Origin of the sequence: Bradyrhizobium lablabi (assembly GCF_900141755.1) — a bacterium.
GTDB lineage: Bacteria > Pseudomonadota > Alphaproteobacteria > Rhizobiales > Xanthobacteraceae > Bradyrhizobium > Bradyrhizobium lablabi_A.
Map to the genome: position 1 here is coordinate 3,718,589 of NZ_LT670844.1, position 456,266 is coordinate 4,174,854.

General features: G+C 62.4%; 416 protein-coding genes, 5 tRNA genes and 5 pseudogenes (2 of these 426 running past the window's edge). 194 read left to right on the plus strand and 232 right to left on the minus strand.

The features are described 5' to 3' along the window. From prfA to B5526_RS17345, 3 genes are all read left to right on the plus strand, one after another. Window positions 1–905: the 3' portion of a peptide chain release factor 1 gene (prfA, locus tag B5526_RS17335; protein ID WP_079539876.1), read on the plus strand. Its footprint begins 181 nt before the window's first position; 905 of the gene's 1,086 nt are visible here — the last part of the coding sequence; its start codon lies beyond the left edge, outside the window; its stop codon occupies window positions 903–905. A 175-nt stretch (window positions 906–1,080) separates the two neighbouring features. After that, window positions 1,081–1,965, plus strand: coding sequence for a peptide chain release factor N(5)-glutamine methyltransferase (gene prmC / locus B5526_RS17340; RefSeq protein WP_079539879.1), 885 nt, complete (start codon window positions 1,081–1,083; stop codon window positions 1,963–1,965). A gap of 569 nt (window positions 1,966–2,534) precedes the next feature. Continuing rightward, window positions 2,535–3,266: a DUF4167 domain-containing protein gene (locus B5526_RS17345; RefSeq protein ID WP_079539881.1), complete on the plus strand. Its 732-nt coding sequence runs from the start codon at window positions 2,535–2,537 to the stop codon at window positions 3,264–3,266. 174 nt (window positions 3,267–3,440) lie between these two features. On the opposite strand, the gene B5526_RS17350 is transcribed toward B5526_RS17345, so the two are convergent. Continuing rightward, on the minus strand, window positions 3,441–4,187 hold the full coding sequence (locus B5526_RS17350; RefSeq protein ID WP_154071344.1) for a methyltransferase domain-containing protein: 747 nt from the start codon (window positions 4,185–4,187) through the stop codon (window positions 3,441–3,443). A 228-nt stretch (window positions 4,188–4,415) separates the two neighbouring features. Here B5526_RS17350 and gloB point away from each other — a divergent pair, with 228 nt between their 5' ends. After that, window positions 4,416–5,183 carry a hydroxyacylglutathione hydrolase gene (gene gloB / locus B5526_RS17355; protein WP_079539884.1) on the plus strand — a complete coding sequence of 256 codons (768 nt, stop codon included), beginning with the start codon at window positions 4,416–4,418 and terminating at the stop codon, window positions 5,181–5,183. Then, entirely contained in the window at window positions 5,183–5,617 is a 435-nt protein-coding gene (locus B5526_RS17360) for a cupin domain-containing protein (RefSeq protein WP_079539886.1), read from the plus strand. Before gloB ends, B5526_RS17360 begins: the two co-directional genes overlap by 1 nt. Window positions 5,618–5,731: 114 nt before the next feature. On the opposite strand, the gene yddG is transcribed toward B5526_RS17360, so the two are convergent. The 3 genes from yddG to B5526_RS17375 form a co-directional block, all read right to left on the minus strand. Next, a complete protein-coding gene (yddG, locus tag B5526_RS17365) occupies window positions 5,732–6,601 on the minus strand; it encodes an aromatic amino acid exporter YddG (protein WP_079539888.1) in 870 nt (289 codons plus the stop codon). Window positions 6,602–6,766: 165 nt separating this feature from the next. Beyond that, window positions 6,767–7,492: an acetoacetyl-CoA reductase gene (phbB, locus tag B5526_RS17370; RefSeq protein ID WP_079539890.1), complete on the minus strand. Its 726-nt coding sequence runs from the start codon at window positions 7,490–7,492 to the stop codon at window positions 6,767–6,769. 164 nt (window positions 7,493–7,656) lie between these two features. Continuing rightward, a complete protein-coding gene (locus B5526_RS17375; protein ID WP_079539893.1) occupies window positions 7,657–8,835 on the minus strand; it encodes an acetyl-CoA C-acetyltransferase in 1,179 nt (392 codons plus the stop codon). Between the two features lie 311 nt (window positions 8,836–9,146). Between B5526_RS17375 and phaR the strand changes: the two genes are divergently transcribed. Then, window positions 9,147–9,752, plus strand: coding sequence for a polyhydroxyalkanoate synthesis repressor PhaR (gene phaR / locus B5526_RS17380; protein WP_079539895.1), 606 nt, complete (start codon window positions 9,147–9,149; stop codon window positions 9,750–9,752). A gap of 128 nt (window positions 9,753–9,880) precedes the next feature. On the opposite strand, the gene B5526_RS17385 is transcribed toward phaR, so the two are convergent. Next, window positions 9,881–11,575, minus strand: a complete 1,695-nt coding sequence (locus tag B5526_RS17385) for a putative bifunctional diguanylate cyclase/phosphodiesterase (RefSeq protein WP_079545073.1) — start codon at window positions 11,573–11,575, stop codon at window positions 9,881–9,883. 305 nt (window positions 11,576–11,880) lie between these two features. Between B5526_RS17385 and B5526_RS17390 the strand changes: the two genes are divergently transcribed. Then, entirely contained in the window at window positions 11,881–12,171 is a 291-nt protein-coding gene (locus B5526_RS17390; protein WP_244562324.1) for a hypothetical protein, read from the plus strand. Between the two features lie 1,011 nt (window positions 12,172–13,182). On the opposite strand, the gene B5526_RS17395 is transcribed toward B5526_RS17390, so the two are convergent. From B5526_RS17395 to mtgA, 3 genes are all read right to left on the minus strand, one after another. Next, the gene (locus tag B5526_RS17395; RefSeq protein WP_079545075.1) at window positions 13,183–13,797 is read right to left on the minus strand and encodes a hypothetical protein; all 615 of its coding nucleotides are present in this window, start codon (window positions 13,795–13,797) and stop codon (window positions 13,183–13,185) included. A 147-nt stretch (window positions 13,798–13,944) separates the two neighbouring features. Further along, window positions 13,945–14,130 (minus strand): 50S ribosomal protein L32, encoded by a 186-nt coding sequence (gene rpmF, locus B5526_RS17400; RefSeq protein WP_027540899.1) that lies wholly within the window; start codon window positions 14,128–14,130, stop codon window positions 13,945–13,947. A 155-nt stretch (window positions 14,131–14,285) separates the two neighbouring features. After that, a complete protein-coding gene (gene mtgA / locus B5526_RS17405) occupies window positions 14,286–14,963 on the minus strand; it encodes a monofunctional biosynthetic peptidoglycan transglycosylase (RefSeq protein ID WP_079539897.1) in 678 nt (225 codons plus the stop codon). Between the two features lie 198 nt (window positions 14,964–15,161). Between mtgA and B5526_RS17410 the strand changes: the two genes are divergently transcribed. Together B5526_RS17410 and B5526_RS17415 are read left to right on the plus strand one after the other, a co-directional pair. Next, window positions 15,162–16,085, plus strand: a complete 924-nt coding sequence (locus tag B5526_RS17410; protein WP_079539899.1) for a polyprenyl synthetase family protein — start codon at window positions 15,162–15,164, stop codon at window positions 16,083–16,085. A gap of 8 nt (window positions 16,086–16,093) precedes the next feature. Then, window positions 16,094–16,789 (plus strand): DUF1345 domain-containing protein, encoded by a 696-nt coding sequence (locus tag B5526_RS17415; RefSeq protein ID WP_079539901.1) that lies wholly within the window; start codon window positions 16,094–16,096, stop codon window positions 16,787–16,789. A 252-nt stretch (window positions 16,790–17,041) separates the two neighbouring features. Here B5526_RS17415 and B5526_RS17420 read toward each other — a convergent pair whose 3' ends face one another. Then, entirely contained in the window at window positions 17,042–18,874 is a 1,833-nt protein-coding gene (locus B5526_RS17420; RefSeq protein WP_079539903.1) for a caspase family protein, read from the minus strand. 975 nt (window positions 18,875–19,849) lie between these two features. Here B5526_RS17420 and B5526_RS17425 point away from each other — a divergent pair. The 3 genes from B5526_RS17425 (at window position 19,850) to B5526_RS17435 (ending at window position 23,084) form a co-directional block, all read left to right on the plus strand. Further along, window positions 19,850–20,899 (plus strand): zinc-dependent alcohol dehydrogenase family protein, encoded by a 1,050-nt coding sequence (locus B5526_RS17425; RefSeq protein ID WP_079539905.1) that lies wholly within the window; start codon window positions 19,850–19,852, stop codon window positions 20,897–20,899. Window positions 20,900–21,042: 143 nt separating this feature from the next. Then, on the plus strand, window positions 21,043–21,417 hold the full coding sequence (locus B5526_RS17430; RefSeq protein WP_079539908.1) for a nuclear transport factor 2 family protein: 375 nt from the start codon (window positions 21,043–21,045) through the stop codon (window positions 21,415–21,417). Window positions 21,418–21,479: 62 nt separating this feature from the next. Continuing rightward, window positions 21,480–23,084: a Na+/H+ antiporter gene (locus B5526_RS17435; RefSeq protein ID WP_079539910.1), complete on the plus strand. Its 1,605-nt coding sequence runs from the start codon at window positions 21,480–21,482 to the stop codon at window positions 23,082–23,084. 110 nt (window positions 23,085–23,194) lie between these two features. Here the strand turns inward: B5526_RS17435 and B5526_RS17440 are convergent, their stop codons facing one another. The 5 genes from B5526_RS17440 to B5526_RS17460 form a co-directional block, all read right to left on the minus strand. Continuing rightward, window positions 23,195–24,532: a Rieske 2Fe-2S domain-containing protein gene (locus tag B5526_RS17440; protein WP_079539912.1), complete on the minus strand. Its 1,338-nt coding sequence runs from the start codon at window positions 24,530–24,532 to the stop codon at window positions 23,195–23,197. Between the two features lie 189 nt (window positions 24,533–24,721). Then, window positions 24,722–25,618, minus strand: a complete 897-nt coding sequence (locus B5526_RS17445) for a TauD/TfdA dioxygenase family protein (protein WP_079539914.1) — start codon at window positions 25,616–25,618, stop codon at window positions 24,722–24,724. A 96-nt stretch (window positions 25,619–25,714) separates the two neighbouring features. Continuing rightward, window positions 25,715–26,992 (minus strand): flavodoxin-dependent (E)-4-hydroxy-3-methylbut-2-enyl-diphosphate synthase, encoded by a 1,278-nt coding sequence (gene ispG / locus B5526_RS17450; protein WP_079539916.1) that lies wholly within the window; start codon window positions 26,990–26,992, stop codon window positions 25,715–25,717. 14 nt (window positions 26,993–27,006) lie between these two features. Next, window positions 27,007–27,963, minus strand: a complete 957-nt coding sequence (locus B5526_RS17455; RefSeq protein WP_079539918.1) for a DMT family transporter — start codon at window positions 27,961–27,963, stop codon at window positions 27,007–27,009. 31 nt (window positions 27,964–27,994) lie between these two features. Next, window positions 27,995–28,480 (minus strand): Fur family transcriptional regulator, encoded by a 486-nt coding sequence (locus B5526_RS17460; RefSeq protein ID WP_079539920.1) that lies wholly within the window; start codon window positions 28,478–28,480, stop codon window positions 27,995–27,997. Window positions 28,481–28,702: 222 nt separating this feature from the next. Here B5526_RS17460 and B5526_RS17465 point away from each other — a divergent pair, with 222 nt between their 5' ends. From B5526_RS17465 to B5526_RS17475, 3 genes are read left to right on the plus strand one after another with little or no spacing between them, the layout of a single operon-like run. Beyond that, window positions 28,703–29,185, plus strand: a complete 483-nt coding sequence (locus B5526_RS17465) for a MarR family winged helix-turn-helix transcriptional regulator (RefSeq protein WP_079539922.1) — start codon at window positions 28,703–28,705, stop codon at window positions 29,183–29,185. Continuing rightward, on the plus strand, window positions 29,178–30,347 hold the full coding sequence (locus B5526_RS17470) for an HlyD family secretion protein (RefSeq protein ID WP_079539924.1): 1,170 nt from the start codon (window positions 29,178–29,180) through the stop codon (window positions 30,345–30,347). Before B5526_RS17465 ends, B5526_RS17470 begins: the two co-directional genes overlap by 8 nt. Window positions 30,348–30,403: 56 nt before the next feature. Next, complete coding sequence (locus B5526_RS17475; RefSeq protein ID WP_079539927.1) at window positions 30,404–31,912, plus strand: MDR family MFS transporter; 1,509 nt, start codon at window positions 30,404–30,406, stop codon at window positions 31,910–31,912. A gap of 207 nt (window positions 31,913–32,119) precedes the next feature. On the opposite strand, the gene pcaG is transcribed toward B5526_RS17475, so the two are convergent. The 3 genes from pcaG to pcaF form a co-directional block, all read right to left on the minus strand. After that, complete coding sequence (gene pcaG / locus B5526_RS17480) at window positions 32,120–32,713, minus strand: protocatechuate 3,4-dioxygenase subunit alpha (RefSeq protein ID WP_079539929.1); 594 nt, start codon at window positions 32,711–32,713, stop codon at window positions 32,120–32,122. Continuing rightward, a complete protein-coding gene (gene pcaH, locus B5526_RS17485) occupies window positions 32,713–33,414 on the minus strand; it encodes a protocatechuate 3,4-dioxygenase subunit beta (RefSeq protein WP_079539931.1) in 702 nt (233 codons plus the stop codon). The genes pcaG and pcaH overlap by 1 nt, the downstream gene beginning before the upstream one ends. 109 nt (window positions 33,415–33,523) lie before the next feature. Beyond that, window positions 33,524–34,732 (minus strand): 3-oxoadipyl-CoA thiolase, encoded by a 1,209-nt coding sequence (gene pcaF, locus B5526_RS17490; RefSeq protein ID WP_079539934.1) that lies wholly within the window; start codon window positions 34,730–34,732, stop codon window positions 33,524–33,526. A 227-nt stretch (window positions 34,733–34,959) separates the two neighbouring features. Between pcaF and mutS the strand changes: the two genes are divergently transcribed. From mutS to B5526_RS17515, 4 genes are all read left to right on the plus strand, one after another. Then, window positions 34,960–37,722, plus strand: a complete 2,763-nt coding sequence (gene mutS, locus B5526_RS17500) for a DNA mismatch repair protein MutS (protein WP_079539938.1) — start codon at window positions 34,960–34,962, stop codon at window positions 37,720–37,722. A gap of 1,102 nt (window positions 37,723–38,824) precedes the next feature. After that, on the plus strand, window positions 38,825–40,903 hold the full coding sequence (locus tag B5526_RS17505; protein WP_079539940.1) for an FUSC family protein: 2,079 nt from the start codon (window positions 38,825–38,827) through the stop codon (window positions 40,901–40,903). Window positions 40,904–40,915: 12 nt separating this feature from the next. Further along, entirely contained in the window at window positions 40,916–41,131 is a 216-nt protein-coding gene (locus B5526_RS17510) for a DUF1656 domain-containing protein (protein ID WP_079539943.1), read from the plus strand. Between the two features lie 33 nt (window positions 41,132–41,164). Then, window positions 41,165–42,043: an efflux RND transporter periplasmic adaptor subunit gene (locus B5526_RS17515; protein ID WP_079539945.1), complete on the plus strand. Its 879-nt coding sequence runs from the start codon at window positions 41,165–41,167 to the stop codon at window positions 42,041–42,043. 189 nt (window positions 42,044–42,232) lie between these two features. Here B5526_RS17515 and coaA (B5526_RS17520) read toward each other — a convergent pair whose 3' ends face one another. From coaA (B5526_RS17520) to B5526_RS17535, 4 genes are all read right to left on the minus strand, one after another. Next, window positions 42,233–43,165, minus strand: coding sequence for a type I pantothenate kinase (gene coaA, locus B5526_RS17520; protein WP_079539947.1), 933 nt, complete (start codon window positions 43,163–43,165; stop codon window positions 42,233–42,235). A gap of 70 nt (window positions 43,166–43,235) precedes the next feature. Then, window positions 43,236–44,135 carry an NAD-dependent epimerase/dehydratase family protein gene (locus B5526_RS17525; protein WP_079539949.1) on the minus strand — a complete coding sequence of 300 codons (900 nt, stop codon included), beginning with the start codon at window positions 44,133–44,135 and terminating at the stop codon, window positions 43,236–43,238. 285 nt (window positions 44,136–44,420) lie between these two features. Further along, the gene (locus B5526_RS17530) at window positions 44,421–45,215 is read right to left on the minus strand and encodes a hypothetical protein (protein ID WP_079539951.1); all 795 of its coding nucleotides are present in this window, start codon (window positions 45,213–45,215) and stop codon (window positions 44,421–44,423) included. 335 nt (window positions 45,216–45,550) lie between these two features. After that, on the minus strand, window positions 45,551–46,060 hold the full coding sequence (locus B5526_RS17535; protein ID WP_079539953.1) for an OsmC family protein: 510 nt from the start codon (window positions 46,058–46,060) through the stop codon (window positions 45,551–45,553). 185 nt (window positions 46,061–46,245) lie between these two features. On the opposite strand from B5526_RS17535, the gene B5526_RS17540 reads away from it, so the two are divergent. Continuing rightward, complete coding sequence (locus B5526_RS17540) at window positions 46,246–49,032, plus strand: [protein-PII] uridylyltransferase (protein WP_079539955.1); 2,787 nt, start codon at window positions 46,246–46,248, stop codon at window positions 49,030–49,032. Window positions 49,033–49,284: 252 nt separating this feature from the next. On the opposite strand, the gene B5526_RS17545 is transcribed toward B5526_RS17540, so the two are convergent. From B5526_RS17545 to B5526_RS17565, 5 genes are all read right to left on the minus strand, one after another. Then, window positions 49,285–49,689, minus strand: coding sequence for a nuclear transport factor 2 family protein (locus B5526_RS17545; protein ID WP_172842063.1), 405 nt, complete (start codon window positions 49,687–49,689; stop codon window positions 49,285–49,287). Window positions 49,690–49,882: 193 nt separating this feature from the next. Then, the gene (locus B5526_RS17550) at window positions 49,883–50,434 is read right to left on the minus strand and encodes a methylated-DNA--[protein]-cysteine S-methyltransferase (protein ID WP_079539959.1); all 552 of its coding nucleotides are present in this window, start codon (window positions 50,432–50,434) and stop codon (window positions 49,883–49,885) included. Beyond that, window positions 50,415–51,914, minus strand: a complete 1,500-nt coding sequence (locus B5526_RS39595; RefSeq protein ID WP_079539961.1) for an AlkA N-terminal domain-containing protein — start codon at window positions 51,912–51,914, stop codon at window positions 50,415–50,417. Before B5526_RS39595 ends, B5526_RS17550 begins: the two co-directional genes overlap by 20 nt. Before the next feature lie 54 nt (window positions 51,915–51,968). Beyond that, window positions 51,969–52,445 carry a PaaI family thioesterase gene (locus tag B5526_RS17560; protein ID WP_079539964.1) on the minus strand — a complete coding sequence of 159 codons (477 nt, stop codon included), beginning with the start codon at window positions 52,443–52,445 and terminating at the stop codon, window positions 51,969–51,971. 89 nt (window positions 52,446–52,534) lie between these two features. After that, complete coding sequence (locus tag B5526_RS17565) at window positions 52,535–52,963, minus strand: DUF1330 domain-containing protein (protein ID WP_079539966.1); 429 nt, start codon at window positions 52,961–52,963, stop codon at window positions 52,535–52,537. A gap of 98 nt (window positions 52,964–53,061) precedes the next feature. Here B5526_RS17565 and B5526_RS17570 point away from each other — a divergent pair, with 98 nt between their 5' ends. The 3 genes from B5526_RS17570 to B5526_RS17580 all read left to right on the plus strand — a co-directional run bounded on the left by B5526_RS17570 (window position 53,062) and on the right by B5526_RS17580 (window position 56,311). After that, window positions 53,062–53,424, plus strand: a complete 363-nt coding sequence (locus tag B5526_RS17570; protein WP_079539968.1) for a DUF1304 domain-containing protein — start codon at window positions 53,062–53,064, stop codon at window positions 53,422–53,424. Between the two features lie 117 nt (window positions 53,425–53,541). Beyond that, on the plus strand, window positions 53,542–54,768 hold the full coding sequence (locus B5526_RS17575; protein ID WP_079539970.1) for an ABC transporter substrate-binding protein: 1,227 nt from the start codon (window positions 53,542–53,544) through the stop codon (window positions 54,766–54,768). Window positions 54,769–55,084: 316 nt separating this feature from the next. Then, window positions 55,085–56,311, plus strand: a complete 1,227-nt coding sequence (locus tag B5526_RS17580; RefSeq protein ID WP_079545076.1) for an ABC transporter substrate-binding protein — start codon at window positions 55,085–55,087, stop codon at window positions 56,309–56,311. A 156-nt stretch (window positions 56,312–56,467) separates the two neighbouring features. Here the strand turns inward: B5526_RS17580 and B5526_RS17585 are convergent. Then, window positions 56,468–57,589: pseudogene (locus B5526_RS17585) on the minus strand (IS4 family transposase); the annotation flags it as partial. A gap of 343 nt (window positions 57,590–57,932) precedes the next feature. Between B5526_RS17585 and B5526_RS17590 the strand changes: the two are divergent. Continuing rightward, window positions 57,933–60,125, plus strand: a complete 2,193-nt coding sequence (locus B5526_RS17590) for a transglycosylase domain-containing protein (protein ID WP_079539972.1) — start codon at window positions 57,933–57,935, stop codon at window positions 60,123–60,125. A 347-nt stretch (window positions 60,126–60,472) separates the two neighbouring features. Here B5526_RS17590 and minE read toward each other — a convergent pair whose 3' ends face one another. The 7 genes from minE to B5526_RS17630 all read right to left on the minus strand — a co-directional run bounded on the left by minE (window position 60,473) and on the right by B5526_RS17630 (window position 66,811). Then, window positions 60,473–60,751 (minus strand): cell division topological specificity factor MinE, encoded by a 279-nt coding sequence (gene minE / locus B5526_RS17600; RefSeq protein WP_079545077.1) that lies wholly within the window; start codon window positions 60,749–60,751, stop codon window positions 60,473–60,475. Then, complete coding sequence (gene minD / locus B5526_RS17605; protein ID WP_079539976.1) at window positions 60,751–61,566, minus strand: septum site-determining protein MinD; 816 nt, start codon at window positions 61,564–61,566, stop codon at window positions 60,751–60,753. Before minD ends, minE begins: the two co-directional genes overlap by 1 nt. Window positions 61,567–61,585: 19 nt before the next feature. Then, a complete protein-coding gene (gene minC / locus B5526_RS17610) occupies window positions 61,586–62,278 on the minus strand; it encodes a septum site-determining protein MinC (RefSeq protein ID WP_079539979.1) in 693 nt (230 codons plus the stop codon). A gap of 388 nt (window positions 62,279–62,666) precedes the next feature. Then, window positions 62,667–63,506, minus strand: coding sequence for a M48 family metallopeptidase (locus B5526_RS17615; RefSeq protein WP_079539981.1), 840 nt, complete (start codon window positions 63,504–63,506; stop codon window positions 62,667–62,669). A 239-nt stretch (window positions 63,507–63,745) separates the two neighbouring features. Beyond that, entirely contained in the window at window positions 63,746–65,074 is a 1,329-nt protein-coding gene (locus B5526_RS17620; RefSeq protein WP_079545078.1) for a polyhydroxyalkanoate depolymerase, read from the minus strand. A 127-nt stretch (window positions 65,075–65,201) separates the two neighbouring features. Continuing rightward, on the minus strand, window positions 65,202–66,020 hold the full coding sequence (locus B5526_RS17625; RefSeq protein ID WP_079539982.1) for an ABC transporter permease: 819 nt from the start codon (window positions 66,018–66,020) through the stop codon (window positions 65,202–65,204). After that, window positions 66,017–66,811 (minus strand): ABC transporter ATP-binding protein, encoded by a 795-nt coding sequence (locus B5526_RS17630; protein ID WP_079539984.1) that lies wholly within the window; start codon window positions 66,809–66,811, stop codon window positions 66,017–66,019. Before B5526_RS17630 ends, B5526_RS17625 begins: the two co-directional genes overlap by 4 nt. A 126-nt stretch (window positions 66,812–66,937) precedes the next feature. Here B5526_RS17630 and B5526_RS17635 point away from each other — a divergent pair, with 126 nt between their 5' ends. The 3 genes from B5526_RS17635 to B5526_RS17645 all read left to right on the plus strand — a co-directional run bounded on the left by B5526_RS17635 (window position 66,938) and on the right by B5526_RS17645 (window position 70,142). Then, window positions 66,938–68,263, plus strand: coding sequence for an ActS/PrrB/RegB family redox-sensitive histidine kinase (locus B5526_RS17635; protein ID WP_079539986.1), 1,326 nt, complete (start codon window positions 66,938–66,940; stop codon window positions 68,261–68,263). Between the two features lie 66 nt (window positions 68,264–68,329). Then, window positions 68,330–68,884, plus strand: a complete 555-nt coding sequence (locus B5526_RS17640) for an ActR/PrrA/RegA family redox response regulator transcription factor (RefSeq protein WP_079539988.1) — start codon at window positions 68,330–68,332, stop codon at window positions 68,882–68,884. A gap of 184 nt (window positions 68,885–69,068) precedes the next feature. Further along, the gene (locus tag B5526_RS17645; protein WP_079539990.1) at window positions 69,069–70,142 is read left to right on the plus strand and encodes a methyl-accepting chemotaxis protein; all 1,074 of its coding nucleotides are present in this window, start codon (window positions 69,069–69,071) and stop codon (window positions 70,140–70,142) included. 9 nt (window positions 70,143–70,151) lie between these two features. Here the strand turns inward: B5526_RS17645 and B5526_RS17650 are convergent, their stop codons facing one another. The 3 genes from B5526_RS17650 to B5526_RS17660 form a co-directional block, all read right to left on the minus strand. Next, window positions 70,152–70,640, minus strand: a complete 489-nt coding sequence (locus B5526_RS17650) for an MmcB family DNA repair protein (RefSeq protein ID WP_079539992.1) — start codon at window positions 70,638–70,640, stop codon at window positions 70,152–70,154. Window positions 70,641–70,707: 67 nt separating this feature from the next. Beyond that, entirely contained in the window at window positions 70,708–71,229 is a 522-nt protein-coding gene (locus B5526_RS17655; RefSeq protein WP_079539995.1) for a hypothetical protein, read from the minus strand. A 103-nt stretch (window positions 71,230–71,332) separates the two neighbouring features. Next, window positions 71,333–71,938: a phosphatase PAP2 family protein gene (locus tag B5526_RS17660; RefSeq protein ID WP_244562325.1), complete on the minus strand. Its 606-nt coding sequence runs from the start codon at window positions 71,936–71,938 to the stop codon at window positions 71,333–71,335. A gap of 110 nt (window positions 71,939–72,048) precedes the next feature. Here B5526_RS17660 and B5526_RS17665 point away from each other — a divergent pair, with 110 nt between their 5' ends. Continuing rightward, the gene (locus B5526_RS17665; protein WP_079539997.1) at window positions 72,049–72,717 is read left to right on the plus strand and encodes an MBL fold metallo-hydrolase; all 669 of its coding nucleotides are present in this window, start codon (window positions 72,049–72,051) and stop codon (window positions 72,715–72,717) included. A gap of 20 nt (window positions 72,718–72,737) precedes the next feature. Here B5526_RS17665 and B5526_RS17670 read toward each other — a convergent pair whose 3' ends face one another. Further along, a complete protein-coding gene (locus B5526_RS17670; protein ID WP_079539999.1) occupies window positions 72,738–73,115 on the minus strand; it encodes a winged helix-turn-helix transcriptional regulator in 378 nt (125 codons plus the stop codon). 133 nt (window positions 73,116–73,248) lie between these two features. Here B5526_RS17670 and B5526_RS17675 point away from each other — a divergent pair, with 133 nt between their 5' ends. Both B5526_RS17675 and B5526_RS17680 read left to right on the plus strand, forming a co-directional pair. Then, the gene (locus B5526_RS17675) at window positions 73,249–74,130 is read left to right on the plus strand and encodes an SDR family oxidoreductase (RefSeq protein WP_079540001.1); all 882 of its coding nucleotides are present in this window, start codon (window positions 73,249–73,251) and stop codon (window positions 74,128–74,130) included. A 12-nt stretch (window positions 74,131–74,142) separates the two neighbouring features. Further along, the gene (locus tag B5526_RS17680) at window positions 74,143–74,448 is read left to right on the plus strand and encodes a hypothetical protein (protein ID WP_079540003.1); all 306 of its coding nucleotides are present in this window, start codon (window positions 74,143–74,145) and stop codon (window positions 74,446–74,448) included. A gap of 125 nt (window positions 74,449–74,573) precedes the next feature. Here B5526_RS17680 and B5526_RS17685 read toward each other — a convergent pair whose 3' ends face one another. The 3 genes from B5526_RS17685 to B5526_RS17695 all read right to left on the minus strand — a co-directional run bounded on the left by B5526_RS17685 (window position 74,574) and on the right by B5526_RS17695 (window position 79,521). After that, window positions 74,574–76,583, minus strand: coding sequence for a hybrid sensor histidine kinase/response regulator (locus B5526_RS17685; protein ID WP_079540006.1), 2,010 nt, complete (start codon window positions 76,581–76,583; stop codon window positions 74,574–74,576). Window positions 76,584–76,760: 177 nt separating this feature from the next. Further along, window positions 76,761–77,987: an extracellular catalytic domain type 1 short-chain-length polyhydroxyalkanoate depolymerase gene (locus tag B5526_RS17690; RefSeq protein WP_079545080.1), complete on the minus strand. Its 1,227-nt coding sequence runs from the start codon at window positions 77,985–77,987 to the stop codon at window positions 76,761–76,763. A gap of 85 nt (window positions 77,988–78,072) precedes the next feature. Then, window positions 78,073–79,521 carry an MFS transporter gene (locus B5526_RS17695; protein WP_079540008.1) on the minus strand — a complete coding sequence of 483 codons (1,449 nt, stop codon included), beginning with the start codon at window positions 79,519–79,521 and terminating at the stop codon, window positions 78,073–78,075. Window positions 79,522–79,689: 168 nt separating this feature from the next. Between B5526_RS17695 and sthA the strand changes: the two genes are divergently transcribed. Further along, entirely contained in the window at window positions 79,690–81,081 is a 1,392-nt protein-coding gene (gene sthA, locus B5526_RS17700) for a Si-specific NAD(P)(+) transhydrogenase (protein WP_079540010.1), read from the plus strand. Window positions 81,082–81,181: 100 nt separating this feature from the next. Here sthA and B5526_RS17705 read toward each other — a convergent pair whose 3' ends face one another. The 3 genes from B5526_RS17705 to B5526_RS17715 form a co-directional block, all read right to left on the minus strand. Beyond that, on the minus strand, window positions 81,182–82,639 hold the full coding sequence (locus B5526_RS17705) for a glycosyltransferase (RefSeq protein ID WP_079540012.1): 1,458 nt from the start codon (window positions 82,637–82,639) through the stop codon (window positions 81,182–81,184). Window positions 82,640–82,706: 67 nt separating this feature from the next. Further along, the gene (locus B5526_RS17710; RefSeq protein ID WP_079540014.1) at window positions 82,707–84,326 is read right to left on the minus strand and encodes a hypothetical protein; all 1,620 of its coding nucleotides are present in this window, start codon (window positions 84,324–84,326) and stop codon (window positions 82,707–82,709) included. A gap of 5 nt (window positions 84,327–84,331) precedes the next feature. Continuing rightward, window positions 84,332–85,174 carry an FkbM family methyltransferase gene (locus B5526_RS17715; protein WP_079540016.1) on the minus strand — a complete coding sequence of 281 codons (843 nt, stop codon included), beginning with the start codon at window positions 85,172–85,174 and terminating at the stop codon, window positions 84,332–84,334. A gap of 220 nt (window positions 85,175–85,394) precedes the next feature. Here B5526_RS17715 and B5526_RS17720 point away from each other — a divergent pair, with 220 nt between their 5' ends. Continuing rightward, complete coding sequence (locus B5526_RS17720; RefSeq protein ID WP_172842064.1) at window positions 85,395–86,150, plus strand: FkbM family methyltransferase; 756 nt, start codon at window positions 85,395–85,397, stop codon at window positions 86,148–86,150. Window positions 86,151–86,169: 19 nt separating this feature from the next. Here the strand turns inward: B5526_RS17720 and B5526_RS17725 are convergent, their stop codons facing one another. The 5 genes from B5526_RS17725 to B5526_RS17745 all read right to left on the minus strand — a co-directional run bounded on the left by B5526_RS17725 (window position 86,170) and on the right by B5526_RS17745 (window position 90,712). Continuing rightward, window positions 86,170–86,613, minus strand: a complete 444-nt coding sequence (locus tag B5526_RS17725) for a hypothetical protein (RefSeq protein ID WP_154071346.1) — start codon at window positions 86,611–86,613, stop codon at window positions 86,170–86,172. A gap of 75 nt (window positions 86,614–86,688) precedes the next feature. Further along, the gene (locus B5526_RS17730; RefSeq protein WP_079540022.1) at window positions 86,689–87,624 is read right to left on the minus strand and encodes an NAD(P)H-dependent flavin oxidoreductase; all 936 of its coding nucleotides are present in this window, start codon (window positions 87,622–87,624) and stop codon (window positions 86,689–86,691) included. Window positions 87,625–87,779: 155 nt separating this feature from the next. Beyond that, window positions 87,780–88,511: a substrate-binding periplasmic protein gene (locus B5526_RS17735; protein WP_172842065.1), complete on the minus strand. Its 732-nt coding sequence runs from the start codon at window positions 88,509–88,511 to the stop codon at window positions 87,780–87,782. A gap of 55 nt (window positions 88,512–88,566) precedes the next feature. Beyond that, window positions 88,567–88,926, minus strand: a complete 360-nt coding sequence (locus B5526_RS17740; protein ID WP_079540026.1) for a c-type cytochrome — start codon at window positions 88,924–88,926, stop codon at window positions 88,567–88,569. A gap of 61 nt (window positions 88,927–88,987) precedes the next feature. Beyond that, window positions 88,988–90,712 (minus strand): pyrroloquinoline quinone-dependent dehydrogenase, encoded by a 1,725-nt coding sequence (locus B5526_RS17745; RefSeq protein WP_079540028.1) that lies wholly within the window; start codon window positions 90,710–90,712, stop codon window positions 88,988–88,990. 679 nt (window positions 90,713–91,391) lie between these two features. Between B5526_RS17745 and B5526_RS17755 the strand changes: the two genes are divergently transcribed. Beyond that, a complete protein-coding gene (locus tag B5526_RS17755; protein WP_079540032.1) occupies window positions 91,392–92,633 on the plus strand; it encodes an LLM class flavin-dependent oxidoreductase in 1,242 nt (413 codons plus the stop codon). A gap of 197 nt (window positions 92,634–92,830) precedes the next feature. Here B5526_RS17755 and B5526_RS17760 read toward each other — a convergent pair whose 3' ends face one another. Next, window positions 92,831–93,670, minus strand: a complete 840-nt coding sequence (locus B5526_RS17760; RefSeq protein WP_079540034.1) for a DUF4886 domain-containing protein — start codon at window positions 93,668–93,670, stop codon at window positions 92,831–92,833. A 215-nt stretch (window positions 93,671–93,885) separates the two neighbouring features. Between B5526_RS17760 and B5526_RS17765 the strand changes: the two genes are divergently transcribed. After that, window positions 93,886–95,262 carry a cytochrome P450 gene (locus B5526_RS17765; protein ID WP_079540036.1) on the plus strand — a complete coding sequence of 459 codons (1,377 nt, stop codon included), beginning with the start codon at window positions 93,886–93,888 and terminating at the stop codon, window positions 95,260–95,262. 12 nt (window positions 95,263–95,274) lie between these two features. Here the strand turns inward: B5526_RS17765 and B5526_RS17770 are convergent, their stop codons facing one another. The 3 genes from B5526_RS17770 to B5526_RS17780 form a co-directional block, all read right to left on the minus strand. Beyond that, the gene (locus B5526_RS17770; protein ID WP_079540038.1) at window positions 95,275–96,288 is read right to left on the minus strand and encodes an adenylate/guanylate cyclase domain-containing protein; all 1,014 of its coding nucleotides are present in this window, start codon (window positions 96,286–96,288) and stop codon (window positions 95,275–95,277) included. Window positions 96,289–96,473: 185 nt separating this feature from the next. After that, window positions 96,474–96,977: a cupin domain-containing protein gene (locus tag B5526_RS17775; RefSeq protein ID WP_079540041.1), complete on the minus strand. Its 504-nt coding sequence runs from the start codon at window positions 96,975–96,977 to the stop codon at window positions 96,474–96,476. A 172-nt stretch (window positions 96,978–97,149) separates the two neighbouring features. Further along, on the minus strand, window positions 97,150–97,992 hold the full coding sequence (locus tag B5526_RS17780; RefSeq protein WP_079540043.1) for an SDR family NAD(P)-dependent oxidoreductase: 843 nt from the start codon (window positions 97,990–97,992) through the stop codon (window positions 97,150–97,152). A gap of 223 nt (window positions 97,993–98,215) precedes the next feature. Here B5526_RS17780 and B5526_RS17785 point away from each other — a divergent pair, with 223 nt between their 5' ends. The 3 genes from B5526_RS17785 (at window position 98,216) to B5526_RS17795 (ending at window position 101,669) form a co-directional block, all read left to right on the plus strand. Continuing rightward, window positions 98,216–99,178, plus strand: a complete 963-nt coding sequence (locus B5526_RS17785) for a sensor histidine kinase (protein ID WP_079540045.1) — start codon at window positions 98,216–98,218, stop codon at window positions 99,176–99,178. A 270-nt stretch (window positions 99,179–99,448) separates the two neighbouring features. Further along, window positions 99,449–101,131, plus strand: coding sequence for a putative bifunctional diguanylate cyclase/phosphodiesterase (locus B5526_RS17790; RefSeq protein WP_433994652.1), 1,683 nt, complete (start codon window positions 99,449–99,451; stop codon window positions 101,129–101,131). A 133-nt stretch (window positions 101,132–101,264) separates the two neighbouring features. After that, window positions 101,265–101,669, plus strand: a complete 405-nt coding sequence (locus tag B5526_RS17795) for a YccF domain-containing protein (RefSeq protein WP_079540047.1) — start codon at window positions 101,265–101,267, stop codon at window positions 101,667–101,669. Here the strand turns inward: B5526_RS17795 and B5526_RS17800 are convergent. Continuing rightward, window positions 101,666–103,375, minus strand: coding sequence for a SulP family inorganic anion transporter (locus B5526_RS17800; protein ID WP_079540049.1), 1,710 nt, complete (start codon window positions 103,373–103,375; stop codon window positions 101,666–101,668). The genes B5526_RS17795 and B5526_RS17800 overlap by 4 nt on opposite strands. 249 nt (window positions 103,376–103,624) lie before the next feature. Between B5526_RS17800 and B5526_RS17805 the strand changes: the two genes are divergently transcribed. Further along, window positions 103,625–106,705, plus strand: a complete 3,081-nt coding sequence (locus B5526_RS17805; protein ID WP_244562326.1) for a bifunctional diguanylate cyclase/phosphodiesterase — start codon at window positions 103,625–103,627, stop codon at window positions 106,703–106,705. Window positions 106,706–106,870: 165 nt separating this feature from the next. After that, window positions 106,871–107,356, plus strand: coding sequence for a DUF2147 domain-containing protein (locus B5526_RS17810; protein WP_079540053.1), 486 nt, complete (start codon window positions 106,871–106,873; stop codon window positions 107,354–107,356). 167 nt (window positions 107,357–107,523) lie between these two features. Here B5526_RS17810 and B5526_RS17815 read toward each other — a convergent pair whose 3' ends face one another. Both B5526_RS17815 and B5526_RS17820 read right to left on the minus strand, forming a co-directional pair. Further along, window positions 107,524–108,603 carry an LLM class flavin-dependent oxidoreductase gene (locus B5526_RS17815; RefSeq protein ID WP_079540055.1) on the minus strand — a complete coding sequence of 360 codons (1,080 nt, stop codon included), beginning with the start codon at window positions 108,601–108,603 and terminating at the stop codon, window positions 107,524–107,526. Window positions 108,604–108,707: 104 nt separating this feature from the next. Continuing rightward, window positions 108,708–108,941 (minus strand): hypothetical protein, encoded by a 234-nt coding sequence (locus tag B5526_RS17820; RefSeq protein WP_079540057.1) that lies wholly within the window; start codon window positions 108,939–108,941, stop codon window positions 108,708–108,710. Window positions 108,942–109,056: 115 nt separating this feature from the next. Between B5526_RS17820 and B5526_RS17825 the strand changes: the two genes are divergently transcribed. Both B5526_RS17825 and B5526_RS17830 read left to right on the plus strand, forming a co-directional pair. Continuing rightward, window positions 109,057–109,133: transfer RNA gene (locus B5526_RS17825), tRNA-Arg, on the plus strand. 633 nt (window positions 109,134–109,766) lie between these two features. Further along, window positions 109,767–111,308: an ABC transporter substrate-binding protein gene (locus B5526_RS17830; protein WP_154071722.1), complete on the plus strand. Its 1,542-nt coding sequence runs from the start codon at window positions 109,767–109,769 to the stop codon at window positions 111,306–111,308. 143 nt (window positions 111,309–111,451) lie between these two features. Here B5526_RS17830 and B5526_RS37770 read toward each other — a convergent pair whose 3' ends face one another. The 4 genes from B5526_RS37770 to B5526_RS39030 all read right to left on the minus strand — a co-directional run bounded on the left by B5526_RS37770 (window position 111,452) and on the right by B5526_RS39030 (window position 119,348). Then, complete coding sequence (locus tag B5526_RS37770; RefSeq protein ID WP_154071347.1) at window positions 111,452–111,673, minus strand: hypothetical protein; 222 nt, start codon at window positions 111,671–111,673, stop codon at window positions 111,452–111,454. Between the two features lie 62 nt (window positions 111,674–111,735). Continuing rightward, on the minus strand, window positions 111,736–114,957 hold the full coding sequence (locus tag B5526_RS17835; protein ID WP_079540061.1) for a condensation domain-containing protein: 3,222 nt from the start codon (window positions 114,955–114,957) through the stop codon (window positions 111,736–111,738). Window positions 114,958–115,049: 92 nt separating this feature from the next. Then, window positions 115,050–118,385, minus strand: a complete 3,336-nt coding sequence (locus B5526_RS17840; protein WP_079540063.1) for an adenylate/guanylate cyclase domain-containing protein — start codon at window positions 118,383–118,385, stop codon at window positions 115,050–115,052. A 717-nt stretch (window positions 118,386–119,102) separates the two neighbouring features. Then, window positions 119,103–119,348: a putative quinol monooxygenase gene (locus B5526_RS39030; RefSeq protein ID WP_244562328.1), complete on the minus strand. Its 246-nt coding sequence runs from the start codon at window positions 119,346–119,348 to the stop codon at window positions 119,103–119,105. Between the two features lie 194 nt (window positions 119,349–119,542). Between B5526_RS39030 and B5526_RS17850 the strand changes: the two genes are divergently transcribed. Then, a complete protein-coding gene (locus B5526_RS17850) occupies window positions 119,543–119,743 on the plus strand; it encodes a hypothetical protein (RefSeq protein ID WP_079540065.1) in 201 nt (66 codons plus the stop codon). Window positions 119,744–119,749: 6 nt separating this feature from the next. Here the strand turns inward: B5526_RS17850 and B5526_RS17855 are convergent, their stop codons facing one another. The 3 genes from B5526_RS17855 to B5526_RS17865 all read right to left on the minus strand — a co-directional run bounded on the left by B5526_RS17855 (window position 119,750) and on the right by B5526_RS17865 (window position 122,803). After that, a complete protein-coding gene (locus B5526_RS17855) occupies window positions 119,750–120,109 on the minus strand; it encodes a DUF1428 domain-containing protein (RefSeq protein ID WP_079545082.1) in 360 nt (119 codons plus the stop codon). Window positions 120,110–120,211: 102 nt separating this feature from the next. After that, window positions 120,212–121,393, minus strand: a complete 1,182-nt coding sequence (locus tag B5526_RS17860; RefSeq protein ID WP_079540067.1) for an amidohydrolase/deacetylase family metallohydrolase — start codon at window positions 121,391–121,393, stop codon at window positions 120,212–120,214. 93 nt (window positions 121,394–121,486) lie between these two features. Further along, a complete protein-coding gene (locus B5526_RS17865; RefSeq protein ID WP_079540069.1) occupies window positions 121,487–122,803 on the minus strand; it encodes a tetratricopeptide repeat protein in 1,317 nt (438 codons plus the stop codon). Window positions 122,804–123,024: 221 nt separating this feature from the next. Here B5526_RS17865 and B5526_RS17870 point away from each other — a divergent pair, with 221 nt between their 5' ends. Next, window positions 123,025–123,525 (plus strand): hypothetical protein, encoded by a 501-nt coding sequence (locus B5526_RS17870; RefSeq protein ID WP_154071348.1) that lies wholly within the window; start codon window positions 123,025–123,027, stop codon window positions 123,523–123,525. A 257-nt stretch (window positions 123,526–123,782) separates the two neighbouring features. On the opposite strand, the gene B5526_RS17875 is transcribed toward B5526_RS17870, so the two are convergent. The 5 genes from B5526_RS17875 to B5526_RS17895 form a co-directional block, all read right to left on the minus strand. Next, window positions 123,783–124,496 (minus strand): DUF899 domain-containing protein, encoded by a 714-nt coding sequence (locus tag B5526_RS17875; RefSeq protein WP_079540073.1) that lies wholly within the window; start codon window positions 124,494–124,496, stop codon window positions 123,783–123,785. Between the two features lie 26 nt (window positions 124,497–124,522). Continuing rightward, a complete protein-coding gene (locus tag B5526_RS17880) occupies window positions 124,523–124,981 on the minus strand; it encodes an SRPBCC family protein (protein ID WP_154071349.1) in 459 nt (152 codons plus the stop codon). Next, window positions 124,864–125,310 carry an ArsR/SmtB family transcription factor gene (locus B5526_RS17885; protein WP_079540075.1) on the minus strand — a complete coding sequence of 149 codons (447 nt, stop codon included), beginning with the start codon at window positions 125,308–125,310 and terminating at the stop codon, window positions 124,864–124,866. The genes B5526_RS17880 and B5526_RS17885 overlap by 118 nt, the downstream gene beginning before the upstream one ends. Window positions 125,311–125,582: 272 nt before the next feature. Continuing rightward, a complete protein-coding gene (locus B5526_RS17890; protein ID WP_079540077.1) occupies window positions 125,583–125,837 on the minus strand; it encodes a DUF3551 domain-containing protein in 255 nt (84 codons plus the stop codon). An 80-nt stretch (window positions 125,838–125,917) separates the two neighbouring features. Beyond that, window positions 125,918–126,892, minus strand: a complete 975-nt coding sequence (locus B5526_RS17895; protein ID WP_079545083.1) for a Bug family tripartite tricarboxylate transporter substrate binding protein — start codon at window positions 126,890–126,892, stop codon at window positions 125,918–125,920. A gap of 154 nt (window positions 126,893–127,046) precedes the next feature. Between B5526_RS17895 and B5526_RS17900 the strand changes: the two genes are divergently transcribed. Together B5526_RS17900 and B5526_RS17905 are read left to right on the plus strand one after the other, a co-directional pair. After that, on the plus strand, window positions 127,047–127,463 hold the full coding sequence (locus B5526_RS17900) for a VOC family protein (RefSeq protein ID WP_079540079.1): 417 nt from the start codon (window positions 127,047–127,049) through the stop codon (window positions 127,461–127,463). Window positions 127,464–127,661: 198 nt separating this feature from the next. Then, a complete protein-coding gene (locus tag B5526_RS17905; protein ID WP_079540082.1) occupies window positions 127,662–129,248 on the plus strand; it encodes an AMP-binding protein in 1,587 nt (528 codons plus the stop codon). Window positions 129,249–129,264: 16 nt separating this feature from the next. Here the strand turns inward: B5526_RS17905 and B5526_RS17910 are convergent, their stop codons facing one another. Further along, on the minus strand, window positions 129,265–130,542 hold the full coding sequence (locus B5526_RS17910; protein ID WP_079540084.1) for a cytochrome P450: 1,278 nt from the start codon (window positions 130,540–130,542) through the stop codon (window positions 129,265–129,267). A gap of 152 nt (window positions 130,543–130,694) precedes the next feature. Beyond that, window positions 130,695–131,792, minus strand: a complete 1,098-nt coding sequence (locus B5526_RS17915) for an HD-GYP domain-containing protein (protein WP_079540087.1) — start codon at window positions 131,790–131,792, stop codon at window positions 130,695–130,697. A gap of 249 nt (window positions 131,793–132,041) precedes the next feature. On the opposite strand from B5526_RS17915, the gene B5526_RS17920 reads away from it, so the two are divergent. Then, window positions 132,042–132,944, plus strand: coding sequence for an alpha/beta fold hydrolase (locus B5526_RS17920; protein ID WP_079540089.1), 903 nt, complete (start codon window positions 132,042–132,044; stop codon window positions 132,942–132,944). A gap of 1,048 nt (window positions 132,945–133,992) precedes the next feature. On the opposite strand, the gene B5526_RS17925 is transcribed toward B5526_RS17920, so the two are convergent. After that, complete coding sequence (locus B5526_RS17925) at window positions 133,993–136,275, minus strand: xanthine dehydrogenase family protein molybdopterin-binding subunit (RefSeq protein WP_079540091.1); 2,283 nt, start codon at window positions 136,273–136,275, stop codon at window positions 133,993–133,995. Then, a complete protein-coding gene (locus B5526_RS17930) occupies window positions 136,272–136,760 on the minus strand; it encodes a (2Fe-2S)-binding protein (protein ID WP_079540093.1) in 489 nt (162 codons plus the stop codon). The genes B5526_RS17925 and B5526_RS17930 overlap by 4 nt, the downstream gene beginning before the upstream one ends. Window positions 136,761–137,093: 333 nt before the next feature. On the opposite strand from B5526_RS17930, the gene B5526_RS17935 reads away from it, so the two are divergent. From B5526_RS17935 to B5526_RS17945, 3 genes are all read left to right on the plus strand, one after another. After that, a complete protein-coding gene (locus B5526_RS17935; protein WP_079540095.1) occupies window positions 137,094–137,882 on the plus strand; it encodes an alpha/beta fold hydrolase in 789 nt (262 codons plus the stop codon). Continuing rightward, entirely contained in the window at window positions 137,879–138,226 is a 348-nt protein-coding gene (locus B5526_RS17940) for a hypothetical protein (RefSeq protein WP_079540097.1), read from the plus strand. Before B5526_RS17935 ends, B5526_RS17940 begins: the two co-directional genes overlap by 4 nt. Before the next feature lie 63 nt (window positions 138,227–138,289). Continuing rightward, complete coding sequence (locus B5526_RS17945) at window positions 138,290–138,964, plus strand: dienelactone hydrolase family protein (RefSeq protein ID WP_079540099.1); 675 nt, start codon at window positions 138,290–138,292, stop codon at window positions 138,962–138,964. A 119-nt stretch (window positions 138,965–139,083) separates the two neighbouring features. Here B5526_RS17945 and B5526_RS17950 read toward each other — a convergent pair whose 3' ends face one another. The 3 genes from B5526_RS17950 to B5526_RS17960 all read right to left on the minus strand — a co-directional run bounded on the left by B5526_RS17950 (window position 139,084) and on the right by B5526_RS17960 (window position 141,285). Then, complete coding sequence (locus B5526_RS17950; RefSeq protein WP_244562329.1) at window positions 139,084–139,857, minus strand: polysaccharide biosynthesis/export family protein; 774 nt, start codon at window positions 139,855–139,857, stop codon at window positions 139,084–139,086. Window positions 139,858–140,139: 282 nt separating this feature from the next. Further along, complete coding sequence (gene msrA / locus B5526_RS17955) at window positions 140,140–140,799, minus strand: peptide-methionine (S)-S-oxide reductase MsrA (RefSeq protein ID WP_079540103.1); 660 nt, start codon at window positions 140,797–140,799, stop codon at window positions 140,140–140,142. Between the two features lie 168 nt (window positions 140,800–140,967). After that, window positions 140,968–141,285, minus strand: coding sequence for a hypothetical protein (locus tag B5526_RS17960; protein WP_079540105.1), 318 nt, complete (start codon window positions 141,283–141,285; stop codon window positions 140,968–140,970). Between the two features lie 431 nt (window positions 141,286–141,716). Between B5526_RS17960 and rpsT the strand changes: the two genes are divergently transcribed. Next, on the plus strand, window positions 141,717–141,983 hold the full coding sequence (gene rpsT, locus B5526_RS17965) for a 30S ribosomal protein S20 (protein ID WP_079540108.1): 267 nt from the start codon (window positions 141,717–141,719) through the stop codon (window positions 141,981–141,983). Between the two features lie 277 nt (window positions 141,984–142,260). On the opposite strand, the gene B5526_RS37775 is transcribed toward rpsT, so the two are convergent. Then, window positions 142,261–142,605: a hypothetical protein gene (locus tag B5526_RS37775; protein WP_154071350.1), complete on the minus strand. Its 345-nt coding sequence runs from the start codon at window positions 142,603–142,605 to the stop codon at window positions 142,261–142,263. Window positions 142,606–143,230: 625 nt separating this feature from the next. Between B5526_RS37775 and dnaA the strand changes: the two genes are divergently transcribed. The 4 genes from dnaA (at window position 143,231) to B5526_RS17985 (ending at window position 148,298) form a co-directional block, all read left to right on the plus strand. Further along, a complete protein-coding gene (gene dnaA / locus B5526_RS17970; RefSeq protein WP_079540110.1) occupies window positions 143,231–144,661 on the plus strand; it encodes a chromosomal replication initiator protein DnaA in 1,431 nt (476 codons plus the stop codon). Window positions 144,662–145,020: 359 nt separating this feature from the next. After that, entirely contained in the window at window positions 145,021–146,139 is a 1,119-nt protein-coding gene (gene dnaN, locus B5526_RS17975) for a DNA polymerase III subunit beta (protein WP_079540112.1), read from the plus strand. A gap of 163 nt (window positions 146,140–146,302) precedes the next feature. After that, complete coding sequence (recF, locus tag B5526_RS17980; RefSeq protein ID WP_079540114.1) at window positions 146,303–147,439, plus strand: DNA replication/repair protein RecF; 1,137 nt, start codon at window positions 146,303–146,305, stop codon at window positions 147,437–147,439. Between the two features lie 130 nt (window positions 147,440–147,569). Further along, a complete protein-coding gene (locus B5526_RS17985; RefSeq protein ID WP_079540116.1) occupies window positions 147,570–148,298 on the plus strand; it encodes a hypothetical protein in 729 nt (242 codons plus the stop codon). A gap of 67 nt (window positions 148,299–148,365) precedes the next feature. Here B5526_RS17985 and B5526_RS17990 read toward each other — a convergent pair whose 3' ends face one another. Beyond that, window positions 148,366–150,258, minus strand: a complete 1,893-nt coding sequence (locus tag B5526_RS17990; RefSeq protein ID WP_172842066.1) for an acyltransferase family protein — start codon at window positions 150,256–150,258, stop codon at window positions 148,366–148,368. A gap of 321 nt (window positions 150,259–150,579) precedes the next feature. On the opposite strand from B5526_RS17990, the gene gyrB reads away from it, so the two are divergent. Beyond that, on the plus strand, window positions 150,580–153,021 hold the full coding sequence (gyrB, locus tag B5526_RS17995; RefSeq protein ID WP_079540120.1) for a DNA topoisomerase (ATP-hydrolyzing) subunit B: 2,442 nt from the start codon (window positions 150,580–150,582) through the stop codon (window positions 153,019–153,021). A 149-nt stretch (window positions 153,022–153,170) separates the two neighbouring features. On the opposite strand, the gene B5526_RS18000 is transcribed toward gyrB, so the two are convergent. From B5526_RS18000 to B5526_RS18010, 3 genes are all read right to left on the minus strand, one after another. After that, on the minus strand, window positions 153,171–153,440 hold the full coding sequence (locus B5526_RS18000; RefSeq protein ID WP_079540122.1) for a HepT-like ribonuclease domain-containing protein: 270 nt from the start codon (window positions 153,438–153,440) through the stop codon (window positions 153,171–153,173). Beyond that, on the minus strand, window positions 153,437–153,730 hold the full coding sequence (locus tag B5526_RS18005; protein WP_079540124.1) for a nucleotidyltransferase family protein: 294 nt from the start codon (window positions 153,728–153,730) through the stop codon (window positions 153,437–153,439). The genes B5526_RS18000 and B5526_RS18005 overlap by 4 nt, the downstream gene beginning before the upstream one ends. Window positions 153,731–153,972: 242 nt before the next feature. Then, entirely contained in the window at window positions 153,973–154,830 is an 858-nt protein-coding gene (locus tag B5526_RS18010) for a hypothetical protein (RefSeq protein WP_244562330.1), read from the minus strand. Between the two features lie 124 nt (window positions 154,831–154,954). Here B5526_RS18010 and B5526_RS18015 point away from each other — a divergent pair, with 124 nt between their 5' ends. From B5526_RS18015 to B5526_RS18025, 3 genes are all read left to right on the plus strand, one after another. Next, window positions 154,955–155,428: a DUF2867 domain-containing protein gene (locus B5526_RS18015; RefSeq protein WP_079540126.1), complete on the plus strand. Its 474-nt coding sequence runs from the start codon at window positions 154,955–154,957 to the stop codon at window positions 155,426–155,428. Window positions 155,429–155,512: 84 nt separating this feature from the next. Beyond that, window positions 155,513–156,169 (plus strand): 2-hydroxychromene-2-carboxylate isomerase, encoded by a 657-nt coding sequence (locus B5526_RS18020; RefSeq protein WP_079540129.1) that lies wholly within the window; start codon window positions 155,513–155,515, stop codon window positions 156,167–156,169. 51 nt (window positions 156,170–156,220) lie between these two features. After that, the gene (locus B5526_RS18025) at window positions 156,221–157,546 is read left to right on the plus strand and encodes an SMI1/KNR4 family protein (RefSeq protein ID WP_079540131.1); all 1,326 of its coding nucleotides are present in this window, start codon (window positions 156,221–156,223) and stop codon (window positions 157,544–157,546) included. Here B5526_RS18025 and B5526_RS18030 read toward each other — a convergent pair. Continuing rightward, complete coding sequence (locus tag B5526_RS18030; RefSeq protein ID WP_079540133.1) at window positions 157,543–158,637, minus strand: FUSC family protein; 1,095 nt, start codon at window positions 158,635–158,637, stop codon at window positions 157,543–157,545. The genes B5526_RS18025 and B5526_RS18030 overlap by 4 nt on opposite strands. Window positions 158,638–158,772: 135 nt before the next feature. Here B5526_RS18030 and B5526_RS18035 point away from each other — a divergent pair, with 135 nt between their 5' ends. Next, window positions 158,773–160,143: an MmgE/PrpD family protein gene (locus B5526_RS18035; protein WP_079540135.1), complete on the plus strand. Its 1,371-nt coding sequence runs from the start codon at window positions 158,773–158,775 to the stop codon at window positions 160,141–160,143. Window positions 160,144–160,153: 10 nt separating this feature from the next. Here B5526_RS18035 and B5526_RS18040 read toward each other — a convergent pair whose 3' ends face one another. The 6 genes from B5526_RS18040 to B5526_RS18065 form a co-directional block, all read right to left on the minus strand. Further along, window positions 160,154–161,071 (minus strand): 2-dehydropantoate 2-reductase, encoded by a 918-nt coding sequence (locus B5526_RS18040; RefSeq protein WP_079540137.1) that lies wholly within the window; start codon window positions 161,069–161,071, stop codon window positions 160,154–160,156. A 74-nt stretch (window positions 161,072–161,145) separates the two neighbouring features. Beyond that, window positions 161,146–162,015: an AraC family transcriptional regulator gene (locus tag B5526_RS18045; protein WP_079540139.1), complete on the minus strand. Its 870-nt coding sequence runs from the start codon at window positions 162,013–162,015 to the stop codon at window positions 161,146–161,148. 70 nt (window positions 162,016–162,085) lie between these two features. After that, a complete protein-coding gene (locus tag B5526_RS18050) occupies window positions 162,086–163,513 on the minus strand; it encodes a serine hydrolase domain-containing protein (RefSeq protein ID WP_079540141.1) in 1,428 nt (475 codons plus the stop codon). A 333-nt stretch (window positions 163,514–163,846) separates the two neighbouring features. Then, entirely contained in the window at window positions 163,847–164,908 is a 1,062-nt protein-coding gene (locus tag B5526_RS18055) for a helix-turn-helix domain-containing protein (RefSeq protein WP_079540143.1), read from the minus strand. A gap of 60 nt (window positions 164,909–164,968) precedes the next feature. Then, window positions 164,969–165,553: a GNAT family N-acetyltransferase gene (locus tag B5526_RS18060; protein WP_079545085.1), complete on the minus strand. Its 585-nt coding sequence runs from the start codon at window positions 165,551–165,553 to the stop codon at window positions 164,969–164,971. A 149-nt stretch (window positions 165,554–165,702) separates the two neighbouring features. Continuing rightward, window positions 165,703–166,593 (minus strand): DUF1963 domain-containing protein, encoded by an 891-nt coding sequence (locus tag B5526_RS18065; protein ID WP_079540145.1) that lies wholly within the window; start codon window positions 166,591–166,593, stop codon window positions 165,703–165,705. Between the two features lie 198 nt (window positions 166,594–166,791). Here B5526_RS18065 and B5526_RS18070 point away from each other — a divergent pair, with 198 nt between their 5' ends. The 5 genes from B5526_RS18070 to B5526_RS18090 all read left to right on the plus strand — a co-directional run bounded on the left by B5526_RS18070 (window position 166,792) and on the right by B5526_RS18090 (window position 173,275). Beyond that, complete coding sequence (locus tag B5526_RS18070; RefSeq protein ID WP_079540147.1) at window positions 166,792–167,709, plus strand: pirin family protein; 918 nt, start codon at window positions 166,792–166,794, stop codon at window positions 167,707–167,709. Window positions 167,710–167,774: 65 nt separating this feature from the next. Further along, window positions 167,775–168,725, plus strand: a complete 951-nt coding sequence (locus B5526_RS18075; RefSeq protein WP_079540149.1) for a phosphoribosylaminoimidazolesuccinocarboxamide synthase — start codon at window positions 167,775–167,777, stop codon at window positions 168,723–168,725. 144 nt (window positions 168,726–168,869) lie between these two features. Further along, on the plus strand, window positions 168,870–169,667 hold the full coding sequence (locus B5526_RS18080; RefSeq protein WP_079540152.1) for a crotonase/enoyl-CoA hydratase family protein: 798 nt from the start codon (window positions 168,870–168,872) through the stop codon (window positions 169,665–169,667). 146 nt (window positions 169,668–169,813) lie between these two features. After that, the gene (locus B5526_RS18085) at window positions 169,814–172,024 is read left to right on the plus strand and encodes an SLC26A/SulP transporter family protein (protein WP_079545086.1); all 2,211 of its coding nucleotides are present in this window, start codon (window positions 169,814–169,816) and stop codon (window positions 172,022–172,024) included. Between the two features lie 180 nt (window positions 172,025–172,204). Next, window positions 172,205–173,275, plus strand: a complete 1,071-nt coding sequence (locus tag B5526_RS18090) for an alpha/beta fold hydrolase (RefSeq protein ID WP_154071351.1) — start codon at window positions 172,205–172,207, stop codon at window positions 173,273–173,275. Window positions 173,276–173,424: 149 nt separating this feature from the next. On the opposite strand, the gene B5526_RS18095 is transcribed toward B5526_RS18090, so the two are convergent. Further along, entirely contained in the window at window positions 173,425–174,921 is a 1,497-nt protein-coding gene (locus B5526_RS18095; RefSeq protein ID WP_079540156.1) for an NAD-dependent succinate-semialdehyde dehydrogenase, read from the minus strand. Between the two features lie 240 nt (window positions 174,922–175,161). Next, a complete protein-coding gene (locus B5526_RS18100; RefSeq protein ID WP_079540158.1) occupies window positions 175,162–175,482 on the minus strand; it encodes a hypothetical protein in 321 nt (106 codons plus the stop codon). Window positions 175,483–175,833: 351 nt separating this feature from the next. Between B5526_RS18100 and B5526_RS18105 the strand changes: the two genes are divergently transcribed. Continuing rightward, complete coding sequence (locus B5526_RS18105; RefSeq protein ID WP_079540160.1) at window positions 175,834–177,024, plus strand: serine hydrolase domain-containing protein; 1,191 nt, start codon at window positions 175,834–175,836, stop codon at window positions 177,022–177,024. A 671-nt stretch (window positions 177,025–177,695) separates the two neighbouring features. On the opposite strand, the gene B5526_RS18110 is transcribed toward B5526_RS18105, so the two are convergent. The 6 genes from B5526_RS18110 to B5526_RS18135 all read right to left on the minus strand — a co-directional run bounded on the left by B5526_RS18110 (window position 177,696) and on the right by B5526_RS18135 (window position 185,954). Beyond that, window positions 177,696–181,112, minus strand: coding sequence for a DEAD/DEAH box helicase family protein (locus B5526_RS18110; RefSeq protein WP_079540162.1), 3,417 nt, complete (start codon window positions 181,110–181,112; stop codon window positions 177,696–177,698). A 15-nt stretch (window positions 181,113–181,127) separates the two neighbouring features. Beyond that, a complete protein-coding gene (locus B5526_RS18115) occupies window positions 181,128–181,454 on the minus strand; it encodes a transcriptional regulator (RefSeq protein WP_079540164.1) in 327 nt (108 codons plus the stop codon). Between the two features lie 2 nt (window positions 181,455–181,456). Next, complete coding sequence (locus tag B5526_RS18120) at window positions 181,457–181,798, minus strand: type II toxin-antitoxin system RelE/ParE family toxin (protein WP_154071352.1); 342 nt, start codon at window positions 181,796–181,798, stop codon at window positions 181,457–181,459. A 112-nt stretch (window positions 181,799–181,910) separates the two neighbouring features. After that, window positions 181,911–183,080 carry a restriction endonuclease subunit S gene (locus B5526_RS18125; protein WP_079540166.1) on the minus strand — a complete coding sequence of 390 codons (1,170 nt, stop codon included), beginning with the start codon at window positions 183,078–183,080 and terminating at the stop codon, window positions 181,911–181,913. Next, window positions 183,077–184,618, minus strand: coding sequence for a type I restriction-modification system subunit M (locus tag B5526_RS18130; protein WP_079540169.1), 1,542 nt, complete (start codon window positions 184,616–184,618; stop codon window positions 183,077–183,079). Before B5526_RS18130 ends, B5526_RS18125 begins: the two co-directional genes overlap by 4 nt. A gap of 334 nt (window positions 184,619–184,952) precedes the next feature. After that, complete coding sequence (locus B5526_RS18135) at window positions 184,953–185,954, minus strand: adenosine kinase (RefSeq protein WP_079540171.1); 1,002 nt, start codon at window positions 185,952–185,954, stop codon at window positions 184,953–184,955. Between the two features lie 218 nt (window positions 185,955–186,172). Between B5526_RS18135 and murJ the strand changes: the two genes are divergently transcribed. From murJ to trmB, 15 genes are all read left to right on the plus strand, one after another. Beyond that, window positions 186,173–187,732 (plus strand): murein biosynthesis integral membrane protein MurJ, encoded by a 1,560-nt coding sequence (murJ, locus tag B5526_RS18140; protein WP_079545088.1) that lies wholly within the window; start codon window positions 186,173–186,175, stop codon window positions 187,730–187,732. A 42-nt stretch (window positions 187,733–187,774) separates the two neighbouring features. Continuing rightward, window positions 187,775–188,827 carry a tryptophan--tRNA ligase gene (trpS, locus tag B5526_RS18145; protein ID WP_079540173.1) on the plus strand — a complete coding sequence of 351 codons (1,053 nt, stop codon included), beginning with the start codon at window positions 187,775–187,777 and terminating at the stop codon, window positions 188,825–188,827. A 167-nt stretch (window positions 188,828–188,994) separates the two neighbouring features. Beyond that, window positions 188,995–189,489: a universal stress protein gene (locus B5526_RS18150; protein WP_079545089.1), complete on the plus strand. Its 495-nt coding sequence runs from the start codon at window positions 188,995–188,997 to the stop codon at window positions 189,487–189,489. A gap of 222 nt (window positions 189,490–189,711) precedes the next feature. Beyond that, window positions 189,712–190,281, plus strand: coding sequence for a NifU family protein (locus tag B5526_RS18155; protein ID WP_079540175.1), 570 nt, complete (start codon window positions 189,712–189,714; stop codon window positions 190,279–190,281). 173 nt (window positions 190,282–190,454) lie between these two features. Further along, on the plus strand, window positions 190,455–191,153 hold the full coding sequence (tsaB, locus tag B5526_RS18160; RefSeq protein WP_079540177.1) for a tRNA (adenosine(37)-N6)-threonylcarbamoyltransferase complex dimerization subunit type 1 TsaB: 699 nt from the start codon (window positions 190,455–190,457) through the stop codon (window positions 191,151–191,153). Beyond that, window positions 191,150–191,635, plus strand: coding sequence for a ribosomal protein S18-alanine N-acetyltransferase (gene rimI / locus B5526_RS18165; RefSeq protein ID WP_079540179.1), 486 nt, complete (start codon window positions 191,150–191,152; stop codon window positions 191,633–191,635). The genes tsaB and rimI overlap by 4 nt, the downstream gene beginning before the upstream one ends. Window positions 191,636–191,681: 46 nt before the next feature. Beyond that, the gene (locus B5526_RS18170) at window positions 191,682–192,131 is read left to right on the plus strand and encodes a Fur family transcriptional regulator (protein ID WP_079540181.1); all 450 of its coding nucleotides are present in this window, start codon (window positions 191,682–191,684) and stop codon (window positions 192,129–192,131) included. Window positions 192,132–192,300: 169 nt separating this feature from the next. Then, the gene (gene miaB / locus B5526_RS18175; RefSeq protein WP_079540183.1) at window positions 192,301–193,719 is read left to right on the plus strand and encodes a tRNA (N6-isopentenyl adenosine(37)-C2)-methylthiotransferase MiaB; all 1,419 of its coding nucleotides are present in this window, start codon (window positions 192,301–192,303) and stop codon (window positions 193,717–193,719) included. 64 nt (window positions 193,720–193,783) lie between these two features. Continuing rightward, entirely contained in the window at window positions 193,784–194,779 is a 996-nt protein-coding gene (locus B5526_RS18180) for a PhoH family protein (protein ID WP_433994634.1), read from the plus strand. Window positions 194,780–194,844: 65 nt separating this feature from the next. Continuing rightward, complete coding sequence (ybeY, locus tag B5526_RS18185) at window positions 194,845–195,354, plus strand: rRNA maturation RNase YbeY (protein WP_079545090.1); 510 nt, start codon at window positions 194,845–194,847, stop codon at window positions 195,352–195,354. A gap of 1 nt (window position 195,355) precedes the next feature. Further along, a complete protein-coding gene (locus tag B5526_RS18190) occupies window positions 195,356–196,477 on the plus strand; it encodes a hemolysin family protein (RefSeq protein ID WP_079540188.1) in 1,122 nt (373 codons plus the stop codon). Next, window positions 196,474–198,087 (plus strand): apolipoprotein N-acyltransferase, encoded by a 1,614-nt coding sequence (gene lnt / locus B5526_RS18195; protein ID WP_079540190.1) that lies wholly within the window; start codon window positions 196,474–196,476, stop codon window positions 198,085–198,087. Before B5526_RS18190 ends, lnt begins: the two co-directional genes overlap by 4 nt. Window positions 198,088–198,334: 247 nt before the next feature. Then, on the plus strand, window positions 198,335–198,751 hold the full coding sequence (locus B5526_RS18200) for a helix-turn-helix domain-containing protein (RefSeq protein WP_079540192.1): 417 nt from the start codon (window positions 198,335–198,337) through the stop codon (window positions 198,749–198,751). Window positions 198,752–198,832: 81 nt separating this feature from the next. Beyond that, complete coding sequence (locus tag B5526_RS18205; protein ID WP_079540194.1) at window positions 198,833–199,963, plus strand: M20 family metallopeptidase; 1,131 nt, start codon at window positions 198,833–198,835, stop codon at window positions 199,961–199,963. Next, entirely contained in the window at window positions 199,960–200,700 is a 741-nt protein-coding gene (gene trmB / locus B5526_RS18210) for a tRNA (guanosine(46)-N7)-methyltransferase TrmB (RefSeq protein ID WP_079540196.1), read from the plus strand. Before B5526_RS18205 ends, trmB begins: the two co-directional genes overlap by 4 nt. Window positions 200,701–200,841: 141 nt before the next feature. Here trmB and B5526_RS18215 read toward each other — a convergent pair whose 3' ends face one another. Next, window positions 200,842–201,930 carry a DUF2336 domain-containing protein gene (locus tag B5526_RS18215; protein WP_079545091.1) on the minus strand — a complete coding sequence of 363 codons (1,089 nt, stop codon included), beginning with the start codon at window positions 201,928–201,930 and terminating at the stop codon, window positions 200,842–200,844. Window positions 201,931–202,258: 328 nt separating this feature from the next. Here B5526_RS18215 and rimP point away from each other — a divergent pair, with 328 nt between their 5' ends. From rimP to B5526_RS18260, 9 genes are all read left to right on the plus strand, one after another. Next, window positions 202,259–203,029, plus strand: a complete 771-nt coding sequence (gene rimP / locus B5526_RS18220; protein ID WP_079545092.1) for a ribosome maturation factor RimP — start codon at window positions 202,259–202,261, stop codon at window positions 203,027–203,029. A gap of 4 nt (window positions 203,030–203,033) precedes the next feature. Continuing rightward, the gene (gene nusA, locus B5526_RS18225) at window positions 203,034–204,647 is read left to right on the plus strand and encodes a transcription termination factor NusA (protein WP_079540198.1); all 1,614 of its coding nucleotides are present in this window, start codon (window positions 203,034–203,036) and stop codon (window positions 204,645–204,647) included. Between the two features lie 75 nt (window positions 204,648–204,722). Beyond that, a complete protein-coding gene (locus B5526_RS18230; protein WP_079540200.1) occupies window positions 204,723–205,412 on the plus strand; it encodes an RNA-binding protein in 690 nt (229 codons plus the stop codon). Window positions 205,413–205,471: 59 nt separating this feature from the next. After that, complete coding sequence (infB, locus tag B5526_RS18235) at window positions 205,472–208,090, plus strand: translation initiation factor IF-2 (protein ID WP_079540202.1); 2,619 nt, start codon at window positions 205,472–205,474, stop codon at window positions 208,088–208,090. Between the two features lie 183 nt (window positions 208,091–208,273). Further along, window positions 208,274–208,684 (plus strand): 30S ribosome-binding factor RbfA, encoded by a 411-nt coding sequence (rbfA, locus tag B5526_RS18240; protein WP_079540204.1) that lies wholly within the window; start codon window positions 208,274–208,276, stop codon window positions 208,682–208,684. After that, window positions 208,684–209,811 (plus strand): tRNA pseudouridine(55) synthase TruB, encoded by a 1,128-nt coding sequence (gene truB, locus B5526_RS18245; protein ID WP_079540206.1) that lies wholly within the window; start codon window positions 208,684–208,686, stop codon window positions 209,809–209,811. The genes rbfA and truB overlap by 1 nt, the downstream gene beginning before the upstream one ends. A 2-nt stretch (window positions 209,812–209,813) precedes the next feature. Continuing rightward, window positions 209,814–210,083 carry a 30S ribosomal protein S15 gene (gene rpsO, locus B5526_RS18250; RefSeq protein ID WP_079540211.1) on the plus strand — a complete coding sequence of 90 codons (270 nt, stop codon included), beginning with the start codon at window positions 209,814–209,816 and terminating at the stop codon, window positions 210,081–210,083. 299 nt (window positions 210,084–210,382) lie between these two features. Further along, complete coding sequence (gene pnp, locus B5526_RS18255; protein WP_079540213.1) at window positions 210,383–212,536, plus strand: polyribonucleotide nucleotidyltransferase; 2,154 nt, start codon at window positions 210,383–210,385, stop codon at window positions 212,534–212,536. Window positions 212,537–212,746: 210 nt separating this feature from the next. After that, window positions 212,747–213,484, plus strand: coding sequence for a superoxide dismutase (locus B5526_RS18260; protein ID WP_079540215.1), 738 nt, complete (start codon window positions 212,747–212,749; stop codon window positions 213,482–213,484). A 69-nt stretch (window positions 213,485–213,553) separates the two neighbouring features. On the opposite strand, the gene B5526_RS18265 is transcribed toward B5526_RS18260, so the two are convergent. Beyond that, window positions 213,554–214,225 (minus strand): aquaporin, encoded by a 672-nt coding sequence (locus B5526_RS18265; RefSeq protein WP_079540217.1) that lies wholly within the window; start codon window positions 214,223–214,225, stop codon window positions 213,554–213,556. 255 nt (window positions 214,226–214,480) lie between these two features. Between B5526_RS18265 and B5526_RS18270 the strand changes: the two genes are divergently transcribed. Beyond that, a complete protein-coding gene (locus B5526_RS18270; RefSeq protein ID WP_079540219.1) occupies window positions 214,481–214,945 on the plus strand; it encodes a GNAT family N-acetyltransferase in 465 nt (154 codons plus the stop codon). Then, window positions 214,942–215,538 (plus strand): glutathione S-transferase family protein, encoded by a 597-nt coding sequence (locus B5526_RS18275; protein WP_079540221.1) that lies wholly within the window; start codon window positions 214,942–214,944, stop codon window positions 215,536–215,538. The genes B5526_RS18270 and B5526_RS18275 overlap by 4 nt, the downstream gene beginning before the upstream one ends. 210 nt (window positions 215,539–215,748) lie before the next feature. Here the strand turns inward: B5526_RS18275 and fabI are convergent, their stop codons facing one another. The 3 genes from fabI to fabA all read right to left on the minus strand — a co-directional run bounded on the left by fabI (window position 215,749) and on the right by fabA (window position 218,606). Then, a complete protein-coding gene (gene fabI / locus B5526_RS18280) occupies window positions 215,749–216,555 on the minus strand; it encodes an enoyl-ACP reductase FabI (RefSeq protein WP_079540224.1) in 807 nt (268 codons plus the stop codon). A 196-nt stretch (window positions 216,556–216,751) separates the two neighbouring features. Next, window positions 216,752–217,975: a beta-ketoacyl-ACP synthase I gene (fabB, locus tag B5526_RS18285; protein ID WP_079540226.1), complete on the minus strand. Its 1,224-nt coding sequence runs from the start codon at window positions 217,973–217,975 to the stop codon at window positions 216,752–216,754. Window positions 217,976–218,075: 100 nt separating this feature from the next. Continuing rightward, window positions 218,076–218,606, minus strand: a complete 531-nt coding sequence (fabA, locus tag B5526_RS18290) for a 3-hydroxyacyl-[acyl-carrier-protein] dehydratase FabA (protein WP_079540228.1) — start codon at window positions 218,604–218,606, stop codon at window positions 218,076–218,078. Between the two features lie 338 nt (window positions 218,607–218,944). On the opposite strand from fabA, the gene irrA reads away from it, so the two are divergent. Continuing rightward, window positions 218,945–219,463: an iron response transcriptional regulator IrrA gene (gene irrA, locus B5526_RS18295; protein ID WP_283807626.1), complete on the plus strand. Its 519-nt coding sequence runs from the start codon at window positions 218,945–218,947 to the stop codon at window positions 219,461–219,463. Between the two features lie 171 nt (window positions 219,464–219,634). Here irrA and B5526_RS18300 read toward each other — a convergent pair whose 3' ends face one another. Further along, window positions 219,635–220,162, minus strand: coding sequence for an SH3 domain-containing protein (locus B5526_RS18300; RefSeq protein WP_079540230.1), 528 nt, complete (start codon window positions 220,160–220,162; stop codon window positions 219,635–219,637). 313 nt (window positions 220,163–220,475) lie between these two features. Here B5526_RS18300 and B5526_RS18305 point away from each other — a divergent pair, with 313 nt between their 5' ends. Then, on the plus strand, window positions 220,476–221,477 hold the full coding sequence (locus tag B5526_RS18305) for a 2-hydroxyacid dehydrogenase (protein WP_079540232.1): 1,002 nt from the start codon (window positions 220,476–220,478) through the stop codon (window positions 221,475–221,477). A 281-nt stretch (window positions 221,478–221,758) separates the two neighbouring features. Here the strand turns inward: B5526_RS18305 and B5526_RS18310 are convergent, their stop codons facing one another. Continuing rightward, window positions 221,759–222,559: a HesA/MoeB/ThiF family protein gene (locus B5526_RS18310; RefSeq protein WP_079540234.1), complete on the minus strand. Its 801-nt coding sequence runs from the start codon at window positions 222,557–222,559 to the stop codon at window positions 221,759–221,761. Window positions 222,560–222,740: 181 nt separating this feature from the next. Between B5526_RS18310 and B5526_RS18315 the strand changes: the two genes are divergently transcribed. Next, entirely contained in the window at window positions 222,741–224,108 is a 1,368-nt protein-coding gene (locus B5526_RS18315) for a serine protease (RefSeq protein WP_079540236.1), read from the plus strand. Between the two features lie 177 nt (window positions 224,109–224,285). Here B5526_RS18315 and B5526_RS18320 read toward each other — a convergent pair whose 3' ends face one another. From B5526_RS18320 to mutM, 5 genes are all read right to left on the minus strand, one after another. After that, window positions 224,286–225,527, minus strand: coding sequence for an amidohydrolase family protein (locus B5526_RS18320; RefSeq protein WP_079540238.1), 1,242 nt, complete (start codon window positions 225,525–225,527; stop codon window positions 224,286–224,288). Then, on the minus strand, window positions 225,524–225,883 hold the full coding sequence (locus B5526_RS18325) for a hypothetical protein (protein WP_079540240.1): 360 nt from the start codon (window positions 225,881–225,883) through the stop codon (window positions 225,524–225,526). Before B5526_RS18325 ends, B5526_RS18320 begins: the two co-directional genes overlap by 4 nt. Then, window positions 225,870–226,235, minus strand: coding sequence for a Rieske (2Fe-2S) protein (locus B5526_RS18330; RefSeq protein ID WP_079540242.1), 366 nt, complete (start codon window positions 226,233–226,235; stop codon window positions 225,870–225,872). Before B5526_RS18330 ends, B5526_RS18325 begins: the two co-directional genes overlap by 14 nt. 127 nt (window positions 226,236–226,362) lie before the next feature. Further along, the gene (ggt, locus tag B5526_RS18335; RefSeq protein ID WP_079540244.1) at window positions 226,363–228,039 is read right to left on the minus strand and encodes a gamma-glutamyltransferase; all 1,677 of its coding nucleotides are present in this window, start codon (window positions 228,037–228,039) and stop codon (window positions 226,363–226,365) included. Window positions 228,040–228,634: 595 nt separating this feature from the next. Continuing rightward, window positions 228,635–229,516, minus strand: coding sequence for a bifunctional DNA-formamidopyrimidine glycosylase/DNA-(apurinic or apyrimidinic site) lyase (gene mutM / locus B5526_RS18340; RefSeq protein ID WP_079540246.1), 882 nt, complete (start codon window positions 229,514–229,516; stop codon window positions 228,635–228,637). A gap of 94 nt (window positions 229,517–229,610) precedes the next feature. Between mutM and ubiE the strand changes: the two genes are divergently transcribed. From ubiE to trxA (B5526_RS18395), 11 genes and pseudogenes are all read left to right on the plus strand, one after another. Further along, window positions 229,611–230,372, plus strand: coding sequence for a bifunctional demethylmenaquinone methyltransferase/2-methoxy-6-polyprenyl-1,4-benzoquinol methylase UbiE (gene ubiE / locus B5526_RS18345; protein WP_079540248.1), 762 nt, complete (start codon window positions 229,611–229,613; stop codon window positions 230,370–230,372). Beyond that, window positions 230,369–231,943: a 2-polyprenylphenol 6-hydroxylase gene (gene ubiB, locus B5526_RS18350; protein ID WP_079540250.1), complete on the plus strand. Its 1,575-nt coding sequence runs from the start codon at window positions 230,369–230,371 to the stop codon at window positions 231,941–231,943. Before ubiE ends, ubiB begins: the two co-directional genes overlap by 4 nt. A 55-nt stretch (window positions 231,944–231,998) precedes the next feature. Then, entirely contained in the window at window positions 231,999–233,417 is a 1,419-nt protein-coding gene (gene coaBC, locus B5526_RS18355) for a bifunctional phosphopantothenoylcysteine decarboxylase/phosphopantothenate--cysteine ligase CoaBC (protein ID WP_079540252.1), read from the plus strand. Further along, window positions 233,414–233,872, plus strand: a complete 459-nt coding sequence (gene dut / locus B5526_RS18360; protein WP_079540254.1) for a dUTP diphosphatase — start codon at window positions 233,414–233,416, stop codon at window positions 233,870–233,872. The genes coaBC and dut overlap by 4 nt, the downstream gene beginning before the upstream one ends. Window positions 233,873–234,165: 293 nt before the next feature. Then, window positions 234,166–236,670 carry a sensor histidine kinase gene (locus B5526_RS18365; RefSeq protein ID WP_079540256.1) on the plus strand — a complete coding sequence of 835 codons (2,505 nt, stop codon included), beginning with the start codon at window positions 234,166–234,168 and terminating at the stop codon, window positions 236,668–236,670. Continuing rightward, window positions 236,667–238,190, plus strand: a complete 1,524-nt coding sequence (gene tsaE, locus B5526_RS18370; RefSeq protein WP_079540258.1) for a tRNA (adenosine(37)-N6)-threonylcarbamoyltransferase complex ATPase subunit type 1 TsaE — start codon at window positions 236,667–236,669, stop codon at window positions 238,188–238,190. The genes B5526_RS18365 and tsaE overlap by 4 nt, the downstream gene beginning before the upstream one ends. An 86-nt stretch (window positions 238,191–238,276) precedes the next feature. Then, entirely contained in the window at window positions 238,277–238,591 is a 315-nt protein-coding gene (locus tag B5526_RS18375) for a PilZ domain-containing protein (protein WP_172842207.1), read from the plus strand. A 127-nt stretch (window positions 238,592–238,718) separates the two neighbouring features. After that, window positions 238,719–239,441 carry a nucleotidyltransferase family protein gene (locus B5526_RS18380; protein ID WP_079540261.1) on the plus strand — a complete coding sequence of 241 codons (723 nt, stop codon included), beginning with the start codon at window positions 238,719–238,721 and terminating at the stop codon, window positions 239,439–239,441. Window positions 239,442–239,589: 148 nt separating this feature from the next. Then, window positions 239,590–242,736, plus strand: coding sequence for a double-strand break repair protein AddB (addB, locus tag B5526_RS18385; protein ID WP_079540263.1), 3,147 nt, complete (start codon window positions 239,590–239,592; stop codon window positions 242,734–242,736). Beyond that, a pseudogene (gene addA / locus B5526_RS18390) lies at window positions 242,730–246,258 on the plus strand (double-strand break repair helicase AddA). The gene addB and the pseudogene addA overlap by 7 nt, the downstream one beginning before the upstream one ends. 68 nt (window positions 246,259–246,326) lie before the next feature. Continuing rightward, complete coding sequence (trxA, locus tag B5526_RS18395) at window positions 246,327–246,647, plus strand: thioredoxin (RefSeq protein ID WP_079540267.1); 321 nt, start codon at window positions 246,327–246,329, stop codon at window positions 246,645–246,647. A gap of 245 nt (window positions 246,648–246,892) precedes the next feature. Here trxA (B5526_RS18395) and B5526_RS18400 read toward each other — a convergent pair whose 3' ends face one another. The 12 genes and pseudogenes from B5526_RS18400 to aroA all read right to left on the minus strand — a co-directional run bounded on the left by B5526_RS18400 (window position 246,893) and on the right by aroA (window position 259,394). Beyond that, window positions 246,893–247,633 (minus strand): metallophosphoesterase family protein, encoded by a 741-nt coding sequence (locus B5526_RS18400; protein ID WP_079540269.1) that lies wholly within the window; start codon window positions 247,631–247,633, stop codon window positions 246,893–246,895. Between the two features lie 4 nt (window positions 247,634–247,637). Next, window positions 247,638–248,981, minus strand: coding sequence for a bifunctional folylpolyglutamate synthase/dihydrofolate synthase (locus B5526_RS18405; RefSeq protein ID WP_079540271.1), 1,344 nt, complete (start codon window positions 248,979–248,981; stop codon window positions 247,638–247,640). Continuing rightward, window positions 248,978–249,919 (minus strand): acetyl-CoA carboxylase, carboxyltransferase subunit beta, encoded by a 942-nt coding sequence (gene accD, locus B5526_RS18410; protein WP_079540273.1) that lies wholly within the window; start codon window positions 249,917–249,919, stop codon window positions 248,978–248,980. Before accD ends, B5526_RS18405 begins: the two co-directional genes overlap by 4 nt. Window positions 249,920–250,021: 102 nt before the next feature. Continuing rightward, window positions 250,022–250,858 carry a tryptophan synthase subunit alpha gene (gene trpA / locus B5526_RS18415; protein ID WP_079540275.1) on the minus strand — a complete coding sequence of 279 codons (837 nt, stop codon included), beginning with the start codon at window positions 250,856–250,858 and terminating at the stop codon, window positions 250,022–250,024. Between the two features lie 205 nt (window positions 250,859–251,063). After that, window positions 251,064–252,278, minus strand: a complete 1,215-nt coding sequence (gene trpB, locus B5526_RS18420; RefSeq protein WP_079540277.1) for a tryptophan synthase subunit beta — start codon at window positions 252,276–252,278, stop codon at window positions 251,064–251,066. A gap of 178 nt (window positions 252,279–252,456) precedes the next feature. Beyond that, a pseudogene (locus B5526_RS18425) lies at window positions 252,457–253,107 on the minus strand (phosphoribosylanthranilate isomerase); the annotation flags it as partial. 64 nt (window positions 253,108–253,171) lie between these two features. Continuing rightward, window positions 253,172–253,564, minus strand: coding sequence for a lipopolysaccharide assembly protein LapA domain-containing protein (locus B5526_RS18430; protein ID WP_079545095.1), 393 nt, complete (start codon window positions 253,562–253,564; stop codon window positions 253,172–253,174). Between the two features lie 81 nt (window positions 253,565–253,645). Beyond that, a complete protein-coding gene (locus B5526_RS18435; RefSeq protein WP_079540281.1) occupies window positions 253,646–253,954 on the minus strand; it encodes an integration host factor subunit beta in 309 nt (102 codons plus the stop codon). Window positions 253,955–254,126: 172 nt separating this feature from the next. Further along, window positions 254,127–255,107, minus strand: coding sequence for a signal peptide peptidase SppA (gene sppA, locus B5526_RS18440; RefSeq protein ID WP_079540283.1), 981 nt, complete (start codon window positions 255,105–255,107; stop codon window positions 254,127–254,129). A 302-nt stretch (window positions 255,108–255,409) separates the two neighbouring features. Continuing rightward, entirely contained in the window at window positions 255,410–257,113 is a 1,704-nt protein-coding gene (rpsA, locus tag B5526_RS18445) for a 30S ribosomal protein S1 (RefSeq protein WP_079540285.1), read from the minus strand. A gap of 263 nt (window positions 257,114–257,376) precedes the next feature. After that, entirely contained in the window at window positions 257,377–258,015 is a 639-nt protein-coding gene (gene cmk / locus B5526_RS18450; protein ID WP_079540287.1) for a (d)CMP kinase, read from the minus strand. After that, on the minus strand, window positions 258,012–259,394 hold the full coding sequence (gene aroA, locus B5526_RS18455) for a 3-phosphoshikimate 1-carboxyvinyltransferase (protein ID WP_079540289.1): 1,383 nt from the start codon (window positions 259,392–259,394) through the stop codon (window positions 258,012–258,014). Before aroA ends, cmk begins: the two co-directional genes overlap by 4 nt. Window positions 259,395–259,506: 112 nt before the next feature. Between aroA and B5526_RS18460 the strand changes: the two genes are divergently transcribed. The 3 genes from B5526_RS18460 to B5526_RS18470 all read left to right on the plus strand — a co-directional run bounded on the left by B5526_RS18460 (window position 259,507) and on the right by B5526_RS18470 (window position 260,487). Then, on the plus strand, window positions 259,507–259,932 hold the full coding sequence (locus tag B5526_RS18460; RefSeq protein ID WP_079540291.1) for a TIGR02300 family protein: 426 nt from the start codon (window positions 259,507–259,509) through the stop codon (window positions 259,930–259,932). A gap of 80 nt (window positions 259,933–260,012) precedes the next feature. After that, a tRNA-Ala gene (locus B5526_RS18465) sits at window positions 260,013–260,088 on the plus strand. 159 nt (window positions 260,089–260,247) lie between these two features. Then, window positions 260,248–260,487, plus strand: coding sequence for a GIY-YIG nuclease family protein (locus B5526_RS18470; RefSeq protein ID WP_079540294.1), 240 nt, complete (start codon window positions 260,248–260,250; stop codon window positions 260,485–260,487). Window positions 260,488–260,507: 20 nt separating this feature from the next. Here B5526_RS18470 and B5526_RS18475 read toward each other — a convergent pair whose 3' ends face one another. Next, window positions 260,508–260,966, minus strand: a complete 459-nt coding sequence (locus B5526_RS18475) for a MarR family winged helix-turn-helix transcriptional regulator (RefSeq protein ID WP_079540296.1) — start codon at window positions 260,964–260,966, stop codon at window positions 260,508–260,510. A gap of 165 nt (window positions 260,967–261,131) precedes the next feature. Between B5526_RS18475 and B5526_RS18480 the strand changes: the two genes are divergently transcribed. The 8 genes from B5526_RS18480 (at window position 261,132) to B5526_RS18515 (ending at window position 268,506) form a co-directional block, all read left to right on the plus strand. Beyond that, a complete protein-coding gene (locus B5526_RS18480) occupies window positions 261,132–261,557 on the plus strand; it encodes an organic hydroperoxide resistance protein (RefSeq protein WP_079540298.1) in 426 nt (141 codons plus the stop codon). A gap of 196 nt (window positions 261,558–261,753) precedes the next feature. After that, on the plus strand, window positions 261,754–262,959 hold the full coding sequence (locus B5526_RS18485; RefSeq protein ID WP_079540301.1) for a CaiB/BaiF CoA transferase family protein: 1,206 nt from the start codon (window positions 261,754–261,756) through the stop codon (window positions 262,957–262,959). 193 nt (window positions 262,960–263,152) lie between these two features. Beyond that, window positions 263,153–264,466, plus strand: coding sequence for a sn-glycerol-3-phosphate ABC transporter substrate-binding protein UgpB (gene ugpB, locus B5526_RS18490; RefSeq protein ID WP_079540303.1), 1,314 nt, complete (start codon window positions 263,153–263,155; stop codon window positions 264,464–264,466). 56 nt (window positions 264,467–264,522) lie between these two features. Continuing rightward, window positions 264,523–265,404: a sn-glycerol-3-phosphate ABC transporter permease UgpA gene (gene ugpA, locus B5526_RS18495; RefSeq protein WP_079540305.1), complete on the plus strand. Its 882-nt coding sequence runs from the start codon at window positions 264,523–264,525 to the stop codon at window positions 265,402–265,404. A 5-nt stretch (window positions 265,405–265,409) separates the two neighbouring features. Continuing rightward, window positions 265,410–266,258: a sn-glycerol-3-phosphate ABC transporter permease UgpE gene (gene ugpE / locus B5526_RS18500; RefSeq protein WP_079540308.1), complete on the plus strand. Its 849-nt coding sequence runs from the start codon at window positions 265,410–265,412 to the stop codon at window positions 266,256–266,258. Window positions 266,259–266,408: 150 nt separating this feature from the next. After that, window positions 266,409–267,494 carry a sn-glycerol-3-phosphate import ATP-binding protein UgpC gene (locus tag B5526_RS18505; protein WP_079540310.1) on the plus strand — a complete coding sequence of 362 codons (1,086 nt, stop codon included), beginning with the start codon at window positions 266,409–266,411 and terminating at the stop codon, window positions 267,492–267,494. A 269-nt stretch (window positions 267,495–267,763) separates the two neighbouring features. Continuing rightward, window positions 267,764–268,189 (plus strand): Hsp20 family protein, encoded by a 426-nt coding sequence (locus B5526_RS18510; RefSeq protein ID WP_079540312.1) that lies wholly within the window; start codon window positions 267,764–267,766, stop codon window positions 268,187–268,189. Window positions 268,190–268,239: 50 nt separating this feature from the next. After that, on the plus strand, window positions 268,240–268,506 hold the full coding sequence (locus B5526_RS18515; RefSeq protein ID WP_079540314.1) for a DUF1150 family protein: 267 nt from the start codon (window positions 268,240–268,242) through the stop codon (window positions 268,504–268,506). Between the two features lie 570 nt (window positions 268,507–269,076). Here B5526_RS18515 and B5526_RS18525 read toward each other — a convergent pair. The 11 genes and pseudogenes from B5526_RS18525 to B5526_RS18575 form a co-directional block, all read right to left on the minus strand. After that, the gene (locus B5526_RS18525) at window positions 269,077–269,409 is read right to left on the minus strand and encodes a tautomerase family protein (RefSeq protein WP_244562000.1); all 333 of its coding nucleotides are present in this window, start codon (window positions 269,407–269,409) and stop codon (window positions 269,077–269,079) included. 60 nt (window positions 269,410–269,469) lie between these two features. Next, the gene (ptsN, locus tag B5526_RS18530; RefSeq protein ID WP_079540320.1) at window positions 269,470–269,931 is read right to left on the minus strand and encodes a PTS IIA-like nitrogen regulatory protein PtsN; all 462 of its coding nucleotides are present in this window, start codon (window positions 269,929–269,931) and stop codon (window positions 269,470–269,472) included. A 206-nt stretch (window positions 269,932–270,137) separates the two neighbouring features. Beyond that, window positions 270,138–270,755, minus strand: a complete 618-nt coding sequence (gene hpf / locus B5526_RS18535) for a ribosome hibernation-promoting factor, HPF/YfiA family (RefSeq protein ID WP_079540322.1) — start codon at window positions 270,753–270,755, stop codon at window positions 270,138–270,140. 60 nt (window positions 270,756–270,815) lie between these two features. Beyond that, a complete protein-coding gene (gene rpoN, locus B5526_RS18540; protein WP_079540324.1) occupies window positions 270,816–272,477 on the minus strand; it encodes an RNA polymerase factor sigma-54 in 1,662 nt (553 codons plus the stop codon). 138 nt (window positions 272,478–272,615) lie between these two features. Further along, complete coding sequence (gene lptB, locus B5526_RS18545; RefSeq protein ID WP_079540326.1) at window positions 272,616–273,632, minus strand: LPS export ABC transporter ATP-binding protein; 1,017 nt, start codon at window positions 273,630–273,632, stop codon at window positions 272,616–272,618. Between the two features lie 261 nt (window positions 273,633–273,893). After that, window positions 273,894–274,289, minus strand: a pseudogene (locus B5526_RS18550) (LptA/OstA family protein); the annotation flags it as partial. A 74-nt stretch (window positions 274,290–274,363) separates the two neighbouring features. Continuing rightward, the gene (locus B5526_RS18555) at window positions 274,364–275,074 is read right to left on the minus strand and encodes an LptA/OstA family protein (protein ID WP_244562001.1); all 711 of its coding nucleotides are present in this window, start codon (window positions 275,072–275,074) and stop codon (window positions 274,364–274,366) included. Between the two features lie 5 nt (window positions 275,075–275,079). Beyond that, window positions 275,080–275,835 carry an LPS export ABC transporter periplasmic protein LptC gene (gene lptC, locus B5526_RS18560; RefSeq protein WP_079540330.1) on the minus strand — a complete coding sequence of 252 codons (756 nt, stop codon included), beginning with the start codon at window positions 275,833–275,835 and terminating at the stop codon, window positions 275,080–275,082. A gap of 126 nt (window positions 275,836–275,961) precedes the next feature. Beyond that, window positions 275,962–276,576 (minus strand): ribonuclease D, encoded by a 615-nt coding sequence (locus tag B5526_RS18565; protein ID WP_079540332.1) that lies wholly within the window; start codon window positions 276,574–276,576, stop codon window positions 275,962–275,964. 113 nt (window positions 276,577–276,689) lie between these two features. After that, window positions 276,690–277,079 (minus strand): DUF4267 domain-containing protein, encoded by a 390-nt coding sequence (locus B5526_RS18570; RefSeq protein WP_079540335.1) that lies wholly within the window; start codon window positions 277,077–277,079, stop codon window positions 276,690–276,692. A gap of 65 nt (window positions 277,080–277,144) precedes the next feature. Further along, window positions 277,145–277,576, minus strand: a complete 432-nt coding sequence (locus tag B5526_RS18575) for an ester cyclase (RefSeq protein WP_079540338.1) — start codon at window positions 277,574–277,576, stop codon at window positions 277,145–277,147. 136 nt (window positions 277,577–277,712) lie between these two features. Here B5526_RS18575 and B5526_RS18580 point away from each other — a divergent pair, with 136 nt between their 5' ends. Continuing rightward, the gene (locus tag B5526_RS18580) at window positions 277,713–278,294 is read left to right on the plus strand and encodes a TetR/AcrR family transcriptional regulator (protein WP_079540340.1); all 582 of its coding nucleotides are present in this window, start codon (window positions 277,713–277,715) and stop codon (window positions 278,292–278,294) included. A 26-nt stretch (window positions 278,295–278,320) separates the two neighbouring features. On the opposite strand, the gene B5526_RS18585 is transcribed toward B5526_RS18580, so the two are convergent. After that, window positions 278,321–278,407 (minus strand) — tRNA-Leu (locus tag B5526_RS18585). Window positions 278,408–278,555: 148 nt separating this feature from the next. On the opposite strand from B5526_RS18585, the gene B5526_RS18590 reads away from it, so the two are divergent. Next, entirely contained in the window at window positions 278,556–279,524 is a 969-nt protein-coding gene (locus tag B5526_RS18590; protein ID WP_079540342.1) for a complex I NDUFA9 subunit family protein, read from the plus strand. Window positions 279,525–279,564: 40 nt separating this feature from the next. Here B5526_RS18590 and B5526_RS18595 read toward each other — a convergent pair whose 3' ends face one another. Next, window positions 279,565–280,371 carry an undecaprenyl-diphosphate phosphatase gene (locus B5526_RS18595; RefSeq protein WP_079545096.1) on the minus strand — a complete coding sequence of 269 codons (807 nt, stop codon included), beginning with the start codon at window positions 280,369–280,371 and terminating at the stop codon, window positions 279,565–279,567. Window positions 280,372–280,584: 213 nt separating this feature from the next. On the opposite strand from B5526_RS18595, the gene B5526_RS18600 reads away from it, so the two are divergent. The 3 genes from B5526_RS18600 to B5526_RS18610 all read left to right on the plus strand — a co-directional run bounded on the left by B5526_RS18600 (window position 280,585) and on the right by B5526_RS18610 (window position 283,375). Further along, a complete protein-coding gene (locus B5526_RS18600; RefSeq protein WP_079540344.1) occupies window positions 280,585–281,277 on the plus strand; it encodes a glutathione S-transferase family protein in 693 nt (230 codons plus the stop codon). Next, window positions 281,226–282,425 (plus strand): tRNA epoxyqueuosine(34) reductase QueG, encoded by a 1,200-nt coding sequence (gene queG, locus B5526_RS18605; RefSeq protein ID WP_079540346.1) that lies wholly within the window; start codon window positions 281,226–281,228, stop codon window positions 282,423–282,425. Before B5526_RS18600 ends, queG begins: the two co-directional genes overlap by 52 nt. A 152-nt stretch (window positions 282,426–282,577) precedes the next feature. Beyond that, window positions 282,578–283,375 carry an acyl-CoA thioesterase domain-containing protein gene (locus B5526_RS18610; RefSeq protein WP_079540348.1) on the plus strand — a complete coding sequence of 266 codons (798 nt, stop codon included), beginning with the start codon at window positions 282,578–282,580 and terminating at the stop codon, window positions 283,373–283,375. A 149-nt stretch (window positions 283,376–283,524) separates the two neighbouring features. On the opposite strand, the gene B5526_RS18615 is transcribed toward B5526_RS18610, so the two are convergent. Beyond that, window positions 283,525–284,313, minus strand: coding sequence for an alpha/beta hydrolase (locus tag B5526_RS18615; RefSeq protein ID WP_079540350.1), 789 nt, complete (start codon window positions 284,311–284,313; stop codon window positions 283,525–283,527). Between the two features lie 275 nt (window positions 284,314–284,588). Here B5526_RS18615 and infC point away from each other — a divergent pair, with 275 nt between their 5' ends. Further along, window positions 284,589–285,128: a translation initiation factor IF-3 gene (gene infC, locus B5526_RS18620; RefSeq protein ID WP_154071724.1), complete on the plus strand. Its 540-nt coding sequence runs from the start codon at window positions 284,589–284,591 to the stop codon at window positions 285,126–285,128. Window positions 285,129–285,261: 133 nt separating this feature from the next. Here the strand turns inward: infC and B5526_RS18625 are convergent, their stop codons facing one another. Next, the gene (locus B5526_RS18625) at window positions 285,262–285,696 is read right to left on the minus strand and encodes a hypothetical protein (protein WP_079540352.1); all 435 of its coding nucleotides are present in this window, start codon (window positions 285,694–285,696) and stop codon (window positions 285,262–285,264) included. Window positions 285,697–285,960: 264 nt separating this feature from the next. Between B5526_RS18625 and rpmI the strand changes: the two genes are divergently transcribed. Then, a complete protein-coding gene (gene rpmI, locus B5526_RS18630; protein WP_027563611.1) occupies window positions 285,961–286,161 on the plus strand; it encodes a 50S ribosomal protein L35 in 201 nt (66 codons plus the stop codon). Window positions 286,162–286,246: 85 nt separating this feature from the next. Beyond that, entirely contained in the window at window positions 286,247–286,606 is a 360-nt protein-coding gene (gene rplT / locus B5526_RS18635) for a 50S ribosomal protein L20 (RefSeq protein ID WP_029585523.1), read from the plus strand. 10 nt (window positions 286,607–286,616) lie between these two features. Here rplT and B5526_RS39600 read toward each other — a convergent pair whose 3' ends face one another. Further along, complete coding sequence (locus tag B5526_RS39600) at window positions 286,617–287,234, minus strand: hypothetical protein (protein WP_349642739.1); 618 nt, start codon at window positions 287,232–287,234, stop codon at window positions 286,617–286,619. A gap of 214 nt (window positions 287,235–287,448) precedes the next feature. Here B5526_RS39600 and pheS point away from each other — a divergent pair, with 214 nt between their 5' ends. The 4 genes from pheS (at window position 287,449) to B5526_RS18660 (ending at window position 292,347) form a co-directional block, all read left to right on the plus strand. Next, window positions 287,449–288,531, plus strand: coding sequence for a phenylalanine--tRNA ligase subunit alpha (gene pheS, locus B5526_RS18645; protein ID WP_079540354.1), 1,083 nt, complete (start codon window positions 287,449–287,451; stop codon window positions 288,529–288,531). A gap of 239 nt (window positions 288,532–288,770) precedes the next feature. Continuing rightward, window positions 288,771–289,175, plus strand: a complete 405-nt coding sequence (locus B5526_RS18650; protein WP_154071726.1) for an endonuclease domain-containing protein — start codon at window positions 288,771–288,773, stop codon at window positions 289,173–289,175. Beyond that, the gene (pheT, locus tag B5526_RS18655) at window positions 289,172–291,580 is read left to right on the plus strand and encodes a phenylalanine--tRNA ligase subunit beta (RefSeq protein WP_079540356.1); all 2,409 of its coding nucleotides are present in this window, start codon (window positions 289,172–289,174) and stop codon (window positions 291,578–291,580) included. The genes B5526_RS18650 and pheT overlap by 4 nt, the downstream gene beginning before the upstream one ends. Then, window positions 291,577–292,347 carry a sulfite exporter TauE/SafE family protein gene (locus B5526_RS18660; RefSeq protein ID WP_079540358.1) on the plus strand — a complete coding sequence of 257 codons (771 nt, stop codon included), beginning with the start codon at window positions 291,577–291,579 and terminating at the stop codon, window positions 292,345–292,347. The genes pheT and B5526_RS18660 overlap by 4 nt, the downstream gene beginning before the upstream one ends. Window positions 292,348–292,520: 173 nt before the next feature. Here the strand turns inward: B5526_RS18660 and B5526_RS18665 are convergent, their stop codons facing one another. Beyond that, window positions 292,521–293,930, minus strand: coding sequence for a flavin monoamine oxidase family protein (locus tag B5526_RS18665; protein ID WP_079540360.1), 1,410 nt, complete (start codon window positions 293,928–293,930; stop codon window positions 292,521–292,523). A 194-nt stretch (window positions 293,931–294,124) separates the two neighbouring features. Between B5526_RS18665 and B5526_RS18670 the strand changes: the two genes are divergently transcribed. After that, window positions 294,125–295,090 carry a YiiX/YebB-like N1pC/P60 family cysteine hydrolase gene (locus B5526_RS18670; protein WP_079540362.1) on the plus strand — a complete coding sequence of 322 codons (966 nt, stop codon included), beginning with the start codon at window positions 294,125–294,127 and terminating at the stop codon, window positions 295,088–295,090. On the opposite strand, the gene B5526_RS18675 is transcribed toward B5526_RS18670, so the two are convergent. Together B5526_RS18675 and B5526_RS18680 are read right to left on the minus strand one after the other, a co-directional pair. After that, window positions 295,065–296,012: a hydroxymethylglutaryl-CoA lyase gene (locus B5526_RS18675; RefSeq protein ID WP_079540364.1), complete on the minus strand. Its 948-nt coding sequence runs from the start codon at window positions 296,010–296,012 to the stop codon at window positions 295,065–295,067. The two genes, B5526_RS18670 and B5526_RS18675, sit on opposite strands and share 26 nt — an antisense overlap. Beyond that, window positions 296,009–297,187, minus strand: coding sequence for a CaiB/BaiF CoA transferase family protein (locus tag B5526_RS18680; RefSeq protein ID WP_079540366.1), 1,179 nt, complete (start codon window positions 297,185–297,187; stop codon window positions 296,009–296,011). Before B5526_RS18680 ends, B5526_RS18675 begins: the two co-directional genes overlap by 4 nt. Before the next feature lie 156 nt (window positions 297,188–297,343). On the opposite strand from B5526_RS18680, the gene B5526_RS18685 reads away from it, so the two are divergent. After that, entirely contained in the window at window positions 297,344–298,750 is a 1,407-nt protein-coding gene (locus B5526_RS18685) for an MFS transporter (RefSeq protein ID WP_079540368.1), read from the plus strand. Between the two features lie 106 nt (window positions 298,751–298,856). On the opposite strand, the gene B5526_RS18690 is transcribed toward B5526_RS18685, so the two are convergent. The 3 genes and pseudogenes from B5526_RS18690 to B5526_RS18700 all read right to left on the minus strand — a co-directional run bounded on the left by B5526_RS18690 (window position 298,857) and on the right by B5526_RS18700 (window position 300,530). After that, complete coding sequence (locus tag B5526_RS18690; RefSeq protein ID WP_079540370.1) at window positions 298,857–299,255, minus strand: hypothetical protein; 399 nt, start codon at window positions 299,253–299,255, stop codon at window positions 298,857–298,859. Window positions 299,256–299,382: 127 nt separating this feature from the next. Next, a pseudogene (locus B5526_RS18695) lies at window positions 299,383–299,904 on the minus strand (N-acetyltransferase family protein); the annotation flags it as partial. Between the two features lie 170 nt (window positions 299,905–300,074). Then, window positions 300,075–300,530, minus strand: coding sequence for an Lrp/AsnC family transcriptional regulator (locus B5526_RS18700; protein ID WP_079540374.1), 456 nt, complete (start codon window positions 300,528–300,530; stop codon window positions 300,075–300,077). Between the two features lie 153 nt (window positions 300,531–300,683). Between B5526_RS18700 and B5526_RS18705 the strand changes: the two genes are divergently transcribed. Together B5526_RS18705 and B5526_RS18710 are read left to right on the plus strand one after the other, a co-directional pair. Then, window positions 300,684–304,127 (plus strand): indolepyruvate ferredoxin oxidoreductase family protein, encoded by a 3,444-nt coding sequence (locus tag B5526_RS18705; protein WP_079540376.1) that lies wholly within the window; start codon window positions 300,684–300,686, stop codon window positions 304,125–304,127. 57 nt (window positions 304,128–304,184) lie between these two features. After that, entirely contained in the window at window positions 304,185–304,937 is a 753-nt protein-coding gene (locus B5526_RS18710; RefSeq protein WP_079540378.1) for a sulfate transporter family protein, read from the plus strand. A 140-nt stretch (window positions 304,938–305,077) separates the two neighbouring features. Here the strand turns inward: B5526_RS18710 and B5526_RS18715 are convergent, their stop codons facing one another. From B5526_RS18715 to nth, 3 genes are all read right to left on the minus strand, one after another. Further along, entirely contained in the window at window positions 305,078–306,715 is a 1,638-nt protein-coding gene (locus tag B5526_RS18715; protein ID WP_079540380.1) for an MFS transporter, read from the minus strand. Next, the gene (locus B5526_RS18720; protein ID WP_244562372.1) at window positions 306,702–307,778 is read right to left on the minus strand and encodes an HlyD family secretion protein; all 1,077 of its coding nucleotides are present in this window, start codon (window positions 307,776–307,778) and stop codon (window positions 306,702–306,704) included. Before B5526_RS18720 ends, B5526_RS18715 begins: the two co-directional genes overlap by 14 nt. 140 nt (window positions 307,779–307,918) lie before the next feature. After that, window positions 307,919–308,680 carry an endonuclease III gene (gene nth, locus B5526_RS18725; RefSeq protein ID WP_079540382.1) on the minus strand — a complete coding sequence of 254 codons (762 nt, stop codon included), beginning with the start codon at window positions 308,678–308,680 and terminating at the stop codon, window positions 307,919–307,921. Window positions 308,681–308,702: 22 nt separating this feature from the next. Between nth and B5526_RS18730 the strand changes: the two genes are divergently transcribed. Both B5526_RS18730 and B5526_RS18735 read left to right on the plus strand, forming a co-directional pair. Beyond that, window positions 308,703–309,224 (plus strand): DUF2244 domain-containing protein, encoded by a 522-nt coding sequence (locus B5526_RS18730; protein ID WP_079540384.1) that lies wholly within the window; start codon window positions 308,703–308,705, stop codon window positions 309,222–309,224. Between the two features lie 54 nt (window positions 309,225–309,278). Further along, window positions 309,279–310,175 carry a methylated-DNA--[protein]-cysteine S-methyltransferase gene (locus B5526_RS18735; RefSeq protein WP_079540386.1) on the plus strand — a complete coding sequence of 299 codons (897 nt, stop codon included), beginning with the start codon at window positions 309,279–309,281 and terminating at the stop codon, window positions 310,173–310,175. Window positions 310,176–310,275: 100 nt separating this feature from the next. On the opposite strand, the gene B5526_RS18740 is transcribed toward B5526_RS18735, so the two are convergent. The 9 genes from B5526_RS18740 to dnaK form a co-directional block, all read right to left on the minus strand. Next, entirely contained in the window at window positions 310,276–311,265 is a 990-nt protein-coding gene (locus B5526_RS18740; protein WP_079540388.1) for a hypothetical protein, read from the minus strand. Window positions 311,266–311,390: 125 nt separating this feature from the next. Beyond that, window positions 311,391–312,011: a 2,3-bisphosphoglycerate-dependent phosphoglycerate mutase gene (locus B5526_RS18745; RefSeq protein WP_079540390.1), complete on the minus strand. Its 621-nt coding sequence runs from the start codon at window positions 312,009–312,011 to the stop codon at window positions 311,391–311,393. A gap of 21 nt (window positions 312,012–312,032) precedes the next feature. After that, window positions 312,033–312,848 (minus strand): 4-hydroxy-tetrahydrodipicolinate reductase, encoded by an 816-nt coding sequence (gene dapB / locus B5526_RS18750; RefSeq protein ID WP_079540392.1) that lies wholly within the window; start codon window positions 312,846–312,848, stop codon window positions 312,033–312,035. 209 nt (window positions 312,849–313,057) lie between these two features. Beyond that, window positions 313,058–313,360, minus strand: coding sequence for a DUF1330 domain-containing protein (locus B5526_RS18755; protein WP_079540394.1), 303 nt, complete (start codon window positions 313,358–313,360; stop codon window positions 313,058–313,060). Between the two features lie 19 nt (window positions 313,361–313,379). Beyond that, window positions 313,380–314,090: an orotidine-5'-phosphate decarboxylase gene (gene pyrF, locus B5526_RS18760; RefSeq protein WP_079540396.1), complete on the minus strand. Its 711-nt coding sequence runs from the start codon at window positions 314,088–314,090 to the stop codon at window positions 313,380–313,382. A gap of 6 nt (window positions 314,091–314,096) precedes the next feature. Beyond that, window positions 314,097–314,675, minus strand: a complete 579-nt coding sequence (locus tag B5526_RS18765) for an NADPH-dependent FMN reductase (protein ID WP_079540398.1) — start codon at window positions 314,673–314,675, stop codon at window positions 314,097–314,099. A gap of 112 nt (window positions 314,676–314,787) precedes the next feature. After that, a complete protein-coding gene (locus B5526_RS18770; RefSeq protein WP_079540400.1) occupies window positions 314,788–315,390 on the minus strand; it encodes a class I SAM-dependent methyltransferase in 603 nt (200 codons plus the stop codon). A gap of 99 nt (window positions 315,391–315,489) precedes the next feature. Next, window positions 315,490–316,620, minus strand: coding sequence for a molecular chaperone DnaJ (gene dnaJ / locus B5526_RS18775; RefSeq protein ID WP_079540402.1), 1,131 nt, complete (start codon window positions 316,618–316,620; stop codon window positions 315,490–315,492). A gap of 144 nt (window positions 316,621–316,764) precedes the next feature. Beyond that, window positions 316,765–318,666: a molecular chaperone DnaK gene (gene dnaK / locus B5526_RS18780; RefSeq protein WP_079540404.1), complete on the minus strand. Its 1,902-nt coding sequence runs from the start codon at window positions 318,664–318,666 to the stop codon at window positions 316,765–316,767. A gap of 382 nt (window positions 318,667–319,048) precedes the next feature. Here dnaK and B5526_RS18785 point away from each other — a divergent pair, with 382 nt between their 5' ends. Further along, a complete protein-coding gene (locus B5526_RS18785; protein ID WP_079540406.1) occupies window positions 319,049–319,999 on the plus strand; it encodes a hypothetical protein in 951 nt (316 codons plus the stop codon). 34 nt (window positions 320,000–320,033) lie between these two features. Here B5526_RS18785 and grpE read toward each other — a convergent pair whose 3' ends face one another. Both grpE and hrcA read right to left on the minus strand, forming a co-directional pair. Then, window positions 320,034–320,654 (minus strand): nucleotide exchange factor GrpE, encoded by a 621-nt coding sequence (grpE, locus tag B5526_RS18790; protein WP_079540408.1) that lies wholly within the window; start codon window positions 320,652–320,654, stop codon window positions 320,034–320,036. A 96-nt stretch (window positions 320,655–320,750) separates the two neighbouring features. Next, complete coding sequence (gene hrcA, locus B5526_RS18795; protein ID WP_079540410.1) at window positions 320,751–321,839, minus strand: heat-inducible transcriptional repressor HrcA; 1,089 nt, start codon at window positions 321,837–321,839, stop codon at window positions 320,751–320,753. A 247-nt stretch (window positions 321,840–322,086) separates the two neighbouring features. On the opposite strand from hrcA, the gene rph reads away from it, so the two are divergent. Genes rph through hemW form a run of 3 tightly spaced genes read left to right on the plus strand, consistent with a single transcriptional unit; the run spans window position 322,087 to window position 324,622 of the window. After that, complete coding sequence (gene rph, locus B5526_RS18800) at window positions 322,087–322,800, plus strand: ribonuclease PH (protein ID WP_079540412.1); 714 nt, start codon at window positions 322,087–322,089, stop codon at window positions 322,798–322,800. Window positions 322,801–322,839: 39 nt separating this feature from the next. Then, window positions 322,840–323,475 (plus strand): RdgB/HAM1 family non-canonical purine NTP pyrophosphatase, encoded by a 636-nt coding sequence (rdgB, locus tag B5526_RS18805; protein WP_079540414.1) that lies wholly within the window; start codon window positions 322,840–322,842, stop codon window positions 323,473–323,475. Next, window positions 323,462–324,622: a radical SAM family heme chaperone HemW gene (hemW, locus tag B5526_RS18810; RefSeq protein ID WP_079540416.1), complete on the plus strand. Its 1,161-nt coding sequence runs from the start codon at window positions 323,462–323,464 to the stop codon at window positions 324,620–324,622. The genes rdgB and hemW overlap by 14 nt, the downstream gene beginning before the upstream one ends. A 12-nt stretch (window positions 324,623–324,634) precedes the next feature. Here hemW and B5526_RS18815 read toward each other — a convergent pair whose 3' ends face one another. Further along, the gene (locus B5526_RS18815) at window positions 324,635–325,861 is read right to left on the minus strand and encodes a penicillin-binding protein activator (RefSeq protein WP_079540418.1); all 1,227 of its coding nucleotides are present in this window, start codon (window positions 325,859–325,861) and stop codon (window positions 324,635–324,637) included. A gap of 292 nt (window positions 325,862–326,153) precedes the next feature. Between B5526_RS18815 and rsmI the strand changes: the two genes are divergently transcribed. The 8 genes from rsmI (at window position 326,154) to B5526_RS18855 (ending at window position 335,224) form a co-directional block, all read left to right on the plus strand. Next, window positions 326,154–327,122 (plus strand): 16S rRNA (cytidine(1402)-2'-O)-methyltransferase, encoded by a 969-nt coding sequence (gene rsmI, locus B5526_RS18820; protein ID WP_079540420.1) that lies wholly within the window; start codon window positions 326,154–326,156, stop codon window positions 327,120–327,122. After that, window positions 327,109–327,534 carry a YraN family protein gene (locus B5526_RS18825; protein ID WP_154071353.1) on the plus strand — a complete coding sequence of 142 codons (426 nt, stop codon included), beginning with the start codon at window positions 327,109–327,111 and terminating at the stop codon, window positions 327,532–327,534. Before rsmI ends, B5526_RS18825 begins: the two co-directional genes overlap by 14 nt. Before the next feature lie 37 nt (window positions 327,535–327,571). After that, window positions 327,572–328,519, plus strand: coding sequence for a glutathione synthase (gene gshB / locus B5526_RS18830; RefSeq protein ID WP_079540424.1), 948 nt, complete (start codon window positions 327,572–327,574; stop codon window positions 328,517–328,519). A gap of 159 nt (window positions 328,520–328,678) precedes the next feature. Continuing rightward, entirely contained in the window at window positions 328,679–329,650 is a 972-nt protein-coding gene (locus B5526_RS18835) for an MBL fold metallo-hydrolase (RefSeq protein WP_079545101.1), read from the plus strand. Window positions 329,651–329,844: 194 nt separating this feature from the next. Beyond that, the gene (locus B5526_RS18840) at window positions 329,845–330,591 is read left to right on the plus strand and encodes a hypothetical protein (RefSeq protein ID WP_079540426.1); all 747 of its coding nucleotides are present in this window, start codon (window positions 329,845–329,847) and stop codon (window positions 330,589–330,591) included. Between the two features lie 103 nt (window positions 330,592–330,694). Then, the gene (locus tag B5526_RS18845; protein ID WP_079540428.1) at window positions 330,695–332,233 is read left to right on the plus strand and encodes a YifB family Mg chelatase-like AAA ATPase; all 1,539 of its coding nucleotides are present in this window, start codon (window positions 330,695–330,697) and stop codon (window positions 332,231–332,233) included. 104 nt (window positions 332,234–332,337) lie between these two features. Continuing rightward, window positions 332,338–332,805 (plus strand): hypothetical protein, encoded by a 468-nt coding sequence (locus B5526_RS18850; RefSeq protein ID WP_079540430.1) that lies wholly within the window; start codon window positions 332,338–332,340, stop codon window positions 332,803–332,805. A 154-nt stretch (window positions 332,806–332,959) separates the two neighbouring features. Next, window positions 332,960–335,224 (plus strand): PAS domain-containing hybrid sensor histidine kinase/response regulator, encoded by a 2,265-nt coding sequence (locus tag B5526_RS18855; protein WP_079540433.1) that lies wholly within the window; start codon window positions 332,960–332,962, stop codon window positions 335,222–335,224. Window positions 335,225–335,364: 140 nt separating this feature from the next. Here the strand turns inward: B5526_RS18855 and coaA (B5526_RS18860) are convergent, their stop codons facing one another. The 7 genes from coaA (B5526_RS18860) to hisB all read right to left on the minus strand — a co-directional run bounded on the left by coaA (B5526_RS18860) (window position 335,365) and on the right by hisB (window position 340,352). Next, window positions 335,365–336,321, minus strand: coding sequence for a type I pantothenate kinase (gene coaA, locus B5526_RS18860; protein WP_079540435.1), 957 nt, complete (start codon window positions 336,319–336,321; stop codon window positions 335,365–335,367). Between the two features lie 97 nt (window positions 336,322–336,418). Continuing rightward, window positions 336,419–336,742 carry a phosphoribosyl-ATP diphosphatase gene (locus tag B5526_RS18865; protein ID WP_079540437.1) on the minus strand — a complete coding sequence of 108 codons (324 nt, stop codon included), beginning with the start codon at window positions 336,740–336,742 and terminating at the stop codon, window positions 336,419–336,421. A 75-nt stretch (window positions 336,743–336,817) separates the two neighbouring features. After that, window positions 336,818–337,594 carry an imidazole glycerol phosphate synthase subunit HisF gene (hisF, locus tag B5526_RS18870; protein WP_079540439.1) on the minus strand — a complete coding sequence of 259 codons (777 nt, stop codon included), beginning with the start codon at window positions 337,592–337,594 and terminating at the stop codon, window positions 336,818–336,820. A gap of 11 nt (window positions 337,595–337,605) precedes the next feature. After that, window positions 337,606–338,346, minus strand: a complete 741-nt coding sequence (gene hisA / locus B5526_RS18875) for a 1-(5-phosphoribosyl)-5-[(5-phosphoribosylamino)methylideneamino]imidazole-4-carboxamide isomerase (protein WP_079540441.1) — start codon at window positions 338,344–338,346, stop codon at window positions 337,606–337,608. Between the two features lie 205 nt (window positions 338,347–338,551). Beyond that, window positions 338,552–339,202 (minus strand): imidazole glycerol phosphate synthase subunit HisH, encoded by a 651-nt coding sequence (hisH, locus tag B5526_RS18880; RefSeq protein WP_079540443.1) that lies wholly within the window; start codon window positions 339,200–339,202, stop codon window positions 338,552–338,554. Continuing rightward, on the minus strand, window positions 339,199–339,732 hold the full coding sequence (locus B5526_RS18885; protein ID WP_079540445.1) for a DUF2628 domain-containing protein: 534 nt from the start codon (window positions 339,730–339,732) through the stop codon (window positions 339,199–339,201). The genes hisH and B5526_RS18885 overlap by 4 nt, the downstream gene beginning before the upstream one ends. Before the next feature lie 26 nt (window positions 339,733–339,758). Continuing rightward, window positions 339,759–340,352 (minus strand): imidazoleglycerol-phosphate dehydratase HisB, encoded by a 594-nt coding sequence (gene hisB / locus B5526_RS18890; protein ID WP_079540448.1) that lies wholly within the window; start codon window positions 340,350–340,352, stop codon window positions 339,759–339,761. Window positions 340,353–340,539: 187 nt separating this feature from the next. Here hisB and hslV point away from each other — a divergent pair, with 187 nt between their 5' ends. From hslV to B5526_RS18915, 5 genes are all read left to right on the plus strand, one after another. Beyond that, on the plus strand, window positions 340,540–341,100 hold the full coding sequence (gene hslV, locus B5526_RS18895; RefSeq protein WP_079540450.1) for an ATP-dependent protease subunit HslV: 561 nt from the start codon (window positions 340,540–340,542) through the stop codon (window positions 341,098–341,100). 3 nt (window positions 341,101–341,103) lie between these two features. Continuing rightward, the gene (locus tag B5526_RS18900; RefSeq protein WP_079540452.1) at window positions 341,104–341,589 is read left to right on the plus strand and encodes a GNAT family N-acetyltransferase; all 486 of its coding nucleotides are present in this window, start codon (window positions 341,104–341,106) and stop codon (window positions 341,587–341,589) included. Further along, entirely contained in the window at window positions 341,586–342,188 is a 603-nt protein-coding gene (locus tag B5526_RS18905) for a DUF2585 domain-containing protein (protein WP_079540454.1), read from the plus strand. Before B5526_RS18900 ends, B5526_RS18905 begins: the two co-directional genes overlap by 4 nt. 41 nt (window positions 342,189–342,229) lie before the next feature. Beyond that, a complete protein-coding gene (hslU, locus tag B5526_RS18910) occupies window positions 342,230–343,531 on the plus strand; it encodes an ATP-dependent protease ATPase subunit HslU (protein ID WP_079540456.1) in 1,302 nt (433 codons plus the stop codon). Between the two features lie 216 nt (window positions 343,532–343,747). Next, window positions 343,748–344,875 (plus strand): hypothetical protein, encoded by a 1,128-nt coding sequence (locus tag B5526_RS18915; protein WP_079540458.1) that lies wholly within the window; start codon window positions 343,748–343,750, stop codon window positions 344,873–344,875. A gap of 134 nt (window positions 344,876–345,009) precedes the next feature. On the opposite strand, the gene B5526_RS18920 is transcribed toward B5526_RS18915, so the two are convergent. The 3 genes from B5526_RS18920 to B5526_RS18930 are packed head-to-tail and all read right to left on the minus strand — an operon-like array spanning window position 345,010 to window position 347,913. After that, on the minus strand, window positions 345,010–345,600 hold the full coding sequence (locus B5526_RS18920) for a Smr/MutS family protein (protein ID WP_079540460.1): 591 nt from the start codon (window positions 345,598–345,600) through the stop codon (window positions 345,010–345,012). Then, the gene (mltA, locus tag B5526_RS18925) at window positions 345,597–347,225 is read right to left on the minus strand and encodes a murein transglycosylase A (RefSeq protein ID WP_244562002.1); all 1,629 of its coding nucleotides are present in this window, start codon (window positions 347,223–347,225) and stop codon (window positions 345,597–345,599) included. The genes B5526_RS18920 and mltA overlap by 4 nt, the downstream gene beginning before the upstream one ends. After that, window positions 347,203–347,913, minus strand: a complete 711-nt coding sequence (locus B5526_RS18930; protein ID WP_079540465.1) for a Tim44/TimA family putative adaptor protein — start codon at window positions 347,911–347,913, stop codon at window positions 347,203–347,205. Before B5526_RS18930 ends, mltA begins: the two co-directional genes overlap by 23 nt. Window positions 347,914–348,400: 487 nt before the next feature. On the opposite strand from B5526_RS18930, the gene secB reads away from it, so the two are divergent. Beyond that, window positions 348,401–348,892, plus strand: a complete 492-nt coding sequence (gene secB / locus B5526_RS18935) for a protein-export chaperone SecB (RefSeq protein ID WP_079540467.1) — start codon at window positions 348,401–348,403, stop codon at window positions 348,890–348,892. A gap of 19 nt (window positions 348,893–348,911) precedes the next feature. On the opposite strand, the gene dnaQ is transcribed toward secB, so the two are convergent. The 4 genes from dnaQ to B5526_RS18955 all read right to left on the minus strand — a co-directional run bounded on the left by dnaQ (window position 348,912) and on the right by B5526_RS18955 (window position 351,843). After that, the gene (gene dnaQ / locus B5526_RS18940) at window positions 348,912–349,610 is read right to left on the minus strand and encodes a DNA polymerase III subunit epsilon (RefSeq protein ID WP_079540469.1); all 699 of its coding nucleotides are present in this window, start codon (window positions 349,608–349,610) and stop codon (window positions 348,912–348,914) included. Between the two features lie 39 nt (window positions 349,611–349,649). Next, window positions 349,650–350,249: a dephospho-CoA kinase gene (gene coaE, locus B5526_RS18945; RefSeq protein ID WP_079545102.1), complete on the minus strand. Its 600-nt coding sequence runs from the start codon at window positions 350,247–350,249 to the stop codon at window positions 349,650–349,652. 152 nt (window positions 350,250–350,401) lie between these two features. Next, window positions 350,402–351,010, minus strand: coding sequence for a Maf family protein (locus B5526_RS18950; RefSeq protein WP_079540471.1), 609 nt, complete (start codon window positions 351,008–351,010; stop codon window positions 350,402–350,404). Beyond that, window positions 351,007–351,843 carry a pyruvate, water dikinase regulatory protein gene (locus tag B5526_RS18955; RefSeq protein ID WP_079540473.1) on the minus strand — a complete coding sequence of 279 codons (837 nt, stop codon included), beginning with the start codon at window positions 351,841–351,843 and terminating at the stop codon, window positions 351,007–351,009. Before B5526_RS18955 ends, B5526_RS18950 begins: the two co-directional genes overlap by 4 nt. A 441-nt stretch (window positions 351,844–352,284) precedes the next feature. On the opposite strand from B5526_RS18955, the gene hemJ reads away from it, so the two are divergent. The 7 genes from hemJ to B5526_RS18990 all read left to right on the plus strand — a co-directional run bounded on the left by hemJ (window position 352,285) and on the right by B5526_RS18990 (window position 360,899). Beyond that, a complete protein-coding gene (gene hemJ, locus B5526_RS18960) occupies window positions 352,285–352,707 on the plus strand; it encodes a protoporphyrinogen oxidase HemJ (RefSeq protein WP_079540476.1) in 423 nt (140 codons plus the stop codon). Window positions 352,708–352,967: 260 nt separating this feature from the next. Next, complete coding sequence (gene rho / locus B5526_RS18965) at window positions 352,968–354,233, plus strand: transcription termination factor Rho (RefSeq protein ID WP_079540478.1); 1,266 nt, start codon at window positions 352,968–352,970, stop codon at window positions 354,231–354,233. 339 nt (window positions 354,234–354,572) lie between these two features. Continuing rightward, on the plus strand, window positions 354,573–355,901 hold the full coding sequence (mnmE, locus tag B5526_RS18970) for a tRNA uridine-5-carboxymethylaminomethyl(34) synthesis GTPase MnmE (RefSeq protein ID WP_079540481.1): 1,329 nt from the start codon (window positions 354,573–354,575) through the stop codon (window positions 355,899–355,901). A 107-nt stretch (window positions 355,902–356,008) separates the two neighbouring features. After that, the gene (gene mnmG / locus B5526_RS18975) at window positions 356,009–357,901 is read left to right on the plus strand and encodes a tRNA uridine-5-carboxymethylaminomethyl(34) synthesis enzyme MnmG (RefSeq protein ID WP_079545103.1); all 1,893 of its coding nucleotides are present in this window, start codon (window positions 356,009–356,011) and stop codon (window positions 357,899–357,901) included. A 399-nt stretch (window positions 357,902–358,300) separates the two neighbouring features. Continuing rightward, window positions 358,301–358,999, plus strand: a complete 699-nt coding sequence (rsmG, locus tag B5526_RS18980; RefSeq protein WP_079540483.1) for a 16S rRNA (guanine(527)-N(7))-methyltransferase RsmG — start codon at window positions 358,301–358,303, stop codon at window positions 358,997–358,999. After that, entirely contained in the window at window positions 358,996–359,847 is an 852-nt protein-coding gene (locus tag B5526_RS18985; protein ID WP_079540485.1) for a ParA family protein, read from the plus strand. The genes rsmG and B5526_RS18985 overlap by 4 nt, the downstream gene beginning before the upstream one ends. Window positions 359,848–360,020: 173 nt before the next feature. Then, a complete protein-coding gene (locus B5526_RS18990; RefSeq protein WP_079540487.1) occupies window positions 360,021–360,899 on the plus strand; it encodes a ParB/RepB/Spo0J family partition protein in 879 nt (292 codons plus the stop codon). A gap of 214 nt (window positions 360,900–361,113) precedes the next feature. On the opposite strand, the gene holA is transcribed toward B5526_RS18990, so the two are convergent. From holA to leuS, 3 genes are all read right to left on the minus strand, one after another. Beyond that, window positions 361,114–362,142 (minus strand): DNA polymerase III subunit delta, encoded by a 1,029-nt coding sequence (holA, locus tag B5526_RS18995; protein ID WP_079540489.1) that lies wholly within the window; start codon window positions 362,140–362,142, stop codon window positions 361,114–361,116. A gap of 182 nt (window positions 362,143–362,324) precedes the next feature. Beyond that, window positions 362,325–362,876, minus strand: coding sequence for an LPS assembly lipoprotein LptE (gene lptE, locus B5526_RS19000; protein ID WP_079540491.1), 552 nt, complete (start codon window positions 362,874–362,876; stop codon window positions 362,325–362,327). Beyond that, window positions 362,863–365,535 (minus strand): leucine--tRNA ligase, encoded by a 2,673-nt coding sequence (leuS, locus tag B5526_RS19005; RefSeq protein ID WP_079540494.1) that lies wholly within the window; start codon window positions 365,533–365,535, stop codon window positions 362,863–362,865. The genes lptE and leuS overlap by 14 nt, the downstream gene beginning before the upstream one ends. Before the next feature lie 350 nt (window positions 365,536–365,885). Here leuS and B5526_RS19010 point away from each other — a divergent pair, with 350 nt between their 5' ends. Beyond that, window positions 365,886–366,872, plus strand: coding sequence for a GGDEF domain-containing protein (locus B5526_RS19010; RefSeq protein ID WP_079545104.1), 987 nt, complete (start codon window positions 365,886–365,888; stop codon window positions 366,870–366,872). Here the strand turns inward: B5526_RS19010 and B5526_RS19015 are convergent. Further along, window positions 366,869–368,560, minus strand: a complete 1,692-nt coding sequence (locus B5526_RS19015) for a diguanylate cyclase domain-containing protein (protein ID WP_079545105.1) — start codon at window positions 368,558–368,560, stop codon at window positions 366,869–366,871. The two genes, B5526_RS19010 and B5526_RS19015, sit on opposite strands and share 4 nt — an antisense overlap. A gap of 106 nt (window positions 368,561–368,666) precedes the next feature. Between B5526_RS19015 and B5526_RS19020 the strand changes: the two genes are divergently transcribed. Then, entirely contained in the window at window positions 368,667–369,356 is a 690-nt protein-coding gene (locus tag B5526_RS19020; RefSeq protein ID WP_079540496.1) for a YggS family pyridoxal phosphate-dependent enzyme, read from the plus strand. A 116-nt stretch (window positions 369,357–369,472) separates the two neighbouring features. Here the strand turns inward: B5526_RS19020 and B5526_RS19025 are convergent, their stop codons facing one another. Beyond that, on the minus strand, window positions 369,473–370,021 hold the full coding sequence (locus tag B5526_RS19025) for a L,D-transpeptidase family protein (RefSeq protein ID WP_079540498.1): 549 nt from the start codon (window positions 370,019–370,021) through the stop codon (window positions 369,473–369,475). Between the two features lie 252 nt (window positions 370,022–370,273). Between B5526_RS19025 and B5526_RS19030 the strand changes: the two genes are divergently transcribed. Next, window positions 370,274–370,960, plus strand: a complete 687-nt coding sequence (locus tag B5526_RS19030) for a response regulator transcription factor (RefSeq protein ID WP_024514994.1) — start codon at window positions 370,274–370,276, stop codon at window positions 370,958–370,960. A gap of 63 nt (window positions 370,961–371,023) precedes the next feature. Further along, window positions 371,024–371,467, plus strand: coding sequence for a cyclic nucleotide-binding domain-containing protein (locus B5526_RS19035; RefSeq protein WP_079540499.1), 444 nt, complete (start codon window positions 371,024–371,026; stop codon window positions 371,465–371,467). A 195-nt stretch (window positions 371,468–371,662) separates the two neighbouring features. On the opposite strand, the gene B5526_RS19040 is transcribed toward B5526_RS19035, so the two are convergent. From B5526_RS19040 to B5526_RS19055, 4 genes are all read right to left on the minus strand, one after another. Next, complete coding sequence (locus B5526_RS19040; protein WP_079540500.1) at window positions 371,663–372,478, minus strand: exodeoxyribonuclease III; 816 nt, start codon at window positions 372,476–372,478, stop codon at window positions 371,663–371,665. Window positions 372,479–372,681: 203 nt separating this feature from the next. Continuing rightward, entirely contained in the window at window positions 372,682–373,521 is an 840-nt protein-coding gene (locus B5526_RS19045) for an outer membrane lipoprotein carrier protein LolA (protein WP_079540501.1), read from the minus strand. A 139-nt stretch (window positions 373,522–373,660) separates the two neighbouring features. Beyond that, window positions 373,661–376,111, minus strand: coding sequence for a DNA translocase FtsK (locus B5526_RS19050; protein ID WP_079540502.1), 2,451 nt, complete (start codon window positions 376,109–376,111; stop codon window positions 373,661–373,663). 74 nt (window positions 376,112–376,185) lie between these two features. After that, on the minus strand, window positions 376,186–377,400 hold the full coding sequence (locus B5526_RS19055) for an aminotransferase class I/II-fold pyridoxal phosphate-dependent enzyme (protein ID WP_079545106.1): 1,215 nt from the start codon (window positions 377,398–377,400) through the stop codon (window positions 376,186–376,188). Window positions 377,401–377,568: 168 nt separating this feature from the next. Here B5526_RS19055 and B5526_RS19060 point away from each other — a divergent pair, with 168 nt between their 5' ends. Both B5526_RS19060 and B5526_RS19065 read left to right on the plus strand, forming a co-directional pair. Then, on the plus strand, window positions 377,569–377,805 hold the full coding sequence (locus B5526_RS19060; protein ID WP_079540503.1) for an AbrB/MazE/SpoVT family DNA-binding domain-containing protein: 237 nt from the start codon (window positions 377,569–377,571) through the stop codon (window positions 377,803–377,805). Continuing rightward, the gene (locus B5526_RS19065) at window positions 377,802–378,209 is read left to right on the plus strand and encodes a type II toxin-antitoxin system VapC family toxin (RefSeq protein ID WP_079540504.1); all 408 of its coding nucleotides are present in this window, start codon (window positions 377,802–377,804) and stop codon (window positions 378,207–378,209) included. Before B5526_RS19060 ends, B5526_RS19065 begins: the two co-directional genes overlap by 4 nt. Window positions 378,210–378,269: 60 nt before the next feature. On the opposite strand, the gene B5526_RS19070 is transcribed toward B5526_RS19065, so the two are convergent. Beyond that, entirely contained in the window at window positions 378,270–378,689 is a 420-nt protein-coding gene (locus B5526_RS19070; RefSeq protein WP_079540505.1) for a hypothetical protein, read from the minus strand. 384 nt (window positions 378,690–379,073) lie between these two features. On the opposite strand from B5526_RS19070, the gene B5526_RS19075 reads away from it, so the two are divergent. Next, window positions 379,074–379,859, plus strand: a complete 786-nt coding sequence (locus tag B5526_RS19075) for a GGDEF domain-containing protein (protein WP_154071354.1) — start codon at window positions 379,074–379,076, stop codon at window positions 379,857–379,859. A 46-nt stretch (window positions 379,860–379,905) separates the two neighbouring features. Here B5526_RS19075 and B5526_RS19080 read toward each other — a convergent pair whose 3' ends face one another. The 5 genes from B5526_RS19080 to B5526_RS19100 all read right to left on the minus strand — a co-directional run bounded on the left by B5526_RS19080 (window position 379,906) and on the right by B5526_RS19100 (window position 384,691). Further along, the gene (locus B5526_RS19080; protein WP_079540507.1) at window positions 379,906–380,751 is read right to left on the minus strand and encodes a DUF3658 domain-containing protein; all 846 of its coding nucleotides are present in this window, start codon (window positions 380,749–380,751) and stop codon (window positions 379,906–379,908) included. Between the two features lie 47 nt (window positions 380,752–380,798). Next, a complete protein-coding gene (locus tag B5526_RS19085) occupies window positions 380,799–381,209 on the minus strand; it encodes a GFA family protein (RefSeq protein ID WP_079540508.1) in 411 nt (136 codons plus the stop codon). Window positions 381,210–382,134: 925 nt separating this feature from the next. Further along, window positions 382,135–383,577 carry an ammonium transporter gene (locus tag B5526_RS19090; RefSeq protein WP_079540511.1) on the minus strand — a complete coding sequence of 481 codons (1,443 nt, stop codon included), beginning with the start codon at window positions 383,575–383,577 and terminating at the stop codon, window positions 382,135–382,137. 37 nt (window positions 383,578–383,614) lie between these two features. After that, on the minus strand, window positions 383,615–383,953 hold the full coding sequence (locus B5526_RS19095; RefSeq protein ID WP_008142813.1) for a P-II family nitrogen regulator: 339 nt from the start codon (window positions 383,951–383,953) through the stop codon (window positions 383,615–383,617). Between the two features lie 399 nt (window positions 383,954–384,352). After that, complete coding sequence (locus B5526_RS19100; RefSeq protein WP_079540513.1) at window positions 384,353–384,691, minus strand: P-II family nitrogen regulator; 339 nt, start codon at window positions 384,689–384,691, stop codon at window positions 384,353–384,355. 249 nt (window positions 384,692–384,940) lie between these two features. Between B5526_RS19100 and B5526_RS19105 the strand changes: the two genes are divergently transcribed. Further along, window positions 384,941–385,825, plus strand: coding sequence for a DUF4339 domain-containing protein (locus B5526_RS19105; RefSeq protein WP_079540515.1), 885 nt, complete (start codon window positions 384,941–384,943; stop codon window positions 385,823–385,825). Between the two features lie 26 nt (window positions 385,826–385,851). Here the strand turns inward: B5526_RS19105 and tesB are convergent, their stop codons facing one another. Beyond that, complete coding sequence (gene tesB / locus B5526_RS19110) at window positions 385,852–386,712, minus strand: acyl-CoA thioesterase II (protein WP_079540518.1); 861 nt, start codon at window positions 386,710–386,712, stop codon at window positions 385,852–385,854. A 195-nt stretch (window positions 386,713–386,907) separates the two neighbouring features. Between tesB and B5526_RS19115 the strand changes: the two genes are divergently transcribed. Continuing rightward, window positions 386,908–388,128 carry a ubiquinone biosynthesis hydroxylase gene (locus tag B5526_RS19115; protein WP_079540520.1) on the plus strand — a complete coding sequence of 407 codons (1,221 nt, stop codon included), beginning with the start codon at window positions 386,908–386,910 and terminating at the stop codon, window positions 388,126–388,128. 77 nt (window positions 388,129–388,205) lie between these two features. Here B5526_RS19115 and B5526_RS19120 read toward each other — a convergent pair whose 3' ends face one another. Both B5526_RS19120 and B5526_RS19125 read right to left on the minus strand, forming a co-directional pair. Next, entirely contained in the window at window positions 388,206–388,403 is a 198-nt protein-coding gene (locus B5526_RS19120; RefSeq protein ID WP_079540522.1) for a Trm112 family protein, read from the minus strand. A 68-nt stretch (window positions 388,404–388,471) separates the two neighbouring features. Next, a complete protein-coding gene (locus B5526_RS19125) occupies window positions 388,472–389,008 on the minus strand; it encodes a TetR/AcrR family transcriptional regulator (RefSeq protein ID WP_079540524.1) in 537 nt (178 codons plus the stop codon). 91 nt (window positions 389,009–389,099) lie between these two features. On the opposite strand from B5526_RS19125, the gene B5526_RS19130 reads away from it, so the two are divergent. Beyond that, window positions 389,100–389,450 (plus strand): hypothetical protein, encoded by a 351-nt coding sequence (locus B5526_RS19130; protein WP_079545107.1) that lies wholly within the window; start codon window positions 389,100–389,102, stop codon window positions 389,448–389,450. A gap of 15 nt (window positions 389,451–389,465) precedes the next feature. Here B5526_RS19130 and B5526_RS19135 read toward each other — a convergent pair whose 3' ends face one another. Further along, on the minus strand, window positions 389,466–390,812 hold the full coding sequence (locus B5526_RS19135; RefSeq protein WP_079540526.1) for a PQQ-dependent sugar dehydrogenase: 1,347 nt from the start codon (window positions 390,810–390,812) through the stop codon (window positions 389,466–389,468). A 153-nt stretch (window positions 390,813–390,965) separates the two neighbouring features. Here B5526_RS19135 and B5526_RS19140 point away from each other — a divergent pair, with 153 nt between their 5' ends. Further along, complete coding sequence (locus tag B5526_RS19140) at window positions 390,966–391,247, plus strand: FeoA family protein (protein ID WP_079540528.1); 282 nt, start codon at window positions 390,966–390,968, stop codon at window positions 391,245–391,247. Window positions 391,248–391,265: 18 nt separating this feature from the next. After that, on the plus strand, window positions 391,266–393,137 hold the full coding sequence (feoB, locus tag B5526_RS19145; RefSeq protein ID WP_079540530.1) for a ferrous iron transporter B: 1,872 nt from the start codon (window positions 391,266–391,268) through the stop codon (window positions 393,135–393,137). Window positions 393,138–393,163: 26 nt separating this feature from the next. On the opposite strand, the gene B5526_RS19150 is transcribed toward feoB, so the two are convergent. From B5526_RS19150 to hemP, 3 genes are all read right to left on the minus strand, one after another. Beyond that, the gene (locus B5526_RS19150) at window positions 393,164–393,619 is read right to left on the minus strand and encodes an FMN-binding protein (RefSeq protein ID WP_079545108.1); all 456 of its coding nucleotides are present in this window, start codon (window positions 393,617–393,619) and stop codon (window positions 393,164–393,166) included. Window positions 393,620–393,629: 10 nt separating this feature from the next. Beyond that, window positions 393,630–394,607 (minus strand): DUF6662 family protein, encoded by a 978-nt coding sequence (locus tag B5526_RS19155; RefSeq protein ID WP_197688356.1) that lies wholly within the window; start codon window positions 394,605–394,607, stop codon window positions 393,630–393,632. Between the two features lie 129 nt (window positions 394,608–394,736). Beyond that, window positions 394,737–394,916 (minus strand): hemin uptake protein HemP, encoded by a 180-nt coding sequence (hemP, locus tag B5526_RS39455; RefSeq protein WP_079540535.1) that lies wholly within the window; start codon window positions 394,914–394,916, stop codon window positions 394,737–394,739. A gap of 427 nt (window positions 394,917–395,343) precedes the next feature. Between hemP and B5526_RS19165 the strand changes: the two genes are divergently transcribed. The 4 genes from B5526_RS19165 to B5526_RS19180 all read left to right on the plus strand — a co-directional run bounded on the left by B5526_RS19165 (window position 395,344) and on the right by B5526_RS19180 (window position 398,763). Next, complete coding sequence (locus B5526_RS19165; RefSeq protein WP_079545109.1) at window positions 395,344–396,933, plus strand: hypothetical protein; 1,590 nt, start codon at window positions 395,344–395,346, stop codon at window positions 396,931–396,933. Between the two features lie 64 nt (window positions 396,934–396,997). Continuing rightward, complete coding sequence (locus B5526_RS19170; protein ID WP_079540537.1) at window positions 396,998–397,468, plus strand: FMN-binding protein; 471 nt, start codon at window positions 396,998–397,000, stop codon at window positions 397,466–397,468. After that, on the plus strand, window positions 397,449–398,354 hold the full coding sequence (locus B5526_RS19175; RefSeq protein WP_079540539.1) for an FAD:protein FMN transferase: 906 nt from the start codon (window positions 397,449–397,451) through the stop codon (window positions 398,352–398,354). The genes B5526_RS19170 and B5526_RS19175 overlap by 20 nt, the downstream gene beginning before the upstream one ends. Next, the gene (locus B5526_RS19180) at window positions 398,344–398,763 is read left to right on the plus strand and encodes a hypothetical protein (RefSeq protein WP_079540541.1); all 420 of its coding nucleotides are present in this window, start codon (window positions 398,344–398,346) and stop codon (window positions 398,761–398,763) included. Before B5526_RS19175 ends, B5526_RS19180 begins: the two co-directional genes overlap by 11 nt. A 17-nt stretch (window positions 398,764–398,780) precedes the next feature. Here the strand turns inward: B5526_RS19180 and B5526_RS19185 are convergent, their stop codons facing one another. Both B5526_RS19185 and trxA (B5526_RS19190) read right to left on the minus strand, forming a co-directional pair. After that, window positions 398,781–399,455, minus strand: coding sequence for an LON peptidase substrate-binding domain-containing protein (locus tag B5526_RS19185; protein WP_079540543.1), 675 nt, complete (start codon window positions 399,453–399,455; stop codon window positions 398,781–398,783). A 117-nt stretch (window positions 399,456–399,572) separates the two neighbouring features. Beyond that, complete coding sequence (trxA, locus tag B5526_RS19190; RefSeq protein ID WP_079540545.1) at window positions 399,573–400,496, minus strand: thioredoxin; 924 nt, start codon at window positions 400,494–400,496, stop codon at window positions 399,573–399,575. A 241-nt stretch (window positions 400,497–400,737) separates the two neighbouring features. Between trxA (B5526_RS19190) and B5526_RS19195 the strand changes: the two genes are divergently transcribed. Together B5526_RS19195 and B5526_RS19200 are read left to right on the plus strand one after the other, a co-directional pair. Then, complete coding sequence (locus B5526_RS19195; protein ID WP_244562003.1) at window positions 400,738–401,187, plus strand: SRPBCC family protein; 450 nt, start codon at window positions 400,738–400,740, stop codon at window positions 401,185–401,187. 160 nt (window positions 401,188–401,347) lie between these two features. Then, window positions 401,348–401,422: transfer RNA gene (locus tag B5526_RS19200), tRNA-Gly, on the plus strand. 166 nt (window positions 401,423–401,588) lie between these two features. On the opposite strand, the gene B5526_RS37780 is transcribed toward B5526_RS19200, so the two are convergent. Continuing rightward, window positions 401,589–401,996, minus strand: coding sequence for a hypothetical protein (locus B5526_RS37780; RefSeq protein ID WP_154071356.1), 408 nt, complete (start codon window positions 401,994–401,996; stop codon window positions 401,589–401,591). A 637-nt stretch (window positions 401,997–402,633) separates the two neighbouring features. Here B5526_RS37780 and B5526_RS19210 point away from each other — a divergent pair. Both B5526_RS19210 and B5526_RS19215 read left to right on the plus strand, forming a co-directional pair. Further along, on the plus strand, window positions 402,634–404,148 hold the full coding sequence (locus tag B5526_RS19210; RefSeq protein WP_154071357.1) for a hypothetical protein: 1,515 nt from the start codon (window positions 402,634–402,636) through the stop codon (window positions 404,146–404,148). Window positions 404,149–404,190: 42 nt separating this feature from the next. Then, on the plus strand, window positions 404,191–404,682 hold the full coding sequence (locus B5526_RS19215) for a hypothetical protein (RefSeq protein WP_079540553.1): 492 nt from the start codon (window positions 404,191–404,193) through the stop codon (window positions 404,680–404,682). Window positions 404,683–404,696: 14 nt separating this feature from the next. Here the strand turns inward: B5526_RS19215 and B5526_RS19220 are convergent, their stop codons facing one another. Together B5526_RS19220 and B5526_RS19225 are read right to left on the minus strand one after the other, a co-directional pair. Further along, window positions 404,697–406,736: a BTAD domain-containing putative transcriptional regulator gene (locus B5526_RS19220; protein ID WP_079540555.1), complete on the minus strand. Its 2,040-nt coding sequence runs from the start codon at window positions 406,734–406,736 to the stop codon at window positions 404,697–404,699. Window positions 406,737–406,830: 94 nt separating this feature from the next. Further along, the gene (locus B5526_RS19225; protein ID WP_172842067.1) at window positions 406,831–407,856 is read right to left on the minus strand and encodes a YcaO-like family protein; all 1,026 of its coding nucleotides are present in this window, start codon (window positions 407,854–407,856) and stop codon (window positions 406,831–406,833) included. An 892-nt stretch (window positions 407,857–408,748) separates the two neighbouring features. Between B5526_RS19225 and B5526_RS19230 the strand changes: the two genes are divergently transcribed. The 3 genes from B5526_RS19230 (at window position 408,749) to B5526_RS19240 (ending at window position 411,903) form a co-directional block, all read left to right on the plus strand. Beyond that, the gene (locus B5526_RS19230; protein WP_079540560.1) at window positions 408,749–409,477 is read left to right on the plus strand and encodes an adenylate/guanylate cyclase domain-containing protein; all 729 of its coding nucleotides are present in this window, start codon (window positions 408,749–408,751) and stop codon (window positions 409,475–409,477) included. 398 nt (window positions 409,478–409,875) lie between these two features. Further along, window positions 409,876–411,132 (plus strand): PQQ-dependent sugar dehydrogenase, encoded by a 1,257-nt coding sequence (locus tag B5526_RS19235; protein ID WP_079540562.1) that lies wholly within the window; start codon window positions 409,876–409,878, stop codon window positions 411,130–411,132. 189 nt (window positions 411,133–411,321) lie between these two features. Beyond that, complete coding sequence (locus tag B5526_RS19240) at window positions 411,322–411,903, plus strand: c-type cytochrome (protein WP_079545110.1); 582 nt, start codon at window positions 411,322–411,324, stop codon at window positions 411,901–411,903. A gap of 156 nt (window positions 411,904–412,059) precedes the next feature. On the opposite strand, the gene panE is transcribed toward B5526_RS19240, so the two are convergent. The 5 genes from panE to B5526_RS19265 form a co-directional block, all read right to left on the minus strand. Beyond that, on the minus strand, window positions 412,060–412,980 hold the full coding sequence (gene panE / locus B5526_RS19245) for a 2-dehydropantoate 2-reductase (RefSeq protein WP_079540564.1): 921 nt from the start codon (window positions 412,978–412,980) through the stop codon (window positions 412,060–412,062). 184 nt (window positions 412,981–413,164) lie between these two features. Next, a complete protein-coding gene (locus B5526_RS19250; protein ID WP_079540566.1) occupies window positions 413,165–413,902 on the minus strand; it encodes an SDR family oxidoreductase in 738 nt (245 codons plus the stop codon). Window positions 413,903–413,966: 64 nt separating this feature from the next. Continuing rightward, entirely contained in the window at window positions 413,967–414,578 is a 612-nt protein-coding gene (locus B5526_RS19255) for a 2-hydroxychromene-2-carboxylate isomerase (protein WP_079540569.1), read from the minus strand. A 103-nt stretch (window positions 414,579–414,681) separates the two neighbouring features. Beyond that, a complete protein-coding gene (locus tag B5526_RS19260) occupies window positions 414,682–416,031 on the minus strand; it encodes an MATE family efflux transporter (protein ID WP_244562004.1) in 1,350 nt (449 codons plus the stop codon). A 90-nt stretch (window positions 416,032–416,121) separates the two neighbouring features. Further along, window positions 416,122–416,730 (minus strand): DUF2239 family protein, encoded by a 609-nt coding sequence (locus B5526_RS19265; protein ID WP_079540574.1) that lies wholly within the window; start codon window positions 416,728–416,730, stop codon window positions 416,122–416,124. Window positions 416,731–416,892: 162 nt separating this feature from the next. Here B5526_RS19265 and B5526_RS19270 point away from each other — a divergent pair, with 162 nt between their 5' ends. After that, window positions 416,893–417,558 carry a glutathione S-transferase family protein gene (locus B5526_RS19270; RefSeq protein WP_079540576.1) on the plus strand — a complete coding sequence of 222 codons (666 nt, stop codon included), beginning with the start codon at window positions 416,893–416,895 and terminating at the stop codon, window positions 417,556–417,558. A gap of 135 nt (window positions 417,559–417,693) precedes the next feature. Here the strand turns inward: B5526_RS19270 and B5526_RS19275 are convergent, their stop codons facing one another. The 6 genes from B5526_RS19275 to B5526_RS19300 form a co-directional block, all read right to left on the minus strand. Further along, entirely contained in the window at window positions 417,694–418,923 is a 1,230-nt protein-coding gene (locus tag B5526_RS19275) for an argininosuccinate synthase (RefSeq protein ID WP_079540578.1), read from the minus strand. 74 nt (window positions 418,924–418,997) lie between these two features. Then, complete coding sequence (locus B5526_RS19280; protein WP_079540581.1) at window positions 418,998–419,774, minus strand: phosphatase PAP2 family protein; 777 nt, start codon at window positions 419,772–419,774, stop codon at window positions 418,998–419,000. A 71-nt stretch (window positions 419,775–419,845) separates the two neighbouring features. Then, window positions 419,846–420,361: a hypothetical protein gene (locus B5526_RS19285; protein ID WP_079540583.1), complete on the minus strand. Its 516-nt coding sequence runs from the start codon at window positions 420,359–420,361 to the stop codon at window positions 419,846–419,848. Between the two features lie 156 nt (window positions 420,362–420,517). Then, window positions 420,518–421,720: a 23S rRNA (adenine(2503)-C(2))-methyltransferase RlmN gene (gene rlmN, locus B5526_RS19290; RefSeq protein WP_154071729.1), complete on the minus strand. Its 1,203-nt coding sequence runs from the start codon at window positions 421,718–421,720 to the stop codon at window positions 420,518–420,520. A 167-nt stretch (window positions 421,721–421,887) separates the two neighbouring features. Next, window positions 421,888–422,508: an invasion associated locus B family protein gene (locus B5526_RS19295; RefSeq protein WP_079540587.1), complete on the minus strand. Its 621-nt coding sequence runs from the start codon at window positions 422,506–422,508 to the stop codon at window positions 421,888–421,890. 142 nt (window positions 422,509–422,650) lie between these two features. Continuing rightward, complete coding sequence (locus B5526_RS19300) at window positions 422,651–423,490, minus strand: SDR family oxidoreductase (protein WP_079540589.1); 840 nt, start codon at window positions 423,488–423,490, stop codon at window positions 422,651–422,653. 229 nt (window positions 423,491–423,719) lie between these two features. Between B5526_RS19300 and B5526_RS19305 the strand changes: the two genes are divergently transcribed. Continuing rightward, a complete protein-coding gene (locus B5526_RS19305; RefSeq protein ID WP_079540591.1) occupies window positions 423,720–424,694 on the plus strand; it encodes an NADPH:quinone oxidoreductase family protein in 975 nt (324 codons plus the stop codon). Between the two features lie 112 nt (window positions 424,695–424,806). Here B5526_RS19305 and B5526_RS19310 read toward each other — a convergent pair whose 3' ends face one another. The 5 genes from B5526_RS19310 to B5526_RS19330 form a co-directional block, all read right to left on the minus strand. Continuing rightward, entirely contained in the window at window positions 424,807–425,937 is a 1,131-nt protein-coding gene (locus B5526_RS19310; RefSeq protein ID WP_079540593.1) for an IS481 family transposase, read from the minus strand. Window positions 425,938–426,122: 185 nt separating this feature from the next. Continuing rightward, on the minus strand, window positions 426,123–426,641 hold the full coding sequence (locus B5526_RS19315; protein WP_079540595.1) for a hypothetical protein: 519 nt from the start codon (window positions 426,639–426,641) through the stop codon (window positions 426,123–426,125). A gap of 115 nt (window positions 426,642–426,756) precedes the next feature. Next, on the minus strand, window positions 426,757–427,941 hold the full coding sequence (locus B5526_RS19320) for an adenylate/guanylate cyclase domain-containing protein (RefSeq protein ID WP_079540597.1): 1,185 nt from the start codon (window positions 427,939–427,941) through the stop codon (window positions 426,757–426,759). 10 nt (window positions 427,942–427,951) lie between these two features. Next, the gene (locus tag B5526_RS19325) at window positions 427,952–428,326 is read right to left on the minus strand and encodes a YkvA family protein (protein WP_079540599.1); all 375 of its coding nucleotides are present in this window, start codon (window positions 428,324–428,326) and stop codon (window positions 427,952–427,954) included. A gap of 106 nt (window positions 428,327–428,432) precedes the next feature. Next, window positions 428,433–428,738: a 4a-hydroxytetrahydrobiopterin dehydratase gene (locus tag B5526_RS19330; RefSeq protein WP_079540601.1), complete on the minus strand. Its 306-nt coding sequence runs from the start codon at window positions 428,736–428,738 to the stop codon at window positions 428,433–428,435. Window positions 428,739–429,026: 288 nt separating this feature from the next. Between B5526_RS19330 and B5526_RS19335 the strand changes: the two genes are divergently transcribed. Both B5526_RS19335 and B5526_RS19340 read left to right on the plus strand, forming a co-directional pair. Then, on the plus strand, window positions 429,027–430,376 hold the full coding sequence (locus tag B5526_RS19335) for a TAXI family TRAP transporter solute-binding subunit (protein WP_433994653.1): 1,350 nt from the start codon (window positions 429,027–429,029) through the stop codon (window positions 430,374–430,376). A gap of 101 nt (window positions 430,377–430,477) precedes the next feature. Further along, window positions 430,478–432,064, plus strand: a complete 1,587-nt coding sequence (locus B5526_RS19340; RefSeq protein ID WP_079540605.1) for an alkaline phosphatase D family protein — start codon at window positions 430,478–430,480, stop codon at window positions 432,062–432,064. Between the two features lie 140 nt (window positions 432,065–432,204). Here B5526_RS19340 and B5526_RS19345 read toward each other — a convergent pair whose 3' ends face one another. Next, window positions 432,205–433,065, minus strand: a complete 861-nt coding sequence (locus B5526_RS19345; RefSeq protein WP_079540607.1) for a protein-L-isoaspartate O-methyltransferase family protein — start codon at window positions 433,063–433,065, stop codon at window positions 432,205–432,207. A 72-nt stretch (window positions 433,066–433,137) separates the two neighbouring features. After that, window positions 433,138–433,554 carry a response regulator gene (locus B5526_RS19350; protein ID WP_244562005.1) on the minus strand — a complete coding sequence of 139 codons (417 nt, stop codon included), beginning with the start codon at window positions 433,552–433,554 and terminating at the stop codon, window positions 433,138–433,140. 155 nt (window positions 433,555–433,709) lie between these two features. On the opposite strand from B5526_RS19350, the gene B5526_RS19355 reads away from it, so the two are divergent. The 4 genes from B5526_RS19355 to B5526_RS19370 all read left to right on the plus strand — a co-directional run bounded on the left by B5526_RS19355 (window position 433,710) and on the right by B5526_RS19370 (window position 438,831). After that, window positions 433,710–434,471 (plus strand): Crp/Fnr family transcriptional regulator, encoded by a 762-nt coding sequence (locus tag B5526_RS19355; RefSeq protein ID WP_079540609.1) that lies wholly within the window; start codon window positions 433,710–433,712, stop codon window positions 434,469–434,471. A gap of 130 nt (window positions 434,472–434,601) precedes the next feature. Continuing rightward, the gene (locus B5526_RS19360; RefSeq protein WP_154071359.1) at window positions 434,602–435,354 is read left to right on the plus strand and encodes a hypothetical protein; all 753 of its coding nucleotides are present in this window, start codon (window positions 434,602–434,604) and stop codon (window positions 435,352–435,354) included. 278 nt (window positions 435,355–435,632) lie between these two features. Beyond that, window positions 435,633–437,459: a translational GTPase TypA gene (typA, locus tag B5526_RS19365; RefSeq protein WP_079540613.1), complete on the plus strand. Its 1,827-nt coding sequence runs from the start codon at window positions 435,633–435,635 to the stop codon at window positions 437,457–437,459. A gap of 127 nt (window positions 437,460–437,586) precedes the next feature. Beyond that, a complete protein-coding gene (locus tag B5526_RS19370) occupies window positions 437,587–438,831 on the plus strand; it encodes a flavin monoamine oxidase family protein (RefSeq protein ID WP_079545112.1) in 1,245 nt (414 codons plus the stop codon). Between the two features lie 107 nt (window positions 438,832–438,938). Here the strand turns inward: B5526_RS19370 and B5526_RS19375 are convergent, their stop codons facing one another. Genes B5526_RS19375 through B5526_RS19390 form a run of 4 tightly spaced genes read right to left on the minus strand, consistent with a single transcriptional unit; the run spans window position 438,939 to window position 442,057 of the window. Continuing rightward, a complete protein-coding gene (locus B5526_RS19375) occupies window positions 438,939–439,364 on the minus strand; it encodes a thiol-disulfide oxidoreductase DCC family protein (RefSeq protein ID WP_079540615.1) in 426 nt (141 codons plus the stop codon). Further along, window positions 439,361–440,686, minus strand: coding sequence for an SDR family oxidoreductase (locus B5526_RS19380; protein ID WP_079540617.1), 1,326 nt, complete (start codon window positions 440,684–440,686; stop codon window positions 439,361–439,363). Before B5526_RS19380 ends, B5526_RS19375 begins: the two co-directional genes overlap by 4 nt. 7 nt (window positions 440,687–440,693) lie before the next feature. Continuing rightward, entirely contained in the window at window positions 440,694–441,161 is a 468-nt protein-coding gene (locus tag B5526_RS19385; protein WP_079540619.1) for a DUF2269 family protein, read from the minus strand. Then, window positions 441,158–442,057 (minus strand): alpha/beta hydrolase family protein, encoded by a 900-nt coding sequence (locus tag B5526_RS19390; protein WP_079540621.1) that lies wholly within the window; start codon window positions 442,055–442,057, stop codon window positions 441,158–441,160. Before B5526_RS19390 ends, B5526_RS19385 begins: the two co-directional genes overlap by 4 nt. A 280-nt stretch (window positions 442,058–442,337) precedes the next feature. Between B5526_RS19390 and B5526_RS19395 the strand changes: the two genes are divergently transcribed. After that, window positions 442,338–442,847 carry a GNAT family N-acetyltransferase gene (locus B5526_RS19395; protein WP_079540623.1) on the plus strand — a complete coding sequence of 170 codons (510 nt, stop codon included), beginning with the start codon at window positions 442,338–442,340 and terminating at the stop codon, window positions 442,845–442,847. A 111-nt stretch (window positions 442,848–442,958) separates the two neighbouring features. Beyond that, the gene (gene ppa, locus B5526_RS19400; RefSeq protein WP_079540625.1) at window positions 442,959–443,489 is read left to right on the plus strand and encodes an inorganic diphosphatase; all 531 of its coding nucleotides are present in this window, start codon (window positions 442,959–442,961) and stop codon (window positions 443,487–443,489) included. A gap of 175 nt (window positions 443,490–443,664) precedes the next feature. Here the strand turns inward: ppa and folD are convergent, their stop codons facing one another. Genes folD through B5526_RS19415 form a run of 3 tightly spaced genes read right to left on the minus strand, consistent with a single transcriptional unit; the run spans window position 443,665 to window position 445,192 of the window. After that, window positions 443,665–444,549, minus strand: coding sequence for a bifunctional methylenetetrahydrofolate dehydrogenase/methenyltetrahydrofolate cyclohydrolase FolD (folD, locus tag B5526_RS19405; RefSeq protein ID WP_079540627.1), 885 nt, complete (start codon window positions 444,547–444,549; stop codon window positions 443,665–443,667). Window position 444,550: 1 nt separating this feature from the next. Then, on the minus strand, window positions 444,551–444,871 hold the full coding sequence (locus B5526_RS19410) for a DUF167 domain-containing protein (protein ID WP_079545113.1): 321 nt from the start codon (window positions 444,869–444,871) through the stop codon (window positions 444,551–444,553). A gap of 30 nt (window positions 444,872–444,901) precedes the next feature. Beyond that, a complete protein-coding gene (locus B5526_RS19415) occupies window positions 444,902–445,192 on the minus strand; it encodes a YggT family protein (RefSeq protein ID WP_079540629.1) in 291 nt (96 codons plus the stop codon). Between the two features lie 193 nt (window positions 445,193–445,385). Between B5526_RS19415 and B5526_RS19420 the strand changes: the two genes are divergently transcribed. Continuing rightward, window positions 445,386–445,461 (plus strand) — tRNA-Ala (locus tag B5526_RS19420). Window positions 445,462–445,695: 234 nt separating this feature from the next. Here the strand turns inward: B5526_RS19420 and B5526_RS19425 are convergent. The 8 genes from B5526_RS19425 to B5526_RS19460 form a co-directional block, all read right to left on the minus strand. After that, window positions 445,696–446,508, minus strand: coding sequence for an enoyl-CoA hydratase (locus B5526_RS19425; protein WP_079540631.1), 813 nt, complete (start codon window positions 446,506–446,508; stop codon window positions 445,696–445,698). A gap of 45 nt (window positions 446,509–446,553) precedes the next feature. After that, a complete protein-coding gene (locus B5526_RS19430) occupies window positions 446,554–447,090 on the minus strand; it encodes a nuclear transport factor 2 family protein (RefSeq protein ID WP_079540633.1) in 537 nt (178 codons plus the stop codon). Window positions 447,091–447,181: 91 nt separating this feature from the next. Further along, a complete protein-coding gene (locus B5526_RS19435) occupies window positions 447,182–447,973 on the minus strand; it encodes a glutamine amidotransferase (RefSeq protein ID WP_079540635.1) in 792 nt (263 codons plus the stop codon). Window positions 447,974–448,102: 129 nt separating this feature from the next. Further along, window positions 448,103–448,882 (minus strand): SDR family NAD(P)-dependent oxidoreductase, encoded by a 780-nt coding sequence (locus B5526_RS19440; RefSeq protein WP_079540637.1) that lies wholly within the window; start codon window positions 448,880–448,882, stop codon window positions 448,103–448,105. 309 nt (window positions 448,883–449,191) lie between these two features. Further along, entirely contained in the window at window positions 449,192–449,671 is a 480-nt protein-coding gene (locus B5526_RS19445) for a TerB family tellurite resistance protein (protein ID WP_079545114.1), read from the minus strand. A 184-nt stretch (window positions 449,672–449,855) separates the two neighbouring features. Beyond that, a complete protein-coding gene (locus B5526_RS19450) occupies window positions 449,856–451,265 on the minus strand; it encodes an adenylate/guanylate cyclase domain-containing protein (RefSeq protein WP_079540639.1) in 1,410 nt (469 codons plus the stop codon). Window positions 451,266–451,521: 256 nt separating this feature from the next. Further along, window positions 451,522–452,898 carry a cytochrome P450 gene (locus B5526_RS19455; RefSeq protein WP_079540641.1) on the minus strand — a complete coding sequence of 459 codons (1,377 nt, stop codon included), beginning with the start codon at window positions 452,896–452,898 and terminating at the stop codon, window positions 451,522–451,524. Window positions 452,899–452,988: 90 nt separating this feature from the next. Beyond that, complete coding sequence (locus tag B5526_RS19460; protein WP_079540643.1) at window positions 452,989–454,374, minus strand: hydrolase; 1,386 nt, start codon at window positions 454,372–454,374, stop codon at window positions 452,989–452,991. Window positions 454,375–454,524: 150 nt separating this feature from the next. On the opposite strand from B5526_RS19460, the gene B5526_RS19465 reads away from it, so the two are divergent. Further along, window positions 454,525–456,213, plus strand: a complete 1,689-nt coding sequence (locus B5526_RS19465) for an MFS transporter (RefSeq protein WP_079540645.1) — start codon at window positions 454,525–454,527, stop codon at window positions 456,211–456,213. Between the two features lie 25 nt (window positions 456,214–456,238). On the opposite strand, the gene B5526_RS19470 is transcribed toward B5526_RS19465, so the two are convergent. Beyond that, window positions 456,239–456,266, minus strand: partial view of a hypothetical protein gene (locus tag B5526_RS19470; protein ID WP_079545115.1) — the 3' portion only. Its footprint extends 185 nt past the window's final position; only the last 28 of its 213 coding nucleotides appear in the window; the start codon falls outside the window, past its right edge; its stop codon occupies window positions 456,239–456,241.

The following is a 456,266-nucleotide window of genomic DNA, read 5'->3' on the forward strand; positions in this document are numbered from 1 at the left end:
GCATCGACACCCTAATATCGGACCCCGCGACCGAACCGGAGATGCGCGGCATGGCGGAAGCCGAGCGCGAGACACTCGCCGCAAAAAGCCTCGAGCTCGCCCAGAAAATCCGCGTCGCGCTGCTCCCCAAGGACGCCATGGACGACCGCAACGTGGTCCTGGAAATCCGCGCCGGCACTGGTGGCGACGAGGCCTCGCTGTTCGCCGGCGATCTGTTCCGGATGTATGAGCGCTTTGCGGCCTTGCAGGGCTGGAAGGTCGAGGTGATCTCGGCCAGCGAAGGCACCGTGGGCGGCTATAAGGAAATCATCGCCGAGGTGCAGGGCCGCGGCGCGTTCGCAAAACTGAAATTCGAATCCGGCGTGCACCGGGTGCAACGCGTGCCCGACACCGAGACGCAGGGCCGCATTCACACTTCGGCGGCAACGGTTGCGGTATTGCCGGAAGTCGAAGACGTTGACGTCGACATCAAGAATGACGATTTGCGGATCGAGACCATGCGCGCGCAGGGCGCGGGCGGCCAGCACGTCAACAAGACCGAATCAGCGATTCGCATCACCCATATCCCGACCGGCATCGTGGTGATGATGCAGGACAGCCGCTCCCAGCACAAAAACCGGGCGTCGGCGATGAACATCCTGCGCTCGCGCATCTATGATGCCGAACGCCAGCGCGTCGACGCCGCGCGCTCGGCCGACCGCCGTGAAAAGGTCGGCTCCGGCGACCGAAGCGAGCGCATCCGCACCTATAATTTTCCGCAAGGCCGCGTCACCGACCACCGCATCAACCTCACGCTTTATAAATTGCCGCAAGTGATGGCGGGCGAAGCCCTGGGCGAGTTGATCGACGCGCTGACCACCGAGCATCAAGCCGCCCAACTCGCCGCTCAAGGTGCGGCGGCGTGAGGACCGCCCCCTTGTCGTCCCTGCGAAAGCAGGGACCCATAACCACCGGCCCCTGTTGTTACGAGAAGCGCCAACCACGACCGCCCAAATCGATAGGTCACGGCGTATGGGTCCCTGCTTTCGCAGGGACGACACTGAAATTGTTGTGGCGCCTCGCCAATCATGAGGATGCCTCGTGACCGAATCGTTCGCCGGGCAAACGATCGAAACTGCGCGGCGTTCGCTCGCCGCGCGCTTCAAGTCCAGCGGAATTGATTCGGCCGAACTCGAGGCTCGAATGCTGGTCGGCGCGGTGCTCGGTCTCGATCTCACCGCCATGATCACATCAGCGAATCGGCTTCTCTCATCGGACGAGGCCACGAGGCTGGAAAACTTCGCAGTCCGCCGTCTTGCAGGCGAACCGGTCGCGCGCATTCTCGGCAACAAGGAGTTCTGGGGCCTATCCCTAAAACTGTCGCCCGCGACGCTGGTGCCGCGGCCAGATACGGAGACGGTCGTCGAACTCGCGCTGGAAATGTTGCGCACCGCGTCTGATCCGAATCGGGCACTGCGCATCGCCGACATCGGCACCGGCTCCGGCGCAATTTTGCTGGCGCTGCTGTCGGAATTGCCGGACGCATTTGGCGTCGGCACCGACATCTCGGAGGCCGCGCTGCGGACCGCCCGCGCCAACGCGGCTTGCTTAGGGCTCGCATCGCGCGCGTATTTTGTCGCCTGCGACTACGCGGCGGCGCTCTCGGGCAATTTCGATCTGATCGTGTCGAACCCGCCCTATATCCGCACCGCGGAAATGGTCGCTCTTGCCACCGAAGTCCGCGATCACGATCCGCGCCGCGCGCTCGACGGCGGCGCCGACGGGCTTGACGCCTATCGCGCGCTGATCCCGCAAAGCGTACAGCTTCTTGCGCCCGGAGGTGCACTTGCCTTGGAGGCGGGACAGGGCCAAAGCGGGCCGATTGAAGATTTGATGACGGCGGCAGGGTTAACCCGGGAGGGACCTCCGAAAGCCGATCTGGCGGGCATCCGGCGGGCGGTCGCGGGCCGAAAAAAGCCCCCATAAAGCCCGATTGGGGTGCAAAAAAACCTCTTGGAATATTGCCCGGGAGCGACTACCTTCCGCTCACAACATCGGTCCAGGGTTGCTGGCCCCGTAGATACCCCGTAGAAAATACGCCATACACAATATGGCTGTAGAGATTACGGGGGGAGGCCAGAGTTCTCAGAGCGAGAGCCCGCCCGAGTGAAAGGTTCCAGAACGCAGGTCTTCTTGAGCGCGATGGCTGAGAGTGCTGCGCCGCTTCCGACCGCAAAGCGAACGAAAGCCTGAAATTGCGCTTGAAAGATCACGCGAAAAACCTGTGCTTGTTTTGGCAGGCGGAATGATTTGATGCAGCCAGCGATCTCTGCTGGACTGTTGGGGAGCCGGTCTTTGTTGACTGCGGCGTATTGCGAATTCTGTGTGGGATTGAACTGCACTGCGACCAGGTGCGCGTGAGGCGTGCCCGGATCGGACCATGCGTGACAACGATAATCCGAGGCTGACAATCGAAGGCTAGGGACTTCACCCAAGGCTACCACTCACGGCTAACACCCAAAGCTGTAACTTCAGGGCTGGAATAAAGGCGAGACATGAGAAACGGTCAGAACAACAACAAGCGGATGCGTAACCGGAACAACAATAACAACAACAATAACAACCGACGCGGTCAGAACCCGATGACCCGGGTGTTCGAGTCCAACGGACCCGATATCAAGATCCGCGGCACCGCATCCCACGTCGCGGAAAAATATGTGCAGCTGGCGCGCGATGCGCGCTCCTCCGGCGATCCGGTCGCGGCCGAGAATTACTACCAGCACGCCGAGCACTATTTCCGCCTGATCGCCGCCGCTCAGGAGCAGTTCCGTCAGAACCAGCCGCAGCCGCGCACCGAGAATGAGATGGCCGCGGAGGACGGCGACGAAGAGGGCGAGAGTTTTTCGCATTTCGGCCAGGAGCCCGGCTTCGTCCCGGTACAGCCGCAGCCCTTCGTGCCGCGCGACAACGGCCAGCGCGATCATCAGCGCGAGGGCCAACCCTACCAGCCGCGCGAGCAGCAGCATCAGCCGCGCGAGCATCGCCCGCAACCGCAGTTTCAACCGCAGCCGCAACCGCAGCCGACGATCGCGGACAATGGCAGCGTCGACCGCCTGCCGTCGTTCATCACCGGACCGCAGCCGCAGATCAATGGCGGCCAGGGCGGTTTCGAAGGCAATGGCGGCGAGCGTTTTCCGCGCCGCCGCCGCCGGCCGCACGGCCCGCGCCCCGACAACGTGGCCGCGCCTGCAACCCCTGGCGACGATTTCAATCCGGGGAATGAGTAGCCGAACGAGTCGGCATACTCTCCACGAGTCGTCCCCGCGAAAGCGGGGACCCATAACCAAAATCGTTTGTTGGCGCAGAAACCGTTAGCCAGCGTGCCAAAAGCATGGCCGCGGCGTATGGGTCCCTGCTTGCGCAGGGACGACCAAAATCCCCGCTTTCGCGGGACGACGAGATCATAACTCGTCCCGCCGCTGCAGTGACGACGGCACCAGCACCGGCTCCAGCGCCGGAATCAGCCGCGTGCGTTCGCGCTTGGCGGGGATTGCGCGATAGACCTGCTTGGTGGCTTCCACGATATGAACGCCGGCGAACGGCAGCGACAGCGCCGCGCCGACACGCTCCCAGGCCATCGCCGAGCGCAGGAACCAGCCGCCGGCGACCGGCGGCATGAACAGCGCTTCGCCCCATGCGGTCGGCGTGAACCAGGTCTGCCGCAGCAATTGCGTGATCTGCGAGCGCGAATAGGGCCGGCCGTGGCCGAACGGGGTGTTGTCGGTGCGCGTCCACACCCCGCGCCGGTTCGGGATGACGGCCATCACCCGCCCCGACGGCGCCAGCACCCGCCACACCTCGCGCAACAGCCCTTCCGGATCGTCGCACATTTCCAGCGCGTGGATCAGCAGGATGCGGTCGACCGCGGCATCCGGCAGCGGCAGTGAAAATTCATCGACCAGCGTTGCCAGCGTCGGCCGCGCGGTCGGCCATTTCAACACGCCCTGCGCCGCCGGCATGAAGGCGATACAGCGCTCGCTATCCTCCCGGAACAGCCCGAGATAGGGCGTGGGATAGCCGATGCCGAGCACCCGCTGGCCCTCGGCGTTCGGCCAGCGCGCATGGATGCCGCGATTGATCAGCCGCCGCGCGACGACGCCCAGGCGCCGCGAATAGAAATCGCGGAGATCGATGACATCGATGGTCATGGGCTTAATCTAACATGCCGGCCGGTTTCCATGCGCCCCCAATATCGCATTGCCGTCGCAGCGTTAACGCCATATTTCTTCCCTATATGAGGCCGTACAGCGCTCTCGCCGGGCGCGTATTCCGCAAAAAGTGGGTACCGGTTTTGCCTGGCAATCAAGTTTACGCAGATTGCGTAGACTTATCTGCGGTAGAATACGCGCAAGCAAAAGATCATCCACGGAGATACCATGGCCGCCGAAATCCGCCTGTTCCCCTGCCTCACCGATAATTTCGGCTATCTCATTCACGACCCCGCGACCAAGGCGACCGCCTCGATCGACGCGCCGGAGGCCGGCCCGGTTCAGAAGGCGCTGGAGCGCGAGGGCTGGACGCTGACCGATATCCTGATCACCCATCACCATCACGACCATGTCGGCGGCGTTGCCGAGCTCAAGCAGAAATATGGTGCACGCGTGGTCGCCCCCCACGACAAATCGGCCAGGATCGCCAATGTCGATCAGCGCGTCGGCCAGGGCGACGTCGTCAAGGTCGGCGGCCTGCTGGCGCGGGTCCTGGAAACTCCCGGCCATACGCTCGACCATGTCTCTTACGTGTTCGACAACGACAAGGCGCTGTTTGCCGCCGACACGCTGTTCTCGATCGGATGCGGGCGGGTGTTCGAGGGCAATTATCCGATGATGTGGGATTCGCTTCTGAAGCTGCGGGCGCTGCCGGATGATTTTAAACTTTATTGCGGCCATGAATATACCGCGGCCAACGTCAAATTTGCGCTCACGATCGAGCCGGATAATCCGGCTTTGAAGGCGCGCGCTGAGGAAGTGAAGCGTTTGCGCAGCGAGAACAAGCCGACCATTCCGACGTTGCTCGGCGACGAGAAAAAGGCAAACGTGTTCCTGCGCGCCGACGAGCCGTCGGTCGCCGCCGGCGTGCGGATGAAAGGCGCAAGTGCCGTCGAAGTGTTCGCCGAAATACGCGAACGCAAGAACAAATCCTGATGGTCTTGCCACCCTCCGCCGCCGACATCATCGCGCGGCTCGAATTAAAGCCGCATCCCGAAGGCGGGCATTTTCGCGAAACGTTTCGTGATCCCCGCACCGATCAAAACGGACGATCCGCATCCACCGCGATCTATTTCCTTTTGGCGCGCGGCGAGCGCTCGCACTGGCATCGCATCGACGCGGTGGAAGTCTGGCATTATTACGCGGGCAGTTCGTTGACCTTGCAGATCGCCGATGGCAGCGGTCAGCGCGCGATCAAGCTCGGCCCCGATCTGGTTGCCGGCGAAATGCCGCAGGCGATCGTGCCCGCGCACGCGTGGCAGGCCGCCGAGAGCACAGGCGACTGGACGCTGGTCGGATGCACGGTGGCGCCCGGTTTTGATTTTGCGGCGTTTGAATTGGCGCCAAAGGACTGGGAGCCTGCGAGTTAACTTAACGCCCGTCATTCCGGGATGCGCCTCTTGGCGCAGGCCCGGAATCCATAACCCCCAATCGTGGTTATAGATTCCGGGCTCGCTCGCTTTGTTCGCGCCCCGGAATGACGGTCAGCGTTTCCAGATCATATCCTTCGCCGCAATCAGCCCGCCGCCGGCGATCAGCACCGCCGCGATCGCAATGTTCGCGCTCGCTTTGGCAAAGCCCGCCAGAATCAGAAACGCGGTCGAGAGCAGCGGGGTCGCGTAGGACGCAGCCCCCAGCACGCGGATATCGCCGCGCTTCACCCCGATATCCCAGGCGTAGAATGCAGCACCTACGGGTCCGATGCCGAGCGCGATGATCGCCAGCCCTTGCGTTGGCGTATCGGGCCAGACCGTGTCCTCGACCGCGCAATGCACCAGCGCCGCGAGCAAGGCGGTTGCCAGGCAAAAGCCCGCGACCGCGTCGGTCGGCACCGACTTCAATCGGCGCGACATCACCGAATAGGTTGCCCACACGAAGGCCGCTATGAACGCCGCGATCAAGCCCGGCACCTGGCCCGCCGCGAAGCCGCCGCCGATGTTACCTGCCAACAGCAGCACCGTGCCGGCGAGGCCCAATAGCGCGCCGACGATGTGGTGCGGCTTGAGCCGCTCGCCGGGTAACAGCGACGAAAACAGCACGATCAAGAGCGGCCACAGATAATTCAACAAACCGGCTTCCGCCGGCGGCGCGAAGCGCAGCGCCAGAAAAAACAGCGCGTGATAGCCGAACAGGCCGCCGACCCCGACGATCCAGGCGGTGGGCTGCTGCCGCAGCGCGGCGAAGGCGCCGGGCCGCCCGATCCATGTCAGAAATCCCGTCAGCGCGCCGATCGCAAACGTCATCGCCGCCAATTGGAACGCGGGAATTTTGCCGGTCGCCACCGTGAGCACCGAAAGCAGCGACCACATCAGGATCGCCGTCAGTCCGATCAGGGTTGCGGTGCGAGGGGACATCTTGCTTGGCACAGGTGAAGTAACTTGCCGTCATGGCCGGGCTTGTCCCGGCCATCCACGTCTTGCTTGTGGCGACGTCGGTAAGGACGTGGATGCCCGGGACAAGCCCGGGCATGACGACGAATCAGAGCCAATGCGAGTCGCAACGGCGACGAGGCACGACGATCACACCTGATACTGCCCGCCATTCACCGTCAGCGTCGATCCCGTGATGAACCCGGCGTCGTCGGCGGCGAGGAACACGACCGCGCGCGCAATCTCTTCCGGCTCGCCGAGGCGATTGACCGGGATCAGCGGCAGGATACTTTTCTCCAGCACATCCTTCGGCACCGCCTGCACCATCTCGGTGTTGATATAGCCCGGGCAGATCACGTTCACGGTGACGCCGCCCTTGGCATTTTCCAGCGCGAGAGCCTTGGTGAAGCCGATGTCGCCGGCTTTCGCCGCCGAATAATTGACCTGGCCGAACTGGCCCTTCTGGCCGTTGATCGAGGAGATGTTGATGACGCGGCCGAACTTTCGGGCGCGCATGCCCTCGATCACCTGGCGGGTCATGTTGAACAGTGAGCCGAGATTGGTGTTGATCACCGCGTTCCACTGTTCCAGCGTCATCTTGTGGAAGGCGGTATCCTTGGTGATGCCGGCATTGTTGACGAGGACGTCGACCGGGCCGAGATCGGCCTCGACCTTTTTGACGCCGTCGGCGCAGGCGTCGAACGAACTGACGTCCCATTTGTAAACGGGGATACCGGTCTCGGCCTTGAATTTTTCCGCTGCCGCGTCGTTGCCGGCATAGCTCGCCGCGACCTTGTAGCCGGCATTCTTCAGAGCCTTGCTGATCGCAGCCCCAATGCCCCGCGTACCCCCCGTCACCAATGCAACACGTGCCATGTCGAATCCTTCCCTAGGGCTTTTACGCTTTTTATGTAGCTTCGAATAAAGCGGGCCGCTTGAGCAACATCAAGAACAAAACGCCCGGCACAGCCGGGCGTTTCTTTATCATCGATAAGTTCTGCGGTTGCGAGATGATCTTTTCATCAGGTAACGCCGCACGATTAGTCGCGTGCAATGCACATCGCAATTCCCATCCCGCCGCCGATGCACAGCGTGGCGAGGCCCTTCTTGGCGTCGCGCTTCTGCATTTCGTGCAGCAGGGTCACCAGCACCCGCGCGCCGGAGGCCCCGACCGGGTGGCCGATCGCGATCGCGCCGCCATTGACGTTGACCTTGGAGGTATCCCAGCCGAGGTCCTTGTTGACCGCGCAGGCCTGCGCCGCGAAGGCTTCATTGGCCTCGATCAAATCGAGGTCGCCGATGCTCCAGCCGGCTTTCTTCAGCGCGGCGCGGGAAGCCGGGATCGGCCCGGTGCCCATGATCTTGGGATCGACGCCGGCCTGGCCCCACGACACGATGCGGGCCAAGACCTTCTTGCCTTCCTTGGCCGCCTGCTTGGCGGTCATCAGCACCACGGCGGCAGCGCCGTCATTGATGCCCGACGCCGAGCCGGCGGTGACGGTGCCGTCCTTCTCGAAGGCCGGCTTGAGCTTGGCCATGGCGTCGAGCGTCGCGCCATGGCGCGGATATTCGTCGTCGGCCACGACGATGTCGCCCTTGCGGGTCTTGATGGTGACCGGGACGATCTCGTCCTTGAACTTGCCGGCCTTCTGGGCGGCCTCGGCCTTGTTCTGCGAGGCGACCGCGAACTCGTCCTGCTGCGCGCGCGTGATCTGATATTGCCGCGCAACATTCTCGGCGGTGTTGCCCATGTGGTAGCCGTTGAAGGCGTCCCACAGACCGTCCTTGATCATGGTGTCGATGAACTCCACCGGGCCCATCTTGACGCCGCCGCGCAGATATTGGGCGTGCGGGGCCATGCTCATGGATTCCTGGCCGCCGGCGACGACGATCTCGGAATCGCCGTTGAGCAGCGCCTGATAGCCGAGCGCTACCGTGCGCAGGCCTGATCCGCAGAGCTGGTTGACGCCCCAGGCCGGGCTTTCCACCGGGATGCCGGCGGCGATCGAGGCCTGGCGGGCCGGGTTCTGGCCCTGCGCCGCGGTCAGGATCTGGCCCATGATGACCTCGGAGACACGGCCGGGCTCGACGCCCGCGCGCTCCAGGGCCGCCTTGATGGCGACGGCGCCGAGGTCGTGCGCCGGCATGGTGGCGAACGCGCCGTTGAAACTGCCGACCGGGGTGCGGGCGGCGCTGACGATGACGACATCGTCTGACATGGACATCTCCTGAGGTTGAAGTTCTTGATTCTCGACGGCGGGCGGCCGGATGGCGGGCCTGTCTCTCAGGTGCCATCCTGTTAAGCCGAGCATCAAGTGTCAATCGGCCAGAGGGCGGAAATGCGCCGCGGCGCATTCAAAATAACGTCCTTGGCAGTTTCATGAGCAGTGCCTATGCTTTGGAATTAACCGTGCCGCACAAAATGGTGGCGGAACCTTATTGAAAATGCTTACTTTGTTGCGTTGCGTTGCTCGTTAGCCCCTCGGTTGTACCGTCGGGTTCCTTGTCCTCGGTGTGCATGTGTGAGCCCATGGCAAAATCAGACCAACCCACCACGATCAAGAAATACGCGAACCGGCGGCTCTATAATACCGGCACCAGTACCTATGTGACGCTTGAGGATCTCGCGGCGATGGTGAAGGACGGCGAGGACTTCCTCGTCTATGACGCCAAGACCGGCGACGACATTACGCGTTCGGTGCTGGCGCAGATCATCTTCGAACAGGAAAACAAGGCCGGCCAGAATCTGCTGCCGACCACTTTCCTTAGGCAGTTGATCCGCTTCTACGGCGACAGCATGCAGATGGTGGTGCCGAAATATCTCGAGCAATCGATCGACACGCTGACGCGCGAGCAGGAGAAATTCCGCAAGCAATTGACCAACACGTTCTCCGGCACGCCATTCGCGCCGCTGGAAGAACATGTCCGCCGCAACATGGAATTGTTCCAGCAGACCTTCTCGATGTTCAAGCCGTTCGTGCCGCCGCGCGCCGGAAACGCTGTCACCACCACTGAGCCGGAAAAGATCCCCGAGCCGGCGCCGGAAGAAGACAACATCGACGACCTTCGCCGCCAGATGAAGGAAATGCAGGACCGCCTCGAGCGGATGTCGAAAGAGCCGAAGAAGGACGAGTGAGTTGTTGTCGTCCCTGCGAAAGCAGGGACCCATAACCACCGGCGTTAGTTGTTACCAAAGCCGTCTACCCCATTGCCCAAATCGATAGGCCGCGGCGTATGGGTCCCTGCTTTCGCAGGGACGACGAGCTAGCTCGCCGCCGGCAACACGGCTTCGGCTGCCGCGCCCCACGGCCGCTCCGAGGATGCAAGCCCGATCAGGCGGCCCTGGATGTAATCGCAGCCCCAGTCGCGCAGCAGACCAGCGGATTCCTCGTCCTGCACCCATTCGGCGACCGTCTTGATCTGCAGCCGCCGCGCCAGATCGATCAGCGTCTGCACGAAGGCGCGGTCATCCGCCGAGCGCGCGATGTTCTGCACGAAGGCGCCATCGATTTTCACGATATCGACGCCAAGCTTGCGCAAATTGCGGAACGAGGTGTAACCGGCGCCGAAATCGTCGATCGCGATCCGGCTGCCGAAATTTTTCAATCGCGTGACGAAGCCGCGCAAATCGTCGATATCCTGGATCGCCACGGTCTCGGTGATCTCGACGATCAGCCGCTCGGCGACGCCCGGATGCGCGCTCATCAGCGATTCGATCGACGACCACCAATCCGGATCCATCGTGGTCTCCGGTGAAATGTTGAGGGAAAGCTGCACGTTCGGCGCGTTCGCAAGCTCAGCCACCACAAGCTCGAGCACCCGGTGATCGACGAGCCTGATCAGGCCGAGTTTTTCCGCAACAGGGACGATGTCCGGCGCCAGCAGAACCTGGCCGTCGTCCTGCTCCATGCGGATCAGGCACTCGTAGAACGCGGTACTGCGCGAGCTTGCTTCCACCACCGGCTCGAACGCCATCACGATGCGGCGCTCGTTGAGCGCGGTGACGATCTCGTCGGTGACGCGGATATTGACGCGGCGCTGGGCGTCGCGCTCGACATTCGGGCGCCACAGCGAAAACGAGCCGGCGCGGCGGCGCTTTGCGCTATCGAGCGTTTCATGGGCGCGGTTGATCGCTTCATCCGCGCTGCGCGCGAAGCGCGGCATGCTGACCGCACCGATCGAGGCGGTCACCGAGACCGGTCCGGATTTGGTCGGCACCACCTCGTCGCGAATGCCGGCCAGGAACCGCTCGGCGGCGACATTGATATCGTCCACCGTACAGTTCTTCAGGATCAGCCCGAATTTGTTGCCGGAGAAGCGCCCGAGCACGTCGCCGCCGCGCAGGCGGCCGCGGATCCGTTGCGCCACCTCGGAAATCACCGCGTCCGCGACATCGAAGCCGAACGCGTCGTTGATCCGCGCCAGATGATCGATGCCGATCAGCATGAAGGCGCAGGTCGAGCGGAAGCGGCTGGTCTCCTCGATCGCTTCAGCCAGCGACGCGACCAGATGGGTGCGGTTAAGCTCGCCGGTCAAGGGATCGTGCCGCGACAGTTTCAAGAGCTGCTCGTCGCGGGCGCGGCGTTCGTTGTTGATGCGGACGATGCCTTGCGCGCGCACAGGCCTCCCGTCGGGGCCTGCGAACCAGCAGCCGGTTTCCTCGATCCAGAGTACGGGCACAGAGGTCGAGGTCCGCACGCCATATTCGATGCGGTAGGGCGCGCCCCCGCCGCGTTGGGAGGGCTGCGATTGAACAAGCGCGTCGGTCCGGATCGAGCGCTCCGGCTCGATCAATTTTGCAAACTCCGCGCCGGTTTGCAGCGAGGAAGCCGGGATATCGGAAAACACCGCATTGGCGTGGGTGCTCCAGGTGATCGCGTCAGTCGCGATGTCCCACACGAACGCCGCCTGGCCGAGCGAAGCCAGGATGGTCGAAGCTTTGGGCAGAGCGGCTGTCAAGATCGCCTCGTTTCGGGACACGGCCGGGTGATTCGGTCTTTAAGGATAGTGCCTGTTTTGCCCGGAACCAGCGCGTATTCCGCAAAAGTGGCCACCGGTTTTGCGATCAGAATACGCGCAAACGATTAAGGGAGAACATTTTCCGTAGGAAAATGCTCTCCACGAAGTTGATTAATATTCTGCAAACCATGTTGATCGCGCGGGCGGGAACGAAACGGGGAGGATCGGCATAGCTCTTGCGAGGATGGAATCGAAGCGGGCGCGACGTCCCAAAACGCGACAGTTCAGCCGGATTTCGATTTGCGATGCCAGACACCGATCGACCAGGCACGATAGAGGACAGCGTCCTCGCGGATGCCAAGCCTCCTTGCGTCGCGCTGATGCCGATGGCGGAGCCGGCACCATGGACCCGAACCGCTCGGCTCTGGCGGTCCCGGCCCGATTCGATCTTCATCACCCATTTGATCGCGACCGCCGAGCAGGTCCCGCAGACGCGCAATCTGCGGCGGGCGACGCCGGCCGACGCGCAGACCGCCTACGGCGCGACCCAGCAGCCGATCCGGCGCGCCGGTATCCGGACGCGGCAAATCATCTGATTTTCTAGTGCGGGGGCTTCATCCTTCGAGACGCGGCCAAGAGGCCGCTCCTCAGGATGAGGCCTTCGAGACGCGGCCAAGAGGCCGCTCCTCAGGATGAGGCCTTCGAGACGCGGCCAAGAGGCCGCTCCTCAGGATGAGGCCTTCGAGACGCGGCCAAGAGGCCGCTCCTCAGGATGAGGCCTTCGAGACGCGGCCAAGAGGCCGCTCCTCAGGATGAGGTCTTCGAGACGCGGCCAAGAGGCCGCTCCTCAGGATGAGGTCTTCGAGACGCGGCCAAGAGGCCGCTCCTCAGGATGAGGCCTTCGAGACGCGGCCAAGAGGCCGCTCCTCAGGATGAGGTCTTCGAGACGCGGCCAAGAGGCCGCTCCTCAGGATGAGGTCTTCGAGACGCGGCCAAGAGGCCGCTCCTCAGGATGAGGCCTTCGAGACGCGGCCAAGAGGCCGCTCCTCAGGATGAGGCCTTCGAGACGCGGCCAAGAGGCCGCTCCTCAGGATGAGGCCTTCGAGACGCGGCCAAGAGGCCGCTCCTCAGGATGAGGCCTTCGAGACGCGGCCAAGAGGCCGCTCCTCAGGATGAGGCCTTCGAGACGCGGCCAAGAGGCCGCTCCTCAGGATGAGGTCTTCGAGACGCGGCCAAGAGGCCGCTCCTCAGGATGAGGCCTTCGAGACGCGGCCAAGAGGCCGCTCCTCAGGATGAGGTCTTCGAGACGCGGCCAAGAGGCCGCTCCTCAGGATGAGGTCTTCGAGACGCGGCCAAGAGGCCGCTCCTCAGGATGAGGTCTTCGAGACGCGGCCAAGAGGCCGCTCCTCAGGATGAGGTCTTCGAGACGCGGCCAAGAGGCCGCTCCTCAGGATGAGGTCTTCGAGACGCGGCCAAGAGGCCGCTCCTCAGGATGAGGCCTTCGAGACGCGGCCAAGAGGCCGCTCCTCAGGATGAGGCCTTCGAGACCCTCATGGTGAGGAGCGCGGCAGAGCCGCGCGTCTCGAACCACGAGGCCACGGCTGTTGCTAGCGCGGCGGCGTGTCCGGTGCGGACGGCGCGCCGTTGCCGGGCTGCAACTCCGGAGAGGCGACCACCGGCGAGGGCGCGGCGGATGCGGCGTCCGCAGGAGTAACTTTCGGCTGGATGGGTTCGACCGGCGCGGGTGCAGGCGCCGGAGCCGCCACCGGAGCCGATGGCTTCGGCACCGGCTCGAACTGAGGCTCGGGCGCCTCCATCGGCACCCTTGCCGCGCGCCCGGAGACCGCCGGTGCCATGCCGCGCCGCGCGCGCAACGTGATGCCGGAGAGGAAATCCGCCATCGCCAGCAATGCCAGCAGGAAATAGGTCGAGGTGCCGAACCGCGGCCACAGCACAAACTCCGCCGCCGCAGCCCCGAATATGATCAGCGACAACAGATGGTCGGTGAGAAATTTCGCGCCGGGACGCGCGCCCTTGATGATTTCGAACAACAGCAACACGATGCCGAGCGCCAGCAGCATGTCGGACAATGTCACCGGCCATTCGGTGCCCGACATCAAGGTCAGCTTCAGCACCGGATCGGCCAATGAGACGCTGGGCATCAAAAAGACGATGATGTTGTAGATCGCGAGCGGGATCAGAAGCAGCGGGAAACCGACCATGGACATCGGCGAGGCCTTCTTTTTCAAGCAAGAACCAAGGCGCTTTTAGACGGCCCCTTGGTTACACCGCAGGAAGCCGTCTTACCTCACTCGTTGGCCGAATTCAGGCAGGCATTGCCGATCGTGCCTTTCGGCCTCGTATCCCGCTCAGGATTCCTTCTTGGCCTTCAGGACCTGACGGCCCTTGTACATGCCGGTCTTCAGATCGAGGTGATGCGGGCGGCGCAATTCGCCGGAATCCTTGTCCTCGGCATAGGTCGGCTTCTTCAAGGCGTCTGCCGAGCGGCGCATGCCACGCCGCGACGGCGATGTTTTTCTTCTGGGAACGGCCATAACAGGTCCTCTAGGGGTGTTTCGGTAAGGCATCGTCCGAAAATGGACGGCGGACGCGCTTTTGGCGCGGGCTCTGATGCCGATAAGGCCGCGCTTATAGAGGATGGACACTCGCAAAGCTAGGGTGGCCGGCGCCCAAAACGGCCCAAATTGGCTCAAAAAGCGCGATTTTCACTCCAGCACCGTTGCAATTCGGAAGCCTGCGCCCGCGCCATATAGGTTCCGGCCAGACGCCGCACCCCGGGGCCGGGATTGCGGGCGCTGCGCTTGACCGGATTGGGCAGGATGGCCGCCAGCAGCGCCGCCTCGCGCGGCGACAGCGCGGACGCCGGATGCCCGAACGCGTAGGTCGCGCCGGATTGGGCGCCGAACTGGCCGGAGGGGCCAAGCTCGGCGATATTGAGATAGATTTCGAGGATCCGCGGCTTCGGCAACACCCGGTCGATCCACAGCGCCAGCGGCAGCTCGAGCGCTTTGCGGACCACGCTGCGGCCCGGCCACAGAAACAGGTTTTTCGCCACCTGCTGGGTGATGGTCGAGCCGCCCCGCCTCACCTCGCCCTCCTCCGCATCGTCGATCACCTCGTGCAGCGCATCCCAGTCGATGCCGTGATGGCTGCAGAATTTGGCGTCCTCGGCTGCGACCACCGAGCGCGGCAGCGACGGCGACATCGCCGCAAGATCGATCCATTGCCGCGACACGGAAGCACCCGTCAGCGTGCGCCAGGCCATCAGGGCCGAGACCGGATGGCCGGTGCGATAGAACGGTGTCAGGAGATAGGGCACCAGCAGCGCGACCAGCAAAATCAGCAGCAACGTTCGGACAATGCGCAAATGATTATTTCTGGTTTTGGAAAACCGCCGATGGGGTCGATGAAAGGGCCGGGCCTAAAATGACGTGTTCATCATAATTCCTTACTTTTCCAGCGCTTTTAAGGCGCCGTGATCCCCCTCACGCAATTGACGAAGCCGGTGCCATAAAGGATTGTCCGGCCAAATTGGCCTCTCCAATTTGCCGTGGAGCTTTGTTTGATGACTGCGACTGCATTAACCGATTTTACCAAGCGGCTGGACCAGACCGCGGAGGATACCGAGGCGCTGTTGGGCCGGCTGTTATCCGACGCATTGCTGCCGGACGAGATCGCGCGGCCGAAGCGGCTGATGGACGCCATGCGTTATTCGAGCCTCAACGGCGGAAAACGGCTGCGGCCGTTTCTGGTGGTGGAAAGCTCGGCCGTGTTCGGCGTGCCGCGCCAGGCCGCACTTCTAGCCGGTGCCGCGCTCGAATGCATCCACTGCTATTCGCTGGTGCATGACGATTTGCCGGCGATGGACAACAGCGATTTGCGCCGCGGCCGCCCCACGCTGCACAAGCAGACCGACGACGCCACCGCGATCCTCGCCGGCGATGGGTTATTGACGCTCGCTTTCGACATCATCACGCGAGACGAGATCCACGAAAACCCGACCGTACGGCTTCTCCTGACCCGCGCGCTGGCGCGGGCCTCGGGCATTGGCGGCATGGTCGGCGGCCAGATGCTGGATCTTGCCGGAGAGGGCCGGTTCGGCGACCGCGAGCCGGTCGACGTCGCCCGGCTGCAGCAGATGAAGACCGGCGCGCTGTTGCGCTTTGGCTGCATCGCCGGCGCGATCCTCGGTCAATCCACGAAAGAACAATATCAGGCGCTCGACGATTACGGCCGCGCGCTCGGCGAAGCCTTCCAGATCGCCGATGATTTGCTCGACGTCGAGGGCGATGCTACCGCGCTCGGCAAGAACACCGGCCAGGACGCAGTGCTGGGCAAAACCACGTTTGTCACTCAACTAGGAATCGAGGGCGCCAAACAGCGTGTCCGTGATCTCCTCGGCAAAGCGGATTCCGCGCTTTCGATCTTCGGCGCCAAGGGCGAGGTGCTGCGGGCGGCCGCGCGGTTTGTCGCCGACCGCAAGAATTGAAGACGCCGATGCCGATAGCGGACAAGGAGACCCCCGACCGTCGCCTTGTCCGCTTCCGGAAAATGTCCAAGCCGCTGCGCTTGATCTATGCGCGGCCGCGCACGTTCATAGCGATGGTGACGGGGTTTGCGGCGTTCTTCGTGCTGCCGGAGGCCTCGCTGCGCCTGGTGACGCGGCTTTTGATCGCCTGGGACATCTTCGTCGCGCTGTATCTGGCTCTGGTCTATTTCATGATGTATCGCAGCGGGCTGCGGCTTATCCGGCGCAACGCGGTGCTGCAGGACGACGGCCGCTTCCTGATCCCGGTGATGACCGTGCTCGGCGCGTTCGCCAGTATCGCCGCGATCGTGTTCGAGCTCGCCGGCACCCATCGCAGCGCGCCGGGACTGTTGCTCGCGACCGGCACCATCGCGCTGTCCTGGGGCGCCGTGCACACGGCCTTCGCGCTGCATTACGCCCATGATTATTACCGCGGCGCCAAGCCCGGCGGCCTGCAGTTTCCGAGTGGCGACGTCCAGGATCACGCCGACTACTGGGATTTTGTGTATTTCTCGTTCGTGATCGGCATGACCGCGCAGGTCTCCGACGTCGGCATCACCGACAAGACCATCCGCCGCACCGCCACCGTGCACGGCATCATCTCGTTTGTCTTCAATACCGCGCTAGTGGCGCTGATGGTGAATATCGCCGCGAGTGCGATTTGATTTTCGTGCTGACGCCCCAGCCGTCATTGCGAGCCAACGGGTCGGCGCGAAGCGCCGCCCGATGACAGGCTCCGCGAAGCAATCCATTTTCACCGCTCGAACGAAGCTGGATTGCTTCGTCGCTTCGCTCCTCGCAATGACGTTGAGAGAGCTGAGCCACCATCGCGGGGACGTCATTCCGGGGCGATGCGAAGCATCGAACCCGGAATCTCGAGATTCCGGGTTCACGCTTCGCGTGCCCCGGAATGACAGCTATCTGCAAATCTGCACATTGCCGCCGCCGCCTTCATACGGCCCGCCCTGCGCGGTCGTTCGGTATTCGAGGTGACATCCCCGGTCGACCGGACGGCAGCCGCCGCGGTCGCACACGATCTGGCCGGAGGACGCCTGCGATCGGGCCGCGCCGGCTTGTGGCTTCGGCCGCTCCCGCGCCGCGCGATCGGGGCGATCGTTGGAATCGCGGCTCGCAACCGGCGTCTTGGCGCGCCGCTTCTCGCATTCATTGTCGTCATTGAGGAACGAGCCATCGGCGCAGACGATCTTGCTGCAATGGTCGCCGTCGGCCCTAAAGCCGTGATCGCAAACCAGTGGGCAGACCCGCGCTGGCTTTAGCTTGATCGCGTCGAGCGCGTCCGTGGAAGCGACTTTCACGTCGAATTTGGTGCCGGCGTAGCGGTTGAACAGGCTCAGCGAACGCTGCGACGCCGCGTTCCATTGGCCGTCGGTCTCGCTGGTGAGGCAGCCCACGCGGCGGAGCTCCGCCTGCACCGATTTTGTCACGTCGGGCTGCGATGGAGTCAGGGATGCGAGGTTGGTCGCTTTCTCATCCGGGGCCTTCTGAGCAGCCGCAGGCGGAGCAGATGTGGTCCTGTCGGCGGGAGCGTTATCTGCGACAACAGCCGTGCCGGGAGCCTTGTCGGCGCGCTTGCGCTCGGCATCGGCGGCCTGCTCCACCGCGGCCTGTTTTGCCTTCTCGGCGGCAATCCGGGCCTGCTCGGCGGCCTTGGCGTCGGCGTCGGCCTTCGCCTGCTGCGATGCCTGCGCGCCCGCTGCGGCAAGCCGCGCCCGCTCCTGCTCGGCCAGTCGCGCCTTTTCGATCGCCGCCGCATGCGCTTCCTCGGCGGCAATCTTGTCGAGCTGGATCTTGGCAAGGTTCGCGTAAAAGCCGTCCGGATGCTGGGCGAGGAAGGCGTTCATCGCGTCCATGTTGCCGATCTGCAGCGCCAGCTCGTAATCGCGGCGAACCTCCGCCTGCGGACTAAGCGCCGGTGCGGCGGGCGCAGCGGCAGATGGCAAGATCTTGGCCGGCACCAGCGGCACGTCGTTGCCGCCGAGCGAGCCATAGACAAACGGCTCCTGCCGGTTGCCGGTCACCTTCAGCACGTCGTCGCGGACGAAGCCAAACGCCTTGCGCACATCGAGCCCCGGCGTCGTGATGTGTTTTGCCAGTGCGATGGTGAATGGGCTGTTCTTCGCATCGCCATCCATTGCGGTCGAACCGGCCTTGGCGGAATAGGCGATCAGCGTGTTCGGACTGGTCGGCTCGATTTGCGCAAGACCGCGTCCGATCGAACGCAAGGCCACGGTCTTCTTCATGCTCTTGGCAAACGGATTGTCGCGGCAGGCGTCGAGGATGACGAGCCGAAGCTGTTTTGCGGGTTCGGCGGCCACCAGGATGCGATCCAGCGACAAGGCCTCGTCGAAAACATCGGTGTCGCGCTCGAGCTTTGCGTCCACCGGAATCAGATAATTGGTGCCGTCGACCTCCATGCCGTGGCCGGCATAATAGATCACCGCGATATCGGCATCGCGCGCGCTGTCGGCAAAGTCGCGCAGCGCGCGGCGCATCTCGAGCGCCGGCATATCGTGGCGGGAATCGACGACATCGAAACCGGCCTCCTTCAGCGTCGCCGCGATCAGGGCGCCGTCATTGGCCGGATTGGAAAGCTGCGGCACGTTCTGGTAGGCGGAATTCGCCAGCACCAGCGCCACCCGCTTCTCGGCGTGCGCCGGCTCGCACAACAGCAACAGCGCCGCGGCAAGCAAAAATCCCGGCCATTTTAGAAATCCAGGCGATTTCATCATGACGCCTCCGGAACTACGAGCCGTTTTAGCACAGGAGCATGCTTACCAGAAGTCTGCGGCCGGCCCTTGTGAGGCAGATCACGAAAGCGGGCCGAGTTCGGCGGGCAGGGGATAAAACTTCTCTCTCGCTAGTCGCGTGCGCGCGCCAAGGGTTCGGACTTTTGCAATCACGTTTTTTGCGATCGGCCGCCAAATCGTAGGGTGGGTTAGCGTCCGCCGTAGCTCGAAGAGCGAAGGCGGAAGCGTAACCCACCATCTCTCCGCCACGTCGGCGGAGCGGCGGGTTACGCTACGCTAACCCGCCCTACAAATCTGCCCGACGGGCAAATCAGCAAAAACCTGTCCAGCCCCCTTCGCAAAAATATTCTGCTTCGCGTCTGACCCAAATCACTTCTAAAACTATCACCGTCTCGTCCCACTCGAGGGGCGCTTCGCGGTCGTCACGAACGCGGGATGGGATGCGGTGGACGCTGATAGTGCCATTGACGAACGGCACGAAGGCGGACGGCGAAGTCGTGTGGTCCTGACACCCCGACGCTGGTGTCAAGTTCGCGGAAGATACTTCCGCGGATGACGGTGGCAAAAGAGCCCGGTCGCCGGGGAGAGCACGAAATAAGCCGTAAACCACCGTGCAGGGAAGGCCGGATTGCCTCCGCTGAACCTGTATGCTCGTGTGCGTTTTCTATCTGCATTTTGCACGCGAGACCGCGGGTGCAGCGCGCACCCGGCTTTCCCTGCGCCCTCTACTTTCCAGGAGGGTGAAAGATAGCGCAAACCTCGGGCGCATCGCGCCGCGAGATCGCTTTTTGCCGTCATTGCGAGCTTCCCCTTCGCGACGCAGAAAGCTGGATTGCTTCGTCGCTTCGCTCCTCGCAATGACGGTGCGCAAAAAATCGCATGCGTTTCCCCTTTGCCAACCGCGCATTTTGCGATCAAATTCTCCTCCCACCAACAAGAACAAAACGGGAGGAAACCATGCGCGGGATTGTTTTCACGGGCGAACGTGGACTGGAGCTGATGCGGTTCGACGATCCAACGCCCGATGCCCATGATGTGGTGATCGAGATGAAGGCGTCGGGGATGTGCGGCAGCGATTTGCATCAATATCGCCGGCCCAAGGGGCAGGCGCGCGCGACCGGCATTCCCGTGCCCGAGGGCCCTGTGATCGCCGGGCATGAGCCGTGCGGCGTGGTGGTCGCGGTCGGCACCGCGGTCGATGCCAAGGAAGCACGGGTCGGCCAGCGCGTGATGGTGCATCATTATCAGGGCTGCACCCAGTGCAACCATTGCCGCGCCGGCTGGCAACAGCTCTGCCAGGAGGTGCCCGTAAAAGTCTATGGCAACAATGCCCATGGCGGGCATGCGAATTATCTCAAGGTGCCCGCCAACACACTGGTGCCGCTGCCCGACGAACTTTCATTCAGCGCGGGCGCGGCGATCGCCTGCGGTTCCGGCACCGCCTATAGCGCGCTGCGAAGGATGAATCTTTCCGGCAACGACACCATCGCGATTTTCGGCCAGGGGCCGGTGGGACTGGCGGCCACGCAATATGCCAAGGCGATGGGCGCCAAAGTGATCGCGCTCGACATCAGCCCGCAGCGACTGGAGCGCGCAAAAGCATTCGGCGCCGATCATGTAATAAATCCCGGCTCGAACGATCCGGTCGCCGCCATCAAGGATCTCACCCACGGCCGCTACGCTGATTTGACGCTCGACACCTCGAGCAATCCGGACGCGCGAGTGAATGCCATACGCTCGACAAAAGTGTGGGGTACGATGTGTTTTGTCGGCGAAGGCGGCGAGGTCCATATCGACGTCAGCCCGCATTTGTTGCGAAGACAATTGACCCTGGTGGCGTCGTGGACGTTTTCCAATATCATCCAGGCCGACTGCGCGCGGTTCTCGGTCGAGCGCGGCATCGACGTCGACAAACTGTTCACGCATCGCTGGACCCTCGACCAGGCGGAGGAAGCCTATCAACTGTTCGACAAGCAGGTCGACGGCAAGGGCGTGTTTTTGATGTGATCACTTCCCTCATCCTGAGGAGCGCGCCTTGCGCGCGTCTCGAAGGATGGCCACGGGTTCCACTCTGGCCTCATGGTTCGAGACGCGCGAAGACGCGCTCCTCACCATGAGGGGCTAAATTTACGCAAGCAGGAGACAACAACATGAATCCCGATCGTTCCACCGTCGAAGCCGTCGTCCAACACTACTTCGACGCGCTCTACGAAGGCGACGCCGACAAGTTAGGCGCCATCTTCCACCCCTCCGCCGATCTGCGCTGGCTGGAGAAAGGCGAATTGCAAGTCCTCACCGTGCCGGATTGGGTCGGTCGCGTGCGCAAACGCGCCTCCGCCAAGGCCGAGGGCAAGCCGCGCGAGGATTTTGTCGTCACCATCGACCGCTCCGATGAGTCCACCGCCTTCATCAAAGTGCGCTGCCAATTGCCGCCGCGCTATTTTACCGACTATCTGGTGGCGATGAAGCTCAAAGACGGCTGGCAGATCGTCTCGAAATCGTACCGCTACGATTTGCGCGAGTGAGGGGCGCGATATTGACCTCCCCTCGCTTCCGCGCGAATTGAGGGGCGGAGGTTTTCAAAACCGTGGAAGCCGAGTTCCAGATCTTTGTCATTCTGCTCGCGGTGCTGGCGGGCACCGCGCTGGTGGCGCGGCGGACCAATATCGCGCCGGCGATCCTCTTGCTGCTCGCCGGCACCGTGCTCGCCTTCGTGCCGGGCATGCCGTCGCTGGAGCTGCCGCCGGAACTGGTGCTCCTGGTGGTGCTGCCGCCCTTGATCTATTCGGCCAGCGTCGCCATGAGCTGGCGCGAGTTCAGATATAATCTGCGCCCGATCATCCTGCTCTCGGTCGGCTGCGTGATTTTCACCGCGTTCGCGGTCGCGGCCGCGACGCATTATCTGATCGGATTGCCCTGGAGCATTGGTTTTTTGCTGGGCGCCATCGTCTCGCCGCCCGACGTGGTGGCGCCGCTCGCGATCGCCAGGAAACTCGGACTGCCGCGCCGCATCCTGGTCGTGCTCGAGGGCGAGGGGCTCGCCAACGACGCCACCGCGCTGATCCTCTATCGCTTCGCGGTGATCGCGATTTCGACCGGGACGTTCTCGCTGACCAAGGCAACCGGCACGTTCCTCGTCATCGTCATCGGCGAGGTCTTGTTCGGCGCGGCGGTGGGCTGGATATCGTTGCGGGCGCGGCACCGCGCGCGGGATCCGCAGATCGAGATCACGCTGTCGCTGATCACGCCCTATGTCGCCTATTGGGTGCCCGAGCATCTCGGCGGTTCCGGCGTCATCTCCACCGTCGCCTGCGGCCTCTATATGAGCTGGAACGGGCCGCTCTGGATCTCTTCGGCGACAAGATTGCAGGGCATCTTCTTCTGGGACCTCGTGATCTATCTGATCGAGGGCATGTTGTTCCTGCTGACGGGATTCCAGATGCGGTCGCTGTTCGAGAGATCGAAAGCGTTTCCGCTGGACGACATCCTCACAGCGACCGCGCTGGTCGCAGTGATGATCATCATCGCGCGCTTCGCCTGGGTCTTTCCCGCTACCTATCTGCCGCGGCTGATCAGCAGCGTGCGCGAACGCGATCCGCCGCCGCCGTGGCAATGGACGTTCATAGTGGCCTTCACCGGGGTCCGCGGCGCCGTCTCGCTGGCGGCGGCACTGGCGCTGCCGTTCGCACTGCCGGACGGCGAGAGTTTTCCCTACCGCGACCTGATCCTGTTCGTCTCGTTCGGCGTTATTTTTATCACGCTAGTCGGACTGGGACTTGGGCTGCCGCCGGTGGTGCGCTGGCTCGGCGTCGCCCAAGCCGGCCGCGCCGAACATCTGGCTGAGCATGAGCAGGAAATCGCGGCGCGCCGCGAGGCGCTAGGCTCTGCGCTCAAATCGCTCGAGGCCATCACCGACGACCGCGAATTGTCCGACGAGGTGGTAAAGCTGTTGCGCGCGCGGCACGAGGTCCGCGTCAATCAGTTGCCCGATTCGCTCGATCCCGACGCGCGCGAGGTCTCGGCGATGGGAATGGAGCTGACACGCGAACTGATCGCTGCCGAGCGGAAATTCATTCACGTGCTATTGCGCGACGGCAAGATCACCGACGAGGTCAGGCGCCGGATCGAACGCGATCTCGATTTGGAGGAAGCAAGTCTTGCCAATCGGGATTTACGGAGGCTGCCGTTGTGAAGGTGCCTCTTCCGTCATTGCGAGGAGCAAAGCGACGAAACAATCCATCTACCGTCATCCCGAGAGGTGAGATGGATTGCTTCGCTGCGCTCGCAATGACGGGGAGACACCTACTCCGCTGCCGCGATCCGCGGCCGCCCGACAAACCCCGTCGCGTCGCCAAAGCGTTCCACCATCACCGCCGGCAGGTCCTTCGCTTTATTCGTCACGCAGGCCCCCGAGCGCACGGCATAGCGGTCCTGATGCGAAAGATGCGGCGGCGCCAGCCCCTGCTGCAGCGCGCGAGCCGCTTCCATCACCAGTTTGCGAAAATGCATGATTCCCAAATCGGTGGGGCCGAGATGCTCGCGGGTGCGGTCGGCGATCGGGCCCTGGCTGTCCTGCACCGCGGCATCCTGTTCGGAGACGCCCTTGATGCCGGTGTAGCTTTTTGTCTTCTGCAATTTGCGATCGATCAGATAATCGTTCGATTTGTTGCGCAGCGGCAAATAATTCTCATCGACCTCCGAGATCACGCCGTTGCCGCTGTCATACGCCTCGCGCTCGGCTTGCGTCAGCGGCCGCTCCGGATTCCAGGCATAGGTGTAGATCCAGCAATTGGTGTCGGTCACCGGCACAAAACTTTGGCCAAAGATATTCTCGCCCGGCATCGCACTCGGCGCATAGGAATGCACCGGCATCAGAAATTGCGCGATCCGCCAGTAGATGTTGTCGCTGCCGGTGAGCCGGCCGCCCGCGATCGTGAGCCCCGCGTCATGCGGATTAATCTTGATCACCGGGCGCGGGTCCTCGGCGATCCAGCGCATGTGATCGGTATTCATGCGCGCGAGTGGACTGATGAAGTGCCGCTTGATGTCGAGGATTTCGTTCTCTTCTTTCTCGAACGAGAGATGCGCAAAGGTAAAATGCGCGGTGTCGATCGAGCCTTCCATGGCCTGCACCCAGTTGCAGTCCTGCCACTTCTTGGAAACGTAGCGGTGCGAGGCCGGCACCAGCGCCATTTCCAGATCGGGCAAATCGGGCATCGCGTCGGCCGGGCCCATATAGGCCCAGATCATGTCGCCCCATTCGCGCACCGGATAGGATTTGATGCGGATCAGGTCTTTCGCGTTGAGGTCGGGGTACGACGTCGGCATGTCGACGCAAGCGCCCTCGGTGTCGAATTTCCAGCCGTGATAGGCGCAGCGGATGCCGCATTCCTCATTGCGGCCGAGCCAGAGATTGGCGCCGCGATGCGGACAATATTGATCGATGACGCCGACGACGCCTCTAGAGTCGCGGAAGGCGAGCAGTTCCTCGCCCATCACCACTATCTTCTTCGGCGGCCCGTCGGCTTCCGGCAATTCCTCCGACAGCAACACCGGCAGCCAGAAGCGCCGCAGCAACTCGCCCATCGGCGTCCCCGCACCGCTCTCGGTCAGGAATTTGTTGTCTTCTGCGCGGAGCATGGGCGTTCCTCCGAAGTTTTGTTGTTGGTTTTCGCACAGATTGACGCAGCCCAAGCGGCGCGTCAACGCAGGTCTGTAGGGTGGGTTAGCCGACCCGTGCGCCCCAGCTCCACGAGCGAAGGTGCAAGGCGCAACCCACCACTTTTCGCGGGAATGGTGGGTTACGCTGCGCTAACCCACCCTACAAAATCACACCGGCCGTTCGCCCTTGACCGTCACCCGCGTGCCGGCGCGGGTATGGGGCCAGTAGTCCCACAGCGCGCGGTGCTGGGCGCAGCGGTTGTCCCAGAACGCGATGGCGTTCTCGCTCCAGCGGAAGCGGCACTGGAACAGCGGATTTTCCGCGTGCTTGTAGAGATAATTCAGGATCGCATCGCTCTCGTCGCGCGGGATGCCGCTGATGTGGCGGGTAAAGCCGCTGTTGACATAGAGCGCCTTCTTGCCCGTCACCGGATGCGTGCGTACCACCGGATGCTCGGCGCGCGGATAAGACGGCCGGTCGGCGACGCCGTAATTGGCGTAAAGCCCGCGATAGATCGGCTCGCCGTCATGCAGCGCCGTGAGTCCGTCGAGATAGGCCTTCATCCGATCCGACAGCGACTCATAGGCGGCATACATGTTGGCGAACAGCGTATCGCCGCCGCTCGGCGGGCATTGCTTGATGTGCAGGATCGAGCCCATCGGCGGCTCGAGGTCGCAGGAGACGTCCGAATGCCAGCCCTCGCCGTTGACGCGCGGCGAATCCTTATCCGCATAGATCTTCATCAGCGCCGGATCGTCGCCCTCATGGGGCGCCGCGGGATGGATGTGCAATTCGCCGAATTTTCGTCCGAAGGCGAGATGTTGTTGTGGCGTGATGTGCTGATCGCGGAAGAAGATCACGAGATTTTCGGCGAGCGCGCGGTGGATCTCGTCGATCTGGCGGTTGGAGCGCGCATCCTCGGAGACGAGTTTGCCGATATCGACGCCCGATATCTCCGCGCCGATGACGGGGGTGAGTTTTTCGACGCCGATGGTCTCGTAGGGTTCGCTCTCGTCGGCGGTGTGCCGATAGCGCGGTCCCTGCTTGCTGGCCAGCGAGCTCATCCGATTCCTCCCGAAAGCTTGGCAGCCATCGTAGCGCGGATGGGTCCCCGGGTCACGCCTTCTCCCCGCATTCGCGGAGACGACGCATGGAGAGATCTATTCCGCCGCCGTTGGCTTGGCGCCGGTGCCGTAGCGCTGCTCAATGTAATCGATCACCAGCGCCTTGAAGTCGGCGGCAATCGTCGGTCCGCGGAGCGTGCGGAATTTCTGACCGTCGACAAAGACAGGCGCTGCAGGGGTTTCGCCGGTGCCGGGCAGCGAAATGCCGATATTGGCATGCTTGGATTCGCCGGGGCCGTTGACGATGCAGCCCATCACCGCAACGTTGAGCGCCTCTACCCCTGGATATTGCGTCTTCCAGCTCGGCATCTCGTCGCGGATGAAATCCTGGATCGAGCGCGCCAGTTCCTGGAACGTGGTCGAGGTGGTGCGGCCGCAGCCGGGGCAGGCCGCGACCAGCGGCACGAAGGTGCGGAAGCCCATGGTCTGCAGCAGTTCCTGCGCGACCTGCACTTCCAGCGTGCGATCGCCGCCGGGCTCCGGCGTGAGCGAAATCCGGATGGTATCGCCGATGCCGTCCTGCAGGAGAATGCCGAGCGCGGCGGACGAGGCCACGATGCCCTTCGATCCCATGCCGGCCTCGGTGAGGCCGAGGTGGATCGCATAGTCGGCGCGCCGCGCCAGCTCCTGATAGACCGCGATCAGATCCTGCACGGCGGAGACTTTTGCCGAGAGAATGATGCGGCTCTTCGGCATGCCGAGTTCCTCGGCGCGCTTGGCCGACAACAGCGCCGACTGCACCATCGCCTCCCGCGTGACCGCCCGCGCATCGAGCGGATCGGGCGACTTGGCGTTGTCTTCCATCAGTCTTGTGAGCAGTTCCTGGTCGAGCGAACCCCAATTGGCGCCGATCCGCACCGGCTTGTTGTTCTTGTTCGCGATCTCGATGATGTCGGCGAATTGCGTGTCGCGCTTGTTCTTGAAACCGACATTGCCCGGGTTGATGCGGTATTTGTCGAGCGCCTCCGCGCAGGCCGGATATTCGGCCAAGAGCTTGTGGCCGATATAATGGAAATCGCCGATCAGCGGCGTGGTGATGCCGCGCTTGCGCAGGCCGTCGCGGATGTGGGGGACAGCTGCCGCCGCCTCGTCGCGATCGACCGTGATCCGCACCAGTTCGGAGCCGGCGCGCGCAAGGGCTGCGACCTGCGCCACAGTCCCTTCGACATCGGCGGTGTCGGTGTTGGTCATCGACTGCACCACGATCGGCGCGCCGCCGCCGACGGTGACATTGCCGACCATGACTTGGGTGGTTTTGCGCCGGGCGCTGGGGCCGGCGACGTCGTCTTCCGGTGGCTTGATTGGCTTGTTCATGGGGGTCTCAAATATCAGGTTTTGGTGACAGTCAGCAATGGATCAGTGGGAACCGGGACCACCGGGGATGGGCGATTGACGAGGTAAAGCCCTGATATCACGAGTAGCGCTGCGGCGCCGAAGGCCAGGGTCAGGGTCTCATGGAGGATGAAATAGCTAGCCACGACGCCAAACAAAGGGGTGATGAAGGTAAAAGCCGACAATTTGCTGGCGGAATAGCGCTGTACCAGCGTGAACCACAGCAAAAAGGTCAATCCGACTACCCAAACCGCCTGATAGATCATCAGCGACACCGCCAAGGGGCCTGGAACGCGGGTCAGGGTTTCGCCGGAAAGCCATGCCGCGAGGCCCAGGATCGGGATCGACATCGCGACCTGGTATCCCAGCGCCTTTTCGGGGGGCGCCCTGCGCAGTGCCGTGCCCTTTGCGATCAGCGTCGTCGCCGCCCACAGCGCGCCGCCGCCGACAATCAACAGGTCGCCCAACAGCACGTTGGCGTCCACATTGGCCTGCGGCACCCCGATCGCGAGCGCGACGCCCGCAAAACTCAGCGCCAGCCCGCCCCATTGCGACGCCCGCATTCGTTCGCCGAGGAATTGATAGGAGCCGAGCGCCACGAAGAACGGCGCGACGTAAAGAAACACCACCGCGCGCGACGCCGAGGTCAACAGCAGGCCGCGATAGATCAATACGAATTCGACGCCGAACAGCACCCCCGCGAACAGGCCGGCGCCAAGCGTGCCGTCGCGCACAAATATCGTCGCGCCGCGGAGCCGGGCGATCAAGAGCAGCACCGGCAGCGCGCAGACGGAGCGAATCGTCGCCTGCAGCATCGGCGGAATATCGGGGAGGACGAGCTTGACCGCGATCTGGTTAAAGCCCCAGCTGAGGCAAAGCATCAGCATCAGCGCAATGGCGCCCAGGCTGAGCGGGCGCCCGGCCGAACTGATCCGCATTTCTTTTGATGACATGAACCCTCGTAGCCGGCTTAACGCCGTGTTGTTATTTCTGGCAATGGGAGCAGGTGCCTGTGATCTCGACCACAGACAATTTCGGCGCAAATCCCGTTGCTCGGGCGGCCGCGTTGAGGCTTTGCGCCACGGGGGCGGCCGGAATCTCGCCGACCGAGCCGCAGGCGTCGCAAATCAGGAACGCCACCATGGCGGCTGTGTCATGATCATGGGCGCAGGCGAGATAGGCGTTGCGGCTTTCGATGCGGTGCACGAGGCCGTTTTCCATCAGGAAATCCAGCGCCCGGTAGACCGTGATCGGCGCCGGCCGCGGCATCGATTTCGCAAGCTCGTCGATTACCTCATAGGCGCCGAGCGGGCGGTGGCTCGACAACAGCGCCTGCAACACCTGGCGGCGGATCGGCGTGAATTTCTGCGCCCGCAGCTTGCAGACCCGCTCGGCATGATCGAGCGCGTCCGCGGCGCAGCGGCCGTGATCGTGGTCAGGTGCAGGGAATGTCGGCTTTGCCAGGGTCATCCTTGCAATCATGTAACGCGCCGGACCCGGTCCGTCGAATCCGGGGCAAAAATTTGCAGCGCAGCATTGTTAGCATTTTGGCGAGCAATCCGAAATCCCGGCCGATTTCGGAGAATCTCGGCGCCAAGCCATGTTTAGTCCGCGGGTCTGCCTCCCATTAGCCTGGCATGAAAAATTAATAAGCTAGCTTATTATATCGAAGGCTTATGGAGGCGCCCCCCGATGTCCCGCGGTTCCGTGGATATGAACTTCCTGTTTACGCTTGGCGAATTGCAGCGGCTGGTGCGCGCCTATGCCGACAAGCAGGCGGCGCGCTACGGCATCACCCGCGCGCAATGGGCGGTGCTGGCGAAAGTGGAACGCAGCGAGGGCATGAAGCAGACGGAACTCGCGGAACTGATGGAAATGCAGCCGATCACGCTGACGCGGCTGATCGACAAGCTCTGCGACAATGGCTGGATCGAACGCCGCGGCGACGAGAGCGACCGCCGCGTCAACCGCCTCTATCTGCGCAAGGCGGCGCGGCCGCTGCTCGGCAAGCTGAGCGGGCTGCGTTCTGAACTGACGGCGACCGCGCTCGAAGGCATTAATCCCGCCGACGCCCACCGCCTGCTCGCCCAACTCGAGGTCATCAAGGAAAACGTGCGAAACGCGATACAAAATGCGCCGGCCGAACCGGCGAAGAAGGAACAGCGCTATGGCTGATCCGGTCCTGAAATTCCCGGCCGAGCAGAAGGGCAATCCGTCCTCAAAACCGCGGACCAAACTTGCCGCGGAGCCGCGCCGCCGCTTGATGGCCGGCATGCGGCGCTACCGCCGCATGCTGCTGCTGGTGGTATTGCCGCTGGTCGCCGTGATTGCCGGATTGACCTTCTATCTCAATGGCGGGCGCTACGTGACCACCGACGATGCCTATGTCGGCGCGCAAAAAGTCCTGATCACGCCGGATATTTCGGGCAAGATCGAAAAGGTCGTGGTGAAGGAAGGCCAGCAGGTCAACGAAGGCGACGTGCTGTTCGAGATCGATCCGGTGCCGTTTCGGCTTGCGGTGGCGCAGGCCAAGGCCACCCTCGATCAGGCCCATACCAGCTATGACAATCTGAAGGCCAACGTAAAAATCTACGGCGACATGCTCGTGCTGGCACAGCAGGGCGTCGATCTGAAGCAGCGCGACGTCGACCGCAAGTCAGCGCTCGTCAAGAGCAATTTCGGCTCGCAGCTCGACCTCGACAATGCGGCGACCGCGCTTGTCACCGCGAGCGCGCAGGCGCAGTTCCTCAAGCAGCAGCTTTCGTCCTCGAAAACCCAATTGCTCGGCGATCCCGATTTGCCGCTCGAGCAATTCCCGCCCTATGCCCAGGCCAAGGCGGCGCTTGAGCAGGCCGAGCGCAATCTCGATCACACCGTGATGCGCGCGCCGATGGCCGGGATCGCGACCCAGGTCGAGCAGATCCAGCTCGGCCGTTTCGTCGCCGCGGGAACGCCGGTATTCTCCGTGATCGACACCTCGAAGCCGTGGGTCGACGCCAATCCGAAGGAGTCCGACTTCACCTATGTCGCGGTCGGGCAGCCCGTCACCATCGACGTCGATGCCTTCCCGAACCATGTCTTCAAGGGCACCGTCGGCTCGCTCTCCCCGGGCACCGGCGCGCAATTCGCGATCCTGCCGGCGCAGAACGCCACCGGCAATTTTGTCAAAGTGGTGCAGCGGGTGCCGGTGCGAATCTATTTCGACAGCAACGACAAATACGTGAAGAAGCTGAAGGCCGGCATGAGCGCCTATACCACGATCGATACCGGCCACCGCCGTTCGCTCGCTTCCCTGCTCGGCTTCACGCCGGCCGCGGCGGCAAAGGACGAGGACTAGACGTCGTGAGCACGGCCGCAGCGGCGCCGATTGCCGTTCCGGGCCTGCGCCGGAACATGGTGACGATCTGCGCCATGACCGCGACCATCATGCAGGCGCTGGACACCACCATCGCCAATGTCGCGCTGCCTTATATGCAGGGCACGTTGTCGGCCTCGCAGGACCAGATCAACTGGGTCTTGACCTCCTACATCGTCGCGGCCGCCATTATGACCGCGCCTGTGGGGTGGATCGCCAATCGTTTTGGGCGCAAGCGGATTTTTATCATTTGCTCCGGCGGGTTTACCATCGCTTCCGTGCTCTGCGGGCTGGCGCAGGACATCAACCAGATGGTGCTGTTTCGCCTGCTGCAGGGCATGTTCGGCGCGGCGCTGGTGCCGTTGTCGCAGGCGGTGATGCTCGACTCCTATGCGCTGCACGAGCGCGCCAAGGCGATGTCGATCTGGGGCATGGGCGTGATGATGGGCCCGATCATGGGGCCCTCGCTCGGCGCCTGGCTGACCGAGACCTATTCCTGGCACTGGGTGTTTTTTGTCAACCTCCCGTTCGGCATCTTCACCGTGCTTGGCTTGCTCGTGTTCATGGACGAGACCCGAAAGGATCTCACCATGCGTTTCGATTGGTTCGGCTTTGCGGCGCTCGCGGTCGGCATCGGGTCCTTGCAGATCGCGCTCGACCGCGGCGAGCAGCTCGGCTGGCTGGAATCCAACGAGATCATCGGCGAATTCATCGTCTCGGCCGCAGGTTTCTATTATTTCTTCGCCCATTCGCTCACGACCTCAAAGCCGTTCATCCAGTTCGCGATCTTCAAGGACCGGAATTTTGTCGGTGGCTGCGTGTTCATGGCGGTGATGGGGCTGGTGCTGTTCTCGACCATGGCGGTGTCCTCGCCATTCCTGCAGAACGTGATCGGCTATCCCATCATCACCGCCGGCCTGTTGCTGGCGACGCGCGGCTGCGGCACGTTTGTCGCGATGATGCTGGTCGGGCGATTGATGCGCTATATCGAAGCGCGCACGCTGATCGCCGGCGGCCTGGGCCTGACCTGCTTTTCGCTGTTTTACATGACCGCCTGGACCGATCAGACCAGCGTGCCGGAGATCGTGGTCGTCTCTATCGCGCAAGGGTTCGGGTTCGGCCTGGTGTTCGTGCCGCTGAGCACGGTCGCGTTCCTGACGCTGCCTAATCATCTGCGCACCGACGGCACCTCGATGCTGACCCTGATGCGTAACGTTGCCTCCTCCATCGGGATTTCGGTCGTTATCGCGCAGCTGACTGAAGGCTCGCGGCGGGTCTATGCGGTGCTGTCGGAGCATATCAACCCGTTCAATCATGCGATGCAGATGCCCGACGTGCGCGGCATGATCGACATGAACACCGACGCCGGCCGCGCGCTGGCGGACGTGATGGTCGGTTTGCAGGCGCAGATCATCGCCTTCTCGCAGGACTACCAGATGGTGATGATGTTTACGCTGTGCGTGATCCCCTTGGCAATCATGATCGGCTCGACCAAGGCCGCGCTGCGCAAGCAGGCGCAGGCGACAGAGCATGCGGTGATGGAGTAGCGGGTTGCGGTGCTCTTAACCTCTCCCCGCTCTGCGCGGGGAGAGGTCGAAGCCGAAGCGCAGCGAAGGCATCGGGTGAGGGGCGAGGCACGCTATCAGACGCAGTCTTCTGACCCTAGTGAACTTGGCAGCAGCGTGCCTCGCCCCTCACCCGGATCGCAAGGGCGATCCGACCTCTCCCCGTGAAGAACGGGGAGAGGTTGAAACTCAAATATCGAAAAACACCGTTTCGTTGTCGCCCTGCAGGCGGATGTTGAGACGATAGACCGCGTTGGCGTTGCCGGGTTCACGCGACGCGATCAGGGTAGCGCGGCGATCAGCGGGGACCAGCGCCAGCACGGGATCGGCGGCGTTGGCCGCCTCGCCGTCGAAATAAATCCGCGTATAGAGATGCATCAGCATGCCGCGGCCGAACACCGCGAGCAGGATGTGCGGCGCCTGCGGCTTGCCGTCGGGATCGGGCACCGAGCCGGGTTTGATGGTGTCGAAGGCGTAGTCGCCGTTTCCGTCGGTGCCGCAGCGGCCAAAACCCCGGAATTTCGAATTCGGCAGCGCGCGTTTGTCCTGCGGATCGGCAAAACGGCCCTGCGAATCGGCCTGCCAGATCTCCAGCATGGCATCCGGCACCGGCTGGCCGTCGCCGTCGAACACCCTGCCCTCGACCCGGATGCGTTCGCCCGAGGCGTCGGGGGTGATCAGGTTATTGGTGAAGGCGTCGTTCCAGTCGTATTTGCCGTCCGGCGTCAGCCCATATTTGAAAAACGGTCCGACGGTCTGCGACGGCGTAATCCCTTTTTGCACTACTTGGTCTCCATTGGCGTGGCGCTATGGCCGCGCAGCACGATGTTGAAGCGGTAGCACAGCGCCCATTCCGGCTGGGTGTTTTCCAGATCGAACGAGGACACCATCCGCAGCCGCGCCTTCTCGTCCGGCACCGAATTGAAGATCGGATCAAATTCGAACAAGGGATCGCCCGGGAAATACATCTGCGTTACCAGCCGTGTGATGAAAGCATGGCCGAACACCGAGAAATGAATGTGGGCCGGGCGCCAGGCATTGTGATGATTTCCCCAGGGATAGGCGCCGGGTTTTACCGTCACGAATTTGTAGTAGCCCTCGCTATCGGATTGGGTGCGGCCGGCGCCGGTAAAATTCGGATCGAGCGGCGCCGGATGCTGGTCGCGGACGTGGATATAGCGGCCGCACGCATTGGCCTGCCAGATCTCGAGGAGCGTGTTCGGCACGCCGCGGCCATCTTCGTCGAGCACATGGCCGTGCACGATGATGCGCTCGCCGAGCGGCTCACCTTTGTGCTGGGTGGTGAGATCGTTGTCGTTCTCGCGCACCGTCTCGTGGCCGTAGACCGGTCCGGTCAATTCCGACAGCGTGTGGCGCATCGGGATCAGCGGCTTTTGCGGCGCGCGTTTTATCGAGCTCTTGTAGCCGGGTGACAAAAACGCCGGATTCGCTGCGTTACTGGCGACGGGATAAACAAGGGTCATGGCAATATCCTTACCTCGCCCGGAACCGGGCCGGGCAGCGTCTCCACCCGATCATTATAGTATATAACTAATCCGGAAAAGCCCTGCGGGCGGTTCCGGAGGCGAACATTCAGTTCAGCTTCTCGATCGCCATCGCGACGCCCTGGCCGACGCCGACGCACATCGTCGCCAGCGCGCGTTTTCCGCCGCGCTTCTCCATGCCGTGCACCGCGGTCATCGCGAGCCGGGCGCCGCTCATGCCGAGCGGATGGCCGAGCGCGATGGCGCCGCCATGCGGGTTGACGAAATCGGCATCGTCCTTGACGCCGAGTTGGCGAAGGCAGGCGATGCCCTGCGAAGCAAAGGCCTCATTGAGCTCGATCAAATCGAAATCGCTGATCTTGAAACCCAGCCGCTCCATCAATTTGCGCGTCGCCGGCACCGGCCCGATGCCCATGATGCGCGGCGGCACCGCGGCCGAGGCAAGGCCCAGAATCCGCGCCCGCGGGGTAAGACCGTGCCGCTTCACCGCGGCCTCGGAGGCGAGGATCATCGCGGCGGCGCCGTCATTGACGCCGGAGGCATTGCCGGCCGTCACCGTGCCGGGATTGCGCACGATTGGTTTTAATTTCGACAGGCCCTCGAGGGTGGTTTCGGGGCGGGGATGCTCGTCCTTGTCGACCGTAACGGGTCCGGCCTTGCCGCCGGGCGCCGAGACCGGCGTTATCTCGTCGGCAAAATAACCGGCGGCGATCGCCGCGCCCGCGCGCTGCTGCGAGCGGATCGCGAACGCATCCTGATCAGCGCGCGACACCTGAAACTCCTCGGCGACATTCTCGCCGGTCTCGGGCATCGCATCGACACCATATTGCGCCTTCATCAGCGGATTGATGAAGCGCCAGCCAATGGTGGTATCGAAAATCTCGGCGGAGCGCGAAAACGCCTCGCCCGCCTTGCCCATCACGAACGGCGCGCGCGTCATCGATTCAACCCCGCCGGCAATGGCAAAATCGATCTCGCCGGCGCGGATCGCGCGCCCCGCAGCGCCGACCGCGTCAAGTCCGGAGGCACAGAGGCGGTTGAGCGTCTGGCCGGGAACCGTCTCCGGCAGACCCGCCAGCAACAGCGCCATCCGCGCCACGTTGCGGTTGTCCTCGCCGGCCTGGTTGGCGCAGCCGAAAAAAACCTCGTCGACCGCCGACCAGTCGAGCTTGGGATGGCGCGCCATCAGCGCCTTGATCGGGGCCGCCGCCAGGTCGTCGGCGCGGACTTTGGCGAGCGAGCCGCCGAAGCGGCCGATCGGGGTTCTGACGGCATCGCAAATGAAGACATCGCCCATTGAAACTCTCCCTGAAAGCCGCGTTCCCGCGCTGAATGACCAGATTGATGGCGAGTTTTAGGAGCGCGTCGGCGGCAGGTCAATTGATCGCGGCGCATCCGGCCGCGCATTCGCGTGAGGTCGGTTATGCCCTGGTGTTGTGCAGGGGCCGCGAGAACGTGGAAAACGGGCGCGGCGGCGGCAAAGCGATAGGACCGGGCGCGAAAATTTTGTAGTTTGCGCGCGCGATGACGATCCCGCAATCCTTCCCCCCATCTACCGACGAGGCGCCCGCGGCCGAGATGCCCGCGCGCGTCACGCCGATGATGGAACAGTACCTCGAAATAAAAGCCGCCAATCCCGGCCTGCTGCTGTTCTATCGGATGGGCGATTTTTACGAGCTGTTCTTCGAGGATGCCGAGATTGCCTCCAAGGCGCTCGGCATCGTGCTGACCAAGCGCGGCAAGCATCAGGGCATGGATATCCCGATGTGCGGCGTGCCGGTGGAACGCTCCGATGACTATCTGCATCGCCTGATCGAGGCAGGGCATCGCGTCGCAGTCTGCGAACAGACCGAGGACCCGGCAGCGGCGCGCGCCCGCGGCAACAAGAGCGTGGTGCGCCGCGACGTGGTGCGGCTGGTGACGCCGGGCACGCTGACCGAAGACACGCTGCTCGATGCGCGGGCCAATAATTATCTGCTGGCGATCGCGAGGGCGCGGGCATCGTCCGGCGGCGACCGCATCGGGCTGGCCTGGATCGATATCTCCACCTCCGAATTCATCGTTACGGAATGTGCGACCGGCGAACTCGCGGCGACGCTGTCGCGCATCAATCCCAATGAGGCCATCGTCACTGACGCGCTGTACGGCGATGCTGATTTGGGGCCGCTGCTGCGCGAATTGCCGGCGGTGACGCCTTTGACCCGCGATGTCTTTGACAGCGCCACCGCCGAACGACGGCTGTGCGATTATTTTGCCGTGGCCACCATGGACGGCCTCAGCGCGATGTCGCGATTGGAGGCGACTGCCGCGGCGGCGGCCGTCACCTATATCGACCGCACGCAGGTCGGAAAACGTCCGCCGCTGTCGCCGCCGTCGCGGGAAGCCAGCGGCACCACCATGGCGATCGACCCGGCGACCCGCGCCAATCTCGAACTGACGCGGACGCTTGCCGGCGAACGGCACGGCTCGCTGCTCGATGCCATCGACTGCACCGTGACGCCTGCCGGCTCGCGGCTTCTCGCGCAACGGCTGGCCGCGCCGCTCACCGACAGCGCGGGAATCGCGCGGCGGCTGGATGCGATCGCAGCCTTCGTGGCCGATAGCGCCGTGCGCGACGATATCAGGGCCACGCTGCGGGCTGCGCCCGACATGTCGCGCGCGCTGGCGCGCTTGTCGGTCGGGCGCGGCGGCCCGCGCGACCTCGCAGGTCTTCGCGACGGCATTTTTGCGGCCGATGCCGCGCTGGCGCAGCTTCAGCGCCTTGACGATCCACCGGCCGAGATCGCCGCGGTGATGGACGCGCTGCGCCGTCCCCCGCGCGATCTGGCGCGCGAATTCGAGCGCGCGCTCGCCGAACAGCTTCCCCTGATCAAGCGCGACGGTGGTTTTGTTCGTGAAGGCTATGAGCCAGCGCTCGACGAAACCCGCAATCTGCGCGACGCCTCGCGCCTGGTCGTAGCCTCCATGCAGGCGCGCTACGCCGACGCGACCTCCATCAAAGGCCTGAAAATCCGGCACAACAATGTGCTCGGCTATTTCGTCGAGGTGACCGCGCAGCACGGCGACAAATTGATGGCGCCGCCCTTGAACGCGACCTTCATCCATCGCCAGACGCTGGCCGGCCAGGTCCGATTCACCACTGCCGAACTCGGCGAGATCGAAGCCAAGATTGCCAACGCCGGCGACCGCGCGCTTGGGCTCGAGCTCGAAATCTTCGAGCGGCTGTGCGCGCTTGCTATCGTCGCGAGCGAAGATCTGCGCGCCGCAGCCCACGCGTTTGCCATTCTCGACGTCGCGACCGCGCTGGCAAAACTCGCCGTCGACGACAATTACGTGCGGCCCGAGGTGGACACCTCGCTCGGCTTTGCCATCGAAGCCGGCCGACATCCGGTGGTCGAGCAGGCGCTGAAGCGCGACGGCCAGCCGTTCATTGCCAATGCCTGCAATCTGTCGCCGGTACCCCCACCCTACCCTCCCCCGCAAGCGGGGGAGGGTAGGGTGGGGGCCGGCCAGATATGGCTGATCACCGGCCCGAATATGGCGGGCAAATCGACCTTCCTGCGCCAGAACGCGCTGATCGCGCTGCTGGCGCAGATCGGCAGCTTCGTGCCGGCGTCGCGGGCGCGGATCGGCATCGTCGACCGATTGTTCTCCCGCGTCGGCGCGGCGGATGATCTGGCGCGCGGGCGTTCCACCTTCATGGTCGAGATGGTGGAGACCGCCGTCATCCTCAATCAGGCCAGCGAGCGCTCGCTGGTCATCCTCGACGAAATCGGCCGGGGCACCGCGACCTTCGACGGATTGTCGATCGCGTGGGCCGCGATCGAGCATCTGCATGAGGCCAATCGCTGCCGGACGCTGTTCGCCACGCATTATCATGAACTCACGGCGCTATCGGCAAAACTGCCGCGATTGTTCAACGCCACCGTCCGGGTCAAGGAGTGGCAGGGCGACGTGGTGTTCTTGCATGAGGTGCTGCCGGGCTCGGCCGATCGCTCGTATGGCATCCAGGTCGCAAAACTCGCAGGGCTGCCTCCGCCGGTGATCGCCCGCGCCAAATCGGTCTTGGCAAAACTGGAAGCCCAGGATCGCGGCCAGACGGCGCGGGCCTTGGCCGACGATCTGCCGTTGTTTGCGGTGCCCTCGCGCGCCGCCGCCGAGCTTGCGCCGCCGAGCGAGGCCGAACAACTCGTGGAAGCCGTGAAGGCGCTGCATCCCGATGAGATGTCGCCGCGCGAGGCGCTGGAAGCGCTCTATGCGCTGAAGGCGAAACTGCCGAAGGGGTAGGACTTCGTAGCTCGGATGGAGCCGACGGGTCGGCGCAAAACCTCTCCACGTCATTGCGAGCAAAGCGACGTGTCCGCCGTAGCTCGAAGAGCGAAGGCGGAAGCAATCCATCTTTGGCGCCGAGAAACAGAAAGCTGGATTGCTTCGTCGCAAGGGCTCCTCGCAATGACGTGGAGGGGTCACGGTTTCAACTTTCAACCGCATCTCATTTGCAGATCTCATTTGCAGACAAACTCTCGCGATCTCGCCGCGCCTTGCGCCCGAGTTTTGCTCTTGATTCCAGCCCTCTCCATTCAGAGGGCGCAGGGAATGCCGGGCGCCCGATGCGCCCGATAGCCGCGTGTGCGGAGGTAGTTGGTAGAAAGCACACGCGTTAGTCAGGTCACACCGGTTACACCCAGCATTCCCCGCGCAATGGTTTTAACGGTTTCCTGCGCGCTCTCCCCGGTGAGCCGGGCTTTCTTGCCACCGTCGCCCCTGAGAAGCTTGCTTCTCAAGAACTTGACGCCAGCGTCGGGGCGTCAGGACCACACGCCTTCTCCGTCCGCTTAGGCGCTGTTCGTCAAAAGCGCCGCCGCGTCCACCGCATCCCGTTCCAACGTCCGTGACGATCGCGAAACGCCCCTCTGAGTGGGACGGGATGGCGGGAGTCTTAGGGGTGATTTGGGCAAATCACGAAGCAGAATATTTTTGCAAACCGGACTGGACGACCCAAATCAGCTTGAGATTGCTCAGCAATTTGGCTTTTTCGCGCAAGGGCCGTGATCGATGCTGAACTCATTGCTGCATCGAGGTTACTTCACGATATCGGCTTGACTGCAGCCTTCACAGGTGAAGTACGGTTTGAGATAACCATCGGGAGCGGATTGCAGCTAGATCGATCGTCGGTGCACTTTAGTTCCGGCTTGAAATCTCATCTGGTCGAGGGTCTCATAGATGAGCGTCAGGGAACATCCTTTTAAATCTATAATTTGTGATGCAGAAGTCGCTCGATGAATGGACCTTTCCGATGGTTTCCGGCTTCTGACGTAGCGCGCGGCACGCGGCACGGTCCCGCCGGCGTTCAGCTCATTAACTGTCGGCGCGACAAAGTGGACATGATATGATCAGGGACATTGGCATTCGGCCGATCATATTCTCCGTCAACTGCTATATCGCGACCATCCTCACGATGTTCATCGCCTTCAGCCTGGACTTGAAGAGTCCGGGCTGGGCCATGACCACGGTCTATCTGACCAGCCAGCCGCTGTCCGGCGCGATGCGGGCCAAGGCCTTTTATCGCGCCATCGGCACGTTCGTCGGCGGCGCCGCCATGGTCGCGATCGTTCCCAATCTGGTGGACGCGCCCGAGCTGACGACGCTTGCGATCATACTTTGGGTGGCGCTCTGCGTTTTCGTTTCGCTGCTCGACCGCACGCCGCGGTCGTATATGTTCGTGCTGTCGGGCTATACCGCGGCCTTGATCGGCTTTCCAAGCGTGCTTGCGCCTGGCACGGTGTTCGACACCGCGGTGTCGCGCGTCGAGGAGATCACGCTCGGCGTCGTCTGCGCCGCCATCGTTCACAGTCTCTTCTTTCCCAAAAGCGCGTTTTCCGCCTTTGAGCAAAAGCTGAGAAGTGCCATTGCGGATACGCGCCGTTGGCTTGCCGATGGCTTGACCCAGCAAGCGACTCCGGAAGCCGAGATGGAGCGGCGCCAGATCGCCGCCGATATCAGCGAGCTTTATTTGCTCGGCACGAGCTTACGCTTCGACACCTCGCCGCATCGACCGGATATCGGCACCATTCGCGCCTTCGACCGCAAGATCGTGGCCCTGTTGCCGCTAGTGAGTGCCATCGAGGATCGTCTGACGCTGCTTCGGCGTATTGGGCCGCTGGACGCAAAGCTGACGCGGGTGCTGGCCGGCGTCTGCGATTGGCTGAAGCCGAAAGCGCCGGGCGACCGACTGCGCGCGGCAGAACTTAAGGAAGCCTGCGTCGCGACGACGCCTACTGTCGGCCCGCAATCGAGCTGGGCGGATCTCGTGACGGTCAATGTCACCGTGCGATTGATCGAGCTGATCGACTCCTGGCAAGCTTGTCTCAGCTTTGCTGCTTATCTGGCCGATCCGAGGCAGACGCCGAGCGCCGACATTCGCGCAGCCGCCGCGCAAATCGGGCCCAAACCGATGCATACCGATCCGGGCATCGCACTGTTATCAGCACTGGCGGCCGCCGTCGCTATGGGCACATGTGCGTTCTTTTGGATCGCGACCGCATGGCCGGAAGGCGCCAGCGCCATTGCCTTTGCCGCCGTGGCCTGCACTTTATTTGCCTCTCTGGACGATCCGACGCCGACCATTCGCAACATTACCCTCCTCTTGGCGTTGTGCATTCCGATTGTATTCGTCTACCAATTCTTTGTGTTGCCGGCGATCGGCGGGTTCGTCTTGCTTTGCGCCGTACTCGCTTTTGTGCTGATTCCTGCCGGCATATTGATGGCGATCCCGGCCTATGCAGCGATCGGTCTGGCGCTCGCCTTGGGTTTCAATGTCGAACTGGGCCTGCAGACGAGCTATACCGCCGATCTTGCGGCCATCGTCAATTCCAACAGCGCTTTTGTGCTCGGCGGCGTCGCGGCGCTGGTCGTGACTCGGCTGTTGCGCGTTATCGGCACGCAGGCCAGCGCGCGGCGCCTGATTCGGGCAACTTATCGCGACCTTGCCGACCTTGCCGCTGGGCGCTCGCATCCGACCCGCGACCAATGGGCCAGCCGCATGTTGGATCGCGTCTCACTGTTGCTGTACCGGCAGCCGCGCTTCGAGCCGCGGCCGCAGCATGAATTCGCCGATGCGCTCGAAGATCTGCGGCTCGGCGTCAATATAATCGAGACGCAATCGATCGCGCCCGCCATGTCGAAGCCAGCGCAAGACGCTTTGGCGGCGATGTTCGCGAGCCTGGCCGCGCATTTCCGTGCCTTGCTGCGCGGCCGTGTGGCGCAGCTTGGCGACGATTTGCTGCAAAAGATCGACATTGCGATCAGCGAAGTGACGGCCTGCACCGCAGCCACGCATGCTTGCGTCGCCGCGGTTGTCGGCCTGCGGCAGACGCTCTATCCTGATGCGCCGCCGTATCGGCCGAGGCAAATAGAGCAGGCTGATGCAGCGCTACCCGGGCAGAGCGAAGCCACCAGCGTTACATGATGGGAGCGTATCGTGATTGGCGAGTTCGATATCTATGGCGTGTACTTTCCGGCTTTCGCGGTCTTTGCCGCAATCGCCTTTTTGCTTCAGGTCGTGATTAAGCGGCTCTTGGATGCCTGTGGTTTCTATCGTTTGGTCTGGCATCGCGCGCTGTTTGATCTCGCGATCTACGTCATTCTGTTTGGCGTTGTCACGGCGGCGGGCGCAAGCATGCTGCCGCTGGCATAAGATCGTGGACGTAAAATCTCGGGTGATGGTGCAATGAAAGACTTTTTCGCCTCTGCCGGCCGCGTGCTACTCACCCTCGTTGTGGTGGTGGTAGCAATTGCCGTCGCCTGGCAGCTCTGGAGCTATTACATGCTCGAGCCGTGGACGCGCGACGGCCGTGTGCGCGCCGACGTGGTCTCGGTCGCCGCCGACGTTTCCGGCCTGATCAGCGACGTCTTTGTTCACGACAACGAAAAGGTGAGCAAAGGCCAGCAGCTGTTCCGTATCGATCAGCGGCGCTTTCAATATGCGCTCGATCAGGCGAAAGCTGATGTCGCGAGCCGACAGGCTACGCTCGACCAGTCCAAGCGCGATCTCGAGCGCGGCAAGAGTCTAACCAGCGCCGCGATTACGGTCCAGCAGGTCGAGCAGAGGCAGCAAGCGGTCGACGTCGATCAAGCTCAACTCGACGCGGCGAACGCGGCGCTTGACGTCGCGAGGCTCAATCTCGAGCGCTCAACGGTCGTGGCGTCAGTCAACGGCATAGTCACCAATTTCGATCTCCTGCCAGGGCGCTACGTCAATGCCGGCGCAGCTGTCTTTGCGCTGATCGATTCCGACACGTTCCGCGTCGAGGGTTATTTCGAGGAAACCAAGCTGCGGCGCATCCGTATCGGCGAAGATGCGACTGTAAAACTGATCGGCGATGCGCGCGTGCTGTCAGGGCACGTCGAGAGCATCGCTTACGGCATCGAGGACCAGAACCGCAGCACCAGCAGCGACCTGTTGGCTTTGGTCAATCCGACTTTCAGCTGGGTGCGCCTGGCGCAGCGCATCCCTGTGCGCATCAAGCTCGACAATGTGCCGCCGGACCTTCTTCTCGTCGCCGGGCGCACCGCCACTGTATCGATCGGGAAGATCAGTTGGTACTGAGAGGGTTAGCTCAGTGTTGTGTTGGCCCATTCTGCTATTGGGCACGTCACCGACGTGACCCAGCGCCCAGCCGACTTCCATTGTTGAGGATAAAGCGATGCGTTGCTGCGCAGCAGCTAAATGACGCGAATGTGCCACAACCGGACCTTCGGACCAGCTTCACTCGGCCAACGCCGCGGACTCTGCAGCCTATGTCTCTCGCAACCAGACCTCACCAACCGAGTGATCGGAACGCTTGCGGAGCACGACATCGGCACGCGTGCGAGTAGGCAGAATGTTCTCACGGAGATTTGCGCGATGATGCTCACGCCACAGCCTGTCCGCGACCTCGCGCGCGTCGCTTGGCGGCAGATTCCTGTAGTGGTGGAAATATGAGGCAGGCTGTTGGAAAGCGGTCCGCTGCAGACTGAGAAAGCGCTCGACGTACCACGACTGGATGTCGGTCTCGTCAGCGTCCAGGTAGATCGAAAAGTCGAAGAAGTCTGAGACGACCATGGGTGCCGTGCCTCGCGCATGCAGTACATTCAGGCCCTCAAACATTAAGATGTCTGGATGCCGAACGACCTGATGCTCCGAAGGTACGATATCCCCGATAAGATGCGAGTACACTGGCAGTTCGAGGTCGACTTTGGCCGCTTTCACCGCCGACAGGAACCGCAACATTCGCCGCAGGTCGTAGCTCTCAGGAAAGCCCTTCCGTCGCATCAGCCCTCGTTCTTCCAGAACCCGATTGGCATGTAGGAACCCGTCAGTAGTAACGAGTTCGACCCGGCGATGGTCCGGCCACCGCGCCAAAAGCGCGCAAAGCACGCGGGCAAACGTGCTCTTGCCAACGGCAACACTGCCCGCCAACGCGACGATATAAGGCGCGCTGTGTGGTGCGCGACCCAGGAATGCACTCTTAACATGCGCAAGGCTGCGCGCCGCGGTGAAATGGAGGTTCAGCAGCCGAGTCAGCGGCAAGTATATGTCGGCGACTTCGGCGGGGGTGATCGGCTCGTTCAGGCCGCGAAGCGCAGAGAGGTCCGCTTCAGAGAGCGTCAGCGGCGTGTTGAAGCGCAACGCTGCCCACTCGCTTCGGCCGAAGGTCGTATATGCCGAAAGCTCCTCGGACTGGCTCATCGGTTCCGTTCTCGGCAGAGGTGGACGCACTCACCAATTTGGCCGCGGTAAATCCATGTTTCTCAGACCCCTATCCGACAGTAACGTACTTTCGCCAGTTGTGGGCTTCCTTGAAGCCGAGCACCTCGCGCGCCTTGCGGTTGGACAGCGGGGCTTCGAATTCGCCGAGCTCACGGGTGATCGGGACTTCGGGGAAGTAGCGCTTGAGCAACTCGCGGGTCGGAACAGTGGCGGTGGCGGTGTCGTTGACCGCGTTGAAGACCTGAAAGCCGAGGCCGTCCTTCTGGATCGCCAGATGCACGATCTCGCCGAGGTCGCGGGCATCGATGTAACCGAAGGCGTTGCGTTTGCGCGACGCCAGATTGGCGAGGAACGCCGGAAACTTGTCGTATTCGTGCGGCTCGATGACATTGGCGATCCGCAAGGCGTAGATGTCGATGCCGTAGCGCATCGCAAATGCCCGCGCGGTCTTTTCATTGACGACCTTGGACAATCCATAGGAATCCATCGGGTCGACGTCATAGTCCTCCTCGAGCGGAAAGCTGTGAAAGTCCTTCGCGCCCTCGGCAAAACAGACACCGTAGGTGGTCTCGCTGGAGGCAATGACGATCTTGCGGACGCCGAGCTTGGCAGCCGCTTCGATGACGTTGTAGGTCGAGATGGTGTTGACGCGGAAGGTCTCGTTATCGGGTTCGATCAACACTCGCGGGATCGCCGCGAAGTGCACCACCGCATCCGGCGGCGACGGCGGCTTGCCGTTGTCGAAACGATCGAAGCCGAAATGGGTGGTCAGGGCGTTGAAGGCCTGGCCGCTGTCGGTCAGATCGGCGATCAGGGTCTTGATGTCGGAATGCTCTGATGGCGCGAGATCGACATTGAGCAGGTCGTAACCCTTGCTCTTCAAATGAGGCAAAGCATGCCGGCCGGCCTTGCCGGTTCCGCCGGTGAATACCACGCGTTTGGCTGTCATGGGCTTCTCGTTCCCTTACTTGATCGAATGACTCGGATGCACGAAGGATACAGCAGACACCTGTATCCAGAAATAGTCGTCGACGAAGGTCGACCCGACACCCACGGCGGAAGGCGCGACCGCGGCCGCGACCACCGGCGCTGCATGCGCTGAAGGCGAGATTGCCGAAGCGGTAGGACTCCTCATCCTGAGGAGCCGCGAAGCGGCGTCTCGAAGGATGGCCGCAGCGGGGCCTCGTGGTTCGAGACGCGCGAAGACGCGCTCCTCACCATGAGGGTCTACATCTCAGCGCCCGAGCTTGCGACGCCCGTTCCACCACAGCCCGAGATTCCAGCTCACGCAGGTCGCAAGCGCGAGGCTGAGCGCGATCGCCGAGCCGAGCTGAAGGGCTGCGACATGCAGCACGGCAATCGCAATGCCTAGTCCCATCAGGCCCCAGCCGCTGTTGGCGAGCACGGCCGCCGTCGGCCGTCCACCGATGCGCGGATGCAGGATTAGCATCATCGAGGTGAACACCACTGGAAACAGCGCGATGGTGCCGCTGACATAGGGGCCGACCCAGCGCGACAGCGTGACCACGGTTGCGACCAGCGTCGCGACCAATGAGGCGCGGAGCGGGATGTCGTACCAGCGGCGTGCGATCAGCGGCATCTTGACGTGACGGAAACGCTGCAACAGCGGCAGGCAGATCGCGTACGCGACCGCATTGGCGAGAAGTCCCCCGGCGAGCGACCAGTGAACGGTCCGCGCCAGCGCGACGAGCGCGGCCCAGACCATTACCGCGCAGGCGCAACTGACGAGTGCGCTGCGGCGCTGCGCCAGCAACACATACGTCAGCGCGAGAAAGATCGTGACGGCGTTGACCGGCAGGCTCGCCAGCGCGCCCTCGGCGATGAACGCCGCATTGTGATCGAGCGCGAGAAACACATAGGAAGGGCCGGCCGAAATCGGCAAGGTCGCGATCAGCGCGCCGATCACCGGCCCCGAGCGCTCGGTGATCACCGAGGCTGTGACCACGAACGCGGCCGTCACCGCCATGCGGAAGCCGAGCGTCAGGATAAAGGCGAGGTCGGGGGACATTTTTTCGTCGTCGTCATCCTGAGGGGCCGCGAAGCTATCTCCGACCTCATCCTGAGGAGCGGCGTCTTCGCCGCGTCTCGAAGGATGGCCGCGAGTCCCATGGCCTCGTGGTTCGAGACGCGCGGCCTTGCCGCGCTCCTCACCATGAGGGTCTAAGACCTCATGCTGAGAGGCTGAGAAACTATCTCCGACCTCATCCTGAGGTGCCCGCGCAACGCGCGGGCCTCGAAGGATGGGTCACGGTGCGTGGCCCTTCGAGGCTCGCCCAGCGGTGCAAGTGCACCGCAAGGCTCGCACCTCAGGGTGACGGCGCGGAGATTGCGGGCGTTGCTAACTCACACGCGATGCATCGACACCGAAACCTTCGGGCCGTTCTTGATGGTCTGGTAGACCACGCAATAGCGCTCGGTGAGTTTTAACAGGAGGTCGAGCTTGTCCTGCGGCGCGTCGGTATCTACATCGAAGCGCAGGCGAACTTCGGCGAAGCCGACCGGCGCCTCCTTGTCGACGCCGAGCGTGCCGCGGAAATCGAGATCGCCCTCGGCAGTGACGAGGCCGGCTTTCAGCGGCACTTCGATCGCGGTCGATACCGATTTTAACGTCACCCCGGCGCAGGCGACCAGGGCCTCCAGCAGCATGTCGCCGGAACACAACTCCAGCCCGGAGCCGCCCGAGGCGGGGTGCAGGCCTGCCACCGCCAGCGCGCGGCCGGTCTCGACCTTGCACGCGATGCCGTCGTTGTCGATCGAGCCTTTGGCTTTCAGGGTGATGATGGCGGCCTTGGGATCGGTTTTGTAGCGTTCCTTGATCGGGGCCTGGGTAGCGCGGAGTTGGGCGGCGTCCATTTTTTTGGTTCTCCAGCGTGGATTGCCTATCGCATGTACTGAAAGATGACGCCGCTGTCACGCCGAATGGGCGCTTCGCGGGCGCAGCATCGAAGCACACAAAAATGTGTACTTGTCCAATTAGTTAAATGGAAACGTCAGATGTTCCGTGACAGCGTCGGCGCCGTCCGATATCGGGTTAAGTGATGGACAGCGTCGTGACACAACCCCGATCCGAGGCCGACGATCGTTTCGATACCGCGCGGATTACCGCAGCCGTCGACGCGCTTGCCGAAAAGCACGTCGGGCGCGAGGACCTTTTTCGCGCCGCCACCGCGCAACTGCTAAAGGCCGAGTTGATCGCGGCGCGTGCCACCGCGCAAGCCGTGCTGCTGAAGGACCGGCACGGCCGGCGCTGCGCCGAACGATTGTGCTTCGTCCAGGACGAGATCATCCGCATCCTGTTCCAGGCCGCGACGCAGCATCTGTATCGGTCGCCGGTCCCCTCCGGTGCCGAGCGCATGGCGGTGGTCGCCACCGGCGGCTATGGCCGCGGCCTGATGGCGCCGGAATCCGACATCGATCTGTTGTTCATCCTGCCCTACAAGCAGACCGCCTGGGGCGAGCAGGTCGCCGAAGCGATTTTGTATTGCCTGTGGGACATGGGGTTGAAGGTCGGCCACGCCACCCGCTCGGTCGACGAATCGATCCGGCAGGCGCGCGGCGACATGACCATCCGCACCGCGATCCTGGAGACCAGGTTCCTCGCCGGCGACCAGCCGCTGTATAATGAGTTGGTGGCGCGGTTCGACAAGGAAGTCGTGCAGGGCACCGCTAACGAATTCGTCACCGCCAAACTCGCCGAGCGCGAGGAGCGCCACCGCCGCGCCGGGCAATCGCGCTATCTGGTCGAACCCAATGTCAAGGACGGCAAGGGCGGCTTGCGCGACCTGCACACGCTGTTCTGGATCGCGAAATACGTCTATCGCGTGCGCGAGACCGATGAGCTGCTGGAACGCGGCGTGTTCGACGCGCAGGAATACCGCACCTTCCGCCGCTGCGCCGATTTCCTGTGGTCGGTCCGCTGCAACATCCATTTCCTATCGGGACGCGCCGAAGAGCGGCTGTCGTTCGACATGCAGCGCGAGATCGCGATCCGGCTCGGCTATACCTCGCATCCCGGCATGCAGGATGTCGAACGCTTCATGAAGCACTATTTCCTGGTCGCCAAGGACGTCGGCGATCTCACCGCGATCCTGTGCGCCAAACTGGAAGATCAGCAGGCCAAGCCAGCGCCGGTGCTGAGCCGGATGATGGCGCGGCTGCGGCCCGGCATGAACCGGCGGCGGGTGCCCGGCAGCGACGACTTCATCGTCGACAACAACCGCATCAATCTCGCAGCCCCCGATGTCTTCAAGCACGATCCGGTCAACATGATCCGGATTTTTCGATTGGCGCAGAAGAACAATCTCGCCTTTCACCCCGACGCCATGCGCACGGTGACGCGGTCATTAAAACTGATCAATACGGAGCTGCGGGAAAATCCGGAAGCCAACCTTTTGTTCATGGAAATCCTGACATCGAACGACGCGGAAATCGTGCTGCGGCGCATGAACGAGACCGGCGTGCTCGGCCATTTCATCCGCGCCTTCGGCAAGATCGTCTCGATGATGCAGTTCAACATGTACCACCACTACACCGTGGACGAGCATCTGATCCGCTGCATCGGCTATCTGCAGGAGATCGAGCGCGGCGGCAATGACGAATTCATCGTTGCCAGCGACCTGATGCGCAAGATCCGCCCCGAGCACCGTTCGGTGATCTACATCGCCGTGCTGTTGCACGACATCGCCAAGGGTCGCCCCGAGGACCACTCGATCGCCGGGGCGAAAGTGGCGCGGCGGCTGTGTCCGCGGCTCGGCTTCAACACCGCCGATACCGAGCTGGTGGCATGGCTGATCGAGCAGCATCTGACGATGTCAACGGTGGCGCAATCGCGCGACCTCTCCGACCGCAAGACCATCGAGAATTTCGCGGCGGTCGTGCAATCGGTCGAGCAGATGAAGCTCTTGACGATCCTGACCACCGCCGATATCCGCGGCGTCGGTCCGGGGGTCTGGAACGGCTGGAAGGCGCAGCTGTTACGCACGCTGTACTACGAAACCGAGCCGGTGCTCACCGGCGGCTTCTCGGAAGTCAACCGCGCGCGGCGCATCGCGCTGGCGCAGGCGGAATTTGCCGCGGCGTTCACGGAATGGCCGGAGCAGGAGCTCAACGCCTATATCGCGCGGCACTATCCGGCATACTGGCTCAAGGTCGAACTGCCACGCAAACTTCGCCAGGCCCGCTTCATCCGCGCCAGCGAGCAGGCCGGCCACAAGCTCGCGATCAATGTCGGCTTCGACGAGGCGCGCGGCGTCACCGAACTGACGATTCTGGCGACCGACCATCCCTGGCTGCTGTCGATCATCGCGGGCGCCTGCGCGTCGGCCGGCGCCAACATCGTCGATGCGCAGATCTACACCACGACCGACGGCCGCGCGCTCGACACTATTGCCATCACCAGGGAATACGACCGCGACGAGGACGAGGGACGGCGCGCCACGCGGATCGGCGAGATGATCGAGGATGTGCTGGAAGGCAAATTGCGTCTGCCCGAAGTGGTGGCGCGCCGCTCCGTCAGCCGAAGCAAGGTACGCCCGTTCGTGGTCGAGCCTGAAGTCACTATCAACAACGCCTGGTCGGACCGCTACACCGTGATCGAGGTCTCGGGCCTCGACCGGCCGGGCTTGCTCTATCAACTGACCACCGCGATCTCGAAACTCAACCTCAACATCGCCTCCGCCCATGTCGCGACCTTCGGCGAGCGCGCCCGCGACGTGTTTTACGTTACCGACCTGTTGGGCGCGCAGATCAACGCGCCGACCCGGCAGGCCGCGATCAAGAGCGCGCTGATCCATTTGCTCGCCAACGACGATGCGGCCGCTGCGTGAGTAGCGCACTTCTCCCTCTCCCCGCTCTTTCGCGGGGAGAGGGCGTAGGCGGCCCACGGCCGCCGCTCTTAGTAGAAGAACGCCGATGCGAAGCATCGGCTATGGTGAGGGGCTCTCTCCACGAATACCGAATGCGCGGTTGGTCCCCCTCACCCGAAATTCGCTACCGCGAATTTCGACCTCTCCCCGCAAGCGGGGAGAGGTGAGCCGGACTCGGTGCGTGCGCTGATTCAACTCAAGAATTATCATGCTCTAGAATTTGGTGACCGGCTCCAGCGTCTCGCCGGTGCGTAGCGCACGCAGCGGCGCGGTATCGCAATAGACCACTTCCTCGATGATCTTGCCGGCCTTCAGACGGAATTTGTCGACGCCGCGCCAGCTGAAGCGCTGACCATTGACGATGCGCGTGGTCTGCCACTCCACGATCAAGACATCGCCGCGCGAGGTCCAGTCCAATAATTGCCAGACGAAATCAGGTGCGGCGGCGATCTGTACTTGGAGCAGGCGGTCAAGCTCACTTCCCTTGATCGTTCGACCCACCATCGGCGTATGTAAAAGTCCCTCCGGATGCCAAAGATCGAGAAAGGCCTTGCCGTCCCGCGCCGCCCAGGCGGCGGCGAAGCGCGTGACAAAATCCTGGATCTCTGCGTCGGTCATGGTTCGTCTCCGTGTTGGATGTGAGGGAGACGGTAGTGGCATTGCCGGGATCGGTCTGGCGATTTACGGACCTGACGTTTTAAAGATCGTCATTGCGAGGAGCCCTTGCGACGAAGCAATCCACCTTTCTATTTCTCGGCGCTGAAGATGGATTGCTTCGCTTCGCTCGCAATGACGGGGAGAGTTGGGGAAATTACGCCGCAACCGCACTGCCTCTCGCCACCTTCAACACCACGCCTTCGTGCTCAAGCAGCCATCGCTTGCGCGGGAGCCCGCCGCCATAGCCGGTCAGCGAACCATTGGCGCCGATCACGCGGTGACAGGGGACGACGACGCTGATCGGGTTGGAGCCGTTGGCATGGCCGACCGCGCGCACCGCCTGGGGCATGCCGAGCTGGGCGGCCAGCGCGCCATAGCTCGTCGTCGTACCGGGTGGGATCGCCGTCAGCGCGGTCCAGACCTTGCGCTGGAACGGGGTGCCGGCGAGCCGCCACTTTATCGTCTTAAGAGAATCGAGATCGCCCGCAAAATAGCTTCGCAACGCCGCCTTGACTTCTTCCGGAGCCGGTGCATCCCGCAGGATCGCCGCGCCATACTGCAGCCGCAGCAATTGGCGCAGACGTGCCTCATAATCCTCCCAGTCGAGCGCGCGCAATGCACCGTCGGCGTCGGTGACCAGCAGGGCTATCCCGATCGGCGTTTGCAGCCGGTCGAGACAAAATGTTTCAGGCGGCTTCGCGCTCATTGACTTTCCCCGACGCGGTTGGACGCGTAGTTCCCGCGGCCCACAAATGCAAGGCGGCATAGGCGCGCCACGGCCGCCACCGCTCGGCGCGTGACAACAGCTCAGTGGGCGACGGGCGGCTTCCATCAGCCGAAACCATCGCGCGCAGCAAGCCGATGTCGGCGGCGGGAAAGGCATCCGGTTCGCGCAATTCGCGCATCGCGATATATTGCGCGGTCCATTCGCCGATGCCCGGCAGCGAGCGCAGTTTTGCGATCGCTTCTTCCAGGCTCGCGCCGCGGCTGAAGATCGCGGGATCAGCGGAGATGGCCTGCGCCAGCGATGTCACCGCCATCGCCCGGGCATTCGGCATACCCAGCACGGCAACATCGGCTTTTGCGATGCGCGCGGGCGACGGGAATAGATGGCTGAGGCCCTCGCCATCCCTGGTCGCCGCCGGCAGCGGCACACCGTGCGCCTCCACCAGCCTGCCGAGCAATTTTGTCGCCGCGGGAACGGTGATCTGCTGACCGAAGATCGCGCGCACCGCAAGCTCAAATCCATCCCACGCGCCGGGCACACGCAAGCCCGGCCGTGCCGCGACCAGCGGCGCGAGCAATGAGTCGAGCGCGAGATGGGTCCCGATGGTATCGGGATCGGCGGCGAGATCGAACACCCGCCGCACCCGCGCGATGATCTGCGGCAGCGCCGCCATGTTCGGGAAGCGCACGGCGACGTTGACCCGGTTCTTGTCGGCGGGCGCGACGCTGATCACTCCGCAGTCATCGCCGATCGCGATGGTGCGCCGGTAGGTATTTTCCGAGACGACCTCGACGCCGGGAATGGCGCGCAGGCTGAGAAACGACAGCATCGCATCGAAGTCATAGGGCGGCCGATAGGGAAGACGCACCGACAGCGCGCCGGCTTCGCGTCTTGGCTTGTCGCGGATGCGCCGCAGTTTGGCAGGCGAGCGTCCGAACATCTCGAGGAAGGTCTCGTTGAAGCGGCGGACGCTGTTGAAGCCTGCGGCGAGCGCAACCTCGGCCATCGGCAATGAGGTCTCGTGGATCAATTGTTTGGCCAACAATATCCGCCTTGTCTGCGCCACCGCGATTGGGGAAGCCCCGACATGCTGGCGAAACAGCCGTCGCAATTGGCGCGCGCCGACGCCGAGCCGGTTGGCGAGCCCTTCGACGTCGGCCTCATCGAGGCCGCCGGCTTCGATCAGCGCGAGCGCACGCGACACAGTATTGGTGGTGCCGCGCCAGAACGCGAGATCGGGCGAGGTTTCCGGCCGGCAGCGCAGACAGGGACGGAAACCGGCCTCCTGGGCCGCCGCGGCGGAGGGATAGAACGAGGTGTTTTCGAATTTTGGGGTGCGCGCGGGGCAGATCGGCCGGCAATAGATTCCGGTGGTCTTGACGCCGACGAACAGCCTGCCGTCGAAGCGGGCGTCGCGGGTCGAAATCGCGCGGTAGCAGGCAATGCGGTCCATATCCATGGTTCAAATCATGGTCCTTTGGCGCACGCTTGTCTCGCGGTTTTCGGACATCATTCAGCTCTGAAAAATCAGGCAGGTGGTCGTGCCGTGGGCGAGCAGGCGCCCCTGGCCATCGATGACGCGACCCTCGGCGGTGCCAACCCGCCGGCCGCGGCTCAGCACAACACCCTCCGCCCTGATCATCCCGGTCTCAGGCGTGATCGGCCGCAGCAGCGAAATCTTGAACTCGAGCGTGGTCTGCCCGACGCCTTTCTCAAGCGTGGACTGGATAGCCAGTCCCATGCAGCTGTCGAGCAGCGTAGCCGTCAGACCACCGTGCACGGTGCCCGCAGGATTGAGATGATTGTCGCCGGGCTCGGCGGTGACGACGACGCGCCCGTTCACCGCCTCGGTCACGTCATAGCCCAGGGTCTTTGCGATCGTATTGAGCGGCAACGTCCCGTCGACGAGCCCCTGGACGAATTCCAGGCCGCTCATCTCTTTCTGCCTGTCGGCGCTGACGGTCCCGTAGGTCTTGCCGGCGATGTCCATGATGGAAACATCGTCGATTGCCCCGCGTCTGTCTCGCGGTTTTCGGACGCGGTCATTTTCGGCCGAGTGAGGCCCGTGAAGCGCAGGCGCTAGGCCGGAATCTCGCCAAACGTCTTGCCGAGGGCGAGCGGCGCAAGGCGGATCAGCCGGGAGTCCTTCACTGCGGCCTGGCGATGTTTCACGGCTTCGCGGTAGAGCGGATCGCGGATCATTTCGACGAAGGCAGAGACGCTTGGGTATTCCGCGATGAAGCAATGATCCCAGCGCTCGTCGGCGGGGCCGATCAACATCAACTCGAACCGGCCCTGCCACACGATCTTGCCGCCGAGCCTAGAAAACACCGGCCCGCTGTCGCGGCCGTAGGCGGCATAGGCTTCCGCACCGGTGGCGCTACGCCCGTCGGGATAGGCGGCGCGGTCGTTCAGCCGCACCAGATTAAGCATGTGGATCGGGCCTTCGCGGTTATTGTCGCGAAATGCCGCAAACACTTCCTTGGTCGGATCGATATGGCCTGTCATGATTTTTCCTCGCCTTCGCCGCTGACCGTCACACCTTGCGCGGCCACGTGCTACTAGAGTGATCGAGATACTCTCGATGCATCTAGGGGGAGGGCCCAATGAACGCAATCGCCAATCTATTGGTGGCGCTGGTCGCCGTGCTGCACCTCTATTTTCTGACTTTGGAAATGTTTCTCTGGACCAAGCCGCTCGGCCTCAAGACGTTTCATAACACGCCCGAGAAGGCCGCCGATTCCGCGGTGCTGGCCGCCAATCAGGGGCTTTATAACGGCTTTCTGGCCGCCGGGCTCATTTGGGGACTGCTGCACGGCGCGCCCGCCTTCGCGTTCCAGATCAAGGTCTTCTTTCTGCTGTGCGTGATCGTCGCCGGCGTCTATGGCGCCGCAACTGTCAGCCGTCGGATTCTTTACGTGCAGGCGGCGCCGGCTGCGCTCGCGCTGATCCTGCTCTGGCTGGCGTGAGCCGTTCCCCCCGGGCGGCATCGTCTTGCATTGCCCCAACCCTTCCTCCACACTCCGAGCCAACGATGGCGTCCGCCAAACCGGATAGAATCATCGGCAACATATGGGAGAAGCGATATGAGGAACGGACTTTTTCGTCTGATCGCCGGCACAGTCGTCGCGATCGCGCTGTCGGCATCGTCCGCTTACGCGCAGAAGAAATACGATACCGGCGCCACCGATACCGAGATCAAGATCGGCCAGACCGTGCCGTTCTCGGGCCCCGCCTCCGCCTATGCCGGCATCGGCAAGACCCAGGCCGCCTATCTCAAGATGATCAACGACCAGGGCGGCATCAATGGCCGCATGCTCAATCTGATCCAGTATGACGATTCCTATTCGCCGCCCAAAGCTGTCGAGCAGGTGCGCAAATTGGTCGAAGGCGACGAGGTGCTGTTCACCTTCCAGATCATCGGCACACCGTCGAACGCCGCCGTGCAAAAATACCTCAACGCCAAGAAAGTGCCGCAGCTGCTCGCCTCCACCGGCGCGTCGCGCTTCTCGGATTGGAAAACCGCGCCCTGGACGATTGCGTTCAATCCCAACTACCAGTCCGAGGGGCGGATTTACGCAAAGTATATTCTGCAAAATTATCCCAACGCCAAGATCGGCATCCTCTACCAGAATGATGATCTCGGCCGCGACTACATCACCGGCCTCAAAAGCGGCCTCGGCGACAAGGCCGCGACGATGATCATCGGCGAAGTGTCCTACGAATTGACCGACCCGACCATCGATTCGCAAATCGTCAAATTGAAATCGCTCGGCGCCGATCTGCTCTACGACGCCTCGACGCCGAAATTCGCGGCGCAGGCGATCAAGAAGGTTGCCGACCTCGCCTGGAAGCCGGTCCACATCCTCGACATCAATGCGAGCCCGGTATCGGCGACACTCAAGCCGGCGGGTCTCGATATCTCCAAGGACATCATCTCCACCAATTACGGCAAGGACCCCGGCGATCCCCAATGGAAGGACGACGCCGGCTTGAAAGCCTATTTCGCCTTCATGGACAAATATTACCCGGAGGGCGACAAGCTCAACACCGTCAACACCTACGGCTATTCGACCGCGGAATTATTGGTGCACATCCTGCGCCAGTGCGGCGACGACCTGACCCGCGAAAACGTCATGCGGCAGGCGACCAGCATCAGGAACTTCACGCCCAGCCTGGCGCTGCCCGGCATGACCATCAATACCTCGCCGACGGATTACCGCCTCAACAAGCAGATGCAGATGATGAAGTTCAATGGCGAACGTTGGGAGCTGTTCGGCCCGATCATCGAGGATACCGGCCCGTCGGGTTAGCTGGCGGTGCGGGGCTCTATCCTTCGAGACGCCGCGCAAGAGCGCGGCTCCTCAGGATGAGGTCTAAGACCCTCATGGTGAGGAGCGCGGCAACGCCGCGCGTCTCGAACCACGAGGCCACGCTAGGGACTTGATTGACCCCAACCGGATCACCCCGCTGGCTGCCCTGAAATCGTTCACCTTTTCAGGGCGCCTTGCCTTGCAATGGCGCATCGGTTCCTCCACACTCGCGGGCAGCGATGACGTCTGCCAGAGGGCTGAAAGCCCTCCGGACAAGATCATCGGCACAATCACAACACATGAGGAAATCAGCACTATGAGGAACGGCATTTTTCATCTGGTCACCGGGACGGCGGTTGCCATCGCGCTGTCGGCAGCGCCTGCTTTGGCGCAGAAGAAATACGACACCGGCGCCACCGATACCGAAATCAAGATCGGCCAGACCGCGCCGTTCTCAGGACCTGCTTCCGCCTACGCCACCATCAGCAAGACCCAGGCGGCCTATTTCAAGATGATCAACGATCAGGGCGGCATCAACGGCCGCAAGATCAACCTGATCCAATATGACGATGCCTATAGTCCGCCTAAAGCCGTCGAGCAGGTGCGCAAACTGGTCGAAAGCGACGAGGTCTTGCTGACGTTCCAGTTGATCGGCACCCCCTCCAACGCCGCCGTGCAGAAATACCTCAACGCCAAGAAGGTCCCGCAACTATTCGCCGCCACCGGCGCCTCCAAGTTCACCGATCCCAAGAATTTCCCCTGGACCATGGGGTTCAACCCGAACTATTTCGTCGAGGGACGCATCTACGGCCAATACATCCTCAAACAATATCCGGACGCCAAGGTCGGCATCCTCTACCAGAATGACGATCTGGGTAAGGACTACCTGAACGGCATCAAGGCCGGCCTCGGCGACAAGGCGCAAACCATGGTGGTGGCGGAAGCCTCCTATGAGGTCTCCGATCCGACCATCGATTCGCAGATCCTGAAATTGAAGTCCGCCGGCGCGGACCTGTTCTTCAGCGCATCGACGCCGAAATTCGCGGCGCAGGCGATCAAGAAGAATTTTGAGCTTGGCTGGAAGCCGGTACACATCCTCGACATCAACGCCACCTCGGTCGGTGCGACGATGCAGCCGGCGGGGCTGGAAGCCTCGAAGGGCGTGATCAGCGTCAACTACGGTAAGGATCCGCTCGATCCGAGCTGGAAGGACGACGCCGGTATGAAGAAATATTTCGAGTTCATGGCGAAGTATTATCCGGAAGGGGACAAGAATTCGAACTTCAACACCTATGGCTACTCGACGGCGCAGTTGATGGCCCACGTGCTGCAGCAATGCGGCGACGACCTGACCCGCGAGAACGTCATGAAACAGGCGACCTCGCTCAAGAACGTCGTACTCGATCTGGCGCTGCCGGGAATCCTCGCCAATACCACGCCGACCGATTACCGGGTCAACAAGCAGCTGCAGATGATGAAGTTCAACGGCGAGCGCTGGGAATTGTTCGGTCCGATCATCGAGGACACCGGCGCGGCCGGGTGATTGCTTCCACTCTCACCGCGTCATGCCCGGGCTTGTCCCACGGGTGTCTGGCACGGTCTGTGCTTATCATGCCGCCTTCTCCATGGCGGCATCCACACGAATATGGCTGCGCCGTTGCGCCGCACGGGTTGCGTGTGGTCCGAAGTCAAATCTGGACTGTTGTGGCTCGGGGGGTGGCGTAGCTTGGAGAAGCTCAGCGATCGCGCGCCGATGCATCAGGTTTGTTCGCAGGAGCCTTGCGAAGGCGAGCGGGCCGGTCACGATCCTGTTGGCGTCGTGAGCCAGCCGCAGCAGCAGGAAGGCGATCAGCGCGACAGTGATCTGAATGCGAACGGCGTTTTCGGAGGTTCCCAAGAAGTGGCCGATCTTCAAGGTCTGTTTGACCCATCGAAAGAACAACTCGATGGCCCATCGCCGCTTGTACAAATCGGCGATTTCTTGCGCGCTTGCCTCCAGGTCATTGGTGAAGATGCGCAGCACCTTGCCGGTCTCGATCATGACGCGAATTTCACGGACGAGACCCGCCATCGGGTTTTGACGCGACGCGGCGAGCCGTTTGGGAAGATACCCGGTCCGATCGCTGAGGATCGACGATCCCGGCGACACCGGCCGATCCTCGACGACGGTGAAAGGCGTGTTGGACTTCAGGCGCGTGACAATGCGGCAACCCGCCTGATCAAGCTCCGCCCACCAACCATAATCGTAATAGCCGAGGTCAAAAACGTAAGTCGCTCCCGCCTCGATTGGCATCTCCTTGGCGGCCGTGATGTCGTTGACGTTCGACGGTGTCACCATCAGGTACAGCGGTTGATCGGCATCCGGATCGTAGATGATGTGCGCTTTGGCGCCGCAAACTCCCGCCGAAAACGTCGCCCAATCGCCGCTCAGGCTGCTCAGCTGCACGCTGGTCGAATCAATCAGCCGAACGCAATCGCCGATCTTCCGCCGATAGCCGGCCTGCAACTGCGCCATCAGGGCCGAAAGCAGGCCTGCGAAGACCTCCACAGGACGCGAAGCATTGGCGGTCGAGAGCGCCGATCTCGATATGGTGCGGCCGCCGAGATGGTAAAGCTTGCCGGCGTGGCTTTGCAGGTTCGTTTCAATCTCGCGCAGGCTCCGCGCGCCGCAAAACTGCGCATACAGCATCGCGATCAAATGAGCCCTGGTCTTGACGACACGGCCATCCCAGTCGGCATTGTACTGATCCACAAGCCGATCGAGCATCGACCACGGAATATGCTTCAGAAGCCCATGAAAAACGATATTCTGATGCCGCACGGCGTTGATCCCTTTTCGTGTCCAGATGATTCGCAACCAGCTGGAAACGAGTAGAATCAATGCCGTGCGCTCCTTCAAGCATGGACCGTGCCAGACACCCGTGGGCTTGTCCCGGGCATCCACGTCTTAGCCGCTACCGAGAACGAAAGACGTGGATGGCCGGGACGACGCCCGGCCATGACGGGGAGAGATTTTCGTGTCCACGGTAGGGTTAAGCGTGTCTGAAACCCCGTATTATCAGGCACTTCCGCAATCGCCGCCACGTCTCCATTAACCATCGTTTAACACCGCTTTAAACCCCGCCCGCTACTGTGCCGCATCTGACGATGTGGACGTTTTGCGGATGGCGTGGGGACGGAAAAAGAGCAGCGGACGCAAGGAGCCGCTATTCGGGCTCCCTGCTGCGCTGTCGGAATTGCGCCTCAGCCCGCAGGATCGCATCCCCTCGCCCGTCGACGAGAAGCCGAAGAAGTCTCCCAAGCGCAGAAACGAAGACAGCGACGACGACGCCCCGCGTGAACGCAAGCCGCGCGTGACAAAGAGCGGCAGCAAGCGGCGGTCCAAGGGACGGGCGCGCGGCGGCCTGTTGCGGCTGGTCTATTGGGGCGCGGTGCTCGGCCTATGGGGCGTGATCGCGGCCGTCGGCGTCGTGGTCTGGGTCGGCGCGCATCTGCCGGCGATCCAGTCGCTCGAAATCCCGAAACGGCCGCCGACCATCCAGATCACCGGCGCCGACGGCAGCGTGCTGGCGACGCGCGGCGAGATGGCCGGCGCCAATGTCTCATTGAAGGATCTGCCACCCTATCTGCCGAAGGCGTTCATCGCCATCGAAGACCGCCGGTTCTATTCGCATTACGGCGTCGATCCCTTGGGCATTTTGCGCGCGGCGATCACGAACGTTCTGCATCGCAGCGTCTCGCAGGGCGGCTCGACGTTGACCCAGCAGCTTGCGAAAAACCTGTTCCTGACCCAGGAACGCACGCTGCAGCGAAAACTGCAGGAAGTCGAACTCGCGCTCTGGCTCGAACGAAAACATTCCAAATCGGAAATCCTCGAACTCTACCTCAACCGCGTCTATTTCGGCTCCGGCGCCTACGGCGTCGAGGCGGCGTCGCAGCGTTATTTCGGCAAGTCCGCCAGGAACGTCACGGTTGCGGAGGCCGCGATGCTGGCGGGCCTCGTCAAATCGCCGTCGCGGCTGGCGCCGAACCGCAACCCCGAAGGCGCCGAGCAGCGCGCCCAGATCGTCCTGACCGCGATGGCGGACGCCAAATTCATCACCGAGGCCCAGGCCCGGGCCTCGATCGGCCATCCCTCCTACAACGTCAAACCGGCGGGCGCCGGCACCGTGAATTATGTCGCCGACTGGATCGGCGAAGTGCTGGACGATCTGATCGGCCAGATCGATCAGAACATCGTGGTCGAAACGACGATCGACCCGAAACTGCAGGCGGTTGCCGAGGCCGCCGTGATCGACGAACTGGCGGCGAAGAGTGTAAAATTCAATGTCAGCCAGGGCGCGCTGGTGGCGATGAGCCCGGATGGCGCGGTGCGCGCCATGGTCGGCGGGCGTAATTACGCCGAGAGCCAGTATAACCGCGCGGTCACCGCCAAACGTCAGCCGGGCTCGGCGTTCAAGCCGTTCGTCTATCTGACCGCGATCGAATCCGGCCTGACGCCGGAGACGGTCCGCCAGGATGCGCCGCTCGACGTCAAGGGCTGGAAGCCGGAGAATTACAGCCACGAGTATTTTGGCCCGGTGACGCTGACGCAGGCCTTGGCGATGTCGCTCAACACCGTCGCGGTGCGGCTCGGGCTGGAAGTCGGCCCGAAAAACGTGGTGCGGACCGCGCATCGGCTGGGCATTTCCTCAAAACTCGACGCCAACGCCTCGATCGCGCTCGGCACATCGGAGGTCTCGCTCACCGAACTGGTCGGCGCCTATGCGCCGTTCGCCAATGGCGGCCTCGGCGTCTCGCCGCATGTCGTCACAAAAATCCGCACCGATTCGGGCAAATTGCTTTATGCGCGGCAGCCGGACCAACTCGGCCAGGTGATCGAACCGCGCAATGTCGCGATGATGAACACCATGATGCAGGAGACGCTGCTCAGTGGCACCGCGCACAAAGCGGAGCTTCCGGGCTGGATGGCCGCCGGCAAGACCGGCACCAGCCAGGATTTCCGCGATGCCTGGTTCATCGGTTACACCGCCAATCTCGTCACCGGCGTCTGGCTCGGCAATGACGACAATTCACCGACCAAGAAGGCGACCGGCGGCGGCTTGCCGGTCGAAGTCTGGACCCGTTTTATGAAAGCGGCCCATCAAGGCGTCGCGGCAGTGCCGTTGCCGGCCTCGCAACCTAGCGGCCTGTTTTCGACCGTCGCGCAGGCGATGCCGCAAGCAGGCGCACCCGTTGCCAGCGCGCCGTCGCCCGGAAACACCTCAGGCCGTTCGGCACCGACACGAACTTCGGTGCGTCCGGAACCAGCGGCCGGCCTCGATGGCTGGCTGATGGATCGGCTGTTCGGGCGGTAGAACCCTAGCTTGCGTACATCCTCTTCACGAGACCTTGTCGGCTTATCTGAAGCAGCCGCCAAGTCAGCGCCGGCCAACTCCGCGGGTGTTCCAACTGCTCCAGCTGACACTGGCGAGACTTTGAAGATCGGTTGCGACAGGCCGCTTGGTTTGCCTTTCGTGGGCAGCGATTGATCGTTGAGATTCCGCGATCTTTCGCTTCAGCTTGGCTATGGTTTTTTGCGTTTCGCCGCTCGAACCGACCATATCGCCGATTCTGAACCGAGCAATTTCGAGGGTCTTCAGGGCCTCACGGTTCTTCCTGAGTTGGGCCCTGTGCCAAGCTATGTTGCTATTGCTGTCAGCAATCATCTAGCAACCGCCGCGATCGGTCTTTCGATTGCATTGGGCACTTCAATATCGACTTCGAGCGTCGATACATGTTTGCCCCTTTCCATCCTGACGACGACCTTTTCCGGATCAAGCACGACATGCCGTGAGACCACGGCAAGGATCTCGGCCCGCAACAGCCCCAACAATTCAGGCTGGCCGCGCAAACCGCGTTCATGCGCCAGGAGTATCTGCAACCGTTCCCGTGCAACGGGCGCGGTGGAATTGCGGCCCCTCATGAGCCGCAGCAGGTTCATCATGCGGCCCTCCTTCGAAGTAACCGGTTCATCAAGCCTTTGCGTTCGGCCGGCACCACCATGTTGACAGTTTCACCCATCAGACGACGCACCGCGTCGATATAGGCGCGGGCCGGCGCGCTGGCGGCGTTGTTCAGCGTCACCGGCGATCCGACGTTCGATGCCTTCAAAACATCCTGGCTCTCAGGAATGATGCCAAGCAGCGGCGTCGCAAGGATTTCAAGAATATCCTCGATACTGAGCATTTCCCCACGTGCTGCGCGCGCCGAGTCATATCGGGTTATCAGCACATGCTTCTCGACCCGCTCGCCTCTCTCCGCCTTCACGGTCTTTGAATCAAGCATTCCGATGATGCGGTCGGAGTCGCGTACCGAGGAGACTTCGGGATTGGTGACGATGACGGCCTCGTCCGCATAGCGCATCGCAAGCGTCGCGCCCCGCTCGATGCCCGCCGGACTGTCGCAAAGAATCCAGTCAAAGTTGGTTCGCAGGTCGGCGATAATCCTCCCGACACCCTCGTCCGTCAGGGCGTCCTTGTCCCTGGTCTGGGATGCCGGAAGCAGCCATAAATTCTCCAGCCGCTTGTCGCGAATGAGAGCCTGGGAGAGCTTTGCAACGCCCTGCACCACGTTGATGAGGTCGAACACGACCCGTCGTTCCGCTCCCATGACAAGATCGAGGTTGCGCAGACCGACGTCGAAGTCGATGACCGCCACTTTTTCGCCCATTTGCGCGAGCGCCGCACCGAGCGCGGCTGTGGAAGTTGTCTTTCCGACGCCGCCTTTTCCAGACGTCACGACCAAGACTTTGGCCATTCTTCTCCTCCTTTGCCGATTAATTCAGCGGTGTAATTTTCATGATGTTACCCTCAAGCCACGCCTGAGCCGGCCGATTGCGCAGGGTGGCACTTATATCCTCAGCAGTCTGGTAGTAGCCGTCGATTGCCAGGAGCTCGGCCTCGATTTTCTGACAAAAAATCCGCGCGCCTGGGTTGCCGTTGACTCCCGCCATTGCACGGCCGCGGAGCGCTCCGTAGACATGAATAGACCCTCCAGCAACAATCTCCGCACCGGAACCGACCGAACCCAGCACAGTCACGTCGCCTTCGGCAAAAACAACCGACTGCCCGGAGCGCACCGGGCTTTCGAGCAGAAGGGATGTTGGTTTCGGTTTGGCCTCAGGCTTTTTCGGTTCGTTCTGCACAAGCACAGTGGGGCGTCCGCCCGTCAGCAAAGGTGGCATGCTCGTCGTGAGATGGGCGGCGTCCACACCTTCGATGCCGAGGACACGAATATTCCGTTGTTCCAGGCTTGTGACGAGGTGCGCGATAGCGGATTGGCTCAGGTCCACGGCAGACAGGTCAAGCACGACCGGCTTGCCGACAAAAAAGCCCGGCGACCGGGCGAGCATTGCGTCTATTTCTTCGAGCCAGCCTACGATCGGAACGACGGGCGCAAATACAAAGGCAACGTAAGAGCGGCCTCGCATCCGAAGCAGTTGTCGTGTTGGCGCTACAGAAGCGTCCATTGCGGTCGACTCGCCTTTGTTATTGAATGGTTAAGGATGGGCGGTCTAGGTTAACCATTGGTTAACAGTGCCAGTCGCTGGCTGTCATGATTTTCGACCGGCGCTTCGGCCTTGTCCGTCACCCGCGGGCGCCGGCGGCCGGTCGGCGCCGACGCGAACCTCGGTGCGTCCGGAAGCAGCGGCCGGCTTCGACGGCTGGCTGATGGATCGGCTGTTCGGGCGATAGAGGCGGCGGATCAGCGCGAACACCTCCCCGAGTCGTCCCCGCAAAAGCGGGGGACCCATACGCCGCGGCCCATCGGTTTGGGCAACGCGGTAGACGCCCTCTATAAACAACAAACGCCGGTGGTTATGGGTCCCCGCTTTCCGCGGGGACGACGAGAGAGAGCTATTCCTCGACGCCGTAACGATGCAGATCGTTGCCGGAGGTGTCGAGCCAGGTCTTGGCGCGCTCGACATGGCTGCAGACGCGCGCGACGACGCGCCAGAACCGCGCCGAATGGTTCATCTCGACGAGATGGGCGACCTCATGGGCGGCGAGATAATCGAGCACGTAAGAAGGCGCCAGAATCAGCCGCCATGAGAACGACAGCGAGCCCGCGGATGTGCAGGAGCCCCAGCGGCTCGACTGATCGCGGATCGATAGCCGCTTCACGCGGACGCCAAGCGCCTGCGCGTAGGTTTGCGCCGCCTTCTGCAGGTCGCGGCGCGCCTCGCGCTTCAGGTAATCATGCACCCGCCGCTCGATATGTTCCGCGCCGCCGGCGACGCAGAGAATCCGCTCGCCGCTGTCGCGCACCTCCGTCCACACCGTGCCGCGCTGGCCGGCGCGATGCACGATCCGGTGCGCAACACCGCGCAGCGGCACCAAGGTGCCCGGAAGAAACGGCGCCGCCTTCGGCAAGCGGCCGAGACGCGCGGCGATCCAGCCGCCGTGACGCTGCGCGAAGTCCTTCGCATCCGTGAGCGTGCCGCGCGGCGGCATGGTCAGGATCGCTTCGCGGTCGCTGGGATGGATGCGCAAGGTGTAACGCCGCGCGCGACGGTGCCGGCGCAGCCGAACCGAATAGATTTGCGAGCCGTGCTTGATCAAAAGAGTCGAGGGCTCGTAAGGCCGCCGATAAAGGAGGGCGCGAGTAGCCATGTCTGAAAGTCCGGGGAGCAGGAGTTCGCCCGGATTCTGCCATATCCGCCGCCAGTGAAATCGCTCGGCGCAAAAACAAATCATTTGCCCAATATACAGGGGCTGGCCGGCCGTTCCCCCCTACAGGATGGGGCTGGAACAAAAAATTTCGGCCCAAAATCGACCCGGCGAGGCCGTTTAAGGATTGAGTACATACTCATTCCTTAAAGAGGCCCCGAATCCAGGTTTCTCCGGGTCAATTCAGGGGGTTATCGGGGAGGCGATTCGGCGCCGGCAACGCGATCGTTCATCGGCGCGCGTGCGGACGCTGCGGGAACCGATGTTTATTCTGCGGCCGCAGCGAGCGATGGCTTTGCGATCGCCGCCGACATCATGAAATCGGAAATGCGCGGCACGATTTCCGACTTGAAGCGGGAACCGTTGAACACGCCGTAATGTCCGACGCCCTTCTGCACGTAATGAACGCGACGGTGGGCGGGGATAGCGGTGCACAATTCGTGGGTCGCTTCGGTCTGGCCGAGCCCTGAGATGTCGTCTTTCTCGCCTTCCACCGTCATCAGCGCGACGCGGGTGATCTTGGAGGGATCGACCGGCTTGCCGCGATGGGTCATCTCGCCCTTCGGCAGCGCGTGCTTGATGAAGACGAGATCAACGGTCTGCAGATAATACTCGGCGGCCAGATCCATCACCGCGAGATATTCGTCGTAGAAATCGCGATGCTTGTCGACCAAATCGCCGTCGCCCTTGACCAAATTCTTGAACAGGTTCTTGTGCGCGTCCATGTGGCGGTCGAGGTTCATGCTGATGAAGCCGTTGAGCTGCAGAAAGCCCGGATAGACATCGCGCATCACGCCGGGATGCGGGAACGGCACTTTGGTGATGACGTGGCTGCGGAACCAGTCGATGCCGCGCTCGGCGGCGAGATTATTGACTGCGGTCGGATTGCGGCGGGTATCGATCGGGCCGCCCATCAGCGTCATCGACAAGGGAACGAAGGGATCGCGGTTGGCTTCCATCAGGGAAACCGCCGCCACCACCGGCACCGAAGGCTGGCACACCGCGATCACATGCATGTTGCCGCCAAGCACGTGCAGCATCTCGATGACGTAGTCGATGTAATCGTCGAGATCAAAGCGGCCCTCGGCGACCGGCACCATCCGAGCATCGGACCAGTCGGTGATATAGACCTCGTGCGTCGGCAGGAAGGCTTCCACCGTGCCGCGGAGCAATGTTGCGTAATGGCCCGACATCGGCGCCACGATCAGCACCCGCGGCTGCGGGGCCCGCAGCGGCCGGGTCAATTTGCGGTCGAAGTACAACAGCCGGCAGAACGGCTTTTCCCAGATCGAGCGGATCTCGATCGGGGTGCGGACGCCGTTGACCTCGGTATCGTTGAGACCCCATTCGGGCTTGCCGTAACGGCGGGTGGTGCGCTCGAACAATTCGCAGCCCGCGGCAACCGATTTGCCGAACTCGGTGTGCGACCAGGGATTGAGCGGATTCTGAAACAGGATTTTTGTCGCGTCGGTAACGGCCCGCGCCGGATTGAGCGAGGCCTGCGCCATTTCGTACATCCAGTACATCGGCGTCGTGAGCGCCGGACTGCCTTCGGCCACCAGGGGCGGTGCGCCGCCAAACTCACCAATCGGCATATGGTCCTCAAGTCTCTTTTGCATCGCAGCATAGTGCCGAATGCGTAATAAAGCGTCAATGAACAGATCGGTATATCTGTGCGCCGCACAAGCCGAAAAACATCAAATCCATGGGATAAGTCTTAGGTTATTCGCCACTCTGGATCAACGAGCCGTGGCGGCGAGCGCTGCGCAAAAGTGCAAGAAATACCGCAAATGACGCAATAAAGAGCACAGCATTAATCGCCAGCGCCTCGATCATCAGGTCAGTTCGAAATACATGGTCGATCAACAGCGCCCGCATGCCCTCGAACACGTAAGTGGGCGGCAAGGTCCAGGCGACATATTGCAGCCAGTGCGGCAGCACCGTCACCGGGTAATAGATGCAGGCGAGCGGCATCAGCGCGAACATCAGCGTCCAGACGATGCTCTCCGCGCCGAGGCCGTTACGCACCACGAGGCCCGAGACAAAAATGCCGACCGACCAGCTCGTGAAAATCAGATTGCAGAAAAACGCGATCAGCGGCAGCCCGATGCCGTAGAAATTGAAGTGAAACAGAAACAGCGCCAATAGCGTCATCGGAATGACGCCGATCGCGAGCCGGATCAGGCTCATCACCATCAGCGCGATCAAAAACTCGATCGGCTTTAGCGGGCTCATCATCAGATTGCCGAGATTGCGCGCCCACATCTCCTCGAGAAACGAGATCGAAAACCCGAGCTGCCCTCGGAACAGGATGTCCCACAGGATCACCGCGCCGATCAGCGTGCCGCCGGCGCGCGCGAAAAACCCGGCATTTTGCGCGATGTAGGTCTGCAGGAAGCCCCAGGTGACGATCTGCAGCGCCGGCCAATAAAGCAGTTCCAACAGCCGCGGCCACGACGACAGCAACAGATACCAATAGCGCAGGATCATCGCGTTGATGCGATGCGGCGCGATGCCTCCGGTGATGGCGAGTTCGCTCATTTCGCCGTCTCCTGGACCCGGCCGCGGGCGACATCGAGGAACACTTCCTCCAGCGTCGCGCGGTTGTAGCGGGCCATGATTTTGTCCGGGCTGTCATCGTCCTCGATGCGGCCGCGCTTCATGATGATGACGCGGTCGCACAGCCGTTCCACTTCCAGCATGTTGTGCGATGCCAAGAGGATGGTGGCGCCATTTTCCTTGCGATAATCCTGAAGATGCTGCCGGACCCAGTCCGCGGTATCGGGATCGAGGGAGGCCGTCGGCTCGTCCAGCAACAGCAGTTCCGGATGGTTGATCAAAGCCTTTGCGAGCGCGACGCGCGTCTTTTGCCCGGCGGAGAGTTTGCCGTTGGGCCGGTCGAGGAACTCGCCGAGATCGAGATCATCGGCGAGCTGCGCGATGCGCGCGGGCAAATTCTTGACCGCATAGAGCTTACCGAAGATGGTGAGATTCTGCCGCACCGTGAGCCGCATCGGCATGTCGACATAGGGACTTTCGAAATTCATCCGGCCGAGCACGCGGGCGCTCTCTTCCGGGATCGCACAATCCAGCACCCGGATGCGGCCCGAGGTCGGCAGCACCAGCCCCATGATCATGGCAATGGTCGTGGTCTTGCCGGCGCCGTTGCCGCCGAGCAATCCGGTGATGCTGCCGCGTGCGATGCGAAACGACACGTCGTCGACGGCGCGGATGGTCTTGTAGAGTTTTGTCAGCTGCGCGACTTCGATCGCGGCCGATCCTTTCGGATCGGCCTCGGCAAAACCGGACCTGACTGCGCCGTTATCCATCATGCGGGCCGTTCATTGGGCTATTGCCGCGACAAGCGCAAGACTCAAAGCTCAAGACTTTTGGTCGTCCCGTCAGTGGCCTCGGGCGGCGAATTTGTGGCGGGGACCGCGCGCGGTTAAACTACGAGCATGACAGAAATTGCCGCCACCGATTTTCGCCATCCAGGCCGCTATGTCCGCCTGGATACCATCCTGCGGCTGCGCTGGCTCGCGGCGCTCGGGCAGCTCGCTGCCATTTTCATCGTGGTGCAAGGGCTGGAATTCGACGTCCCGGTGGTTCCCTGCGTCACCATTGTCGGCCTGTCCGCGCTGCTCAATCTGGTGCTGCAGATCACCTTCAATCCGATGCAGCGGCTCGAGCCGGTCTATGCGGCGGCGCTACTGGGGCTCAACATCGTCGAACTCGCCGCGCTTTTGTTTTTCACCGGCGGGCTGCAGAACCCGTTTTCATTCCTGTTTCTTGCACCGGTTCTGATTTCGGCCACCGCGTTGCCGATCCGGCTGACCATCGCGATCGGAGCTCTCGCGGTGGCGTGCGCCTCGGTGCTGCTGTTTTTCTATCTGCCGCTGCCGTGGGACAGCGAGGACCCGCTGGTGCTGCCACCGATCTATCTGTTCGGCGTCTGGCTTTCGATCGTGCTCGCGATCGGGGTCACGAGCCTCTATGCGTTCCAGGTCACCGAGGAAGCCCGCAAATTGTCCGACGCGCTGGCCGCGACCGAACTGGTGCTGACCCGCGAGCAGCATCTGACGCAATTGGATGGTCTGGCGGCAGCCGCCGCGCACGAGCTCGGCACGCCGCTGTCGACGATTTTCCTGATTTCGCGCGAATTGGAGCAAGCGTTAAAGGATAACAAGGAGCTTGGCGGCGACATCAAGACGCTGCGCGAGCAGGCGCAGCGCTGCCGCGACATCCTGGCCAAGATCACGCAGCTCTCGGCGACCGGCGCGCCGTTCGACCGCATGCCGTTGTCGACGCTGATCGAGGAGACGGTCGCGCCGCATCGCGACTTCGGCGTCGCGATCAAGGTCCGGATCGCGGTCACCGGCGCCAGCGAGCCGGTCGGCACCCGCAATCCGGCGATCCTCTATGGCGTCGGCAACATCCTGGAAAACGCCGTCGATTTCGCACGCGAAACCGTGGAAGTGAACGCGTGGTGGAACACCGAGACCGTCGAGCTCGTGATTTCCGACGACGGCCCGGGATTCGCGCCAGACATCTTGAAGCGCATCGGCGAACCCTATCTGTCGCGGCGAAAGAGCGTGGATGAAGCCCAAGGCGAACACCGCGGGCTCGGGCTCGGGGTCTTCATCGCCCGCACGCTATTGGAGCGCACCGGCGCCAAGGTCTCGTTCTCTAACCGCACCTTTCCCGATCACGGCGCCGTGGTCCACATCGCCTGGCCGCGCCACCGCTTCGAGGCCGAGGAAACCGCCGACGAGCCAGCGACTTAGGTCTGCCTTGGCAGGGCCATTTTGGCGGCCCATATATTAGACATTGTAAAAAAGGATACCCTCGACTTGACCGCCATCGCCGAACTCTCCGGCCACGCCGATCGCTCGCTCCTGATCGTGGAGGACGACAAGCCGTTTTTGGAGCGGCTGTCGCGCGCCATGGAAACCCGCGGCTTCACCGTGACCTCCTGCGACAGCGTCTCCGATGGTTTGGCGGAGATCGGCAAGGCCGCGCCGGCCTTCGCGGTGGTGGATTTGCGTCTCGGCGACGGCAACGGCCTTGACGTGGTGTCGGCGCTGAAGCGCAAGCGCCCCGACGCCCGCGCCATCGTGCTGACCGGCTATGGCAACATCGCCACCGCCGTCACGGCGGTGAAAATGGGTGCGGTGGATTATCTTTCAAAGCCGGCCGACGCCGACGACGTCGTCGCTGCCTTGCTCGCCAGCGGCACCGAGAAGTCCGAACTGCCGCACAATCCGATGTCGGCGGACCGCGTGCGCTGGGAGCACATCCAGCGCATCTATGAAATGTGCAACCGTAACGTCTCAGAGACGGCGCGGCGGCTCAATATGCACCGCCGCACCCTGCAGCGCATCCTGGCCAAGCGCGCGCCGCGCTAGGCGTTGCGCCGGGCGTGCCGCCGCAAAGCCATCCAGCGCGATGGCGACAGAAGCGGCGTGCCGCATTTTTGATCACCTTTCCAGCACTTCTACGGAGACTTCAACGTCCCGGTAATAAGAGTGTGTTAGGCATGGGCGGAGATAAACGGACAGATCGAAATCATCCAGCAGAGGGAATGGGCCGATGGCCGCTGCGGTTCAGCGCACCAGCAACAAGACGGCCGCCTCAGAACAGGCTGACGAGGATCACTCGGACATTTCCGCCCTGATCGCGCGATTGACCGCCGAGGTCGACCAGACCGCCTGCGAGAAGGCGAGGTCGATCCAGCAAATCACCAACCAGATGAAAATGCTGGCGCTGAACGCGCTGATCGAAAGCTCGCGCGCCGGCGCCCAGGGCGCGGGCTTTGCCGTGGTGGCGCAGGAAGTCCGCAGCGTCGGGCAGAGGGTCGAGACCATCTCGAAGGAGCTCGAAACCCAATTGACCAAGCGGACTGCAAACCTGATGCAGTCGATCGAGAAAATGACCGAGCGTGCGCGCGGCGAACGCATGGTCGACCTCGCGCTCAATGCCATCGAATTAATCGACCGAAACCTTTATGAGCGCACCTGCGACGTGCGCTGGTGGGCGACCGATTCCGCCGTGGTGGATTGCGCCGCCGACCCGACGCCTGCGAATGTTTCCCACGTCGCCAAGCGCCTTGCCGTGATCCTGCGCGCCTATACGGTCTATCTCGACCTTTGGCTGTGCGACCTCAACGGCCATGTGCTGGCCAGCGCCCGCTCGGATCGCTACGACGTCAAGGGCGCAAGCGTCGCCTCGACGCGATGGTTCTCCGACGCGCTCAAGCTGCGGTCCGGCGATGATTACGTCGCCGGCGATATCGAGCGTCAGCCGCTGCTCGGCAATGCCCCGGTCGCGACCTATTGCGCCAGCGTGCGCGAAGGCGGCGACGCCAATGGCAAGCCGCTCGGCGTGCTGGCGATCCATTTCGACTGGGAGACGCAGGCCCGCGCCATCGTCCAGGGGGTGCGGGTCGACGACGACAAGGCCCGCGTGCTGCTGGTGGATTCGAATTTTCGTGTGATCGCCTCATCCGACGGCCAGGGCCTGCTCACCGAGCATGTGCCGCTTGCGATCAATGGCAAAAGCAGCGGGGTCTACAAGGACCGCTCCGGCACGCAGGTGGCGTTCCACCTCACCCCCGGCTACGAGACCTATGGCGGTCTCGGCTGGTTCGGCGTCATCGTCCGCTAGCAGCGCCTCCTAGAACTCCCCGTGGCCGCCCTGCGGATCGATCAGCCGGTTGATCCGCTGCGCCGCTGCGATCGCAAACCGCACCGTCATCAGTTTCCGGGTCGGCGCCGGCAACCGATGTTCGGGCGCTTCGCAAAAAAGATGCGCGCCATAGGCGTCCGCGACAATCAGGCCGGTATCGGCTGGAAAAATCTCGCAGGGCAAATCCTGCGTGAAGGCGAAGAACAGCCGGTCGCAATGGGCGCGGTATTCCTGCCACTTCTGGTCGGTGCGCAAATCCTCGAGCGATGATTTGATCTCGACGATCCAGATCTCGCCGCGGTCGTTCAGCGCCACCAGATCGGCGCGCCGTCCCGACGGCAGCGGCAATTCGCTGATGCAGGAAAATCCCAGCGACCGCAACAGCCGCGCGGTGCCGCGCGAGATCGCAAGCGCCGTCTCTGACTGACGGCGGTCGGGCGGCGGCACGAGCGAGACCTTGTGGGCGGGCGATTCCATCGCGGCAGCCTATCCGATTTTGCGGAAAGGTTGAAGGCGCAGATCTAGCGGTGTCCCTGCGGAGGGTCTACCTCGGCGAGCGGAATTGAAGTCGAGATGACGCTTTGGCACGCTTGAACTGAAGCCAGCGCCTCCGCAAAATGTGTCCAGCGTTGCTTACCAGCCGTCGCGACGCCTTCCAGATTTCCATCGATTCGATCGCATCCATCATGCGCCGCCAATATCCATACGCCGCCGCAAACGCCGGGATCGAGAGAAGTTTTTGCCGGTTGAGCTGAAACAGCCGTTCGACGCAGGTCAGCTTCAGCACTTCACCGACGAGGAACGTCGCCGCACCCGAAAGCAAATGACCGGTGGCCACCAAATAGCCGGCGAGCGGCTTGACCGGCTCAAGCAGGATGACCGGCACGGCGAACAGGGCCAATGAGGGATAAGGCCGCAAGGAAACGATCCAGCGCCGGGCTCGCTCGAAAAAGTGCATTTTGCCAAGCCACGCGCTGATGGGGCGCGTGACATAAGAAAACAGCCCGTCGACCACGAAATACGCGGTGGCGAGCACGAAAAGCGGGATTTTCCAGATGCGGTCCATGGTCCCTCCAATGATTCAAAGCGCAAGGCATCGATCTGTTCCCGGTTCCGTACCGGTACTTTGTTCATGGACCATGCCACTGCGTTGACCGAACCCGGTTTCCTCAGCCTGAATATCGGTTCCGTGGCGTTTGGCGGTCGCCGCGGATGGGAATGGGTTTCGTCACCAATCGCGTGAGACGTTCCAGGACGACACCAAGACCCAGGCCCGCCAGCACATCGGTGAACCAATGGGCCAGCAGGACTACGTGCGTGCCGACGAGCAATGCACCGGCTGTCCAAACCAGATTTCGGATCCGGGGAGGCAGCAGCGTTGCCGCAGATCCCAGAGCGCCGACATGCAGGGCATGACCGGAGGGAAACGCATCCTCCGATTTTCCGGAAAGCGGCACGCCCCGCCAGTGTTCAGTGACGGTGCGACGGTCAGGCCGCTGCTGGTCGATGAAGGCTTTGAGGATATGCGGCAGCACCGCGGACGACAGCGAACATGCCAGAAAATGCGTGCCTAGCCGGCGTATCGGCTCGTCCGATCGGCGGGTGAAGAGCCAGCCGACCATCGCGGCTGCTATGAGCAAGTGCTCGTCTGCGCCCCGTGTCAAAAGCTCGGCGCCTCGCTCTATCGGAACGTCGGTATGCCGCGCAACATCAAGCGCGATGTCCTTGTCGAGTTGTGTAGGCCGAACAGTAATAAGGGCCATCGGTGCGATCATACAGGGGGGCCGATCAAGGGAACGCAGGGCGTCAAAAAAGGTTCATACCTGCATAGGCGCCTTACGGAATTTCTACTTGGCTACCCGCAAAAAATCGGCATTGTGCAGACATGACCCAGCAAACCGAAACCAAAGCAAGGGCCGGCGCGATCATCGTGCCGGTGACGCTGTTCGAGCAGAACTGCACGATCCTGTGGTGCGAAGCCACAAAAAAAGCGGTCGTGATCGACCCCGGCGGCGATGTTCCGAAAATTGCGGCCGCGATCAAGCAGACCGGCGTCACGGTGGAAAAGATCTGGCTTACCCACGGCCATATCGACCATGTCGGTGGCGCCGCCGATTTGCGCGACGCGCTCAAGGTTGAGATCGTAGGCCCGCACATCGCCGACAAGTTCCTGCTCGACAATGTGGTGACGAGCGGCGCGCGGTTCGGCATGACCGGGGTGCGCGATTTCGCGCCCGACCGCTGGCTTGCCGAGGGCGATCAGGTTTCAATCGGCGAATTGACCTTCGACATTCTGCATTGCCCAGGCCATTCACCGGGTAGCGTGGTGTACTTCAACAAGGAGATGCGCTTTGCGCATGTCGGCGACGTGCTGTTCAACGGCTCGGTCGGGCGCAGCGACATCCCCGGCGGCAATCACGACACGCTGATCAAGTCGATCAAGGACAAGCTGCTGCCGCTCGGCGACGATGTCGGCTTCATCTGCGGCCACGGCCCCGGCTCCAGCATCGGCCAGGAGCGCATGACCAATCCGTTCCTCACCGGGGCGACGTAAGGCGGGGCCCGCCGCTTCCCTCACTCCGCTGCGACCATCTGATCGGCGTTCGCTTCCGCCAGATGCCGCGCGCCCCAGTTGCGGATGGCGGCGATGACGGGCACAAAACTCTTGCCCTTGCGGGTCAGGCGATATTCGACCTTGGGCGGCACGACGCCAAAATCCTTGCGGTCGATCAGCCCTTGCTCGGTGAGCGCCTTCAATTCGCGGGAGAGCACACGGGGTGCGATTACGGCGCTGCCGCTTGAGCCGCGCAACAGTCCGGTTCTGATCTCGCTGTAGCGCTTGGGACCATCCTGCAGGTCCCAGACGATGCGCAGCTTGTACTTGCCGCTGATCATCTTCTGGAACGCCGCCACCGGACAGCCGCAAGCCTGCGCTGATTTGGCGTTTGCCATGGCATCCCTTCCGCAAGGCTTCACCGCTTCAGGATATCGGCAAGCGCAGATAAGTCCATAGTATCATTTTTGTCCATACTTGCGTTATCGCCCCTGACGGCGCCAGATTGAGGCCGGCAACGGGAGGCGAGCGATGATCCTCGTGAGCGGCGCGACCGGACTGAACGGGCAAGAGTTGCTGCGCGTGTTGTCGGCAAAGGGCGTCGCCGTGCGCGCGCTGGTGCGCAACCCGGCGAAAGCGGACGCGATCGCGGCGCTGCCGCATGTCCAACTCGTGCAAGGCGACATGGCGCGCCCGGAAACGCTTGCCGCGGCGCTGCGCGACGTCGAGCGTGCGATGCTGATTTCGTCGTCGGCCCCTGACATGCTCGAAGTGCAGTCGAACTTCATCGATGCGGCAAAAAGGGCCGGCGTCAAACACGTGATAAAATTGTCCGGAATCATGCCGGAACTCGATTCGGCATTTCGCTTCGCGCGGATGCATGGCGAGATCGAGCAGCGGCTGGAAGCCTCCGGACTGGCGTTCACCCATCTGCGGGCCGGCGAGTTCATGCCGGCCTATTTCCGGCAAGTCCCCAATATCGTCGCCAAGGGGGCGATGTTCTTACCCATGGAAGATGCCAGGATCGCCTCGATTGACGTCGGCGATATCGCCGAGATCACGGCGCGCGTGCTGACCGGCTCGGGACACGAGGGCAAGATCTATCCCCTCACCGGCCCAGAAGCGCTGACCATGACCGAGGTCGCCGAAAAGCTCTCCGCCGCCACCGGCAAAACCATCCGCTATGTCAACGTGCCGCCGGAAGATGCGCGCAAAGCCCAATTGGCCGCCGGCATGCCGCCTTATCTCGCCGATGCGCTGTTCGAATTATTCGCGGAACGTCGCAACGGCAAGGAGGCAGCGGTCTGGCCCGACGCCGGCACCTTGCTCGGGCGGCGGCCGAAATCGTTCGACGAATTCGCCAGGCGCCATGCCGCGATATTCCGCGGCGAGGCGCCGCCTCCGAAAGTGTGAAGGGAGCGATCGATGAAGCACTTTATGATCAAATATCAGTTCGCCAACGGCGCAGCTGAGGAATGGCACCGCGAAATAACGCGGTTCATTGCCGCGCTCGACAGCGATCCCGACCTGAAGGGCAGGATCGGCTACTGCGTCATGAAGAACCGCGACGATGCGAGCTACTTTCATCTCGCTACGGCTGCCGACGAACAGGCCATCAAGACGCTGCAGGCGCGGGATTTCTTCAAGCACTATACGGAGAAGACGAGGCAGGTCGCCGGCGGCGAAGTGGTGGTGACGCCGATTGAAGTGATCGCGGAGACGGCGGCGTAGCTCGGGCCTCGTGGTTCGAGACGCCGCTTCGCGGCTCCTCACCATGAGGAGTTAGACCTCATCCTGAGGAGCGGCCACTTGGCCGCGTCTCGAAGGATGAAGCCGCAGTGGCTGACGCCCGACCCCTATCCCGAAATCATGCTGCGAATTTTCCGCGCGAGATTGTCGAGTTCGAACGGTTTGGTGATCATCTCCATGCCCGCCTGCAAGAACCCCTGAGATACCGCAGCGCTCTCGGCGTAGCCGGTCATGAACAGGATCTTTAAGCCAGGCCGCGTTTCCCGCGCCTGGTCGGCGAGCTGGCGGCCGCTGATGCCGGGCAGGCCCACGTCAGTGACGAGTAAATCGATCCGCGCGCTGGTGCGCAGGACGCGCAGGCCCGACGGTCCATCGACCGCCTCGAGCGTCCGAAAACCCTGGTCCTGCAACATTTCGAGAATCACGCCGCGCACGGTCGGCTCGTCCTCGACTACCAGCACGGTTTCGCCGGTAAAGGCATGTTCGGTCGTCCTCGCGGCTGACCCGAGCGGCGCGGCAACGCCGCCTTGGTGGCGCGGCAAATAGAGCCTGATCGACGTTCCCTGCCCCACCCGGCTGTCGATCGTCGCGTGGCCGTTCGACTGCCGCGCAAATCCATAGATCATCGAAAGCCCGAGACCGGTGCCTTGCCCGATCGGCTTGGTGGTGAAGAACGGATCGAAAGCGCGCGCCGCCACCTCCGCGCTCATGCCGACGCCGGTGTCGGTGACCTCGACGCAGATGTAATCGCCGGGCGAAAGCGCCGGCGTATCGGCGGTTACGCTGTCGAGGCGCACGTTGGAAGTTGCGATGGTGAGCGTGCCGCCCTCCGGCATGGCGTCGCGGGCGTTGATGGCGAGATTGAGCAGCGCGCTTTCCAGCTGATTGGGATCGCACAGCGTCCACCAGAGATCGGCGGCGGCGGCGATCTGGAGGTCGATGGTCTCGCCGATGGTCCGGCGCAACAGATCCTCCAGCGACACGATGAGCTGATTGACGTCGACGCCTTTCGGGATCAGCGGCTGGCGCCGCGCAAAGGCGAGCAGGCGATGGGTGAGCGCGGCGGCGCGGTTCGCCGAGGTCATCGCCGCGTCAATATAGCGCGCGACATTTTCGGTGCGTCCCTGATCGAGACGGGTCTGCAGCAAATCGAGCGAGCCGACGATGCCGGTCAACAGATTGTTGAAATCGTGTGCGATGCCGCCGGTCAATTGCCCGACCGCCTCCATCTTCTGCGACTGCCGCAACGCCTCTTCGGTCGCTTTCAGCCGTTCGGCCGCGGCCTTCTCCACGGTCACGTCGCGCGCCACCGCAAAAATGCGGTCCTGATCCGGTACGCCGGTCCACGACAGCCAGCGATAGGACCCGTCCTTGTGCCGAAAGCGGCCTTCGAATCTCACTGTCAGATTGCCCTGAATCAGATGGCCGACATCCATCCGGGTCAGTCCGCCATCGTCGGGATGCTCCAGCCATTCCGACGTCCGGTTCAATAATTCAGCCTCGCTCCAGCCGAACGTTCTGGTCCAGGCCGGGTTGACCGTCCGCCAGACGCCGTTGCGATCCACGATCACCAACATGTCCTGCGTCACGTTCCAGATCCGGCTACGCTCGCGCAGCTTGACGGCAGCAAGGTAGTCCTCGGTCACGTCGCGGCAAACCACCAGCACGCCGCCGATGCCGTCGTCCTCGTCGATCGGGCTATAGCCATAGGTCCAGTAGACTTGCTCGAGCCGGCCGTGACGGGTCACCGGAACCAGCTGGTTCTCATGCCAGGTGGCGCCGCCGCCGCGCATCACCTGCTCGATCTGGGGACCGATGATGGGCCAGATTTCGGCCCAGCACTCGCGTCCGCGTTGACCGAGCGCGCTCGGATGGCGCTCGGGTCCCATGGTCTGGCGGTAGGCGTCGTTATAGAATTGAATGAGTTCTTCGCCCCACCAGATGAACATCGGGTGGTTGGTATTGAGCAAGATTCGAACCGCCGTGCGCAGGCTTTGCGGCCAGGTTTCGGGCTTCCCCAGCGGACTTGCCGACCAATCATAGGCCCGCATCAAGGCGCCCATCTCCCCGCCGCCGGCGAGGAAATCCGCAGAGCTCCGTTTGTTGAGTTTCAACATCTGGGATTGGCGGCCAATTCAGCACAAGTTGGCAGCCGGAACTTAACCGCCTGTCACAATCCCACCAAACTCGCAGCCCCCGCCTCCGGTTCCAATATTTTTGGCCCGCAAGGCAAAATAACGCATGCTGGCGCAGCCGCCGCTGATGGCGACGCCGATCCAATCGCGAGGAAACGCTTATTTCATCAGGCCCGCGGCGGTAAGCGCGCGGGTGATGACGCTGCCAACGTCGATCGCACGACGCCGCGATGGTTCAGGACCACGATTGAGCGTCGTCCGCGGCCAGAGCACGTCGGCGAGATCCGGCGTCGGCGCAGGGGCAACCACCGGAACTATCTTTACGGCTTGCTTCGAATTTTTCGCCGCAGCCTCCTTCGAAGCTGCTTTCTCTTTTGGAGCCGCGTTGGGCTTAGGAATCCACCCGGTCAGGCCGAAGAAACTTGCGATATGATAGGACGACGAGATCCCCGCCTCGATCAGGTGCGCGCCTTGTGCGCCGTAGCGTTCGTCATTGTCGGCGATACCGAGCGGGGTGCCGTGGGCCATGTCGGTGATGGTGTAGGATTCGACGATGGTCTCGCCGTCCGCGTTCCACCAGACCTGACGGGGGTAGCCGTCGACATTCGCCTCCGACATCGGCGCCTGAGGCAGTTGATGCACGTCGAGCCACTGCTTGAGGATCTCGTTGGCGTTCGCCGGGTTGACGGTGCGATCGGCACTGCCATGCCATACCGAGAGTTTTGGCCAGGGTCCCCTGTGAGTTGAAGCGTTGCGCACCAGATCGCCCAACTCTGATGCCGGGTTGGCTGGCGTCTGGAACATTCCGTTCAAGGCTTCCCGCACATTGGTGGCGACGCCGAAAGGAAGGCCGGCAATCACCGCGCCAGCCGCGAACACCTCCGGATAGGTTGCAAGCATCACCGAGGTCATGGCGCCGCCGGCGGAAAGCCCGGTGACGAAGATCCGTTGCGCGCTGATTTTGTGCTCGCCAACCATCTGCGCGATCATTTGCCGGATCGAACAGGCTTCGCCGCTGCCGCGCGCAGTGTCTTCCGGATTGAACCAGTTGAAGCAGGTTTGCCCGTTGTTTACGGCCTGCTGCTCGGGCATCAGCAAGGCAAAACCGTAGCGCTTGGCGAGCGTCGACCAGCCGGCGCCGAAATCATAGCCGGCAGCGGTTTGGCCGCATCCGTGCAGGACGACAACCAGCGCGCTCGGCTCCTGAAGATTGGCAGGCACGAAGGAGAACATCCGGAGATCGCCGGGATTGGAGCCAAAGCCCGTGGTCTCAACCAGGGGACTGCGCAGCCCCGCATTCAGGCCCTTCCCGAAGTCAGAAAAGCCATTGATTCCATTCAACTTTGGCAGATGTCGCAGGAATTCGACATTTTTTGCAAGGGACACCGGCAGCTCCGTCATCAGTGAGATTCACTAACCTCAACCCTGACCAGATAGTTGCTGCAGTGCAAAATAAAAAGACCGTGTGCTGTCATTCCCCAGAATTTACTGCCGGTAACCTTGATCTGCCGTATTCGCACCCCGCGCGCCGCATCCACGACAGAAATGCGACGCTGGTGAGAATCGACAGCGCAAATAGCGCCACAGATGCGTAGAGCGCGAGCCGCACCGAGGTGACAGCCTCGATCGCAAAAAATACCGCGCCGATCGCCGCTATGCCGGCGGCGTTGGCGATTTGCGAGGTCGTTCCGTACATGCCCGAGCCGGAGCCGGCGCTTGCCGCCTTCACCGTGGACAAGACCGTGCCGGACAACGGCGCCATCACCAACCCCTGGCCGTAACCGAAAATCACAAGCAGCAGCGCCAGCAAGGAGGCCGTCGGCGTCGCCACCAACGCGACCGTCAGCGCCAGCGCCGCGAGGCCCGCCACTTGAGTGGCGCAACCTTCGATCAGCACCAGCGTGCCGCGATGCCGCGCCCGCAACGCGCTGTGCCGCGAGGCGATGACGAAGGCGATCGCGAGCGGCACGAACACCAGGCCGGCCTGCAGCGGCGGAATATGCAGGCCGCGCTGCATGAACAGGGTCATGATCAGATAGAACGACAAATTGGCGAAAAAGAAGAAGAAGGCGGCGCCGAGGCCACGCATGAAGGCTCTATCCGACAACAGCGCCAGATCGATCAGCGGCATGCCGCCGCGGCTTGCGACCGCTCGTTCGAGGCGCAGGAACGCGGCAATGATGGCGACGCCCGCCGCCATCACCAGCCAGAGCCACGGTGCCCACCCCACATCGTGCCCGAACAACAGCGGCCCGATCAGGCACAATACTCCGGTGAACAGGACGATGGCGCCGGGAATGTCGAGCCGTGTGCCGGCGCGCTGCGGCACCGTCGGCATGATCTTCCACGCCGCCGCGATGATCGCCAGGCCGAACGGCACGTTGACAAAAAACACCACACGCCAGCCGAGCCCGGCTAGATTGGAGGTCACCAGCACGCCGCCGAGCGCAAAACCGGCCGCGCCAGCCAGCCCAAGCACGACGCCGTAAATGCCGAAGGCGCGGCTGCGCGAGGCGTCCGGGAACAACAGATGAAGGGTGGCAAGCACCTGCGGCACCATCAGCGCCGCGGTCGCGCCTTGCGCCAGCCGCGCCGTAATGAGCTCAGCGCCTGATCGCGCAAGACCGCACCACAGCGAGGTGAGCGTGAAGCCCAACACGCCGGCCAGAAATACATTCCGGGTGCCGTAGATATCGCCGAGCCGGCCGCCGGTGACCACCAATGTCGCATAGGCAATAAGATAGATCGCAATCACGGATTCGATCTGCGCCGGGCTCGCATGCAGCTCGGTCGCGATGGTCGGTATCGCGACATTGACGATGAAAGCATCGACACCGAACATGAATTGGGCGGCGACGACGATCGCGAGCACCCACCAGCGGCGCGACGATTCGAGGTTGGCTGAAACCATCTGATGCATGGGGAAGCGGCCTTGTCCGATATCTGCTGCCTCCGATGATCTCAGCATTCGCGCGTCCCGGCGATTACCTCCGAGGTAGGGATTTTCAAAGTTTTGGCCCGATTGCTGCATGGTGAACGGCCTCTAGACCTTATTTCCAGCCGTCTTTTCGAGTTCGGACCGCCCTCGATGTACGACTTTGACATGGTTGTGATCGGCTCCGGCCCTTCCGGCCGCAGAGCCGCCGTGCAATTCGCAAAGCTCGGCCGGTCGGTTCTGGTGGTGGAAAAAGGCCGGCGGGTCGGCGGCGTTTCGGTCCATACCGGGACCATCCCCTCCAAAACCCTGCGCGAGACCGTGCTCAACCTTTCCGGCTGGCGCGAGCGCGGCTTTTACGGCCGTTCCTACCGGGTGAAGCAGGATATCGGCGCCACCGACCTGATGGCGCGGCTGCAGAAGACCCTCGACCATGAAGTCGAAGTGCTGGAGCATCAGTTCAGCCGCAACATGGTCAAGACCGCCTGTGGCGAGGGCCGTTTTGTCGGGCCACACCAGATCGAGGTCACCGCTGAAAACGGTGAGACCAAAATGGTGTCCGCCGCGCACGTCCTGATCGCCTGCGGCACGCGGCCGTTCCGCCCCGATTATGTCCCGTTCGACGGCAGATGCGTGTTCGACAGCGACGAGATCATCGAGCTGCCAAAGCTGCCGCGCAGCCTTGCCGTGATCGGCGCCGGCGTGATCGGGGTCGAATATGCCACCATCTTCTCCGCGCTCGACGTCGCCGTGACCTTGATCGAACCGCGGCCGACATTCCTGGATTTCATCGACAAGGAACTAATCGACGAGTTCATGCACGAGCTGCGCGACCGCAATGTCGCGGTCCGGCTCGGCTCCAAGGTCAATTCGATCGAGCACAGCGCAAACGGCGGCATCGTCACAAAACTTTCCGACGGCCGCAACGTCAGTTCCGAAATGCTATTGTTCGCGGCGGGGCGGGTCGGCGCCACCGACCGGCTCAATCTCGAAGCGGCCGGGATCGCGGTCGACCATCGCGGCCGCATTGCGGTCGATCCATTGACGCTGCAAACCAACGTGCCCCACATCTATGCGGCCGGCGACGTGATCGGGTTTCCGAGCCTCGCCTCGACCTCGATGGAGCAGGGGCGGGTCGCTGCCTGTCATGCGCTCGGCATGGAGCCGATGGCACCGCCCGAATTCTTCCCCTACGGGATCTATTCGGTGCCGGAGATTTCGACCACGGGCCTGACGGAAGAGGAAGTGCGGACCCGCGGCATCCCTTACGAGGTCGGCGTCGCGCGCTTTCGCGAAACCTCGCGCGGCCATATCATGGGGCTCAACAGCGGCATGATGAAGATGATCTTCTCGACCAAAACGAGACGGCTATTGGGCGTGCACATTCTCGGCGAGGGCGCGACCGAACTTATTCATATCGGACAGGCTGTGCTCAACCTCAAAGGCACGATCGATTATTTTATCCAGAACACTTTTAATTATCCGACGCTGGCGGAGGCTTACAAGATCGCCGGGCTGGATGCGTGGAACAGGATGACGAGGTAACTCAGGAGTCCGTCATTGCGAGGAGCGCTTGCGACGAAGCAATCCAGCTTTCGCTCCGCGAAAAGGAAGCTGGATTGCTTCGCTGCGCTCGCAATGACGATTAAATCGCCTTCAATTTCCGATAGGCGAACCACACCATTTTCAACAACAGCCAGCCGTCGCGAAACCGCGAGATCTGGGTTTCACCAAACGTGCGCGCCTTGTAGTGGATCGGGGTCTCGATGATTTTTAGATTCTGTTTGGCCGCGCCGAAGATCAGGTCGAAATCGCCGAACGGATCGAAATTGCCGAAATAGTCGCGCTCGCGCGCCAGCACCTCGTAATCCTTTCGCAGCAGCACCTTGGTGCCGCAAAGCGTGTCGGTCAGGCGGGTGTTGACGAGGTAGCTGAAGAGATAGGCAAAGCAGCGGTTGGCGATCAAATTGAGCGGCCGCATCGCCTCGTTTTCCATCGGGTAGATCAGCCTGGTGCCGTTGACGAACTCGGCCTTGCCGGTCTCGATCACCGCGTGATATTTCGGCAGCGCTTCCGGCGGCATCGTCAGATCGGCGTCCAGAATCATCAAGACGTCGCCGGTCGCCGCAGCAAAGCCCTTGCGGACCGCATCGCCCTTGCCCTTGCCGTCCTGTTTCAGCACCTTGATGTCCCACTGGTCCTTGTAGGCGTCGCGGACGCGTTCGCATTCCTCAAACGTGCCGTCGCTGGAATTGCCCTCGACGAACAGGATCTCCTGCGACGAGCCGAATCGGGGCATGCGCAGGATCGCGTTTTCGACGTTGCCTTTCTCGTTGCGGCAGGGAACGAGAATGCTCACGGAGAATTTCCGGTCCGGAAAATGGCGGACTGGACGCCCGACGATATAGGTCCGCAAGCACAGCTTCCTGATCCCCGGCAATGGCGCGATGAACCGGTTGACGAACGGGCCGAGCCCGAACCAGCGCAACGGGATCAATTGCCGCTGCTCCTGGCTGATCACCTCGAAATCCGCAAGATCCATCAGGTTCAGGAAGTCAGCGGTAGCGATGTAGTTGATTTTCGGTTGCCTGGAGCGCAGACGCAGCGCTTCGGCAAGCTTCAGCATCGGCTCCCACAAATGCGAGTAATAGGAGATGATGATCCGCGTCGACGGCGCGCATAGATGATGCACCAGACTCAGCGTGCCGTCGATGTCCTCGAACATGCCGATCGTGTCGGCGATCACGATGTAATCGAACGGTCCCTCGATGCCGGCGAGCGTCGCCGGATCTTCCGCATCACCCAGGACAAAATGCAGATCGGGATGCAGCTCCTCGGCCTTCGCAATGGCCTTGGCGCTGAAGTCGACGCCGACGCCGTAGGAAGGCGCAAGCGCAGCCAGCAATTGGCCGCGGCCGCAACCTAATTCCAGCACCCGTTTGCCCGGCGGAATCAGAAAGCGCATGAACTTGCGGTCGTCTTCACGATAGGCGGCATTGAACTGGCCCGGACGATCGAGCTCGTCGCCGGCTGCCTCAAAGTGCTGCAAAAACTCGAGTTTCCGCTGATTCTGCGACGGCGAGTAAGGGATTTTGGAATTCATGACAGCCTCGAATGGACCCTGGAATTCAAGACCTGCCAATTGCCTGCCAATTTGCGTTCTCCAACCATCAGCCGCCGCGTATCAGAAGAAACACGGTCCGCAACTCGATCAGCTTGTCGCCCTCATTGAATTTCACCGGGTTCGGGTCAAGCAAAGCGAGATTTGGTGCAGCTTTTACACTTTCCACGGTGGGAAAATAGCCCTTGTCAATAACGTAGGCGCCGACGTCCCGCGTTACCTTGCCGGCCAGCAGGCTGCTGATCACCAGCGGCCGGTTCTGAAAATATTCGTAGGTCAATCGCGGGACGCTGGCATAGATGATGACGAAGCCCTCGCCAAATTGCGCGAACGGCGTCTTATAAGCAAATTCGACGGCGCGCTTGGTTCCGGCGAGGTACGAATTGATTTCCGCGAGATCTGCATTCGCCCGCGCGCTAAAGCCTGTTCTGCTCGTTAGGAGGGTATCCAGCGGCCATATCAATTGACGCGCCATAAATAAAATAGCGATCGAAGCGAAAGCTGCTGCAGCCAACCGAGGTCTAAAACGCCATGATTTCGTGAGCAGATAGAAGCAGACAACGCATGCCGGCAAGGTTGCGGAAACGCCGGCGGTATAATGCATGTCGTAGTGCTTCAAAACGATAAGCGCCGAAAGTAGCGCGGCCACGCCCGTTCCAATGCAGAGGACCGCAACCGGTGTTTGCCCGGCTCGCTTAAATCCAGCGACCAGGCCCGCGATCACGAGACCGGCTCCGCCGAACAGAGCGATCGGTACGGCGTAAGCACGGTCGACCGGTATCGTCATAATCGCACGCCGGATTTCGCCCGCGCTGACCACGGTCGGATCGCCGGTCCCGTATAATTGCGAACCCAGGATGACCGCCCTGTGGTACCAATAGAGATCGCGAAATGAATCCCAACCGATGACGAGAAATCCCGTGGCGAGGACGATCAAGGCAAAGCTGCCGACATAGACGCTGAGCAGCCAAAATCCCCGTGACCAGCCCACCCGGCAAAAAACCAGCTTCATGAAAATCGCGGCATAGAGCGCAAACGCGATGTAAATGTAGGATAGTTTGTTCAGGTAGGCGAGCGCGCCGACGCAGCCCGCGAACACCAAGATGCTGGGGTCGATATCCTTCTCATAGGCAAGCCGCACCATCACCGCCAGAAACAGGCCGTTGATGAGCATCGCGAATGCATCCATTCCCACCGTCATGAACATCTGCAGGGTTGCCGAGGTCGAGACCAGCCAGAGCGCTAATGCAGCTGCGGTGACCAGCCCGGGAACCAGCTTGCGTGCGGCCCGCGCAAAGACGTAAACGCCGGCCGCGCCCACCAAGGCTCCAAGAATCAAGATGATCCGATGATAATCGTCGACGTGGGCGAGCACCGTGCTGAAGAAATTCGCTCCCGAGGCGACAGGATATCCCGCAAGCGCGAGCGCGAGCCAGCTCATCAGATAGAAGGTTACTCCGGGATGGTAAGACAGCCCGACAGCTTCGTACATTTGCCGGTCGGCCAGCCGATAGGCCATATTCAGCGCGTCCGCGAGGCCAAGCGGTTCATAGTCGGTGACCATCCAGAACGCACTTGGATATGCGCGGGCGAGAAGGGTGCAAATCAAGAAAAACACAACGGCCAGGGCTAGCGGCCACAAATCCACTCTGCGCGAAGCAAGATTCATCTGCGTCAATCCACCCGCGCGATCGCGTTGATACCGGCGCCATCCCCGATCATCCGCGCCAACTCCCGCGCCGTCGACGGCAATGGCCGGGAGGTTCGTTCGTCATAGAAGCTATATCCATTCGGGATGAAATAAGACATCAGCTGGTCCAGCGACGTGGCATGTTCCTCGAGCACATAGGGCGATAGCTCCATCACAAAAATCGGCCGCACATCCCGCAGCAGCGCGGTTGCACCGCGAAGAACGTCACATTCGAATCCGTCCACATCGAGTTTGACGAGCTGCACTTTGCGATCGGCAAGTTCGGACAGCACGCTGTCAAGACTTCGCGCCCGCGCCTGTTCTGTTCGCATCTCACGGCCGAGGTGCTTGGCATGCAGGCCGGCCTCGCGCGCCAGCGGCCAACTCGAATAGATCGCCGCAGGTACGAGGTCTGCATCGCGCTCGGTGAGGAAACAATGGCAGGCGGTGACGCGGGCCTTGAGTTCCGGGTTGAGCTCAAGGTTGCGGGTAAGCTTGCGAAACGCATAGTCGGTCGGCTCGAACGCGATGACGCGGCCATTGGGGCCGACCAGTTGGGCAAGATGGAGCGTGTGCGCGCCGATATTGGCGCCGATATCCAGCACCAGCGCTGCGGGAGAGACAAGCCGTCGCAAGGCGGCCTTGGTCTGGCGCTCATAAATGTTTCCGAGGTAAATGGCGAAATCAATCCCCTGCGAAAGATCCAGTTCGTAATTGATTCCTCCCCGCACAACGATGTCCCGATCGTTGCGGCCAAGCACGGCGCGACCGGCTCGAACGACGCGATAAATCGCGCGGGCACCGGCAATCTTATGGGTCGTTTTCATCGGAATTCCGATTTGTGAAGGCTCAATCGCGGCTGCTTTTAGCCGAGGGGTCTGGCGGTGTAAATTCGGCAACCCGCACAATCCGAGGTCGATGGCCGACCCATATGGACCGCCCCTGCGAGATATGTGATATCCGTCCCGCACGATCGTTTCCCCCGCATCTCATCGGTAACGCTGGCCCATTTTTCGGATGTTCCAAAGCCTGATCAGAAATTCCGCAGTGCACCTATTCGGATTGGCGGCGAAGCTCGGCGTTCAACGGCTGCCGCTGTTCGAGCGGGTGTTTCTCGCGCTCTATGCGGGGTACAAGCGGTACTTCGAAGCCGGTCCCATCGAACGACTTCAGGAATTCATCCCAACGGGATCGCTGGTGATCGACGTCGGCGCCAATGTCGGCTTTTTCTCTCTCCGCTTCGCGCAATGGGTGGGTTCCGGCGGCGAAGTCATTGCGATCGAGCCGGAGGCCCGTAACTACGAAACCCTGGCGGCGGCGCTGAAGCGCGAAGGCCTGTCCGGCAGGGTGCGCACGCTGAAGGCCGTCGCGGCCGCCACCGCGGGATCGATGTTTCTCGAGATCAATCAACTTCACCCGGCGGATCACAAGCTTTCCCGGGACGGCACCGGCGTCGCCGTCGAAGCGGTGAGGCTCGACGATCTGGTCCAGGACAAGGGCGGGGGCAGGCCCAGCCTGGTCAAGATCGACGTCCAGGGCGCCGAGATGCTGGTTCTGCAGGGCGCGCCCGACATTCTTGGATTGGCCGGTCCGGCGCTTTTTATCGAATTGAATGAGGAAGGATTGCAGAAATTCGGGTCGTCCGTATCCGCCATTCTGGATCATTTGTCGCAATACGGCTACGAGCCCTATTGGCTGATGCGGACGGGGCCGCTCCGCAAGAGCAGCCCCGCGGAGATTCATGCCAAAGCCGCCGGGAATGCTTATGTCGACGTTTTGTTTCTCAAGTCGCCGCCTGGCTGACCCGCGCGCGCATCGGCACTTACCGCTCGAACAATTGTCCAACGGCGCGGTCCTCGTTCTTTACGGCGCCGAAGCGGTCGAACGAATAAGGCACACCGAACAGGCTGATCGTGCTCGCGCGCCGCTCGGGATCGCCATTGCACCAATGCGTCTTGTCAATTTCCTCCCGATCGCTGCGCTCGAGATTCTCGCACCATTTGGAATCCTGCTTCTGATAGGTGATCTTGACGGAAACCTTGCAGTCCAGAGCGGGGTCGGCTCCGCAGATGAAGCGGGCTACCGCGGGTTCGCCCCGCATCAGCCTGGCCTGCCAAAAATTGGCGGTCTTGGATTGATAAAGCCGTCGGGCGCCACCGAATACAATCGAAGCGATCGCGATCAGCAGAATGGCGCCCGCTACCCGGGCCCGCCGGCGTAACCTCAGGCGCTGTTGTGCATCGCCACCCTGTGCGATCGCCTCCATCATGCCCCCTAAGAAAAATTCGTGAAAAAATTGACGCCCGGGTTATAGGCCTCCGCTTTCGCGAAGGCGACAAGTTCATCCAAAGCCCCCTGCCGCGGCCAATCCGCCGAGCCTGCCGGTAATGGCGAAAAACTGCGCCACCGTTTCCTCGATGATCTCTTTCGCCGGCTTCACCTGATCGATCAGCCCCGCCGATTGCCCGGCGAGCGCGGGAGCGGCTTCCATGTCGCCGTGGAAGTAGAGCTGGCGAATTCCCTTTAACGCATCGGGTGCCATCAAACCAGCTTCATGAATGGCCTTGGTGCGTTCCGACTTCAGCGCGCGGATGCATGGCGTCGATTTCTTGTTGAGCACCAGCGTGCCGGTTTCGCTGGCCTCGACGATCGCATTCTTGTAGTTGGCGTGCACCGGGCTCTCGCTGCAGCTGACAAAGCGCGTGCCCATCTGGATGCCCTCGGCGCCGAGCGCAAACGCCGCCGCCATGCCGCGGCCGTCGCAGATGCCGCCGGCGGCGATCATCGGTACGTCGGTGCGCGCGCGGATGCCCTGCAGCAGCACCAGCGTCGAGACTTCCTCCGGATTCTTGAAGCCGCCGCCCTCGGCGCCTTCCACCACCAACCCATCGACGCCCGCGTCGACGCATTTCAGCGCGGTCTCGACGGTGGGTACCGCATGATAGACCGTAATACCCGCGGCCTTCAGCGGCGCGATGAATTTCGCCGGGCTGCCGGCGGACGTGGTGACGAATTTGACGCCGGAGTTGCAGACGAATTTCAGCATCGCATCGTCGCGCAGAAACCTGATCGGCAAATTGACGCCGAACGGCAGGTTCAGCGCTTTCATCTGGTTGATTTCAGCCTGACAGGCCTCGGTTTCGCCCGACGACGTCTCGATGATGCCGAGCCCGCCCGCGCGCGACACTGCGGAGGCAAGCTGGGTGCGCGCGATCCAGCCCATCGGGGCCTGCACAATAGGGTATCTAGCGCCGGTATCGACGAGAACGCGGTTCATGGTTGTCCGTGGCGTGAGGGCGAAATTGGCGGGCGAATTCGCCGATCACGCTATGACAAGTTCGGCTGGCCGACAATCCCGGCGCGGCCGACCGGCTGTTTTGTCCTGGTGCCGCAGCGAGCCAAGGTGCCCTCGCTGCCCGGGGTCCGGGCACCTCACTGCGGGGGTCGCAGCTCGATACCGTATCGGGCATAGATCCGCGTGATGGTGCCATCCGCCAAGAGCGTCTCGATCGCCGCATCGACACGCTGCCGCAGCTTGTCGTCGGGGCGGAACAGCCCGGCCGCAATGTTCCAGTTCAGATCGGAATCATTGTCGAACGCCGGAATCAGGCGCAGCGGTTTGTCGGCGTGCTGCTGGTTGAACCAGCCGACCGTCACTGGAGTGACGGCCGCCGCCTCGATCTCGTGATTGGCCAGCGCAGCAACGATCTCGTCCTCGAACACGAACGGAGACGTAAGGGTACCGCCCTTGTCCAGCGTCATCGAGACCAGCGAGCCGACCGGCACCCCGACCCGCTGATCGGGACCGAGACCGGCCAGCGACGACAAAGGCGAGTCGGAGCGGACCGCGAGCACGACGCCGCTGCGATGGTAGGGACGCGATACTTTCACGCCGCCCTCCGGCGGTGCATCCTTGCGGGCGATGGTATCAAGCACGAGGTCGCAATCGGCGCGGCGGTACTGGATCGCACTAACCACCCACTCCCGCGTCAGCTTGACGCCGATTTGTTCGGCAATTTTCTCGCCGAGCTCGATCTGAAATCCCGAGACTGGTCCGCTCTTGCTGGCGAACGGCAGCGCGTTGGGGTTGGCGCAGAGCGTCAACGCGCCACGCTCGATGATGGTTTCCAGCGAGCGCGCATCTGCAGCCAGGCTCCCGAACACCCACAGACCAACGCTTGCCGCGTATCGGATAAGGCGGTCTCGCGTTTGCCGCGCGCTAGTCATCGAGCCCCCGAATGTAGGCCAGGATCGCGATGATCTGGCCGTCGCTGAACGCCGAGCCGAACGCGGGCATGGCGCCCGGCTTGCCTTTCTTGATGCGCTCGATGATGTATTCGTCGCTGCGCTCGGATTTTGATAGTTTTGGCCCCCTGCCGGCGGCGCGACCACCGTCCTGGTGACAGAAGCCGCAGGTGGTGGCGAACATTTGCTCGCCATTGATGTCGCTGGGCGAGGCTTCGGCATTCGCCAGCGGACTTGCAGATCCCGCTGAGGTCGGCTGTTCGGCAAGCGCGGCAGTCGACAGAAATGACCAGAGGATGGCCAAGTAAGCAACGGGCACAAACACTATTCGCATTCCGGCATCCGTACCGACAAGCAAAGGCGGCAGGGAGCGATCCCTGCCGCCAAGGCCGTCGTCATTGTTTCAGCGCAAAGACAATCATGGCGCCGGTATTCTTCGCCATACTTTTGAAGGGCTCGCCGTAGAGCGCGATATACTCGTCGGACACCAGGCTGCCCCAGCCGGCCGGTACGGCGATGTACTGCTTGCCGCCTGCCATGTAGCTGATGATGCCGGCATTGTGGCCCATGCCATTGTTGTGCGACCACAATTCCTGGCCGCTCTCGGCATTGTAGGCGTGCACGACACCTTCGGCATCCGGCACGAACACCAGATTGCCCGCGGTGGCCATGACGCTGGCGAGCGGCGGCTCCTTGTAGTTGACCTCCCACTTCTTGGCGCCGCTCACGGGATCGCGGGCGTCAAGATGACCACGGGCCGGCCCGTCCGGCGGCGCCACCAGTTTGAACTGGGCGCCGAGGTTGAGCTGCGCCATCGGCTCGAGGATCGGCGTGGTCTTCTCCACGGTCACCTCCATGCACACTTCCTGGCCGAGCTTGTAATAGAGGCCGGTCTTCGGGCTGTAGGCTCCCGAGTTCCAGCTGATGCCGCCGATGATCGCCGGACACAACGGAGTGTCCGCTTTGCCAAGCGAGAGGTCGCGGCGGCCGATCAGTTCGCCGGTTTTGGGATCGATGCCCTTGACGAAGTTGATGTTCTTAACCAGCGGCCAGACGTTCTGGACTTTGGCGTTGGAGCGGTCATAGACGAAGATGAAACCGCCCTTGTTGGGATGAACCACGAGCTTCTGACCGCCACGGTCGAGCATGACGAACTCGCCCACCGCGGAATCGAAGTCCCAGGCATCGTGCGGCAGCTCCTGGTGATAGAATTTGAGCTTGCCGCTATCGGGATCGAGCGCGATGACGGACGTGGTGTAGAGATTTTCGCCCGGCCGCGGTCCGCTCTTCTTCCAGTCGGCGCCCGACCAGTCGTAGAGCGGAGCAGGGTTGGCAGTTCCCCACCACACCGAATTGGTCTCCGGGTCATAGGCCCCGGGCATCCAGCCGCCGCCACCACCGGTCCGCCAGGAATCATTGCCCCAGGTCGCCATGGCCTCTTCAGTGCCGGCGACGGTGTCAAACTGCCATTTCTTCTGTCCGGTCTTGGCGTCGATGCCAAAGATCGGTCCGCGCCCGGGCCATTCGCCACCCTGGGCGCCGATGATCACCATGTCCTTCACGACCAGCGGCGCGCCGGTGAAGCCGACCGTAACCTTCTTGGAATCCAGCAGTTTTGTGTCCCATGCCGGCTTGCCGGTCTTAAGATCGACCGCGATCAGGCGCCCGTCGACCGTGCCGACATAGAGATTGCCCTGACCGATCGCGATACCGCGGTTGTAGGGCGAGTGGGTCTGCTTGGCGACCAGCTCCTCGTCGAGCTCCGGCGCATAGGTCCAGATCGTCTTGCCGGTCGCGCCGTCCAGCGCATAGACGCGGCTATAGGAGCCCGAATAGTACAGCACGCCGTTGACGGCCAGCGGCGTCGACTGCAGGCCGCGGGTGGCGCGCTCCGGAAAATGCATCCAGGCGACTTCGAGGTCTTTGACGTTTTTGTCATTGATCTGGTCGAGCCCGCTGTAATGGTAGGACTTGTAGGTGCCGTGATGCGTCGCCCAGTCATTCTGCGCCGCCTCGCCGTTGAGCGCAGCCGCGTCCTGGGCATGCGCTGGCGGGGCCGTCAACAGGGCAGCCACCGCCAGCGCGGCGCAGCCGCCGAGATATCGTGCACGAAGAGCCATCTGTATCCTCCCTTTGCTGATTTGTTTGTTGGGCCGAATTGTCGTCGCGACCTCTGCAATGTTCTGCGGTCAATGCTTCATCGGGCGGGTCTCCACAAAGATCGCATGCACCGGGGAACTGCCGTCACGAGGAGACGGCCGCGGTTGTTGCCGCCGAAGTGAGCAACGGGCAGAGGTTCGGACAAATAGCTTTTTGCGATGAGGGCGCTGGTCCGTGCATGGCGGCATAGGCCGCTATCGCCGGGACTTATCTGCCCCATGCTGCACCGGACGTTGCCGGCGATGTCGGTGCGTTGCACCATGACATGTCCCTCGGACGCGTCTGCCATTAGTTGGACCGGATTGTTGTTTTTTTGTGGAGCGCAGAGACCTCGAACTGAAATCCCTGGTCGGCAAGCGAATTTTCCATGCACTCCGCCGTGGTTGAGCGCGTGCCGTCCCATCGGAGCCTGCACAACAGGACATCTTGCTCCGGTGTGGGCAAGAACGCTGTTCGCCGCTGTCCGTTGCTGCGCAGGTAAGGGAGCTGCGGAAATTCCGGGCGACGGTATGTGACCTTGACCTGCACGATAACCATGCATCGTCGGACGGCTTTCCGCGATTGCCTTGGTGATCCCCGCCCCGTAGTTTGGGCTTAAGCCAACAGGCCCCAACAACAAGAAGTCCGGAGAGAAAACCCATGGCGCGCCTCAAATTCGGAGCCTTCCTCGCCCCGCATCACCCGATCGGCGAGCATCCGATGCTGCAATTCCGCCGCGACCTCGATCTGGTCGAAGAGCTCGATGCGCTCGGCTACGACGAATTCTGGTGCGGCGAGCATCATTCCTCGGGCTGGGAAATGATCGCCTCGCCGGAGATGTTTCTGGCCGCCGCCGGCGAGCGCACCAAGCGGATAAAACTCGGCACCGGCGTGATCTCGCTGCCCTATCACCATCCCTTCAACGTCGCCCAGCGCATGGTGCAGCTCGACTATATGACCGGCGGCCGCGCCATTTTCGGCTCCGGACCGGGGGCGCTTGCTTCCGACGCGCATACGCTCGGCATCGACCCGATGACGCAGCGCGACCGACAGGACGAGGCGATCGCGATCATTCGCCGGCTGTTTCGGGGCGAGCGCGTCACCGCCAAGAGCGACTGGTTCACCATGAACGATGCCGCGCTGCAGATCCTGCCGTTGCAGGAAGAGATGCCGTTCGTGGTGGCCTCGCAGATCTCGCCGTCGGGCATGACGCTGGCCGGCAAATACGGCATCGGCATCATCTCGCTCGGCTCGATGTCGACGCAGGGTCTCATGGCGCTGCCGACGCAATGGGGCTTTGCCGAGGACGCCGCTAAAAAGCACGGCACCACCGTGAGCCGCTCCGACTGGCGGGTGCTGCTGACCTGGCACATCGCCGAGAGCCGCGAACAGGCGCGGCGCGAGGCCGGCGCCGGACTGATGCGCTGGCATAACGAATATAGTGTCGGCACCCTGCAGCGGCCGGGCCTGACGGCGTTCACCTCGCCCGAGGACGCCGTTGAGAAGACCGCCGGCGGCGAGGCGGCTGCCTCCACCATCGGCACGCCCGATGATCTCGTCAAAACCATCAAGAACCTGATGCAGGTTTCCGGCGGCGTCGGCACCATTATCGGCTTCGTGCACGACTGGGCGAACCCCGAAAACACCCGCCGCAGCTGGGACATGGTGGCGCGCTACGTGGTGCCGGAAATCAACGGCTACATCGACGCGTTGCGCAAGTCGCAGAAATTCGTGATCGAGAACCGCGCAGTGTTCGAGCGCGCAGGACAAGCCGTGATGGCAAAGATCATGGAAAACGACAAGGCCGCAGCAGCGCTCCCCTTAACCGGCCCCGGCCGCGTCGCCATCCCGACCATCAACGCGCCGGATCTGCAGAAGGAAGCCGCGAAGCGGAAGGCGTGAGGCGCGCCGTGGCGACGTAACATTCTCGTCGTCCCTGCGAAAGCAGGGACCCATAACCACCGACATCAGTTGTTGGAAAGCCGTCTACCCCCCAGCCCTAAATCGCACCAGCCCGGCGCATGGGTCCCTGCTTTCGCAGGGACGACACCGGTAGCTTTGCTCGCAGGGACGACGCTGGTTTTTCCGCGGTTACAAAATCACTTCCCGTAATAATCCTGCACCGTCTCCCACGCGACCGTCTGCAGCAGATGCGCGGTCGGCTCGTCAAGGCCGGCGAGATAGGGGTTGCCGACCGGCGAGCGGCCGGTCAGCGCTGCGAAGGTGGTGCAAGCGGCGAGATAAGTTCCGGCCGGAGACGGATGGCGCTTGTCCGGCGCAAAAAGATTAAGCTCCGGTTGCTTGCTGATCGCGCGCGCAAATGCGAGGCCAGCCGGAATCACCAGCGCGTTATTTTCATTGCCGGCGACCGTGTAGGCCTCGGCGAGCTGCGCGGTCATCTCCGGCTTGTCGGCATAGGCCCAGGACATGAAAAACACCGGCCTTGCACCATGCGCGCGCACGATGTCGCTGTCCTTTTTGGCATATTCGGTGAACACCGTCTTGAGCTTGGGATGGATCGGGCACTGGCTGCAATCCATCATGACGGCGACGTCGAACAATTTGTCGCGGCTGTTGAAGACGATGTTGTTGTGCTCGTCGAAAGAATAAGAGCCGATGGCGTTGGGCCTGAAATAGCTCTCGACGTCGTGCCAATCGAAGCCGGAGCCGCCGATCGTCACCATGGTGTTGTGATAGTCGTGCGCGTGTTCGGGGTCGGCGGCCTTTTCCAGCCGCCCGACATGGTCGGGCATGCCATTGTTGTAATAGAAGAAGCTGTTGCCGATGAAGATTTCAGTTTTCGGAAAATCCGGGCCAAGACTCGTCACAATAGGCCTGGTAACGGTGGGCTTGGTCTGCGCCAGCGCCGCCGACGGCCCCGCCGCGATCCAGCCGGCCGCGGCCAGCGCAACGAAAAATCCCCGAAAACTTCTCGACATGCCTACGCTCCCAGTTCGATTTTGTTTTGTGGGAGCCTATCAGGACGTGCGGCTTTGTCGTACTATCGGGTAGGCAACCCAGACTTGCTTTTGCGCCAAGCCGACAAAGGGTTTTATTTACCAGCCCCGGGCTATGCCGATGACGTCCGCCCGAGGTGCGTCGTGACAATATTGATTGCGGTCCGCACAGATTGGGACCAACCGGAGCAACTGCGATGTCGATGCAGAGTGTGGCCTCTCCCGCGATGACCCTCAACCCGCCGCGGCGCAATTCGCTGACGCATATTCCGGGTGACGAGGGCTGGCCGCTGATCGGCCAGACGCTGGCGGTTCTCGCCGACCCCAAGGGACACGTCGAAAAGCACGCCAAGAAATACGGATTGGTCTATCGCAGCCATCTGTTCGGCGAGACCAGCCTGGTGATGCTGGGGCCCGAAGCCAATGAGCTCGTGCTGTTCGACCAGGCCAAATTGTTCTCCTCCTCGCTCGGCTGGGGGCGGATACTCGGACTTCTGTTTCCGCGCGGGCTGATGCTGCTCGATTTCGACGAGCATCGCCTGCACCGGCGCGCGCTGTCGGTTGCCTTCAAATCCGGGCCGATGAAATCCTATCTCGCCGAACTCGATACCGGGATTGCGGCGCGGGTCGCGCAATGGAAGGCGCAGCCGGGGCCGATGCTGTTTTATCCCGCGATGAAACAGCTGACGCTTGATCTCGCTGCCACCTCCTTTCTCGGCGCCGGCATCGGGCCCGAGGTCGAAGAGATCACCCGCGCCTTTGTTGACATGGTGGCCGCTTCGGTGGCCGTGATCCGCAAGCCGCTGCCCGGCACCAAGATGGCGCGCGGCGTTAACGGGCGCAAACGCATCGTAGCCTATTTCGCCGAGCAGATCCCGATCCGCCGCGCCAAGGGCGGCGAAGACCTGTTCTCGCAATTATGCCATGCGACCCATGAAGACGGCGCGCTGTTGTCGAACCAGGACATCATCGATCATATGAGCTTTCTGATGATGGCCGCGCACGACACGCTGACCTCATCGCTGACATCCTTCATCGGGGCGCTTGCCGCCAATCCCGAGTGGCAGCAGAAGCTGCGCGAGGAGGTGGCGGCGCTGGGCGTCGAGGCCGGCGAGCCGACCAGCTTCGATAATCTGGAGGCCATGCCGCTCACCGAAATGGCGTTCAAGGAGGCGCTGCGGATCAAGCCGCCGGTGCCGTCGATGCCGCGGCGGGCGATCCGAAATTTCAGCTTCAACGGCTACGCGATCCCGGCCGGCACCATGGTCGGGGTCAATCCGCTGTTTACCCACCACATGCCGGAAATCTGGCCCAATCCCGACCGCTTCGATCCGTTGCGCTTCACCGAGGAGGCGCAGCGCGCCCGCCATCGCTTCGCCTGGGTGCCGTTCGGCGGCGGCGCACATATGTGCCTCGGGTTGCACTTCGCCTATATGCAGGCGAAATGCTTCGCGCGGCATTTCCTGCAGAATCTCTCGGTCTCGCTGGAGCCAGGCTATACACCGGACTGGCAGATGTGGCCGATCCCGAAGCCGCGCGACGGCTTGCGGGTGACGCTGTCGCGGCTTGGATGAAGCCGATCAGGCTTACGCGGCGATGCCGATCACATCGATGCCGTCGGCGCGACCGCGGATCGGCAAGCGCCCGAGATCGTGAACCGCAAACGGCGGCACCGATGCGAACCGGTCCATCGCCGCGCGGGACGCGAGAAAGCCGCCATCGACGTTGCGGCTGAGCTCTTCCAGCCGCGCCGCGGTATTCATGACATCACCGTTGAAGACGATCGCGCGCTTGACGTCGCCGATCTCCCCGACGATCACAGGCCCGAAATGCAGGCTGCCGCGAATCCGCGGCATGCTGCCGAATTCGCGCTCGAATTGGCCCGCGGCGCGTGACAACTCATCCCGCATCGCCACAAAGCAGCGCAACGGACGACAATCGACCGCGCCGCCGCGTTCCGGCCAGGTCACGATTATCTCGTCGCCGACATAATCGAGAACCTCGCCGCGGTAGTCGACGACCGACAGCGTAAGAATGCGAAAGGTGCGGTCGAGAAAGCGATGAATCCCAACACCCCCCAGCCGCTCAGCCAGCCCGGTCGATCCCGCGATGTCGACGAAGAGTACAAAACGGTTTTCCTCGACCGGGGAATGATAACGCCCGGTGACGAAGTTCAGGAAGGCGCGCGGTCCGATGATGTTGGTGATTCCGATAACCAGATTCGCCAAGATCAGGAATACCACCGCATAGGTGATGTCGATCCAGAAAGTTTGATGAGACGGATCGGGAGGAACCCCCGCGATGATGTTACCTACCTGGAAAAAGAGGATGGGAACGATAATCGCGGCGTAGATCGTGCTTCGCACCATCAGGTTGGCTGTGAACGAAAGACCGCCGAGCCACTCGCGCAACGGGCCATCCAGCACGAACTGCGAAATGCCCGTCATCGCGACACTGATAAGCAGCCCGTATGAGATTCCCACCGCTATCCCGGTAGCAGTCGTGAACCCCTGTGCGAGGCTATAAACGACGGCCCCGATCACACTGGCAGCAACGACGATAGCGAGTAACCGCAGTTTTCTCTCAAGCCTTGCGTTCATGCCGCCTGCCCTCCGCGTAGCCGTCGATTCGACTATATACGGACCTTCGCGAGCATGGCGATTTTCGATCGCCAGCGACCTAACCACGCAACGAACGATCGCTTTCTACTTGACGCGTTTTCTTCACGCGTCCGGTGCCCACCCCGGATCGCGTCCGGGGCGGGCTTTCGCTTGAAAACGCTTTGTTATTCGACGAACGTCGTCAGCTGGGCGCCTTCGTCTGCCACGAACACGGCGATCAGTTCCGCGGGCTCGGTGTTGCTCGCATTCGCCGATACCAGATGGGTGGCGCCGGGCGGTTCGAAGAACGACTGGCCGACCTTGAAAATCTCGACCGGGCCGCCGGCAAGCTGCGAGCGGATCTCGCCCTTGGTGATATAGGCGGTGACCGAGCCCGCGTGCCGATGCGCGCGGGTAAATCCACCCGGACCATAGAACACGCGCACGATCGTCACCCGCTTGCCCGGCACATTCGGCAGCGCGTAGGATCCGATCGGCTCCACGGTATCGAGCGCCGAACCTGAGGGATCGCTGACCGCGCAGAGCGGCTCGGCCATGCTTGAAAGCGTGTCCAACATGACCGGCAGCGTCTTGCCGATCAGGAATGCGCAGGCCAGCCCGGCGATGACGGCCAGGTGAAGGGGTCGAGCTTCGGGCCGCGTCAGAGAAATGTCTGATGTTGCGTGCATGGTGATTTCCCCTTGTCGGGCTCGAAGTGCAACCCTCTAGGCTTGTCATTCCGGGATGGTCCGAAGGACCAGACCTCAGATGTGCAATTGCACATCGGGGAATCTCGAGATTCTCCGATGTGCAATTGCACATCGTAGTTCGATGCTTCGCATCGCCCCGGAATGACGGCGGTTACCCCGCACCCTGATTGAACGCCTTACCAATGGCGACATAGCCTTGCTGCTGCTGCGTCCAGTTGCGGCCGCCGGTGACGGCGCCATCGACCACCAGATCATGCCCATTGATAAAACTCGATTCGTCGCTGGCGAGAAACACCGCGGCGTGGGCGATGTCTTCCGGCAACCCGGCGCGCGGTATAGGCTGCGCGGTCTTGAAGATCTCGCGCATCATAGCCGGCGTCTTCTCCGCCGCCTCCACCGACAGGCCGAGCGCCTTGCCGAAAATGCCGGTGGCGATCGCGCCCGGCGAGATCGAATTGACGCGGATGCCGGATTCGCCGAGCTCCATCGCCACGCATTTGGTGAGATGGATGACCGCGGCCTTGGCCGCGCCATATACCACCGAGGAGGAGAAACCGGCGAGCCTTCCCGCGATGCTGCCATTGTTGATGATGCTGCCCGAGCCCTGCTTTTTCATATAGGGCGCGGCGTGCTTCATGCCGAGCATCACGCTGCGCACCAGCGTCGCCATCGCGGCATCGAAACGGGCGACGTCCAGGCCCTCGATGCCGCCGGTCTGCGCCGGGCCGCCGGCGTTGTTGAACAGACAATCGATGCGGCCGAATTTTTCGACCGCCTCCCCGATCAGCGCCCGCATTTGCTCCTCCACCGTAACGTCGGTTTTGAGGAAAATGCAGTTGGCGCCGAGCTTGCTGGCCAGCGCCTCGCCCTCCGGCGCGCGACGCCCGGCGATCACGATCTTGGCGCCCTCCGCGACAAAAACTTCCGCGCTGCGCAGGCCTATACCGCTGGTCGCCCCGGTAATGACCGCGACCTTGCCGTCGAGCCGTCCCATGTGGTTCTCCCCTATGCTGAAGTTCGCTTCAGTATATCCCCAGCCGGACGGAACAACGCAAGCCACGCTTTGTTGCGACCCGTAATTGGCATGCCATGACGAAGCGACGGATCGCTTGAACCGATCGAAACAGCCGATGGCGTTTCCGGTCGTACCCTCTACCTGCGCTTTTTCCTCTATGCTTGGCCTTATTTTGGATTTGCTGATGGGGCTGTTGTGACCCATGGTGAAATTGATCGACGAATTTCGGCGGGGCTGGTACGGAATATCCCAACCGTCACCGCTTTTTAGCATTGGATTTGCGGCATCCTGCCTCGCGCTGGCGACCGCGGCGCGGTGGGGTCTTTCGCTGATCCGTCCCGACGTATTCTTCACCCCCTATATCCCGGCGGTATTCTTCGCCACGGCCTTTGGCGGCCTCCGGGTCGGGACGGCGACCGCGCTTGCCGGCGGCGTGCTCGGCGCCGCCGTCAATTTCAGCGACGCGTCGGTCGATTCCGCTAGGTTCGCGCTGATGGCCATCTATCTGATCGTCTGCGGCTTCGCGATCTGGGGAATCGAGCACTATCGTTCGATCGCCTCAAATCAGCGGGACATTTCGAGACGCCTGATCCAGGAGGAGGAATACCGGAAGCTCATCGTCGACGAACTGCAACACCGGCTGAAGAACAAATTGTCGACGATCCACGCGGTCCTGCATCAGGTGCTGCATGATCAGCCGCAAGTCTGGGCCAGCATCGACCACCGGATGCGGGCGCTGTCGGCGACCGACGACCTTATCGCCCGGCTCGACCGAGGCGGCTGCGACATCAAGGATCTGTTGTTGAACGAACTCGGACCCTACGGGCATGTCCGGTTCACGCTGAACGGCAATTCGCTGTTTCTCCCCGAGAAATTGGCGGTCAGCCTTGCTTTGGTATTTCATGAGCTTGCCACCAACGCCGGAAAATACGGCGCGTTCTCCGCGACCCACGGGCTGCTGCAGGTGTCATGGTCGGCGTCGGACGATCGGCTCAGCATCACCTGGGACGAGACCGAAGGTCCGCCGATCGGCGCGATCGGCGAGGCCGGCTTCGGCACCAAGCTGTTGAAATCGGCGCTGCGGCCTTTCGATGGTAAAACCGAGATCGCGTTTTTGAAGACCGGGGTGCACTGCACGATGCAGTGCCGCGTTCCCCGCAGCTGAGCGCGCTTTTTCGCGCGCGTGTTTCGCATTACCGGATATTCCGAAACGCCGTTGACATTCTGTTAATGACAAGTCGCGCCACGTCGAACCAATTGACGGCCTGGCTGTCGCATCATCGAGTTTCATGAATCTGCTTAACCAAAACTAAGAGAGAGTTTGACAGGCTCGGCGATCATGCAAAGCCGCAGCCAATACGATCTCTATGCCGCCGAGGGCGCTAGCGGCCTCCCGGTTGACTCCGAGCTAGCGATCCTGCGCGATATTTTCAGGATGCTGCCGGCCGGTGTCACGGTTCAGGACGAGCACGGCCGTTTCCTGCTGATGAACGACGCCGCTGCCCTGCAGCTTGGGATAGCGGCCGACGGGCCCGCGGCGATGCCTTCGAAGGAATTGGACCACCGCCGCGAAACCGGCCTCGAATTGCTGGGCGCCGGGCGCGCGGCGGTCGCGGAGGAATTCGTGACCCGGGGCGAAGTCAAGCAGATCTTTCTCACCGCCCATCGCCCGGTCCGCATCGCCGACCGCAACCTCCTGCTTTCAAGTTCGACCGAGATCAGCGAGCAGAAGGCGCTCGAGGACCATCTATTCCGCACCGCCTATTATGACGAATTGACCGGCCTGCCGATGCGGCGGGTGATCGAGCATCGCGTCACCAACCTGCTGCAGCGCGATGAGCCGCTGGGCAGGTTCGCGCTGGCGTTTCTCGACATCGATAATTTCAAGCACATCAACGACTATTACGGCCACGCCATCGGCGATGCGCTGCTGGTGGAAGTCGCCAAGCGGCTGGGGATGAATTTGCGCGAATCCGACATGCTGTCGCGCATCTCCGGCGACGAATTTTTGTTGCTGCTCAATCCGATCCAGAGCGAGCACGAGGTCGCGGAATACATCCACTTTACGCTGGAGCGGCTGAAGGCGCCGTTCTTCATCGACGGTTCGGAAATATTTGCCTCGACCTCGATCGGCGTCAGCGTCTATCCCGATCACGGCCGCAGCTACCAGGCGCTGCGCCAGAACGCCGACATCGCGATGTATCGCGTCAAGAACAACGGCAAGGGCTCGGCGGCCTTCTTCGACGCCGGCATGGAGCGCGAGGCGCTGGCGCGCATGAAGATCGAGCAGTCGCTGCGGCTTGCAATCCTGGAAAAACGGTTTTGCTGCGCGTTCCAGGCCAAAGTCGATATCCGCACCCAGGATATCAAGGGCATCGAGGCGCTGGTTCGGCTGCGCGACGACGAGGGCGTGATCCAGGCCCCCGGCACCTTCATCAATCTTGCCGTGGAGCTCGGCCTGATCGACGAGCTGACCCATCTGGTGCTGGCCGAGATCGTCAAATCGATCGACCTGATCAACGAAACCTTCGGCCACGGCACCACCATCAGCATCAACGTCGCCGCAAAACAGGCAGGCAATCCGGAGTTCATGCGCTCGTTCGCGGAAGCGCTCGAGGCCACCGGCTTTCCCAGCCGCTTCATGATCGAGGTGACCGAAGACGCCTTCGTCGCCAAGACGCATTTTCAGGACCAGATCCTGCCGATCTTCCGAAGGCTTGGCGTCGGCATCTCGATCGACGATTTCGGCATCGGCTATTCGTCGTTGTCGGCGCTCGCCGACATCACCGCCGACGAAATCAAGATCGACCGTTCCTTCATCACCGACATCCATAAGCGCCCGCGCAGCCAGGGCATTTTAAGGGCGATCGAATCCTTAAGCGAAGCGCTCGGCATGACCGTGATCGCCGAGGGCCTGGAATCCTTCGAAGAGCTCGCCTATCTGCAGGCCGCCACCAAGATCCGCTATGCGCAGGGCTTTTATTTCTCCCGGCCGATTTTCCTCGAGGAGCTCAAGCCCTCAATTCCGCTCGCGCGCGACACGCGCGCCAATTTGGCAAGCCGCCCGCCGCAGCTGAGCCGCCCGGCCTATGCCCGCGGCGACGTCTATCGGCGGTGATCGGCGCGGACGTGCGCTTTGCGTCCGTTTTTCTGCCCCAAACACGCTATCGCCTCCGCCGGGGAAGGCCTATGTAGGTTTTGGGAAAATCACGCGGCGCCGACGCGCGCCATTTTGATCGCAAAGAGAACGCATGGCGCCGGTCTCCATATTGCTGAACCTCCTCTGGATCGTGCTCGGCGGCCTATGGATGGCGGCCGGCTGGGTGATCGCCGGGATCATCATGGCGATCACCATTATCGGCCTGCCCTGGGCGAAAGCCGCCTTCACCATCGCCGGCTATACGCTATTGCCGTTCGGCCAGAAGGCGGTGCGCCGCGACAGCCTCACCGGGCAGCAGGACATCGGCACCGGGCCGCTCGGCCTGATCGGCAATCTGATCTGGCTGGTGCTCGCAGGCTGGTGGCTGGCGCTCGGGCACCTCGTCACCGCGGTAGTGCTGGCCGTGACCATCATCGGCATCCCCTTCGCCTGGGCGCATTTAAAACTCGCCGGCATCGCGCTGTGGCCGATCGGCAGGGAGATCGTTCCGATCTAGTTCTTTGGCTTGCCCAGCGCCCGTATCGCTTCCTCGACGCTGCGGAACTGGCGATCCGGGCCCAGCAATTCGTTGATGCCAAGCCGCGTCATCGCCTCCTGGGCACGGATCGACTCGAGGCGGGCAATCGCAAAATCGACGCCGTCGGCGTGACATTTGCGGATCAGGTCGCGCAGGATCTGCGCGGCGGTGAAGTCGATCTCGACAATCCCGGTCGCTTCCAGCACCAGCAGCCGCACCTTCTCGGGTGCGGACTGCAGGGCATCGAGAATGTCGCGCCGGAAATCATAGGCGTTGAGAAACGAGAGCGGCGCCTGAAATCCGGCGACGATGACACCAGGCTCTTGTTCGCCCGGAAGGTTCGGGCTCGACGGCCACCAGATCGACGTTCCGGGCACCCGTTCGAAGATCACGATTCGGGCGCGGGTCGTGCTCCAGATGCCGTGCAACAGCGAGAGCGCGATGCCGATACCGACGCCCTGCTCGATCGGCAGCACGATAATCGCCGCGGCGGTTGAGATGATCAGCAGGAATTCGCCGAACGCTTGGCGGTAGATCGCAACGATCTGACTGAGGCGGATGATCCGAAGTGCTACGAACAACAGGACGCCACCAAGCGCCGCGTTCGGAATCCGGCCGAGCAGCGAGGCGCCGAAGGCGAGCAGCGCGATCACGATGGCGACCGCGACGAGGCTTGCGAGCTGCGACCGTCCGCCGGTCTCGGTGACCACGGCGGTGCGCGGCGGGCTGGCATTGACCGGAAACGCGCCGATCAGTCCCGACAACAGGCTGCCGGCGCCGACGCCGATGAAGTCGCGATCGACATCCGCCGGCTCGTCGGGACTGGACAGAAAAGACCGCGTCGTTGCCGCCGTCTGCACCATGATGATGACCGCGATGATCAGGCTCAGCGAGATGAGACTCGGCACGCGCGCAAGCGAGATTTCGGGGATCGCGAGCTGCGGCATCGCGGCCGGCACCGCGCCGAGCACGGTGACGCCGCGGGTGTCGAGTCCGAACAAGCCTACACCGGCGCTCGCCAGCACTAGCCCAATCAATGCGCCGGGAATCCGCGCATCGATCCGTTCGGAGATCACGACGATCGCGAGAACGCCGAGGCCGATCGCAAGCGTGAACAGGTTGGTTTCGGTGAGATGGCCAGCGAGGATCGCGAGCTTCTGCAGCATCGGGCCGCTGGGCGCGGGCATTCCCAACAGGCCCGGCAATTGCGAGATGATGATGTGCACGGAGATGCCGGCGAGGAAGCCGATCGTCACCGGTACCGAGAGCAGATCCGCAATCCAGCCCAGCCGGAACACGCCGGCGGCGACCAGCAGAAGCCCGACCATCACCGCAAGCGCTGCCGCCAGTGCCAGATAGTCGCCCGATCCGGACGCGGCCAGCATCGCAAGCCCGCCGGCAAAGATCGGCGTGATCGTCGAATCCGCGCCGCAGGACAGGAAGCGATTGCTGCCGAACGCCGCGAACGCCAGCGAGCCGGCCCAAAAGGCGAAGAAGCCGATTTGCGGGGTGAAGCCGCCGAGCCGCGCGGTGGCGATCTGCTCAGGGATAGCGATCGCGGCAAGGGTGAGGCCGGCAAACAGATCGTGGGTGAAGAATGTCGCCCGATACCCCTGCAATGAGCGGAACACCGGCCAGGCCTTGCTCGCGCCCGCGGAATCCGCCGAGCCGGAACTTTTCGCCATCCCTCGTCGCTCCCCCCTGGATACCCCGCTTGAAAGCGGATGCCGCGCGGTTTTCGGGCCACGCTATCACGCCCCGCCTGGGGCTCGAAACGAAGCCCGGAGGCGACCACCCCCGGTAGCGCCATACCCCGGATTAAGCCTTAAGTAACCGGATTTCCTAACCGGTACGCCATTTGTCCGTCGTATTCCTATCCCTCCAGGGGTCTGGGAATGCGAACATTTTTTTCCAGCATGCGGGATCGGTTTGGAATGCGCCAAGCCACGGCGATCTGGTCGCAGCATATTGCCGCGTCGATACGCCGGGGACCGATCCTCTGGCTGATCCTCTGCGGCGTCATTCTGGTCGCGGCCATCATCATCGGCACGGTCGCCATGGTCGGCGAGTTCCGCCAGCGCGCGCTCAACAACGGCACGCGGGAACTGGAAAACACCGTGCTGCTGCTGACCCGCCACTTCGACCAGCAATTCGAGGATTCCGAGGTCATCGCAACCGACATGGTCTCCAAGATGGAATTTTTGGGCGACGCTTCGCCGGAGAATTTCAAGAGCCGGATGGCGACCTTCGACGCGCATCTGATGCTGAAATCCAAGGTCAGCGTTTTGTCCTATATCGGCGACGTCAATATCTTTGACGCCGATGGACAGCTGATCAACTCGTCCAGCGGCTGGCCGGTGCCGGACATCAACATTGCCGATCGGGCCTACTTCAAGACCTTCAAATCGGAGCCCGAATCGAAAATCGCGCTGGCCGAACCGGTTCGCAGCTATTTCACCGGCAAATGGACCACGGTCATCGCCCACAGGCTCAATGGCCCCGACGGGGCATTCCTCGGCGTGATGGCAAGGCGGATCGATTCGGTCAATTTCGAAAAATTCTTCGCCTCCGTCGCACTCGGCGAGGGCGCCGCGATTGCGATGTTCCATCGCGATGGGACGATGCTGGCGCGTTACCCTCGCGCCGATCAGATGGTGGGCAAGAAATTCAACAAGGCCCCCCTGCTGCACAATGTCCTGACCAAGGGAGGTCTGCAGACGCTCCGCGTACAGAGCCCGGTTGACGGTGAGGACCGGCTTGGTGCTGCGGCTCCCTTGAGCCGTTTCCCGATCGTGGTGGTCGCTACCGCGACGATCTCGACCGTGCTGGCCGACTGGCGCGCGCAGACCAAATTCATGATCGTTGCCGCCGTGCTGTCCGCGCTGGCGATTGCCTTTATCCTGTTCCTGATCGTCCGCCAGCTGACCCGGCAGAACCGGGAGGCGCAGCAGCGGCTGGAATCGGAGAAGCATCGGCTCGACACTGCGCTGAATAATATGACGCAGGGCCTCGTGCTTTACGACGCGTCGGCACGCGTTGTGCTCTGCAACCAGCGCTATCTCGATATGTATGGGCTTTCCACCGACGTCGCAAAACCGGGCTGTCACTTTTACGACCTGATCCGGCATCGCCAGGAGACCGGGTCTTTCGACGGCGATATCGAGGAATTCTGCTCGACCATCATGCGCAACGTCGCAGCCGGCAAGATCACACAGACCCCGATGGAATCCGCGGGCCGTTCGTATGTAATCGTCAACAAGCCGCTGCTGAAGGGCGGCTGGGTCGCGACCATCGAAGACATCACCGAGCGGCGCAATCTCGAACAGGAACGCGACCGCAATTATGCATTCCTGCTGCAGATCATCGATCACATCCCGACCCAGATCACCGTCAAGGACGTGCGCGATCACCGTTACGTCCTGGCCAATCGGGTAGCTGAGGCCCAATTCGGCCTGACGCGCGACGCCATCGTCGGCAAGACCGCGTTCGAACTGTTTCCCAAGGCGTCCGCCGATATCATCGCCACCGACGATGCGAGAGCGCTACAATCCCCCGACGGCCTGTTCCTGGACGTCGCCGCGTGGCAAACGCCAGGGCTCGGCCGGCGCTTCATCACCTCGAGGCGTATCGGAATTCCGGATCAGACCGGCGAAACCCGATATATCATCAACGTCGTCGACGATGTCACCGAGCGCCGACGCGCCGACGAGAAGATCGCGCATCTGGCGCATTACGACGCGCTGACCGACCTGCCGAACCGCGTGCTGTTCCGCGAACAGATCGAGCGCGAGCTGGCGCGGACCGGCCGGGGCGAGCAGTTCGCGCTGCTTTATATCGACGTCGACGAATTCAAGGGCATCAACGACTCGCTCGGCCATCACGTCGGCGATGAGCTGCTCAAGGCCGTCGCCAACCGCATCAAGAGCCGCATCAGGGAGACCGATCTGATCGCCCGGCTCGGCGGCGACGAGTTCGCGGTGATTCAGACCGGGGTCGGGTCGGCCGCCGATGTCGTGGAATTCGTGACCCGCATTCATGAGGCGATCCGGCAGCCCTATGAGTGCCTCGGTCACCAGCTCTCGACCGATGCCTCGATCGGCATTGCGCTGGCGCCACAGGACGGGACGGATCTCGATCAGCTGATCAAGAATGCCGACCTGGCGATGTATGGCGCCAAGGCCGACGGGCGGCGAACCCATCGCTTCTTCGAGCCCGCCATGGGCGCCAGCGCCAAGGCACGGCTTGCGATGGAGCAGGATCTGCGTCAGGCGCTGGTGGATGGCGGCTTCGAAATCCACTACCAGCCGCTGGTTAATCTTGCCCATAACGGGGTGACCGGCTGCGAAGCGCTGCTGCGCTGGCGCCATCCCGAACGCGGCATTGTTTCGCCGGCGGAATTCGTGCCCGTCGCTGAAGACACCGGCCTGATCGTCGAGCTCGGTGAATGGGTGCTGAAAACCGCCTGCGCCGAGGCGGCCGGCTGGCCGGATCACGTCTGGCTCGCCGTCAACGTCTCCCCGGTTCAGCTGAAATGCCAGACGCTGGCGCTGAAGATCGCAAGCGCGCTTGCCGCCTCCGGTCTCCCGGCGAGCCGGCTGGAACTCGAGATCACCGAGGCGGTCTTGATTCGCGACGACGAGGCGGCGCTCGCCATCCTGCACCAGCTCCGCGCCATCGGCGTGCGCATCGCGCTCGATGATTTCGGCACCGGCTATTCCTCGCTCAGCTATCTGAAGCGTTTTCCGTTCGACAAGATCAAGATCGACCGCTGCTTTATCTCTGACATCGCCGAGGCCGACGGCTCTTCCGCGATCGTGCAGGCGGTAGTGAACATCGCCGCCTCACGCAATATGACGACAACGGCGGAAGGCGTCGAAACGCTCGAGCAAAGGGAAATACTTCGCGCGCTCGGTTGCACCGAAATGCAGGGCTATCTGTTCAGCGCCGCGAAACCCGCCGCCGAGGTGAGGCTATTGTTCGGCGCGGGCCGCAGCAGCACCGCGGCCGTGGCTTAGCGACAACAGGCGTAGCCGGATCCGGAGCCGGACCTGCCGGCGACCGACCGAAATCGCAAAAATCCAAATCACGGTAGTTCCACCGTCTCGCTGTCGGTCTCCCGGGTGATGTTTCCTTAACCACAACCCCGTATTTTTGGCCATCGACTGAGGTTGGAGGGATCGATGTCGAGATCGAAGCTGCTGCTCGCAATGACGGCCTTTTTCTTGAGCCTTTTCTTGAGTTTTGGCCAGGTTTGGGCGGAAGGCGCGAACGACCCGACCGGGATCTGGCTGACACAGGCCGGGGGTGCGAAGATTCGCGTCAATCATTGCGGCGCCGGGCTTTGCGGCACGATTGTCTGGCTGAAAGTTCCGATCGATCCGGCAACGGGAAAACCTCAGATCGACGACAAGAATGCCAATCCCGCGCTGGCGAAACGCCCGGTCATCGGCATCAACATCTTCAAGGCGATGAAATCGGTTACGAACAACAAATGGTCGGGCGTCATCTATAACGCCGACGACGGCAAGACCTATTCCAGCGACGTCATCGTTGCCGGCCCGCGAAAGCTCGAAGTGCGCGGCTGCGTGATGGGAATCCTGTGCGGCGGCGAGACCTGGACCAAGGTCGGCGAAGTGACGCTGGCAGATGCCACCGGCGGACTTTGATCCTCGTCGTCCGGGAATCTCTTAACTGTCGTCCCTGCGAACGAAAGCAGGGACCCATAATGACAGGTGTGTGTATTTACTAAAGCTGGGGCCGCTGCCCGGCTTAACAATAAACATCGGTGGTTGGGTCCCCGCTTTCGCGGGGACGACGAAAAATTATCCGTGTCTCACGCCGCCAGCCGGCCGCGATTGTTCGCGACGAGAATGGGGCGGATCAGCCGCCCAAAACGCTCGGCCTCCTCGTCATGCAGATAGCCGGACAGACAAAATGAATGGCAGCCGGCGTCGATGAATTGCTGCAGCGTAGAGGCGCATTGGGCGGGATTGCCGACCACCGCGATGCCGGCGCCCGGGCGGACCCGGGTGATGCCGGCCCACAGATGCGGCAGCAGGAGATCGCCGTGCTCCTGGGCGAGCTGTTGCACGCGCTGATTGGCCACCGAATTGCTGTAGAGCGTCCGCCGCTCCTCCTTCTGCCGCTCGCTGGCGTTACGCACCAAGGTGTCGGCGGCCTCCCAGGCGTCGCCTTCGTTTTCGCGGCAGATCACCTGCAGGCGCATGCCGAATCCGATCTCGTCTTGGCGGCCGTGCACGCGCGCGAGCTCCCTGATCTCACTGATGTTTGCGGCGATCCGTTCCGGCAGGTCGCCCCAGAACAGATGCACGTCGGAATGTTTCGCTGACAATTCCCAAGCCTGTCGCGAGCCGCCGCCGAGATAGAATTTCGGATAGGGCTGCTGGCGCGGCCGCGGCCTGATATGCGCGCCGGAAATGGTGTGAAATGCGCCCTTGAAATTCAAAGGACCGCGCGTGGTCCACAGCGCCTTGAGGATCCAGACCTCCTCCTCCATCAGCGCATAGCGCTCCTCCTTGGCGTAGCGCACGCCCTCGGCCACCACTTCGCTCTCGTTCTGGCCGGCAATCAGATTGACGCAAATACGCCCGCCCGACATCTGGTCGAAGGTCGAGATCATCTTCGCCAACAGCACCGGATTGATGTAGCCGGGCCGGGCTGCGATCAGCGGCTTTATCTTTTGCGAACGCGCCGCCATGAACGCGCCTGAGATCCACGCCTCCCAGCAGGTCGAGCCCACCGGGATCAGCAGATATTCAAAACCGGCTTTTTCCGCAGCCTCAACTACGCGCTCGCATAATTCCGGCGAGCCCGCCACTTCGGCCGCGGCCACGCCATAGGCCGTGGTGTCGCCGTGGGTCGGCAGGTACCAGCCAAATTCGAGCGGGCGCATGGGTTTTGTCTCCTTAAGAGGCGCGGCCTGACTGCGCGTGGCCTCGGTGGGTCGAGTGTATCGCGCGAGTCCGGCCGGACAATCGGGTTGATGACGGCGGCGCGCTAAGGAGCGGCTTTTTGTTTCAAAATCCGCTCCCGATAGGCCTCCATTCCGCGGCGGACGTCCTTGTCCGCGACCCATTCGCCGTCCTCATCCATGACCCCCGCCTCCAGCATGGCCGCGGCGCACGGCCAGTGCAGTTCAACCCAGCGTGGAATATCGGCTTCCGCCATGCCGCTGCGGCGGCAGATCCGCACCGCCATCTCGCGGGCCAAGGGTTCGATATTGGAGGTCATGGGCAAGGTCCTGGGCAAGGTCCTGGCATCGTCGTCCACTACCCTGTTTCCGGCTGAAAGCGTTATCGTCCGGGACATTGCCCACAGCAAGGCAATCGGCTAAATGATCCCCGATGCACCCGTAGCTCAGCTGGATAGAGCGTTGCCCTCCGAAGGCAAAGGTCACACGTTCGAATCGTGTCGGGTGCGCCAAGGATTGTTGCGCCAAGCATTGTAGAGCCGGGCAAACAGCTCCGGGCTCCCCTTTCTTTTCCGCGGGTGAGAAATCAGGTTTTGAGCTCAGTGGGGTGAGACAGCTCCCTTGCGCTCGGCGATGGCGCACCGTGTCGGCTGCAAGATAGTTTAAGCTGCGCCCATTCTTCGGCCTCGGCCACCCAATATTCAAGCTCCTTCCTGGCAACGGCGGCCCGCTCGCGGCACATCACTTCGAGAGCGTAAAACCGGCTTTCCGAATTCATTGGATGCTCCGTCCACAAGGTGCGGCGGACTCTATCCCGGTCATGGCGAACGTGAACTAAACCTTTTGTCATCCAGTACGACGAAACGATGGTCAGTATTTCCGAACATGTCCGATTGTTACATTTGTAGTGGAGCGGCCCGCCCGCCATCGTAGAACCGAAGCAGACCTGCGACCTTGGACTTTTCCGGGCTCCCGGATGAACCAGATAAGTGCTAAGTTCGGTTGGGCTGGCTTGACCCGATGGTCCGATTGAGGAGCGCGAGATGTCGTCGGTGCCTCAGAGAGTTCTCGCTTCGAACCAATACTTATTAAACAAGGCAAGCGCGCATTTCCGCCGTACGCTTTCCGTCATCGTCGCTATCGCAATGCTTTGCGTCCCCGTCGAGGCGAGAGCAAAACCGAAGGTCCTCAGCGTGGTCATGCATTCGGACCTGCGCGTGATCGATCCCATCTACACTACCGCCTATATTACTCGCGACCATGGCTACATGGTCTACGACACGCTGCTGGCGACGGATTCACACCTCAAGATCAGACCGCAGATGGCGGACTGGACGGTCTCCGACGACGGACTGACCTATACGTTCAAATTGCGCGATGGACTGAAATGGCATGACGGCCTGCCTGTCACGGCAGACGATTGCGTGGCGTCGCTGAAGCGTTGGGGCGCGCGCGACGGCATGGGCCAGAAGCTGATGGACTTTACGGCAAGCCTGGAAGCCACCGACGCAAGGACCATTACGCTGAAGCTGAAGGAGCCCTATGCATTCGTGCTGGACTCGATCGGCAAGCCCTCGTCTCTGGTGCCGTTCATGATGCCGAAGCGGCTGGCCGAAACCTCGCCGGACAAGCCGATCCCGGAACAGATCGGTTCGGGTCCGTTCAAATTTGTGAGCGCCGAGTTCCAGCCGGGCGTGAAGGCAGTCTATGTGAAGAACCCGGACTATGTGCCACGCAGTGAACCGCCCGATTGGACCTCCGGCGGGAAGGTGGTGAAGGTCGACCGGATCGAATGGATCACCATGCCCGATCCGCAGACCGCGCTGAACGCGCTTGCCGCCGGCGATATAGATCTTGTCGAGCGGCCGCCCTGGGACATGCTGCCGATTCTGGAGAACGATCCGAGACTTGTCGTGCACACGCTTGACGCGGCTGGATTTCAGACCATCGGTCGTATGAACTTTCTTTATCCACCCTTCAACAATGTCAAACTGCGGCGTGCGGCGATGCTGGCCCTGCGGCAGAAGGATGTGCTCGACGGGCTCGTCGGCAATCCAAAATACTACAAGCTGTGTGGAGCCGTGTTCGGCTGCGACACGCCATTGGCAACCGACGTCGGATCGGAGACGCTGGTGAGGGGCAACGGCATGGCGCAGGCGAAGAAGCTGCTTGCGGAATCCGGCTATGACGGCACACCGGTGGTCATCATGGCTCCGGGAGACGTGCTAACGGTGAAGGCACAGCCAATCGTCGCGGCCCAGCTTCTGCGCGAGGCAGGCTTCAAGGTGGACGTGCAGGCAACCGACTGGCAGACGCTGGTCACGCGTCGCAACAGCCAAAAGCCGCCGAAGGAAGGCGGCTGGAACATGTTCTTCACGAACCTGACAGGACGGGACGTCGCGAACCCGATCTCCCATTATCAGATCAATGCCAAAGGCCGGAATGGCGGCTGGTTCGGCTGGCCCGAGGACTCCAATATAGAGGAGTTGCGTGATGCCTTCGCGCGGGCGAAATCCCTGGAAGAGCAAAAGGAGATCGCAACCGAAATCCAGGCCCGCGTTTACGACCAGGTGATCTACATTCCGCTCGGGCAGTGGACGATACCCGCCGTCTGGCGCAAGGAGATCAGCGGCATACTCGACGGTCCGGCGACGCCGATATTCTGGAACGTGGAAAAATCCGACTGAACCAAGGTGCAGCCGCGAAATCCTCGCATAGACGCGCCTAGTTTTGGCCCGTATCGACCAAATTCAGCGCTCGTTTATGAATCGGCTTTCAGGCAGACCGGAAATGGCTGGTCATTGCCAAAGATCCAGCGGCTGCCGGAAAGCTAGCTCTTCGGCATTCGCTTCAGCACAGGCGTCAACTTCTTTCTCAGTATTTTGTTCGCTTCCGGAATCGTAGCGAATGGTTTCGGATTACTTTTCATTAATGCGCGAATCTCTCTAGAAGTTTGTAGCTGCTTTATAGCCTGCCGCTTGAGCTTCTCGCGATCTCCGCGGCTGAGACGTTTTACTTCATTTTCACGGAATACTCCCACAGTCTTTCCCATGACAGCTATCTCCTTGGATTCCAAATCGCAATTGAATCGTGAAGAAAACGCGAAGGACGTACTTAACTACTCGATGTTTGCTCATTCAGCGAAACGCGGATGGCCGAGATTGGCTGCTCCGGCTGCGTTGTCATGCATTCAAGCACCTCTTGGAAATCGCGAAGCAGGCGATCGATCGTCTCGGATTTGAGGCGGTGCGGCTTGTAAACACAAATCCCTGCCAAACCGCGAGGGGTTTCCCTCAGCATGAAGATAACATCAAATGATGTTATCGTCACTAAGGGTACCAGCATGTTGGGGTTGGCCTCCTCAAAGCAGAGCTTGTGTCCGGAGTTTGCGGTCGGGCGCAACGCGGAGTTCTGCAATATCATCATGGCGTTAACCGGCATCGCGAATCGACGCTCGCGCTCGAGGGTCTGAACAAGCTCTTCGAAAGGAAGATCCTGGTGGGCAAAGGCTGCAAGGGCGCTCAAACGAACCCGGCGCATCACCTCTCGAGCAGTGGGGTCGCCACCCAGATCCGTGCGGAGAATTACCGTGTTGACCAGAGGGCCAATAAGGGCCTCGGTCCCCGGACGATTGCGATTGGCAACGTTCGTGGCCACCCAAACGTCGTCCTGACCTAGGTAGCGATGCAACAGCGTCTTCAAGGCCGCAACGAGAGCCATGTATAACGTGCCACCTTCTTGACGGCTGAAGCGTTTGGCGGCTTCCGCCAGGCCCGCCGGCAACATCCACTCGCGCCGCGCCGTGCGGAGATCATCGATTGCCCGCCTCGGACTGGACGTTGCAAGGTGCACCACGGGCAGCGGCTCTCGCAGCTGCTCTCGCCAGTATTCAAGCTGCGCAATGAGCTCCGAATGTAAGTGCCGCTGCCAATGCGCAAAGTCCGCGTACTGGATCGAGAGCGGCGCCAACGGCGACTCCTCTTGGCCCGAGAACGCGTCGTATAAAGCGACGAGCTCCTCGACGAACACGCCGAGCGACCAGCCATCGCAGACGATTTGATGCATGGAGATGAGGAAGAGGTGTTCCTGCTCCGCCAGGTGCACTAGGCGAGCCCGGATGAGGGGGCCTTTCGCGAGGTCGAAGGAATGACGCACCTCTTCTTGAATGAGTTGGTGTCCGATAGTTTCCTTCTTCTTACGCGGCAGCGCGCGCAGATCGTCGAATGCCAGCGGCACGGCCAGCTGGGGCGCAATGACCTGCACGTATCGACCGTTGATATGTGCGAGGGTTGTGCGCAGAATTTCGTGGCGTCGTACGATTTCGTTGATGCTCCGCTCCAGGACCGCTACGTCGCACGGCGAGATCAGTCGGAGCGGATAGAGGATGTTGAAAAAAGGTATGTCAGGCAGCGCGTGCTGTAGCTTCCATAACCGTTCTTGAGCAATGGAAGCTGCCGCTGTTCCATTTTCTCGGGGCACGCGGACAATGGCTGAGGAAGGTTGGGACGCTTGGCCGGCGTGAACCAATCGTTCGAGATGGTGCGCTACCTCCGCAATAGTCGGCCCCTCTACAAACCGCGCAACGTCGAGCTCAACCCGGGTAATATTATAGACGTGAGCGAGAACGTCGGTAGCCAAGAGAGAGTCTCCGCCCGACCCGAAGAAGTCATCGTGAATACCGATCTGCTCGACCTGCAGGATCTCTGCCCAATGCTTGGCTAGCACTTTCTCGAGCACCGTCCGTGGCGCGACAAAGGCCCGCGGCAGGGCACCGCTTGTCGCGACACCCAGTTTAGCCGCCAAGCCGATTCGCTGCACTTTGCCTGTCGGCCCTTTTGGGATTTCCCTGACGATGAGTATCTGGCGCGGGACCTTGAAGTCGGCCATGCGCCCGATGGCAAACTGACGAATGTCTTTCGCCGTTGCCACAGCGTCGGGCCGCAGAACGATGGCCGACGCGACATCCTCACCCAACGTGGAATGTGGGACGGAAAAGGTCACGGCCTCTTCCACGGCTGGATGTTCCAGGAGCACTTCGTCAACTTCCTTTGGGGCGACTTTCTCCCCACCGCGATTGATCAACTCTCCAATGCGGCCAACGAGAAACAGGTACCCGTCGTCATCGAAGAAACCAAGATCTCCTGTCTTGAACCAATCCCCTGAAAATGCTGCGTGGGTCGCCATTTCGTTGCCGTCGTAACCTGACATGACGCTCGCGCCACGGACGACGACTTGTCCCCTCTGACCGCGAGACACCAGAGCCCCTCCTTCGTCCATGATTGCGACGTCCAAACCCACTTTTATCCCAACCGAACCCGCCTTGCGCTGCCACGGCGGTAGCGGATTGCATGCGATGGGCGAGGAAGCAGTTTCCGTCATCCCGTAGAACTCGATCACGGGGGTCCCGAAAGTCCACTCCAGTTCCGTGAAGACGCGGGGTGGTAAAGGAGCTGACGACGAGCGGACGAATCGTAGCTCGCCGTCGGTCACTCGCAGGCGATTGCGCCGAGCATGGGCGAGAATTGCTTGGTGCATGGTAGGCACCGCGGAGTACCACGTCGGCTGAAAGAAGGCTAACCACGCAAAGAAACTGTTGACGTCACACCCGGGGGTACACACGACACTCGCACCGGCCGCCAGCGAGGTCAGAACCGTGGCATTGAAACCATGACCATGAAACAGGGGCAAGACATTCAAGCATCGATCAGTTTCTCTCAGTGTCAACGCTGCACCGGACGCGTAAGCCGACGCACAAATGTTCGCGTGCGTCAGCGGGACAATCTTGGGCCGTGACGTTGTGCCTGACGTGGGAAGCAGGAGCGCCACGTCGCCGGCGCTGCTGACCGGCTCGTCCGACGGTACACCTCCTTGGTCTCCCGTGAGCGCGAAGAGACCAGCCTCTGCATCGAATGCCGTCGACAGCTCGATGACACGGATGCCGCGCGAGACCGCTGCACGGCGAGCCGGCGAGTCGATTCCAGCTAGCGTGATCAAAGCGCCGGGCCGCAGATCCGCGAGATACCTGTCCAGCTCCTCGCTCCCATAAGCTGGGTTCATGGGGACGCATGCCCCGATCGCCGCCACGGCAAGAATCGCCACCGCCAACTCCGGACCATTCGGCAACACCACGCCGACTCGGTCACGATGGCCTATCCCCATAGCCCGCAGCGTGCGCCCCGTCTTGTCGATATGCTGATAAAGGCGGCCGTAGGTCAGCGGAGCGCGGCCCGGAGCGAGAATCGCCGGCGCGTCGGGAATACGGTTGGCCTGATGTTCAAGCAGATGGGCTAGGCACGAGATTGGAACTGAGGGCCAAGGATCTGTAGAGGCTGGCATGTTTCTCAATCCGCGTTGGAATTATCCCCCTAATCTGGGACCGAGGATTGTGACAGCGGGCTGAACCAGCCGGCCTGCATCGCCAGAGTTCTTCATCTCCACCCTGCCTCGAGCCAGAAATGCATGTCCATTTCTCGGTACAACATCGCCGCGGCGGTCATATTCTCCCTGGCGTGATCCGGCTGACCAATGCGGTCGAAGAGCTTCCCAAGGCCGAGGCGACAGTGGGCGACAAGCGGACGCATGGCGTGGAGCTCGGCGAGTGCCAGAGCCTGCCGGTAGCGAGCTAAGCCGCTTTCGGCATCGAACTCGTCTGGATGCGTTGCTAACTCACCAAGAAGTAGCAGCGCATGGGCTTTGAAGCCAGGCTGGCGCCGGGCGAGTTCAATCGAGCGACAGCCTAGGCGCCGCGCCTGGTCGAGCCGGCCGATGAGCAGCAAGGCGCGACTCAACGCGTGGTAGGCCCAGCTGCTATGACCAACAATTCCCCTCGTCTCCTGAAGCTCGAGGAGCCGCTCACCCTCTCGCACCCGGCTCAATGCCTCGTCAGCCTCGCCAATCTGCGCCAGCGTCCAGGCTGAGGAAGCGACCGCCCAGGGAAGAAGCACGGCGACTTCTAAAGTCCCAGGTATGTTCAACCATTGGTCGACTAGTAAGCGAGCCTTCACCCAGTCGCCTTTGAAAAGGTGAAGCATGCTGGCGGCCAGGTGGGCCCAACCGATCGTGTGCGCGTGCTTCGTTTGCTCAGCGAGTTGAATCGCCTCCGCCTCGTACTTGGCCGCCTCGGCAAATCTGCCGAGTTCGGCGAGGCTCATAATTAGCCAGGCGCGACCAAAGACTGATGCCGGCAATGCCAAGCCGAAATGTTCGTGGACCAATTCCACGGGCAGCGCGGCAAGGCTCCCGGTAGCGATCTCGACCACGTGCTCGTACTCGCCGCGGTAGTAGTACGCCTCCTCTAGACAGCTTGTCGCGACGACGCCAAGCCCCAAGTCCCCGCATTGCTGGGCGATGTCTACGGCGCGTGTGCCGGTCATGACGGCTTCCTCGAGCTCATCAAGCGTTGACAGGACGGTCGTCATGAAACCGCAGACCTGGCCACGCCGGTGATCGTCTTTCAACCGTTCGGCGAGAGCCTCGGCCTCGCGGAGGTGCTCGAGCATCTGCCGGACTTCACCAAGCTGGCGCAGCACTGGCCGCAACTCGAGGCGGATCTCGAAGGCGTTCTCCAGCGCCGCTTCGCTCTCTGGCAGTAACTTGAGAATACCCAGCGCATGCTCGAAGCAAGCGCGAGCTTCCGAGAGCGCCGACCGTCCGACCGCCTTCGCTCCAGCCTGCCGGAGATAGTGCACTGCCTTCTCTTGCCGCTCGCCTCGGACAGCGTGGTGCGCGAGCCGCTCGACCTGCTCACCCAGTCGATCAGCGTAAAGCTTTTCTATGGCAGTCACGACGCATGCGTGGATGTCACGGCGACGTTCGTGGAGCACTCCACTGTAGGCGACCTCATGGGTGAGGGCGTGCTTGAACGCATATTCGGGGTCAGGAAAGAGCTGTGTCAAATAGAGAAATTCGGCTGCCTGGAGATTGTCGAGCAGCCTGCGAAGCTCGTTGTCCTTCAGTCGGCTGATCGCATGCAGGAGGGCGAATGGGACGTTGGGTCCGATCACGGCCGCCTCTTCCAGCAGGTGCTTCTCGGCTGCGGGCAACGCGTCGATACGCGCAGCAAGGACCGCCTGCACGGTGGGCGGAATCTCGCTGCTCGAGAACGGCCTCGCAAGTCGATGGCTGCCCTCGAGCACACCAGTGTCGATCAGCGATCGCACGATTTCTTCGACGAAGAACGGGTTCCCATTGGAGCGCTCCACCAGAAAGCGCTTCAGGTTGTCCAGACTGGGGTCGGAGCCCAGCAGGGCTTGAAGGAATTCCGCGAGGCTCTCGCTGGCAAGGGGATCCAAATGTAGCTGGTGATAATTGGGCCGGTTCCTCCATTGGTCCCTGTATTCGGGCCGGTAACAAATCATCAGGAGCAACCGAGTATTCTGCGCGGCTACGACTACCTCGTTCAGCAAACCGAGGGAGAGCGAGTCGTTCCAGTGAAGTTCTTCGAAGACGGCAACGACCGGCCGCACGCGGCTCTCGCTCAACAACAGGCGGACGACTGCTTGATACGTGTACTGCCGATGCTGGACCGGATCGAGAGATCGGAACGGATGGTTCTCGTCCAGCGAATCGAGAAGATCCAGTAATGGCGGAATGGCGTCCCGCAGCGATTGGTCGAGCGTTAATACTTTTTCTGTCACTTTCTCGCGGATGGATCGCGTGCTGTCGTCGGCGCTGATCTTGAAATAATCTATAAGCAGTTCGATGACCGGCAGGTAAGGCGTTGCGCGACCATAGGGAGCGGATTTTGATTCCAAAACCAGCCATTCGGCTGTGTACTGCGAATGGACGAACTCGCGCACCAAGCGCGACTTGCCCACCCCCGCTTCGCCGACGATCGCCACCATTTGGCCTTGACCACGGCCGGCAAGGTGCTGCACGCGGCGGAGTTGCTCCAGCTCGAGCTCGCGCCCAACAAAGCGCGTGAGACCACGTCCAGCGGCGACCTGCAGGCGAGTCCGCGCAACGCCGGCGCCAGTCACCTCATAGAGTTGCACCGGCTCGGTTAACCCCTTCACTTGCATAGGGCCGAGTTGTTTCATCGCGATGTAGCCCTCCGCCAATTGGAACGTGGCAGCCGTTGTAAGTACCGAACCGGCCTTTGCCATCTGTTCCATGCGAGCCGCCAAATTCGCTGTCTGGCCAACTACGGTATAATCCATGTGCAGATCGTCGCCGATGGAGTAGACGACGATCTCGCCTGAGTTGATTCCGACTCGAATCTCTACTGCCAGCCCATGAGACCGGTGAACCAGATCTGAATATCGCGTGACCGTCTCTTGCATCCTGAGCGCCGCATAACAAGCACGCACGGCATGATCCTCACGGGCGATCGGCGCGCCGAAGACGGCCATGATCCCATCGCCCATGACCCTATTCACGGTGCCCTCGTAGCGGTGGACCGCCTCAATCATGCATTCGAGCACGGGATCGAAGAATTTCTTTGCAGCCTCGGGGTCGTGATCAGCAAAAAGCTCCATCGAGCCCTTGATATCGGCGAACAGAACGGTCACCTGTTTGCGCTCGCCATCGATGCCGACCGGTGCGCTCAGGATCTGATCGGCCAGGTGCTGAGGCGTGTAACTCTTCGGCGAGGCGAAGCGCGGATCGCCCGCAGGCTCTACGGGATGGCCGCATTCGGCGCAGAACTTGGCGGTTGTTGGCACCGCGCGTCCACAACTAGTGCAAGCTCGCGCCAGCTCTGCTCCACACTGGTCGCAGAACTTCGCCTCAGCAGTGTTCTCGTGCTCGCAGTTTGGACATTTCATTGCGGGCCCTTGAGCAAAACGCGAGCCGAATGCTCTACAAGAGTAGCGTCGCGAACGATCGGTAACAAGTGATATGTTCCCCTTCAAACGAGTTCGCCCATACGCCACCCCGGCCAGGTATCGGACCGACCACCCACCCCGATGCCGGTACCAGGGACCCGTTCGAAACGCAGCCCAGATAAATCGGCCTGTAACTTTCGCGAAACCAACTGCGAGAATCAGGAAGTAATCGTTGTAGACCCACAGCGACGAGCGAATGTGCTAGGCTACGGGCTGCCCATCCACCAACGAACCACACCACCATCAAACCATAATAGCTTCTAATCTGAGGAATGCAGGCGCTCGAGGATGTTATGATTTCATGGTGCGATGTTGGCGCCTAACTGCCAAGTCCGCGGGACGATCCGCGTAGTGGACCGGCCACCAAATCCGGCCCTATTACCGGGGACCCGTTCGATATGCAGCCTATGAAATTGCCATGTAAATTTGGTGCAACATCGCTCATGTTGTGAACCATCTCCCACGACACCATTAAACCATCAGACACCCAATCCCCGGCGCAGGAACGCCGTTCGATGCTACGATGGTGTTAGGGGGCTGCTAGCAAAAAGCATCTCTTCCTAGTCCGAAGCTGCCTCTGGTGGCCACACGGCCGGCAAACCCAATATATCTGCTAGGCTCTCACCGTCGGTTGGCGCGACCTTGTCCGGCTTGTATTCAAAGCCCGGTAACCCCAGGAGGCCATCCGGAAGTGGTCTTTCCGTCCAGGGATTGCGGACGAGGATTGGCCGCCAACGCTCGTCTCTCAAATCCCAGAGATGTGGTTTTGGCAAAATGTGAGACGAAAAAGCCAATCGTGTTCGGTTCGTTGATGCGGACGTTTTCGGCGACTTGCAGCAGGGCCTGGCGCATAGTGTCTTCGTGACCCTTCTTGGCGCGGATAACGGCAGTAATCGTCAGCATATCAGCCCTTTCCCATGATAGACTTCCGTCGGCGATCGGACGCCTTGACCGACGAACGATTCGGCATATCGCCGCAACTCAACGGTCGCTCATGTTAACGCTCGCGGGACGATGCCCGCAACCGGGGCCGAACGGCAGACATCGCTCCGCCGAGGGTCGAAAATGACGACGCACCAACAGAAAGCGAAGCCCGTATGAGTGAGCGACTTGAGACGCTGCAAAAGGCGCGGGAGCGCATGGTCGAGGACCGCGACGCCTTCGCAAAAACCCTGGCCGCGCCGTTCGACCGCGACAAGGCCGAGCGGGCGCGGCTCAAATTCATCGAGACCCAGGCCTTGATCGACGCCATCGACCGCGCCATCGCCGGCGAGCGGACCGTGCCGGGCGCGGCGTAAGCCCCTTTACGCCTTCACGAGGCTTTCGAAGCCGCCATAAATCATCCGCTTGGCGTCGAACGGCAACGACTTGGTGTCCATCATGCCGGCCAGCCGCTTGTCGGCCATCACCTTGGCATTGACGCGGTCGCGTTGCGCGCGCGACTTGTAGGTGATCCAGGAGAAGATCACGGTTTCGCCGGGCTTGAGCTTGACGCTGCGCGGAAACGAGGTGCGCTTTCCGACCTTGACGTCCTCGGCCACCCATTCGCGGTAATCCAGCGCGCCATGCTCGCGCCAAACCTTGCCGGCCTTCTTCGCCATGGTGCGGTAAGCTTCCAGATTCTTCTTCGGAACCGCGACGATAAATCCATCGACGTAAGACATCCGCATTCCTCCCATTATCGCCCGAGCGTCGCGCGCAATTGTGGATTATGTCTGGCAGCAGGCAGTGCCTGGCGCTGGCTCATACGGGTCGCGCATCAGCCCTCAGGCAGCGCGAGGTACGTGCTTGCCCGCGAGCACGGTTTCGGCGGGAAACAGCCGCTGGCGACCGGTGCGCGTGCCCTTGTAGTTATCGAGGAATTCGAACGACCCGTCCCGCAACTCGAGCATCGCCACATCGGCCGGCGCGCCCACATTGATGGTGCCGCGGTCATCGAACGAGGGGAAGCAACGCGCCGCGTTGACGGTAGCGCAGGCGATGATCTGGCTCAGCGGCATACCAAACATGATGAATTTCGACATGACGTTCGGAAGATCGACGACGCCCGAGGTCTTCGACGCCGTGTTCCAGTCGGTGGAGAAGGTGTCGGGCCACAGGCCCTGCCGGGTCGCCTTCTCGACCGTATCCCAATCGAAGTGATCGGCGACCCCGTTGCCGAAATCGAAGATGATGCCGCGCCGGCGCGCCGCCATCACCTCCGGCAGCAAAATACCCTTGTCGTCGAGGATGCCGTTCGTCCCCGGTGCATACATGTGCGTGACGATGTCGCCGCGCTTGAGCAGGGCAAGAATGGCACGCAACGGCGAGTAGTTCTGGCCGATATGGATCATGACCGGAAGATTGAACGGCGCGGCGGCCTCCTGCGCGCGCCGCAGCGCTTCGAGGTCGTTGGCGCCCGCGACGTTGTCCGACAGGCGCGCCTTGACGCCCACGACGACGTCACGATTACGCTCGATGGCCCCTCGCGCCAGGGCCACGTTGGCGGCGTTGATATCGTGTAGCTCGCCGCCGGGAGCGATGACGCCGGTGCGCGCGATATTGACGAGGCAACGGCCGATCTGCGGCGCGCCGCGCGCGACCGCGGCAACGGCATCCATGTTATCCGCGCCGCCGGTGCCGGCATCGACCCAGCCGGTCACGCCGTCCTGCAGGCACATCGGCGGACCCTCCTTGCTGCGGCCGGCATGGGTGTGGATGTCGATCAAGCCCGGAGCGACGATCTTGCCGCGCGCATCGATGGTCTCGGTAGCGTCGGCGGCGATGCCGGCTTCGACCGCCGCGATCCTGCCGCCCGAGATCGCCACGTCGCGGATGGCGTCGAGCCCGGCCGAAGGGTCGATGACGCGCCCACCTTTGATGACGAGATCATAGCTCGCAGCGTGCGCCCTTGAAATGGGGGCAAACAGCGCAGCGCCGGTGGCGCAGACCATTTGGCGTCGATTCATCACGGTCGTTTCCTCCCTCGCTGGAATTCTACCAGTCGTGTTTTACGGGTCAGCTTCGTATGATTGGCCGACGGCAGCAGCGCATTGCCCCGCTCACGCTGCGACCCCCATTCGCAAGCGCGTGTCGCGCAACGAGGGCCGGCGATGCAGGCGGCGGTCGAGCAGGTCGCGCGCCTTGGCGGGCTCGCCGCTGTTCATCAGAGCGATCAGCAGTGTGTCCTCGATCATTTCGCGCTGGGCATGGCTGCCGCCGATGCGCACCACGTCCGCGGCCACCGGCTCCAATATCTCCGCGCATGTCCGATAGTTTTCCTCGGCAAAGGCGCGCGCCGCGCGGCAGATATCCGGCACCACGGGGCCTGCCGGAAGCTTGCCCTGATGGCGCCGCGCCTCGAGATCGGCAATGCGCGCCTCCAGCGCGCTCCAGTTTCCGGTCATGGCCGTCAATAGCGCCATGTGGACATCGACAAACGAATTGCCGGTTTTCGGAAACCACCCCCCGGCGTGATCGGCAAGATCGCGCCAGACATCGCGTTGCACCGGATGGCCGGAGGCCTGCAGCCGCCACAACAGCGAAACGCCGTCGGTCATGACATTGAGCGGCGGAGCCGGATTGATCTTCGGCTGGATGCGTTCGGCATAGATGCTGCTCGCTCGCTCAGTGTCACCGTTTTCCAACGCCAATAACGCCTGATGCCATGCGACATGGCCATAGAGCAATCCGGAGCGGTCATAGACCGGCAGCCAACCCGCGATCAGGTTCTCGGCATCCAGCACTGAGCCGTCTTCGAACATCGCATGCGTCAATGCATGAAGGGCGTGGGCGTTCTTGCGTCTTTGATCAAAGGCACGCTGGGTGATCCGCCGTCCGGCCTCGACATCGCCGTTTTCGGTGTGCGACCAGCCGAGGAAGGTCAGGAACCACCAGTCCTCGCCATAATGATGCTTGTGCCGCTCGCACAGATCGACGCGGGCCTGATCGTGGTCCGCCATCCCGGAGAAAGCGAACAGGCCGAAGGCGCCGAGCGGCAGCGACATGATCAGGGCATCACGCGGCCAACGGTCGAGATGATCGAGCGTCAGTTCGAGCGCCCTCGCCGGTTGGCCTTCCGTCGTCAGCGCCAGGATTTCGACATGGCTCTTCTCCCGCGCGCTGCCATTGCGCGCGACAAGCGCGCGCGCAATGGCGGCCTTTTTCCGGGCCTGCTGCATTTCGGCGTAGATCAAATGAGCCCGCGCGCGGGCAGCAAGGGCCAGTGCGAAATCACCGTCCGCCTCGATCGCGCTATCCAGCGCCTGCGCGGCACCGGGCCAGGCCGACTGCAAGAGGTCGATGCCCTCGCGGTAGCGCTGCGCCGCCGTTTCGCTTTGGGTTGAAAGGCCTAAGCCATATCGATCTTCAAAAGCCATCGGGTCCCTCCGAGATATCAACCTCGATCTGCAATATGTCTGGCAGCAGGCGACGGCCCCCGACGCCGGCTTGTATTGGTCGCGCAGCCGCGGGGCAAACTCGAATTGGAGATGACTGTCGCCTCGAGGTCGGAGGCCCGGCGCAGAAACCCGCTGCCGCGTTCATACAGCAATACCGATCGGTCGGCAGCGAGCGCGCCAGGTTCGAGCACAAATCCTTCGTGCTGTTTCAGAAACAACTCGCGTCCGCATCCAGGCGTAAGGCATTCGACCTTTCCCTTCGGACATTGCGCAAAGGTGCAGAGCCGGCCGAGGTAATCGGCCCAGCCCTCGCCGAACAAGAAAATGTCGACCTGGTGGTGAGCGACGCCGATGCCGCTTTGCTCATGGAGATCGATCACGGCCCGGCCGCGGGCCCGATTAAGAGCAGACAGATTGTCGAGGCGATCGATCGCTATGGCGAGGTCGATGTCTCCACACTCGTGGAGGATTTCGATCCCGTGACGTCTGAAGGGTTGAAAGCGTGGAACTTCACGAACCAGCGGCTGGGCCAACGAGCCGAACAACGCGACCGCGCGTACCTCCGGGACCTTTGCCAAATCTGCCGCTATTGCGTCTGCGGCGCGCCGGAATCCGACCTGCCGCGCGACCATGAGGCGATCCTGTTCCGCGACTTGTCGGCGGGTGGGCTTGCTGGGCACGGTTTTGAGAGCCGTTCTTGAGCGACCAAATGCCTCTTGAGGCTACATCGGAAGTCGCCAAAGCAAAAGCTTCCTTACATCCCTACCGAGTGTCCCAATAGGATTGGGCCGTAGTCTTAGTCTTTGCGAGGAGCAAAGCGAACGAAGCAATCCAGCTTCTGCGCCGGTTCATCAAGGCTGGATTGCTTCGCGGAGCCCGTCATCCCGCGCGCGTTCGCGCGACCCGTTGGTTCGCAATGACGATCCCACGGAACTCAGCTCTGGCAGCACGCGGCCGTTCACGCTTCCGGTTTATACTGGTCGCGCAGCCGCAGCCAGTCCATCGGATAGGGCAGGCCTTCTTCGTGGCGGCCGAGCGGGGTCAGATCGAGATAGTGATAGGTGGCGTTCATCATGTCGAGGCCGCGGGCAAAGCATGAATAGGTGTGGAAGATGTTGCCGGCTTCATCGCGGTAAAACACGCTGATCCCGGGCGCTTCCTCGACGCCGAAGCCCGAGGTGCCGAAATTATACACCTTGGCTTGCGACTTGATCTGCTCCGGCGTGAACGACACGGCGTAGTCGTAGTTGAAATCGTTGCCGGCCGAAGAGAGCCAGTCGAAGGTCCAGCCCATCCGCGCCTTGAACGCGTCGAGCTTTGATAGCGGCGCGCGCGAGATCGCGACCAGCGTGGTGTCGCGCGCGGCCAGATGCGGGGTGATGCGCTCAAAACCGTCGGCCCAGAACGAGCAGCTCTTGCAGCCCTCGTTCCAGTCGGGCGCGAACATGAAATGCTGCACCACCAACTGGCTGCGCCCCTTGAACAGATCGGCCAGCGTCAGTTTGCCGTTCGGCCCGTCGAACAGATAGGCCTTGTCGACCTTGACCCAAGGCAGCGCGCGCCGTTCCTCGCTCAGCCGGTCGCGGGCGCGGGTATATTCCTTCTCATGCGCCATATGGAGCTTGCGGGCTTCGATCCATTCCTCACGCGAGACGATTTTGTGCGGTTGCATGATACGCTCCTCTATGTTGAGACATTTCAGGCGACGAATTTTTCGAGCTTTTCGAGCGCGCCGGTCCAGCCGCGCTCGTGCCCATCGCGGGCGGCCTGATCGAACAGCTGCTCGTGCAAAAGCGTGAGCAGCGTGCCCTCGCCATCGGATTTCAGCGACACTGTCACCAGCGATTCGCGTTCCGGCGTCGAATGCCAGGCCCAGCTGAATACCAGCCGCTCATTCGGCACCACCTCGTGATAGACGCCGCCGACCTCGTAATACTCGTCATCGGTGGAGAAACTGACGCAAAAACGGCCACCGATCCGGGCGTCGATGTCGGCGTGGAACGAGCCGGGCTTGGCGTCCGCGCGTCCGAACCACCGGATTATTTTTTGCGGGTCGGTCCACGCCGCGAAGACTTTCGCCGGCGGGGCGTTGAGACGGCGTTTGAAGCTGAGGCTCGGCCTGGTGACGTCGGCGGCAGCGTCTGATTTGGTTGCCATTCTTCTTCCTCCACAAACGCGGCAAGCCGGTCGAGACCTTCGGACCAGAAGCGCTGGTAGCGATTGAGCCAGTCCATCGCCTGCTCCATTGGCGCGGTGGTCAAGCGGCACGCCACAATGCGCCCGGTCTTGGCGCGCGCGACCAGCCCGGCGTCCGACAGCACGTCGAGATGCTTCATGATCGCCGGCAGCGACATCGCAAAGGGCTGCGCGAGTTCGCTCACCGAGATCGAATCTCGTTTGCCGAGCCGGGCCAGCAGCGCCCGCCGGGTCGGGTCCGCCAGCGCGGCAAAGGTGCGGTCCAGGGCCTCATCGCTATACTTAACCATGTGGTTTAGTATAGCGGCAAACCAAAAGGCGTCAAGAGTTCTCTTCACGTTCGCGGGAAAGCGATCGCGGCATGATAGCTAAGACCGCCGCTAATCTTTTCTCGTCATCACCCGCGAAGGCGGGTGATCCAGTATCCCGGAGCAGGTGCGATAGAGCCGAGAAGCCGCGGCGTACTGTATACCCCGCTGGAGCCTGTCATCGGGCTCGCCGAAGGCGAGACCCGGCGGCGGGGTATGACGATCGGATTTGGTTCGTCCGCCCTCAATCCTCATCAATAATCCCGATACGCCCGGCTGCGCGGCGCGCGTCCATAGGCGACGCGCGGATTGACGTTGCACCAGACGCGACGGCCGGAGGCGGACGCGATGCATTGGGCATAGCTCCGGTAGGAGCAATCGCCCGGATAACCAAATCCGCCGCCGGTGACGCACCAGGGGTAATCATGGGCGGCCGCAGGACCAGCGCCGGCCATGGTGGCGGCGCCGGCTGCCAGGAAAACCAACATCGCCAACTTCGCATTGCGCATGAGTTTTATCTCCTCTGCCAAAGCTCGCGTCGCCTCGCATTGAGAACGAGACCGCTTGGGTAAGGTTCCGGAGGCCGTCTTTATTCCACCTTGGCGCCGGAAAATTGCACCACCTTCTCCCATTTAGCGGTCTCGGCGGCGATCATCGCGCCGAACGCCTCCGGCGTGTCGATCAGCGGCTCGCCGCCCAATTCGATCAGGCGCGCCCTCATCGCGGGCTCGGCGAGCACCGCGTTGATCTCGTGGTTGAGCTTCTCGATGATTTCCGGCGGCGTCTTCTTTGGCGCGCCCATGCCGAACAGCGCGCTCGCTTCATAGCCCGGCACGGTTTCGGCGACGGTCGGCACGTCGGGCAGTTGCGGCGACCGCGCGGCCGTCGTCACCGCAAGCGCACGCAGCCCGCCTTTGGCGATGTGCCCGATGATCGAGGGCATGTTGTCGAAAATCACCTGGACGCGATTGCCGAGCATGTCGGTGATCGCGGGTGCTGCGCCCTTATAAGGAATGTGCTCCATCTTGATGCCCGCCATCGCCATGAACAATTCACCGGACAGATGCACCGACGTGCCGTTGCCCGACGACGCCATGTTCACCTTGCCCGGATTGGCCTTCACATAGGCGATGAACTCGGCGGCCGTCTTCGCCGGCACGTCCGGGGCGACCGTCATCACGTTCGGCACGCGGTTGAAGGCTGCGACCGGCGCGATGTCGCGAATGAAGTTGAATTTCAAATTGGTGTAGAGCGAGGCGTTGATATAATTCGCCGGGTTGACCAGCAGCACCGTGTAGCCATCGGGCGCGGCGTTGACCACCGTCTCGGTGCCGATGTTGTTGCCGGCGCCGGGCTTGTTCTCGATCACGAATTGCTGGCCGAGCTTTTCCGACAGCCGCTGGCCGATCAGACGCGCCAGGATGTCGGTCGCGCCGCCCGGCGGAAATCCGACCACAAAGCGCACCGGCCGCGTCGGATAATCCAGCGCCGAGGCGCCGCCGGTCGGAGCGATTGCCGCAACACCCATGGCAAGCACAAAAATCGCGGCGCGACGCGAAACCATCCAACGCAAAAGCATAAAAAGTCTCCCTGTTATCCGGAATTACGCATCCGGTATGTTGTTGTTGAATTGACGATCGGCACGCGTTGTAACAAACAAAGCGCGATACGGCCAATAGGGCAGCTAAAGCACCGAACCGCGACCAAAGGATAAGCTGATGTCTGTCAAAGTGAATGCGCTCGACCATCTCGTGATCAATGTCGCCGACGTGGCGCGCTCGGCTGCGTGGTACCAAAAGATCCTCGGCATGGAGATCAGGGTGTTCGATCCCGGCCCAGGCAGGGCGCCGCGGACCTCGCTGATGTTCGGCAACCAGAAGATCAATGTGCGGCCGCGCGACGCCGACAAGGTCGACTGGTTCACCGCCGATCATGAAACCGCCGGCAGTGACGATCTGTGCTTTCTCACTTCAAGCACACCGGAGGAGGTGGTCGCGCATCTCAAAGCGCACGGCGTCGCGATCGAGGAAGGCCCGACCGAGCGGCAGGGCGCTCGCGGCACGCTGCGCTCGGTCTATTGCCGGGATCCGGACGGCAGTTTGATCGAGATCTCGTCGTATGCGGGGGAGGCTTAGGTCCCTCCCCGTCATTGCGAGGAGCGAAGCGACGAAGCAATCCAGCTTGCTTTGCCGCCCGATGGATTGCTTCGCTTCGCTCGCAATGACGGGGATAGGGCTATGCTCCCTTACCGATTTGCCCGCGGCGCGCTCCGGTGGCAGAAAGGCTTCCAAGCCAATGAAAAAAGCAGCCATCAAGGCTGCGCGGGAGGATAAATGTCGGCTTCACAAACCGCGCCCGGCGTGGTCGGCCCGTTCGCGGGGCTCGACGTACCGTGGCTGCTCAAGATGCGCGCCGAAACGCGCCGCGACCATCCGTTTCTGATCTGGGCGCCATTCGATGCGCCGGCGCGGAAATGGACTTACGGCGAATTTTACGAGCGCGTCGGCGCGCTCGCGGCGGGTCTCGCCCAACGTGGCATCAGACCTGGCGAATACGTCCTGATACATCTCGACAATTGCATCGAGGCGATGCTCGCCTGGTTCGCCTGCGTCGATCTCGGCGCCATCGCGGTGACCACCAACACCCGCTCCGCGCCGGCGGAGGTGGAATATTTCGCCGATCATTGCGGTGCGGTGGCCGCGATCACGCAACCGGCCTATGCCGAGACGATCTCGGCGCATTGCCGGAACCTGCGCTGGTTGGCGGTGATTTCGCATGACGCGGGCACCCCGCCCGCGCAAGGCCATGCCGCGCCGCGTAGCGACAGTTTTGAAAGCCTGTTCGCCGACAGCGCCGACCGGCCGCGCCGTGTGGCCGATCCGCACGCCGCCTGCAGCGTGCAATACACCTCCGGCACCACGTCGCGGCCGAAGGCGGTGCTATGGACGCACGCCAACGCGCTGTGGGGCGCCAAGGTAAACGCTTCGCACCAGGATTTGCACCAAGGCGACGTGCACCAGACTTATCTGCCGCTGTTTCACACCAACGCGCTGGCTTATTCGATGCTGGCGAGCCTGTGGGTCGGCGGGACCTGTGTGATCCAGCCGCGGTTCTCGGCAAGCCGGTTCTGGAGCGTAGCACTGGAACACGGCTGCAGCTGGACCTCGACGATTCCGTTCTGCATGAAGGCGCTGCTGGAGCACGAGATCCCCAAACAGCACAAATTCCGCCTTTGGGGCACGGCGGTGTGCGAGCCGCCGGCCTTTTCCAGTTTCGGCATCAAGATCATCGGCTGGTGGGGCATGACCGAAACCATCACCCATGGCATCATAGGCGAGGTCGACCAGCCCAACACGCCGATGTCGATCGGCCGTGCGGCGGCGGAATATTCGATCCGCATCACCGACGATGACGGCGCGCCGACGCCGGTCGGCGGCACCGGCAATCTCCTGATCAAGGGTATTCCCGGGCTGTCGCTGTTCAAGGAATATCTGCATAACGAAAAAGCCACCCGCGAGAGTTTTGACGAACACGGCTATTTCATCACCGGCGACCGTGTCACGCTGTTGGACAATGGCTTCATAAAATTCGGCGACCGCGCCAAGGACATGCTGAAGGTCGGCGGCGAGAATGTCGCGGCCTCCGAGATCGAGCAGGTGATCGCGCTGGTGCCCGGCGTCCGCGAAGCCGCAGTGGTCGCGAAAAAACATCCGATGCTCGACGAAGTGCCGGTCGTCTTCATCGTCCCGCAGGCCGGTGTCGAGCGCGCGCCGCCCGATTTGCACGATAGCGTCATGGCGGCCTGCCGCAGCGCGTTGGCCGATTTCAAGGTGCCCCGTGAAATTCACTTCGTCGACGACATGCCGCGCTCGACCCTGGAGAAGGTGGCGAAGGCGGAATTGCGGAAGATGTTGAGCTAGAAGCTGCGAAAACTCCTCAGTTCAGCTCGAACCGGATCGGCAGCTTCTTGGGGCCGTTGACGAAAAAGGCCTGCGTCATCTTCACCTCGCCGTCGAGGGCAAGCGATCTCAGTCGCGGCAGCAGCTCCTCGAACAGGATTCGCATTTCCATCTTGGCTAGGTATTGCCCGAGACAGAGATGCGCGCCATAGCCGAAGGCGACATGGCGGTTCGGCTTGCGGTCGCATCGGAACGCGAAGGGCTCCTCAAAAACCTCCTCGTCGCGGTTGCCGGAGGCGTAACACAGCATCAGCCAATCGCCCTTGGCGATCCTGCGCGAACCGAGATCGGTGTCGGCGGTCGCCGATCGCATGAAATGCTTGACCGGGGTCATCCAGCGAATGGCCTCATCGACCAGCCCGGGGATGAGTTCCGGATTGGCTTTGACCTTGGCGAATTGTTCCGGATTTTCCGCCAGCGCCCAGATCGCACCGGCGGTCGACGATGACGTCGTATCGTGGCCGGCGGTGGCGACGATCATGTAATAGCTCGTCATGTCCCGCTCGGGCAGATAGTCGCCGTTGATCTTGCCGTTGGCGATCACGGTGGCGAGATCGTCGCGCGGCTCGGCGCGCCGGTCGGCGGTTATCTTTGCGAAATAGTCGCCGAAGTCCTTCACGACGGCCTCGATCATGGCGGAAAACATTTCCGGCCCGATCGTATCCCTGAACCGCGCCGTATCCGGGTCCTGCGCGCCGAACAGCTCCTGGGTGAGCTTCAGCATTCTCGGCTCGTCCGCTTCCGGAACCCCGAGAATTTCCATGATGACGTGCAAGGGATATCCGAGCGCCACGTCGGCGACGAAGTCGCAGGCCCCGCCATGCGCCATCATGCGCTCGACGGCGCCGCGGGCCTTGGTGCGGACCCTCGCCTCGAATTTCCCGAGATTGACCGGCATGAACCAGGACTGTGTCAGCGCCCGGTATTTCGGATGGTCGGGCGCATCCATCTGCACCAGCGAACGAACGAGGTTCGGCGTGCCGGTGATCTTGCGTGTCCGTTGCTCGACGGTCTTCGTCGTCAGCGTCGTCGGCCGATCGGCATTGTGAAACAGCTCGTTCTGCCGGCTGACGGCCTGGATATGGGCATGCTTGGTGACGACCCAGAACGGATCGAACCCCTCCGGCCGCGCGATGCCGAGCGGATTGTTGGCCCGCAGCCAGCGATAGGTATCGTGAAGGCGATCATCGGCATAGGCCGCCGGATTGACCAGCGTCGCGGCGATGTCGGCCGGGAGGTAGGTACTCGGGCTCAAATCACACCTTTTGGTTCTGCCGGCGCGAGAATGTTCGAACCAGCCGAGAGCGGCTTGCGTTTAGCGGCTAACATAACCACGCGGCCAAGGCGTAATTGAGGATTGGATTTTTCGTCGTCCCGGCGCAGGCCCGGACGACGACACCGGCGCAATCAAAACGACCCGAACGCCACCGGGCGGAAGGATTGCAGCAGATGCTGGTCGAGCTTGTCACCCATCTGCTCCATGATCCCGAACGCCTTGGCGTGGGTGAAGGGCAACCGGTAGGCGCGTCGCTCCACCAGCGCGGCGTGGATATCCACGATCGTGGTCAGGCGCACGATGTCGCTGATCTGATTGCCGCGCAGGCCGCTCGGATATCCGGTGCCGTCGAGGTACTCGTGATGGTGCAGCACCACATCCAGCATCTCAGGCGGAAAGCCGCCTTGGGCTGCGAGCGCGTCATAGCCGAGTTGCGGGTGCTGGCGGATGACTTCCAGTTCCTCGTCGGAGAGCTTGGCCCGCTTGTCGAGGATCGCGACCGGGACAAAGGCCTTGCCGACATCGTGCAGCAGGGCTGCGCGGGCGAGCCGGCGCTGGTCGTCCTCGCGCATCCCGAGATGCTGCGCGAACGCAACCGCGAAGCCGGTGACGAACAGGCAATGGCGGTAGCTGTCGGTGTGATGGCGGCCGACGGTCGTGAGCCACTCCCGCAGCGAGGTCCGCTTGATGGCCTTGAGAATCTTGTTTTCCGCCTCGATGATGTCGGCGTAGGTCAGCGGCACGCCCGCCGGAAGCTTCTGGAAGATCTTGACCATCACCGCATGCGCCGCCTCGATGCCGCGGTTCAGGGCTTTGCCGCTGGCGGTGGCGTCGAACCTGACTGTGTCCGGAAACGCCGCGCTGATGCGATGCAGGATGCCCGCGGCATCGAACGGGCGCGAGATCGTGTCGGTGGCGCCCAGCGCCCAGGCCTGCATCGAGCCATGATGAAGGGCGTCGGCGAGCACGAACAGCCGCGGCATCGAGCGGTAGGCTTCGCCGCGCAGCTTGTTGCGGACCTGCTGCACGCTCTCGGACGACCGCAAATTGATATCGACCACGATGCCGGAGAAATGATCGGCGGGTTCATCGGGGAGTTCCGATGTCGAGATGGTATCGACTTCGCCCGCGGTCTTCAGAATGTCGGCTAGTTCACGGCTCTGATCGCTCCGATCCGACGCCAGCAGCAACCGGCGCTTGGTCGAAGTCTTGTTGGCGAGAGCTGTCATGGATCCTCGACTAATGACGGTAGTGGCCGGCATCAAGGAATACCTCATGAGGCATTCCCTTGAGCTTAAGAGAGATTGTGAACGCTGCTATATTGTCGAACCTAAAAATTGAACGAATGCCCGGGCCCCGCCCGCGCCCTTCCGATTCGATCTGAGATTTCAAGGGTTCGGCACGCTTGCGCCGATCCCGAATGGATACGAGAGTGTTAACCGCAGGCACGCCTCGCCAAAGGACGGAGAAAAAAAATCTTGACCAATCTCGTCCGCGTTCGAACCGCCGTGCTGGATGCGGCTTGCGAGGCGAGCGGTCCGCAAGACGCCGTCCCGGTGGTGCTGCTGCATGGATTTCCCTACGACCCGCGCGCCTTCGACGACGTCACAGCGCTTCTCAACCAGGCCGGTTTGCGCACCATCGTGCCGTATCTGCGCGGCTATGGGGCGACGCGATTTCTTTCCAAGGACACGCCGCGATCCGGCGAGCAGGCCGCCCTTGGCCAGGACCTGCTTGAGCTGCTCGACGCGCTCAACATTGAGCGCGCGATCCTTGCCGGATTCGACTGGGGCGGCCGCGCGGCCTGTATCGTTTCGGCCTTGTGGCCGGAACGCGTGCTCGCCCTCGTCAGTTGCACCGGCTACAACATCCAGGACATCGCGCGATCGCAGAAGCCGGCCGATCCGGCGCAGGAGTTGCGGTTCTGGTACCAATATTATTTTCACACCGAGCGGGGACGCAACGGCCTGACCGGGAACCGCGGCGAGTTTTGCAAATTGCTCTGGAAATTGTGGTCGCCGGCGTGGGCGTTCGACGAGGCGACATTCGACCGGACAGCGGCCTCTTTTGCCAACGACGATTTCGTCGATGTGGTCATTCACTCCTATCGCCACCGCCTGCAGAATGCGCCGGGCGATCCGCGCTACGCCGGCATCGAGGCGAGATTGGCCGCACAGCCGAAAATCTCCGTCCCGACCATCAACATTCATGGCGCCGTGGACGGGGTAAATCCGGTGCGGAGCTCCGAGGGGCACGCAAAGTATTTCGGTGCGCAATACCAGCGCCGCGTGTTCGAAGGTGTCGGACATAATCCGCCGCAGGAGGATCCGAAGGGTTTTGCGGAGGCGATTTTGGATGTTCGGAAGATGGCGGGAGAATAGCGCGACTTCCCTCCTATTCAACTTTCAAACAGCCAATTCCCGTTTTCGTCATGGCCGGGCTTCGTCCCGGCCATCCACGTCTTGGCAGGGGGCGAATGGCGAGTAGCGAATGGCGAATTTCTATTCGCTACTCTCCATTCGCTATTCGCCTATTCGCGTGCGGCCAAGACGTGGATGCCCGGGACAAGCCCGGGCATGACGAGCTCCGATATAAAGCGCGAACTTCAAACGCAGTTTCACGATCTCGCGGCGCGAAGCGCCCGAGTTGTGCAAGAAACTTCCGCCCCCAAGAGGGCGTGGGGAATGCCGGGCGCCGATGCACCCGCAGCCGCGCGTGTAGTGTAGTAAACACGCGCGTTAGTCACCACAGGTCCACCGGAACATCCCGGCATTCCCGCACGCAATGGTTTTAACGGGTTCCTTCGTGCTCTCCCCGGTGACCGGGCTCTTTTGCCACCGTCATTGATGGAGTTACCTTCACCAACTTGACACCAGCGTCGGGGTGTCAGGACCACACGACTTCACCGTCCGCTTAAGCGCTGTTCGTCAATACCGCCACCGCGTCCACCGCATCCCATCCCGCGTTCGTGACGACCGCGAAGCGCCCCTCGAGTGGGACGAGACGGCATAATTAGCGAAGTGATTTGCGTGAGAACGAAACAGGAATATTTTTGCAAAGAGGGCTGGACAGGTTTTTACTGATTTGCCCGTCGGGCAAATCAGTGCCGCACATTCCCGTCATCCTGAGGTGCGAGCTTTGCGGTGCACTTGCACCGCTGGGCGAGCCTCGAAGGATGGGCCGCGGGCTGTCATCCTTCGAGGCTCGCGAAGAGCTCGCACCTCAGGATGACGGTTTGAGCTCTCACCCCGTCATTGCGAGGAGCACTTGCGACGAAGCAATCCAGCTTTCTGTGTCGCGGCGCCAAAGCTGGATTGCTTCGCTTCGCTCGCAATGACGGGGAGAGAGACGTGCGCGCCGCCGCCCGAAAAAAAATCCGCCGGAAGCAAAAACCTCCGGCGGATTGTCCTTATCGCGTGACGCGAGACGTTACGCCTTCATCGCTCCCTTCACGGCTTCCGCCGTGATCGGCAGCGAGCGGATTCGGGCGCCGACCGCGTTGAAGATCGCGTTGCCGAGCGCGGGCGCGATCACGGTCACCGCCGGTTCGCCGACGCCGGTGGCCTTTTCACCATTGGCGATGACGCTGATCGCGACTTCCGGCACCTGGCTCATCCGAAGCGGCGTGTAGGTGTCGAAGTTGGTCTGCTCGATGCCGCCATCCTTCAACGTCGCCTTCTCATACATCGCCAGCGACAATCCCCACAGTGCCGCGCCCTCGACCTGGGCGCGGATGTTGTCGGGATGCACTTGCGTGCCGACATCGGTGGCAACTGTCAGCTTCTTGACCTTGACTTCGCCACTTGGCGAGACCGCGACATGGGCCACGCAGGCGGTCCAGCTCGCGGTCGCCCGTTCCTGGGACGAGACGCAGGCGACGCCCATGCCCTCGCCCTTCGGCAGCTGCTTGGTGCCATAACCGGACAGGCCCATCGCCGCGAGCAAAGTGTTGCGCAGCCGTTGCGCACCACCGGCGTTGGCGCCCTTGCCGTCGAGCATGTCGATCCGATACTGCGCGGGGTCCTTGCCGACCGCATGCGCAATCTCGTCGACCATGCTTTCGACCGCCCAGAAGGTCCAGCCCGGCGCGACCGAGCGCAGCTGACCCGACGGGGTGGCGTTGTGCGCCATCTCGTTACGGATGGCGCGGACGTTGTGATTGGGCACGGTGTAGAAGAAGTCCGCGCCATTCACGGTGAACGCATCGAGCGGCCCTTTCTTGTCGACCGAAGGCGACAGAAAATCCGGGATGCCCCAGCGCTGGGTCGGCCACGCAGAGACCACGTCGTGATTGAGCGCGATCAGCCTGCCATCGCCGTCGAGCCCCGCCTTGACCTTCTGGTAGGTGAGCGGCCGCGAGAAATCCATGGTCATGTCGTTCTCGCGCGAGTAGATCACCTTGACCGGCTTGCCGACGGCTTTCGCTGCCTGCACCGCGGGCACCATCATGTCGGCGTCGAGACGGCGGCCAAAGCCTCCGCCCAGCCACATCTGATGCATCACGACGAATTTGGGATCGACCCCGGCAGCACCGGCGGCGATCGCGCCGGAGCGCGTCGCGAACTGGTTGCCGGAATAGATGTGCCAGATATCGCCCTGAAGCTGCGCCGTGGCATTCATCGGCTCCATCGGCGCGTGGATGTTGATGTTGGTGGTGTATTCCGCCTCCATCGTCTTCGCCGCCGTGCCGAAGGCCGCCGCGGTGTCGCCGTCCTTGACGAAGAACTGCCCGGAATCGTCGAGTGCCTGCAGCCGCTTGGCTTCCGCAAACAGCGACTCGCTCGACAGTTTTGCGTTCGGACCGCCGTCATAGCTGATCTTCAGCGCATCTGCTGCCTTGCGGGCGTTGGCGTAGGTGTTGGCCACCGCCACCACCCAGCCGGACGTGGTCCCGGTCTTGTCGTCGAGCGTGACGGCCTTGATGAAGCCCGGCACTTTCTTTGCATCGCTATCGTCGACCGATTTCACCGTCGCGCCGAAGCGCACCGGCGGCGTGACGATCTTGCCGTACACCATGCCCGGCAGCATGACGTCGATGCCGTACTTTGCCGTGCCGTTGGTCTTTGAGGGGATGTCGAGTTGCGGCACCGAGACACCGATCATGGTGTACTGGTCCGGCGTCTTCAGCTTGATCGCCTTCAACTCGTCCGGCGTGAAGGTCTTTGTCGCTTTGCCGCTCTTGACCACTTCGGCAAAGGTCATCGATTTTTTCGATTTTGGATGCGAGATCACGGAATCCCGAACCACGAGTTCACTGGCGGGCACGCCCATTGACGCGGCGGCGGCCTCGGTCAACGCCATACGCCCCGCGGCTCCCGCGCGGCTCATGGCATCGAAGTTCATCATCGTGCTCCAGCTGCCGCCGGTAATCTGCGCGCCGAGCACGGGGTCGTTGAACTTCGGATCGTTGGAAGCGAGCTGAACCCGCATGTCCTTCCAGTTCGCGCCGAGTTCCTCGGAGATGATCTGCGCCATGGTGGAGGCGATGTGCTGGCCCATGTCGGCCTTGCCGCAGGTCACGGTGACGAGGCCGTCGGGTGCGATCGAATACCAGACCGAGGGATCGAAATTACTCGCCGCGGCGAAGGCCTGGTTGATGCCGGGAACGGCCGAGTAACCGAGCGCGAGGCCGGCGGCGGCGGTTCCGACCAGGAACGAGCGGCGGCTGAGATCGGTGGTTTCAATTTGGGGAATCTTCACGTGGCTATTCATGTTGCCCTCCGCTCGGTTCCGGCCGACGCGGTGCGCATTTCGGACGCGGCGCGCATGATCGCTTTCTGAATCCGCGAATAGGTCATGCAACGGCAGAGATTGCCGTCCATATGCGCGATCACTTCCTCCTTGGTCGGGTTGGAGTTTTTCGCAAGCAGGGATGCCGCCTGCAGGATCTGGCCGGACTGGCAGTAGCCGCATTGCGGAACCTGCTCGGCGATCCACGCCTTCTGCAGGGGATGGTCGCCCTTGGCGCTGAGGCCTTCGATGGTCGTGATCTTCTTGCCGGCCGCGTCGCTGATCGAGGTCTGGCAGGATCGCACCGCTTCGCCATTGAGATGGACTGTGCAGGCGCCGCAAAGGCCGGCGCCGCAGCCGAATTTGGTGCCGGTCATCTGCAATTGCTCGCGGATGGCCCATAGCAGCGGGGTATCTCCCGCCGCGTCGACGGACATATTCCGTCCATTGATATTGAGAACAGGCATGGTCTCTTCCCTTGCCGGTGCATGATGCCGCTTACGGCGGCAACTCACGTTGAATCATGGTCTGGCACCCACCGGGCCGATGCCGGACCTTGCGCGGCAGAATATTGCGTTCCATCGCGGAGGCAAATGCAAACTGGAATCGATCAAAGAGAAAATGATTCCGAAAGCGCGTGTTGTGCGTTGCCGCAATAACTTTGCCATAAAATAACCGATGGATTTGATGCCCACGCCAACGGCACGTCGTGATCGCCGCTGGGATCGTTGGGCAGTTCCCACGGGCAAAGGGATCGCGCTACAATGAGGCGAGCCGCGAGATACGTTTGGGAAGCCGAAATGCCAAAAATCAGCCGGGACGGGGTCGAGATCTATTACGAAGTCCATGGCAGCGGCCCGACGCTGCTCCTGACCCACGGCTATTCCTCGACCTCGGCGATGTGGCAGGGCCAAATCGAGGCGTTGTCGCGGCATCACAAGCTCGTGTTGTGGGACATGCGCGGCCATGGCCGGTCCGATTATCCCGATGCCCCCTCAAGCTATAGCGAAGCGCTGACGGTTTCGGACATGGCCTCGCTGCTCGATGAGGTCGGCGCGCGGAACGCCATCATCGGCGGCTTGTCGCTTGGCGGATATATGTCGCTGGCGTTTTACCGCGCCCATCCGGAGCGCGTCCGCGCGCTGTTGATCATCGATACCGGGCCGGGCTTCAAGAAGGACGAGGCCCGCGAGGCCTGGAACAAGCGCGCGCGTGAGACCGGCGACCGTTTTGAGCGCGAAGGTCTTGCCGTGCTCAAGGGCGCAAGCCGCGAACGCTCCGAGGTCAGCCATCGCGACGCCTCAGGGCTGGCCCGCGCCGCGCGCGGCATGCTGGCCCAGCGCGACGCCCGCGTGATCGAATCGTTACCCGACATCAAGGTGCCGTCGCTGGTGGTGGTCGGCGCCGACGACACCCCGTTCCTCGCCGCCTCCGACTACATGGCGGCGAAAATTCCGGGGGCGAAGAAGGTCGTGATCCCGGCCGCCGGCCACGCCGTCAACTTCGACCAGCCGCAGGCGTTTATCGAGGCGGTGCTGCCGTTCCTCGACGGCCTGTCGCACAGCGCAACTGAGGTGGTCCAGTCATGAACCGTTTTGCGTATGCCGCCTTTGGGCTGATCGCCGCTTCGCTCAGCCTTTGCGAGCCTGCCAGCGCCCAGCAATCACTCCCGCTTCAGCGCGCCCCCTTCACCGCGACCTTGTCGAACAATGTGCCGCTGGCGTTCGGGATGGGCGTGACCGATGTCTCGCGGGCGCTGGGCGAACCGCTCAGCTATGTCAGCGGCCGCCCGGGCGACGAAATCTACCTGGCGATCCGCAACCTCGGCGGCAGCGGGTTGATCAACCACAACGACCGGCTCTATCTGCTATTCCGCAACGGCCGGTTGGCCGGCTGGAAGGGCGACTGGGGCCACAACTGGATGTGGCAATAACGGCGCCGCTTCACGTCCCCCCCCGCTCCAACATTCCCCTAACTCTCAACCAATGGATGACCCATGGGAAAAGACATCAAGCTGACCGCTTCCGACAATTTTCAACTCGGCGCCTATCGTGCCGACCCCGCCAGCGCGCCGAAAGGGGCGGTGGTCGTGATCCAGGAAATCTTTGGCGTCAATCACCACATCCGCAGCGTCTGCGATCGTCTCGCCGGCGAAGGTTATGTCGCGATCGCGCCGGCGATCTTCGACCGCGTCGAGCCCAATTTCACGTCCGGCTATTCGCCCGATGAAATCGCGGTCGCCCGCAAATTCGTCGCCAATCCCGACTGGGCGGCGATGCTGCGCGACACGCAAGCCGCGATCGATGCGGTGAAGGATAAAGGCCCGGTCGGCATCATCGGCTTTTGCCTCGGCGGCAGTATTGCCTACGCCGCCGCGACAAAACTTTCCGGTCTATCGGCGGCGATCGGCTATTACGGCGGCGCCGTGGTACGCTTTGCCGACGACAAGCCGAAGGTGCCGACGCAATTGCATTTCGGCGAAAAGGACGCCGGCATTCCGCTCGCCGATGTCGAGACCATCAAGGCCAAAAGGCCCGATGTCGAGATTTTTGTTTATCCCGGCGCCCAGCACGGTTTTCATTGCGACGAGCGGGCGAGTTACGACAAGACCAGCGCCGACATGGCCTGGCCGAGAAGCATGGCGTTCTTTGCGAAGCATTTGAAGAAATAATTTTGGTCGTCATTCCGGGATGGTCCGAAGGACCAGACCTCAGATGCGCAATTGCGCATCGGGGAATCTCGAGATTCCGGGTTCGTCGCTTCGCGCCGCCCCGGAATGACGGCGAAATTCTAAAACCAGCGCTCGCCGACCAGCACGGTATCGCCGGGGCTGAGCGCGGTGCCGAGCGGCACCACCACGCGCATCGAGCCTGAATTGTCGGTGTGGGTCAGCGTCACGCTGTCGCGCCGGGCGCGTGGCGAGAAGCCACCGGCGATCGCGACGGCGCTTTCGACGCTCATGTTGGGCACGTAGGGATATTGGCCGGGAGCTGCGACTTCGCCGAGGATAAAGAACGGCCGGTAGGCTTCGATCTCGACCGCGACCGAGGGATCGCGGATATAGCCGTTGCGCAATTTGGCGGTGATTTCCGCGGCGAGGCCCGCCGGCGTCCGTCCGCGCGCCGGGACTGACCCGATCAGTGGCATGGTGATCGCACCACCAGCGGAGATCGAGTAAGTATTGGTGAGCCCTTCCTGGCCATAGACCACGACCCGCAGCTTGTCGCCGGCATCGAGCCGGTAGGCCGTTTCATAGGCGACCGGCATCGGGGCAGGCATCGGCGCCGCCGCATAGGCCTCTTGCGGCGGTGTGTAGGAACGTTGCGGTGCCGCGGCAAAGGCATTGCGCAGCGCGCTGATGGCGCCGCCGGAATCTGATGCGCCCGATGAGGCGTAAGCCGCACCCGCCGGGACCGGAGGATAGGGTTCGCCATAGGCAAGCGAATCGAGATCGCCTTGCGGCTGCGCCATCGCGACCGGGCCGGTCGCGTGCATGCAGCCCGACAACGCGAGCGCGGTCATGGCGGCAATGATCGGCAATCGAAACGCGCGCGCAAACCGCACCTTGGCCATCCCCGATAGCGAGAGCCTAAGTTTTGCACCGGTTATGGTTAACAAATCGTTGTTGCGCGGAGCTGAAACGGCGCGGCGGAAGGCTCCCTCGCCCCGCCCTTGCGGGGAGAGGGTGGGGTGAGGGGCTGCTTCCGCAAATTTCGAGAATGAAGAGTGCGCGGTGAGAGCCCCTCACCCGGATTGCTTCGCAATCCGACCTCTCCCCGCGTAAGAGCGGGGCGAGGTTAAGAAAGCCCGCAAGCGGGGAGAGGCGCAGAGCAGCGGCGAAAAATATCACGCCGCGCTGACGCCGGCGCCGATCGGGCAGGACACGCCGGTGCCGCCAAGTCCGCAATAGCCGGCCGGATTCTTGGCGAGATATTGCTGATGATAATCCTCGGCGAAATAGAACTCGCCGGCGGGTGCGATCTCGGTGGTGATGGCGGGAAGGCCTTTTGCGGCGAGCGCCTTTTGATAGGCCGCGCGCGAGGCATCCGCGGCTTGGCGCTGCGCGTCGTTGAGGGTGTAGATCGCGGAACGATATTGGGTGCCGACATCATTGCCCTGACGCATGCCCTGCGTCGGGTTGTGATTTTCCCAGAACGTCTTCAGGAGCTGGTCGTAGGAGATCTTCTTCGGATCGAACACCACCAGTACCGCCTCGGTATGACCGGTGCGGCCCGAACAGACCTCTTCATAGGTCGGGTTCCTGGTATGACCGCCGGCGTAGCCGACGGCAGTGGTGTAGATGCCATCGCCAAGCTCCCAGAATTTTCGCTCCGCGCCCCAGAAGCAACCGAGCCCGAATACGGCCTGCTCCAGCCCTTGCGGATAAGGCGGTTGCAGCGGGCGGCCATTCACAAAATGCCTTGATGCGGTGGGGATCGGGGTGGCACGGCCCGGCAGCGCCTCGGCGGCGCTCGGCAATGCGGTGGTCTTGCGCATGAACAACATGGTCACCTCCCGGCGTCAGGATGTCAGGGAAATCTGTGTCTCTAATATATGTCTTTACGTCTGCAGCCAAAGCCCCGTTACGCCGCCCGGGGTGAGCACCAGAGGCGGCACGCCGCCCCGGCCGGCCGGTTCTCGCGGGGCGCGCGCGCGCGCGCGCGTGTGCGCGCTTCAGTCCCGCGAATAGCCGATCAGGGGCTTGCTCGGCCGGAACAGCAGCATCAGCACAATGCCGACCACGCCCAGCACGGCAAAAACCGGCTGGTCCAGGATAACCCTGACCACACTGGTCCAGAGCCAGGGCGCGGTTCCCTCCACCCAGGTGCGGAAGGCCTGCTGGCTGGATTGGTGGATGTCGTTCCAGAATTGGCCGAACCGGGTGAACCGCAGGTTTTGATCGGCGACCCAGCGGGCGCCGTCATAGACCATGAAGACAAATCCGCCGGCCAGCAGCAACAGGCCGATAAGTCGGAAAAAACCGCGGATCATGCGTCACCTACCCTCTCGCGCGCCCCGAAAACGCTGCCAGCCCTTAGCGGGGCAGCAGCGGAAATTCAACCTCATCAGCACCTTATCAGCGTTTTACGACCGCAACCGCCTCCCCCCAAGAGGGGTAGAAAGCGTTGACGCTGCAAGGCCCGCCCTCTATAAGGGCGGCAATGGCGGCGGGCGCAATCCCGCCGCCGCTGTTCTTTGAGATCAGCCATTTTCCGGAAGCAAGTTTTGCGTGAGCCGGTTTGCTTCGGACATGTTTGCTTGCGGACAATGTTTGCTTGCCGACAATGTTTGCTTGCGGACAATGGCCGCCTCCAAAGAGCACCCGAAACAACTACCAAAGCGTCGATCTCAGGTTTGAACGGCCGGCGCGCCCAAAGCCCTACCATTTAGCGAGCGGTCACCGCCGAAGGATATTCGAGACCATGGCCAATACCACTTCCGCCAAGAAGGCGACGCGCAAGATTGCCCGCCGCACCATCATCAACAAGTCGCGCCGCACCCAGATGCGCGGCGCGGTACGAACGGTCGAAGAAGCGATCAAGAGCGGCGACCGCGATGCAGCGTTGAAGGCGATGGCGCGCGCGGAGCCAGAACTGATGCAGGCAGCGCAGCGCAACATCATTCACAAGAACAATGCGAGCCGGAAGGTTTCGCGCCTCGCGCATCAGATCGCCAAGCTTGCGAAATGAACTGAACGAAAAGGAAATTCGTCAAAAGGCCCGGCTAGCGTCGGGCCTTTTGCTTTTCGTCGATTGTTTCGTTGCTGTGCGGCGAACGGCGTGTCATATTTCTTTGCACCCGTAGTTTTACTGCCGCAGTTTTGCGGACGATAGAACGTTGTGCGCAGACGCGAGAAACCCGCGCTTTGCGCCATGAAGATGGAATAGCGCCAGGCGTTTCATCCGAGCCTGGCAAGCGGGAGTTACCCGAAAAAACAGTCGCGAAAAACTTCGCTTCGCTAATCACTTAACGCCATAGTGACGGCAAGCGTTTCGAAAATCCGCTCTCGCGGTGATCGATTGTAAAGATTTTATTAAAAATTTTCGCTGCCATGCCGAGATTTGTGACAGCGCCCGATGCGCGCGATTCTGCGCGCTGATTCAAAAACTTGCTTTCAAGTATCACAATAACTGCACCGCGGTTGGCACGCGGAGTAGCGCCAAACCTTGAATCAAATTGATTGCGAGATGCTGTGCATCGTGTATTTCTAAAGACGTTCGCGGCGCCCACGGCTCTTGAGACCAGCGCGGTTTGAGAAACGGGGCGGACGTGCAAATCGGCGGCGGTGTGCGCGTTGGCGACGCTTTCCAAGCGATTGTCGGATCGAATCTCATAGCAATGTGAGGATCGAGGTTCTGTGTCGAAATTTCTCAGGCGGGGCAGCGTTGCCTCGTCCGCTTCGAATAAGAGAGATACGAGACCGGCCAGCCGAGAAGCGCCATTGGAGGCGAAGCCAGCGGACAAATGAGGACGGACGGGCTGAGGAGTGCGGCGAGCGGCTGAACGAATTTGATGTTCGGACGGGGCCGATCGAATTTGAAACATGCGTGGACTGACAACTTGCCGCGGGCGACCACGGTGAGAGGGGGAGGTTGTATGCTTTACGGAATCATCACGGCGGCGCATCGAATCGCCATTTCAAACGATGCCTCATTGGACGCTTGGGATTATCACGCTTGGGATTATGACCCCTTGGATTTTGTCGCCCTGGACGCCGCCTGCGCGCGGCCTCGCGCGCGGGCTCCGGATAGGCCGAGTACGCGCTGACCTCGCGGTCGCTTCTTTTCCAACCTGATTGATCTGTGGCGCGGCATCTCGCCGAACGGCCGGTCTTTGGCTGGAGTTGAAGCTTCCCTTGAGGTCGCGCCGAGCGGAGCACACGCCGCCCGGCGATTCGTCAGGCAACGTCACTCGTTTTAGAAAAGTCTTCAGGACAATGACAAATATCGAACAGGATCGCTGGTCACGCGTGAAGGGTCGGCTGCGCTCGAGCGTCGGAGAAGACGTCTACACCAGCTGGTTCGCGCGAATGGATTTGGAGAGCGTCGAGCAGGAAAGCGTCCGCCTTTCGGTTCCGACGCGGTTTCTCAAGAGCTGGATCCAGGCGCATTACGCCGAGCGGGTTCTGACCTGCTGGCAGGCCGAGATGCCGGAAGTGCATCGCATCGACTTGACCGTGCGCACCGCGATGCGATGCGCCGCGCCGGCCAAGGAGGCGATAGCGCCGGTCGACGCGCGCCGCACTGAGCGCGCGGACGGCCGTCCCGCGCCCGAACTGCGCGCGACCGCGATCGCGCCGGTATCGGCAAGCCACGACGCGCTCGGCGGCTCGCCGCTCGATCCGCGCCTGACCTTTGGCAGCTTTGTCATCGGCCGCTCCAATACGCTCGCGCATGCGGCGGCGCGCCAGGTTGCGGAAGGCCGGCGCGGCGATGCCGTGATGTTCAATCCGCTTTACATCCACGCCGGCGTCGGCCTCGGCAAGACCCATTTGCTGCAGGCCGTGACCTGGGCCGGCAATTCGGGCAGCGAACGCAAGGTGCTCTATCTGACCGCCGAAAAGTTCATGTACGGCTTTGTCGCGGCGCTGAAGACCCAGACCGCGCTGGCCTTCAAGGAAGCATTGCGCGGCATCGACGTGCTTGTCATCGACGATCTGCAATTCCTGCAGGGAAAGTCGACCCAGGCGGAATTTTGCCACACGCTCAATGCGCTGATCGACGCCGGCCGCCAAGTGGTGATCGCCGCCGATCGTCCGCCGTCGGACCTCGAGAGCCTCGACGACCGCGTGCGCTCGCGGCTGGCCGGTGGCCTCGTGGTCGAGATGGGATCGCTTGGCGAGGAATTGCGGCTTGGCATCCTCAAATCTCGCGTTGCCGCCGCGCGCGCCCATCATGCAAGCTTCGACGTGCCGGAGCCGGTGCTGGATTATCTGGCGCGAACCATCACCCATAATGGCCGCGACCTCGAAGGCGCCATCAATCGCCTGCTCGCGCACTCAAAGCTCAACGCCCAGCCGGTGACCCTGGAGATGGCCGAGCGCGAAGTGCGCGACCTGATCCGCCCGCAGGAACCGAAGCGGATCAAGATCGAGGACATTCAGCGGGTGGTGGCGCGGCAGTATAATGTCAGCCGCTCCGACTTGCTGTCCTCGCGCCGCACCGCCAACGTGGTGCGCCCGCGCCAGGTCGCGATGTATCTGGCCAAGACGCTGACCCTGCGTTCGCTGCCGGAGATCGGCCGCCGCTTCGGCGGACGCGATCACACCACGGTCTTGCACGCGGTGCGCAAGATCGAGGCGCTGGTGGCCAAGGATACCGCGCTCTCCGAAGAGGTCGAATCGCTCAAGCGCCAGCTGCAGGAATAGGCGGTTCCGCTCTTGGTCGTCCCGGCCTTGCGCCGGGACCCCTAGCGTGAGCGCATTTGCGCTCATCGCGGCGCCGCGGCCCAGCGTTAGGCACGATGGTAGACGGCGTCTGTTCCAACAAACGCCTGTGGTTGTGGGTCCTGCTTTCGCAGGGACGACTTGGGACCGTTGAATTTTAACCTGAAAACGTGGGGAACGGCCCGCCGTTTCCCTTGCGCTAGCGCCCCATCCGCGCCACCTTGCGGTCCCCCTAAGGGTTTGATCAAGTCCAGCCTTGATCGGGCCTTTCGGGCCTCATGCCGCGGCGCGCCTTTCGGGCCGCCCGGCTTTTCCATCTTAGGGATCAGGCGGGTATTGCTATGAAGGTTACCGTCGAACGCGCGCAACTCTTGAAATCGCTGGGCCACGTCCATCGCGTGGTCGAGCGCCGCAACACCATTCCGATCCTCGGCAACGTGCTGGTCCGCGCCGAAAATGCGCGGCTGTCGCTCAAAGCCACCGACCTCGACCTCGAAGTGACCGAGACGCTGCCGGCGGAAGCCGCAAGCGGCGGCTCGACCACGGTGCCGGCGCATATGTTCTACGACATCGTGCGCAAGCTGCCGGACGGCGCGCAGATCGTGCTGGAAGGCGACGGCGACCGCTCGGTGCTGGCGATCCGCGCCGGACGGTCGCGCTTCACCCTGCAGACGCTGCCCGAGAACGACTTTCCCGACCTTGCCGCCGGCGACATGACGCATTCGTTCACGCTTGCCGCCTCCGACATGAAGCGGCTGATCGACCGCACGCAGTTTGCGATCTCGACCGAGGAGACCCGTTACTATCTCAACGGCATCTATCTCCACACCGCGGGGACCGCCAAGGCCGCGACCTTGCGCGCGGTCGCAACCGACGGGCATCGTCTGGCGCAGATCGACCTGGTTTTGCCGAAAGGCGCCGCCGGCATGCCCGGCGTGATCGTGCCGCGCAAGACCGTCGGCGAAGTGCAGCGGCTGATCGAGGACAACGAAGCCGAAGTCAAAATCGAGCTGTCGCAGGGAAAAATCCGCTTCACCATTGGCGATGTGGTGCTGACCTCGAAGCTGATCGACGGCACCTTTCCGGATTACGGCCGCGTGATCCCGCAGAACAACGACAAGGAACTGATCGTCGACAAGAAGGATTTCGAGGCCGCGGTCGACCGCGTCTCGACGATTTCGAGCGAGCGCGGCCGCGCGGTGAAACTGGCGCTATCGGCGGGAAAGCTGGTGCTGTCGGTGACCAACCCGGATTCCGGCAGCGCCACCGAAGAGCTCGAAGTCGAATACGCCTCCGACGCGCTCGATATCGGCTTCAACTCCCGCTATCTCCTGGACATCGCCGCCCAGATCGAGGGCGAGGTCGCGGTGCTCAAACTGGCCGATCCCGGTTCGCCGACGCTCGTGCAGGACAAGGAATCCAAAGGCGCGCTCTACGTGCTGATGCCGATGCGGGTGTAGCGCGGCCGTCATGCCCGCGAAAGCGGGTATCCAGTAATCACCGGCGCGCATGAAGTCATAAGCGGCGCGGCGTACTGGATCATCCGCTTTCGCGGATGATGACGATAGAAGTCGAGGCGGCATTCGGGACGTTTGCACGCCCGGCAATGACAGATTAGACCCCATGACCGCCTCGCGCATTCATCGCCTGACCCTCACGCACTTCCGCAATTATCGCGCCGCGCAGCTTGAGGCGCGGGGCGATGTGGTGGTGCTGGTCGGGCCGAACGGGGCGGGAAAGACCAACTGCATCGAGGCGGTCTCGTTCCTGTCGCCGGGGCGCGGCTTGCGGCGGGCGACGCTCGAGGATGTCGCCGACAATCAGGGTGACGGCTCCTGGGCGGTGTCCGCCGAGGTCGAGGGCGCCCTGGGGCTTGCTACGCTCGGCACCGGCATCGATGCGCCGGGCGCTGATACCCAAGCCACCAGCCGGCGCTGCCGGATCGACCGCGAACCGGTCAGCTCAGTGACCGCGTTCGGCGATCATTTGCGCATGGTGTGGCTGACGCCTGCGATGGACGGGCTGTTTCTAGGCGCGGCATCGGAGCGGCGGCGGTTCTTCGACCGCCTGGTGCTGGCGATCGACAGCGAGCATACGAGCCGCGTCTCGGCGCTCGATCGAAGCCTGCGCTCGCGCAACCGCCTGCTGGAAGTGCGCAATTACGATGACCATTGGTGCGACGCGATCGAACGCGAAACCGCCGAACTCGCGGTCGCGGTGGCGGCGACCCGCGGCCAGACCGCCACAAAACTCGCGGCGATGCTGCGCGCGCGCGGTGCATCGGCCTTTCCATCCGCCCACATCATGCTCGACGGCTGGATGGAGAACGCCCTGCTCACCGAACCCGCCACCGCGGTTGAAGATCGCTACCGGCAGATTTTGCGCGAGGGCCGCGCGCGCGACGCCGCCGCCGGCCGCACGCTCGACGGCCCGCATCTGACCGATCTGCAGGTAATCTACGCGCCGAAGAACATGCCGGCGCGCGATGCCTCGACCGGCGAACAGAAGGCGCTGCTGATCGGGCTCGTGCTGGCCCATGCCACCCTGGTCGCCGAGATGACGGGGATCACGCCGCTATTGCTGCTCGACGAAGTGGTGGCGCATCTTGATCCCTCCAGGCGCCACGCCCTGTTCGCCGAGCTGACAAAACTCGGCGCGCAGGTCTGGATGACCGGCGCCGATCCCGCGGCGTTTGCCGGCATCGGCGCGGCAGGCGAGATATTTGACGTCGATTCCGGCCGCATCGGCCGCCGCGCCTGAGCCCATGGCGCAAGCCGGTTTGAACCAAACCCGCATTTGGCGCGACTAGATTTCCAAAGCCGCGCCCACTCGCCGCCGCCATCGCTGCCGCGCGACGATCTCAGGCGTCGGCAACTACCGGAGATCACCAATGTTTGGAACGTCGCGCGGGGCACGGGCCCCGGCAAGAAAAGCGCTGCTGGCCCTCGCCTTCGCGCTGGCCGTGGCCGCGTCGATCGCGGCGTTCACCGCCATGCAGATGGGCCCGCTCGAAGCCGAGCCGGACTCCGTCTTGCCGGTGCCGAAGAGTTATATCTTTAGCTCGCTTGAGGACCATGTAGGGGCCGACAAGGCACCGTACCGCCTCGAACTCGACGCGCGCGTACCCGCCGGCCTCAATTCGGTACTGGCCTTCTATCGCGCCGAACTCGGCAAGCGCGGATGGCAGGAAGCCTCCGAGCACGCCGTGATCAAGCCGGACCAGGTGCTGCTTGCGTTTTCCTCGCCCGACGGGCTGGCGGTGCTGAAACTCGGCCGCAGCAATGGCCAGACGACGATCAACCTCGTGCAGAAGATTCCGGCCGCGGCCGCGAAAGCGGGCGTGCTGCCGAAGCCCGGTCAGGCAAACCTGTCGTTCATGAATGCCAGCCAAAGCGATGCCACGCTCACGATCAACGAACAGACCTTCCGGATCGCCGCCGGCAGCGGTGTACTGCCGGCCGCGGCACCGACGCTCGGTCTGCCGCCCGGCAAATACCGCTATTCGCTGGAGGTCGCGAACGGCCCGGTGCAAAACAATGAGATCGAGCTGACCGCCGATGACAACACGGGTCTGACGATCGGCGCGAGCGGACAGGTCACGCTGCAGCAGGCATATTGAGGCGACAGGATGCAGGCCAGATCGCCCGCCGTCCCTGAGGGCTGTGCGGGTGTGAGGCCGGAGGATGTCACTGCGTCGCGTTCGACGATCGCGGCGCCTGCCCGCCAAGCACCTGATCGATGACGGATTGGATCAGAAACACCGATCCCTTTTCGGTCAGGTGGACCTGATCGCTCGCGGTGATATCGCGGGCTTCATCGCCGACCCGCGTCAGACAGCCCTCCGCGCTGCACATGACATCCCACACCGAAATGAATTCGGCGCCGAGCGGCTCCAGTTTTGCGCGCAACTTCGCATCCGACCCATCGTGGTCCGCGTCACCAAGACGCTCCGGAATCAGCCGGTGATGCAACATGAAATAGCGCAATACCTCATTCGGCAGTCCGCGTTTCCACCACGGCACCGAACCCAGAACGACGACACGGGCATTGGTCTCTTTCTTCAGCGCCGCCACGGTCGCGGCCATGCCATCGAGATATTGCGACCAGGTGGAGTGCAACAGCACGATCTCTGGCCTGAGCTCACGGGCGAGCGACAACACCTGTTCGTTGATCGCGCGGCAGTTCGGCGCGTCCGGCATATCGGTGTTGAGCGCCGGCACGCAGGAACTGGAGGTGAACTGGGCGATGCCGAAGCCGCGCTTTTGCTGGGCGCTGCGCAAGCCGGGCAACAGTGCGCCGGCGGTGGAATCGCCCCAGACCAGAATCAGCGGGCGCCGGTTTCGATCGACACAGTCGTCGGCGAACGAGGTTTCATGGCCGAGATCGAGCAGACATTGATGAAAGCGCCATTTTGAGGAATCGCTCTGCACATCCGCCATCTCGCGGATCTCAGGCGGCAGCCGGAAGCCAAAACCCCGGCCCTGAACGACCATGGCACCCGAGACCGCTATCAGCGCCATCGCGGTGCTGAGCGAGGCGATCTTGAGCGGACTTGGGCGGCCAAACCGGATTGGCTTTTCGACCCATCGATAGGTGAGCCAGGCCAGCACCGTGCTCAGGCCCAGGATCAGTTCGCCATCGAGCGGCGTCAGCGGCTCGAATTTGATGATCCCGTAAAACACCAGTAGCGGCCAATGCCAGAGATAGAGCGGATAGCTGATCTCTCCGATCCAAACCAGCAGCGGGTTAGCCAACAGATACCGGCAGCCCCACGCCGCTGGCGAAGACAACACGAGCACGGAGCCAGCGACCGGCAGGGCCGCCCACCAGCCCGGAAATGCGCTTTTGGTATTGAGCACGACGGCCGCCGTCGCAATCAGCGCCGTCCCGGCAAAGGCGCGCAAATTGCTCGCCGCATCGGTTTGGCTGAAATAGCTCCAGCCGCAGGCCAAGACCGCGCCGGCCAGCAATTCGAAGGCGCGGGTGAAGGGCAGATAGAAGGTCGCGACCGGAGAAGAGCCGATCAGCGCCACATTGAGCAGGAACGACGCGACGCCGAGGACCGCCGCGGTCATCAGGATGTTCAGGCGCAGCCGCGCGGCCAGCATCAGGATCAGCGGCCAGACCAGGTAGAATTGCTCCTCGATGCCGAGCGACCACAGATGCAGCAGCGGCTTTTTGGCGGATTCGACGTCGAAATAACCGGACTGCAGCAGCAGGGCGAAATTTGCAAAAAACGCCGCGCTGGCAAAGACGTCGGCGCTCAACTGCGCATAGGCCGAAGGCAGCATCCACAGCCAGCCCAGCACCAGGGTCGCTGTGAGCACCACGATCAGGGCCGGGAAAATCCGCCTGATCCTGCGGGCATAGAAGGTAAGCAAGCTGAAGCGCTGTTGATCGAGCTCGCGCGCGACAATGCCGGTGATCAGAAAGCCGGAAATCACGAAGAAAATATCGACGCCGATGAAGCCGCCCGGCAGCGCTTCCGGGAAGGCGTGAAAATTCATCACCAGCATCACGGCGACGGCCCGCAGGCCGTCGATGTCGGGCCGATGTCGGTCAGAGGGCGTGGACAACATCGGCCAATCCAAAAGAACGCAAGATCTCTCTCTAGCAGGTCTGCCGCGCCGTGCCATTTCGGCGCAATCCGGCTGCATCGGCTTGCCGCGCCCGGTTAAAAATCCAGATTTCCGGATGACGAATTAGGCCCTCGAATCGCGCTTTTACCGGGCCCCCGAATCGGCTTCCAGAGGCCTTGAAAATCGAGCAAAAACTCCTATTTATTCAATAACTTGTGGTGAGATACTTTGCGCTAGGCGCGATACCGCTTTCATGGCACAAATAACCTGATCAGCGCCCTTGATGCGCCGCTGATTCGAAGACATCCTCGAAGGCCTTACATGACAGAACCTGCCCGGCAACCGATCGCCGAAACTGAGCAGTCCATTCCAATCGAATACGGCGCGGAATCGATCCGGGTTTTGAAGGGTCTCGATGCCGTGCGCAAGCGGCCGGGCATGTATATCGGCGACACCGATGACGGGTCCGGCCTGCATCACATGGTCTACGAGGTCGTCGACAACGCGATCGACGAGGCGCTGGCCGGCCATGCCACAAGGGTGGAGGTCGTGCTCAACGCCGACGGCTCCGTCACCGTGCGCGACGACGGCCGCGGCATTCCCGTCGACATCCACAAGGGCGAGGGCATCTCGGCGGCCGAGGTCATCATGACCCAGCTGCATGCCGGCGGAAAATTCGACCAGAATTCCTACAAGGTTTCCGGCGGCCTGCACGGCGTCGGCGTCTCCGTGGTCAACGCGCTGTCGAGCAAGCTGCAATTGCGGGTCTGGCGCGACGGCAAAGAGCATTTCATCGAATTCGTCCATGGCGACGCGGTGGCACCGCTCAAGGAAGTTGGCGATGCCCATGGCAAGCGCGGCACCGAGGTAACGTTCACAGCCTCGAAAGAAACCTTCACCAATGTCGAATATGATTTTGCCACGCTGGAGCATCGCCTGCGCGAGCTGGCGTTCCTGAATTCCGGCGTCAACATCGTCCTGTCCGACATGCGCCACGCGGTCGAGAAGCGCGAGGAGATGCATTACGACGGCGGCGTCGAGGAATTCGTCAAATACCTCGATCGCAACAAGAAGCCGATGGTGCCCGCGCCCATCATGATCAATGCCGAGATGAACGGCATCGGCGTCGAGGCCGCGTTGTGGTGGAACGACAGCTACCATGAAAACGTCTTGTGCTTCACCAACAACATCCCGCAGCGCGACGGCGGCACTCATCTGGCCGGCTTCCGCGGCGCGTTGACGCGCCAGGTCAACGGCTACGCCGACGCCATCGCCAAGCGCGAAAAGATCGCGCTGACCGGCGACGACTGCCGCGAGGGTCTCACCGCGGTTTTGTCGGTGAAAGTGCCCGATCCGAAATTCTCCTCGCAGACCAAGGACAAGTTGGTGTCCTCGGAAGTGCGCCCGGTGGTCGAAAACGTCATCAACGAGGCGCTGGCCGCCTGGTTCGAGGAACATCCCGCGGAAGCCAAGGTGATCGTCAGCAAGGTGGTCGAGGCCGCGGCTGCCCGCGAAGCCGCGCGAAAGGCGCGCGAGCTTACACGGCGCAAGGGCGCCCTCGATATCGCATCATTGCCCGGCAAGCTCGCCGACTGCCAGGAACGCGATCCCGCCAAATCCGAATTGTTCATCGTCGAGGGTGACTCGGCCGGCGGCAGCGCCAAGATGGGCCGCAACCGCGAATTCCAGGCGGTGCTGCCGCTGCGCGGCAAGATACTCAATGTCGAGCGCGCGCGCTTCGACAAGATGCTGGGCTCCGAGCAGATCGGCACGCTGATCACGGCGCTCGGTACCGGCATCGGCCGCGACGATTTTGACCTGTCAAAGCTGCGCTATCACAAGATCATTCTGATGACCGACGCCGACGTCGACGGCGCCCATATCCGTACGCTGCTGCTGACATTCTTCTTCCGTCAGATGCCGGCGCTGATCGAGGGTGGCTACCTCTATATCGCGCAGCCGCCGCTCTACAAGGTGAACCGCGGCAAGTCCGAGCAATATCTGAAGGACGAGCGCGCGCTGGAGGATTATCTGATCACGACCGGGCTTGAGGACTGCGTCTTCAAGCCCGCCTCCGGCGAAGACCGCAGCGGCCGCGACCTGCAGTCGCTGGTCGAGGACGCCCGCATCATCCGCAACGTGCTGCACAATCTGCACAGCCGCTATAACCGCAAGGTGATCGAGCAGGCTGCGATCGCCGGCGTGCTCAGTCCGAACATCATCAGCAATGTCGAGACCGCCAACGCGGCCGCCGGCTATATCGCGCGGCGGCTGGATGCGCTGGCCGATGAAGTTGAGCGCGGCTGGACCGGACGTTTTACGGAGGGCGAAGGTTTTGCCTTCGAGCGCACGGTGCGGGGCGTAAAGGACGTCGCCATCATCGACGATGCGCTGCTCGGCTCGGCCGACGCGCGCAAGCTCGACGAATACGCTGCCCGATTGCAGGAAGCCTATCCGCGCCCCGGCCTGTTGCGCCGGAAAGACACCGAAACCGCCATTCACGGCCCGGTCAGCCTGTTCGAAGCGGTGACCGATGCCGGGCGCGAGGGGGTAAAATTGCAGCGTTACAAAGGCCTCGGCGAGATGAACCCGGACCAGCTCTGGGAAACCACCCTCGACACCAACGAGCGCTCGCTATTGCAGGTCAAGGTCAAGGAAGTCGACGAGGCCGACGACATTTTCACCAAGCTGATGGGCGACATCGTCGAGCCGCGCCGCGAATTCATCCAGGACAATTCGCTCAGCGCGAATGTGGATGTGTGATTGATCCGGTTCTTGAAGTAAAACGAGTTGCGGCGTTTTGCCTCCTCGCCCCGTGCAGGAAGACCTTGGCGAGCTTCATACGGGAGGCCCACCAGAAGCGCCACTTCCACCGCCATCGTCGTAGCTGACCTTCGCCGCCTTGGCCGCAGCTACCGTTGATAATACCCGTGAGAGAGCCGGTCGCGGCTCCTCCGCGCGAGTTTCAGATTCAAGTCAGGGAAGACGTCGTTCAGCGCGGGGGCGATATCATCGAGCTTTCCGGCCGCTTCTCCGATGGCCTCAGCACATTTGGACGCGGCGTCCTGCAAAACCGTGCTGAGGAAGAAGCCATCGCGATCCACGCCTTTCAGATGACCTTCCAGGCGCTCGCCCCATGAGACGATATCGGACAGCCAATCGGAGGCCGAACGCTTGCTCATGGCACGAGGATGAAATCGGTCTCGGCACGAGCGAGGACGTCGGGCGCCATGAAGCCCTTGGTCAGAATCTCGACCTTGCATCCGAGGATGGCCTCAAGCTCCAACTCGACCTGGGCAAGATCGTAGAGCGATGTGCCTGGCGGGGCATCGACAAGGATATCGAGATCGCTCTTCTCCGTGTCTTCGTTTCTGGAGCTAGATCCGAAAATCCGCGGGTTGCGCATGCGGAAGCGCTCAAGGACCTCACGGACCTCCTCCCGGTGCGCCTGGAGTGCAATCGACGGCTTCATAACCGATACTCAACCTCAAGACCTATTCGGACACTTTCCTGACTAGGTCCCAGCCAAGAGAGTGGCAAATATAAACAATACCGCAGCAAATTCCACCAGGTTCCCCGGCATTAACATTTGAAAGCTCCCGCGAGGTCGTCCCGGGACCGCTTTTCCTTCCTCCGTTAACCTTCTCCGCCATTGCCTCGTCGCCCGCCCTCGTTGGCGCGCCGGGAGTCAGGGAAATGCGTTACCTGACGGTTCTATTTGACGCAGCGGCCGGTAGCGCCTGACGCGTCGCCGCTTTCGAAGGCCCCGGGATTGACCGGCTGACCGTCGAAAAAGATCGACAATTGGTTGGCGATGCCGAACTCCGCCGCGCCGCGGCGCTTCTCGTTCAACAGCCGCGCGATATTCCATTCGTCATGCGAGCCGTAGCTGAAGGCAACGGAGGCGCGCAGCCCGTAATAATTGCGAAAGGCGGCTTTGTTGACTTTTCCCTGCTCGAACTCAGCCTTGAATTTAGGATCGCTCACGCTGTGGTCGTCGAAGAAAGCGTCGAGCTTGCCGAGATAGTCGTCGACCTGGTTGCGATCGAGCACCGGCTGTTTGCCGTCATTGTTCGGCTGCAGGAGATATCTGGAAAAATCCGTCGGGCCGGCAAAATAGAAAAAATCAAAATCCTCGCCGTGACCGCTGCGGCCCTCGAGGATCTGGGTCCACATATACATGTAATCGGCGCCGCTGCCGCCGCTCATCGCATCGCTTCCCTCGGCGCCCGGGTTGAGAATAAAGACCGAGGATGGCCCGAACCGCTTCTCGACATCATCAGCGATCCGCTTGGCGGCTTCCGAATTGATCTGATAGGAGCCGCCGCCGGCAGGCGATAAGGGAATGCTGAGATAGCCGACGGCCTTGCCCTTGGCTCTGTTGTCGGCGAGCAACTGGCGCACCCGTGGGACGTTGGCGCTGATCGCTTCGAGATATTTGGTGTTGACGCAGTAGCAGATATCGAGGGCCGTGCATTTCGTGACCTGGGCCTCCTCGGCGGACATCAGCGCCGGCAGCGCGCAAACCGCCACAACCACTGTGACCGCCATCTTCCACGCCGACCTCACCATGTCCGCCTCCCGCGCGTGCCGCCGCTAAGGCCATGGTTGTATCACAAAATTGCGACAACTTTTGTGGCACAATTCAATTTCGGGAGGCGAGCCTGTATGCTGTCTTTGCCTGGGAGCAGCTTTCATGAAAGTTCGCGCCGTCGATCCTGACGCCAACACCGGTCCGCTGCTGGCGGGTGCGCAATTCCGCGATGCTTTTAGCGTGATGGTCGACGACGCCGCGCTCGATGCGCGGCACGCGGCCGAGAAAATGCTGGGGCGCTCGCCGCGATGGATCGAACAGCTGCTGGCGTTGCGCAATTTCCTGGTGGCGCCGTTTGGCCTCAAAACCGCCGCGCCGAAAGGGCCCGGCCGCGCCGATATCATCGGGCTACTCCCGGTCGTCAGCCAGACGCCCGATCGCCTGGTCGCGGGCTTTGACGACAAGCATTTGGATTTCCGCGTCGTGGTGGACGTCGCGGCCGCAGGCCCGGGCCGGCGCGTCACCGCGACGACCCTGGTGCTGACGCACAATCTGCTCGGGCGGGTCTATCTCACCACCATCCTGCCGTTTCACCGGCTCGTCGTCCGCGCCCTGCTGCGGCAGGTTGCGGCCTGAGCCGGCCCGCGCTTGTGGACGCGTTGTGCGGCGCGTGCTTTGTTTCGGTCAACCAAGGAAAAAATGGCTGACCGGGGGGTACGCATGACACTGTCCGTCGATCTGTTTTTTTCGTTCCGCAGCCCCTACAGCTATCTGGCGCTGCCCAAAACCTTAAAACTGGTCGCCGAATACGACGCCAGCGTCAACCTTCGCCCGGTCTATCCGCTGGCAGTGCGGGTGCCCGGATTTTTCAAGCGCGCCGATCCGAAATTCGCGCGCTACGTCGTGCTCGACTCCAGCCGCGTCGCAAAATTCGAAAACACCCCGTTCCGCTTTCCCCGCCCCGATCCGATCGTGCAGGACATGGCGACGCTCGATGTCGCCGAGCGCCAGCCCTACATCCACCGCCTGACGCGGCTCGGCGCCGCCGCGCAAGCCGAGGGCCATTCACTTAGATTCGTCGATGCGATCAGCCGGGTATTGTGGGACGGCACGGTCAAGGGCTGGAACGAGGGCGATCATCTCACGCGTGCCGCCGCGGCCGCCGGCTTTGACCTAGCCGCGATGGATGAATCTATTGCGGCCGATCCGGATCGTTACGAAGCGATCATCGCCGGCAACGAAAAAGACCATGCGGCTTCCGGCCATTGGGGCGTGCCGACCTTCGTTTTCGAGAACGAGCCGTTCTTCGGACAGGACCGGATCGAATTGTTGATCTGGCGGATGCAGAGCAAGGGGCTGACCCGCCGCGCGGCTTGAACCGGAATCTCCTCACAGGCGACTGACGGTAAAAGCCTGCCTGGAGCGTACATGTATCTTGCAAAATTCTTCCATCGTCCGCCCGGCGACGATGACCGTGAGCTGCTTCTGATTCCGGGCGGCGATCCGATGGTGATCGGCATCTACATGGGTGAGAACCGCGAACCCGAGCACAACGAATTCCTGCGCGAGGATTTTTCCGGGATTGCCGAAGCCGTTTCGTTTTTCCGGCGCCACGCGGCCGACCTTGCGGCGGCCGGCTATATGGAGACCGCGCATACCAAATATACGCTGCGCAATCTTTTGCCCGATCCCAAGCCAAAGCCCGATTGGCAAAAGGGCCTCGACGAATTGATGCTGGCGGCGGTCAGCGCTCCGCTCAAGGAGCAGGAAAGGCATCTTGTAGCCCTCAAGGACACGCCGGCGGCCGGCGAGCCGCTGTACCTCTGGCTAGCGGCGCATCACAGCTACGCCGCCGACGAGGACAATGACCGCACCATCCGCTTTGCGGAAAGCGCGCGCGATACGCTGGCCGCCCGCCGCGCCGCCGACGCGCCGCATTACGCCTGGTCGATCTGGGAGAAGGACCTGGAAGGGCGTATTCTCGAAGTGCTGAGCAGCGCCTATCTCCGCGCGGACAAGCCCGAGGCCGCGCTGGAGGCGATCGAGCAGGGCTGGAAGGCCGCCCCCAGTCAGGACCGCGGCGTGCAGCGCGCGCTCATCCTGTGCGAATATTTTCCGGAGCGGCAGGAGGAGGCGTTCGACGCCGCCTATCAGTACAACCGCTTCGGCGGCTATGAGGAGATCACGGCGCTGCCGGCCTATGCCGAATATCTGGAGCGGCGCCAGAAAAAGAAAAAATCCGACAAGGGCTGGCGCTGGAAGGCGAAGATGCCGGCAAGCAAAGTAGAGCTGCGTACGGCCGAAGAAGAGCTTGGCGCAACCCTGCCTGACGACTATCGCAAATTCCTCACCACCTTTGGGCCGACCGAATTATTGGTCCGGTTGCCGGACAAGTCGGGTGAATTGTGCTTCTACAAGCCGACCGAATTGACCACGCAGCGGGACAATGTGTTTAATTTCATCACCATGGCGGAGAAAGACCCGGAAAGGGCTATCGCCTATTTCCGCGAGGAATACGGCGTCTCGCTGCGCGATCTCGTGCCGCTGGCCGAACCCGCGCATGAAAGCCGCTGCCTCGTGATGAACCTCGAACAAGGCGAACGTTTTGGTTGGTGCTTTCATTGGGACCATGACGGCTCATGGGAATTGGATCACCCCACGCCGAGCTTTGACGCCGCGCTCAAGGCGCTCACCGATGGCATCAAAAAGCGTGACAAGGCTGTGCTGAGCTTTCTGGGGGTCTACATCGATTAGCTTGGCGGCTCGGACCACTCGGCGACGCAGCGGCTGAGGTCATTCAAATTCTGTCGCATTTGCTCCAGCGCAAATCCCAGCGCGAAGAAGCGCTCCGCCGCATCGCCGGGCAGCACGCGTATCAAACCTTCGCGGCGCAGCTCCGCGACTTCCGCAGCGTAGGACTGCAGCGCCTCGTCGATCGGGGCTGGCGACGGAGAGGGGCCACCGTTTCGCAACGACGCCGCAGCGGAACGCAAAAAGGTCACGACCGCACCGCTGACGTTGTCCAGCGGCGTCGCGAGCCGCGCCTGCAAATCCGACGGCAGCGCCACCAGACAGGCGCGCCCGATCATCACGAGGTCGTGGCGCAATCGCAATGTGGTCCGCAGCAGCGGACCGGTGTCCGGCCCCCTGGAAAGATGCGCCGCGCGCTCGCGCTCGGCTTCGGCGCCAAGCGCATTCAACTCGACCTGCGCCTTGCCGATACCGTCCTGAATCCGATGCAAGGCCTCGTTGTCGAGGCCATGGGTCAGGCCGGCCAGTAGCTTTGCGAACGCCGCGGCGATCAATTCGAGGGTCCGTGTGGAGGTAATACGGATCTGGCTGCGCGCCCGCGACGGCAGCACGAAAAACGTTACCAGGAGGCCGGTCAGCGCCCCGACCGTCACTTCCATCACACGATCGATCGCGGAAGCGAACGGATCGACGTGGCTCATGGTCGGAACCAGCAGCACGATCACGGCGGTGACGGTGGCCGCGTTCAGGCTGGGATTGATGGCGGCGATGAAGGCTAATGGCGCAACGGCGAGCACCAGCAAGCCGAGCAGTTCGATCTCCCCGGAATGCGGGATCAATACCGCGATGGCGCCGCCATAGATCGCGCCACCTATTGTGCCGAACATATAGTCGCGGGTCGCCTTGAGCGATCGGCCGACACTCATCTGGGTGACGATAAGGGATGTCAGCACCGCCCATAACGGCAGCCTCAGATGTATCGCGGTTGCGATCGCGTAGGCACCCGCGGCCGCGATGGTAACCCTGAAGGCCAGCGCCAGTTGCGCCCTCCGCGACCGCAGCAGGCGGGATAGGCGTCTTGTAAAGACCGTCATGCACCGGTTCCGGAATATGGCAGACAGAATCTCTTATAAACGACATTGAGCATGGCTGCCTCCCGTCTCGCACTGGCAGCTTGAAACGGGAAATCAGCCCGCCTACCCTGTCGGACAACTAATTGAGGAAACACGATGGCCGATGAGACCGCAACGCTTGCCGCCTATGTCGCAAACCTCAAATTCGAGGATATTCCGCAGGAAGTGCTGGCGCGCGCCAAGGTCTTGACGCTGGATTTCCTCGGCAGCGCGATCCGCGCCCGGCGCGATGCGGAATCGACGCCTTCACTGTTGAAAATGCTGGAAGCGCTGGCGCTCGACGGCGGCGGCAACTCGACCGTGTTCGGCGATGCCAAGACCTGGACACCGGCGGTGGCGGCGCTGCTCAACGGCGCGCTCGGCCATTCGCTTGATTTCGACGACACGCATGCGGATTCCTCGCTGCATCCGAGCGCGCCGGTGGTGCCGGCCGCGTTCGCGGTCGGCGAGCTCGTCGGCGCGTCGGGCCGTGAGGTGCTGACCGCGATCGTTGCCGGATATGAGGTGTGCTGCCGGCTCGGCAACGCGCTCGATCCCACCTCGCATTATGCGCGCGGCTTTCATCCGACCGCGACCGCCGGCACTTATGGTGCGGCAGCCGCTGCGGCAAAGCTGTTCGGATTGTCGAAGGCGCAAATCATTGCCGCGTTCGGCGTCTCCGGCAGCCAGGCCGCGGGCTCGCTGCAGTTCCTGCTCAACGGCGCCTGGAACAAGCGTTATCAAGTCGGCGCGGCGGCGATGAACGGCGTGATCGCCGCGACCTTGGCGCGCAATGATTTTGTCGGTGCGAGCGAATCGATCGAGGGCAAGCACGGCCTGTTGGTCGGCTACAGCGACGACGCCCATCCCGACAAGGCGGTCGCGGGCCTCGGCAAGACCTACGAGACCATGAAAATAGGGGTGAAACCTTATCCGAGCTGCCGCTATACCCATGCGGCGCTGGATGCGTTGATCGCGATGCGCCGGGAGCACAATCTGACGCCGGACCAGATCAAGCGCGTCGAGGTGGGCCTGCATCGCAACGGCATCACCCTGACCGGCGATGCAGCGACAAAACGGCATCCGACCTCGATCGTCGGCGGGCAGTTTTCCATGTTCTTCACGGGTGCGGTGGCGCTCGACCAGGGCCGGTTCGGCTGGGACGATTACGAGCGGCTCGGCGATCCCGCGGTCGACGCGCTCGCCGACAAGTTCGACGTGGTGCAGGACGACCGCCTCGAGATCGGCCGCAGCCATCCTTTTGGCGCGCGAGTTGCCATCACCACCGAGGACGGCGTGCACGAGCGGCTCTATGCCGACCCCTCCGGCGAGCCGAATTCGTTTCCGGACGCGCAGGCGATGGCGCAGAAGTTCTTGACCCTCGCGCGCCCGGTGCTCAACGGCCGCGCCGAGCAATTGGCCGATGCGATCCTGTCGCTCGAGCGATTCGATCGCGTCGAGAAGGCGACGCAGCTCGGACGGCAATAAGGCGCCATCTCTATCCGGCACTCGCGGCATCGCTGACGGCGCGCAGCAAGGTCAGCAGCGCGGCATTGAGCGGCGTCGCGACATTGAGACGCCGACCCGCTGCGACAACGGCGCCGGTCAGGGCTTCGACTTCCAAGGCGCGCCCGGCGAGACGATCGAAATACATCGAGGTACCCGCCTCGGGTGGATAAGTCAGCAGCGTCGACATGGTTTTGACCGCCTCGTCCTCGGCCAATTGCGCCCCGTCGGCGCGCGCTACCGCGACCGCCTCTTCGAGGATGGCAATGCAGAGCGCCTTGACGTCCTCGCGCCGAAACACCGCCTGCCGCTGCAAAGTGAGCGCCGTGATCGGATTCGCAACTGTATTGATCAATAGCTTCCGCCAGGCCAGCGTCGAAAATTCGCGGCTCAAGAGAACGCGCAGCGGCGTGCCCTCGAGCAGTTGCGCAAATGCGCGGCCGTCCGCGTCGTCGGCCGCGACGAGATCATGTTCGGCAACGTGGCGCAGGCGGACGCGGTCAGCGCCGAGCCGTTCGCCATTATAATAAACCAGCGTCGGGACAACGACCGCATCGCCGGCCAGCGGCGCGACGCGCTCGACATGGCTGATGCCATTTTGCAATACGGCGACCCGCGTCGAGGAATTGCAAAGCCGCGCCAGCCAGGGCGCGGCCGACGGCGTCTGCTGGGCTTTGGTGCACAACAGAACCCAATCGACCGGCTTCGCATCCGCAGGGTTGGTGAGGGCGCGCAGAGGCACCTCGACGTCCCCCTCCGGCCGCTCAAGATAAAGACGCTCGATAGGCTGGCGGACACAGACGATGATGTCTTGCCGGTCGGCCGCACGCAGGCATCCCGCGGCGACCCCTCCGATATTGCCGAGACCGATGATGGCGATGGTGGAACGTTGCCGGGAAGATGCTGCCATAACCTCACTTCAAGCTGTGAAAGACATGACTTTCTAGGCAATCCGGCCCCGTGCGTATTGGCTGAAATTGCGGGCTACGCCTCGACCGCCAGCGGAGCGCGCCACAGCCGCCGCGCAGGCGCGGCAGCTTTGGCAAATTGCAGCGGAGTAATGCCGTAAGCGCGCTTGAAATGCTTTGTCAGCGCGCTCTGATCACAAAACCCGGCCGTGATGGCTGCGTCGGCGATGGAGTCTCCGAGCACGAGACGGCTGCAGGCTGCATTCAGCCGGACGTGGGTGAGATAAACATGCGGGGTGGTTCGGATCGTGCGCTTGAACAGCCCGATCAGTTGGAAAATCGATAACCCGGCAGCGGCAGCGAGATCGCCGAGAACAAGATTTTCGGCAAATCGCTCCCGCACCAGGTCAACAATCCTCCGCACGAGGACGCGATCACGGGGAGCGGGCTCGATGCGATCGCCGCCACTGCCGCGCCGATCGAACAGATCGCCGAAGGCGGATATCAGGAGTTCGTGCTCGCGGAAACGATCGACGCCAGCTTCGAGCGCCTGATGGAGCGATGCAAAGCCGCGCACCAGATCGGCATCGGGAAACATGTTGCTGGTGAAATACGGCACCGATCTAATCCCGAGCCCCTCGGCGACAATTTCGATCGCCGCTTGGGTGAGATACATCGACCGGTAACGCAAGCGGGGGCTGTCTCCCATCGAGGAGGATTGCGGTTCCTCCGGATTGGAGACAAACAATGCCGACGAGCGCAGGAAGTCCGTCACGCCCCGGCTCCTGAAGCGGGCCCCGCCAAGCTCGGTGACCGCGATGACGAAGGCATCATGGGTATGGGTGGCAAAATCGTGGGTCGTGAAATCGGCGTGCATCAGGCTTAGACCTGAGATGTGCCTGTCCCACCAATATTTTGCGGTGTTCTTGGGATCTGGACGCGCCATTTCCCGCAATTGTAGCCCGGATGGAGCGAAGCGCAATCCGGGCCACACTAGCAAAAGGCGCGTTCGTGGCTCAATCGCCTCCCGCCAGATGACCTTTGTCCGTCGCGGCGATCACGTCGGCAACAAGGTGTGAAACGCTCTCGATTTCATATTGATTCCCTGATGTGCCGAGGCGCACGACAACGAGCCGCCCGGAGGGAACGACGATGACATATTGCCCAAAAGTGCCGCTGGCATAGAAGGCATCGGCGGGCATGCCGAGCGCCGTGCGAAACCGCGAACCCCTGCTGTCGCCGCGGTTGGTCCAGAATCCGGCGCCGATGCCGACCCAGCCGTTCGGCGTCAGCGCGGCGGAATACTCAACCCACCCTTCGGGGAGAATACGCCTGCCGCCGACGACGCCGTCATTGAGATAGAGCAGGCCAAAGCGTGCCCAGTCGCGCGCCGGCGCCAGCATCTGGGCCGAGCCCTCCGGCGTGCCGGTGGCGTCGAACTCAAGTGTCACATTGCGAATGCCCAGCGGCTCGAACAATTCGCGCCGGGCAAAACGAAGCACGTCGGCGGCATGGCCCCCGGCCGCGTCGCGGATCAGCCGCGACAGGATCAGGTAATTGCCATCGTGATAATTCCAGGCGCTGCCCGGCACGGTCTCGAGTGCGCTGCTTTCGGCAAACCCCGCCATGTCGCGCTCGATATATTTCATCCGGTTGACCGGAGCCAACGCGCTCAACAGCGAGGCGTTGAGCGAACTGCCCATCGCCAGTCCGCTGGTGTGGCGCAGGAGATGATCGACCGTGATCGCGTGGTGGGGATCGCTGGGGTTTTGCCATGCCGCGACCGGCGCCGGCTCGTTGAGCGCGAGTTTGCCCTGGCGGACCAGAATGCCGGTCAACGCCGAGATCACCGATTTGGTCGCGGAATGGCCGAGGATCGGCGTGTCGACGCCATAACCCCGCGCATAACGCTCGGCGATGACGCGACCGTCCTTGACGACGACGACCGCCTTGGTGTGACGGAATGTCGGTTGCCCGGGCTCACCAAACGCGCAATCGAGTGCGCGCTTCAGGTCCGCATTCGCAGGCTCGACCGGCGCGGCGCCGGCGATCTCCGGCAGCGACGCGCGTTGCGGCTCGCCTGCCGCAGGCGGCGGCGCGGCATCGGCAGCCGCCTCGCCATTGGCGACGTAACACCCAAAACCGTCGCGATAGACCGCGCGGCTTTGCCCGCCGCCGAGCAGCGTGGCGGTGACTTGCTTCGCGTCGCGATCGACATGATAGGCCAGCGCCCAGGCGATCAGGCCGACGCCGGGCATCGCTTCAAGCGTCTCGGCATAAACCTCGTCCGGATCGACTTTCGATACGAAGGCCGCCGAACAGAGCGTGTGGCTGATGAACCCGGTCGCGACCCGCGGCACATCGTGCGCGCGCACCGCCGTCAGCGCCAGCCCGGCGCATACTATTGTGGTCACGAGGAGGATGAGCTTTTTCATAGGGGTCACGGTGTTCTCCGGCAATTTCGCGCTAACCTGGCGTGCCGGAAGTAACCTCAACGCGGGTGCAAGCGCTCGCCGGATTTGGAAAATGGGCTGGTCGAAAACTCAAACCGTCTCGCCGATTCCAAAATCATATACCGATTTCAATGTGCTAGATCACAACCCGACCTCCGCCCTCATCCTGAGGAGCTTGCGAAGCAAGCGTCTCGAAGGATCGACGCAACGCACGGACTCGCGGCCATCCTTCGAGACGCGGCCAACGGGTCCGCGCGAAGCGCGGCCCGATGATAAACTCCGGCGCCGCTCCTCAGGATGAGGTCGGAGTTCGCGGGCTCCTGCCTACGCCCGCACGTCGTTTAGTTTGCGGTATTCGGTCGGTGTAACCCCGGTCATCGCCTTGAAGGCGCGATTAAACGGCCCGAGCGACTGGAAGCCGGCATCCATCGCGATGGTGATCACGGGCACTTCGGCCTGCGAGGGATCGGCGAGTGCTGCCTTTGCTTCCTCGATCCGGTGATTGTTGAGGAAGACATTGAAATTGCGGTAGCCGAGCTCGCGGTTGATCAGGCGCCGCAATTTGTATTCGGGCACGCTGAGTTTTGTCGCCAGCGAGCCGATGGTGATACCCTCGTGGCGATAGATGCGCTCATCGGCCATCAGGCGCATCAAGGCGTCGAGCAATTTTTGGTCGGCATTTTTCGTCTCGGGCGAAGCGATGGCGGCGCGTGCTGGTTTCTCGGCGGCCGGAAACAGCGACTCGCCGTTGACCCGCATCAGCAAATAGGCAATCGCGGCAACTACACCGGCGAGAATCGCCGCATTCGCCGTGGCGAGGATGTTCGGCGAGCCATTCCCGGTGACAAAAAGCTGCAGGATGGCGTTGAAGGCGGCATAGACTGATGTCGCGACCACGACGAAGACGCGAAGCCGCCGGCGCTCCTCGACCAGGTCGGCGGACCAGGATGCAATGGTCTGCACTACCGCCAGCGCGGCAAAACCAAGCGAGATCACGCCGATCACGATCGCGAAAATGCGCGGGTCCAAGGTTTGCGCAGGCACCAGCACCAGACAATTGACGAGGCTTAACGCCACCACCGCAGCCCATGGCGCGGCGTGCCAGAGGCGCATCTTAAAAGCATCGTCGAACAGCGCCCGCGCGAACAGCCAGAACACCACGACATTGCCGGTGGAAACCGCAATCAGGACGGCCTGCCATGGCGTCAGCGGCGCGGCGAATCCGGCCGTTGCAGTCATCGCATGGGCCGCCGAGCCCAGCGCAAATGCGGTCGCGAGACGGCCGGCTGCAACGGTCCTGAAATCGCGAAACAACACCGCGGCAAGCAGCAACAGCAGCGTTGTCGTGCCCGCGCCCAGCGTCAGGTCGATTTGCGATAGCGTCAAGTCACGATTTCCCGTTGGTCGTCATGATGCCGTTGAATCTAGTGCAAGCCATCGCCGGTTTCAATTTGCCGCACGTGTGGCGTTCTGCCATCTATCCCGCTGCGTCACCCAGACATTCGCGACATGACCAAACAAATCGGTCTCGCCCTGCTTTTCGGCCCCGAGCCGCCGTGCCACCGCCTCGGAGGCAACGTTTTCGCGGTCGATGCAATGGATGATCCGTTCGAGCTCGAAGGTGGTAAACGACCAGTCGATCGCCGCCCGCGCCGCTTCGACCGCATAACCCTTGCCGCGAAATTCTTTCGCAATTCCCCAGCCGACCTCAAATCCCGGCCAGCCCGGCGGAAACCACGGGCCGACGCGGCCGACGAATTTTCGGCTCGATTTCTCCTCGACCACGAACATGCCGATACCATGCAGCACCCAATGCCCGGCCATGATGGCCGCATTGCGCCACCCGTTCAGCTCCTCGGTAATGGGCTTGCCATCGACCGTGATGAATCGCGCGGTTCCGGGGTCGGCCAGCATCGCTGTGTTCGGCACGATGTCGGCGCCGCACCAGCTGCGCAGGGTCAACCGCTCGGTCTCTATGACCGGGCCGTTGACCTGCGCAAGCACCGCACTGGACTTGACGGGTGGGATCATGGGTTTCCTGCCTTCCTCGCAGCTATCCGGCAGGCCCCGCGGAGGCTTTTCCGACATTCTGCGTCGATGCTGCGGGGTCCGAGCGCGCCACCACCCCACCGCGAGACGCGCTCAGCCCGCCTGCGATAGCTGCTGTTTGAAGCCGTACTTCAACCACCTTCGGTGGTGCCCCAGGCTCTGTCGAATCCTTCTTCCGCCAGATCGGCCGGCTCGATCCAGAACTGCGCCACGCCCATGTCGCAAAACATGAAATGCTTGTGCACCAACGTGTCGCTGTCCATCTGCAGGAGCAGAACGGTGCCATCAGCATGGGCACTTTCAGCCGTACCCTGGATGTCTTTGCCTATTCCCAACATCTGATGCAGGGGACAATGAAGTTTCCGGCGAACGACCCCGTTTTGAAAGCGGGTCTCCTCAATGTACTCGCGCGGATTTGCAGCCTTGATGGCATCCCAAGAGCCCGGGCCCTTAAACAGGGGTAGCGGACCAATCGCGCGTTCAATCGATGCGACCATCGCTGCTTGGGCCGCCGCCGAGTAGGTATCTCTGGTGTCCGCATGCGGGTTGACACCACCGAATGTATCGATCACGTGGGGTTCCAGGGCGGCCTCGGGATAGGCGCTCATGCCGGTCTGATAACCCCCAGCTCGCTGCCCAAAGCCATGCAAAATTTCAGGGATATCGTCCGGTACTGGGCGTTGGGGGCCAGCGCGATTGGTAAAGATAACACGGGTCGTCGCGAACGGCCCGCCATTTTCGTTCCACAGCATCTCCTCGACCATATCGGCAAAGAAGAAAAGGAGACCGGTTCCTGGCAGCTTTGGCGCATTGGCACCGCCATCGAGGGGAGTGGGTGGCATTTGCGATAGATCTACCTGCACCAAAAAATGAAGAGGCGTGCCAGTTTGTCTTTGTCGCGGCCACTCGATTTTGGAAGGAAGAGACGGCAGCCCGCCCAACTTGCTCAGAGAAGCCTTCCCTGGTTGCCGCCGGAACCAGATCGCCGGTTCGCGCTGCTTGTCGATTTCGTTCGGGTGCATCCTGAAGCTCCGCCGCCTACGTCCAGTTGCCAATGATCCTCCGAAAGCAAGAGCAGAATTCCACACCCGCTTGCAACACAATTTATAATTGCGCTCTCAGGAGCGCATTCCATAGAGCTTTGCTCGATCGGCAGCTCTTGAAGTGGCGTTCGCGCGCTCCGGCATTTGCTGCTATGATCGCCGCAAAAAGGAGCCCCCATGAGCTGGATGCCCACCAACGATCCCGTGCTCGGCGATCCCACAACCTGCGATGCGCTGGAACTGATTATCGTGCCGCGCACCCGCGACCTCGGCGATGGATTCCAGGTCCGCCGCGCGCTGCCGCATGGCAAGCGCCAGATGGTCGGGCCCTTCATCTTCTTCGACCATTTCGGGCCGGTGCAGTTCATGTCCGGCAAAGGCATGGATGTGCGGCCGCATCCGCATATCGGGCTTGCCACCGTCACCTATTTGTTCGACGGCTCGATCATGCACCGCGACAGCGAGGGCAACATCCAGGAGATCCAGCCCGGCGCGATGAACCTGATGACGGCCGGGCGCGGCATCGCGCATTCCGAGCGGACGCCGGACGTGCAGCGCCAGAGCGGCCAGAAGATGCTCGGCCTGCAAAGCTGGATCGCGCTGCCGGCCGGCTCCGAAGAGATCGCACCATCGTTCCAGCATTATGCCGCCGGCGATCTGCCCATGATCGCGGAGCGTGGCTTTTCCGCGCGGGTGATCGCGGGCTCCTCGTTCGGCATCACCTCGCCGGTCGCGATGGTGTCGCCATGGTTCTACACCGAGGTCACCGCGGAACAAGGCGTCAGCGTGCCGCTCGATCCCGACCATGAGGAGCGCGCCATCTATCTGGTCGACGGCGAGGTCGAAATCGCCGGCGAACGCTACGAGGGGCCGCGCCTTCTGATCTTCCGGCCCGGCGACCGCATCACGGTCAAGACCACAAAGCCTGCGCGAATGATGTTCCTCGGCGGCGATGCGCTGGAAGGCCCGCGTCATATCTGGTGGAATTTTGTCTCGTCCAGTAAAGAGCGGATCGAGCAGGCCAAGGCGGACTGGAAAAGCGGCCGCTTCGCGCATGTCCCCAACGAACACGAGTTCATTCCGCTGCCGGAGTGAACCAACCACCATCACTTTTGCCATCCGCCTTTGCGGGCGTGGCATTGCCTTTGAAAGTTTGATTGATGACCACCATGCTCGCCAGCGACCTGCCTTTGCCCCGGCTCGGGCGCGGCAAGGTCCGCGATATCTATGCGGCAGGCCGCGACCGCGTGCTGCTCGTGACCACCGACCGCATCTCAGCCTTCGATGTCGTGATGGCCGAAACCATCCCGATGAAGGGCGCGGTGCTGACCCAGATCAGCGCGTGGTGGTTCAAGCAGCTCAAAGGCGTGGTCCCTCATCACATGATCAGCGCCGACGCGGATGCGATCATCGAGGAAGTGCCTGCGCTGCAGGGACATCAAGCTTCGCTTGCCGGGCGCGCGATGCTGTGCCGGCGCACAAGCGTGTTTCCGATCGAATGCGTGATCCGCGGCTATCTCTCGGGCTCGGCATGGAAGGAATACGCCGCCGAGGGGACGCTGGCCGGCGAAAAACTCCCGCCCGGTCTCGTCGAAAGCGCAAAACTTCAGCCTGCGATCTTCAGCCCGGCGACCAAGGCCGAGACCGGCCATGACGAGAACATCACGATTGCGCGGATGCGCGAAATTCTCGGCGACGAGGTCACCTATACGCTCGAGAGCATGACGAGGGCGGTCTATACGCTCGGCGAGAAAATCAGCCGCGATCGGGGCATCATCATCGCCGACACCAAATTCGAATTTGGCCGGGACAAAGACGGAAATATCATCCTGATCGACGAGGTGATGACGCCCGACAGTTCGCGGTTCTGGGCGGCGGATGTCTACAAGCCCGGCCAGCCGCAGCCAAGTTTCGACAAGCAGCCGCTGCGCGACTATCTCGACGCCGAGCGCCGCGCCGGCCGCTGGAACGGCGACGCACCGCCGCCGCCCTTGCCGGCAACCGTGGTGGAAGCAACCAGCAAGCGTTATCTCGAGGCCTATCGTCGCATTACGGGCGCTGATCTAAACATCTCCCTCGCCCCGCCCTTCGCGGGGAGAGGGTTGGGGTGAGGGGCTCTATCCGCAAATTCCGAAGATAACGAGTGCGGCGACTCCCCCTCACCCGGATTGCTTCGCAATCCGACCTCTCCCCGCAGGCGGGGCGAGGTAAGGTTGAGACCGTTTGCATCAAGAGAACAACAGGGAGCGCCTGACATGACCGACACCGATACCGTGCTTGTCGAACGCGATGGACCGGTGACCATCGTCTCCATCAATCGCCCGCATTGCCGCAACGCCGTCGACGGCGCGACCGCGCGCAAGCTTTACGACGCGTTTTTGGCATTCGACGCCGACACCGAAGCATCGGTCGCGGTGTTCACCGGAACCGGCGGCTATTTCTGCGCCGGCGCCGACCTCAAGGCGGTGGCAACAGGTGATCCCAACAAGAAGCGCGAGATCGGCGGTCACGATACGATCGCGCCGATGGGGCCAAGCCGCCTGCGGCTGACAAAACCCGTGATCGCGGCAGTCGAGGGATTTGCGGTCGCCGGCGGCATGGAACTGGCGCTGTGGGCGGATATGCGCGTGGTCGCCGAAGATGCCATTTTCGGCGTTTTCTGCCGCCGTTTCGGCGTGCCGCTGATCGATCTTGGCACCATCCGGCTGCCGCGATTGATCGGCCATTCCCAGGCGATCGACCTTATTCTCACCGGACGCCCAGTCGGCGGCGCGGAAGCCTTGCGCATGGGGCTTGCCAACCGCCTGGTGCCGAAAGGCGAGACGCGGGCGCAGGCGATCGCGTTGGCCAAGGAGATCGCACGCTTTCCGCAAACTTGCCTGCGCGCCGATCGGCTCTCGGCGTTGCAGCAATGGGGCCTCGCCGAGGAAGACGCCATCGCCAATGAAATGCGCGGCGGGCTCGAGGTCATCGCCTCAGGCGAAACGCTTTCCGGCGCGAGACGTTTTGCCTCGGGCGTCGGCCGCCACGGCGCGTTCGGCGGGAACGAATAAGCCCTCGCTCTCGCAAACCGCCAGGACGAGGGTTTAAGGTTACTGCGCGGGTTCCATCGCGAATCCGGATCGACGTAAAAATATTGTTTTGCTCGTGCGCCGCAGTCGTCTACCACTGACGCCAGGTGCTAGGGGCAAGCGCGCGCGTGGTCATCCAATCCGTTAGTCAATCCGTCAATCTCGGTCCAAGGTTCCGGGCAGCGCTGAACGACGTCCTCGGCGGCGGCGCCGCCAGCGTCCTGACCGTCACCTTCGGGCTATCCTATTCGCTGTTAATCTTCGCGGGCCCGCTCTCGCCCTATCTCTCTTACGGCGTCGCCGCGACCTTCATTTCATCCGCCGTGCTCGCCGCAATCATTGCGCTCGGAAGCTCGTTGCCGTTCGCGGTCGGGGGCCCGGAGAGTTCAACCGCGGCGGTGACGGGAATATTGGCGTCCTCGCTGGTCGAACACATCCAGGCGAACGATCCTTCGGCAGCGCTGCTCGGACCGGTCCTGATCACGCTTGGCCTTTCAACCATCCTTACCGGCATCGTGCTGTGCGGTTTCGGGGTGACGCGGATGGGCCGCGCAATCCGTTATGTGCCCTACCCCGTGGTCGGCGGATTTCTCGGCGCGACCGGCTTGCTGATCGTGCTCGGCGCTATTCGCGTCATCACCGGCCAGCGCGTTCAATTCGCAACCCTCGATCGCTTCGCCAATCTGTTGACGGTGTCCGAACTGGCGGCAGCCTGCGCGATGGCGCTGGTGCTGTACTTGACCTGGCACCGTTCGCGAAGCTCGTTCGGATTGCCCGTCATTCTGATCGGCGGTGTCATCGCCGCACATGTCGCGTTCTGGCTTGCCGGCATCCCGCTGGCGGAAGCGCAGGCCTCGGGATGGACCTTTCAGCCGCCGCCCGGGGCTTCCTTCATGTTGCCGTGGAGCGCCAAAGAGATCAGCCACTATCCCTGGTACACGGTGCCTGACCTGTTGGGTAATCTGATCGCCGTCATCTTCGTGACGGCGACCAGCACCTTGTTCAACACCACCGGCGTCGAAGTCGCCTCGCAGCGCGAAGCCGACCTCGAACGGGAACTCAACGTCACCGGAATCGCCAACATGCTCTCGGGCGCGTTGGGCGGTTATCCGGGCTGTATTTCGATCAGCCGCTCGATGCTCAACCTCAACAGCGGCGGCACCGGCCGCCTGTCCGGCCTGACGGTCGCCGCGGTCTCCGCGCTGATGCTGGCGGTTGCCCCGATGCTGCTCGGCTACATGCCGAAATTCGTGCTCGGCGGGCTGTTGATCTATCTGGGCGCGGATCAGCTCCATAAATGGATCGTCGAGTCGCGGCGGCGGCTCTCGAAAACCGAATATGTGTCGCTGCTGGCGATCATCGTCATCATCGTGCAATGGGGCTTTGTCGCCGGCGTCCTGATCGGCACCGTGATCGGCTGCGCGACCTTTGCATTGAGCGCGTCGCGCATCGATTCCATCAAATACAGCTTTGACGGTTCGGAATATCGCAGTTCGCTCGACCGCTCGCGCGACGATCAGGCGCTGCTGGCCGCGCACGGCGGCGAAATCCAGGGCCTCAATCTGCAAAGCTATCTGTTCTTCGGCTCGGCCAACCGGCTTTACCAGCACGTCAAGGCGCTGCTGGCGCGCCACCCGGAATGCCGCTTCCTGGTGTTCGACTTCAAGCTCGTCACCGGCATCGATTCGTCGGCCGCCTACAGTTTTGCCCAGATCAAGCGGGCGGCGCATGACCGCGGCATCCGGCTGGTGCTGGTCCATCTACCGGCGGCGGCAGAGAAGGCGCTGCGGTCGAGCGAATTCATCTCCAAGGAGGTGAACATCATCGCCGAACTGGATCACGCGCTGGAGTGGTGCGAGAACGAGATCATCACGCAACATCAGGGCCGCGAACAGGAGGAAGCCTCGCTGCGCGACTGGTTTACCCAGATTCTCGGGGGCGAGCGCGACGCGGTCGCGTTGATGCATCGCTGCCAGCGCATCGAAGTCGATGCCGGCGAGACCATCGTCAGCGCCGGTGACGCTGCTGATTCCATGCATTTCATCCTCGATGGCCGGGTGGGGATCATGATTCCGGCGGATGAAGGCCGCACCACACGGGTGCGAAGTCTCGGCCGTTACACGACGATCGGCGAGATGGGCCTGGTGTCGCATGCGCCGCGCAACGCGACGATCCAGGCCGAGATCGCCAGCATTCTCTACGTGCTTGGCGCGGAGCAATTCGAACTCATCAAGCGCGACGATCCCGTGCTAAGCCAGAAACTCCTGACCTATTTCGTCTCCGTGATGGCCGAACGGCTGACCTTTGCCAATCGCATGATCGCGGTGCTGCGACGGTAAATCGTCGTCCCTGCAAAGTGTTTGGGACCCATAACCACAGGCGTTTGTTGTTAAGGAAGCCGTCGCCCCGGGGTGCCCAATTGCGAGGCCGCGGCGTCGCGATGAGCGCAATTGCGCTCACGCGGGGGTCCCCGCTTTCGCGGGGACGACACTGGAGAGTTTTGCGTTTTGAGCGCTGGCGTGCTGAGATATTCGTTCACCGGGCTCACCAGCATGACAGCACTTCCCGACCTGGAGACCTTCGTCATCGGCGATTTTCGCCTGCAAAGCGGGACCGTCATGCCGGCCGTCACCATCGCCTATCGGACGCTGGGCACGCTTGCGCCCGATCGCAGCAATGCGGTGCTGGTCACCCATGGCAACACCAGCGGCCCGCAGATGATCGATCCCGGCGGATCGACCGGCGAAGGCAGCTGGAACGAGATTGTCGGCCCCGGCAAGGCGGTCGACACCAACCGCTACTTTGCGATTTGTCCGAACATGCTGGGGTCGTCCTATGGATCGACCAATGCGGCGAGCCTCGATCCGGCGACGGGCAAGCGCTACGGACCGCGGTTTCCCGAAATCAATGTAAGCGATATCGTCGCCACCCAGCGCGCGCTGCTCGATCATCTCGGCATCGAACGGCTGGTTGCGATCGTCGGCCCGTCCTATGGCGGGTTCCAGGCCTTTCAATGGGCGGTCAACTATCCCGGGATGATGAAAGGGATCGCCGCCATCGTCACATCTCCGCTGGTGCCGCGCGAGCGCTCCGAGGGCAATGTGGAGCGCCTGCTCGCAACGCTGTCGAAGGACCCCAACTGGAACGGCGGCGACTATTACGATGGCGACGGCGTTAAGGAGACCATGATCCAGATCCGCTCCGCCACGCTGAAAACCTACGGGATCGAGACCCGTCTCCGGGATACGATGTCCGACCCTGAAGAGATCGAGGCGGCGATCCGGGAGGAGGCCGCGCGATGGGCGAGAGGGTTCGATGCAAACTCGCTGATCATCCTGGCCAAAGCGTTGCGCGGCTTCGACGTGAGGCCGCAATTTTCCAACATCAAATCGAAGGTTCTCTATGTCTTGTCCCGGACCGACAAATTATTTCCTCCGGACCTTGCCCCCGGCGTGATGCAGGGATTGAAGGCCGCCGGCGTCGACGCCGACTATTTTCTGCTCGACAGCGACTACGGCCACTCGGCATCCGGCCGCGACGCGCATAAATGGGCGCCGCGGTTGCGCACGTTCATGGAGAGCCTGGAGTAGGGATGCAAACTCCCCTGTCGTCCCCGCGAAGGCGGGGACCCATAACCACAGGCGCTCGTTGTTAGGGAAGCCGTCACCCCGCGTGGCTCATTGAGAGGCCGCGGCGTATGGGTCCCGGCGTTCGCCGGGACGACGCAAGTAGTTTCCCCTCAAATCCCCGCCATCATTACGTATTTGATCTCGACATATTCCTCCATGCCGTGATGCGAGCCTTCGCGGCCGAGGCCACTTTCCTTGACGCCGCCGAAGGGCGCGACTTCGGTCGTGATCAAACCGGAGTTGACGCCGACCATGCCGGACTCAAGCGCTTCCGCCACCCGCCAGACCCGGCCGAGATCGCGGGAATAGAAATAGGAGGCGAGCCCGAACGGCGAGTTGTTGCACATCGCGATCACCTCGGCCTCATCCTTGAAGCGGAACACCGGCGCGAGCGGCCCAAACGTCTCTTCCTCCGCCACCAGCGCGTCCGGCGGGACGTCGGCCAAGACCGTCGGCTCGAAGAAGGTGCCGCCGAGCGGATGGCGTTTTCCCCCGGTGACGATCTTGGCGCCGCGCTTGACCGCGTCCGCAATGTGCTTTTCGACCTTGAGCACCGCGTCCATGTTGATCAGCGGCCCCTGCGCCACGCCCTGCTCGGTGCCGTCGCCGATCTTCATCGCGGCGGCTTTCTTGGAAAGCTTGTCGACGAACGCGTCGTAGATCTTGTCCTGGGCGTAGATACGGTTGGCGCAGACGCAGGTCTGGCCCATATTGCGATATTTCGAGACCATCGCGCCTTCAACTGCGGCATCAATATCGGCATCGTCGAACACGATAAACGGCGCGTTGCCGCCGAGCTCGAGCCCGAGCTTCTTCACCCCGACCGCTGCCTGCTGATACAAGATCTTGCCGACTTCGGTCGATCCGGTAAAACCGACGAAGCGCACGGCAGGGTGTTCACACAGCACCTTGCCGATCGCTGACGAATTGCCGGTGACGATATTGAAAACACCCTTGGGCACGCCGGCTTTTTCCGCCAGTGCGACCAGCGCCAGCGCGGTGAGCGGCGTTTGGTTGGCAGGTTTTAGGACCACCGTGCAGCCGGCGGCGAGTGCCGGCGACACTTTGCGGGTGATCATCGAGCAGGGAAAATTCCATGGCGTAATCGCGCCGCAGACGCCGATCGGCTGTTTGATCGCGATCAGCCGAGCGTCCGCCCGCTGCGAGGGGATGGTTTCGCCATAGACGCGCCGCGCCTCTTCGGCGAAGAACTCGACATAGGCGCCGCCAATGTCGACCTCACCGAGCGCCTCGGTGAGCGGCTTGCCCTGCTCAGAGGTCAGAATCAGTGCCAAATCCTCGCGGTTGGCGATGATCAGGTCGAACCATTTGCGCAAGATGTTGGAGCGCTGCTTGGCGGTGAGCTTCGCCCAGGCCGGAAACGCGCGCTGGGCGGCTTCCACTGCTTGCGTTGCTTCCGTCGTGCTCATCTTCGGCACTTTTGCAAGTTCGACGCCGTTGACGGGATTGTTCACGGGCACCGCCGCGGTGCCGGTCCAGGCGCCGTCGATGTAGCACTGCTCGCGCAGTAGCGAGGAATCCTTCAGGCGGTCACGCAGCGATGGCGTGGAGGCTTGCGACGTGCGTGCGGCAGCGGTGGGCGACATGGCGTTACTCCTCGGATCTTTTTGGAATTGAATCCGAGTATAGGCTGAAACCGCGCGCGATGCACCGGCCGCAAAAGCGTAGCTGATTCAACCAATTTTGAGGGCTAGTATGACCGTCATTCCGGGATGGTCCCAACGGGTCGGCGCTGCGCGCCGCCCGATGACAAGCTCCGGACCAGACCCGGAATCTCGAGATTCCGGGCTCGATGCTTCGCATCGCCCCGGAATGACAGTCTCGGATCAGGCCGCGCCGCTCATATAGGTTTCGCGGCGGCCGATCATGCGCTCCGCCGCGGCCTTGGCATCCGCCTTGGTGGAGGTCGCGCAGGTGCGGTATTCGAGGTCGGGCATGGCGGCGGGTTCGCGGCGGCCGAACCACGACTTGGTGCCGACCGGCAACAGTGACAGGGCTTGCGCGACATTATCGACGGCGCCGAACGAGTGCAGCGCACCGGTGCCGGCAAAGCGAACCTCATAAATGCCGGGCGTGATCGGCGCTTCGATATTTTCGCCACGCCCAAGGCGGGGATACCGTTTCCATTCGCTCCAGGTCGAAATCATTTTTTGGCTCCCCTCGCAGCCTCAAGCCGCAATCATTTGCATCAAATTTTTGCGACGGCCCTGTCCATTTGTGCCGTAGTCTGAACGCCTTACTGAAAAAAATTAGTTCCCGAAACTGATCAAAGGCAACATACCGGCAATGTCGGTTGTGGTCACCGGCAATGCGGCCCAATTCACCGGAAATTATGGCAGGTGTTGCAGTTCGGTCGCGCAACGGACACTAAACCTTCGCATTGCCGGAGAGCCATCACGAGATCGCGACCGCTGTGCGCCGAGCGGCCGCCGATGCTTGCGGGAAGCAGCGGACGGGAGGAAGATCGCTCGTTCCAAAAAATAACGGAAGGTGACCCCATGCAAAGCAAAGCTCAGATCGATCAACTGCTGCGTCAGAAGAGCGACGCCAAGGAAATTCCGGGCGTGGTCGCAATCGCCGCGAACAGCAAGGAGCCGATCTACCAGGGCGCGTTCGGCAAACGCGACCTGTCCAAAGACGACGCCATGACGCTGGACAGCGTGTTCTGGATCGCCTCGATGACCAAGGCGATCACGACGGCCGGGGCCATGCAACTGGTCGAGCAGGGCAAGCTTTCGCTCAACGCGCCGATCGGCAAGGTGCTGCCCGACCTCGCTTCGCCGCAAGTGCTCGAAGGTTTTGCGGCCGACGGCGAACCGAAACTGCGGCCGGCGAAAAATCCGATCACGCTGCGCCATCTCATGACCCACACCGCCGGCTTCGCCTACGACATGTGGAACGGCGACATGGTGAAATATCTGGAGCGGAGCGGAACGCCGGGCGTCATCACCTGCAAGAACGATGCGCTGAAGACGCCGCTGATGACGGACCCCGGCACACGCTGGGAATACGGCACCAATATCGATTTCGTCGGCAAGGCGGTGGAAGCGGTGAGCGGCAAGCGGCTCGATGCTTACTTGCGCGACCATTTATTCACCCCACTTGGCATGAGCGACACCGGTTTCAAGCTAACCGAATCCCAACGCAAGCGCCTGGTCGGCATGCACGCCCGCACGCCCGACGGGTCGTTGACGCCGATTCCGTTCGAGCTCGAACAGGATCCGGAATTCCACATGGGTGGCGGCGGTCTCTACGGCACCGCGGGCGATTACATCAAATTCACCCAGATGATCCTCAACAAAGGCCGCGGCAACGGCAACCAGGTGCTCAAGCCCGAGACGGTCGCGATGATGGGGCAGAACCACATCGGCGACCTCAATATGACCAAGATGAATTCGGCGCTGCCGGATTTCACCAACGACGTCGACCTCTATCCTGACATGGCGAAGAAATGGGGGCTCTCGTTCCTCATCAATACCGCCAAGACGCCGGAAGGCCGCAGCCCCGGCAGTCTCGCCTGGGCGGGCCTTGCCAACACCTATTTCTGGATCGACCCGTCGCGCGACGTCAGCGGCGTGATCCTGATGCAGCTGTTGCCGTTCGCGGACAACAAGGGCCTGGAAGCGCTCGCGGGCTTCGAGCGCGGCGTCTATGCCGGGCTCGATGCCACGGGCCAGAAGGCGGCGTGATCTCTTCTCCCTCTCCCGCTTGCGGGGGAGGGTCAGGGTGGGGGTGCTTCCGCGCATTCGGACTCGCGGTGAGCCCCCCTCACCCATACTGCTTGCAATGAAAGCTAATGCAGACATGAGATTTCGTTCTCGCGGCGCGATCCGCCCGAGGTTTGCCCAAAATTTTCGCGCCTTGAAATCAGAGGGCGCGGGGAATGCCGGATGCGCGCTGCACCCGCGGTCTCGTGTGCAAAATTGTGCAAAAAACGCACACGAGCATACAGGTTCAGCGGAGGCAATCCGGCATTCCCTGCGCAATGGTTTTACGGCCTATATCGCGCTCTCCCCGGCGATCGGGCTTGTTTGACACCGTCGCCTGCGAATATGGCTGTCAGAGCCCGGTTGGGATGACAGGCCTCCGCAAACTTGACGCCAACCACTGAGGCGTCAGGACCACACGACTTCACCGTACGCAGCAACACCGTTCGTCAGCGCGCCGTTTGATCGCTCACAGATCCTTGCGAACCCGCCCTGCCATCACGTTTCACGCCTGACGCTGCCGCGTCCACCACATCCCGCCCCGCGTCTCTGACGATCCGGATACGCCCCTCTGTGGGACAGGATGGGGAGGGATTTATTGGTGATTTGGGGGTGGCGTCAAGAGAAAGTTCGGATTTTCCGAAATAATAGATTCAGGCTACAGCGCTGTCATTGATTGTCTGGATTTTCGTAAACAGCCGGGCGACTTTTTCCTCATTAAACAACTTTTCTGGCCCTGTCGGCGCCAGGTCGGTGAAGGGCGCCTCATAAAGCAAACCGGGGTCCATCATACCCTGATCGGTCAAATGCTCGATCACCATATTGATGAACTCGATCTGCGCCGCGGTTGCGGCCCCGGCTGCGAGGAATTCTCCAAAGGCCTCGCTGACCGCCGAGCGGTCCAGCCCGACGAGAGACCGCACGAAACGGCCAAACCCCTTGCTCGTCTCCCGCGCCCGTTCGATATCGCCGGCCTCGCCGATCCCAGCGTCCAGCAGCATCTTCTCGAGTTCGCTCAGGTCCGTCGGCGTGAGCGGCTTACCCTGCCGCAGCTTGTGAAGCACAATGTGATCTTCGTGCGCTTTGAGGAAATGCCGGGCCTTCTGCTTGAAGCGCGCGAAGTCGGCCTCGCCGACCTGCGGCAACTCATGTTCGACGCCATCACCGATCTCGTCGGCAAAGTTCGAATAGACCACAGCCTTTCTCGATTTTTCGATGTGCTGGACCAGATCGCGCAGACGCAGCCGTACAAGTTCGAGCAGGGGTACGGTTACGCCTTCCCACCATTGTTCCGTCTGAATCTCTTCGATCAGCACTGCCTGCTGCGCGATCGCCGGAATGCCGGTCTGGTCTTCCAGCGCCGACGCGATCTCAAGAAGCTGCTTTCGCAGCAAATCGAAGCGCTTTGAACCCTTCAGCAGCGCAAGCTGTAACGAAAACATCAGCATATCGAACCGCTTTGCCTCTTCAGTTCCCAAGCCGCGTTCCGAAGGCAACGGCGCGATCTCTTCAACCAGCTCCTTGCGTTTTTCGTCGTCGATGGGAACCCATGCCTTCGGCTCCCGGTACTTTTCGACGGCGCGGCGTCGCTGGCGGACAAGGAAATTGTCGAGGTTGAGGCTGGTGACGGTATCCTGCAATGTTTTCAGCGCGCCAGCCTGGATGACGGCCTCGCTCGGCGGCAGTTCATCGCCAGGCACAAAGGGCGCTTGTTGGCCTTCCGAGAAACCATCCGGTTTGCGGCTCTTCTCATCCAGCGCGCGCACCAGATCGATCCTTGCCGCGAACAATCGTTCCGACAGCGATTTGGCCGAGCCTGCCTCTTTCAGTTCCGGGTTGGCGCCGAAGAATTCGAGGTTCTGGCAATAGTCAAAGACGCGGAAGAATTCCTTATGCTGACGCGGACCGAACAGGTCTTCACAGAGTCGCGTACCGCGGCCCATCATCTGCCAGAACTTTGTCTTCGAACGAACCTGTTTGAAGAAGACGAGATTCAGGATTTCCGGCACGTCGATGCCGGTGTCGAGCATATCGACAGATATCGCGATATGCGGCGCTTTGGTCTTAATCGAGAAATCGTCGATAAGGGACTGTGCATATGGTCCGGTCTTGTGGGTAATAATCCGCGCGAAATGTCCCGCAAGCGCCGGATAGGCCGCATTAAAGCGCTTCTCGATAAATTCCGCGTGGTCCTGATTCTTGGCGAAGATGATAGTCTTGCCGAGCCGGTCGCCGCCTTCAACCTTGAGACCATTCTGCATCAGATGCGCGATGACTCGATCAACGGTATCTTCATTGAACAGCCGTTTGTTGACCTCGGCCGCATCGACGCTGTCGGGGATTTCATCCTCGCCCCATTCCAGCATATCCCACTGGTCTTTTTCTTCCTCGGTGAGGTCGGCGTAGCGCAGACCGGAGCGCACAATTTTCAGCGGCACCGAGATCGCCTTCGGCGGCACCAGCCAGCCGTCGGCCACGGCCTCGTCAAGCGAATAGGCATCGGTCGGCACGCCGTCCTCAAGGTCGAACAATGAATAGGTGTTCTTGTCGATCTCGTCCTTTGGCGTCGCCGTCAGTCCGACGAGAAACGAATCGAAATATTCAAAGATCGCGCGGAAGCGCTGGTAAACCGAACGGTGCGCCTCGTCGATAACGATGAGATCAAAGTGGCCGGGGCCAAACTTCGCCTTGCCCTCCTGCTTGCCGTCGATCAGGTTCATCATCGTCGGGTAGGTGGACAGAAAAACGCGACCCTCGCTGGTGCGTTCGGTGACGAGATTCACCGGTGCTGCGTCCGGCAGATGTGCCTTGAAGGCGCCGGCCGCCTGATTCACCAGCGCCACCCGGTCGGCGAGAAACAGTACGCGCTTCACCCAACCCGCGCGCATCAGAAGATCGACCAGCGCAATTACCGTGCGCGTCTTGCCTGAGCCCGTCGCCATCACCAGCAGCGCCTTGCGCTCGCCGTCCTGCTCGAAACTCCGCGCGACGTTTCGGATCGCCCGGTGCTGATAGGGGCGCTCGACGATCTTGCGATTGATCGCTTCCGAACCGAGTTTCTTCCGGCTGGTGCGGCGCTGGATCACAAGCTCCAGTTCGTCGCGCTTGTAGAAGCCGCCGATCTGGCGTGGCGGACAGCGGGTATCGTCCCAGATCCAGTGCTCGTAGCCGTTGGAATAGAAGATCACCGGGCGCTGGCCGAAGCGCGCCTCCAGGCAATCGGCATAGAGCTTGGCCTGCTGCTGGCCGACGCGCGCGTCTACACGGGTGCGCTTGGCCTCGACCAGCCCGAGCGGCTTACCGTCTGCACCCCATAGGACGTAATCGACGAAGCCTGTGCCTTCATTGTTCGGCATGCCCTCGACGCGAAACTCGATATCGTCGGGCTTGTCGAGCGCCCAGCCGGCCTCGCGTAGAAGCAGGTCGATATAACGGTCGCGGGTCTCGGCCTCGTTGTAATTGTGCGTATCCGGTCGCGTTTCGGCTGCCTTGCGCGCGGCGGCGACCGCGGCGCGAAGCTGCTTCAGTTCGTCATCGAGGTTTTGCTTGTCGGTAAGAAGCTTGGTCAGTTCGCCGTTCTTGGCGTCGAGTTCGGCTTGTTGCGCTTTGAGTTGAACGAAGGCCTTTTTGAGCACCTCGTCGCGGCGCGACAGCGCCCCCGCGTCGAAGGCAAGACCATCGGCCGGCTTGCTCTTTCGCGCATAGGTGCGGGCAAGCCAGAAGCAGACGTGAAACAATTCTTTCACGGCACCATTGGCGTCGCCGGGGCTGATGGTCTTTTCTTCGTGCACGGCGCGATTGCGCAGCGTGTTGATGTATCTCGCTTTTGCAAATACCGCTTCACCCGCCGCACGGCGAAAGCTCGGCTCATGCAAAAGTGCAGCGATATTGTCCTGATAGGGCAGCTTCAACCCGGGATCGGTGCGGAACGCCCACTTCACCGCGACCTCGACCGCCTTGCCGGCGAAGAACGCCGCCGCCGTCGGCGAGACACCAGCCTGACGCTCCGCCTCCGCCGCCGCCTCGTGCACGGCGGGGAATTCGGCAGCGAGGAAGGCGAAATTGGACATCGATTGGGGTTTCCGTCAGGCCGCGTCGGCCACCGCGCGCACCTGCAGACGGACGCCGGTCTCAGCCTGCAACAGACTAATCACTGCCAGCAGGTTTTCGGCGGTGGGATTGCCCGACGGTCCGAACATGCGCATCAGGCTCTTGGGTGATCTACCGAGGGCTGTGCCGAGCTTTTCGAACCCGATCGTGGCGTTGATGCACGAGCGCAACGCGGCGCGCCCCTCCTCCAGGTTACCGTCGAGCAGCGCCTGCATTGCTTCGCCGAGCAAGGCCTGCCGAAATTTGACGTCGCGGCGCGCCCGCGCCTGCACCGTCTCGCGAAAACTTCTGGTCAGGGGCATGATCAGCTCCTCCTTGTTCGTCCGGCCGCCTTGCGCGCCTTGTAGCTGCGCCAGTGGCGTAACGCGCTCTGAATGTCGTTCTGCTGCCGCCGCTTGGTGCCGCCGCCCAGCAGAATGACAAGCACCTTGCCGTCCCAGCCGAAGTAAACTCGATAACCGGGGCCGCGATTGATCCGCAGTTCCGAGACGCCTTCGCCAAGCGGCTTCGCGTTCGAAATGTTGCCTTCGCCAAGCCGATCGATGGCAATCGTGACCAGAGCCGCGGCGTGATCGTCGAGAGCATCGAACCAGCGCCTGAAGGGGCTAACGTCCTCATCGGTGACGAATTCCTCGACCTGGATCATATGGTACCAAATATGTTACCATATGGCAAGCGGATTACCGCCTGACGCTCCGCCTCGTGCACGGCGGGGAATTCGGCAGCGAGGAAGGCGAAGCTGGACATGGAAGGTCCGCTTAAAGTTGGCCAGAAAAGGCGCGGGATTGGAGGGAGGAAAATAAGCTAGTAAGTCGCCTGCAGTGATCTCTTTGTACGCTTAGCGAGCCTTCAAATCGCTCTGCGATCTCTTCGAAGCGAACTTGTTGGTTGACACTAATTTTTGGGATCAGAAAACCTTCGATCTGCTTAAAGTTAAGTCCAGGCTTTGTTTGCCCATACTGCCATTTTTGAATTTGGCGCTGCCCTTCACGAGAACTTAGAAAGAAAGAAAGAAACTTTGGCCGTAATTTTGCGAGAGTCGGCCTGAGGATCGCAACATGCTGACTAACGTATGATCCGATCAAGTCTGCAGGAAGTTCGGCCACCCTGCCGATCCGCGATCCAGTAACCGTCAAAAGAACGTCACCTTTATGCGTGCGAGTTCTCCGTGCTTCGGCGTTCTCAGGAGCAGCAACATACACTGGGTCTTCGTGGGAAATGCTGTTCATTTGAACATCCAACGAGCGAATGAAACGTGATCCTTCGGGGGAATAATATTTCGACCAATTTCGACCGCCGCTCGTGATAAAATCTAGGTACTCTCCCAATGCCTCCGTCTTGCCGCTAGATGCCTTGCGCAAAGCGAATTCTACAAAAGAATTCTTTGTATTTTCGAGCAGGTCGAGGGCACTTTTGCGCTTGCGGCGAAGCGCATCCGCCTTGTCCAGGATAGCTGCGATCCGCCGCTGCTCTTCAAGCGGGGGAAGGCGGATTTCGAGGCGCTTCAAGAAATCCGCAGGAACGCGCTTTTGACCAGCGCTGCCAGTCATATTCTGGGCACCCAGCTCTCTGAAAGAAGAGTTCCAAATTTTGTAGAAAAGAAAATCAGGCAACACATCATTGGCGACGCGAAGCACGTGGAATTCAGTCGAGCCAAAGCCGAAAGGCTTGCTTAGTGAGAAAGTCCGCGACGCCTTACCGTTTTCGAAGCAGGGCGTGATTTTTGCTACTAGAACGTCGCCTCGTTCAAAATACGTGTAGCCCTTCTTGACCTCTGCAACAGTGCGCTCCTCTTCGAATGCAATGCGTCCTTCCTCGGAAACCGCCGCCATCGGAAGAAAAGACGCGAGTGCGCTATCGTCCAGGGATTTCGGTATCTTAGGATTGATGTCGCAAATCTCGCTAAGACGTGCAGTTCGGAAGGTCACAACATCCCCTCCAACTCTTCCAGCCCCTCAGCAATTTCTTGCTCCAACGTCTTCAGTTCGGCGATAATCTCCTTCGGCGGTCGGTGGATTGCAGCCTCGTACACGACTTCCTTGTAACGGTTGATTGATAGTTCATAGCCCGCCGCCGCGATCTCTGCCTTGGGAACGCAGAAGCTCTGCGCGGTGCGTGGGCGCTCACGCTCAGCGCTCGCGCGCTGCTTCCAGCGCGCGGCGATATCGGGCAGATTGTTCTTGGCGTGTTCGTCCTCGCCGAGTTTTGCCCTGGGCCCGATCTTCTCCGCCGGGAGCAGCGGGGTGCGCTTGTCGTCCAGCGAAAGCCCGTCCGCCTGGCAATCGTAGAACCAAACATGATCCGTTCCACCCGAATTGGTCTTTGTGAACAGCACGATCGCCGTGGAAACGCCGGCATAGGGCCGGAACACGCCGGCCGGCAGCTTGACGATGCAGTCGAGCTTGTGATCCTCCACCAGCATGCGGCGGATTTCCTTGTGCGCCGTGGAGGAGCCGAACAGAACGCCGTCCGGCACGATCACCGCCGCGCGCCCGCCGGGCTTCAATAGCTTCAGGAACAGAGCCATGAACAGAAGCTCGGTCTTCTTGGTTTTGACAACAGCCAGCAGGTCTTTCGCGGTGGTCTCATAATCGAGCGAACCGGCGAACGGCGGATTGGCGAGCACGAGGGAGTAGCGGTCGGAATCGCCGGCATGCTCCTGCGCCAGCGAATCCTTGTAGCGGATGTCGGGATTGTCGACGCCGTGCAGCGTCATGTTCATCGAACCGATCCGCAGCATGGTGCCGTCGAAGTCGAAGCCGTGAAACATCTCCTCGTGGAAATGATCGCGCGACGCTTTTTCCTGAAACAGTTTTGGATGGTTTTCGCGCAGATATTCGCCGGCCGCGACCAGGAAGCCGCAGGTGCCGCAGGCGGGATCGCAGATGATGTCTTTCGGACCGGGCGCCATCATATCGACCATCAGCGCGATGATGTGGCGCGGGGTGCGGAACTGGCCGTTCTGCCCGGCGGTCGCGATCTTCGACAGCATGTACTCGTAGAGGTCGCCCTTGGTATCGCGATCCTCCATCGGGATATCGGCCAAGAGGTCGACTACCTTGGCCAGCAGCGCCGGTGTCGGAATCGTGAAGCGCGCGCCCTTCATATGGGTGGCGTGCGCGGTGTCGGCATCGGCCATGTTGCGCAGGAACGGAAACACATGCTCGGAGACGATTTCGAACATCGTTCCGGGGTCGCGGTTCTTCAGTCGCGACCAGCGCATATCCTCATAGGCGACGCCGCCGCCCTTGCCGATGCCATCCTTGCCCTTTGGAAATATGCGCCGCTCGATCGGCTTGCCGAGACGATTGGCCTTGTTCTCTTCGAGCGTGTGCAAGTCATCCAGCCCGCGCATGAACAGGAGATAGGTGATCTGCTCGATCACCTCGAGCGGATTGGCGATGCCGCCCGCCCAGAACGCATTCCACACGCCATCGATCTTGGAGCGAAGTTCACCCGTCAGCATGCAGCCCCCGATTGATAGGTCTCGCAAGTTGCATAGCAAATGTCGCGAGGAAAGCGAAGCTCTTGGGCCGTTTGGGGTTCGGCTGTTTCACGGACTGAGCCGGCGGAGACTCCCCTCATCCGAAATTCGCGCTTCGTTATTTCAAGAAAGACGTGGATGCCCGGGTCAAGCCCGGGCATGACGGTTGAGGGATCGCCTTTTCAGCGACCGACCCCGCTGCGACTCCCCCTCACCCGAAATTCGCGCTTCGCTCGAATTTCGACCTCTCCCCGCATCCGCCTTCGCCCGAAGGCGGGCTTCGGCGGACAAGAGCGGGGCGAGGTGAAGAACGTCCCTACACCGGCAATCCGTTCGACTTCGCCAATTCCTTCAGCGACACTTGCGGCCGTGCGCCGATGTGCTGGATCACTTCGGCGGCGGCGAGCGCGCCCAGCCGGCCGGCCGCGTCATGGCCCGCGCCACGCACCAGGCCGAACAGGAAGCCGGCGGCGAACAGATCGCCGGCGCCTGTCGTGTCGACCATTTTCTCGATCGGGAAGGCCGGCACTTCGACAACGCTGTCTTTCGATGCCACCACGCACCCCTTCTCGCTGCGGGTGACAACGCCGAGTTTTGCGTCGGTGCGCAATTGCTTCAGCGCCGTTGCAAAATCAGAGGTCTGGTACAGCGAGTGCAGTTCGGCCTCATTGGCGAACACCAGATCGACGGTACCATTTCGCATCAAATCGATGAACTCGCCGCGATAGCGGTCGACGCAAAACGAATCCGACATCGTCAGCGCGACCTGGCGGCCCGCCTTGTGCGCAATGGTCGAGGCCTTGACAAAGGCATCCTTGGCGCTCTTCGGATCCCAGAGATAGCCTTCGAGATAAATGATGCTCGATGCCGCGATCTCTGCGGGATCGATATCGTCGGGCGTCAGTTCCTGCGCGGCGCCAAGATAGGTGTTCATGGTGCGCTCGCCGTCGGGCGTCACCAGAATATAGGAGCAGCCGGTGGCGGGGCCGTCGAGCGCTGCCCTGGTCTCGAACGCGACGCCCGCGGCGCGGATGTCATGGATGTACATCCGCCCGATCTGATCGTCCCTGACCTTGCCGACATAGGCCGCCCGCGCCCCGAGACTGGCGACCCCGACAATGGTGTTGGCCGCCGAGCCGCCGGACATTTCGGTCGCCGGCCCCATGTCGCGGTAGATCGCCGCGGCGCGGGCCTCGTCGATCAGCGCCATGCCGCCCTTGGTCATGCCGTGGGCTGCGAGAAAGCCCTCATCGGTCCGCACCAATACATCGAAAATCGCATTGCCGATCCCGAGAACGTCGTATTTCGCGTCAGTCATCCGTCAGTCCTGTGCTGGAGCGTGATGACTTTTCTTCGAATCGTCATCCCGCTCTATCTTTTTGTTTGAGCATGATCTTTTCGGAAAACCGGTACCCACTTTTCCGGATCATGCTCTGGGCAATTGCGCCTTTGCGGAAAAATCCGCTTCAATGGGGGGTGCAGCGGCCTATCACGATCGGCCGTGCGCCAGCAAGCGACAGTGTTATACAGCCGCCCATGATCCGTTCCTTCCTTACCGTTTCCGCCGGCACGCTGGCCTCGCGGCTGCTCGGATTCGCGCGCGACGCCATGATTGCCGCGCTGCTGGGCGCAGGCCCGGTCGCCGACGCATTTCTGGTGGCGTTTCAGCTGGTCAATGTCGTCAGACGCCTGCTGACCGAAGGCGCGCTGAACGCGGCGCTGGTGCCGGCCTGGCTGCGCGTGCGCGAGGCCGATGGCGCCGCGGCAGCCGCGGTATTCGCAGGACGCGTGCTCGGCACCGTCAGTGCCGCGCTGATCGTGGCCGCGGCTCTGATCGGCCTGCTGATGCCCCTGGTCATGACCGCGCTGGCGCCGGGATTTGCCGGCGGGGCGACCTTGCAACTCGCCGTCGACGATGCCCGCTTGATGCTGCCCTATCTCGCCTTCGCGGGCCCTGTCACGGTGATGATGGCGCTGTTGAACGCACAATCCCGATTTGCGCTCACCGCGTTCTCGCCGCTGTTGTTCAACATCGCGCTGATCGCGGTGATGCTCGCGCTGCTTTTGTGGCGGCAGGATGCGAGTTCCGCCGCGCCGATACTGGCTGCGACCGTCGGCATCGCCGGGTTTTTGCAATTGCTGATTCTGGTTTTGCGCCGAGGCGAAAACGTCGCAATGCCGCTGCGCGTCGCATTCGATGCGCCGATGCGGACCTTTCTCGGCAAGGCGATCCCCGGCATGGTGGCGAGCGCCGGCCCGCAATTGCTGGTCGTCGCAGGCGCCGTGATCGCCTCAAGCTCGCCGTCGGCGGTGTCGTGGCTTTATTTCGCCAACCGCCTGATCGAACTGCCGCTCGGCATTGTCGGCGTCGCCATGGGCACCGTGCTGGTGCCCGAATTGTCGCGCGCGCTGCGCGGTAGTGATCACACCGCAATCGCTCATGCCGGATCGCGCGGGCTCGAGCTCGCGCTCGGCCTGGCGCTGCCGGCGACGCTCGGACTGATCGTGCTCGGCGCGCCGATCGTGCGGCTGTTGTTCGAGCACGGCGCCTTCACCGCATCGGACAGTGCGGCCACCGCGCATGCGCTGATGTGGCTCGCGCTCGGACTGCCCGCGCACGTGCTGGTGAAAGCGCTGTCGCCGGCATTTTTCGCGCGCGAGGATACGATCACGCCGCTCCTTGCGACGCTGAAGGGGCTCGCGGTCGCGATCGTTCTGGCGATCGTGCTCGGTCACATCTTTGGCCCGAACGGCATCGCCGCCAGCATCGCGTTCGGTGCGTGGAGCAGCGCGCTTGCGCTGATCCGGCGCGGCGCGGCGACATTCGGATTTTCGATCGACGCCGCGGCGCGGCGGCGGCTGCCGCGCATCGTGGTGGCGGCGCTCGCCATGGGCGGGCTGTTGTGGCTGGTGCCGGCCCTTGTGCTGCCGCCAACCGCTGACGCGCATGGCTTAGTGCAGGCGGCACTGCTGGCGACGCTGATATCGGGCGGAATGGCGATTTACGGCCTGCTTCTGGGCGCCTTTGGCGTGGTCAAATGGGACGCAGCGGTTGCCGCGGTCAGACAAACCAAGGTGACCGGCTTGCGCGACTGATGCCCGCGTGGCATTTGACGGCGCGAAGAAGGAAAGCTGACCATGGCATTCGTTGAACGGGTTTTTTCGGGCATCCAGCCGACGGGCAATTTGCATCTCGGCAATTACCTCGGCGCGATCATCAACTTCGTGAAGCTGCAGGAGACCCACAATTGTCTCTATTGCGTGGTCGACATGCATGCGCTGACGCAGCCCGTGGAAGTATGGGGGGGACCCGCCGGACTCGCGCACAACACCCGCGAGGTGACCGCGGCCTTCATCGCGAGCGGCATCGATCCCAAGAAGCACATCGTGTTCAACCAGAGCCAGGTGCACGAACACGCGGAACTCACCTGGATCTTCAATTGCGTGGCGCGGGTCGGCTGGCTCAACCGGATGACGCAGTTCAAGGAGAAGGCCGGCAAGGATCGCGAGAATGCGTCCGTGGGCCTCTACGATTATCCCGTGCTGATGGCGGCCGACATCCTGCTCTATCGTGCCACCCATGTGCCGGTCGGAGAGGACCAGAAGCAGCACCTCGAACTGTCGCGCGACATCGCGCAGAAATTCAACAATGATTTCGGCGACTCGATCCGCAGCCACGGCCATGACGACGGCATGTTCTTTCCGCTGCCGGAGCCTTTGATCACGGGACCTGCGACGCGGGTGATGTCATTGCGCGACGGCACCAAGAAAATGTCGAAATCGGATGCGTCGGACAATTCCCGCATCAACCTCACCGACGACGCCGACACCATCGCGCAGAAGATCCGCAAGGCGAAGACCGATCCGGAGCCGTTGCCGTCGGAGGAAAAGGGGCTCGAGACGCGTCCCGAAGCCGACAATCTGGTCGGCATTTTCGCGGCGCTGTCGGGGCGCAGCAAGGCTGACGTGCTGCGCGAATTCGGCGGCGGGCAGTTTTCCAACTTCAAGAACTCGCTGGTCGAGCTTTGCATCGCAAAACTGTCGCCGATTGCCTCCGAGATGAAGCGATTGGTCGCAGACCCCGGGCATATCGACGCCATCCTGGTCGACGGCGCCGACCGGGCGCGCGCCATCGCCGCCGAGACCATGAAGGCGACCAAGGACATCGTCGGTTTCGTCCGCAAGAGCTAGGCTTGAGCCGGGTTTGAACCAGGTTTTCTTGGCTTCGCCATAATTTGACGCAGCGCACTCTGCGCCTTGCGCGCATTCTCTTTTGAGGGACAGGCGCTCACGTCGGCTTGTCGAGGATGGCTGCGCCGTGGCAGCATGCGTCGGTTTGGCGCAGCATCGGGACGTGCATGACCACCAGGCGACGAAGCTACGAGACGGGTCACAAGCCAAAATGTCTGGTCATCGTTGACGACACCGCGGAATGGGACCGCGCCGTCTATTATGCCAGCCGCTGGGCGATTCGCGTCGGCGGCGGCGTGGTGATGCTGCGCATCATCGAGATCGAGGACCAGAACCAGCAATGGCTGGGGGTCGCCGACATCATGCGCGCCGAGGCCCATGAGGACGCCAACGCCGCGCTCGACCGCGCCGCCGGCCGCGCTAATGGCATCGCCGCGATCACGCCCGAGCGGGTGATCCGCGAGGGCGACCCGACCGAGCAGATCCTCGACGTCATCGACCAGGACGTCGACATCGCGCTCCTGGTGCTCGCCGCCAATCCGGGACCGGAAGGCCCCGGCCCGATCATCGCCATGATGGCCAACACGGTCGGCTCGTTCCCGATCCCCGTCACCATCATTTCAGGCGATTTGAGCGACGAGGAGATCGACGCATTGTCCTAGCTGTCGTCCCGGCCTTGAGCCGGGACCCATACGCCGCGGCGTGTCTTTTGGCACGCTGGGAGACGGCTTCTGCAACAATAAAGGCCTGTGGTTATGGGTCCCCGCGTCCGCGGGGACGACCAGCATGGGGGCCATCCTGCCCCTTGATCGTGCATCCGCCATCGCCATCTGCTAAGGGACAACCCACGCGCCGGCCTTGAACCGGCGACGCCGGAGAAAGCCATGTTTATTCAGACCGAAGCTACCCCTAACCCCGCCACCCTGAAGTTCATCCCTGGCCGCGCGGTGCTCGACAGCGGCACCATGGAATTTGCCAACCGCGAGGCCGCCGCGCGCTCGCCGCTCGCCGAAAGACTGTTCGGCGTGCCCGGCGTCACCAGCGTGTTTTACGGCTCCGATTTTGTCACCGTGACAAAAGACGACAGCGACTGGCAGCACCTGAAGCCCGCCATCCTCGGCGCCATCATGGAGCACTACATGTCCGGCGCGCCGCTGTTGGCCGACGGCAGTGTTTCGAGCGACGAGGCCGCCGACGAAGAGGACGAGTTCTTCAGCGACGATGACGCCGAGACGGTCGCGACGATCAAGGACCTGATCGAAACCAGGGTGCGCCCGGCAGTCGCCAATGACGGCGGCGACATCACCTTCCGCGGCTTCAAGGACGGCATCGTCTATCTCAATATGAAGGGCTCCTGCGCCGGCTGCCCGTCATCCACCGCGACCCTGCAGCACGGCATCCAGAACCTGCTCAGGCATTTTGTGCCGGACGTGGTCGAAGTCCGGCCGGTGTAATTTTACACTGAGAGCACCGTTTATCCGCGTCATGCCCGGGCTTGTCCCGGGCATCCACGTTTTCAGCCTATGGTAAAGGCGTGGATGGCCGGGACATAGGCGAGCGGAAGCGACGCCGTCCTTCGGACGGCTATGCCCGGCCATGACGGCTTAAACAGTGATACCATCATGCCATGCTGATCCTCGCCATCGATACCGCTTTGGACGCCTGCGCCGCGGGCATCCTCGACACCGACGCCGGCAAGCTGATCGCGCAGGAATCGCAGATCATGAAGCGCGGCCACGCCGAAGCCCTGATGCCGCTGATCGCACGCGTCATCAAAGAGGGCGGCATCACGTTCGCTGCGCTCGACCGCATCGCGGTGACCACCGGCCCCGGTAGTTTTACAGGCCTTCGGGTCGGACTTTCCGCCGCGCGCGGCCTGGCGCTGGCCGCCAACAAGCCGGTGGTCGGGGTGACCACGCTGACGGCCTATGCGGCGCCCGTCGTCAGCGAGAGCGGCGAGCAGCCGGTGATCGCCGCCATCGATGCGCGGCATGACCAGGTCTACTTTCAGGTGGTGAGCGGCAATGGCAGTTCGCTGATCCGCCCCAAGGTCGCGCCGGTCGAAGAGGCGCTCGGCGCGTCGCGCTTTGGCGCGCCGCATCTGGTCGGCAATGCGGCCAAAATTCTGGCCGACCGCTGGCCGGCGCAGGCGGCCCCGCCGTTCAAGATCGATGCGCAAGCCGCGCCGGATATCGCCTGGGTGGCGTGGCTCGGCGCCGCGGTCAGTCCTAACACCGCGCCGGCCCGGCCGTTTTATCTGCGCGCCCCCGATGCCAAACCGCCAAAGGAGGCGCTGCTGAAAACGTCGCAGCCGCCACCGTCATGATGGCGTGGCTGTCCGAGCTATGGGGCGGCGGCACGGCGGTAATCGAACCCGCGACCTTGCGCGACGCGCCGGCACTCGCGAAGCTTCATGGCGCATCATTTCACCGCGGCTGGGGCGAGGGTGAATTCGAGAGCATGCTGAGCGAGCGCAACACGCTGGTGCACCGCTTGAGGATGGGCAGCAAGACCATCGGCTTTGCGGTGTCGCGCATGGCGGTCGACGAGGCCGAAATCCTGTCGATCGCGGTTGCCTTAAGCCATCGCGGACGCGGGCTGTCCCGCGACCTGCTATTGACGCATCTCGGTCATCTCGCCGGCCGCGGCGTGCGAACCGTGTTCCTCGAGGTCGAGGAAAATAATCAGCCGGCGCGGCGGCTTTATCAGTGGGCCGGATTTGGTGTCGTCGGACGCCGGGAACGCTATTACCGGGAGGCGAACGGGGAACAATTGAACGCGCTTCTGATGCGCCGCGACTTGTCGTAACGCCCGCACGGTGGCACAACAGGGCTCGTTATTGCAGGCCAAACCCATGACCGCTTTGAAATCCACGCCCGCGCTGAAAGCCACCGGCATCGAAGCCCGCTGTGCCGCGACCGGCATGCGCATGACCGAACAGCGCCGTGTCATCGCGCGCGTGCTGGCGGAGGCCGCCGACCATCCCGACGTCGAGGAATTGTATCGCCGCTGCGTCGCGGTCGACGACAAGATCTCGATCTCGACGGTGTATCGTACCGTAAAGCTGTTCGAGGACGCCGGCATCATCGAGCGTCACGACTTTCGCGAGGGCCGCGCCCGCTATGAACAGATGCGCGACAGCCACCACGATCACCTGATCAATCTGCGCGACGGCAAGGTGATTGAATTCACCTCGGAAGAGATCGAGAAGCTGCAGGCCGAGATCGCCCGCAAGCTCGGCTACAAACTGGTCGATCACCGGCTGGAATTGTATTGTATCCCGCTGGACGACGATAAATCGTGATAATCATCGTCATTCCGGGATGGTCCGAAGGACCAGACCCGGAATCTCGAGATTCCGGGTTCGCGCTGCGCGCGCCCCGGAATGACGGTAAAGACTGGATTTTCGCCCGTTTAGGCTATATTTCAGCCCCGTGCCGCACAGGCCGTCTCACGCACAGCACCCGGGTTCCATGAAGTTGCCGCGCAAGCTGCATATCAAATCATATGGTTGTCAGATGAACGTCTACGATGCGCAACGCATGGTGGACGCGCTGGCGGGCGAAGGATTCGTGGAGACCGCAAGCGTCGACGATGCGGATCTCGTAATCCTCAACACCTGTCACATCCGCGAAAAGGCCTCGGAGAAAGTCTACTCCGAGCTCGGTCGCCTGCGCGCGGTGAAGGACGAAGCCGCGCGCCACGGCCGAACGATGAATATCGCGGTCGCCGGCTGCGTCGCACAGGCCGAAGGCAGCGAGATCATCCGCCGCGCGCCGGTGGTCGATGTCGTGGTCGGTCCGCAGAGCTATCACCATCTGCCGCAATTGCTGGCGCAGGCGCAGCATCATGGCCGCGCGCTGGAGACCGAATTTCCGGCCGAAGACAAGTTTGGCTTTCTGCCGCCGCCGAAGCCCGAGACCATCCGCGCGCGCGGCATCTCGTCCTTTGTCACGGTGCAGGAAGGCTGCGACAAATTTTGTACGTTCTGCGTGGTGCCGTATACGCGCGGCGCCGAAGTGTCGCGTCCCGTGACAAAAATCGTCGACGATGTGACAAGGCTCGCTGACAATGGCGTGCGCGAAATCACGCTGATCGGGCAGAACGTCAACGCCTATCACGGCGAGGGACCGGATGGACGGGCCTGGTCGCTCGGCGCGCTGCTTTATCACCTCGCCGAAATTCCCGGCGTTGTCCGCTTGCGCTATTCCACCAGCCATCCGCGTGACGTCGAGGATACGCTGATCGAGGCCCATCGCGATTTGCCGGCGCTGATGCCGTTCGTGCACCTGCCGGTGCAATCGGGCTCCGACCGGGTCCTTGCTGCCATGAACCGCAGGCATACCGCCAGCGATTACCGCCGCGTCATCGACCGGTTTCGTGCGGCACGGCAAGATATTGCATTTTCATCGGATTTTATCGTCGGCTTCCCCGGCGAGAGCGAGGAAGATTTTTCGGCCACCCTCGCGCTGGTCACACAAATCGGATACGCTGGTGCCTATTCGTTCAAATATTCGCCGCGGCCCGGGACACCGGCGGCGGACATGCGGGAGATGGTGTCAGCTGAAGAGATGGACGAGCGATTGGTGCGGCTTCAGGAATTGATCGACAGCCAGCAATCGGCCTTCAATGCGGCTGCGATTGGCTCTACCGTCGATGTACTGTTCGAGCGTCCGGCCCGCAATCCCGGCCAGATCGTCGGCCGCACCGCTTATCTGCAGCCCGCGCATGTGATGGCTTCCGCCGATATCATCGGCCAGGTATTGCCGGTCAAGATCGAAAGCCTCGAGCGCTATAGCCTGCTCGGCGAAATCGCGGTCCCTGCCCACGCGCCGCGCCCGCAAGCTGCCGTTTCACACGTGACAACTCCTTCCATGATCACGGGAGCCTGAACCCTTGCCAAAAAGCGCATCGGATTCGCCTTCGCTCGCTCCCAGCCGCAAACTTGACCGCGACATGCAAATCCCGCCAGAGACGCAAGTCGTCATCGACTTCGATGACAACCGCGCGGCCTCGGCGCTGGTCGGGCCTTACGGGCAGAACCTGGCGCTGATCGAACGCCGGCTCGGCGTCGTGGTCGATTCCCGCGGCAACCACATCTCGATCGCGGGATCGCGCGACGGCTGCGATGCCGCGCGGCGGGTGCTGGAGACGCTGTATGCCCAAGCCATCCAGGGCCATGATCTGTCGCAGGGCGAGGTCGAAGGCGCGATCCGCGCCGTGATCGCGCAAGGCTCGCTGTTCGAATTCGACGCCAAAAGCGCAAAATCGTCGTTCGAGAGCATCAATCTGCGCAAGCGTCCGGTGCGGGCGCGAACCGCGGCCCAGGACTCCTACATCCGCGCACTAAAACGCCACGAGATGGTGTTCGGCATCGGTCCCGCCGGCACCGGCAAGACCTGGCTCGCGGTCGCGCACGCCGCGCAATTGTTCGAGCGCAAGGAAGTCGATCGCATCATCCTGTCGCGCCCCGCAGTCGAGGCCGGCGAGCGGCTCGGCTTCTTGCCCGGTGATCTCCGCGAAAAAGTCGATCCCTACCTGCGGCCGATCTATGACGCGTTGTACGATCTGATGGATTCGCGAATCGTCGAGCGTGCGCTGCAAACCGGCGAAATCGAGATCGCGCCGCTCGCCTTCATGCGCGGCCGTACGCTGACCAATGCCGCCATCATTCTGGACGAAGCACAGAATACCACGTCGATGCAGATGAAGATGTTCCTGACAAGGCTCGGCGAGAACAGCCGCATGATCATCACCGGCGATCCCTCCCAGGTCGACCTGCCGAACGGCCAGACCTCGGGGCTTGCGGAAGCGGCAAAACTGCTCGACGGCGTCGAAGGCATCGCGCAAGTGAAATTCACGGCCGAGGACGTGATCCGCCATGAGCTGGTGGCGCGGATCGTCGCCGCTTACGAAGGATTGCCGCAGCGGCCGGCAACCAGCAAGACCTGATGCATCAATCTGCCGCCGCGAGCGCGCCGGAGGCGAGCTCCGGCCGCAACAGAAATTCCGGACCGATGGCGCCCTTTGCCCTTCCCATAACCGAGGTTCTCGTGGTCGCCGACTGCTGGCAGGCCGAGCCCGACGCCGAAGCGATCATCCAGCGTGCGGTCGCCACAGCGGCCGAGATCGCCGATGCCGAAATCGGCGAGGCGGAACTCGCTGTCATGCTGACCGACGATGCCGGCATCCGCACGCTCAACAGCAACTGGCGCGGCATCGACAAGCCGACCAACGTATTGTCGTTCCCGGCGCTGCAGCCGACCGGCGCCGGCGGTCCCGATGACGCGCCGCGGATGCTCGGCGACATCGCGATCGCCTATCAGATCACGCGCCAGGAGGCCGATGACGAGCAGAAGCCGTTCGATCATCATCTCAGCCATCTGGCGGTTCATGGCTTCCTGCATCTGATCGGTTACGACCACGAAAACGACGACGACGCCGAGACCATGGAAACGCTCGAAGCGGAGATCCTGGCGCAGCTCGGCATTCCCGATCCCTACGCGGATCGGGAGCGGACAGACTGAAATGGCGGACTCCGAACCGACCCACGATAATCCGCGCAACACGCGCAACCTGCCGGCCGTTGTGCCGCAGGGCGAGGTGATGCGCCCGGTCGCCGAGAACTGGCTGACGCGGGCGATTCGCACCCTGTTCGGATGGAAGCCGGGATCGGTCCGCGACGATCTGCAGGTCGTGCTCGATGCCTCCACGCCGGACGAGGTGGGATTTTCGGCGATCGAGCGCACCATGCTGCGCAACATCCTCTCCTTGCACGAACGGCGCATCGCCGACGTCATGGTGCATCGCGCCGATATCGTCGCGGTCAAGCGCGACATTCCCTTGGGCGAATTGATGGGACTATTCGAGAGCGCGGCGCATTCGCGGCTCGTGGTCTACAACGAAACCCTCGACGATCCCGAGGGCATCGTCCACATCCGCGACCTCCTGGCGTTCATGACCGCGCGGGCGCGCGTACTGGATACGGCTAAGGCCAAGCGCAAGAAGGCGTTGCCTGCCGGGCTCGATCTGCGCGCGGTCGATCTCGCGCTGCCGCTGTCGGAGGCCAACATCATCCGAAAACTGTTGTTCGTGCCGCCGTCGATGCGGGCGATCGACCTGTTGGCGCAGATGCAGGCCTCGCGGATTCACTTGGCGCTGGTGGTGGACGAATATGGCGGCACCGACGGCCTGGTGTCGATCGAGGACATCGTCGAGCAGATCGTCGGCGAGATCGACGACGAACATGACAGCGACGAGCCGCCGGCGATCGTACGGCAGCCGGACAATTCCTTCATCGCCGACGCCCGCGCCAGTCTCGACGATGTGCGCTCGGTGATCGGCGAGGAATTCGTCACCGGCGAAGCCGGCGAAGAGGTCGAAACGCTGGGCGGCTATCTCGTCACCCATGTCGGCCGCCTGCCGGTGCGCGGCGAAGTCATATCGGGCCCCGGCAATTTCGAAATCGAAGTGCTCGATGCCGATCCAAGACGCGTCAAGCGCCTGCGCATCGCCACCCGCAAGGAACGCCCGGCGCCGCGGACACAGCGCGAAAGCCGCCGCCGCGAAGCCTCATCAGATACCGGCACGCCGCCCCAGGCCAACGACAATACCAGCCCGCCGCCCGGCGACGGAGCCGGCTCGCAGTGAAAAACACCAACAAACTTCGCGCCATCGGCCTTTCGATCATCCTGGCGTGGGGATGGAAACGCGCCGGTATCGCGCTTCTCGCGGGGGCGTTGTCGTCGCTGGCGATGGCGCCCTTCAATGCCTGGCCAATATTGTTTCTGACCTTTCCCGTGCTGGTCTGGCTGATCGACGGCGCCGGGGCCGGGCGCTGGCGCGGCGTGCTGGCGGCGGCGATGGCCGGCTGGTGGTTCGGGCTCGGCTATTTTGTGCCCGGATTATACTGGATCGGCTACGCGTTCCTGGTCGATGCCTCCACCTTTGCCTGGCTGATGCCATTCGCGGTGCTCGGCCTGCCCGCTTATCTCGCGCTGTTCACCGCTTTCGGTTTTGGGCTGGCACGCCTGATCTGGACCCGGGACGCTTCGCGGGTCATCGCGCTCGCCGCGAGCCTGACGATCGGCGAGTGGCTGCGCGGCCATGTGCTCACGGGCTTTCCGTGGAACGCGTTCGGCTACGCGCTGACCGAACCCTTGGCGCTGGCGCAGACGGCGTCGCTGATCGGCCTGTGGGGCCTGACATTTTTGAGCGTCGCGATCTTCGCAAGCCCGGCGGTGTTGATCGATGGCAGTTCGCGCGGGCGACGGCCGTGGATCTCACCCGTCATGGCACTGGCGCTGCTCGTCATCATGGGAATTTTTGGCGCCGTTCGCCTGAGCCTGAACCCGACCACGACGGTCGCCAATGTAAAGCTGCGGATCATGCAGCCCAATCTGCAGCAGGACGACCGCTTCAATTATTCCGCCAAGGCGGCGGTGATGCAGAAATATCTGACGCTGTCGGACCGCGCCTCCGGCCCGCAATCCACCGGCGTGCGCGACGCCAGCATCTTGATATGGCCGGAATCGGCGTTTCCGTTTTTCCTGACCCGCGAAGCCGATGCGATGGCGCAGATCGCGGAATTGCTGCCCAAGGGCACCGTCCTGATCACCGGCTCAGTGCGTGCGCCCGACGTGCCGCCCGGTACCAGGATCACCCGCGCCTATAATTCGATCTACGTGATCGACCATGATGGCAGCGTGCTCTCGGTGTACGACAAGTTGCATCTGGTGCCGTTCGGCGAATATCTGCCGTTTCAGGACTTGATGGAAAAGCTCGGCTTCGTGCAGCTCACCAAGGTGCAAGGCGGATTCATCGCAGGCACGCGACGCCGGACGCTTACGATACCGAATGCGCCGCGCGCGCTACCTTTGATCTGTTATGAAGCGGTATTTCCCGGCGACGTTGCGGCGCGCGACGATCGTCCCGGCTGGATCGTCAATCTGACCAATGACGGCTGGTTTGGAATCTCGACCGGCCCGTATCAGCATCTGCAGCAGGCGCGGCTGCGCGGCATCGAAGAAGGACTGCCCGTGGTCCGTGCAGCAAACACGGGCATTTCCGCGGTGATCGATCCGCTGGGGCGCATCGTCGCACGGCTCGGGCTCGGCATCGAAGGCGTGCTCAATTCCAGCCTGCCCTCGGCGATCGCGCCGACGATTTACGCGAAGAGCGGCGACATACCCACCGCTATCGTCGTCGCCGCCGCGTTGGTTTTCGTAATTCGTCGGCGCTCGGCGAAGCGAACTTCCTGACGCCTTAATCTTCAGGTTTGTTTTTCTCGGCTGTCGGCTGAAATTTCGACTGTTGAAAATCCACAGTTGACAGACCTGCGCTGCCATTCGCATTCTATTAACCAGTCAGTTCATTGCTCGGACCTTCTGCATTCTTCACCAATCCTCTGAGCATGATTTGACGGTATTGACGCCTGAGGCATAATTCCGCGTTGCCTCATTTCCCGTTGCCTCGTCCCTCACGGCGTATTCCCAAGGAGTGTTGCAGATGTCGACCAAAGCGCCGAACCCTGTTGACAAATATGTCGGCAGTCGGGTGCGCATGCGCCGCATCATGCTGGGCATGAGCCAGGAGAAGCTCGGCGAAGCCCTGGGGCTGACCTTCCAGCAGGTTCAGAAATATGAAAAGGGCACCAACCGGGTCGGCGCCAGCCGCATTCAGCAGATCTCCGAAATACTCCAGGTGCCGGTATCGTTCCTGTTCGAGGGAGGACCGAGCGGCACCGCGGGCGCCGAAGGGTTTGCCGAAGGGACCTCGCCGGCTTACGTTTCCGATTTTCTCGCCACTTCCGAAGGCTTGGCGCTCACGCGCGCGTTCACGCGCATCACCGACGCAAAACTCCGCCGCAGCATTGTCGAACTGGTCGAACAAATCGCCGCGCGCGAAGCCCCCGACAAGCGCTAAGATCGTCATTCGGAGGCGCGCCAGCGCGAGCGCCGAAGATGGCGCATCCCGGAATGACAACGTCCATAAAGGCAAAGCACAATGTTGACCCCAGCCAATCCCTTCGATGCCAAAACCATCCTCGACGGCATCCGCCGCTGGGTCGAAATCGAAACGCCGACGGAGGCGCCAGAACAGGTCAACAAGCTCGCAAGCATGGTCGCGGAAGGCTATCGCGATTTGCCGGCCACGATCGAGCGCGTCGCCGGAAAAAACGGCTGCGGCGACCATCTCGTGGCGCGCTCGACATGGGGCCAGGAGGCTCCGGGAATCCTGGTGCTCAGCCATCTCGATACCGTGCACCCGATCGGATTCATCCAGCGCCTGCCGTTTCGAATAGAGGGCGACAGCGCCTTCGGTCCCGGCATCTATGACATGAAGGGCGGCGCCTATCTTGCTTATCACGCGTTTGCGCAGATTTGCGCGAGCGCGGAGCGTTCGCCGCTCGGTATCACCCAGCTCTACGTCTCGGACGAAGAAATCGGCAGCCCGACGTCGCGCGCGCTGATCGAGGCCGAGGGACGCAAAGCAAGATATGTGCTGGTCACCGAGCCCGCGCGCGACGGCGGAAAGATCGTCACCGGGCGCAAGGGCGTCGCGCGCTTCGAGGTTTTTGTCAAAGGCGTCCCGGCGCATGCCGGCTCGCGGCCCGAAGATGGCCGCAGCGCGATCCGCGAACTCGCCAATATCATTCAGACGCTGGAAGCCATGAACGATGTGAAGCGCGGCGTGACCGTCAATGTCGGCGTCGTCAGGGGCGGCACGCGGCCCAACGTCATTGCGGAGGAGGCCTATGCCGAAGTCGACATGCGCGTCCCCTCGATCGCGGATGCCGAGGCGCTGGTTCCGAAAATCCTCAATCTGAAATCGAAGACCGAAGGCGTCAGCGTCTCGGTGACAGGCGAATTGAACCGGCCGCCTTACGAGAAGGGCAATGCCGGCGCCGCACTTTACGAACATGCCAAAACGCTTGCCGCCGAAATCGGTTTTGAATTGGTCGATACCACGACTGGCGGCGGCTCCGACGGCAATTTTACCGCACCTCATACCGCAACGCTGGACGGCCTCGGCGTCGACGGCAAGGGCGCGCACACCCATTACGAACAGATGTATGTTTCTTCGGTCGAGCCGCGGGCGCGGCTGCTGCATCGGCTGTATCAGACGTTGCGATGAGCATGGCTGCCCGCGATCCAGCGGAGCGCGACCCATCGTCAGGCGATGACGCCAGTGCACGTACGCATGGTTCGTTCTTCGGCCGCCGCAAGGGCCATAAGCTCCGTGCGCATCAGGCTGACCTGATCGAGCATCTGCTGCCGCGCCTTGCGCTCGACATCGTCACACCGAGCCCGCCCGATCTTGCAGAAGTGTTCGACCGGCCGGTCGATGCCGTCAGGCTCGAAATCGGCTTCGGTGGCGGTGAACATCTGGTCGCGGAAGCGCGCGCGTTTCCGGATACCGGCTTCATCGGCTGCGAGCCTTACGTCAACGGCATGGCGAAAATCCTGACGCAGATCGAAGCCCAAAACATCGGAAATATCCGCCTGTTCGCCGGCGATGCCGCCGAGTTGCTGGCCTGGTTGCCGCCGCATTCGCTCACACGGATCGATCTGATCCATCCCGATCCCTGGCCGAAGCGGCGGCACTGGAAGCGGCGCTTCGTGCAGGACGCAACGGTGGCCGCGATGGCGCGCGCGCTGGACGGGGGTGGCGAATTCCGCTTCGTCAGCGATATCGACGACTACTGCGCCTGGACCTTGGCGCATCTGTTGCGCGCGCGCGATTTCACCTGGACGGCCGAACGCGCGGATGATTGGCGTCTGCCGTGGCCCGATTACACGATGACGCGCTACGGCGCCAAGGCCGAGCGCGAGGGGCGGCGGGCGGCATATCTGAGGTTTCGGCGGGTTTGAAAAATCTATTCGCCGCGCGCAATCTTTCCGTCATGCCCGGCCTTGTGCCGGGCATCCACGTCTTTAGCATCGCTGGCAGGAAAGACGTGGATGGCCGGGACAAGCCCGGCCATGACGAGGTGAGATGACGGAGGCTAAGCATCACGCCGACTGCCTCGCCTGCCAGAAATTCACCACCCGCTCCGCGGTCGAGGGCATCAGGCGCGCGAAATTCACGCGCTGGATTTCAATGTCGGCTGGAGCCGGCACGCGGTTCGGCCCGAGCCGAAGCAGGATCAGCGCGCGGACGGTGGCCCATTCGAGGCCGATGGTCTTGCCGAGGATCAGCACCGGATCGTGGCGGTCGCCCGAAATCAACCGGTCCAGCGTTGCAAGCTTTACGCCGGACATGGCGGAAAGTGCGGCGACCGCCTCCTCGTATTGATGGGCCTTGGCAAAGCCGAGCAGCGCGGCCTCGTTCAGCCCGCCTGACCTGTGCAGCGCCAGTATCGTGCGCTGCGCCGGCACAAAGTCGCGGCGGCTCTCGACGACCTCGGGCACACCGTTGATTTTGCTCATCGCCCGCTTGATATCGGCCTGCCTTTCCGGCTTGACCACCTCGAACAGGCGGCGGCGTATGACGTCGATGGTTCCTTCCAGCAAATTCCTCAGCTGCGCCTCGGAAAGATCGTCGCGCTGGCCGACCTTGAGCGTCAGCACGCCGTCCTTGCTCGCACGCTTGATCAGCGTCGAATAGCCGATTTGCGAGAAAGCCGCCCCGGCATTGCCGGCGGCGCGCCTCACCACCTCGCGGTCGCCGCGGCGGACGATGACGTCGGTGAGATCGGGCGAGAGCTTTGGCCGTTCCGCCATCGCCAGCAGATGGCCTTGCCCCTTGGCGCGCGCGATTTCGATCAGCTCCGCTTCATCGATCGCGGGCGAACGGCGCAGCAGCGGGCCTGCGATCATGAGGTCGTTCTCGCGCGCGAGTTGGCCGACCAGCACGCGCGGCGCATTGGCAACGTGGGACAGCCGTTCGGCGAGATCGACGCGCGCGGCGACTTCGGTGTTCGGAATGAGGCCGCCCAGAACGCCGTCGAACAGATCGACGTGATCGGACCGCAGCTTCGCGGCCTCCTCGACGAACAATTCGGTGATGCGGCGTAGCGCCTCGGCGCGGCGCTTGGGATCGCCATGCCTGACAATCTCATCGAGCCCGGGGATCAGCGCGGTCGCAACTGTCTCAAGCACACCCAAAACCGGCCCCTCGGCGTTCCTGCCACAATTTAGGTGGGCTTGGTGAAGGAAGGGTTAGGTTGAAACCGCTCGCGGGAGGCCGGTAAAATCACGGTCGTCAGGCCTCGCGGGCCTTGCCGGATCGCGTGAAAACCGCTATATCAGCCGCAACTTATGGTTCTCATACGATCGCGTATTGAGAGTGGGCCCCCCGGGACCCGCTCTTTTTTATTACCTGAACGGGCCCACGGCCGGGATGGCGCGGGCCCGCCCCGGGAACGCAGCCGGACCGGATTTCCGGCGGCCTCAACCCTTGCAAGATCGACCGACTTTGACACTGGACATGACCGATCCAACCGAAGGTACCGTGGATGCCGATCTGCTTGCCGAACCGCGCCTCGTCGTCGAGCCGGGTGCGGCGGCACGGGTGTCGGCGGTCGCTGCGCCTGTGCTGCAGGGCATGGGCTACCGGCTGGTGCGGATCAAGATATCGGGAGAGGCCGGCTGCACGGTCCAGATCATGGCCGAGCGGCCGGACGGAACGATGCAGATCGAGGATTGCGAGGCGATCTCGCGGGCGCTATCTCCGGTGCTCGATATCGCCGATCCGATCGACCGCGCCTACCGGTTGGAGATTTCGTCGCCCGGGATCGACCGGCCGCTGGTACGGCGCTCCGATTTCGAGCGTTATGCCGGCCATCTCGTCAAGATCGAGATGGCGGTCGCGCATTCCGGCCGCAAGCGGTTCCGCGGCACGCTTGGCGGCGTCGAGGGCGATAAAGTACGGCTGCATCGCGATGACACGCCCGCGGGCGAAGATGCCGATGTCATGCTGGTGATGGAAGATATCGCCGATGCAAGGCTGGTTCTGACCGACGAGCTGATCGCGGAATCGATGCGGCGCGGCAAGAAAGCCGAGCGGGAACTGCGCCAGAATCTCGGGCTTGAGCCACCGCCGCCGCCGCATGCCAGGAAAAGCGACCCGGCTAAAAGCAACAAGCCGAAGCCGAAATTAAAGCCGGATAAGAAGAAGGTACCGAAAAACACCAAGGAACATCGTCTGGCCGCGGAACGATTGCGGCGCGGCGAATTCGATCCCACCAGAGGAGACTAAAGCCATGGCAGCTGTCAGCGCCAATAAACTCGAACTGCTGCAGATCGCCGACGCGGTCGCGCGCGAAAAATCGATCGACCGCGGTATCGTGATCGCGGCGATGGAAGACGCCATCGCCAAGGCGGCGCGCGCCCGCTACGGCAGCGAGACCGACGTTCACGCCGAGATCGACGCCAAGAAAGGCGAGTTGCGGCTGTCCCGCCACATGCTGGTGGTCGACCAAGTGGAAAATTCCGCCAACCAGATTTCGCTGGAAGACGCCCGCCGCGCCAATCCGGGGGCGCAGATCGGCGACACCATCGCCGACACCCTGCCGCCGCTGGAATATGGCCGCATCGCCGCCCAATCCGCCAAACAGGTGATCGTGCAGAAGGTGCGCGAGGCCGAGCGCGACCGGCAGTATCAGGAATTCAAGGACCGCATCGGCGACATCGTCAACGGCATCGTCAAGCGCGTCGAATATGGCAGTGTCATTGTCGATTTGGGCCGCGGCGAAGCCATCGTGCGCCGCGACGAGATGCTGCCGCGCGAAGTGTTCCGCAACGGTGACCGCGTCCGCGCCTATATTTTCGACGTCCGGCGCGAAACCCGCGGGCCCCAGATTTTCCTGTCCCGCACCCATCCGCAATTCATGGCGAAGCTGTTCGCGCAGGAAGTGCCGGAAATCTATGACGGCATCGTCGAGATCAAGGCGGTCGCCCGCGATCCCGGCTCGCGCGCGAAAATCGGCGTGATTTCGCGGGATTCTTCGGTCGATCCGGTCGGCGCCTGCGTCGGCATGCGCGGCTCGCGGGTGCAGGCGGTGGTCAATGAATTGCAGGGCGAGAAGATCGACATCATCCCGTGGTCGCCCGATATCGCGACCTTCGTCGTCAACGCGCTGGCGCCGGCCGAAGTCGCCAAGGTCGTGATCGACGAGGACCGCGAGCGGATCGAGGTCGTGGTGCCCGACACCAATAACCAATTGTCGCTGGCGATCGGCCGGCGCGGACAGAACGTGCGCCTCGCCTCGCAATTGACCGGCTGGGACATCGACATCCTCACCGAGCAGGAAGAATCCGAGCGCCGCCAGGCCGATTTCGAGAACTCCACCCGGGTTTTCATGGAAGCGCTCAATGTCGACGAGGTGGTCGGCCAATTGCTGGCGTCGGAAGGTTTCACCTCGGTGGAGGAACTGGCGCTGGTCGACGTCAAGGAACTGGCCGGCATCGAAGGTTTTGACGAGGAAACCGCCAACGAGCTGCAAAGCCGGGCCCGCGAATATCTGGAACAGCTCGAAAGCGAGCTCGAAAACAAACGGAAGGAGCTCGGTGTGGATGACGCATTGAAGACGGTGCCCGGCGTGACCTCGAAAATGCTGGTGAAATTCGGCGAGAACGACATCAAGACGGTCGAAGATTTGGCCGGTTGCGCCACCGACGATCTGGTCGGCTGGACCGAGCGTAAGGAAGGCGGCGAGCCGACCAAGCATCCCGGCATTCTCGATCCCAATGAAACCTCGCGCGATGACGCGGAGGCCATGATCATGCAGGCGCGTGTCATCGCCGGCTGGATCACCGAGGCCGATTTGGCCAAGAAAACCGAAGAGGCTCCGGCCTCCGAGGAACAGCCGGTCTGACGCGGGTGTTGCGCAAGGCGACACACCGGTTTTGCGCAGCCGTCATGCGCCGATGATAGGAGCCATGTCCCACGCATGCTTGCTTTCGCTGACCCCGATCTCGACAACGGACCGCGGACCGAGAAGTCCGCGACGGTGCGGATGTGCGCGGTCTCGCGGCAAGTGCGGCCGATCGACGAGCTGATCCGGTTTGTGGTCTCACCCACAGGCGAAGTGGTTCCCGATCTGAAGCGGAAACTTCCCGGCCGGGGGCTGTGGGTTTCAGCCTCGCGCAAGGCGGTTGCGGAAGCGGTCAGGCGTCACCAATTTAGCAGGGGGTTCAAGCGCGACGTCCGCGCCGCACCAACCCTTGCCACTGATACCGAAAAGCTGCTGATCCGCAGCGTGATCGACGCGCTTGCCATGGCCGCCAAGGCAGGGCAGGTCGTCGCAGGTTTTGGCAAGGTCGAGGACGCGCTTTCGCAGGGGCAGGCCCAGGCCCTGATCCACGCCTCGGACGGCGCGGCCGACGGAATCCGGAAATTGGACGCTACCGCACGGCAAAATGCCGGGATTAACGATGAATCGAACCGAATTCCGGTGGTCACGGCGCTGACCTCCGAACAATTGGATTTGGCATTGGGCCGGTCAAATGTGGTACATGCAGCGCTGCTCGCGGGCCCGGCGAGCAAGACTTTCCTGTCGCGCAGCCAGACCCTGGTCCGATACCGGATGGCGGATGACGACGGGACTGCCGGCAAAGCGGCCGAGAATTCTCCGATTTGAACTGCGCGCAGGCTTAAACAAGATTGCTCGCAAGACTTGAACAAGATTAGGACTGCTGAATGGTCGACAAAACTCCTGGCGAGAAGAAACTCAGTGTCCCGGCTAAAACCTTGACGCTCAAGCCGCGCGTCGAGACGGGCACCGTGAAGCAGAGCTTCAGCCACGGCCGAACCAAACAGGTGGTGGTCGAGAAACGCGGCAAGCGCCGCGTTGGCGGCGACGCGCCCGCAAGCGAGACGCATGCGCCCGAGCCGGTGGTCGCCAAGGCCGCGCCCGCCAAGGCGCCGCTGGCCCGTCCCGCCGTCCCGCCCCCTCCGCCGCGCAACAATTCGGGCGTCGTGCTGCGCACGCTGACCGAGGATGAGCGCTCCGCCCGCGCCAGCGCGCTCGCCGACGCCAAGCTCCGCGACGACGAGGAGCGGCGGCTGGCAGAAGAGGAGGCCAAGCGCCGCAACAGCAAGGAAGGCATCGAGCAGGCCGAACGCGAAGCCGCCGAAGCCCGCCGCAAGGCCGAGGAAGAACGTCACCGCCAGGACGAAGAAGCCAAGCGCAAGGCCGAGCTTGAGGCCAAGAAGCGTTTTGGCGAAGCCGAAGCCCGCACGGCGACAACTACAGCGCCGGCGGCCCGTGCCGCCACCGCCGCGGTGCCCGTGACCCGCGCTCCCGGCATCGCCGCCGACATTTCCGATGAAGATGAAGGCCCGCGCCAGGTCCGCCGCGGCCCCGGCGGCGCCGTTCGCCCGGCCGCCGCCCCGAAGACGACCGCAAAGCCTGCGCCGCAGAAGCAGCGCGGACGCCTGACGCTGGTCACGGCGCTGAATGCCGATGACGTGCGCGAGCGCTCGATCGCCTCGTTCCGCCGCCGCACCCAGCGCCTGAAGGGCCATGCCTCGAACGAGCCCAAGGAAAAGCTCGTCCGCGAAGTGGTCATCCCCGAAGCCATCAACATCCAGGAACTCGCCAACCGCATGTCCGAGCGCGCGGTCGACGTCATCCGCCTGTTGATGAAGCAGGGCGCGATGCACAAGATCACCGACGTGATCGATGCCGACACCGCGCAGCTGATCGCCGAGGAACTCGGTCATACCGTCAAGCGCGTCGCCGCGGCCGACGTCGAGGAAGGCCTGTTCGACACCGTCGACGATTCAACCGATACCGGGCCGCGGTCGCCGGTCGTCACCGTGATGGGCCATGTCGATCACGGCAAGACCTCGCTCTTGGACGCGCTCCGCCACGCCAATGTGGTGTCGGGCGAAGCCGGCGGCATCACCCAGCATATCGGCGCCTATCAGGTGACGTCGCCGGAAAGCGGCAAGAAGATCACCTTCATCGACACCCCCGGCCACGCCGCCTTCACCGCGATGCGGGCGCGCGGCGCCAAGGTCACCGATATCGTGGTGCTCGTGGTCGCCGCCGACGACGGCGTCATGCCGCAGACCGTGGAGGCGATCCATCACGCCAAGGCCGCGAAGGTTCCGATGATCGTGGCGATCAACAAGATCGATAAGCCCGACGCGCGGCCGGAGCGCGTGCGCACCGAATTGCTGCAGCACGAGGTTCAGGTCGAATCGCTCGGCGGCGACGTCGTCGATGTCGAGGTCTCCGCCAAGAACAATACCAATCTCGACAAGCTCCTGGAAATGATCGCGCTGCAGGCCGATCTGCTCGAGCTCAAGACCAATGCGGAACGCCCCGCAGAAGGCACCGTGATCGAAGCCAAGCTCGATCGCGGCCGCGGCCCGGTCGCGACCGTCTTGGTGCAGCGCGGCACACTGCGGGTCGGTGACATCGTAGTGGCCGGCGCCGAAATGGGCCGCGTCCGCGCGCTGATTTCCGACCAGGGCGATACCGTCGAGGAGGCAGGCCCCTCGGTGCCGGTCGAAGTGCTCGGCTTCAATGGCCCGCCGGAAGCCGGCGACCGCCTCGCCGTGGTCGAGAACGAAGCCCGCGCCCGCCAGATCACGAGCTATCGCGCCCATCAGAAGCGCGAGAACGCGGCTGCTTCGATTTCCGGCATGCGCGGCTCGCTCGAGCAGATGATGTCGCAGCTGAAAACCTCGGGCCGCAAGGAATTCCCGCTGATCGTCAAGGCCGACGTGCAGGGCTCGCTGGAAGCGATCCTGGGCTCGCTGGAAAAGCTCGGCACTGACGAAGTCGCTGCCCGCATCCTGCACGCCGGCGTCGGCGGCATCTCGGAATCCGACGTGACCCTGGCGGAAGGTTTCAATGCCGCCATCATCGGCTTTTCGGTTCGCGCCAACAAGGAAGCGGCCGCCGCCGCAAAACGCAACGGCATCGAGATCCGCTACTACAACATCATCTACGATCTCGTCGATGACGTGAAGAAAGCGATGTCGGGCCTGTTGGCGCCGACGCTGCGTGAGACCATGCTGGGCAATGCCCAGATCCTGGAAGTGTTCAACATTTCCAAGGTCGGCAAGGTCGCGGGCTGCCGCGTCACCGACGGCACCGTGGAACGCGGCGCCAATGTCCGGCTGATTCGCGACAACGTCGTCGTGCATGAAGGCAAGCTGTCGACGCTGAAGCGGTTCAAGGACGAAGTGAAGGAAGTGCAGTCCGGCCAGGAATGCGGCATGGCGTTCGAGAATTACGGCGACATGCGGGTCGGCGACGTCATCGAGTGTTATCGCGTGGAGACCATCCAGCGCTCGCTGTAAGTCCAAGTCTTACACAGCGCTGCAATTTCAGACTAAACCGTCATGCCCCGCGAAGGCGGGGCATCCAGTAGTCACCGAAGCTAATTTTGGACACGGAATACTGGATCACCCGATGGAGCCTGTCATCGGGCTCGCCAAAGGCGAGACCCGGTGGCGGGTGATGACGACAATTGGGATTTCGATATGCCTCGCCAGAAGAAAAGTTCCGCCGCCGGCGGCTCGCAGCGTCAGCTGCGTGTCGGCGAAACCGTGCGTCATGCGGTGGCGGACATCCTTGTCAATGGCAGCGTGCACGACCCGGACCTCGAAGGCCACATCATCACGGTTCCCGAGGTGCGGATGTCGCCGGACTTAAAACTTGCGACCATCTATGTGATGCCGCTCGGCGGACGCGATACCGAGATCGTGATCGCGGCGCTGGAGCGGAACAAGAAATTCCTGCGCGGCGAACTGGCGCGGCGCGTTAACCTAAAATTTGCGCCCGATGTTCGCTTTCGTGTCGACGAACGATTCGATGAAGCGGAACGAATAGAGAAATTACTGCGAACACCTGCGGTGCAACGAGACCTCGCACCAGACGAGGACGAAAGCTGATGATCGTGACCGGCGCAAACAGCCTGATCGAGCCGCCAACCGGTGATTCGGACGGCGCGCAAAAAAATAATTCTTCGGATGCCAATCACGATGTGACGAATCACGACGCGTCGCATCGCGAGGAACAACCTGCGCGCGCGGGCAAACAGCCGCGCCCGAACAACCAGCCGCGCCGCGACAAACGCGACGTCCACGGCTGGGTCGTGCTCGACAAGCCGATCGGCATGACCTCGACGCATGCGGTCGCGGTGGTGAAGCGGCTGTTCCAGGCCAAGCGCGCCGGACACGCCGGCACGCTCGATCCGCTTGCCTCCGGCGGCTTGCCGATTGCGCTGGGCGAGGCCACCAAGACGGTTCCGTTCGTGATGGACGGCCGCAAGCGTTACCGCTTTACGGTCGCCTGGGGCGAGGAACGCGATACCGACGATACCGAGGGCCGGGTCGTCAAAACCAGCGATTCAAGACCCTCCGCCGAGGCGATTTCCGGGCTACTGCCGCGGTTCACCGGCGTGATCGAGCAGATCCCGCCGCAATATTCCGCGATCAAGGTCCAGGGCGAGCGTGCCTATGATCTGGCGCGCGACGGGGAGACCGTCGAATTGGCCCCCCGCCCGGTCGAGATTCACCATTTATCGCTTGTAGAACAACCAGATAGCACCCACTCCGTGTTCGAAGCCGAATGCGGCAAGGGAACCTATGTCCGGGCGCTGGCCCGCGATATCGGCCGGATTTTGGGCTGCTACGGTCATATCTGCGCGCTGCGGCGGACCCTGGTCGGCCCCTTCGGCGAAAAGGACATGATTCCGCTGGAACAGTTGGAGGCTTTGTGCGATAGAGCCGCGTCTGGCGAGGGCAGCCTCGCCGACGCGCTTTTGCCCGTTGAGACCGCGCTGGACGACATCCCGGCACTGGCCGTCACACGGGCTGATGCGGCAAGGCTCCACAGGGGCCAGGCCGTTTTGTTGCGCGGACGGGATGCGCCCAATAGTAGCGGCACAGTCTATGTCACGGTGGCAGGCCGGCTTTTGGCGCTTGCCGAAATTGGCAATGGCGAACTCATCCCCAAGCGTGTGTTCAACCTGACCGGACTGACTGCCAGTCCGGCTCGCAACGATGGAAGTATTTGACGATGTCGATTACCGCCGAACGCAAAGCGGAAGTCATCAAGACGAATGCCAACAAGGCCGGCGACACCGGCTCGCCCGAGGTTCAGGTCGCGATCCTGTCGGAACGCATCAACAACCTCACCGGGCATTTCAAGACCCACGTGAAGGACAATCATTCGCGGCGCGGCCTTTTGAAGCTCGTGTCGACGCGCCGTTCGCTTCTGGATTACATCAAGAAGAAGGACGAGGCGCGTTACAAGGCGTTGCTCGAAAAGCATAACATTCGTCGTTGAGTTGTTAGTTCGCGCGCGCTCGTTGGCGCGCGTTTTTGCATGATCCGCAAAGCCGTTTGTTCACGGTTTTCGGAAGCGATCATGCACAAGAACGTCCAGCCGCAATCCGGCAGCTGGGCGTAACGGGCAAGATGCCCGTACCATCGGAAGGATGGACGCCATTAGAAACCTAAAAACCATGGCAGGATCGCCGGACGCTGTTACTGCGAAATCATCGCAATCAGCGTCCCGCAATCTTGCGCATGGTTTTTGCGTTTCGAGGGGTCCTTGCTTTCGCGAACCCATGAAAGAAGATACCTATGTTCAATATTCATTCAGTCGAAATCGACTGGGGTGGACGTCCCCTCAGGCTTGAAACCGGAAAAATCGCCCGCCAGGCCGACGGCGCCGTGCTGGCGACCTACGGCGAAACCGTGGTTCTTGCCACCGTCGTTGCCGCCAAATCGCCCCGCGAAGGCGTCGACTTCCTGCCGCTGACCGTCGATTACCAGGAAAAGACCTACGCCGCGGGCCGCATTCCCGGCGGCTATTTCAAGCGCGAAGGCCGGCCCACCGAAAAGGAGACGCTGGTCTCCCGCCTGATCGACCGCCCGATCCGCCCGCTGTTCGCGGATGGCTGGCGCAATGAAACGCAAGTGATCGTCACGGTGCTTTCGCACGACATGGAGAACGATCCCGACGTGGTGGCGATGGTAGCTGCGTCCGCGGCGCTGACCCTGTCTGGCGTACCCTTCAAGGGTCCGATCGGCGCCGCCCGCGTCGGCTTCATGAACGACGAGTATGTGCTCAATCCAACGCTCGACGAGATGGTCGATACCCAGCTTGAACTGGTCGTCGCCGGCACCAGCGACGCGGTCCTGATGGTGGAGTCCGAAGCAAAGGAATTGGGCGAAGACATCATGCTCGGCGCCGTGATGTTCGGACATCGCCACTTCCAGCCGGTGATCAAGGCGATTATCGAGCTTGCCGAGAAAGCTGCCAAGGAGCCGCGCGAGGTTGCCACCGTCGACGAAAGCGCGCTGGAAAAGGAAATGCTCGGTCTGATCGAGCAGGACCTGCGGGCCGCCTATGCGATCCCGGTCAAGCAGGAGCGCTACGCAGCCGTTGCCAAGGCCAAGGAAAAGGTGATGGCGCATTACTTCCCGGAAGGCCAGGAGCCGAAATACGACAAGCTCCGCATCGCCGCCGTGTTCAAGGAGCTCGAGGCAAAGATTGTTCGCTGGAACATTCTCGACACCGGCAAGCGCATCGACGGCCGCGACGTCAAGACTGTGCGCAACATCGTCGCCGAAGTCGGCGTGTTGCCGCGCGCCCACGGCTCGGCGCTGTTCACCCGCGGCGAGACCCAGGCGATGGTCGTGACCACGCTCGGCACCGGCGAGGACGAGCAGTATATCGACGCGCTGTCGGGAACCTACAAAGAGACGTTCCTGCTGCACTACAACTTCCCTCCCTATTCGGTCGGCGAAACCGGACGCCTCGGCGGCACCAAGCGGCGCGAGATCGGCCATGGCAAGCTCGCCTGGCGCGCGATCCACCCCGTGCTGCCGCCGCACCACGAATTCCCCTACACGGTGCGGGTGGTCTCCGAGATCACCGAATCGAACGGGTCGTCCTCGATGGCCTCGGTCTGCGGCGCCTCGCTGGCGCTGATGGATGCGGGCGTTCCCTTGAAGCGGCCGACCGCGGGCATCGCGATGGGCCTCATTCTGGAAGGTTCGCGCTACGCGGTATTGTCTGACATTCTCGGTGACGAGGATCATCTCGGCGACATGGACTTCAAGGTCGCCGGCACCGATCACGGCATTACCTCGCTGCAGATGGACATCAAGATCGCCGGGATCACCGAGGAGATCATGAAGGTCGCGCTCGGCCAGGCCAAGGAAGGTCGCATCCACATCCTCGGCGAAATGTCGAAGGCACTCACCGCAGCCCGCGCCGAGCTCGGCGAATACGCGCCGCGCATCGAGACCTTCAAGATCGCGACCGACAAGATTCGCGAAGTGATCGGCACCGGCGGCAAGGTGATCCGCGAGATCGTCGAGAAGACCGGCGCCAAGGTCAATATCGACGACGACGGCACCGTGAAGGTTGCTTCCGCCGACGGCGAATCGATCAAGGCCGCGATCAAGTGGATCAAGTCGATCGCCTCCGATCCGGAGCTCGGCCAGATCTATGACGGCACCGTGGTCAAGGTGATGGAGTTCGGCGCGTTCGTGAACTTCTTCGGCGCCAAGGACGGCCTCGTCCATATCAGCCAGCTCGCGGCCAACCGCGTGCAGAAGACCTCCGACGTCGTCAAGGAAGGCGATAAGGTCAAGGTCAAGCTGCTCGGCTTCGACGATCGCGGCAAGACGCGGCTGTCGATGAAGGCGGTCGACCAGGTGACCGGCGAGGATCTCGAGGCCAAGCAGAAGACCGAAGCCCCGCCGCGCGAAGCCGCCGGCGAGTAGTTTTTCTCAAAGTCTCGTAAACAACGAAGGGCGGCTTTTCAGCCGCCCTTTTTGTTTGTGGTTGGTTGCGCGCGCTTACGCCGCAGCGTAGGGAACCAGAGATGCCAGGACCCGCGATTCTGAATCCGAATTTAAGTTAAATCGTTGCACACGCCCGCTACGATCCTCCGGATGCAACAACCGGGCTCGCGAAACTCCACGGAGGATTCCATGTCTTCATTATCGCGTCGTCGTCTTTTCAGTACGGCTGTTGGGATTGCTGCCCTCGCAACCGCGCCGCGCGCTGTTTTCGCTCAAGCGTCAACCCCAGCACCGGCGGCAGGTCCGTTCGTGGTGCCGCCTCTCAGCTATCCAACCAACGCGTTTGAGCCGCACATCGACGCGAAGACGATGGAAATCCACCATGACAAGCATCACGGCGCCTATGTCGCCAATCTCAACAATCTCGCCAAGACCAATCCGCAGCTCGGCACAACCCCGATGCTGCAGATACTCTTCAATCTCAACGCGCTCAATGACGACATTAAAGTCGCGGTCCGCAATAATCTCGGCGGCCACGCCAACCACACCATGTTCTGGCAAATCATGGGACCGAACGGGGGCAAACCCGAAGGCGAGGTGCTGGCTGCGATCGAACGCGATCTCGGCGGCATAGAGAAATTCGTGACCGACTTCAATGCCGCAGGCGGGCGCGTGTTCGGTTCGGGCTGGGTCTTCGTGACCGTCACAAACGACGGCAAGCTCGCGATCGAGACCCGCCCTAACCAGGATACTCCGATCATGGATGGCAAACGGGTGCTATTTGGCAACGATGTCTGGGAGCACGCCTATTATCTCAACTACCAGAACCGCCGCCCGGATTACCTCAAGGCGTGGTGGAACACCGTGAACTGGGCGAAGGTCGCGGAGCGCTATGCTGCCGCGAAGGCGGGCACGCTGGGTATCTAGCCCTGGCAAGACATGTTCGAAAAGCAGGGCGGCCGTTTGGGCCGCCCTTTTTGTTTGCGCGCCTCGAATTCACCGCTCGTAGAACGCCTTGCCGATCAGGCCGCCGATGATGCCGCCGACGATCGGCGCCACCCAGAACAGCCACAGCGATCCCATCGCCTCGGCGCCGCCGAAAAGCGCGGTCGCGGTCGAGCGCGCCGGATTAACGGAGGCGTTCGAAACCGGGATCGCGACCAGATGGATCGTCACCAGCGTCAGTCCAATCGCAAGCGGCGCAAAGCCGGGGGCACCCTTGGACGAGGTCACGCCCGTGATCACCACCAGAAACAGCGCGGTCATGACAACTTCAATGAGGGCGACGCTCAGCAACGGGAAGCCGCTGCCGCCATAGGTGTTGGAAATCGCGAGGAACGTATTCCATTTGCCCGATGCGGGCGCGCCCTGCAAGATGATGTAGAATATCACCGCCGCGGCGACGCCGCCGACCACTTGCGCAATGATATAGGGGAGCGCTTTGCCCGCCTCGAAGCGGCCCGCCGCGACCAATCCGCATGTCACCGCCGGATTGAAATGGCCGCCGGAGATCGGGCCTACCGCATAGGCCATCGCCAGCACCGCAGCGCCAATCGAGAGCGCCACCGCGATGAACCCGACATTCGGCGCGGAAAACAGCGCCGCTCCGCAAACCGACGCCACCAGCATGAATGTCCCGACAAATTCTGCGCCCAGTTCTTTTGTCATATCTATCCTCCCCTTTACGCGGCCCGTTTTGGGCGCCGCATCATGACATCAAGCCGTCATCCATGACAACGCCGGTCAAACGAATTCCACACGGAGCGGCTAGCTTCGAATATTGCACCGCATTTTCATAGAAGGCGCGATGAAGTCCCCAAGCTTCCATATTGGCCCTAAGCAAATTGATCTGCTGCCGATTTGCCGTATGGTCGCCGACTGTTTTCGGTCAACAGCCATATCGCTCCCGCAAGGATTGTCGCGATGACGCCGCCAACGATCCGCCCCGCCCGGCGGGAGGAATATGACGAGATCGCCAAGCTTTGGATGGACAGCTGGGTCTCGACCGGACTGGAACAGGCCAGCGATTCGCTGCTGGAGAAATTGTGCAAGCGCGTCCCGCTCGAGATGGAGAGCGGCTGGAGCCTGTTTGTCGCCGACGATGGCGGCGAGCTCGCGGCGATGCTGGCGCTGCATCTGCCCAATGTCTACCTCGACCAATTGTTCGTCGCGCCGGAATATCAGGGCCGAAGCCTGGGTCGGACGCTGCTCGCCTTCACGAGGCAGCATCTGCCGGATGAAATCCATTTGCGCTGCGTGCGCGAGAACGAAAAGGCGTGGCGCTGGTATGAGCGCGAGGGATTTGTGTTTGAGAAGGAAGCGGTCGAGCCGATGACCGGACGTGTTATGAAACACTATCGATGGAAGAAGGAGGGAACAGCCCGATGATGAAACTTTACTGGTCGCCGCGTTCGCGGTCGTTTTCCGCGCTGTGGCTGATGGAAGAGACCGGACAGCCCTACGAGCGCGTGCTGACCGACATTTCCAAGGGCGAGCAGAAGAAGCCGGAATATCTTGCGATCAATCCGATGGGCAAGGTGCCGGCACTACGGGACGGCGAGGCGACGCTCGCGGAAGCCGCCGCGATCTGCGCCTATGTCGCCGAGCGTTACCCGCAAGCCAAACTGGCGCCGCCGCTCGGCGATCCCTTGCGCGCGAAATACCTCTACTGGCTGTTTTTCGCGCCCGGCTGCGTCGAGCCCGCGATGGTGCAGCTCGCGACCAAGATCGAGATGAATCCGGTCGCCGCCGGCTGGGGCGATGCGCAGCGGGTGATCGACGTGCTCGATGCCGCGTTGGAAAAAGGGCCGTGGATCCTCGGCGAGAATTTTTCGGCCGCGGACATCATCATCGGCTCAGGGCTGAATTTCGCGGTGCGGCTGTTCAAGATGATGCCGGCGCGCCCGTCATTCGACGCTTATATCGACCGCTGCACGGCGCGGCCGGCGTTCCAGCGGGCGAGCGTTTTGGCGGCGGGGTAAGTGCGGCAAGTATACCCGCGCTCACAACTGTCATCGCCCGGCATAGCCGTCCGAGGGACGGCGTCGCTTCCGCTCGCCTATGACCGGGCGACCCAGTATTCCAGAGACGGCCGTGATTGATCGATGGGCCGCGGCGTACTGGATCCCCGCTTTCGCGGGGATGACGATTTGTTGTGGGGCCGGACATTACGCAAGTTACGGCTGCGCCGGCTACTCGTTCCCGTTCTTCAGATCTTCGGGCCGGGGCATCGAAATGATGTTGTAGCCGGAATCCACGTAATGGATTTCACCGGTGACGCCGCCGGAAAGCTCGGACAATAAATACAAGGCCGAGCCGCCGAGTTCGTCCAAGGTCAGACCGCGGCCGAGCGGCGAGTGCTTCTGCTGGAAGGCGAACATCGCGCGGGCATCGCCGATGCCCGAGCCCGCAAGCGTCCGCACCGGGCCTGCCGAAATCGCGTTGACGCGGATGCCGCGCGAACCAAAATCGGCGGCGAGATAGCGCACCGAGGCTTCCAGCGCGGCCTTGGCGACGCCCATCACGTTATAATTCGGCATCACCCGCGTCGAACCGCCATAGGTCAGCGTGATCATCGCGCCGCCGGATGCGGGCATCAGCTCGGCCGCGCGCTTGGCAAGTTCGGTGAAGGAAAAGCACGAGATCACCATGGTACGCGAGAAATTCTCGCGCGTGGTATCGGCATAGCGGCCTTTCAACTCGTTCTTGTCGGAGAACGCGATGGCGTGCACGAGAAAATCGAGCTGCCCCCATTTTTTCCGCAGCGTCTCGAACACGGAATCGACGCTGGCGATGTCCTCGACATCGCAGGGTATCACGAGTTCGACGCCGAGCGACTGCGCCAGCGGCTTGACCCGCTTGCCGAGCGCCTCGCCCTGATAGGTGAAGGCAAGCTCGGCGCCCTGCGCGGCGAGCGTTTTCGCGATGCCCCAGGCAATCGAATGATCATTGGCGACGCCCATGATCAATCCGCGTTTGCCCTTCATCAGGTCCTGCATTTTGCCCCGTATCCCATCACACGCTCACTCTGCTCCCTCGCCCCGCTCTTCGCGGGGAGAGGGTTGGGGTGAGGGGCGCTTCGGCCCGCATATACCGAATTTGCCTCGAATGCAGTGCCAGGCCCCTCACCCGAAATTCGCCGGTAGCGAATTTCGACCTCTCCCCGCAAAGAGCGGGGCGAGGTTTAAAAAAATCTCACGCATCCAGCCGCTTGAACACCAGCGTGGCGTTGGTGCCGCCGAAGCCGAAGGAATTCGAAAGCACGGCGCCCAATTTGGCGTTGTCGATGCGCTTGCGCACGATCGGCATGTCGGCAAACACCGGGTCGAGCTCGGTGATATGCGCGCTTTCACAGATAAAACCGTTGTTCATCATCAGCAGCGAATAGATCGCTTCCTGCACGCCGGTGGCGCCGAGCGAGTGCCCGGTGAGTGCTTTGGTGGCGGAAATCGGCGGGCACTTGTCGCCGGTCCCGAACACCTTGCGGATTGCCTCGATTTCCGGCGGATCGCCCGCCGGCGTCGAGGTCGCGTGCGGATTGATGTAGTCGATCTTGGTATCGACGGTTGCCATCGCCATTTTCATGCAGCGCTCGGCGCCCTCGCCTGAGGGGGCAACCATGTCGTAGCCGTCGGAAGTGGCGCCGTAGCCGACGATCTCGCCGTAAATGCGTGCGCCGCGCGCCTTGGCATGTTCGAGCTCTTCCAGCACCACCACGCCGGCGCCGCCGGCAATGACAAAGCCGTCGCGGCTGACGTCGTAGGGACGCGACGCTGTCGCGGGCGTATCGTTATATTTCGAGGACATCGCGCCCATCGCGTCGAACAGGACCGACAGCGACCAGTCGAGCTCTTCGCAACCGCCGGCGAAGATAATGTCCTGCTTGCCGATCTGGATGGTCTCGTAGGCGTTGCCGATGCAATGGTTCGAGGTGGCGCAGGCCGAGGAGATCGAATAGTTCACGCCCTTGATCTTGAACCAGGTCGCGAGAGTCGCCGACGCCGTCGAGGACATCGCCTTCGGCACCGCGAACGGTCCGACCCGCTTCGGTCCCTTGGCGCGGGTGGTGTCGGCGGCTTCCACGATGGTACGCGCCGATGGACCGCCGGAGCCCATGATGATGCCGGTGCGGATATTGGAGACTTCCGAAGGCTCCAGACCGGAATCCTGGATCGCCTGCTCCATCGCGACGTGATTCCAGGCCGCGCCCTCGCCGAGGAAGCGCATCGCGCGGCGGTCGATGACGCCGGCCGGATCGAGCGTGGGCGCGCCCTGCACCTGGGAGCGGAAACCAAGCTCGGCATATTTTTCCGCGCGCGTGATGCCGGACTTCGCCTCGTGAAGGCTCGCCAGCACTTCCTGGGTGTTGTTTCCGATGGACGAGACGATACCCATCCCCGTGATGACAACCCGCCTCATGACCGCCTCGCCCTGTCGTTTCCGTTTGTGTGTGTGTGAAAAGCTGCCAACCGAACGTCGTCAAACCGAGAACCGCGGCCCATCGGCCGGAGCCGATATCTTACGTTCCCGGCGCCAATGCGGCATCCTGCTTTAACAGCCCGACCCTCAAATCCTTCGCGCGATAGATAATCTCGCCGTCGGCCGAAAGCCAGCCGTCAGCGATGCCTAACCAGAGCTTCATGCGGATCACGCGCTTGATGTCGATGTTGTACACAATCTTGCGAACGTTCGGCATCACCTGCCCGGCAAGCTTCAGTTCGCCGAGGCCGAGCGCCCGGCCGCGTCCCTGGCCGCCGGTCCAGCCGAGATAAAAGCCGACCATCTGCCAGAGCGCATCGAGCCCGAGGCAACCCGGCATCACAGGATCGCCCTTGAAATGGCAGCCGAAAAACCAGAGGTCGGGTTTGACATCGAGTTCGGCGCGAACAAGACCCTTGCCGTATTCCCCGCCGGTTTCGGAGATTTCGCTGATGCGGTCGAACATCAGCATCGGAGGCAGCGGCAATTGTGCATTGCCGGGGCCAAACATTTCGCCACGGCCGCATGCCAGCAAATCCTCGTATTCGTAACCGCTGCGCCGATCCAGCATGGTGGAAAGCCTCTTTCAAAATCCCGATGGAGCTTTTTTGATGCGAAATGGACCGGTTTCGCATGGGAAGCGCGCCATTTTCTTGGCTTGGCACGAATAACCGCAGGTCAGGATACCCCTGCGGTTATCGGCGCTCGCCTCTGCGAAAATCGCAAAGCTTAAGTCCGCGCGCTCTCTATCATAGGCCCCGCGGGTGGCAAAGCGCCACGGGGAGGGTAAATTGCCGCGTCGCGGGTCAGTTTCCACCTTAGCGCCGACTTTACCCTCGGCCCCTTCTAGTTGCGAAAAACTTGCATCTAACAGGATTCCTTCTTATATACCCAGACGATAGTGCTTAGATGGCGAGTGCGGTGCGCAACGTGGATACGAACGACAACGGCTCGGTTCTGAAAGAGGATAGTGCTGGTGCAGTGGCCCGCCATGCGGGTCGGCAACCGGCCCTGACCGGCTGTCCCTGGCACGACGTCAATGAAATGCTCCAGGCGGCAGGCCTGCGGCCCACCCGCCAGCGCATGGCTCTGGGCTGGCTGTTGTTCGGCAAGGGCGCCCGTCACCTCACCGCGGAAATGCTCTATGAGGAAGCAACGCTGGCCAAGGTGCCGGTGTCGCTTGCGACCGTCTACAACACGCTCAACCAGTTGACCGATGCCGGTCTGCTGCGCCAGGTCAGCGTCGACGGCACCAAGACCTATTTCGATACCAACGTGTCGGCGCATCACCACTTCTATCTCGAGAATAATCACGAGCTGGTCGACATTCCCGATCCGCATCTGGTGCTGCAGAAGATGCCCGAAGTGCCCGAAGGCTACGAGATCGCCCGCGTCGACATGGTCGTCCGGCTGCGCAAGAAGCGCTGAGTCTCTCAACGGGTCGTCCCCGCGAATGCGGGGACCCATAACCACCAATGTTTGTTGTTCAAGGAAGCCGTCTACCCCATCGCCCAATCGATGGGCTGCGGCGTATGGGTCCCCGCTTTCGCGGGGACGACCCGTGGATAAAATTTTCGCGTTACTCGATGACGCGAAACCTCAATCCACCCTCTCGTCCGCGTAGACGCCCCACAGCCGCTCCTGCTGGATCCAGCCGTCAAAACCGTTGCCGGAGACGTGGCACCAGCCTGACGCGCAGTGCTTGACCTGGGCGACGACACCGGCCTGCAGGCGGGCGGCGACGGGGCTGGTCTGATCGGCGCTCTCATAGAGCGGCGCGAGCTCGTCCCTGCTCTTCATGGTGATGACGGCGGTGCGGCGGCCCGACAGCAGCGAGTGATAGACCCACCCCTCGGCGCCTTCGGAATCGCGCACCCGGCGCCAGTTCTCGAATTCGGCGGTGATTTCAACCGGCAGGCCCGAGCGGGTGTAGACCCAGGCAACATCATTGTCCTTGGTCGGACCGGCGCGGACGTTCACATGATCGGATTTGAGGCTGACATAACGCGGCACCGGCAAACCGCTGGTGGTTGGGGCTGCATCCTTGGCCGAATATCCCGAGCTGATCGAGGCGCCCAGCACGCCACAAGCGAGCACCACAACCGAACAAAAACGCCCCAACGCCATCCACTCGTCTCCTGCCGAGATCAGACCAACTCAAATTCTTCGAGCTGAAAACCAACCAACGCCTTAAACCCCCTGTGCCCCGCCCCGATTGCCCCTCGGCTTCTCACTTTCGGGTTCTTGTCTTGGCCCGGCCTTCTGCTAGAGAGGACGGAAGCTCAAGGAAACAAGACGAGCCCGAACGTCCCCGGGACCTCCGAGGGAAGCATCGTGGAACCCAAGGAAGCGGACCTGAAGCAGAAGTCCGGACTGCGCGGCAATGGCAGTTTCGAACAACCGGGTTAACGAGGCCTGAACAGCCTCGCGAGAGCAGGACATGTCGGTTAAGAAAAAGCCTCTCGTTGTCGTCACGCGCAAACTGCCGGACTCGATCGAGACCCGCATGCGCGAATTGTTCGACGCGCAGCTCAATCTCGACGATACGCCGCGGACCCACGAGCAGATCGCCGAGGCGGTACGCTCCGCCGACATCCTGGTGCCGACCGTCACCGACATCATCAACGAAGAGCTGCTCAAGCAGCCCGATTGCAAGCTGAAGCTGATCGCCAATTTCGGCAACGGCGTCGACAATATCGACGTGGTTGCGGCGCACGCGCGCGGCATCACCGTCACCAACACACCAAAAGTTCTGACCGAGGACACCGCCGACATGACGATGGCGCTGATCCTCGCCGTGCCACGGCGGCTGATCGAAGGCGCCTCGATCCTCACCGACGGCAAGAACTGGCCGGGCTGGTCGCCGACCTGGATGCTCGGCCACCGCATCGGGGGCAAACGGCTCGGCATCATCGGCATGGGCCGCATCGGACAGGCCGTGGCGCGTCGCGCGCGGGCCTTCGGCCTGCAGATCCATTACCACAACCGCCGCCCCGTGGCGCCGCGCATCGCCGAAGAACTGGGCGCGACCTATTGGGAGAGCCTCGACCAGATGCTGGCGCGGATGGACATCATCTCGGTGAATTGTCCGCACACGCCGGCCACCTTTCATCTGGTCTCGGCGCGGCGCCTGAAACTGATCCGGAAAGACGCTTATATCGTCAACACCGCGCGCGGCGAGGTGATCGACGAAGATACGCTGGTCAAATTGCTCGAGGCGGGCGAGATCGGCGGCGCCGGCCTCGACGTCTACGAGCACGAGCCGGCTGTTAATCCGAAACTGGTGCGACTGGCAAAAGCCGGCAAGGTGACGCTGCTGCCGCACATGGGCTCGGCCACCATCGAAGGCCGCGTCGAGATGGGCGAGAAGGTGATCATCAACATCCGCACCTTCCTCGACAACCACAAGCCGCCGGACCGCGTGCTGCCGAGCATGCTGTGAGGGCTGTTCGACTCGAGCATGCTGTAAGAGCTGTTCGAGTGGAAAGAGCCCCCACCATAGCCGATGCTGCGCATCGGCGTTCGTTTATCAAGAACGGCGGCCGATGGCCGCCTATGCCCTCCCTCGCAAACGCGGGAGAGAGAGTGGTTCGGTGCATGCGGTGAACAGCGAGCCCAACTTTCTATTTCTTTGCGCACACCGCTCGCCACGCGACGCAGTGCGCCCCCTCTCCCGTGCTCGCGGGGGAGGGTCGGGGTGGGGGCTCGCTCCGGTGAGGGGCTCTACCGATGTGAGCTCAAATCGGTGATGACAAGCGCATCGCCGTTTAACGGATTGAGTGGATCGCGCGCGTAACGCAGCGTCTCGAACCGCATCATGCGCGTGTCCACCATCAACAATCGTCCGACCAGGCCTTCGCCAAAGCCGACGATCTCGCGGATCGCCTCAAGCGCCATCATCGAACCCAGGATGCCGGCGAGCGCGCCCATCACGCCGGCTTCGGCGCAGGCCGGCACCGTGCCCGGCGGCGGCGGCTCGGGAAACAGGCAGCGATAGGTCGGATTGAACTCGCCTTGCTCGTTTTTCTCATGCGCGCGGATCGTGGTCAGCGATCCATCGAACACGCCGAGCGCGGCTGTGATCAGAGGCTTGCCGGCGAGAAAGCAGGCGTCGGAGACCAGATAGCGGGTCTCGAAATTGTCCGATCCGTCGAGCACGAGATCATAGCCGCCGATCAGTTCCATTGCATTTTTCGAGTCGAGGCGGGTGGCGTGCGCGGCAAAGCGGACATGGGGATTGAGCGCCGCAATCCGCTCTGCTGCTGTATCGACCTTGCGACGGCCGACGTCAGGGGTCGCATGGATGATCTGGCGCTGCAGGTTGGACAGCGACACGATGTCGTCATCGACCACGCCGAGCGCGCCGACGCCCGCGGCGGCAAGATACATCAGTGCGGGCGCCCCCAAGCCGCCGGCGCCGATCACCAGCACGGAAGCCTCCTTCAAGGCGGCCTGGCCGGGGCCGCCGACCTCGCGCAGCACAATATGACGGGCGTAGCGTTCGAGTTCGTCGGCACTTAGCATTTTGCAAGGCCCGCGAAGCCATCCAGACGCAGCGCAGCAAGACGGAGCCATGGATTGCTTCGTCGCTTCGCTCCTCGCAATGACAGCTCTCTTGCCACCATTTGCTGAACCCTCCGCCTGTTGTTGCCTACCAAGGAGATGTGCTTAATTGCGCGCTCTTCAATGGACCCCGAGACTTCTCATGAGATCGATGCTGGCGGCAACATTGATGTTGGTGGCGACGGGGGCTCCCGCCGGTGCGCAGATGACGGCACCGTCCACTTTGGGCTCCAAGCCGAAACCGGTCACGACCGTGCCGATCCGCCCCGCTTTGCAGACCCCGGCCGATACCGCGAATGCGATGGCGCAGGCCGAGCGGTTGGCGATCCAGTCGGATCTGGCCTGGGTCGGCCAGTATAACGGCGCGATCACCGGCGACGTCAGCGAACGCATGGTCGCCGCGATCAAGGAGTTTCAGAAGGCACGGGGCGGCAAGGCGACCGGCGTGCTCAATCCGCAGGAGCGCGCCGTGCTCGCCGAGACTGCGAGGCGGAAGCAGGAGACTGTCGGCTGGAAGATCGTCACCGATCCCACCACCGGCGCGCGGCTCGGCGTGCCCCTAAAACTGGCGCCGCAGCAATCGTCCGACGCCAACGGCGCCAAATGGAGCTCCTCCACTGGGACCATCCAGATCCAGCTTTCGCGCCGCAAGGAAGCCGACCCCACCACGGCAAAACTCGCCGAACGCGAAAAGAAGGAGCCGGCCGGGCGCAATATCGACTACACCGTGGTCAAGCCGGATTTCTTCGTACTGTCGGGCATGCAGGGGTTGAAGAAATTTTACCTGCGCGGAACGTTCAAGGGCGATGAGGTCCGTATCCTCACCATCCTCTACGACCAGGCCACCGAAGGTACCGTGGAACCGGTCGTGATCGCGATGTCGAGCGCGTTCAATCCGTTCCCCTCGGGCGCACAGATCGCCGGACCGCCGCCGCGCAAGACCGTCGAATACGGCACCGGTGTAATCGTCAGCGACGACGGCGCCATCGTTGCCGATCGCGTGGTCACCGACGGCTGTCTCGCGATCGCGATTGCCGGTTACGGCAATGTCGATCGCGTCGCCGAGGACAAGGACCACGATCTCGCGCTCTTGCGGATTTACGGCGCGCGCGGATTGAAGCCGCTGGCGCTGAGCGAAGGTACTGCGAAATCCGCGGTCGAAATCACCGGCATTGCCGATCCGCAGAACCAGGGCGGGGCTGCCGTGGCGAGCAGCGTCAAGGCATCGGTGACCCAGATCGGCGGCGGAGGCGATGCCGCGCTGGCGCCGCCACCGGCGCTCGGCTTTTCCGGCGCAGCCGCACTCGATGGCGACGGCAAGTTTGCCGGCATCGCGCTGTTGAAACCGGCGCTGGTCGCAGGACCCCCGAATTCAACGCCGGCGGCGCAGGCGGTGGTGGTGCCGGCCGATACGGTGCGCGAGTTTCTGAAAGCCAATGGCGTCAATGCGGCGGGTGCGTCGCCGGACGCGAAGGCTGCGGTCGTGCGCGTGATTTGCGTGCGGAAGTAGGGATCGACGATCCGCGTCACACTTACAGCCGTCATCATCCGCGAAAGCGGATGATCCAGTATTCCAGAGCCGCTAGTGATAGGACCGAGAAGCCGCGGCGTACTGGATACCCGCCTTCGCGGGTATGACGACAGTGGATGCGGCGACGCCTCGCCCGCGCCCCCGAGGCCCATGAGCTTACGACGCGGTCAACTTCTTCACCGGCGTCGGATCGAGATTGAATATCCTCGCCGCGTTCAGGCCCAGGATATTGCGCTTGGCCTGCTCGCCCAAGAACGGCAGATCGCAGATTTCCTGGGGCAGATCGAAGTCGAAATGCGGCCAGTCGGATGAGAACATCAACTGCGTCTCGGCCTTGATCATTTCGAAGGTGTTTTCCAGAGCCTTCGGGTGCGTGGTTTCCATCGGCTGCGTCGTATAGAAGCAGTTGCTGTTCATATATTCGCTGGGCATGCGCTTGAGCTGCGGCGCTTCGGAAGGCCGCATCAGATATTGATCGTCAAGGCGCTGCATCAGAAACGGCACCCAGGCCAATCCGCTTTCGACCCACACCGTCTTCAGCTTCGGAAACCGCTCGGGGATTCCGTTGAGCACCCAGTTCGTCATGTGGATCATGTTGCTCCAGACGAAGCCCAGCGCATGCATGCCGAGAAACCGGTTGACGGTCGCAAGTGACGGATCCTGCCAATGATAACCGGCATGGAACGCCAGCGGCTTGCCGCGCTCCTCGATCATCGAATAGAGCCGCATATAGTCGTTGTGATGCACCGGCTTATGGCGCGTGCTGGTCACGCAGAAACCGATGACGCCCTTTTTGTCGCCTAACTCCTCGACCGTCCGCTCGGCCTCTTTGGGCGTGTTGAACGGCAAATAGATCAGCGATTTTATCCTGTCGTCACCGGACAGAACCCGCTCGATCAGCCAGCGGTTATAGGCGCCGCCAAGCCACACTTCCATTTCCGGCTGCGGATGCATGCCGAGAAACAGCATCGGCGTCGGAAACACCACCATGTTGTCGATCCCAAGCGAATCCATGGCTCGGCGTGTCAGGATGACATCGCGATGCACGTCGGTCTCCTCGACGATTTCGCGCTGGCCGTCCTGATGTGGGATGCGTCCGCCGACCGACTGATAGCGAAGCCCGAGGTCGCCGTTCAATCCGTAAGGCGGCGCGCCGAGCCGCTCGGCCTGGAATCGCATCGCGTTGTCGCGCACGACGGGGTCCTCGATATAGGTCACCACCTCTTTCCACGACACGGTCTCGACGTGGTGGGCATCGATATCGCAAATGAACCAATCCTGCAGGCCTCGCCTCAGCGCGTTGCGCCTGGCATGGGCGAGGATGTCGCGGGTGTCGGTATGAACGTCGATCTGCTGTATCGCCGAATATGGCGGCCCGATCCTGCCTTGAATATTCATGGGCGTTCCCTCGCAGGGTTGATGTCTTCGTCCGGACGGCGCCGATACCAAAGCGCAAGCTCCATCGGACCAAGATGCAGCGCACGCAGCATTTCGGAAACCGCCGACAACAGCTCGGTGGGCGTCATTTCGCTGTCGCGTTCGCCGGCGATCGGCGGAAACGTTCTTTCCTCGCCATCGGATTTTGCGACATAGAGCCTGATCGCGGCCGTCAGGATCTGGGCAACGGCCTCATCGGAAACGCGGTTGGCTTCATTGTTGTCAACGAGCTCCCGCGACGCGCGCAGCAGTTCAGGGGCCGCAGTGTCGATCCAGCCGTAGCGATCGTTCTTGCGGTCGATCTCAGATCCGGACATAGATTTCGTCATCCCTGATCGCGAGCTCCGCTTTGCGCAGTCGAATGCGGCTGTTGCCCTGATGGAATCCGGTCTTGATGCTGTATTCGTAGCCATGCCACGGGCATATGATGTGGGTCTCGGAGGGATCGTATTGCTGCGAGCGAACGGTTCGATCTTCCGCAACCGGCTCGATCACCCGCTTCATGATGCGTCCCTGGCAGACCGGACCGGCGCGATGGGCGCAGCGATTGTGCCACGCAAAAAATTCGCCATCGATCTTGAAGACACCGACTTCCGACTCCGCGCAGTCGACGACCTTGCGGTCGCCATCGGCGTAGTCAGTCACCTTGCCGGCGAAATATTCGGGCATGCGTCATTCCCATCCGGAAGAAGAGAACGCGGCGCGCAGGATGCTGCCCGAAGCCATCCCGTGTCAATCGAGATCGGCGACGGGGCTTTATCGTTCTACCGGCATTGCGGCGCGGAAAGCGCGCCGGTTACGCGAGCCCAAACCTCACCCCGGCACGCGCCAACCCGCCGGCAAGACCGATCGGCGTGCCGTCGGCGCGCCAGCACGCCGCGCCCGTCAGCCGGCCGTCATCGTGGAACTGGATCGCGTTCATGCCGCCGGCGACCGTCGGCATGGCAACCACCTTGTGACCCATCGCCGTGAGCGCCGCGCGAACGCTCTCGGGAACGGTTTTTTCCACCTCGAGCGCGTTGCCTTCGGTCCAGACCCGCGGCGCCTCGACCGCCTCCTGCAAGCTCATGCCGTGATCGATCAGATTGATCAGCGCCTGCAGCGCGCTCGGAAAGATCTTCTTGCCACCGGGCAGCCCAAGCGCATAGACGAGCTGGCCGTCGCGCAGCGCCATGACAGGCGACATCGACGTGGTGACGCGCTTGCCCGGCTTGAGCGACAGCGCATGGCCGGGCCGGGGATCGTAGAGGTTCATGTAATTGTTCGGCACGGTGCCGAGCCCGGGAATCAGAATTTTCGCGCCGAACAGATTGTTGATGGTCTGCGTGGTCGCGACCACATTGCCCATCGCATCAGCGGCCGTCATATGCGTGGTATGCGCGCCTTCGAGCTGCGCCACGCCCGCGCCCCACTTTTGCGCGCGGGCGGGATCGATCGCGCGGCGGCGTTCGTTCGCATAATCCTTCGAGGTCAGCCGCTCCACCGGCACGCCGACAAAATCCGGATCGCCGCTGGCGGCGGCGCGATCGGCAAAGGCGATCTTCAGCACTTCGGCGAGAAGATGAATGGTCTCGACGGTGCCGAACCCTTTTTCCGCGATATCGTACCCCTCCAGGATATTCAGCATCTGCGCGATGTGCACGCCGGAGGCCGCCGGCGGCGGCGGACCGAGGATCACCCAGCCGCGATAGTCGGCGCGGATCGGCGAGCGCTCGACGGTTTTGTAAGAGGTGAGGTCTTCGCGGGCGATAAAACCGCCATGCGCCTTCATGTAGTCGACGAGAATGTCGCCGAGCGGACCGTGATACAGCGCCGCTTCGCCGTGGCGCGAGATATGGGTGAGCGTCTCGGCATATTCCGATTGCACGACGCGGTCGCCGACACCGAGCGGTTTTCCCTCCGGCAGATAGATCGCCGAGATCGCCTCGTCCTTCAACATCTCCCTCGCGCTGTCGACGATGCATTCGTGCAAGTAAGGCGTCGCGGCGAAGCCGCGCGCAGCGTGCCTGATCGCCGGCTGCATGACATCGGCAAGCGGCATCGTACCGAACCTTTGCAGCGTCTCGCACCAGGCTTTTAGGGACCCGGGCACCGCGACCGCTTTCGGTCCATTGAGATTTTCATTATCGACGGTATCGAACACATCATGCGCCGAACCCGGCTTCGAGCGATAGCTATCGGGCTTGACCGCGAGCGGAACCGTGCTCTGGCCGTCGACAAAACGGTGGCTGCCATCGGCGAGCCGGATATGGGCCATGCCGCCGCCGATGATGCCGACCATCATCGGCTCGACCACGGTCAGCGTGAACAAGGTCGCAATCGCGGCATCGATGGCGTTGCCGCCGGCGGCGAGCATCTCGGCGCCCGCGGCCGACGCCAGCGGATGGTTGCTGACCACCATGCCGCGACTGCCCGATGCCGGCTGTTTCTGACAAACGAAACCCGTCGCCGCGCGATCCCGCCAATTGCCCATGACTCCCCCTGATGCTTGCAGACCATGTATCACGATTTGGCTGTGCGCCGACTACTGCGGGCACGCCTACGAGCCGAGCGCCTGCCGCATATCGGTGGCGGAGGCGGGCTCCGCGCCATGATCGCGCACCATCCGCACCGCCTCCTCGACAAGCGCAAGATTGCTGCTCCGTATGCAGCGCGCGGCTCCAGGCGCCGTTCAGCGCCGCTTCGATCCAGACCTTGCGCATGCCGTTACCTCCGTTGCGACCGGCGGTTTAAGGGCCACCGTCCCGTAATGATCCGGATATCGTTCCGACGGAGTTGTTGGAGACATCCGCGGAAACGACGGCGCTGGTTTCCTGGAGCGGTTTGTAACAAACGAGGGCCGCTCTCTACCCTCGTCATTGCGAGGAGCACTTGGGACGAAGCAATCCAAACTTTGCGACTATGGATTGCTTCGCGGAGCCTGTCATCGGGCGCGCATTCGCGCGACCCGGTGGCTCGCAATGACGTGGGAACATTCCCGTCGTAGGAAGCGGCTTTACACAGAGCCCTGTGTCTTGCGTCCCGGCTCAAGGCCGGAACGACGGATTAATATTTAGCAGCACCCACGATCATTTCTGGCATTTCGGGCACCAGAACGTCGAGCGCCCGTTTTGCGTGAACCGCCGCACGATGCCGCCGCAGCCGGCAGTCTGGCATTTTTCGCCTTCGCGGTCGTAGACCTGAAATGAATGCTGGAAATAGCCGAGCTCGCCGTCGGTCTGGCGATGGTCGCGCAGCGACGAGCCGCCGGCCTTGATGGCCTGGTTCAACACCGCGTGAATGGCCGTCACCAGCCGTTTGGCGTGATCGGCGGGCTCGCCCTTTTTTGTCGCCAAGGTCGCCGCCAATCTTCGCGGCGACAGATGGGCGCGAAAAAGCGCCTCGCACACATAGATGTTGCCAAGCCCTGCGACCACGCGCTGGTCGAGCAGTGCCGCCTTTAAACTGGTCTTCTTGTTGGCGCAGGACCGCGCCAACATTTTCGCATCGAATTCGTTGCCGAGCGGTTCGGGGCCGAGACCTTTTAGCAGCGGCTCGTCTTCCAATGCCTTGCGCGCGATGATCTTCATGTAACCGAAACGCCGCGGATCATTGAAAATCACCGCCGCGCCCGATGACATGTGAAACACCACATGGTCATGCGCGCGATCCTCATTTCGCGGATGATGGAATTTGCCCGGCACCTGTTGTTCATCTTGCTTGATGACGCGGAACGAGCCCGACATGCCTAGATGCATCACGAGCACGTCACCCGAGTCGAGATCGGCCATCAAATATTTGGCGCGGCGGCCCAATCCGGTCACGGTCTGGCCGGTCAGCCGCGCCACAAAATCCTTCTGGAAGGCAAAACGCAGGTCTTTGCGCCGCACTTCGGCTTTCACAATCCGGGCACCCTCCATGGCCGGCTGCAGGCCGCGGCGGACGGTTTCGACTTCGGGTAATTCGGGCATGGATCGGCGTTCACCTTGAGAGGCTGACGTGATAGCGACATTGCGCCGGGCGCGCTATGGTCCGCCGCAATCGAGTGTGTGAGGGCGTTAAGTCATGGATCGGCCGGGTGAAACCACGCATTTTGGCTTCAGGGACGTCCCCGTCGGCGACAAGCAGGGGCTGGTCAACGACGTGTTCCACAGCGTGGCGCGGCGTTACGATCTGATGAACGATCTGATGTCGGCGGGGCTGCATCGGCTCTGGAAGGACATCATGATCAACGCGCTCAATCCGCCGCGCAGCGATACCCCCTTCGCACTGCTCGACGTCGCCGGCGGCACCGGCGACATCGCGTTCCGCGCCGCCAAGGGCGCAGGGTCAGGTTTTCACGCCACCGTCTGCGACATCAATTCCGATATGCTCGCCGTCGGCCGCGAACGCGCGATCGCACGGCATCTCGAGGACCGCGTCGAGTTTGTCGAAGGCAATGCCGAGGCGCTGGCGTTTCCCGACCGCCATTTCGACGCCTATACCATCGCGTTCGGCATTCGCAATGTGCCGCTGATCGACCAGGCGCTTCGCGAGGCGTTTCGGGTGCTGCGACCCGGCAGCAGATTTCTGTGCCTGGAGTTCTCCACCGTTGACGTGCCCGGACTCGACCGGATCTACGACCTGTTTTCGTTCAAGGTGATCCCGCCGCTCGGCCGCGCGGTCACGGGCGATGCCGATTCCTATCAATATCTCGTCGAATCGATCCGCAAATTTCCGAGGCCCAACGCGTTTGCCGAGATGATCCGCGCCGCCGGATTTTCGCGCGTCAATTGGCAAAGTCTCTCCGGCGGCATCGTGGCGCTGCATTCGGGCTGGCGTTTGTGATTTCTGCCATTACCCACATCGCGCGGCTCGCCCGCGCCGGCTTTGTGTTTGCGCGCGAGGGCGTATTCGGCGTCGTCGATCCGTCGCTGGTGCCGCCGCCGGGGCAATTGGCGCTGAAGCTCGCGCGCATCGTCGAGCGCCCCGGCGCCAAGTCCGGCCCGCGGCTGTCGCGCGCGCTGACCCGGCTGGGACCGGCCTACCTAAAGCTCGGGCAGTTCCTCGCGACCAGACCCGATGTGGTCGGCGTCATGATGGCGCGCGATCTGGAAAGCCTGCAGGACCGGCTGCCGCCGTTTTCGCAGAGCGAGGCCGAGGCCGTCATCGCGCAATCGCTGGAACGTCCAGTGGCGCAGGCCTTTGCGAGTTTTGGGCCGGCGGTCGCCGCCGCCTCGATCGCGCAGGTGCATCGCGGCGAGACCGAGCGTGATGGCGTGCGCACGCCGGTCGCGGTGAAGGTGCTGCGGCCCAATGTCGCCTCGCGCTTCCGCCGCGACCTCGCCGATTTCTTCTTTGTCGCGCACCAGGCCGAAATCCATTCGGCGGAAGCCCGCCGGCTGCGGCTGATCGAGGTCATCAATACGATGTCGCGGTCGGTCGCGATAGAGATGGATTTACGGCTCGAGGCCGCGGCACTTTCCGAAATGGCGGAGAACACCCGCAACGATCCGGATTTCCGCGTGCCCGCGGTCGACTGGGACCGAACCACGCACAACGTGCTGACGATGGAATGGGTCGACGGTATCGCGCTCAGCGACCATGCACGACTGGAGCAATCGCAGGTCGATTTGCCCGAGCTCGGCCGCAAGGTGATCCAGAGTTTCCTGCGGCATGCGCTGCGCGACGGCTTCTTTCATGCCGACATGCACCCCGGCAATCTGTTCCTCGACGATGCCGGCCGGCTGGTTGCGGTCGATTTCGGCATCATGGGCCGGCTCGGCCTGAAGGAGCGGCGTTTTCTGGCCGAAATTCTCTTAGGCTTCATCACGCGCGATTATCGCCGCGTGGCGGAGGTCCATTTCGAGGCCGGCTATGTGCCGGCGCATCATTCGGTGGAGAATTTCGCGCAAGCCATCCGCGCCATCGGCGAGCCGATCCACAACCGCACCGCCGAAGAAATCTCGATGGCGAAACTGTTGACGCTGTTGCTTGAGGTCACCGGCCTGTTCGACATGCGCACCCGGCCCGAACTGATCCTCTTGCAAAAGACCATGGTGGTTGTCGAAGGCGTCGCGCGCGGCTTCGATCCAAAACTCGACATCTGGAAGGTCGCCGATCCCGTGGTACGGGAATGGATCGAGCGCAATCTCGGGCCCATCGGACGCATTCAGGGCGCGATGGCCGGCGCCGGCGACCTCGGCCGGGTGCTGACGGGGCTGCCGGCGATTGCGGCGCGGGCGGTGACGGTGCTGGAGCAATTGGAGACCATGACCCGGGAGGGGCTGACGCTGTCGCCGGAAACCATTGCAGCCATGGGGCGTACGGAGGGCCGCAAGAGCCGCTGGCGCACCATCGCGCTCTGGATCATCGCCGCGACTTTTATCGGAATTCTGGTGGCGATCAAACAAATGTGATTGCGATGCAATCACATGATGATATCATTGCTGGCAAAAGAGCTCGGAGACGCTCATGGCCAGCCTCACCATCCGAAAACTCGATGAGGGCGTCAAAGCCTATCTGCGGCTGCGCTCCGCCAAGAACGGCCGCTCGGTCGAAGAGGAAGTCAGGGTGATCCTTCGGGAAATGATCGAGGGCCGCCCCTATTCTGTTGAAGCGCACCCGCCGCAGGCCACCACGCCGCCCTTTCCGCGGCGCGCCGATGCGACCGACCAACCCCGCATCACCCTCATCATCGGCGGCGGTATCGCGGCCTACAAGGCGCTGGATCTGATCCGGCGGCTCAAGGACCGGCATCTTCACGTCCGCTGCGTGCTGACAAAAGCCGCGCAGCAATTCGTCACGCCGCTGGCGGCCTCAGCGCTGTCGCATGAGCGCGTCTACACCGATCTGTTCGATCCCGAGAGCGAGTTCGACGCCGGCCATATTCGCCTGGCGCGGGAATGCGAACTGATTGTGGTAGCGCCGGCGACCGCCGACCTGATGGCGAAGATCGCGCAGGGCCATGCCGACGATCTCGCCAGCGCCATTCTGCTTGCCACCAACCGGCCGATCCTGCTGGCGCCGGCGATGAACCCCTTGATGTGGAACAATCCCGCGACCCGCCGCAATGTCGCGCAGCTCGAACGCGACGGCGTCGCCATGGTCGGCCCCAATGCGGGCGAAATGGCCGAAGCGGGCGAGGCCGGAATCGGCCGGATGGCGGAGCCCACCGAAGTCGCCGCCGCCGCGGAGCGCTTCGTGCGCCCAGCCCAGCCGCGTCCGCTCGCCGGAAAACGCGTCCTCGTGACCGCGGGACCGACGCACGAGCCGATCGATCCGGTGCGCTACATCGCCAACCGCTCCTCCGGCAAACAGGGGTTTGCCATTGCCGCAGCAGCACAAACCGCCGGCGCCGACGTCACCCTGATCTCGGGCCCGGTCGATCTCGACGATCCCAAGGGCGTGACGGTGAGGCGTGTGGAATCCGCCCGCGAAATGTTGCATAGGGTGGAAGCCGCCCTCCCCGTCGATATCGCGATCTTCGCCGCGGCGGTTGCCGACTGGCGCGTGGCCAATGAAGGCGAACAGAAACTGAAAAAGACTTCCGCCGGCATGCCACCGCTGCAGCTCGTTGAAAACCCCGATATCCTCGCGACAATCGCAAAACTCGCCGATAAGCGGCCGCCGCTGGTGATCGGCTTTGCCGCCGAGACCGAACATCTGATCGACAACGCCAAGGCGAAACTGGCGCGCAAGGGCTGCGACTGGATCCTCGCCAATGACGTCTCGCCGGCAACCGGCGTGATGGGTGGCGACCGCAACACGATTCATCTGCTGACCCGTGAGGGTGCCGAAATCAATGTCGATTCCTGGCCGGTGATGACCAAGGAACAGGTCGCAGCCGCGCTGGTGGCGCGGATCGCCAAAACCGCCGAGAAAACCGCGTGAGCGCACCCGTCAAAGTCGATATCCAGCAATTGCCGCATGGCGAAGGCCTGGCGCTGCCGGCCTATCAGAGCGCGCACGCCGCCGGCCTCGACCTTTTGGCCGCGGTCCCCGAAGGCTCGCCGTTGGTCCTTGCGCCTGGAGCGCACGCATTGGTGCCGACCGGGCTGACGATTGCGCTGCCTCCGGGCTATGAAGCGCAGGTCCGTCCGCGCTCGGGGCTTGCCGCAAAGCACGGCGTTACTGTGCTCAATTCGCCCGGCACCATCGACGCCGACTACCGCGGCGAGATCGGCGTGCTCCTGATCAATCACGGCGCGGCGGCATTTTCGATTCGCCGCGGCGAGCGCATCGCGCAGATGGTGATCGCGGCCGTGGTCCGCGCGGAACTTGTGCCGGCAACCTCGCTTTCCGCAACCGACCGCGGCTCGGGCGGCTTCGGCTCGACCGGGCGCTAGCCTCCGATTCAGCTTCGCTGCATCAGAGGCCAGCGTTATCTTTTTGTTTGAGCATGGTCTTTTCGGAAAACCGGTTTCCACTTTTCCGGACCATGCTCTAATCTCCGTAAAGAGACGGATTCACTTTCGCGAAAATTCGCGCCGATAAGGTTTAATCGCGCATTTTTTGGCGCCGGGATTCGCGTTCACGATCTGGACTCTTACCGGCCGACTCCCGTTGGGGATATTGTCATTCGATTCGCGAACGGCGGGGGTCGTCGCCGGGCGTAAAGTCGTGCGGTTTGGGGCAAACCATGTCGGGCGTAATCGTGGCGATGCGTCGGACCTTGCTGTCGTGCACATCACTGGCACGTAACGGCCTGATCAGTCTTGGCGGGACGCTGGCTTCAATCGCGCCGGCGTCGGCCGGCGATTCATCGCTGCTGGATGCGATCTCGGCCCATCTGCACTTGAATCGCCAGGAATTCGCGGTGCTGACCACCGCCTTGGCACTGCTCGGCTTTTCGGTGGTGGCGGCAATCCTTCTGATGCGCACTCGGCTGCGCGCGGCAAGAGGCGAGGCGCGGTTGCGCGCTGGCATCGCGGACCTGCAAGCCCAGGCCGATCGGTTCCGCGCGCTGTTGTTTGCCGAACCCCAGATCCTGATCGCGTGGCCCGCGGGCGACAACCGTCCCCAAATCAGCGGCGATATTGCGCTTTTGATGCCACAGGAGGCCCCGCAACGCATCCTCGCCTTCGGAACCTGGCTGCCGCCGGAGCCGGCGTTGCAAATGGATCATGCCGTCGACGCGCTGCGCGAGCATGGCGAGGGCTTTTTGCTCAATCTCACGACGTCGAACGGGCGCATCATCGAGGCATTGGGCCGCGCCATCGGCGGCCAGGCCATTGTGCGGATTCGCGACCTCGGCGGCCTGCGCCGGGAACTCGCCGAATCCAACCTTCGCTACAGGACGCTTCTCGAGGAGACCGAGTTGCTGCGCAACTTCGCAGCCGCAGCGCCGTGGCCGATCTGGGCCAAGAGCGCGCAAGGCGACCTTCGCTACGCCAATGCGGCCTATGCCAAGGCCACCGAGGCGGCCGGTGTCGCGGACGCCATCCATCGCAACCTCGAGCTGCTCGAAAGCGACCAGCGCGAGGAAGTGAGCCGGGCGCTCAATGACAATTCGGCCTTCACCGCGCGGCTGCCGATCGTGGTCGGCGGCGCGCGGCGGGTCTACGACGTGCATGCGCTCAACCTCGGCAGCGGCAGCGCCGGGATTGCGATCGACGCCGGCGAGGCGACGACGCTGCGCGAGCAGCTGGTGCGGATGGCGGAGGCGCATCGCCGCACGCTTGATCAATTGTCATCCGGCGTCGCCGTGTTCGACGGCCAGCGGCGGCTCGCCTTCTACAACGATTCCTATCGGCGGCTGTGGGACCTCGACCGGGCCTTTCTCGACAGCAATCCCGACGATTCCAGCGTGCTCGACCGCCTGCGCGCCGCCCGCAAACTGCCCGAACAACCGGATTTCCGGGCCTGGAAAGTCAAGCTGCACGAGGCCTATCGCGCCGTCGAGCCGGAGAAAGACAGCTGGTATCTGCCCGACGGCCGCGCCTTGAGCGTCGTCACCACGCCGAACCCGGAAGGCGGCGTCACCTATCTGTTCGACGACGTCACCGAGAGCCTCGACCTCGCCCGCCGATTCGACGGCCTGATCCGGGTACAGCGCGAAACCCTCGACAATCTCACCGAGGCGGTCGCGGTGTTCGGCAGCAACGGCCGCGCGCAATTGTTCAATCCGGCGTTTGCAAAAATGTGGAAATTGTCGGCCGACGCACTGCGCGAACAGCCGCATATCGAGACCGTGGAAGCCTGGTGCAGGCCGCTGTTCGATGACGCCGACATTTGGCAGACGATCCGCGAAGCCATCACGCGGATCGAGAACCGCGTCGAGGTGCCACTAAAACTGGAGCGCCGGGACGGCAGCGTGCTCGACTGCATGACCATGCCGCTGCCCGACGGCGCCACCATGCTGACCTTCCAGGACATCACCGATACCGAAAACGTCGAGCGGGCGTTGCGCGAGCGCAACGAGGCGCTCGAGGCCGCCGACCAGATGAAGGTCGATTTCGTCCACCACGTGTCCTACGAATTGCGCTCGCCGCTCACCACCATCATCGGTTTCGCGCACTTCCTGTCCGACCCCGTTACCGGCCCCCTGATGCCGAAGCAGGCCGAATATCTCGGCTACATCACCGCGTCCACCAACGCGCTGCTCGCCATCATCAACAACATCCTCGATCTCGCCACCATCGACGCCGGGGCGATGTCGCTCAACATCGGCTCGATCGATATCCGCAAGACCATCGAGGCCGCCGCCGAAGGCATCCAGGACCGGCTCGCCACCGACCGCATCCAGCTCAAGGTCGATGTCGACCCCAATATCGGCAGTTTTGTCGGTGACGAGCGCCGCGTGGTGCAGGTATTGTATAATCTATTGGCCAATGCGGTCGGATTTTCGCCTCAGGATGGGACCATCGGCTTGAGCGCCAAACGCACCGAACACAGCGTCATTTTCGCCGTGACCGATTCCGGGCCGGGCATTCCGCCCGACGTCAAGGACAAGGTGTTCGACTGGTTCGAGTCCCATTCCCACGGATCGCGGCACCGCGGCGCCGGTCTCGGCCTGTCGCTGGTGAAGTCATTCGTCGAACTGCATGGAGGCAAGGTGGACGTCAATTCAATCGTCGGCAAAGGCACGACCGTGACCTGCAATTTTCCGATCGATCAGGCTGCGCATCGCAACGCCGCGGAATGAACCCTCCCACGACATTCTCGCTGGCGCTGTCGAACGAGAGCGCAACCGCGCATTTGATGGCCGATCTCGCGCTGCTGATCGGCCCGGGCGATGTCATCACCCTTTCGGGCGACCTCGGCGCCGGCAAGACCGCAGCCGCCCGCGCCATGATCCGCTATCTGGCCGACGACGATTCGGTCGAGGTTCCAAGCCCGACCTTTACGCTGGCGCAGGCCTACGACCTGCCGCCGTTTCCATTGCTGCATGCGGACCTCTACCGCATCAACGATCCGATCGAACTGGAAGAGATCGGCCTGTCGCCATTGCCTGAGGGGACGGTAGCGCTGATCGAATGGCCGGAGCGCGCGCCATCGGCCTTGCCCTCCGACCGCATCGATATCGCGCTGAGCCACCGTCCGGCGCTGGGCTCGACCGCGCGGGCCGCCGAAATCACCGGCTACGGCAAGGCGGCCCCACAGGTCGCGCGGCTCAAAGCGTTGCGGCAATTTCTCGACGGCGCGGGCCTTGCGGAGGCAAAACGCCTGCGCATGCCCGGCGACGCGTCGATACGTTCCTATGCACGGCTGGTCCGCGACGATGGCGTCGTGATCCTGATGAACTTTCCGCGGCGCCCCGATGGGCCGGCGATCTATGACGGAAAATCCTACAGCGCGGCCGTGCATCTGGCCGAAGACGTCAAGCCGTTTGTCGCCATCGATACCGGCCTGCGCGGCCGCGGTCTCTCGGCGCCGGCGATCCATCATGGCGACCTCGACCAAGGATTCCTGATCACCGAGGATTTCGGCAGCGCCGGTTTTGTCGAGGGCGATCCACCGGCGCCGATCGCGGAGCGTTATGAGGCCGCAACCGATTTGCTGGCGGCGCTGCATCGCGAAGCCTTGCCCGAAATCCTGCCGCTGGCGCCGCAGATCGAATACGCCATCCCCGCCTTCGACACCGAAGCGTTGCTGGTCGAAATCGGCCTGATGCTGGAATGGTATCTGCCCGACCGCGGCATCGAGCCGACCAACAATCTGCGCGCCGAATTCGTCATGATGTGGCGCGATCTCCTGGCCAAGCCCGCCGCCGCCGCGAAAACCTGGGTGTTGAGGGACTTTCATTCCCCCAATCTGATCTGGCTCGGCGAGCGATCGGACACGGCAAGGGTTGGCATCATCGACTTCCAGGACGCCGTGCTCGGGCCTGCCGCCTATGATCTGGTGTCGCTGTTGCAGGATGCGCGGATCGACGTGCCGGAAACGCTCGAGCTTGCGCTCCTGACGCGCTACATCAAGGCGCGGCGGGCGTCCGACGATGCCTTCGATCCGGCCGAATTCGCCGAGCTTTATGCCATCATGTCGGCGCAGCGAAACACCAGGCTGCTCGGCACCTTTGCGCGGCTCAACCGGCGCGACGGCAAGCCGCAATATCTGCGTCACCAGCCCCGGATCTGGACTTATCTGAGCCGTTCGCTGGCGCACCCCGTGCTCGCGCGTGCGCGGGACTGGTACAAAGCCAACGTCCCGCCGCCGCTTCGGTAGTTTACCGGATATTAGCCAACCTCCCTCTAATCTGCGGCGACCCTGCCCGGGAGCGTAGGGCGCGGCTCATGTGCTGGAGCGAAATGATGGTGTCGGAACGTCGCAAGGGCGAACGCGTCACATTCGAGCGCGGCATCGGCGCGCATATGATGGGCATCGACGGCACCTGGCGGCGCGAATGCACGATGGAAGACGTCTCGGAGACCGGCGCCAAGCTCACGGTCGAAGGCTCCGTCGAGGGCTTGCACCTGAAGGAATTCTTCCTGCTGCTGTCGTCCACTGGCCTTGCCTACCGCCGTTGCGAATTGGCCTGGGTCAATGGCGATCAGATCGGCGTCAATTTCCTCAAAACCGGCGACAAGAAGAAAAAGGCGATGCGGCGCAGTACGGCGGATGTATGAACGCGCCCGACGCTCCGGTCGCACAATCGTCATGCCGGGCGGCTATGGCATCAACGACCGGTAGCCCTCGCGAATCACCGTGATATGATTGGCGTTATCAACAATCGAGCTTCGAGAAACTCCTGAAATGTCGGTGAATCCTACAAAGGCCATGGTGCTCGCCGCCGGACTGGGCCTGCGCATGCGCCCGCTGACGGACCATATGCCGAAGCCGCTGGTGCGCGTCGCCGGCCGCCCGCTGCTCGATCATGTGCTCGACAAGCTCGGCGACGCCGGCGTCAGCGAAGCCGTGGTCAATGTGCATTATCTGCCCGACCAGATCATCGACCATGTCGCCGATCGGACGCGGCCCCGTGTGATCATCTCCGACGAGCGCGATCAGGTGCTCGGCACCGGCGGCGGCGTCGTCAAGGCGCTGCCTCAGCTTGGACAGGCTCCGTTCTTCCTCGTCAATGCCGACACGATGTGGATCGACGGCGTGCGGCCCAATTTGGCGCGGCTCGCCGAGACCTTCGATCCCGCGCGCATGGATATCCTGTTGTTGATGGCGCCGACGACGAGCAGCATCGGCTATAATGGGCATGGCGATTACGCGATGCTGCCCGACGGGCCCTTGCGCAAGCGCCGGGAACACCAGGTGGTGCCGTTCGTCTATGCCGGCGCCGCGATCATGTCACCGTCGCTGTTCGCGGGCGCGCCGAAGAGCGAATTTTCGCTGACCAAATTGTTCGATTCTGCCAACGAGCAGGAGCGGCTGTTCGGCCTGCGGCTCGACGGCGTCTGGATGCATGTCGGAACCCCCGATGCGGTCGAGGCGGCGGAAGAGGCGTTTCTCGAAAGCGTGGCCTGACCACCCACCATCGTCGTCCCTGCGAAAAGCGGGGACGACGACCGGTTGTTGGGATGCGCCCGAGCATAACGGGCGCCTAACCAATTAAAAATCGCGCCCAAAATACGCCCATGCCATGATGCTTCCTGGTCCTCGAATCAGGAAGCTCATGCGCGTTTTCAGTGTTCCCGTCTCGGTACCGTTCCTGCGCGCGGTCATTGCCGCGCTCGTCGATGGCCGGCTGGTCGATGGATTTGACGCGCGCGCGCACCCGGAAAAACTGGCGCAGGCGACGCTTTATCTGCCGACCCGGCGCGCCGGACGGATGGCGCGGGAAATCTTTCTCGACGAATTGAACGCCGACGCCGTGGTGCTGCCGCGCATTGTCGCGCTCGGCGACATTGACGAGGACGAGCTCGCGTTCGCGGAAGAGGCCGAACAATACGGCGGCGCGGCGCCATTGGAGATTCCGTCAAAACTCGGCGAACTCGAGCGCCGGCTGACGTTGGCAAAACTGGTCGCTGCCTGGGCGAAAAGCCCGGTGTCCGCGCCGCTGGTCGTCGGCGGTCCGGCCTCGACGCTCGCGCTGGCGACCGATCTGGCGCGGCTGATGGACGACATGGTGACCCGCGGCGTCGGCTGGGAAGCGCTTGACGGGCTGGTGCCGGATCAGCTCGACAAATACTGGCAGCACTCGCTGGAATTCTTAGCGATCGCGCGGCAGGCCTGGCCGGCGCATCTTGCGGAAATCGGCAAGATCGAGCCGGCGGCGCGGCGCGATCTTTTGATCGAGGCGGAAGCAAAACGCCTGACCGGGCATCGCGACGGACCGGTGATCGCGGCAGGCTCGACCGGTTCGATGCCGGCAACCGCAAGATTTCTCCATGCCGTGAGCGCAATGCCGCACGGCGCGGTGGTGCTGCCGGGGCTCGACACCGACCTCGACGAGGAAGCCTGGCAATTGATAGGCGGCGTCAGGGACGCGCAGGGAAAATTCATCACGCAGCCGGCGTCGAACCATCCGCAGTTCGCGATGCATGCGCTGCTGCATCGATTTGGCATCAGGCGCGGCGACGTCGAGATTTTGAATGCGCCCTCGCCGCATGGACGCGACGTGCTGGTGTCCGAAGCAATGCGGCCTTCCAACGCCTCCGCGCAATGGCATCGGCGGCTGGGCGAGCCCGACATCGTCGGCAAGATTTCGGCCGGCATGACAAATCTCGCCGTGATCGAGGCTGCCAATCCCGAGATGGAGGCGCTTTCGATCGCGGTTGCGATGCGTGAGGCGCGGCATCTGGACAAGTCGGCGGCGCTGGTGACACCGGATCGCGCGCTGGCGCGACGGGTGATGGCCGCGCTCGGCCGCTGGAATCTCGCCTTCGACGATTCCGGCGGCGATGCGCTGATGGAGACGCCGGCCGGAATCTTTGCGCGCCTCACGGCTGAGGCGGCGGCAAAGCAACTCGAGCCACCGACGCTGCTGGCACTGATAAAACATCCGCTGTGCCGGTTGGGCGGCGCGCAGGGCGCCTTCAGGGCCGCCATTGAAACGCTCGAACTGGCGCTATTGCGCGGCACCCGGCCACAGGCGGGAAGCGGCGGGCTGGCGCGGGATTTTGCGCGGTTTTTTGAGGAACTCGCCAAGCTCAATCGTGGCGAGACATCCTCGCTGCACCGCGCCGAGCCAAGGACCAGGCTTCGAGACCGGGAAATCGAAGCGGCCCGCCAATTGATCAAAACCTTGCACGCAGCGCTTTCGCCGCTTGAAAGTCTCTCCTCCTCCAAGCCGTATGATTTTGCCGAATTGGCAAAATGCCATCGCGACGTGCTGACGGCGCTCTCGCGCGATGAGCACGGCGTCGCCATCATATTCGATGGCCCGCAAGGATCGGCGCTCGCCTCCGCCTTCGACGATCTGCTCGGCGGTGGGGCGCAGAGCGGCCTGATGGTGCAGCTCGGCGATTATCCGGAAGTATTCCAGACCGCGTTCGCCGACCGCACGGTGCGGCGGCCGGAGGCGGCCAACGTCCATTTGAAGATTTACGGCCCGCTGGAGGCGCGGTTGACCCAATCCGACCGGGTCATTGTCGGCGGACTGGTCGAAGGCGTGTGGCCGCCGCAGCCGCGAACCGACCCGTGGCTGAGCCGGCCGATGCGGCACGAGCTCGGCCTCGATCTGCCGGAACGGCGCATTGGTCTCTCGGCGCACGATTTTGCGCAATTGCTCGGCGCCGAGGACGTCATCCTCAGCCATGCTGCCAAAGTCGGCGGCGCGCCCGCGGTGGCCTCGCGCTTCCTGCACCGGCTGGAGGCGGTCGCCGGCGAAGCGCGCTGGGACGCCGCCAGGCAAGCGGGCGAAAAATATGTTCGCTTCGCCGAAGAACTGGACCGGCCCGACAAGATCGCGCCGATCCCGCAGCCGGCGCCAAAGCCGCCGCGTGCGACGAGGCCGCTAAAACTGTCGGTGACCGCGATCGAGGACTGGCTGCGCGATCCCTATACGATCTACGCGAAATACATTTTGCGCCTGGCGCCGCTCGATCCCGTCGACATGCCATTGTCGGCCGCCGACCGCGGCTCGGCGATCCACGATGCGCTCGGCGAATTTACGCAAAACTTCGCAACGGCCCTTCCCGACAGTCCGGCGTTGGCGTTGCGCGGCATCGGCGAAAAATATTTCGCGCCGCTGATGGAGCGGCCCGAGGCGCGGGCGTTGTGGTGGCCGCGCTTCCAGCGCATCGCCAAATGGTTTGCGGAATGGGAAATCGCCCGCCGCGGCAATATCGGCATCATCGACGCCGAGATCGGCGGCGAGATTCCGATTCGCCTCGACAACGAGCGTACCTTCGTGCTGTCCGCGCGCGCCGACCGGATCGAGCGCCGCCATGACGGCACGTATGCGATCCTCGATTACAAGACCGGACAACCGCCGACCGGCAAGCAGGTGCGGATGGGATTGTCACCGCAGCTCACGCTGGAGGCGGCGATTTTGCGCGAAGGCGGGTTTGCCAATATTCCGGCGGACGCTTCGGTCGGCGAACTCGTCTATGTCAGGCTTTCCGGCAACAATCCGCCGGGCGAGCAACGATCGCTGGAGCTGAAGATCAAGCCGAGCGATCAGCCGCAACCGCCCGATGCCGCCGCGGACTATGCGCGACAACAGCTGGAAAAGCTGATCCGGCAATTCGAGGACGAAGACCAGGCCTATACCTCGCTCAATCTGTCGATGTGGTCGAACCGCTACGGCGCCTACGACGATCTCGCCCGCATCAAGGAATGGTCCGCGGCCGGCGGATTGGGGATCGAAGAATGGTAGCCGCGCCGCGCCCAATTCCTTCCGCCGTCCGCGCGACCCAAGCGCGCGCGTCGGATCCTGCTTCGTCGGCGTTCGTGTCGGCGAATGCCGGTTCGGGCAAGACCCATGTGCTGGTGCAGCGGGTGATCCGGCTTTTGCTCGACGGCGTGCCTCCGGAAAAAATCCTCTGCATCACTTTTACAAAAGCTGCCGCCGCCAATATGGCGGAGCGGGTGTTTTCGACGCTCGGCCATTGGGTCACGCTCGATGATCCGGCCCTTGACGCCGCGATCCGCGACGTCGGAATTCCTCATCCCGACCGCAAACTGCGCCTGCGCGCGCGCGAACTGTTTGCCTGCGCGCTGGAAACGCCGGGCGGACTGAAGGTGCAGACCATCCACGCACTGTGCACGCGGCTGCTGCAGCAATTTCCGTTCGAGGCCAATGTTCCGGCGCGCTTTACCGTGCTCGACGATCGCGACCAGAACGAGATGATGGAGCGCGCCAATCTCAGGGTATTGCTCGAGGCGTCCCGTGATCCCGACAGCGCGACCGGCCGCGCGCTCATGACCGCCATGGCGAGTGCCGCCGACGTCACCTTCAAGGATGTGGTACGCGAGGCTTGTCTCAGCCGCGACCATTTCATGGCCTGGACCGATGCCGCCGGCAGCGGGGAAGCGGCTGCCTTGCAGGTGTCGGCGGAGCTTGGCGTCGATCCCACTGACGCCATCGAGGACGTCGAGCGTGAGATCGTCGACGGACCGAATCTGCCGCGGTCGCGGTGGGACAACATTGCCTCCGTTCTCGATACCAGCAGCAACGCTGATCGAAAACAGGCGGATCGATTACGCGGGGCGCTGACGCTCAACGGTATTGAGCAGGTCGACAACTATCTCACCGTTTTCCTGACGGAAACCGACCGCACGCCGCGCGCAACCGTGGTGACGAACAACTTCATTCGTGACAATCCCGCGGTTGGCCGGTTGTTCGAAATGGAAAAGCTCCGCATCACGCCCCTGATCGAGCGGCGCCGGGCGGTGACGATTCGTGACCGCACGCAGGCGCTGTTGCACATCGCGACCGCAGCAGCCGCAAATTACCGGCGCGAGAAGCAGGAGCGCGGGCTGCTCGACTACGACGATCTCATCGACAAGACGCTGGCGATGCTCAATCGCGTGTCTTCAGGCTGGGTGCACTACAAGCTCGATCGCGGCGTCGATCACGTGGTGATCGACGAGGCCCAGGATACCAGCCCCCGGCAATGGGACATTGTCGACCATATCATTTCCGAATTCACCGCCGGCCAAGGCGCGCGCGACGGCGTCGTGCGCACGATCTTCGCCGTCGGCGACGAGAAGCAGTCGATCTTTTCGTTTCAGGGCGCCGCGCCACGCGAGTTCGACAGCCGCCGGCGGGCGCTGGATAAGAAATTCAGGGATGCCGGGCTGAAATTCGATCCGGTGTCGTTCACCTATTCGTTCCGCTCGGGCGCGGCGATCCTGCAATCGGTCGACCACGTGTTTCGCGACGAGACGATCTATCGCAGCATCCATGCCGACAACGCGCATCCGGTGCACGAAACCCTGGCCGACGCCGGGCCGAGCCTGATCGAGCTCTGGGAATTGCAACTGCCGGACAAGAAAGACGACCTCGAAGGCTGGCGCGCGCCGTTCGACGGGGTATCGGCAACGAGCCCGGAGGTGAAACTCGCAAAGCGCATCCAGGCCGAGATCAGGCGGCTGGTCGAAAGCGGCACCATGACGGGACACGCCGGCGATCGCCGTCCGCTGCGTTACGGCGACATGCTGGTCTTGGTGCGGCGGCGCGGCAACGCCTTCGACGCGGTGATCCAGGCCCTAAAACACGCCAATATTCCCGTTGCCGGCGCCGACCGGCTGAAACTGACCGAGCATATCGCGATCATCGATCTGATGAATCTCGCCGACGCGCTGTTGTTACCGCGGGACGATCTTGCGCTCGCGGTCGCGCTGAAAAGCCCGCTGTTCGGGCTTTCCGACGACGATCTGTTCACCCTGGCATGGCAGCGCAAGGGGTCGCTGCGTCGCGCGCTGAACGATCACGCCGCGAGCGATGGCAAATTCAAGCAGGCACTGGACCGTCTTGAGACGTGCGAACACCGGTTTGCCACCGAGACGCCGTTTGCGTTCTATGCCTGGCTGCTCGGGGGCGATGGTGGCCGTGCGCGCATCTTGAAGCGGCTCGGTCACGAGGCCAATGACGCGCTGGACGAATTTCTCGAACTTGCGCTCGGTTATGAGCGCAAGGCACCGGCCTCGCTGCAGGGTTTTATGGCGTGGCTGCGCACGGCCGACCTCGAGGTGAAGCGCGACATGGAAATCTCGCGCGACGAAGTCCGCGTCATGACCGTGCATGGCGCCAAGGGACTGGAAGCGTCGGTCGTGTTCCTGGTGGACACCACCTCCTCGCCCTCGGACACGCAACGCCTCAAACTCATCCATCTTCCAAAAAGCGATGCGGCGCCGCATGCCCCCGGCGTCGTGGTCTGGGCCGGCAGGAAGGCCGACGATCCGGCGGCGGTCGCCGCGGCCCGCACGGCGATGCTGGGCGAGACCGAGGATGAATACCGCCGCCTGCTCTATGTCGCGATGACGCGGGCCGCCGACCGGCTGGTGGTCGGCGGCTGCATGCCCGGCAACATGAACAGCGTGCGCAAGTTCTCCTGGTACGACCTGATCGTCAAAGGCCTCGCCAATTCCGGCTTGCGCGAAGAGACCATCGAGACATCCGACGGTCCGATAAAGCGCTACGCGCGACCCGAGGATGTCGTGGCTCCCACAGGCGCAGCCGCAGCGCCGGCGACGGGCGCGCCGATCGAGCTGCCCTCGTGGTTGCGGACATCCGCGCCGCCGGAAGCCTCTGCGGACAGCCTCTTGCGCCCCTCCGGGCCGGCCGAGAACGATGGTCGCGGCATCAGGACCGGCGAGACGATCGTGTTGCGCGCACGTGCGGTGCAGCGCGGCACGCTGGTGCACCGGTTGCTGCAATCGCTACCCGAAATCACCATCGACCGACGCCGCGACGCCGCGCTAAATTATCTCGCCCGCAACGCCGGTGGCTGGAGCGAAGGCGACCGCGAGGCGCTGGCGGACGGGGTGTTGGCCCTGCTCGGGGATCCGCGCTTTGCGGCGGTATTCGGCGCCGGCAGCCGCGCCGAGGTCGGTATCGCCGGGAGGCTGGAGCGGCCGGGACGGCCGCCGGCGCTGGTTTCGGGACAAATCGACCGGCTGGTGGTGAGCCAGAGCGAGGTCCTGATCGTCGATTACAAGACCAACCATGCCCCCCCAAAACTCGCCACTGAGGCACCCGCGAGCTATGTCCGCCAGCTTGCGCTCTACCGGGCGGTGCTGGGGAAGCTTTATCCCCAACTGCCGGTCCGCGCAGCATTACTTTGGACCGAAACGCCTGAATTGATGGAGATTTCTGCTCCTGCGCTGGACGCGCAACTGGCAGCCATTATCCGGGGGGATGTCCAAGCTTGACCCGGCAACCCGGCGTTCATAGGTTGGTCGCATGATCCAGGCGGCGATTCCCAAGCGCTGCATTCTTCCCAAACTGAACGAGGTATTCCAATGGCCGTTGGCAAGGTTTCTGATGCCGATTTCGACGCCGAAGTGCTCAAGGCGACCGGCCCGGTCGTAGTCGATTTCTGGGCCGAATGGTGCGGCCCCTGCCGCATGATCGCTCCCGCGCTCGACGAGATTTCGGGCGCGATGGGCGACAAGGTCAAGATCGTCAAACTCAACGTCGACGAGAGCCCGAAGACGGCTTCGAAATACGGCGTGATGTCGATCCCGACGCTGATGATCTTCAAGGGCGGCGAGATGGCCTCGCGCCAGGTCGGCGCCGCGCCGAAGCAGAAGCTGCAGCAGTGGATTACGGCTGCGGTCTGATCGCTCTCGCGCGATGATTTTATTCGAACGGCCGGCGAAACGCCGGCCGTTTTGTTTTGCGAGGCATGCCGGCCTCGAGCCAAGAAAATCCCTCGTCATGGCCGGGCATAGCCGTCCGAAGGACGGCGTCGCTTCCGCTCGCCTATGACCCGGCCATCCATCCTCTTGAGAAAGCCTCTCACGAAGATTGATGGATACGCGGGTCAAGCCCGCGTATGACGAGTAATGATGTGGACATAGCTCCGCTACCTGATCCAGCCCGTCGCCAGCGCGGAGGCGAGTTCGGCCTGGCCGTTGCGACGGGCTAAAGCCGCCATCGTATCGTGATCGTACGGCACGTGGCGGAAGGTCGCGCGCCAAACGCCGCCATCGAGTTCAAGGATCGCATACCGCGCGTCCGGCGTGCCGGCTTCGACGACATGCGGAAACGGATGGATATCGCGATAGCCGGGCGAGCCGACGCTGCCGGGATTTATCACCAGGCGCCCGTCGCCAAGCCGGACCGCGCGGGCGAGATGGCTGTGGCCGCAGAGAATGAGCGGCTGGGTGATCCCTTCCGCCACCTTCTCGATTGCCTCAAGAGAAGCCATCCGCACGGTGCCATCGGGCAACACGGTTTCCAGCCAATAGACCTCATCGTTCTCAGGCGTCGCGTGGCAGAGAAAGACTTTTTCGCGGAACACGCGTGCCGCCGGCACCGCGCGCAACCAATCGAGGTGCGTTGTGTCAAGTTGCGCATGCGCGGGGCGGTCCCACGATCCCATCTTCTCGGGCGAGCGATCGATCAGATAGCGGTCGTGGTTGCCGAGCACATGGACGGCTTTAAGCGCCATCAGCGCATCCATTGTCCGCCGCGCGTCGAGCGGACCGCTTGCCATATCGCCGAGGTTGACGATGTCAGTAATGCCCTGCGCGCGGATATCGGCCACAACAGCTTCCAGCGCGAGATAATTTCCGTGCACATCGGCAATCGCGGCAAAGCGCATGATCTTATCCCGGCGGCGTGCCGTTGGCGGACAGCACCTGGCCGGCAAGATAGAGCGAGCCCGTGATCAGGATGCGCGGCGGTACCTCATAGGCGAGCCGCGTCAACGAACGCAGCGCCGCCTCAAAGCTGCCGGCGGTTTCCACGCGCATGCCGAGCGCGCGCGCCGCATCCGCCAACCGGTCCGGCGGCATCGCGTTGTCGCGGTCCGGTATCGGCACCGCGATGATATGGCGCGTCAGGCCGGCAAAATTGGCGAGAAATGCGCGCGCATCCTTGTTTGCCATCATGCCGACGATGACCACAAGCGGGCGCGACACGCGCTCTTCGAGGTCGCCGAGCGCCGCCGCCGCGACGCGGCCGCCCTCGGCATTATGGCCGCCGTCGAGCCAGATCTCGCTGGCCTGTGGCGCCTGCGCCACCAGCGTGCCCGACGCCAGCCGCTGCATCCGCGCCGGCCATTCGGCATTGACGATGCCGGCTTCGAACGCGGCCGGTTCGATTCTGAAGGTGCTTTGCGCCCGCAGCGTCGCGATCGCGAGGCCGGCATTGTCGAACTGATGGCGGCCGAACAGTTTTGGCGCCGCCAGATCCATCAAGCCGCGATCGTCCTGATAGACCAGCCGTCCGCGCTCGACATTGACGTGCCAGCCCTCGCCGGCGGCATGGATGGGGGCGTGCATGCGCCTTGCCTGCTGCTCGATCACCACCAATACGTCGGGAAATTGTTCCGCGCAGATGACAGGTGCGTTGCGCTTGATGATGCCGGCCTTCTCGCCTGCGATCGCCGTCAGCGTGTCCCCGAGAAATTCGGTGTGATCCATGCTGACCGGCGTGATCACGGTCGCGAGCGGCGCGTCGATCACGTTGGTGGCATCGAGCCGCCCGCCGAGGCCGACTTCCAGCAGTACAACGTCGGCCGGATGCTGCACGAACAGCCAAAAGGCCGCCGCGGTTTCGATTTCAAAAATGGTGATCGGCGCGCCTGCATTGGTCCTCTCGATATGTTCGAGCGCGCTGCGGAGCTCGTCGTCATCGACGAGCGCGCCGCCGCCTGTCCGGCCGAGCCGAAAACATTCGTTGATCCGTACCAGGGAGGGTGAGGTATAGACGTGGACGCATAGGCCCGCGGCTTCCAGAATCCCCCGCAAATACGCGATCGTCGAACCCTTGCCGTTGGTGCCGGCGACATGGATCACCGGCGGCAATTTGCGCTCGGGATGGTCGAGCTGCGCCAGCAGCCGGTGCATCCGCGTCAGATCGAGATCGATATGCTTTGGATGCAGGGCCGACAGCCGCACGATCAATTCATCGAGCGATGGCGCTCGCCTGGCCGCGGACGCGTTCACGCGTGGGGCGCTGCCGGCGCGACGTCCGCACCTGGCACGATCTGGGTCGGCATGGTGACCTGTGGCGCGGGTTTTGAGACGGTTTCGATCGCAGGCGATTTTGTCAGCAGCCGGCACAATCGCGCCAAGGTCGGACGCAGATCGTGGCGATGCACCACCATATCGACCATGCCGTGGTCTTTGAGATATTCGGCGCGCTGAAAACCTTCCGGCAGTTTTTCCCGGATCGTCTGTTCGATCACGCGGGCGCCGGCAAAACCAATGAGCGCGCCGGGCTCGGCGATCTGCACGTCGCCCAGCATGGCGTAGGAAGCGGTGACGCCGCCGGTGGTCGGATTGGTCAGCACCACGATATAAGGCTGCTTGGCTTCGCGCAGCATCTGCACGCCCACGGTCGTCCGCGGCATCTGCATGAGTGACAAAATGCCTTCCTGCATGCGGGCGCCGCCGGAGGCCGCGAACACGATGAACGGCGATTTCTTTTCGACCGCGAGTTCAAGTCCGCGCACGATCGCTTCGCCGGCGGCCATGCCGAGCGAGCCGCCCATGAAGTCGAAATCCTGCACCGCGATCACGACCGCGGCGCCTTCGAGCTTGCCGTAGCCGACCTTGATGGCGTCGTTCAGCCCGGTTCGCGCGCGCGCATCCTTGATGCGATCGGCATATTTGCGCTCGTCGCGAAATTTCAGGGGATCGGCTGATACCTCCGGCAGCGCCACGTCGAACCAGGTCTCGTTGTCGAAGATTGATTTCAGCCGCGCCACCGCGCCCATCCGCATGTGGTAGTTCGAATCGGGAATCACGAACTGGTTGGCCTCGACGTCCTTGTAGAACACGAGCTGTCCTGAATCAGGGCATTTGATCCACAAATTCTCCGGCGTCTCGCGCCGCAGGATGTTGCGGATTTTCGGCCGGACGACGTTGGTGAGCCAATTCATGGTTCGCTCCGAATGGCGATCAAATCGCCCCTCAACTATATGGCGGCCCGGACCAAGCCCGGCAAGCCGCCGTTTGCGGTCTATCTCGACCGCAATTGTGGCTTATTCGGCGGCCTGCTTTGCGCCCCGGACGCCCTCCGCCAGCGATGCCACGAGATCGGCGACCGCGTCGACGGTTTTGGCCGTGGCGCGGCCTTCGGCATCGAGGCTGCCGCGGAGCGCGTCGACCAGTGCGGTGCCTACCACCGCGCCGTCGGCATTTTGCGCGATGGCACGCGCACCCTCCGGCGTGCGGATGCCGAAGCCGACACAAACCGGCAATTTCGTATGCCGCTTGATGCGGGCGACGGCTTCGCCGACCACCTTGGTGTCGGCGCTGGCGCTGCCGGTAATGCCGGTGATGGAGACGTAGTAGACAAAGCCGGACGTGTTGGCGAGCACGGCGGGCAGACGCTTGTCGTCGGTGGTCGGCGTTGCCAGCCGGATGAAATTCAGCCCGGCCCGCATTGCCGGCAGGCACAATTCGGTGTCTTCCTCCGGCGGCAGGTCGACAATGATCAATCCATCGACGCCCGCGGATTTTGCGTCGGCCAGAAACTTGTCGACGCCGTAGATGTAGATCGGATTGTAATAGCCCATCAGCACCAGTGGCGTCGTGTTATCGCCGTTACGAAACTCGCGCACCATCGCGAGCGTTTTCTTCAAGGTCATGCCGCCCTTGAGCGCGCGCAGACCCGCCGCCTGAATCGCCGGGCCATCCGCCATCGGATCGGTAAAGGGCATGCCGATCTCGATGATGTCGGCGCCCGCTTTCGGCAGCGCTTTTATGATCTCGAGCGAGGTCGCAGAGTCGGGATCGCCGGCCATCAGGAAGGTGATGAAAGCGGAACGGCCTTGCTCTTTCAGTTCGGCAAAACGTGCGTCGATGCGGGTGGTCATAACGCGGCGCTCGCTGTGCTGTGCCGTTTCCCAAGAGCGGTGTTTGCGGAGACACCCCCACCCCAGCCCTCCCCCGCAAGCGGGAGAGGGGGCGCAGCTCGCCTAATGGATACAACAGTGCTTAACCCGAACACGGTCCGTTCCCTCTCCCGCTTGCGGGGGAGCGTTAGGGTGGGGGCTTTCTCCGCGAATTCGATGTAGCCAGTCACTTCTTCCCCCGCAAAATATCCGCCACTTGCGGGATGTCCTTGTCACCGCGGCCGGAGAGATTGACCACCATCAGATGATCCTTTGGCCGCTTCGGCGCGAGTTCCATCACCTTGGCGATGGCATGCGCCGGCTCCAGCGCCGGGATGATGCCCTCCAGCCGCGACAGCAATTGAAATGCCGCCAGCGCCTCGTCATCGGTGGCGGATAGGTATTTGACGCGGCCGGTTTCGTGCAACCAGGAATGTTCCGGCCCGATGCCGGGATAATCGAGCCCCGCCGAAATCGAATGAGCGTCCTGGATCTGGCCGTCATCGTCCATCAGCAAATAAGTCCGGTTACCGTGGAGCACGCCGGGCCGGCCGCCGGCGATGGAAGCGGCATGCAGTTGCGTCAGTCCATGGCCCGCCGCCTCGACGCCGAAAATCTCGACCGATGGGTCATCGAGGAACGGGTGGAACAGGCCCATCGCATTGGAGCCGCCGCCGATGCAGGCGACAAGCGAATCCGGCAGGCGGCCTTCGGCTTCCTGCATCTGGGCGCGGGTCTCTACGCCGATCACCGACTGGAAATCGCGCACCATCATCGGGTAGGGATGCGGGCCGGCCACCGTGCCGATGCAGTAGAACGTGTTGTGCACGTTGGTCACCCAGTCGCGCAGCGCATCGTTCATGGCATCTTTGAGCGTGCGCGATCCCGATTGCACCGGGATCACCTTGGCGCCCAGCATTTCCATCCGGATCACATTGGGCTGCTGCCGCTCGACATCGACCGCGCCCATATAGACTACGCAATCGAGCCCGAACCGCGCGCACAACGTCGCAGTGGCGACGCCATGCTGGCCGGCGCCGGTCTCGGCGATGATGCGCTGCTTGCCCATCCGCCGCGCCACCATGATCTGGCCGAGCACATTGTTGACCTTGTGCGAGCCGGTGTGATTGAGTTCCTCGCGCTTGAAATAGATCTTGGCGCCGCCGAGATGTTCTGTCAGGCGCTCGGCGAGATAGAGCGGCGACGGCCGGCCAACATAGTCCCTCAAATAGCCATTCATCTCGGCCTGGAACGCCGGATCGGCCTTGGCGTCCGCATAGGCTTTTTCCAGATCGAGGATCAGCGGCATCAGCGTTTCCGCGACGAAGCGGCCGCCGAAAATGCCGAAATGCCCGCGCTCGTCCGGACCGCTGCGGAAGGAATTTCGCAAGTTTTGATTCATCAATTTATCAACTCTTGTTGCCGCGCAGCGCTGCCTCTGCTCCCTCGCCCCGCTCTTGCGGGGAGAGGGTTGGGGTGAGGGGCTGTTTCCGCGAACTCGGTGACAGGCTTGAATGCGGTGACTCCCCCTCACCCGGATCGCAAGAGCGATCCGACCTCTCCCCGTAAACGGGGAGAGGTGAAGGAGAGCTGGTGGCGCGCGCGGCGCGGATAAACTCGCGGATCATCTCGGCATCCTTGACGCCGGGAGCGCGCTCGACGCCGGAGGAAACATCGACGCCGCCGGCGCGGGTGACGCGGATGGCTTCCGCGACATTTTCGGCATTAAGCCCGCCCGAGACCATGAACGGCAATTTGAGATCGAGATTTTCCAGCACATGCCAGTCGAACACGGTGCCGAGACCGCCGGGGCGGGTGGCTTCCTTTGGCGCGCGGGCATCGAACAGGATGCGGTCGGCGACCGCGGCATAGCCGGGCAACGCTGCAAGATCGGCCGGCGTCTCGACCGCGATCGCCTTCATCACGGGCAATGCGAATTTCTGCTTGATGTCGCGCAGCCGTGCCACGGTTTCGCGGCCATGCAGCTGCAAAATATCCGGCTGCAGCACCTCGACGATATTGGCAAGCGTCGCATCATCGGCATCGACCGTGAGTGCAACTTTTGTGGCGCGCCGTTTTGCGTGCTTGCCGAGTTCGCGCGCGGTCTCGAGGCTGAGATGCCGCGGCGACGGCGGGAAAAATACAAATCCCACCATATCCGCGCCGGAATCCAGCGCGACGTCGAGCGTCTCGCGCGTGGACAGGCCGCAAATTTTGACGATCAGGGACATGGTTCAGGGCACAGGTCAGGACGGCGGTAAAAGCCGAAAAAAGTGGTTCGTTTGCGCCCGCGTTCTACAACGTCGCGCCCTGCTTGTCTCGCCCACTGGGCCCATAAAAGCCCCCCGGCTGCGGGGCGGGAAGGCGCTGCGGGTCGTAGCGCGAGGCCGGGGCTGCGGCGCGCAGATCGGCCAGTTGGGAGCGCGCCTGCCGCGCATCGGCCTCGTGCTGGCGGGCCGCGCGCCGCCAGCGGCGCTGCCGGAACCAGGTCGCGGAGCTGCCCGCCACCACCCCCAGGATCGCGACCGCGATGATCAGCACGAACAGCGGCAGCCTGACCGAGACCGACGGATCGGCGGAGTTGAACGGATCGAACGACACCGTGACAAGATGACGGTTGGCGACCGCGAAGACGATGAAGATCAGCCCCAGCGGAATCAGGACGAGGCCGGTTAAGAACTTTCGCATGACCATCTCTCGCGTTGATGGAGACCGGCGGGCGCGTATTCCGCGAACAGCAGACCCACGGACTGATCCGAGGCTTAACGCCTACGCGCCGGCGTCGGGTGACGACCCGTTGTCGCGGTTCAGACGTTCGCGCATTTCCTTGCCGGTCTTGAAGAACGGCACGCTCTTCTGATCGACCGGGACATGCGCGCCGGTGCGCGGGTTACGGCCGGCGCGGGCCGGACGGTGCTTCACCGAAAATGCGCCAAAACCGCGCAGTTCGACGCGATCCCCACGCGCCAGCGCGGCGACGATCTCATCGAGGATGGCATTCACGATGTTCTCGACATCCCGCTGGTAAAGGTGCGGGTTGTGCTCGGCGATGCGCTGAACAAGTTCGGATTTGATCATCGAGACTGGGACCCGGGACGGTGCGGATATCCATTTCCGTGAAAATGCGTTGAACTGTCAAGACGCTAAATGAATATTGCGCCGCGCGAAAACGCGTGACAATCGGCCGGATTGGGGATTGTGGCAATACCCGCCCTGCGGGAGCGAGGGACGGAAACCGGACTTAGGCGGTTCAATTGCTGCCGGCGGGTTGCCATAGCGCCAGCATGCCGTCCAGGCCCAGGCGATCGACCGCCTGCGCGAGGCCGGCCTGCTCGATTTGCCTGGCGATCGTGCTGAAGCCCAGCGCATCGAGCGTAATCGAAGCCGCCGTTCGCAGGAACGTCAGGTCGCCGAAGCGTGGTGTCATCTTGTAGTTGCGCACCGGCAGATCGGCCTTGACGCCCTTCTGCGCCACCAGCCACGCCACTGCGGTTTTCTCGTCGCCGAGTTGATCGATCAGCTTCAGATCGACGGCCTGGTGTCCGGTGAAGACCCGGCCATCGGCGACTTTTTCGAGCAAATCGTCGTCCATGCCGCGCCGCTCTTTGACGAGGCCGCGAAACCACGTGTAGGAATCCTTCACCAGCGAATCCAAAGCGGCGCGCGCTTCCGGACTGGTCGGCTCAAAGCCGTTGGGCGCCGCTTTGAGCGGCGAAGACTTCACTTCCTCGACCTTGACGCCGACAGTTTTCATCAAATCGGTGAAATTAGGAAACTGGAACAGCACGCCGATCGAACCGACCAGCGAGGTTTGCTGCGCGACGATATGATCGGCCGCGATCGCTGTGATGTAACCGCCCGACGCCGCCAATCCCTCGACCACCACGACCAGCGGCTTCTTCGCCTTCAGCCGCGTCAGCGCGTCGTAAAGCTGTTCGGAGCCGGCGGTGGTACCGCCGGGAGAATTGATATGCACGATGACGGCTGCGGCCTGCGATTTTTCCAGCCGTTCCAGCGCCTCGACGCGATCATTGTCGCTGCGGATCAGGCCTTCGATGTTGATCCGTGCAATCGCGTTCGAGCTCGTGAACGCGCTGCGTCCGCCCGGCGTCGCCACCAAGCCGACAGTGGCGATCGCGACGATCGCGGCCAGTACCGCGACCACGCGCCAGAACGTCAGCTTGCGGCGAATCCTGCGGCGATCGACGATCACATCCGAATCAAGCGACATCGAAATTCTCCAAAGGAAGCGGTTCGTAAGGGGATTGCACGGTCTTCTCTGCACAGCACTAATATGCCGTGTCCCAATTACATCAATTGCGATGCAATATGTAGAAAACAAGGCCCTTTCGTCGTCCCTGCGGAAAGCAGGGACCCATAACCACCGATGCCAATTGCAAGGAAAAGGCAACTACCCAACCGCCCAATCGATAGGGCACGGAGTATGGGTCCCTGCTTTCGCAGGGACGACACCGAGAATAACAAAAAAGGCCCCGGTCGAAACCGGGGCCTGATCGCTGGGAAAGTAATCGCTTACTTGTCGTTGCGCTGCTTGAGCGCGGTGCCCAGAATGTCGCCCAGCGTCGCGCCCGAATCGGAGGAGCCATATTGCGCGATGGCCTCCTTCTCTTCGGCGACTTCGAGCGCCTTGATCGAGACCTGCACCTTGCGGGCCTTCTTGTCGAACTGGATCACCCGCGCATCGACCTTTTCGCCCACCGCAAAACGCTCGGCGCGCTGGTCGTTGCGATCGCGCGCCAATTCGGAGCGCTTGATGAAGGTAGTGAAGTCGGTACCGGAGATCTTGACCTCGATGCCGCTTTCCTTGACCTCGAGCACTTCGCAGGTCACGACCGCGCCCTTCTTGACGTCGCCCGGTTCTGCGAACGGATCGCCTTCGAGCTGCTTGACGCCGAGCGAGATGCGCTCCTTTTCGACATCGACATCGAGCACCACGGCTTTCACCATGTCGCCCTTCTTGAAGTTGTCGATCACCTGCTCGCCCGGAAGCTTCCAGTCGAGGTCGGACAGATGCACCATGCCGTCGACGTCGCCCTCGAGCCCGAGGAACAGGCCGAACTCGGTCTTGTTCTTGACCTCGCCCTCGACCGTCGATCCCACCGGGAATTTCTCGACGAACACTTCCCAGGGATTGCGCATGGTCTGCTTGAGGCCGAGCGAAATCCTTCGCTTGACCGAATCGACTTCCAGGACCTGCACTTCGACTTCCTGCGAAGTCGAGACGATCTTGCCGGGATGCATGTTCTTCTTGGTCCACGACATTTCCGAGACGTGGATCAGGCCTTCGATGCCCGGCTCGAGCTCAACGAACGCGCCGTAGTCGGTGATGTTGGTGACGCGGCCGGTGAAGCGTGCGTTCAGCGGGTATTTCGCCTCGATGCCCTGCCAGGGATCATCGAGCAGTTGCTTCATGCCGAGCGAGATGCGGTGGGTCTCGTGGTTGATCTTGATGATCTTGACCTTCACGGTCTGGCCGATGGTGAGCACTTCGGTCGGGTGATTGACCCGGCGCCAGGCGATATCGGTGACGTGCAGCAGGCCGTCGATGCCGCCGAGGTCGACGAAAGCACCGTAATCGGTGATGTTCTTGACGACGCCGTCGATGACCTGACCCTCTTCGAGATTCTGCACCAGTTCCTGGCGCTGCTCGGCGCGGGTCTCTTCCAGAACCGTGCGGCGCGACACCACGATGTTGCCGCGGCGGCGATCCATCTTGAGGATCTGGAACGGCTGCGAATTGTTCATCAGCGGTGCGACGTCGCGGATCGGGCGGATATCGACCTGGGAGCGCGGCAGGAACGCGACCGCCCCATCCAGATCGACGGTGAAGCCGCCCTTGACCTGGTTGAAGATGACGCCGTGAACTTTTTCGTTGTTGTTGAAGGCCTTCTCGAGCTTGCCCCAGCTTTCCTCGCGGCGCGCCTTGTCGCGCGACAGCACGGCCTCTCCGAGCGCATTTTCGATGCGGTCGAGAAACACCTCGACCTCGTCGCCGACCTTGAGGTCGCTTTCGCGGCCGGGCCCTGCGAACTCGCGCAGCGCCACGCGGCCTTCGGTCTTGAGGCCGACGTCGATGACGGCCATGTCCTTTTCAATCGCAACTACCTTGCCCTTGATGACGGAGCTTTCCTGCAGGTTGCCGCCGGCAAAGGACTCGTCGAGCATGGCGGCAAAATCGTCACGGGAAGGATTATAAGAAGCAGCAGTCGAAGCCATTTGTTCTCCAGATGCGGGTATTGCCGGCCATTCGGGTTAAAGGGCGTATCGGGCGTGAAGTGTCAGGGGTCCGCAAACCCTAACGACCGCTCTTTGCGAGAAAGCGCAAAAGCGGGCCGGCAGCTTGCCTGCACGTTCGATACGTTGGTTTTTATCCGGAACCTAAGGTTCGTCGATCTCAATAAATCGAGCTCGCGATACCGACATTCAAGGCCTGGAGCGGGCTTTCCTCCAATGACGGCATCGGTTTCGTTTGAAAGTGCTCAAACCCGCTGCCGGCCCGCTCGGACGGCCTCGACAATGTCGATGGCGGCCCGGACGCCGGCTTCTATATCCAAATTGGAGTTATCGAGCAAGTGAGCATCCGGGGCCGGTTTTAGGGGCGCAACAGGGCGATTTTGGTCGCGTTCGTCGCGCTTGAGGATATCGGCCAGCACCGCGGCCTCATCGGCGTCCTCGCCCCGGGCCCGGGCCTCCAGCGTCCGGCGCCGGGCGCGCACCCTCGGATCGGCCACGACAAAAATCTTCACGTCGGCATGCGGGCAGATCACGGTGCCGATATCGCGGCCGTCGAGCACCGCGCCCGGCGGATCGGCGGCGAATTGCCGCTGAAAATTCAACAGCACTTCGCGCACTTTGGGGATAGCCGAGACCACCGAGGCGGCGTCGCCCACTTGCTGGGTTTTCAGCGCCGGATTGCCGAATTTCTCGGGATCGAGTTCGAGCGCCGCGGAGACGGCGAGCATCTCGTTGGAAAGGTCGGCGCCCGCGTCCAGCATCGCCTTGGCAACCGCACGATAAATCACGCCGGTATCGAGGTGACGATAGCCGTAATGCTTGGCAAGCCGCTTGCCGAGCGTGCCCTTGCCTGAGGCGGCCGGTCCATCGATGGCGATGATCATGAAAACTCCGCCCCCAATGAGCGCATCATCGAGATGAAATCCGGAAAGCTCGTGGCGATGAACGCAGTATCGTCGACCTTCACCGGCTTGTCGGTGGCAAGCCCCATCACCAAAGCCGACATCGCGATGCGATGATCCATATGGGTGGCGACGAGGCCTCCGCCCACCACATGGCCCTTGCCTTCGACGATCAAATCGTCGCCCACAATCTCGACCTTGACGCCGTTGACGCGCAACATCGCGGCGGTGGCCTCCAGCCGGTCGGATTCCTTGACACGCAGCTCCTGCAGGCCGCGCATGATGGTGGTGCCTTCGGCAAAACTCGCCGCCACTGCCAGCACCAGATATTCGTCGATCATCGAGGGCGCGCGTTCGGGCGGCACCTCAACGCCGCGCAGCTTCGAGGCGCGCACGCGGAGTTGCGCCATCGGCTCGCCGGCATCGCCGCGAATCTCGCTTTCCTCGATCGAGGCACCCATCTCGCGCAAGGTCGTGAACAGCCCGGTGCGCAGCGGATTGGTCATGACATCTGACAGAACGAGGTCGGACCCCTCCACGATCAAGGCCGCTACGATCGGAAACGCCGCCGATGACGGATCGGCCGGCACCACGACCGCGGCGCCATGCAGTTCGGGCTGCCCGGTGAGCGCGATCCTGCGGCCGTGGCTGCCCTCCGGTGTCGAGACGATCTGGGCGCCAAAATGCTTCAGCATCAGTTCAGTGTGGTCGCGGCTCGCCTCGGTCTCGATCACGGTGGTGACGCCGGGCGCGGCCAGCCCCGCCAGCAGCACCGCGGATTTTATCTGGGCCGAGGCCACAGGCGTCCGGTAGAGGATCGGCAATGGATCGCGGGCGCCCTCGAGGGTCAGCGGCAGGCGGCCGCCTTCTCCAGCTGTGGCAACCCGGGCGCCCATCAATTCCAGGGGATCGAGCACCCGCCGCATCGGGCGAGAGCGCAGCGAGGCGTCGCCGTCGAAGGTCGCGGCAATGGGGCAGCCCGCCACCGCCCCCATCACCAGCCGGCATCCGGTACCGGAGTTGCCGAAATCCAGGGGAACTTGCGGCGCCGCGAACCCGGCGACACCGACACCGCAGACCTTCCAGGCGAAATCGCCGGTTCGCTCGACGTTCGCGCCCAGCGCCCGCATCGCCTTGGCGGTATTCAGGACGTCGTCGCCCTCGAGCAGACCCGAAATGCGGGTTTCGCCGACTGAAAGCGCGCCCAGAATCAGGGCCCGGTGCGAGATCGACTTGTCGCCGGGAACACGAACCTTCCCGCCGAGGGGGCCGCTCGCACGGGCTTCGAGCGGGGTCGGTTGATCGGCGAGGTGGGCTGATTGGGTCAAGATTGTGTCCTCTGCGCGGGCCGCAGGTAACATATGGGCCGCGCGGCGTCACGCAGGCATCCGCATCCCGCAAAGCGCTATTGACAGGGGCGCGGCAACTAGCCAAGTGAAGCACCGTTTTTCAGAAATTCCCAGGATTCCACCCGTGGCCAAATCCGATCTCGGAACCAAACGTATTTGCCCGACGACAGGCAAGAAATTCTACGATCTCAACAAGAGCCCGGTGATCTCGCCCTACACCGGCGAGGTCGTGCCGATCGCGCCGGTGCCGCCGCCGCGAACCCGCGCGGACGCGGCCGCCCGCGCCAGTGCCGCAGCGGCTGCCTCTGCCGCCGAAGCCGTGCCGGAGCCGGTGGAGGCTGAAGAGTTGGTGCCGCTCGAGGAAGCCGATGCCGAGGAGAACACCGGCAAGGTCAAGGCCGTCGTTCCCGAATCGGAAGACGATATCGAGATCGACGAGACCATCGAAGACGACGACGATGATGATTCGACCTTCATCGCCGACGAGGAAGAGGGCGACGAGGACGTCACCGACATCATCGGCGACGTCGGCGGCGACGAGGAGACTTGAGATCGGCCCTGAACTGTGTTCAGGATTCCGCCGTGTTCAGGATTTAGCCGCGCGTCGCCCAAGGCACGCGGCAGTTCTAAGGGGCCATAGCTCAGCTGGGAGAGCGCTTGCATGGCATGCAAGAGGTCGGCGGTTCGATCCCGCCTGGCTCCACCACGCTTCGCCCTTCGGGCTTCGCGTGGCGCAGCCACGTGATGGCCGAAAGGCGAAGCGTGGTGCCCGGCGTAGCCCTCTTGGGCGAAGACGGGCTGGCGACGTCACCTAGTTCCACCTATGCTTGTTCCGCCCGGGTCTTCGGCTTCGCGTGAGACGCAGATGTGGTACGTCTACATCATCCGCAGCGTAGATTTTCCGGACCAAGAGTATACCGGAGCAACCGCCGATCTGAAGCGGCGAATCCCGGAACACAACGCCGGCAAATCCGCGCACACGGCAAAATTCAAGCCTTGGAAACTGGTTTGGTACTGCGCTTTCCCGGATAAATACAAAGCACTGGCATTCGAGAAATATCTCAAATCCCACTCCGGCCGGGCATTCGCGAAGAAGCGGCTCTGACGTTCAACCACCCCGCCCCCCTACTCCCCAATCACCGCATTCAGCCGGTCCCTCAGCGCGACCAGCTCGTTCTTCATCGCCGACAATTCGCCGACCGAGCAGTCCGACGCCGCGAGGATCGCCTGAGGCACCGCCCTAGCTTTTTCCCGAAGCGCCTGGCCGCGGGAGGTGAGCGCGATCAGCACTTGCCGCTCGTCTTCGGTGCTGCGCGTACGCTTGATCAGTTCGGCTGCCTCCAGCCGCTTCAGCAGGGGCGTAAGCGTGCCGGAATCCAGAAACAGCCGTTCACCGATGTCCTTCACAGAGAGGCCGTCGCGCTCCCACAGCACCAGCATCACAAGATATTGCGGATAGGTCAGCCCGAGCCGGTCAAGTAACGGCTTATAGACCCGGTTGAACGCATGCGCGGTGGAGTAGATCGCGAAACAGAGCTGATTGCCGAGCAAGAGCGGCAAATCCGTCGCGTGTTTCCTGGCCATTCGCAACCTCGTCAAATCACAAGCTTACCGGTTCATTGTGGGGTCGGAACCACCCACAATCAATTGTTACCAATTAAATTGCGTGCCGTTCTCTTTTCTATATTGCGCAAAATTAAATTGTGTGCAATATAAATAGCACCGAAACCGCAACAGGGAGAACCCCCCATGTCAGTCAACGTGCTCTATAAGACCAGCGCCAAGGCGACCGGCGGCCGTGACGGCCACGCCGCTACGCTCGATGGAACGTTCGACGTCAAACTCGCAACCCCGAAGGAACTGGGTGGCGGCGGCGGCGCCGGCAACAATCCCGAACAGCTTTTCGCCGCCGGATATGCGGCCTGCTTCATCGGCGCGATGAAGTTTGTCGCCTCGCAAGGCGGCCCGAAGGTGCCGGCCGACGCGGCGGTGACCACCACAGTCGGCATCGGTCCGCGCGCGGCCGGCGGTTTTGGCCTGGATATCGATCTCGCCGTCTCCCTCCCCGGGGTTCCGCGCGCGGAGGCTGAGACTCTGGTGGAGAAAGCGCACCAGGTATGCCCCTATTCCAACGCCACCCGTGGCAACGTCGATGTGCGCCTGAAGATTGTGTAAGGACGGCTGGCCCGCCGCGACAATTGGCGGGCCATTCGCCCAAAGGTTCGGTCAACGACCGGCGCGACGCAGCTCGACGTCGGTGCCGGCATACGCCCACGCGTGCGAAGGCATTGCTGCCGCCCCCGAACCTCGCTAGCTCTGGAAACCGAACGCTCCTCTTATTCCAATTTCCCTTTGAGCGAAGGTTGTTTCCATGACTTCCAGAACCGTCCCCGGCGCGATGGCCGGATTGCGTGTGATCGATCTGACGCGGGTCCTCGGCGGACCCTATTGCACGCAGATCCTCGCCGACCACGGCGCCGACGTGATCAAGGTCGAGCCGCCCGCCGGCGACGAGGTGCGCGACTGGGGACCGCCGTTCCACGGCGAAGACGCGGCCTATTTCGTCGGCATCAACCGCAACAAGCGCTCGATCGGGCTCGACCTCGCTTCCGTTGGCGGGCGCGCCGTGCTGATGAAGCTGTTGGAGCGCGCCGACGTCCTGATCGAGAATTTCAAGCCGGGCACGCTCGACAAATGGGGCATCGGCAACGATGTGCTGCGCGAAAAATTCCCAAAACTCGTGCACTGCCGGATTTCCGGCTTCGGCGGCGACGGCCCGCGCGGAGGCAATCCGGGCTATGATGCCATCATTCAGGCCATGACCGGCATGATCGCCGCGACCGGCTCGCCGCAATCGGGTCCGATGCGGATCGGCGTGCCGCTGGTCGATATCTCCACCGGGCTTTACGCGGCGATCGGCATTTTGATGGCGCTGTCGGAGCGCCAACGATCCGGCCTCGGGCAGTTTCTCGAAACCACGCTGTACGAAACCGGCCTAGCCATCATGCATCCGCACGCGGCGAATTACTTTATGCACGGCAAGCCGCCAAGCCTCACCGGCAACGAGCATCCGAATCTCGTTCCTTACGCGATCTTCCCGACCAAGACCGACAACATTTTTATTGGCGTCGGCAATGACGGCACCTTCAGAAAACTCTGCAAGGAGATCGGCAAGCCCGAACTCGCCGGCGATCGGCGCTTTGCCCGCAACAAGGACCGCATCGCCAACCGCGACGCGCTGCGCGCCGAGCTTGCCGCGGTGTTCAGCCTCTACGACGCCGAGCCGCTCTGCGATCGCCTGCTCGCCGCGGGCCTTCCGGCCGGACCGGTGCAGAGGATCGACCAGGCGCTGACCAGCGCCCACACCGTCCATCGCGGTGATGTCGTCGAGAAGGACTGGTACAAGGGGGTTGCCTCCCCGATCCGTCTCGAACGCACCAAGCCAAGCCTGCGCAACGTCCCACCGAAATTCAGCGAGCACACGCGCGAGGTGCTGACGGAATTCGGATTTTTGACAAGCGAGATCGATGCGCTGGTAGCCCAAGGCGTGGTCTGCGGCCCCGAGCGCAAGCGCTAGTTGCCTTAACCCGGATGCCGTGCAGTGCGCTGCACCGCATCCGGGACACCCGACCCCGCATCAGTCCATTTTAGCGCTTCCCTTGGCCGGCGCTTCCCCCGTACCATCCCCTTGTCTACACAGTCATTTGCCCGTCATCCGTCGCTGTTAACGCGCATACTGGGGAATGACGGTCCATTCAGGAGGGGGTTTTATGCTGCTTCGACATTTCGGCCTTGGCACTACGCTCGCGGCCACGCTTGCGCTCGCTACTCCAGCCCATGCCGTGACCGAGATTCAGTGGTGGCATGCGATGACCGGCCCGAACAACGACGTCGTGGTCAAGCTCGCCAATGATTTCAACGCGTCGCAAAGCGACTACAAGATCGTGCCGACCTTCAAGGGCGGCTACGCCGATGTGCTCAACGCCGGGATCGCGGCATTCCGGGCCGGCAATGCGCCCGGCATCATGCAGGTGTTCGAAGTCGGGACTGCGACCATGATGGCGGCCAAGGGCGCCATCAAACCGGTTTCCGAACTGATGAAGGAGCAGGGCGAGAGTTTTGACCCCAAATCCTATCTGCCGGCGATCACCGGTTACTACTCGACCTCGAAGGGCGACATGCTGTCGTTTCCTTTCAACTCGTCGAGCATGGTGCTCTGGGTCAACCTCGACGCGCTGAAGAAGGCCGAGATCGCCGAGCCGCCGAAGACCTGGCCGGAGCTGTTCGCCGACGCCAAGAAATTGCATGCGACGAGCCCGACCTGCGGCTTTTCCGGATCCTGGATCACCTGGGGACTGATCGAGCAATTCTCCGCCTGGCATAACGTGCCGATCGGCAGCAAGGCCAACGGGCTCGATGGCTTTGAGACCGTGCTCGAATTCAACAACCCGCTGGAGACCAAGCTGCTCGAAAGCCTCGTCGATCTGCAGAAGGACAAGAGCTACGACTATTCGGGACGCACCAACACCGGCGAAGGCCGTTTCACGTCCGGTGAATGTCCGATCTACATGACTTCCTCGGCGTTTTATCCAAACGTCAAGGCCAACGCCAAGTTCGCCTACACCGCTGTGCCGATGCCGTATTTCCCTGATGTCAACGGCGCGCCGCAGAATTCCATCATCGGCGGCGCCTCGTTGTGGGTGATGGGCGGCAAGACGCCCGAAGAATACAAGGGAATCGCAAAATTCTTCACCTTCCTGTCGGACACCGACCGCCAAGTCTATCTGCACGAGGTTTCCGGCTATCTGCCGATCACCAAGGCGGCTTACGAAAAAACCAAGGCCTCGGGCTTCTATGAAAAGAATCCGATCCTCGAAGTCCCGCTCAAGGAATTGACCAACAAGCCGCCGACCGAGAATTCGCGCGGCCTTCGCTTTGGCGGCATGGTGCAGATGCGCGACGTCTGGTCGGAGGAAATCGAGGCGGCGCTCGCCGGCAAGAAGTCGGCGAAGGAAGCCCTCGACGCCGCGGTGTCGCGCGGCAACCAGATGCTTCGGCAGTTTGAGCGCACCGCCGCCAAATAGCAGCGGCGAGGACCGCGGCAGGGCTCGACCTGTCGCGGTCCATCAAGCGAGGCATCATGGAACCCCGGGCGATCTTCTCAGGCAAGCTGCTGCCCTATCTTCTGATCCTGCCGCAGCTTGCGGTCTCGCTGATCTTTTTCTATTGGCCGGCGCTGCAGGCCTTGCAGCAATCGTTCCTGGTGCAGGACGCCTTCGGGCTCTCGACCGAATTCGTCTGGTTCGAGAATTATGTAGCTCTACTGAAAACGCCCGAATACTACCACGCGATCGGCGTCACCTTCGTGTTTTCGGCGCTGGTGGCGTTCTTCTCGCTCACGCTCGGCCTTTTGCTCGCGACGATGGCGAACAACAACATCCGCGGCGTCCAGATCTATCGCACCTTCCTCATTATTCCCTATGCGGTGGCGCCGGCGGTTGCCAGCGTGCTCTTCATCTTCATGTTCCAGCCCGGCCTCGGCATGATCGCGCGCGCCCTGCAGCGCAACGGCATCGACTGGAATCCGGTGCTCAACGGCACCCATGCGATGATCCTGGTCGTCATCGTCGCGGTCTGGAACCAGATCAGCTATAATTTCCTTTTTTTCCTCGCCGGCCTGCAGGCGATCCCGAAAAGCGTGATCGAGGCCGCCGCGATCGATGGCGCCAAGCCGATGCGGCGGTTCTGGACCATCGTGTTTCCGCTGCTGTCGCCGACCACATTCTTCCTGATCATCGTCAATATTACCTACGTGTTCTTCAACACGCTCGGCATCATCGATACCGCAACCGGCGGCGGCCCCAACGGCGCCACCCAGACGCTGGTCTACAAGGTGTTTCAGGACGGCAAGGGCGGCACCGATCTCGGCGGCTCGGCGGCGCAGTCGGTGATCCTGATGATCATCGTGGTCGCGCTCACCGCATTTCAGTTTCGCTACGTCGAAAAGAAGGTTCATTACTGAACGCCATGGTCGAGCACCGCCGCTTTGGAAACCTGCTGCCGCATCTGGTCCTTTTGGCCGGCGTCGCGATCGTCGCCTTTCCGGTCTATCTCGCAATCATCGCCTCGACCCACGACAACACCGTGATCGCCAACGGGCAGATGCCGCTCTACCCCGGCTCGCGTGGGCTCGAGACGTACTGGAACACCATCGTTTCCGGCACCGGCAGGACCACGCGCCAGGCGGTCGGCGTCATGATGTTCAACAGCCTGATCATGGCGATCGGCATCGCAATCGGCAAAATCGCGATCTCGATCATCTCGGCCTATGCGATCGTATTCTTCGCGTTCCCGTTCCGCATGACGGCGTTCTGGACCATCTTCATCACGCTGATGCTGCCGGTCGAGGTGCGTATCTTTCCGACCTACAAGATCACCAGCGACCTGCACGTGCTCGATTCCTATTCGGGGCTGATCCTGCCGCTGATCGCATCGGCGACCGCGACGCTGTTGTTTCGCCAGTTCTTCATGACCGTGCCGAAGGAACTGGTGGAAGCCTCGAAAATCGACGGCGCCGGCCCGATCCGGTTTTTCTGGGATACGCTGCTGCCGCTGTCGATGACCAACATCGCCGCATTGTTCGTGATCCTCTTCATCTACGGCTGGAATCAGTATCTCTGGCCGCTCCTGATCACGACCCGCGACGATATGCAGACCATCGTGATCGGCATCAAGAAGATCATCGACGTGCGCGACGCCTTGACCGAATGGCAGGTGGCGATGGCGACCGCCGTGCTCGCGATGCTGCCGCCGGTTGCAGTCGTCGTGCTAATGCAACGCCTGTTCGTCAAAGGCCTGATCGAGACGGAGAAGTGAAGATGCGAGTGGCGAGTAGCGAATGGCGAATGGCCGCAGTGAGTGGCGAATGGCGAATGGCGAATAGAAAGTCTGGTCATTCCTGGCCAATTTCGTCCTTCGCTATTCGCTATTCCCTATTCGCTATTCGCCTTCATCAGAGATAGCCCAATGGCCGGTGTCATCCTCCGCGACGTCCGCAAGATCTATCCGAGCGGCTTTGAGGCGATCAAGGGCATTGGCCTCGAAGTCGGCGACGGCCAGTTCTGCGTGCTGGTCGGCCCTTCCGGCTGCGGCAAGTCGACGCTGCTGCGGATGGTCGCGGGGCTCGAGACCATCAGCGGCGGCGAGATCGACATCGGCGGGCGCATCGTCAACCAAATCGAGCCGGCCGAGCGCGACATCGCCATGGTGTTCCAGAATTACGCGCTCTATCCGCATATGAGCGTCTACAACAACATGGCCTATGGCCTGCGCAACCGCGGCATGGCCAAGCCCGAGATCGACACCCGCGTCCAGGAAGCCGCGCGCATTCTCGAAATCGGCCCGATGCTCGATCGCAAGCCCGGGCAATTGTCCGGCGGACAGCGCCAGCGCGTCGCGATGGGCCGCGCCATCGTGCGGCAGCCAAAGGTGTTTCTGTTCGACGAGCCGTTGTCGAACCTCGACGCCAAGCTGCGCATCGCGATGCGCGTCGAGATCCGCAAATTGCAGCGGCGGCTGAACACCACCTCGATCTATGTGACCCACGACCAGCTCGAAGCGATGACGCTTGCCGATATTCTGGTGGTCATGAATGGCGGGCAGGTCGAGCAGATCGGCAACCCGCTGGAAATCTATCAGAAGCCCGCGACCACCTTTGTCGCGTCGTTCATCGGCGCGCCGCCGATGAATCTCCTGCCGGTCGGATCGGACGAAATCAGATCGCAACTCGCCGGCGTGTCCGGCGAAGCCGGCCTGTTGGGAATCCGCCCCGAGGATTTTGAGATTTCGAATGACGCGATCCCTGGCGGTATAGCGCTTAAGCTGTCCGTCGAAGCGATCGAGCGCGTCGGCGCCGAGACCTTCATTTACGGCGCCCGGCAACAGCAGGGGCAGGGCGTTGCCGCCAATCCCGGGGAATTGCCACCGGGCGAGGTGATCGTGCGCATTCCCGGCGTGATCGCGCCTGCCATCGGCGAGCGCATCCAGGCCACCGCGCCGCGCGAAAAACTGCATCTTTTCACGTCCGACGGCCGCAAACGGATCGAGCTTTAACCGTCATTCCGGGATGGTCCAAAGGACCAGGCCTCAGATGTACAATTGCACATCGGGGAATCCCGAGATTCCGGGTTCGCTCCCTTCGGTCGCGCCCCGGAATGACTGGTTAACAACGGCGCGCGGCGGGGTTCCCCGAGGTGCTTGAACGCCTGTAGAATCATGCCCATATTCACTGTCGACCGGACGGCAAAGCCGCCAGCCGGTCGCCATGGGGCGCCGCAAGGGCCCCAAAATGCCAAAGTCGCTTCGAGAGGACTTTGTAAAATATGTCTCGTGTTCCTTCGTTATCCAGTCCGTTCCTGCTGGGATTTGACGAAATCGAGCGTGCGCTCGATCGGGTCGTCAAAGGCGCCGACGGTTATCCGCCCTACAATATCGAGCGGTGCGACCGTAACAACGGCCAGCCCGAACGGCTGCGCATCACGCTGGCGGTGGCGGGTTTTACCCGCGACCAACTCGATGTCACCATTGAGGAAAACCAGCTCGTGATCCGGGGCCGCCAGCAGGACGACAAAGCCCGGCAATACATCCATCGCGGCATCGCCGCGCGCCACTTCCAGCGCACTTTCGTGCTGGCGGAGGGGATGCAGGTGCTGGGCGCGGACTTGAAAAACGGGCTGTTGTCGATCGATCTGGCCCGGCCTGAGCCGGAAAAGATCGTTAAGACAATTGCTATCAATGAGCACGAATAATGGAACGAGTAGCGGACTCGACCGCTTAGTCTGACAGAGGAGTCGAGACCATGACTGAAGGTAACGTTGAGTTTGAACCGAACAGCGTCTCACCAGAGGCACTGGCGACCCTGGGCGAGGGCCATATCGCCTATGTGAAGCAGATCCGTTCCGAGGACGTGCCGGGGCTGTTTCCCCAGGCGCCGAAAATCGCGCCGGGACTGAAGCTATTCGCGCTCCATGCCGCCGACGGCACCCCGATCATGCTGACCGATAGCCGGGAAGCTGCGATTGCGAATGCGTGGAGCAACGAATTGCAGGCGGTCAGCGTCCACTGACCCGGCCTTGCCGGTGTCAATGACGTAGGCCCCGCTGGTGTGAACTGACGCAGCCCTTGGGGCTGCCAATGTAACCAATTGGAATTGACGACGCGCGGGAGTTTGTCCTCGGTTTGGCCGGGGACAGGTCCCGCGCTTTTTTTGCGCACGGAGTAAATTCGGACGGGGGATAGGCCACATGACTTAAGGCGAGTTGCGATCCATCGCACCCGAAGAAGCCTCGCGAGTTGAGCCGCTAGGCAAGGCGCTGCTTGCGCTCAACAACGCCCACGCCGCGCAACTCTCCTAGCTGAAGCCGGAACGGCTGGAGTATCTCGTCGATAACGCCTTCCTGGCGCGAAGGATCGGCAACGTCGACGCCTTCATGCTGGCGCTCGATCAGGATGCTCCCTACGACAGCCCGAATTTTGGTTGGTTTCGACGCGTTCCACGCCGCGCTTGGATTTGTCGGGGTAGGTGAAGCAAGCGTCTATGACGGCAGCAGAACGGTCCGATACCTGTCGCGGACGCTGTCAGGCCCGTCGGGCGCGTCAACGTCCAACCGATCCGAAGACGCTCTTCACGGCCAACCTACACGTCGACCTTGAAGCCGAGATCGATTTCCGAAGCCGGCATGCCGCCGCGAATGCCCCAATTCTCCGGCGGAACCTCGTGCAACGATATCTTGATATCGAGCGGCGGAACATCGAGCGCGCCGAGATTGCGGACGATGGCCTGGTAAAGCGCGCGTTTTGCGGACATCGATCGTCCGGAGAACATCGAGATTTCGACCAGCGTAAATCTCTCGCCACGGCCGGGCGGGACGGCAAAGTGCGATGGCGGATGTTCGATCACGCGCACCACGCGATCCGATTCGGGAATTTTCAACGCTTCCTGAAGCGCCGAATGAACTGCAGCGATCACCGCCGCGGGATCAGTGATCCACCCTGCGCGCGTCGCGATGAGGGTATTGGCATTAGTCCCTCAAGCCGCGCTCGCCGGCGGCAGCGCCAGCACCGAATAGATCGCTTGCGCGTCGCGCGAGGCGCGCAGTTTTTTGGCGACATCCTGGTCACGCAACAGCCGCGCAATCCGCGCCAGCGCTTTCAGGTGATCGGCGCCCGCGCCCTCCGGCGCTAACAGTAAAAACACCAGATCGACCGGCTGGCCGTCCATGGCCTCGAAATCGATCGGGCGCTCGAGCCGGGCAAACAGACCGAACAGCCGCTCCAGTTTGGGGAGCTTGCCGTGCGGGATGGCGACGCCATAGCCGACCGCGGTGGTCCCGAGCTTCTCGCGCTGCAACAGGACCTCGAAGATCGCCCGCTCGTTCTGGCCGGTCAGGACAGCCGCCCGCGCCGACAATTCCTGGATCGCCTGCTTCTTGCTGTTGACCTTCAAGGCCGGAAGAATCGCCTCGGGTGCGACCAGGTCGGTAATCGTCATGGGGCGTTCCGAGGTGAATTGACCGTCAGGTTGCGAACTGGGCTCGAGAGGATCGGCATCAAGAAAGGTGAGGCGGAAGGTTTACACCCGGGTCCCTAATTGGGGCGCTTCTACTCCAACGCAAGACCGGTGCCAACTGCTGGGAAGGTATTCCTTGACCCCCTCTCATCGAGGGCCGCGGACCATAGGGAGGGGGCCAGCTTGCGTCAATCCCGGGTGGCTCCGGAGTTCACAGAAGGGGGGTCGACCCAGCCGACATTACCGTCGGTCCGCCGGTAAATGATGTTCACCCGGCCGCTGCCGCCGTGCTGGAACACGATGCAGGCGGCGCCGGTCAGGTCCAGCTCCATCACGGCCTCACTGACCGAAAGCCGTTTCAGCGACGTGGTCGCCTCCGCGATGATGACCGGATTGTAGGCCGTGACCTCGTCGTCGCCTTCGCCGGGCGCCTCGATGACATAGCTCGGCGCATCCAGCGTCGGGGTGTTCATCTCGGCAAGCGCCGCGGACGCCGCGTGCGCCTTCCGCGCCGAGCGATCCTTGAGCCGGCTCTTGTAGCGGCGCAGCCGCTTCTCGATCATCAAGAGCGCCTGATCGGCGCTGGCATAGGCGTCGGCGGCGTTGGAATCGGCCTCCAGCGTGATTCCGGAATCCAGATGCAGCGCGCAGTCGGTGCGAAAGCCGAAACCATCCTTGCTCAGCGTGATGTGGCCGGAGTAATTGCCGTCGAAATATTTGCGCAAGACTTCGTCGGTGCGCTCGCTGACGCGCCCGCGCAGCGCTTCGCCGACGCTGATGCTTTTTCCCGAGATCCGGAGGGTCATTTTTGATGCCTCGATTGGTCTGGAATGCGTCGACACTATCCCGATTTGGCCGGGACGCAATCAGGCCGGCTGCGTATCCCGCGAGCGATCGGAGGACGTGGCAGGCGCCGATAGCGCATTACCGAGCATGCTCTGCTTGTCGCGGCGGCGCTGCACCGAGGACGGGATGCGCATCGCTTCGCGGTACTTCGCGACGGTGCGACGGGCGATATCAATACCCGATTCGCGCAATCGTTCCACGATGGTGTCGTCGGACAGGATTACCGCGGGGTCTTCCGCGTCGATCAATTGCTTGATGTGGTGACGGACCGCTTCCGCCGAGTGGGCCTCGCCGCCGTCCGCCGACGCGATCGAGGCGGTGAAGAAATATTTTAATTCGAAACTGCCGCGATTGGTCGCCATGTATTTGTTGGCGGTAACACGCGACACCGTCGATTCATGCATCTGGATGGCGTCCGCCACCGCTTTCAGATTGAGCGGCCGCAAATGCGCGACGCCGTGGGTGAAGAAGCCGTCCTGCTGGCGCACGATTTCGGTCGCCACTTTGAGGATGGTGCGGGCGCGCTGATCGAGCGCGCGCACCAGCCAGGTGGCGTTCTGCAGGCAGTCGGTGAAATAGGATTTGTCGCCGTCCTTGCGGATCGTCTTCGACAGTTCGGTATAATAGGTCTGGTTGACCAGCACGCGCGGCAGGGTGTCGCTGTTGAGTTCGACATGCCAGCCGCCGTCGGGGCCCGGCCGCACATAGACATCCGGCACCATGGTCTGCATCCGCGCCGAGCCGAATTTCAGGCCCGGCTTCGGATCGAGACGGCGGATTTCGCCGATCATGTCGGTGATATCTTCATCATCAACACCGCAGAATTTTCGCAGAGAGGCGATGTCGCGTTTCGCCAAGAGATCGAGATGCTCGACCAGCGCCTGCATCGCGGGGTCGTAGCGGTTGAGTTCGCGCAGCTGGATCGCAAGGCACTCGCTCAGGTTTCGCGCACAGACACCGGGCGGATCGAATTTCTGCAACACTGACAGAACCGCTTCGACATCGTCCTGCGATGCGCCCAACCGTTCGGCGGCCTGCCCCAGGTCCTGCGGCACATAGCCCGCCTCATCGACGAGGTCGATGAGATATTGCCCGATCATGCGCTGCGCGGGCTGCGAGAAAGCCACCGCCAATTGTTCGGCGAGATGGCTTCCGAGCGTGACCTCGGCGGCGACGAAGGCTTCGAGATTGTAAGCCTCATCGTTGGAAGCGCCGCCCCCCCACTCGGTGTAGGCGGTCGGCGCCGCATCCTGCGCATTGCGCGCAGCGGCTTCCGCCGGCTCTTCGGAGAACACGTTGTCGAGCCCGGTGTCGAGCGTCTGCTCGATCTCGGTACGGCTGCCGAGGTCGCGGTTCATCCATTCTTCGGGAACCGGCTCGAAATTGTCGGCGGCCGACCCATTGGCCATCTCGGAACGGTCGGCTGAAGCTTCGTCGCCATAGGCGAAACCGGACTCATCGTGTTCGGAAAATTCGGCCTGTTCCGGCGCGGGTTCCCCTGCAACAGGGGGCTCGGTTCCGTCGTTGGCGCGCTCCAGCAGCGGATTTCGTTCGAGTTCCTCTTCCACGAAGGCCGAAAGGTCGAGATTCGACAATTGCAACAGCTTGATCGCCTGCATCAGCTGCGGCGTCATCACCAGCGACTGCGATTGGCGGAACTCTAATCTCTGCGTCAGCGCCATGGAGCCAAGAACCGATCCCTAACAAAGTTGGTCCGATTCTTGCTTAAACTAGTCCTGGGCCGATGTACACGGCTTGACGAATTGTAAAAATGGACTACAGGGCGATTTCGCGGCGAAGGTTAAAGGTTCGCGGCCAGGCTAGAGCCGGAACTCCTCGCCAAGGTAGAGACGGCGTACATCCGGGTCATTGACGATCTCATCCGGATTGCCCTCGGTCAAGATCTCTCCGGCGTAGACGATATAGGCGCGGTCGGTCAGTCCGAGCGTTTCCCGCACATTGTGGTCGGTGATCAGGACGCCGATGCCGCGATTGGTGAGATGGCGGACCAGATCCTGAATATCCCCCACCGCGATCGGATCGATACCGGCGAACGGTTCGTCGAGCAGCATGTAATTCGGGCGGGTCGCCAGCGCCCGGGCGATCTCGACGCGACGCCGCTCACCGCCCGAGAGCGCAATCGACGGCGTCTTGCGCAGCCTTGTGATGTTGAATTCGTCGAGCAGCGAATTGAGTTCCGCCTCGCGTTTTTTCCTCGAGGGTTCCACGACCTCGAGCACGGCGCGAATATTCTGCTCCACCGTCAGGCCGCGAAAGATCGAGGCTTCCTGCGGCAAGTAGCCGATGCCGAGACGGGCGCGCTGATACATCGGCAATTGCGTGACGTCGTGGCCATCGAGCTCGATGGCGCCGCGATCGGCCTTGATCAGGCCGGTGATCATGTAAAACACCGTGGTCTTGCCGGCGCCGTTCGGGCCGAGCAATCCGACCGCCTCACCGCGCCGGACATAGATGCTGACGCCGCGCACGACCTGGCGGGTGCCAAAACTCTTTTCCACGCTATGCACAGCCAGATAGCCTGCCCGATGCGTCAGGCGGGGCGCTGCGCCCGCGCCGTTGGTCTTGGGACGCGACGGCGCCGCCACCGCGGGCTGTGGCCGCGGCTTTTCGGCCCGGGGCGGCTCCGGTCTCAGCAATGGCGCATCGCGGGCAATCGGAGGCATCTCGCGCGCAATCGGCGGCGCGTCGCGCACCGGGCTCGTCAGCATCTCGCCGATGCTGTCGCCAAGGGCTGTGATATCGGCGCGCGAACGCGCAAACCCGGGTGCACTGCGTTTGACCGGGCGTCGACGGAACATGCCGAGTATATCCACCATCCCCGCTTAGCTCAGCCTTTCACGGTTAGCCCGCGACGTGCCCGCGGTGAATAGACAAGCTTGCAACATGAAGGAATGGATGTCCCTTGCCCAGCGAAACACCCTGCATCGAGAAGCAGATCGCCGCCGTCCCGCTGGGGTAGATACAGGCTCACGCCGTACCCTTCAACCTCGCCGCCTGTCGATAGCATATAAGCGATTGATATTATTTTGGTTTATTTGGGGCGCCAAATGACGGCAAGGGCGTTACCGAGCCGGGCGCCGGGTGTCGAATACCGCGGTCTTCCCGGTCACGACCTGATCCTTCTGGGTCACGACCACGCCGCCTCTCGCCTCCAACCGGCGTATCGACGAACTGCCGCCGGGACCGGGGGTCGCGGACTGGATTGGCGCGGCGGCCTTCGAATTGGCCGCCGGCGCAGCCGCGGGGGCTCCGGCCGATTCATAAAACACGACCAGCGTTTTCGAGGTCATGGTGGTGTCGCCCTGCACCACCTTCACATTGCCGGAGAAGGTTGCTTGTTTTTTCTTGTCGCGCATTTCAAGAGAGGCCGCCTCGATCTGGACCGGCTGGTCGCGATTTTGCGAAAAGCCTTGCATCGCATTGGGCACGCCCGTTCCAGCGCTCTGTGCAAAGGCTTGGCCGGCGGCGATCATCGCGATCGCGCAGGCACCATGCGCGATACGTTTTATCGCGGGGGCGAACACTGGGCCATCGCGGACCATCGATATTATTTCGGTTTATTTTGGTTGCTAGGACCCGGAGCCGGGGTCGCAGGCGCTGCGCCCGGGAGGAGCGGGCCGCCCTGTTGGCCGGAGGATTGAAACAGGCCCTGCACGCGGCCTGTGTCGGATTCGACCCGCGACACGCCTGTCGTCATGTCGACCAGCAGCCGGTCCCCACGCAGCACGTTTTTGCCCTGGGTCAGAACCACCCCGCCCAGCATGGTGATCAGGTTGGTCTTGGTGTCAAACACGGCGGTCTCCCCGGTCACGACCTGATCCTTCTGGGTGACGACCACGTTGCCCTTGGCCTCGAGCCTTTTTATCGACGAGGCGCCCTCGGGACCGGGGGTCGCGGCCTGCATCGGCGCCGCTTTCGGCGCGGCCTTGGTGTTGGCCGCGGGCGTCGCCTGCGAATTCGAATTCGATTCGTAGAACACCACCAGGATCTTTGACGTCATGGTGGTGTCGCCCTGCACCACCTTCACATTGCCGGAGAAGGTTGCTTCCTTTTTCTTGTCGCGCATCTCCAGCGTCGCGGCTTCGATCTGGATCGGCTGGTCGCGATTCTGCGAAAACCCCTGCATCGCATTGGGCACGCCCGTCACCGTGCTTTGCGCAAGCACTTCACCGCCGGCGATGGTCGCGAGCGCGAATGCGAGCGCCCAGGCGCCATTCAGGGTCCGCGATATAAGGGTGCTGCGCGGAAAAATCCTCATCAATGTCATTTCGGGTTTGAGGATTTGCTGGCCACTGACCGGGTCTTGGCGGGATGCGCCGCGGGCTCGGGCGCGGCGGGCGCGCTGGCAGCGGGCTGACTGGTTGCGGCCGAGTCGCCGAGCTTATCCACGTGCATCACGACATTGCCTTCGAACCGCACCACCTCGCCGCCCCCGGTAATCCTCAGCTTGTCGGCGGATATCGTTCCATCCGCCCATTTCACATCGACATGCTCTTCCGACGTCACCGTGCCCTTCCCCATGTCGACAAAGGCCTGGGTCAGCCACGCTTGGTAGCCCGTGGTGGTCTGCAAATAGATATCCTTGTGCAGGTCCAGCAACTGGTCCTTGCTGTCGAACAAGCCGTTGAGGGCGTCCAGCGTGACGGTGGACTGGTCTTCCATCAAAAGCTTGGCCCGCAGTTTCTTCAGATCGACATGATCCGGATCGGTCAAGTCCTGGGTCGCGGTTTTGGCCCAGAGTTCGTAGGGCCGCCGATCGGTGGTGTAGCCCGAGAGGTGCGGCGATTCCATGGTGATCTTGGTGCCGGAGACGACGAGGTTTCCGACGTCGAGCGGCAACTTGGGCAACAGCATCCGGAATGGATTGAAGATCGACACCGCGATGATCGCGGCCATTGACAGGATCACCGCCGCCGGGACCGCGACGCGCAGAACCCGCACCATCCGGCTGTGGCGCGCAGCGATTCTAAAGCGCGCCTCCATTCCGGCTTGATAGGCAGGATTCTGAACCGAATTCACCGCTGCTCCAGGGCGCGAGATGAGCCGCCATTCTACCCGGACTTGCCGGATAATGCAGCGGGGACCTCGCGTTACCAGTGTGACCGAAACGGGGCAGCGGACGCGGCAAAGCGCCGTTCCAGTTCCTTACGAATGGGCGAAAATGTCCTCGGTGTCCCAGCCCTGCAGATCGAGCTTGGCCCGCGTCGGCAGAAACTCGAAACAGGCTTGCGCCAGCCCCAAACGGCCCTCCCGCGCCAGCATCGCATCGAGGCGCTCGCGAAGCGCATGCAAATGCAGCACGTCGGAGGCCGCATACGCCAGTTGCGCCTCGCTCAGGCTTTGCGAACCCCAGTCGCTCGATTGCTGCTGCTTCGACATGTCGATGTTGAGCACCTCGCGCACCAGATCCTTCAGGCCATGGCGATCGGTGTAGGTGCGGGAGAGCCGCGAGGCGATCTTGGTGCAATAGAGCGGCTGGGGCATTACGCCGAAGGCGTTGTAGAGCACCGCGATATCGAACCGCGCGAAATGGAAGATTTTTGTCACCTTCGGATTGGCGAGCAGCGCCTTCAGGTTGGGCGCATCGGTGTGGTCCTTCGGAATCTGCACCACGTCGGCGCTGCCGTCGCCGTTCGACAGCTGCACCACGCAGAGCCGGTCGCGATGCGGATGCAGCCCCATGGTCTCGGTATCGATCGCGACAGAATCGGTGTAGCGGGTGAGATCGGGCAGATCGCCGCGATGCAGGCGTACGGTCATGTGGTCTTGGTCTCTCGGGCCTCGTCGAATCGACGCAATCTAGCGCCCAAACCTTAATGAGGCGAGCGCTCGGTGCGTTCCGGGGAACCGAAAGATGATGCGGCCTTGCGGGCTCAAACCCGGACCGAGCGAGCGCGCCACCAGAGCAGCGCGGCGGTGATCCCGAGAAGCGCGAGCGCGACCGGATGAACGGCGGGCGGGGTCACGCCGTTCAGCAATAGCACCGACATGTCGAACAACGGCAGCACCGCGGCTGCGGTCAAAAGGACGGCCAGCGCCGTCCATTGCCGCGAGAGCAGAAAAATCGCGCCTGAAACGGCGATGACGAGATTGCGGGACAGATAAACCCGGTAAAACAAGACGCCGGGAGCATCCGACACCGGCGCGCCGAATCGGGCAGACGCCGCCTGCGGATCGAAAAATCCGCGCAGCGACAGGGCCACGAAGCCAAGCAGCAACAGCGAGGTCAAGACGATAGCCGCGATATCGAGCGCCCTTTTCATGCTGGTTTCTCCCTCGCCTGCGTGAGAGTTTTGGGGGGACGTCGACCGCTCTGAGGCTGCCGGCGCTACTTGGCGCGGAGCTGCCCGATGGCGCTGAGCCAGTTTTCCATGTGGAAGGTTTTTGCGATTTTGCCGTCCCTGATGGTCTGGATATCGACCGCCATGATCCGAAAACTCTTGCCGGAATGCGGCACGCCGAACAGTTCGCCCGCGGGTGTGCCCGTGACCTCGCCGCGGACGACCACGCGATCGCCGGCGACCAGCACTTCCTTGATCTCGAATTTCATGTCCGGAATGGTGTTGGCAAAGTTCGAGACCACCTTGATCGAGGTCTCGCGGCCCCAGCACTCGCCCGCCAGATAGCCCGAGCAGGACTGATAGTCTTCGGTCAGGATTTGCTCCTGAATGGCCCTCACGTCGCCCCGGCCGGAAATGTTGAACAGACTGTACCAGGGCGCGATCACGCCGCGGGCTTGCTCTTCGGTGAGGCTGATCATGGGCTATTCCTGATGTTGGAGCGCGCTTCGAGGGCTCAAGCATGGTCCTGAGGGGAAGCCGCCATTCCTAGACTATGTATGTCATTCTACATATTATGAAGGTCGACATACCGATTTGCAACTGATATTTGCGAGCATGGCAAAAGCTTCTGATTCCAAAGGGAAAACACTGGCCGCGGCGGCGAAATTGTTTCGCCAGCAGGGTTATCACGGCACCGCGCTGCACGACATTCTGGCCGCCGGAGGCTCGCCGCGCGGGTCGCTTTATTTTCATTTCCCGAAGGGGAAAGAGCAGATTGGCGAGGCCGCCCTGACGCTTGCCGGTGAAGCCCTGCGCCAGGCCATCGCGCGGGCCGCCGACGCATCGGAGAGCGCCGAAATCTTTCTGGTGCGGCTCGTGCGCGGCATGGCGGCGGACCTCGAAGGCTCCGACTACAAGGAAGGCTGCCCGATCGCGACCACGGCGCTGGAGACCTCGGCGCAATCCGACGTCTTGGGAACCGCGACCCGCGTCGCGTTCCAGAAATGGGAGCTCGAGATCAAACGCGGACTGGAGCGCTTCGGCATGGCTTCAGGCGATGCCGATCTGGTCGCGACCATGGTTCTCAGCCAACTCGAAGGCGCGCTGTTGCTCGCGCGCACCTATCGCAGCCTCGAGCCGATCCGGCGCGCCGAGCGAGCGGTGAAGTTGTTGGCGCGGATCGGGGGATCGGAATGAAGTTGGGTTGTGGGCTTGGGCGCAAATGGTGCCCAGGAAAGGACTCGAACCTTCACGGCCGTTAAGCCACTGGCACCTGAAGCCAGCGCGTCTACCAATTCCGCCACCTGGGCCCGGGCCGGTTAGTACGGATGCGTCGCGCGCTTGTCAAATTGTTGAATCGCCGTCCAAATAAGCTGTACAGCACGGGCCCGATGGCGTATCGCGAAACCCTGAAAAGGCCCGCGATCTCGCGCATTTGACCCCAGGAAATTGACCCCCATGGCATCGAATCTGGACACCCTGATCACGGTTTTCGGCGGGTCGGGTTTTCTGGGACGACACGTGGTCCGCGCGCTGGCCAAGCGCGACTATCGCATCCGGGTCGCGGTGCGGCGACCGGAACTGGCCGGACATTTGCAGCCGCTCGGCAGGGTAGGCCAGATCCACGCCGTGCAGGCCAATCTGCGCTATCCGGCGTCGGTCGAGGCCGCGATGCGCGACTCGCACGCCGCCATCAATCTGGTCGGCATCCTGGCCGAGAGCGGCGCACAGAGCTTCGACGCAGTGCAGGCATTAGGCGCCGGCGCGGTGGCAAAGACCGCAGCTGCCGCCGGCGCGCGGATGGTGCACGTCTCCGCAATCGGCGCCGATGAGAATTCGCCCTCGAGTTACGCGCGCTCCAAGGCCGCCGGCGAGAAGGCGGTATTGTCGGCGGTCCCGTCGGCGACGATCCTGCGGCCTTCGGTGGTGTTCGGGCCCGAGGATCAATTCACCAACCGTTTTGCGGCGCTGGCAAGGATATCCCCGATGCTGCCGCTGATCGGCGGCGGCCTGACAAAACTCCAGCCGGTCTATGTCGGCGACGTCGCGACCGCGGTTGCGGATGCCGTCGACGGCAAGACGAAGCAAGGCGCGGCGTATGAGCTCGGCGGTCCGGAAGTGCTGACCATGCGCGAGATCATGGAGATCATCCTTTCGACCATCGAACGCCGGCGCATGCTGGTCTCGCTGCCGTTCGGGCTCGCCAAACTTCAGGCGTTGTTCCTGCAGTTCGCGCCGGGGCCGCTCAAACTGACGCCGGATCAGGTCGAGCTGTTGCGCTCTGACAATGTGGTCTCAAGCGCGGCAAAGCACGCCGACCTGACCCTGGAAGCATTGGGGATTGCGCCCGATTCGCTGGAGGCGATCGCGCCGCAATATCTCTGGCGCTTCCGCAAGACCGGACAGTTTCAGCACAACGGCGCGTAACGTCGTCCCCGCTTTTCGCGGGGGCGACGGAGAGAAAATCTTACCTTCCCATCGCCAGCGCGATCAGGCCGAGCGTGCCGACGATGACGCGCCACCACGCGAACACCGCAAAGCCGTGGCGGGTGACGTAGCTCAGGAACGTTTTCACCACGATGATCGCGGTGATGAACGACACCACGAAACCGATCGCGATGATGCCCAGATGATCGCTCGTCATCTCGGCGCGGTTCTTGTAGAAATCGTAGGCGAATGCGCCGACCATGGTCGGGATCGCCAGGAAGAACGAAAACTCCGCCGCCGCGCGCTTGTCGGCCCCGAGCAGCATCGCTGCCACAATGCTGGCGCCGGAACGTGACACGCCGGGGATCATCGCAAAGCACTGCGCGATGCCGATATAAAGATACATCAGCAGCGGAAATTTCGTCGCATCGTGTTCGTGAGGCTTATGATCGAGCTGATCGACCCATAACAATATCGCGCCACCGACGATCAGCGAAAAGCACACCACCCACGGATTGAACAGGACTTCCTTGATGTATTTCCCGGCAGCCAGACCGATCACAACCGCGGGCAGGAACGCCACCAGCACGCCGATGACGAAACGCCGGTCGTCGGGATTGGAGAACATGCCGAGCGCGATCCGCCACAATTTGCCAAAATAGATCACGAGGATGGCCAGGATCGCGCCGAGCTGGATCAGCACCGTAAAACTGTTCCAGAAACTGCCCTCGCCGAGATTGAAGAAGCGTTCCGCCAGCAACAGATGGCCCGTCGAGGAGACAGGCAGGAATTCCGTGACACCTTCGATGATACCGAGAATCACAGCTCGTAGTGCATCAGACATCATGACCTGGTCCATTTGTTCGATATCGACCGAAAAAAGCCGGGTTCTTCTCGCTCATTCGCCTCTCTACCGCAATCGCAAAAAACATTAAAACATAGGTTGCCTCATTCGTGTGCTTAGGTAGTTTGCCGCATTGTTGCGGCATATCTGTGCTGCCTTTCTTTGCTGCCTCGGGCGGTGGGAATTTCTTAAGCACCGCGAGATACCAAGGGCTTCATGTTCACGCTGTTTCATCATTCGTTCTGTCCGCATTCGCGCTTCATCCGCCTTGCGCTCGGCGAGCACGGGCTCGAGATGCGGCTGGTGGAAGAGCGGGCCTGGGAACGGCGCGAGGCGTTTTTGGCGCTCAACCCCGCCGGCACCACGCCGGTGTTGACCGCCGAAGGTCAACCGCCGATTCCGGGCGCCGGGCTGATCGCCGAATATCTCGACGAAACCCATGGCGCCGATTTGGGCGAACGGCGGCTGTTGCCCTCAGTGATGGCCGAGCGCATCGAGGTGCGCCGGTTGATGGCGTGGTTCAACGAGAAATTTTTCGAGGAAGCCTCCAATCCCCTGGTCACCGAGCGCATCTACAAGCGCTTCATGAGCGAGCAGAATGGCGGGGGAGCGCCGGCGGCAGATGTGATCCGCGCGGCGAAGGCAAATGTGCGCTATCATCTGGCCTATATCGGCTGGCTCGCGAAGACGCGGAATTTCCTGGCCGGCGACCGGCTGACCTATGCGGACCTCGCCGCCGCGGCGCATCTTTCGGCGATCGATTATCTGGGCGACGTGCCATGGATCGAGGACGACGCGGCAAAGGCGTGGTACGCGCGGATCAAATCCCGCCCGTCGTTCCGCCCGCTGTTGAGCGAATGGCTGGCGGGCGTGCCGGCGTCGCGCACTTACGTGGATCTCGACTTCTGAACGCAAATGACCGCGCCGACCTGAAAGCCGCGCTCGCACGCGAAGCGCGCGCGCTGGGATTCGATTGCACAGGCGTCACCGCTTCCGACGCGATTGCCAATGCCGCAAAACATTTCCGCGACTTTCTTGACGCCGGCGCGCATGCCGACATGGACTGGCTCGCCGCGCATCCGGAGCGCCGCGCCGATCCGCGCGTGCTGTGGCCTGATGTACGCTCGGTGATCATGCTCGGCGTCAATTACGGGCCCGACGAAAATCCGCTGGCGATCCTCGCGCAGCGCACGCGCGGCGCGATCTCGGTCTATGCGCAAGGCGACGATTATCACGATCTGATCAAGAAGCGCCTGAAAGCGCTGGCGCGGTGGCTGGTCGCGACCGCAGGCGGCGAGGTCAAGGTGTTCGTCGATACCGCTGCGGTGATGGAAAAGCCGTTGGCGCAGGCGGCAGGATTGGGCTGGCAGGGCAAGCACACTAATCTTGTTTCGCGCGAATTCGGCTCCTGGCTGTTTCTGGGAGCGATTTTCACCACACTCGACCTGCCGCGCGACCAGGCCGACAGCGACCATTGCGGCTCATGCCGGGCCTGCCTCGATGTCTGCCCGACGGCGGCGTTTCCCGCGCCCTACAGGCTCGATGCCCGGCGCTGCATCTCCTATCTCACCATCGAGAACAAGGGCCCGATCCCGCACGAATTTCGCAAAGCAATCGGCAACCGCATCTATGGCTGCGACGATTGTCTCGCGGTGTGTCCATGGAATAAATTCGCGCAGGCCGGCCGCGAGACAAAACTCGCCGCACGCGACGAATTGCGCGGGCCTGGACTAGCCGACCTCGCCGCGCTCGACGACGCGGCATTTCGCGCGCGATTCACGAAATCGCCGGTCAAACGCATCGGCCGCGACCGCTTCGTGCGCAACGTGCTGATCGCGATTGGCAATTCGAACGATGGCGCGTTGGCCGCCGTAGCCGAGAGGTTGCTGGATGACGAGAGCCCGCTGGTGCGGGGCGCTGCGGTGTGGGCGCTGTCGCAATTGATGGGGCGAGAAGCGTTTTGCGAACTCGCGGCGAAGGCGGTGGTCACGGAAGTTAATGGCGGCGTGATTGAAGAGTGGCGGCTGGCAAGCACCGCCGCCTGCCCCTCATCCTGAGTAGCGCGCTCTCGCGCGCGTCTCGAAGGATTGAGGCCACCGGCGGGGGCCTCATGGTTCGAGACGGCGCAAGAGCGCCTCCTCACCATGAGGGTTACCGCTTCGCTCGGCCCTTGATTTATAGGCACAAATTCCGTCATGGTCCCTTACCCATGACAAACCTGCCTTTCTTCACAACAGACGGCGACGCCTTCATTCCGACCAAGGTCGCGAACGGACCGTGGGACCCGAATTCGCTGCATGGCCGGGTCATCATCGGGCTATTGGCTTTCGTGATCGAACAGCGTCACGGCGGCGACGATTTCGTGCCGGCACGCCTCACGGTGGACATGTTCCGGCTGCCTAATTTGTCGCCGGTCGAGGTCAAGACAAAACTCGTCCGCGACGGCCTGCGGCTCAAATTGGTCGAAGCCGATTTCCTCAGCGGCGGCGTCGCCATGGCGCGCGCCTCCTGCCAACTGCTGCGGAAAGCCGAGAACGCGCCGGGCCGGATCTGGTCGCTGCCGAACTGGGCGGTGCCTGCGCCGGCCGACATCGCGGTGCCGGACAATCCGCGGCTCGACATGCACGGCAAATGGACCACCCGGCCGATCGTGGGCGCGATGGGCACGCTCGGCCCGCGGCAACTGTGGATGAGCGAAGTCCGCGACCTGGTCGAGGGCGCGCCGCTGACGCCGTTCGTGCGGGCCGCGTTGGCGGCGGATTTCGCGAGCCCCTTTGCCAACGCCGGCGATCAGGGCCTCGGCTATATCAATAGCGACGTCACGCTCTATCTGCATCGCCTGCCGGTAAAGGAATGGATCGGATTCGAAGTGGTGAACCACCAGTCCGCCGACGGCGTCGCGATCGGCGAGTGCTTTCTGTACGACCAGCAGGGCCCGATCGGGTCGGCCACGGTCGCAGCCCTGGCGCAGCGCAAGCCGATGACATCGGTGGCGCCGCGTCCGTAGAGCGTCATGCCCCGCGAAGGCGGGGCATCCAGTATTCCAGAGAACTCCGTGATGAATTGAGATGTCACGGCGTACTGGATCGTCCGCTTTCGCGGACGATGACGGTCTCGTTGTGGAAAGCGTCTCGAACAATGACGACGGTCAGAATCTCACCCGATCTCCTTAACCGCCGCCAACATTCGCGCGATGTCCTGCGGCCGCGACAGCCGGTGATCGCCGTCCTGGATCATGGTCAGCACGACGTCGTCCTTGGGCAGCCGATGCGCCAGCGCAAACGCATGTTGCCAGGGCACGTCCGGATCCTGCGCGCCCTGGAGGATGCGAACCGGGCAACCGACGTCGATGGCGCTGCCGAGCAACAGATGATTGCGGCCCTCTTCGATCAGCGCGCGCGTGATCGGATAGGGCTCGCCATATTGCGAGGGCCGCAGCCACACACCCTCGGTCTCGATCTCGTTTTTGACTTCGGGTGAAAAGCCGTTCCACATCAGCACTTCGGTGAAATCCGGCGCCGGCGCGATCAGCACCAGGCCGGCTACCGTCGTACGGCTCGCCGCGCGTTTTGCCATCTCGCGCGCGAGCAATAGCGCCATCCAGCCGCCCATCGACGAGCCGATCACCACCTGCGGGCCGGCGCAAAACTGATCGAATACAGCGATACTCTCTTCCAGCCAGCGCCCGATAGTGCCGTCGACGAAGGCGCCGCCGGATTCGCCATGGCCGGAATAATCGAACCGCACGCAGGCGCGGCCCTGCTCGGCAGCCCAGGCGTCCAGCGCCAGGGCCTTGGTGCCCTGCATGTCCGAATTGAATCCGCTCAACCAGAACAGCCCGGGCGTGGCGCCTTCGCGGGCGCGCACGGCAATGCGGCGTGCCGCGGCATCCTTGCCGACCTCGATGAAGGCCGGCGGCTGCGAGGGGGTGGCGGTTTCGGTCATGAGAGTGTCACTTTGGTTTCGCTGCTGTTTGAGTGAGCACACACGATCCGTCAACGGACGCCAATACCGTCTTTAAGGCTGCCGCGACGCTTGCGGAACGCAGCCTTGCCCTCTATGTGGGCTGGTCTGAACATTCGGTCCCTGTCAGCGTTGTTTGGCGTGACCAAAATGCCTCGCATTTAATGGTTTTGGCACGCGGACTTGCGAGTTTGCTTGCCCCTATCGCCTTATTCCTTCAAACTATCGGCTTCGTTCACAACCTTGGAGAGTTACCCATTCGCCGTCCCAACAGAGCCCCGCCCGCTGCCACCAAAGACGGGCCGCGCACCAATGATGAAATCCGCAACGCACAGGTCCAGCTGATCGATCAGAACGGCACCAACCACGGCACCGTGGAGACGGTGGCTGCCGTAAAGATGGCGCTCGAAGCCGGGATGGACCTTGTCGAGATTTCGCCGAATACCAATCCTCCCGTCTGCAAGATCATGGACTACGGGAAGTTCAAATATTCGGCCCAGAAGAAGGCCGCCGAGGCCCGCAAGAAGCAGAAGGTCGTCGAGATCAAGGAAATCAAGCTGCGGCCGATGATCGACGACCACGATTACGACGTGAAAATGAGAGCGATGCAGCGGTTTTTCGAGGAAGGCGACAAGGTCAAGGTCACCTTGCGCTATCGCGGCCGCGAAATGGCGCATCAGGAAATCGGCACCAAGCTCCTAGACAAGGTCAAGAGCGACGTCGCCGAGATCGCCAAGGTCGAGCAGGACGCGCGTTTCGAGGGTCGTCAAGTCGTGATGGTTCTGGCGCCACGCTGATTCGCAAACGGCGATTGCATTTGTTGATTTGGAACACGGCCCGCCGGACGACCAGCGGGCCGATTTCTTTCGCCCTCAATGCTGTTCCCCGGACGAAGCGCAGCTGCACCGCGTCCGGGACACGAGATTTTGTTTAGCTGCGCGTCGCCTGCCAGGTGCCGCTGCAACGGTCGCCGGAAATGATCCCGCTCCAGCGGCCGACGCCCGCATTGCCGGCCAGCCGGCCGCTGCCGCTCGCCTTGGATGCGCCGACCGATATTTGGACGGAAACGGCGCCGCTCCGGCCGATGCCGCCGGTCACCTTGCCGCCGCCGGCCGACGAAACGCGCGTGCCCGTCACGGTGAACGGAACGCTGTTGGTTGAGCTGCAATTGCCCGCCTGGGTGGCAAACACCACGTTCCAGGTGCCGTCATAGGCCCCTCCGCGAACCATCCGGGCCGCCGGCGCGGCGTCGACGGTTTTGGGAGCGGCAATGGCGGCCAGCGCGGCCGCGACAAAGATCCACCGCACGGCGTGAATCGGCTTGAAATTGGCAAAAACGGCAATCGATTGGATTGATATCGTCATTTTCCTTGGCCTCTTTGGCTGCGCCGCAAGCCGGCGCCAGGCATAGGTCGAGGGACATTGCTCCGCGGTTCACCGTTGCCAATCGCCGCTCTCTCTGCCATAAGCGCGGACTTCATCGCCCGGCTGATCAAGGGCTGCCGTGGCGATGTTTTTGCGGGCTGTTTCGCTTAGGAAATAGCCGAGCATTTTCAACGCTCTAACGAGCATTTTAGCCGCGAAAGCGCCCCTTTGGGCGCGTTTTTCCTGCGGCAACAGGAGAGCCAAATGCCCAAGCTGAAGACCAAGTCAGGCGCTAAAAAGCGCTTCAAGGTGACTGCCACCGGCAAAGTGATGGCCGCGCATGCGGGCAAGCGCCACGGCATGATCAAGCGGACCAAGAAGCAGATTCGTCAGCTTCGCGGCACCCGCGTGCTGTTCAAGACCGACGGCGACAACATCAAGAAGTATTTCTTGCCGAACGCCTGATCGCAACAGCGATCACTGTTTTGATTTGCCGAGCCGCGTCCGCGCGGCGATCCGTCACCCATTTTAGAAATCAAGGATACAAGTCATGTCTCGCGTCAAACGCGGTGTGACCTCTCACGCCAAGCACAAGAAAGTCTACAAGGCCGCCAAAGGCTTTTACGGCCGCCGCAAGAACACCATCCGCGCCGCCAAGGCCGCCGTCGAGAAGGCCGGGCAATACGCCTTTCGCGACCGCAAGCGCAAGAAGCGCACGTTCCGCGCGCTGTGGATTCAGCGCCTCAACGCCGCGGTGCGTCCGTTCGGCATGACCTACAGCGTGTTTATCAACGGCCTGTCCAAATCGGGCATCACGGTCGACCGCAAGGTGCTCTCGGACCTCGCCATCAACGAGCCGGCGGCGTTCCAGGCGATCGCCGAAAAGGCCAAGGCCGCGCTGGCGGCCTGAAACCAGGGCGTTAGCGGGGCCGCGAAGGTTGAGCCGCTTTCAGCGCCCTGCGCGAGTAACGCTGGGCGACATCGGCCCGGCAAAAGGCGGTGAACGACAGATACATGGTGCCGGACTCGTTCCGGTATTTTCGGTCGCAGACCCGCATTTCGCGTTGATAGAGGCGTCTCTGGAGATCCTTCAGTCGAGCAAAAAAGTCGCCTTCGCATTTCTTCTCGACGACGGCGCCCAGGCCAATGTCGCCGCTGGCGCCGAATTCGCAGGCCTCGAATATCTTCATCGCGCGGTCGCAGCTCGGAGCCTCCTTCAGCGCCACGACGATGTCGTCGAACTGCGTCGACTTGGCCGGGCACGCTTCCGGTAGTGGCGATTTGGCGGCCTCGGCGTCGCACTTCTTCTTGATGATGGCGCTTAACTCATCGGCGCGGCGGGAGGCATATTCGCAGGCATCCAATACGGGGCCGCTGGCGCCCTGACACAGCGCCAGGTCGCTGTTCAGGCCGCTGCTGTCTTCGTACCGGCAGGCCTCGAATATCTGGTTTGCTTTTAGGCAGCTCGGGGCCTTGTTCAGCGCGGCAGCGATGTCCTCGAAACGGGTCGATTTGGCCGGGCAGTCTCCCGCTTGCACCGATGGGCGGCCAGTGACAAGGCGACAGCCAGGCCGGCCAGGCAAAGCTTAGAGCGCATCGCATGTTCCCTACTCGAACAAAGCTTGGTGCGGAGACGGTCGAGAGGGGTTCAAAAAGCGCGGAACCATCGATCCCGAATTCGCGGCTTTTTGCTTGACCTTTCGGCCCCGGCGCGGCCACAACCAGCGGCCTTTTGGAAGTAGAGATTGATCCATGACCGACCTCGCAACGCTTGAAGAAACCATTCTCGGCCAGATCGCCGCCGCCAATGATGAGGCGGCGCTGGAGGCCGTGCGGGTCGCGTCGCTCGGCAAGAAGGGCTCGATCTCGGCACTATTGGCAACGCTCGGCAAGATGTCGCCGGACGAACGCAAGACCGAAGGCGCCAAAATCAACCTGGCCAAGGATGCCGTGACCGAGGCGCTGGCCGCGCGGCGCGAAATATTGAAATCCGCCGCATTGGATGCGCGGCTTTCGACCGAGACCATCGATGTCACGCTGCCGGTGCGCGAGGCGCCCGCCGAAGCGGGCCGGACTCATCCGCTCAGCCAGGTCTTCGAGGAGGTCAACACCATCTTTGCCGACATGGGATTTGCCGTCGCCGAAGGCCCCGACATCGAAACCGACGATTACAATTTTACAAAACTGAATTTCCCGGAGGGCCATCCGGCGCGGGAGATGCACGACACGTTTTTCTTCAATCCGAAGCCCGACGGCTCGCGGATGCTGTTGCGCACCCATACCTCGCCGGTGCAGGTGCGCACCATGCTGACCCAAAAGCCGCCGATCCGCATCATCTGCCCGGGCCGCACCTATCGCATCGATTCGGACGCCACCCACACGCCGCAGTTTCACCAGGTCGAGGGCCTCGTGATCGACAAGGGCTCGCATCTCGGCCACCTCAAATGGATCCTGCACGAGTTCTGCAAGGCCTTCTTCGAGGTCGATCACATCAACATGCGCTTCCGCCCGTCGTTCTTTCCCTTCACCGAGCCGTCGCTGGAAGTCGATATCCAGTGCCGGCGCGACAAAGGCGAGATTCGTTTCGGCGAAGGCGAAGACTGGCTGGAGATTCTGGGCTGCGGCATGGTACATGCGAACGTGCTGCGCGCCTGCGGCATCGATCCCGACGTCTACCAGGGTTTTGCCTGGGGCATGGGCATCGACCGCATCGCGATGCTGAAATACGGCATGTCCGATCTGCGGCAATTGTTCGAAAGCGACGTGCGCTGGCTCAATCACTACGGCTTCAAGCCGCTCGAGGTCCCAACCCTCGCGGGAGGATTGAGCTCGTGAATTTGGTCGCGGTTGAGTTCGTGGCTCTCATGAAGACTGCCGTCGCTGAGAGAGCCCCCACCCTAGCCCTCCCCCGCAAGCGGGAGAGGGAACGCACTAATCTTGGGGCGAACAACAGTGCATCCATTCGGCGAAGTGAGCCCCCTCTCCCGCTTGCGGGGGAGGGTTGGGGTGGGGGTGTCGCCGCATCGGAGGTCTCGAAGGACGAAAAGAAGCCGAACTGGAAGGTCTCTTCCAAATTGCGGTCCAACGCGCGGGCTCTCAGAAAAAATTCCACCGACGCCGAACGAATACTTTGGTCCGAGCTTGGCGATCACCGCTTGATCGGCGCCAGCTTCCGGCGACAAGTCCCGATCGCAAACTATATCGCCGACTTCGTGTGCCATGCTGCAAAGCTCGTGATTGAGCTCGATGGCGGACAACATTTTTCTGATCAGGCCGAGCAGGCTGACGCTGCACGCTCAGCTACCATCGAGACCCGAGGCTTCATGGTTCTGCGCTACGGCAATCACGACGTCATGAGCAATCGGGCTGGCGTTCTCGAAACAATCGCCGCCGCCGTCGCGGAGAGAGCCCCCACCCTGACCCTCCCCCGCAAGCGGGAGAGGGGACAAGAGAAGCCTGCCGGGAAACGATCCTCATGAAATTCACCCTCTCCTGGCTCAAGGAGCATCTCGACACCGACGAGCCGCTGGAAAAACTCGCCGACAAGCTCACGATGATCGGGCTCGAGGTCGAGAGCATCGAGGACAAGGCGACGGCGCTGGCACCATTCATCGTTGCGCGCGTCATTTCGGCCGAGCAGCATCCGAATGCGGATCGTTTGCGGGTCTGCATGGTCGATCCCGGCAACGGTGCCGCACCGGTGCAGGTGGTCTGCGGCGCGCCGAATGCGCGCGCCGGGCTTGTCAGCGTGTTCTCGCCGCCCGGAACTTTCATTCCCGGCAAGAACATCACGCTCGGCGTCGGCACCATTCGCGGCGTCGAGAGCCGCGGCATGCTGTGCTCGGCGGCCGAACTGCAGATCTCCGAGGATCACGACGGCATCATGGAGCTGCCGGCCGGCGCTCCGATCGGTGCGCCTTACGCCGAATGGGCCGGGCTCGGCGATCCCGTGCTGGAGATCAACCTGACGCCGAACCGGCAGGATTGCACCGGCGTGCACGGCATCGCCCGCGATCTTGCGGCCGCCGATATGGGCAAGTTCAAGGACCCGGCGATCCGCCCGATCAAAGGCGAATTCCCCTGCCCGGTGCAGGTCACGATCGAGGACCCGAAATTATGTCCGGGTTTTGCGCTTCGTCTGGTGCGCGGCGTCAAGAACGGGCCGTCGCCGGAATGGCTGCAGAAGCGCCTCACCTCGATCGGCTTGCGGCCGATCAATGTGCTGGTCGATATCACCAATTTCATGACCTACGACCGCGCCCGGCCGCTGCATGTGTTCGACGCGGCGAAAGTGAAGGGCAATCTCACCGTGCGCCACGCCCGCGACGGCGAGACGCTGCTGGCGCTCGACGGCCGCACCTACACGCTCGACAGCACGATGTGCGTCATCGCCGACGATCACGGCGTCGAATCGCTCGCCGGCGTCATGGGCGGCGAAGCTTCCGGCTGCTCGGAAGAGACCACCGACGTGCTGATCGAATCGGCGCTGTGGAACGAGATCAACATCGCCCAGACCGGCCGCAAGCTCGGCATCAATTCGGACGCGCGCTATCGTTTCGAGCGCGGCGTCGATCCGGCCTTCATGGTGCCCGGCCTCGAGATGGCGACAAGACTGGTGATGGAGATGTGCGGCGGCACGCCATCGGAAAATGTCGTGGTCGGCAAAACCTTCGGCGACGACCGCGTGATCGATTTTCCGCTTCAAGAAGTGAAGCGCCTCGCCGGCATCGACGTGCCGCTGCCCGAGGTGAAAATGATCCTCACCCGTCTCGGCTTCATGGTTGCCGGCAACGGCCCGGCGTTGAAGATCGCGGTGCCGTCCTGGCGCACCGATGTGCACGGCAAGGCCGATATCGTTGAGGAGATCGTGCGTATTGTCGGCGTCGACAAGGTGCCGATGACGCCGTTCGAGCGCGGCGACGCGCCGCGCAAGCCGGTGCTGAGCCCGATCCAGCTGCGCACCCGCCGCGCCAAGCGCGCGCTTGGCGCGCGCGGCATGGTCGAGGCGGTGACGTGGTCGTTCATCTCAAAGCCGGCCGCCGAATTGTTCGGCGGCGGCCAGAGTGAGCTCGCGCTCGCCAATCCCATTGCGTCTGACATGTCCGACATGCGGCCGAGCCTGTTGCCCGGTCTGGTCACGGCGGCCCAGGCGAATTCCGATCGCGGTTTTGCGGATGTGGCGCTGTTCGAGGTCGGACAGATCTTTAGAGGCGACCGACCGGACGATGAGCTAATCGCGGCATCCGGCGTTCGCCACGGCTTTGCGTCCTCAAAGGGGGTAGGGCGGCACTGGTCCGGCTCGGCCATGGCCGACGCGCTCGACGCCAAGGCCGATGCGTTCGCGGTGCTGTCAGCCGCCGGCGCGCCGATGCAGGCGCTGCAGGCCATACCCGGCGGCCCGGACTGGCTGCACCCCGGACGATCCGGCACCATCCAGATCGGTCCGCAGAACGTGCTGGGCTATTTCGGCGAATTGCATCCCCGCGCGCTGGAAGCGCTGCGCGCTGATGGCCCGCTGATGGCGTTCGAGGTGATCCTCGACCGGATTCCGGAAGCCAAACGGCGGCCGACCCGCGCCAAGCCTGTGCTCGAGCTGTCGCCGTTCCAGCCGGTGTCGCGCGATTTCGCCTTCATCGTCGATCGCAGCGTCAAGGCCGGCGACATTGTCCGCGCGGCGCAAGGCGCGGACAAGAAGCTGATCACCGATGTCAGCGTGTTCGACGTCTATGAAGGCAAGGGCATCGAGGACGGCAAGAAATCCATCGCGATTGCGGTGACGATCCAGCCGCGTGAAAAGACCCTGACCGATCAGGAGATCGAGGCGGTCGCCGCCAAGATCGTAGCCGAGGTGACAAAGAAGACCGGCGGCGTGCTTCGCGGATGAACCCTTCTGGCATCATCCCGGCCGATGTCAGCCTCAACGCCGCCATCGCGATCTGCGCGATTGCTTTTGTCTCGGGGACGGCGCGCGGATTTTCCGGTTTCGGCTCGGCGCTGATCTTCATGCCCTTGGCAAGCAGCCTGGCGGCGCCGCGCCTGGTCGCGGCCTTATTGCTCATCATCGATTTCGTCGCCGCCGCGCCGCTGGTTCCCAATGCGTGGAAACAGGCGGATCGCAGGGCAACCGCGGTGATGGTGCTCGGCGCCCTGATCGGCGTGCCGATCGGTACGTACTTCCTCAGCCGCCTCGAGCCGGTGACGACGCGCTGGATCATCTCCGGCTTCGTGTTTGCGCTCTTGCTGCTGCTGTTGTCGGGCTGGCGTTATCGGGGAAAAGACCATGCTGCGCTTTCGATCGGCATCGGCAGCTTGTCCGGCTTCTGCAGTGGGCTGGCGCAAACCGGCGGACCGCCGATCGTGGCCTATTGGCTCGGCCGGCCGATTTCGTCAGTGATCGCGCGCGCCAACATCCTGTTGTTTTTCGGCGCTTCCGACTTCTTCTCCGCCGTGAGCTACGCGCTCACCGGATTGATCACTGCGGACGCCATCCGATTTTCATGTCTGGTCGGCCCGGTCTATGGCATCGGCGTCTGGTTCGGCGCGCAACTATTCGGCCGCGCCAGCGAGACGCTGTTCCGTGCGATCTGCTACGCCCTGATCGCAGCGGCTGTCATCATCGGCCTGCCGGTGCTCGATGGCGTGCTGCGCTAGCGCATGATCCGGAAAAGTGGGTACCGGTTTTCCGAAAAGATCATGCTCGAACAAAAAGATAGAGCGGGATGACGATTCGAAGAAAAATCATCACGCTCTAGTCTGCGCCTCCGGCCGCGCCTCTCTCAATTGATCGGCGCTCCCGGGAGCGCGGATGCTCGGCGAGGGAGAGCTCAATTTATCGGCGCTCCCGAACGGGCGCGGCGGCGGTGTTTTGCCACCGGGGGCGGCGCCGCGACGGGTTCGGTATCCTTCAGCGCGCCGATCCTTCGCAGCGCCGCTTCCGCGGCGCGTTCGCCGCTTTCCCAGGCGCCGTCGACCGTTCCCCACAGGGTTTCGTGGGTGGCTTCGCCGGCGAGGAACATGCAGCCGATCGGCTCGGCGAGGATCTTTCGTGACGGCTGCGCGCCCGGCGCGGCCGACGACATCGCGCCAAGCGCGAACGGCGCGGCGTTCCAGCGCGTCGCGCTCGTTTTCTTGACCGCGGCAGCCGTTTCGCTGCCAAACAGTTTTGTCAGCCATTCCGTGGCAAATGCCACCATCGCCTTTTCGCCCTGGCCTGAAAGATCGCGGCCGAACGAACCCGCGACATCGATCGAACACAAGGATGAGCCGCCGATATTGGCAAGCAGGAGCGCCGTGCGCGTCGAATTGCTCTGCTCGATCATGATCTCGTCGCGCCCAAGTCCCAGCGGATTGCCCGGCAGTTGCAGCACAATGTGATCGTAGCTGCCGAGGCTCAGTTTGGCCGCGGCGTCGAGCTGGCGCTTGGGGATATCGGGCGTGAATTTGATATTGCCTGATGTCAGTACGTTGCTCGATACCGTGATGACGGCGGCGCGCGCGGCGATCTTGCCGGCTTGCGTCTCCACCATCACATCGCGGCCGCTCCAACTGACGCGGCTTGCCGGCGTCGACAGCGAAAGTGGAATCTGGTCGGCGAGTTTTGTGATCAGCGTGCCGAGGCCCTGGCGGCAGGCGATCGCGGCGCTGCGATCCCCGGCGCGGGCCTTGTCGATCACGGAGATATCCTTCAGATCCTTGCCTGTGGCGCTGGCGCCGAGCACGAATTCCGCAGTACCCGCCCAGTCGCCGAGATCCTTCGGCAGCACAGCAGCGCAGGCAACATCGGCCTTGCCGCGCGAGGCCTCGTCGAGGGCGCGGTTGGCACGCACCAGAGCCGCCAAAAATTCCTCGGTTTCGCCGGCGCGCGCATTGCGGCGGCCGATGCGAATTTTCTGACCCAGTGGCGCTGCCGCGATGTCGAGCCCCGCACTGCGCCCGAGCTTGATCATGGGATTGTCGGGATTATGCAGCCAGCGCGCGCCGCGATCGAACGGCACCTCGAATGTCGCGCTGTCGGTGAGGCAGCGGCCTCCGATCCGGTCCGTCGCCTCCACGACGATTACCTTGCGATTCGCCGCGATGATCCGCCGCGCCGCAGCAATTCCGGCAGCACCCGCGCCGATCACGACAATGTCAGCCTCGCGCGGCAACGGCGCGGCGAACGCGCGCGATCCAAGCGCCGGCGCCGCCGCAACGGCCGCGGAAGCCGACAGGAAATCGCGGCGGGTCATTGTCATGTCATGGTTTCCGGAAGTTTGAAAAAGCACAGAACATCTAGCGAACTTGCCGCATCCCACAGCCTGCGGCAACCATCATGGTGAATCAAACATGATTGATCCATCCAAGCCATGAACTAAATTGCAACGGCTTTCGACCATGATAAGGAAACATAAAAAGCTGCCGTAAAAGGCCGCTTGGGGGAAGGATTGTCATGGGCTCCGTGCTCGATACCGTCGGCAAGCTGATCGCGAGGTACCTCGAGAAGGAGGTGCCGGGCTATGAGCCGTTCACACCGAGCGACCCCGAGCATCTGCGCGGCATCATCGAGCAGGGCGACGTGCTGCTGGTCGAAGGCAACAACCGGGTTTCCGGCATCATCAAATATCTTACGCAGTCGACCTGGTCGCATGCCGCCCTTTATGTCGGCCCGATCGACGGCGCCGAAGAGCCCAACGGCGAACCCCATGTCCTGATCGAGGCCAATATCGGCGAGGGCGTGACCTCGGCGCCGCTGTCGAAATATTTTCCCTATCACACACGGCTGTGCCGCCCGGTCGGGCTGTCGTTCGAAGACCGCTACACCGTGTGCCGCTACGCCATCAACCGGATCGGCTTCGGCTACGACACCAAGAACATCCTCGACCTGATGCGCTTTTTGATTCCGCTGCCGATCCCGCAACGCTGGCGGCGGCGAATGATCGCATTCGGCTCCGGCGATCCCACCAAGATCATCTGCTCGGCCTTGATCGCGCAGGCCTTCGACGCCGTGCGCTATCCGATCCTGCCCAGGATCACGCGCGCGGGCTCCAGGCAGGCCCGCCGCGAAATCCTGCACATCCGCGATTCATCGCTCTACATGCCGCGCGATTTCGACATCTCGCCCTATTTCGAAATCGTCAAACCCACCATCGTGCACGGCTTCGACTACACCGCCCTGCACTGGGCCGACAAGCAGAAGCCGCTCCGGGAGGTAGCGGGCGAATTCGGCCCGTTTCCCGAAGCGATCAACGCGCCGCCACTTGTTCCTGAAGCGATTGACGAAGAAGCGCCGATTCCGGCTGAAGAAGTAGCACTGGTTGCCGGGGTGACGACGCTGGTCGAGCGCGTCACCGTCGCGGAGCGTTTCATGTTCGTCGAATATGTTCCGCAGATCAGGCGGCCACGCTTGCTTTCCTGACCGGCAGCCCGGCGCGGGCGAGGCCGCCATAGAGCGTCTCGTTCGGCATTTCCGATCGCAGGATCGAGCGCACCGCGACCAGTTTTTCAATATCGATGGCGGTATTGAATCCCTTGCTCTCGCAGAGAAAGACAAGATCCTCGAACACGACATTGCCGGTGGCGCCCGGCGCGAACGGGCAGCCGCCGAGGCCGCCGAGCGAGCCATCGAGGATGCGCGCGCCGGCATCGAGCGCCGCCGACGCATTGGCGATCCCCATGCCCCTGGTATCGTGCAGGTGAACGCATACCGGCTTCGTGCCGGACATTTTCACGATCGCCTTGGTGAGTTCGCCCACCTGCTTCGGGCCGGCGAAACCGACGGTATCGGCGACGGCGACGAAATCGACACCGGCCTCGAGACATTTTTCGGCAATCTTGATCACCTCACGCGGGTCGACGGGACCTGTGATCGAACAGCCGAGCGCCATCGAGATCGCGGCATTGACGATCGGCTTGTGGGGACTCGCGTCGCGCAACTCGCAAAGCCGTTTGACATTGGCGATGGCCTGCTCGCGCGACCGGTTCGCATTGGCCTGGCTGTGCTCTTCGGTGGCGGAGACCACGGAAGCAATTTCGGCAACGCCTGAGGCCAGCGCCTCATTGACGCCGCGCTCGTTCAGCGCCAGCGCAACGCCGTGCGCGCCCGGAAGCGTTGCCACGGTCTTGACGATGTCGCGCACATCGGCGAATTGCGGAAATGTTTTTGCCGGCAGGAACGAGCCAACTTCAAAATGCCGCACGCCGGCGCCGTATTCGTCGCGCAGCCAGTGCTGTTTTGCGGCCGTCGATGGAAAGGTCTTCACCAGTTGCAGGCCGTCGCGTAGGCCGACCTCACGCAAGCTGACGCGCTCACTGGGATAAACGTCCTGAACTCGGGTCATGCCAGCCTCGCAGCGGTTTTGCCGGTTGGTGAAAATTCTTCAGCCTCAAGCTCGGATCGAACGGCTTCGGTGTCAGCGCCGAGCGCAGGCGTCTTCAGCCCTTCGCCGATGCTGGCGCCGTTCCATTCGATTGGAAGCGCAGGCACACGGAACGGCGCGCCATCGACGTTGAAGTTGTTGACGAGGCCGCCTTCGCGCAGCACATGCGGATCGTCAAACAGATCTTCGGGGCGGTTGATCGGCGAGAAGCAGATGTTCAACCGGTCGAGCGTCGCCGAGAGATCGGCCGCGTTCCATTTTTTTATCACCTCGGCGGCGCGCGGAATGATCCGCCCGCGCGCCAGGATACGATCGGTGGTGGTGCGCAGCGCCTCATCTTCCAAGAATTCCGTCATGCCGAATTCGCGGCAAAAACTTTGCCAGTGGCCTTCGGTGACGACGCCGATGAAAATGCGCTCGCCGCCTTTGGTCTCGAAGATGTCGTAGATCGGCCAGGCGTGCTCGCGCTCGGGCATCGAGCGCGGCTTGTTGCCGGTCATCTCGTATTCGACCATGTGCTGCGCCACCAGAAACAGGCAGTTCTCGAACAGGCCGATGCGGATGTCGGCTCCCTCAGCGCCTCCGCGCCTCTGATAGAGCGCGGCGAGGATCGCGATCACCCCGAACATGCCGCCCATGATGTCGTTGGCTGATGACCCGACCCGCTGCGGTTTCGCGACCGTCCCGGTCATCGCGGCGAGCCCCGACATCATCTGCACGACCTCGTCGAGCGCCGGGCGATGCTCGTAGGGGCCGGACAGAAAGCCTTTGTGGCCGGCGACGATCAGATGCGGATGCCTGCGGCGCAACTCTTCAGGGCCGAGCCCCTGCTTTTCCAGCTGGCCGTCGCGGAAATTTTCCAGGAACACGTCGGCACTGGCCAATAGCCGATCCATTGTCTGGCGATCCTCGGGCTTTGCAAGATCGAGCACGACACTGCGCTTGCCGCGATTGAATAAGGGGAAGAACGAGGTGCCCATACCGCCGAGGCTGCGGGTCTTGTCGCCGGCCGGCGGCTCGACCTTGATGACCTCGGCGCCGAGCTGGGCCAGGATCATGCCGCAGGTCGGCCCCATCACCATGTGGGTCATCTCGACGACCCGTACGCCCTCTAGCGGCAGGCCCTGCGTGCTCATTGGCGTCTCCCGGGGGTTCCGCAAAACTTCGGTTAAGGCAAATTAGGCTTCCGAGCGCTATCTGCTAAATATACACATAGCAAGCGACGACCAAAAGCGCGCGAGGCAACGCTGCAATGCGTCCCGCGCAAAAGAACGAAACAGAGGGAGGAATTCATGACCGCCATCGGCATCGAGGCTGGAATTGATCTTGCAGCCGGCGGCGGGGCAGACGAGATATCGCGGCGGCTCGAAAGCCTGCCCGCGTCCTCCTATGTGTGGCGGCTGGTGATCCTGTTGTCGCTTGGCGGCTGTTTTGAAATCTACGACCTGTTTTTCACTGGATATATCGCGCCGGGCCTCACCCGTAGCGGGCTATTGACCACCACGACGCAGGCGTTTTTCGGCTTTTCCGGCATCGGCGCCTTCGTCGCCGCAACCTTTGCCGGATTGTTTGTCGGTACGTTCTTCCTGGGCTTTCTCGCCGACCGGTTCGGGCGTCGGGCGATTTTTACCTATGCGCTGCTGGGCTATTCCGCGGCGTCGGTCGTGATGGCGTGTCAAACCACTTCCGGCGGCCTGTTGCTGTGGCGCTTCATCGCCGGGATCGGTATCGGCATCGAGATCATCACCATCGACGCCTATATCACCGAGCTCGTGCCGAGCTGGATGCGCGGCCGCGCCTTTGCGGTCAATCAATCCATGATGTTCATCTCGGTCCCCATCGTCGCGTTTCTCGCCTGGTGGCTGGTGCCGCTGTCGCCCTACGGCGTCGATGGTTGGCGCTGGGTGGTGTTGATCGGCGCCGCCGCCAGCATGGTGATCTGGGTATTGCGGCTGCTGGTGCCGGAAAGCCCGCTTTGGCTGGCACGCCAAGGCCGAATGGAAGAGGCGGTCAAAATCCTGCGGACATTGGAGGCCTCGGCCGGCGCCGCCGCGCGCCCGGAGCGGACGCCGGATGCCTCGCCGGCGCGCACTGTGGCAAAGGCGACTTTTGCCGATCTGTTCAGGCCGCCTTACCTCTCGCTGGTCGTGCTGTTCATGGTGTTCAATTTCTGCCAGGCCTTTGGCTTCTACGGTTTTGCCAATTGGGTGCCGACCTTGTTGGTCGAAAAGGGCATTACCATTACAAGAAGCCTGCAATATTCCTTCATCATCGCGTTCGCCTATCCGATCGCCCCGCTGCTCGCCGCGAGCTTTGCCGACCTTTTCGAACGAAAATGGATCATCTGCGGCGCCTGCGTGGCGATCATCGCGTTCGGGATGGCGTTTTCGCAGTTCGCAGCACCTGCGCTTTTGATCCTGAGCGGCGTGCTGCTGACGGCGGCGAACATGACCATGTCCTACGCCTATCACGCTTATCAGACCGAAGTGTTTCCGACCTCAATCCGGGCGCGGGCGTCGGGGCTGGTCTATTCGATGAGCCGGATCAGCGCGATGTTTTCCGGCTTCATCGTCGCCTACATGCTGCGGGTCGGCGGCGTCAACGGCGTGTTCGGCCTGATCATTTCAGCTATGATCCTCGTGATTATCACGATCGCGACCTTCGGTCCGAACGTCCGCGGCAAACCGCTTGATACCTGACGGAATCCTTTGTGAGCTCTCGCGGGCTGTTGCCGAACCCCACGAGCATGTCGCCCTCTCGCGAGGGTTGCCGAACTACGAGAGCTTTATGCCTCCGTTGTCCAATTCATAGAATCGTATCGCGATCAAACAACTGTTTTGTGCTCGAACCGTCGCCGTGGTTTTCAATAATGCGAAGTTGCTTCCCGGCGCCGACAACCTCGAAGAAGACTTCGTCGTCTTTCGGATCGTCGCGCCATCGTCCAGGCTCGGAAGCCCAAACGACGCGATTGCCTTCGATCCGACATCGATAGGTCCAAACGAAATTGTCCATTGGCCGGACGTAAGTCAGGAACAGGACGTCGCCGACGGTTCGAGTTACCTGCATCATCTTCGGATCCCGACCCATAATTGATGCAATCGCCGTTCGGCAAATCGCCTCGACCTCGAAGGCTGGCGCAGCTGATGCCAGTGACATGCTCGCGAACAACATCGTGAATGCAATTAGCCGAAAAACGAAATGCATAGGCGAATCTCTGCTTTCTCCCGATCGTGTCTTCACATTCGGGCCGCGCTCAACAAGTCGTATGGCTGCCGTTCAGTGCCGCGTGCAATTAATCGAACATATCGCAGGGCGTTGCGGTGAACCTCAGTTAAGGCTGTCGGTTTGGGGCGAGCACGAGAGTGACGTCGCACACGCCGCGATCCTCGACGTCAGTCTTGACCTCAAATCCCAACTCCCGGCACATTTTCAGCATGACGGCATTTTCCTGGAGAATCTCGCCGTAGATGCGGCTCAGGCCCTCCGATTTTGCGTACTCGATGATCAGTTGCATCAGGGCCCAGCCCAAGCCCCTGCCCTTCAGATCCGATCTCAGCAGGATCGCATACTCGCCGGTCTCGTGGATCGAGTCGGAGTAGAGCCAGACGACGCCGAGCATCTCGCTGCTGGCTTCATCGATGGCGACAAAGGCCATCGCGCGCCCATAATCGAGCTGCGTCAGTTTGGCGATGAATTGAGGCGAGAATTCCCGGATGGAATCGAAGAAGCGAAGCCGCAAATCTTCCTTGCTCACGTGTACGAGAAGGTCGCGAATTAGGAGCTCGTCATCGGGTCTAATCGGCCGGACAAATATCCGCCAGCCATCCCCGAGAACGAGATGCCGTTGCCATTGCGGATTGTCCAATCGAAACGCTGACATCAGGACACCAAAGGCTATTTGTACCGCCGCATCCGGTCTGCCGCCATAGGATACTTCTTTGCATGAGCGACGGAGATGCGCGTCGCTTGGATGGTCGACGGTTTCGACGGCAAGGTTTGGACGGAGATATCCGCTTCGCCGCGTCAGAACGGCAGCGCGACGTCGTACTTGATCTCTTTCAGGATGACATTGGTCCGCACGTGGCGGATGCCGGGGATCTTGAACATGAAGTCGTCAAGGAACCGGTTGTAGGCGGCCATGTCGCTGACGACGACCCGGAGGTGGAAGTCAGCATCGCCCGTGGTGGCAAAGCATTCGAGAACTTCCGGGCGTTTTCGAACACGCATGATGAATTGCGAGACGAATTTCTCGTCATGGCGATCGAGCGAGACATGCAGGATGGCCGACATCGAAAACCCGGCCTTCTCGCGGTCGACCAGCGCCGTGTAACGCGCGATCACTCCCTCGGCTTCCAGCGCCGCGACCCGGCGCCAGCAGGCGGAGGAGGACATGTTGAGGCTATCGGCCAGTTGCTGGTTGCTCTGACGGCTGTCCCTCTGCAGATGCAGCAACAGCCGGCCATCAAGCGGGTCGATCATTTTGTCGGTTTCCTGCTCTGAATGATTTGTTCAGATTACCGGCATAATTCGGATAATCCTACCTAAAAGTCGCCAGCGGACGGGAAAATGGGAATATTCTACCGGCCGATCTGACAGATACTCGCGTGGGCATCCCCACTGGGAGGATGGACAATGTCAGAATCAAGCGAGAAGCTGCAAACACGCCTCGACGATTATTCGCTCGATGACCGCTACACGCGACAGGCCGGAAGGGTGTTCCTCACCGGCACCCAGGCGCTGGTGCGCATCCTGCTCAATCAGCGCGACCGCGATATCGCCGATGGAATTAACAGCGCCGGCTTTGTCTCGGGCTATCGCGGTTCGCCGCTCGGTGGCGTCGATCTCGAACTTTGGCGCGCGCAAGAATTCCTGAAACAGCGGCGGATCGAATTTCTGCCCGCGGTCAACGAGGACCTCGCGGCGACCGCGGTGCTCGGCTCGCAGCAGGTCGAGAGCCACCCAAAGCGCGAGGTCGATGGCGTATTCGGCCTCTGGTACGGCAAGGGCCCCGGTGTCGATCGATCCGGCGATGCGCTGAAGCACGGCAATGCCTATGGCTCCTCGCCGCATGGCGGCGTGCTGGTCGTCGCCGGCGACGATCATGGCTGTGTTTCCTCCTCGATGCCGCACCAGTCGGATGTCGCCTTCATGGCGTGGTTCATGCCGACGCTCAATCCGGCGAGCGTCGCCGAATATCTTGCGTTCGGCGAATACGGCTACGCACTCAGCCGCTTCTCCGGAATGTGGGTAGGTTTCAAGGCGATTTCGGAAACCGTGGAATCCTGCGCGTCGGTCGACGTTCCCAACCGGCGGGTTTTTATCCGGCCCGATTACGCAATGCCGCCGGGCGGGCTGCACTACCGCTGGCCCGATCTTCCCGGGCCTCAGATCGAGCACCGCCTCGAATTCAAGAAGAATGCGGTGCTCGCTTTCGCCGCGGCGAACCCGATCGACCGCAGGATCTACGACATTGCGGATGCGACCTACGGGATCGTCACCACCGGCAAGGGCCATCTCGATTTGATGGAGGCCTTGCAGTTGCTTGGCTTTGATGAGACGGAATGCCGGCGGCTCGGCGTCGACATCTACAAGGTCGGCATGGTGTGGCCGCTGGCGCACCACGACGCGCTGGAATTCGTGCGCGAAAAACGCGAGATCCTGGTGATCGAGGAGAAGCGCGGCATCATCGAAAGCCAGTTCAAGGAGTATTTTTATGATTATCCCGGCCACAAGCCGGAGCGGATGGTCGGCAAGTACGACGAGAACAACACGCCGCTCGTGCCCTGGGTCGGCGAATTGTCGCCCCGCCTGCTGGCGCCGATCGTGGCGCGGCGACTGGATGCGATCTTTCCGGGCCTGAACCTTCAGGCGAGGGCGGAAAAGCTTACCGCAAAAAGCACCGCGATCCCCGAGATCTCCGGCGCGACCCGCACGCCCTATTTCTGCTCGGGCTGTCCGCACAATACGTCGACAAAAGTCCCGGAAGGTTCGCACGCGCTGGCCGGCATTGGCTGCCATTTCATGGCGAGCTGGATGGATCGCGAGACCACCTCACTGATTCAGATGGGCGGCGAAGGCGTCAACTGGGCAGCCTCCTCGCTGTTCACCGGCCGCCGTCACGTTTTCCAGAATCTCGGAGAAGGCACTTACTATCACTCTGGATCGATGGCGATCCGCCAGGCGGTCGCGGCCAAAACCAACATCACCTACAAAATCCTGTTCAACGACGCGGTTGCGATGACCGGCGGCCAGCCGGTCGATGGGCCCATCACCGTTCATGGCATCGCGCACGAAGTCCGCGCCAACGGCGTCGCGCGCATCGCGTTTATTTCCGACGAGCCCGAGAAATTCAACCGGCGCGATTTCCCTGACGGCGTCACATTCCATCCGCGTGAAAACCTCGACGCGGTTCAACGCGAGCTGCGCGAGATCCCCGGCGTCACTGTGCTGATTTATGAGCAGGAATGCGCCACCGAAAAGCGCCGCCGGCGGAAACGCGGCCAGCTCGCCGATCCGCCAAAATTTGCCTACATCAACGATCTCGTGTGCGAGGGATGCGGCGACTGTTCGGTCGAATCCAATTGCCTGAGCGTCGAGCCGAAGGAAACGCCGTTCGGCCGCAAGCGCCAGATCAACCTGTCGTCCTGTAACAAGGATTTTTCCTGCCTGAACGGCTTTTGCCCGAGTTTTGTCACGGTCGAAGGCGCGACGCGACGCAAGCGGCGGGGTGCGGACATTGACGTGCTGGCCCGCGCTGACTCGCTTGCCGAACCCAATCGCGTCGAGATGACAAAGCCCTTCAACCTGCTTGTCACCGGCGTCGGCGGCACCGGGGTCATCACCGTCGGCGCACTGGTGACGATGGCGGCGCATCTCGAGGGCAAAGGCGCATCCGTGCTCGATTTCACCGGCTTCGCGCAAAAATTCGGCCCGGTCATGAGTTTTATCCGGTTATCGGCTGACCCCTGCGACATCCATCAGGTTCGCATCGATCAGGGCTCGGCCGACGCATTGATCGGCTGCGACATTGTCGTCAGCTCATCCTCCAAGGCGACCGCGACTTATCGCACCGGGATGCGCGCGGTGATCAATACCGCGGAGATGCCGACCGGCGACATCGTACGCAACCGGGACGCAAGTCTTGAGGGGGCGAAGAGGTTGCAGAGCATCGCACGCATCATTGGCCCCGAAAATATCCGGAGTTTTGACGCCAACCGGATTTCCGATGCACTGTTTGGCGATACCGTGTTTGCCAACGTGATCATGCTTGGCGCTTCCTGGCAGCAAGGCCTGGTTCCGGTTTCAGCCGAGGCGTTGATGCGGGCGATCGAGCTGAACGGCGTCGCCATCGAACAGAACAAGCGGGCGTTTGCGTGTGGGCGACTTCTTGTCGCGGACAATGATTTTGCCGCGTCGCTATTGGGCCAAACGCAAACCGAGGAAACCCTGGATCAGATCATTGCGCGCCGCGTCGATTTCCTCACCTCCTATCAGGACAGCCGATACGCCGAGCGCTATCGCCAATTCGTGAATGGCGTTCGCGCTGCTGAACGCGACCGAACGCCCGGCTCCGAATTGCTCACCATCGCCGCCGCGCGCGCGCTGTTCAAACTCATGGCCTACAAAGACGAGTACGAGGTGGCGCGCCTGCACACCCAAACCGGATTTCAGGAAAAATTGCGGCGGGAGTTCGAAGGCGATTTCAAGATAAAATATCATCTCGCGCCGCCAATGCTGGGGGGGCCCAAGGATGCGCGGGGACGGCCGCGCAAGCGGCAGTTCGGACCATGGATCGAACCCGCGTTTCGACTGCTCGCGCGCCTCAGGATTTTGCGCGGAACGCCGCTGGATATCTTCGGCTACGCGCGCGAGCGGCGGATGGAACGAAAGTTGATCGCCTGGTATGAATCCCTCTTGACTGAGCTACTTCCTCTTCTACATGCGGGGACTGTCGCGCCACTGGCGGAGATCGCGGCCTTGCCGATGGAGATACGGGGATACGGCCCGGTCAAGGAAGCGGCGGTTGAAAACGTGACGGCGAAAGTCTTAAGTCTTCGGGCGGCCTTGCAACCATGATCCACGTCCACGACATGTCCGGACAAATGCCCCGCCGCTCGTAAGGATAAGACCGTTATGATAGATGCCGCCGTCAAGGCGCTTTCGCAGATATTGTCGCCGCCGATGCGCTCGATCCTGTGGCGTTCGATCGGGCTCGCGCTGGTGCTGATCACGGTGCTGGCGATCGGCCTGCAGCGGCTGTTGAGCTGGTTTGCCACTTCAGGCCAGGGCTGGGCCGAGACACTGCTTGGCCCGGGCTTTCAGACGCCGCTCAATGTACTTGCCTGGATCGTCTCGATCGCCGCCGGTCTCGGCATCGTGTTCGGCGCGGTGTTTCTGATGCCCGCGATCACCTCGCTGGTCGCGAGCGTGTTCGTCGACGAGGTCGCCGACCATGTCGAGCGCGAATATTATCCGGCCGAACGCCCCGGCGTCGCGCTGCCGCTTGGGCTTGCCGTGACCGAAGGCATCAAGATCGCGCTGTTGACGATACTGGTCTATTTGATCGCGCTGCCCTTTGTGTTCTTTGCCGGCGCCGGTTTTCTCGCGTTCTTCATCGCGACCGCATGGCTGCAGGGGCGGCAATATTTCGAACTCGCCGCGATGCGGTTTCGCCCGCCGGCGGAAGCCAAGGCGATGCGCAAGGAAAACGCCGGCATCATTTTCACTGCAGGACTGATCATCGCAGCCTTCGTGTCAATCCCGATCGTCAATCTGGCGACGCCGTTGTTCGGCATGGCGTTCATGGTCCACATGCACAAGCGCCTGAGCGGCCCCCGGCCGGAGCTGATCGAGCGGTCGCGGAAGACCAGCGTGCCGGTGGTGTGATTCCTCATGGTGAGGAGCGCGTCTTCGCGCGTCTCGAACCATGAGGCCCCGATGCGGCCATCCTTCGAGACGCCGCGCAAGCGCGCGGCTCCTCAGGATGAGGGCGGAGCAAGTCGGTTCGTGCACCGGCTCGCCCGCCTCTATGTCCGCGACAACCCAAATCGCCGCATCAGGCCGCGTGCGACGCCGAACGGCGCCGGAGTGAATGGCCCCGGCGGCGCACGGGCGATTAGCGCCACGAAACCGAGGGCTGCTATTGCGAGCCAGAACGTCAGCCAAAAGCCGTCGATATAAGCAAGCACATTCGCCTCGCGCTGCACGATCGCCGAGAGCGACCCAACAGCGCGTGCCGGCGCGGTGGCCGCGCCGTGGCTCGCAAATAGATCGGCGAATTGCTTGAGAATCCGCACCACATTGTCGCTGCCGGTCTCCAGATGCTGCCCGAGATAATTGGAATGGACCTGCTCGCGGACCCGCAGCCAGGTGCCCATCAGCGCCACGCCGATCTCGGCGCCGCCGAGCCGCATGATCTGGATATAGGCGGCGAACGCGGTCGCCCGGGTCGGATCGGCATTGGACAGTGCCACGATGATGAGAGGCAGCAGCGTGAAAGCCTGGCCGATCGACTGCAGCATCACGATCGCGATGAAATCACCGCGCGCCCAGTCATGCGTCAGTTGCGTGCCCAGCAGGTTTGCCGCGGCGAACGCCGAAAATCCGAGGGTCACCACGAAGCGCGGATCGAAATGCCGCAGCAGGAAGATCGATACCGGCACCATCACGAACATCGGCAGCGCGCCGTAGATCACCAGCAGCACGCCGCTCTGTTCGGGCCTCAACTGGGCCACCACGTTGAGAAAATTCGGCACAAGCGATGAATTGGAGAGGCTCGTCAGCGTGTAGAGCAGGATCACGACCAGCGACAGCCCGATATTGCGCGAGAACAGCACGGTGACGTGGGCCCATGGCCGGCGAACCAGCATCTCGTTGATGACAAAACCGACGCATAATACGCCGCCTCCGATCAACAGCGCCATCACCGTGCCGGATTCCAGCCAGTCGAGGCGATTGCCCTGATCGAGGCCGGCATAGACCATGGAAACGCCGGTGCCGAGCAGCAGCATGCCGCCCCAGTCGGCATCCCGCACCACCTCACGGTTGATCGGTTCTCGCGGCGTTCCGAGATAGACCATCAACCCCATCAGCGGCGCGATGACGACGCCCTGCCAGTACAGCCACTGCCATCCCCAATGATCGACGTAGAAGCCGACCAGCGAGGTGCCGGTATCGAGCGCGAAGCCTACCCGGATCGAATAGATTGCAATCGCCGGCAGCCACCATTTGATCGGCAGATTGCGGAACACGATCATCAGGGTGGCGGGAACGAAGGTGCCTAGCAGCATGCCGTGCACGATAGAGAGCGCGATCAGCGCGGGATAATCACGCACGAGCGGGATCAGCAGCGAGATCAGCGCGTAGACGAGGCTTGGGATACCGAGGACGCGGCGCAGGCCGAACGCGGTCGCAAGCCAGGCTACCGATGGCGCAATGAAGATCTGGGAGCCGATCGCCGCGGTGGAGAGCCAGGCGCCCTCATCGAAACCTAGCGAAAAAGCGCCGCGCAAATCCGGCAGCCCGACCGAGGTCAGGCGGCTGTCGAAATTCGCGAGAAACGAGCCGAGCAGCACCGCACCGACCGCAAACAAAGGCTGCGCTGCAATGCCTCCGCGCGAGAGCGGCCCCCGGTCGGCGTGGTCGGGTTCGCTACTTTGCGCCATCCGCGCCCGCTTCGTCGGTATGGATCCGGGTCACTACCGACATTCCCGGCAACAGCCGCTCCAACAGCGGCTGGCCCTTGTCGAGCGCGATCCGAACCGGGACACGCTGCACCACCTTGGTGAAATTGCCGGTCGCGTTGTCCGGCGGCAGCAGCGCGAATTGCGACCCGCTGGCGGGCGCGATCCGCTCGACCCGACCGTGCAGCCGTTCGTTCGGGAAACTATCGACGGTCACCTCGGCCAACTGCCCCGGTCTTACCCTCGTCAGTTGGGTCTCCTTGTAATTGGCGATGACGTAAACATCCGGCAGCGGCACCACATTGATGAGGCTTGATCCGATATTGACGTAATCGCCGGGCTGCACCTGACGCTCGCCGACCACGCCATCGAAGGGCGCGGTGATCTTGGTGTAGCCGAGCTTGAGGCGGGCCGCAGCGAGCGTCGCCTTGGCGGCCTCGATATCCGCCGCGCGCTGCTTCTTGGTTCCGGACAGGACCTCGAGCTGGTGACGCTCGGCCGCGATCAGGGCGCGGCTTGCCCGGACGTCGGCCTGGGCGCGGGCATAGGCGGCGGTCGCCTGTTCGAGCTTTTGCCTTGTTCCGGCTTCCGTCTGCGACAGAGACTGCTGCCGCTCCTGTTCCTGACGGGCTTCGAGCTCCTGCGCCTGCGCCGACACCTGCTGTGCCTCGCCTTGCGCGATGGTCGCATATTGCAGCTCGACCTGGTTGGCGAGATTGTCGAGCGCGGCCTGGGCGCCCGCGACGCCAGCCTCGGCTTGCGCGACCTGGGCTTCGTAATCGGCGGGATCGATCTGGACCAGCAGATCGCCGGCCTTGACGCGCTGAAAATCTTTCACCGCGACGGCGATGACTTCACCGGCGACCCGGCTGCTCAACCGGGTCAACTCGGCCCGGACATAAGCATCATTGGTGGTCTGGATCACGGCGCTGCCGACCCATTCGTCCCAGCGCAGCGTCGCCAGCGCGATGAATCCGAGCGCAACCAGCACTGCGAACAATGGCAGCGCGAGGCGGCCTAGCGAATTGCGCGATCCCTGCGCCACTGTCGCGCCGGCTGCCGCGGCAGCGGATGAGGAGGATGCTGTTGCGCTTGCCTGAACCGTTGACGGTGCCGGGCTGATCTGGTCCTGCGAACTCAAGAAACGCCGCCTTTTTATTCAAGAGATATGACGGCGATCATGCCTCAAACCGTCTTTTCCGGCCAGCGGCAGAGATCGTTGATCAGGCATACCTCACAGCGCGGCTTGCGCGCCAGGCACGTGTAGCGGCCGTGCAGGATCAGCCAGTGATGCGCGTGCAACATGAACTCGGGTGGGACCACGCTCAAAAGACCGAGTTCCACCTCGAGCGGCGTCTTGCCGGGCGCAAGGCCGGTGCGGTTGGCGACGCGAAACACATGGGTGTCGACCGCCAGCGTGCCCTCGCCGAACGCCATGTTGAGCACGACATTTGCCGTCTTGCGGCCGGCGCCGGGCAGCGATTCGATCTCGGCGCGGGTGCGCGGCACCTCGCCGCCGAATTCGGCGATCAATTTTTCCGACAGCGCGATGACGTTCTTCGCCTTGGTGCGGTAGAGCCCGATGGTCTTGATATAGTCGCGCAGTTTCTCCTCGCCGAGCGCGAGCATCTTTTGCGGCGTGTCGGCGACCTTGAACAATTCGCGCGTCGCCTTGTTGACACCGGAATCGGTCGCCTGCGCCGACAGCACGACCGCGACCAGGAGCGTAAAGGGGTTGAGATGCTCGAGCTCGCCCTTTGGCTCCGGATTGGCTTTACGAAAGCGGCTGAAGGCCTCGTAGATCCCGGCCGGCGTCCATGGTTTTGGCTTTTTTGTTCGCCCGCGCGCCGCCACCGGCTTGGCCGCGGCAGGCTTGCGGGAATTTTTGACGCGCTTTGGGGATAGAGCTTTCGATTTGGGCAGAGCTCTGCGAGTGATTTTCGCCATGATCCGGGTATACTGACACGTCATGACCGCAGGCAACGACTTTGATCCTGAGACGGCGCAGCCGGAATTGTTTTCGGCGCTGCTCACCCCGCATCGGTCGCTGAACCGCACCGGATTTCTGGTGCTGATGACGTTTCTCAGCGTGGTCAGTTTTGTGGCCGGGCTGGCGTTCCTGATGATGGGCGCGTGGCCGGTGTTCGGCTTTTTCGGCATCGATGTGCTGGTCGTCTATTGGGCGTTCCGGGTCAATTTCCGCCGCGGCAATGCGACCGAGGAGATCCGGGTAACCACAACGGAGCTGCGCGTGCGCCGGGTCAGCCATCGCGGCCATGTGGTCGAATGGGTGCTCAATCCGCTGTGGGTGCGGCTCGATCAGAAGACCCATGCTGAATTTGGCATCGAAAAGCTCTATCTGGTCTCCAAAGGCCGCCATGTCTCGATCGCGAACTTTTTGGGACCCGACGAAAAAGCTAGTTTTGCCAAGGCCTTAAGCGCAGCGCTGCAGGCCGCGCGGCGCGGCCCGACCTATAACCCGGTTTCGTGAAGACTCGTCGGGAATCGGGTGGTTCGGACACCGCGCCCGTCCTACATCAGGACCATGATGAACCTCGCCATAAATGACCATCGCCTGGCCAAGTCGGGCTCCCAGAACGCCGCGCTGCGCGACTATGATTCGGTGCGGCGTGCCATCGCCTTCATCTCGGAACACTGGCGCACGCAGCCGACCATCGAAGCGATGGCGGATGCCGCCAGCGTAACGCCGGATGAGTTGCACCATCTGTTCCGCCGCTGGGCCGGGCTGACGCCAAAGGCCTTCATGCAGGCGCTGACGCTCGATCACGCCAAGGGCTTGCTACGCGATTCCGCCAGCGTGCTCGACGCGGCGCTGGACTCCGGGCTTTCGGGCCCGGGGCGGCTGCACGATCTGTTCGTCACCCATGAGGCGATGTCGCCGGGCGAATGGAAGAACGGCGGCGCCGGCATGACGCTGCGCTATGGTTTCCATCCCTCCCCGTTCGGTACGGCGATCGTGATTGCCAGCGGGCGCGGGCTCGCCGGTCTTGCGTTCGCCGATCCCGGCGAGGAGCAGTCAGCGCTGGCCGACATGCAGCGGCGCTGGCCGCGCGCGACCTATGTCGAGGATCGCGACGGCACCTCGGCGCTGGCGCAACGCATCTTCGACACAAACTTGTGGCGGCCGGACCAGCCGCTGCGCGTGGTCCTGATCGGCACTGATTTTGAAGTGCGGGTGTGGGAGACGCTGTTGAAAATCCCGATGGGCCGCGCGGTCTGCTATTCCGACATCGCGACCAAGATCCAGAGCCCAAAGGCTTCGCGCGCCGTTGGAGCTGCGGTCGGGAAAAATCCGCTGTCGTTCGTGGTGCCCTGCCACCGCGCGCTCGGCAAGGGCGGCCAACTCACGGGCTATCACTGGGGCATCACCCGCAAGCAGGCGATGCTCGGCTGGGAAGCCGGACAGGTCGGGATGCATTAGGGCTCGATGTTAGTTCGTAGGCTGATTGAGCAAAGCGATACCCATCACCTCCGTTTACGTGGCTGATGGGTTTCGCAACGGCTCAACCCATCCTACGATTCTACTGGCCGACCTCTTCCCAAGTCCGAGAAGCGCCAGTCGGCGTTGCGAGGCGCCTGTTGAACGCCCACAGTCCCAGCGCGAAGGCGAGCATCAGGAGACCGCCAACAAGGACCGACATCGGCGCCAATCCAAGCCTCTCAAACCATTGCGTGTAGAAATGGATGCCAAAAAACACCGCGGTGATATTGACCATCCAGCGCCTGTTCTCCCAAACAGCCCAGATGCCGGCCCCAAGCAGCGCAACCGTCCAGCCGATCACAAACGGCAGAGGTGGAATGACCTCGGAGTAGTTTGTCACAAGATTGGGATTGCCTTGCAACAACGAGCGGATCAGCAGCAAACGATCGCCCCAGAGCGAGCCGATCCAGAAACCAAAATTGACCATGAACACCGACGTCCGCGCTGCAACCAGCGCCAGGCGCTCGTAGTCCGCTGAGAGCAGCTTCGAAGCATAATACGTCCCGAGTGCGATGAGACTAAAAAGTACGATCGTGAGAAGCGGCTCGTAGATGGCGAGCATGTAGGTGGCGTGCCAGTAGCCCGTCCGGGCACCCAGACAGGCACCGAGCGTGAGCACTGCCGCGGCCATCAGCAAGCTCGACCGTGCGACGATGGAGGCTAGCGCGAGCGCAACGGTGACGATCAACATCGCCGTCAACGCGCCCTTGCCGAAGGCGAGCACACCGCCCGAAAACATCAGAGCGCCAGCCACAAGGCAGATTTGCGCAAACAGGCTCCATTGCTCTTTGCCGGGGAAAGTGAGTGCAAGTCCGACCGCAAATGCGACGAGACCAAGGATGAGCGCTGTCTCGGGCCTCGGCGCCAGCGCCAACGCTCCCACACTCACGGCAACAACTCCGAAGCCAACGAGTAAGTTAATTGCGAGCGAGCTGGTATCTTTGGCGGCCAAGCGGCGCAGCCGCTCTGCCTCGACCGGCGAGAGTTTTCCTTCCTCCACAAGCTTAGAGAGATCGAGCGTGATCTTCACGTGACCCCCTACCCGGCATGATTCATGGGGTTAGTTTAGCCAAAGACCATTTCGCTATCTATGGCTTAGCCATGACACTCTTGAGACCGCGCGGCCGGCAATTCGTAGGCATCATCTGCGCCGCTTCACGCCAGGTCGAGTTTTGATGCGACCGTCGAATCGGCATTGAGCCGGTAGATGATCGGCACGCCGGTGGCCAGTTCGCGCGCCAGAATTTCCTTCGGCGACAATTTTTCCAGGACCATGATCAACGCACGCAACGAATTGCCGTGGGCGGCGACCAGCGTGCGCTCGCCGCGCAATACGCAGGGCTGAATTTCCTGCACGTAATACGGCAGCGTGCGCGCCAGCGTATCCTTCAGGCTCTCGCCGCCGGGCGGCGACACGTCGTAGGACCGCCGCCAGATATGCACCTGCTCCTCGCCCCATTTCTTGCGGGCATCGTCCTTGTTCAATCCCGAGAGGTCGCCATAGTCGCGCTCGTTGAGCGCGAGATCTCGCTTGGTCGGAAGGTTGGTTTGGCCGAGTTCGGCGAGCGTCAAATCGAGCGTGTGCTGCGCGCGCTTCAGGACCGAGGTAAAGGCGATATCGAATGACAGCCCCTGCGCCTTCAGCTTGCGGCCGGCTTCCCTGGCCTCGGCAATGCCCTGCTCGGTGAGATCGGGATCCTTCCAGCCGGTGAAGAGATTTTTTAGGTTCCATTCGCTCTGGCCATGACGCACGAGCACGAGTAGGCGGTCGCTCATTTTCTTGTTCCGTTTGGATTTCTAGAAGTCGTTCAGCCCGAGCACGTCGGCCATCGAATAGAATCCAGGCTTCTGACCGCGGGCCCACAGCGCTGCCTTGATGGCGCCTTGCGCGAACATGGTGCGGTCCTCGGCCCGGTGCGTCAGCTCGATGCGCTCCATGGGACCTGCGAAGATCACGCTATGGTCGCCGACGGCGGTGCCGCCACGCAGCGACGCAAAGCCGATATCGCCCGACCGGCGGGCGCCGGTCTGGCCATCGCGGCCGCGCGCCGAATGCTGGTCGAGCGCGATTCTGCGGCCAGCCGCCGCAGCCTCTCCCAGCAGCAAGGCGGTGCCCGAGGGCGCGTCGACCTTGGCGCGGTGATGCATTTCCAGGATTTCGATATCAAAGCTTTCGTCGAGCGATTGCGCGACCCGCTTCACCAGCGCCGCGAGCAAGTTGACGCCGAGGCTCATATTGCCTGATTTGACCACGATGGCGCGCGAGGTGACGCTCTTGATCACGGCGTCATCCGACGACGACAGTCCGGTGGTGCCGATAACGTGCACCAGGCCGCGCTCGGCGGCGATCGCGACATTGGCGATGGTCGCGCCGGGCACGGTAAAGTCCAAAATGCCGTCGGCGTCGGCCGACAGCTTCCACAGATCGGCCGAAAGCAGGATGCCGTTGGCGGGCAGGCCGGCGAGCACCCCGGCATCCTTCCCCAACAGCTCGGAACCGGGAGCCTCCAGCGCGCCGGTGAGGACGGCACCCGGGGTCTCCGAGATGACACGCGTCAGCGCGCGGCCCATCCGGCCGCCGGCCCCCGCAACGATCAAGCGCATGTCGGACATCGTTTAAAACCTCGCTCCTGCGGTATAGCCGGGGCGGGCTGTTCGGGCAACGTCTCGTCATGCCCGGGCATAGCCGTCCGAAGGACGGCGTCGCTTCCGCTCGCCTATGCCCGGGCATCCACGTCTTGCTTCTTTTTGGAGGCAAAAGACGTGGATGGCCGGGACGACGCCCGGCCATGACGGCAAGACTGGTGTGCGCTTACGACAGTCTACGGCTGCTGCCCGTCATAGCCTTCGATGATCAGGAGGTCGCATTCGGAATGGGGCGAGCGCAGCGCGACCAGACGGGCATATTCGGGTGAGTTGTAGCAGGCGATTGCGGTCTCGTAGTCCTTGAATTCCAGCACCACATTGCGCGACCGCGACGAGCCTTCCCTGGCCTCGTACTTGCCGCCGCGCACCAGAAATTTTGCGTCGAACTTTTTGAATACCGCGCCGTTCTGCGCGATGTATTCCTTGTAGCCGTCCATGTTGTGAACGTCGACGCGCGCGATCCAATAGGCTTTTGCCATTGCGTTTTCCCTTTTTGTTTTAACCCAGCGCCTGCACGATTTCGGCCTGGATGGCCTCCGCCATCGCCTTGGGATCGGCGGCCTCGATCACCGGCCGTCCCACCACCAGATAGTCCGCCCCGGCCGAGATGGCGCGTGCCGGCGTCATGATGCGCTTCTGATCGCCGGTGGTGGCTCCCGCCGGCCGGATACCCGGCGTCACCAGCACCATCTGATGGCCGACGATCTTGTGCAGGGAGGCCGCCTCCTCCGGCGAGCACACCAGCCCATCGACGCCGAGCACCTGGGCCTGCCGGGCCCGGGCTTCGGCGAGGTCCGCTACGCCGAACCTGTAGCCGGCCGCATGCAGATCGCCGTCGTCGTAGGAGGTCAGCACGGTGACGCCGAGGATTTTCAGGCCCGAGCCGGCGCGGCCCTCGACCGCCGCCTTCATGGTCTGCGGATAGGCGTGCACGGTCAGGAAGGTCGCGCCCAATTTTGCGACGCTCTCTACCCCGCGCGCTACCGTATGGCTGATATCGTGCAGCTTGAGATCGATGAAAACCTTCTTGCCGGCGTCCGCAAGCCGACGCACCAGCGGCAATCCTCCGGCGTAGGCCAGCTGGTAGCCGATCTTGTAAAACGTCACGCTATCGCCGAGCCGCGCGATCATCGCTTCCGCGGGCGCCACTCCGGGCAGATCGAGCGCCACGATCAAGCGGTCGTTGGGAGCGATCTTGGCTGGCTGCATGTCACCTCACATCATGCGTTGGGAGACGTCGATCAATTGCCGCACCAGCGCGTTGAGCGCCTCGATATCGGCGGGATGCTTTAGGCGGTCCATATCATCATAGGCTTCGCTGGCGTGCGACAGCGCGAGCTGGTTCGGAATGACGGTAGCGTGGCAGGAGGTCAGGATCAGCCGCAGCGCCGCCAGCGACCGCGTGCCGCCGAGCCGGCTTTCGGAAGCGGCGGCGATCGCAAAGGCCCGCTCGCGGAACACCTGACCGCGACTTTCCTCGCCATCCTGCACCCGCGTCACCCAGTCGATGGTGTTCTTCACCAAGGGTGGCACCGAGGAATTATATTCCGGCGTCACGATCAAGACGCCATGATGGGCGCCGATCATGCGCTTGAGATTAACCGCGTTCTTCGGCACGCCCGATTTGCTCTGCAAATCGCCGTCATAGATCGGCAGTGGAAAATCGGCGAGCGAAATGCGGGTGATTTCGGCGCCTGCCTGCACGAATTGATAGGCGGCGGCCGCCGCAAGCCGCACATTGAGCGAGCCGGTGCGCAGCGAGCCGGGGATCACCAGGATTTTCAGCGCGGACATGATCCAGATCGCAATAAGTGTAGAACCCGCCGCATAGCGGCGCTCTTCAACCGGTTTGCGCGTATTCTTTTCGCAAAACCGGTACCCACTTTTGCGGAATACGCGCGCCGGTTCAGCCCTTGCGATACACCCAGACACGGGCTGGCGGAAGGTTCATCCAGATGCGCTCGGAGGCTTCTGTGGAAACCCCCGGCAGCGATTTCGGGATCGGCGGCACCACCGAATAGGTGAACTGCACGAATGGCGCGCCCGGCGCCAGCGCCAGGAAGGCGTCGCGGATCAGCCGCAAGCGCGTCAGCATCGGTTTTGTCACCAGCGGCAGGCCGGAAACCACCGCTGACGCAGGCGCGCTCAGCACATTCCAGAGCGAGTCGCGCAACGCATAGGCGTCGCCCTGAACGACTTTGGCTTCGGGATAACGGTCGCGCAGCAGGGCGCAGAAACCCGGATTATATTCGACCAGCACGAGACGCTTTTGGTCCACGCCATGCTCGATCAAGGCGCTGGTGATCGCGCCGGTCCCCGGCCCAAGCTCGACCACCGGTCCTTCGGAGTCGATATCGACATATTGCGCCATGGTGCGCGCCAGAAACCGCCCCGATGGCATCACCGCGCCCATGTGCAGCGGCTTCTCGATCCATGAGCGAAGGAAACGCACCTCATCGTCCAGACGAGGGGGCTTTTTCAACGCACGCACGGACGATTGCAAAGGCATTGTCGCTACCAGGCGGGACCGCAAATAGCGGGGACTGTCAGAAATCAGTCATAAAGACGTATAGGTAGCAACTGAAACGGTCAAGCTGAACGCGCATGATCAGTTGGCGCGGGTACCGAAGAAGTCCTTGACCTTAGTGAAGAAACCCGCTGCTTCCGGCTGGGTTGCGCCCGACGACAATTTTTCAAACTCGGCCAGCAATTCCTGCTGCTTCTTGGTCAGATTCTGCGGCGTTTCGACCACGACCTGGACATACATGTCACCGGTCTGGCGCGAGCGGAGCACCGGCATGCCCTTTGATGCAATGCGAAAGCGCCGGCCGGACTGGGTGCCGGAGGGGATTTTCACCTTGGTCTTGCCCTTGTCGATGGTCGGCACCTCGAATTCGCCGCCCAACGCCGCCGTCACCATGGAAATCGGGACCCTGCAATGCAGATCGGCGCCATCGCGCTGGAAGAACTGATGGCTGGCGAGCGAGAGGAAAATGTAGAGATCGCCGGGCGGCCCACCACGGACGCCGGCTTCGCCCTCGCCGGCAAGCCGGATCCTTGTGCCGTCTTCGACGCCTTGGGGGATATTGATCGACAGGGTCCGCTCGCGCGTCACGCGCCCGGAGCCCGCGCAGGAGGGACAGGGGTCTTCGATCATCTGGCCGCGGCCCTGGCAGCCGGGACAGGTCCGCTCCAGCGTGAAGAAGCCCTGCGCCTGGCGCACCCGCCCCGCGCCGCCGCACATCGAGCAGGTCTTGGGCTTGGTGCCGGCCTTGGCGCCGGTGCCCGAACAGGATTCGCAGGTCACCGAGACCGGGATCTCGATCTGGGCGGTTTTGCCGATGAAGGCTTCCTCCAGCGTGATTTCCATGTTGTAGCGGAGATCCGCGCCGCGCTCGCGGCCGCCGCCGCGTCCGCGCTGGCCGGCCATGCCGAACAGGTCTTCGAAAATATCCGAGAACGAGGAAGCAAAGCCGGCGCCGAAGCCGGGACCGCCGGCGCCATTACCCTGCTCGAACGCCGCATGGCCGAAGCGGTCGTAAGCGGCGCGCTTGTCGCCGTCTTTCAAAACCTCATAGGCTTCGTTGATTTCCTTGAAGCGCATTTCGCTCGAGGCATCGCCCGGATTCTTGTCCGGATGCCATTTCATCGCGAGCTTGCGGAATGCCGCTTTCAGTTTGGATTCGTCCGCGTTGCGGTCGACTTCAAGGGTTTCGTAGTAGCAGCGCTTGGTGGACATTCGTCAAATCCGCCCGAAGTTCGTCCTCATTCCGAAGGAATGCGCCCCAGAGGATGCAGCCTCCGGCTTAAAGAAAAATGACCCCCATTCGTCGAGACGCTGCCAGCGTGCTCTTTCGAATGAGGGCCATGGTGGTCAGCCCGCTTAAGCAGACTTCTTGGTGTTCTTGTCGTCGTCGACCTCGGTAAACTCCGCGTCGACCACGTCGTCCTTGGCGGCATCCTTGGCCGCATCGGCCTCGGCCTGCTGCTTGTACATCGCCTCGCCGAGCTTCATCGAAGCCTGCGCCAGCGTATTGGTCTTGGCCTTGATGGCCTCCGCGTCGTCGCCCTTCAGCGCTTCCTTCAAATCGCTGACGGCGTCCTCGATGGCGCGGCGATCCGTCTCCGGGATCTTCGAGCCATGTTCGGCCAGCGCCTTCTCGGTGGAATGCACCAGCGAGTCGGCATGGTTCTTGGCGTCGACCGCCTCGCGGCGCTTCTTGTCCTCGGCGGCGTTGGCCTCGGCGTCCTTGACCATCTTCTGGATGTCGGCTTCGGAAAGACCGCCGGAAGCCTGGATCCGGATCTGCTGCTCCTTGCCGGTCGCCTTGTCCTTGGCGGAGACGTTGACGATGCCGTTGGCGTCGATGTCGAAGGTGACTTCGATCTGCGGCATGCCGCGCGGCGCCGGCGGAATGCCCATCAGATCGAACTGGCCCAAAACCTTGTTGTCGGCCGCCATTTCGCGCTCGCCCTGGAAGACGCGGATGGTGACGGCGTTCTGGTTATCCTCGGCGGTGGAGAACACCTGGCTCTTCTTGGTCGGGATCGTGGTGTTGCGATCGATGATGCGGGTGAACACGCCACCCAGCGTCTCGATGCCGAGCGACAGCGGGGTCACGTCGAGCAGCAGCACGTCCTTGACGTCGCCCTGCAGCACGCCGGCCTGGATCGCAGCACCGATGGCGACGACTTCGTCGGGGTTGACGCCCTTGTGCGGCTCCTTGCCGAACAACTGCTTCACCACTTCCTGGACCTTCGGCATGCGGGTCATGCCGCCGACCAGCACCACTTCGCCGATCTCGCCGGCGGTGAGGCCTGCGTCCTTCAGCGCCTTGCGGCAGGGCTCGATGGTCTTCTGCACGAGATCATCGACCAGCGCCTCGAACTTGGCGCGCGTCAACTTCATCGTCAGATGCTTCGGCCCGGTCTGATCGGCGGTGATGAAGGGCAGGTTGATTTCGGTTTGCGTGGTCGAGGACAACTCGATCTTGGCCTTTTCGGCGGCCTCTTTCAGGCGCTGCAAGGCGAGCTTGTCGTTGCGCAGGTTGATGCCCTGCTCCTTCTGGAATTCATCGGCCAGATAACTGACGAGCCGCATGTCGAAATCTTCACCGCCCAGGAAGGTGTCGCCATTGGTCGACTTCACCTCGAACACGCCGTCGCCGATCTCGAGGATCGAGATGTCGAAGGTGCCGCCGCCGAGGTCGTACACCGCGATGGTGCCGGATTTCGTCTTGTCGAGACCGTAAGCGAGCGCGGCCGCGGTCGGCTCGTTGATGATACGCAGCACTTCGAGGCCGGCGATCTTGCCGGCGTCCTTGGTGGCCTGACGTTGCGCGTCGTTGAAATAGGCGGGAACGGTGATGACGGCCTGATCGACCTTCTGGCCGAGATGGGCTTCGGCGGTCTCTTTCATCTTCTGCAGGATGAAAGCGGAAATCTGCGAGGGCGAGTAGGTCTTGCCGTCGGCTTCGACCCAGGCATCGCCGTTGGACGCCTTGACGATCTTGTAGGGGACAAGCTTCTTGTCCTTTTCCACCATCGGGTCGTCATAGCGGCGGCCGACCAGACGCTTCACCGCGAAGAAGGTCCGCTCGGGATTGGTCACCGCCTGGCGCTTGGCGGGCTGGCCGACGAGGCGCTCACCGTCATCGCTGAAGGCGACGATCGACGGGGTCGTCCGCATGCCCTCGGCGTTTTCGATGACTTTCGCTGTCTTGCCATCCATTACGGCGACGCACGAATTCGTGGTGCCGAGATCGATCCCAATGACCTTTCCCATGGTCCTCATATCCTTCTTTTTGCGGCAGGTTGGCTGGGCCCTGACGGCGCACCAATCCAAACCCCCAAACGATCAAATGCTCGCGATATTGCGACGGTGAGCCTCATATAGGAGGGGGGCTAGGCCCCGCAAGGACTTGCGCGCAACCTTAACCCTCGAAAACCCCCGGCCTTGAAAGATAGTGTCCCCCTTCGGGCCGCCACGGCCGGCCCCGCCGGCGCCGCCCCGGCCGGCGGTCGGCGCAAGATGAACGGAATACGGCTTGGCCTGTTGCCGGAGCGGCAAACCCGCTAAAAGCGGCGGACCGTTAACGTCGCCGCGGGAAGCGGGCCGCCACCGGCCGACCATTGAACGGCCTCAATGCAACCTCAGTAGATTTTTCATGAAGCCCATTCGACTGACATCCGCGGTTGCGCTGCTCGTCGGCGTCATCCTCCTTGCCCTCGGTCCTGCGCTTGCCGCGGAGCCGATTTTCCCGCCGGGAATCCGGATCGGCTTGACGCCCCTGGTCGGCCTCTCCCCCGCCAAATCATTCGTCGGTTTCGAAACCGAGGACGGCGGCGTCAAGGTCTTGATGGCGGAGCTGCCGGCCGAGGCCTATGGGGAGGTCGTCAATGCCTTCAAGGCCAATCCGGCGGGCACCGGCGGCATCAAGCCCGAGAGCATCGAGACGTCAGCGGGGCTTGCCTATTACACGATCGAGAACGCCAAGGACGGCGCAACCAGTGTGCGACGCTATTCGATGATTCTGTCTGGCGGCACCTTCTCCGGCTATGTCGCCGTACAGGTTCCCGAGAACGCCGGCAAAATCTATACCGACGACGCCGTACGGCAGATGTTCGCGTCGGCGGTGGTCCGCAAGCAAGTTCCGGTCGACGAGCAACTCGGACTGATGCCGTTCAAGTTCAGCGAGCTCAGCAATTTCAAAAATATCCGCACGCTGGCACCTGGCGCGGCCGTCATTCTGGCCGACGGCGACGAGGTAACCGGCTTTGAACCGGCGCCCTTCATGGTGATCGGCCTGATCGGCGCGACGCCGGCGCAGCCCGAGGATCGCGGACGGTTTGCCCAACAGGCCGCCACCACCATTCCTGGCGTCCGCGACGCGCGCATCACGATGTCCGAACCGATCCGCATCGACGGCCAGCCCGGCTATGAGACGCGTATCGATGCAACCAGCGGCAAGGACAACACCTCCGTCACCGTGGTGCAATGGTTGAAGTTCGGCGGCTCGAGCTCGCTGCGCATTATCGGCAGCTCGCCGCGTGACCAGTGGACGTCAGCGTTTCCGCGCTTCCGCGCCGTGCGTGACGGAATTCAGCCGCGCGGATAGATATGCGGATAGATAGAGCCTGACTGACGCCTCTTTAGGCCGCGCTGCTCGGTTCGTTGCCGTTGGCCGGCGTGCCGGCCTTCGCGCCACCCTTGGAGACCGCGACAAGCGCCGGCCGCAGCACGCGGTCGCCGATCATATAGCCGGCCTGCACCACCTGGACCACCGTTCCCGCCGGCACCGAGGGGTCCGGGACCTCGTACATCGCCTGCTGAAAATTCGGATCGAATTTCTCGCCCGACGGATCGAATTTCTTGACGCCGTTTTTCTCCAGCGCGTTGAGCAGCGAGCGTTCGGTGAGCTCAACGCCTTCGATCAGCGCCTTCAACCCGGGATCGGCGGAGGCCCTGGTATCGGCCGGAACCGCATCGAGCGCGCGCTGCAGATTATCGGCGATATCGAGAACGTCGCGCGCGAAACCCGAAATGCCGTAGGTTCGCGCATCCGCCACCTCGCGCGCGGTGCGCTTGCGGAGATTCTCCATCTCCGCCAGCGTGCGCAGCATCTTGTCGCGCGCCTCCGCGGCCTCCTTGGCGAGCGCTTCGGCCGAGCCCTCTTCGGGATCGTCGGGCATGATGTATGGCTTGGAAACCACGGGCTCGGGGCCTTGCGCCGGGTTCGCCGGATCGTCCTTCTGCCGGGTGGGATCGGTCATAGACTGCCTTTTCAAAAATCGTCGGTAATGAAGGGGGAGTTGCTGGGGCGGGATATCGTGCTTTAGGCGAAGAAAATCAAGCGCAACCAGAAGGCATCAGCCGCCCAGCATGCGGCTGACGATGCGCGCGGCATAATCCACCGTCGGGATCACCCGGGCATAATTGAGCCGGGTCGGCCCGATCACGCCGAGAACGCCGACAATGTGGCCGGCGCCATCGCTATAGGGCGCGATGATGGTGGACGAGCCAGACAGCGAAAACAGCTTGTTCTCCGATCCGATGAAAATCCGCACGCCCTCGGCGCGTTCGGCGCGCCCCAAGAGATCGATCACGCCGCGCTTGGTTTCGAGATCGTCGAACAACAAGCGCACGCGCTCCAGATCCTCGAGCGCGTGCAGATCCTCGAGCAGATTGGCGTGACCGCGCACGATCAATTGCCGGTCATCGTTTTCGCCGCCGGACCAGCTTGCGATTCCGGCGGCGATCACCTTCTGCGTCAGCTGGTCGAGTTCGGCGCGGTTCTGCGTCAATGCGGTTTCAAGCTCGAGGCGCGCCTCGGCCAGCGTCCGGCCTCTGATCCGCGAATTGAGAAAATTGGTGGCTTCGGTGAGCGCGGAAGAGGGAACGCCGGGCGGCAGCGTCAGCACGCGGTTCTCGACCTGGCCGTCCTCGCCGACCAGCACCACCAGCGCCCGCTCCGGCTCCAGGCGGACGAATTCGATATGCTTCAGGCGCGAATTGGATTTTGCGGTCAGCACCACCGCCGCGGCACGGGTCAAGCCCGACAGCCGCGTCAAGGCTTCGCCAAGGGCTGCTTCGACCGATTGCGCCCTGCCGACGGAGGCGAGCTGGGACTGGATCGACTGCCGCTCGGATTCGGTGAGATCGCCGACCTGCATCAAGGCATCGACGAAAAAGCGCAGGCCCAATTCGGTCGGCAGCCTTCCGGCCGAGGTGTGCGGCGCGTAGATCAGGCCAAGCTGTTCCAGATCCGACATCACGTTGCGCACCGAGGCCGGCGACAGCGGCACCGCGATCAGGCGCGAAATGTTGCGCGAGCCGACGGGCTCGCCGGTCGCAAGGTAACTTTCGACGATTTGACGAAAGATATCCCGCGAGCGCTCGTTGAGCGCTGCGAGCCCGGCATGCGGCGCGATCAGGCCAATCGGATCGTGGTGGGCCACGGTTTACTCCCGGCGCGTGATCCGACAAGATCATGCGCCATCTTGATATCTAAGCGCGCCCGGACGCAAAACCGGATTCCACTTTTGCTGGTCGCGCTTGCACTGACCTAATTTGTCCCTCTCAGGGGCCGGTGACAAGCGGGCATTAGTGGGCGAAGGTGTGGCAAAGGGCCTTGCCGCTGCGCCTTCCCCCTCCTACAAGCACCGCGAGCCCACAATTTTTCGCTGAATTTTCGGAGGATTTCCCATGCGGCCAAGCCGCCGTGCGCCGGATGAACTGCGCGCCGTATCGCTGGAACGCGGCGTCGTCAAATATGCCGAGGGTTCCTGCATGGTCAAATTCGGCGACACCCATGTGCTGGTCACCGCCACGTTGGAAGAGCGGCTGCCGCCATGGCTGAAGGGCCAGGGCCGCGGCTGGGTCACGGCCGAATACGGCATGCTGCCGCGGGCGACGCTGGAACGGACCCGGCGCGAGGCTTCGGCCGGCAAGCAAAACGGCCGTACCGTCGAAATCCAGCGCCTGATCGGCCGCTCGCTGCGCGCCACGATCGACCTCGAAGCGCTCGGCGAGCGCCAGATCACGGTCGACTGCGACGTGCTGCAGGCCGATGGCGGCACCCGCACCGCCTCGATCACCGGCGCCTGGGTCGCGCTCGCCGACTGCCTGTCCTGGATGAAGACCCGCAACATGATCAAGGGCAATGTGCTGCGCGACAATGTCGCCGCGATCTCCTGCGGCATCTATAACGGCACGCCGGTGCTGGACCTCGACTATGCCGAGGATTCGGAAGCCGAAACCGACGCCAACTTTGTCATGACCGGCGACGGCCGCATCATCGAGGTGCAGGGCACCGCGGAAAAGACGCCATTCACCCAGGAGGAATTTCTGGCGCTGATGGCCTTGGCGCGCAAAGGCGTGGCGCGGCTGGTGGATTTGCAGAAAATGGCCGTAGCGTGATTTCAGATCGTGCCCTCACTGGCGTAGACTAACAATCGCATGCACCGTCGAATCACAGGCAGGCTCGTGATCGCGACCCACAATCCCGGCAAGCTTGCCGAGATGCGGGAACTGCTGGCGCCGCACGGCGTCGAGGCGATATCGGCGGGCGAGCTTGGCCTCGGCGAGCCCGAGGAGACCGGCGACACATTTGCAGCCAATGCCCGGATCAAGGCGGCGGCCGCCGCCAAGGCCGCGCAGCTTCCAGCCTTCGCCGACGATTCCGGACTAGTGGTCGACGCGCTCGACGACGCGCCCGGAATTTTTTCGGCGCGCTGGGCCGGCCCAAACAAGGATTTTAACGCCGCGATGACGCGGATCGAACGGTTGCTGCAGGAGCGCGGCGCGACCACTCCCGCGCAACGAAGAGCGCATTTCGTTTCGGCCTTATGCGTCGCCTGGCCCGACGATCATCTCGAAGAGGTCGAGGCGCGTGCCGACGGCACGTTGGTGTGGCCACCGCGCGGCACTGCAGGTTTCGGCTACGATCCGATGTTCATGCCCGATGGACATACCCGCACGTTCGGCGAGATGACGAGCCTCGAGAAACACGGCCTGCCGCCGCTCGGGCTCGGCCTGTCGCACCGCGCCCGCGCATTTGTAAAACTGGCGGAGATCTGCCTTGACCAGCGCTGACGGGAAAGAAGCCTTCGGCGTTTACGTGCACTGGCCTTTCTGCCTGTCGAAATGCCCGTATTGCGACTTCAACAGCCATGTCCGGCATGCGCCGATCGACGAAGAACGGTTTGCCCGTGCCTTCGCCCGCGAGATCGAAACCACCGCGGCGCGCGCACCGGGCCGCGAAGTATCGTCGATTTTTCTCGGTGGCGGCACGCCATCCCTGATGCGGCCGCAGACCGTCGGGGCGATCCTGGATGCGATCGGCCGACACTGGCGGGTCGCTCGGGAAGTCGAAGTCACGCTCGAAGCCAATCCGACCAGCGTCGAGGCCACGCGGTTTGCCGGTTATCGCGCAGCCGGTGTGAACCGGGTTTCGCTCGGCGTGCAGGCGTTGGACGACGCCTCGCTGAAAGCGCTGGGACGTCTGCACAGCGCGCGCGAAGCGCTCGACGCGGTGAAAATCGCGCGCACCGCGTTCGATCGCTATTCGTTCGATCTGATCTACGCCCGTCCCGATCAGACGCCCGAGAGGTGGGCCGATGAACTGAAACTCGCGATCTCGGAAGCCGCCGAGCATCTGTCGCTCTATCAACTGACGATCGAAGAGGGCACGCCGTTCTTCGGCTTGCACGCCGCCGGAAAATTGCAGACGCCGGACGAGGCGACCGCGCGGGCGCTTTATGATATCACCCAGGAGGTCTGCGCGGCGCATGGCCTGCCGGCTTACGAGATTTCCAATCACGCACGATCCGGCGCGGAATGCCGGCATAATCTGGTCTATTGGCGCGGCGAAGAATATGCCGGCATCGGGCCCGGCGCGCATGGCCGGCTCGATATCGACGGCACAAGGCATGCGATCGCCACCGAAAAGCGGCCCGAGGCGTGGCTGATGCAGGTCGAGGCGGCCGGCCACGGCGTCGTGTCGGACGATCACCTCAACAGCGAGGAGCGCGCCGACGAATTCTTGCTGATGGGCCTCCGGCTCGCCGAGGGCATCGATCCCAAGCGCTATGCGGCGCTATCGGGCCGCGCGCTCGATCCGGGCCGCATTGCGGTGCTGCGTGAGGAAGGCGCGATTGTCGTCGACGACAGCGGACGGCTGCGCGTCACCCAAGCCGGATTTCCAGTGCTCGATGCGGTGGTGGCGGATTTAGCGGCGTAACTCCAGGCGACATCACGCCCCAAAACTCTTCGGCGATCCCGCAACCGGCACGCCGCCGCCCGATCCGACCCGCATCACCGCAAGGCCGCGCTCGTTGGTGCCGTCGGCGCGAAAACGAAACAGGCCGTCGATGCCGGCAAAGCCGGACGGATTTGTGAGTACCTCCGGCGAAAACCGCTGCGGCCCTTGCGTGCGCGCAAGTGCTGCTACCAGCGCGACCGCGTCGTAGGCGAGCGTTGCGGTTCGCACCGGGTCGGCGCCGTATTTGGCGCGGTAGCGGTTGGAAAAACCGCGAAAACCCGACGGATCCGGCGCCGCATAAAGCCCGCCCTGCAGATTAGGACTCGCGAACACGCGCGGATTGTCCCAAAGACCCGTGCCGAGCAGCTGGATGTTCCTCAAATTCGCGCCCGCCGCCGTCAGCGCATCGGCCACCGCCACCACGGAATCGCCGTCGTCGGCGATGAAGAGCGCATCGGCCTGGCCGAGCGCCTGCGCCACCGTCCGCGCGGCGGTGGCACGATCGCCGTATTTTTCGAATGCGGCCACGCGTCCGCCCCGGCGTCCGACCGCCTGCTTGAAGCTCGCCTCCACCACATTGCCATAGGCATTCTCGGGCAGCAGCGCCGCAAACGAGCGTTTTCCGATGCTGGCCGAGTATTCGACGATCCGGTTGACATCGGATTCGGGGAGGAAGCTGAGGAGATAAACGCCGCGGCCCGCGACGCTGGAATCGGTTGAGAACGCGATCACGGAAACGCCGCGCGCGCGGGTCAATTGCGCGGTCGCCGGGACCGATTGCGCAAACAGCGGACCCAGGATGATTTCCGCGCCCTCGTCGAGCGCCTGCTGCGTTCCCTGTTGCGCGCCTTGCGGATTGCCGCCGTCATCCTTGATCAGAAGCTGGATGTTCGGATTCTGAAATTCCGCCAGCGCCATCTCGGCGGCATTCTTCATCGATTGCGCGGCGACGCCGGCATTGCCCGCGGCCGACAGCGGCAGGATCAATCCCACCTTGACTTGCCCGTTACCGGCAACGAGCGGCTGCTGCGGCGGCCCTGACGGACCCGGTTGCGAAGGACTGAACGGATTGGAGAACTGGCCCATACTCTGAGCAATGTTGCCGGAGCAAGCCCCAAGCAGGGGCGCGCCGAGAATCAAGCCAACGGCCGTCCGCCGGGTTACCCTCGACGACTGAGGCCCTGAAGGCCCAGGTTTGGGTTTGAGCGGCCCCACCATCGCATCTCTTCTCTCGACCGACCGAAATCGGCCAGAACGTCCACCTCCCGATGATCAGGAGGGTGGATTCAGGCATATTGTCGGCGAATAGTTAACCAAAACAAAAGGATTATGGCCTTGCAAAGCGGGCAAGGGTTGCAGGGTCCTGTTCCCCTATCCCGTCGCGCGGCCGGCATCCGTAGCGTGCACCGTTATGGCGTAAGCGTGGCGTCCCCTTGAGCCTATTCGTTTGTCGCGTTTTCTTCACGCGAACCGGTATCCACTTCGCTCGAAAACGCTCTAGATTGGGATTATGCGCGCAAAAGCGGCTTCGATAAATAGAACTGACAGCGAGGGGGAAGCCTCGGCGCGGACATTTTCCGTGGGCGGTAATATCCTGACGGCGCCGAGGGCGGTTCCGGGCTTGCATCTGGTGGCAACCCCGATCGGCAATCTCGGCGACATTACGCTGCGCGCGCTGGAGACGCTGGCCGGCGTCGACATCATCGCCTGCGAAGATACCCGCATCACCCGAAGGCTGACCGAGCGCTATGCGATCTCGGCGCAGCTAAAGCCCTATCACGAGCACAACGCAGCGCTGGCGCGGCCAAAGATCCTGGAGCGGCTGGCGCAGGGCGCTTCCATCGCGCTGGTCTCGGATGCCGGCACGCCCTTGATTTCCGATCCCGGCTTCAAATTGGTGCGCGAGGTCTGCGCCGCCGGTTTTCCGGTGATCGCACTGCCGGGCCCGTCGTCGGTGCTGACCGCTTTGTCGGTTGCGGCGCTGCCGACCGACCGGTTTTTCTTCGAGGGATTCTTGCCGCCGAAGGAGACCGCGCGCCGCGCGCGACTGGCAGAACTTTCGCGGATCGACGCGACGCTCGTGATGTTCGAATCCGGAAACCGCGTCCAGGCAACGCTTGCCGATCTCGCCGATATCATGGGCACGCGCGATGCTGCGATTTGCCGCGAGCTGACAAAAATGCACGAAGACGTCCGCCGCGCGCCGGTCTCAGAACTCGCCAAGGCGGCGGACACGCTTGAGACGCGCGGCGAATTCGTGCTGGTGATCGGCCCGCCCGCAGGCGCCCAGATCATGGCTGCGGATGCGCTCGACGATCTCTTGCGGTCGTCGCTGCAACGCGACAGCGTCAAGGATGCGGTGGCGCACGCGGTCGAATTATCAGGCCGGCCGCGCCGCGAAATCTATGCCCGGGCGCTCGAGCTCGCCAAGGAAACTGAAAAGGAAATCACCGCGAAGGGCGACGATGGCCAAGACTGACACGAAGACGGACGGTGCCGCTCCGCCCGACAAGGCCGCAAAACTCGCCTCGCCCGCGCGCGTCGCCGCGTTCCGCACCGGTCTTTCCGCCGAAGCCCGTGCGGCCGCCTATCTCATGGCAAAAGGCTATCGCATATTGGCAAAGCGGTTTCGCACCCCCCATGGCGAGATCGACATCGTGGCGCGGCGGCGCAATCTGCTGGCCTTTATCGAGGTCAAGGCCCGCGCCTCTCTCGACGAGGCCGCCTATGCGGTGACGCCGCGCCAGCAGCAGCGCATCATCGATGCCGCGCAAGGCTGGCTGGTGGCGCATCCCGAACATGCCGAATTTGAGCTCCGTTTCGACGCCATGCTGATTGCGCCGCGGCGTTTGCCGCGCCATCTGTTGGCGGCATTCGACGCCAGCACTTGAAAGCTCCCTTCAACAGAACGAACTTGCGGGCCCACACATGAAATTGAACGTCGCCGTCCAGATGGACCCCATCGCGCGCATCAACATCCGCGGCGATTCGACCTTCGCGCTGCTATTGGAGGCGCAGAAGCGCGGCCATGGGCTGTCTTATTACACCCCCGACAATCTCTCGCTGCGCGGCGACGAGCTGGTAGCTCCGATCCAGTTGCTCACCGTGCGCGACGAGCCCGGCGATTATTTCACCCTCGGCGAACCGCGCCGCCAGCCGCTTTCCGCCTTCGACGTCATCCTGCTGCGGCAGGACCCGCCATTCGATCTCGCCTACATCACCTCGACGCATCTTTTGGAACGGCTTCACCCGAAGACGCTGGTCGTGAACGACCCCGCAAGCGTCCGCAACGCGCCGGAAAAACTGTTCGTGATGAATTTCCCGCAGCTGATGCCGCCGACCTTGATCTCGCGCGACCTCGACGAGATCAATTCGTTCCGCGACGAGCACGGCGCGGTGGTGATGAAGCCGCTGCACGGCCATGGCGGCGCCGCGGTGTTTCGGATCATGCCGCAGGACATGAATTTCGGTTCGCTGTTCGACATGTTTTCGGTGACGTTTCGCGAGCCCTGGGTGATCCAGCGCTTTCTTCCCGAGGTCAAGCACGGCGACAAGCGCATCATCCTGGTCGACGGCGAATTCGCCGGCGCCGTCAACCGCGTGCCGGCGGCCGATGATCTGCGCTCCAACATGGTGCGCGGCGGCGCCGCGCAATCAACCGAACTGACCGATCGCGAGCGCGAAATCTGCACGACCATCGGACCAAGCTTGCGCGAGCGCGGGCTGTTGTTCGTCGGCATCGACGTCATCGACGGCAACCTCACCGAGATCAACGTCACCTCGCCGACCGGCATCCGCGCCATCGCCCGGCTCGGCGGCCCGGATGTCGCGGCGAAGATCTGGGACGCGATCGAGAAGAAGCGGAGCGGAAAATAATTCTCTTCGTTTCGTTATGCAGGTGACACGTCTGTGTCGCACGCTTTCCGTTGCCCGCCTTCCAAAGGCCTAAAAGTGGTCGCAAGTTGGGCGTGGCCCGGCGGCGGAATCCGCCCGGGTAACAAACTAAAATTCCATAAAAAAATGGAGGAACAACGCATGACATACGATGTTTCGCGAAGGTCCCTGCTTGGGCTCGGTGTAGGCCTCGGCGCGACCGCTTTGATGGGCGGCAGCGCGCTGGCGCGGGCCCCCAAGCTCAACACGCAGCCATCTTATTTCTACCGGTTCAATCTGGGTGGCGCCCAGGTCACGGTGGTTTCCGACGGCCCTCTGCCGCTTGGCCCTCCCAAGGGCACCTTCGTCGGCATACCGGATGAAGACATCAAGAAGATGCTCACCGACAACTTCCTGTCACCCGACAATATCGTGCTCGAACAAAACTCGCCGATCGTGAACATGGGCGACAAGCTCGTGCTGTTCGACACCGGCATGGGGACGTCGAAAGCGTTCGGGCCGACCACCGGCCGGCAGCAGAAGAGCATGGCGGAAGCCGGCATCAAGCCGGAAGAGATCGACGCGGTGGTGTTCACGCACGCCCATATCGATCATATCGGCGGCGTGGTCGACGACAGCGGCAAGGTGCTGTTCCCGAACGCGCAGTTCTACATCGCGCAGAGCGATTTTGACTACTGGACCGATGAGGGCAAGATGGGCAGCCCTCTAAAGGATTTCGTCGTTCACGCCCGCAAGAACCTGCTGCCGGTGCGCGACCGCCTGGTGTTTTACAAGGACGGCCAGGAAGTCCTGCCCGGCGTCACGGCGATGGCCGCGCCCGGACACACCGTGGGTCACCACATCTTCATGATCACCTCGGACGGCAAGTCCATGGCCTTCCTCGGCGACCTCACCCACCACCAGATTTTGCTATTGGAAAAGCCGCGGATGCAATTCTCCTACGACACCGATCCGAAGCAGGCAGCCGAATCGCGCGTGAAGATGTTGGACATGCTGGCGGCGAACAAGATCCCCGTGATGTCCTACCACTATCCGTGGCCGGGCTATGGCCACGTCGTCAAGACCGGCGAGGGTTTTCACTATATCGCCGAGCCGATGAACATGATTCTCTGAACGGATGGTGCCCAGGGGCAGCCGGTGAGGCTGCCCCTGCACGGCCTTCAGTTTTGTTCACTAAATGTTCTTGCATTTGTCGCTGCCTTGGCCTACTCTGAGTTGCAGGAGTTGGGCCGGATGCAACCGCGAGTTCCAAGCGTCACCTTTGGGGAGATTGCAGCCCGCGTGGCCGGCCTAGAGGCAGGCCGAAGATGACGCTACGCCGCGTGCTGAAAAGTCTGACGCCTCCCATCATCGGCGATTTGCTTCATGGTGGGTGCCCCTATGTCTCCTGGTCAGCGGCCAGCGAAAGTGCTTCCTCCTATTCGGACCAGGCGCTCAACGCCTTCAAGGTCGCTCGCCGGATGCCAGGTTCCGTGGAGGGGGCGCTATTGCGCACCAATCTTCTGTACCTGATTGCGCTGGCGTGCGGGAAACCCGATCTGTCCATCGTCGATTTTGGCGGCTCGACGGGAGAGTTGGGCGCAGACTTCCTCATTGCCTTTCCTGACGCCACCTACACCGTCGTCGAGAACCCCGCGATGGTTGCGATGATGAAAGGTCAGGGTCCGGTCGGCTTTGCGTGCACTCCACCGGCCGAATGCGACATCTTTTTCTCCAGCGGTGCACTCCAGTACATCGAGAACCCAACCGAGATTCTCACCGTTGCCTTTACCTCGGCACGGCGCTCCGTCGTCCTCATGCGCAACTCGTTTGCGGACGAAGACATCTATCGCGTCCAACGCTCGAGGCTCTTCGCTAACGGAAGCGGCCCAATTCCGGAAGGCTACAAGGACCGCACGGTGCGGTATCCTCATCGAACGATGAAGGAAGGTTCGATCGTCGAGATCGCGCGCCAGTATGGCTTCCGCTGCGTCACGCGGATTGCAGAGGCCGACACGGACGCCCTGCCATACGCAGGAAAGGTCTACGGCACGCAGTTGGTCTTCCTGCGTTAGGCCTTCACGCCGGAGGCCCGTCGGAGCGCTCGACGCCTGTTCCCTTAATGTTCTTGCGGTCGCCTGCGCTTTCCGCTACCCTCGATTGCAGCAGAGGGGCGGAATGGTCGCGCGGGTTTCCACGGTAGCTTTTGAGGGGATCGAAGCCCGCGCCGTCGACGTGCAGGTGCAGGTCGCGCCTGGGCTACCGGCGTTTGCGATCGTCGGCCTGCCGGACAAGGCGGTGTCGGAAGCCCGCGAGCGGGTCCGTTCGGCGCTGATCGCCTCTGGACTGGCGCTGCCCGCGCGCCGCATCACCGTCAATCTGGCGCCGGCCGATTTGCCGAAGGAAGGCAGCCATTACGATCTCCCGATCGCGCTCGGCCTGATGGCGGCGATCGGCGCGATACCGCCCGACGCGCTTTCCGGTTTTACGGTACTCGGTGAACTCGGCCTCGATGGATCGATCGCGCCGGTTGCGGGCGTATTGCCGGCGGCGATCGGCGCCAATTCGCGCGACGAGGGCCTGATTTGCCCGGCGGCTTGCGGCGCGGAAGCGGCCTGGGCGAGCCCGGATATCCAGATCGTGGCGGCGAATTCGCTGATCCAGATCGCTAATCATTTTAGGGGCACGCAGGTGCTGTCGCGGCCACAGCCGAAAGTGCATGAGGCCGAGGCCAACCTCTTAGACCTGCGCGACATCAAGGGCCAGGAGAGTGCAAAACGCGCGCTCGAGATCGCAGCCGCCGGCGGGCATCATTTGCTGATGATCGGGTCGCCCGGCGCCGGCAAGTCGATGCTCGCCGCCCGGCTGCCCTCGATCCTGCCGCCGCTGTCGCCGTCGGAATTGCTCGAAGTATCAATGATCGCCTCCGTCGCCGGCGAGATCGAGGGCGGCGCGCTGACCGCGCGGCGGCCGTTCCGCGCCCCCCATCATTCCGCCAGCATGGCGGCGCTCACCGGCGGCGGCATGCGCGCCAAGCCGGGCGAGATTTCGCTGGCCCATCAGGGCGTCCTGTTCCTCGACGAATTGCCGGAGTTCGATCCCCGCGTGCTGGATTCGCTGCGCCAGCCGCTCGAAAACGGCGAGGTCGCGGTGTCACGTGCCAATCATCGCGTCACGTATCCGGCGCGTTTCATGCTGGTCGCCGCGATGAATCCGTGCCGCTGCGGCCATGCCTATGAGCCCGGCTATTCCTGCAGGCGCGGCCGCATCGAACGCTGCACGGGCGATTATCAGGCGCGCATTTCGGGCCCGCTGATGGACCGCATCGATCTGCGGATCGAGGTGCCGGCGGTGACCGCTTCTGACCTGATCCTGCCGCCGCCGACGGAAGGCTCGGCAGAGGTGGCCGCGCGCGTTGCCGCCGCGCGCGACGTGCAGCTGGCGCGTTATGCTGCGGCCGGCCTGCCGCATATCCGCACCAACGCGGAAGCCCCCGCCTCGGTGCTGGAGACGATCGCGCAACCGGACGCGCAGGGCCAAAAGCTCCTGCGCGACGCCGCCGAAACCATGCGGCTGTCGGCGCGCGGTTATCACCGCGTGCTGCGCGTCGCCCGCACGCTCGCCGACCTCGACGGTGCCGAAAAAATCGGCCGGCTGCATCTCGCCGAAGCTTTGTCGTATCGCGCGCTCGCCGACGATGTCAGGCGCGCGGCCTGAATAGCCGCGACAACGCGCGTCAACCAGGCGGTAACCAGTCTCGTTTACGCTTCGCAAACCATAGACCGTGCGTCCGCACTGGTTTTTCGGCGAGCGAGCGTATCATGTTGCGTTTCAAGATCCTGGCTTCGGCCGTTCCACTGTTGATTGCCGCCGTTTTCGCGCGCGGCGGGTTATTGCCGCCCAGCCACCCCTGTATCGCGATCGCCGACACCTCGGTCCAGATCGCCGAGCTGCCTTGGCATGCCGACCTCCGCGTCAGCTTCACCAACAATCCGGCATTCGCCACGGTGCGGGTCCAGATATCTGACAGCGCCGAGGCCGCCGATTTCGCCGTGGTCGATGACGTCGATACCGCGGAGGGTGGCGCTTGCGAGGCCAATCCGGCAACAAGGTCCGTCGAGATCTCCGCACGTCCCTCGGCCGATGTGCCCGTGATCTATCTTTCGCATGACGGCCCCGCCGATTACCGCATTTTCGTGCAATCGAAGACATTTTCGGCGCGCGACGCGGCAGCCCTGGTCGTCGGCGCCGGCGGCGCACATCGCAGGCTCCAAGCTGCCTCGCTTTAGAGGTTTAACCTTCGGTTAACCCTGTTCGCATCGCACCGCGCAAAGCCGCCCGGCCTCAAACACTTTGCAAGGTCGCCGTCGCATCGTCACCCCGCAAAGCACACACGCGCGAAGCGAAACGCAATCCTCAAGGCAATCTCAGGGTAGTTACGCGATGGGGCGGGTTTTCCGGATCAAGTTGCACATTCGCCGTTTCAGCCGGCGCCATCCGTGGCTCATCTTTGCGGTCCGCTCGTTCATGATCTTCTCCGCCGCATTCGGCGGCGCCTATGGCTTCATCGCCGGAAGCCGGCCGGAGGTTTCCGGCTACGATCCCAACGCGTTTGCGATCGGCATCAGTTTCCTGTTCGCGATCGCCTGCGTGGCGCTCGCCTCTTTGAGCTTCCGACTGCGCTTCATGCGCCAGAAGCTTCGCAAGCTCGCACTTCACAATGAAGCGCTCGCCGACCGCAATTGGGAATTGCAGGAGGCCGAGCAACGCGCCCGCAGCCTGTCCGAATCGCAGGGCGATCTGATCGTGTTGCGCGACGCCGACGGCGTTATCACCTTCGTCAACGACGCCTATTGCGAATTGTCGTCGCTGCCGCGCGGCGCGCTGATCGGCAGCCAATTCACGTTTTCCGTGCTGGAGCAGGGCGAGGCTGCGCTGCAGGGGGACGGCACCAGGATCCACGACCAGAAGATCGCCAGCCCGTCCGGGCCGCGTTGGATTGCCTGGCGCGAAGGTCTGGTGCGCTCCGACGCGGACCGGCCGGCCGAGATGCAGAGTGTCGGCCGCGACGTCACCAACCGTGCCGAGACCGAGCGCGCGCTGGCCGAGGCGCGCGATCAGGCAGACGCCGCCAGCCGCGCCAAGTCACGTTTCCTCGCGATGGCGAGCCACGAAATCCGCACCCCCCTGAACGGCATCATCGGCATGAGCGGCCTGCTTCTGGATACGCCATTGACGCCGGAGCAGATGACCTATGCGAAAGCCGTCAAAACCTCGGGCGATGCGCTGCTCGCGCTGATCGAGGAACTGTTGGACTATTCCAAGATCGAGGCCGGCAAGATCGATCTCGAACATCGGCCGTTCGCGCTCGCCGGCCTGATCGAGGATATCACCGAGCTGCTGGCGCCCCGCGCGCAGGCGAGAAAGCTCGAGATCGCGGCCTATGTCGACGAGCGGCTGCCGATCGAAGTGGTCGGCGACGCCGGACGGCTGCGCCAGGTGCTGCTTAATCTCGCCGGCAATGCGATAAAATTCACCGCGACCGGCGGCGTGGCGCTGATCGCCGAGCCGGGCGTGGCGCCCAATGAAATCAGTTTCCTGGTGCGCGACACCGGCATCGGCATCGCGCCCGAGGCGCAGTCGCGCATTTTCCGCGAGTTCGAGCAGGCCGACGAAAAGATCGCCCGCAGCTACGGCGGCACCGGTCTAGGCCTGAGCATCTCCGAGCGCATCGTCAAGCGGATGGGTGGCCGCATCACGCTGCAGAGCCAGCCGGGCGTCGGCTCGACCTTCGAAGTATCGGTGCCGCTCGCCGCGTCCGACACAAGCGAGCGCGGCCAAACGACGTTCGCGGCGCCGGATCTATCCGGCCAATCGATCATGCTGGTGGCGCCGCAGAGCATCGAGGCTTCGCTGATCGCAAGGCGGCTGCAGCGCTGGGGCGGCCAGACCTGCATGGTTTCCGATATCGCGGTGGCGCTGGCTCTGCTGCCGGAGCGCGCCTGGCATGCCGTGCTGCTCGATCGCGCGTTCGGCGCGGCCGAAATTCAGGCGCTGGCGGAAGCCGCGCGCATTCACGCGGCGCAGCGGATCGTGATGTTCACGCCGGCCGCGCGGCATGAGCTGCAGCTTGCATCCGCCGCCTCCTCCGCCTTCACCGGCTATCTGATAAAACCGTTGCGCGCGGCCTCGCTCGCGGCCCGCCTTTCGGCGGCGCCGGATGTGCAAGCCCCAAGCCTCGCCGCCGGCGCGCTAATCGACGCGCCCGATGACGCCGGAACGCCGGCAGCTCCTCCGGCGCGCGGCCTTTCCGTGCTGGTCGCGGAAGACAATGAGATCAACGCGCTGCTGATGCGTTCGCTATTGACGCGATTGGGGCATCAAGCCGTCATCACCACCAATGGCGAAGCGGCGCTGGAATCATGGCTCTCGGCGAAATCCGCCGGCGCGCCCTATGATCTCGTCCTGATGGATATCCAGATGCCCGAGCTCGACGGCATCGAAACCACAAAACGCATCCGCGCGCGCGAGGCCGGCCAGCCCGGCCGCCAGACGCCGATCCTGGCGCTCACTGCGAACACGCTGGTGGAAGACCGCTACGCCTGCTTTGAAGCCGGCATGGACGGGTTTCTCATAAAACCGCTGGATCGCGAGAAGCTGGCGGACGCGCTGGCGGGCCTCGCCGCGTCGAGGCATCTCGCGGCGTAAATACCTCACAGAGTCGTCCCTGCGAAAGCAGGGACCCAACCACAGCCGTCAGTTATCGCGAAGGCTGGAGCCGCTACCGTCTGCAAGACAACCATCGGTGGTTATGGGTCCCCGCTTTCGCGGGGACGACAGCGGGGGGTTCACAGCCGCCGCAGCGCGACCTGCTCGACGACGTGATCGGCGCCCTTCTTCAGGATCAGCGTGGCGCGCGGCCGGGTCGGCAGGATATTCTCCTCGAGATTGGCAAGGTTGGTGCGTTCCCAGATCGCGAGCGCGGTCGCGGTCGCCTCCTCGTCGGACAATGGCGCGTAGCGATGAAAATACGATCGCGGATTGGTGAACGCGGTGTCCCGCAGCGCCAGGAAGCGGCGGACGTACCACTCGCGCAGTACCGGCTCATCGGCATCGATATAGACCGAGAAATCGAAGAAATCCGACACCACCGGCACGGCCTGGCCGTCGCGCGGCAGCCGGCCGGTCTGCAGAACATTGACGCCTTCCACGATCAGAATGTCCGGCCGGTCGATCTCGACCCACTGGTTCGGAACGATGTCGTAGGTCAGATGCGAATAGACCGGCGCGCGCACCGGCCGTCGTCCCGCCTTGATGTCGCTCAGGAACGCCAACAGCGTCGGCAGGTCGTAGCTCTCCGGAAAGCCCTTCTTCTGCATCAGGCCTTGCCGCTCGAGAACCGCGTTGGGAAACAGGAAGCCGTCGGTCGTCACAAGATCGACCTTCGGCCGCGGCGACCAGCGCCCCAACAGCGCCTGCAGCACGCGCGCGGAGGTCGATTTTCCGACCGCGACCGAGCCGGCGACGCCGATAATGTAGGGCATCTTGCGGTCCTGGATGCCGAGGAATTGGCGCTGCGCATAAAACAGCCGCTGCGTGGCATCGACATAGATCGACAACAGCCGCGACAGCGGCAGATAAATGTCCTCGACCTCCTGCATATCGAGACGGTCATGCATCGAACGCAGCCGATCGAACTCGCCCGGCTCCAGCGTCATCGGTGTGTCATCGCGCAGCCGCGCCCACTGCTCCCGCGTGAACACCCGGTAGGGATTGTAGACTTGCTCCGGAGCCCGAATATCCATGAGGCCGCCTTTTCGACTCTTATGTTTCGAGCATGATTTTTTCGGAAAACCGGTTCCCACTTTGCACTAACGTGGCCCTCCGGGTCCGGATCATGCTCTAATCGCGCTTGCGCGCCGTCTTTTCTTCCAGCCCGGACATCGACGTCCGCTGCGCCAATGCAGCTTCGACATCCTCAAGCTTCACGCCGCGCGATTTCAACAGCACCAGCAAATGAAACACGAGATCGGCACTTTCCGCGATCAGATGATCGCGATCGTTCTCAACCGCGGCGATCACGGTCTCCACCGCTTCCTCGCCGAATTTCTTGGCGCAATGCTCCGGCCCCTTGTCCAGGAGCTTGCGCGTATAGGAGGCCTCTCCTCCCGACGCCGCGCGGGCGTCGATGGTGGCAGCCAGATCATGGATCGTGAAACGCGACATCCACTTAAAACTCAGGCGCGCCCAGGCCGGGCGCCAGTCATGTCAGGCATTTAGCACTTTTATGACCGGGAGTCGTCAGGGATCGAGCCGCATCGGTAAGCCAGCTCGGACCATATGGTCCTTGGCTTCACGGATGGTAAATTCCCCGAAATGGAAGATCGAGGCCGCCAGCACCGCGGTCGCGTGCCCCTCGCGGATGCCCTCGACCAGGTGATCGAGGTTGCCGACCCCGCCGGAGGCGATCACCGGCACCGGCACGCTGTCGGCGATCATCCGGGTAATGGGAATGTCAAAACCCTGCCTTGTGCCGTCCCGGTCCATCGAGGTCAAAAGGATTTCGCCGGCGCCGAGCGAGACCACTTCCTGGGCGTATTCGATGGCGTCGATGCCGGTGGAATTGCGCCCGCCATGGGTAAAGATTTCCCAGCGATCCGAGCCGCCGCCGCGGCTGACCCGCTTGGCGTCGATCGCGACCACGATGCATTGCTCGCCGAATTTCTCGGCCGCCTCCTTGACGAATTCGCGGCGGCTGACGGCGGCCGAGTTGATCGAGACCTTGTCGGCGCCGGATCGTAACAATGTTTTGATATCGTCGATGGTGCGCACACCGCCGCCGACCGTCAGCGGCATGAAGCAGGCTTCCGCCGTGCGCCGGACCACGTCCAGCATGATGCCGCGGTTTTCGTGGGTCGCCGTGATGTCGAGAAAACACAATTCATCGGCGCCGGCGGCGTCATAGGCGATGGCCGCCTCGACCGGATCGCCGGCGTCGCGCAGGTTGACAAAATTGACGCCCTTGACCACCCGGCCGTCCTTGACGTCGAGACAGGGGATCACGCGGACCTTGAACATTTTTAATACTCCTAGGCCGCGGCGCGGGCGTTTTTGATCAGCGCCAACGCGGCAAGCGGATCGAGCCGGCCGTCATAGAGCGCGCGGCCAACGATTGCGCCAGCGAGTTTCTTGGCGCGCGGCGCAAGCAGCGCCTTGACGTCATCGATCGAGGCAAAACCGCCGGACGCGATCACCGGGATCGAAATCTGTTCGGCCAGCGCAATGGTCGCATCGAGATTGAGGCCCTTCAAAAGGCCGTCGCGGGCGATGTCGGTGAAGATGATCGCTGCAACGCCCGCATCCTCGAAACGCTGTGCGATCTCGAGCGCGGTGACTTCCGAGGTCTCGGCCCAGCCTTCGACCGCGACCTTGCCGTCGCGCGCATCGAGCCCGACCGCGACGCGGCCGGGGAATTTTTTCGCAGCGCTTTTTACGAGCCCGGGATCGCGCACCGCCGCGGTGCCGATAATCACGCGCGCCACGCCTTTTGCGAGCCAGGCTTCAACCGTTTTCAAATCCCGGATGCCGCCGCCGAGCTGCAGTGGCATGGTGACCGCGTTCAGCATCGCCTCGACGGCATGCGCATTCATCGGCTTGCCGGCAAAGGCACCATCGAGATCGACCACATGCAGATATTCGAACCCCTGCGCGGCGAAGCTCTTCGCCTGCGCCGCCGGATCGAGGTTGAACACGGTCGCGCGCGCCATGTCGCCCTGTTCGAGCCGCACGCATTGGCCGTTCTTCAGGTCGATGGCGGGGAAGAGAATCACGGTGCGCCGCCTGCTCCCTCCCCCCTTGCGGGGGAGGGTTGGGGTGGGGGGTAGCCGCGAGTTCGGTGTTTGTGGCTTACCCCTCTCCCGAACGCTTCGCGCACAGCCAAGGCTTCGCCTTGGCGTTCTTCAAGACGGCGGCTGAAAGCCGCCTTGTGCTCCCCCGCAAGGGGCGAGGTGACAAGAGAGGGCCCTGAAGCAGACATCACGGCTTCCACTTCAAAAAATTCGAGATCAGAGCGAGTCCAAAGCGCTGGCTCTTTTCCGGGTGAAACTGCGTGCCGACCGCGGTGTCCCTGGCGACGATCGCCGTCACCGGCCCGCCGTATTCCGCGCGCGCCAGCACATCAGCCTCATTGGCCGCGTTGAGGTGGTATGAGTGCACGAAATAAGCGTGGCGACCCTTTGGACCGAGCGGAAGGCGCTCCAGCACCGCATGCTCCCGGACCACGTCGAGCGTATTCCAGCCCATATGCGGGATTTTCAGATTTTCTTCGCGCGGCGTAATCTTTTCCACGTCGCCTGCGATCCAATTAAAACCGTCGGTGGTGACGTGCTCCTTGCCGCGTGTCGCCATCAGCTGCATGCCGACGCAGATGCCGAAGAACGGCCGCGCCTTGTTGCGCACCGCTTCCGTCATCGCCTCGACCATGCCGTCGAGCGTGTCCAGCCCCCGGCGGCAATCGGCGAAGGCGCCGACCCCGGGCAGCACGATGCGATCGGCGCGATAGACAGTTTCGGGATCCCGAGTGACGACAATCTTCTGAGGCTCTTCCATGCTCCGCGCCGCGCGCTCGAACGCTTTCGCCGCCGAGTGCAGATTGCCGGAGCCGTAATCAATGATGGCAACGCTCACCGCGAGCCTCCCGGTTCCGGAAACAATCCGATAATGCCGCCCTGCGGCAACGGCGGCGGCGGTTTTGAGAACGGCTGGCCCGGAATGTCCCGGGTCGGCGGCGGCCCGCCGCGATCGACCGCCGACTGGTCGTTACTGAGCCCGCGCTGCTTGGCGGTCCAGCGATCGAAAAAGCGGCGCTCGGCCTGCTCCTCGTCGTCACCGACCACGATATCGAGCTGACGCCAATTGCCCCGCGACAGGGTCCAGCGCTGCAGGCTCGCCGCTTCAAATCCCATCAATAGCGCGATCAGCAGATTAGCCAGGAAGATCGCCGCCCCGCCGGTGCCGAGCCGCGTCATTGCGACGTCGATCGCAAGTATCACGATGATCCAGCCGATCAATGCCAGCCACAGCCGACGCCAGATCAGCCACACCGGGCCCAGCAACGCCGCCCAGACGTGAAAGCCGTCGCGCACGAAGCTAAAGCGATCGGTGGCGCGAAGGTCCGCGCCATAGGCCGTGGGAGCATGCACTGTGTAAACCGGCATCGCTACTCTCCGCCGAGAACAAGGGATCAGCCGCCGAGCTGGCCCTTGGTGGATGGCACTTCGCCCGCGGCGCGCGGATCGATCGCGACCGCCGCCCGCAGCGCCCTCGCCAGACCCTTGAAGCAGGATTCGGCGATATGATGGCTGTTCTCGCCATATAAGGTCTCGACGTGCAAAGTCACGCCGGCATTGATCGCAAAGGCGTTGAACCATTCGCGCACCAATTCAGTATCGAACTGGCCGACCTTGTCGCGCGGAAACTCCACCTTGAAGACCAGGACCGGGCGGCCGGAAATGTCGATCACCACGCGCGACAGCGTCTCGTCCATCGGCATGTGGATCGAGGCATAGCGGGTGATGCCGGCCATAGTGCCGAGCGCCTGTTTCACCGCTTGCCCCAGCGCGATCCCGACATCTTCCGTGGTGTGGTGGTGGTCGATGTGAAGGTCGCCGACCGCCTTCACCGTGATGTCGATGCGGGAATGCCGGGCCAAGAGGTCGAGCATATGGTCGAAGAATCCGATCCCGGTCGCGACGTTGGACACCCCCGTTCCGTCGAGGTTCACCGAAACCTCGATGTCGGTCTCCTTGGTCTTGCGCTTGATGGCGGCGTTGCGCATGAAAAGTGCTTTCCCTCAAGGCCCGCTTTTGGGCCGAAAACGCGGCCCTTTTAACAGGCCGATGTCGCCTTCGCCACTGCGGGATGGCCCGATCAAGGCTGAACTTCGGCCTATGGTGACCGGAATCGGGGGGTAGATTGTAACCCCGCCTGCCAATCCCTAAGTTTGGCCGAATACGAGGTATTCCATGCAAGCATCAGAAACCCCATCGCCGGTCTGGCACGGCACCACCATTTTGACGGTCCGCAAGGGCGGCAAGGTCGTGATCGGCGGCGACGGGCAGGTCTCGATCGGCCAGACCGTGATCAAATCCAACGCCAAGAAGGTCCGCAGGCTCGGCAAAGGTGACGTCATCGGCGGCTTTGCCGGCGCCACCGCGGACGCCTTCACCCTGTTCGAGCGGCTGGAAAGCAAGCTCGAGCAATATCCGGGGCAATTGACCCGCGCCGCCGTCGAGCTTGCCAAGGACTGGCGCACCGACCGCTATCTGCGCCGGCTGGAGGCGATGATGATCGTCGCCGACAAGGAGGTGTCGCTAGTGCTGACCGGGACCGGCGACGTGCTGGAGCCGGAAGCCGGCGTGATGGCGATTGGGTCCGGCGGCAACTATGCGCTAGCGGCCGCCCGCGCGCTGATCGAGACCGACAAGGATGCCGAGACCATCGTGCGCCGCTCGCTCGATATCGCCGCCGACATTTGCGTCTACACCAACCGCAATGTGACCATCGAGACGCTGCAGAGCGGCTGATCGATGGCGCCAGATTATTCGTTCCGCCCGATGATTTCTGCCGATCTTGCGATGGTGCGACGCTGGCTCGAAACCCCGGAAGTGGTGCGCTGGTGGGGACAACCCGACGAGCAATACGCGCTGGTGAGCGGCGATCTCGATCATCCCGATATGGACCAGTTCATTGTCGCCCTCGGCGGCCAGCCATTCGGCTACATCCAGTGTTATGCGCTGAGTGCCTGGAACGAGGGTCTCGGCTCGCATCCCGCCAAAACGCGCGGCATCGACCAGTTCATCGGCGCGCCCAATATGATCGGGCGCGGCCATGGCTCCGGCTTCATCCGGCAATTCGTGGACACCGTGCTGACATCGGGAATTCCGCGCGTGGTGACGGATCCCGATCCCGAAAATGGCCGCGCGGTGCGCGCCTACGCCAAGGCCGGCTTTCAACGCGACCGCCTGGTCGACACACCGGACGGCCCCGCTTTGCTGATGGTGCGCAACCCATGACGCTTGACCGCAACGCCCCCGCGGCCACCGCTCTTTCAGCGTGGCATTGGCTTCTGATCGCAGCCGGCCTGCTCGCGGTTCAGGCCTCGATCCTGTTTGCAATGGGCCGGTTGCCGATCTGCGCCTGCGGTTATGTCAAGCTTTGGCACGGCGTCGTGCAAAGCTCGGAAAATTCGCAGCACTTGACCGACTGGTACACCTTCTCGCACATTATCCACGGCTTCCTGTTCTATGCCGCGACCTGGCTGTTGCTGCCGCATCTCGCCTGGCCGGCCCGCTTGATCGTTGCCATGCTGGTTGAGGGCAGCTGGGAACTCGTTGAAAATTCCAACTGGATCATCGATCGATACCGCGCCGGCACGATGTCGCTCGACTATTATGGCGACAGCATCGTCAATTCGCTCTCCGATACGCTATCGATGGTCGCAGGCTTTTTGCTGGCGAGAAAACTTCCGGTGGCGCTGACCATTGCACTGGCGCTCGCGTTCGAGATTTTGGTCGGGCTTCACATTCGCGATAATCTCACTTTGAACATCATCATGCTGATTCACCCCTTCGAGGCGATCCGGCACTGGCAGATGGGGCCTCCGATCATCTGATACCGCTTGTTCTCGCAACATTTTGAACCTACCTAGGACCTATGACCGACTTTTCCCCCCGTGAAATCGTCTCCGAACTCGACCGCTTCATCGTCGGCCAGACCGACGCCAAGCGCGCGGTTTCCATCGCGCTGCGCAACCGCTGGCGGCGGCTGCAGCTCACCGGTAACCTGCGCGAGGAAGTGCTGCCGAAAAATATCCTGATGATCGGGCCGACCGGCGTCGGCAAGACCGAGATCGCGCGGCGACTGGCAAAGCTTGCCGGCGCGCCGTTCATCAAGGTCGAAGCCACGAAGTTCACCGAGGTCGGCTATGTCGGCCGCGACGTCGAACAGATCATCCGCGACCTCGTCGAAGTCGCGATCGCGCTGATCCGGGAACGCAAGCGCAAGGATGTGCAGGCCCGCGCGCAGCTCGCAGCCGAGGACCGCGTGCTCGATGCGTTGGTCGGCGCCAACTCCAGCGCCGCGACGCGCGATTCGTTTCGCAAGAAATTGCGCGCCGGCGAGCTCAACGACAAGGAAATCGAGATCGAGACGCAATCCTCCGGCGGTATGCCGATGTTCGAGATTCCGGGCATGCCGGGCGCCCAGATGGGCGCGATTTCGATCGGCGATATTTTTGGCAAAATGAGCGGCCGCACCAAGACCCGACGCCTGACGGTCGAAGGTTCGCACGAGATCCTCGTCAACGAGGAATCCGACAAGCTGCTCGACAACGATCAATTGGTGCAGGAAGCGATCGGCGCCGTCGAGAACAACGGCATCGTGTTCCTGGATGAAATCGACAAGATCTGCGTGCGCGACGGCCGGGTCGGCGGCGATGTCTCGCGCGAGGGTGTGCAGCGCGATTTGTTACCGCTGATCGAGGGCACCACCGTTTCGACCAAGCACGGCGCGGTCAAAACCGACCACATCCTGTTCATCGCCTCCGGCGCCTTCCATATCGCAAAGCCATCGGATCTGTTGCCGGAACTGCAGGGCCGGCTGCCGATCCGCGTCGAACTGGAAGCGCTGACCCGCGACGACATGCGCCGCATCCTGACCGAACCCGAGGCATCGCTGATCAAGCAATATGTCGCGCTGATGCAGACCGAAGGCGTGACGCTCGATATCACCGACGGCGCCATCGATGCGCTCGCGGATATCGCGGTAGCCGTCAACTCCACGGTCGAAAATATCGGCGCGCGGCGATTGCAGACCGTGATGGAGCGTGTGCTGGATGAGATTTCGTTTGCCGCCCCCGACCGCCACGGCGAGACGATCCAGATCGATGCCGACTATGTGCAGAAGCACGTCGGCGACCTCGCCAAGAACGCCGATCTGAGCCGGTTTATCTTGTAGTCGCCCTCGTAACGATCGTCGTCCCAGCGAAAAGCAGGGACCCATAGCCACTGTCGGTCGCCGCTAGATCGGACTGCAGCCCCAGCCTTTGCAAATACGCGCGCCTGTGGTTATGGGTCCGTGCTTTCGCAGGGACGACAGCGGGAGCGCGTTGCGTACCCCTCATCTAACGTGTGATAAGTTCGCACCCTATCCAGTCGCCATTTCGGGTGCTGAATGAATCTGCGTGCGTGGCAAGATCCCTGGCGACTGATGATGCTTGTCATCAATGCCGCCGTTTTCTTTGGGGTTTTTCTCTACAAGATCACGCTGCCGCCTTATGTCCCCTACATCCATCTGCTGGTCGATTATCATTTCGGGTTTGCGAAGCGCGCGTTGATCGGTGCTGCGGTATCGCTGCTGTTCGCGAAAGTGCCGGTCTGGCTGGTGTTCGCGGTTGCCGGCGCCGTCTGGCTGATCACGCTCGGTCTCTTCGTAAAGCTGTTCCGGAGGACGTTTGGTTTCGACGATGTGCAGATGCCGCTGTTCGTGTTCATGGTCGGCTCGCCGTTCTTTCTAAAGAATTTCATGTTCACGCTGGGTCATTTTGACATCTATGGCTGCGCGTTCGCGATTGGCCTGATGCTGATGCCGGCGCGTTCGATTTCTTTCGTGCTGCTTGCAGCGCTGGCTTCGATGGTCCTCGTTCTGATCCACCACATACATCTCTTGATGTATGTGCCGACCATCGCGATCATCGTGGTGCTGCGCTATTATTTGGTGCAGGGTTTTACGCGGCAAAATGTCATCGTCGGCGTCGCGGCGTCGCTTTGCGTCGGCCTGGTGTTCTTGTCCGCGCAATTCTGGGGGACGATGCCGGTGCCCGAGGCGGAGTTCGTCCGCCATCTGCAGAGCCGGATGGCCGACCCCACCCGCACCAATCTCCTGAGCTTCAGTTATATCTGGTATCAGCCGCTTTCCCGCGAGATCCACGACACCTGGCAGCGCATGCCTTCCAACATTTTGGGCGTTCCGGTGTTTGCCTTGCTGATCTGGCTGCATACGCCGCTGTGGCGATATTTCGCCGATCTGATCCGCGCATTGTCGGAGGAATTACACCGCCGTATCGTCGTCGCGGCCATCGTGATGGTAAGCTGCGGCTATCTCGTGATGTTTGCCATGGTGTTCGATTATTCGCGATGGATTTCGAACTGGGCGGTCTGCATGTTTTTGATCTTGCATGCGGTCAAGACCTTGCCGTCCTCAAAACCAGTGCGGCTGATATCCGTGGATGATCGCAAGACCACTATTCTCGGCTGGATCATCACCCTGATTCCGCGCGTCGGGATCGTGCGGCCGTTCTGACTCTTCTGTCGTCCCTGCGAAAGCAGGGCCCCATAACCACCGCTGTAGCGTGGCGCGAAAGCCGGCGAGCCGCATCTTTTGAAACGAGGGAACACGGCGAATGGGTCCCTGCTTTCGCAGGGACGACAGATATACTAAAACTTTGCCCGTCTAATCCTCACGTAGAGCGCGCCCTCGCCGCCATGGCCGATATGCGCTTCCTCGAACCCGACCACCAACGTGCGGAATTCGGGAAGGTTCAGCCATTGTGGGACCTGGCGGCGCAGCACGCCGCGTTCGGGGTCAGTGCCGATCTTGCCTTTGCCGGTGATGATGAGGACAAACGTCAGGCCGTCGTGATGGGCGCGCTGCAGAAAACCCGACAGCGCGCGGTGGGCGCGGGTCTGCGTCATGCCGTGCAGGTCGAGCCGGGCGTCGATCTCCTTCCGCCCGCGCGACAATTGCGAGCGCTCGCGGCGTCCAAGCGGCGCCAGCGGCGGGGCCTCAGATTTTGCCACGCGCGGCACGCGCGGAAGTGGCTTCGGCGGAATGACGGACTTCGCCACAACCGTCGCTTCCGCGGGCGCTGGAACCACCTCGGCCTTGGCGGCGCGCGGTTTCTTCCGCAGTGGCTTTGTCTGCTTGGCGACGCTCTCCCACAGCGCGCGCTCTTCCTCGCTGAGGCTGCGCTTGCGGCGTGGCGAAGCCGGCAATTCCGGGATCGGGGTCGACGACGAACGTTTCATCGGCCGTGGTAATAATGATGGCGGCCGCGGCGGTTAAGCTCGCGGCTGGGGGCGAGGCTTGGCCGTGCTTCCGGCAGCGGCACGGTGGTCGCGGCAGGGACTTGCGTTGGCGAAGCCTGCGCAACGGAGGCGGGCGGCGGCGCGGCGTTCTTCGCAGCAGCCGCGCCAAGGTTCTTGCCCGGGGCGGCGGATACCTCAGCCGGCCTGTCGCCGCCCTTATGGTCTTTGGGTTGATCTTTGGGCTGATCCTTCAAGGGTTCGACCTGCGGAAACAGTTTTGCGATCTTCTCCGATGGCCTGGGATCGGGCAGCGGCATCTTGCGGCCGCGCGCGGCCGGATCGAGGCTCTTCGGCACCAGCATGACAAAATGCATATTGTGCCGGAGCCGGCCGGAAACTTTTCCGGCCTCGGCCCCGGCGCCGAAATAAAGATCTGCGCGCGCCGGCCCGACAATCGCTGATCCCGTGTCCTGGGCGATCATCAATCGGTGAAACGGCGTCTTCGATTGTTCCGACTCGATCGGCAGCTCGCCCTCGATGAAAAACGGCGTGCCATAGACATGCAGCGCCCGGTCGACCGCGATCGAACGGCCCGGCGTCAGCGGCACGCCCTGCGCGCCGACGGCTTCATCCTTGTCGGAAAGCTGCACTTCGCGAAAGAAGACGTAGGCACGATTCTGCCGCCGCAATTCCTTGGCGCCGTCGGGGTTTTGATCCATCCATTCCCTGATCTTCTGCATCGACATCTGTTCTTTCGGGATGATGCCGCGGTCGATCAGGATGCGCCCGACCGCCGTATAGGGATAACCATTATGGGCGTCGTAATTGATCCGGACGGTCGAGCCATCCTCGAGACGAACCCGCGCCGAGCCCTGGATTTGCGAGAACAGCAGATCGGTCTGATTTTTCAGCCAACAGATTTCGAGGCCACGACCCGCGATCGCGCCGTCTTCGATCTCGCCGCGGTCGTAATAGGGCACGAGCTTGCGGCGGCCGATTTTGCGGAACACCTGGCCCTTGTTGGGTAGACTTGGCGAGTCCTGATTGAACCCGCGGACGAACAGGTTCGAGGGACGGCGATAGACCGGCACATTGTAGACCTCGGTCTGGGTGCGCGAGCCGTCGATGACGGGCTCATAGTAGCCGGTGACGAACCCGTCGCCCTCTCCGAGCCGGGAGATTCGCAAGGGAAGAAAATTTTCTTCGAAAAAGGCCTTGGCCTTGGCGCCGTCGGAGATGTCCTGCGCCCGTGCCGCGCGGCAGGGGTCGCGTAGCGAGGTACCGAGCGCCTTGGGATCGGCCGGCGGGTCTCGTTGCGCGGCGATCGGCTTGCAGCTGGTGCGGAACGCCTTGTAGGCCTGCAGATGATCGTCGTCCTTCCAGCCGGCGATGTCGGCCCAGGCGGCCGGGCTATATTGGCTGCCGCTGATCTCGAGCGGCCAGGCAAGCGTGGGATAGGGGATCTGTCGGGGCGGCGGAGACGGCGGAGCAACGGAACGTGCCGTGCGGCGGGTTCGCGCGGCGTCCGCTGCGAACGAAGCGAGCGACAACGCGATGGCGATCACAGAAAACGCGGCGGCATATCGTCGTATGCTGCGCGCGTTAGTGAGCGCTTCCCGTGCCAACCAGCTTCCAGTTCGGATCGCGTGAAGTCGTGTCGCGGGCGAATGTCCAAACATCGGTGATATCGGTGACCTTATCCGGATTGCCGTCCACAATCGTGCCGGCCTTGTCGCGGGTGACCGACACCATCTGCGACACGAAACGCACGGTGAGCTGCGCCGCGCGATCGCGCGCCTCGGCGCCGACGAGCTCGGCCTTGTCGATCGACACGAACCGCGTCTCGGTCTTCTGCTCGTTCTTCTCACGATCCCTGATCGCGGCCTCAAAACTCTCATAGACCTCGGACGACAACAGATCCTTGAGCGCGCGGCGATCGCCGTTGGCGAATGCCAGCACGATCATCTCATAGGCGCTGCGCGCGCCCGAGAGGAAATGCCTCGGATCGAACGAGGAATCGTGTGCCGCGATGGCGTCTAACCCCTGCGCCAGCGGCGTGCCGGTCTCGGCGAGACCTTTCCAGCGATCGGTCGGCGGGGTGACATCTGCGGTCGGCGCCAGCGGCGCCTGATCGATCACTGCCCCCGGCATCGGCGGAGGCACGTGATTGTCTTGCGCGCCCTGCACCGCGTTGCGCGCGGCGCGATCGAACGGCGGCCGCTCGTTGCCGGTGCGCTGTCCGAGGACGTTGCGCAGGCGCAGGAAGATGAAGACCGCGAGCGCCAGGAAGATGATGGTGTAAATATCGAACACGTCGTATTTGCTTTCTGGTCTGCGCCGACAATGCGTCCGGCGGTAGAGCGTCCCGCTTTCAGAGAACGGCAGAGATACTACATCATGGATGGGTCAGCAGCATGTAGGCACGAAACTTGGCCTGGCCAATGGCGTGTCCTGGCATGCACCACCATGCCGGCGGAAATAGGCAAAGCCTAGGCTTTCGCCCGTTTGCCATATTCGAATTGTAGCGCGTTTTCGGTTCCGGGGGAAACCCCGATGCTGCCCGGAAATCGCGCATATTCAACAATTTAGAGCAAGCGTTGCCGGCCAATGCCTGGGTTTTGCCATCCCCCGGACCACTTCGGCCGCGCGCTCATCCTTTGCCACTTAATTGTCGTCCTTGTGGAATGAGGCGGGGCTATGATAGCCACTCGCCCCGACAACGGCATTTTCAGTAGCTCACGAGCGAATTCAGACACAATTCCAATCCCCGCTCGCTTAAGAACGTTCCAGGAGAGATCACATGACCAACGGCAACGGCGCGCCTCCCGAGGCGGCCCCTCCTCCCCAGTTGAACGTGCTGGCGCAGTACACCAAGGACCTGTCGTTCGAAAATCCGAACGCCCCGTCCTCGCTGCAGCCGCAAGCCCAGCAGCCGGCGATCAATATCCAGATCAATGTCAGCGCCAACAATCTCTCCGAAAGCGAGTACGAAGTGACGCTTTCGGTCGAGGGCAAGGCCGAGAATGCCGGCAAGGTGATGTTCAGCTTCGATCTGGCCTATGCCGGCGTGTTCCGGATCGTCAATGTGCCGAAGGAAAATCTGCACCCGCTGGTCATGATCGAATGTCCGCGGCTGTTGTTCCCGTTCGCCCGCGAGATCATTGCGACTTCGGTGCGCGATGGCGGTTTTCCGCCGCTGATGCTCGACCCCGTCGATTTTGTCGGCCTGTATCGCCAGAACATCGAACGGCAGGCTGCGGCACAGCAGGCGGCGCAGGTGAAGCCGAGCTAGCCGCCTTTTCGTTCGGCGCTTATTCCGCGGCCAAAAATTCGTTCCAGATCGGCTTGTCGCCGAGGGTAGCGATAAAGGCGCGATGGGCCACGAGGTCAGCCTCGGTGACCCGCGGCGCCAGAGGCACCTCGCGCTGCCGCCGTGGCATTTCGCTCTGCCCATTGATGCGGATCTCACGGGATTCGGCGGCCAGAATCAATTGCGACTGCCGGGCGCCGATCAGATCGATATAGACCTCGGCCAAGAGTTCCGCATCGAGCAAGGCGCCGTGCTTGGTGCGGTGGGAATTGTCGATCGCATAGCGCGAGCAGAGGTCGTCGAGGCGGTTCGATACGCCGGGATGCTTGCGTCGCGCCAAGAGCAGCGTGTCGACCAGCCGTTCGCGCGCAATCGGGGGGAGCTTGACGCGGTCAAGCTCGGCATTGATGAAGGAGACGTCGAACGAGGCGTTGTGGATCACCAGCGGCGCGTCGCCGATGAATTCCAGGAAATCCTCGACCACCTCGGGAAATAGCGGCTTGTCGGCCAGGAACTCGCTGGAAAGCCCGTGCACGGCAAAGGCTTCCGCCGCCATCGCGCGCTCGGGATTGAGATAAACGTGAAAGGTCTGCCCCGTCGGCATCCGATTGAAGATCTCGACGCAGCCGATTTCGACCAGCCGATCGCCCCGCAGGGGATCGAGGCCGGTGGTTTCGGTATCGAGAACGATTTCGCGCATGGATTTGAGACCCCCGGAAAAACGACAAATAACGACGAATCAGGTTCGTCGCGGCGGCATTTTAACAACCTGAGCCAGAATGTCCCGGATTCGGGCCCGAACGGGGTCGAGGCCATGCGAGGTATCCACCACGAAATCCGCGCGCTTGCGCTTTTCGGCGTCGGGCAGTTGCCGCGCCAGGATGGCGTCGAGCTTTTCAGCGGTCATATTGTCGCGGGCGAGAATTCGTTCGCGCTGAATTTCCGGCGTCGTGGTGACCACCACCACCGCATCGACGCGTTTCTCGCCGCCGGTTTCAAACAATAACGGCACATCGACCACCGCCACAGCTGCACCGGATCGCTCGGCGTCCTCGAAAAAATTTTTGCGCGAGGCGCTGAGCATCGGATGCACGATCGCTTCGAGCTGCCTGATCGCCGCGGGATCATGCACCACGCGGGCGGAAAGCTTGTTACGGTCGACCTTGCCGCCGGCGGTGGTGCCGGGAAACGCTGCCTCGACGGCAGGCGCCGCCTCGCCTTCATAAATTTCGTGGACGGCCGCGTCGGCATCGTAGACGGGGACGCCGGCCTCCGCGAACAATTTCGCGGTGGTTGATTTCCCCATCCCGATCGAGCCGGTCAGTCCAAGGATGATCATCTTTGTATCGCCATTCATGTCTATCCGTCATCATCCGCGAAGGCGGATGATCCAGTACTCCGAGACGCTGGTGGTCAACTGAGGCCTCCCGGCGTACTGGATGCCCGCCTTCGCGGGCATGACGAGATACGGTGCTTGTGCACCACGGTGTTTCATACACCAAGCAGCCGTTCGCTTCGCAAGAACGCGAGCAGCGGCAAGAGCGGCAGACCGAGAATTGTAAAATGGTCGCCTTCGATGCGCTCGAACAGATGCACCCCTAGCCCCTCGAGCTGGTAAGCGCCGACGCTTGTCGTCACCGCCTCGCCTGCTACATCCAGATAGGCGTCGATTTCGGTTTCGCCCAGCGGCCGCATGCTCATCCGCGCGATGGTGACTGTTTCAAAGACTATTTGGTCATGCCGGGCGACGGCAACGGCGGAGTGCAGTTCGTGGCAATGGCCGGCGAGCGCGCGCAGTTGCTCTTTGGCTTCGGCGCGGCCGGCTGGCTTGGAGAACAGCCTGAACCCGAGCGCCAAGGTCTGGTCCGCGCCGACGACCAGCCTGCCGGGATGTCCGGCTGATACCGCAAGCGCCTTCTCGCGCGCCAGAAGTGCTGCGATCTCGCCGGGCGCGGAGAGGCGGGAGGCCTGCTGCACCGCCCGCTCATCGATTTCGGCGGCAATGACCTCGAACGCGACGCCGGCACTCAAGAGCAACGTTTGCCGCGCGCGGCTTTCCGAGGCCAGGATCAGCGGATGTTTACCGCGCCATAGTTTCATTCGGCAAGCCGTTGCCGCTGCCGGTCGGCGAACAATTTTAGCACCGCGGCTGCGGTCTCCTCGATCGATCGCCGGGTGACATCGAGCTGCGCCCAGTTGAATTTCGCGCTTAACCGGCGCGCAAACGCGACCTCGTCCGCCACGGCTTGCCGATCGATATAGGTGTCATTGTCGCGGTCGCCCATGCTCAACAACCGGTTCTGCCGGACCTGAATGAGGCGCTCCGGGGTCGCGTGAAGGCTGACCACCAGCGGTCTTGTCAGCGTCTCCAGTTGATGCGGGATGGGAATGCCCGGCACCAGCGGCACGTTTGCGGTGCGGATGCCGCGGTTGGCGAGATAGATCGAGGTCGGCGTCTTCGAGGTGCGCGACACCCCGACCAGGATCACGTCGGCCTCTTCCAGGCCTTCGACATGCTGGCCGTCATCATGCATCATCGTGTAGTTCAAGGCATCGATACGCTTGAAATATTCCGCATTGAGCGTGTGCTGCGCGCCGACGCGCCCCGTCGTCGGTGCCCCGAGATAGGCCTGGAACAACTGCATCACCGGGCCGATGATCGAGAGGCTCGGTATGTTGATCTGCTGGCACTTTGCCTCGAGCCGGCCGACCAGATCCTTTTCCAACAGCGTGAAAAGCACGATGCCGGGCGCTTCCTCTATTTCATCCAGCACCCGGTCGAGCTGCTTCTGGCTGCGCACCAGGGGATAGACATGTTCGACCGGCGACACATTGGCGTATTGCGCAGCCACCGCGCGCGCCACCGTGATCAACGTCTCACCGGTCGAATCGGAGACCAGATGAAGATGGAAATAGCTGCCAGTCGTGGGCACCGTGACCCCTGTGTAACCTGTGAATCCGTGTGGAGCTTACCTGAGAGATTGGGGCCTGGGTCGGCCGATCAGGGATAACCCGGCTTTTTCTTCACAGGCCTCGCCTTCAGGATAAGTCTCCGCACCAGCCGCAATGATAGTGGGCCTATGTGGACTTGTCTCTTCATAGATGGCTGATGACGCCGCGCAAGCGCTTGAAGCAAGTAACGTTATTCGGATTGGCGAATAGCCGGCCGGAATTGTTGATGGATGTGAACAAGGTGAGAAAATTTCCGGACAATTCTGCGCGGGCGCTAATCACCGCTACTTAGACTCAAACCTAAGAATCTAAAATTATTGTTTTAGAAAAGGCTTGCTTGCGGATATGTCTCACTCCCTCTTGAGATCGACGTCGCCAGAAAGATCGAACGGCGCCGTCGGCAGACGAGTGAGGCTTGCCGGATGTACGAATGGATCAAGGCGTTGCATGTCATCGCGGTCATCTCCTGGATGGCGGGCATGCTCTATCTGCCGCGATTGTTCGTCTACCATTGCGAGGCGGAGGCCGGATCGAAGCAGTCCGGGACGTTCAAGGTGATGGAACGTCGCTTGCTGAAGGCGATCATCAACCCGGCGATGATCGTGACCTGGCTGGCGGGGCTCTATCTCGCCTGGGCGGGCCATTGGTTTTCCGCGCACTGGCTGCACGGTAAGCTCCTGCTGGTGGTGCTGCTATCGGGCGTCCACGGGTTTTTTGCCCGCTGCGTGAAGGATTTCGCGGCTGACCGGAATACCAGAAGTCAGAAATTTTATCGTATTATCAATGAGGTACCGACGGTTCTGATGATCGTAATCGTGATCCTCGTGGTCGTGAAGCCGTTTTGATAGGCAGCTTCGTCAACATCTCTCATCGTTCGGCTCCTTGCAGAAAGCCAGCTGATTTTCTATATTGTCGAAATCCCACCCCACGCAGGCGGATGTGGTTGCGTTCCGGCTTGAAGAGTTAGAGCCGGCCGCCGCATCAGGTTTGAAGCCTCTCCGGCACTTTCCTTGCTCAGACCTGCGGACCTTCCTTTTTTGCGTCCGCATTTTCGAAAAGCCACCTTGCAATCCCAATCCCAAAGCTACTCCACAGGACCATCCCAATGCGGGAAATGAAACTTCAAGACCTCAAATCTCAAACGCCGGCCGAACTCGTTGCGTTCGCGGAGGAGAAAGGGGTCGAAAACGCCAGCACCATGCGCAAGCAAGAGCTAATGTTCGCCATTCTCAAGCAGCTTGCGATCCAGGAAATCGACATTATCGGGGAGGGCGTCGTCGAAGTCCTTTCCGACGGCTTTGGCTTCTTGCGTTCGCCGGACGCCAATTATCTGCCGGGACCAGATGACATTTACGTCTCGCCGTCGCAGATCCGCCGTTTCGGGCTTCGTACCGGCGACACCATCGAAGGCCATATTCGCAGTCCGAAGGAAGGCGAACGCTATTTTGCCCTTCTCAAGGTCAATACGCTCAATTTCGAAGACCCGGAAAAGTCAAAGCACAAGGTCAATTTCGACAATCTGACGCCGCTGTTTCCCGATCAGCGGTTCCGGCTCGAGCTCGAAGACCCCACCAGAAAGGACCTTTCTGCAAGGGTTATCGACATTGTTGCCCCGATTGGCAAAGGCCAGCGCGCTTTGATCGTGGCCCCACCCCGCACCGGAAAAACGGTGCTGATGCAGAACATCGCGCATTCGATCACAGCCAATCACCCCGAATGCTATCTGATCGTGCTCCTGATCGATGAGCGTCCGGAAGAAGTCACGGACATGCAGCGCTCGGTGAAGGGCGAAGTCGTCTCCTCGACCTTCGACGAGCCGGCCGTGCGCCACGTCCAGGTCGCCGAAATGGTGATCGAAAAGGCAAAACGCCTGGTCGAGCACGGTCGCGACGTCGTGATCCTCCTGGACTCGATCACGCGGCTTGGCCGCGCCTACAACACGGTCGTGCCGTCATCCGGCAAGGTGCTGACCGGCGGCGTCGACGCCAACGCGCTGCAGCGGCCAAAACGCTTCTTCGGTGCCGCCCGTAATATCGAGGAGGGCGGCTCGCTCACCATCATCGCGACCGCTCTGGTCGATACCGGCAGCCGCATGGACGAAGTGATCTTTGAAGAATTCAAAGGCACCGGCAATTCGGAGCTCATCCTCGACCGCAAGGTTTCCGACAAGCGCACCTTCCCGGCGATCGACATCTCGCGCTCCGGCACCCGCAAGGAAGAGCTGATCACCGATCCGCAGCTCCTGAAGAAAATGTACGTGCTGCGCCGGATCCTCAACCCGATGGGCACCATGGACGCGATCGACTTCCTGCTCGACAAGTTGCGCAACACCAAGAACAACGCGGAGTTTTTCGAATCGATGAATACCTGAGCCGGTTTGACGGTTTTGGAAGTGGGGCGTCCTCGCAAGGGGCGCCCCTTTTTCATCTGCGATGTAGTGGTCCATGCTGCGGCGTATGTTGCAGTGCACATGCAGCATAGAGCGATGGGTCAGGATTTCTCGCCTAGTATTGCAAGTGTTTGAAATGGCTTTGGATTGTCTTTGGCGAAGGGTTCCATCGGGGAACCCAGACCGATTTCTGCAGCATAAAAGCTCCACGAAGGCTGCGGGATTTGTTGGACCAATTCGGGGTTGGACCACCAATCCCGTGACATTGCAGCCGGACAGGACTTGCGTTGCCTTTTCAAGGGGCTCGGAGACAAATAGGCGATGCATCCACGCGAACAGACGATTTTCGCGCTGTCCTCGGGCCGGCCGCCGAGCGCCATTTCCATTGTCCGGGTATCCGGGCCTCAGGCCGGAGCGGTGCTCAGTTCGCTCGCGGGCAAGATGCCGGCGCCGCGGATGGCAACGCGAGCGCTGTTGCGCAGTGCCGAGCAGCAGCCGATCGACGATGCGGTGGTGCTGTGGTTCCCGGGACCCGCGAGCGCGACCGGCGAGGATGTCGGTGAATTTCACGTGCATGGCGGCCGCGCCGTACTCTCGGCCTTGTTCGCCGCGCTCTCGGCGTTCGAAGATGTCCGCGCCGCGGAGCCCGGCGAATTTACTCGCCGCGGCTTCGAGAACGGCAAGCTCGATCTCACCGAAGCCGAGGCGCTCGACGATCTGATCCATGCCGACACCGACCGGCAGCGCCGCCAGGCGCTGCGCCAGTTGAAAGGGCTGCTCGGCGACAAGGTGCGCGACTGGCGCGCGCAGATCATCGAGGCCTGCGCGTTGATCGAGGCCGGAATCGATTTTTCCGACGAAGGCGATGTGCCCGCGGAGTTGATCGCGCCGGCGCTGGCAAAGATCGAAACATTGCTCGGGGAAATTCAGGACGTCCTGGCGGCGCAAGGCAAGAGCGAACGGCTGCGCGAAGGCCTCGTGGTTGCGATCGCGGGTCCGCCAAACGTCGGCAAGTCGACGCTGATCAATGCACTGGCGCGGCGCGAGGTGGCGATCGTCTCGCCGCATGCCGGCACCACGCGCGACGTCATCGAAGTTCAGCTCGATCTCGACGGCTATCCGGTGACCGTGATCGATACCGCCGGCGTTCGCGAAACCGACGATCCCGTCGAGCAGGAAGGTGTGCGTCGGGCGCGGGCCCGCGCGGCGGAAGCGGATCTCGTGCTGTGGCTGGTCGATGCGGAGCACGAAAACCATCGGCACGTAGGCGCGGTACCGGTGTGGACGGTGCGTAACAAGATCGATCTCGAGCCGTCCGACGGTGAGGAGCCGCCGCCAGGTGATACCGATTTCGAGATTTCCGCGAGCCGGGGCGACGGCATTCCGGAATTGATCCGAGCCCTGATTGGCTTCGCGCAGGATTATTTTGGTTCAGGCGAGGGCGGGCTGATCGGCCGCGAGCGGCAACGGGGATTGCTGCAGGATGCGGCGATTATGCTGCAACGCAGCATTGATGTCATGGGCGAAGGGGAAGAGCTTGCCGCTGAAGAGCTGCGGGCGGCGGCTGATTCGCTCGGTCGGCTGCTTGGGCGGGTCGATGTGGAGGACATCCTGGGCGCGATATTCAAGGATTTTTGTATCGGTAAGTAGTGAACAAATGCTCATTTCATGAAGCATAGTGTTTCACGTGAAACGCACCTCTTCGGCGAACTTACCACTTCCGGCTTTTAGCATCCCGCGATAAAAGTCCCGGCATGATGGCCGGGCAAGAATCATCTCAAGAATCATTCGACGTGATCGTCATCGGCGGCGGCCACGCCGGCTGTGAGGCCGCGGCTGCGGCTGCGCGCATGGGCGCCAGGACGGCGCTGGTGACGCACCGGTTTGCGACCATTGGCGCGATGTCCTGCAACCCTGCGATCGGCGGGCTCGGTAAGGGCCATTTGGTCCGTGAGGTCGACGCGCTGGATGGATTGATGGGGCGCGCGGCGGACGCGGCCGGCATCCAGTTTCGCATGCTCAATCGGCGCAAGGGGCCGGCGGTCCGCGGTCCGCGCGCCCAGGCCGATAGAAAGCTCTACGCCGCGGCGATGCAGGCCGCGATCAACGCGACAGCCAATCTTGGCGTCATCGAAGGCGAGGCGGATGAGCTGATCGTCGCCAATGGCCGCGTCATCGGCATCCGGCTGGCCGACGGCCGGGAATTTTCGGCAGGCGCCGTCGTCATTACCACCGGGACTTTTTTGCGCGGCCTGATCCATCTCGGCGAGAAGAACTGGCCGGCCGGTCGCGTCGGCGAGGCGCCGGCGCTGGGGCTCTCAGCATCCTTCGAGCGTGCGGGTTTTGTCCTCGGCCGATTGAAGACCGGCACGCCGGCGCGGCTCGACGGCACGACTATCGACTGGTCCGTAGTAGAAATGCAGCCTGGCGACGATCCGCCGGAGCCGTTCTCGGTGCTAACTGACAAAATCACGACGCCGCAGATCCAGTGCGGAATCACCCGCACCACGCCGGCCACCCACGCGGTGATCCGGGCCAATGTGCATCGCTCGCCGATGTATTCCGGGCAGATCAAGAGCACCGGCCCGCGCTATTGCCCCTCGATCGAGGACAAGATCGTTCGTTTTGGGGATCGCGACGGTCACCAGATCTTTCTGGAGCCGGAAGGGCTCGACGACACCACGGTTTATCCCAACGGAATTTCGACCTCGCTGCCGGAAGAGGTCCAGCTTGCCATTCTGGCGACGATCCCCGGCCTCGAGCGGGTTCGGATGGTCCGGCCGGGCTATGCCATCGAATACGATCACGTCGATCCCCGCGAACTCGATCCGACTTTGCAGACCAAGCGGCTGCCGGGGCTGTTTTTGGCCGGACAGATCAACGGCACCACCGGCTATGAGGAGGCGGCGGCGCAGGGTCTTGTGGCGGGTCTCAACGCGGCATTGGCTGCGAGCGGGGCCGATCCGATCGTGTTCGACCGCGCCGACGGTTATGTCGGGGTGATGATCGACGATCTCGTCACCCGCGGCATCACCGAACCCTATCGGATGTTCACCTCGCGCGCCGAGTACCGGCTGACGCTTCGCGCCGACAATGCAGATCAGCGTCTCACCAACAAGGGGATAGCGCTGGGCTGTGTCGGCGAGGCGCGGTCCCTGCGCCACGGCGCCAAGATGGCCGCGCTCGATGCCGCAAAGGCGCTGGCAAAGTCGCTTACGCTGACGCCGAACGAAGCCGCCAAGCATGGGCTTTCGCTCAACAAGGATGGCCATCGCCGCTCGGCCTTTGAACTACTAGCCTACTCCGACATCGGCTGGACCGAGATCCGCGGCATCTGGCCGGAATTGTCGGCCATTGAGCCTGCCATCGCGGTCCATCTCGAGATCGATGCCAAATACGACGTCTATCTCAAGCGCCAGACCGCCGACGTCGAAGCTTTTCGCCGCGACGAGGGACTGGTTCTCAGCGGTCTCGACTACACCGCGATCCCCGGGCTCTCCAATGAGGCCCGCTCAAAGCTGGAAGCTGCGCGTCCGCGAACGGTAGGACAGGCGGGCCGGCTGGACGGCATCACGCCCGCGGCGCTCGGGATTTTGGCGGCGTATCTGCGGCGCGAAGCGCGAAGGAAATCGGCGGCCATCGCCGGCTAAGGCTGTTTCACGTGAAACAGGACGGCTCTTCCGTCATTGCGAGCGCAGCGAAGCAATCTACCTTCCTGTTTCCCGGCCAAACCTGGATTGCTTCGTCGCTTCGCTCCTCGCAATGACTGTGGGAGCGGATTGAACCAAAACCTCTGGATAGCGAACCCCTGCGAGATCATCTGTGGTCAAGACGTTCTAACAACCTGTCATCCTGATCCCCGCCGCCTGCACAGCTGCGACGCTCGTCCTGATCCCGTTTCACGTGAACACGGCCAATCGTCCCGTCATTGCGAGCGCAGCGAAGCAATCCAGGTTACTGTCTCCCGCCAAAACTGGATTGCTTCGGTCGATTCGCTCCTCGCAATGACGGCGGGAGTGGATTGAGCCAGAACCTCTGCGAGATCATTTGTGGCCAAGACGTTCGAACAAACTGCCCCAGCTTTCCTCCCCGCCGACAAAGCCACGGCTCTAGCCCTGACCCCCGTTTCACGTGAAACAGAGCAACGGCTCGATCGCTATGTCGGTCTGCTCGGGGAATGGCAGGCCAAGACCAACTTGGTCGCACCGTCAACGCTTCCTCATCTTTGGACCCGGCATATCTCCGATTCGCTCCAGCTCCCGGCACTCGCTCTGTCGGCCAGGATTTGGGTCGACCTCGGCAGCGGCGGCGGCTTTCCGGGCGTGGTGTTGGCCTGCGCGCTGGCGGAAACGCCTGGCGCGGTGGTCCATCTGATCGAGCGCAATGCCAAGAAGGCTGCCTTCCTCCGCGAGGCACTGCGCGTGACGGGCGCGCCCGGCATCGTGCACCTGGGTGACATCGGGGATATTGTGGATAGAATCACGGGCCCGGTCGATTGCGTCACTGCCCGCGCGTTGGCTCCGCTACACCAGCTCATCGGCTTCGCGGAACCGTTGATGAGAAGAGGTGCAAAAGCGCTATTTCTCAAAGGCCAAGATGTAGAGGCCGAATTGACCGAAGCCACTAAATATTGGAAGATAGAGTCGCATCTGCATTCCAGCCGCACCGGCGGACAGGGCTGGATCGTCGAGCTCGACCAGGTCGAGCGACGCAACGGGGCCGGGAAAGCAGTTGGTACTCAGGTATGACCGTAATTGATCAAATTTATCAAGAGGATAGGTCTCCCACCCCGCCGGGACATCCGCGCATCCTGGCGCTCGCCAACCAGAAGGGCGGCGTCGGCAAGACCACCACCGCGATCAATCTCGGCACGGCACTCGCCGCGATCGGCGAGCGCGTGCTGATCGTCGATCTCGATCCGCAGGGCAATGCGTCGACTGGCCTCGGCATCGATCGCCGCAGCCGCAATTGCTCGACCTATGACGTCCTGATCGGAGAGGCGCCGCTGCGCGAGGCGGTGGTCGCGACCGCGGTGCCGCGGCTGCATATCGCGGCGTCCACGATGGATCTTTCGGGCCTCGAACTCGAACTGGGATCGACGCCCGGCCGCGCGTTCCGGCTGCGCGATGCCATCGCGGCGCTGAACACCAACGCCACGGAAGACACCGACTACACGTATGTGCTGATCGATTGCCCGCCGTCGCTCAATCTTCTGACCGTCAACGCGATGGCGGCCTCCGATGCGATCCTGGTGCCGCTCCAGTGCGAGTTCTTCGCGCTGGAAGGCCTGTCGCAATTGCTGCAGACGGTCGAGCAGGTGCGCTCGACGCTCAATCCCAATCTGTCGATCCACGGCATCGTGCTGACCATGTTCGACTCGCGCAACAATCTGTCCAACCAGGTCGTCGCCGATGTCCGGCAGTTCATGGGCAGCAAAGTCTACAACACCATGATCCCGCGCAACGTCCGCATCTCCGAGGCGCCATCCTACGGCAAGCCGGTGCTGGTCTATGATCTCAAATGCGTCGGCAGCGAGGCCTATCTCAAGCTCGCGACCGAAGTGATCCAGCGCGAGCGCGAGCTGCGCACGAATTAGCCCACGCCATGTCATTCCGGACATTCCGCGTCGCGGATTGATCCGGAATCTCGAGATGGTGAAATGAAGCAACTTCGAGATTCCGGGTTCGTGCTTCGCGCGCCCCGGAATGACAATGGATGACGAGACGAAGCGAAACAGGAGTGCTGTGAGTGAATCCAAGGGAGCTGGCGATGGCCGACGAAGCGCGTTCGCGGTTGGGCCGCGGTCTTGCAAGTCTGATCGGTGATGTCGGCGGCGAGGCCGCGCATATCGATCGGCCGCGTGCGCAGCGCAAGGTGCCGATCGAATTTCTAAAACCCAATCCGCGCAACCCGCGCCGCGCCTTTGCCGATGCCGAGCTCGGCGAACTCGCCGACTCGATCAAACAGCATGGCGTGATCCAGCCGATCGTGGTGCGCCCGGTGAAGGGCGCGCAGGACCGGTTTGAGATCATCGCCGGCGAGCGGCGCTGGCGCGCCTCGCAGATCGCGGGCCTGCACGAAGTGCCGATCGTCCCCGTCGATGTCACTGATAGCGACACGCTCGAGATCATGATCATCGAGAACGTGCAGCGCGAAGATCTGAATGCGATGGAAGAGGCGCAGGGCTATCACGCGCTGGCGAATGAATTCAAACGCAGCCAGGAAGACATCGCAAAAATCGTCGGCAAGAGCCGCAGCCATGTCGCCAACATGATGCGGCTGACAAAACTGCCGGCGGAGGTGCAAGCCTATATTGCCGCGGGGCAGTTGTCGGCCGGTCACGCCCGCGCGCTGATCGGCGTGCCCGATCCGCTGGCGGCGGCAAAGCGCATCGTGGAAGAAGGCCTCAACGTGCGCCAGGCCGAGGCGCTGGCGCATGTCGAAGGCGTGCCCGAGCGCAAGCCGCAGAAGCCGCGAGGCGGCAAGACCAAGGACGCCGATACGGTCGCGCTGGAAAAGCGCGTCAGCGACGCGCTGGGGCTTGCGGTCAGCATCGATCACCGCGACCCCGGCGGCACCGTCCACATCCGCTACCGCGACCTCGATCAACTCGATGAGGTGATAAGAAGGTTGGACGCGAAGGGTTAGGTCGCGGCGCTCGCCTTACCTTCACCTCTCCCGCTTGCGGGGGAGGTCGACGCGCGGAGCGCGGCGGGTGGGGGAAATCTTTCCGCGAACTCCAGCATTCGTTATGCGGCGACACCCCCACCATAGCCGATGCTGCGCATCGGCGTTCTTCGATCAAGGACGGCGGCCGTAGGCCGCCTATGCCTCCCCCGCAAGGGCGGGAGAGGGAGAAGGCTCACCCCCTTCGCTTCGCATTCACCGCGATCGACATCAGCGTGCGCTGCGCGATCACGGCGGCGAGCGGCGCCTGCTTGCGCATCTCGAGCGCGGCGGTCGCGAGCTGCTCGATGATCCCTGCGAGCCGCGCCACGCTGAAATTGCGTAGGGCGGTTTCGACCATCGGCTTTCGCGAAAAGTGCAGCCGCGGGAATCCGCTGTCGAGCAAGGTCGAGGCCGGCGTGCCCTCGGCGACGGCAAGCGCGGATTTGTGCAGCCACGCCGCCTGGCGCTGGGCTGAGGAAATGATCATGCCGGGATAGGTGCCTGCGACCATCGCCTTGGCGAATTCGGATTCAACCAGATCCGGCTTTCCCGCAAAGGCGCCGTCGACGATCGGATCGATCTTCAATTCGGAAGCATCCGCCACCACCGCCATCACGTCGTCGAGCGTGACCTCGCCGCCGCCATGCGCATAGAGCGCGAGTTTTCTCAGTTCGTTGCGGGAGGCCTGGCGGTCGCCGCCGAGCAGCGCGATCAGCGTGGCGCGCGCGTCCGGGGCGATACGCAAATTAGAGAGGCGTAATTCATCGTCGATCAATTTGGCAAGGTCGCGCTCGCCGTCGGGATAGCAGCCGATCGCGACCGCGGTCTTGGCGCGCTCGCAGGCCTTGCGCAGCGGCGATTCCGGCCGCAATTCGCCGGCCTCGATCACGATGCGGCAATCTTTCAAGGGCGTCTCGGCGAGCGTATCGACGCCGCTGGCAAAGCTGCGCGAGCCGGCGCGGATACGGATGGCGCGGCGCCCGCCGAACAGCGGCACCGTCATTGCCTCGTCGACCAATCGCGACGGCTCGGCCGAAAGCTCGTCGCCATCGAGCCTCACCAGCGAAAATGGATCGTTGGGATCATCGACCGCGGAGGCCAGCAGCGCCTCGGCGCGCTCCCGCACCAGGCCGGCATCGGGACCATAGAGCAGGATGATGGGACGCCCCGGATCGGGCCGGGCGAGAAATGCGTCGATTTCTTTTCCGCGAAGCGCGACCACTTAGTCTATCCCTGAAATTTACGTCATCCTGAGAGGCTGTAATATATCTCCGACCTCATCCTGAGGAGCGGCGTCTTCGCCGCGTCTCGAAGGATGGCCGCGAGTCCGTGCGTTGCGTCCATCCTTCGAGACGCTTGCTTCGCAAGCTCCTCAGGATGAGGTTGAATGTGTGGCGACGGCCGTCACGTTCCGGCGGTGAAAAACGCCGCCAGCCGGGTCTGGATATTGTCCGCGATCTCCTGGGCGGCGCGATCTTCGGCGTCGCGGAAGGCACGTGCACGGGCGAAACGCTGGAGCGAGCCCGGCATGTCGTAGGAGGTGCGGGCGAAGGTGGTTCCGGTCATGACCGACTTGTTCGACGATATCTCGATCAGATTGTATTGTGCGTCGATGCCGACGTTCTCGCTGGTGGGCAGCGCGGTGTTCGGATCGATCATCAGCGACGAACGGCTGGTATAGAACCGGAGCACCAGCCGATGGGTGGGCGGCAAGCCGGTGGCGGTGCCATAGAGCTTGAACGCCAGCGCGTTGCGGATTTCCACCCCCAACCGGGCCTCGTGCGAGGCGTTGGGCTTGTCGACCGGCGGCAGCTCGACGCCCATCAGCTTTTCGCGCAGGCCGGGGGTGCCGTCGGCATGTTCGGCATACATCGGCTGGAAACAGCCGGCCGTCAGCGCCGCCAGGGCGGCCACGGCGAACAGCCGAGCGGCGATGCGGAACCTAGCCAACGACATTCACGATCCTCATGGGAACAATGATCACTTTACGGACGGCGTTGCCGCCGAGCGCCTGTTTTACCGTATCAAGGCCCAGAACGGCAGCCTCAATTTCCGGGTTTTGGGCGGTACGAGCCACCGTAACCTCACCCCGTTTCTTGCCGTTGACCTGAACCACCAGCGTCACCGTGTCTTCAACCAGCAAATCGCGTTCGATTTGGGGCCAAGCGGCCTCCGAGACCAGGCCGGGCTGCCCCAGCACCTGCCAACATTCCTCGGCCAAATGCGGCATCATGGGCGCGAACAGTTGAACAAGGATGACCGCGGCCTCGCGGACCGACCAGGCCAAGTCAGGAGGCAGGTCTGGGGACGGCTGCGCATCGCGCGCCAGCACGTCCGCCAGCGCATTGGAAAATTCCCTGATATGGGCGAGGCAGACGTTGAAATGCAGTTTTTCGATGCCGGTGGAGACCTTGTCCAGCGCCCCGTGCGCCGCCTTGCGCAACGCCAGCGCGTCGGCCCCGAACGCAGCCGGGCGCGCCGAAGGCGCCCCCTTGGCGATATCGGCCGACTCATTCACCAGCCGCCACAGCCGCTGCACGAAGCGCGACGCGCCCTGCACCCGCTCGTCGCTCCAGATCACGTCGCGGTCGGGCGGCGAGTCCGACAGCATGAACCAGCGCGCCACGTCGGCGCCATAGGTCGCAATGATGTCGTCGGGATCGACGGTGTTGCGTTTCGACTTCGACATTTTTTCGATCGGGCCGACCACGACCTCTTCGCCGGTATCAATGAGGAATGCGCGGCGCCCGTTACCGCCGGCCTCTATTCTTACCTCGTCTGGTGCGGCCCAGGTTCCGTCGGGTTTCCTGTAGGTCTCATAGACGACCATGCCTTGCGTGTATTGGCCGGCAAATGGCTCATCAAAGGCAATATGGCCGGTGGCCTTCATCGCACGGGTGAAGAAACGGGCGTACAAAAGATGCAGGATCGCATGCTCGACGCCGCCGATATACCAGTCGACCGGCATCAATCTATCTACCACGGCACGGGTGGTCGGCGCCTTTTCATTCCACGGATCGGTGAAGCGCGCGAAGTACCACGCCGAATCCACAAAGGTATCCATGGTGTCGGTTTCGCGCGTAGCTTTTCCGCCGCATTGCGGGCAAGTGACGTGCTTCCAGGTCGGATGATGATCGAGCGCGTTGCCGGGCCTGTCGAAGCTGACGTCCTCCGGCAGCACCACCGGCAGGTCCTTGTCGGGCACCGGTACCACGCCGCAGGTCGGACAGTGGATCACCGGGATCGGGCAGCCCCAATAGCGCTGCCGCGAAATACCCCAGTCGCGCAGGCGGAAGTTCACTTGGCGCTCGCCAACGGCCCCCACCCTTCCCTCCCCCGCTTGCGGGGGAGGGTTAGGGAGGGGGCGCAGCTCAGCCTCGAGCCGTTTTGCCACCTCTTCTTTGGCCTGCTCGATCGTCATGCCGTCGAGGAAACGCGAATTGATCATGCGGCCGTCGCCGTCATAGGCGGTATCCGTAATGACGAACGTCTTCGGGTCCTGGCCTTCGGGACAGACCACAGGCGTATTTCCGAGCCGGTATTTATTGACAAAATCGAGGTCGCGCTGGTCGTGCGCGGGGCAGCCGAAAATCGCGCCGGTGCCGTATTCCATCAGCACGAAGTTTGCGACATAGACCGGCAATTTCCAGTTCGGATCGAACGGGTGGACTGCCCTGATGCCGGTGTCAAAACCCTGCTTCTCCTGGGTGTCGATGATTTCCTGCGCGGTGCCGTGACGTTTTGCTTCGGCGATGAACTCCGCAAGTTTTGGGTTCTTTGCCGCCGCGGCTAGCGCCAGCGGATGATCGGGCGCGATCGCCATGAACTTCGCGCCGAACAGCGTGTCGTGCCGCGTGGTGAAAATCTTCAGCTCGCTCTCGCCATTGGGCGCCGTTGCGGGATCGAGCGCGAAGCGGATCAGCATGCCCTCGCTGCGGCCGATCCAGTTGCGCTGCATCAGGCGCACCTTGTCGGGCCAGCGATCGAGCGTATCGAGCGCGTCCAACAGCTCCTGCGCGTATTTGGTGATCTTGAACACCCACTGGTTCATCTCGCGCAACTCGACCACTGCGCCGGAGCGCCAGCCGCGGCCGTCGATCACCTGTTCGTTGGCGAGCACGGTCATGTCGACCGGATCCCAGTTGATCTTGCGCTTCTCGCGCTCGGCCAATCCTGCGCGCAGGAAATCCAGAAACAGTTTCTGCTGATGCTTGTAGTAAGAGGGATCGCAGGTCGCGAATTCGCGTGACCAGTCGAGCGACAGCCCGATCGACTGCAATTGCTTCTTCATCGCGGCGATGTTGTCGTAGGTCCACGCCTTCGGCGCCACCTTGCGCTCGATCGCGGCGTTCTCCGCCGGCAGCCCGAACGCATCCCAGCCCATCGGGTGCAGCACGTTATATCCCCTGGCCCGCATGAAGCGCGCCAGCACGTCGCCGAGCGTATAGTTGCGGACATGCCCGATATGGATGCGCCCGGACGGATAGGGGAACATCTCGAGCACGTAATATTTCGGCCGCGGATCGTCGTTCCTGGAGGCGAAAATCGCCTTCTCGTCCCACCGGCGTTGCCAGCGCGGTTCGGATTCACGGGCGTTGTAGCGTTCGGAGGTCATGGAATCGCAGGGCTTTTTCGTGGATTCTCGGCCGGTTAAGGGACGGCGGACTAGGCCATAAAAGACTGCGATGGGTCAATGGGTTGGGGCATTGCGGTACGCGTCTTGGCACCGCCTGGAAGGGTGTTTCCGAAAGCCAAATTCAATTGTTTGCTCGGGGCCTTAGGGAGCGGCCGAGCGCTTCGTTCCGCCGGATTGAGGCGCGATTAACGGTTCCGTGAGACAATTTGCCTTCGAAAGCGGCAATCAGCTGACCGGGCAGGAGATCATTTAAGATCGTGACCGATGACACGCTTGACGAGGTCGATTTCGAGTACGCGACGGCTGTCGCGGAAAAGGCCATGCAGTCCATGGCGCAACAGCGCGTGCCACCGACACCGAACAATTTCCACGTCTGGTTCAAATATTCCCTCGGTACTTCGCCCGATCTCCGACGGGCCATCGATATCCTGATCGGCAACAAGCGCAAGTTCGACGCCACCACCAATCGCGGTCTGTTTGCGACCTATGTCGGATCGCGTGGGGCTGACGACGCTGCTGCCTACGGTGCTTCACAACAGTTGCATTCGGTGATGACTACCGCAAAGCAGTTTCTCACCACCGCGATTGCCGACAACCACTCGCAGATCCGGGCCATCAACGATGTCGCCGATCGCAGCGAAGCAGGTGTCGATCCTAAATTGCTTGTCGAGAGCCTGATGAACGAGCTGACGAAAGCCGCCACGCGGGCAACGAAACTGGAGATGAGCTTCGTCGAGAAAACCCGCGAGCTCGACGCGATCCGCGATTCTCTCAGCAAGTCGGAGGAGCGCGCCCGCACCGATACTCTCACCGGCCTGCCTAACCGCCGGGCCCTCGATGAGTTCTTTCGCGACGCGCAGATTGCGGCGATGGAAAGCGGTGAGCCGCTCAGCGCGTTCTTGATCGACATCGATCACTTCAAGAAGGTCAACGACAATTTTGGCCATGGTGTCGGCGATCAGGTGCTTCGACTGATGGCAAAGGCCTTGCAGGAGCGTGTTCGCGAAGGCGATCTGCCGGCTCGCTATGGCGGCGAAGAACTCATCGCCGTGCTCCCCGGTGCGGGGCTCGCGACCTGCCGGGCGATCGCCGAGCGGATTCGCCGCGCGATCTCCAAGTGTCACATCACCCGCCGTTCGACCGGAGAGAATCTTCCCGGCATTACGGTTTCCATCGGTGTCGGACTGTTTCAGCCCGGCGAGTCGATGATGGATCTGATCGAGCGATGCGATCGCGCGCTCTATCTTGCCAAAGAAACCGGCCGTAACCGCGTCGTGACCGAGAACGAACTCGCCTCTGAGCGGGCGGCGGGTTAGCTCGCCAGCGCCACCACGCCGTCCGTGACCCGCACCATGCCGTGTTCGACCACGGCGTTGCGGCCGCGGTGCTTGGCGGCGTAGAGAGCGGCGTCCGCGGCCTCGATCAGGTCGCCCGGCCGAAGCGTATCGTTCGGCCTGGTGCAGGCGACACCGACGCTGACGGTGACGATCTCGTAGCTGGACGTGCAATGGGGCATCGCGAGGCCCGAGACGGCCTCGCGGACCATCTCGCCGATCTCGACCGCGCGGGCGGAATCGGTGTTCGGCAGCAATAGGCAAAATTCCTCGCCGCCATAGCGTCCGGCAAAGCCCATAGTCTCGGCGGCGATGCCGCTCAGCGTTTCGCCGAGCCGGGAGAGGCAGACGTCGCCTTCGGGATGGCCATAGGTGTCGTTGAACATCTTGAAATGATCGACGTCGATCATCAAAAGCGACAATTCGCAAGGGTATTGCTGGGCCTTCATCCACTCGAAATCGAGCCGGCTCTGGAACCCGCGCCGGTTGGCGAGGCCGGACAGCATGTCGATCGAGGCGATCACGGTGAGGCGGTCATTGGTGGCGATCAGTTCGCGCTCGCGCTGGCCGAGCTGCGCCGCCATGGCGTTGAAGGCGCGGGCCAGCGGCACGAATTCGGAAGCGAGCCTTCGGCTCGCCACCCGCGCCGACCAGTCGCCCTGGCCGAACCGCTTCGCCATCGCCGCCATCATCCGGATCGGCTGGATGATCAGGGTCTCGGCGGCGACCAGCGCGCCGAGCAGCACGAACAGGCAGACGAAGCAGAGCTGCAGATAGGCGGTGCGGATCTCGCGGTTGATCGCCGCCGATACCTTGGCTTCGTCGATCGAGACGATCAGGCGCGATTCGGTGCCGGCGATGCGCACGAAGTTGACGGCGCGCTTCGAACCATCCGCGCCGACAAACGACAGCGATCCTTCCGCCTGCTCCGAGCCGACCGCCTTCTCCGCGATCGCCGATAGCAGCGGCATGTTGTCGAGCGAACGGCCGATCATGCTGGCCTGGTCCGGCGGTGCCGCCAGCACGGTTCCGGTGCTGTCGACCAGCACGGCGGAGACACCGGACCGGCCGCCGAGATTGCCCATGATCTTCGACATCCAGTCCAGATGCAGCGTCGCGACAATCGTCGCGTCGGCGCCGTGGTCGATCGCGGACACCGGATAGGCCGCCACCACGATCGGCTCGTTGTTGGACTTGGCGAACAGGAAGTCGGAGAAGACAAACTCGCGGGTCTCCTGCGCCTTTTTGAACCAAGCCCGGTCGCTGAAATCAAGGCCGACCAGGACGTTGAGCGTCGAGCATTGCACCCGTCCATCGCCGCTGACGATCGACAGGCTGCGAATCCACGGCAGATTGACCGGCACGCTCGCGCGCATGATGTCGCAACTGCGGCCGATCCCGCCCGCCGAAGCGCGGATATAGGCCGCGGCTTTCAACATCGTCTCGACCGAGGAGATCATTTCGCTCTGGGCGTCGGCGCTGTGCTTGGCGAGATTGGAAAATTCGGATGAGGCGAGCGCGATCTCCTTGGCGCGGGTGCCCTCGAGCGAGCGCGCGCGCTCCAGCATCAGCGGCGCAACCAGGATCAAGGCCAGCAATGCCAAGCGCGCGCGGATGCCCAGAAGATGCTTGAGTTTGGCTCTTTTGCGGTTGAAACTGATGCGTGACATCTTCATTCCCCGACCCCACATGAGGGTAGAGGGAAGGGTTCAAAAAGCCTTTCCCGAACTCGGTAAAATTCGAGCTAACCCCGTAAGCTTACGAACCACGGATGCCATGGCGCCGCAAAATCCTTCGCCGCTAGCAGCGCATTTACCAACCGGCCTCGCCACGGTGGAGCAGGAGATCGCGCGCGCGTGCAAAGAGGCGCGCCGCGACGCTGCGTCGGTGACGCTGATCGCGGTGTCCAAAACCTTCGGCGCCGAAACCATCGCGCCGGCGATCGAGGCCGGGCAGCGCGTTTTCGGCGAAAATCGCGTGCAGGAAGCCAAGGCAAAATGGCCAGGGTTAATGTCGGCTTACCCCGGCATCGCCTTGCATCTGATCGGGCCGTTGCAATCCAACAAGGCGAAAGAGGCGGTGGCGCTGTTCGATGCCATTCATTCGGTCGACCGCGTGAGCCTTTGCGAAGCGTTAGCCAAGGAATTCAAATCGCAAGCGCGGCGGCCGCAATTGTTCGTTCAGCTCAATACCGGCGAGGAGCCCCAGAAGGCGGGCGTCGCGCCGGCAGACGCCGATGCCTTCATCGCGAGCTGCCGCGAGAAATATGGCTTGGAAATTTCCGGCTTGATGTGCATTCCGCCGGTCAACGAGGCGCCGGCGCCGCATTTCGCGTTGACCGCCAAGATCGCCGCGCGCAATGGTTTGAAAAATCTCTCGATGGGCATGAGCGCCGATTTTGTCACCGCGATCCAGTTCGGCGCCACCCATGTGCGGGTAGGGTCGGCGATTTTCGGGCACCGCTGACTCGTCATTGCGAGGAGCGCAGCGACGAAGCAATCCAGCTTCTTGTTTCGCGGCGCCAAAGCTGGATTGCTTCTCTTCGCTCGCAATGACGTGGAGAAAGTTTGCTAAAACCTCCCTCACTCAATCACGATCTTCGTGTCGGGCCCCATCCGCTCCAATAACCGCAGCATCGCGGATTTTGTCATCGAGACGCATCCGGCGGTCGGTCCGAAATTATCGCGCGCCAAATGCAAAAATACCGCGCTGCCGCGGCCCTTGATGCGCGGGGAAGAATTATGATCGATCTCGACGATGAAATCATAGAGGTGGTCGTCGCGCTTGAGCCGGTCGCCGGCTTGATCGTGACCGAGCCGCACCGGCTGGTTGTAGTGCCGGCTCGCGGGATCCTCGGACCAGGCGTCCTCGGGCCGGATGGCGCGAACGGCGAGGTGGGTCCGCGGCCGCGGATGGCGGTCGGCACGCCACCATAGTCGCCGCGGCCGGAAAATGCCCTTGGGGGTGCCGCCGTCGCCTTCGCGTTTGTTGGCCTTGATTCCGCCGCGCCCGAGCGCCACCGGCACGGCCTGCCCATCCACGGTCAGCCAGCCCCGGCGCGGATCGCCTGCGGCGGGTGAGATTCGGATCGCGGAAAGCGGCCGATTCTTTTTATAAGCATTTGAAATCATGCGACTTTCTATGCAATTCGCATAACCCCTCTTTGTCCCGGTTGTGTCCGAATGTTGCTATTTCACTGCATTACAGGACATTCATCCAAACGCCCGGGAATTCCGGGGTAGAATAGGCTGCGGCTTGTTAATCCGTAACAGTCCCCTACCTCTGTACGAATAAGACCTGACGAACGACCCTGATCTACCTACTCGAGACGCGGCAGAAGGCGCTTTCTGCTCGCACCTGCCGCCGCCCTAAGAGGATGACCCATGGCCAATGCCCGCAAGATCCTGATCGTGGATGACGATACCGATCTTCGCGACACCCTGGTCGAGCAATTATCGCTGCACGACGAGTTCGAGGCCTCCGCCGTCGATACCGGCGCCAAGGGCGCCAGCGCCGCCAAGGCCAATGCCCCCGATCTCGTGCTGATGGATGTGGGCTTGCCGGATACCGACGGCCGCGAAGTCGTGCGCTCCTTACGCAAGGGCGGCTTCAAGGCGCCGATCATCATGCTGACCGGGCACGACACCGATTCGGACACCATTTTGGGCCTCGAATCAGGCGCCAACGACTATGTGGCAAAGCCGTTTCGGTTTGCGGTGCTGCTGGCGCGGATCAGGGCACAGTTGCGCCAGCATGAAGCCAGCGAAGACGCGGTGTTTTCGGTCGGCCCCTATAGTTTCCGGCCCGGCTCCAAGATGCTGACCGGCGCCAATGCTCGCAAAGTGCGGCTGACCGAGAAGGAGACCGCAATCTTGCGGTTTCTCTACCGCGCCGGCCAATTGCCGGTGTCGCGCGAGACGCTGCTGCAGGAGGTCTGGGGCTATAATTCGGGCGTCACCACCCACACCCTGGAAACCCACATCTACCGGCTGCGTCAGAAGATCGAAAAAGACGCCGCCAATCCCGAGATCCTGGTGACGGAAGCCGGTGGCTACAAGCTGGTGCCGTGATACGATCAGGCTTGCGATTCGTGCCATTTGGCCGGAATAGCGCGTCCCGATCACCGGTTATGCATGTCGATCGAAGATGATGTTGCACTGCTCGAGCGCGTCCCGACACTGCGCCTGTTGGGCACGACCGCGTTGCGCATGCTGGCGATCGGCTCCGAGCAGCGCAATTTCGCCCGCGGCGACGTGCTGTTCAACGCCGGCGACGACGCGGATGCAGGATTTATCGTCCAGCGCGGCGCGTTCCGGATCGATGACGGCGCCGGCGCCGAGATCGTCGTAGGCCCCGGCGCCTTGATCGGCGAGCTCGCTTTGATTGCCACGATGCGGCGGCCATCCAGCGCGATCGCGCTGGAGCAATCCACAGTGATCCGCATCGCCCGCAGCCTGTTTCAACGCGTGCTCGAAAGCGATCCCGCCGCGGCGCGCCGGCTGCGCGACGAATTCGCCAACCGCACCAGCCAGCTCGCCAGCGACATCCTGATGGCCGGCGCGAAATTGAGTATTTGAGTAATCCTCGCGGTGAGGTGTTAGACCCTCATGGTGAGGAGCGCGGCAACGCCGCGCGTCTCGAACCACGAGGCCATCGAACTCGCGGCCATCCTTCGAGACGCGGCCAACGGGTCCGCGCGAAGCGCGGCCCGATGATAAACTCCGACGCCGCTCCTCAGGATGAGGACCGTCAAAGTGGCACTATCGTAGCTCTCACACCTCCAGCGTCACCGTGACCGGCACGTGATCGGACGGCCGCTCCCAGCTGCGGGCGTCGCGGGTGATCTTGAAATCGGTGACGCTCTCTTTAAGCGCGCGCGATACCCAGATGTGATCGAGCCTGCGGCCGCGATCCCCGATGGTCCAGTCGGCGGCGCGGTAACTCCACCAGGTGTAGACTTTCTGCGACATCGGGATGCGTTCCCGCGCGACGTCGATCCACTCTCCATAAGTCTGCGCCGCCAACAGCTTCTCGCATTCGATCGGCGTGTGCGAGACGACTTTCAAGAGTTGTTTGTGCGACCACACGTCGTTCTCGTGCGGCGCGACGTTCAGATCGCCGACCAGGATATGGCGGTCCTCACCGCGCGGATGCAGCGGCTCGCACGCCTTCATCTCATCGAGGAATTTCAGCTTGTGCTCGAATTTCGGATTGAGCGCCGGGTCGGGAATGTCGCCACCCGCGGGCACATAGAAATTATGCAGCACCAGCGGTTTTGTCAGCTGCGCCTTTTCACCGAACGCCACCGAGATGTGACGCGAATCGATCTTGTCGCAGAAGGTTCTGATATCGGTGGTCTCGAACGGCAGTTTAGAGATCACCGCGACGCCGTGATAGCCCTTCTGCCCGTTCAACGCGACATGCTCATAGCCAAGGCGCTTGAAGCGTTTCAGCGGGAAAGCATCGTCGATGCATTTTGTCTCTTGCAGGCACAGCACGTCTGGCCGCGCGGATTTCAGAAATTTTGCGACGAGATTGATGCGCAGCCGCACCGAATTGATGTTCCAGGTTGTCAGGGAAAACCGCATGGGGAGGATGTATCAGGGCGAAGGCCAAAAGACACGACCGATCGACAGCGGCTGTGAATATGTCTCCGACCTCATCCTGAGGAGCGCGCCCTTGCGCGCGTCTCGAAGGATGGCCGCGAGTCCGAGTGTTGCGGCCATCCTTCGAGACGCTTGCTTCGCAAGCTCCTCAGGATGAGGTCTGTGCTCGCGGCGGAAGATAAGCCTCAGCCCGGCGACACCGGATATTTGGTGAAGTCGATCTTGAACAGGCCGGGATCGAGCCTCTTCGAGGTATCGAGATTGTACACCGCGACGGTGGTGTCATAGCCCTGCGGATCGGTCACCGTCCATTGCTTGAGCTGGCCGTCCTTGGCGCCGATCATCAGCATCAACCGGCTGGTGCCGATCAGCGCCTGCTTCTCCTCGATGGTGACGCTAATGAACAGGTCATCGGCGGTCACGCTGACGACATTGGTGTCCTTCAAGAGATCGATGCGGTCCGACAATAGGTAACGCAGCGGCGTCTGCGACAGCGGGTAGATGTCCTGGGTCGCAAGCTTGCGGTCGCGCACCGCGACCGACGATCCGTCGGCGATGATCGCGATCGGGCTCGGGTCGTCATATTCGAAACGCACCTTGCCCGGCTTCTGGATATAGAAGTCGCCCTTGGTCTTGTTGCCGTCAGGTCCGACCTGAACGAAATTTCCGGCCAGCGTCTGCAGCGACGATAAATACGAGCTCACTCTCGCGGCCTGCGCCTTCTGGTTGGCGTCGAAGCTCGCAAAAATATTGCTGGGAACATTGCGGCGCGGGTCGGGAATCACTGGCTCCGGCGGCTGCGCCGACGTCGCGCCGGTCGTCATCGGCGCTTTCTGAGAGTCCGACGCGCTCATCTGGACGCTGCCGCGCGCCTTTGGTGCGGGTTTTGGTATAGGCACCGTCTGAGCGGAAGACGACGTCACGACCGATAGCGCCGCGACGCCGACCAGCGATGCCGCGATCAGCGACGCCAACGCGGTGCGTAATCCAGTGCCTATCGCGGCAATCGCGAATCGTCCGGTCATGTTACGTTTCAGATTTCCAGTCAACGCGAGGTCCTGTCAGGCTTTCGCCCATGTTATCGTGGTTCCGGCCAAAAGCAGATACCGTATTTCCGTGAAAATATAATGCAATTCCTTGTGTCCCTGGCCCGGGTCAGATTTCTCAAAACCGGCTCTCTTCTTCTTCGACCAGAATCTCGCGCTTTCCGGCGTGGTTAGCCTGGCCGACAATGCCTTCCAGCTCCATCCGCTCCATCAGCGACGCCGCGCGGTTATATCCGATCTGCAGCCGGCGCTGGATGTAGCTGGTGGAGGCCTTGCGGTCGCGCTTGACGATCGCAACCGCCTGCGCGAACAAATCGCCGCCGCCATCGCCGCCCATGCCGGTTGCATCGAACACCGCGCCGTCCTCATCGGTCGGCTCCTCCGCCGTGACGGCTTCGAGATATTCCGGCTGGCCTTGGGTCTTGAGATGGCGCACCACCTTCTCGACCTCTTCGTCCGAGACGAAGGGACCGTGGACGCGGCTGATGCGTCCGCCACCGGCCATATAGAGCATGTCGCCCTGTCCGAGCAGCTGCTCGGCGCCCATTTCGCCCAGGATCGTGCGGCTGTCGATCTTCGAGGTGACCTGGAACGAGATGCGGGTCGGAAAATTCGCCTTGATGGTGCCGGTGATGACGTCGACCGAGGGCCGTTGCGTCGCCAGGATCACATGCAGGCCGGCGGCGCGCGCCATTTGCGCCAGCCGCTGCACCGCGCCTTCGATATCCTTGCCCGCGACCATCATCAAGTCGGCCATTTCGTCGACGATGATGACGATGTAGGGCAGCGGATCGAGATCGAGTTTTTCTTCCTCGTAGATCGCCTTGCCGGTTTCCTTGTCGAAGCCGGTATGCACGGTGCGCGTCAGCGCCTCGCCCTTCGATCGCGCTTCCACCAGGCGGGCATTGTAGCCGTCGATGTTGCGCACGCCGACCTTGGACATTTTCTTGTAGCGCTCTTCCATCTCGCGCACCGCCCATTTCAGCGCGACCACGGCCTTCTTCGGATCGGTGACGACCGGCGTCAGCAAATGCGGAATGCCGTCATAGACCGAGAGTTCGAGCATCTTGGGGTCGACCATGATCAGGCGGCACTGATCGGGCCGCAGCCGGTAGACCAGGCTCAGGATCATGGTGTTGATGGCGACCGACTTACCCGAGCCCGTAGTGCCGGCGATCAACAGATGCGGCATCCGCGCGAGATCGACGATGATGGAATCGCCGCCGATGTTCTTGCCGAGGCAGAGCGGCAGTTTTGCAACGCTCTCGTTGCCGTCCTTTACCGAAAGCAGCTCGCGCAAATAAACTTTTTCGCGATGCGCGTTCGGCAATTCGATGCCGATCGCGTTGCGGCCGGGGACCACCGCGACGCGCGCCGACAGCGCGCTCATCGAACGCGCGATATCGTCAGCAAGCCCGATGACGCGGGAGGATTTGATGCCGGGCGCGGGCTCGAGTTCGTACAACGTCACCACCGGGCCGGGATGGGCCTTGACGATCTCGCCGCGGACACCGAAATCCCCGAGCACGCCTTCCAGCGCGCGCGAATTGCTATCGAGCTCCGACTTGCTGAGCGGCTGGCGATCCGAGGCTTTCGGGGCGGTCAGCATCGACACCGCAGGCAGGTCGAACCTGTCGGAGGATTTGCGCGCAGGCGCCCGTGGTGCAGCCTTCTTGCGCGGGGCGCGGGCGGCCGCCGCTTCTTCTTCCTCGTCGTCCTCTTCGTCAAAATCTGTGTCGGTCTGCGGCGTCAACGCGGGCGCCGCGCGGCCGAGACTGGGCTCCTGACGCTCGAACGCCGCTGTCCGCGGCGCCGGCGCGCTCGCGACCAGCGAGCGATAGGCGGTGGTCAATAGCCATCCGAGCCGCGCCTTCGCGCTCATCAGAGCATGAAACGCCCATCCAATCGAAACCGAACCGCCGTCATCGTCCGCTTCTTCGTCCTCGAACGGCGCGTCGTCTTCGTCGATCCCGGCCGCCTCCTCATCCTGCGCGCGCGAACCTATGCCGCCAGCGATCAGGAATGTCGCGATCATCGCGGCGAACAGGATAGTGCCGAGCACGAGCCGATAGAAAAAACCGGGCGGACCGAACACGACGGCGGGCGCGCGCACCAGCGCGTCGCCGACCACGCCGCCAAGCCCGGTCGGCAGCGGCCAGGCCCCGCCATGCGGCCAGCAACTGGCAAAGCCCGCCGATATCACCGCGCAGAGAATCCAGCAGCCGAGCCGCAGCGCCTCGCGGTCGAATGCGCGGTGGGTCAGCATGCGCCAGCCCCACACCGCGATGGGCAGGATCAGCATGATGGCCCCTAGGCCCAGGATCTGCATCAACAGATCGGCGCCGATCGCGCCGGGATAACCGACGATGTTGCGGATTGCGCGCGACGTCGCGTGGCTCAGGCTCGGATCCTGGACCGACCATGTCATCAGCGCGGCTGCCGCGACGCCCGACAGCGCGATCAGGCTTAATCCCGCGAGCTCGCGAACGCGCCGCGTCAACGCTTCGCGGATCGAGGCCGGCAATTGGCTGACCAGGGGAATGACACGTTCGATCGCCGGCGTGCTCATGCTTTCGCCACTAGGTTTTCATCTTTGCGCATGATCTTTCCGGAAAACCGGTTTCCACTTTTCCGGATCATGCTTTAGTCCAGAATTTCAACGAGGCGATGCAGCGCCTCGGCGGTTGTTTCACTGTCGGCGACCAACGCCAGGCGGATATAGCCCGCGCCGGGATTGGAGCCATCGGGCTGCTGCCGCGCCAGGTAACTGCCGGGCACCACGCGCACGCCGCCCTCTCGGTAGAGTTTTAGTGTCGCGGCTTCGTCGCCGCCGCGCTCGGAAACGTCGAGCCAGACGCAGAAGCCGCCGGCGGGCCTGACATAGCCATAGCGATTGCCGAGGATCTGATCGGCGAGATCGAATTTGATCCGGTAAAGCCTGCGGTTCTCCTCGACATGCGCCTCGTCGCTATAGGCTGCGACCGCGACATGCTGCAGCGGCACCGGCACCTGGGGTGCTGCGACATTGCGCAATTCGTGAAACATGGCGAGAAACTTCTTGTCGCCGGCCGCGAAGCCGACGCGCATGCCCGGCAGGTTCGAACGTTTCGACAGCGACTGAAACGCGACGACATTTTTGAAATCAGGCCCGGCGCATTCCAGCATGCTGCCCGGCGCTTCCTTGGTGTAGATTTCCGAATAGCATTCGTCGCTGAGAATCATGAAGCCGAAGCGATCGGCGAGTTTTTTCAATCGGCCGAAATATTCCCGCGAGGCTACCGCGCCTTGCGGATTCGCCGGCGAGGCGATGTAGATCGCAACCGTTCGCGCCAGTGTGGCGTCGTCGAGCGCATCGAGGTCCGGCAAAAATCCGTTAGCAAGCGTGGTCGGCAAATAGATCTGCTCGCAATTCGCGGCGCGGGCGCCGGCGCCATAGGCCGGATAGAACGGATTGGGCATCAGGATCGCGGGCCGGCCGCGCCGCTCGCCGACATAGCGCGCGGCGGTGAGGCCGGCGAAAAACAGGCCCTCGCGGCTGCCGTTCAAAACCAGGATCTCGCTTTCGGGATCGACCGGGCGCGGCAGGTCGAACCGGGTGGACAGCCAGCCCGCGGCCGCCCGCCGGAACGGCTCGATGCCTTTCGCAATGGGATAGCGGCCGAAATCGGCGACGTGCTTTGCCAGTACCGGGCCGACAAAGTCCGGCACCAGGTGCTGCGGTTCGCCTAATGATAACGCAATCAATGGCTTGCCGGGCTGATAGGGGGCCAGTAGCTCGGTCAGCCGCGCGAACGGCGAACGCTCGCTTGCCTCGCTGCCGGCGCCCTGCGGAGCACGGGATGGAGCGGTCATGGCCATACTTCTGAACGCCAGCCTTGTTGGACGGCCGGTCGCCCGCGGACCGGCCTCAAACGGATCAAACCACCATAGATACGGCGAGGTTAAGACGCGATTAACCATCGGCGCCCCTCGACAATTTGCGTGGTATTACCATATTATATCGGAGTATTACCTTGGAGAGCGGCGATGGCAACCACGGTTACGCGCAAGGGCCAAGTGACGATTCCAAAGCCGGTTCGCGATCATTTGGGGATAGGCCCGGGCAGCCAAATCGCCTTCCGTCGCGCCGACGACGGCAGCATTGTGATCGAGAAGGCGGATAGGACGCAACAGCCGAGCCGGTTCGCCAAAGTGATCGGCAGCGCAGGACCCGGTCTTTCCACCGACGAAATCATGGCGCTGCTTCGCGGGAATGACCCGTGACGCTTGTGGATACAAATGTCCTGTTGGATGTTTTCACCAAAGATCCAAAGTGGCTGGGTTGGTCGCTAGCGCAGTTAGAGGAAGCCGCTTTTAGGGGACCTTTGTTGATCAATGATGTGATCTACGCGGAGACATCGACCCGCTATTCCACCATCGAAGATTTTGAAACTGTGCTGGCCGGCGCCGGCGTTAGGGTTGCGCCGACGCCGCGGATGGCGCTGTTTCTCGCGGGCAAGGCCTTCACGCAGTACCGCAGCGCTGGCGGGATTCGCACCGGCGTGCTCGCTGATTTTTTTATCGGTGCCCATGCGGCCGTCGAACGTTGCCCGCTGCTGACGCGCGATGCACGACGTTATCGAAATTATTTTCCGACAGTGGCGTTGATCGCTCCACGAGGGGATTGAAACAGCGGGAAGCGCCGACGGAGCGCGGCGAACCAAGTTTCGACCACGTGTTGTTTGGCCTCAGCGAACCGTGCATTGGGTGACGAGCAAGAACAGCGGCCACTGGGAAAGTAAGGACATCACGACGCACATATGGACCATGATGTGAGTCACGGGAATTGCGGGCGGGGTCATATGACCGAACAGCATTCCCCCCTGCCGGTCCATACTTTCGATTGCCCTTCGAGCGAACCAGTTCCACCGAACGGCAATGAAACAACAAAAAATGTTCAAGGGCGCCGTCAACATAACGACGTCTTCCCACAACGAGGTAGAGTGCGCGTTCTTGAGGTGCCAACTTGGACACTGATCGGGAGGTTCAGCCATCAGCAATATCGCAACGGTTACTCCGGATAGGACTACGCTCGCCGCGACAGCAAGCCGGGCAACCTTGACCCAATTGCCGTCATCAAATTTGGGAAGTTGCGTCTGCTCCGTCATGCTTGCATCCTAATCGGGACAACTGCCAAATCAAGCAGGCGTAGGACACAACAACCGACGAGGCGTGCGATCGCGCCGATGATAAACTCCACGTATTACGCCGGTTTGCCGCATCGAATGCATGCTCAACGTTCGGCGGATTAGGCCTCACTAACTAATCCACCCTGCGGACTTGCGCCCTACGGCAATCCCTCGGGGATCAGATGGAAGCGCTGCTTGTCGTTGGTGTAAATCGCCGCTGCCCGTCAGTCAGTCAAATGCAGGATATCGCGCATTTTATCCACCCGCGTCAGTCGTTGTTAACCCCGAGCCAAGGATGGACAGCAATTTAGCAATTCGCCCGCCGTGCGAATGCTATGGCTGAGGCCGGAACGGGGCGGGGTCGTGACCATTCAAATCAACACTCACAACGATGTGCTGCGCCATACAGCCAGACGGGTTGCGGTGGCCACGGGCCTGACGATTGTCATGACCGTCACCACGCTGCTGTTGATTCTGGGCACGGATTTCGACGCCACCGTCCGGGTTGGTTATGTCATCGGCTTCAGCCTGTGCGTGGCGACCGGTATCTCGGCCATGCTCGCGGGCGCGCTCAGCTATCGATCGGCGCGGTTGATGCGGGAGTTGACGCTGACGCGCATCGAGATGTCGCGCATCTCGCAAACCGATCAGTTGACCGGATTGCTCAACCGGCGCGGTTTCGACGATGCCGCCGTTCCGGCGCTCGGCGCGGCCCGCGATGCCGGCGTCCCCGTCGTTGCCTTCATGTGCGACATTGATCATTTCAAATCCATCAATGACCGATTCGGTCATGAAGCCGGCGACAAGGTGCTGGTCGGGATGGCCGATGTGCTGCGCCGCTTCGCGAGGAAAGACGGGGTCTTGGTCGCGCGATATGGCGGCGAGGAATTCGCGGCGCTGATGATTGGAATTGCCAGCGATCAGGCCGAGCAATATGCCGAGGAAATCCGCAAGGCCTGTGCGGCAAAACAAATCCTGACCGGCGAAACCTCGGAGCGCGTGACGATCAGCATCGGCTTTACCGTTGGCCGCGGTGAGGTCGAACTGGCAACCATGATGCGGATTGCCGACCAGGCGCTTTACGCCGCAAAACGTCGCGGCCGCGACCGCGTGGTGCAGGCCGACAAGCGCTCGCTCGAAATCGCGTGAAGTGAAGGGCTACGCGCTACCAGCGGCCCGTCAAGCGCAGAAGACGCTATCCACGTGGCAATCGTACCTCGCTGAATCGAAGCGCAAAGGGACTCTTTCCCTGAAATTCCAGAACGCGGTTCTCGACGAGCGCGTTGATCCGCGCAGCCAACACGATGTCGCCGGTTTGAAAAACGCCGTCCATCGTCTGATCGGTCAAAACCTCACCCACAACCCTCGCGACCTTCAGCCAATTGGCCTTCACGTGGGATAGCAAGAGTGAATCAAAGAAAGTGATTGGCGCCGACACAAGCTTGTCGCCGTCGATAACGCGTAGCGGCGCGTTTTCCGAACGGAGTTGGCGCCAGAGATCGAGATATCGGCCCCGCGCGCTCATCTGCAACGGCTCCGCCAAATCCCAGAGATCGTTGTTGCATATCGTATTGTGGTCGAGCATCCCCAGACTCATCGCCAAACGCGGCCGCCGGGGTGGGCCGTGCTCGGGGCGGTAGGAGACCTTGACGTCGGTCAGATCGACCACCTCGCACGGCGCGTCTCCGAGCCGCCAAAGCCATTCCAGGAATCCCGCATATTCCATTGCAGACCGGCGGGACACCCAGGCGATCTTTCGATGCCGCTGGGAGAGCGACTCGTTCCAAAATGCATGGGCTCGTGTCGAGATATCCTCCCAACCATTATCCCCATCTTGCTCCGGCGTGGATGGCCAGCCTGTGAACCCCAGTTCTTTCTCAACCCAATTCCTGCGGGCTTCCGGGTCAACCGGGTCGATCGGACCAAAACTCAAATTGTCGGCGAGGCTGACGACAGTATCGCCCCTGCCGCTCGCCTTGAGCGCCTCTCGAAGGCTGGCAGCGCCGGTGTCCGTGAAAACGACATGAAGAATAGGAGGCACTATTGCTCGATCCGATCCATCCGGGTTTTTGGCCTGACGAGATCGCCCTACCCGCGCTGCGGCAATCGCTCGAACGCCGGCAATCCCTCGGGGATCACGTGGAACGGCTGCTTGTCGACGGTGTAGATCGCCATCTGCGGGCTACCGAACAGGCCGGGATCGTCGAGGGTGCCGACCTTCAAGATCGCCGCAGGCAGGCCCGGCCGCAGCGTCGTCATGTGCGTGCCGCACTCGGCGCAGAATTCGCGCGTCACGGCGCCTTCCAGATCGCTGCGCGCGAATTTCTTCGGGCTACCTTTCGTAAATTTGAAGCCATCGATCGGCATCACCACAAACATATTGGGCGAACCGCCCGAGATATACTGGCATTCGCGGCAATGGCATTGCGCCTTCATCATCGGCTCGCCCTCGGCGACATACCGCACGCTGCCGCAGTAGCACCCGCCTTCGAGTTTCATGGTGTTTCCCCTGTTGTTGTCGCGCGCACATTCGACGCCAGCGAGGCGGCTTTGGCAATGTTTTTTGAACCCGTAGCCCGGACGGAGGGAAGCGAACTCCGGGATTCTGACCGCGGACGGGCTGTTCCCGGATTTCGCTGTGCTCCATCCGGGCTACGGCGCGTGCGCCAAAACGCGATTTTGTTGAATGGGTTCAACGTGATTTGGGTCGTCCAGTCCCATTCGCAAAAATAAATCCGTTTCCATCTGACCCAAATCACTTCTAAAACTCACCCCGTCTCGTCCCACACAAGGGGCGTATCGCGATCGTCACGGACGCGGGATGGGATGCGGTGGACGCTGATAGTGCCATTGACGAACGGCACGAAGGCGGACGGCGAAGTCGTGTGGTCCTGACACCCCGACGCTGGTGTCAAGTTGGTGGACGCAAATCCGCCGATGACGGTGGCAAAAGAGCCCGGTCACCGGGGAGAGCACGAAATAAGCCGTAAAACCATTGCGTGCGGGAATGCCGGGATGTTCCGGTGGACTCGTGGTGACTAACGCGCGTGCTTTCTACACTACACGCGCGGCTGCGGGTGCATCGGCACCCGGCATTCCCCACGCCCTCACGGGCGGAGAATTCAGCACAACTCGGGCGCATCGCGCCGCGGGATCGCGAACCTCTATCCAGTCGTCATTGCGAGCGAAGCGAAGCAATCCAGCTTTGACGCCGAGAAACAGAAAAGCTGGATTGCTTCGTCGCTGCGCTCCTCGCAATGACGGGGGTCGGCTGTTTGAAAATTGAATCAGCAAACTCTCACCCGCCAAAAAGAAAGGGGCTCCAACTTGCGCTGGAGCCCCTCAACGGTCAGGGCATTGCCGGGTATGTGCCCGAACCGTAGTTCTGGGCGCGATCCTGAAAAAGATCGCGCCCCGGGAGAACTCACATATTGTAGGCCCGCTCGGTGTGCTCGGTGATGTCGAGGCCTTCGCGTTCGGTCTCGACATTGGCGCGCAGGCCGACGATGACGTCGACGACCTTGTAGAGGATCGCCGAGCCGATGCCGGACCACACCAGCGTGGTGCAGACGCCCCAAATTTGCGAGATCATCTGCGCCGAGAAGTCGTAGTCGGCGATCTTGCCGGCGGTGTAGTCCATGATGCCGGTGCCGCCGAGCGCCGGGTTGACCAGGATGCCAGTGCCGAGTGCGCCGACGATGCCGCCGATGCAGTGGACGCCGAACACGTCGAGCGAGTCGTCATAGCCGAGCGCGTTCTTCACCACGGTGACGAAGAACAGGCAGACCACGCCGACCACGAGACCGAGCACGATCGCGCCCATCGGACCGGAGTAACCGGCCGCGGGCGTGACCGCCACAAGTCCCGCCACCGCGCCCGAAATCGCGCCGAGCACGGAAGGATGGCCCTTGATGATCCACTCCGCGAACATCCACGACAGCGCTGCGGCTGCGGTCGCGACGAAGGAGTTGGTCATGGCGAGCGCCGCGCCGCCATTGGCCTCTAAGTTCGATCCGGCGTTGAAGCCGAACCAGCCGACCCAGAGCAGCGAAGCGCCGATCATGGACATGGTCAGCGAGTGCGGTGCCATCAGATCCTTGCCGAAACCGGTACGCTTGCCGATCAGGAGCGCGCCAACGAGACCCGCGATGCCCGCGTTGATGTGCACCACCGTGCCGCCGGCGAAGTCGATCGCGCCCTTCTTGAAGACCCAGCCGGCGTCGGCGTTGACTTCATCGAGCTTGGCTTGCGCCGCGGTCTTCGCTGCCGCGTCAGTCGCCGCAGCGAGTGCCTTGACCGCATCCGAGATCGCGTCCGGTCCGGCCCAGTACCAAACCATGTGCGCGATCGGGAAATAGATCAGCGTCACCCACAGCGGGATGAACAGCGCGACCGCCGAGAACTTCATGCGTTCGGCGAAGGCGCCGACAATGAGGGCCGGCGTGATCGCCGCAAACGTCATCTGGAAACAGACGTAGACCAGTTCCGATATGTTGGCGTCGACGCTGAAGGTGGCCGCCTTGGAGTCCGGCGTCACGCCCATCAGGAAGGCCTTCGAGAAGCCGCCGATGAAATCGGATCCGCCGGTGAAGGCGAGGCTGTAGCCGTAAAGCGCCCAGATCACGGTGACGATGCACACGGTGTAGAACACCTGCATCAATACCGAGAGCATGTTCTTGGATCGGACCAGACCGCCGTAGAATAGCGCAAGGCCCGGGATCGTCATCAACAGCACCAGCACCGTCGAGGTCAGCATCCAGGCATTGTCGCCCTTGTTGACGGTTGGCTCTGCATAGGCGGCGGTCGCGGCGAACAGGCCGACTGCGAGGGCCGCCAATCCCGCGCTATAGGGACGTTTGAACGTCATTTGTTTTACTCCTGATTGAATTGGGTTGGGCGCGAAATCAAAGGGCCGCGGCATCGGCCTCGCCGGTGCGGATACGAACCGCATGGTCGAGGTTGATGACGAAGATCTTGCCATCGCCGATCTGTCCGGTTTTCGCGGCCGAGGTGATGGCATCGATGGTCTTGTCGACCTGGTCCGAGGCGACAGCAACCTCGATCTTGATCTTGGGCAGGAAGCTCACCGCGTATTCAGCACCGCGATAAATTTCCGTATGGCCCTTCTGCCGGCCATATCCCTTGACTTCCGTCACCGTTAGTCCGTGAACGCCAATGGCGGTCAGGGCGTCGCGGACTTCTTCGAGCTTGAATGGCTTGATGATCGCCATAACAATTTTCATGGGTCCTATCCCCGCTTGGGCCCGGTCGAGCGTTGACCGGGCGTTCTTGACTGAGGTTCACCACGCGGAGAAAGTTCACTACGCGGGTACAGCCGGGCCGATAGAATCAAATGCCGTGCCAGATCGATCAGACTCCCTAACGGACTATGAACGCGGACCTTTTCAGGCTTTCCGGGATTAGGTCCAACCTGCGTTATTCGGTCGCGCCTAAAGCCTAGCCATCCCTGCCTAATTCTCTAGCACGCCTGACTCCCGACATAATCATGCCCACGACGAGAGCAGAAAAAAGGTATCTGGATAGAGATTTCAGCAAAAAAGTGTCCACGCATTGCGAAAAGCCCGGTCCGTCCAGCCGGTGATTTCGTGCGTGGCTGCCGGGCGCCGGGGATTTGCGCGAATTCAGAGCGCGTCGCTGTCGGTCTCGCCGGTCCGGATCCGCAGCGCATGGTCGATCGGGGTGACAAAAATCTTGCCGTCGCCGATCTGGCCGGTGCGCGCGCTCGAGGTGATGACGTCGACCGCCTTTTCGGCGAGATCGGACGCCACCGCGATTTCGATTCTGAGCTTCGGCAGGAAATTCACGACATACTCGGCGCCGCGATAGATTTCGGTGTGGCCCTTCTGGCGGCCGTAACCCTTGACCTCGGTCACCGTCATGCCGTGGACGCCGATCGCCGTGAGCGCCTGGCGGACCTCGTCGAGCTTGAAGGGTTTGATAATCGCAACAACGAGCTTCATGGTCAGGCCTTCATTTCCCAAAATTCGATTTTCCCAGAATTCGCGAACGCCGGTCGCGCTTGCTTTGCGCCCCGCCCGACTCTGGCATCTTTCCGTGCCCTTGGCACAAAAACTTGGCCTGAGGAGGCGAAAAACAATTGCGGCTGCCGGCCTTCGCTCGGTAGCCTCCGTGTACAGGCGCCGCGGCCGTCCGCCAAGATGCGCCATAGTGCCGGCGTGGCTAGGCTCGCCAGGCTGAGGGGGAGTGAAATGTCGAACCGATCCTGGTTTTTTGCGTCCCAAGGCCAGCAACAAGGCCCCTATCCGGAGGCTCAACTACGCCAATTCATCGCCACGGGAACGGTGACGGCGGAGACGTTGGTCTGGTCCGAGGGCATGGCGGGCTGGCAGAAGGCAGGCGAGATTCCGGGCCTGTTTTCGGGAGGTTCGGGCCCACCGCCGATTTCGCAAGCGGGCGGCCCATTGGTAAGCGCCGGCGACCATGGTGGCGGGCCCTTGTCGATCGATGTCGGCGTCTGGTCGCTCCTCGGACAAAGCCTGCTGTTCGTCATCGGCTTGGTGCTGGTGATCCCCGCTCCCTGGACGGCAACCGGCTTCTATCGCTGGATGGTATCCCGCCTCCACGTCCCCGGGCGGCCCAACCTCGGCTTCACCGGCGAGGTCGGAGATATCTGGTACGTGTTCGTCGTGTTAGGCCTTTGCACCTATGCCGGGTTTAGCGGCTACACCTCTGTCCAGTTAATTCTGCTTTTGGTTGAGGGGTTTTTGTCCTGGATGGTGGTTCGATGGATCGCGGCCAATCTCTCATCGAACGGCGAGCGGCTTCCGATCGAGTTCAAGGGCAGTGTGCTGGGCTATGTCGGCTGGTACCTGCTGATGACTATTTCGGTCATCACCATCATCGGCTGGGCCTGGGTCACAACCGCCTGGATGCGATGGATCTGCCGCAACATCGGCGGCACGCACCGCGAGGTCGTGTTCAACGCGACGGGGTGGGGGGTGCTGTGGCGAACCTTGCTGTTCGGCCTGGCCTGCGGGTTCTTGATCCCCATTCCATGGGTGTTGCGCTGGTACACGCGCTGGTACGTGTCGCAATTCGCGCTGGTCGAGCGAACCGCTTACGCCAACGCATAATGACGCGCTTTACTTGATGACGCGCTCTACTTGCGCTGGCGGATCGAGCCTTCCTGGGCGACGGACGCCACCAGCGTGCCGTCGGGCTTGAAGATCAGGCCGCGCGTCAGCCCGCGGCCACCTTGTGCGCTCGGCGAATCCTGCGCGTAAAGCAGCCATTCGTCGGCGCGGAACGGGCGGTGAAACCACATCGCGTGATCGAGGCTTGCCGGCATCATGCGTTTGTCGAACAGCGTGCGGCCGTAGCGCGCCATCACGGCATCGAGCAGCGAGAAATCCGACGCATAGGCGAGCGCACACATATGCGTGGCCGGATCGTCAGGCAGTTTCGCGGCGGTGCGGATCCAGACATGGATGCGGCCGTCATCGATCTTCTGGCCGAAATAGCGCCCGAGCTCGACCGGGCGCAGTTCGATCGGCCGGTCCGACTCATAGTAACGCCGGATGAATTCCGGCATCTCGCGGAACATCGGCTGTTTTGCCACTTCCTCGGCGGTGAGTCTTTCCGGCGGCGGCACGTCGGGCATCTTGTCCTGATGATCGAACGCGCTTTCTTCCTCGACATGAAACGACACCATGATCGAGAAGATGGCATTACCGTGCTGGATCGCGGTGACGCGGCGGGTCGAATAGCTCTTGCCGTCGCGTAGCCGCTCGACCTCGTAAATGATCGGAATCTGCGGATCGCCGGGAAGAATAAAATAGCAATGCAGCGAATGCGGCAGCCGGCCTTCGACGGTGCGGCACGCCGCCACCATCGCCTGCCCGATCACCTGTCCGCCGAACACCCGCTGCCAGCTCGTCTTCGGGCTGTTGCCGCGAAACAGATTAACCTCGAGCGGCTCGAGATCGAGAATCGAAATCAGGTCGATCAGGCCATTGGACATGACGGCGCCTTCATTGCCTTAAAGTCATTCCGGGGTGAGGCAAAGCCTCGAACCCGGAATCTCGAGATTCCGGGTTCACGCGAAGCCGCGCGCCCCGGAATGACGATCTGGGGGGCTAAGAGCCTTGCTTCGCGTCACTGTTTCGCCCAGCTATAGTCATGTAGCAAGTATAGTCTGACGGCGTGAGTGAGTAAGATGTCGGCACAGCGAAGCATTGTCATTGGCGGCGGCGCGTTCGCAGGGCTCGCGCTCGCGCTCGCGCTGCGTCAGGCCCTTGGAACTGACATTCCGATTATTGTCGCCGATCCCGCCCTGGGGTCAAAGCCGAGCCGCGATCCGCGCGCGACCGCGATCGTCGCGGCTTGCCGCCGGCTGTTCGAGGCGCTCGGGGTGTGGGATCAGGTCGCAAGCGCGGCGCAGCCGATCCTCGACATGGTGGTCACCGATTCCAGGCTGGAAGACGCGACCCGTCCGGTATTCCTGACCTTCGCCGGGCATGTCGAGCCCGGTGAACCGTTCGCGCATATGGTCGAGAACCGCCATCTGATCGACGCACTGGTTGCGTGCGCCGAGACTGAGGGCGTCGAACTCAGCGCCACCGCGGTGAAGGATTTTGTCTCCCGCGCCGACGGTGTCGATGTGACGCTGGCGGACGGCCGCGTGATCGCGGCAAGCCTGTTGGTGGCGGCCGACGGCGCGCGCTCAAAGCTCCGCGAACGCGCCGGGATCGCCACCCATGGTTGGGAATACGATCAATCCGGCATCGTCGTCACCGTCGGCCATGAGCGTGATCATGGCGGTCGTGCCGAGGAACATTTTTTGCCCGCAGGGCCTTTTGCCATTCTTCCGCTGGCGGGAAAACGCTCCTCACTGGTATGGACCGAGAAACGCAACGAGGCGGCGCGCATCGTCGCCCTGAGCGAAGAAGAGTTTCACGGCGAGCTCGAGCAGCGTTTTGGCCTGCATCTCGGCGAGATCAAGGCGCTCGACAAGCCGCGCGCGTTTCCGCTTGGATATTTCGTGGCGCGCTCGTTCATCGGCGAACGGCTGGCGCTGATCGGCGACGCCGCGCATGTGATTCACCCGATCGCTGGGCAGGGGCTCAATATGGGCCTGAAGGATGTCGCGGCCCTTGCCGAGGTCGTCGTCGATGCCGCAAGGCTCGGCATGGATCTTGGACAAGCCGATGTGCTTGAGCGCTATCAGCGCTGGCGGCGGTTCGACACCATGGCGATGGGGCTTGCGACCAATTCGCTCAATCTGTTGTTCTCGAACAAATCGACGTTGTTGCGCACCGTGCGCGATATCGGCCTCGGGCTCGTCGATCGCGCGCCGCCCCTGAAAAGCCTGTTCATCCGCCAAGCCGCGGGATTAGCGGGCGAAGTGCCGCGGCTGTTGAAGGGCGAGGCGCTTTAGCGAGCGAATGGCGAATAGGGAGTAGCGAATGATAATTTCTCCATTCGCTATTCGCAACTCCCTATTCGCCTGCCTCTTCACTCGATCTTCCGCGCCTCTTCCGGCAGCATGATCGGAATGCCGTCGCGGATCGGATAAGCGAGCTTTGCGGAACGCGAGATCAATTCCTGCCGCGCCGCGTCAAATTCCAGCGGGCCCTTGGTCAGCGGACAGACCAGAATTTCCAACAGTTTTGGGTCGACGGTGCCTTCGAGGCGTTCGGGCGGGGAACTCATGCGTTGGTCTCCGGCTGGATCGTTCACTTCTGGTAGCATATTCGATTGAAACGTGAAGCGGCGCAGCGTTATCGCAAGGCCATTTTGGTGAGCTCGTCGAGCACGGCTGCCTGTCGCGCGCGCGGCAAGGGCTTGTCCGACAGCGCAAAGCCCAAAAACGCCCAATAGAAGATTTGCGCGCGGGCACGTGCTACGTCGGGCGCAAGCCCCGATGCCCGGAGCAGGCGTTCCACGTAGCTCAGCCGGCGCCGGTCGATGGCCTGCACCGCGACTCGAGCCTTTGGATCATGCGTCGCCCAGCTCCGCACCGCCTTCTCCAGCGTCAGCCTGCCGCCGAATGCCTGCCGCAGCAGCACCACAAGGGCGTTGTCTTGATCTGAGACGGCCTCGAGATTGGCAATGATCTGTTCGGCCGCAACCTCGCGCCAATGTTTCAGGATCGCTGAGTGAAACGCGCCGATATCGGCGAAATGCCAGTAAAAACTGCCGCGCGACACTCCCATCGCTTTCGCGAGCCGCTCGGCTTTCAACGCCGTAAAACCGCTTCTTGCCAGCGTCTTGAGGCCCTGATCGAGCCAGTCTTTTGCGGAAAGTTGATCGCTCATGTCCCTGCCTGCGACAATCCACCATACATGACTGTATTGACGTGGGCCAGCGTCTATCCTACTCACCATACAGCACTGTATGGAGGAACCGATGCGCGACCTCTTGCTGCAATGTTCCGGCCTGCTCGCGATCGCGGCGGCGCTGATCCACGGCGCGATCGGCGAAATCAAAATACTGCCGCGCCTCACCATCGAGCCGGCGCGATTGCGCACCCTGATCCGGGTGGTCTGGCAGGCCAGTTCCGTGGCGTGGATCGGGTGCGGCGTGCTCTTGATCGCCGCTCCCTGGATGGCCTCTGAGCCCGCGCGGCACTGGATCATTGTGACCATGGCGTGCGTATTTGCATTGAGCGCGATGGGCAACGCCCTCGCCTCGCGTGGCCGGCATTTTGGCTGGATGGCGCTCAGCGCGGTGGTCGCGCTGGCGGTCGCGGGATACTGAGGCGACTTGCCGTTGTCATTGGCGTGTCACCCGCCAGATCGTGCCGTTTCCGTCTTCCGAGAACAGCAGCGCGCCGTCATGCGCGACCGCGACACCAACGGGCCGTCCCCACACCCGGGAATCATCGATGACAAATCCGGTGACAAAATCCTGATATTCGCCGGTGGGCACGCCGTCTCTGAGACGAATGCGGATGATCTTGTAGCCGGTGCGCTTTGAGCGGTTCCATGAGCCGTGCTCCGCCGCGAATCCATCGCCACGATATTCGCCGGGAAACGCGCTGCCGTTGTAGAAGGTGAGCCCCAGCGAGGCGGAATGCGCCTGGATCAGAACGTCTGGCGTGGTGACCTTGCCCTTCAAATCGGGACGTTCGCCCACGTGCCGCGGATCTTCGTTGTTGCCGATATAGTACCACGGCCAGCCGTAGAACCCGCCCTCGCGTACCCGCGTCACATAATCCGGCACCAGATTGTCGCCAAAACCATCGCGCTCGTTGGTCGAGCAATACACATCCCCGCTTGAGGGATGAACCGCGAGCCCGACACAATTGCGGATACCACTGGCAAAGATGCCCGCGGGTTTTCCATCGGGCTCGAACATCAGCACATCGGCGCGATCGGTTTCGCTTCCCCAGCTAGCGCCGAGCGGGTGGTTCGCATTCCAAGCCGGCAATCCGCCTGGCGGGCTTCCCATCCCTTCCGCGTCATTGCCGGCCGAGCCGACCGATACCAGCATCCGCTTGCCGTCCTGGGTGAACACGATGTCCCTGGTCGAGTGTCCGTAGCCATGCGGCAACTCCGCAACGACGGTTACGGGTTTTCCGGTGGCCTTGAGATCCCCCGCTTTGTAGGGAAAGCGAAGGACGCTATCGGTGTTGGCGACGTAAACCCATTGGGGATTGTCTCCACTCGGATAAAAGGCAATCCCGAACGGCTGCTTCAGCCCGCTCGCGTAGATCTCGTTCGCGGAAGGTTTTGCGGCGCCGTCGGCGGCGCGTAACACGCGAATTCGTCCCGACCCGGTTTCGGCGATGAAGATGTCGCCGTTCGGCGCCAACCGCATCTGGCGCGGTCCGCTCAGTCCCTCGGCGAATAATTCGATCTTGAATCCGGCTGGAACTTGCGGAAGCGCCCCCGACGGGCGCTTGACGACGCGGGAGACGTTGGCAGATGAGGGCGTTGCCCCGGGCCGCGGCAGGTCTTCAGGCTTTATCAGGCGCATCACGCCGGGCCGGTCGGTGCGCCAGTCACCAAACGCGGCGCTGCCCAAAAGCGGCCCCGATTGGGCCAGCGCGTGGCTAACGCCGGCGCCGGCGAAAACCGCTGCCGCCAATAGGCATAAAGGCCGATTGTGCAAGCGCATGATCCTTCAATCCTTCCATATATTCCAACCGCGGCGTTCAACATTCGTACATGTCTTCGTTACCCGGCGGCCGCGAACTTATAATCTATCTAAGGTGGGCCGGTTTCCGATCGTCACGCTTGACCTCTCTGCCCGCGATTGAAAATACAAGCCATGGCAAGCACCAAACCAACTGACGCCCGCCCGCAGATGCCGCTGGGATTGGCCCAACGCGGCTACTCCGGCGTGATCCAGCATCTCGCGGCGGATGATTCGGGCTCGGCGCTTTCCGCCATCGAGCTCGAAAGCCGTCTGATCGAGCTCGGCTTCGTGGAAGGCGCCAAGGTCGAGGTGCTGCACGAAGGCATTGTCGGGCGCGACCCGATCGCGGTCCGCATCGAGAATGTCACGATCGCGGTGCGCCGGCGCGAGGCGATGGCCGTTATCGTCGCCTGACGGAACTGGACTGCCGCCATGGAAGCACCACTGATGCATCTCGCTCTGGTCGGCACGCCGAACAGCGGCAAGACCGCGCTGTTCAATGCTTTGACCGGAAGCCGTCAGAAAGTCGCGAACTATCCCGGCGTCACGGTGGAGCGCAAAGAAGGCTCTTTCGTCACGCCGCTCGGCCGTCAGGTGTCGGTGGTCGATCTGCCCGGCACCTATTCGCTGCGCGGCCGCAGTCCCGATGAAGAAATCACCCGCGATGTCGTGCTCGGCCGCACCGCCGGCGAAGCGCTGCCCGATCTTGTGCTGTGTGTCGCCGATTCCACCAATCTGCGGCTCACCATTCGTCTGGTGCTCGAACTCAAGCGCACCGGCCGGCCGCTGATGCTGGTGCTCAACATGTTCGACATCGCCACCCGCCGCGGCGTCACCGTCGACGTTGTGCGGCTCTCGGAAGCCTTGGGCATACCGGTGGTGACCTCGATCGCGGTGCGCAAGGGCGGCACCGCCGAGCTGTTGCGGCGGACCGACGAGATCGCCGCGCAGGCCGCGATCCCGGTGCAGGAAAATCGCTGGCAGCCATTGTCGGTCGCGGAATTGCGCGCCACCCAGCGCGAGGCCGATCGCATCATTGCGGCGACCGTCAGCCTGCCCGCCAAACCCGATACCTGGACCGCGCGGATCGATGCCGTCGTGCTGCACCCGGTCGCGGGTCTCGCCATCCTGGCGCTGATTCTTTTCGTGATGTTCCAGGCGGTGTTCGCCTGGGCGCAGCCCTTGATGGAGCTGTTGTCGTCCGCCTTTGTCGCGCTAGGTCAATTGGTCCACGACACCCTGCCCGCGGGCCCGTTGCAAAACTTCCTGCAGAACGGCGTCATTTCCGGCGTCGGCAGCGTCATCGTGTTCCTGCCGCAGATCATCGTCATCTTCCTGTTCATCCTGCTGCTCGAAGATTTCGGCTACATGGCGCGCGCGGCGTTCCTGATGGATCGCATCATGGGCGGCGCCGGCCTGCACGGCCGCGCCTTTATTCCGCTGCTCTCGAGTTTTGCATGTGCCATCCCCGGCATCATGGCGACGCGCGTGATCGACAATCGCCGCGACCGCCTGACCACCATCCTGATCGCGCCGCTGATGACCTGTTCGGCGCGCATCCCGGTCTATACGCTGATCATCTCCGCCTTCATTCCCGCGAAACAGATATGGGGCTGGATCGATCTGCGGGGGCTCGTGATGTTCGGGCTCTATGCCGCGGGCATTACGAGCGCATTGGCGGTGTCGTTCCTGATAAAGTTCTTCATGTTGCGGGACTACGCGCCGGCGCCCTTCATGCTGGAACTGCCGGACTACAAGCTGCCGCGCGTCCGCAGCGTCGCGATCGGCATCTACACGCGGGCAAAGATGTTCTTGCAGCGGGCCGGCACCACGATCTTCTCGATGATGGTGCTGATCTGGTTCCTGGCATCGTTCCCATTGCCGCCGGCCGGCGCCGAAGGCCCCGCCATCAATTACAGCCTCGCCGCCATGATCGGCAAAGCGCTGGAGCCATTGCTGGCGCCGCTCGGCTTCAACTGGCAGATCGCGGTCGCGCTGATTCCGGGCATGGCCGCGCGGGAAGTCGCGGTCGCAGCCCTCGGTACGGTTTATGCGATCGAGGGAGGCAAGGAGGCCGCCGAACAGATCGGACAGGTGCTCGCCACCAAATGGAGCCTCGCGACCGCGCTGTCGCTACTGGCCTGGTATATCTTCGCGCCGCAATGCGCCTCGACGCTGGCCGTGATCCGTCGCGAGACCGGAAGCTGGAAGTGGATGGCGGTAACGTTCGGCTACATGTTGGCGCTCGCCTATGCCGCGAGTTTGGCGACCTACAATATCGCCTTGGCGCTGGGCGCAGGATAGCTCGCGATCGAAGCTATGCCGATACGTCATCCGCCCTTCAGGCTTGACTCATATTTCCGAAGGATGCGCTTGACGCCGTCGGTGACGTGCTTCGACGACAGCGTGGCGCCGCTGATATTCTTGATGTCGGCGTTCAACTCGAGCTGTGAGTTCGCGGTCTTGCCCACGAACTGCGCACGCCACGCGGCGTCGCGCACCTCGTATCCGTAGGACTCCCGGTAGTCCATAATCTCGATCTGCTTGACGGAGCCGTTGGCGTTGATGCCGACGGCCATCGTGATGAACTCATGCTTGCCGACCACCCGGTCGACGACGAAAACTCCGCCATTGGACGTTCGCCAGACGTTGGGTTGCCCGGTGGCGGCAAACGTCGCGCCAGGAAAAATCGTGCGCTGGGCCTGTTCGACGGTGAGATAGGCGGTCGCGTGAGCGGATGTGGAAATGACGGCGAGCGGGATCAGCGCCCATGGACTTGTCTTCATGTCATGCACCTCAGAACGTGTAGCCGGCCTTGAGCCGGAAGCGAAATTTTTCGAAGTCGTTATCGAGGATGTAGCCGTTCACCAGCGCGCCCGGCACGGTGTCGCTGTGCGCCGTGGCCCACGGCATCTGCCAGAGTGCCGTCATGGTGACGAAGAAACGCTCGCCGCCATAATGCAGGGTGGGACCGAGATAGTAGCCGCTGTTCGATTCGTGATTGAATACAAAGCCGTTGTATTCGTGCTCGTTGACGAATTCGAAGCCCGCCGACCAGTTCTCGACAAACCGGTAAGACACCGCGAGCGCGTAGTTGATGTCGGTTTCCTCTTGCCAGCTGGTCGCGGTTCCGGTCGGGTCCGCCGGGTCCAGGAGGTTGCGGAATTCCGGCGCGTAGGTGAAATTGAACGCGACCGTCAACAGATCGTCGAGGAAATTCTTCTGCACGATGATCTTGTTTTCCACCTCGAAGAAGTTCTTGCCGACGGTGGGCTCGGTATACAATGCGAGGCCAAAGACGTCGGTATACGGGCTGAGAATCCGGTAGATCGCCTCGCCGGAAACGCCGACCAGGCGCGCCTTGTTAAAATGATCGTCCGGGCCCGGATAGAAGTCGGCGAATTGCTCCGGCGGCGTGGTCGCTCCGAACGGCCCGTTGTGATAGGCCTGCGTCCAGTTGTAATTGAGATAGAGCGCGACTTGCAGGCGGTCGGTGAGACCGTATTCGAACTCGGTTCGTCCCTCGATCTGGTCGTAAGTGCCGGCGATCTTCTGGTGCCGCCACGTCATCCATTGCTCGACCTCCTTAGCCCCCTGCGGCAGCAGATCGGTAGTGTAGACGTAAGCAAACATCGACTCTTCGGCAGATGCCGCGAAACTGACGAGCGAGAGAATGGCCGCAAAAGCCACGCTGGTGCGCCAGCGTTTACGTCGTTCCGGCGCGGCGGTTGCGTTAGCGATCCGAGCTATCTGTGGTGTGTATCTGTCGTGCATGGCCAGCCGCCTATTGGTCCGCGACGGGACCTTTGTGTTGGCTGGCTGCCGATGCCCTGATGGCAAAGGTGACTGGCTGATGAAATGCTGCGCTTCGCGCTTTGTCCGAAAATGCGTCGGGCGATCCGTCTACTTCGTCAGGATGAGTTTGCCTGCCGCAGTGACTTGCAGGCGATAATCCTCTTGCTCGTGACGAATGATGACCATCCTGTCGCCGCCGAGCAGCTCACGGCTCGAGATCGTTCGCTGTGTCTTTGTGGTCGGCGGCACGGCGGCTTGCCGATCTCGCTCGTTCGGCTTATCCCCCATTGCGTCCCCGCGATATCAAAGCAAACCCCATATCCTTATTTCAAATAGCGGCGCGCCGAAGAGAGCGTCAACAGCTATGATTTAGACGCTCTCAAATTCGAACTTGATCCGCGCGCGCACCACACCGGCATTCCCAAATACGATTAGCGTTGAGAAAACTAGAACCGTTCTAGCTCTCGATCTTCTCACTTTAGTTTTGTTCTAATTCTAAAGTGGAGAGATTCCAGTCGCGGATTTGATTTCTGATTCCAAAAACATTTTGCAACGGTGTTAGTTGCCCCGGCGTCGCGGAGCCTTTGATTTCCGCGTATTTCGGGGGGTCGTCGTCATGTCGTTGTACCGGTTTCCATGCTTGCCTGCGTCGAAATTGCAAAGGGATCGTCGCACAAGGCGAAGGGCGCTGCTCGCGGCAACGGCGATATCGATCATGGGATACGGCAGCGCCTGCGCGGCCAGCGATGACACCAACGAAGTCCTGTTGAAGAAGCTGGAAAAGATGGAGCAGCGCATCGAGACGCTCGAGGCCGAGCTCAAGCAGAAACAGGCGCCGGCCGCCGAGAAGCAGACCTCGGCCACTGACAAGGGCACAAAATCGGCGGCGCCTTCAGCGTCGCCGAAAAGCGCCAATGCGGCGGTGCCAGCGGACCAGCCGCAGGACTCCCAGAGCAAGCAAGATTCGCAGAGCAAGCAGGACTCGCAGAGCAAGCAAGACCCGAAGGCCAAGCCGACATCAAAGTCGAAGCCGCTTGATTCCTCGAAGTTGCCCCCGCTTGATGCTGCGACGCCTGCCCCGGACAAACCGATCCTCGGCCTGGCGCCGTCGCCCGTCGCCGGTCTCAGCATCGGCGCCTATGGCGAAATCAAATTCGGCGTGCAGCAAAATCCGGCCGCCAACGGCGCGTGGCAGAATGGTTTCGATGCGGCGCGCTTCGTGCTGCTGCCGACCTACGCGATCACCGACAACATCATCTTCAACGCCGAGATCGAGTTCGAACACGCCGGTTCGGGTTTCGATGCCGACGACAAGCTGCACGGCACCGCCGAGATCGAGCAGATCTGGATCGACTTCAAGATCATGGATCAATTCAACTGGCGCTCACCCGGCGTCGACCTGGTGCCGATCGGCTATATCAATCAGCATCATGAACCGACGCAGTTTTACAGCGTCAATCGCCCCGAACTCTATAATGGCCTGATTCCGTCCACGTGGTTCGCGGGCGCGAGCAGCGTCTACGGGACGATTGCGGACGGTCTGACCTATCAGGTCCAGGTCTCCTCCAGCATTGAGGATTTTGGTGGCGACTTCGGTCTCCGCACCGCCGCGAATACCGTTCCTCCCTTCCCCGCAGGCTATATGGCCGGCATTGACGGTCTTAACGCGCTCGGTTTCTCGCGTCCGGTACGCGGAGGTTTTGCGCAGCTCAACGATACCCTCGCCTACGCCGGGCGGCTCGATTTCAGTCCGGCATTCCTGCCCGGCTTTGCCAGCAGCGTGAGCGGTTACTTCAGTCCCGACATCACCCCGCGCGGCGCCTATGCGGATACGGGTGCTTTGCTCGGACGCAACAGCGTCGGAATATTCGACGTTGAGGCCCGCTACCGTGTGCCCGACACCGGGCTCGAGCTGCGCGGCGAATATGTCCGCGTCGATTTCAGCCATCCGGAAAACCTCCGCGCCAACAACGACACCGACCCGACCAACAATGTTGGAAAATCGATGTTCGGCTATTCCGGCGAGATCGCCTATCACGTGCCGATGGGCACCATCCTGAACAGCGATTGGGAGGCGGTGCCGTTCTATCGCTACACCTACGAGAATTTACAGACCGGCGGCTTTGCCGGCACCGATGCCAATCTGCCGACTGGCGCCGGCCAGCGCCAATTCCACACCGCGGGTCTTGCGATCTTCCCGTCACCCAAATTGGTGCTTAAGGCAACCTATCAACGGGTGATCGACAAGAGCATCACCGGCGCGCTTTCGGATTCGTTTCTTGGCGGCGTTGGATTTTTCTTTTGATCCCGATGCGAGCGCGCTGACACAAACGCGCGCTTGAAGGAAAGTGACAGGAGCCAGCTGAATTATGACTTGGGTTCGATACACCTTGCCCGCCGCGGCGATCGTGTCGGTCGCCTCGCCCGCTTATGCGATGCAATATCTCTCGATCGAAGAAGCGCAGAAGCAGGCATTTCCCTCAGCAACGCACTTCTCCGAGGTGCAGGCCGGCCGGGTCTGGAAGGCCGAGGCCGGCGGAAAAGTTGCCGGATTTTTCATTTTCGACCGGGTGGTCGGGAAGCACCTCTTTATCGACTACGCGGTGGCTTTGACGCCGAGCGGCGCCGTCCACAGCGTCGAGATCCTGCAATACCGGGAATCCTATGGCGGCGAGATCAGGAGCCCGAGCTGGCTTGCGCAATTCGTCGGCAAGACCAGCGGCAGCGCGCTGAAGATCAATGGCGATATCCGCAACATCGCCGGCGCGACCTTGTCGTCGACCCATGTCACCGAGGGCGTGAAGCGAGTATTGGCAGCCTATGGCAATCGTCTCCGATAAAGTCCGCCGCGCGCGGCCGCTGCTCGGCACGTTTGTCGAGATCGAGGTCGCAGGGGCGGCCAGATCCGAACTTGATGCCGCGATCGATGCCGCGTTCGAGGCCGTTGCGCGCGTCCATCGGCTGATGAGCTTTCACGAGCGGGACTCGGACGTCAGCCGCCTCAACCGCGAGGCCTTTGTTCGGCCCGTCAACGTTCACGCCTGGACATTCCAGGTCCTGCAAGTCGCCGTCGACATGCATCGCCAGACAAAAGGCATTTTCGACGTCGCGATTGCACCGGCGTTGCAGGCCATGGAATTGCTGCCCCGGCTGGAGGGTGATGCTGCAATTGCCACGGAAGCGCGGTCGTTCGATGCGATCGAACTGCTTCCTGACAACATCGTCCGTTTTCGGCATCCCCATGTCAGGATCGATCTCGGCGGAATTGCAAAGGGTTTTGCCGTCGATCGCGCACTGGAGACGCTGCGCGGCTTCGGCGTCTCCGGCGGGATGGTGAACGCCGGCGGCGATCTCGCCGCATTCGGACCGGACCCGCAGACGATCCATATTCGCCATCCCTGCGATCCCCGCCGCCTGCTCTGCGCCGTCGAGATCACCGACGAAGCGCTGGCCTCGACGGCGCGCCGCTTCGATCCGTTTCGGTCGGCGGAAACGACGGCGTCTGCGATCATCGATCCCTTAACCGGCAAACCCGCTGACGTGGTCGATGGCGTTACCGTGCGCGCGCGGTCGTGCATGCTCGCCGACGCATTGACCAAGATCGTCATGGTTTCCGGGACCGACGCGCTTCGATGGCTTGAGCATTACAACGCGAGTGCGCTAATGGTCTCCGGCGACAGCGACATTCGCATCACCCCCGACTGGCAAGTAAACCTTGCGGCTTAAATCCTCATTTCGCCGATCAATCTATGCGGCCTTCGCGGTGCTGTTCCTGACCGGCGCCGTGTGGCTGGTCGCGGATTGGCAAAAGGATATTTCACCCGACGAGGTCTGGCAGCAGCTAGCTGCCACCATGCTGATGGTGCACGGCGGTGCCGCGATGATCACGCTGTTGCTGTTGGGTGCTCTGATCCCGATCCACTTGCTGCGCTCGTGGCGGGCCGCGAAAAATCGCATTTCGGGATCGGTCATGGTCGCATTCAATGCGGTGCTGATCGTCACCGCCTTCGGACTTTATTATCTTGGGTCGGAAGCCGTGCGGCCCTGGATGAGCTGGATCCATATCGCCGCGGGGATTTCCGTGGCGCTGTCATTTCCCGTTCATATTCTTTTGGGTAGGCGGAAGTTGCCTTAAGCCGCAAGCGTTTTCGATCACTGCAGCGGCGGATCGCCGCTGGTGCGCTTTTTGGCGAGGTCCATTTCGGTGACCGCGATCAGGATTTCGGCGCGGGTTTTCAAATCGGGCGCTTCCAGCATTGCTTGCTTTTCCGCAGGTCCATAAGGCGACATCATCGCCAGCGCATTGACCAGCGCCTCGTTCGGCGCGCTCTCGACGCCTTCCCAATCGACCTTGAGATTGTTGGCTTGGAGAAAATCCGTCAGCACCGTCAGCAGCGCCTCGCGATCCACCGCCTCTTCGCCCTTGCGTGCGGTAAAGTCGTCGATATAGGGGAAGTAATCCACCTTGCATTGACGATAGGCGGTCAACACGGTCATCTCCTCGACCACCTTGAAACGCGCGATGCCGGTGAGTTCGAGGATGTAGCGGCCGTCGCCGGATTCGGCGAGCTGGGTCATGCGCCCGACGCAGCCGACGCGAAACAGCGCGGGTCTTGATTCGTTCGGCGAATGCGTGACATCCGGCTGGATCATCCCGATCAGCCGATGGCCGTCGCGCAGCGCGTCGTCCACCATCGCGAGATAACGCGGCTCGAAGATGTTGAGCGGCATCTGGCCGCGCGGCAGCAGCAGCGCGCCGGGCAGCGGGAATACCGGGATCACCTCGGGAAGGTCGCCGGGCCCGCGATATTCGGCATTGATCGGCATGCTGCGGTCCCGGTGCTAGTGCATGAGGCTCTAACGCTGCGCGCGTATCATGATCGCAAAACCGGCGCCCCACTCTCCGGTCAGTTCCGAGGGCATGCTTTTCCCGGAATACACGGCTCACGAGAAAAGGATCGTCGACAATCGCTTTCGTCCCTCGGTGGTGGCCTCATCAGTCGGTCCCCACGCCTCGAAGAACTGCACCAACTGCTTGCGCGCGCCGTCGTCATTCCATTTGCGATCGCGCTTGACGATTTCGAGCAGCTGATGGGTCGCGTCAGCGCGCTTGCCCGAAGCGTTGAGCGCGGTCGCCAGATCGAATCGAGCCTGATGATCGAGTGGGTTTGCGGCGACTTTCTGTTCCAGTTCGGTGACCGGGCCGAGCGACTTGGCCTGCTCGGCGAGATCGATCGCGGCCTGCACGGCCTTGACTGCCGGATCATTGCGTTTCGATTCCGGCACCATGGCCAGCGTCTGCTTGGCCTGCTCGATGGCGCCGGTCGCCATGTAGGCTTTGGCGAGCCCGGCAAGCGCTGCGATGTTGGTGGCGTCAGCGGCCAGCACTTCGGCGTAGATTTGCGCGGCGGTGGCGGGATCGCCTTCCGCCAGCACGGCTTCCGCCTCTTTGAGGATTTCCGCGATATTGGGCTCGCCGGCGCCGGGCACGCCCGCGGTCAATTTGTTGATGAACGCCGTCACCTGGCTTTCCGGGATCGCACCCATGAATCCGTCGGCGGGCTGGCCGTTGACGAAGGCGATCACAGCGGGGATCGACTGGATTCCCATCTGGCCCGGGATCGCCGGATGCTCGTCGATATTCATCTTGACCAGCTTGACCTTGCCCTTGGCGGCGCGCACCGCCTTTTCAAGCAGTGGCGTGAGCTGGCGGCACGGGCCGCACCATGGCGCCCAGAAGTCGATCAATACCGGCTGGCGCTTCGACTCCTCGATGACGTCCTTCACGAACGTCTGGGTCGTCGTCTCCTTGATCAGATCGGCCGCCGCCTGCGGCGCCGGTCCACTACCCTGTTCTACGATCGTCACGGGATTCCTCGCCTGATGTCTTGAAAGGTTGGGCCCGTTCTAGCACGGCCCGGTGGGATGGTTCAGGAGTTCTGTTCACCTAAGTGGCGGCTGGGGCGGAAATTTCAATCGGTTCCGGCGACGGCGCCTGAGGGTTGGTCGGATCGGAGATCGGGTGGGCGGCAGGCCTCCGCAAGCCCATCATCGTGCCACCTATTCCCAACGAAGGAATTGAGCGATGGCAAAGGCTGATTACTCCACAATGTTCGCGCAGCCCGCCCCGGAGATGTGGAAAATCGTTCGCGATTTCAACAACTATCCGGTCTGGGTCGGCGGCGCCGGCGAAAGCCGGATCGAGGACGGCAAGACAGGCGACACCGTCAGCGCGGTCAGGAGCGTGCGCTACCAGGATCGGCACATCCGCCAGCGCCTGCTGGCCCAATCCGACGTCGAGCGGTCGCAAACCTACGAATTCTGCGGTGAGCCGACCCTGCCGGTCACCGGCTTTCAGGCCACCTTACGGATCACGCCGGTGGTGGATGGCGATCGCGCCTTCGTCGAATGGTGGGCGACCTTTGATTGCGAGCCGCTCCGCCGCGAGGAACTGACCGGAACCCTCCAAGGCTCGTTCGGCAGATGGCTCGAATCGCTGCGTGCCACGCTGCAAAGCCAAGCCCACAGCCTGCGGTCGGAGGACGCGGCGGCAGGTTAACCGCCGCGAGGCGGCCGTTTTGAGCCGATTTCGCCATATATCCTGCGATATCCGGACTTTTAGCCGGTTCCAACCCTCGCCCCGGCTGTTGCATTCGTAAGCCGCATTTGGCATAGCTCTGCCGTTGCCGGCGCGCGATCGCCGCCGCCAATCATCGGATGCGGGTGTAGCTCAGTGGTAGAGCACGACCTTGCCAAGGTCGGGGTCGAGGGTTCGAGCCCCTTCGCCCGCTCCAGATTTTCTTGGCAATTGGATAACTTCTGACGAACCGGACCGTCTGCGTGTCCGGTTCGGCTAAGCCGCGCGCCCAAAGCTGCGGCGCGATGCTCGCGGCGCCTCTAAAGAGGCCAGTTTCCCCGTCGCCGCGCCGCGGATAGCAGTGTGGACGTTCTCCCGAATACTCACGAGCGATTTGAACCGGGCCCGGCCTGCTCGATCGCGTCAAAGATCCATCCGTGACATTGGCCGCTGTTCTTGTCGGTTCCGACCGCGCGCAACCGGCGCAGCTCATCGGGAGGCGTCGCGAGAATCGCAACTGTGCCGAGAGCGGGGAAAAAAGAGCCGTCCCGAACGTGGGACGGCAGTTCAGGGAGGATCGTGAAGATGGAAGCCTCCAACAGGTCGATCGCGCGTTGTGCGTAGATGCGGCTTCCGAGACCGCCATCCGCGCGGCGCTCGGTAATCGTCAGAAGATCGCCGCGCAACTCGACAATGAGGGTCTCCCGATGCGGCTTGCTTGTCGGAATGTGCGGGGCTTCGCAGCTCGAGAATTGGAGCCTGTTCTTCATGCGGATCGAGAAGTCGGCCATTCCGTCGTCCCAGGCTGATCGGCTAGGATTGAGAGATTGATCGGGGTTGGGCGCCTTTAGCGACGGCCGATTGGCGGGCTTTGCGCTTCGATCCAAACCCATGTTCGGACACGGCCCGTGTCGCGCGGGCAATCGGGACAATGCGGTCGCGCCAGGAGAGAAAACCTCCGCGCGTGCCAGGCAGGCCGCGATGCCGAGGTCCCCGGTGAACTCGACGCGGGCAATGCCCTGGCGCCGAAAAACTTCGTCCTTGAAATAGAAATAGCGCACTATTTGCTTTCCCTGTTGCGGTTGCGGCGGCATCGTCCAAGCGCAAGTATGGGCAGGGAGCGTGAGGGCAGCGTGAAAAGCCCTCTTGGCGGTGAGCAAAGGTCATTTCACGCTGGGCTAACGGCGGGTGTGGCGAAATAGCCATCGAAGGGGCACTCAGATGAGCGCACACGGAACGATCTCTCTTTGGACTGCACGTGCGATTCAGCCCCGCGCAACTGGCCGGGAGGCTGACGCGGCGCCGGACGTCGTCCCGCCCGGGTTTAGACACTTCCTCGGGGACCCCGGTCCTTCGCAGCAATTCGCGATCGACGGGGAGCCTTTCAACCCGAAGGATTCGGGTCAGCGGATACGGGCTGGAGGCTTAATGGAGAAGCTCGCGGGTATCATCCAGTTCGAACCCGCGAAAGACTTCAATCCGGATATTCCCAGTGGCTACACGTATTTTCTGCAATTGATTGCGCATGACCTCGTTCAAAGCTCGCTATTTTTGTCACGCAATCAAAGCAGCGTGCTCGGCCTCAGCAACGTCCGCAGCAGGCCCTTGCGGCTTGAGACGATCTTTGGCGGCGGCCCTGTCCAATGTCCGTACGCTTATGAAGTGAGCGACAGTGGCTTTCGCGATCGTCTTCGGCTTGGAGGGGTACGTAGCGATGGTGAGTGCAATATTGATACGGGTGATTTGAGAGACGTTGCGCGCGCGCGCGCAACCGGAGTGCTTGCTAAAGAAGGATATCCCGAAGCGCTAATCCCAGACGCACGTAATGACTCACATGCTATTTTGTCGCAAATCGTGGTCATGCTTCATCACCTTCAAAATCAGATACTCGAAAATCTTTCTGCCAATGCAAAGATCCGTTCGACGGGAAGTCCGTTTATTGACGCGCAAAGGAAGTTTGTCGCGACACAGTCGGCATGTGCATTGATTTACCGTAGGATTATTCGAGACGACGTTTTGCCTAAGATTTTGCACCCCGATGTTCGTGCCGCATACGAGTCGGGGGTCATTCAAGTCATTGACCGCCCACAGGGTCTCGACAACGGCCCGTGGTTGGTACCGCTGGAATTCTCTTTTGGCTTTTTTCGTTTCGGTCACGCAATGATCCGGGCAAAATATTCGTTCAATCCAGAGACACCGCCGCCGTATGGCCGCCTCGGTCTGACTGAAATTATCGAGCACACCTCGGAAAAGAACCCCGCTCTAATGCCGTTTGAGAATAGTTGGACGATCGATTGGCAGCGGTTTTTCGGCAACGGCGAGGCGACGAATTTCAGCGTGAGAATTGGGCCATGGTCCCGCATGGACATCGAGAACGCCGTCCGGGGAAGTGAGCCAAACGAGCCGGGGCTGACGGTTCGCGATCTGACGAGTTCAATTGCGACGCAACCCTGGTCAGTTCGTGCCTTGGCCGAAACGCTGAGCAAGACGCACGGGAAACTGTTCCGGTCGTCGCCGTATCTGGCGGGCGCTCTGGACGACCCGAAGAATCCACCCTGGTACGCCGCCGTCTCGCTCTGGCTGTCGGATCGCCGATGCAGGCCTGGGCAAACCTTGAACGATGATGAAATCAGAATCCTGGCAGCCGATCCGCCGATTCCGTTTTTCGCCCGCTTCGAAGCCGGAGTGGATCCCAACATCGAGGGGAGGCATCTTGGCGTGCTGACGTCGATCGTAGTGGCGGATGTGTTCTACGGTATTTTCCAGTATGATCGCCTTCTGGGCGCCGACGGCAACCAGGACCTTGCAGGCCAACTGCAGCACGTATCGGAACTCGTTTTCGACGGAGAGCCCGGCGCATTTCCCGGCTTGGAGAGCATCACGACGGTGAATAGCCTCATCGATTTCCTCGGTGCTCGAATCAAATTCCCGATCGGCGGGTAGCCGATATCAAACATGATGCAAGCAACAGGAGCGAGGTGGAACATGGGACGTCAAAAGATCACGATTGGCCCGAACGATTATCCCGCCTGGGGTAAGCTCGTGAAGTCGTGGGCGACCGGCAAGAACTACGTTGATTATGTGATGACGGAAGAAAACCCCGTGCCCCCCACGGAAGAAATGCCTCCCAAATACCCCAAGCCAAGATCGTTCGGAGAATTCTGGGATCAGTGCGGCTCGGCGCACGTGGGCCTCGTTTTCGACGACGGAAACAACACGCCCGTGCCCCGTGACGGAGGCATAGGCCTGATCGTGCTACAAGGCGATTCGGACGTCTTTGTTCTCCGGGTGCCGCCTAAGGAGATACTCGTCGACCACGAAAACAGATTCATCAACGGCGCAACCTATCAACTCCCGCCGTTCTACGCGCGCATATTCGGGGGACAGCCACTCCCGGCGGAATACGCTACCAAGGTCAAAAGAATGACGATCCACGCTGAGCGCATCGGCGAATATACGCTCAATACCTGCGGCTGAGGCCGTATCGGCGTTCACCAGACGCCGAACTCGATACCTTCGATGGGAGCGCCGGCCGCGGCAAGACCCGCGGCCAGACGCTCCCAGTCTCCGCGGGTCGCGATTGGAAAGACATGCAGCAGCCAGCGCGCCATGCTTTCGCGCGTCGGCACCTGCTGGCCGTGCCAGTCGGCGGCAACCCTGTCCAACGCCCTCTCAAATTCCGCTTTTGCCTCGTTGAGGCGGCCGAGTTGGGCCTTGGCCGCGCAGCCCCAGATCATGAAGGCTGGAGACATCCCGAGCTCCTCGCGAGACGCGTCAATGCACCCCGCGTAATCAGAGCATAGAAACTTGATCGCACCGGAATACGCCACCTGTGGCGCCGCGGGCATCGGCGTGATCCCGAGTGACGCGGCTGACAGGGTCGCAGCGCGCTCGTATTCACCGCAATAAGCAAAAATCTGACCTGATGCCATCAGGGTCCAGGGATCGTTTTCGTTCAAATCAACGGCAAGCGCGGCGTGCAGCGTCGACTTGTCCACGCGACCGAGCAGTTGGTAGGTCCACGCGAGACTGAGCTGCGCACGCGAATCGAGCGGATCGAGCTGAACCGCACGTTGAGCTATTTGCAGTGTCTCCAGATGCTTGGCAGTATCCCGAAATTGGCCGGGAAGCGCGATGTGCGCGATGTTGCGATACTGAACCAGGCCACTCAACGCGGGGGAGAAATCAGGCGCATCGGCGATCAGGCTCTCGACCAACGCGGCGGCCGCCGGCCAATCCTTTGAGGCCATTTGCAGCAGCAGGGCTTGCCCGCGCAGCCATCGGTCATGGATTTCCAGGGTCACTTCACTTCCGGTTGCAAGACGGCGCAGTCGCTCGGCGGAGACGTGGATATTCAAGGCCATGGCGATCTGGCGGACGATACGCTCCTGGGTCTCGAACCACGCGGCCAGAGTGATGGAATAGCGTTCGCTCCAAATGCATACGGAAGTCGATGCATCTCGCAGAGTGACAACGAGCCGAACCGTGCCGCTCGATTCATAGGTGCTGCCCTCGACAATATACTCGGGCGGGGATGACCAGCTTCTCGGCTCCGGTTCCCAGAGTGGAGACAAGGTTCGTACCGACCATTCGCGGAAACGCGTCAGACAGGCAACGAATTCGTGACGAAATCCATTGACGACGTGGCGCATGTCCTCGGGTACCCCGCTCGCGTCGAACGTGCAGACAGATATCAACAGCCGCTTTGGAGCGGACGTTTCGCGTGATGCACCCTGCAAGGTTGGGGCAATCGTGGAGGCTTGCGGGGGTTCGCTTAGGTTGGGCATCTGCTTGATGCCGACGATCAAGGCTTGGGTTTCGTTGGATGGCTCGATGTCGTAGTCCGCCTCCAGAAGATCCCAGAGAGACTTGTAGATCTTCAAGGCTCCGCCAATGTCGCCCCGCGCCGCGCGCGCGCGAATGAGGTGCCGGCACGCGATCTCGTGCGTGGGATCGAGATTTAGCAGGGCCAAAGCGGCGGCACTCGCCTCAGGGGAATCCCCTTCGGCCGGCAGCAAGCGTTCGAGCGCGAGTGTCAGCCGGTCAAGAAGCAGTTGGCGCTTGGTCAGCAACCAGACCTGGAAGGCCGGATCGACGTTGTCGAGGCCGGAAAGCAGAGTTTCCGTGATGCGCTGGCCATCGAGTAGCCGCGAATGCACCGTGCCTTGCGCCGCGGCGGCGAGCACCTCGTCAACGTCGCAGGTGCGCCGTTCACGGACCAGCGACAGGGTTTGCTTGTCGACCCGGAACCCCGCAAAACCCGCACTATCGAAGGCCAGCTTGATGTCATGCACGGCCTGCCGCAACGAAGCTCGCGCGTGCTCTTCGTCGCTCTCGCTCCACAAGATACCGACAAGACGCTCGCGTGTGTCCTGCGCATTATCGGAAAGAGCGAGATAGGCCGTCAGGGCTTTGGCCTTGCGCGTCGCAAGCGAAATCTCACGCCCATCGATTTCGGCTGCGAAATCTCCGAGGAGACGGAGGGTCAGTCGCCCACTCGCCGGCGTTTCAGTAATGCCGCCCTTTGCCACCTCTGACGCTCCACCTAATTGCGCGCCTCATGGTCAAACATGCCTGCCTAAACCTACGAAATGCGACCAATTGGCGTCCAGTGATATCTTCACATTAGAGCAATGGTGTCTCGTGCTCGGCGATATCCGACCCCTTATCGCGCGCCTTGGCAAACCGCTTCGTCGAGACAGCTGCTGAAAAAGGTTGCAGGTCCGGCGAAACTGCCCTTGCGGCGGCAACTCCGATGTCGTGCCGCGTGTGGTCGACCAGAAAGAGCCGAACGCCGCAGTTGCGCAGATGGCCTACCAGTCCCTTGAGCCCCAGGGCCGCGGCCGGCCCGTTCGCGGCGTGCCGCGACATATCCCGCGGATGTAGAAGCTCGCAGTCCGCCGCCGCGAACTCCGCACGACGGAGATGGCGGCGATCCGCCTCGTTGAGCACCGCATCGCCACCCTCGGCGCGCTTGGTCTGCGCGATCGGCGCTGCCATTTCCATTTGGCACATTTCGAGGACCGCGGCCCTCGCCGCATCGCTCGCGGTCAGTCTGGACGACAACCCGCATGCCATTCCTCGACCGTCATGGTCCATCGACACCGCCGCAACGACCGGGACGCCATTGTCGGTCGTGATGTCGAGCAGCACGGTTCGCCGTGCTGTCTCTCCTTGGCGAAGTCGCTCGATCAGTTCAGCCCCGGCTTTGGTCGCCGGATGCTCCAGTGCGAAACGCTTCGGGCGGAAACCGCCCAGCCACCACAGGGCGGCTGCATCGCGCTCGCAGAGCTCCAAAACTGCACGAAGAGCGGCTGTCTCGAAGCTCGGTCCTGCGGCTGCACCTGAAGACAAGGCGCCGACCGGTTCGATCGCCCGTCGTGTCGGCGACCGCCTGAGGCAGAGATCGGCTGGCAGCAACGCGATATCTCCAGTCGACGCGTCAGACCCGGCAGTCCAGTCAATTGTCCGGTCGGCGTGTGACACGGCCTCGGCAATCCAGCCGTCTGCGACAAAATTCGTTCGGTCGCTAGCGGCTGCCTCGATGTCGCCCGGCCTCTCAAACTGGGAAAGAAACTCGGCCGCCTCACCCAGACACGAGACAAGCGCTGATGCCAACGTCTCACCATTTCCCGCGACGCTCAGGCGCACCGCGCCAGAGGCCGCGGTCGGATCGGCGTCGATCGTTACCTCACCGCCAATGCAGTGAAGGCCTGGCGCAAATGGAGATGCAATCGAGAAAACGCGTGTCAGACGCCCGGCGAGCGCGACAAGCTCGGCCGATGCGAGACTTGCTATGCTGTCCAACAGCTTCCCGCCAGATGGCGAATATAAATCAAGCGGAGTGAGGTTCATCACATGCGCTTCTCAAATTTGGGAAATTCGCAACTATCAATCGTACGAGGCTAAAGCCACCAGCAGCCAAATCACCAGTCCCATATTACTGCCGATATGTGTCTGCTTTTTGGTCCGTTGGTTCAGTCCATGATGGGGACCAAACTCATCCGACGCCAACCAACGGTGGGCGGCAGCTTTACAAACCGCGATGACGGCGGCCTAAACAAGATCGATGCTATCAAACCATCGGGTCTCACAGATGTTTGGCGTCCGTCTCCATCGCTCGGCCATCAGGTACCTCCCAGGCATACCGTGGGGTCACCTACGGCGGCCACTTCCGCACAAGATGCCCCGTGACGCGGTTCTTTCTTTCCGGCCAATCGAGGTCTTTCCCCGTGCGACCGGTCGGGAATTGAAGGACCACCGTGAAACGTACGTGAAAAGCCGAACTCCCGGGCCGGTCGCGCACTAGGCCACTCCCCGTGTTTCAGTAGTGCGATGACCTTGGCATCGTCATTTCATCGAGTTTGACCCCTGCAGCAGGGGTTTCGGCGTCCGCAGCACGCAATTGGCCGGCTTGGCGTCAAGTGCCGTGAACGCGGGGGTTAGCGTCGATTCACGGCGCCCTCACGGCGGGCTTCATATGGTTCGGACCAGTTTCAACGTTCGCATTTCCGATGATTATTGCCTCGAAAAGGAGTGAAACATGACCTCCACCGAGCCTTTTGCCAACGTCATTCCGTACCCTGAGGCGCCGCGCCACCGGCACATGGCGGTAATGTTCGTCGACCTCGACAATTTCATGCAGATCTGCATCGACGATCCCCCGGAAGCCGTGTTCGGTCTGCTCAGCGACTTTCAGCATATGGTGACCGACGCCGTGTCCAGTTTCAGAGGTGAACTCAATGCGTATCAGGGAGACGGCGTACTGGCCACGTTTGGGGACATGGCCGACCGGCCCGACTGCGCGATAAGAGCGCTGAGATGCGCGAGGAGGATTCTCGAACGAATTCGTGCGCTGAGTCTCGATGATACTAACAGCACCAGTTCTCCGATTTCAGTCTCCATCGGTTTGCAGTACGGCGAGGTCTGGACCAGCACCATCAACAGTTCAAAACGCTTTGGTCCAACGCTCATCGGTGATGCCGTCAATGTCGCGTCTCGACTTGAGCAGCGGGCAGGGACGCTTGGCACAAAGATCGTAGTGGGTGATGATCTGATCCAAAAAGCACTGCGCGAAGCTGCATCAAACGCTTGCGAGCTGGCACAGTTTGTCAACACCGGGCCCCTGTTCGTTCGCGGCCGACAGGCCCCGGTCGGCGTTTGGAAACTTCAAATTCAGTCAGGCGAGCTTCTGGTCGAAAATGCCTCGATCCCTAACGCTGAAACTGACGTGCGCCGATGGCACTTTGGCAAGCCCTCTGCACAACCATAGACCAGCGTCGATCTCATCGACGACCCGCCTCGGGCCACGCCTCTATACGTTTATACGTTGCAGAACGTCTTTGATTTTTTTGCTGTCAAATTAGGCACATCATAAAAGCTCCGATAGCGCCGCTCCGTCAATGCCGCATTGCAGCGAGCCGCCAAAATCGCCTCTTTGGAAAAAGTTCCAGGGAAATTGCTTCTCAGTCTAAATTTCTTTCCGGTCCAGCCGCTTTGGTCAGACCGAGCCGCGCGCAGTGCGCTTCTCACGGCGAGCGGATGTGCTAACATTTTCGCGTCTACTCCAATCTCACCTCTCTTAGCTACCTCAACAGACCAAAATCCCTCTCTCGAAACCTTCGAATCAATAACAAACGCAGCCGCATGGCTGTAAAGGGGAGTGTCGCGATGAAATCGGCTTTCAATCGATCTGTTTTTGCGCTTGCAGCAATCTTTGCTGTCGCGGGGGCCAGTACGGTCTACGCGCAGCAGAAGCTGCACTCGTACCAATCCGGAACCAAGGAGTTCTGGACGCATCCACCGGATGACTGGTTCCTCGGTGACGAGACCGAAGCCCAAAAGGGCCTCGCGCCGCCGTCGGGTCCGCCGACCGGTGCGTCAGAAGCGGAACTCGCCGCGCTAATAAAAAAGATAAAACTGCCGCCTGGCTTCCAAATCGAAGTCTACGCGCAGGGTGTGCTGGCTGCACGGCAGATGGCCTGGGGTGACAAGGGCACGCTCTTTGTCGGCTCGTTCGGCCTCGGCAACGTCTATGCCATCACCGACAATGGCGGCAAGAAGGAGGTCAAGACCATCCTCAAGGGCCTGAACATGCCCACCGGCCTCGCTTTCCGCAACGGCGCGCTTTACGTCATCGCCGTCGACAAGTTGATCAAATACGACAATGCCGAGGCCAATCTCGACAAGCTCGGCGAGGGCAAGGTGGTCTATGACGACATGCCGTCCTACGCGGCGCATGGCTGGAAATACCTCGCCGCCGATAAGGATGGTTCGTTCTACATACCCTTCGGACCTCCCTTCAACGTCGGCATTCCACCGACCAGCGTCTCGCAGATCCGCCGTGTCGATCCCCAGACCGGCAATGCCGAACTGGTGGCGCTCGGCGTCCGCAACAGCGTCGGCGGCGATGTCGATCCGCGCAGTGGAAAATACTGGTTCACCGAGAATGCGCGCGACTGGATCAGCGACGACCTGCCGAGCGACAAGCTCAACATGATCTCGAAGATGGGCGAGCATTTTGGTTATCCCTATTGCCATCAGGGTGATTTGCCGGATGCGAAATTTGCGATGGGTCACAAATGTTCGGAATTCACCCCGCCGGTGCTCAATCTCGGCGCCCATGTGGCTCCGCTCGGCATGAAGTTCTATACCGGCGATCAATTCCCGGCCGAGTACAAGAACAACATCCTGATCACCGAACACGGCTCGTGGAACCGGCATAAATATCAGGGCGGGCGGATCGTTCGCGTGATCGTCGGTCCCGACGGCAAGAATCCCAAGCAGGAAGTGTTCGCATCCGGTTGGATCGAAGGCGATCAGGGCTATCTCGGCCGGCCTGACGATATCATCCTCGCCAAGGATGGTTCGATCCTCGTCGCCGACGATTGGGCCGGCGCGATCTATCGCATCAGCTACAAGAAGTAACGCTAAAGAGACTTTGGAGGCTGCGGTTGCTCGGGAACGAGCGGCCGCAGCCTCTTTGTTTGACAATCGAGTGATGGAACGCACTCGTTATGCGGACTTGATCCGGGCATCCATCAAAATGAAAAAAATGTCTCGTAAGAGATGGATTGCCGGGTCGAGCCCGGCCGCGACGAGTGGAGAGGAGTGGCGATGAGAATTGGTTTCGTCTTGATGTTGTCAGGAGCAATGCTCTGCGGATCAATCGCCAAGGCCGCCGATACACCATCGGTAAAAGAAAAGGCCGAAGTCTGCGCCGGCTGTCATGGCGATATCGGCATTTCGCAAACCGAGAACATTCCTTCGCTCGCAGGCCAGCCCGATCAGTTCATTCAGTGGCAATTGGTGTTCTTCCGCAGCGGCGCGCGCAAGAGCGAGCAGATGCAGCCGATCGTCGAGCAAATCAGCAATGAGGATATCCGTAGTCTCGGCGCCTATTTTGCCTCGCTGACGCCGCCCAAGCCCGCAACGCCCGACGACAATCCCGATCTGTCGCAAAAGGGCGCGCAGGCGGCTATGGGGCGGCGCTGCGCGTCGTGCCATGGCGACACCTTTGCCGGCACCAAAGCGGTCGCGCGCCTCGCCGGCCAGCGCGAGGAATATCTCATCAAGGCGCTGCACGACTATAAATCGAGCGTGCGATCCGGCGGTGCCGGCGCGGCGATGGCGGAAGTCGCCTATCCCCTGAGCGACGAGGAAATCACCGCGCTCGCGCATTATCTCGCGCACTTATAAATTTCCGCCGTCCCTGCGAAAGCAGGGACCCATACGCCGCGGCCTCTCGTGTAGGCGGTGTGGGAGACGGCTTTTGTAACGATCAGCGCCGGTGGTTATGGGTCCCTGCTTTCGAAAGCAGGGACGACATAGAACGTGAGGCGCGCGAAGCGAATCCTATCCTCGCTGCTTCTCATACGCTTTGAGATGCGTGTAAGCGGTGCGCAGCCTTGGCACCGGTACTTTTGCCGCATCGCCGCGCGCGATCAGGTCGCCGATTACGTGGTCGGCTTCGACCGGGGCGCCCGCCTTGATATCGCGGAACATCGATGCGGTCATCGGCGATCCCTCCGCGGTGAGCATTCCAGTGGTTCGTTCCAGGAACGGCGCGCGGGGCGCGTAGCCCTCGGCGGTCGCAATGGCCTTGGTTTCATCGAGCATGCCCAGGATAAAGTCCTTGCCGCCGGGCGCTGCCAGGATATTGCCGACCGAGGTTCGCATCAGGCTGGTCGAGGCGGCCAGCGTCGACAAAAACACCCATTTCTCCCACATCTCCTGAAGGATGTTTTCGCTGGCGACCGAACCGAACTTGCCGCTTGCGAAAACGTTTGCGATGGCGCGGACGCGATCGGACATCTTGCCGTCGCGTTCGCCGAAATTGAGCGACTGCATCGGCGCCAGCTGGACCACTTCGCGCTGGTCGTTGAGAGTGACCGCGATCGCGCAGAGCCCGCCGAGCACGCGCTCGCGGCCGAATTTCCGGTCCAGCACGTCGAGATGCAGCATGCCGTTGAGCAGCGGGATGATCGCCGTCTGCGGCCCGACCGCCGGCGCAAACGATTTTATGGCGTCGTCGAGATCGAACGCCTTGCAGCTCAGCAGCAAGACGTCGAATTTTTCGTTCAATTTGTCCGCCTGCACCGTCGGCGGATTTTTCAGCGTCACGTCGCCGTTCGGGCTCTTGATCACAAGGCCGGCCTCAGTCAGTTCAGCCGCGCGCCGCGGCCGGACCAGAAAGGTCACGTCCTGGCCGGCCTGCAGCATCCGGCCGCCAAAATATCCACCGATGGCGCCGGCGCCGACCACGAGAATGCGCATTGTTTGAGTCTCCTTTTTATTAGTCGTTTTTATTTCACCGTCATGCCCGGGCATAGCCGTTCGAAGGACGGCGTCGCTTCCGCTCGCCTATGTCCGGGCATCCACGTCTTTCTCCTTTCAACGCGCACACCGAAGGAAGGCGTGGATGGCCGGGTCAAGCCCGGCCATGACGAGAGAATGAGTGTCACCACTTCTCCCCGAACGGGCGGATTTCCAATTCAAATGTCCAGGCGCTCTTCGGTTGCTGGTAAAGCTGCCAGTACGAGGCCGCGACCGAGGCCGGCGGCATCAGCAAATCGGGGTTGTCGAGCGCCTCCTTGCCCCAGAGCTTTTCGCGGCGCTCGCGCACCCAGGCGGTATCGACACCGGCGTCGATGATCAGATGCGCGACATGGATGTTCTTCGGCCCCAACTCGCGCGCCATCGCCTGCGCCACCGCGCGCAGGCCGAATTTGGCGCTGGCGAAGGCGGCATAACCTGAGCCGCCGCGCAAGCTCGCGGTGGCGCCGGTGAAGAAGATGTTGCCCTGGCCGCGCGGCAGCATCAGTCGCGCCGCTTCGCGGCCCGAGACGAACCCGGCCCAGCAGGCCATTTCCCAGACCTTTCGGAACACGCGGTCGGTGGTTTCCAGGATCGGGAAATTGACATTGGCGCCGACGTTGAAGATGCAGATGTCGAGCGGGGCGTGCCTGTCGGCGTCATGGAGGAAGGCGGTGACCTCGTCCTCCTTGCGGGCGTCGAGCGAGCGCGCGAAAATCGTTCCACCTGATGCCTCGACCTCTTTCACCAGCGGTTCGAGCTTTTCGCCGTTGCGTCGGCCTGCAAACACTGTGAATCCTTCAGCAGCGAATTTCTTCGCGATCTCGGCGCCGATATAGTCGCCGGCGCCGATCACCGCGCAGGTCGCGTCGCGTTTTTGCATGTTGGGACTCCACAAATCTCGCGGGCCTGCGTGGTTCTCTCCCCGTTGGCTCGCAATGACGGAACTAGCATTTTCCCAAGACCATCTCCTCGACCTCGCGCAATTGCTCCTTGCCGAAAAATATCTCGTTTCCGACAAAAAAGGTCGGCGAGCCGAACGCGCCGCGCTCGACGGCTGCCTGGGTGTTCGCAATCAGTTTGGCCTTGACGTCGGCCTCCTGCGCGCGCGCCAAAAGTCTTGCGCCGTCGAGGCCGGATGCGGTTAGCGCTTTCGCCGCCACTTCGGGGTCATCCATCTTCTTCGGCTCGACCCACATGTGATGAAACGCGGCGTCGACATACGTCTCGAACACGCCCTCGAACTGGGCGGCGACCGCGGCGCGCATCAGATTGAGGGTGTTGACTGGAAAGAAGGGATTCATTGTGTACGGCTTGACACCGAAGCGCCTGACAAAACGCTCGGTCTCCAACGCATTGAATTCGGGCTTGTTCTTGACGCCGGCCAGCGTTTCGGCCGGCGATCTGTTGTTGGTGGCCTTGAAGATGCCGCCGAGCAGGATCGGCACATATTCGAATTTCACGCCGATGCGTTGTTCGATCGCCGGGATCGCCTCATGGCTGAGGAACGCGTTGGGGCTGCCGAAATCGAACAGGAACTGCGGCGATGTCTTGGTCAAGGCGGCCTCCCAGCTTCTTGTTGCTGAATCATTGTGGCGTAGCCCGCGCGGCGCGTCCACTGCATTATGATGAGCATAATACTGTGGCGCTGCGGGATGGCGGTCAAATCAGCCGCTTGACCGCGCGCTTGCGCCAGACCAGCAGGTAATAGCTCATCTGCAAAAGGAACATGGCGAAAAACGTAATCGGATAAGCAGCCCAGACGCCCTCGATGCCGATGGCGCGGCTGAGGATCACCGCGGAGGGCACCTCGATCGCGGCAATCACAAAGATCGAGATCGACAAAGGCGCCCATACCGTTCCGCTGGCGCGCATCGCGCCGGAGAACACGGTTGCCATTCCGAACAGCACCGAACTCCACAACACGATGTGGAGCAATCCTTGCGCGAGCTCGAGCACCGCGACATCGGTAATGAACCAACTCATGATGGCGCGGGAGAACAGATAGGCGAGAGCCACCAATCCACCGGTCAGAACGAGGTTCATCAATAGCCCGGTGCGGACAATCGCGCCCAGCCGGTCGGCATTGCCGCGACCGATGGCTTGCGCGCCGAAGATCGAGACTGAGATCGCAATCGACAACGCTGGAAACTGTGCGTAGCTCATGACCTGGTTGACCGCGCCATAGGCCGCTGTCGCGTCGGAGCCGAAGCCGTTGACGAGGCCGAGCAGGACCAGCTCGGCCAGCGACATCACGACCATTCCGAGCGCGGCCGGAATCCCGAGGTTCAGGATTTTGCGCAGCAGCGCCCCGTTCGGCCGCATGGCGCGCAGGAATGCCGTGTCGAACGCGAGCGGATGACGGCGGCGGCGAAGATGTCCGGCCAGCCACAGCAGGGTGAACAAGCCCGATGCCGCCGACGCCCAGGCGGCGCTGGCGACGCCGAGCCGGGGTAAGCCGAACCAGCCGCGGATCAGCATCGGCGTCAACACGAGGCCGATGACGGTCGACATCGTCAGTGCGAGCAGCGGTGTCACGGTGTCGCCGACGCCACGCATCATCGCCGTCAGCAGGATAAAAACAAACGTCAACGGCATGGTGATCATCATGATGCGCGCATAGGCGCTCGCCTCTCCGAGAATTTCGGGCGGTGTGGCCAGCCCAATCAAGAGCTGGCGGCTAAACAACCCGCCGAAGACGGCGATCATTGCTGCGAGCAGAAGCGCGATTGTCAGGGTGGTGCCGGCGACGGCCTTCACCTTGTCGGGTTCGCCCGCGCCCCAGGCCTGACCGATCAGCACGGTGGCGCCTGAACTCAAGCCCATGACGAAGGCGATAAAAAAGAACATCGCCGGGAAAAACACCGAGACGGCGGCGAGCGCATCGACCCCGATCATCTGGCCGAGGTAGATATTGTTGATGGTGCCGAACAATGACTGCAAAATGTTGCTCAGCATCATCGGGGCAAGGAAGACAAGAAATGTCCTCCAGAGGGGCGGGGCTGCGGACACGGATCTTCCTTGCTTTTTGGCGCGGCGGATCGATGCCGCGCAATGTTGCGGTGTCGGAATTGAGGGTTTTTAGTGAACCGTTGGCGTCGATCACGCCGCCGGCGGTTCCGCGCGATCGCTGAAGGCGAGTTTGACGACGTGGTCCCTTATATCGCGGGGCCAGGACGCAATGAGTTCGACGAAACGCCGGCGGTCGTCCGCGAACAAGGCCCGCGAGGCTTCCTCGAAATGGGGGAGATCGCCGGCCATCGCCGACATGAAATGATAGGCCGCCTCGCGCGCCGCGCGGCTGCGGTCGCGATCGCCGCTTGCGCGCCGCGCCTCTTCAACGAGTTTTCGCAGTGCCACCGACGCGCCGCCGGGCTGCGCCCCCAGCCATTCCCAATGCCGCGGCAACAGCGTCACTTCGCGCGCGACGACGCCGAGTTTGGGCCGGCCGCGCCCGCGCGGTGCCGGCTCATCGGCGGGAGTTTCCGAATAGGAAGCGGGCTGCGGCAGGCGCGCGACGATGTCGCGTTCGGTGCCGCGGAGGTCGAGATCGATCGGCCGGCCGTTCGCGTCGTCAAAGATCAGGATGGGCTCGGCCGCGGAACCCCTGGATGCTTTCATGACGGCGAGCGCGACCTCGGCCAATGGGCCCGAGGCCAGCCGCTGATCGCCCCTAAAGGCGGTGAAGTATTTTGGAAGCGCCTGGATCATCGAAAAACTCTCTGCTCCCCGAAGTGCCTATTTATACCCGGATAAATTAATTCAGTCAATAACATCCGGGTGATATTTGACCCCCAAGGCCGTCTCGACTTTCCAGCGCCCGGCTGGCACGACCGCCAAACAGATGCGCCACTGCGTCCAGGGGGAATCGCCATGCTCACCGTCCATCACCTCAACAATTCCCGCTCCCAGCGCGTATTGTGGCTGTTGGAAGAGTTGGGCGTGCCTTACGAGATCGTGCGCTACCAGCGTCAGCCCGACATGCGTGCACCAGCCGAATTGCGCGCCGTCCATCCGCTCGGAAAATCCCCCGTCATCACCGACGACGGCAACACGACAGCGGAATCCGGCGCGATCGCCGAATACCTCATCGAAACCTATGGCAACGGCCGCCTGATTCCGCCGCCCAAAACGCCGGAGCGGCTGCGCTACACCTATTGGCTGCACTATGCGGAAGGGTCGGCGATGCCGCCGCTTCTGCTAAAACTGCTGTTCACGCTGATGCCGAGGCGGGCGCCGGCGCTGCTGCGTCCATTGGTACGCAAGGTCTCCAATCAGGCGCTGACCACCCTGGTCAATCCGCAACTCAAACAGCACATGGCGTTCTGGGAGAGCGAGCTCGAAAAAAACCAATGGTTCGCCGGCAGCGAATTCACTGCCGCCGACATCCAGATGAGCTTTCCGCTGGAAGCCGCCGCCGCGCGCGGCGGGCTCGAGCAGGGTCACCCGAAGGCGATGGCGTTTCTCGACCGCATCCACGCCCGCCCGGCCTACCAGCGCGCGCTGGAGCGGGGCGGCCCGTATGAGGTCGGACGGTGAAGTTAGTTGTCGTCCCCGCGAACGCGGGGACCCATAACCACAAATATTGATCTTGAAATGAGCTGGAGCACCAGCCCGGCGTAACCACGACCATCGGTGGTTATGGGTCCCAGCTTTCGCAGGGACGACAAAACCCTACAGCCCCAGCTTCTTCTTGCGCTGGCCGAGCGTGCGCAGCCGCAGTGCGTTGAGCTTTATGAATCCCGCGGCATCGCGGTGGTCGTAGGCGACAGCGCCTTCCTCGAAGGTGACGAGGTCCTGATCATACAGCGAATATTTGCTCTCGCGGCCGACAACGATGACGTTGCCCTTGTAGAGTTTTAGCCGCACCCGGCCAGTGACATATTGCTGGCTGTGATCGATCGCCGCCTGCAGCATCTCGCGCTCCGGCGCGAACCAGAAGCCGTTATAGACGAGCTCGGCATATTTCGGCATCAGCTCGTCCTTGAGATGCGCCGCGCCGCGATCCAGCGTGATCGATTCGATGCCACGATGGGCGGCCAACAAAATAGTGCCGCCCGGCGTCTCGTACATGCCACGCGACTTCATGCCGACAAATCGGTTTTCGACCAGATCAAGCCGCCCGATGCCGTTGGCGCGGCCGAGTTCGTTGAGTTTTGCCAACAAGGTTGCCGGCGACAGCTTCTTGCCGTCGATCGCGGTCGCGTCGCCCTTTTCGAAATCGATGGTGATATAGGTCGGCTTGTCCGGCGCCTTCTCCGGATCGATGGTGCGCGAATAGACGTAATCGGGCACTTCCTGCGCGGGGTCTTCCAGCACCTTGCCCTCGCTGGAGGCGTGCAACAGATTGGCATCGACCGAGAACGGCGCCTCGCCGCGCTTGTCTTTTGCAATTGGAATCTGGTGGGCTTCGGCGAAGGCAATCAGTTTCTCGCGCGAGCGCAAATCCCATTCGCGCCACGGCGCGATGATGGTGATGTCGGGCTTTAACGCATAATAGCCGAGCTCGAAGCGGACCTGATCGTTGCCCTTGCCGGTGGCACCATGCGACACCGCATCGGCGCCGACTTTTTCGGCGATCTCGATCTGCTTCTTGGCGATCAACGGCCGCGCGATCGAGGTGCCGAGCAGGTACTGGCCCTCATAGACCGCGTTGGCGCGGAACATCGGAAACACGTAGTCGCGTACGAATTCCTCGCGCAAATCCTCAATGAAAATGTTCTCGGGCTTGATGCCGAGCAGCAGCGCCTTCTGGCGCGCGGGTTCGAGTTCCTCGCCCTGGCCGAGATCGGCGGTGAAGGTCACGACCTCGCAAGCATAGGTGGTCTGCAGCCATTTTAGGATGACCGAGGTGTCGAGCCCGCCCGAATAGGCGAGCACCACCTTCTTCACGTCCTTGCTCATGAAAACCCTGCTGAATTGGGATGAAATTCAAAATTTCGCGGGACTATAGGCGGAAAGGTCCGTTGCGCAAGCGCTCACTCGGCCGGATTGGCCTCTACAGCGCGTTTGCGCCGTCGCCGAAGGAAGCGAAATAGAGGCCAGGCCCGCCGCGTCAGCGCAGCGTCGATGCGCTCGTCGGACAGGCGGGTCCAGGGCCAGCGGTAGATGTACGCATAGGCCAGCCAGATCACCACGAATGTCACCAGTCCGGCAGCGGCGACGTCGGTGAAAAAATGCCCGCCGAATGCCATCCGCAGGCCGCTCGTCACCACGCCGAACATGGTCGCCGCGGCATAGGCCAAGGGCCGCCAGGCCGGTGGCGTCAGGGCCGCGGGGGCAAAGGTCCAGAACGCGGTGGCGCCTTCGCCGGAGAAGAACGAACAGTTGCGATCGCAGCTGCCGCGCGGATCCCACCACGCCACGAACTGTTCCGGTCCGTTGAATTCCGTCACCACCACAGGGCGCGGCCGGCCCCAATAGCTCTTGAAGGTGAAATTAGTAAGGACGCCGGCCGAAAGAAAAAGCGTCACCACCAAGAAGATGATGGCGCGCCCGGATATCATCAGCGGCCGGTCCGGCCGAACGAACTTTGCCACCAGCGCAACGATCGCCGGCACCACAAAACCCCACGCGATCCACATCGCGCCGTCGCGCGCGAACGCGGCCAGCGTGTTTTGTTTGAGCGGAAAGGATTTGGTCGCGGGATCATAAAACAACGCGGCCAATTTCAGATCGAGCTCGGGATAAATCCCGAACACTAGTCCGACGACAAACGCAATTCCAAGCGCGATGAAAAGTCCGGTCCGGTTCATGGCGCGGGGTTTAGCCGAGGCGGTCGGGGATGAAAACCCCTGTAATCACCTCGCAATGACGGCAAATGCAGTCATGACGGCGGTGATTGTGGCGGCGCTGACGACGCAGTCGAATGCGACGGCAATGGTGGCGGCGGCCGCAGCCGGCGCGGTGGTTCGCGCCAGGCGCCGGCGGTACGGCCCGCGATCATCCAGTAGACGACGCCGGCCGCGATGCCTGCGCCGGTCATGATTTCGAGATGACGCCGCACGATGCCGTCGAAGCGCAGCGTTTCGGTGTCGAATGGAACGAGGCCGAGATAGCAGGCAAGCCCCACCAGGCCGCCGCCGACCGCGTAGGCCAGCGCGCTCCTGACGTAAAACGCCTCCGTGATCGCAGCCACGATCATCGCCGGCAGCAGCGCGAAGCCGCTGATGAAGATAAAACCGAAGCCGAGCACGATGTTGAACGCGCCGGGATCGACCGGCCCAGTGCCGAGATCGCTGAATTCCGGAAACAGCACCGCGACGACCACAATCAATCCCGCCACCAGGCAGGCGGCGAGAAACGCGAACAGGATGACGAAGAGGCGGCCGATCAGTGCCATTAAACCTTTCTCACTTGTAGGGTCCCAAGAGCTGAGCTCTCACCCTCATCCTGAGGAGCGGCCCCTTGGCCGCGTCTCGAAGGATGAATGGCACCGTCTGGGGCCTCATGGTTCGAGACGGCGCAAGCGCCTCCTCACCATGAGGAGCGTAAAGCATCAATCCGTCATCGCCATGGCGCGCAGCGCCTGGCGCTCGCGGGCGGACAATTTCTCGGTCTCGGATTTGAGCTGGCCGCAGGCGGCGAGGATGTCGCGGCCGCGCGGCGTGCGTACTGGCGAAGAGTAGCCGGCGTTGAAGATGTATTCGGAAAATTTTTCGATCTGGTCCCAGTCCGAACATTGGTAGCGCGTGCCCGGCCACGGATTGAACGGAATGAGATTGATCTTGGCCGGAATGCCCTTCAGCAACTTCACGAGAAGCTTTGCGTCTTCCATCGAATCGTTGACGCCTTTCAGCATCACATATTCGAAGGTAATGCGGCGCGCGTTGGAGGAACCCGGATAATCGCGGCAGGCCTGCAGCAGTTCGGCAATCGGGTATTTGCGGTTCAGCGGCACCAATTCGTTGCGCAGTTCGTCGCGTACCGCATGCAGCGAGATCGCCAGCATGACGCCGATTTCTTCGCCGGTACGGATGATGTTCGGCACCACGCCCGAGGTCGACAGCGTGATGCGGCGGCGGGAAATGCCGATGCCTTCGTTATCCGAGACAATCAGCAGCGCATCGCGCACCGCGTCGAAATTATACAGTGGTTCGCCCATGCCCATCATCACCACATTGGTGACGAGGCGGCTGCCGGTCGGCGTCTCGCGGTCGGCCCAATCGTTGAGACGATCGCGCGCCACCATGATCTGGCCGACGATTTCGCCCGCGGTTAAGTTGCGCACCAGCCGCTGCGTGCCGGTGTGGCAGAACGAACAATTCAGCGTGCAGCCGACCTGCGAGGAAACGCACAGCGTGCCGCGGTCGGTCTCCGGGATATAGACACACTCGACTTCATGCGCCTTCTCGACGCTGTCCCCGCTCGGTAAGCGCAACAGCCATTTGCGGGTGCCGTCGTTGGAGATTTGTTCGGCGACCACCTCGGGGCGGGCAACGGTAAAATGGGCTTCGAGCTGGCTGCGCATTTCCTTCGAAATGCTGGTCATCTCGCCGAAATCTTCGGCGCCACGGACATAGATCCAATGCCAGAGCTGCTGCACCCGCATCTTGCGCTGCGCCGGCGCCACGCCGATCTCGCCGAGACGCTCGGCGATTTCCGCGCGCGACAGTCCGACCAGCGACGGCTTTGCCGGCGGCACATAGGTCTCGAGCGCGACCTTTTCCAAAGGCGCCGGCGCGCCGGGCGTTTCGATCATCGTCTGCATGACTTGGTATCTCTGAATTTCGTCATGCCCGGGCTTGTCCCGGGCATCCACGTCCTTTGTTGCCGTTCGTTAAGACGTGGATGGCCGGGACGAGCCCGGCCAGGACGGCCAATAATAAGTGCCCTTATATAGCAATTGGCAGTGCAATTGCGACCGCGTCAGCGCTTGCAATCCTGTGCCAGCCGGTCGAGCGCCTGGGCAAGTCCCTTCAGCGAGAAGGTGTCGGTGGTCTCGGTGCCCTTCGCCGACACGCCCTTGACGGTCACATCCGCCGATTTGCGCATGGCGTCGACCATCCGCTCTTCCTCGGCGGCGTTCTTGATCCAGAGGCCGTCGCCCTGGGTATACATCGCGTAGGACGCGCCACCGACCTCGAGCGTCGATTCGGAGCCCGGCTTCAGCGTGTATCCGATCATGACCGAAACTTCGTTGGTGACCTTTTCCGCCGGGCGCGTGGAGACGAAGGCGTAAGCCGGATCACGCGGACGGTTTGGCGGATTGGTTTTCGACGACGAAGGTTTTGCCAGCGCAAAACACACCTTCTTGCCGTTCGGCGCTGCGGAATAGGCGCCCCAGGTGCCGAACTGCCCGATTAGCGTCGGCTCGGGGCTGCCGGCGACAGCCGCCGTGGCGGTGGGCTTGGTTTCCGGTTTCGCGGGCACGGGCTTGGCCGCGCCCTTCGCTGCTTTCGACGACGCACTCTGCGCCTGCGCAAGGCCGATTGCCCCGCACACCAGCAGACCAGCTACCAGGGCTGTCAGTATTCGCCGCACGGACATGACCGGATTTGGTTCCCTCATTATTGTGACTGGAAGATGGCCCGAATCTCGTCGTCACCCGTGCGATGGATAGCCGGGAAATGCCTTTTTGGGAAGGCAGTTAGGGACGCCGTCGTGCCCGCGTGCGGGGCGGCCTTTGCGCCTAACTTTTCGACCGCGCGGCTCGCTGCTTTTCCCACTGCGCGTCGCTCCATTGCAGCAGATCCTCGGCGCCGGAAGAGCGCAAATGCGCGCCGCCATCCTGCACCACCATCTCGCCGTTGATGTAGCCGGCGCCATCCGAAATCAGGAAGCTCGCGAGATCGGCGAGTTCGCGATGTTCGCCGGCGCGGCCGAGCGGATTCCTCCTTGCCCAGCCTTCGTCGCGGCCCTCCGGGCGAAGCTGGCCCGCTGCGCCGGCGGTCGGAAACGGGCCGGGCGCGATCGCCACGGTGCGGACGCCCTTGGGTCCCCACTCCACCGCCAGGCTTCTGATCATCGCAAGCACGGCCGACTTCGCCATCGCGGAAGGCACCGTGAAGGCGCGGCCGGTGATGGTCGAGGTCGAGAGGATCGAGAGCACGACGCCTGTGTGTCGTGCTTCGATCCAGCGTCTGCCGGCCGCAAGCGTGCAATACATCGTGCCATGCAGCGTCGGCGCCAGGATCGCATCCGCGGCGCGAAATGATAAGTGCTCGGTCTGGGCGATGAAGGTTGCAGCGGCGTTGTTGACGAGAACGTCGAGCGGCGCTTCGTGCCAGATCGCCTCCATCATGCCATCGACCTCAGCACCATCACGAATGTCGCATTTGATCGCGGTGACCTTGCCGCCGAGATCGCTGCGCATCTGCGCGGCGGTCGCCTCCAGCAATTCCAGCCGCCGCCCGCAGATGATCAACCCGGCGCCAAGCTCGATAAAGCGGCGCCCCATCGCCGCCCCAAGCCCGGAGCCGCCGCCGGTGACCAATATCCGCTTTCCCGCCAGCAGGTCTTTTTCAAACATTGTTCCATTCCTCTCGTTTCTGCCGTCATTGCGAGCCACCGGGTCGTGCGAATGCGCGCCCGATGACAGGTTCCGCGAAGCAATCCCTAGCGCGGCAAACTGAGAGATGGATTGCTTCGTCGCTGCGCTCCTCGCAATGACGGGAACTATGAATCGGATTGTCGCCCGGCTTCAAATCCGGCATGAAGTGTCGAAGCCTCAACTGTCGTCCTAAACTTTGGGTGTGTCCATGAAAGCCATTCTCTGCTCGCAATATTGCGGCCCCGACGACCTCGTGCTCACCGAAGTGCCCGATCCCGTGGCCGGCTCCAATGAGGCGGTGATCGCGATCAAATCCGCGGCGCTGAATTTCTTCGACCTTCTGATGATCCAGGGCAAATACCAGATCAAGCCGCCGTTCCCGTTCTCGCCGGCCGCCGAGGTCGCGGGCGTGATCGAAAGCGTCGGAGCCGGCGTCACCGATCTGAAAGTCGGCGACCGCGTGGTCGCATCCTGCGGCCATAACGGCGCGCGCGAAAAGATCGCGCTGCCGGCGAATTCGATCGTGAAAATTCCCGACGATCTGGATTTCGACCGCGCCGCCGGGATCATCATCATTTACGGCACCGCGCTGCACGCGTTGGAAGATCGCGCCAGCCCGAAACGCGGCGAGACGATGGCGGTGCTCGGCGCCGCCGGTGGCACGGGACTAGCGGCCTGCGAACTCGGCAAGCTGATGGGTCTGAAGGTGATCGCCTGCGCTTCATCGGACGAAAAGCTTGAGTTCGCCAAGCAACACGGCGCTGAACTGGGGCTGAATTACGCCAAGGAGGATCTGAAGGAAGGTCTGCGCAAGCTTACCGGCGGCAAGGGCGCCGACATTATTTTCGATCCGGTCGGCGGCAGCTATGCCGAGGCCGCGCTCCGTTCGATCGCGTGGGAAGGCCGCTTTCTGGTGATCGGATTCGCCGCCGGCGACATTCCGAAAATGCCGCTCAATCTGGCGCTGCTGAAGGGCTGCGACATCAGAGGCGTGTTCTGGGGCGCGTGGGCGCGGCTCAATCCGGAAAAGAACCGCGCCAATCTGGAAAAACTCGTGAAGTGGACGGCGGAGGGCAAGATCTCCTCCCATGTCGACCGCACGTTCCCGCTGGCGCAAACCGCCGACGCCCTAAAAGTGCTCGCCGGCCGCAAGGCAATGGGCAAGGTGATCCTGCATCCGTAGGGGCGGCGTTAAAGCAGACGCAAGTACCGCCTCACTCTCATTGTCATCGCCCGGCTTGATGTACGGCCCGGGGACATGGGTAACACCGTTCGGAGACATGGGTAACACAGGTTCATTGAACATCATTTCGCAGATCGATGCATGCGATTTGGTGAGCTCCGAAGAAGACACCGAACTTGCCTTCCGTGGCGAGGGGCCTGATGGCCAGAAGCTCGCCACGGAAGGCTTCCGGAGCGCGCCAGCGCCGTTTACCGAAGCGGAAGTTGGCCTTTTGCGCGCTGGCCCTGCGCACGATCGCCCCTTCCTCATATTCTGGCTCGCGCAGCTTGCCTGGCAATGAACGGGAACTTGGCCGATACCGGTTTGATGGCACGTCATAGTTCAAGGATTGGTGCGGACGCTCGGTATTATAGACGTGCCGCCAACGGTCGAATGCCTTCTGCAGCTCGCGCGCGGTTCTGAATGTCGTCATGGACAGTACTTCGGCCTTCAGTGTGCGATGGAAGCGCTCGTTCTTACCTTTGGTCTGTGGATGATGCGGGCGCGCGTAGATAACGTCGACGCCGAGCTTGAGCAACCAGACACGGAGTTTGGTCCATCGGACCTCAGAGCAAGTGCCCCAAGGCACGCCGTTGTCGACCAGGAACGCGTTCGGCAGGCCATAGCGGCGGAACGTCTGTTCGAGGTGCTGCTGGACCGTCTCACTCTGCTCATTGGTGCAGGCCTGTAGGCACAGGGCATAGCGAGAGTGGTCGTCGACCATGGTGAGCGGGTGACACATCTGTCGATCGCCCAGAGCGAAGCGTCCCTTGAAGTCCATCTGCCAGACGTCGTTGGGAGCCGGATGCTCGAAGCGGGTGTATTGCGGTGGCTGCGCAGGTGGCGGGATGCGGTCATGCCGGCTCAAAATGGCGTGGACCGTCGATGCCACCGGTACGCTCTCGAGTTCGTCCTCCAGACGGCGGCGGATCTTGCGCGCGCCCCACGCCGGATGCGCATCCCGGATCTCCAAAACTGCCGCTTCGATCCCCTGGGGGCTTCGCTTTGGAGACACGTACGGACGCCGGGAGCGATCCCGCGCCCATTCCTTCTCGTCGGCAATCGCCCTAGCCAACCATTTGTAGCCAGTCTTCGGACTGATCCCGAACCGACGGCACAGCTCCCGCCGGTTTACGTCCGGCTGCCGGAACAGCCGAACGAACTCTTTCCTCTGATCCATGAATGACACCTCGCGCCACGGCATGTCGGCCTCCTGAGCCTGTCCATGCCGCCGATGTGTTACCCATGTCTCCGAACGGTGTTACCCCTGTCCCCGGGCCGTATACTTGACCGGGCGACCCAGTATTCCAGAGAAGTCGGCGATTAAACCGAGAGGCCGCGGCGTACTGGATCCCCGCTTTCCGCGGGGATGACATCCCCGCATAGGCGCTACTGCACCTGACACGAGGTCTCCGCCACCCGCGGCCGGCTGCAATAGTGAATGGTCGAGCCGTCGAACAACGTGTACTGGCGCTTTCCCGGAAACAGATTGGCGGCGAAACTGGCGGAGCAGGATTGTCCGCGCGTTGAAATATTCACCACCAGCGCGTTGTTCGGCAAATTCCAGATCAGCTTGAGACCGTTTCTGCCGGCGACGCGGACTTGCGCGCTGCCGCCGGGTGCGGAGGTCGGCCTCGCGCCGAGGCGGCCGTCAAAGTGAATCGTGCTTGAGAAGATGAACGCGGTTTCCGTGACGTCGGCGTAGGCGCTGCCGTCGGCATAAATCGCCCCGCTGCCGTCACCGCTGATCGGAATATTGTTGGCCGCGACCGGCTGCTGGCAATCCACGGTCCCCGAAAAGCGGATATGGAATTTGGCTACCGTGGTCTGAGCCACCGTTTGGCTCGAAAAAGTCAAACCCAGAACCAGCATCATCAAATTGCGCACAAATCTCCCGTCGATCCACATGATATTCCTCCCTGCCCCGGCGTTGAACCGCCGCTGGCAGCGTAAACCACGCCGCGCGCGCCGAAAAGACATGCCGGTCTGCGCCAGTCCTGAAAAAGAATTCCGGAGGGGGAGATCAACCAGCCCGGATCGGCGCGAAGATTTGCTGCTCCGCACCGACGCCCTTGAGCGAAAACGCACCAAGGGATTCCGCGGCGATCGCGCCGGCTTTGACAAAATCGGACGACAGCAGGAGCTGCCGGCCGAGTTGCCGGCACATCGATTCGATGCGCGCGGTGAGGTTGACGGCGGGCCCGATCACCGTGAAATCGAGCCGGGTGTCGCTGCCGATATTGCCATACAGGACGTCGCCGATATGCAGCGCCAGCCCGTATTCGATGCGCGGCTGGCCCAAACCCTCTCGCCGCCGGTTTTCCTCGGCCACGGCCACCTGCGCGCGTTCCGCGGCGGTCAGCGCGGCGCGGCAGGTCGCAGCGGCCTCGGCTTCAATCGGAAAGATCGCCAGCATGGCATCGCCGATGAATTTCAGGATCTCCCCGCCCTCCGCCGCGACCGCATCGCACATTGGGCCGAAATAGCAGTTGAGCAGGTCGATCAGCGCATCGCGCGGCAGTGTTTCGGAGAGATTGGTGAAGCCGCGCAAGTCACAGAGCCAGATCACCGCCCAAATGGTCTCGCCGCCGCCGCGCCGGATCTGGCCCTCGAGCACTCGCCCGCCGGATTGCGCGCCGACATAAGTATCCAATAGCGTGCGCGCGGTACGGCGCAGCGCCTGCACTTCGAGATTGAAGGCGACCGCAGGGATCATGGCGGCAAACAGCGCGAGTTCGTCGGCATCGAATCCGCTACGGCGCGCGGTGGCGAGCGAAAGCGCCTTGTGGCTGCCATCGGCGAACGGAACCGAATACACGACATAATCGGCAAGACCTTCGCGGCGCAGGTCGGCGAGAACAGCGAATTCTCCCTCTTGCGGCGGCGCGGTGAGATCGCAGCGCACCGGGCCGCCGCCCTGGTAGGCGATGCCGATCGGGCTGTTTGACAGGACCGCTGCGACGCCCGGGTCGGTACGGTACAGACGCTCGGAAGTGCCCTTGCCGAGCTGCCACAGGCCGCTGAAGGAAAAAATCTGCGGATGCAGGATCGGGACGCCGGTGGTGATCCGCGAGACGTCCACGCCGGCCGCGCGCAGCTCAAGCGCAAACGATCCGAGAAATTCGCTTGGATCGGTGAGCCTGCGGGCATCCGTCATCAGCCAGCGGATCACCGGATGGGTTTCGTCTCGGGCGAAAGCCTTCAACACGATGGCCTGCTCAACTCTCCCGCTCGATCCCGCGCTTCAGCGCGGCGCGGGCCGCCTCGCGATGCTCCGGCGTGATGTGGTTCGCAACCAGGCGGATCGCGGTCGCGAGCACGGCGGCATCGTCGGTGAAGCCGAGCACCGGCAGCATATCCGGGATGAAATCGAACGGCAGGATGAAGTAGGCGATGGCGCCCATCAGCGCCGCCTGCACGTGGCGCGGCGTCTGTTTGTCGAACGCGCAATAATACGCCGCGAGCAAATCCTCGGCGAACGGAATCCTGGCCAGCACCCGCTTCAGCTTGATCCAGAAGCGCCGGCGCACGCTTTCGCGGTCCTTTGCCAGCTCATCGGCCGGCTCAAAACCCACGGTATGTTCTGAGATCATCGCCTTGGCTCCTAAAACGCCTGTGGGGGGATCGTGGCCCGCGGGCGCCCCTCAAGCTGGGGATTTTGCCCATCTGCCGCAAGGTAGCGCCGGGGGGGGGGCGGGATCAGGTCACGCCGAACTGGCTTGCGATCGCGTTCATGGCCTTGGCAAGCTCGATATCGCGCGCGGTGACGCCGGACGCGTCGTGGGTCGCCAGAACCACCTCCACGGTCTTGTAAACATTGCGCCATTCCGGATGGTGATCGTTCTTTTCGGCCACCAAAGCGGCACGCGACATGAAGCCGAACGCTTCGTTGAAATCCTTGAAAACGAAGATTCGCGCGATCGCCTCGCGGCCGGGCGTCTCGGCCCATCCGGACAGGCCCTTCAGGGCCGATTTGCGCGCCTCCGCCGACAGCCGTTCCACCATGGTCGCCTCCGTTTATCCCTTACCTTATCCTAACACCGACCGGCATCCCCGGGGTCCATGCCAAAAATAGGGTCGGCAAAGCCGTGCCGGGGCTCCGGCAAAGCGCGCCGGTAACCATGACGCAGATGTAACCCCCTGCCTGCAGGGAATTTGCTACAATTTGGCGCTAAACGCACCGGCAAGATGAAATTGAGCCTCAAACGATTGTTCGCCAGATCGATGACCGGAGGCTTCGACCTTGTCGAGGCGCCGGTCGCGCCGTCGCCGCGCCGGACGCAGCGGCGGGCGATGTTCGTTACGCTGGCAGGCGTCCTCGCTATCATCGGCTCGCTGGCCGGCGGTTACTATTTTGCCATGCGGCCGGTGACGCTGCGGATCGCGGTCGGACCTGCGAACTCTGATGACATCAAGGTGGTGCAGGCGCTGACGCAGGCCTTTAACCAGACCCATGGCTATGTCCGGCTGCATCCGATCCAGACCGATGGCTCGGCCACAAGCTCGCAAGTGCTTGCCGACGGCAAGGCCGATCTCGCCATCATCCGAGGCGATCTCGAGGTGCCGAAAAATGCCCAGGCCGTGGCGACCTTGCGCAAGAACGTCGCGGTGTTGTGGGTGCCTCCACCCGCCAAAGGCAAGGGTAAGAAAGCCGGTCCGAAGATCACCAAGATCGCGCAGCTCTCCGGACGCCGCATCGGTGTCCTCGGGCGCACCCAGGCCAATGTCAATTTGCTCAAGGTGATCCTGCAGCAATATGGCGTCGATCCGAATAAGGTCGAGATCTTCCAGTTCCCCGCCGCCGACGCCGCCGATGCGATTCGCAACCAGAAGGCGGATGCCTATCTGGCCGCGGGGCCAGTCAACAGCAAGATCACCGCGGATGCGATCAACGCATCGACGCGCGACGGCGGCACGCCGACCTTCCTCGCGATCGATTCGAACGAGGCGATTGCGACAAACCATCCGGTTTACGAGGCCGCCGAAATTCCCGCCCGCGCCTTTGGCGGATCGCCCGACAAACCCGACGACGACGTGAAGACGATCAGCTTTTCCCACCATATCGTCGCGCGCAAAGGGCTTTCGGAAGCGACCATTGCCGCTTTCACCCGGCAGTTGTTCGCGGTCCGGCAGCAGCTGATGGCGGAATACCCGCTGGCCGCGAAAATCGAGACCCCGGACACCGACAAGGACGCCGTGATCCCGGTGCATCCGGGCGCAGCTGCCTTTGTCGACGGCGAGGAAAAGACCTTCCTCGACCGCTACAGCGATTTCATCTGGTGGGGGCTGATGGGGCTGTCGGCGATGGGCTCCGCCGGCGCCTGGTTCGCGGGCTATCTGAAGAAGGACGAGCGCAACAACAACTCCTCGCTGCGCGAGCGCCTGCTGGAAATGCTGGCGAGGGCCCGCCGCAGCGATTCCATCGACGAGCTCGACCAGATGCAGAGCGAGGCGGATGACATCCTGCGCGATACCCTGCACTGCTTCGAGGACGGCGCCATCCGGGAGGGGGCGCTGACCGCCTTCAACATCGCGCTCGATCAATTCCACCATGCGGTGGCCGACCGCAGGGCACTCCTGACGAGTGTGCCGCAAAACCTGCAACGGGCCGGCGCACAATTCCGCGCGACCGGCACTTTGTGAGCAGCTATCCCCGTCATCCCCTGTAATCGCGCCGTCACACAATCTTCCTAGGTCTGTCAGCGCCTTCAGCGCACCCTGTCGGCCGATCCAAGGAGGCTTGCATGACGACCAAATTTCCCCGCAGAATCCCTCGCAAAACCGGCAACATCCTTTCCCGCCGGCGTTTTCTTGCCACGGCCGGCGCCGGCGCATTGGGCGTCATCGCGATGCCCTATCTCAGCCGCGCCGCCGACCGGCCGGTGATCACCCATGGCGTGCAATCCGGCGATGTCGGCGCCGATGGCGGGGTGGTGTGGGCGCGCGTGGACCGGCCGTCGCAAATGATGGTTGAGGTTTCAACCACCGAATCGTTTGCAAATGCGCGGGCCTTGCCGCCGATCGCAGCCCTCCCCGAGACCGACTTCACCGCAAAAATGTTGTTGGAAAACCTGCCGGGCGGACAGGACATTTTTTATCGCGTCAAATTCCGTGACCTGTCGCATCCCGATATTTCCAGCGATCAGGTGGTCGGCCGCTTCCGAACCGCCCCGAGCGACAAGCGCGATGTCAGCTTCGTCTGGGGCGGCGACGTCGCCGGCCAGGGCTGGGGCATCAATCCCGACGATGGCGGCATGGTCACCTACGCCACCATGCGCAAGCACAAGCCTGATTTCCTGCTGCATTCCGGCGACACCATCTATGCCGACGGCGTCATTCCAGCCGAGGTGAAACTGCCTGACGGCAAAATCTGGAAGAACCTCACCATCCCTGAAAAGGCAAAAGTCGCCGAGACGCTCGACGAGTTCCGCGCCGCGCACAAATACAATCTGCTCGACGACAATGTGCGCGCCTTCAACGCCGAGGTGCCGATCTTCGTGCAGTGGGACGATCACGAAGTCATGAACAACTGGTCGGCGTCGAAGGAGATTCCGGCGGCCTACAAGGTTCGTGACATCTCATTGCTGGCCGCGCGCGCGGGCCGCGCGTTCCACGAGATGTATCCGATGCGCGAAAGCATCGTCGAGCCGGGCCGGGTCTATCGCACCCTGAGCTACGGCCCGCATCTCGACGTCTTCATGCTGGACGAGCGCAGCTATCGCGGCCCCAATGGACCGAACCTGCAAACCACCTATGGTCCCGAGAGCTATTTCATCGGGCCCGATCAGTTGTTGTGGCTCAAGCGCGCTTTGTTGAACTCGCGCGCCACCTGGAAGGTGATCGCCTCCGACATGCCGCTCAGCCTGATCGTCTATGACGATGCGGCCAACAAAAAAGGTTCGGAAGCGTTTGCCCAGGGCGATGGCCCGCCGCGCGGCCGCGAACTCGAAATCGCCGACATCCTGCGCTTCATCAAGACCTCGGGCGTCACCAATACGGTATGGCTGACGGCGGACGTGCACTATGCGGCCGCGCATTACTACAATCCCGACAAGGCGCAATTCCAGGAATTCGACCCGTTCTGGGAATTCGTCTCCGGCCCGCTGCATGCCGGAACCTTCGGACCGAACGAACTCGACAACACCTTTGGGCCCGAAGTGAAGTTCATCAAGGCCCCGGGCCTCGACAAGCAGAACCTGCCGCCATCCGCCGGCATGCAGTTCTTCGGTCACGTCAAGATCGAGGGCGCATCCGGACAGATGACGGTGACCTTGCGCGACCGCGCCGACGTCGCGCTGTGGTCGACGACGCTCGATCCGAAGCTCGGTTAGCGTCGCGGCTTTCCAGTGCCGTAGCCTCATCCTTCGAGACGCGGCCAAGAGGCCGCTCCTCAGGATGAGGGTCTAGACCCTCTTGGTGAGGAGCGCGGCAACGCCGCGCGTCTCGAACCACGAGGCCATGGATGGTCCAATTACGATCCGCCCGCCTCGGCCGAAATCTCATCCGAGGAAAACCACAACTCCCCGCAAATGGCGACCGCGGTGTCATCGGGCTCGCGGTCGGCGGTCAACCACAATGACCGCGCCGACCATGCCTCGCCATTGTCGGGGATCTTTTCGCATTCCCCGGCATCCGCGGCTCCGACACAGGGAATGAAATACGACGCCATCAGCGGTTTTACGCTGAAACCGGCATCACACCGCGAGACGATGATCGCGAGGCCAACGGCCGGCGACGGCCGCCACGGGAAAATCAGGCGGCCTTGCGGACGCAACGCCTTGAGCCACGACGGCGGCGGCGTCACCACGCCGGCGTTGACGTAGATCAGGTCCGACGGCGGCAGCGGCAGGCGCGTCGCATCACCCTGGATGATGGACACACCCTCGAACGGCTGCAGATTTTCCCGCGCCTTGTGCGCCAATCCCTCATCGATCTCGAAGGCACGCACCACGCCGCCGGGCAGCGTCAGCACCGACAGGATCGCCGTGTAATATCCGGTGCCTGCGCCGATATGGCAGACCGCTTCGCCCGGCTTCGGCTCCACCGCACCCATCCACGCCGCATGCAGGAAGGGCTCGCCATTGTTGATGCCCTTCGCCGCATCGAGCCGGACCAGTACGTTTTGATAAAGAAACACCGGGTCGGCGCTCGGGGTCTCGACGCTGCGCTGGTAGATGTTGATATGCCACGGCCCGGGCCCGACAAACGCCTCGCGGCGGACCAGTTCAAACGCCCGCTCAAATCGCGGATCGGTCGAGCCGCTTGCGACCGCCATCATGGTCGCGAAGAAACCCCTGATCTCTTCGAGACCGGCTTTGCTTTTCCTCGGCATGGCGTCGACCGCGGCGGGACTTCGTTATCTCAAAGGATATCAAACAATCGCGCCCGCAATAGGTCCAAAAGGTCATCGCGTGGTTTTGCCGCCGCTGGATTGGCGTTTCAACAATGCCCGCAACGCGTCGCTCGAATAGGGTTTGGGCAGCCTCGGCCGGTCCGCGAACGCCGGGGGAAGCATGACCTCGGCGGAATATCCGGTGACGAAGACGAACGGGATTTTCAGCGCGTCGAGGCGCTCGGCGATCGCAAAGCTCTTTTCGCGGATCAGCCCGACATCCAGCAGCGCAAAATCCGGGGCGCGATCGGCGATCGTATCAAGCGCCGTGGCCACGGTTCCCGCGGAGCGCACGGTTTTCACGCCGAAGCCGAGAATCGTCTCCTCGAAATCGAGCGCGATGATCGGGTCATCCTCGACGATCAAAACGTCCTCGGGGAGGCCGGAGAGTCCATCGGGAGAGGCGGTTTCCATGATCTCGCTTTGCATCGGGGTCCTAGCCCAACAATCCCACGCGCCTTGCAGGCGCACCGGCCCGGTTCCGATGACGAAACCATCACGCTGCGATGGCGTTGTCTGTGCACTTGTGGACATAAGAATCGGAAATGGCCTGATATTACGGGAGCGCATGGGAGCCCTTCGAAATGGACGTGCGACGCGACAACGTTCCTGAAGCCGTCGAGCGCCCCTACAACAACCTGTTGCGGCGGCTCAGCGCCAGCGATTACGTGCTGATTGCACCGCATCTTTCGCCGCAAGAGGCCGGGCCTAACGAGCTTCTTTATAATCCCGGCGACGATGTCGAGATCGTCCACTTTCCCTGTGGCCCCGCGCTCGCTTCCTACCTCGTTGCCAACGAGGACGGCCGCGATGTCGAGACCATTCTGGTCGGCCGCGAGGGTGCGGTCGGCGGCATCGTCAGCCAGGGGTATCTGCCGGCCTATACCCGCATCATGGTCAAGTTCCGCGGACCCTTCATGCGGCTGCATGTCGGCAAATTGGATGCGGCGAAAGCAAAATCGGCGACACTGCGCAACGTGTTCGCGCGCTATGCCGACTGCATGCTGGCCCAGATGTTCCAATCGACCGCGTGCAATGCGATCCATTCGATCGAACAGCGCACGGCGAAATGGATCGTCTCGGCGATGGAGCGTACCGATGGCGACAATGTCGTGCCGCTCACGCATGAGCAGCTTGCGACCCTGCTCGGGGTCGGCCGCAGCTATGCCAGCCGGGTGATTCAGACGTTCAAGGCGGAAAGGGTTTTGGAGACCCGCCGCGGCTCAATCCTGGTGCGCAACCCTGAGGCGCTGCGGGCGCGGGCCTGTCTTTGCAACGAATCGGTGAAAAACCACTTCGAGGAAGTGCTGCGCGGGGTGTATCCGGTCGAAGGAACCGGCAATTAGGCCCGACGCTCGCCCAATTATAGGCCAGCCAAATAACGCCTACTCGCAGAACCCCGGCAAGACTCGGCGCGACAAACCCGAGCCGCACCACCCGGGCACAGGCGTCTGCGCCCTCACGTCGGAGACCGCCATGCCTGATGCAGCCAACATGATCCGTCGCAACGTCGTTATCGCTATTGCCCTGATTTTCGGGAGCGCGGCAACGACAGCCATGGCGCAGTTTCCGTTGCCTGGATCGACCGAACAGCCCGCGCCATTGGTCCGTGAGGCGTTCGCATCGCCCTACGGCCGGGCGCTGATTGCAGAGCTTGGAACGGTGCTTCGCACCGATGCCGACCCGGTGTGCCTGAATTCAAAAGGCATTGCTTTCGACCAGTTGCAGCCGCGCGGCGAGGCGCTGCTGATCAAATGGGGTACGCGAGCGACGGAAACCGTGATGTCCCTGGTCGATCTCAAGACTTACGAAAAGAACTTTCCCGCCGGCGCCGAATTGAACGGCTTGCGGGAACGGCCGGAGATCAAGCGCTATCTCGATATCGAGCGGCCGCTGCGGCTGGCGAAGATCCTGGATTTTATCTTCGAACAGTTCGACCGCTATAATTTGCTGAACCGAATCAAGATCGCACCAGTGTCGCCGGCAGCATCCGGAAAGGACGATTTGCTGCGCACGAATCCGACTGAGTCGGCTGAGGAGGCCCCGGAAGACTTCATCGCGACCCACCAATCGGCCCAGCTCAAGCGGTATCTCGCGCTCTCCGAACAAGCCGCCGCAGCCATGGTAGGCGCCGTCAGCAAGGAGCAGGCCATTCGGATCGTGCCGGGCACGTTTTATCGCGGGATTGAGCTCGATCTTGCCGAGTTGTGCATTGTTCCGCGCCGATAGCAGCGTCCTGATCGATCCGGAGGGGCCATGGCCGCCAAAGCAGCCCGGCTTGCCCCGAAAATCAGCTAACCAAATCGCAAACAACCCATTGTTTTCCGGCGATTTCTGACTATATTGCGCCGCAGCGAGTAGGGTGTGCCCGGTCCTTTTGGCCGGGCTTCCTTTTTGGGCACCAGAGCGCCCGTTCGAACTCCAGGTTTTTGAGCGTGATCCGGAAAAGTGGGTCCCGGTTTTCCGGTGAGATCGCGCTTCCCATTGTCTGATGCAGAAGAACCACCATGAAACTTCGCAACGTCGCCATCATCGCCCACGTCGACCACGGCAAGACCACCCTGGTCGATCGCCTGCTGCAGCAATCCGGTACCTACCGCGAGAACCAGCGCGTGGTCGAACGGGCAATGGATTCCAATGACCTCGAGCGCGAGCGCGGCATCACCATTCTGGCCAAGGCCGCCTCGGTGCAGTGGAAGGATACCCGCATCAACATCGTCGACACCCCCGGCCACGCCGATTTCGGCGGCGAGGTCGAACGTATCCTCAACATGGTGGACGGCGCGCTGGTGCTGGTCGATGCTGCCGAGGGTCCGCTGCCGCAGACCAAATTCGTGGTGTCGAAGGCGCTGAAAGTCGGCCTCAAGCCGATCGTCGTCATCAACAAGGTCGACCGTCCCGACGCGCGGCCCACTGAAGTGATCAACGAGGTGTTCGACCTGTTCGCGGCGCTCGACGCCAGCGAGGAGCAGCTCGATTTCCCGATTCTCTACGGTTCGGCCAAGCAAGGCTGGATGGCCGATAGCCCGGAGGGTCCGAAGGATGCCGGTATGCAGCCGCTGTTCGACCTGATCCTGCGCCACGTTGCGCCGCCGACTGTCGAAGAAGGCCCGTTCCGCATGATCGGCACCATTTTGGAGGCCAATCCTTATTTGGGCCGCATCATCACCGGCCGCATCACCTCCGGCAGCATCAAGCCCAACCAGTCCGTCAAGGTGCTGGGCGGCGACGGCAAGCTGATCGAAACCGGGCGCATTACGAAAATCATCGCGTTCCGCGGCATCGAGCGCACCCCGCTCGATGAAGCTGAAGCCGGCGACATCGTCGCCATTGCCGGCCTCACCAAGGGCACGGTGGCCGACACCTTCTGCGATCCCTCCGTCGAGACGCCGTTGAAGGCGCAGCCGATCGATCCGCCGACGGTGTCGATGTCCTTCATCGTCAACAATTCTCCGCTCGCCGGCACCGAAGGCGACAAGGTGACGAGCCGCATGATCCGCGACCGCCTGCTGCGCGAGGCCGAAGGCAATGTCGCGCTGCGCGTCACCGAAGCCGCCGACAGGGATTCCATGGAAGTGTCGGGCCGCGGCGAGTTGCAGCTCGCGATCCTGATCGAGACCATGCGCCGCGAAGGTTTTGAGCTCTCGGTGTCGCGTCCGCGCGTCGTGTTGAAGAAGGACGAGACCAATGGCGAATGGCAGGAGCCGATCGAAGAGGTCGTGATCGACGTCGACGAGGAACATTCCGGTGTGGTCGTGCAGAAGATGAGCGAGCGCAAGGCCGAGATGATCGAGATGCGCCCCTCCGGCGGCCACCGGCTGCGGCTGGTGTTTTACGCGCCCACGCGCGGCCTGATCGGCTATCAGGGCGAATTGCTCACCGATACCCGCGGAACCGCGATCATGAACCGGCTGTTCCATGGCTATGCGCCCTACAAGGGCGACATCCAGGGCCGTCGCAACGGCGTGTTGATCTCCAACGATCAGGGCGAAGCAGTGGCTTACGCGATGTTCAAATTGGAAGACCGCGGCCCGATGATGATCGAACCGGGCTGGAAGGTCTACAAAGGCATGATCGTCGGTGAGCACACCAGGGAAAACGATCTCGAGATCAACGTGCTCAAGGGCAAGCAACTCACCAACATCCGCACCACCTCGAAGGACGAAGCGGTGCGCCTGACGCCGCCGATCCGGATGACGCTGGAAAAAGCGCTGGCCTATATCGAGGACGATGAACTGGTCGAAGTGACCCCGAAATCGATCCGGCTGCGCAAGAAATTCCTCGACGCGAACGACCGCAAGCGTGCCGAAAAGGCCAAGGAAGCGGTGGCGTAAGCGGCCGACTCCAACCCAAGAAACCGTCATGGCCGGGCTTGTCCCGGCCATCCACGTCTTCGATATTGGAAGGAAAGACGTGGATGCCCGGGACAAGCCCGGGCATGACTATGAGATAGACGACCATATGTCCCTCCCCTCCTCTGTCGATATCGCCATCATCGGCGCCGGCGCCGCAGGCCTCGGTGCGGCCCAAGCGCTGAAAAATTCCGGCCTCTCGGTGGTCGTGCTGGAAGCGCGCGACCGCGTCGGCGGCCGCGGCCATACCATCATGGCGGCGCCGGACATCGTCTTCGATCTCGGCTGCGGCTGGCTGCATTCGGCGGACAAAAATTCATTCGTCAAAATCGCCGAACAACTGAATTTCGAAATCGACAAGACCCGGCCGCCCTGGCGCGAGCAGAGTTTTGATGCCGCCTTCCCGCTAAAAGAACGCGCGGACTTCATGGCGGCGCTGGACGCTTTCTACGAGCGCGTCCACGAAGCCGCCAAGAGCGGCCGCGACAGTGCCGCCAGCACCTATCTCGAACCCGGCAATCGCTGGAATCCGATGATCGATGCGATCTCGACTTACGCCAACGGCGCCGAGCTCGATGCGGTCTCGGTGCTGGATTTGGGCGCCTATGAAGACACCGGCATCAACTGGCGGGTACGGCGCGGCTACGGCGCGCTGATGGCCGCTTATGGCGCGTCCTGTCCGCTGGCGTTCAATTGCGAGGTCACGCTGATCGATCATTCCGGAAAACGCCTGCGGATCGAGACCTCGCGAGGCTTCCTTTCGGCCGGCCAGGTGATCGTCACCGTGCCGACCAACCTGCTCGCCGATGAGGTCATTCGTTTTCACCCCGCGCTGCCGGCAAAAGTCGACGCCGCGCGCGGCCTGCCGCTCGGCCTTGCCGACAAGGTGATGCTGGCGCTGGACGAGCCGCAAGCACTGCCAAAGGACGGCAATCTGCGCGGCGCCACCATGCGCACCGCAATGGGCAGCTATCACCTGCGCCCGTTCGGCCAAGCCTGCATCGAGGGTTATTTTGGTGGAAGCTTTGCACAAGCCCTGGAAAACGCCGGCGACGGTGCCTTGGCAGCGGAAGCGATCGACGAGATCGCGGCGCTACTCGGCACAGACTATCGCAGGAAATTAAAACCGCTCGCGGAATCGCGCTGGTCCCATGACCCCTTCGCGCGCGGCTCCTATTCGCACGCCCTCCCCGGCCACGCGGGGAAACGCGCTGTGCTTGCGGCGCCGGTTGATGGACGCTTGTTCTTCGCCGGTGAAGCGACCTCGCCGAACTTTTTCTCGACCGCCCATGGAGCCAGGGACAGCGGTGAGAGAGCGGCGGGAGAAGTGCTGGCTTCAATCGCGAAGGCCTAACCCCGTCATTGCGAGGCGCGAAGCGACGAAGCAATCCAGCTTTCTGCGTTGCGGCGCTATGGATTGCTTCGCTTCGCTCGCAATGACGATTTCGGATGTGGAAATCGCTACTCCAAAACCCTCGCCCTCATCGCCTCATCCGGCACAAAACATTCCCCATACTTGCCGAAGATCCTGTACCGGTTACGCGCGACGAGATTGTAGACGGCGTCGCGGAGCGGTTTTGGCACCAGGCGCAGCGCGCGCACCCATTCCCATTCAGGCAAATTCGAAAGCACCGTCAGCGCACCGTCGGATTTGAAATACGCAACGCCGCCATGGATCACCGCGTTGGTGTCCGGGTCCTCCGGATTGATGCTGAACGCTTGCGCCAGCCGGGTGCCGTAGCCGGACTGGATCGCGGTGAAACGAAACCGCCGCTTCGCGTCGCGCGCGGCGACAAACCGGACCCAGCGCGAACAGAACACGCAGACGCCGTCATAGAGGATCACGTCATCGTCGGGCCAACGGTTGGGCGCAGGGGATTCCGTCATCGGTTATCCAGCGTCAGCAGCGCCACCAGCATCAGCACGATGGCCGGCCCGGTCTTCACCAGCGCGCCGAGCGGCTCGATCCACAGATCCGGCGTCAGGATCGCCGCCCCCAGCATGTAGCCGAGCGACGCCGCGATGCCCAACATCAATCCGGCAGCACAAGTGCGGCGGAACGCGATCAGGATGCCGATGGTCATGTCCATCAGGCTGGTGCCGACCGTGATGGGCCCGACCAGCGACCGCGGAAAGCGGTGCGAGGCGAGGATTCCGGCGGCGGCATCATAGGAAATCAACAACGCAATAAAGCCCGAGACGACCCAGAACACGACAAGGCTCGAAATCACCAGCGCCTTGATCAGGAACAGCCGGGCGAACCATTTGTCCTGGATGGTGGCGGAACGCTCTCCAACCATCTGCGCCAGCGTTTTCGGCACGATGCCGGTCGCAAGCATCCAGGGCTTTGGGTCGCCGGCGACGCCGCGCCGCAGCTCGGCGATTGCGGTCGTTCGCATCGGCGGCATCCAGCCGAGCCAGCTTGCGAGATCGCCGAGCTTTGTGCCGAGATCGAGCATGAAGGCCGGCAATCTCAATCGCGGCATATCGACGGTGCCGAATGACGCGCGGAATTGCTCGATGACGCGGCCAAGCGCGACCGGCTGCGGCTGCATCAGGTCCCAGGTCACGGCGTCGGCGGTTTTGTGGCTCATGTCGCGGCCGGCGAGCCAGGCGATCGTCGCGGCGATGTCTTCGACCGCGACCGGCTGGAGCGGCGTTTTGGATTCGGCTTCGGGAAGATCAAGCGGCAGCGCCGCCAGCGCACGCACCATGGCGCTGCCGCCATAGGCCGACGGCGCAATGACTAATCCCGGCCGCAGGATGGCGTAGGGGATGTCGAAGGCGGCGATCATCCGTTCGGCCTCGCGCTTGCTCCGGCTGAACGGCGTGCGGTCCTCGTTGGCGGCGCCGGGGATCGAGATATGTACGAGTAGAATCAGCCGGCCGCTGGCGCGGATCGCCCGCAACAGCCGATCGACGAAATCGCGGTGCACGTCGCTGGTGTCGCTGCCCGGCCCGTCCTGCAGCACGCCGAGGCAATTGACCACGAGATCAATCGTCTGCTCGCCGATCAGCTGCGCCAGCGCCGCAACGTCCATCGACATCACAGGCATTTCCAGATCGAGCGAGCCTGATTTCTGCGAAGTTGAAAATCGCCGGGCGATCCCGACGACCGCAAAACCTCGCGCGCGCAAATCGTCGGTAACGTACCGGCCGATCAGGCCGGAGGCGCCGAGCACAAGAATTTTGCGCGGTGGTACGCCCATAAGATTCCTAAAACGGCTTGGCGATCATCAGCCACAAAATGATCATAACCGAACCGAAGCCCGGAATACCGAACAGGAACCAGCGGCGAAACAGCGCAAAGTAACGCGGCGGCAGCGGTTCGCTTTGCGCTTCCGCTTTCCGCGCAAGGTCGCGCATTTCGATCTGCATGAAGATCACGGGAATCCAGAACATGCCGGCGACGGCGTAGAGCGCAAGCGAGGTGAGAAGCCAGCGCTCGCTGAGCGAGGTCGCCGATAGCGCCATCAGGATGGCGCCGGTGACGGGCTGCAGGATCACCGCCGTCAGCGTGAACAGTAGGTCGGCGATCACGACCGTCGCCGCGGTGCGCGCGATGAAGCCCGGATCGCGGCTGCGGTGGGCCATCAGCATGAAGAACGCGATGCCACCGCCGGTGCCGAGAATGACGATGGCGCCGAGCACATGCAGATATTTGACGAGGAAATAGGAGGTCATGGTTTCTTCGCCGCGGTTGGTTCGAAAAACTTCAGCGCGCGATCCAGTTCCGGTGCGGCGATCTTGATACCGCTATCGGTCTCCGCCAGCCAATGGCCCTCGCTGCCGGAGGCCGCCAGCACGCGAAACTCGATCTTACCGCCGCCGCCGCGGAACGCGTCCGCGAGCTGCTTCGACAGCGCCGGCGAAAAATAGCTGTCGTTGGCCGCCACCAACCATACGACCGGCACCCGCGCGGCCTTGCCGAATTCGGCCGCGGCGGCGGCCAGCGTGTGCGGCGCGCACACCTCGCCGGGAAAATCATTGGCGTGGCCGCCGCGGCCCGGAGCGAATGCAATGATGCCCGAGATCTCCAGCGGATTTTTCCCGGCCAGCGCCAGCGCGCCCCAGGCCCCGGCCGAATGGCCGATAATGACCGCGCGGTCGCCCCGGATGAAGGATTGCCCGCGCAGATAGTCCAGCGCAGCGGTGATTTCGTCAGCGGTGGCGCGGCCGGCATGAACATAGTCGGCCTCGTCGCAGTTGCCCTGGTCTTCGAGATAGCGGCCGCCGGTGGCGCCGTGGCCTGGGCGTTCCGGCACAAGCACGGCAAAACCCCGCTTGACCAGCCATGCCGCCAGCGCGAGGTATTCCGGCTGCGGCATTTGCGCGCGACGCAGCACGTTTTGCGTCGAGGCATGCGCAATCACGGCCAGCCGAAACGGCCCATTGCCCGGCGGGCGAAACAGCACGGCGTGGGCTGCGGTGTCCGGGTCGGGGGACGGGAGCAGCCATTGCTGCTCGCGATCCGGCTCGCCTTCGGCGCCTTGCGCGCCGAGCCGGCTTTGCGCCAGCACGGTCTGGGTAAAGGCCGCTCCCAGCACAACCAGAGCGAAAAGCGCCTTGCAACGATGCATGAATTTACCTGACGCGCGGGCGGAAAAGCCGCCCCGGATTCGGGAAGCAGAATACGCACGGCGAATCAAATCCAGTGCATTTTTCCGTGAGCCCGGCCGCGCCCGGAGCCCGATTCGGATCGTTATGCCCAGCCGGTCGCCAGCGAAATGCCGCTTAAAGCACCTGCCTGTCCTCTTTCGGTACAGGGAGGCGGCAAAACTGATGCAGAAAATCCACAGCTTAACCGATAATTAACGATAGACCTTGAAGCGGACGCGCTGACTTGCTTTGATTAGCACCATGAGCACAACCCTGATCGAGGTTCGGCCGGCCAAAGCTGCGGATGCAGCCGCGGTGGCGTCCACCCATGACGAAGCCTGGCGTTCGGCCTATCAGGGCATCATTCCCGGCGCCGAGCTGGAGAAACTGATCAATCGCCGGGGCCCGCAATGGTGGGACAGCGCGATCCGCAAGGGCAGCCGCGTCAGCGTGCTGGTGTTCGGCGACAAGGTCGCGGGCTATGCCAATTACGGCCGCAACCGCGCCCGCAGCCTGCACTTCGAAGGCGAGATCTACGAGCTTTATCTGCGCCCGGAGTTCCAGGGCCTCGGCTTCGGCCGCCGGCTTTTCACCGCAGCCCGCCGCGACCTGTTGCAGAGCGGGCTGAAGAGCATGGTGGTCTGGGCGCTCTCCGACAACGATCCGGCGACGGAGTTTTATCGGGCGCTGGGCGGGCGCATGGTCGCCCGCAGTTCGGAAAAATTCGGGCCCAAGTCGCTCGACAAGGTCGCCTTCGCCTGGACGAATTGAACGGCGCCAGGTTTTCGAGGATTCTCGAAGCCAGCCTTGGTCCGTGACCCGAGACCTGATCCAGAATTTCAATTTAACGGGTTTCCTTTCAAATCGAGGCGGAGCTGTCCAATGCGTATTGATGCCATCTCGATCGGGATCAATCCGCCGCATGACGTCAACGTCATCATCGAGGTGCCGGTTGGCGGCGAGCCGATCAAATACGAGATGGACAAGGAGGCCGGCACGCTGGTGGTCGACCGGTTTCTCTATACCGCCATGCGCTATCCCGGCAATTACGGCTTCATCCCGCATACGCTCTCCGGCGACGGCGACCCTTGCGACGTCCTGGTCGCCAACACCCGCGCCATCGTGCCCGGCGCAGTGATGAGCGTGCGCCCGGTCGGCGTGCTCTTGATGGAAGACGAGGCCGGCGGCGACGAGAAGATCATCGCCGTGCCGTCCTCCAAACTCACCCAGCGCTACGACAAGGTGAAGACCTATAGCGACCTGCCCGACATCACGCTGGCCCAGATCCAGCACTTCTTCGAGCACTACAAGGACCTCGAGCCGGGAAAATGGGTCAAGGTCTTGCGCTGGGGCGGCGCGGAGGAAGCGCTCAAGCTGATCGAGGAAGGCATCGCCCGGGCGAAGGGGAAGTGACGACGCAGGGCGTCGCGCGCTTTTCTTAACCTCGCCCCGCTCTTCGCGGGGAGAGGTCGGATTGCGAAGCAATCCGGGTGAGGGGGACTCACCGCGAGCGTTTATCGTCGGAATTTGCGGAGGCGGCCCCTCACCCCAATCCTCTCCCCGCGAAGAGCGGGGCGAGGGAGCAAATTCACACCGCAGGCGCCGGCAGTCCATGAATCGCACACGCCGCGCGCAGCGTATTCACCAACAGGCACGCCACCGTCATCTGGCCGACGCCGCCCGGCACCGGCGTGATGGCTCCGGCGACAGCCAAAGCCTCGGCAAAGGCGACATCGCCGACCAGGCGGGTCTTGCCCTCGAGCGCTGGCAGGCGGTTGATGCCGACATCGATCACGGTCGCGCCCGGCTTGATCCAGTCGCCGCGCACCATTTCCGGCTTGCCGACGGCGGCATAGACCAGATCGGCGCGGGCGCAGAGTTTTGGCAGATCGCGCGAGCGCGAATGGGCGATCGTCACGGTGGCGTTTTCGTTGAGCAGCAATTGCACCAGCGGACGGCCGACCAGATTGGAGCGGCCGATAACGATGGCGTTCAGGCCCGCCAGCGAGGCGTGTACGCTTTTGGTCAGGATGATGCAGCCGAGCGGCGTGCAGGGCGACAGCGCGGCAAACCCGCCGGCGAGCCGCCCGGCATTGCTCGGATGCAGCCCGTCGACATCTTTGGCCGGATCGATGGCGTTGATGATGGTTTCGGTATGCAGCGATTTCGGCAGCGGCAGTTGCACCAGGATGCCGTGCACGGCCGGGTCGCGATTGAGCTTTGCGATCAGCGCCAGCAGATCGTCCTGCGCGACATCGGCCGGCAGCACGTGCTCGAACGAGGCCATGCCGGCTTCTTGGGTCTGCTTGTGCTTGCTGCGGACATAGACCTGGCTGGCGGGATCGCTGCCAACCAGCACCACCGCGAGACCGGGCGTTAAGCCGTTCTCGCGCTTGACCCGCACAACTTCAGCGGCGACGCGGGCGCGAAGCTCCGATGCAATGAGTTTTCCATCGATGATGCGGGCGGTCATCTCAATCCTTCTTTATGGCGGTCAGTTTCCGAAGCGCCTCGCCAAGTTTTGCGGGATCGCCGTCGACGGCGATTTGCTTGAGCCGCGAGGTCGCGCCGGAGAGGATCCGCACTTTTGCTTTCGGCACCCCGAGCGCTCTTGCCATCAGCTCCGCGACCGCGCGATTGGCCTCGCCGCCATCGGCGATGGCGCGGACCCGTACCTTCACGACCGTGCGCCCGTTGGCGAGCGTCTCAACTCCGTCGATATCGTCGCGGCCGCCCCGCGGCGTGACCCGCAGCGCTACGCTGATGCCTTCGCTAGAGTAGCGCCAAGGATCCATCAGGCATCCATCGAACATCGATAGCGGGCATCAGAACACGCTGGGATAGATGTAATAGGTGATCACCCGCTGGATGAACATGATGATCAGGATCAGGATGATCGGCGAGATATCGAGCCCGCCGAGATTGGGCATGAAACCGCGGATCGGCGCCAGCAGCGGCTCGGTGATCCGGTACAGGAATTCCGCCACTGCCGACACGAACTGGTTGCGTGTGTTGACGACGTTGAAGGCGATCAGCCAGGACAGGATTGCGGACGCAATCAGCAGCCAGACATAGAGGTCGAGAACAATGAGAACGATGTCGAGGACGGCACGCATGGCTGGCTTACTCGGGGGTTCGGTCGAGGATGGGGCTTCATGCTAAATATCGGTTCCACCCCGCGCAAACAAGGGAAGTTCCGGGCAAAGTGAGGCGGAAAGGCGCGATTTCGCCGTTCTTGACTTGGCATTGGCGCGGATTGTAAATGGCGCCGATTGCTGGCCGTCCTCACTCACCGAGGCGGGCCGCGATGGGGCCATAGCTCAGCTGGGAGAGCGCGTCGTTCGCAATGACGAGGTCGGCGGTTCGATCCCGCCTGGCTCCACCACGCTTCGCCCTTCGGGCTACGCGTGGCGCAGCCACGTGATGCCCGAAGAGCGAAGCGTGCCCGGCGAAGCCCCCTTGGGCGAAGACGGGCTGGTGACGTTAGACACTATCTCTCATCGGTCTGTCCGTTTTCCTCGCCCCAAGCTACGCGTGGCGCAGCCGCGCAATGCCCGAAGAGCGAAGCGTGCCCGGCGAAGCTCCCTTGGGCGAAGACGGGCTTTAACCGTCTACAAGCTCACTGCCCCGTAAATCTCGGCGGCCGCTTCTCCATGAAACTCGCGACACCTTCGCGGAAATCGCTGCCGCGCAGCGCGACCAGCATTTCTCGGTTGGCATCGATCGTCGCTTCGGCCAGCGTCTGGAACGGCACATCGTAAAGCTGCCGCTTGATCACCGCGATCGCGCTCGGCGAGACGTTGTCGGCTAGATCGCGCGCGTAGGCATAGGTCTGCTCGCGCAATTGCTCTGGCGGATACAGCCGATTGACCAGACCGATCCGCAGCGCCTCGTCGCTTGAGACGCGGCGCGCGGACATCAGGAGGTCGAGCGCGTTGGCATGGCCGACGATGCGCGGCAGCATCCAGCTGATGCCATGCTCGGCGATCAGCCCGCGGCGCGCGAACGAGGTCGTGAAGACGGTATTGTCGGCGGCAAAGCGCAGGTCGCAATAGAGCGCGTGCACGAGGCCAATGCCGGCGGTGGCGCCGTTGAGCATGGCGATCACGGGCTTTGCGATCGAGGGATAATACGCATAGCGCGCCTGCCAGTCGGGCCGGCGGTTCATGTCGAACGGCGGCAGGCTTTGGGCGCGCCTGATGTCGTCGGGATCGAGCCCTTTCAGCGCGTCCATGTCGGCGCCGGCGCAGAAGGCGCGGCCCGACCCGGTGAGCACGATGACGCGCACATTTTCATCGGCGCTGGCGGCCTCCATGGCATGGCGCACATCGCGCTCCATGATGGGCGTCCAGGCGTTCATGCGGTCGGGCCGATGAAGCGTGATGGTCGCGACCTTCTCGCTGACGTCATAGAGAATATGCTGATAGGTCACACGCGATCTCCCTGTGCTCGCTGTCGCCATCGCGACAATGCGTTTTTATTTTTGGCGCTTTTGATTTTTGTCTTCACGCCGCCTTGAAGCGCGCGAGCCTTTCGGTCGCGCCAGAAAGTCGACGGTTTCCGGACGCGCCTTGAGCCACCCGCTCCAGCGCGTGAACACCTTTGCCATGCGGTCGGGCTCGACGCCAAGCTGCGCCATCGCCACCCCGCCATTGACCGACTCGCGATATTCCGCGATCAACCCGTCACGCACGATGAAGCGGCTGATGCCGTCGATCACGACGCGCTTGCCCTCGAATTGCGGGATCTTCGAAATAAAGCTCGACAGCGACCAGGCGTACCCCTGTTCGCCGTCGAACACGGAATCGAACATCTCCCAGCGATAATCCGCGGCATCGCGGTGAAACAAATTCTGCATCATATGCGCGATGTCGGCGCGGCCTTTATGGGCGCCATAGATGTAGTCGTAATAGATTGCGTCCGGCGTGAAATGGCCGGCAAAGCGCGCGCCGTCGCCGGATTCCGCCGACTGCGTGAAGTCATCCAGCAATTTTGCGAATTCCTCGGCCGTCATGTCGCTCCCACGCCGCTCGCTGCTTGGCTGCAAGCTTATTGGGCCGACACTATCAACACGGATGGATTTGGGAAGGCGTCCGCGGCCGCCGCTATTCCGCGGCTTGCAGCAACGGCTGTGGCGGCATCCGGGCCAGCCAGCTGTCGAGAAATTGTTTCAGCCAAGCGCGCTCGGTCACGTCATGGACGGCGCGACCTTCGAAATGATGATGGCGGGGACGCGCGCCGGGCAGTTCGAGGCGATCATGGCCGCGCATGGTCCAGCGATGCATCATCGCGTAGGTCACATCGGGATGAAACTGAAAACCGAACGCATGGCCCGATCGAAACGCCTGGATCGGGAAGTCGCCGCCCTCCGCCAGCAATTCGGCGCCCGACGGAAGTTCAAAACCCTCCCGATGCCAGTGGTAGACATGGTCCGGCCAGTTCGGGCAGATTTCAAGCCCGGCCGGTGTGGGGTGGATCGGGTAATATCCGATCTCGACGCGGCCTTGCGGATGCGGCGCAACGCGCGCGCCGAGATGCATGGCGAGCATCTGCGCGCCCAGGCAAATTCCGAGAAACGGCCGCTGTTCCCGGAGAGGAACAGCGATCCAGTCGATCTCCCGCCGCACATAATCGTCCGGATCGTTGGCGCTCATCGGCCCGCCGAAGATGACCGCACCGGCATGGCGGTCCAATGTCTCCGGCAGGGGATCGCCAAAACGCGGGCGACGGACGTCGAGCCTGTGGCCGAGCGCCTGCAGCGCATTGCCGACCCGACCGGGGCAGGAGGTTTCCTGGTGCAGGACGATCAGGACGGGCAGCAAGGGCTTCGCGGCGGCAGGTTCCGATCCCCTGTTGGGGAACGGCACCACGCTTATTTTGCTCGACCGGGACAGCATTGGCTCTTTGGCGGCGGTTTTCAGGTCGAAAGCATACCTAAATGATTGTTAATTTCGTGTGAGTTCGCGCACGTTCGTCTGAAATTGGAAGCAAATGGCGGGCCAAAGCCGGCTCGGGGTTGAGCCCGATCAGCGCTTGCGCAGCTGAAAACGTCCGACTGCCGCCAGGATGAATCCGCGCGGGAACAGCCGCAAGAGAAACGGTACGATCTTGATGCCGAGGCCGGGCAGCACGATCCGCCTGTCGGCCATCAAGCCGCGATAGCCCGCCTTTGCGACCTCGGAGGCGCTGACATTGAGGATCGTCGAGTCAAATCCGGGCTGGAACCCTGCCCGCTCCTGAAATTCCGTGGGTACCGGGCCGGGACATAGCGCGGTCACGCGCACGCCACGCCCGGCAAGCTCGCCGCGCAGCGCTTCGGTGAATGACAGCACATAGGCTTTGGACGCATAATAAACCGCCATCCCGGGCCCCGGCAGAAAGCCGGCGATCGAACCGACATTGAGGATGCCGCCGCCGTTCCGGATCACCTGGTCGGCGAGCCGCAACGTCAAATCGGTCATGGAGCGGATGTTGAGGGCGATAATGCCGAGTTGTTGTTCACGGTCGAGCTCGAGCGCGCGGCCGAACAGACCGAAGCCGGCATTGTTGACGAGGTAATCGACCTCCACCCCTGCGGCGGCCAGGGCCGCCGTGATCTTGGTTCCGGCATCGGGCTGTTCGAGATCGCACGCAATCACAATAGGCGCCGCGCCGCCCCGCGCGGTGATTTCGCCTGCCAGCGTCGCCAGACGATCCGCCCGCCGTGCCACCAGAGCGACGCGATGACCGTTCGATGCGAAAACGCGGGCCAGTTCGGTGCCAATTCCCGCCGAGGCACCGGTAATCAGCGTCACACGCTCAGTCACGATTGAATGCTCTTAAATCAATTTGCAGGTTATGCGGCCAGCGCCCGCGACGAGAGCATACGCCTGAGGTGGGATGCAAGCCACCCGAGGGCATATTGGCTGTTCAAACGCTGCGCCGGCCAAGTGCATAGCAACATTTCGAGGCCAAACGAACCCGGCAGCGTCGGATTGCCACACACATTAAAAATTCGTCATGTCGGGCACCGTGCGATCCACAGATCGCACCGGCCGCCGCAGGCGTGTCAGAATGCCGCGGTGCGAAAATTGCAGCCGGTGTGTGCCGGTTGCAACTACTGAGCTGCGGCTATCTCAGTTTCCTGAGGCCGCCGCGCCTTGTTTGGCGGCGACGCGATGCTTGAGATCGATCCGGTCGCGCGAGGACACGCCCAACAGATCGGCCGCGCGCCAGACCACATTATCCTCGAACTCGTTGACCTGGCCGTCGGCATAGACCAATTCCCACATCATCTCGACGATGCGGAGTCTGCCTTCTTCGTCCACTGAGCGCATGATGACGCTGGTGAAATGATAGAGATCGACCGCCTCACCCTCGACCAGCGTCGCGGACGCGATCAACCGATCCGCCGCGCCGGGATCGAGCGCGAAATAATTTTCGAGCAGGCTGTGAAGCTTGCGCTTTTCGATCGCCGATGGTTCGCCGTCGATCGAAATGACGTGAATCAGAAGCGCGGTGGCCGCCAGGCGATACCCGGTATCGTCGAATGCCCGATCCCCGTGCGGGTTCGGAGAAACAACATCGGCAATGAATTGGCGTAGTCCGTCGAGCATCGCTGTCTCTATCGATTGTTTGATAATGAACATATGGCGTGGAACATCAACCAGCGCAATCCGCGCGGGTTACGCGAGAAGCATTACGTTTAGGCAATCTCCCTCTGCGTCATGGCCGGGCATAGCCGTCCGCAGGACGGCGTCGCTTCCGCTCGCCTATGCCCGGCCATGACGGATTAAGAGGTCAGGGGATTTCGTAAACCACGATCTTGTCGGCGATACCGCGCAGCGCCGCCTGCTTCTGGATCGGCACGATTGATTCCTTGTCCAGGATCGCGGCCACCGCGGGCGCGTCGATCACCGGTCCGGTGATGTGGATCGCCTGCGAGGTCGACAGGCCCTGGACGCGCGCGGCGATATTGACGGTCTGGCCGAAATAATCCTGGCGCTCGTTGAGCATCACGGCGAGGCACGGCCCTTCATGGATGCCGATCTTGACCACGAGATCGTCGCGCCCGCGTTCGGCATTGAGCGCGTCCATGGCGGCGCGCATCCGCAAGCCCGCGACAATCGCGTGTTCGGGCCTGATGAAGGTCGCCATCACGGCATCGCCGATCGTCTTCACGACCGCGCCCTTCTCCGAGGAGATGATTTCCAGTAACGCGTGGAAATGCGCGCGCACCAGATCGAACGCGGCGAGATCGCCGACCCGCTCGTAGAGCGCGGTCGAGCCCTTGAGGTCGGTGAACAGGAACGTCAGCGAGGTGATTTTCAGCCGCTGATCGATATTGAGATTGTCGGCCTTGAAGACATCCCGGAACGTCTGGTTGCTCAGCATCCGCTTGGCCGTGAGGAACGGCTTGCGCTTGCCGATCAAACGGTGAAGCGCTTCGCTGGCGATGAAAACCGTGGGCAGCGTCCGGACGCCTGCCTGATTGTCGAGCGACAATCGCAGCGGTCCCGGACGCAACGTCATGGTCCCGGTCGGCGCGTGGGCCTTGTTGTAGATCAGCGACAATTGCTGTCGCTCTTTGGTCGGCTCACCCTGAACATCGATGAACTGGGCGGAATGCGTCACCGGCTCGAACACGATGATGAATTGCGGCGGCAGTTGCAGCGACATCACCGCCTTGTCGCCGGCCGGCAGTTCGAGCGCGTCCAGCGTCACCTCGCCGGTCAGCGACTCGAACGATTCCTTGTTGAGATCGACGCCCGAACTCCAGAACACCTGCTTGAAATATTCCCAGAGCGGCAGCGTGTTGGGGTCATGCGCCGCGATGCGCCTGATCCGGGGGCTGACGGTGAAGGCGACTTCGACCTGCTCGTCGACCGACGCCTCATAACCGCAGGCGCACAGACCACAATGATAGTCGTCATGGCGCAGCGATTTCAGTGTCGAATGGGCATCCAGCACGCCGCCGCAGCCGGGGCACAGCACGTTCCAGGTGAGATCGAACAGCCCGAGCCGCGAGGCATGCAGGAAGCCGGAGATCACCCGCTCTTCGTCGAGCCCGGTGCGGCCTGCGAAATCCAGCACGTTGATGCGGTTGAGCTCGTGGTCCTCGCCCTTGTCGATCAGATGCAGGATGGCGTCGGCGACCGCGGGATCGGCCGTCTGCTTCAGTACCGAAATCTGGGCCTGGATGTCGCTCATACCGAAGCACTAAATGGGTTTGCACGGGGGTCCATGCAATGCCTGAAGCACTCGGTTTTGACTCCCGTTCATCGTCATGGCCGGGCATAGCCGTCCGAAGGACGGCGTCGCTTCCGCTCGCCTATGCCCGGCCATCCACGACTTTCTTACTGCTTGGACCTAAGACGTGGATGCCCGGGACAAGCCCGGGCATGACGAGCTTTGGAACCCGTGCCAAGGCTCTAGTCTTTTGTTTTTACGCCCGAACGCCGCTTCCCTAGCGGGGCGAGATCCTAAACATCGGCGAGCGGTCGGGCTGCGTCGTCACGATGCCGATCGGCATGATCGGCGCTTTGTCGATGAGCTCAACGCGGAACGCGCCGATCAATTTGGCCAGCGCCAGCGTCGCTTCCACCAGCGCAAAATGAGCCCCCATGCAGACCCGTGCGCCGACGCCGAACGGCAAATAGGCAAAACGATCGGGCGGCGGCGCCGGCGGCATGAAGCGGGCAGGCACGAACGCGCTCGGGTCGCGCCAGAGCTTTTCATGCCGGTGTAACAGCCACGGCGCGATCAGGATGACGTCGTCCTTTCTGACCGGCATGCCGGCGATGGTATCCGCCGCCATGGCGGCGCGCGCGATCAGGAAAGCCGGCGGATAGAGCCGCATGGTCTCATCGATCACCGCGCGGGTGAATTTCAGCCGGTCGATCTCGATCTCGCCGGCGTTCGCAACCTCGGCGGCGACTTCGTCTTGGGTCGCGGGATCGAGTGCCAAAAGATAGAGCGCCCAGAACAGCGCGGTCCCGGTGGTCTCGTGACCGGCGAGGATCATGGTGGCGACCTCGTCGCCGAGTTGTTCGTCGCTGAAGGCTTCGCCGGTCTCGGGATCGCGCGCGGCGCCCATCAGGTCGAACAGGTCGCGCGGCGGCGCGCCTTCGTTCTTGCCGGCGGCGCGGCGTTCCGCCATCAGCATGCCGACGAATGCGGTCCATCGCTTGCGGAAGCGGGCGCGGGAAAAATCCTGCGGGCTCGGCCAGCCAAGCGGCAGCAGCATGTCGAGAAAATGCGGGTGCGCCAGCCGCTCGCCATATTCCATCACGAAGCCGCGCAAGACCGGACCGTGCCTGTCCATCCCGAACGAGAACATGGTGCGTCCGGCGATCTCGAGCGTCATCCGCTGCATCGCCTCGCGCAGATCGATCGGCTCGCCGCCGACAGTTCGAAGTTTTGCGATGGTCTCATCCGTAACCGCGACCATGTGCGGGACCAGCGAGGTCACCGCGCGCGGCGTGAAGGCCGGCGCCAGCGTCCTGCGCTGGTGTTTCCAGGCGCGGCCCTCGGCGATCAGCACGCCTTGGCCGAGCATCGGGCGCAACACCCGGATGCCGGCCGGGGTTCGCGTATAATTCTCGTAATTATCGACCAGCACATGGCGGATCGCGTCCGGCGTATTGAGGATGAAGCTGGAGCGCCTGAAAAAGCGGCCGCGGACGATGTCGTCCTCGTAGGCGCGTTGCCCCCAACTGCTGATCGGGCTCGTCCGCATCGCCCGCAGCCGCCCGAAAGCCGTCATGTTGTCGGGTGCGCGCGGCGGGCTTGGCGGCACCAGCGGTCGTGTGACCGGAATGTCGTAGGCTTCGGCGATGCTCATTGACGACCCCCGCGACTTGAATCGGTCAGTTACATTCCCGTACTCGGCCCAAATCCGGGCGCCAGGAAGGCGTGTGGATCAACAAAACAGCTAATAAGTCAGTTCGGCGACCGCAATCCTGTTTTCCGAGGCGGGCCAGGCGCGCGCCACGATCCGCTCAGAGTTGAACAATGCCACAACGCCACGCCCGGCCTCCGCGGCCGAAAGCCGCAAGGTCGAGATCGAGTCAGTCGGCACGCCCGGCTTCACATCCGTGGGCTCCTTGCCGTCGAACAGCACGACGTCGCGCGGAAGGCCGAAATAACCCCGCGGCCGCGACATCAGGACGACGCTGCCGGCCCCGGCATCCGCAGGTCCCAGCGGCCGCGCGGCGCGAAGATGGACGATGTCGGAGGAGCGCGGAAACGGCGAACGGTAGAAATGCGTGGTGACTGATCCGGCCGAAGCCAGCACGATCTCGAGATACCAGGAGGGATCGACTTTCGCCGGGCCCCAGCGCCCGTTCGCGCCGGTCTGCGAGGTGTGGATGGCGCCGCCGATGCGTTCGCCGCTATCGGGGGAAACGCGAAAAACCTCGACCGATGCCTCCGCCACCGGACGGTTGGTTTGAATGCCGCCGGGTGTCGCGGTCACGAGACCGCTCAGTCTGACTTCCGCTTCCGGTGTGATCGCGATCCGGTCCGGTTCGCGGCCGGCGATGAACTTGAAGATCTCGCGGAACGCCCGCGGAGAATACGCGGTCTCGCGGTGGTCGACGGCGCCGAGCACCAGATTGTTGGCGCCGTTCAGCGCCGGTCCGTCAAAGCTGATGCCGGTCGGCGTTCCCGGCTTGCCGAGAATGGCGCCATCGGGTTGGGCGTATTTATCCATGTTGTCGCTGCGCAATGTGAGGAACGCTGTGCCCGGCGTCACTTCGCTGTCGCCTGCGTTGAGCGAGCGCAGGAAGGGACCGCGGCCGTTGAACTCGTTGCCAAGATTGCTGTCCCAATCAAACACGCCATGATTGGGAACGCCGCACAGCACGGCGTGGCTGACATCCTGCGCTCCGCCGCTCTTGATGGTGAAGCGGATCGGATAGCCGCCGCGTGAATTGCCGACCAGCGCCACCCGCGGCGCCCCGGTTCGTTGTTTCAATTCCTTGATGGCATCGCCAAGCTCGCGGCGCTGATCTTCGGTGGAGGATTTGTTCGGCTCCGGCTTGGTGTCCTCAGTGCGCGCCAAGGGATCGGTGAAATTGATCGCAAGCATGCGCTCGCGCGGAACCCCGTTTGATTCCATCCGCCACAAGGTCGTGATCCAAAGCGCCGCGTGGTCGCCATTGCCGTGCACGAACAGGATCGGCGGTATCTCCGTGGCGCCGGAAGCTGTGGGCGCCGTCTGTGCCTGCGCGGCCACACCAAAATTACCGGCGGCCAATGGCAAGGCCAGGGGCAAGGCGCTTGCGCCTTTCAAAATCGTCCGCCGCGACATGTTCATAGAGAGACCTCTGGCTATTTTTACGCCTTTTAGCAGCCCGATGTGACCACTGATAGCGGCCTAAGCACTGGACAGAGAAGGACTTTCGCGGGCATCACTCTGGCCTGCACGGAATCACGGCCGGCGAGGCCAGCGCACACGGAAACATTCATGACCGACCAGCCGAAACGCTCGTTATTTGCCGCCGACGGCGTCGCAGCTCCGCTGCGGCTGCCGGTATTCCGGCGCATCTGGCTCGCCAGCCTGCTGTCCAATCTGGGCTTGTTGATCCAGGGGGTCGGCGCCGCCTGGGCGATGACGCAGATGACGTCATCGGCCGACAAGGTCGCGCTGGTGCAGACCGCTTTGATGCTGCCGATCATGCTGATCTCGATGCCGGCCGGCGCCATCGCCGACATGTATGACCGCCGCATCGTGGCGCTGGTGTCGCTGTCGATCGCGCTGTCAGGCGCAACGGCGTTGTCGGTGCTGGCATGGCTAGAACTCGTCACGCCGACGATCCTGCTGGCGTTTTGTTTTATCGTCGGCAGCGGCATGGCGCTGTTCGGGCCGGCCTGGCAATCCTCGGTCACGGAACAAGTGCCGGCGGAGACCTTGCCGTCGGCGGTCGCGCTCAACGGCATCAGCTATAACATCGCGCGCAGTTTTGGGCCGGCCATCGGCGGCATCGTCGTCGCTACCGCCGGTGCGGTCGCGGCGTTTGCAGCGAACGCGGTGCTCTATGTCCCGCTTCTGATCGTGCTGTTTCTGTGGCGCCGCACCAGCGAGCCGTCGCGGCTGCCGCGCGAGCGTCTCAACCGCGCCATCGTGTCGGGCGTGCGCTACATCGCCAATTCGCCCTCGATCCGCGTCGTGCTGGTGCGCACGCTGGTGACCGGCGTGCTCGGCGGTTCGGTGTCGGCGCTGATGCCGCTGGTCGCGCGCGACCTCTTGCATGGCGGCGCGCAGACCTACGGCATCATGCTCGGCGCCTTCGGCATGGGTGCGGTAATCGGCGCCTTGAACATCACCGAGGTTCGCAAGCGAATGAGCGGCGAGGCCGCGGTGCGCGCCTGCGCGCTGTCGATGGGGGGCGCGATCGCGGCGGTCGCGCTGAGCCGGGAGCCGGTACTGACCGCCACCGCGCTGGTGATTGCCGGCGCGGTGTGGATGCTGTCGGTGGCGCTGTTCAACATCGGCGTGCAGCTCTCGGCGCCGCGCTGGGTCGCGGGCCGCTCGCTGGCGGCGTTCCAGGCCTCCATCGCCGGCGGCATCGCGATCGGCAGCTGGGGCTGGGGCCGCCTGACGGATGCGGCCGGCGTCGAAACCGCGTTGTTGGTTTCCGCGGGCCTGATGTTTGCCTCTCCGCTGCTTGGACTATGGCTCGGAATGCCGCGGGTCGGCGCCCGCAACGAGGATGCGGAGGTATTGGCCGATCCCGAGGTGCGGCTGTCGCTGACCGGACGCAGCGGGCCCCTCGTGGTCGAGATCGAATACCGCGTCGCCCAGGACAACGCCCGCGCCTTCCACAACGTGATGCAGGAAGTGCAGCTCAGCCGCCAGCGCAACGGCGCCTATGGCTGGTCGATCGCGCGCGACATCGCCGATCCCGAATTGTGGACCGAACGCTATCATTGCCCGACCTGGCTCGATTATCTGCGCCAGCGCAACCGCTCGACGCAATCCGAGCGCGCGCTGCATCAGCAGGCGATCGATTTTCATCTCGGCCCGGATCCGATTCGGGTGCGCCGCATGCTGGAGCGCCCGTTTGGATCGGTGCGCTGGAAGGAAGACACCCCCGATCGCGCCGTCAGCGAAGTGTTGCCCGTGGTAGCGACGGCGGCCGGCAGCAGCACTTGATTTTCTGACGACTGACGGTCGTGAATTACTGCCCGTGATCGATCAGGACCTGC

Excerpts from the sequence above, each read along its gene's own strand:
- B5526_RS17345 (WP_079539881.1), top strand. The coding sequence starts at position 2,535 with ATGAGAAACGGTCAGAACAACAACAAGCGGATGCGTAACCGGAACAAC.
- B5526_RS17350 (WP_154071344.1), bottom strand. The coding sequence starts at position 4,187 with ATGACCATCGATGTCATCGATCTCCGCGATTTCTATTCGCGGCGCCTG.
- gloB (WP_079539884.1), top strand. The coding sequence starts at position 4,416 with ATGGCCGCCGAAATCCGCCTGTTCCCCTGCCTCACCGATAATTTCGGC.
- B5526_RS17360 (WP_079539886.1), top strand. The coding sequence starts at position 5,183 with ATGGTCTTGCCACCCTCCGCCGCCGACATCATCGCGCGGCTCGAATTA.
- yddG (WP_079539888.1), bottom strand. The coding sequence starts at position 6,601 with ATGTCCCCTCGCACCGCAACCCTGATCGGACTGACGGCGATCCTGATG.
- phbB (WP_079539890.1), bottom strand. The coding sequence starts at position 7,492 with ATGGCACGTGTTGCATTGGTGACGGGGGGTACGCGGGGCATTGGGGCT.
- B5526_RS17375 (WP_079539893.1), bottom strand. The coding sequence starts at position 8,835 with ATGTCAGACGATGTCGTCATCGTCAGCGCCGCCCGCACCCCGGTCGGC.
- phaR (WP_079539895.1), top strand. The coding sequence starts at position 9,147 with ATGGCAAAATCAGACCAACCCACCACGATCAAGAAATACGCGAACCGG.
- B5526_RS17390 (WP_244562324.1), top strand. The coding sequence starts at position 11,881 with ATGCCAGACACCGATCGACCAGGCACGATAGAGGACAGCGTCCTCGCG.
- B5526_RS17395 (WP_079545075.1), bottom strand. The coding sequence starts at position 13,797 with ATGGTCGGTTTCCCGCTGCTTCTGATCCCGCTCGCGATCTACAACATC.
- rpmF (WP_027540899.1), bottom strand. The coding sequence starts at position 14,130 with ATGGCCGTTCCCAGAAGAAAAACATCGCCGTCGCGGCGTGGCATGCGC.
- B5526_RS17410 (WP_079539899.1), top strand. The coding sequence starts at position 15,162 with ATGACTGCGACTGCATTAACCGATTTTACCAAGCGGCTGGACCAGACC.
- B5526_RS17415 (WP_079539901.1), top strand. The coding sequence starts at position 16,094 with ATGCCGATAGCGGACAAGGAGACCCCCGACCGTCGCCTTGTCCGCTTC.
- B5526_RS17420 (WP_079539903.1), bottom strand. The coding sequence starts at position 18,874 with ATGATGAAATCGCCTGGATTTCTAAAATGGCCGGGATTTTTGCTTGCC.
- B5526_RS17425 (WP_079539905.1), top strand. The coding sequence starts at position 19,850 with ATGCGCGGGATTGTTTTCACGGGCGAACGTGGACTGGAGCTGATGCGG.
- B5526_RS17430 (WP_079539908.1), top strand. The coding sequence starts at position 21,043 with ATGAATCCCGATCGTTCCACCGTCGAAGCCGTCGTCCAACACTACTTC.
- B5526_RS17440 (WP_079539912.1), bottom strand. The coding sequence starts at position 24,532 with ATGCTCCGCGCAGAAGACAACAAATTCCTGACCGAGAGCGGTGCGGGG.
- B5526_RS17445 (WP_079539914.1), bottom strand. The coding sequence starts at position 25,618 with ATGAGCTCGCTGGCCAGCAAGCAGGGACCGCGCTATCGGCACACCGCC.
- ispG (WP_079539916.1), bottom strand. The coding sequence starts at position 26,992 with ATGAACAAGCCAATCAAGCCACCGGAAGACGACGTCGCCGGCCCCAGC.
- B5526_RS17455 (WP_079539918.1), bottom strand. The coding sequence starts at position 27,963 with ATGTCATCAAAAGAAATGCGGATCAGTTCGGCCGGGCGCCCGCTCAGC.
- B5526_RS17460 (WP_079539920.1), bottom strand. The coding sequence starts at position 28,480 with ATGACCCTGGCAAAGCCGACATTCCCTGCACCTGACCACGATCACGGC.
- B5526_RS17465 (WP_079539922.1), top strand. The coding sequence starts at position 28,703 with ATGTCCCGCGGTTCCGTGGATATGAACTTCCTGTTTACGCTTGGCGAA.
- B5526_RS17470 (WP_079539924.1), top strand. The coding sequence starts at position 29,178 with ATGGCTGATCCGGTCCTGAAATTCCCGGCCGAGCAGAAGGGCAATCCG.
- B5526_RS17475 (WP_079539927.1), top strand. The coding sequence starts at position 30,404 with ATGGTGACGATCTGCGCCATGACCGCGACCATCATGCAGGCGCTGGAC.
- pcaH (WP_079539931.1), bottom strand. The coding sequence starts at position 33,414 with ATGACCCTTGTTTATCCCGTCGCCAGTAACGCAGCGAATCCGGCGTTT.
- pcaF (WP_079539934.1), bottom strand. The coding sequence starts at position 34,732 with ATGGGCGATGTCTTCATTTGCGATGCCGTCAGAACCCCGATCGGCCGC.
- mutS (WP_079539938.1), top strand. The coding sequence starts at position 34,960 with ATGACGATCCCGCAATCCTTCCCCCCATCTACCGACGAGGCGCCCGCG.
- B5526_RS17505 (WP_079539940.1), top strand. The coding sequence starts at position 38,825 with ATGATCAGGGACATTGGCATTCGGCCGATCATATTCTCCGTCAACTGC.
- B5526_RS17515 (WP_079539945.1), top strand. The coding sequence starts at position 41,165 with ATGAAAGACTTTTTCGCCTCTGCCGGCCGCGTGCTACTCACCCTCGTT.
- coaA (WP_079539947.1), bottom strand. The coding sequence starts at position 43,165 with ATGAGCCAGTCCGAGGAGCTTTCGGCATATACGACCTTCGGCCGAAGC.
- B5526_RS17525 (WP_079539949.1), bottom strand. The coding sequence starts at position 44,135 with ATGACAGCCAAACGCGTGGTATTCACCGGCGGAACCGGCAAGGCCGGC.
- B5526_RS17530 (WP_079539951.1), bottom strand. The coding sequence starts at position 45,215 with ATGTCCCCCGACCTCGCCTTTATCCTGACGCTCGGCTTCCGCATGGCG.
- B5526_RS17535 (WP_079539953.1), bottom strand. The coding sequence starts at position 46,060 with ATGGACGCCGCCCAACTCCGCGCTACCCAGGCCCCGATCAAGGAACGC.
- B5526_RS17540 (WP_079539955.1), top strand. The coding sequence starts at position 46,246 with ATGGACAGCGTCGTGACACAACCCCGATCCGAGGCCGACGATCGTTTC.
- B5526_RS17545 (WP_172842063.1), bottom strand. The coding sequence starts at position 49,689 with ATGACCGACGCAGAGATCCAGGATTTTGTCACGCGCTTCGCCGCCGCC.
- B5526_RS17550 (WP_079539959.1), bottom strand. The coding sequence starts at position 50,434 with ATGAGCGCGAAGCCGCCTGAAACATTTTGTCTCGACCGGCTGCAAACG.
- B5526_RS39595 (WP_079539961.1), bottom strand. The coding sequence starts at position 51,914 with ATGGATATGGACCGCATTGCCTGCTACCGCGCGATTTCGACCCGCGAC.
- B5526_RS17560 (WP_079539964.1), bottom strand. The coding sequence starts at position 52,445 with ATGGACATCGCCGGCAAGACCTACGGGACCGTCAGCGCCGACAGGCAG.
- B5526_RS17565 (WP_079539966.1), bottom strand. The coding sequence starts at position 52,963 with ATGACAGGCCATATCGATCCGACCAAGGAAGTGTTTGCGGCATTTCGC.
- B5526_RS17570 (WP_079539968.1), top strand. The coding sequence starts at position 53,062 with ATGAACGCAATCGCCAATCTATTGGTGGCGCTGGTCGCCGTGCTGCAC.
- B5526_RS17575 (WP_079539970.1), top strand. The coding sequence starts at position 53,542 with ATGAGGAACGGACTTTTTCGTCTGATCGCCGGCACAGTCGTCGCGATC.
- B5526_RS17580 (WP_079545076.1), top strand. The coding sequence starts at position 55,085 with ATGAGGAACGGCATTTTTCATCTGGTCACCGGGACGGCGGTTGCCATC.
- B5526_RS17590 (WP_079539972.1), top strand. The coding sequence starts at position 57,933 with ATGGCGTGGGGACGGAAAAAGAGCAGCGGACGCAAGGAGCCGCTATTC.
- minE (WP_079545077.1), bottom strand. The coding sequence starts at position 60,751 with ATGAACCTGCTGCGGCTCATGAGGGGCCGCAATTCCACCGCGCCCGTT.
- minD (WP_079539976.1), bottom strand. The coding sequence starts at position 61,566 with ATGGCCAAAGTCTTGGTCGTGACGTCTGGAAAAGGCGGCGTCGGAAAG.
- minC (WP_079539979.1), bottom strand. The coding sequence starts at position 62,278 with ATGGACGCTTCTGTAGCGCCAACACGACAACTGCTTCGGATGCGAGGC.
- B5526_RS17615 (WP_079539981.1), bottom strand. The coding sequence starts at position 63,506 with ATGATTTGTTTTTGCGCCGAGCGATTTCACTGGCGGCGGATATGGCAG.
- B5526_RS17620 (WP_079545078.1), bottom strand. The coding sequence starts at position 65,074 with ATGCCGATTGGTGAGTTTGGCGGCGCACCGCCCCTGGTGGCCGAAGGC.
- B5526_RS17625 (WP_079539982.1), bottom strand. The coding sequence starts at position 66,020 with ATGAGCGAACTCGCCATCACCGGAGGCATCGCGCCGCATCGCATCAAC.
- B5526_RS17630 (WP_079539984.1), bottom strand. The coding sequence starts at position 66,811 with ATGATGGATAACGGCGCAGTCAGGTCCGGTTTTGCCGAGGCCGATCCG.
- B5526_RS17635 (WP_079539986.1), top strand. The coding sequence starts at position 66,938 with ATGACAGAAATTGCCGCCACCGATTTTCGCCATCCAGGCCGCTATGTC.
- B5526_RS17645 (WP_079539990.1), top strand. The coding sequence starts at position 69,069 with ATGGCCGCTGCGGTTCAGCGCACCAGCAACAAGACGGCCGCCTCAGAA.
- B5526_RS17650 (WP_079539992.1), bottom strand. The coding sequence starts at position 70,640 with ATGGAATCGCCCGCCCACAAGGTCTCGCTCGTGCCGCCGCCCGACCGC.
- B5526_RS17655 (WP_079539995.1), bottom strand. The coding sequence starts at position 71,229 with ATGGACCGCATCTGGAAAATCCCGCTTTTCGTGCTCGCCACCGCGTAT.
- B5526_RS17660 (WP_244562325.1), bottom strand. The coding sequence starts at position 71,938 with ATGATCGCACCGATGGCCCTTATTACTGTTCGGCCTACACAACTCGAC.
- B5526_RS17665 (WP_079539997.1), top strand. The coding sequence starts at position 72,049 with ATGACCCAGCAAACCGAAACCAAAGCAAGGGCCGGCGCGATCATCGTG.
- B5526_RS17670 (WP_079539999.1), bottom strand. The coding sequence starts at position 73,115 with ATGGCAAACGCCAAATCAGCGCAGGCTTGCGGCTGTCCGGTGGCGGCG.
- B5526_RS17675 (WP_079540001.1), top strand. The coding sequence starts at position 73,249 with ATGATCCTCGTGAGCGGCGCGACCGGACTGAACGGGCAAGAGTTGCTG.
- B5526_RS17680 (WP_079540003.1), top strand. The coding sequence starts at position 74,143 with ATGAAGCACTTTATGATCAAATATCAGTTCGCCAACGGCGCAGCTGAG.
- B5526_RS17685 (WP_079540006.1), bottom strand. The coding sequence starts at position 76,583 with ATGTTGAAACTCAACAAACGGAGCTCTGCGGATTTCCTCGCCGGCGGC.
- B5526_RS17695 (WP_079540008.1), bottom strand. The coding sequence starts at position 79,521 with ATGCATCAGATGGTTTCAGCCAACCTCGAATCGTCGCGCCGCTGGTGG.
- sthA (WP_079540010.1), top strand. The coding sequence starts at position 79,690 with ATGTACGACTTTGACATGGTTGTGATCGGCTCCGGCCCTTCCGGCCGC.
- B5526_RS17705 (WP_079540012.1), bottom strand. The coding sequence starts at position 82,639 with ATGAATTCCAAAATCCCTTACTCGCCGTCGCAGAATCAGCGGAAACTC.
- B5526_RS17710 (WP_079540014.1), bottom strand. The coding sequence starts at position 84,326 with ATGAATCTTGCTTCGCGCAGAGTGGATTTGTGGCCGCTAGCCCTGGCC.
- B5526_RS17715 (WP_079540016.1), bottom strand. The coding sequence starts at position 85,174 with ATGAAAACGACCCATAAGATTGCCGGTGCCCGCGCGATTTATCGCGTC.
- B5526_RS17725 (WP_154071346.1), bottom strand. The coding sequence starts at position 86,613 with ATGGAGGCGATCGCACAGGGTGGCGATGCACAACAGCGCCTGAGGTTA.
- B5526_RS17730 (WP_079540022.1), bottom strand. The coding sequence starts at position 87,624 with ATGAACCGCGTTCTCGTCGATACCGGCGCTAGATACCCTATTGTGCAG.
- B5526_RS17740 (WP_079540026.1), bottom strand. The coding sequence starts at position 88,926 with ATGCGAATAGTGTTTGTGCCCGTTGCTTACTTGGCCATCCTCTGGTCA.
- B5526_RS17745 (WP_079540028.1), bottom strand. The coding sequence starts at position 90,712 with ATGGCTCTTCGTGCACGATATCTCGGCGGCTGCGCCGCGCTGGCGGTG.
- B5526_RS17755 (WP_079540032.1), top strand. The coding sequence starts at position 91,392 with ATGGCGCGCCTCAAATTCGGAGCCTTCCTCGCCCCGCATCACCCGATC.
- B5526_RS17760 (WP_079540034.1), bottom strand. The coding sequence starts at position 93,670 with ATGTCGAGAAGTTTTCGGGGATTTTTCGTTGCGCTGGCCGCGGCCGGC.
- B5526_RS17765 (WP_079540036.1), top strand. The coding sequence starts at position 93,886 with ATGTCGATGCAGAGTGTGGCCTCTCCCGCGATGACCCTCAACCCGCCG.
- B5526_RS17770 (WP_079540038.1), bottom strand. The coding sequence starts at position 96,288 with ATGAACGCAAGGCTTGAGAGAAAACTGCGGTTACTCGCTATCGTCGTT.
- B5526_RS17775 (WP_079540041.1), bottom strand. The coding sequence starts at position 96,977 with ATGCACGCAACATCAGACATTTCTCTGACGCGGCCCGAAGCTCGACCC.
- B5526_RS17780 (WP_079540043.1), bottom strand. The coding sequence starts at position 97,992 with ATGGGACGGCTCGACGGCAAGGTCGCGGTCATTACCGGGGCGACCAGC.
- B5526_RS17785 (WP_079540045.1), top strand. The coding sequence starts at position 98,216 with ATGGTGAAATTGATCGACGAATTTCGGCGGGGCTGGTACGGAATATCC.
- B5526_RS17790 (WP_433994652.1), top strand. The coding sequence starts at position 99,449 with ATGCTGCCGGCCGGTGTCACGGTTCAGGACGAGCACGGCCGTTTCCTG.
- B5526_RS17795 (WP_079540047.1), top strand. The coding sequence starts at position 101,265 with ATGGCGCCGGTCTCCATATTGCTGAACCTCCTCTGGATCGTGCTCGGC.
- B5526_RS17800 (WP_079540049.1), bottom strand. The coding sequence starts at position 103,375 with ATGGCGAAAAGTTCCGGCTCGGCGGATTCCGCGGGCGCGAGCAAGGCC.
- B5526_RS17805 (WP_244562326.1), top strand. The coding sequence starts at position 103,625 with ATGCGCCAAGCCACGGCGATCTGGTCGCAGCATATTGCCGCGTCGATA.
- B5526_RS17810 (WP_079540053.1), top strand. The coding sequence starts at position 106,871 with ATGTCGAGATCGAAGCTGCTGCTCGCAATGACGGCCTTTTTCTTGAGC.
- B5526_RS17815 (WP_079540055.1), bottom strand. The coding sequence starts at position 108,603 with ATGCGCCCGCTCGAATTTGGCTGGTACCTGCCGACCCACGGCGACACC.
- B5526_RS17820 (WP_079540057.1), bottom strand. The coding sequence starts at position 108,941 with ATGACCTCCAATATCGAACCCTTGGCCCGCGAGATGGCGGTGCGGATC.
- B5526_RS17830 (WP_154071722.1), top strand. The coding sequence starts at position 109,767 with ATGCTTTGCGTCCCCGTCGAGGCGAGAGCAAAACCGAAGGTCCTCAGC.
- B5526_RS37770 (WP_154071347.1), bottom strand. The coding sequence starts at position 111,673 with ATGGGAAAGACTGTGGGAGTATTCCGTGAAAATGAAGTAAAACGTCTC.
- B5526_RS17835 (WP_079540061.1), bottom strand. The coding sequence starts at position 114,957 with ATGCCAGCCTCTACAGATCCTTGGCCCTCAGTTCCAATCTCGTGCCTA.
- B5526_RS17840 (WP_079540063.1), bottom strand. The coding sequence starts at position 118,385 with ATGAAATGTCCAAACTGCGAGCACGAGAACACTGCTGAGGCGAAGTTC.
- B5526_RS39030 (WP_244562328.1), bottom strand. The coding sequence starts at position 119,348 with ATGCTGACGATTACTGCCGTTATCCGCGCCAAGAAGGGTCACGAAGAC.
- B5526_RS17850 (WP_079540065.1), top strand. The coding sequence starts at position 119,543 with ATGAGTGAGCGACTTGAGACGCTGCAAAAGGCGCGGGAGCGCATGGTC.
- B5526_RS17855 (WP_079545082.1), bottom strand. The coding sequence starts at position 120,109 with ATGTCTTACGTCGATGGATTTATCGTCGCGGTTCCGAAGAAGAATCTG.
- B5526_RS17860 (WP_079540067.1), bottom strand. The coding sequence starts at position 121,393 with ATGAATCGACGCCAAATGGTCTGCGCCACCGGCGCTGCGCTGTTTGCC.
- B5526_RS17865 (WP_079540069.1), bottom strand. The coding sequence starts at position 122,803 with ATGGCTTTTGAAGATCGATATGGCTTAGGCCTTTCAACCCAAAGCGAA.
- B5526_RS17875 (WP_079540073.1), bottom strand. The coding sequence starts at position 124,496 with ATGCAACCGCACAAAATCGTCTCGCGTGAGGAATGGATCGAAGCCCGC.
- B5526_RS17880 (WP_154071349.1), bottom strand. The coding sequence starts at position 124,981 with ATGGCAACCAAATCAGACGCTGCCGCCGACGTCACCAGGCCGAGCCTC.
- B5526_RS17885 (WP_079540075.1), bottom strand. The coding sequence starts at position 125,310 with ATGGTTAAGTATAGCGATGAGGCCCTGGACCGCACCTTTGCCGCGCTG.
- B5526_RS17890 (WP_079540077.1), bottom strand. The coding sequence starts at position 125,837 with ATGCGCAATGCGAAGTTGGCGATGTTGGTTTTCCTGGCAGCCGGCGCC.
- B5526_RS17895 (WP_079545083.1), bottom strand. The coding sequence starts at position 126,892 with ATGGTTTCGCGTCGCGCCGCGATTTTTGTGCTTGCCATGGGTGTTGCG.
- B5526_RS17900 (WP_079540079.1), top strand. The coding sequence starts at position 127,047 with ATGTCTGTCAAAGTGAATGCGCTCGACCATCTCGTGATCAATGTCGCC.
- B5526_RS17905 (WP_079540082.1), top strand. The coding sequence starts at position 127,662 with ATGTCGGCTTCACAAACCGCGCCCGGCGTGGTCGGCCCGTTCGCGGGG.
- B5526_RS17915 (WP_079540087.1), bottom strand. The coding sequence starts at position 131,792 with ATGACAGCTCTCGCCAACAAGACTTCGACCAAGCGCCGGTTGCTGCTG.
- B5526_RS17925 (WP_079540091.1), bottom strand. The coding sequence starts at position 136,275 with ATGAATAGCCACGTGAAGATTCCCCAAATTGAAACCACCGATCTCAGC.
- B5526_RS17930 (WP_079540093.1), bottom strand. The coding sequence starts at position 136,760 with ATGCCTGTTCTCAATATCAATGGACGGAATATGTCCGTCGACGCGGCG.
- B5526_RS17935 (WP_079540095.1), top strand. The coding sequence starts at position 137,094 with ATGCCAAAAATCAGCCGGGACGGGGTCGAGATCTATTACGAAGTCCAT.
- B5526_RS17940 (WP_079540097.1), top strand. The coding sequence starts at position 137,879 with ATGAACCGTTTTGCGTATGCCGCCTTTGGGCTGATCGCCGCTTCGCTC.
- B5526_RS17945 (WP_079540099.1), top strand. The coding sequence starts at position 138,290 with ATGGGAAAAGACATCAAGCTGACCGCTTCCGACAATTTTCAACTCGGC.
- msrA (WP_079540103.1), bottom strand. The coding sequence starts at position 140,799 with ATGTTGTTCATGCGCAAGACCACCGCATTGCCGAGCGCCGCCGAGGCG.
- B5526_RS17960 (WP_079540105.1), bottom strand. The coding sequence starts at position 141,285 with ATGATCCGCGGTTTTTTCCGACTTATCGGCCTGTTGCTGCTGGCCGGC.
- rpsT (WP_079540108.1), top strand. The coding sequence starts at position 141,717 with ATGGCCAATACCACTTCCGCCAAGAAGGCGACGCGCAAGATTGCCCGC.
- dnaA (WP_079540110.1), top strand. The coding sequence starts at position 143,231 with ATGACAAATATCGAACAGGATCGCTGGTCACGCGTGAAGGGTCGGCTG.
- dnaN (WP_079540112.1), top strand. The coding sequence starts at position 145,021 with ATGAAGGTTACCGTCGAACGCGCGCAACTCTTGAAATCGCTGGGCCAC.
- recF (WP_079540114.1), top strand. The coding sequence starts at position 146,303 with ATGACCGCCTCGCGCATTCATCGCCTGACCCTCACGCACTTCCGCAAT.
- B5526_RS17985 (WP_079540116.1), top strand. The coding sequence starts at position 147,570 with ATGTTTGGAACGTCGCGCGGGGCACGGGCCCCGGCAAGAAAAGCGCTG.
- B5526_RS17990 (WP_172842066.1), bottom strand. The coding sequence starts at position 150,258 with ATGTTGTCCACGCCCTCTGACCGACATCGGCCCGACATCGACGGCCTG.
- gyrB (WP_079540120.1), top strand. The coding sequence starts at position 150,580 with ATGACAGAACCTGCCCGGCAACCGATCGCCGAAACTGAGCAGTCCATT.
- B5526_RS18000 (WP_079540122.1), bottom strand. The coding sequence starts at position 153,440 with ATGAGCAAGCGTTCGGCCTCCGATTGGCTGTCCGATATCGTCTCATGG.
- B5526_RS18005 (WP_079540124.1), bottom strand. The coding sequence starts at position 153,730 with ATGAAGCCGTCGATTGCACTCCAGGCGCACCGGGAGGAGGTCCGTGAG.
- B5526_RS18010 (WP_244562330.1), bottom strand. The coding sequence starts at position 154,830 with ATGGTGAGGTCGGCGTGGAAGATGGCGGTCACAGTGGTTGTGGCGGTT.
- B5526_RS18015 (WP_079540126.1), top strand. The coding sequence starts at position 154,955 with ATGAAAGTTCGCGCCGTCGATCCTGACGCCAACACCGGTCCGCTGCTG.
- B5526_RS18020 (WP_079540129.1), top strand. The coding sequence starts at position 155,513 with ATGACACTGTCCGTCGATCTGTTTTTTTCGTTCCGCAGCCCCTACAGC.
- B5526_RS18025 (WP_079540131.1), top strand. The coding sequence starts at position 156,221 with ATGTATCTTGCAAAATTCTTCCATCGTCCGCCCGGCGACGATGACCGT.
- B5526_RS18030 (WP_079540133.1), bottom strand. The coding sequence starts at position 158,637 with ATGACGGTCTTTACAAGACGCCTATCCCGCCTGCTGCGGTCGCGGAGG.
- B5526_RS18035 (WP_079540135.1), top strand. The coding sequence starts at position 158,773 with ATGGCCGATGAGACCGCAACGCTTGCCGCCTATGTCGCAAACCTCAAA.
- B5526_RS18040 (WP_079540137.1), bottom strand. The coding sequence starts at position 161,071 with ATGGCAGCATCTTCCCGGCAACGTTCCACCATCGCCATCATCGGTCTC.
- B5526_RS18045 (WP_079540139.1), bottom strand. The coding sequence starts at position 162,015 with ATGGCGCGTCCAGATCCCAAGAACACCGCAAAATATTGGTGGGACAGG.
- B5526_RS18060 (WP_079545085.1), bottom strand. The coding sequence starts at position 165,553 with ATGATCCCACCCGTCAAGTCCAGTGCGGTGCTTGCGCAGGTCAACGGC.
- B5526_RS18065 (WP_079540145.1), bottom strand. The coding sequence starts at position 166,593 with ATGCACCCGAACGAAATCGACAAGCAGCGCGAACCGGCGATCTGGTTC.
- B5526_RS18070 (WP_079540147.1), top strand. The coding sequence starts at position 166,792 with ATGAGCTGGATGCCCACCAACGATCCCGTGCTCGGCGATCCCACAACC.
- B5526_RS18075 (WP_079540149.1), top strand. The coding sequence starts at position 167,775 with ATGACCACCATGCTCGCCAGCGACCTGCCTTTGCCCCGGCTCGGGCGC.
- B5526_RS18080 (WP_079540152.1), top strand. The coding sequence starts at position 168,870 with ATGACCGACACCGATACCGTGCTTGTCGAACGCGATGGACCGGTGACC.
- B5526_RS18095 (WP_079540156.1), bottom strand. The coding sequence starts at position 174,921 with ATGTCGCCCACCGCTGCCGCACGCACGTCGCAAGCCTCCACGCCATCG.
- B5526_RS18100 (WP_079540158.1), bottom strand. The coding sequence starts at position 175,482 with ATGATTTCGACCTGGAGCGAATGGAAACGGTATCCCCGCCTTGGGCGT.
- B5526_RS18105 (WP_079540160.1), top strand. The coding sequence starts at position 175,834 with ATGCAAAGCAAAGCTCAGATCGATCAACTGCTGCGTCAGAAGAGCGAC.
- B5526_RS18110 (WP_079540162.1), bottom strand. The coding sequence starts at position 181,112 with ATGTCCAATTTCGCCTTCCTCGCTGCCGAATTCCCCGCCGTGCACGAG.
- B5526_RS18115 (WP_079540164.1), bottom strand. The coding sequence starts at position 181,454 with ATGCCCCTGACCAGAAGTTTTCGCGAGACGGTGCAGGCGCGGGCGCGC.
- B5526_RS18120 (WP_154071352.1), bottom strand. The coding sequence starts at position 181,798 with ATGATCCAGGTCGAGGAATTCGTCACCGATGAGGACGTTAGCCCCTTC.
- B5526_RS18130 (WP_079540169.1), bottom strand. The coding sequence starts at position 184,618 with ATGCTGACGGGTGAACTTCGCTCCAAGATCGATGGCGTGTGGAATGCG.
- B5526_RS18135 (WP_079540171.1), bottom strand. The coding sequence starts at position 185,954 with ATGACTGACGCGAAATACGACGTTCTCGGGATCGGCAATGCGATTTTC.
- murJ (WP_079545088.1), top strand. The coding sequence starts at position 186,173 with ATGATCCGTTCCTTCCTTACCGTTTCCGCCGGCACGCTGGCCTCGCGG.
- trpS (WP_079540173.1), top strand. The coding sequence starts at position 187,775 with ATGGCATTCGTTGAACGGGTTTTTTCGGGCATCCAGCCGACGGGCAAT.
- B5526_RS18150 (WP_079545089.1), top strand. The coding sequence starts at position 188,995 with ATGACCACCAGGCGACGAAGCTACGAGACGGGTCACAAGCCAAAATGT.
- B5526_RS18155 (WP_079540175.1), top strand. The coding sequence starts at position 189,712 with ATGTTTATTCAGACCGAAGCTACCCCTAACCCCGCCACCCTGAAGTTC.
- tsaB (WP_079540177.1), top strand. The coding sequence starts at position 190,455 with ATGCTGATCCTCGCCATCGATACCGCTTTGGACGCCTGCGCCGCGGGC.
- rimI (WP_079540179.1), top strand. The coding sequence starts at position 191,150 with ATGATGGCGTGGCTGTCCGAGCTATGGGGCGGCGGCACGGCGGTAATC.
- B5526_RS18170 (WP_079540181.1), top strand. The coding sequence starts at position 191,682 with ATGACCGCTTTGAAATCCACGCCCGCGCTGAAAGCCACCGGCATCGAA.
- miaB (WP_079540183.1), top strand. The coding sequence starts at position 192,301 with ATGAAGTTGCCGCGCAAGCTGCATATCAAATCATATGGTTGTCAGATG.
- B5526_RS18180 (WP_433994634.1), top strand. The coding sequence starts at position 193,784 with ATGCAAATCCCGCCAGAGACGCAAGTCGTCATCGACTTCGATGACAAC.
- ybeY (WP_079545090.1), top strand. The coding sequence starts at position 194,845 with ATGGCGCCCTTTGCCCTTCCCATAACCGAGGTTCTCGTGGTCGCCGAC.
- B5526_RS18190 (WP_079540188.1), top strand. The coding sequence starts at position 195,356 with ATGGCGGACTCCGAACCGACCCACGATAATCCGCGCAACACGCGCAAC.
- B5526_RS18200 (WP_079540192.1), top strand. The coding sequence starts at position 198,335 with ATGTCGACCAAAGCGCCGAACCCTGTTGACAAATATGTCGGCAGTCGG.
- B5526_RS18205 (WP_079540194.1), top strand. The coding sequence starts at position 198,833 with ATGTTGACCCCAGCCAATCCCTTCGATGCCAAAACCATCCTCGACGGC.
- trmB (WP_079540196.1), top strand. The coding sequence starts at position 199,960 with ATGAGCATGGCTGCCCGCGATCCAGCGGAGCGCGACCCATCGTCAGGC.
- rimP (WP_079545092.1), top strand. The coding sequence starts at position 202,259 with ATGACCGATCCAACCGAAGGTACCGTGGATGCCGATCTGCTTGCCGAA.
- nusA (WP_079540198.1), top strand. The coding sequence starts at position 203,034 with ATGGCAGCTGTCAGCGCCAATAAACTCGAACTGCTGCAGATCGCCGAC.
- B5526_RS18230 (WP_079540200.1), top strand. The coding sequence starts at position 204,723 with ATGCTTGCTTTCGCTGACCCCGATCTCGACAACGGACCGCGGACCGAG.
- infB (WP_079540202.1), top strand. The coding sequence starts at position 205,472 with ATGGTCGACAAAACTCCTGGCGAGAAGAAACTCAGTGTCCCGGCTAAA.
- rbfA (WP_079540204.1), top strand. The coding sequence starts at position 208,274 with ATGCCTCGCCAGAAGAAAAGTTCCGCCGCCGGCGGCTCGCAGCGTCAG.
- truB (WP_079540206.1), top strand. The coding sequence starts at position 208,684 with ATGATCGTGACCGGCGCAAACAGCCTGATCGAGCCGCCAACCGGTGAT.
- rpsO (WP_079540211.1), top strand. The coding sequence starts at position 209,814 with ATGTCGATTACCGCCGAACGCAAAGCGGAAGTCATCAAGACGAATGCC.
- pnp (WP_079540213.1), top strand. The coding sequence starts at position 210,383 with ATGTTCAATATTCATTCAGTCGAAATCGACTGGGGTGGACGTCCCCTC.
- B5526_RS18260 (WP_079540215.1), top strand. The coding sequence starts at position 212,747 with ATGTCTTCATTATCGCGTCGTCGTCTTTTCAGTACGGCTGTTGGGATT.
- B5526_RS18265 (WP_079540217.1), bottom strand. The coding sequence starts at position 214,225 with ATGACAAAAGAACTGGGCGCAGAATTTGTCGGGACATTCATGCTGGTG.
- B5526_RS18270 (WP_079540219.1), top strand. The coding sequence starts at position 214,481 with ATGACGCCGCCAACGATCCGCCCCGCCCGGCGGGAGGAATATGACGAG.
- B5526_RS18275 (WP_079540221.1), top strand. The coding sequence starts at position 214,942 with ATGATGAAACTTTACTGGTCGCCGCGTTCGCGGTCGTTTTCCGCGCTG.
- fabI (WP_079540224.1), bottom strand. The coding sequence starts at position 216,555 with ATGCAGGACCTGATGAAGGGCAAACGCGGATTGATCATGGGCGTCGCC.
- fabB (WP_079540226.1), bottom strand. The coding sequence starts at position 217,975 with ATGAGGCGGGTTGTCATCACGGGGATGGGTATCGTCTCGTCCATCGGA.
- fabA (WP_079540228.1), bottom strand. The coding sequence starts at position 218,606 with ATGCTGGATCGGCGCAGCGGTTACGAATACGAGGATTTGCTGGCATGC.
- irrA (WP_283807626.1), top strand. The coding sequence starts at position 218,945 with ATGGCGAGTGCGGTGCGCAACGTGGATACGAACGACAACGGCTCGGTT.
- B5526_RS18300 (WP_079540230.1), bottom strand. The coding sequence starts at position 220,162 with ATGGCGTTGGGGCGTTTTTGTTCGGTTGTGGTGCTCGCTTGTGGCGTG.
- B5526_RS18305 (WP_079540232.1), top strand. The coding sequence starts at position 220,476 with ATGTCGGTTAAGAAAAAGCCTCTCGTTGTCGTCACGCGCAAACTGCCG.
- B5526_RS18310 (WP_079540234.1), bottom strand. The coding sequence starts at position 222,559 with ATGCTAAGTGCCGACGAACTCGAACGCTACGCCCGTCATATTGTGCTG.
- B5526_RS18315 (WP_079540236.1), top strand. The coding sequence starts at position 222,741 with ATGAGATCGATGCTGGCGGCAACATTGATGTTGGTGGCGACGGGGGCT.
- B5526_RS18320 (WP_079540238.1), bottom strand. The coding sequence starts at position 225,527 with ATGAATATTCAAGGCAGGATCGGGCCGCCATATTCGGCGATACAGCAG.
- B5526_RS18325 (WP_079540240.1), bottom strand. The coding sequence starts at position 225,883 with ATGTCCGGATCTGAGATCGACCGCAAGAACGATCGCTACGGCTGGATC.
- B5526_RS18330 (WP_079540242.1), bottom strand. The coding sequence starts at position 226,235 with ATGCCCGAATATTTCGCCGGCAAGGTGACTGACTACGCCGATGGCGAC.
- ggt (WP_079540244.1), bottom strand. The coding sequence starts at position 228,039 with ATGGGCAATTGGCGGGATCGCGCGGCGACGGGTTTCGTTTGTCAGAAA.
- mutM (WP_079540246.1), bottom strand. The coding sequence starts at position 229,516 with ATGCCCGAATTACCCGAAGTCGAAACCGTCCGCCGCGGCCTGCAGCCG.
- ubiE (WP_079540248.1), top strand. The coding sequence starts at position 229,611 with ATGGATCGGCCGGGTGAAACCACGCATTTTGGCTTCAGGGACGTCCCC.
- coaBC (WP_079540252.1), top strand. The coding sequence starts at position 231,999 with ATGGCCAGCCTCACCATCCGAAAACTCGATGAGGGCGTCAAAGCCTAT.
- B5526_RS18365 (WP_079540256.1), top strand. The coding sequence starts at position 234,166 with ATGTCGGGCGTAATCGTGGCGATGCGTCGGACCTTGCTGTCGTGCACA.
- tsaE (WP_079540258.1), top strand. The coding sequence starts at position 236,667 with ATGAACCCTCCCACGACATTCTCGCTGGCGCTGTCGAACGAGAGCGCA.
- B5526_RS18375 (WP_172842207.1), top strand. The coding sequence starts at position 238,277 with ATGGTGTCGGAACGTCGCAAGGGCGAACGCGTCACATTCGAGCGCGGC.
- B5526_RS18380 (WP_079540261.1), top strand. The coding sequence starts at position 238,719 with ATGTCGGTGAATCCTACAAAGGCCATGGTGCTCGCCGCCGGACTGGGC.
- addB (WP_079540263.1), top strand. The coding sequence starts at position 239,590 with ATGCGCGTTTTCAGTGTTCCCGTCTCGGTACCGTTCCTGCGCGCGGTC.
- trxA (WP_079540267.1), top strand. The coding sequence starts at position 246,327 with ATGGCCGTTGGCAAGGTTTCTGATGCCGATTTCGACGCCGAAGTGCTC.
- B5526_RS18400 (WP_079540269.1), bottom strand. The coding sequence starts at position 247,633 with ATGCGCTTTGCCGCGATTGCCGATGTGCACGGAAATTATCTCGCGCTG.
- accD (WP_079540273.1), bottom strand. The coding sequence starts at position 249,919 with ATGAATTGGCTCACCAACGTCGTCCGGCCGAAAATCCGCAACATCCTG.
- trpA (WP_079540275.1), bottom strand. The coding sequence starts at position 250,858 with ATGACCACCCGCATCGACGCACGTTTTGCCGAACTGAAAGAGCAAGGC.
- trpB (WP_079540277.1), bottom strand. The coding sequence starts at position 252,278 with ATGAATCAAAACTTGCGAAATTCCTTCCGCAGCGGTCCGGACGAGCGC.
- B5526_RS18430 (WP_079545095.1), bottom strand. The coding sequence starts at position 253,564 with ATGCGAAAGTTCTTAACCGGCCTCGTCCTGATTCCGCTGGGGCTGATC.
- B5526_RS18435 (WP_079540281.1), bottom strand. The coding sequence starts at position 253,954 with ATGATCAAATCCGAACTTGTTCAGCGCATCGCCGAGCACAACCCGCAC.
- sppA (WP_079540283.1), bottom strand. The coding sequence starts at position 255,107 with ATGTCGCTTGATTCGGATGTGATCGTCGATCGCCGCAGGATTCGCCGC.
- rpsA (WP_079540285.1), bottom strand. The coding sequence starts at position 257,113 with ATGGCTTCGACTGCTGCTTCTTATAATCCTTCCCGTGACGATTTTGCC.
- cmk (WP_079540287.1), bottom strand. The coding sequence starts at position 258,015 with ATGATCATCGCCATCGATGGACCGGCCGCCTCAGGCAAGGGCACGCTC.
- aroA (WP_079540289.1), bottom strand. The coding sequence starts at position 259,394 with ATGTTACCTGCGGCCCGCGCAGAGGACACAATCTTGACCCAATCAGCC.
- B5526_RS18470 (WP_079540294.1), top strand. The coding sequence starts at position 260,248 with ATGTGGTACGTCTACATCATCCGCAGCGTAGATTTTCCGGACCAAGAG.
- B5526_RS18475 (WP_079540296.1), bottom strand. The coding sequence starts at position 260,966 with ATGGCCAGGAAACACGCGACGGATTTGCCGCTCTTGCTCGGCAATCAG.
- B5526_RS18480 (WP_079540298.1), top strand. The coding sequence starts at position 261,132 with ATGTCAGTCAACGTGCTCTATAAGACCAGCGCCAAGGCGACCGGCGGC.
- B5526_RS18485 (WP_079540301.1), top strand. The coding sequence starts at position 261,754 with ATGACTTCCAGAACCGTCCCCGGCGCGATGGCCGGATTGCGTGTGATC.
- ugpB (WP_079540303.1), top strand. The coding sequence starts at position 263,153 with ATGCTGCTTCGACATTTCGGCCTTGGCACTACGCTCGCGGCCACGCTT.
- ugpA (WP_079540305.1), top strand. The coding sequence starts at position 264,523 with ATGGAACCCCGGGCGATCTTCTCAGGCAAGCTGCTGCCCTATCTTCTG.
- ugpE (WP_079540308.1), top strand. The coding sequence starts at position 265,410 with ATGGTCGAGCACCGCCGCTTTGGAAACCTGCTGCCGCATCTGGTCCTT.
- B5526_RS18505 (WP_079540310.1), top strand. The coding sequence starts at position 266,409 with ATGGCCGGTGTCATCCTCCGCGACGTCCGCAAGATCTATCCGAGCGGC.
- B5526_RS18510 (WP_079540312.1), top strand. The coding sequence starts at position 267,764 with ATGTCTCGTGTTCCTTCGTTATCCAGTCCGTTCCTGCTGGGATTTGAC.
- B5526_RS18515 (WP_079540314.1), top strand. The coding sequence starts at position 268,240 with ATGACTGAAGGTAACGTTGAGTTTGAACCGAACAGCGTCTCACCAGAG.
- ptsN (WP_079540320.1), bottom strand. The coding sequence starts at position 269,931 with ATGACGATTACCGACCTGGTCGCACCCGAGGCGATTCTTCCGGCCTTG.
- hpf (WP_079540322.1), bottom strand. The coding sequence starts at position 270,755 with ATGACCCTCCGGATCTCGGGAAAAAGCATCAGCGTCGGCGAAGCGCTG.
- rpoN (WP_079540324.1), bottom strand. The coding sequence starts at position 272,477 with ATGGCGCTGACGCAGAGATTAGAGTTCCGCCAATCGCAGTCGCTGGTG.
- lptB (WP_079540326.1), bottom strand. The coding sequence starts at position 273,632 with ATGGTGGATATACTCGGCATGTTCCGTCGACGCCCGGTCAAACGCAGT.
- B5526_RS18555 (WP_244562001.1), bottom strand. The coding sequence starts at position 275,074 with ATGAGGATTTTTCCGCGCAGCACCCTTATATCGCGGACCCTGAATGGC.
- B5526_RS18565 (WP_079540332.1), bottom strand. The coding sequence starts at position 276,576 with ATGACCGTACGCCTGCATCGCGGCGATCTGCCCGATCTCACCCGCTAC.
- B5526_RS18570 (WP_079540335.1), bottom strand. The coding sequence starts at position 277,079 with ATGAAAAGGGCGCTCGATATCGCGGCTATCGTCTTGACCTCGCTGTTG.
- B5526_RS18575 (WP_079540338.1), bottom strand. The coding sequence starts at position 277,576 with ATGATCAGCCTCACCGAAGAGCAAGCCCGCGGCGTGATCGCGCCCTGG.
- B5526_RS18580 (WP_079540340.1), top strand. The coding sequence starts at position 277,713 with ATGGCAAAAGCTTCTGATTCCAAAGGGAAAACACTGGCCGCGGCGGCG.
- B5526_RS18590 (WP_079540342.1), top strand. The coding sequence starts at position 278,556 with ATGGCATCGAATCTGGACACCCTGATCACGGTTTTCGGCGGGTCGGGT.
- B5526_RS18595 (WP_079545096.1), bottom strand. The coding sequence starts at position 280,371 with ATGATGTCTGATGCACTACGAGCTGTGATTCTCGGTATCATCGAAGGT.
- B5526_RS18600 (WP_079540344.1), top strand. The coding sequence starts at position 280,585 with ATGTTCACGCTGTTTCATCATTCGTTCTGTCCGCATTCGCGCTTCATC.
- queG (WP_079540346.1), top strand. The coding sequence starts at position 281,226 with ATGGCTGGCGGGCGTGCCGGCGTCGCGCACTTACGTGGATCTCGACTT.
- B5526_RS18610 (WP_079540348.1), top strand. The coding sequence starts at position 282,578 with ATGACAAACCTGCCTTTCTTCACAACAGACGGCGACGCCTTCATTCCG.
- B5526_RS18615 (WP_079540350.1), bottom strand. The coding sequence starts at position 284,313 with ATGACCGAAACCGCCACCCCCTCGCAGCCGCCGGCCTTCATCGAGGTC.
- B5526_RS18625 (WP_079540352.1), bottom strand. The coding sequence starts at position 285,696 with ATGACGATATCAATCCAATCGATTGCCGTTTTTGCCAATTTCAAGCCG.
- rpmI (WP_027563611.1), top strand. The coding sequence starts at position 285,961 with ATGCCCAAGCTGAAGACCAAGTCAGGCGCTAAAAAGCGCTTCAAGGTG.
- rplT (WP_029585523.1), top strand. The coding sequence starts at position 286,247 with ATGTCTCGCGTCAAACGCGGTGTGACCTCTCACGCCAAGCACAAGAAA.
- pheS (WP_079540354.1), top strand. The coding sequence starts at position 287,449 with ATGACCGACCTCGCAACGCTTGAAGAAACCATTCTCGGCCAGATCGCC.
- pheT (WP_079540356.1), top strand. The coding sequence starts at position 289,172 with ATGAAATTCACCCTCTCCTGGCTCAAGGAGCATCTCGACACCGACGAG.
- B5526_RS18660 (WP_079540358.1), top strand. The coding sequence starts at position 291,577 with ATGAACCCTTCTGGCATCATCCCGGCCGATGTCAGCCTCAACGCCGCC.
- B5526_RS18665 (WP_079540360.1), bottom strand. The coding sequence starts at position 293,930 with ATGACAATGACCCGCCGCGATTTCCTGTCGGCTTCCGCGGCCGTTGCG.
- B5526_RS18670 (WP_079540362.1), top strand. The coding sequence starts at position 294,125 with ATGGGCTCCGTGCTCGATACCGTCGGCAAGCTGATCGCGAGGTACCTC.
- B5526_RS18675 (WP_079540364.1), bottom strand. The coding sequence starts at position 296,012 with ATGACCCGAGTTCAGGACGTTTATCCCAGTGAGCGCGTCAGCTTGCGT.
- B5526_RS18680 (WP_079540366.1), bottom strand. The coding sequence starts at position 297,187 with ATGAGCACGCAGGGCCTGCCGCTAGAGGGCGTACGGGTCGTCGAGATG.
- B5526_RS18685 (WP_079540368.1), top strand. The coding sequence starts at position 297,344 with ATGACCGCCATCGGCATCGAGGCTGGAATTGATCTTGCAGCCGGCGGC.
- B5526_RS18690 (WP_079540370.1), bottom strand. The coding sequence starts at position 299,255 with ATGCATTTCGTTTTTCGGCTAATTGCATTCACGATGTTGTTCGCGAGC.
- B5526_RS18700 (WP_079540374.1), bottom strand. The coding sequence starts at position 300,530 with ATGATCGACCCGCTTGATGGCCGGCTGTTGCTGCATCTGCAGAGGGAC.
- B5526_RS18705 (WP_079540376.1), top strand. The coding sequence starts at position 300,684 with ATGTCAGAATCAAGCGAGAAGCTGCAAACACGCCTCGACGATTATTCG.
- B5526_RS18710 (WP_079540378.1), top strand. The coding sequence starts at position 304,185 with ATGATAGATGCCGCCGTCAAGGCGCTTTCGCAGATATTGTCGCCGCCG.
- B5526_RS18715 (WP_079540380.1), bottom strand. The coding sequence starts at position 306,715 with ATGGCGCAAAGTAGCGAACCCGACCACGCCGACCGGGGGCCGCTCTCG.
- nth (WP_079540382.1), bottom strand. The coding sequence starts at position 308,680 with ATGGCGAAAATCACTCGCAGAGCTCTGCCCAAATCGAAAGCTCTATCC.
- B5526_RS18730 (WP_079540384.1), top strand. The coding sequence starts at position 308,703 with ATGACCGCAGGCAACGACTTTGATCCTGAGACGGCGCAGCCGGAATTG.
- B5526_RS18735 (WP_079540386.1), top strand. The coding sequence starts at position 309,279 with ATGATGAACCTCGCCATAAATGACCATCGCCTGGCCAAGTCGGGCTCC.
- B5526_RS18745 (WP_079540390.1), bottom strand. The coding sequence starts at position 312,011 with ATGAGCGACCGCCTACTCGTGCTCGTGCGTCATGGCCAGAGCGAATGG.
- dapB (WP_079540392.1), bottom strand. The coding sequence starts at position 312,848 with ATGTCCGACATGCGCTTGATCGTTGCGGGGGCCGGCGGCCGGATGGGC.
- B5526_RS18755 (WP_079540394.1), bottom strand. The coding sequence starts at position 313,360 with ATGGCAAAAGCCTATTGGATCGCGCGCGTCGACGTTCACAACATGGAC.
- pyrF (WP_079540396.1), bottom strand. The coding sequence starts at position 314,090 with ATGCAGCCAGCCAAGATCGCTCCCAACGACCGCTTGATCGTGGCGCTC.
- B5526_RS18765 (WP_079540398.1), bottom strand. The coding sequence starts at position 314,675 with ATGTCCGCGCTGAAAATCCTGGTGATCCCCGGCTCGCTGCGCACCGGC.
- B5526_RS18770 (WP_079540400.1), bottom strand. The coding sequence starts at position 315,390 with ATGCCTTTGCAATCGTCCGTGCGTGCGTTGAAAAAGCCCCCTCGTCTG.
- dnaJ (WP_079540402.1), bottom strand. The coding sequence starts at position 316,620 with ATGTCCACCAAGCGCTGCTACTACGAAACCCTTGAAGTCGACCGCAAC.
- dnaK (WP_079540404.1), bottom strand. The coding sequence starts at position 318,666 with ATGGGAAAGGTCATTGGGATCGATCTCGGCACCACGAATTCGTGCGTC.
- B5526_RS18785 (WP_079540406.1), top strand. The coding sequence starts at position 319,049 with ATGAAGCCCATTCGACTGACATCCGCGGTTGCGCTGCTCGTCGGCGTC.
- grpE (WP_079540408.1), bottom strand. The coding sequence starts at position 320,654 with ATGACCGATCCCACCCGGCAGAAGGACGATCCGGCGAACCCGGCGCAA.
- rph (WP_079540412.1), top strand. The coding sequence starts at position 322,087 with ATGCGGCCAAGCCGCCGTGCGCCGGATGAACTGCGCGCCGTATCGCTG.
- rdgB (WP_079540414.1), top strand. The coding sequence starts at position 322,840 with ATGCACCGTCGAATCACAGGCAGGCTCGTGATCGCGACCCACAATCCC.
- B5526_RS18815 (WP_079540418.1), bottom strand. The coding sequence starts at position 325,861 with ATGGTGGGGCCGCTCAAACCCAAACCTGGGCCTTCAGGGCCTCAGTCG.
- rsmI (WP_079540420.1), top strand. The coding sequence starts at position 326,154 with ATGCGCGCAAAAGCGGCTTCGATAAATAGAACTGACAGCGAGGGGGAA.
- B5526_RS18825 (WP_154071353.1), top strand. The coding sequence starts at position 327,109 with ATGGCCAAGACTGACACGAAGACGGACGGTGCCGCTCCGCCCGACAAG.
- gshB (WP_079540424.1), top strand. The coding sequence starts at position 327,572 with ATGAAATTGAACGTCGCCGTCCAGATGGACCCCATCGCGCGCATCAAC.
- B5526_RS18835 (WP_079545101.1), top strand. The coding sequence starts at position 328,679 with ATGACATACGATGTTTCGCGAAGGTCCCTGCTTGGGCTCGGTGTAGGC.
- B5526_RS18840 (WP_079540426.1), top strand. The coding sequence starts at position 329,845 with ATGACGCTACGCCGCGTGCTGAAAAGTCTGACGCCTCCCATCATCGGC.
- B5526_RS18845 (WP_079540428.1), top strand. The coding sequence starts at position 330,695 with ATGGTCGCGCGGGTTTCCACGGTAGCTTTTGAGGGGATCGAAGCCCGC.
- B5526_RS18850 (WP_079540430.1), top strand. The coding sequence starts at position 332,338 with ATGTTGCGTTTCAAGATCCTGGCTTCGGCCGTTCCACTGTTGATTGCC.
- B5526_RS18855 (WP_079540433.1), top strand. The coding sequence starts at position 332,960 with ATGGGGCGGGTTTTCCGGATCAAGTTGCACATTCGCCGTTTCAGCCGG.
- coaA (WP_079540435.1), bottom strand. The coding sequence starts at position 336,321 with ATGGATATTCGGGCTCCGGAGCAAGTCTACAATCCCTACCGGGTGTTC.
- B5526_RS18865 (WP_079540437.1), bottom strand. The coding sequence starts at position 336,742 with ATGTCGCGTTTCACGATCCATGATCTGGCTGCCACCATCGACGCCCGC.
- hisF (WP_079540439.1), bottom strand. The coding sequence starts at position 337,594 with ATGTTCAAGGTCCGCGTGATCCCCTGTCTCGACGTCAAGGACGGCCGG.
- B5526_RS18885 (WP_079540445.1), bottom strand. The coding sequence starts at position 339,732 with ATGCCGGTTTACACAGTGCATGCTCCCACGGCCTATGGCGCGGACCTT.
- hisB (WP_079540448.1), bottom strand. The coding sequence starts at position 340,352 with ATGCGCAACGCCGCCATCAAGCGCAAGACCAAGGAGACCGACATCGAG.
- hslV (WP_079540450.1), top strand. The coding sequence starts at position 340,540 with ATGCAAGCATCAGAAACCCCATCGCCGGTCTGGCACGGCACCACCATT.
- B5526_RS18900 (WP_079540452.1), top strand. The coding sequence starts at position 341,104 with ATGGCGCCAGATTATTCGTTCCGCCCGATGATTTCTGCCGATCTTGCG.
- B5526_RS18905 (WP_079540454.1), top strand. The coding sequence starts at position 341,586 with ATGACGCTTGACCGCAACGCCCCCGCGGCCACCGCTCTTTCAGCGTGG.
- hslU (WP_079540456.1), top strand. The coding sequence starts at position 342,230 with ATGACCGACTTTTCCCCCCGTGAAATCGTCTCCGAACTCGACCGCTTC.
- B5526_RS18915 (WP_079540458.1), top strand. The coding sequence starts at position 343,748 with ATGAATCTGCGTGCGTGGCAAGATCCCTGGCGACTGATGATGCTTGTC.
- B5526_RS18920 (WP_079540460.1), bottom strand. The coding sequence starts at position 345,600 with ATGAAACGTTCGTCGTCGACCCCGATCCCGGAATTGCCGGCTTCGCCA.
- secB (WP_079540467.1), top strand. The coding sequence starts at position 348,401 with ATGACCAACGGCAACGGCGCGCCTCCCGAGGCGGCCCCTCCTCCCCAG.
- dnaQ (WP_079540469.1), bottom strand. The coding sequence starts at position 349,610 with ATGCGCGAAATCGTTCTCGATACCGAAACCACCGGCCTCGATCCCCTG.
- coaE (WP_079545102.1), bottom strand. The coding sequence starts at position 350,249 with ATGATCATCCTTGGACTGACCGGCTCGATCGGGATGGGGAAATCAACC.
- B5526_RS18950 (WP_079540471.1), bottom strand. The coding sequence starts at position 351,010 with ATGAAACTATGGCGCGGTAAACATCCGCTGATCCTGGCCTCGGAAAGC.
- hemJ (WP_079540476.1), top strand. The coding sequence starts at position 352,285 with ATGTACGAATGGATCAAGGCGTTGCATGTCATCGCGGTCATCTCCTGG.
- rho (WP_079540478.1), top strand. The coding sequence starts at position 352,968 with ATGCGGGAAATGAAACTTCAAGACCTCAAATCTCAAACGCCGGCCGAA.
- mnmE (WP_079540481.1), top strand. The coding sequence starts at position 354,573 with ATGCATCCACGCGAACAGACGATTTTCGCGCTGTCCTCGGGCCGGCCG.
- mnmG (WP_079545103.1), top strand. The coding sequence starts at position 356,009 with ATGGCCGGGCAAGAATCATCTCAAGAATCATTCGACGTGATCGTCATC.
- B5526_RS18985 (WP_079540485.1), top strand. The coding sequence starts at position 358,996 with ATGACCGTAATTGATCAAATTTATCAAGAGGATAGGTCTCCCACCCCG.
- B5526_RS18990 (WP_079540487.1), top strand. The coding sequence starts at position 360,021 with ATGGCCGACGAAGCGCGTTCGCGGTTGGGCCGCGGTCTTGCAAGTCTG.
- lptE (WP_079540491.1), bottom strand. The coding sequence starts at position 362,876 with ATGTCGTTGGCTAGGTTCCGCATCGCCGCTCGGCTGTTCGCCGTGGCC.
- leuS (WP_079540494.1), bottom strand. The coding sequence starts at position 365,535 with ATGACCTCCGAACGCTACAACGCCCGTGAATCCGAACCGCGCTGGCAA.
- B5526_RS19010 (WP_079545104.1), top strand. The coding sequence starts at position 365,886 with ATGGCGCAACAGCGCGTGCCACCGACACCGAACAATTTCCACGTCTGG.
- B5526_RS19015 (WP_079545105.1), bottom strand. The coding sequence starts at position 368,560 with ATGTCACGCATCAGTTTCAACCGCAAAAGAGCCAAACTCAAGCATCTT.
- B5526_RS19020 (WP_079540496.1), top strand. The coding sequence starts at position 368,667 with ATGGCGCCGCAAAATCCTTCGCCGCTAGCAGCGCATTTACCAACCGGC.
- B5526_RS19025 (WP_079540498.1), bottom strand. The coding sequence starts at position 370,021 with ATGATTTCAAATGCTTATAAAAAGAATCGGCCGCTTTCCGCGATCCGA.
- B5526_RS19030 (WP_024514994.1), top strand. The coding sequence starts at position 370,274 with ATGGCCAATGCCCGCAAGATCCTGATCGTGGATGACGATACCGATCTT.
- B5526_RS19035 (WP_079540499.1), top strand. The coding sequence starts at position 371,024 with ATGTCGATCGAAGATGATGTTGCACTGCTCGAGCGCGTCCCGACACTG.
- B5526_RS19040 (WP_079540500.1), bottom strand. The coding sequence starts at position 372,478 with ATGCGGTTTTCCCTGACAACCTGGAACATCAATTCGGTGCGGCTGCGC.
- B5526_RS19045 (WP_079540501.1), bottom strand. The coding sequence starts at position 373,521 with ATGACCGGACGATTCGCGATTGCCGCGATAGGCACTGGATTACGCACC.
- B5526_RS19050 (WP_079540502.1), bottom strand. The coding sequence starts at position 376,111 with ATGAGCACGCCGGCGATCGAACGTGTCATTCCCCTGGTCAGCCAATTG.
- B5526_RS19055 (WP_079545106.1), bottom strand. The coding sequence starts at position 377,400 with ATGGCCATGACCGCTCCATCCCGTGCTCCGCAGGGCGCCGGCAGCGAG.
- B5526_RS19060 (WP_079540503.1), top strand. The coding sequence starts at position 377,569 with ATGGCAACCACGGTTACGCGCAAGGGCCAAGTGACGATTCCAAAGCCG.
- B5526_RS19070 (WP_079540505.1), bottom strand. The coding sequence starts at position 378,689 with ATGACGGAGCAGACGCAACTTCCCAAATTTGATGACGGCAATTGGGTC.
- B5526_RS19085 (WP_079540508.1), bottom strand. The coding sequence starts at position 381,209 with ATGAAACTCGAAGGCGGGTGCTACTGCGGCAGCGTGCGGTATGTCGCC.
- B5526_RS19090 (WP_079540511.1), bottom strand. The coding sequence starts at position 383,577 with ATGACGTTCAAACGTCCCTATAGCGCGGGATTGGCGGCCCTCGCAGTC.
- B5526_RS19095 (WP_008142813.1), bottom strand. The coding sequence starts at position 383,953 with ATGAAAATTGTTATGGCGATCATCAAGCCATTCAAGCTCGAAGAAGTC.
- B5526_RS19100 (WP_079540513.1), bottom strand. The coding sequence starts at position 384,691 with ATGAAGCTCGTTGTTGCGATTATCAAACCCTTCAAGCTCGACGAGGTC.
- B5526_RS19105 (WP_079540515.1), top strand. The coding sequence starts at position 384,941 with ATGTCGAACCGATCCTGGTTTTTTGCGTCCCAAGGCCAGCAACAAGGC.
- tesB (WP_079540518.1), bottom strand. The coding sequence starts at position 386,712 with ATGTCCAATGGCCTGATCGACCTGATTTCGATTCTCGATCTCGAGCCG.
- B5526_RS19115 (WP_079540520.1), top strand. The coding sequence starts at position 386,908 with ATGTCGGCACAGCGAAGCATTGTCATTGGCGGCGGCGCGTTCGCAGGG.
- B5526_RS19120 (WP_079540522.1), bottom strand. The coding sequence starts at position 388,403 with ATGAGTTCCCCGCCCGAACGCCTCGAAGGCACCGTCGACCCAAAACTG.
- B5526_RS19125 (WP_079540524.1), bottom strand. The coding sequence starts at position 389,008 with ATGAGCGATCAACTTTCCGCAAAAGACTGGCTCGATCAGGGCCTCAAG.
- B5526_RS19130 (WP_079545107.1), top strand. The coding sequence starts at position 389,100 with ATGCGCGACCTCTTGCTGCAATGTTCCGGCCTGCTCGCGATCGCGGCG.
- B5526_RS19135 (WP_079540526.1), bottom strand. The coding sequence starts at position 390,812 with ATGCGCTTGCACAATCGGCCTTTATGCCTATTGGCGGCAGCGGTTTTC.
- B5526_RS19140 (WP_079540528.1), top strand. The coding sequence starts at position 390,966 with ATGGCAAGCACCAAACCAACTGACGCCCGCCCGCAGATGCCGCTGGGA.
- feoB (WP_079540530.1), top strand. The coding sequence starts at position 391,266 with ATGGAAGCACCACTGATGCATCTCGCTCTGGTCGGCACGCCGAACAGC.
- B5526_RS19150 (WP_079545108.1), bottom strand. The coding sequence starts at position 393,619 with ATGAAGACAAGTCCATGGGCGCTGATCCCGCTCGCCGTCATTTCCACA.
- B5526_RS19155 (WP_197688356.1), bottom strand. The coding sequence starts at position 394,607 with ATGCACGACAGATACACACCACAGATAGCTCGGATCGCTAACGCAACC.
- hemP (WP_079540535.1), bottom strand. The coding sequence starts at position 394,916 with ATGGGGGATAAGCCGAACGAGCGAGATCGGCAAGCCGCCGTGCCGCCG.
- B5526_RS19165 (WP_079545109.1), top strand. The coding sequence starts at position 395,344 with ATGGGATACGGCAGCGCCTGCGCGGCCAGCGATGACACCAACGAAGTC.
- B5526_RS19170 (WP_079540537.1), top strand. The coding sequence starts at position 396,998 with ATGACTTGGGTTCGATACACCTTGCCCGCCGCGGCGATCGTGTCGGTC.
- B5526_RS19175 (WP_079540539.1), top strand. The coding sequence starts at position 397,449 with ATGGCAATCGTCTCCGATAAAGTCCGCCGCGCGCGGCCGCTGCTCGGC.
- B5526_RS19185 (WP_079540543.1), bottom strand. The coding sequence starts at position 399,455 with ATGCCGATCAATGCCGAATATCGCGGGCCCGGCGACCTTCCCGAGGTG.
- B5526_RS19195 (WP_244562003.1), top strand. The coding sequence starts at position 400,738 with ATGTTCGCGCAGCCCGCCCCGGAGATGTGGAAAATCGTTCGCGATTTC.
- B5526_RS37780 (WP_154071356.1), bottom strand. The coding sequence starts at position 401,996 with ATGGCCGACTTCTCGATCCGCATGAAGAACAGGCTCCAATTCTCGAGC.
- B5526_RS19210 (WP_154071357.1), top strand. The coding sequence starts at position 402,634 with ATGGAGAAGCTCGCGGGTATCATCCAGTTCGAACCCGCGAAAGACTTC.
- B5526_RS19215 (WP_079540553.1), top strand. The coding sequence starts at position 404,191 with ATGGGACGTCAAAAGATCACGATTGGCCCGAACGATTATCCCGCCTGG.
- B5526_RS19230 (WP_079540560.1), top strand. The coding sequence starts at position 408,749 with ATGACCTCCACCGAGCCTTTTGCCAACGTCATTCCGTACCCTGAGGCG.
- B5526_RS19235 (WP_079540562.1), top strand. The coding sequence starts at position 409,876 with ATGAAATCGGCTTTCAATCGATCTGTTTTTGCGCTTGCAGCAATCTTT.
- B5526_RS19240 (WP_079545110.1), top strand. The coding sequence starts at position 411,322 with ATGAGAATTGGTTTCGTCTTGATGTTGTCAGGAGCAATGCTCTGCGGA.
- panE (WP_079540564.1), bottom strand. The coding sequence starts at position 412,980 with ATGCGCATTCTCGTGGTCGGCGCCGGCGCCATCGGTGGATATTTTGGC.
- B5526_RS19250 (WP_079540566.1), bottom strand. The coding sequence starts at position 413,902 with ATGCAAAAACGCGACGCGACCTGCGCGGTGATCGGCGCCGGCGACTAT.
- B5526_RS19265 (WP_079540574.1), bottom strand. The coding sequence starts at position 416,730 with ATGATCCAGGCGCTTCCAAAATACTTCACCGCCTTTAGGGGCGATCAG.
- B5526_RS19270 (WP_079540576.1), top strand. The coding sequence starts at position 416,893 with ATGCTCACCGTCCATCACCTCAACAATTCCCGCTCCCAGCGCGTATTG.
- B5526_RS19275 (WP_079540578.1), bottom strand. The coding sequence starts at position 418,923 with ATGAGCAAGGACGTGAAGAAGGTGGTGCTCGCCTATTCGGGCGGGCTC.
- B5526_RS19280 (WP_079540581.1), bottom strand. The coding sequence starts at position 419,774 with ATGAACCGGACCGGACTTTTCATCGCGCTTGGAATTGCGTTTGTCGTC.
- B5526_RS19285 (WP_079540583.1), bottom strand. The coding sequence starts at position 420,361 with ATGGCACTGATCGGCCGCCTCTTCGTCATCCTGTTCGCGTTTCTCGCC.
- rlmN (WP_154071729.1), bottom strand. The coding sequence starts at position 421,720 with ATGATCGAAACGCCCGGCGCGCCGGCGCCTTTGGAAAAGGTCGCGCTC.
- B5526_RS19295 (WP_079540587.1), bottom strand. The coding sequence starts at position 422,508 with ATGTCCGTGCGGCGAATACTGACAGCCCTGGTAGCTGGTCTGCTGGTG.
- B5526_RS19300 (WP_079540589.1), bottom strand. The coding sequence starts at position 423,490 with ATGTTTGAAAAAGACCTGCTGGCGGGAAAGCGGATATTGGTCACCGGC.
- B5526_RS19305 (WP_079540591.1), top strand. The coding sequence starts at position 423,720 with ATGAAAGCCATTCTCTGCTCGCAATATTGCGGCCCCGACGACCTCGTG.
- B5526_RS19310 (WP_079540593.1), bottom strand. The coding sequence starts at position 425,937 with ATGCCGTGGCGCGAGGTGTCATTCATGGATCAGAGGAAAGAGTTCGTT.
- B5526_RS19315 (WP_079540595.1), bottom strand. The coding sequence starts at position 426,641 with ATGTGGATCGACGGGAGATTTGTGCGCAATTTGATGATGCTGGTTCTG.
- B5526_RS19325 (WP_079540599.1), bottom strand. The coding sequence starts at position 428,326 with ATGATCTCAGAACATACCGTGGGTTTTGAGCCGGCCGATGAGCTGGCA.
- B5526_RS19330 (WP_079540601.1), bottom strand. The coding sequence starts at position 428,738 with ATGGTGGAACGGCTGTCGGCGGAGGCGCGCAAATCGGCCCTGAAGGGC.
- B5526_RS19335 (WP_433994653.1), top strand. The coding sequence starts at position 429,027 with ATGTTCGTTACGCTGGCAGGCGTCCTCGCTATCATCGGCTCGCTGGCC.
- B5526_RS19340 (WP_079540605.1), top strand. The coding sequence starts at position 430,478 with ATGACGACCAAATTTCCCCGCAGAATCCCTCGCAAAACCGGCAACATC.
- B5526_RS19345 (WP_079540607.1), bottom strand. The coding sequence starts at position 433,065 with ATGCCGAGGAAAAGCAAAGCCGGTCTCGAAGAGATCAGGGGTTTCTTC.
- B5526_RS19350 (WP_244562005.1), bottom strand. The coding sequence starts at position 433,554 with ATGCAAAGCGAGATCATGGAAACCGCCTCTCCCGATGGACTCTCCGGC.
- B5526_RS19355 (WP_079540609.1), top strand. The coding sequence starts at position 433,710 with ATGGACGTGCGACGCGACAACGTTCCTGAAGCCGTCGAGCGCCCCTAC.
- B5526_RS19360 (WP_154071359.1), top strand. The coding sequence starts at position 434,602 with ATGCCTGATGCAGCCAACATGATCCGTCGCAACGTCGTTATCGCTATT.
- typA (WP_079540613.1), top strand. The coding sequence starts at position 435,633 with ATGAAACTTCGCAACGTCGCCATCATCGCCCACGTCGACCACGGCAAG.
- B5526_RS19370 (WP_079545112.1), top strand. The coding sequence starts at position 437,587 with ATGTCCCTCCCCTCCTCTGTCGATATCGCCATCATCGGCGCCGGCGCC.
- B5526_RS19375 (WP_079540615.1), bottom strand. The coding sequence starts at position 439,364 with ATGACGGAATCCCCTGCGCCCAACCGTTGGCCCGACGATGACGTGATC.
- B5526_RS19380 (WP_079540617.1), bottom strand. The coding sequence starts at position 440,686 with ATGGGCGTACCACCGCGCAAAATTCTTGTGCTCGGCGCCTCCGGCCTG.
- B5526_RS19385 (WP_079540619.1), bottom strand. The coding sequence starts at position 441,161 with ATGACCTCCTATTTCCTCGTCAAATATCTGCATGTGCTCGGCGCCATC.
- B5526_RS19390 (WP_079540621.1), bottom strand. The coding sequence starts at position 442,057 with ATGCATCGTTGCAAGGCGCTTTTCGCTCTGGTTGTGCTGGGAGCGGCC.
- B5526_RS19395 (WP_079540623.1), top strand. The coding sequence starts at position 442,338 with ATGAGCACAACCCTGATCGAGGTTCGGCCGGCCAAAGCTGCGGATGCA.
- ppa (WP_079540625.1), top strand. The coding sequence starts at position 442,959 with ATGCGTATTGATGCCATCTCGATCGGGATCAATCCGCCGCATGACGTC.
- folD (WP_079540627.1), bottom strand. The coding sequence starts at position 444,549 with ATGACCGCCCGCATCATCGATGGAAAACTCATTGCATCGGAGCTTCGC.
- B5526_RS19410 (WP_079545113.1), bottom strand. The coding sequence starts at position 444,871 with ATGGATCCTTGGCGCTACTCTAGCGAAGGCATCAGCGTAGCGCTGCGG.
- B5526_RS19415 (WP_079540629.1), bottom strand. The coding sequence starts at position 445,192 with ATGCGTGCCGTCCTCGACATCGTTCTCATTGTTCTCGACCTCTATGTC.
- B5526_RS19430 (WP_079540633.1), bottom strand. The coding sequence starts at position 447,090 with ATGACGGCCGAGGAATTCGCAAAATTGCTGGATGACTTCACGCAGTCG.
- B5526_RS19435 (WP_079540635.1), bottom strand. The coding sequence starts at position 447,973 with ATGCTGTCCCGGTCGAGCAAAATAAGCGTGGTGCCGTTCCCCAACAGG.
- B5526_RS19445 (WP_079545114.1), bottom strand. The coding sequence starts at position 449,671 with ATGCTCGACGGACTACGCCAATTCATTGCCGATGTTGTTTCTCCGAAC.
- B5526_RS19450 (WP_079540639.1), bottom strand. The coding sequence starts at position 451,265 with ATGAGCGACATCCAGGCCCAGATTTCGGTACTGAAGCAGACGGCCGAT.
- B5526_RS19455 (WP_079540641.1), bottom strand. The coding sequence starts at position 452,898 with ATGAGCATCGCCGAAGCCTACGACATTCCGGTCACACGACCGCTGGTG.
- B5526_RS19460 (WP_079540643.1), bottom strand. The coding sequence starts at position 454,374 with ATGAACATGTCGCGGCGGACGATTTTGAAAGGCGCAAGCGCCTTGCCC.
- B5526_RS19465 (WP_079540645.1), top strand. The coding sequence starts at position 454,525 with ATGACCGACCAGCCGAAACGCTCGTTATTTGCCGCCGACGGCGTCGCA.